At 46.0% G+C, this 367,087-nt stretch carries 373 protein-coding genes, 3 tRNA genes, 1 other RNA gene, 2 pseudogenes and 1 riboswitch; of the genes and pseudogenes, 212 read left to right on the top strand and 167 right to left on the bottom strand.

The window, feature by feature from the left end; translation table 11 throughout:
* Positions 1-113 (top strand): integrase core domain-containing protein (locus ICN44_RS04915; protein ID WP_216262962.1); only part of this gene is annotated, 113 nt, incomplete at its 5' end.
* A 51-nt stretch (positions 114-164) separates the two neighbouring features.
* Positions 165-734, top strand: coding sequence for a site-specific integrase (locus ICN44_RS04910; protein WP_216262942.1), 570 nt, complete (start codon positions 165-167; stop codon positions 732-734).
* On the opposite strand, the gene ICN44_RS04905 is transcribed toward ICN44_RS04910, so the two are convergent.
* Positions 727-1,428, bottom strand: a complete 702-nt coding sequence (locus tag ICN44_RS04905) for a hypothetical protein (RefSeq protein WP_215363857.1) — start codon at positions 1,426-1,428, stop codon at positions 727-729. The two genes, ICN44_RS04910 and ICN44_RS04905, sit on opposite strands and share 8 nt — an antisense overlap.
* Positions 1,429-1,666: 238 nt before the next feature.
* Between ICN44_RS04905 and ICN44_RS04900 the strand changes: the two genes are divergently transcribed.
* The 4 genes from ICN44_RS04900 (at position 1,667) to ICN44_RS04885 (ending at position 4,102) form a co-directional block, all read left to right on the top strand.
* The gene (locus ICN44_RS04900; RefSeq protein WP_215363848.1) at positions 1,667-2,488 is read left to right on the top strand and encodes a hypothetical protein; all 822 of its coding nucleotides are present in this window, start codon (positions 1,667-1,669) and stop codon (positions 2,486-2,488) included.
* Between the two features lie 59 nt (positions 2,489-2,547).
* On the top strand, positions 2,548-3,243 hold the full coding sequence (locus ICN44_RS04895; protein ID WP_215363845.1) for an AAA family ATPase: 696 nt from the start codon (positions 2,548-2,550) through the stop codon (positions 3,241-3,243).
* A gap of 12 nt (positions 3,244-3,255) precedes the next feature.
* Entirely contained in the window at positions 3,256-3,687 is a 432-nt protein-coding gene (locus tag ICN44_RS04890; RefSeq protein WP_215363824.1) for a hypothetical protein, read from the top strand.
* Between the two features lie 94 nt (positions 3,688-3,781).
* On the top strand, positions 3,782-4,102 hold the full coding sequence (locus ICN44_RS04885; protein ID WP_215363821.1) for a hypothetical protein: 321 nt from the start codon (positions 3,782-3,784) through the stop codon (positions 4,100-4,102).
* Between the two features lie 170 nt (positions 4,103-4,272).
* Here ICN44_RS04885 and xerC read toward each other — a convergent pair whose 3' ends face one another.
* On the bottom strand, positions 4,273-5,580 hold the full coding sequence (gene xerC, locus ICN44_RS04880) for a tyrosine recombinase XerC (protein WP_255537416.1): 1,308 nt from the start codon (positions 5,578-5,580) through the stop codon (positions 4,273-4,275).
* Between the two features lie 240 nt (positions 5,581-5,820).
* Here xerC and ICN44_RS04875 point away from each other — a divergent pair.
* Together ICN44_RS04875 and ICN44_RS04870 are read left to right on the top strand one after the other, a co-directional pair.
* Positions 5,821-5,896, top strand: a tRNA-Phe gene (locus ICN44_RS04875).
* 84 nt (positions 5,897-5,980) lie between these two features.
* On the top strand, positions 5,981-6,646 hold the full coding sequence (locus ICN44_RS04870) for a glycosyltransferase family 2 protein (RefSeq protein WP_216262941.1): 666 nt from the start codon (positions 5,981-5,983) through the stop codon (positions 6,644-6,646).
* 282 nt (positions 6,647-6,928) lie between these two features.
* On the opposite strand, the gene ICN44_RS04865 is transcribed toward ICN44_RS04870, so the two are convergent.
* Positions 6,929-7,501, bottom strand: coding sequence for a hypothetical protein (locus tag ICN44_RS04865; protein ID WP_255537415.1), 573 nt, complete (start codon positions 7,499-7,501; stop codon positions 6,929-6,931).
* A 69-nt stretch (positions 7,502-7,570) separates the two neighbouring features.
* On the opposite strand from ICN44_RS04865, the gene ICN44_RS04860 reads away from it, so the two are divergent.
* The 3 genes from ICN44_RS04860 (at position 7,571) to ICN44_RS04850 (ending at position 9,686) form a co-directional block, all read left to right on the top strand.
* The gene (locus tag ICN44_RS04860) at positions 7,571-7,924 is read left to right on the top strand and encodes a helix-turn-helix domain-containing protein (protein ID WP_215305576.1); all 354 of its coding nucleotides are present in this window, start codon (positions 7,571-7,573) and stop codon (positions 7,922-7,924) included.
* A 124-nt stretch (positions 7,925-8,048) separates the two neighbouring features.
* Positions 8,049-8,732 (top strand): glutathione S-transferase family protein, encoded by a 684-nt coding sequence (locus tag ICN44_RS04855; RefSeq protein WP_216262940.1) that lies wholly within the window; start codon positions 8,049-8,051, stop codon positions 8,730-8,732.
* A gap of 102 nt (positions 8,733-8,834) precedes the next feature.
* A complete protein-coding gene (locus tag ICN44_RS04850) occupies positions 8,835-9,686 on the top strand; it encodes a hypothetical protein (protein ID WP_255537414.1) in 852 nt (283 codons plus the stop codon).
* A gap of 171 nt (positions 9,687-9,857) precedes the next feature.
* On the opposite strand, the gene ICN44_RS04845 is transcribed toward ICN44_RS04850, so the two are convergent.
* The 4 genes from ICN44_RS04845 to ICN44_RS04830 form a co-directional block, all read right to left on the bottom strand.
* Positions 9,858-10,205 (bottom strand): DUF3024 domain-containing protein, encoded by a 348-nt coding sequence (locus ICN44_RS04845; protein ID WP_072582001.1) that lies wholly within the window; start codon positions 10,203-10,205, stop codon positions 9,858-9,860.
* A 103-nt stretch (positions 10,206-10,308) separates the two neighbouring features.
* The gene (locus ICN44_RS04840; RefSeq protein WP_370623372.1) at positions 10,309-10,620 is read right to left on the bottom strand and encodes a helix-turn-helix domain-containing protein; all 312 of its coding nucleotides are present in this window, start codon (positions 10,618-10,620) and stop codon (positions 10,309-10,311) included.
* Positions 10,617-10,940, bottom strand: coding sequence for a type II toxin-antitoxin system RelE/ParE family toxin (locus tag ICN44_RS04835; RefSeq protein ID WP_072582000.1), 324 nt, complete (start codon positions 10,938-10,940; stop codon positions 10,617-10,619). The genes ICN44_RS04840 and ICN44_RS04835 overlap by 4 nt, the downstream gene beginning before the upstream one ends.
* Before the next feature lie 243 nt (positions 10,941-11,183).
* Positions 11,184-11,324 carry a hypothetical protein gene (locus ICN44_RS04830; RefSeq protein WP_216262938.1) on the bottom strand — a complete coding sequence of 47 codons (141 nt, stop codon included), beginning with the start codon at positions 11,322-11,324 and terminating at the stop codon, positions 11,184-11,186.
* Between the two features lie 545 nt (positions 11,325-11,869).
* Between ICN44_RS04830 and ICN44_RS04825 the strand changes: the two genes are divergently transcribed.
* The 3 genes from ICN44_RS04825 to ICN44_RS04815 all read left to right on the top strand — a co-directional run bounded on the left by ICN44_RS04825 (position 11,870) and on the right by ICN44_RS04815 (position 12,971).
* Positions 11,870-12,343, top strand: coding sequence for a cupin domain-containing protein (locus tag ICN44_RS04825; protein WP_216262937.1), 474 nt, complete (start codon positions 11,870-11,872; stop codon positions 12,341-12,343).
* A 128-nt stretch (positions 12,344-12,471) separates the two neighbouring features.
* Complete coding sequence (locus ICN44_RS04820; RefSeq protein ID WP_068949842.1) at positions 12,472-12,750, top strand: BrnT family toxin; 279 nt, start codon at positions 12,472-12,474, stop codon at positions 12,748-12,750.
* Between the two features lie 5 nt (positions 12,751-12,755).
* A complete protein-coding gene (locus ICN44_RS04815; RefSeq protein WP_228385080.1) occupies positions 12,756-12,971 on the top strand; it encodes a BrnA antitoxin family protein in 216 nt (71 codons plus the stop codon).
* 164 nt (positions 12,972-13,135) lie between these two features.
* Here the strand turns inward: ICN44_RS04815 and ICN44_RS04810 are convergent, their stop codons facing one another.
* A complete protein-coding gene (locus ICN44_RS04810) occupies positions 13,136-13,525 on the bottom strand; it encodes a hypothetical protein (RefSeq protein WP_215321196.1) in 390 nt (129 codons plus the stop codon).
* A gap of 548 nt (positions 13,526-14,073) precedes the next feature.
* Here ICN44_RS04810 and ICN44_RS04805 point away from each other — a divergent pair.
* The 21 genes from ICN44_RS04805 (at position 14,074) to ICN44_RS04705 (ending at position 28,628) form a co-directional block, all read left to right on the top strand.
* Positions 14,074-15,294 (top strand): molybdopterin-dependent oxidoreductase, encoded by a 1,221-nt coding sequence (locus ICN44_RS04805; RefSeq protein WP_216262936.1) that lies wholly within the window; start codon positions 14,074-14,076, stop codon positions 15,292-15,294.
* Between the two features lie 10 nt (positions 15,295-15,304).
* Positions 15,305-15,616: a cytochrome c, class I gene (locus ICN44_RS04800; RefSeq protein WP_215290234.1), complete on the top strand. Its 312-nt coding sequence runs from the start codon at positions 15,305-15,307 to the stop codon at positions 15,614-15,616.
* A gap of 150 nt (positions 15,617-15,766) precedes the next feature.
* Positions 15,767-16,156 carry a tautomerase family protein gene (locus ICN44_RS04795; protein WP_216262935.1) on the top strand — a complete coding sequence of 130 codons (390 nt, stop codon included), beginning with the start codon at positions 15,767-15,769 and terminating at the stop codon, positions 16,154-16,156.
* A 105-nt stretch (positions 16,157-16,261) separates the two neighbouring features.
* Positions 16,262-16,687 carry a BLUF domain-containing protein gene (locus ICN44_RS04790; RefSeq protein ID WP_216262934.1) on the top strand — a complete coding sequence of 142 codons (426 nt, stop codon included), beginning with the start codon at positions 16,262-16,264 and terminating at the stop codon, positions 16,685-16,687.
* A gap of 75 nt (positions 16,688-16,762) precedes the next feature.
* Positions 16,763-17,116, top strand: coding sequence for a hypothetical protein (locus ICN44_RS04785; protein ID WP_216262933.1), 354 nt, complete (start codon positions 16,763-16,765; stop codon positions 17,114-17,116).
* An 84-nt stretch (positions 17,117-17,200) separates the two neighbouring features.
* Positions 17,201-17,692, top strand: a complete 492-nt coding sequence (pal, locus tag ICN44_RS04780; protein WP_216262932.1) for a peptidoglycan-associated lipoprotein Pal — start codon at positions 17,201-17,203, stop codon at positions 17,690-17,692.
* 15 nt (positions 17,693-17,707) lie between these two features.
* On the top strand, positions 17,708-18,229 hold the full coding sequence (locus ICN44_RS04775; RefSeq protein ID WP_216262931.1) for a hypothetical protein: 522 nt from the start codon (positions 17,708-17,710) through the stop codon (positions 18,227-18,229).
* A gap of 105 nt (positions 18,230-18,334) precedes the next feature.
* Positions 18,335-18,547 carry a hypothetical protein gene (locus tag ICN44_RS04770; RefSeq protein WP_216262930.1) on the top strand — a complete coding sequence of 71 codons (213 nt, stop codon included), beginning with the start codon at positions 18,335-18,337 and terminating at the stop codon, positions 18,545-18,547.
* 282 nt (positions 18,548-18,829) lie between these two features.
* Positions 18,830-20,137 (top strand): cytochrome ubiquinol oxidase subunit I, encoded by a 1,308-nt coding sequence (locus ICN44_RS04765; protein WP_370624862.1) that lies wholly within the window; start codon positions 18,830-18,832, stop codon positions 20,135-20,137.
* 2 nt (positions 20,138-20,139) lie between these two features.
* Positions 20,140-21,153 carry a cytochrome d ubiquinol oxidase subunit II gene (locus ICN44_RS04760; RefSeq protein WP_216262928.1) on the top strand — a complete coding sequence of 338 codons (1,014 nt, stop codon included), beginning with the start codon at positions 20,140-20,142 and terminating at the stop codon, positions 21,151-21,153.
* Positions 21,154-21,310: 157 nt separating this feature from the next.
* Positions 21,311-21,709, top strand: a complete 399-nt coding sequence (locus tag ICN44_RS04755; RefSeq protein WP_216262927.1) for a BLUF domain-containing protein — start codon at positions 21,311-21,313, stop codon at positions 21,707-21,709.
* A gap of 157 nt (positions 21,710-21,866) precedes the next feature.
* Positions 21,867-22,286 carry a CHRD domain-containing protein gene (locus ICN44_RS04750; RefSeq protein ID WP_216262926.1) on the top strand — a complete coding sequence of 140 codons (420 nt, stop codon included), beginning with the start codon at positions 21,867-21,869 and terminating at the stop codon, positions 22,284-22,286.
* A 312-nt stretch (positions 22,287-22,598) separates the two neighbouring features.
* Complete coding sequence (locus ICN44_RS04745; protein ID WP_216262925.1) at positions 22,599-23,165, top strand: SRPBCC family protein; 567 nt, start codon at positions 22,599-22,601, stop codon at positions 23,163-23,165.
* 227 nt (positions 23,166-23,392) lie between these two features.
* Positions 23,393-24,289 carry a cation diffusion facilitator family transporter gene (locus ICN44_RS04740; RefSeq protein WP_216262924.1) on the top strand — a complete coding sequence of 299 codons (897 nt, stop codon included), beginning with the start codon at positions 23,393-23,395 and terminating at the stop codon, positions 24,287-24,289.
* A 56-nt stretch (positions 24,290-24,345) separates the two neighbouring features.
* Positions 24,346-25,302, top strand: coding sequence for a sodium-dependent bicarbonate transport family permease (locus ICN44_RS04735; RefSeq protein ID WP_216262923.1), 957 nt, complete (start codon positions 24,346-24,348; stop codon positions 25,300-25,302).
* A gap of 65 nt (positions 25,303-25,367) precedes the next feature.
* Positions 25,368-25,799, top strand: a complete 432-nt coding sequence (locus ICN44_RS04730) for a DUF3106 domain-containing protein (RefSeq protein ID WP_216262922.1) — start codon at positions 25,368-25,370, stop codon at positions 25,797-25,799.
* A 25-nt stretch (positions 25,800-25,824) separates the two neighbouring features.
* Complete coding sequence (locus ICN44_RS04725; protein ID WP_216262921.1) at positions 25,825-26,508, top strand: DUF2461 domain-containing protein; 684 nt, start codon at positions 25,825-25,827, stop codon at positions 26,506-26,508.
* 36 nt (positions 26,509-26,544) lie between these two features.
* Positions 26,545-27,228, top strand: a complete 684-nt coding sequence (locus tag ICN44_RS04720) for a haloacid dehalogenase type II (protein WP_216262920.1) — start codon at positions 26,545-26,547, stop codon at positions 27,226-27,228.
* Positions 27,229-27,238: 10 nt separating this feature from the next.
* On the top strand, positions 27,239-27,562 hold the full coding sequence (locus ICN44_RS04715; protein ID WP_216262919.1) for an MAPEG family protein: 324 nt from the start codon (positions 27,239-27,241) through the stop codon (positions 27,560-27,562).
* 142 nt (positions 27,563-27,704) lie between these two features.
* Positions 27,705-27,860: a hypothetical protein gene (locus ICN44_RS04710; protein WP_216262918.1), complete on the top strand. Its 156-nt coding sequence runs from the start codon at positions 27,705-27,707 to the stop codon at positions 27,858-27,860.
* A gap of 33 nt (positions 27,861-27,893) precedes the next feature.
* Positions 27,894-28,628, top strand: coding sequence for a sulfite exporter TauE/SafE family protein (locus ICN44_RS04705; RefSeq protein WP_216262917.1), 735 nt, complete (start codon positions 27,894-27,896; stop codon positions 28,626-28,628).
* A gap of 33 nt (positions 28,629-28,661) precedes the next feature.
* On the opposite strand, the gene ICN44_RS04700 is transcribed toward ICN44_RS04705, so the two are convergent.
* The 4 genes from ICN44_RS04700 to ICN44_RS04685 are packed head-to-tail and all read right to left on the bottom strand — an operon-like array spanning position 28,662 to position 31,026.
* On the bottom strand, positions 28,662-29,432 hold the full coding sequence (locus ICN44_RS04700) for a MipA/OmpV family protein (RefSeq protein ID WP_216262916.1): 771 nt from the start codon (positions 29,430-29,432) through the stop codon (positions 28,662-28,664).
* A gap of 27 nt (positions 29,433-29,459) precedes the next feature.
* A complete protein-coding gene (locus ICN44_RS04695; RefSeq protein ID WP_216262915.1) occupies positions 29,460-30,104 on the bottom strand; it encodes a histidine phosphatase family protein in 645 nt (214 codons plus the stop codon).
* A gap of 21 nt (positions 30,105-30,125) precedes the next feature.
* The gene (locus tag ICN44_RS04690; RefSeq protein WP_216262914.1) at positions 30,126-30,521 is read right to left on the bottom strand and encodes a GNAT family N-acetyltransferase; all 396 of its coding nucleotides are present in this window, start codon (positions 30,519-30,521) and stop codon (positions 30,126-30,128) included.
* A 1-nt stretch (position 30,522) separates the two neighbouring features.
* Positions 30,523-31,026: an MOSC domain-containing protein gene (locus ICN44_RS04685; protein WP_255537413.1), complete on the bottom strand. Its 504-nt coding sequence runs from the start codon at positions 31,024-31,026 to the stop codon at positions 30,523-30,525.
* Positions 31,027-31,103: 77 nt separating this feature from the next.
* On the opposite strand from ICN44_RS04685, the gene ICN44_RS04680 reads away from it, so the two are divergent.
* Positions 31,104-31,976 carry a DMT family transporter gene (locus ICN44_RS04680; RefSeq protein ID WP_370624861.1) on the top strand — a complete coding sequence of 291 codons (873 nt, stop codon included), beginning with the start codon at positions 31,104-31,106 and terminating at the stop codon, positions 31,974-31,976.
* A gap of 52 nt (positions 31,977-32,028) precedes the next feature.
* Here the strand turns inward: ICN44_RS04680 and ICN44_RS04675 are convergent, their stop codons facing one another.
* Positions 32,029-32,211, bottom strand: a complete 183-nt coding sequence (locus ICN44_RS04675; RefSeq protein ID WP_072582586.1) for a hypothetical protein — start codon at positions 32,209-32,211, stop codon at positions 32,029-32,031.
* Positions 32,212-32,339: 128 nt separating this feature from the next.
* Between ICN44_RS04675 and ICN44_RS04670 the strand changes: the two genes are divergently transcribed.
* Complete coding sequence (locus ICN44_RS04670) at positions 32,340-32,576, top strand: DUF2798 domain-containing protein (RefSeq protein ID WP_216262913.1); 237 nt, start codon at positions 32,340-32,342, stop codon at positions 32,574-32,576.
* A gap of 22 nt (positions 32,577-32,598) precedes the next feature.
* Positions 32,599-32,844: a hypothetical protein gene (locus ICN44_RS04665; protein ID WP_216262912.1), complete on the top strand. Its 246-nt coding sequence runs from the start codon at positions 32,599-32,601 to the stop codon at positions 32,842-32,844.
* 22 nt (positions 32,845-32,866) lie between these two features.
* Here ICN44_RS04665 and ICN44_RS04660 read toward each other — a convergent pair whose 3' ends face one another.
* Positions 32,867-34,495 (bottom strand): peptide chain release factor 3, encoded by a 1,629-nt coding sequence (locus ICN44_RS04660; RefSeq protein ID WP_216262958.1) that lies wholly within the window; start codon positions 34,493-34,495, stop codon positions 32,867-32,869.
* Between the two features lie 58 nt (positions 34,496-34,553).
* Positions 34,554-35,291, bottom strand: a complete 738-nt coding sequence (locus ICN44_RS04655; RefSeq protein WP_216262911.1) for a pseudouridine synthase — start codon at positions 35,289-35,291, stop codon at positions 34,554-34,556.
* A gap of 99 nt (positions 35,292-35,390) precedes the next feature.
* Between ICN44_RS04655 and ICN44_RS04650 the strand changes: the two genes are divergently transcribed.
* Entirely contained in the window at positions 35,391-36,719 is a 1,329-nt protein-coding gene (locus tag ICN44_RS04650) for a dicarboxylate/amino acid:cation symporter (protein WP_216262910.1), read from the top strand.
* Between the two features lie 3 nt (positions 36,720-36,722).
* Here the strand turns inward: ICN44_RS04650 and ICN44_RS04645 are convergent, their stop codons facing one another.
* Genes ICN44_RS04645 through can form a run of 4 tightly spaced genes read right to left on the bottom strand, consistent with a single transcriptional unit; the run spans position 36,723 to position 40,495 of the window.
* Positions 36,723-38,141 carry a protein kinase gene (locus ICN44_RS04645; protein WP_216262909.1) on the bottom strand — a complete coding sequence of 473 codons (1,419 nt, stop codon included), beginning with the start codon at positions 38,139-38,141 and terminating at the stop codon, positions 36,723-36,725.
* Between the two features lie 3 nt (positions 38,142-38,144).
* Positions 38,145-38,897 (bottom strand): metallophosphoesterase, encoded by a 753-nt coding sequence (locus tag ICN44_RS04640; protein ID WP_216262908.1) that lies wholly within the window; start codon positions 38,895-38,897, stop codon positions 38,145-38,147.
* 25 nt (positions 38,898-38,922) lie between these two features.
* Positions 38,923-39,822, bottom strand: a complete 900-nt coding sequence (locus tag ICN44_RS04635; protein WP_216262907.1) for a lipid A biosynthesis acyltransferase — start codon at positions 39,820-39,822, stop codon at positions 38,923-38,925.
* Between the two features lie 7 nt (positions 39,823-39,829).
* Positions 39,830-40,495 (bottom strand): carbonate dehydratase, encoded by a 666-nt coding sequence (gene can / locus ICN44_RS04630; protein ID WP_216262906.1) that lies wholly within the window; start codon positions 40,493-40,495, stop codon positions 39,830-39,832.
* Between the two features lie 22 nt (positions 40,496-40,517).
* On the opposite strand from can, the gene ICN44_RS04625 reads away from it, so the two are divergent.
* On the top strand, positions 40,518-40,814 hold the full coding sequence (locus tag ICN44_RS04625) for a DUF167 domain-containing protein (RefSeq protein WP_215358763.1): 297 nt from the start codon (positions 40,518-40,520) through the stop codon (positions 40,812-40,814).
* 15 nt (positions 40,815-40,829) lie between these two features.
* Here the strand turns inward: ICN44_RS04625 and ICN44_RS04620 are convergent, their stop codons facing one another.
* Positions 40,830-41,732: an aspartyl/asparaginyl beta-hydroxylase domain-containing protein gene (locus ICN44_RS04620; RefSeq protein WP_216860454.1), complete on the bottom strand. Its 903-nt coding sequence runs from the start codon at positions 41,730-41,732 to the stop codon at positions 40,830-40,832.
* A 151-nt stretch (positions 41,733-41,883) separates the two neighbouring features.
* Between ICN44_RS04620 and ICN44_RS04615 the strand changes: the two genes are divergently transcribed.
* Positions 41,884-42,249, top strand: coding sequence for a hypothetical protein (locus tag ICN44_RS04615; protein ID WP_216262905.1), 366 nt, complete (start codon positions 41,884-41,886; stop codon positions 42,247-42,249).
* A 77-nt stretch (positions 42,250-42,326) separates the two neighbouring features.
* Positions 42,327-42,647, top strand: a complete 321-nt coding sequence (locus ICN44_RS04610) for an HU family DNA-binding protein (RefSeq protein WP_011903860.1) — start codon at positions 42,327-42,329, stop codon at positions 42,645-42,647.
* A gap of 89 nt (positions 42,648-42,736) precedes the next feature.
* Here ICN44_RS04610 and rodA read toward each other — a convergent pair whose 3' ends face one another.
* Genes rodA through ICN44_RS04585 form a run of 5 tightly spaced genes read right to left on the bottom strand, consistent with a single transcriptional unit; the run spans position 42,737 to position 48,310 of the window.
* Positions 42,737-43,888, bottom strand: a complete 1,152-nt coding sequence (gene rodA, locus ICN44_RS04605) for a rod shape-determining protein RodA (RefSeq protein ID WP_216262904.1) — start codon at positions 43,886-43,888, stop codon at positions 42,737-42,739.
* Positions 43,870-45,777 carry a penicillin-binding protein 2 gene (mrdA, locus tag ICN44_RS04600; protein ID WP_216262903.1) on the bottom strand — a complete coding sequence of 636 codons (1,908 nt, stop codon included), beginning with the start codon at positions 45,775-45,777 and terminating at the stop codon, positions 43,870-43,872. Before mrdA ends, rodA begins: the two co-directional genes overlap by 19 nt.
* Before the next feature lie 8 nt (positions 45,778-45,785).
* A complete protein-coding gene (gene mreD / locus ICN44_RS04595) occupies positions 45,786-46,310 on the bottom strand; it encodes a rod shape-determining protein MreD (RefSeq protein ID WP_216262902.1) in 525 nt (174 codons plus the stop codon).
* Positions 46,307-47,242 (bottom strand): rod shape-determining protein MreC, encoded by a 936-nt coding sequence (mreC, locus tag ICN44_RS04590; protein WP_216262901.1) that lies wholly within the window; start codon positions 47,240-47,242, stop codon positions 46,307-46,309. The genes mreD and mreC overlap by 4 nt, the downstream gene beginning before the upstream one ends.
* Positions 47,243-47,266: 24 nt before the next feature.
* A complete protein-coding gene (locus ICN44_RS04585) occupies positions 47,267-48,310 on the bottom strand; it encodes a rod shape-determining protein (protein WP_216262900.1) in 1,044 nt (347 codons plus the stop codon).
* Positions 48,311-48,373: 63 nt separating this feature from the next.
* Here ICN44_RS04585 and gatC point away from each other — a divergent pair, with 63 nt between their 5' ends.
* The 12 genes from gatC to ICN44_RS04525 all read left to right on the top strand — a co-directional run bounded on the left by gatC (position 48,374) and on the right by ICN44_RS04525 (position 59,701).
* Positions 48,374-48,667: an Asp-tRNA(Asn)/Glu-tRNA(Gln) amidotransferase subunit GatC gene (gene gatC, locus ICN44_RS04580; RefSeq protein ID WP_216262899.1), complete on the top strand. Its 294-nt coding sequence runs from the start codon at positions 48,374-48,376 to the stop codon at positions 48,665-48,667.
* Positions 48,664-50,181: an Asp-tRNA(Asn)/Glu-tRNA(Gln) amidotransferase subunit GatA gene (gene gatA / locus ICN44_RS04575; protein ID WP_216262898.1), complete on the top strand. Its 1,518-nt coding sequence runs from the start codon at positions 48,664-48,666 to the stop codon at positions 50,179-50,181. Before gatC ends, gatA begins: the two co-directional genes overlap by 4 nt.
* A complete protein-coding gene (gatB, locus tag ICN44_RS04570; RefSeq protein WP_216262956.1) occupies positions 50,181-51,650 on the top strand; it encodes an Asp-tRNA(Asn)/Glu-tRNA(Gln) amidotransferase subunit GatB in 1,470 nt (489 codons plus the stop codon). The genes gatA and gatB overlap by 1 nt, the downstream gene beginning before the upstream one ends.
* 27 nt (positions 51,651-51,677) lie before the next feature.
* Positions 51,678-52,352 (top strand): DUF484 family protein, encoded by a 675-nt coding sequence (locus ICN44_RS04565; RefSeq protein ID WP_216262897.1) that lies wholly within the window; start codon positions 51,678-51,680, stop codon positions 52,350-52,352.
* Positions 52,333-53,334: a tyrosine recombinase XerC gene (locus tag ICN44_RS04560; protein ID WP_216262896.1), complete on the top strand. Its 1,002-nt coding sequence runs from the start codon at positions 52,333-52,335 to the stop codon at positions 53,332-53,334. Before ICN44_RS04565 ends, ICN44_RS04560 begins: the two co-directional genes overlap by 20 nt.
* Positions 53,335-53,403: 69 nt before the next feature.
* Entirely contained in the window at positions 53,404-54,474 is a 1,071-nt protein-coding gene (locus tag ICN44_RS04555; RefSeq protein WP_216262895.1) for a GTP-binding protein, read from the top strand.
* A 222-nt stretch (positions 54,475-54,696) separates the two neighbouring features.
* Complete coding sequence (dksA, locus tag ICN44_RS04550; RefSeq protein ID WP_216262955.1) at positions 54,697-55,074, top strand: RNA polymerase-binding protein DksA; 378 nt, start codon at positions 54,697-54,699, stop codon at positions 55,072-55,074.
* Positions 55,075-55,087: 13 nt separating this feature from the next.
* Positions 55,088-55,990, top strand: a complete 903-nt coding sequence (argB, locus tag ICN44_RS04545; protein WP_216262894.1) for an acetylglutamate kinase — start codon at positions 55,088-55,090, stop codon at positions 55,988-55,990.
* Positions 55,991-56,000: 10 nt separating this feature from the next.
* On the top strand, positions 56,001-56,651 hold the full coding sequence (gene slmA, locus ICN44_RS04540) for a nucleoid occlusion factor SlmA (RefSeq protein ID WP_216262893.1): 651 nt from the start codon (positions 56,001-56,003) through the stop codon (positions 56,649-56,651).
* Positions 56,648-57,787 carry a homoserine O-acetyltransferase gene (locus tag ICN44_RS04535; RefSeq protein ID WP_216262892.1) on the top strand — a complete coding sequence of 380 codons (1,140 nt, stop codon included), beginning with the start codon at positions 56,648-56,650 and terminating at the stop codon, positions 57,785-57,787. Before slmA ends, ICN44_RS04535 begins: the two co-directional genes overlap by 4 nt.
* A complete protein-coding gene (metW, locus tag ICN44_RS04530; protein ID WP_216262891.1) occupies positions 57,784-58,377 on the top strand; it encodes a methionine biosynthesis protein MetW in 594 nt (197 codons plus the stop codon). The genes ICN44_RS04535 and metW overlap by 4 nt, the downstream gene beginning before the upstream one ends.
* The gene (locus ICN44_RS04525) at positions 58,370-59,701 is read left to right on the top strand and encodes an MFS transporter (RefSeq protein WP_216262890.1); all 1,332 of its coding nucleotides are present in this window, start codon (positions 58,370-58,372) and stop codon (positions 59,699-59,701) included. Before metW ends, ICN44_RS04525 begins: the two co-directional genes overlap by 8 nt.
* Positions 59,702-59,724: 23 nt before the next feature.
* On the opposite strand, the gene ICN44_RS04520 is transcribed toward ICN44_RS04525, so the two are convergent.
* Positions 59,725-60,507, bottom strand: a complete 783-nt coding sequence (locus ICN44_RS04520) for an exodeoxyribonuclease III (protein ID WP_216262889.1) — start codon at positions 60,505-60,507, stop codon at positions 59,725-59,727.
* A gap of 8 nt (positions 60,508-60,515) precedes the next feature.
* On the opposite strand from ICN44_RS04520, the gene pyrE reads away from it, so the two are divergent.
* Positions 60,516-61,184, top strand: coding sequence for an orotate phosphoribosyltransferase (gene pyrE, locus ICN44_RS04515; RefSeq protein ID WP_216226674.1), 669 nt, complete (start codon positions 60,516-60,518; stop codon positions 61,182-61,184).
* A gap of 12 nt (positions 61,185-61,196) precedes the next feature.
* Here pyrE and dapF read toward each other — a convergent pair whose 3' ends face one another.
* From dapF to ICN44_RS04500, 3 genes are read right to left on the bottom strand one after another with little or no spacing between them, the layout of a single operon-like run.
* Positions 61,197-62,093: a diaminopimelate epimerase gene (gene dapF / locus ICN44_RS04510; RefSeq protein ID WP_370624869.1), complete on the bottom strand. Its 897-nt coding sequence runs from the start codon at positions 62,091-62,093 to the stop codon at positions 61,197-61,199.
* A 17-nt stretch (positions 62,094-62,110) separates the two neighbouring features.
* Complete coding sequence (locus tag ICN44_RS04505) at positions 62,111-63,010, bottom strand: lipid A biosynthesis acyltransferase (RefSeq protein WP_216262888.1); 900 nt, start codon at positions 63,008-63,010, stop codon at positions 62,111-62,113.
* A gap of 23 nt (positions 63,011-63,033) precedes the next feature.
* Positions 63,034-63,894 carry a lysophospholipid acyltransferase family protein gene (locus ICN44_RS04500; RefSeq protein ID WP_370624860.1) on the bottom strand — a complete coding sequence of 287 codons (861 nt, stop codon included), beginning with the start codon at positions 63,892-63,894 and terminating at the stop codon, positions 63,034-63,036.
* A gap of 203 nt (positions 63,895-64,097) precedes the next feature.
* Between ICN44_RS04500 and metK the strand changes: the two genes are divergently transcribed.
* The 3 genes from metK (at position 64,098) to metF (ending at position 67,813) form a co-directional block, all read left to right on the top strand.
* The gene (gene metK, locus ICN44_RS04495) at positions 64,098-65,264 is read left to right on the top strand and encodes a methionine adenosyltransferase (protein ID WP_216262887.1); all 1,167 of its coding nucleotides are present in this window, start codon (positions 64,098-64,100) and stop codon (positions 65,262-65,264) included.
* Positions 65,265-65,331: 67 nt separating this feature from the next.
* Positions 65,332-65,444, top strand: a riboswitch (S-adenosyl-L-homocysteine riboswitch).
* A gap of 61 nt (positions 65,445-65,505) precedes the next feature.
* On the top strand, positions 65,506-66,951 hold the full coding sequence (gene ahcY / locus ICN44_RS04490) for an adenosylhomocysteinase (protein ID WP_216262953.1): 1,446 nt from the start codon (positions 65,506-65,508) through the stop codon (positions 66,949-66,951).
* 31 nt (positions 66,952-66,982) lie between these two features.
* Positions 66,983-67,813, top strand: coding sequence for a methylenetetrahydrofolate reductase [NAD(P)H] (metF, locus tag ICN44_RS04485; RefSeq protein ID WP_216262886.1), 831 nt, complete (start codon positions 66,983-66,985; stop codon positions 67,811-67,813).
* 1 nt (position 67,814) lies between these two features.
* Here metF and ICN44_RS04480 read toward each other — a convergent pair whose 3' ends face one another.
* Entirely contained in the window at positions 67,815-68,432 is a 618-nt protein-coding gene (locus tag ICN44_RS04480; RefSeq protein ID WP_255537410.1) for a 5-formyltetrahydrofolate cyclo-ligase, read from the bottom strand.
* A gap of 93 nt (positions 68,433-68,525) precedes the next feature.
* On the opposite strand from ICN44_RS04480, the gene ICN44_RS04475 reads away from it, so the two are divergent.
* The 3 genes from ICN44_RS04475 to ICN44_RS04465 are packed head-to-tail and all read left to right on the top strand — an operon-like array spanning position 68,526 to position 72,559.
* Complete coding sequence (locus ICN44_RS04475) at positions 68,526-70,484, top strand: lytic transglycosylase domain-containing protein (RefSeq protein ID WP_216262884.1); 1,959 nt, start codon at positions 68,526-68,528, stop codon at positions 70,482-70,484.
* A 36-nt stretch (positions 70,485-70,520) separates the two neighbouring features.
* Positions 70,521-71,429 (top strand): complex I NDUFA9 subunit family protein, encoded by a 909-nt coding sequence (locus tag ICN44_RS04470; protein ID WP_216262883.1) that lies wholly within the window; start codon positions 70,521-70,523, stop codon positions 71,427-71,429.
* The gene (locus tag ICN44_RS04465) at positions 71,429-72,559 is read left to right on the top strand and encodes a polynucleotide adenylyltransferase (RefSeq protein WP_216262882.1); all 1,131 of its coding nucleotides are present in this window, start codon (positions 71,429-71,431) and stop codon (positions 72,557-72,559) included. The genes ICN44_RS04470 and ICN44_RS04465 overlap by 1 nt, the downstream gene beginning before the upstream one ends.
* Before the next feature lie 9 nt (positions 72,560-72,568).
* Here the strand turns inward: ICN44_RS04465 and ICN44_RS04460 are convergent, their stop codons facing one another.
* Entirely contained in the window at positions 72,569-73,756 is a 1,188-nt protein-coding gene (locus tag ICN44_RS04460) for a class I SAM-dependent methyltransferase (RefSeq protein ID WP_216262881.1), read from the bottom strand.
* Positions 73,757-73,781: 25 nt separating this feature from the next.
* On the opposite strand from ICN44_RS04460, the gene ICN44_RS04455 reads away from it, so the two are divergent.
* From ICN44_RS04455 to ICN44_RS04420, 8 genes are all read left to right on the top strand, one after another.
* Positions 73,782-74,591, top strand: coding sequence for an SDR family oxidoreductase (locus ICN44_RS04455; protein ID WP_216262880.1), 810 nt, complete (start codon positions 73,782-73,784; stop codon positions 74,589-74,591).
* Positions 74,592-74,614: 23 nt separating this feature from the next.
* Positions 74,615-75,010 (top strand): dihydroneopterin aldolase, encoded by a 396-nt coding sequence (locus ICN44_RS04450; RefSeq protein WP_216262879.1) that lies wholly within the window; start codon positions 74,615-74,617, stop codon positions 75,008-75,010.
* Between the two features lie 23 nt (positions 75,011-75,033).
* Positions 75,034-75,942: a tRNA 2-thiocytidine(32) synthetase TtcA gene (ttcA, locus tag ICN44_RS04445; RefSeq protein WP_216262878.1), complete on the top strand. Its 909-nt coding sequence runs from the start codon at positions 75,034-75,036 to the stop codon at positions 75,940-75,942.
* Positions 75,939-77,462, top strand: coding sequence for a bifunctional UDP-N-acetylglucosamine diphosphorylase/glucosamine-1-phosphate N-acetyltransferase GlmU (glmU, locus tag ICN44_RS04440; protein ID WP_216262877.1), 1,524 nt, complete (start codon positions 75,939-75,941; stop codon positions 77,460-77,462). Before ttcA ends, glmU begins: the two co-directional genes overlap by 4 nt.
* Positions 77,462-79,294, top strand: coding sequence for a glutamine--fructose-6-phosphate transaminase (isomerizing) (glmS, locus tag ICN44_RS04435; RefSeq protein WP_216262876.1), 1,833 nt, complete (start codon positions 77,462-77,464; stop codon positions 79,292-79,294). Before glmU ends, glmS begins: the two co-directional genes overlap by 1 nt.
* Before the next feature lie 117 nt (positions 79,295-79,411).
* Positions 79,412-80,962: an efflux transporter outer membrane subunit gene (locus tag ICN44_RS04430; protein WP_255537408.1), complete on the top strand. Its 1,551-nt coding sequence runs from the start codon at positions 79,412-79,414 to the stop codon at positions 80,960-80,962.
* Between the two features lie 169 nt (positions 80,963-81,131).
* Entirely contained in the window at positions 81,132-82,271 is a 1,140-nt protein-coding gene (locus ICN44_RS04425) for an efflux RND transporter periplasmic adaptor subunit (protein WP_216262951.1), read from the top strand.
* 7 nt (positions 82,272-82,278) lie between these two features.
* The gene (locus ICN44_RS04420; protein ID WP_216262875.1) at positions 82,279-85,314 is read left to right on the top strand and encodes an efflux RND transporter permease subunit; all 3,036 of its coding nucleotides are present in this window, start codon (positions 82,279-82,281) and stop codon (positions 85,312-85,314) included.
* 18 nt (positions 85,315-85,332) lie between these two features.
* Here the strand turns inward: ICN44_RS04420 and ICN44_RS04415 are convergent, their stop codons facing one another.
* Genes ICN44_RS04415 through ICN44_RS04405 form a run of 3 tightly spaced genes read right to left on the bottom strand, consistent with a single transcriptional unit; the run spans position 85,333 to position 86,831 of the window.
* Entirely contained in the window at positions 85,333-85,995 is a 663-nt protein-coding gene (locus ICN44_RS04415) for a glutathione S-transferase family protein (protein ID WP_216262874.1), read from the bottom strand.
* Between the two features lie 28 nt (positions 85,996-86,023).
* A complete protein-coding gene (locus ICN44_RS04410; RefSeq protein WP_072582631.1) occupies positions 86,024-86,524 on the bottom strand; it encodes a flavin reductase family protein in 501 nt (166 codons plus the stop codon).
* A 10-nt stretch (positions 86,525-86,534) separates the two neighbouring features.
* Positions 86,535-86,831, bottom strand: coding sequence for a hypothetical protein (locus ICN44_RS04405; protein WP_215321134.1), 297 nt, complete (start codon positions 86,829-86,831; stop codon positions 86,535-86,537).
* A gap of 87 nt (positions 86,832-86,918) precedes the next feature.
* Between ICN44_RS04405 and ICN44_RS04400 the strand changes: the two genes are divergently transcribed.
* Positions 86,919-87,902, top strand: a complete 984-nt coding sequence (locus ICN44_RS04400; protein ID WP_216262873.1) for an MDR family oxidoreductase — start codon at positions 86,919-86,921, stop codon at positions 87,900-87,902.
* A 20-nt stretch (positions 87,903-87,922) separates the two neighbouring features.
* Here the strand turns inward: ICN44_RS04400 and ICN44_RS04395 are convergent, their stop codons facing one another.
* The gene (locus tag ICN44_RS04395) at positions 87,923-88,099 is read right to left on the bottom strand and encodes a DUF1289 domain-containing protein (protein ID WP_072582634.1); all 177 of its coding nucleotides are present in this window, start codon (positions 88,097-88,099) and stop codon (positions 87,923-87,925) included.
* 42 nt (positions 88,100-88,141) lie between these two features.
* On the opposite strand from ICN44_RS04395, the gene ICN44_RS04390 reads away from it, so the two are divergent.
* On the top strand, positions 88,142-89,227 hold the full coding sequence (locus ICN44_RS04390) for an MBL fold metallo-hydrolase (RefSeq protein WP_216262872.1): 1,086 nt from the start codon (positions 88,142-88,144) through the stop codon (positions 89,225-89,227).
* Here ICN44_RS04390 and ICN44_RS04385 read toward each other — a convergent pair.
* Positions 89,139-89,597 carry a PhaM family polyhydroxyalkanoate granule multifunctional regulatory protein gene (locus ICN44_RS04385; protein ID WP_216262871.1) on the bottom strand — a complete coding sequence of 153 codons (459 nt, stop codon included), beginning with the start codon at positions 89,595-89,597 and terminating at the stop codon, positions 89,139-89,141. The two genes, ICN44_RS04390 and ICN44_RS04385, sit on opposite strands and share 89 nt — an antisense overlap.
* 74 nt (positions 89,598-89,671) lie before the next feature.
* Here ICN44_RS04385 and ICN44_RS04380 point away from each other — a divergent pair, with 74 nt between their 5' ends.
* Together ICN44_RS04380 and metH are read left to right on the top strand one after the other, a co-directional pair.
* Positions 89,672-90,736 (top strand): homocysteine S-methyltransferase family protein, encoded by a 1,065-nt coding sequence (locus ICN44_RS04380; protein ID WP_216262870.1) that lies wholly within the window; start codon positions 89,672-89,674, stop codon positions 90,734-90,736.
* On the top strand, positions 90,733-93,483 hold the full coding sequence (metH, locus tag ICN44_RS04375; protein ID WP_216262869.1) for a methionine synthase: 2,751 nt from the start codon (positions 90,733-90,735) through the stop codon (positions 93,481-93,483). Before ICN44_RS04380 ends, metH begins: the two co-directional genes overlap by 4 nt.
* On the opposite strand, the gene ICN44_RS04370 is transcribed toward metH, so the two are convergent.
* Positions 93,480-93,797, bottom strand: coding sequence for a DUF1840 domain-containing protein (locus ICN44_RS04370; RefSeq protein ID WP_072582639.1), 318 nt, complete (start codon positions 93,795-93,797; stop codon positions 93,480-93,482). The two genes, metH and ICN44_RS04370, sit on opposite strands and share 4 nt — an antisense overlap.
* A 35-nt stretch (positions 93,798-93,832) precedes the next feature.
* Here ICN44_RS04370 and argS point away from each other — a divergent pair, with 35 nt between their 5' ends.
* Genes argS through ICN44_RS04355 form a run of 3 tightly spaced genes read left to right on the top strand, consistent with a single transcriptional unit; the run spans position 93,833 to position 96,827 of the window.
* Complete coding sequence (gene argS, locus ICN44_RS04365) at positions 93,833-95,560, top strand: arginine--tRNA ligase (RefSeq protein ID WP_216262868.1); 1,728 nt, start codon at positions 93,833-93,835, stop codon at positions 95,558-95,560.
* A gap of 35 nt (positions 95,561-95,595) precedes the next feature.
* The gene (locus tag ICN44_RS04360) at positions 95,596-96,183 is read left to right on the top strand and encodes an SPOR domain-containing protein (RefSeq protein WP_216262867.1); all 588 of its coding nucleotides are present in this window, start codon (positions 95,596-95,598) and stop codon (positions 96,181-96,183) included.
* A complete protein-coding gene (locus tag ICN44_RS04355; RefSeq protein WP_216262866.1) occupies positions 96,180-96,827 on the top strand; it encodes a thiol:disulfide interchange protein DsbA/DsbL in 648 nt (215 codons plus the stop codon). Before ICN44_RS04360 ends, ICN44_RS04355 begins: the two co-directional genes overlap by 4 nt.
* Before the next feature lie 37 nt (positions 96,828-96,864).
* Here the strand turns inward: ICN44_RS04355 and ICN44_RS04350 are convergent, their stop codons facing one another.
* The 5 genes from ICN44_RS04350 to ICN44_RS04330 are packed head-to-tail and all read right to left on the bottom strand — an operon-like array spanning position 96,865 to position 101,646.
* Complete coding sequence (locus tag ICN44_RS04350; protein WP_216262865.1) at positions 96,865-97,641, bottom strand: SDR family oxidoreductase; 777 nt, start codon at positions 97,639-97,641, stop codon at positions 96,865-96,867.
* Positions 97,638-98,933, bottom strand: a complete 1,296-nt coding sequence (locus ICN44_RS04345) for a cyclopropane-fatty-acyl-phospholipid synthase family protein (protein WP_216262864.1) — start codon at positions 98,931-98,933, stop codon at positions 97,638-97,640. The genes ICN44_RS04350 and ICN44_RS04345 overlap by 4 nt, the downstream gene beginning before the upstream one ends.
* Positions 98,930-99,715 (bottom strand): DUF1365 domain-containing protein, encoded by a 786-nt coding sequence (locus ICN44_RS04340; protein ID WP_216262863.1) that lies wholly within the window; start codon positions 99,713-99,715, stop codon positions 98,930-98,932. The genes ICN44_RS04345 and ICN44_RS04340 overlap by 4 nt, the downstream gene beginning before the upstream one ends.
* Positions 99,716-99,718: 3 nt before the next feature.
* The gene (locus ICN44_RS04335) at positions 99,719-101,095 is read right to left on the bottom strand and encodes an FAD-dependent oxidoreductase (RefSeq protein WP_216262862.1); all 1,377 of its coding nucleotides are present in this window, start codon (positions 101,093-101,095) and stop codon (positions 99,719-99,721) included.
* A complete protein-coding gene (locus tag ICN44_RS04330) occupies positions 101,092-101,646 on the bottom strand; it encodes a glutathione peroxidase (RefSeq protein WP_370624868.1) in 555 nt (184 codons plus the stop codon). The genes ICN44_RS04335 and ICN44_RS04330 overlap by 4 nt, the downstream gene beginning before the upstream one ends.
* A gap of 107 nt (positions 101,647-101,753) precedes the next feature.
* Here ICN44_RS04330 and rfaE2 point away from each other — a divergent pair, with 107 nt between their 5' ends.
* A complete protein-coding gene (rfaE2, locus tag ICN44_RS04325; RefSeq protein ID WP_216262860.1) occupies positions 101,754-102,242 on the top strand; it encodes a D-glycero-beta-D-manno-heptose 1-phosphate adenylyltransferase in 489 nt (162 codons plus the stop codon).
* Here rfaE2 and ICN44_RS04320 read toward each other — a convergent pair.
* Positions 102,239-103,048 (bottom strand): type III pantothenate kinase, encoded by an 810-nt coding sequence (locus tag ICN44_RS04320; RefSeq protein WP_216262859.1) that lies wholly within the window; start codon positions 103,046-103,048, stop codon positions 102,239-102,241. The two genes, rfaE2 and ICN44_RS04320, sit on opposite strands and share 4 nt — an antisense overlap.
* The gene (locus ICN44_RS04315) at positions 103,045-103,830 is read right to left on the bottom strand and encodes a biotin--[acetyl-CoA-carboxylase] ligase (protein ID WP_216262858.1); all 786 of its coding nucleotides are present in this window, start codon (positions 103,828-103,830) and stop codon (positions 103,045-103,047) included. The genes ICN44_RS04320 and ICN44_RS04315 overlap by 4 nt, the downstream gene beginning before the upstream one ends.
* A 37-nt stretch (positions 103,831-103,867) precedes the next feature.
* Here ICN44_RS04315 and ICN44_RS04310 point away from each other — a divergent pair, with 37 nt between their 5' ends.
* The 7 genes from ICN44_RS04310 (at position 103,868) to ICN44_RS04280 (ending at position 108,550) form a co-directional block, all read left to right on the top strand.
* Entirely contained in the window at positions 103,868-104,962 is a 1,095-nt protein-coding gene (locus tag ICN44_RS04310) for a VanZ family protein (RefSeq protein ID WP_216262857.1), read from the top strand.
* A 16-nt stretch (positions 104,963-104,978) separates the two neighbouring features.
* On the top strand, positions 104,979-105,287 hold the full coding sequence (locus tag ICN44_RS04305) for a ferredoxin (protein ID WP_216262856.1): 309 nt from the start codon (positions 104,979-104,981) through the stop codon (positions 105,285-105,287).
* Between the two features lie 26 nt (positions 105,288-105,313).
* Positions 105,314-106,027 (top strand): alpha/beta hydrolase, encoded by a 714-nt coding sequence (locus tag ICN44_RS04300; protein WP_216262855.1) that lies wholly within the window; start codon positions 105,314-105,316, stop codon positions 106,025-106,027.
* A gap of 19 nt (positions 106,028-106,046) precedes the next feature.
* On the top strand, positions 106,047-106,313 hold the full coding sequence (locus ICN44_RS04295) for a DUF493 family protein (RefSeq protein ID WP_215362317.1): 267 nt from the start codon (positions 106,047-106,049) through the stop codon (positions 106,311-106,313).
* An 8-nt stretch (positions 106,314-106,321) separates the two neighbouring features.
* Positions 106,322-106,966, top strand: coding sequence for a lipoyl(octanoyl) transferase LipB (gene lipB / locus ICN44_RS04290; protein ID WP_216262854.1), 645 nt, complete (start codon positions 106,322-106,324; stop codon positions 106,964-106,966).
* The gene (gene lipA / locus ICN44_RS04285) at positions 106,963-107,973 is read left to right on the top strand and encodes a lipoyl synthase (protein ID WP_216262853.1); all 1,011 of its coding nucleotides are present in this window, start codon (positions 106,963-106,965) and stop codon (positions 107,971-107,973) included. The genes lipB and lipA overlap by 4 nt, the downstream gene beginning before the upstream one ends.
* Positions 107,974-108,037: 64 nt before the next feature.
* Positions 108,038-108,550, top strand: a complete 513-nt coding sequence (locus tag ICN44_RS04280; RefSeq protein WP_255537402.1) for a hypothetical protein — start codon at positions 108,038-108,040, stop codon at positions 108,548-108,550.
* Between the two features lie 21 nt (positions 108,551-108,571).
* On the opposite strand, the gene ICN44_RS04275 is transcribed toward ICN44_RS04280, so the two are convergent.
* Positions 108,572-108,826, bottom strand: coding sequence for an accessory factor UbiK family protein (locus ICN44_RS04275; protein ID WP_072582658.1), 255 nt, complete (start codon positions 108,824-108,826; stop codon positions 108,572-108,574).
* Positions 108,827-109,090: 264 nt separating this feature from the next.
* Here ICN44_RS04275 and ICN44_RS04270 point away from each other — a divergent pair, with 264 nt between their 5' ends.
* The 8 genes from ICN44_RS04270 (at position 109,091) to ptsP (ending at position 116,714) form a co-directional block, all read left to right on the top strand.
* Complete coding sequence (locus ICN44_RS04270) at positions 109,091-110,011, top strand: TorF family putative porin (RefSeq protein ID WP_216262851.1); 921 nt, start codon at positions 109,091-109,093, stop codon at positions 110,009-110,011.
* A gap of 24 nt (positions 110,012-110,035) precedes the next feature.
* Complete coding sequence (locus tag ICN44_RS04265; RefSeq protein WP_011903792.1) at positions 110,036-110,374, top strand: P-II family nitrogen regulator; 339 nt, start codon at positions 110,036-110,038, stop codon at positions 110,372-110,374.
* Between the two features lie 13 nt (positions 110,375-110,387).
* Positions 110,388-111,872, top strand: a complete 1,485-nt coding sequence (locus tag ICN44_RS04260; protein WP_216262850.1) for an ammonium transporter — start codon at positions 110,388-110,390, stop codon at positions 111,870-111,872.
* 104 nt (positions 111,873-111,976) lie between these two features.
* Complete coding sequence (gene gshA, locus ICN44_RS04255; RefSeq protein ID WP_072582662.1) at positions 111,977-113,275, top strand: glutamate--cysteine ligase; 1,299 nt, start codon at positions 111,977-111,979, stop codon at positions 113,273-113,275.
* A gap of 28 nt (positions 113,276-113,303) precedes the next feature.
* Complete coding sequence (gshB, locus tag ICN44_RS04250; RefSeq protein ID WP_216262849.1) at positions 113,304-114,245, top strand: glutathione synthase; 942 nt, start codon at positions 113,304-113,306, stop codon at positions 114,243-114,245.
* A gap of 2 nt (positions 114,246-114,247) precedes the next feature.
* Positions 114,248-114,670: a PTS sugar transporter subunit IIA gene (locus ICN44_RS04245; RefSeq protein WP_216262848.1), complete on the top strand. Its 423-nt coding sequence runs from the start codon at positions 114,248-114,250 to the stop codon at positions 114,668-114,670.
* A gap of 17 nt (positions 114,671-114,687) precedes the next feature.
* The gene (locus ICN44_RS04240; RefSeq protein WP_072582664.1) at positions 114,688-114,957 is read left to right on the top strand and encodes an HPr family phosphocarrier protein; all 270 of its coding nucleotides are present in this window, start codon (positions 114,688-114,690) and stop codon (positions 114,955-114,957) included.
* A gap of 5 nt (positions 114,958-114,962) precedes the next feature.
* Entirely contained in the window at positions 114,963-116,714 is a 1,752-nt protein-coding gene (gene ptsP, locus ICN44_RS04235) for a phosphoenolpyruvate--protein phosphotransferase (protein ID WP_216262847.1), read from the top strand.
* Positions 116,715-116,730: 16 nt separating this feature from the next.
* Here the strand turns inward: ptsP and ICN44_RS04230 are convergent, their stop codons facing one another.
* Genes ICN44_RS04230 through gpmA form a run of 3 tightly spaced genes read right to left on the bottom strand, consistent with a single transcriptional unit; the run spans position 116,731 to position 119,643 of the window.
* Positions 116,731-117,483, bottom strand: coding sequence for a HesA/MoeB/ThiF family protein (locus ICN44_RS04230; RefSeq protein ID WP_216262846.1), 753 nt, complete (start codon positions 117,481-117,483; stop codon positions 116,731-116,733).
* Between the two features lie 24 nt (positions 117,484-117,507).
* Positions 117,508-118,941: a S41 family peptidase gene (locus ICN44_RS04225; protein ID WP_216262845.1), complete on the bottom strand. Its 1,434-nt coding sequence runs from the start codon at positions 118,939-118,941 to the stop codon at positions 117,508-117,510.
* Positions 118,942-118,953: 12 nt separating this feature from the next.
* Positions 118,954-119,643, bottom strand: a complete 690-nt coding sequence (gpmA, locus tag ICN44_RS04220) for a 2,3-diphosphoglycerate-dependent phosphoglycerate mutase (protein WP_216262844.1) — start codon at positions 119,641-119,643, stop codon at positions 118,954-118,956.
* A gap of 22 nt (positions 119,644-119,665) precedes the next feature.
* Between gpmA and ICN44_RS04215 the strand changes: the two genes are divergently transcribed.
* From ICN44_RS04215 to ICN44_RS04200, 4 genes are read left to right on the top strand one after another with little or no spacing between them, the layout of a single operon-like run.
* Positions 119,666-120,079, top strand: a complete 414-nt coding sequence (locus ICN44_RS04215; protein ID WP_216262843.1) for a rhodanese-like domain-containing protein — start codon at positions 119,666-119,668, stop codon at positions 120,077-120,079.
* Between the two features lie 10 nt (positions 120,080-120,089).
* Positions 120,090-120,344, top strand: coding sequence for a glutaredoxin 3 (grxC, locus tag ICN44_RS04210; protein ID WP_072582670.1), 255 nt, complete (start codon positions 120,090-120,092; stop codon positions 120,342-120,344).
* A gap of 28 nt (positions 120,345-120,372) precedes the next feature.
* Positions 120,373-120,885: a protein-export chaperone SecB gene (gene secB / locus ICN44_RS04205; RefSeq protein WP_216262842.1), complete on the top strand. Its 513-nt coding sequence runs from the start codon at positions 120,373-120,375 to the stop codon at positions 120,883-120,885.
* Positions 120,886-120,909: 24 nt separating this feature from the next.
* On the top strand, positions 120,910-121,932 hold the full coding sequence (locus ICN44_RS04200) for an NAD(P)H-dependent glycerol-3-phosphate dehydrogenase (RefSeq protein WP_216262841.1): 1,023 nt from the start codon (positions 120,910-120,912) through the stop codon (positions 121,930-121,932).
* Between the two features lie 22 nt (positions 121,933-121,954).
* Here ICN44_RS04200 and trmL read toward each other — a convergent pair whose 3' ends face one another.
* Positions 121,955-122,425 (bottom strand): tRNA (uridine(34)/cytosine(34)/5-carboxymethylaminomethyluridine(34)-2'-O)-methyltransferase TrmL, encoded by a 471-nt coding sequence (trmL, locus tag ICN44_RS04195; protein ID WP_216262840.1) that lies wholly within the window; start codon positions 122,423-122,425, stop codon positions 121,955-121,957.
* A 10-nt stretch (positions 122,426-122,435) separates the two neighbouring features.
* A complete protein-coding gene (locus tag ICN44_RS04190) occupies positions 122,436-123,203 on the bottom strand; it encodes a ComF family protein (protein ID WP_255537399.1) in 768 nt (255 codons plus the stop codon).
* On the opposite strand from ICN44_RS04190, the gene ICN44_RS04185 reads away from it, so the two are divergent.
* From ICN44_RS04185 to ICN44_RS04155, 7 genes are all read left to right on the top strand, one after another.
* Positions 123,203-124,000, top strand: coding sequence for a class I SAM-dependent methyltransferase (locus ICN44_RS04185; RefSeq protein ID WP_255537398.1), 798 nt, complete (start codon positions 123,203-123,205; stop codon positions 123,998-124,000). The two genes, ICN44_RS04190 and ICN44_RS04185, sit on opposite strands and share 1 nt — an antisense overlap.
* 263 nt (positions 124,001-124,263) lie before the next feature.
* Complete coding sequence (gene coxB, locus ICN44_RS04180) at positions 124,264-125,334, top strand: cytochrome c oxidase subunit II (RefSeq protein ID WP_370624867.1); 1,071 nt, start codon at positions 124,264-124,266, stop codon at positions 125,332-125,334.
* A gap of 42 nt (positions 125,335-125,376) precedes the next feature.
* A complete protein-coding gene (gene ctaD, locus ICN44_RS04175) occupies positions 125,377-126,996 on the top strand; it encodes a cytochrome c oxidase subunit I (RefSeq protein WP_216262836.1) in 1,620 nt (539 codons plus the stop codon).
* Positions 126,965-127,111, top strand: coding sequence for a cytochrome oxidase small assembly protein (locus ICN44_RS04170; protein WP_370624859.1), 147 nt, complete (start codon positions 126,965-126,967; stop codon positions 127,109-127,111). The genes ctaD and ICN44_RS04170 overlap by 32 nt, the downstream gene beginning before the upstream one ends.
* Positions 127,112-127,126: 15 nt before the next feature.
* The gene (locus ICN44_RS04165) at positions 127,127-127,711 is read left to right on the top strand and encodes a cytochrome c oxidase assembly protein (RefSeq protein WP_216262834.1); all 585 of its coding nucleotides are present in this window, start codon (positions 127,127-127,129) and stop codon (positions 127,709-127,711) included.
* Positions 127,712-127,728: 17 nt separating this feature from the next.
* The gene (locus tag ICN44_RS04160) at positions 127,729-127,902 is read left to right on the top strand and encodes a DUF2970 domain-containing protein (protein WP_083564235.1); all 174 of its coding nucleotides are present in this window, start codon (positions 127,729-127,731) and stop codon (positions 127,900-127,902) included.
* Between the two features lie 29 nt (positions 127,903-127,931).
* On the top strand, positions 127,932-128,786 hold the full coding sequence (locus ICN44_RS04155; protein ID WP_216262833.1) for a cytochrome c oxidase subunit 3: 855 nt from the start codon (positions 127,932-127,934) through the stop codon (positions 128,784-128,786).
* A gap of 66 nt (positions 128,787-128,852) precedes the next feature.
* Here the strand turns inward: ICN44_RS04155 and ICN44_RS04150 are convergent, their stop codons facing one another.
* Positions 128,853-129,065, bottom strand: coding sequence for a twin transmembrane helix small protein (locus ICN44_RS04150; RefSeq protein ID WP_072582679.1), 213 nt, complete (start codon positions 129,063-129,065; stop codon positions 128,853-128,855).
* 14 nt (positions 129,066-129,079) lie between these two features.
* On the opposite strand from ICN44_RS04150, the gene ICN44_RS04145 reads away from it, so the two are divergent.
* Genes ICN44_RS04145 through ICN44_RS04125 form a run of 5 tightly spaced genes read left to right on the top strand, consistent with a single transcriptional unit; the run spans position 129,080 to position 133,130 of the window.
* On the top strand, positions 129,080-129,868 hold the full coding sequence (locus tag ICN44_RS04145; RefSeq protein WP_255537396.1) for an SURF1 family protein: 789 nt from the start codon (positions 129,080-129,082) through the stop codon (positions 129,866-129,868).
* Positions 129,865-130,521 carry a hypothetical protein gene (locus ICN44_RS04140; protein ID WP_216262832.1) on the top strand — a complete coding sequence of 219 codons (657 nt, stop codon included), beginning with the start codon at positions 129,865-129,867 and terminating at the stop codon, positions 130,519-130,521. Before ICN44_RS04145 ends, ICN44_RS04140 begins: the two co-directional genes overlap by 4 nt.
* A complete protein-coding gene (locus tag ICN44_RS04135; protein WP_216262831.1) occupies positions 130,521-131,642 on the top strand; it encodes a heme A synthase in 1,122 nt (373 codons plus the stop codon). Before ICN44_RS04140 ends, ICN44_RS04135 begins: the two co-directional genes overlap by 1 nt.
* A gap of 2 nt (positions 131,643-131,644) precedes the next feature.
* A complete protein-coding gene (gene cyoE / locus ICN44_RS04130) occupies positions 131,645-132,538 on the top strand; it encodes a heme o synthase (RefSeq protein ID WP_216262830.1) in 894 nt (297 codons plus the stop codon).
* 7 nt (positions 132,539-132,545) lie between these two features.
* The gene (locus ICN44_RS04125) at positions 132,546-133,130 is read left to right on the top strand and encodes an SCO family protein (protein WP_216262829.1); all 585 of its coding nucleotides are present in this window, start codon (positions 132,546-132,548) and stop codon (positions 133,128-133,130) included.
* A gap of 21 nt (positions 133,131-133,151) precedes the next feature.
* Here ICN44_RS04125 and rpoH read toward each other — a convergent pair whose 3' ends face one another.
* Positions 133,152-134,075, bottom strand: coding sequence for an RNA polymerase sigma factor RpoH (gene rpoH / locus ICN44_RS04120; protein ID WP_216262828.1), 924 nt, complete (start codon positions 134,073-134,075; stop codon positions 133,152-133,154).
* Positions 134,076-134,165: 90 nt separating this feature from the next.
* Positions 134,166-135,056 (bottom strand): signal recognition particle-docking protein FtsY, encoded by an 891-nt coding sequence (gene ftsY, locus ICN44_RS04115; RefSeq protein ID WP_216262827.1) that lies wholly within the window; start codon positions 135,054-135,056, stop codon positions 134,166-134,168.
* A gap of 63 nt (positions 135,057-135,119) precedes the next feature.
* On the opposite strand from ftsY, the gene ICN44_RS04110 reads away from it, so the two are divergent.
* From ICN44_RS04110 to ICN44_RS04090, 5 genes are read left to right on the top strand one after another with little or no spacing between them, the layout of a single operon-like run.
* A complete protein-coding gene (locus ICN44_RS04110; protein ID WP_216262826.1) occupies positions 135,120-136,484 on the top strand; it encodes a pitrilysin family protein in 1,365 nt (454 codons plus the stop codon).
* The gene (locus tag ICN44_RS04105; RefSeq protein WP_216262825.1) at positions 136,484-137,821 is read left to right on the top strand and encodes a pitrilysin family protein; all 1,338 of its coding nucleotides are present in this window, start codon (positions 136,484-136,486) and stop codon (positions 137,819-137,821) included. Before ICN44_RS04110 ends, ICN44_RS04105 begins: the two co-directional genes overlap by 1 nt.
* Entirely contained in the window at positions 137,793-138,440 is a 648-nt protein-coding gene (gene rsmD, locus ICN44_RS04100) for a 16S rRNA (guanine(966)-N(2))-methyltransferase RsmD (RefSeq protein WP_255537393.1), read from the top strand. Before ICN44_RS04105 ends, rsmD begins: the two co-directional genes overlap by 29 nt.
* A gap of 36 nt (positions 138,441-138,476) precedes the next feature.
* Positions 138,477-138,974, top strand: coding sequence for a pantetheine-phosphate adenylyltransferase (gene coaD, locus ICN44_RS04095; RefSeq protein ID WP_216262824.1), 498 nt, complete (start codon positions 138,477-138,479; stop codon positions 138,972-138,974).
* A gap of 25 nt (positions 138,975-138,999) precedes the next feature.
* Positions 139,000-139,266 (top strand): YfhL family 4Fe-4S dicluster ferredoxin, encoded by a 267-nt coding sequence (locus ICN44_RS04090; RefSeq protein WP_215358681.1) that lies wholly within the window; start codon positions 139,000-139,002, stop codon positions 139,264-139,266.
* 5 nt (positions 139,267-139,271) lie between these two features.
* Here ICN44_RS04090 and pth read toward each other — a convergent pair whose 3' ends face one another.
* The 6 genes from pth to ICN44_RS04060 all read right to left on the bottom strand — a co-directional run bounded on the left by pth (position 139,272) and on the right by ICN44_RS04060 (position 144,234).
* On the bottom strand, positions 139,272-139,862 hold the full coding sequence (pth, locus tag ICN44_RS04085) for an aminoacyl-tRNA hydrolase (protein ID WP_216262823.1): 591 nt from the start codon (positions 139,860-139,862) through the stop codon (positions 139,272-139,274).
* Between the two features lie 111 nt (positions 139,863-139,973).
* Complete coding sequence (locus tag ICN44_RS04080; RefSeq protein WP_216262822.1) at positions 139,974-140,618, bottom strand: 50S ribosomal protein L25/general stress protein Ctc; 645 nt, start codon at positions 140,616-140,618, stop codon at positions 139,974-139,976.
* 136 nt (positions 140,619-140,754) lie between these two features.
* Positions 140,755-141,720, bottom strand: a complete 966-nt coding sequence (locus ICN44_RS04075; RefSeq protein ID WP_216262821.1) for a ribose-phosphate pyrophosphokinase — start codon at positions 141,718-141,720, stop codon at positions 140,755-140,757.
* A 54-nt stretch (positions 141,721-141,774) separates the two neighbouring features.
* A tRNA-Gln gene (locus tag ICN44_RS04070) sits at positions 141,775-141,851 on the bottom strand.
* 5 nt (positions 141,852-141,856) lie between these two features.
* On the bottom strand, positions 141,857-142,735 hold the full coding sequence (gene ispE / locus ICN44_RS04065) for a 4-(cytidine 5'-diphospho)-2-C-methyl-D-erythritol kinase (RefSeq protein WP_216262820.1): 879 nt from the start codon (positions 142,733-142,735) through the stop codon (positions 141,857-141,859).
* Between the two features lie 11 nt (positions 142,736-142,746).
* Positions 142,747-144,234 carry an outer membrane lipoprotein LolB gene (locus tag ICN44_RS04060; RefSeq protein ID WP_216262819.1) on the bottom strand — a complete coding sequence of 496 codons (1,488 nt, stop codon included), beginning with the start codon at positions 144,232-144,234 and terminating at the stop codon, positions 142,747-142,749.
* A gap of 35 nt (positions 144,235-144,269) precedes the next feature.
* Here ICN44_RS04060 and mutM point away from each other — a divergent pair, with 35 nt between their 5' ends.
* Both mutM and mutY read left to right on the top strand, forming a co-directional pair.
* A complete protein-coding gene (gene mutM, locus ICN44_RS04055; RefSeq protein WP_216262818.1) occupies positions 144,270-145,106 on the top strand; it encodes a bifunctional DNA-formamidopyrimidine glycosylase/DNA-(apurinic or apyrimidinic site) lyase in 837 nt (278 codons plus the stop codon).
* A complete protein-coding gene (gene mutY / locus ICN44_RS04050; protein WP_216262817.1) occupies positions 145,091-146,236 on the top strand; it encodes an A/G-specific adenine glycosylase in 1,146 nt (381 codons plus the stop codon). The genes mutM and mutY overlap by 16 nt, the downstream gene beginning before the upstream one ends.
* On the opposite strand, the gene rapZ is transcribed toward mutY, so the two are convergent.
* The 9 genes from rapZ to ICN44_RS04005 form a co-directional block, all read right to left on the bottom strand.
* Positions 146,181-147,071 carry an RNase adapter RapZ gene (rapZ, locus tag ICN44_RS04045; RefSeq protein ID WP_216262816.1) on the bottom strand — a complete coding sequence of 297 codons (891 nt, stop codon included), beginning with the start codon at positions 147,069-147,071 and terminating at the stop codon, positions 146,181-146,183. The two genes, mutY and rapZ, sit on opposite strands and share 56 nt — an antisense overlap.
* A gap of 3 nt (positions 147,072-147,074) precedes the next feature.
* Complete coding sequence (gene hprK, locus ICN44_RS04040) at positions 147,075-148,061, bottom strand: HPr(Ser) kinase/phosphatase (RefSeq protein WP_216262815.1); 987 nt, start codon at positions 148,059-148,061, stop codon at positions 147,075-147,077.
* Positions 148,058-148,519, bottom strand: a complete 462-nt coding sequence (locus ICN44_RS04035; protein ID WP_216262814.1) for a PTS sugar transporter subunit IIA — start codon at positions 148,517-148,519, stop codon at positions 148,058-148,060. Before ICN44_RS04035 ends, hprK begins: the two co-directional genes overlap by 4 nt.
* A gap of 33 nt (positions 148,520-148,552) precedes the next feature.
* Entirely contained in the window at positions 148,553-148,876 is a 324-nt protein-coding gene (gene hpf, locus ICN44_RS04030) for a ribosome hibernation-promoting factor, HPF/YfiA family (protein WP_012358449.1), read from the bottom strand.
* 184 nt (positions 148,877-149,060) lie between these two features.
* Positions 149,061-149,828, bottom strand: coding sequence for an LPS export ABC transporter ATP-binding protein (gene lptB / locus ICN44_RS04025; protein WP_216262813.1), 768 nt, complete (start codon positions 149,826-149,828; stop codon positions 149,061-149,063).
* Positions 149,825-150,379 carry a lipopolysaccharide transport periplasmic protein LptA gene (gene lptA / locus ICN44_RS04020; protein ID WP_370624858.1) on the bottom strand — a complete coding sequence of 185 codons (555 nt, stop codon included), beginning with the start codon at positions 150,377-150,379 and terminating at the stop codon, positions 149,825-149,827. The genes lptB and lptA overlap by 4 nt, the downstream gene beginning before the upstream one ends.
* Positions 150,380-150,389: 10 nt before the next feature.
* Complete coding sequence (lptC, locus tag ICN44_RS04015; protein WP_216262811.1) at positions 150,390-151,031, bottom strand: LPS export ABC transporter periplasmic protein LptC; 642 nt, start codon at positions 151,029-151,031, stop codon at positions 150,390-150,392.
* Between the two features lie 3 nt (positions 151,032-151,034).
* Positions 151,035-151,607, bottom strand: a complete 573-nt coding sequence (locus ICN44_RS04010) for an HAD family hydrolase (RefSeq protein WP_216262810.1) — start codon at positions 151,605-151,607, stop codon at positions 151,035-151,037.
* 27 nt (positions 151,608-151,634) lie between these two features.
* On the bottom strand, positions 151,635-152,627 hold the full coding sequence (locus ICN44_RS04005; RefSeq protein WP_216262809.1) for an SIS domain-containing protein: 993 nt from the start codon (positions 152,625-152,627) through the stop codon (positions 151,635-151,637).
* 11 nt (positions 152,628-152,638) lie between these two features.
* Here ICN44_RS04005 and ICN44_RS04000 point away from each other — a divergent pair, with 11 nt between their 5' ends.
* Positions 152,639-154,621 carry a monovalent cation:proton antiporter family protein gene (locus ICN44_RS04000; RefSeq protein ID WP_216262808.1) on the top strand — a complete coding sequence of 661 codons (1,983 nt, stop codon included), beginning with the start codon at positions 152,639-152,641 and terminating at the stop codon, positions 154,619-154,621.
* Positions 154,622-154,655: 34 nt separating this feature from the next.
* On the opposite strand, the gene uvrA is transcribed toward ICN44_RS04000, so the two are convergent.
* Entirely contained in the window at positions 154,656-157,556 is a 2,901-nt protein-coding gene (gene uvrA / locus ICN44_RS03995) for an excinuclease ABC subunit UvrA (RefSeq protein WP_216262807.1), read from the bottom strand.
* A gap of 37 nt (positions 157,557-157,593) precedes the next feature.
* Here uvrA and ICN44_RS03990 point away from each other — a divergent pair, with 37 nt between their 5' ends.
* Both ICN44_RS03990 and ssb read left to right on the top strand, forming a co-directional pair.
* Positions 157,594-158,778, top strand: a complete 1,185-nt coding sequence (locus ICN44_RS03990; protein ID WP_216262806.1) for an MFS transporter — start codon at positions 157,594-157,596, stop codon at positions 158,776-158,778.
* An 81-nt stretch (positions 158,779-158,859) separates the two neighbouring features.
* Positions 158,860-159,315, top strand: coding sequence for a single-stranded DNA-binding protein (gene ssb, locus ICN44_RS03985; protein WP_215321062.1), 456 nt, complete (start codon positions 158,860-158,862; stop codon positions 159,313-159,315).
* A 93-nt stretch (positions 159,316-159,408) separates the two neighbouring features.
* Here ssb and queF read toward each other — a convergent pair whose 3' ends face one another.
* The 3 genes from queF to ilvA are packed head-to-tail and all read right to left on the bottom strand — an operon-like array spanning position 159,409 to position 162,689.
* Positions 159,409-160,236 carry an NADPH-dependent 7-cyano-7-deazaguanine reductase QueF gene (gene queF, locus ICN44_RS03980; protein ID WP_216262805.1) on the bottom strand — a complete coding sequence of 276 codons (828 nt, stop codon included), beginning with the start codon at positions 160,234-160,236 and terminating at the stop codon, positions 159,409-159,411.
* A 13-nt stretch (positions 160,237-160,249) separates the two neighbouring features.
* Positions 160,250-161,158, bottom strand: a complete 909-nt coding sequence (locus tag ICN44_RS03975; RefSeq protein ID WP_215360353.1) for a 5'-nucleotidase — start codon at positions 161,156-161,158, stop codon at positions 160,250-160,252.
* Positions 161,159-161,168: 10 nt separating this feature from the next.
* The gene (gene ilvA, locus ICN44_RS03970; RefSeq protein ID WP_216262804.1) at positions 161,169-162,689 is read right to left on the bottom strand and encodes a threonine ammonia-lyase, biosynthetic; all 1,521 of its coding nucleotides are present in this window, start codon (positions 162,687-162,689) and stop codon (positions 161,169-161,171) included.
* 134 nt (positions 162,690-162,823) lie between these two features.
* Here ilvA and ICN44_RS03965 point away from each other — a divergent pair, with 134 nt between their 5' ends.
* From ICN44_RS03965 to rnpB, 13 genes are all read left to right on the top strand, one after another.
* Positions 162,824-166,663 (top strand): FAD/FMN-binding oxidoreductase, encoded by a 3,840-nt coding sequence (locus ICN44_RS03965; protein ID WP_216262803.1) that lies wholly within the window; start codon positions 162,824-162,826, stop codon positions 166,661-166,663.
* Entirely contained in the window at positions 166,663-167,061 is a 399-nt protein-coding gene (locus ICN44_RS03960; protein WP_215321057.1) for a gamma-butyrobetaine hydroxylase-like domain-containing protein, read from the top strand. The genes ICN44_RS03965 and ICN44_RS03960 overlap by 1 nt, the downstream gene beginning before the upstream one ends.
* Positions 167,061-167,804, top strand: a complete 744-nt coding sequence (gene ubiE / locus ICN44_RS03955; protein ID WP_216262802.1) for a bifunctional demethylmenaquinone methyltransferase/2-methoxy-6-polyprenyl-1,4-benzoquinol methylase UbiE — start codon at positions 167,061-167,063, stop codon at positions 167,802-167,804. Before ICN44_RS03960 ends, ubiE begins: the two co-directional genes overlap by 1 nt.
* Before the next feature lie 70 nt (positions 167,805-167,874).
* Complete coding sequence (locus ICN44_RS03950; RefSeq protein WP_216262801.1) at positions 167,875-168,783, top strand: Tim44 domain-containing protein; 909 nt, start codon at positions 167,875-167,877, stop codon at positions 168,781-168,783.
* 53 nt (positions 168,784-168,836) lie between these two features.
* Complete coding sequence (locus ICN44_RS03945; protein WP_216262800.1) at positions 168,837-169,457, top strand: SCP2 domain-containing protein; 621 nt, start codon at positions 168,837-168,839, stop codon at positions 169,455-169,457.
* Between the two features lie 3 nt (positions 169,458-169,460).
* Complete coding sequence (gene ubiB, locus ICN44_RS03940) at positions 169,461-171,047, top strand: ubiquinone biosynthesis regulatory protein kinase UbiB (protein WP_216262799.1); 1,587 nt, start codon at positions 169,461-169,463, stop codon at positions 171,045-171,047.
* A 52-nt stretch (positions 171,048-171,099) separates the two neighbouring features.
* Positions 171,100-171,753 (top strand): DUF502 domain-containing protein, encoded by a 654-nt coding sequence (locus tag ICN44_RS03935; protein WP_215358654.1) that lies wholly within the window; start codon positions 171,100-171,102, stop codon positions 171,751-171,753.
* 16 nt (positions 171,754-171,769) lie between these two features.
* On the top strand, positions 171,770-173,569 hold the full coding sequence (gene aspS / locus ICN44_RS03930) for an aspartate--tRNA ligase (protein ID WP_215358653.1): 1,800 nt from the start codon (positions 171,770-171,772) through the stop codon (positions 173,567-173,569).
* Positions 173,570-173,590: 21 nt separating this feature from the next.
* Positions 173,591-174,040, top strand: coding sequence for a dihydroneopterin triphosphate diphosphatase (gene nudB / locus ICN44_RS03925; RefSeq protein WP_216262798.1), 450 nt, complete (start codon positions 173,591-173,593; stop codon positions 174,038-174,040).
* Positions 174,041-174,049: 9 nt separating this feature from the next.
* The gene (locus ICN44_RS03920) at positions 174,050-175,873 is read left to right on the top strand and encodes an ABC transporter ATP-binding protein/permease (RefSeq protein ID WP_216262797.1); all 1,824 of its coding nucleotides are present in this window, start codon (positions 174,050-174,052) and stop codon (positions 175,871-175,873) included.
* A 9-nt stretch (positions 175,874-175,882) separates the two neighbouring features.
* Positions 175,883-177,235: a glycerate kinase gene (locus ICN44_RS03915; RefSeq protein ID WP_216262796.1), complete on the top strand. Its 1,353-nt coding sequence runs from the start codon at positions 175,883-175,885 to the stop codon at positions 177,233-177,235.
* Position 177,236: 1 nt separating this feature from the next.
* Entirely contained in the window at positions 177,237-178,295 is a 1,059-nt protein-coding gene (gene pyrC, locus ICN44_RS03910; protein WP_216262795.1) for a dihydroorotase, read from the top strand.
* Between the two features lie 59 nt (positions 178,296-178,354).
* Positions 178,355-178,661: RNase P RNA component class A (rnpB, locus tag ICN44_RS03905), an RNA gene on the top strand.
* On the opposite strand, the gene ICN44_RS03900 is transcribed toward rnpB, so the two are convergent.
* A complete protein-coding gene (locus ICN44_RS03900; protein WP_216262794.1) occupies positions 178,662-179,084 on the bottom strand; it encodes an OsmC family protein in 423 nt (140 codons plus the stop codon).
* 409 nt (positions 179,085-179,493) lie between these two features.
* Here ICN44_RS03900 and rplM point away from each other — a divergent pair, with 409 nt between their 5' ends.
* From rplM to erpA, 4 genes are all read left to right on the top strand, one after another.
* Positions 179,494-179,922: a 50S ribosomal protein L13 gene (gene rplM / locus ICN44_RS03895; protein WP_072582725.1), complete on the top strand. Its 429-nt coding sequence runs from the start codon at positions 179,494-179,496 to the stop codon at positions 179,920-179,922.
* 9 nt (positions 179,923-179,931) lie between these two features.
* Positions 179,932-180,333, top strand: a complete 402-nt coding sequence (gene rpsI, locus ICN44_RS03890; RefSeq protein WP_072582726.1) for a 30S ribosomal protein S9 — start codon at positions 179,932-179,934, stop codon at positions 180,331-180,333.
* A gap of 134 nt (positions 180,334-180,467) precedes the next feature.
* Positions 180,468-181,526: an N-acetyl-gamma-glutamyl-phosphate reductase gene (gene argC / locus ICN44_RS03885; protein WP_216262793.1), complete on the top strand. Its 1,059-nt coding sequence runs from the start codon at positions 180,468-180,470 to the stop codon at positions 181,524-181,526.
* A gap of 68 nt (positions 181,527-181,594) precedes the next feature.
* Positions 181,595-181,969, top strand: a complete 375-nt coding sequence (gene erpA / locus ICN44_RS03880; RefSeq protein ID WP_088526457.1) for an iron-sulfur cluster insertion protein ErpA — start codon at positions 181,595-181,597, stop codon at positions 181,967-181,969.
* A 40-nt stretch (positions 181,970-182,009) separates the two neighbouring features.
* On the opposite strand, the gene ICN44_RS03875 is transcribed toward erpA, so the two are convergent.
* Positions 182,010-183,137, bottom strand: a complete 1,128-nt coding sequence (locus tag ICN44_RS03875; RefSeq protein ID WP_216262792.1) for an anhydro-N-acetylmuramic acid kinase — start codon at positions 183,135-183,137, stop codon at positions 182,010-182,012.
* Positions 183,138-183,213: 76 nt separating this feature from the next.
* Between ICN44_RS03875 and tyrS the strand changes: the two genes are divergently transcribed.
* Positions 183,214-184,446, top strand: a complete 1,233-nt coding sequence (tyrS, locus tag ICN44_RS03870) for a tyrosine--tRNA ligase (RefSeq protein WP_072582896.1) — start codon at positions 183,214-183,216, stop codon at positions 184,444-184,446.
* Here tyrS and ruvB read toward each other — a convergent pair.
* The 10 genes from ruvB to ICN44_RS03820 all read right to left on the bottom strand — a co-directional run bounded on the left by ruvB (position 184,443) and on the right by ICN44_RS03820 (position 194,050).
* Positions 184,443-185,513 carry a Holliday junction branch migration DNA helicase RuvB gene (gene ruvB, locus ICN44_RS03865; RefSeq protein WP_216155445.1) on the bottom strand — a complete coding sequence of 357 codons (1,071 nt, stop codon included), beginning with the start codon at positions 185,511-185,513 and terminating at the stop codon, positions 184,443-184,445. The genes tyrS and ruvB overlap by 4 nt on opposite strands.
* Before the next feature lie 26 nt (positions 185,514-185,539).
* Positions 185,540-186,121: a Holliday junction branch migration protein RuvA gene (gene ruvA / locus ICN44_RS03860; protein ID WP_216262791.1), complete on the bottom strand. Its 582-nt coding sequence runs from the start codon at positions 186,119-186,121 to the stop codon at positions 185,540-185,542.
* Between the two features lie 29 nt (positions 186,122-186,150).
* Positions 186,151-186,678: a crossover junction endodeoxyribonuclease RuvC gene (ruvC, locus tag ICN44_RS03855; RefSeq protein ID WP_216262790.1), complete on the bottom strand. Its 528-nt coding sequence runs from the start codon at positions 186,676-186,678 to the stop codon at positions 186,151-186,153.
* 26 nt (positions 186,679-186,704) lie between these two features.
* Complete coding sequence (gene purH / locus ICN44_RS03850; protein ID WP_216262789.1) at positions 186,705-188,285, bottom strand: bifunctional phosphoribosylaminoimidazolecarboxamide formyltransferase/IMP cyclohydrolase; 1,581 nt, start codon at positions 188,283-188,285, stop codon at positions 186,705-186,707.
* A 50-nt stretch (positions 188,286-188,335) separates the two neighbouring features.
* Entirely contained in the window at positions 188,336-188,575 is a 240-nt protein-coding gene (locus ICN44_RS03845) for a helix-turn-helix domain-containing protein (RefSeq protein ID WP_072582732.1), read from the bottom strand.
* Between the two features lie 57 nt (positions 188,576-188,632).
* A complete protein-coding gene (gene dusB, locus ICN44_RS03840) occupies positions 188,633-189,649 on the bottom strand; it encodes a tRNA dihydrouridine synthase DusB (RefSeq protein ID WP_216262788.1) in 1,017 nt (338 codons plus the stop codon).
* Positions 189,650-189,787: 138 nt separating this feature from the next.
* On the bottom strand, positions 189,788-190,945 hold the full coding sequence (locus tag ICN44_RS03835) for an FAD-dependent monooxygenase (RefSeq protein WP_216262787.1): 1,158 nt from the start codon (positions 190,943-190,945) through the stop codon (positions 189,788-189,790).
* A 16-nt stretch (positions 190,946-190,961) separates the two neighbouring features.
* Complete coding sequence (gene pepP / locus ICN44_RS03830; protein WP_370624866.1) at positions 190,962-192,329, bottom strand: Xaa-Pro aminopeptidase; 1,368 nt, start codon at positions 192,327-192,329, stop codon at positions 190,962-190,964.
* Positions 192,322-193,038: an N-acetylmuramate alpha-1-phosphate uridylyltransferase MurU gene (murU, locus tag ICN44_RS03825; protein ID WP_216262785.1), complete on the bottom strand. Its 717-nt coding sequence runs from the start codon at positions 193,036-193,038 to the stop codon at positions 192,322-192,324. Before murU ends, pepP begins: the two co-directional genes overlap by 8 nt.
* A 10-nt stretch (positions 193,039-193,048) precedes the next feature.
* A complete protein-coding gene (locus ICN44_RS03820; RefSeq protein WP_216262784.1) occupies positions 193,049-194,050 on the bottom strand; it encodes an aminoglycoside phosphotransferase family protein in 1,002 nt (333 codons plus the stop codon).
* Positions 194,051-194,083: 33 nt separating this feature from the next.
* Here ICN44_RS03820 and ICN44_RS03815 point away from each other — a divergent pair, with 33 nt between their 5' ends.
* Genes ICN44_RS03815 through rsmA form a run of 4 tightly spaced genes read left to right on the top strand, consistent with a single transcriptional unit; the run spans position 194,084 to position 199,822 of the window.
* Positions 194,084-196,606, top strand: coding sequence for an LPS-assembly protein LptD (locus ICN44_RS03815; protein WP_216262783.1), 2,523 nt, complete (start codon positions 194,084-194,086; stop codon positions 196,604-196,606).
* A gap of 8 nt (positions 196,607-196,614) precedes the next feature.
* Positions 196,615-198,060 carry a peptidylprolyl isomerase gene (locus ICN44_RS03810; RefSeq protein WP_255537391.1) on the top strand — a complete coding sequence of 482 codons (1,446 nt, stop codon included), beginning with the start codon at positions 196,615-196,617 and terminating at the stop codon, positions 198,058-198,060.
* On the top strand, positions 198,035-199,042 hold the full coding sequence (gene pdxA, locus ICN44_RS03805) for a 4-hydroxythreonine-4-phosphate dehydrogenase PdxA (RefSeq protein WP_216262781.1): 1,008 nt from the start codon (positions 198,035-198,037) through the stop codon (positions 199,040-199,042). The genes ICN44_RS03810 and pdxA overlap by 26 nt, the downstream gene beginning before the upstream one ends.
* A gap of 3 nt (positions 199,043-199,045) precedes the next feature.
* A complete protein-coding gene (gene rsmA, locus ICN44_RS03800; protein WP_216262780.1) occupies positions 199,046-199,822 on the top strand; it encodes a 16S rRNA (adenine(1518)-N(6)/adenine(1519)-N(6))-dimethyltransferase RsmA in 777 nt (258 codons plus the stop codon).
* 48 nt (positions 199,823-199,870) lie between these two features.
* On the opposite strand, the gene ICN44_RS03795 is transcribed toward rsmA, so the two are convergent.
* From ICN44_RS03795 to ICN44_RS03755, 9 genes are all read right to left on the bottom strand, one after another.
* Positions 199,871-200,605: a 1-acyl-sn-glycerol-3-phosphate acyltransferase gene (locus ICN44_RS03795; protein ID WP_216262779.1), complete on the bottom strand. Its 735-nt coding sequence runs from the start codon at positions 200,603-200,605 to the stop codon at positions 199,871-199,873.
* Between the two features lie 7 nt (positions 200,606-200,612).
* A complete protein-coding gene (gene gmhB, locus ICN44_RS03790) occupies positions 200,613-201,185 on the bottom strand; it encodes a D-glycero-beta-D-manno-heptose 1,7-bisphosphate 7-phosphatase (RefSeq protein WP_216262778.1) in 573 nt (190 codons plus the stop codon).
* Positions 201,182-203,320 carry a glycine--tRNA ligase subunit beta gene (glyS, locus tag ICN44_RS03785; protein ID WP_216262777.1) on the bottom strand — a complete coding sequence of 713 codons (2,139 nt, stop codon included), beginning with the start codon at positions 203,318-203,320 and terminating at the stop codon, positions 201,182-201,184. The genes gmhB and glyS overlap by 4 nt, the downstream gene beginning before the upstream one ends.
* A gap of 27 nt (positions 203,321-203,347) precedes the next feature.
* Positions 203,348-204,238 carry a glycine--tRNA ligase subunit alpha gene (glyQ, locus tag ICN44_RS03780; RefSeq protein WP_216262776.1) on the bottom strand — a complete coding sequence of 297 codons (891 nt, stop codon included), beginning with the start codon at positions 204,236-204,238 and terminating at the stop codon, positions 203,348-203,350.
* Between the two features lie 59 nt (positions 204,239-204,297).
* On the bottom strand, positions 204,298-205,797 hold the full coding sequence (gene lnt / locus ICN44_RS03775; RefSeq protein WP_216262775.1) for an apolipoprotein N-acyltransferase: 1,500 nt from the start codon (positions 205,795-205,797) through the stop codon (positions 204,298-204,300).
* Between the two features lie 38 nt (positions 205,798-205,835).
* A complete protein-coding gene (locus ICN44_RS03770; protein WP_215321026.1) occupies positions 205,836-206,675 on the bottom strand; it encodes an HlyC/CorC family transporter in 840 nt (279 codons plus the stop codon).
* Positions 206,676-206,705: 30 nt separating this feature from the next.
* Complete coding sequence (ybeY, locus tag ICN44_RS03765; protein WP_216262774.1) at positions 206,706-207,179, bottom strand: rRNA maturation RNase YbeY; 474 nt, start codon at positions 207,177-207,179, stop codon at positions 206,706-206,708.
* Positions 207,166-208,515: a tRNA (N6-isopentenyl adenosine(37)-C2)-methylthiotransferase MiaB gene (gene miaB / locus ICN44_RS03760; protein WP_216262773.1), complete on the bottom strand. Its 1,350-nt coding sequence runs from the start codon at positions 208,513-208,515 to the stop codon at positions 207,166-207,168. Before miaB ends, ybeY begins: the two co-directional genes overlap by 14 nt.
* 66 nt (positions 208,516-208,581) lie before the next feature.
* Positions 208,582-209,844, bottom strand: coding sequence for a putative Na+/H+ antiporter (locus tag ICN44_RS03755; RefSeq protein WP_216262772.1), 1,263 nt, complete (start codon positions 209,842-209,844; stop codon positions 208,582-208,584).
* Positions 209,845-209,902: 58 nt separating this feature from the next.
* Between ICN44_RS03755 and ICN44_RS03750 the strand changes: the two genes are divergently transcribed.
* Together ICN44_RS03750 and ICN44_RS03745 are read left to right on the top strand one after the other, a co-directional pair.
* Entirely contained in the window at positions 209,903-210,313 is a 411-nt protein-coding gene (locus tag ICN44_RS03750; RefSeq protein WP_216262771.1) for a rhodanese-like domain-containing protein, read from the top strand.
* A 47-nt stretch (positions 210,314-210,360) separates the two neighbouring features.
* Positions 210,361-210,750 (top strand): OsmC family protein, encoded by a 390-nt coding sequence (locus ICN44_RS03745; RefSeq protein ID WP_216262770.1) that lies wholly within the window; start codon positions 210,361-210,363, stop codon positions 210,748-210,750.
* A gap of 68 nt (positions 210,751-210,818) precedes the next feature.
* Here ICN44_RS03745 and ICN44_RS03740 read toward each other — a convergent pair whose 3' ends face one another.
* Positions 210,819-211,106: a glycine zipper domain-containing protein gene (locus ICN44_RS03740; RefSeq protein WP_216262769.1), complete on the bottom strand. Its 288-nt coding sequence runs from the start codon at positions 211,104-211,106 to the stop codon at positions 210,819-210,821.
* 47 nt (positions 211,107-211,153) lie between these two features.
* The gene (locus tag ICN44_RS03735; protein WP_215358624.1) at positions 211,154-211,516 is read right to left on the bottom strand and encodes a Rap1a/Tai family immunity protein; all 363 of its coding nucleotides are present in this window, start codon (positions 211,514-211,516) and stop codon (positions 211,154-211,156) included.
* A gap of 136 nt (positions 211,517-211,652) precedes the next feature.
* Here ICN44_RS03735 and ICN44_RS03730 point away from each other — a divergent pair, with 136 nt between their 5' ends.
* Positions 211,653-212,177, top strand: coding sequence for a gamma carbonic anhydrase family protein (locus tag ICN44_RS03730; RefSeq protein ID WP_215362135.1), 525 nt, complete (start codon positions 211,653-211,655; stop codon positions 212,175-212,177).
* A 27-nt stretch (positions 212,178-212,204) separates the two neighbouring features.
* Positions 212,205-213,134, top strand: a complete 930-nt coding sequence (locus tag ICN44_RS03725) for an AEC family transporter (protein ID WP_216262768.1) — start codon at positions 212,205-212,207, stop codon at positions 213,132-213,134.
* On the opposite strand, the gene maiA is transcribed toward ICN44_RS03725, so the two are convergent.
* Positions 213,105-213,785 (bottom strand): maleylacetoacetate isomerase, encoded by a 681-nt coding sequence (gene maiA, locus ICN44_RS03720; protein WP_216262767.1) that lies wholly within the window; start codon positions 213,783-213,785, stop codon positions 213,105-213,107. The two genes, ICN44_RS03725 and maiA, sit on opposite strands and share 30 nt — an antisense overlap.
* A 90-nt stretch (positions 213,786-213,875) precedes the next feature.
* Here maiA and ICN44_RS03715 point away from each other — a divergent pair, with 90 nt between their 5' ends.
* Together ICN44_RS03715 and ICN44_RS03710 are read left to right on the top strand one after the other, a co-directional pair.
* Positions 213,876-214,505 (top strand): trimeric intracellular cation channel family protein, encoded by a 630-nt coding sequence (locus ICN44_RS03715; RefSeq protein WP_216262766.1) that lies wholly within the window; start codon positions 213,876-213,878, stop codon positions 214,503-214,505.
* A 176-nt stretch (positions 214,506-214,681) separates the two neighbouring features.
* Positions 214,682-216,352 carry an MFS transporter gene (locus ICN44_RS03710; protein ID WP_216262765.1) on the top strand — a complete coding sequence of 557 codons (1,671 nt, stop codon included), beginning with the start codon at positions 214,682-214,684 and terminating at the stop codon, positions 216,350-216,352.
* A 53-nt stretch (positions 216,353-216,405) separates the two neighbouring features.
* Here the strand turns inward: ICN44_RS03710 and ICN44_RS03705 are convergent, their stop codons facing one another.
* Both ICN44_RS03705 and ICN44_RS03700 read right to left on the bottom strand, forming a co-directional pair.
* Positions 216,406-217,017 (bottom strand): MOSC domain-containing protein, encoded by a 612-nt coding sequence (locus ICN44_RS03705; RefSeq protein WP_216262764.1) that lies wholly within the window; start codon positions 217,015-217,017, stop codon positions 216,406-216,408.
* 30 nt (positions 217,018-217,047) lie between these two features.
* Positions 217,048-217,371 carry a DUF6150 family protein gene (locus ICN44_RS03700; protein WP_216262763.1) on the bottom strand — a complete coding sequence of 108 codons (324 nt, stop codon included), beginning with the start codon at positions 217,369-217,371 and terminating at the stop codon, positions 217,048-217,050.
* A gap of 57 nt (positions 217,372-217,428) precedes the next feature.
* Between ICN44_RS03700 and ICN44_RS03695 the strand changes: the two genes are divergently transcribed.
* The 9 genes from ICN44_RS03695 (at position 217,429) to ICN44_RS03655 (ending at position 224,038) form a co-directional block, all read left to right on the top strand.
* Positions 217,429-217,860, top strand: a complete 432-nt coding sequence (locus ICN44_RS03695) for a hypothetical protein (protein WP_216262762.1) — start codon at positions 217,429-217,431, stop codon at positions 217,858-217,860.
* Positions 217,861-217,938: 78 nt separating this feature from the next.
* A tRNA-Met gene (locus tag ICN44_RS03690) sits at positions 217,939-218,015 on the top strand.
* 54 nt (positions 218,016-218,069) lie between these two features.
* Positions 218,070-218,612 (top strand): DUF2878 domain-containing protein, encoded by a 543-nt coding sequence (locus ICN44_RS03685; protein ID WP_216262761.1) that lies wholly within the window; start codon positions 218,070-218,072, stop codon positions 218,610-218,612.
* Between the two features lie 114 nt (positions 218,613-218,726).
* Positions 218,727-219,812 carry a recombinase RecA gene (gene recA, locus ICN44_RS03680; protein WP_370624865.1) on the top strand — a complete coding sequence of 362 codons (1,086 nt, stop codon included), beginning with the start codon at positions 218,727-218,729 and terminating at the stop codon, positions 219,810-219,812.
* A 4-nt stretch (positions 219,813-219,816) separates the two neighbouring features.
* Complete coding sequence (gene recX, locus ICN44_RS03675) at positions 219,817-220,338, top strand: recombination regulator RecX (RefSeq protein ID WP_072582758.1); 522 nt, start codon at positions 219,817-219,819, stop codon at positions 220,336-220,338.
* 188 nt (positions 220,339-220,526) lie between these two features.
* Positions 220,527-221,696, top strand: coding sequence for an ADP-forming succinate--CoA ligase subunit beta (gene sucC, locus ICN44_RS03670; protein ID WP_011903667.1), 1,170 nt, complete (start codon positions 220,527-220,529; stop codon positions 221,694-221,696).
* A gap of 15 nt (positions 221,697-221,711) precedes the next feature.
* A complete protein-coding gene (gene sucD, locus ICN44_RS03665) occupies positions 221,712-222,605 on the top strand; it encodes a succinate--CoA ligase subunit alpha (protein ID WP_216262760.1) in 894 nt (297 codons plus the stop codon).
* A 90-nt stretch (positions 222,606-222,695) separates the two neighbouring features.
* On the top strand, positions 222,696-223,397 hold the full coding sequence (locus tag ICN44_RS03660; RefSeq protein ID WP_216262759.1) for a TerC family protein: 702 nt from the start codon (positions 222,696-222,698) through the stop codon (positions 223,395-223,397).
* Positions 223,398-223,525: 128 nt separating this feature from the next.
* Entirely contained in the window at positions 223,526-224,038 is a 513-nt protein-coding gene (locus tag ICN44_RS03655; protein WP_216262758.1) for a pilin, read from the top strand.
* 63 nt (positions 224,039-224,101) lie between these two features.
* On the opposite strand, the gene moaC is transcribed toward ICN44_RS03655, so the two are convergent.
* Positions 224,102-224,578 (bottom strand): cyclic pyranopterin monophosphate synthase MoaC, encoded by a 477-nt coding sequence (gene moaC / locus ICN44_RS03650; protein WP_216262757.1) that lies wholly within the window; start codon positions 224,576-224,578, stop codon positions 224,102-224,104.
* 23 nt (positions 224,579-224,601) lie between these two features.
* On the opposite strand from moaC, the gene ICN44_RS03645 reads away from it, so the two are divergent.
* Positions 224,602-226,302, top strand: a complete 1,701-nt coding sequence (locus tag ICN44_RS03645; protein WP_216262756.1) for a M48 family metalloprotease — start codon at positions 224,602-224,604, stop codon at positions 226,300-226,302.
* Here the strand turns inward: ICN44_RS03645 and ICN44_RS03640 are convergent.
* Genes ICN44_RS03640 through ICN44_RS03620 form a run of 5 tightly spaced genes read right to left on the bottom strand, consistent with a single transcriptional unit; the run spans position 226,299 to position 229,599 of the window.
* Positions 226,299-226,919 carry a DUF2946 family protein gene (locus tag ICN44_RS03640; RefSeq protein ID WP_216262755.1) on the bottom strand — a complete coding sequence of 207 codons (621 nt, stop codon included), beginning with the start codon at positions 226,917-226,919 and terminating at the stop codon, positions 226,299-226,301. The two genes, ICN44_RS03645 and ICN44_RS03640, sit on opposite strands and share 4 nt — an antisense overlap.
* A gap of 5 nt (positions 226,920-226,924) precedes the next feature.
* On the bottom strand, positions 226,925-227,359 hold the full coding sequence (locus ICN44_RS03635) for a nuclear transport factor 2 family protein (protein WP_216262754.1): 435 nt from the start codon (positions 227,357-227,359) through the stop codon (positions 226,925-226,927).
* Between the two features lie 17 nt (positions 227,360-227,376).
* Positions 227,377-228,417 carry a lipopolysaccharide heptosyltransferase II gene (gene waaF / locus ICN44_RS03630; protein WP_216262753.1) on the bottom strand — a complete coding sequence of 347 codons (1,041 nt, stop codon included), beginning with the start codon at positions 228,415-228,417 and terminating at the stop codon, positions 227,377-227,379.
* A 46-nt stretch (positions 228,418-228,463) separates the two neighbouring features.
* Positions 228,464-228,652, bottom strand: coding sequence for a zinc-finger domain-containing protein (locus ICN44_RS03625; protein ID WP_072582777.1), 189 nt, complete (start codon positions 228,650-228,652; stop codon positions 228,464-228,466).
* Positions 228,653-228,675: 23 nt separating this feature from the next.
* Positions 228,676-229,599, bottom strand: a complete 924-nt coding sequence (locus ICN44_RS03620; RefSeq protein WP_216262752.1) for a branched-chain amino acid transaminase — start codon at positions 229,597-229,599, stop codon at positions 228,676-228,678.
* 210 nt (positions 229,600-229,809) lie between these two features.
* Between ICN44_RS03620 and ICN44_RS03615 the strand changes: the two genes are divergently transcribed.
* The 7 genes from ICN44_RS03615 to ICN44_RS03585 all read left to right on the top strand — a co-directional run bounded on the left by ICN44_RS03615 (position 229,810) and on the right by ICN44_RS03585 (position 237,340).
* Positions 229,810-231,021 (top strand): phosphoglycerate kinase, encoded by a 1,212-nt coding sequence (locus ICN44_RS03615; RefSeq protein WP_216262751.1) that lies wholly within the window; start codon positions 229,810-229,812, stop codon positions 231,019-231,021.
* A gap of 2 nt (positions 231,022-231,023) precedes the next feature.
* Positions 231,024-232,460 carry a pyruvate kinase gene (pyk, locus tag ICN44_RS03610; RefSeq protein WP_216262750.1) on the top strand — a complete coding sequence of 479 codons (1,437 nt, stop codon included), beginning with the start codon at positions 231,024-231,026 and terminating at the stop codon, positions 232,458-232,460.
* A 66-nt stretch (positions 232,461-232,526) separates the two neighbouring features.
* A complete protein-coding gene (gene fba, locus ICN44_RS03605; RefSeq protein WP_072582781.1) occupies positions 232,527-233,591 on the top strand; it encodes a class II fructose-bisphosphate aldolase in 1,065 nt (354 codons plus the stop codon).
* Between the two features lie 7 nt (positions 233,592-233,598).
* A complete protein-coding gene (locus ICN44_RS03600) occupies positions 233,599-234,498 on the top strand; it encodes a phosphoribosylaminoimidazolesuccinocarboxamide synthase (RefSeq protein ID WP_216262749.1) in 900 nt (299 codons plus the stop codon).
* A 49-nt stretch (positions 234,499-234,547) separates the two neighbouring features.
* Positions 234,548-235,042: a 5-(carboxyamino)imidazole ribonucleotide mutase gene (gene purE, locus ICN44_RS03595; protein ID WP_216262748.1), complete on the top strand. Its 495-nt coding sequence runs from the start codon at positions 234,548-234,550 to the stop codon at positions 235,040-235,042.
* A 4-nt stretch (positions 235,043-235,046) separates the two neighbouring features.
* Positions 235,047-236,231 (top strand): 5-(carboxyamino)imidazole ribonucleotide synthase, encoded by a 1,185-nt coding sequence (locus ICN44_RS03590; protein WP_216262747.1) that lies wholly within the window; start codon positions 235,047-235,049, stop codon positions 236,229-236,231.
* A gap of 2 nt (positions 236,232-236,233) precedes the next feature.
* Positions 236,234-237,340 carry an L-threonylcarbamoyladenylate synthase gene (locus ICN44_RS03585; protein WP_216262746.1) on the top strand — a complete coding sequence of 369 codons (1,107 nt, stop codon included), beginning with the start codon at positions 236,234-236,236 and terminating at the stop codon, positions 237,338-237,340.
* On the opposite strand, the gene dacB is transcribed toward ICN44_RS03585, so the two are convergent.
* Genes dacB through ICN44_RS03565 form a run of 4 tightly spaced genes read right to left on the bottom strand, consistent with a single transcriptional unit; the run spans position 237,286 to position 242,745 of the window.
* Positions 237,286-238,815, bottom strand: a complete 1,530-nt coding sequence (dacB, locus tag ICN44_RS03580) for a D-alanyl-D-alanine carboxypeptidase/D-alanyl-D-alanine-endopeptidase (RefSeq protein ID WP_216262745.1) — start codon at positions 238,813-238,815, stop codon at positions 237,286-237,288. The genes ICN44_RS03585 and dacB overlap by 55 nt on opposite strands.
* Before the next feature lie 31 nt (positions 238,816-238,846).
* Positions 238,847-241,273, bottom strand: a complete 2,427-nt coding sequence (locus ICN44_RS03575) for a response regulator (RefSeq protein ID WP_216262744.1) — start codon at positions 241,271-241,273, stop codon at positions 238,847-238,849.
* Positions 241,274-241,279: 6 nt separating this feature from the next.
* Positions 241,280-241,903 carry a response regulator transcription factor gene (locus ICN44_RS03570; protein WP_072582788.1) on the bottom strand — a complete coding sequence of 208 codons (624 nt, stop codon included), beginning with the start codon at positions 241,901-241,903 and terminating at the stop codon, positions 241,280-241,282.
* A complete protein-coding gene (locus ICN44_RS03565; protein ID WP_216262743.1) occupies positions 241,903-242,745 on the bottom strand; it encodes a diguanylate phosphodiesterase in 843 nt (280 codons plus the stop codon). Before ICN44_RS03565 ends, ICN44_RS03570 begins: the two co-directional genes overlap by 1 nt.
* A gap of 316 nt (positions 242,746-243,061) precedes the next feature.
* Here ICN44_RS03565 and ICN44_RS03560 point away from each other — a divergent pair, with 316 nt between their 5' ends.
* Both ICN44_RS03560 and groL read left to right on the top strand, forming a co-directional pair.
* Positions 243,062-243,352: a co-chaperone GroES gene (locus tag ICN44_RS03560; protein ID WP_216262742.1), complete on the top strand. Its 291-nt coding sequence runs from the start codon at positions 243,062-243,064 to the stop codon at positions 243,350-243,352.
* 28 nt (positions 243,353-243,380) lie between these two features.
* Positions 243,381-245,030, top strand: coding sequence for a chaperonin GroEL (groL, locus tag ICN44_RS03555; RefSeq protein WP_215320974.1), 1,650 nt, complete (start codon positions 243,381-243,383; stop codon positions 245,028-245,030).
* Between the two features lie 88 nt (positions 245,031-245,118).
* Here the strand turns inward: groL and ICN44_RS03550 are convergent, their stop codons facing one another.
* Positions 245,119-246,096, bottom strand: a complete 978-nt coding sequence (locus ICN44_RS03550; RefSeq protein WP_216262741.1) for a tripartite tricarboxylate transporter substrate binding protein — start codon at positions 246,094-246,096, stop codon at positions 245,119-245,121.
* A gap of 226 nt (positions 246,097-246,322) precedes the next feature.
* Here ICN44_RS03550 and ICN44_RS03545 point away from each other — a divergent pair, with 226 nt between their 5' ends.
* Positions 246,323-247,090: a hypothetical protein gene (locus ICN44_RS03545; RefSeq protein ID WP_216262740.1), complete on the top strand. Its 768-nt coding sequence runs from the start codon at positions 246,323-246,325 to the stop codon at positions 247,088-247,090.
* 10 nt (positions 247,091-247,100) lie between these two features.
* Here the strand turns inward: ICN44_RS03545 and ICN44_RS03540 are convergent, their stop codons facing one another.
* From ICN44_RS03540 to ICN44_RS03525, 4 genes are all read right to left on the bottom strand, one after another.
* Entirely contained in the window at positions 247,101-247,892 is a 792-nt protein-coding gene (locus ICN44_RS03540) for a hypothetical protein (RefSeq protein WP_216262739.1), read from the bottom strand.
* A gap of 102 nt (positions 247,893-247,994) precedes the next feature.
* Positions 247,995-249,362 (bottom strand): NAD(P)(+) transhydrogenase (Re/Si-specific) subunit beta, encoded by a 1,368-nt coding sequence (locus tag ICN44_RS03535; RefSeq protein WP_216262738.1) that lies wholly within the window; start codon positions 249,360-249,362, stop codon positions 247,995-247,997.
* Between the two features lie 33 nt (positions 249,363-249,395).
* The gene (locus ICN44_RS03530) at positions 249,396-249,734 is read right to left on the bottom strand and encodes a proton-translocating transhydrogenase family protein (protein ID WP_011903634.1); all 339 of its coding nucleotides are present in this window, start codon (positions 249,732-249,734) and stop codon (positions 249,396-249,398) included.
* A gap of 24 nt (positions 249,735-249,758) precedes the next feature.
* Complete coding sequence (locus tag ICN44_RS03525; protein WP_216262737.1) at positions 249,759-250,889, bottom strand: Re/Si-specific NAD(P)(+) transhydrogenase subunit alpha; 1,131 nt, start codon at positions 250,887-250,889, stop codon at positions 249,759-249,761.
* Positions 250,890-251,068: 179 nt separating this feature from the next.
* Between ICN44_RS03525 and mnmA the strand changes: the two genes are divergently transcribed.
* On the top strand, positions 251,069-252,181 hold the full coding sequence (mnmA, locus tag ICN44_RS03520) for a tRNA 2-thiouridine(34) synthase MnmA (RefSeq protein WP_216262736.1): 1,113 nt from the start codon (positions 251,069-251,071) through the stop codon (positions 252,179-252,181).
* Positions 252,182-252,255: 74 nt separating this feature from the next.
* Here the strand turns inward: mnmA and ICN44_RS03515 are convergent, their stop codons facing one another.
* On the bottom strand, positions 252,256-252,870 hold the full coding sequence (locus ICN44_RS03515) for a glutathione S-transferase (protein WP_216262735.1): 615 nt from the start codon (positions 252,868-252,870) through the stop codon (positions 252,256-252,258).
* A gap of 95 nt (positions 252,871-252,965) precedes the next feature.
* On the opposite strand from ICN44_RS03515, the gene purB reads away from it, so the two are divergent.
* From purB to ICN44_RS03505, 3 genes and pseudogenes are all read left to right on the top strand, one after another.
* Positions 252,966-254,345, top strand: a complete 1,380-nt coding sequence (gene purB / locus ICN44_RS03510) for an adenylosuccinate lyase (protein WP_216262734.1) — start codon at positions 252,966-252,968, stop codon at positions 254,343-254,345.
* Between the two features lie 108 nt (positions 254,346-254,453).
* Positions 254,454-254,528: pseudogene (locus ICN44_RS12405) on the top strand (hypothetical protein); the annotation flags it as partial.
* A pseudogene (locus ICN44_RS03505) lies at positions 254,495-255,691 on the top strand (3-deoxy-D-manno-octulosonic acid transferase); the annotation flags it as partial. The pseudogenes ICN44_RS12405 and ICN44_RS03505, both read left to right, overlap by 34 nt.
* A 20-nt stretch (positions 255,692-255,711) precedes the next feature.
* Here the strand turns inward: ICN44_RS03505 and secF are convergent.
* The 5 genes from secF to queA all read right to left on the bottom strand — a co-directional run bounded on the left by secF (position 255,712) and on the right by queA (position 261,249).
* Entirely contained in the window at positions 255,712-256,686 is a 975-nt protein-coding gene (gene secF, locus ICN44_RS03500; protein ID WP_216262732.1) for a protein translocase subunit SecF, read from the bottom strand.
* Positions 256,687-256,689: 3 nt separating this feature from the next.
* Positions 256,690-258,549 carry a protein translocase subunit SecD gene (gene secD / locus ICN44_RS03495; protein ID WP_216262731.1) on the bottom strand — a complete coding sequence of 620 codons (1,860 nt, stop codon included), beginning with the start codon at positions 258,547-258,549 and terminating at the stop codon, positions 256,690-256,692.
* Between the two features lie 38 nt (positions 258,550-258,587).
* Positions 258,588-258,914, bottom strand: a complete 327-nt coding sequence (yajC, locus tag ICN44_RS03490) for a preprotein translocase subunit YajC (RefSeq protein ID WP_215320955.1) — start codon at positions 258,912-258,914, stop codon at positions 258,588-258,590.
* A gap of 134 nt (positions 258,915-259,048) precedes the next feature.
* The gene (tgt, locus tag ICN44_RS03485; protein WP_216262730.1) at positions 259,049-260,206 is read right to left on the bottom strand and encodes a tRNA guanosine(34) transglycosylase Tgt; all 1,158 of its coding nucleotides are present in this window, start codon (positions 260,204-260,206) and stop codon (positions 259,049-259,051) included.
* The gene (gene queA, locus ICN44_RS03480; RefSeq protein ID WP_216262729.1) at positions 260,203-261,249 is read right to left on the bottom strand and encodes a tRNA preQ1(34) S-adenosylmethionine ribosyltransferase-isomerase QueA; all 1,047 of its coding nucleotides are present in this window, start codon (positions 261,247-261,249) and stop codon (positions 260,203-260,205) included. The genes tgt and queA overlap by 4 nt, the downstream gene beginning before the upstream one ends.
* 30 nt (positions 261,250-261,279) lie before the next feature.
* Here queA and recG point away from each other — a divergent pair, with 30 nt between their 5' ends.
* A complete protein-coding gene (gene recG, locus ICN44_RS03475; RefSeq protein ID WP_216262728.1) occupies positions 261,280-263,343 on the top strand; it encodes an ATP-dependent DNA helicase RecG in 2,064 nt (687 codons plus the stop codon).
* Positions 263,344-263,353: 10 nt separating this feature from the next.
* Positions 263,354-264,217 carry a 4-hydroxybenzoate octaprenyltransferase gene (ubiA, locus tag ICN44_RS03470; protein WP_216262727.1) on the top strand — a complete coding sequence of 288 codons (864 nt, stop codon included), beginning with the start codon at positions 263,354-263,356 and terminating at the stop codon, positions 264,215-264,217.
* On the opposite strand, the gene proC is transcribed toward ubiA, so the two are convergent.
* The 5 genes from proC to ICN44_RS03445 are packed head-to-tail and all read right to left on the bottom strand — an operon-like array spanning position 264,214 to position 269,723.
* Positions 264,214-265,083 carry a pyrroline-5-carboxylate reductase gene (proC, locus tag ICN44_RS03465; protein WP_216262726.1) on the bottom strand — a complete coding sequence of 290 codons (870 nt, stop codon included), beginning with the start codon at positions 265,081-265,083 and terminating at the stop codon, positions 264,214-264,216. The genes ubiA and proC overlap by 4 nt on opposite strands.
* A complete protein-coding gene (locus tag ICN44_RS03460; RefSeq protein ID WP_216262725.1) occupies positions 265,080-265,805 on the bottom strand; it encodes a YggS family pyridoxal phosphate-dependent enzyme in 726 nt (241 codons plus the stop codon). Before ICN44_RS03460 ends, proC begins: the two co-directional genes overlap by 4 nt.
* Positions 265,802-267,079 (bottom strand): glycolate oxidase subunit GlcF, encoded by a 1,278-nt coding sequence (gene glcF, locus ICN44_RS03455; RefSeq protein ID WP_216262724.1) that lies wholly within the window; start codon positions 267,077-267,079, stop codon positions 265,802-265,804. Before glcF ends, ICN44_RS03460 begins: the two co-directional genes overlap by 4 nt.
* An 8-nt stretch (positions 267,080-267,087) precedes the next feature.
* On the bottom strand, positions 267,088-268,233 hold the full coding sequence (gene glcE, locus ICN44_RS03450) for a glycolate oxidase subunit GlcE (protein ID WP_216262723.1): 1,146 nt from the start codon (positions 268,231-268,233) through the stop codon (positions 267,088-267,090).
* Positions 268,233-269,723, bottom strand: coding sequence for an FAD-linked oxidase C-terminal domain-containing protein (locus tag ICN44_RS03445; protein ID WP_216262948.1), 1,491 nt, complete (start codon positions 269,721-269,723; stop codon positions 268,233-268,235). The genes glcE and ICN44_RS03445 overlap by 1 nt, the downstream gene beginning before the upstream one ends.
* Before the next feature lie 42 nt (positions 269,724-269,765).
* Here ICN44_RS03445 and ICN44_RS03440 point away from each other — a divergent pair, with 42 nt between their 5' ends.
* Positions 269,766-270,335 carry a cob(I)yrinic acid a,c-diamide adenosyltransferase gene (locus tag ICN44_RS03440; protein ID WP_216262722.1) on the top strand — a complete coding sequence of 190 codons (570 nt, stop codon included), beginning with the start codon at positions 269,766-269,768 and terminating at the stop codon, positions 270,333-270,335.
* A gap of 42 nt (positions 270,336-270,377) precedes the next feature.
* Here ICN44_RS03440 and ICN44_RS03435 read toward each other — a convergent pair whose 3' ends face one another.
* Genes ICN44_RS03435 through ICN44_RS03420 form a run of 4 tightly spaced genes read right to left on the bottom strand, consistent with a single transcriptional unit; the run spans position 270,378 to position 278,044 of the window.
* Positions 270,378-271,502, bottom strand: a complete 1,125-nt coding sequence (locus ICN44_RS03435) for a 3-deoxy-7-phosphoheptulonate synthase (protein WP_216262721.1) — start codon at positions 271,500-271,502, stop codon at positions 270,378-270,380.
* A 30-nt stretch (positions 271,503-271,532) separates the two neighbouring features.
* Positions 271,533-273,023, bottom strand: coding sequence for a metalloprotease TldD (tldD, locus tag ICN44_RS03430; protein WP_255537372.1), 1,491 nt, complete (start codon positions 273,021-273,023; stop codon positions 271,533-271,535).
* A 20-nt stretch (positions 273,024-273,043) separates the two neighbouring features.
* Positions 273,044-273,877, bottom strand: a complete 834-nt coding sequence (locus ICN44_RS03425) for a carbon-nitrogen hydrolase family protein (RefSeq protein ID WP_216262720.1) — start codon at positions 273,875-273,877, stop codon at positions 273,044-273,046.
* 6 nt (positions 273,878-273,883) lie between these two features.
* Positions 273,884-278,044 carry a YhdP family protein gene (locus tag ICN44_RS03420; protein ID WP_255537371.1) on the bottom strand — a complete coding sequence of 1,387 codons (4,161 nt, stop codon included), beginning with the start codon at positions 278,042-278,044 and terminating at the stop codon, positions 273,884-273,886.
* Between the two features lie 68 nt (positions 278,045-278,112).
* Between ICN44_RS03420 and glnE the strand changes: the two genes are divergently transcribed.
* On the top strand, positions 278,113-280,926 hold the full coding sequence (glnE, locus tag ICN44_RS03415; RefSeq protein WP_216262719.1) for a bifunctional [glutamate--ammonia ligase]-adenylyl-L-tyrosine phosphorylase/[glutamate--ammonia-ligase] adenylyltransferase: 2,814 nt from the start codon (positions 278,113-278,115) through the stop codon (positions 280,924-280,926).
* Between the two features lie 13 nt (positions 280,927-280,939).
* Here glnE and recN read toward each other — a convergent pair whose 3' ends face one another.
* A complete protein-coding gene (gene recN / locus ICN44_RS03410; protein WP_216262718.1) occupies positions 280,940-282,610 on the bottom strand; it encodes a DNA repair protein RecN in 1,671 nt (556 codons plus the stop codon).
* Between the two features lie 26 nt (positions 282,611-282,636).
* Complete coding sequence (locus tag ICN44_RS03405; RefSeq protein ID WP_216262717.1) at positions 282,637-283,542, bottom strand: NAD kinase; 906 nt, start codon at positions 283,540-283,542, stop codon at positions 282,637-282,639.
* 37 nt (positions 283,543-283,579) lie between these two features.
* Here ICN44_RS03405 and hrcA point away from each other — a divergent pair, with 37 nt between their 5' ends.
* The 5 genes from hrcA (at position 283,580) to dnaJ (ending at position 289,691) form a co-directional block, all read left to right on the top strand.
* A complete protein-coding gene (hrcA, locus tag ICN44_RS03400) occupies positions 283,580-284,590 on the top strand; it encodes a heat-inducible transcriptional repressor HrcA (protein WP_216262716.1) in 1,011 nt (336 codons plus the stop codon).
* Between the two features lie 51 nt (positions 284,591-284,641).
* On the top strand, positions 284,642-285,736 hold the full coding sequence (gene hemH / locus ICN44_RS03395; protein ID WP_216262715.1) for a ferrochelatase: 1,095 nt from the start codon (positions 284,642-284,644) through the stop codon (positions 285,734-285,736).
* A gap of 66 nt (positions 285,737-285,802) precedes the next feature.
* Entirely contained in the window at positions 285,803-286,351 is a 549-nt protein-coding gene (grpE, locus tag ICN44_RS03390) for a nucleotide exchange factor GrpE (protein ID WP_216262714.1), read from the top strand.
* Positions 286,352-286,516: 165 nt separating this feature from the next.
* Complete coding sequence (dnaK, locus tag ICN44_RS03385; protein ID WP_216262713.1) at positions 286,517-288,454, top strand: molecular chaperone DnaK; 1,938 nt, start codon at positions 286,517-286,519, stop codon at positions 288,452-288,454.
* Between the two features lie 100 nt (positions 288,455-288,554).
* Positions 288,555-289,691, top strand: a complete 1,137-nt coding sequence (dnaJ, locus tag ICN44_RS03380; RefSeq protein ID WP_216262712.1) for a molecular chaperone DnaJ — start codon at positions 288,555-288,557, stop codon at positions 289,689-289,691.
* Between the two features lie 26 nt (positions 289,692-289,717).
* Here the strand turns inward: dnaJ and panB are convergent, their stop codons facing one another.
* The 6 genes from panB to ICN44_RS03350 are packed head-to-tail and all read right to left on the bottom strand — an operon-like array spanning position 289,718 to position 294,986.
* The gene (panB, locus tag ICN44_RS03375; protein WP_216262711.1) at positions 289,718-290,536 is read right to left on the bottom strand and encodes a 3-methyl-2-oxobutanoate hydroxymethyltransferase; all 819 of its coding nucleotides are present in this window, start codon (positions 290,534-290,536) and stop codon (positions 289,718-289,720) included.
* 17 nt (positions 290,537-290,553) lie between these two features.
* The gene (gene folK / locus ICN44_RS03370; RefSeq protein ID WP_216262710.1) at positions 290,554-291,081 is read right to left on the bottom strand and encodes a 2-amino-4-hydroxy-6-hydroxymethyldihydropteridine diphosphokinase; all 528 of its coding nucleotides are present in this window, start codon (positions 291,079-291,081) and stop codon (positions 290,554-290,556) included.
* Between the two features lie 52 nt (positions 291,082-291,133).
* Entirely contained in the window at positions 291,134-292,534 is a 1,401-nt protein-coding gene (gene pcnB, locus ICN44_RS03365; protein WP_216262709.1) for a polynucleotide adenylyltransferase PcnB, read from the bottom strand.
* Complete coding sequence (locus ICN44_RS03360; RefSeq protein ID WP_216262708.1) at positions 292,531-293,211, bottom strand: HAD-IB family hydrolase; 681 nt, start codon at positions 293,209-293,211, stop codon at positions 292,531-292,533. Before ICN44_RS03360 ends, pcnB begins: the two co-directional genes overlap by 4 nt.
* An 18-nt stretch (positions 293,212-293,229) precedes the next feature.
* Positions 293,230-293,985 (bottom strand): DnaA regulatory inactivator Hda, encoded by a 756-nt coding sequence (hda, locus tag ICN44_RS03355; RefSeq protein ID WP_216262707.1) that lies wholly within the window; start codon positions 293,983-293,985, stop codon positions 293,230-293,232.
* A gap of 11 nt (positions 293,986-293,996) precedes the next feature.
* Positions 293,997-294,986: an AI-2E family transporter gene (locus ICN44_RS03350; protein WP_216262706.1), complete on the bottom strand. Its 990-nt coding sequence runs from the start codon at positions 294,984-294,986 to the stop codon at positions 293,997-293,999.
* Between the two features lie 72 nt (positions 294,987-295,058).
* On the opposite strand from ICN44_RS03350, the gene purM reads away from it, so the two are divergent.
* Positions 295,059-296,111 carry a phosphoribosylformylglycinamidine cyclo-ligase gene (gene purM, locus ICN44_RS03345; RefSeq protein ID WP_216262705.1) on the top strand — a complete coding sequence of 351 codons (1,053 nt, stop codon included), beginning with the start codon at positions 295,059-295,061 and terminating at the stop codon, positions 296,109-296,111.
* A gap of 11 nt (positions 296,112-296,122) precedes the next feature.
* Here purM and miaA read toward each other — a convergent pair whose 3' ends face one another.
* Positions 296,123-297,112, bottom strand: a complete 990-nt coding sequence (gene miaA, locus ICN44_RS03340; RefSeq protein ID WP_370624864.1) for a tRNA (adenosine(37)-N6)-dimethylallyltransferase MiaA — start codon at positions 297,110-297,112, stop codon at positions 296,123-296,125.
* A 76-nt stretch (positions 297,113-297,188) separates the two neighbouring features.
* On the opposite strand from miaA, the gene ICN44_RS03335 reads away from it, so the two are divergent.
* Complete coding sequence (locus tag ICN44_RS03335) at positions 297,189-297,833, top strand: VTT domain-containing protein (protein WP_216262703.1); 645 nt, start codon at positions 297,189-297,191, stop codon at positions 297,831-297,833.
* Between the two features lie 46 nt (positions 297,834-297,879).
* Here the strand turns inward: ICN44_RS03335 and ICN44_RS03330 are convergent, their stop codons facing one another.
* Positions 297,880-298,722 carry a SirB1 family protein gene (locus ICN44_RS03330; protein ID WP_216262702.1) on the bottom strand — a complete coding sequence of 281 codons (843 nt, stop codon included), beginning with the start codon at positions 298,720-298,722 and terminating at the stop codon, positions 297,880-297,882.
* A gap of 5 nt (positions 298,723-298,727) precedes the next feature.
* On the bottom strand, positions 298,728-300,281 hold the full coding sequence (gene murJ, locus ICN44_RS03325) for a murein biosynthesis integral membrane protein MurJ (protein WP_216262701.1): 1,554 nt from the start codon (positions 300,279-300,281) through the stop codon (positions 298,728-298,730).
* 151 nt (positions 300,282-300,432) lie between these two features.
* On the opposite strand from murJ, the gene rpsT reads away from it, so the two are divergent.
* Entirely contained in the window at positions 300,433-300,699 is a 267-nt protein-coding gene (gene rpsT / locus ICN44_RS03320; RefSeq protein ID WP_011903592.1) for a 30S ribosomal protein S20, read from the top strand.
* A 73-nt stretch (positions 300,700-300,772) separates the two neighbouring features.
* Here the strand turns inward: rpsT and ICN44_RS03315 are convergent, their stop codons facing one another.
* A complete protein-coding gene (locus ICN44_RS03315; protein WP_216153261.1) occupies positions 300,773-301,087 on the bottom strand; it encodes a DUF3579 domain-containing protein in 315 nt (104 codons plus the stop codon).
* 152 nt (positions 301,088-301,239) lie between these two features.
* Here ICN44_RS03315 and argF point away from each other — a divergent pair, with 152 nt between their 5' ends.
* From argF to ICN44_RS03300, 3 genes are all read left to right on the top strand, one after another.
* Complete coding sequence (gene argF / locus ICN44_RS03310; protein WP_216262945.1) at positions 301,240-302,187, top strand: ornithine carbamoyltransferase; 948 nt, start codon at positions 301,240-301,242, stop codon at positions 302,185-302,187.
* A 78-nt stretch (positions 302,188-302,265) separates the two neighbouring features.
* Positions 302,266-303,498 carry an argininosuccinate synthase gene (locus ICN44_RS03305; protein ID WP_216262700.1) on the top strand — a complete coding sequence of 411 codons (1,233 nt, stop codon included), beginning with the start codon at positions 302,266-302,268 and terminating at the stop codon, positions 303,496-303,498.
* Positions 303,499-303,551: 53 nt separating this feature from the next.
* Entirely contained in the window at positions 303,552-303,857 is a 306-nt protein-coding gene (locus ICN44_RS03300) for a pyrimidine/purine nucleoside phosphorylase (protein WP_215358532.1), read from the top strand.
* An 83-nt stretch (positions 303,858-303,940) separates the two neighbouring features.
* Here the strand turns inward: ICN44_RS03300 and ICN44_RS03295 are convergent, their stop codons facing one another.
* On the bottom strand, positions 303,941-304,405 hold the full coding sequence (locus tag ICN44_RS03295) for a DUF192 domain-containing protein (protein ID WP_216262699.1): 465 nt from the start codon (positions 304,403-304,405) through the stop codon (positions 303,941-303,943).
* An 84-nt stretch (positions 304,406-304,489) separates the two neighbouring features.
* A complete protein-coding gene (locus ICN44_RS03290) occupies positions 304,490-304,693 on the bottom strand; it encodes a cold-shock protein (protein WP_011903586.1) in 204 nt (67 codons plus the stop codon).
* Between the two features lie 276 nt (positions 304,694-304,969).
* Between ICN44_RS03290 and clpS the strand changes: the two genes are divergently transcribed.
* Genes clpS through ICN44_RS03275 form a run of 3 tightly spaced genes read left to right on the top strand, consistent with a single transcriptional unit; the run spans position 304,970 to position 307,906 of the window.
* Positions 304,970-305,326, top strand: coding sequence for an ATP-dependent Clp protease adapter ClpS (gene clpS / locus ICN44_RS03285; protein ID WP_072582834.1), 357 nt, complete (start codon positions 304,970-304,972; stop codon positions 305,324-305,326).
* Entirely contained in the window at positions 305,323-307,629 is a 2,307-nt protein-coding gene (gene clpA, locus ICN44_RS03280; RefSeq protein ID WP_216262698.1) for an ATP-dependent Clp protease ATP-binding subunit ClpA, read from the top strand. The genes clpS and clpA overlap by 4 nt, the downstream gene beginning before the upstream one ends.
* Positions 307,630-307,672: 43 nt before the next feature.
* Positions 307,673-307,906: a hypothetical protein gene (locus tag ICN44_RS03275; RefSeq protein WP_216262697.1), complete on the top strand. Its 234-nt coding sequence runs from the start codon at positions 307,673-307,675 to the stop codon at positions 307,904-307,906.
* Between the two features lie 68 nt (positions 307,907-307,974).
* On the opposite strand, the gene dut is transcribed toward ICN44_RS03275, so the two are convergent.
* Genes dut through ICN44_RS03250 form a run of 5 tightly spaced genes read right to left on the bottom strand, consistent with a single transcriptional unit; the run spans position 307,975 to position 313,973 of the window.
* Positions 307,975-308,424 carry a dUTP diphosphatase gene (dut, locus tag ICN44_RS03270; protein WP_216262696.1) on the bottom strand — a complete coding sequence of 150 codons (450 nt, stop codon included), beginning with the start codon at positions 308,422-308,424 and terminating at the stop codon, positions 307,975-307,977.
* 20 nt (positions 308,425-308,444) lie between these two features.
* Positions 308,445-309,656 (bottom strand): bifunctional phosphopantothenoylcysteine decarboxylase/phosphopantothenate--cysteine ligase CoaBC, encoded by a 1,212-nt coding sequence (gene coaBC / locus ICN44_RS03265; RefSeq protein WP_216262695.1) that lies wholly within the window; start codon positions 309,654-309,656, stop codon positions 308,445-308,447.
* Between the two features lie 9 nt (positions 309,657-309,665).
* Entirely contained in the window at positions 309,666-310,157 is a 492-nt protein-coding gene (gene lspA, locus ICN44_RS03260; RefSeq protein ID WP_216262694.1) for a signal peptidase II, read from the bottom strand.
* Between the two features lie 11 nt (positions 310,158-310,168).
* Entirely contained in the window at positions 310,169-313,048 is a 2,880-nt protein-coding gene (gene ileS / locus ICN44_RS03255; RefSeq protein ID WP_370624863.1) for an isoleucine--tRNA ligase, read from the bottom strand.
* Positions 313,023-313,973, bottom strand: coding sequence for a bifunctional riboflavin kinase/FAD synthetase (locus ICN44_RS03250; RefSeq protein ID WP_216262692.1), 951 nt, complete (start codon positions 313,971-313,973; stop codon positions 313,023-313,025). Before ICN44_RS03250 ends, ileS begins: the two co-directional genes overlap by 26 nt.
* 39 nt (positions 313,974-314,012) lie before the next feature.
* Between ICN44_RS03250 and purN the strand changes: the two genes are divergently transcribed.
* The 3 genes from purN to ICN44_RS03235 are packed head-to-tail and all read left to right on the top strand — an operon-like array spanning position 314,013 to position 317,420.
* Positions 314,013-314,642: a phosphoribosylglycinamide formyltransferase gene (gene purN / locus ICN44_RS03245; RefSeq protein ID WP_072582842.1), complete on the top strand. Its 630-nt coding sequence runs from the start codon at positions 314,013-314,015 to the stop codon at positions 314,640-314,642.
* Positions 314,639-316,198, top strand: a complete 1,560-nt coding sequence (locus ICN44_RS03240) for an RsmB/NOP family class I SAM-dependent RNA methyltransferase (RefSeq protein WP_216262691.1) — start codon at positions 314,639-314,641, stop codon at positions 316,196-316,198. Before purN ends, ICN44_RS03240 begins: the two co-directional genes overlap by 4 nt.
* Before the next feature lie 28 nt (positions 316,199-316,226).
* Positions 316,227-317,420 carry a fatty acid desaturase gene (locus ICN44_RS03235; RefSeq protein WP_216262690.1) on the top strand — a complete coding sequence of 398 codons (1,194 nt, stop codon included), beginning with the start codon at positions 316,227-316,229 and terminating at the stop codon, positions 317,418-317,420.
* An 89-nt stretch (positions 317,421-317,509) separates the two neighbouring features.
* On the opposite strand, the gene rpmG is transcribed toward ICN44_RS03235, so the two are convergent.
* The 3 genes from rpmG to radC all read right to left on the bottom strand — a co-directional run bounded on the left by rpmG (position 317,510) and on the right by radC (position 318,789).
* Positions 317,510-317,677 (bottom strand): 50S ribosomal protein L33, encoded by a 168-nt coding sequence (gene rpmG / locus ICN44_RS03230; RefSeq protein ID WP_015421876.1) that lies wholly within the window; start codon positions 317,675-317,677, stop codon positions 317,510-317,512.
* Positions 317,678-317,688: 11 nt separating this feature from the next.
* Complete coding sequence (gene rpmB, locus ICN44_RS03225) at positions 317,689-317,922, bottom strand: 50S ribosomal protein L28 (RefSeq protein WP_011903570.1); 234 nt, start codon at positions 317,920-317,922, stop codon at positions 317,689-317,691.
* Between the two features lie 144 nt (positions 317,923-318,066).
* Positions 318,067-318,789: a DNA repair protein RadC gene (gene radC, locus ICN44_RS03220; RefSeq protein ID WP_216262689.1), complete on the bottom strand. Its 723-nt coding sequence runs from the start codon at positions 318,787-318,789 to the stop codon at positions 318,067-318,069.
* A gap of 3 nt (positions 318,790-318,792) precedes the next feature.
* On the opposite strand from radC, the gene ICN44_RS03215 reads away from it, so the two are divergent.
* Both ICN44_RS03215 and ispH read left to right on the top strand, forming a co-directional pair.
* Positions 318,793-319,239 (top strand): peptidylprolyl isomerase, encoded by a 447-nt coding sequence (locus ICN44_RS03215; protein ID WP_072582845.1) that lies wholly within the window; start codon positions 318,793-318,795, stop codon positions 319,237-319,239.
* 3 nt (positions 319,240-319,242) lie between these two features.
* On the top strand, positions 319,243-320,184 hold the full coding sequence (ispH, locus tag ICN44_RS03210) for a 4-hydroxy-3-methylbut-2-enyl diphosphate reductase (protein ID WP_216262688.1): 942 nt from the start codon (positions 319,243-319,245) through the stop codon (positions 320,182-320,184).
* A 2-nt stretch (positions 320,185-320,186) separates the two neighbouring features.
* Here ispH and ICN44_RS03205 read toward each other — a convergent pair whose 3' ends face one another.
* Both ICN44_RS03205 and ICN44_RS03200 read right to left on the bottom strand, forming a co-directional pair.
* A complete protein-coding gene (locus tag ICN44_RS03205; protein WP_216262687.1) occupies positions 320,187-321,380 on the bottom strand; it encodes an acetylornithine transaminase in 1,194 nt (397 codons plus the stop codon).
* Positions 321,381-321,461: 81 nt separating this feature from the next.
* Entirely contained in the window at positions 321,462-322,502 is a 1,041-nt protein-coding gene (locus ICN44_RS03200) for a 2Fe-2S iron-sulfur cluster-binding protein (protein WP_216262686.1), read from the bottom strand.
* 27 nt (positions 322,503-322,529) lie between these two features.
* Here ICN44_RS03200 and ICN44_RS03195 point away from each other — a divergent pair, with 27 nt between their 5' ends.
* Positions 322,530-323,426, top strand: a complete 897-nt coding sequence (locus ICN44_RS03195) for an SDR family oxidoreductase (RefSeq protein ID WP_255537370.1) — start codon at positions 322,530-322,532, stop codon at positions 323,424-323,426.
* Here ICN44_RS03195 and ICN44_RS03190 read toward each other — a convergent pair.
* The 3 genes from ICN44_RS03190 to ICN44_RS03180 all read right to left on the bottom strand — a co-directional run bounded on the left by ICN44_RS03190 (position 323,407) and on the right by ICN44_RS03180 (position 327,243).
* Positions 323,407-325,179 carry a glutamine--tRNA ligase/YqeY domain fusion protein gene (locus ICN44_RS03190; protein WP_216262685.1) on the bottom strand — a complete coding sequence of 591 codons (1,773 nt, stop codon included), beginning with the start codon at positions 325,177-325,179 and terminating at the stop codon, positions 323,407-323,409. The genes ICN44_RS03195 and ICN44_RS03190 overlap by 20 nt on opposite strands.
* Before the next feature lie 84 nt (positions 325,180-325,263).
* Entirely contained in the window at positions 325,264-326,766 is a 1,503-nt protein-coding gene (locus tag ICN44_RS03185; RefSeq protein WP_216262684.1) for a tripartite tricarboxylate transporter permease, read from the bottom strand.
* 18 nt (positions 326,767-326,784) lie between these two features.
* Complete coding sequence (locus ICN44_RS03180; RefSeq protein ID WP_216262683.1) at positions 326,785-327,243, bottom strand: tripartite tricarboxylate transporter TctB family protein; 459 nt, start codon at positions 327,241-327,243, stop codon at positions 326,785-326,787.
* A gap of 121 nt (positions 327,244-327,364) precedes the next feature.
* On the opposite strand from ICN44_RS03180, the gene alaS reads away from it, so the two are divergent.
* Both alaS and ICN44_RS03170 read left to right on the top strand, forming a co-directional pair.
* A complete protein-coding gene (gene alaS, locus ICN44_RS03175; RefSeq protein ID WP_216262682.1) occupies positions 327,365-329,989 on the top strand; it encodes an alanine--tRNA ligase in 2,625 nt (874 codons plus the stop codon).
* On the top strand, positions 329,986-330,231 hold the full coding sequence (locus ICN44_RS03170; protein ID WP_216860449.1) for a sulfurtransferase TusA family protein: 246 nt from the start codon (positions 329,986-329,988) through the stop codon (positions 330,229-330,231). Before alaS ends, ICN44_RS03170 begins: the two co-directional genes overlap by 4 nt.
* 89 nt (positions 330,232-330,320) lie before the next feature.
* On the opposite strand, the gene galU is transcribed toward ICN44_RS03170, so the two are convergent.
* Both galU and ICN44_RS03160 read right to left on the bottom strand, forming a co-directional pair.
* The gene (gene galU / locus ICN44_RS03165) at positions 330,321-331,211 is read right to left on the bottom strand and encodes a UTP--glucose-1-phosphate uridylyltransferase GalU (RefSeq protein ID WP_216262681.1); all 891 of its coding nucleotides are present in this window, start codon (positions 331,209-331,211) and stop codon (positions 330,321-330,323) included.
* Between the two features lie 22 nt (positions 331,212-331,233).
* Positions 331,234-334,125 carry a valine--tRNA ligase gene (locus ICN44_RS03160; protein ID WP_216262680.1) on the bottom strand — a complete coding sequence of 964 codons (2,892 nt, stop codon included), beginning with the start codon at positions 334,123-334,125 and terminating at the stop codon, positions 331,234-331,236.
* Between the two features lie 24 nt (positions 334,126-334,149).
* Between ICN44_RS03160 and ICN44_RS03155 the strand changes: the two genes are divergently transcribed.
* Positions 334,150-336,516, top strand: a complete 2,367-nt coding sequence (locus ICN44_RS03155; RefSeq protein ID WP_216262679.1) for a UvrD-helicase domain-containing protein — start codon at positions 334,150-334,152, stop codon at positions 336,514-336,516.
* Between the two features lie 8 nt (positions 336,517-336,524).
* Here the strand turns inward: ICN44_RS03155 and ICN44_RS03150 are convergent, their stop codons facing one another.
* From ICN44_RS03150 to ICN44_RS03140, 3 genes are read right to left on the bottom strand one after another with little or no spacing between them, the layout of a single operon-like run.
* Positions 336,525-337,304, bottom strand: a complete 780-nt coding sequence (locus ICN44_RS03150; protein WP_216262678.1) for a BPSS1780 family membrane protein — start codon at positions 337,302-337,304, stop codon at positions 336,525-336,527.
* Positions 337,301-338,275: a homoserine kinase gene (locus ICN44_RS03145; protein WP_216262677.1), complete on the bottom strand. Its 975-nt coding sequence runs from the start codon at positions 338,273-338,275 to the stop codon at positions 337,301-337,303. Before ICN44_RS03145 ends, ICN44_RS03150 begins: the two co-directional genes overlap by 4 nt.
* 22 nt (positions 338,276-338,297) lie before the next feature.
* A complete protein-coding gene (locus tag ICN44_RS03140) occupies positions 338,298-338,669 on the bottom strand; it encodes a hypothetical protein (protein ID WP_255537367.1) in 372 nt (123 codons plus the stop codon).
* Between the two features lie 116 nt (positions 338,670-338,785).
* Between ICN44_RS03140 and polA the strand changes: the two genes are divergently transcribed.
* From polA to ICN44_RS03125, 3 genes are read left to right on the top strand one after another with little or no spacing between them, the layout of a single operon-like run.
* The gene (gene polA / locus ICN44_RS03135) at positions 338,786-341,611 is read left to right on the top strand and encodes a DNA polymerase I (RefSeq protein WP_216262675.1); all 2,826 of its coding nucleotides are present in this window, start codon (positions 338,786-338,788) and stop codon (positions 341,609-341,611) included.
* Between the two features lie 36 nt (positions 341,612-341,647).
* Entirely contained in the window at positions 341,648-342,523 is an 876-nt protein-coding gene (locus tag ICN44_RS03130) for a dienelactone hydrolase family protein (protein ID WP_216262674.1), read from the top strand.
* Between the two features lie 5 nt (positions 342,524-342,528).
* Entirely contained in the window at positions 342,529-343,302 is a 774-nt protein-coding gene (locus ICN44_RS03125) for a ZIP family metal transporter (RefSeq protein WP_216262673.1), read from the top strand.
* A 6-nt stretch (positions 343,303-343,308) separates the two neighbouring features.
* Here the strand turns inward: ICN44_RS03125 and ICN44_RS03120 are convergent, their stop codons facing one another.
* A complete protein-coding gene (locus tag ICN44_RS03120; RefSeq protein ID WP_216262672.1) occupies positions 343,309-344,139 on the bottom strand; it encodes a sulfurtransferase in 831 nt (276 codons plus the stop codon).
* A gap of 70 nt (positions 344,140-344,209) precedes the next feature.
* Complete coding sequence (locus ICN44_RS03115) at positions 344,210-345,316, bottom strand: SRPBCC family protein (protein ID WP_216262671.1); 1,107 nt, start codon at positions 345,314-345,316, stop codon at positions 344,210-344,212.
* A gap of 161 nt (positions 345,317-345,477) precedes the next feature.
* Here ICN44_RS03115 and xseB point away from each other — a divergent pair, with 161 nt between their 5' ends.
* The 4 genes from xseB to folE2 are packed head-to-tail and all read left to right on the top strand — an operon-like array spanning position 345,478 to position 349,416.
* Positions 345,478-345,711: an exodeoxyribonuclease VII small subunit gene (xseB, locus tag ICN44_RS03110; protein ID WP_072582862.1), complete on the top strand. Its 234-nt coding sequence runs from the start codon at positions 345,478-345,480 to the stop codon at positions 345,709-345,711.
* Entirely contained in the window at positions 345,712-346,608 is an 897-nt protein-coding gene (locus ICN44_RS03105) for a polyprenyl synthetase family protein (protein ID WP_216262670.1), read from the top strand.
* A 53-nt stretch (positions 346,609-346,661) separates the two neighbouring features.
* On the top strand, positions 346,662-348,563 hold the full coding sequence (gene dxs / locus ICN44_RS03100) for a 1-deoxy-D-xylulose-5-phosphate synthase (RefSeq protein ID WP_216262669.1): 1,902 nt from the start codon (positions 346,662-346,664) through the stop codon (positions 348,561-348,563).
* 25 nt (positions 348,564-348,588) lie between these two features.
* On the top strand, positions 348,589-349,416 hold the full coding sequence (gene folE2, locus ICN44_RS03095; protein WP_216262668.1) for a GTP cyclohydrolase FolE2: 828 nt from the start codon (positions 348,589-348,591) through the stop codon (positions 349,414-349,416).
* A gap of 23 nt (positions 349,417-349,439) precedes the next feature.
* Here folE2 and tsaD read toward each other — a convergent pair whose 3' ends face one another.
* Positions 349,440-350,513, bottom strand: a complete 1,074-nt coding sequence (gene tsaD, locus ICN44_RS03090) for a tRNA (adenosine(37)-N6)-threonylcarbamoyltransferase complex transferase subunit TsaD (protein WP_216262667.1) — start codon at positions 350,511-350,513, stop codon at positions 349,440-349,442.
* Between the two features lie 77 nt (positions 350,514-350,590).
* Here tsaD and rpsU point away from each other — a divergent pair, with 77 nt between their 5' ends.
* The 4 genes from rpsU to rpoD all read left to right on the top strand — a co-directional run bounded on the left by rpsU (position 350,591) and on the right by rpoD (position 356,196).
* Positions 350,591-350,803, top strand: coding sequence for a 30S ribosomal protein S21 (gene rpsU / locus ICN44_RS03085; RefSeq protein WP_011903537.1), 213 nt, complete (start codon positions 350,591-350,593; stop codon positions 350,801-350,803).
* 136 nt (positions 350,804-350,939) lie between these two features.
* Positions 350,940-351,386 carry a GatB/YqeY domain-containing protein gene (locus ICN44_RS03080; RefSeq protein WP_216262666.1) on the top strand — a complete coding sequence of 149 codons (447 nt, stop codon included), beginning with the start codon at positions 350,940-350,942 and terminating at the stop codon, positions 351,384-351,386.
* A 49-nt stretch (positions 351,387-351,435) separates the two neighbouring features.
* Positions 351,436-353,403 (top strand): DNA primase, encoded by a 1,968-nt coding sequence (gene dnaG / locus ICN44_RS03075; RefSeq protein ID WP_216262665.1) that lies wholly within the window; start codon positions 351,436-351,438, stop codon positions 353,401-353,403.
* Positions 353,404-353,637: 234 nt separating this feature from the next.
* Positions 353,638-356,196, top strand: a complete 2,559-nt coding sequence (gene rpoD / locus ICN44_RS03070) for an RNA polymerase sigma factor RpoD (protein ID WP_216262664.1) — start codon at positions 353,638-353,640, stop codon at positions 356,194-356,196.
* Between the two features lie 29 nt (positions 356,197-356,225).
* On the opposite strand, the gene ICN44_RS03065 is transcribed toward rpoD, so the two are convergent.
* Both ICN44_RS03065 and ICN44_RS03060 read right to left on the bottom strand, forming a co-directional pair.
* The gene (locus ICN44_RS03065; protein WP_216262663.1) at positions 356,226-356,630 is read right to left on the bottom strand and encodes a PIN domain-containing protein; all 405 of its coding nucleotides are present in this window, start codon (positions 356,628-356,630) and stop codon (positions 356,226-356,228) included.
* On the bottom strand, positions 356,620-356,850 hold the full coding sequence (locus ICN44_RS03060; RefSeq protein WP_072582921.1) for an AbrB/MazE/SpoVT family DNA-binding domain-containing protein: 231 nt from the start codon (positions 356,848-356,850) through the stop codon (positions 356,620-356,622). The genes ICN44_RS03065 and ICN44_RS03060 overlap by 11 nt, the downstream gene beginning before the upstream one ends.
* A gap of 916 nt (positions 356,851-357,766) precedes the next feature.
* Here ICN44_RS03060 and ICN44_RS03055 point away from each other — a divergent pair.
* The 3 genes from ICN44_RS03055 (at position 357,767) to ICN44_RS03045 (ending at position 363,168) form a co-directional block, all read left to right on the top strand.
* Positions 357,767-359,440 carry a formate--tetrahydrofolate ligase gene (locus tag ICN44_RS03055; RefSeq protein ID WP_215325112.1) on the top strand — a complete coding sequence of 558 codons (1,674 nt, stop codon included), beginning with the start codon at positions 357,767-357,769 and terminating at the stop codon, positions 359,438-359,440.
* A 567-nt stretch (positions 359,441-360,007) separates the two neighbouring features.
* Positions 360,008-361,645: an OFA family MFS transporter gene (locus ICN44_RS03050; RefSeq protein ID WP_215325110.1), complete on the top strand. Its 1,638-nt coding sequence runs from the start codon at positions 360,008-360,010 to the stop codon at positions 361,643-361,645.
* Positions 361,646-362,026: 381 nt separating this feature from the next.
* A protein-coding gene (locus ICN44_RS03045) for an IS3 family transposase (RefSeq protein ID WP_215325107.1) occupies positions 362,027-363,168 on the top strand; the annotation gives its coding sequence in 2 pieces (ribosomal slippage) (positions 362,027-362,294 and positions 362,294-363,168; 1,143 coding nt in all).
* 579 nt (positions 363,169-363,747) lie between these two features.
* On the opposite strand, the gene ICN44_RS03040 is transcribed toward ICN44_RS03045, so the two are convergent.
* A complete protein-coding gene (locus tag ICN44_RS03040; protein ID WP_216262662.1) occupies positions 363,748-364,632 on the bottom strand; it encodes a class I SAM-dependent methyltransferase in 885 nt (294 codons plus the stop codon).
* Positions 364,633-364,913: 281 nt separating this feature from the next.
* Positions 364,914-366,242: a carbohydrate porin gene (locus ICN44_RS03035; RefSeq protein ID WP_216262661.1), complete on the bottom strand. Its 1,329-nt coding sequence runs from the start codon at positions 366,240-366,242 to the stop codon at positions 364,914-364,916.
* Positions 366,243-366,476: 234 nt separating this feature from the next.
* On the opposite strand from ICN44_RS03035, the gene ICN44_RS03030 reads away from it, so the two are divergent.
* Positions 366,477-366,908, top strand: a complete 432-nt coding sequence (locus ICN44_RS03030; RefSeq protein WP_216262660.1) for a DUF3106 domain-containing protein — start codon at positions 366,477-366,479, stop codon at positions 366,906-366,908.
* Positions 366,909-367,087 lie beyond the last annotated feature (179 nt).

The raw sequence follows: 367,087 nt of genomic DNA, 5'->3' as shown, positions 1-367,087 counted from the left end.
AAAACTGGATCACGATTTACAACGAAGAAAGACCGCACAGCTCTCTTGGCAGAATATCGCCTAGAGACTATCGAGCACAGGCAGAAAACAACACTTTAGGAATGTCGGATTGACGGGGGATACTACAACTGTAGCTCTGTATTTATTACTTTTAGGAGAGAGCTATGTCACAAGCAAGAGTTTTAAACCCAACTGAATTACGCCGCGTACTGGACTACGTTGCTACACGCAGGCACAGCGCACGTAACCGCGCCTCACTGCTTTTAACGCATTACGCTGGAATGAGAGTGGGCGAAGTCGCCGCATTACGTATTAACAATGTATTAAACAATGACGGCACTATTAAAGAAGAAATACGTTTAATGGCAAGCCAAACAAAAGGAAGCTATGCAAGGACTGTTTATTTAAATGAGAAAATGCAAAAAGAGCTGGCGCAGTATATAAAGTGCTTAAAAGTTAAAGACGTTACCAAGCCTTTATTTTATACACAGAAACGTGAAGGCTTTAGTGCCAACACTCTTACGCAACACTTTTTCTTTCTATACCGCAAGGTTGGTTTAGAAGGAGCAAGTAGTCATAGTGGAAGACGTAGCTTTTTGACAGGTTTGGCAAATAGAGGGACGGCAATTCATATTCTTAAGTCTCTCGCGGGACATAGAAATATTAGTACCACTGCCGCCTATCTGTACTCAAGCCCAACACAACTGAAGGCGGCTGTTGAATTGGTTAATTAGGAAACTTGCCAATAGCAACGTTGGCAATGGTTTTGTTTGCCATATCTAAATAACGCTTAATAGCACGTATAGCCTCTTTTTCCTCGCCACTGTAATTGACTTGTTTGCCAGTCAATGGGTTTGTAGTCATTCCATTAAGTAGGGTGGCTGGTATGCCCTCAACTTTTCTATTTGTCCTTCCATACTTCTCAGTGCGTGCCAAGTAGAAAAGCCTCACTTCTTTTAATAACTCTTTACCACTAGCCCCTTTATTGCCATTGGCTATTAGTTTTTGCCAAATATCATAGGTACGCAAATAAGCTCGGTAAGTAGAGACTTTCATTTCACTACCTTCAGCTAGCGCAAAACTTCTTTCAAGTTTTGGCGTGTACTGAATGTCTTCATAGTGCTGTATTAGTAGCTCCCTTAATTCATTTGCCGCCTGTGTAGGCGTTAATGACATTGGCACACTTACGGCAACATTGCTTTTGACACTTTGTTTACTTGCCAATTCAACATGTGGACTAGCTAATAGCTTGTCTCCCATTCTTTCCCAAAATATTCTGAAGTGTGTGTTTTCAACGTCGCCCCATTCTTTATAGAAAGCCTTATTAACTCTAACTTTCTTGTCAGCAAGCGCACGTTTTAAAAATTCATACCAAAGCCTATAAGCCTCTTTGCCGTCCGACTTTTTGTACTTTTTCTTTGTAGCCATAACTAGCAAAACTCCATTTTTACAGGCAGTGGAAACACTTGATAATCGACTTTTTTCCTTTGAAAACAAGGACTTATAGCGTATAATACATATATGGACTAGCGAAACAACGTTAATTCATTCTAAACAATTTGAGCATTACCCATAAACCGTTACGGACGGTATTTGCCGCATAAGTGCGACGTTTTTCACAAGCTGTTAGCTATTTCTCATTTAACTAACTTATTAGGAAAAACACATGCTAGACAACACAAAAGTAACTATTTCTGCAACAACTAAAGCAACAGAAGCTAAAGCAGTTGCGCCTTCAACTACGGCTGTTATTAAACGTGCCAACGAGCTAGTTAAGGCACGGGAAAAGTTTGAAACAGAAACTTTGGCGCGAAGCAATAAAGAGCTTTATGGCATTTTAAGTGAGGTATATGACTTGTTTACAAATGCTAGCAAAGACTTAGCCTGCTTGAAAGAGACAGTGAAAGAAATGAAGGCTGGACTTTCCAAGCGTAATGTAAGGGTACAAAGTAATTCGCCAGCACTAACTGTATTTGTCCGCTACGTATTTAATAGCGACAGAAAGCGTGCCTATAACTACACACGCACTTTAATGGCGGCAATTCAAGCCAATACTCCGCTTAATAAATTTTCTGAATTTATTGAAAGCAAGGGCGGCGTTGAGGAGTGTAAGAAAAACTTTGTCAAAAAAATAGAAACCGTACAAAAAGAGTTGGCAATTAAAGAGGCTACGGCTGAAATGACTGCCACTTTACAAACAATGGAAGCAGAGGAAGTAGTACATATGACTGACTCAAGCGTCTATTTCAGCGACGGTTGCGACTTTGTATATGTAATAGCTAGACAAACAGCTAAAGACAAGCTGGAGTTACTGCGAGTAATACCTAAAACAACGAAGGCATTAGAAAACTCGGCAATTAAAGAGTTGGCTAAAGACTTAATTGAAAAAAGGGCTACAGCAAAAGACGCTGGCAAAGCTAGTAAGAAGGACGTTGCTACAGCGAAGGCTGTCTCAAGCATGTCAGTTAAGCAAGTAGAAATGGCTTAACTATTTGAAAGGGGCTCGCCCCTTTCACTATCTATTACAAACTTAAACAAGGAAAGCATATGTTTATTAATAAATTTATTGACTCTGAAAGAAAGTATGCGCCGAAGCAAATTGGCGACATTATTTTCCCAAACACAAATGTTAAAAATGTTGTCACTGCCTATGCAAGTGGAGAAGTGACTCGTCCATTAATTCTTTGTGGCAGGAATGGTACTGGAAAGTCGCTAATTGCCAAACTAATTCCAAAAGCAATTGAGGGAATGGACAAGGTAGTTGCAACATATATTCAACCTTATGAATTGAATACAGACAGAGAGGTAGACAAGCTGTTTACAAGAAACAAGCAGTTTGACAACCTTTTTACAACTAATGGACAGCGGTATAGCTATTACGTCATTGAAGAAATGAATGCTTGTATTGGGGGAAGAAACTCATTCCGCACAGCTATAGATAACTACAAGGGCGTTGACTTAACAATTATTACCACTAATGAAGTAGCAAGAATTGACAAGGGTATACGTAGTCGCTGTGAGGAACTAGAAGTTCCAGCCTGTACTCCCGAAGTGTTTTTCCCATTTGCCAAAAACATTATGGAGAAAGAGGGGGTAGACATTAGTGACGCGGCGCTACTAGAAACATTAGAGGCTGTATATGACGAAAAACCCGACAACAGGCGCTACTACCAAGAAATTGACAGGTTGTTTAGAGAATGGCACTTGTCTAATGGCGGCACTCAATATGAAAAAGATGAATAGAAAGGAATTGATATGGGCTATAGAGAATATGTGGCTGACAGTTATAAAAATAGTATTCATAAAGCGGCTAGAAACGACATTAGCAACGAGTTTGCCAAAAAGCTAATTGTGGAAGCTAAAACATATGCAACTGAGTATGTCCACGCCTCATTAGAAAAAGACTTGTGCGTAACGACAGAAGAAAGCAATGAAGCAAGTAATTTTCTACTATTTGACGAGTTAGTTAACTACTTAAATGACAAAATTGAAATTGACGTAGAAAAATTAACTCGTATTCTAGAGTTGGACTATGAGCTTTATTGCTTTGGGCTTAGCTATGTTAATGGGCATAGTAGTTATAGGGACAGCATGCCTAGAATGGCTGGAGACAAATACAGGGCAATACTTTCAGTGCTTAGTAGTCTTTATATATGCCATAACTGTAAGGAGTTAAGCGAAAGCTAATACAAATTACTTAAATTAATTAGCCTACCCATTGCGGTAGGCTTTTTTTATGTAGTACCATTAATGAACCTTACAGAATTAATGGAGAACTTATATGGCTGTTAAGAAAAGTACACATTGGGAAGGGGCTCCCAATACAAATGCTAAAGCCGCGATAAATGAAATAAGAAAAGTTAAAGGTAAGTTAGCTATAGAGGTAACAAAGGCGCATATTAGAAAAGCAAAAGTTAGTGGCGTATTTGAAATTGCTGACACAGAAATGCCATTCCGCATTAAGAAGGGTGAATTAACTGTTGAGGTTATTTGTTTGTGGCATGGCAAAAAACCAAAGACTACATGGACACATTTAACGCTGGGGAAGCAATATGAATTAATTCCTAGCTACACTGGTGAGGTAGTAGCCAATATTAGCTAAGCTACCTGCTTAGAGTAAAGGTGGCGTTGAAAGTCTACGAATACTTTATTAATTTCGCCTACGTCTCCTAGCGCCTTCTCTGCCTCTGGTATTCCGCCGTACTTAGACTTTATAACTGTGCTTAGTTTTGAAGTGCCTAAAGCGTCAATTAAATGTACGCTTCGTTTAAATTAAGCTAGTTTTTCTGCCGCCATAGTTGCAGTTAATTTGCTGTAATGCCTTTCTATCATACCTACGCTAGTGCCCATTTGCTTTGCTAACGTATGAATATCAGTATGTCCGTCAGTCATAGCTAAGGTTGCATAAGTATGGCGCAAACTATATAAAGTACGATTTTGCCCAGTAGCCGTGTCAAGCAATAGTCCACTAGCTTTCATTAGCCATTTGAATGTAGTGTGAAAGCTCTTGGGCTGTGTGCCGTCGGGCAACTTAAAGACAGGAATGTCGTGCTTTTCCGACAATATCTCGTCTAATGACTTTCCTACAAACATAGGTTCTCTACTTACAAGTCTGTGTAATGCTTCCTCAGCTTTGTTTTTAGCTATTAAGTACCTTGCGCCAGTTTTGCCAGTAACCCATATACGCAAGTAACGCTTGCCAGTGTTTGCGTCAACGTACCACTCAATGTGCTTCCATTTAATTTTTTGGCTTTCTTTCCCACTACGCATACCAGTGCCTACAAGCAACTCTATATAGTCACGACTCAATAGGCGCATTTCTTTTGCTAGCTTGGAGTGTCCGCCTAGGCTGTAGTCCTCTAAATACTCAAACAAATATTCAATTTCTTGTCTACTAAACGCTGGGCGTGTCTTACCTTTTGCGCCACGGCGACTCATATGTGCAAGAGGAACTTGTGCGCTTATCCAGCCGCGCTGTATGGAAGTGCCAATAATTCTGTTGTAAGCACTAGAGTGAGTCGCTAAAGTACTGCCAAGCGGAACACGTTTCATTAAAGCATTCCGCCAAACTTCATATTCACGCATGTGCTCGGCACTAATATTCTCTAAATATCTTTTACCAAAAAACGGAATGAAGTATTTGTTAATGACACGTATGTAGTCACTGTTAGTCATTGGCTTAATGCCTGCAACAATTTCTGCTTCTAGCTCTTTAATCGTTGCTTGCGCTACTGACTCAAAACGTCGTCGCGTGTAACTAAGCCCAACTCGCTCTCTAAAACGTGCCTCGTCATATATTTCACATGCCGCACGACTTGCATACTGAAGGTTGTAATGCTTTGTAGAAACGCAATGCCAGCGTTTGTCGTACAGCTTAAAACGGGCTTGCCAAACGTCACTTCTTTCACGCTTATAAAGTACTACCTCACCGTCCCTTAAATAGACGGTTGCGGGTTGCCCAGTGCCATTCGTCACAAGGCTTAGCTGTTGTAAGTTGTTTTCAGCCAGTTGTATTATTTGCTTGGCTTTAGCAATTTCGTCTGGGCTAAACGTGTTTATGTTGCGTAGAGTTTTGGGCATTGCTTACGTAGAAAAACACTAGCGTAAATTCGTCCTGCGTACATGGGCAACCTGTTTTCGCAATTAATTTTCATGTCGGCGCGGTACAAACGAAAAGTTTCGGCAGAATTATTTGCCAGCTTAACGCACTGTAGAGCTAGCGTTTAAGCGGAAAGAAAGGCTGAGTTATACAAAATGAATAGCGTTTCTGTGTTTTTTTGCAACGTGCCAATACTTTTAGCTATAATTGACAGTCTAAATGGCCTGGTAGCTCAGTCGGTAGAGCAGAGGATTGAAAATCCTTGTGTCGGTGGTTCGATTCCGCCCCGGGCCACCAAGAATCTCAATAGCCCACTTGTTGGGCTATTTTCTTTTGTGCATGCTGAGTTTATGACTATCAATGTCATAGTTTCATGCTCTAATGCGACTCAATATGATCACTGTAGTTATTGCCTCCTATCGATACGGACACCTTGCCGCCCATTGCATCGAGTCCCTGCTTTCCCAAACCATATCGCCTACAAGAATTTTATTTGTTGATGATGGCGGTTTAGACTGCAACCATCTGCCAAGCTTATATCCTGATATCGAATATGTATTGAGAGAGGAGAATCTAGGGGTTGTAGATAACTTTCAAGACATTCTATCCAGAGTAGATACTGAATATGTTCTATTTATAGGGGCTGATAATTGGTTGCGTTCAGACGCGATTGAGTTGTTATCCAAGACCAGTGCCGATATTGTTACTTATGACGTTATTGTTACTGGTGAATTAAAGGAAGACATCCTCATGCGATTGCCTATTCAGGCATTTCCTCATCAGGGTGATTTGTATTGGAATCGTCAGGATCAGCATCATGGATCAATGATGTATCGCACAGCTCTTGGACAAAAAATTGGATACAAAAAGAGATATGAGCATGGAGTCCACCCCCAAGAAGATTGGAATCTTTGGGATAAGATGCTCCAACAGGGCGCTACAGTAGCCAGCCTCAAGGAGGGGCTTTTATTTTATAGGAGACATCGAGAAAATTTTTTGAAATATTCTCATGAAACCTCGCAATTAAAAGAGCTAGAGGTAAATTAACTTTTGAGGGCGAGCCAGAGTCAGGCATCCTGGGCCCTGGTCGATTCCGCCCCGGGCCACCAAGAATCTCAATAGCCCACTTGTTGGGCTATTTTTATTAGAAGTCCTCAATGGCGCTTAGACCTTGCGCCCAGCGTAGTCGGTCAAATCCCATAGATTTAATCCGTCAATTAGGATTCAGCCACTCTGGTTCTAGACTGGGGTATCGGGTTAATGAAATGTCCTTTTAAAAGACAAATCAATTATTCATCCCCGTGTCAGTCAATGTCGTTTTAAACGACATTACTCAATCAAGTTATTTCTGCCCAATCTTCCTTTAACCAAATCAATCCCATATTTGATGACTGCTACAAATAGGATTGATCCTGCTACATCCCCACAGAACATTGCTTTGAAATGATTCCAACTCCCAGAATCTAAGCCCCTACTTACAAACCAAATTTGATGTAGGCCTGAACTTAGCAATGAATAAGCAATGATGATCATTAATAGATGCTTCACTGAAATGTTGCTTAAGTCGGCCTGAACTTTTAAATTGTGAATTACAAAATGTCTGCCGAGCAGTGGGGCCACCCCACAGATGAGGGCTATTCCTAGTGTCGATATGAGATCTAGTTCATAAAACCCAATGTAGTTAATCAATAAAGAGGCAATGACTAAACCTACAGCCCCTGAGTAATCAAATATCAGCGTGAGAAAGATGCGAATTCCCGCAGGTAGAAAAATCCAATTAACCCCCTTAGCATCTTCCAGTGGCACGGTAATGAATTGATTCAAGTAAAAGAACCCCAGATACAGGGTGACACTAAGGGCTACTTCAAAGAAATATTGGCTAGAAGCCCTATAGCTAAGCATTTAACGATTATGAATTTTATTAATGCCTAGAATACTGGTGTTTACCCTGCGGGGGGTATTATGATAATTATGAAACTTATAAAATCTTCCAGTTACATTCGATTTTTACAGTTCTTAGATAGCCTAGATCGGATGAATCCAGGTAAGAAGCTAGATAGCACTGAAGAGCAGATTCTTAACTATGTCAGCCTTGGATATGCTCAAGGAGAGGAATTATTGGTGGGTGATTTAATTCATCTAGACCATCTTGGCTCTCAAGCTACATTACATGGACGCCTAAAGAATCTCGTTGCGATGGGCTATGTTCAGTTGATTGAAGATAAAAATGACGCTCGTAAGAAAGCGGTGATGCCAACTGTTAAGGCTAGAAAATACTACGATACGCTCTCTACTTGTTTAGAAAAAGCATTCAAGAATAGTTAGCCTGGATAGGCATCCTCTGCCCTGGTCGATCCCGCCCCGGGCCACCAAGAAACACCAAAACCACCTTCGGGTGGTTTTTTCATTTGTGGGTATGATTAAAAAGATCCATTTCTAGGAATAAAAAATGCTAAAGCTCTACTATCACCCCTCACCCAATCCAGCGAAAGTGGCTCTGTATTTAGAAGAGACTAATACCCCCTATGAAATTATTGTGACTGATACGCGCAAGGGTGATCAACACAAACCAGAATTTAGAGCAATTAATCCTAATGGAAAGACGCCCGCTTTAGTTGATGGTGACATTAAGGTGTTTGATAGCAATGCCATCATGCTTTACTTGGGTGAAAAGATTGGCAAATTCATGCCAGAAAATACTCCAAAGGCACATGCTGGGCTGTATTCATGGCTTATGTTTGTGGCTACAGGCATTGGCCCATATTGTGGACAGGCCGTTCACTTCAAACACTTTGCTCCAGAGCCAAAAGAATATGCCGTTAATCGTTATGACTTTGAAGCATGGCGTCACTGGTTGTTAATTGAAGAGCATCTATCCAAACAGCCTTATATGCTTAGTGAATACAGCATTGTTGATATGTCTGTATGGGGCTGGGCTAGAGTCATTCCTTTTGTACTTGGAGAAGGGGCATGGGAAAAGTTGCCTAGTGTTAAGCGTCTGTTAGATGAAATCAATGCCAAGCCAAGTGCTCAGGCTGTGGAGGCGATTAAGACTATACATACCTTTAAAACTGAGGTAGACGAAGATTCTCGAAAGAATCTATTTCCAAGTAACGAAAGACTCAAGCGCTAGGATCTAGCATCCTGGGCCCTGGTTCGATTCCGCCCCGGGCCACCAAGAAAGACCAAAACCACCTTCGGGTGGTTTTTTCATCAATAGCGTCTAGAATGGCCGATGTTGTATTTCATATTGCGGCTCTTTAGCTCACTTCCATTGGCAGCCATTCAAATCATTGGCGCTGGCACAGGTGTATTGGTTTACTTATTTTCTTCTAGGTACCGACGACGCTTATATAAAAATCATCTGAGCGCAGCCCATTATTCAGGATTCAAATCAACCCCGTGGAGGGTGGCCGCCGAATCTGGAATGATGTTTGCTGACACATTATGGATTTGGAGACATCCTAAATCTTCCATTACGAAAGTAAGCATAGAACATTTAGATCAAGTTATTGAGCTATCCAAGAATGGCAAAGGTTTAATTGTTCTTGCTTCACATTTAGGAGGCTTTGAAATAGTGCCTCGTATTTTTGCTGAACATACAAGAGCAACAGTAATGTATAGGCCAGCCCGAAAAAGATGGGTTAATGAGCTTATGCTTAAATCAAGAAAACATACCGAGATTGAATTTGTTGAAGCAAATCTTGGCGGGGTTCGTCAGATTAAACGAGCTTTAATAAAAGGTGAGGTAGTTGGCCTATTGGCAGATCAGGTGCCTAGCATTGGCGATGGAGTGTGGGCTAAATTTTTTAATCAGTATGCTTATACAACCTCATTTCCAATTAAATTAGCTCGCCAAGTAAATGTAGCAATCCTTTTTGTTGGAGCAGAAAGACTAGGATTAGGAAAGGGCTGGCTCATTAAGAGCCAATTGATGAACGAGGCATTTCCTGATTGTCTAGTCGATGCCTGTACAGAAATGAACCACTATTTTGAAGAGATGATACTTTCTAAGCCACATCAATATATGTGGTCTTACAACCGCTACAAAAGACCAGCTGGAGCAGAATTGGCTCCCACAGAGTAAGGCATCCTCGGCCCTGGTTCGATTCCGCCCCGGGCCACCAAGAATTCAAAAAGAGAGCTTCTAGCTCTCTTTTTTCATTTGAAAGTTAGCATCGACACTATAAATCTTGTTTTTTATTCTGGAGTAGCTAATAGTCAAGGCAATGCAACTAGGGTGACTAACCCAAGCTTGTTATCCAAAGAAACAGCCATATTGATCGGCATCAATAACTTGTAGTGCCTCATTGAGATCTTTTGAGATTGGATTTGGCTCATAGGCTTGCCATTTTCCGCTGGCTCGCATCCAATAAATATGCCACAGAGCCTCAGACTGTATATACCGAAATTTTACAAACGGTCGTCGAGTTAACTCTCCTGGTTTTCCACGCCACAAAGGGCGAACTTCAAAAACACTTACAGTCTGGCCATCGATTTCGTAATCGTAATCAAGATCTTTTTTGATTTCAAGTGGAGCTAGAAGCAGACACCACTGCCCGACCAAATAGTCAATATCCCCTAGCTGTTCAATGCTAAATGCCATATCTGATTAGTTGTCCCAGAAAGTAAAACTGATCAATCAATTTTATTTCAAACATAGCTATTATGAATTATGGGTGAAATGATTACAGTGGATATAGACGTCCTCAGACTAAATGAAGCTCAACTCTCTTGCCCAAGGCCGCCGCATACTTTCTTAGGGTAGTTAGGCTTGGGGAATGTTTGCCGGTAGCCAGAGAGCTTTCTAATCTAGCAATAGCTGGGGTTTGTGTTCCCATCTTTTTTGCCACTTGAGCTTGCGTTAATCCAGCCTCTTTCCTTGCCGTAAGAATCTCATCAAGAATAGCAAATTCAGTGCGATCAAGTTCTTTGACTGCGGCTTTTACAGCTGGCTTTTTAAGCATTTTGCTTATCATTTGTTTATGGGTAAGCATTTTTGTTTTCTTCTGTGTTGTCATTTTTTCCACTCCTTCATACGTGCTTTCGCAATCTTTAATTCTTTCTCAGGCGTCTTTTGAGTCTTCTTAATAAAGCTATGGAGCATCACTATTTCTTTCTCCACCATCGTACAAAAGAAAACCCGAGCGATACCTTCAGCCCCTTTAAGTCTTAATTCAAATAAGCCGCCGCCAAATGAATCCGTATGAGGCAAGCCTAAATTCGGCCCATGCTCAATCATTCGAGTGGTCAATCCAATATAGCGAGCTTGAAGCGTGTCGGGAAGATTCATAATGTCTTCTTGAACCTGCTCGCTGTAATAAAGGATGGAATAGCTCATCCGTGTATGTTAACAAATTTGTTAACATTGAGCAAGAGTAAATTGTCTTTTAAAGCAACAGTCTAGAGGCGGAATTAAACATCCTAGGTCCTGGTCTATTCCGCCCCGTACCACTAAGAAATACCAAAATCACCTTCAAGTGTTTTTTCATTGGTGCTGACGGATAAGGTTCCGTTGTAATAAGATCAAAAAAATGCCCGCATACTTCTGCGGGCAAAGATGGTTACTGCGAGAAAACTGTTCTTAATTTGAGCAAGCTTGATTTAGGTAGGTAATCACCCCATCTTTAGTAAAGCCAATTTTGCCCACCTCTAATGTTGATGCGCTTACGACACCTACAAACAATCCAATAACAAACCCGACAACTAAATGTTTTATCCCCATTTTCTTCTCTCACAATTATGTTGTTAGCAGTGAGTCAATACTCTGCTTGTGCCAATTAGAAAAACTTGTCCTAAGTCAATTTTCTTGCAAAGTGTGGGTAGTACTTTAGTTCTAATGATGATTTTTCGTACTAAAAAACGCTATGAGGATTTCTATTTTTGCGGCGCGATAAAGAATTTTTAATACCAACCAAAGATTAGATATCCTCAGGTCCTGGTCGATTCCGCCCCGGGCCACCAAGAATCCTAATAGCCCACTTGTTGGGCTATTCTCTTTTGCGGCTTGACCGCTATAAATTTCGGATATCCCCATCTAGAAATGCCCTTTAAAGGGACGAATCAATTACACGTCCCCGTGTCGGTCGATGTCGTTTAAAACGACAATTCTTATTATGCTCAAGGGTTAGTCCTAGCTATATTCCATCGCACTTGGCACTATCTTTAATGGTCGTATAAAAAGCCAATTCAAGATAGTTATCGGTTGGAGGGGACATTAACCACCTTTTGGGTGATTTTTTATTTAAGGTAAAAGATAGGGAGTTCGGTATGAAAGTATTGTTGGCCACGCTGTTTACATTTTTATTCTCCGCGACAGTTTATGCAGAGAATTTACCCGGCGGATTTATTACAGTTAAAGAAGATCAGATTGTTTGGAAGACCAATGAAAACGGCGTCAAGCAAACCACCCTATACGGAGACCCTAGCAAGCCAGGAATTTATGTGGTCCGCAATATTTTTCCTGCGGGGGTAATGAGTGCACCCCATTCTCACGATCAAGATCGATTTGTTACGGTAATCAGCGGGGTTTGGTATGCAGGCATGGGCCCTGAGTGGGATCCAAAAAAGAATATTCCAATGCCAGCAGGTAGTCTGATGTTTCATCCGGCTAACGGCGTACATTTTGATGGCGCCATGGCGGCTGATACCCAAGTGCAAATCATTGGTATGGGGCCAGTGAAGACGGACTGGATTTATCCTAAGGAAGACCGTTTTGGAAAACCGCATAAGTTAAGCCAGTAGGAAGAAATCCTCAGCCTTGGTTCGATTCCGCCCCGGGCCACCAAGAAACACCAAAACCACCTTCGGGTGGTTTTTTCATTTGGGCGGACGGACTTGCTTCTTCCATTTAATATATGTACAATGTACATATGACTTCATTGCGATTTGAATGGGAACCTAGAAAAGCTTCAGCCAATCTGAAGAAACACGGTATTTCATTTGAAGAGGCGAAATCTGTGTTTTATGATGAAAGTGCTAAGTTAATTTCCGACCCCGATCATTCGGAGGACGAAGACAGATTTATCTTGCTGGGAGTAAGCCATTCTCTTCGTGTGATTTTGGTTTGCCATTGTTATCGAAGCGAGGGTAATGTCGTTCGTATTATTTCGGCTCGTAAGGCAACCCCTAAAGAGTCAAAAGCTTATTAAAGGTGATGAAGATGCGTAAAGAGTATGATTTCTCAAAAGCTCGTAAAAATCCATATGCTTCTATGCTCAAGAAGCCCATTACGATTAGATTGGATGAGGATTCAGTGAGTTACTTCAAATCTGTATCAGAAGAAGTTGGAATTCCTTATCAAAGCCTCATTAATCTCTATTTGAGAGATTGTGCCGCTTCGCATAAGAAATTGAACCTTAGCTGGAAGTAGTCTAGGGGTAGGATGAGAATTTCCTGAGGCCCCGGTTCGATTCCACTCCGGGCCACCAAGAAACATCTTCGAGTGATTTTTTATTTGATCGGATTGGTTAGCCACTATTGGTCTCAGGCCCTCCAACATTCCTCTGGACTCGAGATATTGTTTAAAAAAATCGTTTAGTTTAGGAGTGGCTTTTGGCACCTACCAAGAAACTCTGTTCTGGCTATATTGCGTTCATTAGGATTTATCTTTTCACCAACAGCCCAAATAGCATCAATTTCTGCGAATGACTGCGTGCTTGTATCGTAAATAATGCGTTTACGCTGCCTGGTACCGCTTTCTTCTTTTATAAAGTTACAACTGATGATGTTGGCTTGTTGAGCACAATCATAATCATCAATCTTGTAATTTTGGAACTTATAAGTTCGTGTAACCTGAGGTGTAACTACCTCTTGTTTTGCTTCAGTCTTAATGGCTGCACCATAACAACTTAATGTTAAGTTGTTAGGATTTTGTGAGCAAGCAACCAGTAAGCTAAACAGCGTTAGTACAAGCAATTTCCTCATAGCACCCTTTATAGTTTTAAAAATTATAAGTGATTTTTCTCCCCTACAGTTATGTTGTTAGCGGCGCGTCAATACTCTGCTTGCGCCTATTAGAAAAACTTGTCCTAAGTCAACCTTCTTGCCAAGAGCGGGTAATACTTTAGCTCTAGTGATGATTTTTAGTACTAAAAAACGCTATAAGGATTTCTATTATTGCGGCGCGTTAAAGATTTTTAAATAGCCACCAAGGATTAGACATCCTCGGCCCCAGTCGATTCACCCCGGGCCACCAAGAATCTCAATAGCCCACTTGTTGGGCTATTTTCTTTTAAGGCTTGCCAAGGTTAGGTGCCATTGGTCACGGATATCGCATTCAAGAGCCGTCTTTTAAAAGAGCAAACTAATTTGACTGCCCTGCGTCGATTTAAGCATATAGCTTATTAATGGCGGTTGCTCGCAATATCATTTAAAACGACATTTTTAATGCTCGATGAGGGTAATCACCAACGCATGCCTCTTTAAAAGTAGCTATTCTTACCTGAACCAAAAATACTATGGAGGAGACATCCATGAATTCAGAGAACTTTACCAATAGACGGAAAGTCATTACAGCCGCATTGGCTGGTGGAGCCAGTTCATTATTGCCATCTTGGGCAATGGGCGCAGAGAAAACAAATTTACCTATGGCCTATGGTGAGCGCGAACTCATGGCGTTTCCTGAAAAGAAGCCCATGATTGTGCTGACCTCTAGGCCCCCACAATTAGAAACACCATTTCAGTATTACGACAATCATGTCATTACGCCAAATGATGAATTCTTTGTACGCTATCACATGGCCGGCATTCCAACATCCATTGACCCTAATACTTATCGACTAAAAGTTGGGGGCAATGTAGAAAAGCCTTTAGAGATTTCTCTAGAGTCGTTAAAGAAAAACTTTCCATCGCAACGCATTGTTGCTGTTAATCAATGCTCTGGTAATAGTCGCGGCTTATTTGAGCCTAGAGTGAATGGTGGGCAACTCGGTAATGGTGCGATGGGTAATGCCGCTTGGGTTGGCGTTGCCTTAAAAGATATTTTGAAGGCGGCCAAACCCGGCGGCGGAGCTAAGCAAGTAACCTTTAATGGCTTGGATCAGCCAATTCTTCCAAGCGATTCAGATTTTGTAAAAGGCCTAGATATTGATCACGCCATGGACGGCAATGTGATGGTTGCCTATCAAATGAATGGCACAGATATTCCTTTCTTAAACGGCTATCCAATCAAGTTAATTGTTCCCGGCTACTACGGAACATATTGGGTTAAGCACCTTAGTGAAATTAAAGTGGTTGATGATGTATACAACGGTTATTGGATGAATCCTGCTTATCGCATTCCTGATAATGACTGTAACTGTGTTGCGCCTGGAACCGCACCTTCAAAAACGATTCCTATTAATCAGTTTACGATTCGCTCATTCATTACGAACTTCACAGACAGTAGCGTTGTCGCTATTGGTAAGCCGGTTCAAGCCCGAGGCATTGCCTTTGATGCGGGCTATGGCATCAAAAAAGTTTTGTTCTCGCAGGACAATGGACAAAATTGGACAGAGGCGAGATTGGGTCAAGACCTTGGACGTTTCTCATTTAGAGAGTGGCGCATTGAATTTACGCCAAAACAAAAAGGGATATTGGACTTAAGGGTCAGAGCATTTAATCATGCTGGCCAAGTTCAGCCCATGACTGCAAGCTGGATGCCTGCAGGCTATATGCGAAATATTGTTGAGACTGTAAAAGTCACAGCGGTTTAAGGAGAAGAATATGAAAAAAACTATCCTCCTTCTATCTGCTCTTGCTTTGGCACAAATGGCACAAGCTAAAACGATTGAGTTACCAGCTGATACTGTTTTATGGCGACCATCAGATTTGCCTGGCTATCAGCTGACTTTACAGAAATGTTCTACCTGCCACTCTGCCCACTATGCAGAATATCAACCGCCCAATACGGGAGTTGGCTATTGGAATGCTCAAGTTTTAAGGATGAAAAATGTATTTAAGGCGCCCATTACTGATGAGGAGGTTCCAGTCATAGTCGACTACCTTAATAAAACTTATGGGGCAAACAGGAAATAGAATTAAACATCCTCGGCCCTGGTTGATTCCGTGCCGGTCCTCCAAGAAACACCAAAACCACCCGAGGGTGGTTTTTTATTTAGCAATCTCTCAAGCTTCTGCGCAATTAATTGCATCTGTTTAAGATAGATGAATCTAAGGAGAATAGTGATGCCATTAGTCAGAATTGATTTAAGTAAAAAACACCCTGAGAGTTTTGCTCAGCAAGTCGGGGACATTATCTATAACGTGATGCGCGAGCAAATCAACGTTCCTGAAGAAGATAAGTTTCAGGTTATTACTAGACACGATGCATCAGAATTAAATATCCCAAAAAGCTATTTAGGAATTGAATACTCAGAGGGCATCATTTTTATTCAAGCGACCATAAGTTTTGGTAGGTCCATAGAGGCAAAGAAGAAGCTATATAAAGCCATTTGTGAGGCCTTGGTGCAACAGCTTCAAGTCAGGCCTCAAGATATTTTTATTAACTTGCTTGAGGTAAGCAAAGAAAATTGGTCATTTGGCAATGGCGAAATGCAATATGCAGACAAGGATTAGGCATCCTGGCCCCAGTCGATAGGGTTATTGCCCATTTAAGCTTGATGACTAAAAGAACAAACTGGCTTTAGTTTTCATAGTTATTTTTAGAGGCCGGGAGAATAAGTGAGTGTTGACGATCCAAATCAATTGGTTGAGCTGAGCTATATCAGCAAAGCAACTCATGACATGGGCCTTTCAAGCTTAGTCCATCTATTTGATGTTGCCCGAAGGTGGAATTTAGACCATGAGCTTACCGGTGCTCTTTTCTACGAGAATGGCCATTTCGCCCAGATTCTTGAAGGTAAGCGAAAGGATGTTTTGTTCATTTGGGAAAAAATTCAAAAAGACTATCGCCATAAGGTTCTGCATCGAATTGAGCTCGATGAGATTGACCAAAGATTGTTTCCCAATTGGGCCTTAAGGTTTTATGGGGGCGATCAAATTGCTAAGGATGTTCCGCATCTAGTTGGCCTGCTTGATGGTCTTCCAAGCCATGATGTTGAATTGTTGAGAATCATGCGCTCAGTGGCTAAAGGTGATCAAAATTAGGGTTAAATATCCTTAGCCCAGTTTGTTGCCATTGTTAAAAACGACAAATTTGGTAATCAGGTATAGAATTTGCCTATGCTGCTTCGTAGTAAAACACTCGTTCTATTGATATGCCTCTTCTTGATTGCATTTAAGGCGGCAGCTGGAAGTATTTTTATCCAGTCTGCAATTGAGCGGGCAGAGCTTGCTGGTAGTTATAACAATGCCTCAGCTTCACAGCAAGCACATAACAGCTCTGATTCGGCCGATGACAAAGAGCAGGTTCATACGATGTATCTGATGAGCCATGTAACCGCAAACATTAGCGAGATTAGAATTGCTGTTTTTCTTCCATCAATGACCATGCATCAATTTGCCATGGCAAATGAAGTTTTGTTGACGCAAAACTTTCCCGACTCAGCGTTTAAACCACCCAAAGCTATAGCCTAATTTTCTTAGGTTGGGCATGCTTTAGCGGCGTGCCTCTTTGCTATTTGGCTACTAAGGTGTAGCCATGTTTGGGGAAACCTCATCATGTTTAAATTTGTAAAAATAGTGCCATTGGCATTATTGGTTTTATTTGTTTCCGCTTGCAGTAGCGTTAAGTTAGATGATGCCAATGGCGTCACCACTGTTAACGCTGGAGGTTCTTCTAGTTACGATCCAATTAGTGATCCGACGTCTAGTGTTTATGGCAAACGTTCAATCTATTTTGAGTTTGACAGCTATACCGTAGACCCAAAATATGCATCAACAATCTCCGCGCATGCTTCTTACTTAAAGGCATTTCAAAAGCAAAAAGCTTTTGTGATCATCCAGGGCAATACCGACGATCGTGGAACTACCGAGTACAACCTTGCCCTAGGTCAAAAACGATCAGAAGCCATTAAGAAGGCGTTACTTGCCCAGGGCGTCAGTGAATCTCAGTTAGAGGCGGTGAGCTTTGGAAAAGAAAAGCCAGCTAACCCAGCTCAGACAGAGGCGGCATTTAAAGAAAATCGCCGCGCTGATTTTGTCTATCAATAACTAATTGGCCACTCAATGAAAAACATATTTAAGTTAAGTTTGATAGGAGTTATTTTCCTGGGGGGATGTGCGACAAGCGTTATACCCAATAACCCAGTACAGGTTGCTAAGGCACAATCACCAATGATGGCTCCAGCACCAGATCACTCGGGGTCTGTAACTAAGCGACTGAATGATTGCATCATTCACAGCAATCAAAGTGCTGATGCGTTGTTAGCGGACAGTCAAATCATCGCTGTCACAAGAAGCAATCCTCACGCCAAAGCCCTCTTTAGTTCCGCAGATAAATTAACGGATCAGCAAACTGTGGCATTGACAAATTATTTGGCTGAAGCAAACTCCTGTCGACCCATTGCTTTGGAGGGCTTAAGCCCCGAAAAGAAAGCGGTTTACGAAGATTTTTTTAAAAAGATTGATGGTGTTTATGCAGATCTTATAGCCAGAAAGATCACTATTGGAGTGGCCAATCAAGAAAGGCAATTGCTAATTCAAGATGCCCGCATGAAGAAATTAGCGCTTCAATCTAAAAAGAATTAGCGAGATACATGTATGGCTAGATATAAATTTGTGTGCCGCTCTTGTAAGTTTGAATGCATTAGTAGCATAGGCAGAGAGGTTGGTCTTCACTCTTCTAGGGTGGCGATGGTTTGTAAATCTTGTTCAACGATTGATGCTTATACAGTGGCTCATCCAGGAAGTATTAATACTGAAATTAGTAGGGCACCGGTTTGTACTAGTTGCCACTCGAGTAATCATCTGTCTGAGTGGGATGGCCTTACCTGTCCGCATTGCAATACGAGCATGATGGCTTTAGGCGGTGATGTAGATGCTGAAAAGCCTTTTAAGTACTGGTAATCAAGGATATATGCCAATACAGGGGCCTGCTAGCAGATGTTGATTGAGGCCTTAAATTTTGTGCTGCGCTTGTTATAGGATGTAGGAGACACTAAAACCACCTTCGGGTGGTTTTTTCATATTAGGCAATATCGTTAAGGCGACATGCGATGCTGAGGTAAGTCCATTAAACCAGCATCAGCAAGTTAGAAAGGTAAAGAGCATAATAAAAGCACATTAAAAATAAGAGGTAACAAAATGGTAGATACGCTTATTTTGAGCAGAATTCAATTTGCTTCGAATATGACTTTTCACATTCTTTTCCCAACAATATCGATTGCATTGGGATGGGTGCTTTTTTATTTCAAAGTTAAATTTAATAAAACTGGCGACTCAGTATGGAGCCAAGCCTATCAATTCTGGGTCAAGATATTCGCTCTAACTTTTGCCCTGGGGGTTGTTAGTGGTATCACGATGAGTTTTCAGTTTGGAACCAACTGGCCTGGATATATGCAAACGGTTGGCAATATCGCAGGACCTTTGCTTGGCTACGAAGTTTTATCGGCATTCTTCCTCGAGGCAACTTTTTTAGGAATTATGTTGTTTGGCTCCAAAAGAGTCTCTCAAAGAGCTCACACTATCGCTACATTTTTAGTTGCCTTCGGTACATCACTATCGGCATTTTGGATCATTGCTTTAGATTCTTGGATGCAAACCCCGCAAGGGTTTGAGATGATTAATGGTCAAGCACATGCAGCTAATTGGATTGAGATTGTCTTTAATCCTTCCATGCCGTATCGCCTCTTGCATATGATGACAGCATCATTTTTGACGGTAACGTTTTTAATTGCAGGCATTTCTTCTTATCGATATTTAAAGGGCATTAATCTTTCTGGCAATCGAGCGCTGATTAAGTTGGCAATGTCCATGGCGGTAGTGTTAGCCCCGTTACAAATTGTGCTTGGCGACTCGCATGGCTTAAATACGTTAGAGTATCAACCCGCAAAGGTAGCGGCAATGGAGGGAATTTGGGAAACAACCAAAGGTGCCCCCGCCGTTTTGTTTGCAATACCCGATGAAACCACGAAAGCCAATAAATACGAAATAGCCATTCCAAAGCTTGCGTCTTTATATTTGACGCACTCATTTGCTGGCGAAGTGCAGGGCTTGGATGCCTTCCCTGGCGCAACCCCACCAGTCGCCCCCATCTTCTTTGCCTTTCGCATCATGGTCGGCATCGGCATGTTGATGCTCTTAACTGCATTCGTTGGGTTTTATCTCACAAGAAAAAATAAAGAACTACCAACCTGGCTTTTAAAAGGTCTCAGTGTGATGACATTTTCTGGTTGGGTCGGAGTAGTTGCCGGTTGGTATGTGACCGAGATAGGCAGACAACCTTACCTTGTTAGTGGGGTACTCAAGACTGCTGATGCGGTTACTAAAGTGCCTACCAATATGGTTTTGGGTACGCTTGTGATGTACCTTGCGCTGTATTTAGGGCTTATTGTTTCTTACATTTGGGTTGTTTTTTATTTGGCAAGGCAAGCTAATCCTGCACATATTATTGATGAGCAAAAATCAGGCCTCACAAACAACATTGCAGGAGCATAAGAATGATTCCTAATTTATACGAACCATCTGGTTGGTTGCCCCTGTTCTTTTTGGTTGCAATGGGCATTGCAATGGTTGCTTACGTTGTCTTAGATGGATATGACTTGGGTGTCGGTATCTTATTTAATCAGGCAAGCGAATCAGAAAAAGACATCATGATTTCATCCATTGGTCCTTTTTGGGATGCTAACGAAACTTGGTTAGTACTCGGAGTCGGAGTTCTCTTGATTGCCTTTCCAATGGCTCATGGAATTATTTTGACTGAGCTCTATTTGCCGGTAGGCATCATGTTGGCCGGTTTAATTTTACGAGGCGTATCTTTTGACTTTCGCGCAAAAGCGCATTTGAGTCAGAAGGCAGTGTGGAACTTCCTATTCTTTTTTGGTAGTTTCTTGGCGGCGGCATCCCAAGGAGTGATGGTTGGAAGAGAGGTGATTGGTTTTGACTCAGGATACTTGGGCTGGATATTTTCTTTTATCGTAGCGCTTTGCCTGCCGGCTGGGTATGCCCTATTAGGCGCTAGCTGGCTGATTATGAAGACATCTAGCGATCTACAGCTAAAGGCAGTTGGCTGGGCAAGAAAATGCCTCTTATTAACGGGGCTTGGTGTTGGGATCATTTCTGTAGCGACACCATTCTTTAGTGCAGAGATTGCGGCAAAGTGGTTTACCTTCCCAAATGTCTTTTTCTTATTGCCGTTTCCAGTTCTGACCTTGGCTTGTTTTATCTTTATCGATTTGAACTTGTTAAAAATGCAGAAGAATAAGCCTGCTCCTGTTTGGATTCCTTTTGCTCTAAGCGTAGCCATATTTGTCCTTGCATTCTTAGGAATTGCTTACAGCATGTTCCCTTACATCGTTGTAGACAAAATGACTATTTGGGAGGCGGCTTCAGCTACGGAGTCATTGTGGGTCATATTTTGGGGGGCTATAGTTGTACTGCCAACCATCATCGGGTACACCATTTATTCCTACAAAATCTTTTGGGGCAAAACCGAGCCGCTTAGTTATTACTAATTAGTTATTACTAATGCAACGGTATGAGCATCAATTAAAGTGATACTTATTGGGACATCCTTTTTACGGGCGCTTATAGGTGAAGGGATTTGCAATCTTTGTAACGCTGGGGTAAACGCCTAGAGTAATTGGTGCTGAGGCTCTCTAGTATTGGCGTATGTCTAAGCTAATCGAACTGACTTATGTAAGTGAACCAGCCCAAAATATGTCTTTTTTAGGATTGATGAGACTTTTATATCACTCATATGCTAATAACCAGGCCTTAGGCATTACCGGGGCGCTCATTTATGAAAATAACAAATTTGGTCAAGTTATTGAAGGCGCTGAAAAAGACATTGAGGCTTTGTGGCAAAAAATTCAAAAAGATAGTCGACATAAAAATGTTCGCCTAATAGAAGCCAAATCCATCAATGAGCGAAGCTTCAGTAAATGGACTATGGTTTTCCAAGGTAATGAAGAGATTGCTAAAACTTTGCCAGAAGTTAGCGCAGCTATTGAGGATGTCGAGTTTCCGGTAGGCCATCCATTGCTAATTGCTTTGAGAGACGGCAGTTAATACTTGTTTAGTAGAACTAAACTCTCGCTGGAAATGGTGTGCGCTCCCAATGTCGTTTGAAACGAAGTTTCATGAGTTGATCCCTCCTTTTTTCGACATACTTAATTAATCTAATTGTGATAGTCTGATTTCAGAATTAAACCGATAGGAGATATAAATGAAAATAAATCACGTTTTGACTAAAGTTGTTTTGGGAATATGTGTCGGCATTGCTTCATTAGCTGTTTCAGCACAGTCAATGAAGGTAAGCCTTAATGGAGCCCAAGAAGTTCCGCCGGTGACTACTTCAGCCTCTGGCGTAGGGTCAATCATGGTTGCTCCAGATGGATCAGTATCGGGAACGATTACTACCACTGGTGTTGAGGGAACTATGGCTCATATTCATGAGGCGCCAATGGGTCAAAATGGCCCTGTAATCGTGCCATTTACCAAGACGTCAGATAATGTTTGGTCAGCTCCTGCTGGTGCCAAATTAACAGATGCTCAACTCCAAAGCCTAAAGAGCGGAAATCTCTATCTCAATGTTCACAGCGCTACTAACAAGCCTGGCGAAATTAGGGCTCAGCTTAAACCTTAAGGACCTGTCATTATTGGGCTCTTGTCGAATGCCCCGGACCATCAAGAAACACTAAAACCACCTTCGGGTGGTTTTTATTTGAGCGTCCAATAAGAGCAAATACAAAACTATAGGAAATGGAGATTTGGCGATTGCTAGCAGCAAGTTGGAAAGCAGAAAAACTTCTTACTTATCGCATCCTCTGATGTCTGCTTGACCATCCCTTGGGTTACTTTATAGGCTTTACTACAAAAGAATTGTTCTACAGCACACATAGGTCTATCCGGAGTTTCTTTTAAAACGGCAAAATCCATAAGACCCTAAAATCTGTCAATGAAATGGTTTTTAACGCTTGCCTTAGCCTTCTTTATCTCTCAGAGTTTTGCCCAAGAGAATTCCAATCCCTTTGATGTTCGGGTGAATGTGACCCTGGTTGATGGTCGTTTTCATGCCCAAGCAAGCTATTCTGTGCCAATGAATATTTGTAATGCCTATGCATTCATTACAGACTATGAGGGCTCAAAAAATATCCCAGGAATAATCGAGGCAAGGGTTATTTCAAGGGCGGGCAATAGGGTTCGCGTATACAGAGTGATTGAAGAGCAAATTCTATTTTTCCCTATAGAGATGAAGTCAACGGTGGAATATACAGAGCTGCCAAATAGATCTCTAACATTTGAGCAGATCAGCGGCGACAACAGGTTATACAAGGGAACTTGGAAATTGCTGGAGGAAAAAGATAAAACAGTCTTTAAGTATGACGCTCAAATAGAGCCCAACTCAATTATTCCCTCAGCCATCATTGAATATTTTATAAAAAATAGTATGCGGGGACGATTTGAATCCATGGCACAAAGAGCCAGTCAATATAAATCTATTGAAGTAGTTGCCTGTAAATAGCCATCGCTCTTTCTGTGCGCATTGACTAAACCAGTAGCCCCACTTGAGGCGATAGTGATAGTTTTAGGGGCGGATTTGTCTCCTCGGACCCAGTTGACTCAACCATGGGCTACCGAGAGACATCAAACTCTCATTAGGGTGATTTTATTACCCAGATACTTGACCCATGCTATGCAAGGCGCTTAACACAAAGTCAAAACCCCACTCTTATTTGCTAGTATTAACTTATGGATAAAGTTGCCGAAGATCACGAATCACAAACACCTGCCAAGCAACAGGCCGCGAAGAAGAGCACATTGGTTAGTGTCGTGGTTAATATTGGCCTGACAGTTTCTCAAGTGTTTGCAGGAATTGTGTCTGGCTCTCAAGGCTTGATTGCAGATGGCATTCACTCTGCGACAGATTTAGTTGCAGACTTTGTAGTGCTCTTTGCCAATCACCATAGTGCCAAAGATGCAGATGAAGATCATCGTTATGGGCACCAACGATATGAAACTGCCGCCTCTCTATTTTTAGGAATCTCTTTATTGGCTGTTGGTGCTGGCATGCTTTTTAAAGCTGGGGAAAAGATTATCAATCCAGTGGCGGCTGGGCAGATTCAAATCCTAGCTTTATATGTTGCATTAGCTTCTTTGGTTGCAAAAGAATTGCTGTTTAGATACATGTTGATAGTAGCTCAGCGCGTGCGATCATCGATGTTGGTAGCTAATGCTTGGCATGCCAGATCTGACGCAGCTTCTTCATTAGTCGTTTCTATTGGTATTGTTGGCGCCCTATTTGGGCACCCAATCTTTGATGCTATTGGTGCTTTAGTGGTTGGCCTAATGGTGGCCAAAATGGGTTGGAAGTTTGGTTGGGATGCCCTGCATGACTTAATGGATAGGGCGGTATCAGAGGAAGAGCATCGTCAGATAGAGGACATTATCAAATCTACCGATGGCGTCAGAGGCTTTCATGATTTACGAACTCGCAAGATGGGCGACATGATTTTGGTAGACGTCCATATCGATGTGGATGCTAATGCCACTGTCAAAGTTGGGCACGACATTGCCTTAAACGCGGGCAATCAAATCAAGAAACAATTGCCGGTGCTCAATGTCATGACGCATATTGACCCTGTTTAGCCCTCAGGCACTGTGTGGCTAATACAAAAACTTCTAAAATTACCTAAGATGTTGGTATGAATAATTTCTTGGATCCAGCAATTCTCTTTTTTGTCTTTGGTGCATTTGCTGGTGCCGTTAAATCTAATCTAGAAATTCCTCAGCCCATTGCTCGGTTTTTATCGCTCTATCTATTGATGGCGTTGGGCTTAAAGGGTGGCTTTGCCCTTCATAAATCAGGATTTACTCTTGAGATTGGTTTGGCTCTTGGGCTCGCAGTATTTTTGGCAATTATCATTCCTCTCATGGGATATATGGTTTTAAGAACCAAGCTCAATAACTATGATGCAGCCGCCATTGCGGCCACTTATGGTTCGGTTAGCGCCGTTACGTTTATTACTGCAACGCAAGCATTAGATCAATATGGCATTGCATTTGGTGGACATATGGCGGCAGCAATGGCTTTGATGGAGTCCCCAGCAATCATTCTGGCAATCTTGTTAGCGAATAAAGCGAGGACATCCGCTACGAATTCAACGCAGTCGACAGGCATGTCAAAGATTCTTTATGAGTCATTTACTGATGGTGCGCAGCTACTCCTTTTGGGATCAATGATGGTTGGCTTAGTCAGTGGCGACAGTGGACAAAAAATAATGGCCCCATTTTCGATAGATTTGTTCAAGGGAATGCTTGCCTTCTTCTTGCTTGATATGGGTTTGATGGCTGCTAAGAACTTTGAGGGATTAAAGGGTAAGCCGCCCATAACTTTGCTTTATGCAATTGGTGCCCCTTTGGTTCATGCCTCAATCGCATTGGGGCTTTGCAAACTATTGGGCTTGCCATTGGGCGATACCGTCTTACTGATGGTGCTTGCCGCGAGCGCTTCTTATATTGCTGTGCCAGCCGTGTTAAGACACGCACTTCCAGAAGTAAACCCCGCTTTATATATGGGAATGTCCTTAGGAATTACCTTCCCCTTCAATATCATTTTGGGCATTCCGCTTTACGCTTATGTTGCGGGTCTAACATACTAGATAGAGCCAGTTGACTCTGCCTTGACCGGGATTAGAATGGTTCATAACCAGCGGGAGACGAAGCAATGATTTCTAAAAAATGGGTAGTTGGAGCGCTATTTAGTATTTTTGTGATTTCCTTAGCTGGAGCCGCTATCCCTGAGCCACCAAATCCTTTGACTAATATCAATCTCACCTTTGATCAGCGCTTGGAGCAGATCAAGCAAATAGATGCTGCATTGCTGAAAGCAACACCAGAAGAGCGCAAAGCATATTGGCATCAGACGCGCGATCAAATGAAGGCCTTAAGCCCCGAAGATCGCAAGCTAGTTCAGGAAAAAATGAAGGCACAATGGCAATCCATTACTCCTGAACAAAAAGAAAAAATGAAAGCCGAGAGAAAAGCTTTCTTTGATGGTTTAACACCAGAAGAGCAGGCAGAAATGAAGGCCCGAAGAGTCAAATGGGAAAATATGAGCCCTGAAGAAAAGCAGAAGTGGTTCAAGCAACCGGGCTAGGCTTGGTATTCTCGCCCCTACTTTAATGAGCGACTTTATTGGATTTAGTCCTAAGGCTTTCAAATTTCTTGAAGAGCTTACCGATAATCAAACTAGAGTTTGGTTTTCTGAGCATCGCTCGGAATATGAAGAGTTTGTGCGCGAACCGATGAAGCGCTTTACCGACGCCCTGTCTGAGAGTCTCGCAAATAAAGATATACCGCTGTGGGGCGATCCCAAAAAATCCCTCTTTAGAATTAATCGAGATGCTCGGTTTTCAAAAGCAAAGCATCCTTACAACATGCATGCCAGCGGGCTCTTTACGAGAACTGGAGACAAGCACTCCCCGGGTGTTCTGTATTTTCGTTTAGACCCCCTGGGCAGTAGATGTGCTGCAGGTTATTTACAGCCAGAAGCCCACAATCTAAAAAAGCTCAGACAGGGAATTTTAGATAACCCTAAGGCCTGGCTATCTCTTGAGAAGTCTCTAAAAAGAAAAGGCTATGAGCTGGATTATTCCAACACATTGGCACGAATTCCGAGAGGCTTTAATGATGTCCCGCCAGAGGTTGAGCGAGCAATCAAACTCAAGGGCTGGATTATTAGAAAGCAGTTGCCCAGATCAACGATTTGCTCGAAAGAGTTAATTAAAGAAGTCACTGGTTTTGCTAAAGATATGCTTCCCCTTCTCAGTTTTGGGTGGCATGCGTTGGCTAAATTTTCTGATTAAATGACAATAGAAATTCATACTAGAAAGTAAGCACGCATGTATAAGCTAATCGCTTTTGATGCCTATGGCACGTTATTTGATGTGTATTCCATGGGTCAGTTGGCAGAAGAATTATTTCCAGGGCATGGACAGGCTTTTGCTTTAATGTGGCGCGATCGCCAGATTGAATACACCCGCTTGGTAACGATGAGTGACCCCAATCCCAATGGGAGTAAGTACTATCTCCCGTTTTGGGAACTAACCATTCGCTCATTGCGGTATGTCTGTAAGCGCATGAACTTAAATCTCACCCCTGATTATGAGGGGCGGTTGATGGACCAGTATGCCAAGCTCACCGGCTTTGAAGATAGTCTCAATGTCCTCAAAACAATAAAACAGAAAGGGATCTCTACTGCAATTTTGTCTAATGGTAGTAGGGAGATGTTGGCAACCGTGGTCGAAAGTAATGGCCTGAAGTCTTACCTAGACAAAGTCGTCACTATTGAGGACGTGCGCTTATTTAAAACAGCCCCACAAGCTTATGAATTGTTATTAAAGGCATTTCCTTTTAAGAAAGAAGAAATTCTGTTTGTATCGAGTAATGCTTGGGATGCTCTAGCTGCAAAGTGGTATGGCTTTGATGTGTTCTGGGTCAATCGCTTGGGCCATCCCTTTGAAGAGATTGGCGAGAAGCCAAACTATGAAGGTAATTGCTTAAGCAAGGTATTAGAAGTTATATAAGGAGATATAAATGCTATTAGTCACTTCAATTATCGCCGCTACCTTAACCATTATTTTTATCAAACTCTCTTTTACTGTCATTGGCTTAAGAAGGAAAAATAAGGTTGGCCTAGGAAGTGGTGGCCACGAAGATCTCGAGAGGGCCATTCGTACCCAAGGAAACTTTGCCGAATACGTTCCCATTGGAATTATCTTAATTGCTTGTCTTGAATTAAATGGCGCCCCTTGGTGGTTGGTAGCTATTCCAGGCATCTCGCTCATTATTGGACGTTTGATTCATGCAAAGGGTATGAATACTCCCCCCCGGATTTCAGCAAGCGCGTGCTTGGAATGAAATTTACTTTTTTCACACTCATTGCATTGGTTGTTTTGAACTTGGGATGGTCTTTGCTCTATCTAGTTCATTAGGGCTGGAGATTCTGAGGTTTAAGAAAGCCTTTATTTATTAAATCGTCTTTTGATTGAGGTATTCAAATATGAATAAAATATCCTTAGCTTTGACTGTGACTTTATTTGCTCTGGTCTTGAGCGGTTGTCTTGCCAGCACCACCTCTCTAGACGGAGTGAATTGTGACTTTAGTCAAGGCAAGCCTATGTGGGAAATGCCTTTAGATTGTCAGGGCGGACGTTAACTCATTTTTCAAATTTAATCGAGATCAATAGCGTTGCCTGATTTAGTTCTTCAAGCCTTAGTGCTGGGCTCATTGGGGCTGGCTGCCGGGGTTTTAGGGGGTGTCATTGGTTTTGGTACCACCATCATATTGATGCCCGCTTTGGTCTATTTTTATGGGCCCATTCAGGCAATTCCAGTTATTGCTTTGGTTGCCACCGTAGCCAATCTCTCCCGCATTTTTTTGTGGTGGAGCGTGATTCAATGGCGCATTTGTTTTGTCTATAGCCTAGCTGCAATACCATTCACGATATTAGGGGTGAATACTCTTGTTCAGCTTAATGAGCGATTAATAGAAATTACTCTAGGAGTATTTTTAATCCTATTAATACCGATTCGTCGCTGGATGCGCAACCAAAATTTTTATCTAAAACTTTGGCAGATGGCCTTGGTTGGCGCTGCTATTGGCTATTTGACTGGGATTGTTGCGACTACTGGCGCTATCAACACCCCCTTCTTTTTAGCCTATGGACTCACCAAGGGTGCTTTCTTGGGAACAGAGGCGGCCAGCACCTTATCTATTCTGTTTACCAAGGGCATTACATTTCATCAGCTAGGCTTTCTCAATGTCACTGCAATCATTCAGGGGCTTCTTATTGGTAGTTGCGTTTTGGTCGGCTCTATTTTTTCTAAGAAGATTGTTTTGGCATTGCCAGAAAAGAAATTTTTATTGCTGATGGAGCTAGTGATGTTGATTTCAGGCTTATCGATCCTGGCCATGTCTTTCTAAAGCCACCCCTAGAGTTAGACAACCGCTATCTGCTTACTTAAAGCGATACGCAAGTGCCATAAAAATATTGTCTTGGAATGAGCGATTCATGACTGGGCTGTTATTAATTCCGCCACCCATCCATTTGCGTTTGCCATATACATTGATATACCAGTTATCCACCACCGGAATCTCCACCATGAGCCCTGCTAGGAGATTGCTTGTTGCGGGAGCGCTATAGGCCGCATAACCTGTAGCTGTAGACTCTCCAGAGCTGATGCCATAGTAGTAATTAGCGTATTGGCTTGACTGTCGTTCGACGCCAATTTGCGGATAGACAGTTACTTTTTTATAGGTTTCAATTTCGGCGAAGTATAAAAATTCATAAAGTGCACCTTTTGATTTACCGAAGTCATGATAGGCGTTAACAAAAAATCCCCCAATCGGCGTCTCTTGAAAAGTTCCCAAGCCAAGGGGTATTGGGTCGCTTCGGTTGATAGAGTTGCCATTGATTGACGACTTTACTTTGTAGGTATCTAAATTAATTTTTCCAATGACTTCAAAATAGCCGTAACCCATCTTGAAAGTCTTAATACCCACCTCATCAATACGAGCGAAAAAACGCTGATAGTCAAAAAAGGCATAGGGCAGAGCTAAGGATTGAGTTCCTTCGGTGCCAATATGTAAATTAGAGGTATAAACGGCTGCACCGATATCGCCAACGATGCGATCTGGAAGCGTATCCGGAATATCATCCATGGCATAGGCCGGAATGCAGATTGCAGCAGCAATTAAAAGAGCCGTTATGTGAAAAATCAATTTCATGTATGCATCATAAGCCCTTGTGGGGCACTAGAGGTCTAGATTATCCAGAGCCAAATCCTGAAGGTGGCTTGTATTCGCCCAGCTATTCACCTTCCAGGCAAGTCCATCATGACTGATCCAGTTGAGAGAGGCATTGGGTACGGTAACGGCTTTTTCTGCATCCAGGGCTTGATTGCTCGCAATTCTGTACATCATGTCCAATGTGCCTCCATGGCTTACCAATAAAATAGTCTTGCCTGAATATTGTTCGCAGATTTCCACAAGCGTAGTTTTAATGCGATCTGCAAATTGTCGAATGCTTTCGCCATCACGTAAGTTCTCCTCAATATTTCTGCTGAGATGAGATTCCCAAAGTTCCGGCTCACGTATCGGGGCTTCATCGGTAGTGAGACCCTGTAGAGCACCAAGATGACGCTCTCTTAGTCCAGCATTGGGTATCGCAGAGGTTTCAAATATCTCTTCAATCGCTTGTGCAGTCTTTGCTGCTCGCTGAAGATCACTCGTATATAGAACATCAAATTGAAGCTCCATGTTTTTGAGGGCGCGCGCCATTTGCCCTGCTTGAGCTAAGCCTCTAGCATTGAGGTCAATATCAGTGTGGCCTTGAAGGCGGCGTGCAGCATTCCAGTCAGTTTCACCGTGGCGAATTAAGCAAAATCGAGTAATAGTCATATGGTAATGATAAAGACTGAATTACTTTTTGAGGGTCCAGGCGCGCGGATTGTGTTCAAAGCCAATATGCTCGTAATATTCATTCGCCTTGGGCGCTGCTAAAAGTACGATCATGCACTCAGGACCAAGGCGCGCTTTAGTTTCCTCGATGAGTTGTTTGCCAATTCCAGAGCGTTGATATTTTTCATCAACGGCTAAATCCGCAAGGTAAGCCACATAAGAAAAGTCTGTTAGCGAACGCGAAATACCCACCAAAGCTTCGTCGTCCCATGCGGTAATAGTGAGGTTGGCATTCTTGAGCATGTCCTCAAAAGTTTGAACGTTGTGAATAGGGCGTCGCTCCCCAAGGGTGGAGCGCTTGTAAAGATCGATAGCTTGCTCTGCAGTAATCGTGATGTTGTCGCGATATTGAATCATGTCATTCCCCTTCCTCAATGAGGAGCTTATCACCCACAGCAAGAGCTCCAGAAGTTAAAACTTCGGCCCGAATGCCGCCACGCCCTTCGAATGCCTCCATGAAACTTGACCTACTCAGTAATTGCGCCGGTCTCTCACAGGGGGTGCATAGTTCTGTGCCGAGTAGTTGAATGCTGCCGATCTGAAATCGTTGGCCTACGAGCGCATTGAGTTCAGATGCCGTAATTCCTGCAAGTGCAATATTACGGCGTGTTTCAGAGCCATCAAAAGTGGGTTCATCCCCAGCTGTTAACCAATCATTTGCTGTATCGATAGCAGATAGGGCGATGATACTGACGTGACGCACTTTAGTTGGCTCGATGGCTGAATAGGCGCCTGTACCAAGTGCATAACGGTCGCCTTCTAGTCCAGATCCTGCGATAGCTTTGGCAGTGTTGACAGATAGCATCTGCGTGCCAGCAGATGCTGCTAGATAGATGGCTTGAATATAGGCATTGAATTTCATATGGGCTGCTTACATATTACAGCCCATGCTTTGACGTTTGTTAATACAATTAATACAACACAAGACAAAGGGTAACGGTGAATAAAGAAAGCAAGGGAATGCTGATTGGCTTTATCGGCATTCTAATTTTTAGCTTAACGCTACCAGTCAGTAAGATTGCCGTTTTAAGTTTTAACCCGTATTTCATTGCTTTTGGCAGAGCAACCTTAGCAGGGATGGTTGCTCTGGCCTACCTTGCTTACAAAAAAGAGCGCACACCCACTAAAGTGGATTTTGTGAAATTTGTTGTCATAGCTCTGGGAGTCGTGTTTGGTTTTCCCATATTCACTACTGTTGCTATGACTCAAGGCTCATCTTCACACGGGGCAGTGATTTTAGGGATGATGCCGCTTGCTACCACCGTTATTGGAGTACTGCGCTTTAAAGAGCGCCCATCCTTGGGATTCTGGCTGGTATCTTTATTGGGCGCTGGTTTAGTCATTCTGTACGCTCTATTGAAGAGCTCCGGCAGCTTTACGTATATTGATGGCCTTTTAGTGCTTGGCGGAATCAGCGCTTGCATTGGTTATGTAGAGGGTGGCGAGCTCTCCAGAAAAATGAATCCTCGCGCGGTCATTTCTTGGGCCTTGGTTATTTCATTGCCGTTGAATATTTTGATGACTTGGCTCACCTATAGCCCAGACTATATTCATGCGGGTGCCGTGGCATGGACTAGCTTTGTCTATCTGAGTTTATTCCCCATGTTTCTTGGCTTCTTCTTTTGGTATGAGGGGCTTGCGATTGGCGGTATTGCACGTGTTAGTCAAGTGCAATTGATTCAGCCATTTTGTACTCTGGTAGCAGCAAGTGTTTTGTTGGGCGATTCACTCACGGTGATGAATTTAATCTTCGCCGTACTCGTTGTATCTACCGTCATCCTTGGGAAAAGAATGCTGGTAAAAAGAGCGTAGTTTTATTTGTAAACATCAAATTAAAAAGCCCCGATTGAACGGGGCTTTTTAATTATGCGGCAACAACTTTATGTTTGCTGAGTGCACGCAAGATTTTGCTTTTCTCTTTGGGTTTGGTGCTCGATTCTAGTAACTTAGTAAGTTGAGCGGTATTCAGGGGACCTAAGCGCGCTTTTCCTGTTTTAGTGAGCATGGAGTCGTTTTTTCTGGTTCTTTGATTTTGGCCTACAGCCATGAAATTTTCCTAGAGTAATAGAATGATGAATCTCAAAGACTTTCTCAAGAGATTCCCCTGTCTAGGGCGCACAATAGTGATCACAGTCCAGAATAACAGTTAACAAGCCTAGAAGCTATTATGTAGCCATGATCAATCTACCCAACCTAGTTTTTGCCCTGGTTATGGGCCTCTTAATGTCTTTAAGCATTACGCTTGCTACTACATTTGTTCGTGTTGGTCTTGCAGAAAATTTCTTCTGGGTATGGCTTGAAGTTTGGTCAGTAGCCTACCCAGTTGCCATTGTTTGTATTCTGATTTACAGGCCATTTGCTAGCAAAATCACTGCAAAGGTTATGAATGTACTGGGCCTCAATAAGCCCTAAGTTATGGATGAGGAATGATTAAATGAATGCATTGATGAAGTCTTCTGTTTTGACTATATGTTGCGCATCTATTTTGAGCGCTTGTGCTGCGGTATATACCGATGCATCAGATTCTAATCACGTTACTTTTCTAAATAGTAGCGGCGAATCAATTGAGCAATTAACTCAAAAGGCAAGTGCCTATTGTGCGCAGTACGGCAAGATTGCCTCATTCAGAAGTAGTGATACGCAGTTGGTTGCTGTCTTTGATTGCAAAACAACACGCTAATGTAGTGCAACCGCTGGGCGAATTAGCCTGCCAAATCAGATTGATAAATTAAGCCAGCATGCTCTCTGAGGGCATGGAATTGAATGGACTCCCAGCGTTGTTGGGCAACATCCAGTTCTGATTTATGTGATGCCAAGAAAACAGATGCGCCCACTACATCTTCTGCCATGCGGTGGATATTTTCTTGAGTAAATTTCTTCAGCGCAACAGGATCGTCTGAGCTAACCCAACGAGCCAAGCTATATCGGGCCGGCAAAAGACGCACTTCTGCACCATATTCAGTTTGGAGGCGATGACTTACCACTTCAAATTGAAGTTGACCAAAGGCGCCAAGTAGCATGGTGCCCCCAGCCATTGGCCTAAAGACCTGAATAGCGCCCTCTTCACCCAATTGCATCAGTCCAGTGCGTAATTGCTTAGAGCGCAAAGGATCGGCAGATTCAACCATGCGGAAAATTTCTGGTGCAAAGAATGGGAGCCCCGTAAATTGCAATTGCTCACCTTCAGTTAAGGTGTCGCCCAAGCGCAGCAAGCCATGATTTGGCAAACCGATGATGTCGCCTGGAAAGGCCTCATCCAAAATATCCCGTCTTTGGGATAGGAAAGATAGTGCATTGTTGGTTCGCACTTCTTTGCCATTACGACAAATCTTGAGTTTCATGCCGCGCTGAAAATGGCCAGAACAGATGCGTAAAAAAGCTACACGGTCACGATGTGCTGGATCCATGTTGGCCTGAATCTTGAATACAACTGCTGAGAACTTGTTCTCGGCAGGACTGACCTCGCGTTGCAAGGCTTTGCGCGAGCCTGGCGACGGTGCGAGCTCTACTAATGTATTGAGAATCTCGCGTACACCAAAGTTATTGATGGCCGAGCCAAAAAAAACCGGTGACTGACGTCCAGCCAGAAAGGCTTCTAGATCAAAGGCTGGCATTGCTTCTTTGATCAGCGCCACTTCAGCTAGTGCATTTTCTAAGTCTGTGCCCAGACGCTCTTTAAGGGCTGGATCATTTATGGCAACTACCGCATGTGAGTCTTCTGTCACGCGATCTTCACCTGCTTTGAACATGCGCATACGAGCATTGGCGATATCAATCACCCCAGCAAAGGATTTACCCATGCCGACTGGCCAAGTGAAGGGCACTACTTCTATGCCAAGTGCGGTTTCAATCTCATCCATTAATTCCATTGGAGGCTTAACCTCACGGTCCATCTTATTAATGAATGTCACGATAGGCGTATTACGTGCACGGCAAACTTCAAGCAAGCGCAATGTTTGAGATTCAACACCATTAGCAGCATCAATCACCATGAGAGCGGAGTCAACCGCAGTCAACACACGATAGGTATCCTCTGAAAAGTCTTGGTGACCGGGTGTATCTAATAAGTTAATGATGCAATCGCGGTATTCCATTTGCATTACCGAGCTTGCTACAGAGATGCCGCGCTGCTTTTCAATTTCCATCCAGTCAGATGTTGCATGACGGCTGGCTTTGCGTGCCTTGACACTTCCTGCAATCTGAATAGCTCCCGCATACAGCAGTAACTTTTCTGTAAGCGTAGTTTTACCCGCATCTGGGTGAGAGATGATCGCAAAGCTGCGACGTCTAAGTACTTCTGCGCCTGGAGTGCTGGAGGTAAGAGTTTCGATGGTAATTCTGCGTTGAGTAATCTAGGTTCGGAGGCAATTATAAGCGTGCCAATGCACTTCAGAACTGCTCATGAGCCCCTACGTAGCGCCATTGCCCGGGAGGAAGCGGTCCCAATGAGATGCGACCCATTCTGACGCGTTTGAGGCCTATCACTTTGAGGCCCACCATCTCACACATCCGACGGATTTGGCGCTTACGCCCTTCGCGCAATACAAAGCGTAATTGATCTTCATTCTGCCAGCTAACCTGTGCAGGTTTGAGTTCTACTCCATCAAGAGAGAGACCATGTTTTAAGCGATCTAAATCTTCGAAAGAGAGAGCCCCCTCTACGCGTACTAAGTATTCTTTTTCAACGGGGCTATTTTCGCCAATCAATAATTTGGCAATGCGACCATCTTGAGTCAGCACTAGCATGCCTGTGGAGTCAATATCTAGCCTGCCTGCTGGCGCTAGCCCTTTGGTGTTAAAGCGAGGGCTTCTACCTTTATCAAGCGGACTAGCAAAGTAATTTTCAGGGGTAATCAAAGAGGCCGCTGGTTGATATTCTTGTTCGTCGTCATAGTGAGAAATATAGCCAACGGGTTTATTCAGAATAACGGTAATGCGAGAGGCTTGCTGTGCTTTGGCGCCAGATTGCAACTCAATTTTCTGATGACGGTAGGCGCGAACACCTAATTCATTTACCACTTCGCCATCTACTGTGACTAAACCTTGCTCAATATATGAATCAGCTTCACGACGGGAGCAAAGGCCAAGCTCAGAGAGTAATTTTGAGACGCGTACTTTTTCTTCCATGCTTGCATTATCCGATATTGGGGCTAAATATTGGCCTGGAGTTAATATGGGGGCAGACGAAATAAAAAGCCTGCGCATAATTTAATAAAGGATGACCAAATGACCGATACATTAAAAAAACCACCAATCTATAAAATCCTTTATTTTCAAGTACTTACAGCCGTTGTAATTGGTGTTTTACTGGGTCATTTTTACCCAAGCTTGGGTACAGAAATGAAGCCATTTGGGGATGCCTTCATTAAAGGCATCAAGATGTTAATTGCCCCTATTATTTTCTGTACAGTGGTTTTGGGTATTGCCGGCATGGAAGACATGAAGAAGGTGGGCAAAACTGGCGGACTAGCACTGTTGTACTTTGAGATTGTGAGCACCATTGCATTGATGGTCGGCTTGGTTGTGGTGAATGTGCTTCAGCCTGGCGCAGGCATGAATATCGATCCAGCAAGCTTAGACACCAAAGGAATTGCTGCGTATACCGGGCCCGGAAAAATGGGCACCACTACGGATTTCTTAATGAATATTATCCCGAGCAGTGCGGTTGATGCATTTGCTAAGGGTGAAATTTTGCAGGTCCTTTTCATTGCAATTTTGTTTGGATTTGCATTGCATAAGTTCGGTGGTCGCGGAACCATGGTGTTCGACTTAATTGAAAAAACATCCCATGTTCTCTTTGACATGATTGGTGTGATTATGAAGTTCGCGCCTATTGGCGCATTTGGCGCAATGTCATTCACTATTGGCAAATACGGCATTGGTTCTTTGTTCTCATTGGGCAAACTCATGGGCTCGTTTTATCTAACCTGCTTGCTCTTTGTGTTTATTGTCTTAGGGATTATTGCGCGAATTAATGGATTCAATATTTTTAAATTCGTGCGCTACATTAAAGAAGAGTTGTTAATTGTTTTGGGAACTTCATCATCCGAATCCGTCTTGCCACGTATGATGGAAAAAATGGAGCTGTTGGGCGCCAAGAAAACTTGTGTTGGTCTCGTTATTCCAACAGGTTATTCATTCAATTTAGATGGCACCTCTATTTATTTAACAATGGCCGCAGTATTTATCGCGCAAGCAACCAATACGCCGATGACACTGATGCAGGAGGTCACGCTGTTGCTAGTACTGTTGCTTACATCTAAGGGTGCGGCAGGCGTAACTGGAAGCGGTTTTATTGTTTTGGCAGCCACCCTTTCTGCTGTTGGAGATGTTCCGGTTGCTGGTTTGGCAATTATCTTGGGCATTGACCGCTTTATGTCTGAGGCGCGAGCACTTACAAATTTGGTAGGTAATGGTGTGGCTACGATTGTGGTTGCCAAGTGGACTGGCGAGCTTGATCAAAAGCAGTTAACTAGCGTGCTCAATCGCGACAATTGGATTGAGGCACAGGAGCCAGAATTGATCTTGGATCAAAAGCAAGACAAAATGCGCTGATATTTAAGTGCGCACAATATGAACGCTACAGGGAGCCTCTTCAACGATTTTGGTCATCGAGGTTCTCCAAGGTGTTACCTTATTAGGTAGCTTATGTGATGCTCCAATCAAAATGAGGGACGCATCATTATCTTTGGCAAATTCAACGATTCGAGAGGCGGGATCAAGCGCCTCAAGTACGTGATAAGAAATTCTTTCGGGCGGTAATTTGAGTGGTTTAGCCCACTCCATCAGTTGCACTAGGTGGCCGCGGACAATGCCGCTAGCAGTTTGGCTTTCGTGATTGCCTTCATAGGTTGGCGTACTGGCAATCGTGCTCAAGCAAATTAGGCGACTTTCAGGATAGGCCTGTAATAAATTTTTTGCTGTAATTTGCATGCGCTCACGCAGGGCTTCATCAGACTGACGAGTATCTATCGCGGCAATCATGAGGGGCGCGTCAAGGTTGCCCATACTGGGACGGGGGCTGGGAGAGGGCTCGTAACCAGCGGCTTTGAACATGCCTTTGAGGTTTTCCCAAAAGCTAGGGGGCTCAACACGTTCGGCACGCTCGGTCAGCGTAACGCCCTCGGGATCACGCAATACTTGACGTAAACGCGCAGCACCCTGATAGCGATCGGCGGCGCGTGGCTCCAGACATCTCAGAACTACTTCTTGTAACCAGCGAGGAATTTCTCTACGAATAGCACGTGGAGGAAAGGGTTCTGCCCACATTCGTTTTCTTAGTCCACTCATGGTTTGAGGGTTACCAAATGGCAGTTCGCCAGTCAGCAGCTCGTACATGATCACGCCAATAGAAAAAATATCACTGCGCGAATCAGAGCGAATGCCGGCTACTTGTTCAGGAGAAATATAAGGTGCAGAGCCGATACCTTTGCGCATCTCTTCTGCAAGCAAGTCCGGGTATCGAGCGTGGTGCGACAAACCAAAATCAATGAGTGTTAACTTCCCCCTCTCATCAATCAAAATATTTTCAGGCTTGACATCTAGGTGAATGGCATCTTGTGAGTGCAGTGATTGAACAGCTTGCGCTAAATCTGCCCCAATGCGAACTACCTCATCAATCGTAAATACTTTACCTTCCTTGATGTAATCCTCTAATGGCCGGCCCTCAACTCTTTCCATTGCAATATAAGGGCGCGTGGCCATATTGCCTGAACCTAAATATTGAGGAACGTAAGGACTTTTTAGGGAGCGCAAGATAGTGAGTTCGGTTTCAAAGCCGATCAAACTTTCAACCGGTTGATCTCTGCCAACACGCGGGATTTTCAGCAAGATAGGGACATCTATTCCCTCTTTAGTTGCTGAAAAAAGGCTAGCCATTCCGCCGCGATGAACTTCCTTGCCTAAAACAAATCCATCTACTACTTTGCCTTCTTGAAATATATCGTCTACTGCTTGAATGTCGGTGTTAATGGGCATTGTTTATTTGCCGGTGATGAGGCGGTTTGCCAGATCTTCTGGCAGGCCAGCGCGACGTACTTTCTCTGCGGCAGTGTAGTGATCGTAGGGCGTACGATGAAATGTCAGTGATTCTGAAGCGGGCTCAAAAACAGCAAAGCAGGCCTCTGGATTGCCATCTCTAGGTTGACCAAGAGAGCCAACAACACCTACCCATTGGCGATGAGGTAGTACCGGAATTTCATCACCAGGGTGTGGTGCAAATCGAATGAGTTTCCCAACGGCGCTTTGATAAAAAAGCGCTTGCTCATGTGCATGACCAACAAAAGTGTAATTTTTCCCAGAGCTTTGTACACAACGCCATGCACTCATGCTGTCAGTAATGTAATTCCACTCGGCTGGATTGTAAGCAGAGGCATGCACAAAACAAATCTGATCTTCTTGAACCATCAGGGGAAGATTTTTAAGGAAATCTATATGGTCATTATTGAGTTGAGATTTAGTCCACTCAATGGCGGCATTGGCGCTGGCGTTCATTTGATTGCGGCTATCCTTAAAAACAGCCTCATCATGGTTGCCAAGAACGGCAATCGCTTTTTTGTTTTCTACGAGCGTGGCAATGCGTTCAAGAAGCGCAACAGGATCAGCGTTATAGCCCACGAGGTCACCCAGAAACACCATGCGAGTAACGCCAAGTTCCTCGGCACGAGCCATGCAGGAATCAAAAGCTTCTAAATTGCTGTGGAGATCGGCAAATAGCCCAATACGTTCAGTCATCCCTTAATGATAGGACAAAAGGCCCCTAGATAGAAGGGTTATAGGGACTCGGATCATTATCTGGGCGATTTTTAAAACGCTTGTGAACCCAGTAGTATTCGGCCGGCCGAAGTCGAATTTCTTCCTCAAAGTATTGATTAAGCCGTGCGGTGTCAGACTTGGGGTCTGCCCCAGGAAAATTCTCTAAAGGCTTCCCAATTTCGCAAAGGTAACCTGACTCATCTACTTTTAATGTGGTGGTCATCAAGCATACGTCAGCGCCAGTAATTTTTGCTAAGCGAGAAATGGTGGTGATGGTATTTGTTTGAATTCCAAAAAATGGCACAAATTCAGAATCCTTAAGACCCAAATCAAGATCCGGTGCAATGATGATGAAATCTCCATTGCGAATTTCTCGGATGATCGCCTTTGCATTGCCTTGGCGATCAATTGAATTCCCGCCAAAACGGTTGCGCCATTCCACAATTCGTTTATTAAAGAATGGATTCTTCATTCTCTGAAAAAATCCTGAAGTGCGCGGCCAATGTTTTGTTTTAGAGAGCGCGCTCAAAATAATGCTGCCCTCAATTCCTGTGAAATGCATGTTTACTAAGATGCGCGGTTTTTTGCTTGAGAGGTCAACTGCTGATTTCACTTCAATCATATTGCTCAGTTGCTTAGAGCTGCCGCACCAGATAATGCTTTTCTCTACTAGGCTACGCCCAAGTAATCGCCAATGCTGTTTGGCAAGTCTATCGACTTCTACCGGACTTAATTTTGGAAAGCATAAGTGGAGATTTGTTTTTACTACTCGATTTCTATCGCTAGGAACGCGAGCCGCAATAAATCCAAGACCGTAGCCTAGCGCAACCAGAAGCCTATAGGGCAAGAGGGCAAGAAGCTTGAGTAGAACGACGACTACTTGATTGGAAAAAGACTTCAGCAAATTAGTTTTACTCTGATTCGTAACGCTTTACGGATTTGGCATAGCGCTCTGCCATCTCTTCAATGGAGCTACTCGACATTCCCAAATCATTTACTAGGCCAGTTTCAAGACGATAAGCCCAGCCATGAACAGTGAGATCTTGCCCACGTGCCCAAGCATCTTGCACGATGGTTGTTTCACATACGTTAACTACTTGCTCAATGACATTGAGTTCGCAAAGGCGATCTTGACGCTTAGGGGTTGGAATAGCATCGCCTAAATAACGCTCATGTTTTTGGTGCACATCCTTAACGTGACGCAACCAGTTGTCGGCTAAGCCAACTCGCCTATCGGCTAGCGCTGCATGAACACCAGAGCAACCGTAGTGGCCCACTACTAATATATGTTTTACCTTCAGTAAATCAATCGCAAACTGAATAACAGACAAGCAATTCAAATCAGTGTGAACAACTACGTTTGCAACATTTCGGTGAACGAATAACTCACCAGGCAGTAAGTTCACAATATCATTCGCCGGCACTCGACTATCAGAGCAGCCAATCCACAGATATTCAGGGGCTTGTTGAGAAACAAGGCGCTTAAAGAAATTGGCATCCTTTGCCACCATGCTTTCGGCCCAGGTGCGATTATTGGCAAATAGCTGCTCTAGCGCTAAAGAATTCTTCATCGTCATGCTTTCAGTTTAAAGTACTTTAATGACGCCCAATTGGTTAAAACAAACCCCCACCGGAATTACCTTAAATTTACATTGCCAGCCAGGAGCTAAGGTGACTAAGGTTGTTGGCCTGCATGATGGCTGTTTAAAAATTTCTCTACAGGCGCCTGCCCTTGAAAATAAAGCGAACGAGCTCTTATTGGCTTGGCTCTCTAAGCAATTAAGAGTGCCTCAAAAACAGATTCAATTCGTTTCTGGTCAAAATAGCCGCAAGAAACGAGTAGAAATTTGGGGGCCCATCAGTCCCGAGCAAATTGTGCAGTTGTTGAGCCCATAATTTAAAGGTCGGCGCTTACCAAAATATTGCCCACAAGATTCCCAAAATGAGCACCCATTTGCCCACGTAATAAACGGAGCGATGTTTTGCTTTGAGTTTTTTAGCTTGTGCACGGAGATGGTAGAAATAGGTGAACAAAATATTTACAAAACCTATTTTTTCACCTTCAACATTTTGGGATGATGCGGCGCTCATGACATAGCGTCCAAACCAGCGATTGAATAGAGCAACTACCTTTGTGTGAACTGGGCGTTCGACATCGCAAAATAAGATGATTCTTTGTTGATCTGTTTCATTGGCAGCGAAATGAATGTAAGTTTCATCGAATATGACCGCTTCGCCATCTTTCCAGAAATAACGCTCCCCATCTACATCAATAAAGCATTTGGGGTCGTTGGGAGTCGTTAGGCCAATGTGATAGCGCAAGGACCCTGCATAGGGGTCACGGTGGCGCACCAGCGTTGCTCCAGGCGGCAGGGATGCGAACATGGCAGCCTTGACTGAGGGGATCGATTTAATCAGTGCAACCGTTTTGGGGCAACCTGCTTGAGCCGAGGGTACCTCTTTTCCATACCAGCAGAGGTGAAAACGCTTCCAGCCAGTCCGAAAGAAGGAGTTAAAGCCGATATCGTTGTATCCGGTTGCGGCCGCAATGGAGCCGACTTCCTGCAGAGAAAGCGCCTCTTGCCGAATTATTTCCCAGTTATCTTGAATGGGCTGCATTTCAGGAAATTGGCTTACTGGAATAAAAGCGCCAGGCTTTACTTTTGAAAATAAATACAAAAGTGCATTTACGGGTGCTAGAAGCACTTGGTAGTCAGTAAGAGATCTAACAACCCCAAAACGAACCTTTCCTCTGAAATAGACATAAACAGCCGATGCTATAAAAATAAAAAAGATGATGTGGCGAATTTCCATGAGTTTTGTCTAAGTGAGGTAATTATTAATATTTTAATTTGTATATCAGATCTAAATTGACTATTTCTTATGCTCGGATGCTCATATACTCCAAGCAGAGGGCTTGAAAACCGGTTTAGGGTTTATGTGGAGTTTTGCTAAGGATGATCTTATGAATAGCTTTATAAAGTGGCTCTTAAGCCTTGTTTTAATTGGGTTAGTGGGTATTTCAGTCTATACGTGGGGAATGCTCACTTGGAGCTATGGCAGCGGTGAACGTGCAGGGTATGTCCAGAAATTCTCTCATCGCGGATACGTATGCAAAACCTGGGAAGGCGAATTAGCCATGGTTTCTATGCCAGGCACAATGTCAGAAAAATTCTTCTTTACGGTGCGTGAAGATGCTGTGGCGCAAAAAATCAATGCTAATTTGGGTAAAAAAGTGGCTCTAAAGTATGAGCAACACATTGGTTTGCCAACGACCTGTTTTGGCGATACCGAGTATTTTGTTTCTGATATCACCGTTTTGGATGAGTAATTTGTAGTCGTAGTAAAAAATTGCTGTAACGCAACTTTATTTTTGTAATTTTTTGTGGTTAAAATCATGTAAGCGTAATGTGCGCTGACATCAATATCTATAAGGAGCTTCACTTGAACAAAGCCGAACTAATCGCAGCGATTGCTGACGACGCGGAGATTTCTAAAGCCAAAGCTGAATTCGCATTGAATTCTGCAATCGACACAATTATCAAAGCTGTTACTAAAGGTGACTCAGTACAACTGATCGGCTTTGGTACTTTTGCTTCTGGCAAACGCGCTGCACGTATGGGTCGTAACCCAAAAACTGGCGAACCACTCAAAATTGCTGCTGCAAAAACTGTTAAGTTTTCTGCTGGTAAAGCATTTAAAGATTCAGTTAACAAGCGTAAGAAGTAATTCTTCCTTAGTTGATAAAAAAGCCCGGCATGCCGGGCTTTTTTATTCCTTCAAAAACCTCCATCAATCAAACACATTACTGCGCCGAGTTAGCTTTGCACTAAACGACGGTGACGATGGATACTCATTAATATTCCTGCGCCAAAGCCAAGTGTCACTAATGCAGTGCCACCATAGCTAATAAATGGAAGCGGTACACCAACCACTGGCAAGAGACCGCTCACCATACCAATGTTGACAAATGCATAGGTAAAGAAAATTAGTGTCACTGACGCGCCTAACAGACGCGTAAATAAGTTTGGCCCACTCGCCGAGATTGCTAAACCTCTTTTAATGAGTGCGAAGAACAAAGCAATCAATATCAGGTTGCCTAATAAACCAAACTCCTCAGAGAACACTGCAAAGACAAAGTCAGTATGTTTTTCTGGAATAAATTCTAGATGTGCTTGCGTGCCTTGGAACCAACCTTTACCAAAGAATCCGCCAGAGCCAATTGCAATCATGGATTGAATAGTGTGAAAGCCTTTACCAAGTGGGTCGCTAGTTGGATCTAGCAGAGTGCATATGCGATGCTTTTGATAGTCGTGCACAAATGGCCACACAACATCATGGGCACAAATAGTGCTGCCAAAAATAATAATTAACAAAATACCAATTACACCCAAGCCAACAAATGGCAGTACCCATTTCCACGGCAGGCCCGCCAAGATGATGACGTATAGCCCTGCTGCAAAAACGAGTAACGCCGTTCCCAAGTCTGGTTGGCGTGCAATTAAAAAAACCGGTATAGCTAAGATTACGGCAGCAACACCATAGTCCCAAGATTTTTGAATGCCTTCCCGCTTTTGAAAGTACCAAGCAAGCATGAGTGGCATTGCAATCTTCATGATCTCGGATGGCTGAATGACGACTCCAATATTGAGCCAGCGACGAGCACCTTTTTTAATAAGTCCGAATGCGGCTACTGCGATTAAGAGGGCAACACCAAATCCATAAATCCAAACTGCACCCATCTCTAACCACTTAGGTGGGATGCGTGAAACCATCCACATCACTAAAAACGAGAGTGCGAGGTTGCGCAATTCATCTGCAATTTGTACGGGAGTATTTTGACTTGCAGATAGAAAAGTAAAAAAGCCAACGGCTGCTAAGCCAAGCAAAATAAGGCCTAGCTGGCGGTCTAAACCAGCGAAGATGCTGGAGAAAAATCCTTTAACTTTGATTAAGGGGCTCTTTTCCATTCAGGAACCTCCTTGGGCCACTTGCCCTCAATGTAGTAGTCCAATGCTTGACGTGCAATCGGAGCGGCATACTGTGCGCCGAAGCCTGCGTTCTCTACAACCATCGCAATTACTATGGTTGGCTTATCCGCTGGAGCAAATGCTATATACAAGGCATGGTCGCGTAAAAATTCTGCTGTGGATCCATGTTTGTAATCTTTGGAGTTCAAACTAAATACCTGCGCAGTTCCGGTTTTTCCGCCCACTTGATATCCAGTGCCCTTAAATGCTGTGGCAGATGTGCCAGAGTTATTAACCTCGACCATGGCCTTCTTGATTACTTCAATATTCTCAGCATTGAGATCGATGCGATAACTTTCTTTTGGGGTTGTCAGCACTCTGTTGCGAGTAAATGGATCTTCAATAGCTTTGACTAAGTGAGGCTTCATCACAATACCGTTATTAGCTACGTTTGCCATGGCATGAGCTAATTGCAAAATTGTGAAAGCGTTGTAACCCTGTCCAATGCCCAAGGAAATAGTTTCACCCTCGTACCACTTTTGCTGCTCAGGTTTTTTGAAAGTATTTTTCTTCCATTCGGTAGATGGTAAAACGCCCTTTGCTTCACCTTGTAAATCAATGCCGGTAATTTGACCAAAACCAAGAGGCTTCATAAAGTCATGCATCATGTTTACGCCCATGTCTCGGGCAAGCATGTAGTAATACGTGTCACAAGATTCAACAATCGACTTTTGCATATCGACAATTCCGTGACCACCTTTTTTATCGTCGCGGAAGGTATGGTTACCAAAGTCAAAGTAACCAGGATCCGAAATTGTTTGTGATGGTGTGCGCTTTTTATTTTCCAACGCCGCCAATGCCATGAAAGGTTTGTAAGTAGATCCGGGTGGATAGATTCCTTTCAATGGGCGGTTATAAAGCGGCTTCTGGGGGGAGTCATTGAGCTCTTTCCAGGTAACTGAATCAATGCCCTCCACAAAATCATTCGGATTGAAGTTGGGCTTAGAAACAAAAGCCAATACGTCACCCGTCTTCGGTTCAATCGCCACAAATGCACCGCGGAAATTTCCATACAGTTGCTCAACTAAATATTGGAGCTTGATATCAACTGAGAGAACTACATTTTTACCGGGAACTGAAGGAGAACTAGAAAGTGTACGCACTGGTTTACCGCCCGCAGTGATTTCTACTTGATCGTAACCAGGCACACCGCGCAATACAGTTTCATAACTTTGCTCTAAACCAATCTTGCCTACGTACTGAATGCCGGGTAAAAAAGAAGCCTGCAAAGCATCTGGATCATCGGCCTTGGCGCCCTCAATTTCAGTCTGCATGCGCTCTTTGTCGCGTTGCGAAACGCGGCCAATATAGCCAATCAGGTGGGAGGCTAATTCGTTGTATGGATACTCCCGAAAGCTTCTAGCTCGGATTTCTACCCCAGGAAAGCGGTAACGATTGGCCATAAACCGGGCAGTTTCGGTCTCGTTGAGCATAGAGCGCAGCGGAAAAGTACCCATATTGCGAGAATCCTCAAGGGAGCGCTTGAAATTGCGACGATCCCGAGGCGAAATGGCAACGATTTCAGAAAGATCATTTATGAGCTGATCTACGTTCCCTTTGACTTCTTCAGCATTCACATCCAAGGTAAGGGCAGAATAATTTCGACCAATAACGATGCCATTGCGATCAATAATGAGCCCGCGATTTGCCGGCGCTGGAACCAAGGCAATGCGATTGCTTTCAGCCAGCAGAGCATATTTTCCGTGGCTTACTAGTTGTAGCCATACAAGACGGGTGATGAGTAGTAAAAAGCAAAACGTGACAAATAGAGTCGCAATATGAATGCGCTCTTGAAAAGAGTCGAGATCCGGTTTTTTAAAAGAAACCATGCCGCTTCTTAAAGGGGTCGATTGTGATCAACATCTATAGGGCGACGTTGAGGCGCAAGCAAGATGCGTGTAGCTAGCGGCCAAAGCATTGCTTCAATCAAAGCCTGAATCGCGCCTGTTAAAGCCCACCAATAGAGTTCACCGCTGAGCAGCCAGTGTGCCAGCACAGGAAATAGCGATACCAATAAGAAAATAGGAAGCAGGTGCAGCGCTTGCGAGAGAACGGTGAGTGCCACAATGCGCCTGTGCCATGAGATAGCAAGGTATGCGACTAGGGAATAACTAAAAGCGTGCAACCCTAGTAAATCAGAATTATGTACATCCATCATCAAGCCCAAAATGAAGGCGATGAAGACGCTGACATAACGATGCTGATGAATATTCCAAAACACAATACACAGGATTAACCAATCTGGCACCCAGCCGAAATTGCCAATGGGTAATAGGTTTAATAGCAGCGCACAAAATAGGCTGAAATAAATAAAGACCGGATTAACCGGGCGCAGAATATAGCCGCTCTGGAAATCGATCATTGCATGCCTCGCGCGCGAGTTTGGCGTCTGCCAGGCGTATTGCTGAGTGGCGCATCAGAAGTCGATTTGTTGTTCACAGTTGCCGCTTTAGCGTCAAACTGCGGGTCATACAAAAATGCAAGCGCTTGACGATAGCGATTTACTGCTGCAACAGGAACACAAAATACGTTTGAGGAGTTCTTATCAACATTGCGCTCAATCTTGCTAATCACTGCCACTGCGAATCCTGGGGGATAAACACCATCAATGCCTGAGGTTAGCAAAATATCGCCAACTTCCAAATCGCTGGCTACCGGTAAATAGCGAAGTTCCAGTGGGTTGCCGCGCCCTGCGCCAAATACGGCTGCGCGAAGGCCATTGCGGGCCACTTGGACTGGAACCGCAAAATCACGGTCCTCCAACAGGGAAACCTCGGCAGAGCGCTCATAGAGACGGACCACTTGGCCCAAAATCCCGGAATCATTGGCAATCGGGTTGCCAAGCTTTAGGCCGTCATTACTGCCGCGATTGATTACGATGCGTTGTGAAATTGGATTGGGTGGGTTAAACAGAATTTCTACCGGCAATGTTTTGAATGGAACCTGTTTTTGCAAGGTCATAAGCTCGCGCAGGTTTTGGTTTTCCACCATCAAAAATTCAGATTGATTTGCCAGCAAAGAAAGCTCTGCTTGACGCACTTTCATTACTTGGTTTTCTTGATCAAGAGTCGATCTGGTTGTGAAATACTCAGACGTTGCTTCAAAGGCATTGCGCGGCGCCATCATGACATATTCAAGTGGACGCAAAATCCAATTGACGTTGTTGCGAATGGGGTCGAGTGCTTTGAAACGAAAATCGATCAGCATCAGAGCGATGCTGATCGACAGACAGACAATCAGTTTAAGTAAGGCCGGAATGCCCTGTCTGAAAAGTGGTGGAGCGCTATGTTGCAATTCCCTGGCCAACGTGTATGTCGCTTACTCGTGCGAGAACACTCCGCCTAACTTATCCATGCGCTCTAGTGCGATACCGCAACCACGAGCCACGCAAGTTAATGGATCTTCAGCAACATGAATTGGCAAGCTAGTTTCTTCTATCAAGAGACGGTCGAGGTCGCGCAATAAGGCGCCACCGCCTGTAAGCATCATGCCGCGCTCGGCAATATCTGACGCCAACTCAGGTGGAATCTGCTCAAGGGCTGCTTTAACTGCGGTCACAATCTGATTCAACGGATCAGTTAAAGCCTCCAGAATTTCATTGCTAGTCACAGTGAAGCTACGTGGAATACCTTCTGAAAGATTACGACCTTTTACTTCCATTTCGCGTGCTTCAGTGCCAGGAAAAGCAGAGCCAATTGTTTTCTTGATTAATTCAGCAGTTTGTTCGCCAATCAAGATGCCATAGTTACGGCGAATGTAATTGGTAATGGCTTCATCAAACTTATCACCACCAACCCGAACAGAGCCTTTGTAAACCATGCCGCCCAATGACATCACGCCGACTTCAGTTGTGCCACCGCCGATATCAACCACCATCGAACCAGCAGCCTCTGAAACTGGCAGGCCAGAACCAATTGCAGCAGCCATTGGTTCTTCAATTAAAAATACTTGTGATGCGCCAGCACCCAATGCAGATTCGCGAATCGCACGACGTTCAACTTGAGTAGAGCCACAAGGAACACAAATGATGATGCGTGGGCTAGGCTTTAATAATTTGCTTTCGTGCACAAGCTTGATAAATTGCTTGAGCATTTGTTCTGTAATTGTGAAGTCGGCGATAACGCCGTCTTTCATTGGGCGAATAGCCTCAATATTTCCCGGAACGCGCCCTAACATCGCTTTTGCCTCTTTACCAACTGCCAAAATGGTTTTTTTACCGTTTGGGCCGCCTTCTTGGCGAATTGCTACTACAGAGGGCTCGTCGAGGACAATGCCCCGGTCACGCATATAAATTAAGGTGTTAGCGGTTCCCAGGTCGATGGCTAGGTCATTGGAAAAGTAGCTGCGGAAAAAACTAAACATGATGTGATGTAGTTGTAAATAGAAAGTGTTAGTAAAAATATATAAGAATGATACTCTTGTCCCATGAAACTTGATGATGTCCAGCGCATTGCGCACCTATCTAGGCTTGAGTTAAACCAGGCAGAAGCTGAGGCAGTTTTGCCTCAATTGCAGGCCATTTTTTCCTTGGTTGAGGAAATGCAGGCCGTTGATACAACTGGTCTTGAGCCATTGGCTCACCCGATCCTCTTTTTGCGTGATTTGGCTCAACCCATGCGTGTTGACCAGGTTACGGAATCAGACCATCGAGCCGAAAACATGCAATCGGCCCCTGCAAAGCATGACGGCTATTTCTTGGTGCCAAAGGTGATCGAATGAGTTGGCACAACACCCCTATCGCTTTGATGGCAAAAGCATTGGCTGCAAAAGAGGTCTCCAGCAAGGAGTTAACCCAGTATTTTTTGGATCGTATTGAGGCTGGAAAACAGTGGAATGCATACCTTGATGTGAATGCTCACTTAAGCTTAGAGGAATCAAATAAAGCAGATCAGCTTATTTCATCTGGAAAAGCTGGCAAGTTGACGGGCATTCCCGTTGCCCACAAAGATGTCTTTGTAACGCGTGGCTGGAAGTCCACTGCGGCATCCAAAATTTTGGCTGGATATCAAAGTCCTTTTGATGCCACGGTGGTTGCCAATCTGGGAATTCCTGATGAAAACAATCCTCATGGCGCTGGCATGGTTTGTTTGGGTAAAACCAATATGGACGAGTTCGCGATGGGCTCGTCTAATGAGAACTCTGCCTATGGCCCTGTTCTAAATCCATGGAATTCTGCCCACGTGGCTGGCGGTTCATCGGGCGGCTCGGCTGCAGCTGTAGCCGCTGGTTTGGCTCCGATTGCGACTGGCTCAGATACAGGCGGCTCAATCCGTCAGCCAGCCGCATTTTGTGGATTAACCGGCATTAAGCCGAGTTATGGGCGCGTATCTCGTTACGGCATGATTGCCTACGCCTCTTCGCTCGATCAAGCTGGCCCGATGGGCAAGACAGCGGAAGATTGCGCACTGTTGCTATCCGCAATGTCTTCGCACGATCCGCGCGACTCCACCTCTTTGGCTGATTCGGGAGAAGACTATGGTCGCTACCTTAATCAGAATTGGAAAGAGGGCAATTCTGATTCTGCGAAACCATTAGAAGGTTTGCGTGTTGGTTTGCCAAAAGAATTCTTTGCTGAAGGTTTGGCGAGTGATGTAGCGAAATCTGTTAATGAAGCAGCCAAGCTTTTAGAAAACTTAGGTGCATCGTTAGTTGAAGTGAGTTTGCCAAAAACTAAGTTATCCATACCGGTGTATTACGTTTTAGCGCCAGCAGAAGCATCGAGTAACTTGAGTCGCTTTGATGGTGTGCGTTATGGGTATCGTGCCAATGAGTATCGTGATCTCAATGATATGTATGCCAAGTCACGTACCGAAGGTTTTGGTGCCGAAGTTAAGCGCCGAATCATGATTGGAACGTATGTTCTTTGCCATGGTTACTATGATGCTTATTACCTGCAGGCACAAAAAATTCGTCGCATTATTGCGGCAGACTTTCAAGCTGCATTCAATCAGTGCGATGTCATCCTGGGGCCTGTAGCCCCTGATGTGGCTTGGCGCTTGGGCGAAAAATCAAAAGATCCTGTGCAAATGTATCTAGAAGATATTTATACGCTTTCTACAAACTTGGCAGGTTTACCAGCGATGAGTATCCCATGTGGATTTAATGGAAATAATTTACCTATTGGCATGCAACTCATTGGCAATTATTTTTCTGAAGCGCGCTTGTTGCAAGTGGCACATCAATATCAGCAAGCCAGCGATTGGCATTTGCGTCCAGCAAGCGAGGTGGCATGATGCAATGGGAAGTTGTCATTGGTCTAGAGACCCACGCTCAGCTACAAACTCAATCCAAGATTTTTAGTGGGGCAAGTACACGCTTTGGTGCAGCCCCAAACACGCAAGCATGCGCAGTGGATTTAGCGCTACCTGGTGTTTTGCCCGTGCTTAATCGTCAGGCTGTTGAGCATGCCATTCGTTTTGGTGTGGCAGTGAATGCGAAGATTTCGCCAGCAAGTATCTTTGCCCGCAAAAATTATTTTTATCCCGATCTACCTAAGGGCTATCAAATCAGCCAGATGGAGATCCCGGTGGTTGTTGGCGGTCATCTTGAGATCTTGGTCGGGGATGAAATAAAAGTAGTTGAATTGACTCGCGCCCACATGGAAGAGGATGCTGGTAAATCCGTCCATGAAGAGGGCTTTACAGGCCCTCATGGCGAACCTTCTAGTGGGATTGATCTGAACCGCGCAGGTACACCACTCCTCGAGATCGTGACAGAGCCAGTCATGCGCAGCGCTGCTGAGGCCGTTGCTTATGCTAAGGCTTTGCATGGATTGGTTGTGTGGCTTGGGGTTTGTGACGGCAATATGCAAGAAGGCTCTTTCCGTTGTGATGCGAACGTTTCAGTTCGTCCCAAAGGCCAGGCTGAATTTGGTACCCGCTGCGAAATCAAAAACTTGAACTCCTTCCGCTTTTTGGAAGAGGCCATTCAGTACGAAGTGCGTCGTCAAATCGAATTGATTGAGGATGGTGGTACCGTTGTTCAAGAAACCCGACTTTACGATCCCGATCGGCAAGAAACCCGCAGTATGCGTAGTAAAGAAGATGCTAACGACTATCGCTACTTCCCCGATCCTGACTTATTGCCCGTTGTGATTGATGATGCATGGATTGCAGATGTCCGTAGCAAAATGCCTGCGCTGCCAGCACAATTACGCGAGCAGTGGCAAACCGAGTTTGGTTTAAGTGCTTACGATGCGCAGTTGCTCACGCAAGATCGTGATACCGCAAAAGTATTTGAAGAGCTATTAATAATCGTAGGTAAGCCATTGGCAAAAGCCGCAGCCAATTTAATTGCCGGAGAATTTGCTTCCTCCTTAAATCGTGCAGGTATTGCTGCAGCTGACGCGCCGTTAAAAGCGGAGCATTTAGCGCCAATACTAACGCGTGTGGCAGATGGCACTATTTCTAACAAGATTGCTAAAGATATCTTTGCCATTCTTTGGGAGGAGGCGATTGCAGGTAAAGCTATCAGTACCGTTGATCAAGTCATTGACGCCAAAGGGCTGAAACAGATTAGTGATAGCGGTGCTATTGAGGCCATCATTGATCAGGTGTTGGCTGCTAACCAGAAATCGGTTGAAGAGTTCCGCTCGGGCAAAGAGAAGGCATTTAACGCTCTCGTTGGCCAGATCATGAAAGCCTCGCAAGGCAAAGCAAACCCTAGTCAGGTAAACGAACTCTTGCGTAAAAAGCTTAGTTAACTAAAAAACATATTTAGAAAGAAATACATGAGTGCAATCGATCCAAAGCAAGCCGAACAAGAAGAATTGGTTGCAGAGTGGTTACGTGTAACCCCAGGCTTCTTTGAGCGTTACGCTGATCTCTTTAATGAGATTCGGGTTAAGCATCCACATGAGGATCGTGCGATCTCTTTGCAAGAGCGTCAGATGACGGTATTGCGTACACAAAATCAAGAGCTCAATCGTCGCTTAAGTGAGATGTTGCACTTTGGAAGTCGTAATGACAAAACCCAACAAAGTTTGGTTGCTTGGTTATTGCGTTTGATGAAGGCCAACAATAAGTCAGACGTGGAGGCTGCGATAACTTCGGGCTTAGCCGAAGTCTTTGAGGTGGAGTCTGCGCAATTGCTGTCGCCAAATTCTGCTTTTGGTCCTTGGGTAGACACCCCGTTATGTGGCTCTGCTAAAGAGTTGGCAGCAGCTAGCGTAGATTTGTTAGCAAGCCAGACAAGCATTGATCCTGAATGGCAAAGCATGGTGGCCATTGGGTTGCCATTGGGCAAAAGTATTGGCGCCGCTCAATCGCCCGCAGTATTGCTGTTAGCCAGCAAGGATGAATCCCGCTTTACGGCGGATATGGGCGCTTTCTATTTGCGTCAAATTGCCGAATTAACTGCTGCAGCTTTGGATCGTATCCAGGCTTATGAAATTAAAGTCGACTGAACTACATCCTCTCATGCAAGAGTATTTGCATGAGTTACATGTATTGCGTCAACTTTCGCCGCATACGCTCAAAGCGTACAGTATGGATCTGAGCGACCTGCAAAACTTTGCTCTTGAAGACAATATTGAGTTGTTAAGAGTGAGTAACGGCCATGTACGTCGTTGGGCAGGCCGCTTACATTCCAAAGGTAAATCCTCAAGAAGTATTGCGAGAGCCCTTTCTGCATGGCGTGGCTGGTATGACTGGCTTACCGAGAAAGATGCGCGACGCGATGCCCGTGTCGGCAAGGTAGCAAGCAATTTAATTGCCAATCCGGTTGACGATGTCAAGGCACCCAAGCGTCTGAAGTCTTTACCCAAGGCCTTATCCGTCGAACAGGCACTTTCCTTGGTAAACCAAGCAGTCAAAGAGGCCGAAGAAAAAAAGGATCTAGAATCGATACGCGATGCAGCCATTATTGATTTGCTATATTCCTCTGGCTTGCGCCTTTCGGAGCTTTTGGGGATTGATGTAATGCAAAGCAAAGATCGCCAACAGGAATCTGCTGGTTGGCTAGACTGGGATGCCGCTGAAGTAACTGTTTTAGGTAAGGGCGGCAAACGACGTTCGGTGCCCGTTGGTGTGCCTGCGATGAAATCACTTGCTGCGTGGCGAGAGCTGCGCGATGCTGGAACTTATCCAGCAGAATCCATCGCCTTGTTTTTGTCAGCAACAGGTAAGCGCTTATCGCCTCGTACGGTGCAAGCGAGATTGCGTACTTTAGCCATGCGCGCTGGTTTACCCACTCATGTACACCCTCATATGATGCGCCATAGCTTTGCGAGCCATGTGCTGCAATCCTCACAAGATTTAAGAGCGGTGCAGGAGATGCTGGGGCACGCCAGCATTGCTAGTACCCAGATTTATACGTCTTTAGATTTTCAGCACCTAGCTCAGGCATACGATAAAGCGCATCCCCGCGCAAAGGCTGGCAAAGGCTGAGGAACTCGGTAAGATAGAAGGTTTCCCGCTTTGGGAATTGTTGGCTTTTAGATTTTGATTGGATCATCCATGGCATTAATTCCAGTAACGATTTTGACGGGCTTCTTGGGAAGCGGCAAAACTACTTTGCTTAAACACATCTTGACTGAAGAGCATGGCAAAAAAATTGCCGTCATTGAGAATGAATTCGGTGAAGAGAATATTGATAACGACATCTTGGTGCAAGACAACCAAGAGAACATTGTGCAAATGAGTAATGGCTGCATTTGCTGCACCATTCGTGGCGATCTCGTAGATGCTTTAAATGAGCTTTGGGAGCAACGCAAAGATAAGAAGATTAGCTTTGATCGCGTTGTCATTGAAACCACAGGTGTTGCCAATCCTGGCCCCGTTGCCCAGACATTCTTTATGGATGATGATGTGGCAGACCATTATGTTTTAGATGCTGTAGTGACCCTGGTGGATGCCAAGCACGGTCAACAACAACTCAATGAGCATGAAGAGGCTCAGCGCCAAGTTGGCTTTGCCGACCAAATCTTTATTACTAAGACCGATTTAGTGACGCCTGCTGAAGTAGGTGCTTTGCGTAATCGCTTGATGCATATGAATCCAAGAGCGCCTATTGCAGGCATTTCTAAGGGTGTGGTGCCCTTGAATGCTGTCTTAGATCTTAAGGGCTTCAATCTCAATGCCAAGTTGGATATTGACCCCCATTTTTTGGAGCAGGACGACCATGACCATGCGGATTGCGGTCATGACCATAGTCACGACCATGATCACAGTACCTGTGGCCATGATCATAGTCACGACCACCAGCACCAACACCATGACCATGCTGGCCATACTGATCGCATTCAATCCTTTGTTTTTCGTAGTGATAAACCCTTTAATCACAAAAAGTTAGAAGACTTCCTGGGGGGCATTTTGGAGGTCTTTGGAGAGAAGATGTTGCGCTATAAAGGCGTGCTCTACGTGAAGGGAAGTAGCCGAAAAGTAGTGTTCCAGGGCGTTCACCAGATGATGGGCAGTGATTTGGCTGGCCCATGGGGCACGGAACCCAAGCAAACCCGTATGGTCTTCATAGGCATCGATTTGCCCAAGGACACCCTATTGGCAGGGCTTGAGGGCTGTTTGGCCTAGCAAGATTCGGGTACAATCCGCCGCCACGGCCCATATTGATGAATATTAATAAAAGGGCCGTAAAAGTTTGGCAGAATGAGGCAATAATGCTTCAAACCAGGAAAGAATGAGATGACGGTAAAAACAGCAACAAAACCAGCAACCGCTGCAAAAGCTAGTAGCAAGGCTGCGAGCGCTAAGGTTGCAAAAGGCGCTCCATTAACTGAGACAGAGTTGCTCAAGATGTCCGACAAGGACTACATGAGTGCTGCGCAGTTAGATTTTTTCCGTCAAAAACTGCTCACTCTGAAAAACGACATTTTGAAGAATGCCTCCGAGACAACAGAGCATCTGCGTGAAAATATTTTGGTTCCTGATCCTGCCGATCGTGCAACGATCGAAGAGGAGCATGCATTGGAATTGCGCACGCGTGATCGAGAGCGCAAGCTGCTCAAAAAAGTAGAGCAAGCATTGGTGCGCATTGAGTCTGGTGACTATGGATGGTGCGAAGAAACTGGTGAGCCAATCGGCTTGAACCGTTTAATTGCAAGGCCTACAGCCAATCTCTCTCTTGAGGCTCAAGAGCGTCGTGAACTCCGTCAAAAATTATTTGGCGAATAAATTTTAAGTAGCGATGACTAAGCATTTACCAACTATTAGTGATATTTCTCCTTTATTAAAGGCGGAGATTCTTGCTGAGGCTTTGCCTTACATTCGTGCTTATCACGGCAAGACTATTGTGATTAAGTACGGCGGAAACGCGATGGTGGAAGAGCGCCTCAAAGAAAGTTTTGCCCGTGACGTTATCTTGTTAAAACTGGTCGGCATGAATCCAGTGGTGGTTCATGGCGGAGGCCCGCAAATTGATGAGGCCTTAAAGAAGATTGGTAAGACCGGTACTTTTATTCAAGGTATGCGCGTAACCGATGAAGAAACCATGGAAGTAGTGGAGTGGGTTCTAGGTGGCGAGGTGCAGCAGGATATTGTGATGTTGATCAACCACTTTGGTGGCCAGGCTGTTGGCTTGACAGGTAAAGACGGCGGCTTGATTCATGCTAAGAAAATGAATATTCCTAGCGATACAGAGCCAGGCAAAATGGTCGATATCGGTTTTGTTGGTGAGATCGAAGCAATTAATCCTGCGGTGGTTAAAGCTTTGCAGGATGATGCATTTATTCCGGTGATTTCTCCTATTGGCTTTAGTGCAGAAGGTCAGGCTTACAACATTAACGCTGACTTGGTGGCTGGCAAGATGGCTGAAATTCTTCATGCAGAGAAGTTGGTCATGATGACTAACATTCCGGGCGTGATGGATAAAGACGGTAAGTTACTGACAGATTTAACTGCGCGAGAAATTGATGCACTCTTTGCTGATGGCACTATTTCTGGCGGCATGTTGCCGAAGATTTCTTCTGCATTAGATGCCGCTAAGAGCGGCGTGAATTCAGTACACATCATTGATGGCCGTATTGAGCACTCTTTATTATTAGAAATTCTGACCGAGCAAGCGTTCGGTACGATGATCCGCTCTAGATAAGTAGACAACCATGCGCGAATCTTTAGAGCCAGCAAACATCAACGACAGCAACGCTGACGCTGGTTTAGCTCGTAAGCGCCCTCGCCCTGGTGAACGCCGCTTACAAATTCTGCAAGTGCTTGCAGAGATGTTGCAAAACCCAAAGGGTGAGCGCGTTACTACGGCGGCTTTAGCAGCCAAGATTGAGGTTTCAGAAGCAGCCCTATATCGTCACTTCGCCAGTAAGGCGCAGATGTTCGAGGGCCTGATTTCTTTTATCGAGCAAACCGTCTTTGGGTTGATTAATCAAATTAATCAAAAAGAAGAGTCTGGTCTTGCTCAGGCGCGCGGTATCTTGCAAATGCTTTTATTCTTTGCTGAAAAGAATCCTGGCATGACTCGTGTTTTATTGGGTGATGCTTTATTGCAAGAAGATGATCGTCTTCAAGAGCGCATTACTCAAGTGCTCGATCGTGTCGAGGCATCTCTTAAGCAAGCTCTGCGTATCGCCCAAACCCAAGGTGGTAATTGGGCGCAGTTGGGTCAGGAAGAAGTCAGTATCCGTGCTGCCATGCTGATGAGTTTTGTTTTGGGTCGTTGGCATCGCTTTGCCCGTAGCGGATTTAAGAAGCTGCCAACTGAAGCCTCCGATGTTAGTCTGCGCCTTCTTCTGTCAGAATGAGCGAGCTACACCTCTCTAGAAATACCATTCATTTTGCCGAGCCCCTGCCTTTGCAGAGTGGCGCCATCTTGTCTGGCTATGATTTAGTCATTGAAACTTATGGCAAGCTCAACGCCGATAAAAGTAATGCTATTCTTGTTTGTCATGCACTCAATGCATCTCACCACGTAGCGGGACCAAGTCCAGAAGATCCAGAAGATATTGGTTGGTGGGACAACATGATTGGCCCGGGCAAGCCAGTGGATACCAATCATTTTTTTGTCATAGGCGTTAATAATTTAGGCTCTTGTTTTGGTTCTACTGGGCCAATGAGCATCAATCCCGCTACCGGCAAGCCATATGGCGCTGATTTCCCTGTAGTCACGGTTGAGGATTGGGTGAACACTCAGGCCCGCCTGGCTGATAAATTGGGCATTCGGAAGTTTGCTGCGGTGATGGGCGGAAGCTTGGGCGGCATGCAGGCTATGGCTTGGGCCATTCAGTTTCCTAAGCGCATAGATCACTGCGTGGTGGTGGCATCTACCCCGAGGCTGAGTGCACAAAACATTGCTTTCAATGAAGTGGCGCGTAATGCCATTCTGTCAGACCCCGACTTTCATGGTGGCAACTACTACGAGCATGGCGTGGTACCAAAACGGGGCTTACGTTTGGCGCGCATGGTTGGTCACATCACCTATTTGTCTGATGATGACATGGCAGAAAAATTTGGACGAGAGTTGCAGCGCCCTAATGGTGAGTCAAATGACTACCGCTTCAGCTTTGATGTTGAGTTTGAGGTTGAGAGTTATTTGCGTCATCAAGGTGATAAGTTTTCAACCTACTTTGACGCCAATACTTATTTGTTGATTACGCGCGCACTAGATTATTTTGATCCTGCACGTCGTTACGATGGCAGTCTGAATCGCGCCCTAGCGGAAGTACAAGCCAAGTTTTTGGTTGTCAGCTTTTCAACCGACTGGCGCTTCCCGCCTGATCGCAGTCGCGAGATTGTGCAATCTTTGCTGAGCAATAAGAGTGAAGTGACCTATGCTGAGATCGATGCGCCACATGGACATGATGCTTTCCTGTTAGATGACGAGCGTTATCACAACCTGGTCCGCGCTTACTTTAAGCAAATGCGTGAGGTTCAAGCATGAGCAATTTTAATAAGCGTGCCGACTTTGCTTCCATAGCTAATTGGATTGCACCCAATACTCAAGTCTTGGATCTCGGTTGTGGCGACGGTAGTTTCTTGGAGTTTTTACAGAAACAAAAACCGGTTCACGCTTATGGCGTTGAGATTGATGATTCACGCGTACTCTCTTGTGTGCAAAAGGGTTTGAATGTCATTCAGCAAGATTTAGAGGGTGGCTTAGCACTCTTTGAAGACAGAAGTTTTGACACAGTTGTGCTGTCACAAACCCTGCAAACCATTCATCAAACTGAAAAGATTTTGCGTGAGGTGGTCCGGGTAGGTAAAGAGTCGGTGATCTCCTTTCCAAACTTCGGACATTGGTCTCATCGATTGGCTGTTGGTCTTGGTCGCATGCCAGTTTCTAAGAGCTTGCCTTATCAGTGGTACAACACGCCTAACGTACGCGTACTTACGGTTGCTGACTTTGAGAAGTTAGCCTCAAGCCTTGGCCTGAAGGTAATTGATCAATGCATCTTGCATGAGGGTCGCCAGGTGACTTTGATGCCAAATTTATTTGGTAGCCTCGCTTTATTCCGCATTCGTCGTGCCTAACAAGCAACTTCATGTAGTCAAGTCCTGGCTTCAAGACTTTCGGGTTTATCTCGAATGGCCTTGTTTGCGTATGTTGTTCTTGGGCTTCTCCGCAGGGCTTCCTCTATTACTTATTCTAGGGACGCTGAGCTTTTGGCTACGTGAAGCTGGCATTGATCGCAGCACCATTGGTTACTTAACTTGGGTGGGTTTGATCTATGCTTTTAAGTGGGTTTGGGCTCCGCTTGTGGATCGCCTACAAATCCCGCTCTTAACTCAATTGTTTGGTCGCCGCCGCAGCTGGCTACTCTTTGCCCAAGCGCTCATCATTTTGGGTCTGGTCGGTATGTCGACTTTAGATCCAAAGCTGGCACTCAATTCCATTGTTTGGTGTGCGCTATTGGTGGCTTTTGGATCTGCCACTCAAGATATCGCATTAGATGCTTTTCGTATCGAGTCAGCTAATAGTGATCATCAAGCAGCTCTGGCAGCCACTTATCAAACGGGATATCGATTGGCTTTGATATGGGCTGGTGCTGGAGTTCTCTGGCTTGCTGCTAGGGCAGAAACAGGCAGTGGCTATGACGCAAGTGCATGGCAATTTGCCTATCTCTGTATGGCAGCCTCTATTGGTGTGGGTGTCATTACCACTCTCTTGAGCAAGGAGCCAGCAAGATATGAATTAGCAAAAGTTCGCACTGCTAAAGCATGGCTTTACCAAACCCTAGTTGAGCCATTTGCTGAATTTATTACGCGCTATCGCTGGCACGCCGTATTGATTCTGTCTTTAATTGCCATCTACCGTATAAGCGATGTCGTGATGGGCATCATGGCTAACCCGTTTTATGTCGATATGGGTTACACCAAAGATGAAGTCGCAGCTGTAAGCAAAGTATTTGGTGTGGTGATGACTTTAGTGGGCGCCTTTGTAGGCGGTGTGCTCACACTGCGCTTTGGTGTTTTACGAATTCTATTTGTGGGCGCGGTTCTCTCAGCTGTTAGTAATGTATTGTTTGCATGGCTAGCAACCCAAGGCCATGATTTGCATGGTTTGATTTGGGTGATATCTGCAGATAACTTAAGCTCGGGTATTGCCAGTGCAGCCTTTATTGCTTTCTTATCTTCATTAACCAATATCCGCTACTCCGCAACTCAGTACGCCTTATTTAGCTCTATGATGCTCCTCTTGCCTAAATGGCTAGCGGGCTTTTCCGGAGTATTTGTAGATAACTTTGGATACCAAGCATTCTTCTATGGAACCGCCATCATTGGCGCGCCAGTCCTACTGCTTATTTGGGCGACAATTCATTTCAAGATCGTCCAGATCAAAAAAGAAGGGGAGTAATCCCCCCTTTTTTTGCGGTGCGCTTAAAGTTTCCAGTCGTAATCCACTGTGAGTGGCGCATGGTCTGAGAATTTCTCCTCTTTGTATACGGCGGTTTTCTTGGCGGTACCAGCAATGCCAGGCGTAGTGATGTGATAGTCAATGCGCCAGCCAACATTCTTTGCATACGCCTGGCCTCGATTACTCCACCAGGTGTAGCAAGTCTCAGTTGCTTCTGGTTCGAGCTGTCGATAGACGTCTACGTAACCCACTTTGCTAAAGAGATTAGTAAGCCATGCACGCTCTTCAGGTAAGAAGCCAGAATTTTTGAGATTGCCTTTCCAATTCTTCAGATCAATTTCCTGGTGAGCAATATTGACGTCACCACAAAGAACAATTTCACGACCAGACTTTTTTAAGGAAACGAGATGTGGCAGAAAACTATCGAGATAGCGGTATTTAGCCTCTTGACGCTCTGGTGAGCTTGAGCCCGAGGGCATATAGACAGAAATGACAGAAAGCCCTTTAAAGCGTGCCTCTACATAGCGCCCTTCTGCATCAAACTCTTCATTGCCATAGCCGTACAAGACCTGATCTGGCTTATGGGGCGTATAAATACCGCAACCGCTGTAACCCTTTTTTTCGGCATGATGGAAAAAGCCATGCATACCATCAGGATTGAGGATGGCATCCTCCAGATCATCGCGTTGAGCTTTGAGCTCTTGCATACAAATGAAGTCTGCTTTTTGCTTAACGGCCCATGGCAGAAAGCCCTTTTTGACTGCGGAACGGATACCGTTGAGGTTCGCGGAAATGATGCGTAACATATAGGCCTATGAGCTCAAATAATTCAAATCAAGATAACTTTATTCGTTTTGCCTTAGAGGCAAAGGTTTTGTCCTTCGGGGAGTTTAAAACCAAAGCAGGAAGACTCTCTCCTTATTTCTTTAATGCTGGCGAATTTAATGACGGCGCACGTTTGAGCGCATTAGGCCGTTACTATGCCAAAGCCTTGCAAGAGTCAGGTATTAATTTCGATATGCTTTATGGCCCAGCATACAAGGGCATTACATTGGCGGCTGCTACAGCTATCGCCTTGGCAGATAACGGTATCAATGTGCCTTATGCCTACAACCGAAAAGAAGCAAAAGACCATGGTGAAGGCGGCATGCTGGTTGGCGCACCCGTCAAAGGCCGAGTGGTCATCATTGATGATGTGATTTCAGCGGGTACTTCAGTAAGAGAATCAGTTGATCTGATTCGTGGTGCTGGCGCAGAGCCGGCAGCCGTCCTTATTGCTCTAGATCGTATGGAGCGCTCAGGTAATGCGATTGATATTGGAGATAAGTCTGCAGTGCAAGCTGTAGAGCAAGAGTTTGGTTTGCCAGTCATTGCGATTGCTAACTTAGCTGGTTTGATGTCATTTTTGATGGCGTCAAGCGATACCCAACTAACAAATTATTTACCCGCAGTGAAAGCCTATCGCGATACATACGGCATTTAAGAGCAACAGCTTTTAGATTGTTGTTTCGCCTTCGAAGACGGTAACTGCTGGGCCAGTCATGATGACGGGTTGAGCAATATCATTGATGAAGCCACCCCACGCAATCTGAAGGTCACCGCCTCGCGTATGTACTTTCACAGGGGAATCTAACAGACCTCTGCGTATGCCGGAAACAACTGCTGCACAAGCGCCAGTACCGCAGGCTAAGGTTTCCCCAGCACCGCGTTCGAAGACGCGTAACTTGATTTCATGGCGATTGATCGCTTGCAGGTAACCGACGTTTACTTTTTTAGGAAACGCTTCAAACTTTTCAATCTCAGGTCCTTCTTCTAGAACGGGCGCACTATCGACATCTCCAACCACCTGCACAGCGTGTGGATTGCCCATGGAAAGAACACCAACCAAACTGTCATGGGTTGCTGGGTAATTGAGGGGAAGTGCGTACAGCGTTTCTTGAAACTCTTGTACGCTTGCCAAGCCATTGGCATTAAATGGAATACGACTGTGTTCAAAAATTGGCGCGCCCATATCTACCTCTACCTGGCCATCCTCATGAGACTTGAGAGTGAGAACCGTGTGGGCAACTTCGACACGTAAAGGGTTCTTATTGGATAGCCCTTGATCCAATACAAAGCGCACAAAGCAGCGAGAACCATTGCCGCACTGCTCAACTTCACCGCCGTCAGCATTAAAGATGCGATATCTAAAGTCGGCATCGGGACGAGTAGCTTTTTCAACCAAAAGAATTTGATCTGCACCAATTCCAAATTGACGATGGGCTAATGCTTGCCATTGCTCGCGGGTAATGTTGCTGAGATCTTGGTCGATGCCATTGAGCACAATAAAATCATTACCAGCACCATGCATTTTGGTGAAGCGAATTTTGCGTACGGGATTGCTGGTATTGATGCTCAAAATGATTCCGTTTAATCGTAAAGACTAGGTTCGCCTTCGGGTCTATGTTTAAAGCGCTTATGAACCCAATAGTACTCCGCCGGTCTTTCGCGAACAAGCTCCTCAATGTATTGATTTAAGCGAGCGGTATCTTTTTCAACATCATCACTAGGAAAGTTCGGCAATGGCTCGCTGATATGGCAGGTATAGCCTTTACGATCTTTATTTAAGGTAGTTGTCATAAGGCACACCTCAGCCCCGCTCAGCCTTGCTAGGCGGGAGACGGAAGTGATGGTATTGGTCTGTATGCCAAAGAAAGGCACAAAGACGGAGTCACGAGGGCCCAAGTCAATGTCGGGGGCAATAAAAATAAAGTTACCCGTTTGAATTTCTCGGATGAGATCACGTAAGCGACTTTGTCTCTCGATCGATTTGCCGCCAAAGCGATTTCTCCACTCAATCATTTTTTGATTGAAGAAAGGATTCTTCATGTTTTGGTACAGCCCTGCGCCGCGTGGCCAGTCGTGTTGGTTAGCCAATACTGAAAGTGCCATAAAGCCGCCTTCAAGCCCAACGAAGTGTGGATTAATCAGTAGGCGTGGCTTGCGATCTCCCAAAGTAATCGCTGATTCAATGGTGACGATATCGGTAATTTGTTTGCCACTACCTAGCCAGATACGACTTCTCTCTAATACGCTGCGGCCAAATAATTTCCAATGCTCAATCGCCAGATCATCAAGTTCTTTTTCACTGAGATTGGGAAAACACAAACGTAAATTAGTCTTCACTACATAGGTACGGCTATTTGGAATATGGGCTGCAAGCCAGCCCAGGCCATAGCCCACATGGACGGTAATCGTATAAGGCAGGAAGGCAAAGAGACGCAAAAGACTGAGCGCCAAGAAATTGAAGAGGTTTTGTAACCAGGTCATTTCAAAAATGATAACGAATTTTTTTAATTGCTTGGGGGCAATTCTGCACCGGCGGGATGCTTATAGCGGTTGTATGACCAAATGAATTGTTCTGGCGCCACCAGAACTGCATTTTCAATTGCAACGTTGAGTTCTGCAGCGGCAAGATTGGCATCTTCAGATAGAGGTGCAAGACGAGTAGCCTGCATGAGCCATCCTTGGCCAATACCTTTACGCTTAGCGGTAAACATGACTACTGGCGTGTTATTCCGATTGGCTAGACGCGCTGGTAATGGCGTTGTGTATGCAGGACGTCCAAAGAATGGGACCCAAACACCTTCGCCGCCACTAGGCACTTGATCTGGAAGAATGCCAATTGCTTCTCCTCGGGTGAGCGCTCTAGTCATTTGGCGCACGCCATTGAGGTTGGTCGGCACGAAATGCATATTCGGATAGGCGCGACCTTCTTCTACTTCTTCATTGAGCCATTCTTGGCGTGAAGGTCGATAGAGAATCGTTGCTGGGAAATGCTGTGCGAGAACACGTGGAATGATCTCAAAGCCACCAAGGTGAGGGGTCAGCATCACTAAGCCGTGCCCTTCGCCGATCGCCGCCTCAACCATATCCCAGTTTTGCACTTCTACTAATGAAAGGGCTTTTTGTGGATTTCTCCAAATCCACAGGCTGTCTGAAAACAACATTCCAGAGGCTCTTACTGCATCCCAAAGCTTGAATGGCAGGCCCCGTGCATTCACTACCGCTTCGTATTGGGGTTTAAAGAGTGAGCGATATTGCTTGGAGCCAAGGTAAGCCAGCATGCCTAAAAAGGCCCCAATCACTTGCACAAGCGCAAGGGGAAGCGCGGCAATCGCATTAAGGCAGAGCTTGAGAAGGAGTTTTCGCACCCCCTTATGATATTCAATGCCGCTCTCAGTGTGTGGATTTCAGCATGCCTTGCTGAATTAGGCATTTTTCGGATAGAATCCACTCATCGCTGAGTTAAGGCAACTTGCAGGGCGATTCATAAATTCTGCTAAAGCGTCGCCGTTGTAGTTCCTGGCACGTCGAGTTGTCCCAATGATCGTGTTAATTATTAAAGGAATATGCAATGGCAAATGATTACTTCTTTACCTCAGAATCCGTTTCTGAAGGTCACCCCGATAAAGTAGCAGACCAAATCTCTGATTCTATTCTTGATGCCATCTTGGCTCAAGATCCTACTGCACGTGTTGCAGCTGAAACTTTGTGCAACACCGGCTTAGTCGTTTTAGCTGGTGAAATTACTACTAACGCCAACGTTGACTACATTCAAGTTGCTCGCAACACTTTGCGTGAAATTGGTTACGACAACACTGACTACGGTATCGACTACAAAGGTTGTGCCGTATTGGTTGCTTACGACAAGCAAAGTCCTGATATTGCTCAAGGTGTTGATAAAGCCCATGATGACGGCTTGGATCAAGGCGCTGGTGATCAAGGCCTCATGTTTGGTTACGCTTGTGATGAAACCGCAGAGCTCATGCCTTTGCCAATTCACTTGTCACACCGCTTGGTTGAGCGCCAATCACAATTGCGTCGCGATGGCCGATTGAACTGGTTGCGCCCGGATGCGAAGTCACAAGTGACCTTGCGCTATGTGGATGGCAAGCCTGATTCTATCGATACTGTGGTGTTGTCTACTCAACATGATGAAGAAATCTCTCTCGAAAAATTACGTGAAGCAGTCATCGAAGAAATCATCAAACCAGTACTGCCTAAGCATTTGATCAAAGGCGCTATTAATTTCTTGGTAAACCCAACTGGACGTTTTGTTATCGGTGGCCCACAGGGTGATTGTGGTTTAACTGGTCGCAAAATTATTGTGGATACCTACGGTGGTGCAGCCCCTCACGGCGGCGGCGCTTTCTCTGGTAAAGATCCATCTAAGGTTGATCGTTCTGCTGCATACGCTGGACGTTATGTTGCGAAGAACGTGGTTGCTGCTGGTTTGGCAAGCAAGTGCTTGATTCAGATCTCCTATGCGATTGGTGTTGCTAAACCAACCTCAGTCATGGTGAGCACTTTTGGTACGGGCAAGATTTCGGATGAGAAGATTGCTCAATTAGTTTCTGAGCACTTTGACTTGCGTCCAAAAGGTATTGTGAAGATGTTGAACCTCTTGCGCCCAATTTATAAAAAGACTGCTGCTTATGGTCACTTTGGCCGTGAAGAGCCAGAATTTACTTGGGAGCAAACAGACAAAGCAGCTGTATTACGTGCCGCAGCAGGTCTGTAAGTAGGAAATACCCAGTTTGTAGGTGTATTGAGGCGAAATATGCCGTAATTGTTTACAATTACGGCATACCTTTAAGGAGCGTTGCAAGGAATGCTGAGACCCAGCACTTCCCCAGGCTTGAAGGGAGTGGGCTCTAAGGTAATTCTCGGAGTTTGCTAATTGCAACCGCGCTCGCTAACCCATGATTCAATGGCTAGCGAGTTTCTACTCCAGCATTGGATCGTATTTAGCTGGAGCATTAATGAATACCGTTTCTGATTTAAATAACTTTGTAGCAACTCGTTGCGCAATCGCTGATATCTCTTTGGCTGACTTTGGTCGCAAAGAAATTGCCATTGCTGAAACTGAAATGCCTGGCCTGATCGCCATTCGTGATGAATTTGCTGCACAACAGCCATTGCGTGGCGCACGCATTACTGGTTCATTACACATGACCATTCAAACTGCAGTATTGATCGAGACGCTAGAGGCACTCGGTGCTGAAGTTCAATGGGCGTCTTGCAATATATTCTCTACGCAAGACCATGCTGCTGCTGCCATTGCTGCTAACGGCACGCCAGTATTTGCTATTAAAGGCGAGACCCTAGAGCAATATTGGGACTTTACGCATCGCATTTTTGAGTGGGCTGATGGCGGCTACACCAATATGATTTTGGATGATGGTGGCGATGCTACTTTGTTATTGCACCTTGGCGCACGTGCTGAAAAAGACCAAGCTTGCTTGAACAATCCAACGAGCGAAGAAGAAACTATTTTGTTTGCTGCCATTAAGAATAAATTGGCGCAAGATCCAACTTGGTATTCAACTCGTTTAGAAAAAGTTAAAGGTGTTACAGAAGAAACCACCACTGGGGTACATCGCCTGTATCAAATGTTTGCTAAGGGCGAGTTAAAGTTCCCAGCTATCAACGTCAATGACTCAGTTACTAAGAGTAAATTCGATAACCTTTATGGTTGCCGTGAATCTTTGGTAGATGCAATTAAGCGTGCTACGGACGTAATGGTAGCCGGTAAGGTTGCAGTAGTTTGTGGTTACGGCGATGTGGGTAAAGGCTCAGCTCAAGCATTGCGTGCCTTGTCAGCTCAAGTTTGGGTGACTGAAGTAGACCCAATCTGCGCATTGCAAGCTGCGATGGAAGGCTACCGTGTTGTGACGATGGATTACGCTGCTGATAAAGCGGACATCTTTGTTTCTGCAACAGGTAACTACCATGTGATTACACATGACCACATGGCTAAGATGAAGAATCAAGCCATCGTTTGTAATATCGGGCACTTTGATAATGAGATCGATGTTGCTGGAATTGAGAAATACAAGTGGGAAGAAATCAAACCACAAGTTGATCACGTGATTTTCCCGGCCGCCAATGGCAAGCCTGAAAAGCGCATCATTATTTTGGCTAAAGGTCGTTTGGTGAACCTGGGTTGCGGCACAGGGCATCCTTCGTATGTCATGAGCTCTTCATTTGCAAACCAGGTGATTGCACAAATTGAATTGTGGAATGCAGTAGGTACAGATAAATACCCAATCGGTGTTTATACATTGCCTAAGCATTTGGATGAGAAGGTTGCACGTCTACAGCTCAAGACTCTCAATGCCGAGTTAACTGTCCTGTCTGATCAGCAAGCTTCTTACATTGGCGTAACGAAGCAAGGTCCATACAAGGCTGACCACTACCGTTATTAATCCAGTCACATAGAAACCTAGGCCCAAAATCATGGAATTAAGCGTCGAATTCTTTCCTCCAAAAACACCTGAAGGTGAGAGTAAGTTGCATCTGGTGCGCGAGCGTTTCAGTGAAACACTCAAGCCAGCGTTTTATTCCGTGACCTTTGGTGCCGGTGGCTCTACTCAGTCCGGTACTTTAAAAGTGGTGAGCGACATTCATGCTGCCGGTGCAGTAGTTGCCCCTCACTTATCTTGTGTTGGTAGCTCACGTGAAAGCGTGCGCGAGATGCTCAAGCAATATCAAGCTTTAGGTGTGAAGCGCATTGTGGCTTTGCGCGGTGACTTGCCATCTGGCATGGGTCAGTATGGCGAGTTTCATCATGCTAATGAGTTGGTTGAATTTATTCGCTCAGAAACGGGCGATTGGTTTCATATCGATGTAGCCGCTTATCCAGAAACGCACCCACAAGCGAAGTCGCCTGCTAGTGATATCGATTTCTTTGTGCAAAAGATGAAGGCGGGTGCAAACTCTGCCGTCACGCAGTATTTTTACAACAGCGATGCATACTTCCGCTTCGTAGACGAGGCTTATGAATTGGGCGTTACGCAGCCAATCATTGCCGGCATTATGCCGATTACCAATAGCAGCCAATTATTGCGATTCTCTGATGCCTGTGGCGCAGAAATCCCACGCTGGATTCGTTTACGCCTTCAATCCTACGGTGATGATATTGCGTCTATTCGTGCATTTGGTGAAGAAGTGGTGACAGACTTGTGTGATCAGTTGTTAACTGCTGGCGCACCTGGCATTCATTTCTACTCGCTAAATCAGGCCGATGCGGTTTTAGCGATTGCAGACAATTTAGACTTAACGAAGTAAATCAACTCAGTAAGCCAGACTCCGTCAACAGCATATCCAAGGGCTCGTCATGTGTTTGAGCGGCCCATTGAGAATCCTCTAATTTTTGCCAATCAAATCCAATCCCCATGCAAATGAGACTTGGATTGTCTTTTCGTAGCTGCGCCAGAGTTCGATCAAAATACCCGCCGCCATAGCCTAGTCGCCAATAGTGTGCTTTGTCGCTCACAATAGAGCTAGACCAGCCAACGCAGGGAATTAGGATGCAGTCAGGAATGAGTTGTGGCCTTGCAGTATTTTCTGGGCTGGGCTCAGGAACGCCGTGCTCGCTTGGAATTAATGTATCCCCCTCTTGCCACTCGTAAAAATCAAGGTGTTTATCAGGGCGCGCATAGGGCAGCGCTAAGCGACGCTGAGAGGCATTCTTCATCCAGCTTAATAAAGTTGGGCGTAAATCAATTTCATCCTGAATGGGCCAATAAAGGGCGATTGAGCGAATAGATTTGCCTTCATTGACTAAAAAATGATTGAGGCCTGCTATTAGGCCTACTTTTGCAGAAGCGTAGCTATTCCCGGCAGTAAATTCTTTGCGTTGTTTTAATAAATCTTGGCGAAGAGTTTTTGGTGAATTACCGTGCATATCGAACATTATCAGGCGAAAATTAAAGGATATAGTAATCAAGTACTGCAAGGCCTCTAGCCTTGCAAATAGAGATAGGGTTGGATCGGAAGAATGAAGTTTGTAATAGTAAACAGCAAATACCTTCAATGGGCCAAAATTCTGGTTTTGGGCCTATTACTAGGTGCGTCCAATTCCTATGCAGAAAAGCTGAAGAAGCCAAGCCTGCCCAAGTCTTATGAAAGCAAGGCTGCTCCAGCTGAAATTACCGATACCGATCGGATGTTTATCGATTTGCGCGAAGCTGCAAAAAAGAATGATGTTTTTCGTACCCAGCAACTTTCATCCAATTTGGTTAATTACCCATTTGATGACTATGTAGCCTACTTCCGCATCAAGCCGCAATTATTTGATAGTGCTGGCGGCGCACGTAATGACTATGGCGCAGACGCTCAAGTAGTCGCATTCTTAAATCAATATCAAGGCACAGCATTGGCTGACCGTATGCGCAATGATTGGTTATTGGTTTTGGGTAAGCGTAGGGACTGGGCACGTTTTGATGTGGAGTACGCTAAGTTTGTTTTAGATGACGATACACAAGTGAAGTGCTATTCCTTGCTGTCTAAATTATCTCAAGGTGAGAACCCAACTAAATTAGCGATTGATTCTCGAGCGGTGTTACTTGATCCAAGTTATTTTGGACAAGCATGCCAAGAGTTGGTTCCATCATTGGTTGCTGCGGGCGGCATGGCTCCAAGTGAAGCCAAGGCTATTGGGCGTGCGGCCAGCGAAAAAGGCTACGACACCATGGCGCGACGTATTGGTGGTGAAGACCCAATTGCAGATATTGTTAAAGTAGCAAAGGCTGATCCAGCAAAGGCCTATCGTGACTTTTCTCAAAACGCTTCACGCTATAGCAAAGAAAACCAAGCGGTTGCTTGGGGCGTGATTGGACAATTTTTAGCCAAGAAATTAGACCCCAATGCGGACGATGCGTATCGCTTACAGCAAGAGCTGGGCTTTAACGAACTCCTTTCAGTCGAGTCACAAGAATGGAAAGTGCGCGCAGGCTTGCGTGCCAAAGATTGGGTCCTGGTTAAAAATGCAATTGATGGTATGAACCCGGCGGTTCGCTCTAAGGACCCCGCGTGGACCTATTGGTATGGCCGCGCATTGAAGGCCGAAGGCCAAGATGTAAAGGCCAAAGACAGTTTTGAAATGATTGCGGATCAATATAACTTCTACGGCCAGCTTGCACGTGAGGAGCTAGGTAAATCCAATAATGCGCCCGCTAAAACGAAAGTGACTGAGCAGGAGATTGATGCGATGGCGAGCCGCAAGGGCTTTATTCGTGGTGAGCGCTTATATGCCATGAATCTTCGCTTTGAAGGTAATCGCGAGTGGAACTGGGAATTGCGCAATATGACTGACAAGCAGTTGCTTGCAGCTGCGGAGTATGCAAAGCGAATCAATTTATATGACCGCGTCGTTAACACTGCCGATCGTACCAAGCAAGAGCACGACTTTAGTTTGCGCTACCCAACTCCGTACAAAGAAGAACTATCTCCAATTGCGCGTCAAATAGATCTCAATCTTGCTTGGGCTTATGGCTTGATTCGTCAAGAGTCACGCTTCATTATGAATGCCGCCTCTTCTGTGGGTGCTTCTGGATTAATGCAGGTGATGCCAAATACTGCAAAGTACGTGGCTAAGAAGATTGGGATGGCCAATTACACCAATGACAAATTAAGCGATACGAATACCAATTTAACTTTAGGAAGTAATTATCTAAATATGGTTTTGATCGATTTAGATGGATCTTGGGTTTTGGCTTCCGCGGCCTATAACGCAGGCCCTTCGCGCTCAAAGGCTTGGCGGGAAAAATTATCTGGCCCTACAGAGGGCGCTATTTTTGCTGAAACTATTCCGTTTACTGAGACACGTGTGTATGTGAAGAATGTGCTCTCTAATGCAAATTACTATTCATCGGTGATGAATGGTCAGCCACAATCTTTAAAACAGCGCCTAGGTGTCATTACACCGAAGGCTGCTACTCAATCTGAGCTTCCTTAAACAATCAATCACCGAGCTAAGCAAAGAAAGCTTCCTATGAAATATGACATTCTTCTAATCGGTGGCAATGGATTTGTGGGGCGAGTCATTGCTGCGCAACTTCAACTAGCAGGTTATTCCGTATTGGTTCCAACAGGCCATTTAGGCGCTGCACGTGAATTACGCATGTTGCCCAAGGTACATGTCGAAGAGGCTGATGTTCATGAGTTTGATGAGCTGCAGAGCCTTTGTGAGCGCATTAAGCAAAATGGTGCCGTGATCAATTTGGTCGGAGTGCTACACGATAAGCCGGCTAAGCCTTATGGAAAGGTATTTAAAGCTGCGCATGTGGAGCTGCCTAAAAACATTATTACGGCAATGCAGCTCCATGGCTTAAAGCGCTATTTACATATGAGCGCATTGGGTGCCGACTCTCATGGCCCATCAATGTATCAGCGCAGCAAAGGTGATGGCGAGGCTGCAGTCAAGGCCAGCAATTTAGATTGGACTATCTTTAGGCCTTCAGTCATTTTTGGTGCGCAGGATCAATTCATTAATTTGTTTTCTAAGTTGACTAAGTTGTTTCCTGCTATGCCTTTAGCAAATTCCCAGGCGCAATTTCAGCCGGTGAGCGTAGATGATGTTGCAGGAGCATTTGTTAAATCCTTATCGATGCCTCAAACGATTCATCAATCCTATGACTTGGTTGGCCCAACGGCTTACACCATGAAAGAGATTGTTGAGTTTGCTGCACGTAAGGCTAAAACCTCGTGCCTCATCATTCCTGTGCCAGCTTTTGTGGGCTATCTACAGGCATTGGCATTTGAATTCTTGCCCGGTCCTACATTGATGTCTCGTGACAATATTGCCTCTATGCAAGTACCCAATACTTTGCCAGTGAATAGTGTTGATGCCTTGCCGGAAGTATTCAAAATGAGTCGTCGCAGCCTAGAGGGTATGCAGTAATGAAAATCTACGCAGTAGGCGGAGCCATTAGGGACACCCTCATGGGTTTGCCTGTGCACGACATTGATTATGTTGTGGTGGGCTCCAGCGTAGAAGAGATGGTTGCTAAGGGCTTTCGTCCTGTCGGCAAAGATTTTCCAGTGTTTTTGCATCCAGAGACGCAGGCTGAATATGCACTGGCGCGCACTGAGCGCAAGACTGGTAAAGGCTACAAAGGCTTTAACTTCTATGCTGACCCTTCTGTCACTCTGGAGCAAGACTTAGGGCGTCGTGATTTAACAATCAATGCGATGGCGCAAGAAGTGGGCGTTGATGGAAAGCAATTTGGACCTATTATTGATCCTTATAACGGCCAAGAAGATTTGGCTGCCAAAGTATTTCGTCATGTGTCAGATGCATTTGCAGAAGATCCATTGCGCCTCTTGCGCATTGCTCGCTTTGCTGCGCGCTTTCCTGAATTTAGTGTTGCTCCTGAAACGCTCAGTGCTCTTAAAGCCATTACTCAATCAGGCGAGTTAAATGCTTTATCGGCAGAACGCATTTGGCAAGAATTAGCCAGGGGCTTAGTTGCTGCTAAGCCGATGCGCTTATTTCAAGTCTTATTGGATGCTGACGCAGCCAGAACGATATTGGCGCCTTCATTGACCACCCAACTGTCTGAAGAGTCGTTTCGTGAAGAGCTCATCGCGTATTTTTCCTTAGCTGGAAATAGTATTGAAGAGCGCTGCGCAATTACGCTAATGAATTTACCTGCAAATGAAATTCGTTCATGGGCTGAATGTGTACGCATGCCAATTGATGTACGAGATTTCAGTGAAATATTTAGTGATCTTAGGTTCTTAATAAACAAGTATCCCAATGCCTCTTATCAGGCGGTAGACGTTTTGAATTGGTTCAACCGTGCAGATGTTTGGCGTAAGCCAGATCGAGCACAAGCACTTTTGAATCTTGCGGATAAATTGGTAATGCCTGTTTCCCCTTTGATCAATGCAATGCGTACTACTCAAGCCATCAATACAGCCGAAATTATTGCTGGCGTAGCTGCAGAAGATCGATCCAACGGCGAGCGGATTGGCAGCGCATTTGAGTCTGCCAGGTTGTCTGCAATTACTATGGCTCTAGCTTCTTAAAACAAGCGTCTACAGCCTATTTCTGCCGCGTAGACCCGGCAGATCTTCGAGTACATATCCCGGCAGCAAACTTTCTAATTTCTTTGAAAATGCAAAAGCTTTAAAGAGCTCGCCCATCTCTGCTTCAGACAATAATTTTTGCAAAGAATTGGAGATCGGCAGGAAGGTTTCTGGATCACTTGGGTCGCCAATTTCTAAAGCAATATCACCAATGCCAGCATCTAATAGATATGCAGCCTGGTTGGTAAGGTATACATCATCCACATTTTCAGCCAACGCGCTACGAGCAATTTGGGACCATTCAACGTGCGTTGTTAAGTCGCAAAGACCGGGTAGATGAAATGGATCTTGAATCGCATGATGGCGATGGTGAGCCATTAAAGTGCCCCCAAGCCTTTGCGGGTGATAGTACTCGCTCTCAGGAAATCCATAGTCAAACGTGAGGAATAGGCCAGCATCTAAATGTTTTGCAATTTGTTGCATCCAGGCGTTTGCTGGCGTGTGTAGTTCAGTGACATAACCTTCTGAGAAGTTGCCGCTGAGAAGGCTTTCAGGAAGTAATTGTTGTTCGACTGGAGAGCCTACTTTCCAGATCAGTTTGTCATTCTCAAATGCAACACCGTACCAATACCAAAATCCATTTTGATAAATGATGGCATCACAAGGAATGGCATCAATCACTTCGTTGGCCAGAATGATGCCTTTGAAATTCTCAGGTAACCCCGTTAACCAATTGCATGGGGTCTTAAGATCGAGTTGTTCAACAGTATTTCTAATTCTTTCTTGTTGTCGCTGCGCTAAGTCTGGCGAAATTTCGATAATGTCGTAACGATCCAAATGAAAGCCAAGGTCATTCAGGCGGGTAAGTATTGAGGTAGCAAGCTTGCCTGTCCCAGCGCCAAACTCCAAGATTTGAGTGGGCAGACCTTTTTCCTTGAGCCCCTCAAGTACAGGTAGGAGAGTTGAGCAAATGGCTGCGCCAAAGAGAGGGCTTAATTCAGGGGCGGTAGTAAAGTCGCCACCAGCCCCGAGTTTGTGAGCGCCAGCGCTGTAATAGCCCATTCCTGGCTCATATAAAGCCATCTCCATATAGCGAGAGAATGGCAGCCAGCCGCCCTTTAAGGCGATTTGAGAGGCTATTTTGGCCTTTAGAAGGGCACTATGCTCCGTTTCAAGGCTGGTCAAGGTAATATCCATAGCTCGCTAGTCTAAGAGAATTTAATTGAACCCTAGTTCAACGCCCCCATCCCAGCAAGGAAAAGCAGTTTTAGTGACTGGCGCCGCCAAGCGCCTGGGCCGAGAAATTGCCTTGCAGTTTGCCCGTCAGGGCTGGGATGTTGCCGTTCATTATGGGCGATCCGAGCAAGAGGCCCAAGAAACCATCAGAGAAATCAAAATGATGGGTGTGAAAGCCCAAGCTTTCCAAGCAGACTTGGCTGATGAGGCTGCCACTAAAGATCTTTTCTTGGCTGTCAGCAAGGCATTCCCTAATTTGGCCTGCTTAGTTAATAGCGCGTCTATTTTTGAATATGACCGTGCGAATTCGAGTACCCCGTTAAGTGGAAAAAGTTTGCAAGACCATATGCAGGTCAATTTAACTGCGCCAATTTTGCTGTCTCAGCTGATGTTTGAGTTTCAAAAAAGTAAGCCAAATACACTCGGCGTCATTCCAGTAGTAATTCAACTGCTAGATCAAAAGTTGATTAACCCTAATCCAGATTATTTGTCTTACACATTGTCTAAGGCAGCGTTACTTTCTTCGGTTGAACTATTGGCAATGGATTTTGCGCCTCATCTGCGCGTAGTCGGATTAGCACCCGGAATCTCTTTGCCATCAGGCGATCAAACAATGGATGGTTTTTCCAAGGCCCATCAAATGACGCCGCTAGGTAGATCCTCATCGCCTGCAGATATTGCAAAGGCAGCCGTATTTTTGGCGGACTCTAGCGCCATCACCGGAACCACCTTATATGTGGACGGTGGGCAACATTTATTACCATCATCACGTGATGTGATGTTCAAAACCAATTAAGTATTTTTAAAAAGCAAATATACATGCACGCCATTCTTTCTCATCCCGCTCTTGTTGACTGTCGCCGTTTATTTCTCCGGGACTATGAGATTTATATCAACATCGGAGTTCATGACTTTGAGAAAAAAGCAGAGCAGCGCGTCATCCTCAATGTGGACTTATATATTCCCCTTGATATGAATACGCCAACTAACGATCAGTTGGATGAAGTAGTGGATTACGACTTCATGCGTGAAACCATTAAGGCTCGGGCCTCTCAGGGACATATTCATTTACAGGAAACCTTTTGCGATGACATCGTGACGGCAATGTTGTTGCACTCAAAGGTATTGGCTGCGCGTGTAAGCACGGCTAAGCCAGATGTCTATCCAGACTGTCATTCGGTGGGTGTTGAAGTATTCCGTATCAAGACTTCTTAAATAGAATTTAGAAAAGAACTCTTATGGGCGATATTCGTAAAGTTGTCTTTGAAGAAAACAAGCTAGAGAAGAAACTCTGCCGCTTGGTAGGTCAGGCCATTGGAGACTTTGGCATGATCGAAGAGAGCGATAAGGTCATGGTATGTGTTTCGGGTGGTAAAGATAGTTACGCCATGCTCGATATTCTGATGAAGCTGCGTGAGCGCGCGCCAATCAATTTTGAAATTGTTGCAGTGAACTTGGATCAGAAGCAGCCTAATTTCCCCGCCGAAATCTTGCCTAATTATTTGAAGAGTTTAGGTGTTCAGTATCACATTGAAGAGCAAGATACATATAGCATTGTGAAGCGTGTGATTCCTGAGGGTAAAACCACTTGTGGATTGTGCTCACGCTTGCGCCGAGGCATTTTGTATCGTGTTGCAGATGAGTTGGGCGCAACGAAGATTGCTTTAGGCCATCACCGTGATGACATTCTAGAAACCTTGATGCTCAATATGTTTTATGCGGGCAAGCTAAAAGGGATGCCGCCCAAGTTGCGCTCAGATGATGGCAAACATATCGTGATTCGCCCCTTGGCATATGTCCCTGAGAAGCTGCTTGAACGTTATGCGGCAGATATGAACTTCCCGATTATTCCTTGTGATTTATGTGGAAGTCAGCCCAATTTGCAGCGTCAGGTCATGAAAGAAATGTTGCGTGATTGGGAAAAGAAGCATCCAGGACGGGTAGAGAACTTATTTCGCTCGATGCATCACATCGTTCCATCTCATTTGATGGATGGCGAAGCCTTTGATTTCAAAAACTTGGAGATTTCCACCGAGTTGGCAGGGATTGCTGCTAGATCTTCTGGCGACAGGGCAATAGATGAGGCTGAATTGGATGAATTAGCCTGTGGAACCATGATTCAGGGGACTTATAATCCCCCTTTATGAATATCGTCATTTTGGCTGCTGGGCAAGGAAAGCGGATGAAATCCGCCCTCCCCAAGGTACTGCAAACTCTCGCAGGAAAACCCCTGCTCCAACACGTTCTCAATACCGCTCTTTCACTACAGGATAAGAAGGCTAAATCTGGCCCCGTAGTAGTGATTGGTCATGGCGCAGCAGATGTAAAAACATTCTTGCTAAATGCAAGCAAGGAAGATCCAAGCTTTGGCAAAGTAAGCACTGCGCTGCAAGCAGAACAAAAAGGAACGGGTCACGCGCTATTGCAAGCCCTGCCTAAATTAGATGTTCAAGAGCCAACTTTAGTTTTATATGGCGATGTTCCCCTTACTACAAAAAAGACGCTAGCCAAATTAGCAAAGTTAGCTGATGGTGTACGCGGTCAAGACAGTGCACTTGCGCTCCTCACGCAAAACCTTGTCAATCCAACTGGATACGGCCGGATTGTTCGTGATGCAGATGGTTCTGTGAAAGAGATCGTCGAAGAGAAGGATGCGACGCCAGCGCAAAAGTCGATTCAAGAAATTAATACCGGCATCATGGTATTGCCAACGAACTCATTGAAGAAATGGCTTAAGTCTTTACGTGCCAGCAATGCACAAGGCGAGTACTACTTGACTGATGTGATTGCCATGGCTGTTAAAGACGGCGTGCCGATTCGCACAACGCAAGCTGATGATGAGTTCGAGACGATTGGTGTCAATAGTCGTGATCAACTCGCTGCACTAGAGCGTGTGCACCAACTTAATATTGCCAATCAATTAATGGATGCAGGTGTATCCCTTGCTGATCCTGCGCGTATTGATGTACGTGGCACCTTAGAGTGCGGCACTGATGTGTCTATTGATGTGGGGTGCGTATTCGAAGGTTGTGTCACATTAGATGCGGGCACAAAGATTGGGCCATATTGCGTCATTCGCAATAGCGTGATTGGTAAAGGCGTTTCTATTCATGCATATAGCCATGTGGACGGCGCAAAAGTGGGTAATCAATCATTAATTGGCCCTTATGCTCGTTTGCGTCCTGGCGCAGATTTATCAAACGATGTGCATATTGGTAATTTCGTAGAAGTGAAGAACAGCAAAATTGCTGCTAATAGCAAAGCAAATCATTTGGCTTATGTTGGCGACTCTATTGTTGGCTCACGAGTCAATATTGGTGCCGGCACCATTACTTGCAACTTCGATGGCGTTAACAAACACCAGACCATTATTGAAGATGACGTTTTCATTGGTTCGGATACTCAATTGGTTGCACCAGTGCGCGTTGGTCGTGGTGCCACATTGGGGGCTGGTACAACTCTGACTAAAGATGCGCCTGCCAATCAGCTCACAGTATCCAGAGCGAAACAAATTTCCTTGCAGTGGCAGCGCCCTGTCAAGCAAGAAAAGAAACCAGTCAAAAAAGTTGCTGCCAAGAAAGCAAGCCCTAAAAAAGTAACCGTAAAGACAGCTGTGAAGAAGGCCGTCAAGAAGACGATTAAGAAAACTGCAAAGGGTAAAAAATAATGTGCGGTATTGTTGGCGCGGCCTCCCAAAAAAATATTGTTGATGTTTTGGTTGAGGGCTTGCGTCGCTTAGAGTATCGCGGCTATGACTCTTGTGGCTTTGCTCTGATTAATGGCGATGATGCTAAGCACCCAATCGAGCGTGCCCGCACCACTGCACGTGTTTCTGAGTTGGCCGAGCAAGGCAAAGATTTCTTTGGCACCTTGGGCATTGCGCATACACGTTGGGCTACTCACGGCAAGCCAGATACCCAAAATGCCCATCCTCATATTTCCAATGATTTGGTCGCTGTTGTTCATAACGGCATTATTGAGAATTATGAAGTTCTGCGTTCAGATTTAAAAGCCGCTGGATATGTATTTACTTCTGAAACAGATACTGAAGTTATCGCCCATTTAATTCACCAGCAATATGTGGCTAGTGGTCAAAAAGATATTGCGGCATCGGTAAGAGCGGCGCTTCCTAAATTACATGGCGCATACGCTATTGGCGTTATCTCTCAAGATAACCCGAGTACTTTAGTGGGCGCTCGTGTTGGTTCTCCTCTAGTGGTTGCCATTGGCGATCATGAGCACTTTTTGGCTTCTGATGCTTTGGCATTGGCAGGACGCGCTCATTCCATGATGTATTTGGAAGAGGGTGATGTTGCTGTTCTCAAGGCTGATTCCGTTGATATAGTTGATCAAGCTGGTAAGGTCGCTCAAAGAAATCTGAAGCCTATGCCAGCACAAGCTGACTCAGTTGATCTCGGCCCTTATCAGCATTACATGCAAAAAGAAATTTTTGAGCAGCCCAGGGCAATTGGCGACACGCTTGCTAATATCGCCGACTTTGGTCCTGAGCTATTTGAAGCAAAGCCAGAAGATTGGAAAGCTTTTGAGCAGATTTTAATATTGGCATGCGGCACAAGTTATTACTCCGCATGTGTTGCTAAATATTGGCTAGAAGATATTGCTGGTATTCCAACTCAAGTAGAAATTGCGAGTGAGTATCGCTACCGCACCACTGTACCCAATCCAAAAACACTCATTGTGGTGGTTTCACAATCTGGTGAGACGGCAGATACTTTGGCAGCATTACGTCATGCCAAGGGTTTAGGTCACCGGTTCACATTAGCAATTTGTAACGTAGCCAGTAGCGCAATGGTTCGTGAAACCGATTGGCATTTCTTGACCAAGGCTGGTGCTGAAATTGGAGTGGCTTCAACAAAGGCATTTACTACGCAGCTTTTAGCGCTCTATCTCTTAGCGGTTTCGATTGCTAAGCGCGATGGCAAAATTTCTCCTGAAAAAGAAAAAGAGTTACTTCGTGACTTACGTCACCTACCGAAAGCGCTTCATGCAGTACTAGCGCTTGAGCCACAAATCATTGCCTGGAGTGATGCTTTTTCTAAGTGTGAAAATGCCCTATTCCTTGGTCGTGGAATGCACTACCCAATTGCACTTGAAGGCGCATTAAAACTCAAAGAGATTTCTTATATTCATGCTGAAGCTTATCCAGCAGGTGAGTTAAAGCATGGTCCGCTTGCTCTAGTTACAGACAAGATGCCGGTTGTTACCGTTGCGCCAAATGACGTCTTATTGGAGAAGCTTAAATCCAATATGCAAGAAGTCAAAGCACGCGGTGGCAAGTTATATGTTTTTGCTGATCAAGATACCCATATCTCTAGCAGCGACGGCATCAATGTCATCAAGCTGCCTGAGCACTATGGCAACCTCTCACCTATCCTTCATGTAGTACCTCTTCAACTGTTGGCTTATCACACAGCCTGTGCGCGTGGTACAGACGTTGATAAGCCCAGAAATCTGGCAAAGAGCGTTACGGTCGAATAATTTTTCGCCTGTTTGACATTCATCTAAAGGTATGAAAAAAATTCAGCAGATAAATCAGGGCTTTACGAAGCCCTGATTGCATTTCTGTGTTCAAATAACTCTTGTAAAAGAGGATATTTGTTGCAACCCATGTTTCTATCGATGCCCCGTCTTTCAGGTTTGAAATTGCTTCCGCTAATTTGTGCGCTAGCTCTCTCTGCATGCGCAGTCGGCCCAGACTTCAAGCAACCTAAAGCACCTAAGACCTCTTCCTATACAGAAACCCCTGTCGCTAAGAAACTCACCACGGCACCTGGAGTGCCAGGTGGCACCGATCAAGAGTTTGTTGAGGGCGCAGATATAGAAGCGCAGTGGTGGGAACTTTATAAATCTCCTGAGCTTGATGCGCTGATTAAAAAAGCGCTTGAGCAAAATCCAAATTTAGGTGCAGCTGATGCAGCATTGCGTGCTGCCCAAGAAAATGCCAATGCACAGATTGGCGGCCAATATTTTCCAGCAATTGGTGTTGGTGCAAACGCCATAAGACAGAAGCAGCCATCTGCCGTCTACGGCATGAATTATGGGACTGATACCTATAACTTGTACAACGCTACAGTCAACGTAACATATAAGTTGGATGTTTTTGGTGGAGCTCGGAGAGCAGTTGAGGGTGCGCGCGCACAAGCAGAGGTTGCGCAGTTTCAATTAGAGGGTGCTTATCTTTCACTAACAGCTAATGTAGTGACGAGCGCTGTTAAAGAGGCCGCACTGCGAGCGCAGATGCAAGCTACAGAAGAAATCCTAAAAGCTCAAACGAATCTTGCCGAAGTAACTGAGAAGCAGTTAGTCATTGGTACAGTTTCTAAGGTAGACGTCACATCCCAGCGAACCTTGGTATCGAACTCTCAAGTGGATCTTTTTAATTACGAACGAAATCTGGCATTTGCGCGCAATCAATTAGCAGTGCTAGTAGGTGAGATTCCCAGCAATGCCAATATTGCCAAGTTTGATTTGGCCAATTTGCATTTGCCAGAGAAGCTACCTCTATCGGTACCTTCCAGCCTAGTACGGCAACGTCCTGATGTGCGGGCGGCTGAAGCCCAGTTAAAAGCTCAAAATGCTTTCGTAGGTGTAGCAACGGCGAACTTATTGCCGCAATTTAATATCACGGGATCTATTGGTGCTGCCGCACTGACATCCAATGGACTGTTTGGTCCGAACTCTGCGTTATGGACTTTGGGTGGAGGCATCTTGCAGCCATTGTTTCAGGGTGGTCAGCTTTTGGCACAGCGTCGTGGTGCGATTGCTAATTATGAGCAAGCTGCTTTTCAATACCAAGCAACTGTCTTAAATGCATTCCAAGAAGTAGCCAATGCATTGCGCGCATTAGAGACTGGTGCGCAAGCACTCAAGGCAGCATCGGACGCAGAGCGTTATGCCTACGAAACTCTGGATTTAGTGCAGCAACAGTACAAACTCGGTACAGCCAGTTATTTAGCAGTGCTCTATTACCAAAATCAGTATCAGCAAGCAAAAGTGAAATCAGTTGCAGCACAAGCAACCCGCTTCTCAGATACCGCAGCTTTATTTGCAGCATTAGGTGGTGGCTGGTGGAATCGTGAGGGCCCTGCTTTTAAACCAAAAGACATAGCGAACAAAGATCAAAATGAAACTTCTGGAACAAATTAAGAACAAGCTCATTGCTTTGGTTCTTGCCTTGTGGGCATGGATGCAACGTAAAGCAATTAAATGGAAATTGCGTGAGAGAGCAATTGCTCTTTGGGAAAAGACCAAAGCCTTTTGGGCGCGCATGGGTCAGAAATGGCGCGGTACCAAGGCCCATGAAAAGCTCATGGCAATGGAGCCCTTGCAGCGCCGTATGACCATCATGCTTTGCGGTGTATTTTTATTATTGGGATTGATCTTCGCTTTCAATCAGCTCAAGACTTTCATGATTAAGCATTTCATCGCGGGCATGGGATTGCCTCCTGCAACGGTATCCACCATGGTGATTGCAAATACAGAATGGCAGCCTAAGTTAACTAGCGTTGGTAATGTGCGTGCATTTAGGGGTGTTGAGCTCAGCACGGAGATTGGCGGTTTAGTACAGACTGTGCCTATTAAGTCAGGTCAAGACGTTAAAGAAGGCGAACTCCTCATTAAATTAAATGATGCATCTGATGTAGCCCAGTTGAACTCTTTAAAGGCAGTGGCCGATCTAGCTAAAGTCATTAATGAGCGTGATAGACAGCAGTTAGCAATTCAGGCAATTAGTAAGAATGTATTTGATACGAGCGCTGCTGATTCCAAATCAAAACAAGCGCAGGTTGAGCAGCAAACTGCTTTAGTGGCCAAGAAAAATCTCAAAGCGCCATTTAGTGGCCGGGTAGGTATTGTTTCTATCAATCCAGGACAGTATGTAAATCCTGGCGATAAGCTGCTAACGTTACAAACCTTAGATCCTATTTTTGTAGATTTCAACTTACCGCAAAACAATGCTGAACTCATTCAGGTTGGGCAGGAGGTTGTTGTGACCACAGATGCATTTAAGGATGCGAGTTTTACAGGCAAGATTACTGCTGTTAGTCCAAAGGTTGATACCAATACCCGCAATATTCAGGTTGAGGCGCAACTCGCTAATCCGGATAAGAAAATTCTGCCGGGCATGTTTGCTAATGTGAATATCAAGCTGGGTGATCAAGTGAAATACCTGACCCTACCTCAGACGGCAGTTACTTATAACCCGTATGGTTCGACCATCTTTATTGCTAAACCTACTGGCAAGAAAGATAAGCAAGGCAATCCAGCCCTTGAGGCACAACAGGTATTTGTAACGACTGGATTAACTCGTGGTGATCAAGTGGCCATTTTGAAGGGTGTTGATGAAGGCGCAACGGTGGTTACTAGCGGTCAGCTGAAGCTCAAGAATGGCACACCACTAATTATTAATAACAAGGTGCAGCCAGCTAACTCACCTGATCCAAAGCCGCAGGAATAAATAGCAGATGAATTGGACTGACATATTCATCCGCAGACCAGTGCTCTCCATGGTAGTGAGTGCTCTTGTATTGATTTTTGGTTTGAAGGCAATTGGTTCTTTGCCTGTAAATCAATATCCGCAAACGCAAAATGCGGTTGTGACCATCACTACGGCATACTATGGTGCTGATCCTGAAACGATTGCTGGGTTTATTACTCAGCCTCTTGAGGCATCTATAGCTCAGGCGCAAGGTATTGATTACTTATCTTCTGCCAGCGTGAGTGGAGTCTCCACTATTACTGCAACTTTGAAGTTGAACTATGACTCAAACGCGGCATTAACGCAGATACAGACTCAAATTAGTGCGGTAAAAAATCAGTTGCCACCGCAGGCACAGCAACCTATCTTGACAGTACAGGTTGGCCAATCTACTGCTGCGATGTATATGGGTTTCTATAGTGATGACATCCCCAACAATGCCATCACTGACTATTTATTGCGTGTTGTAAAGCCAAAGCTGGATTCTGTTGAAGGGGTTCAGAATGCAGAGATCACTGGTGGACGTAAATTCGCCTTACGTGCCTGGTTGGATCGAGAGAAGATGGCCGGTCTTGGTGTGGGCGCCGATGATGTTTATAGTGCCATGTCAGCCAACAACTACTTATCAGCAGTTGGAAGCACTAAAGGCGAAATGGTCTCGGTCGACTTGGTTGCCGGTACCGACTTACATACTCTGGATGAGTTTCGCAAATTAGTCATTAAAAAAGATGGCGTGAATATTGTGTACTTAGACCAAGTGGCCAATGTCACTATGGGTTCTGAGGACTACAACACGAACGTTGCCTTTAGCGGTAAGAAGTCGGTGTTTATTGCCATTAAGGTTGCTCCGCAGGCCAATCTATTAGATGTGGCGCAACGTGTTCGGGATGTGGTGCCAGATATTCAGAAGCAATTACCCATTGGCATGACGGGCAAGATTGTTTATGACTCTACTAAATTTATTACCAGCTCCATTGATGAAGTGGTAACTACTTTAATAGAGGCCTTGGTGATTGTGACTGTGGTGATCTACCTTTTCTTGGGTAGTGCTCGTGCGGTTGCTGTTCCAGTAATTGCAATGCCTTTATCGCTCATTGGCACTTTCTTCCTCATGCAAGTGCTGGGTTATTCAATTAATTTGCTTACACTTCTCGCTCTGGTCTTGGCAATTGGGTTGGTAGTGGACGACGCCATCATCGTGGTGGAAAACGTTGATCGTCACATGAAAGAAGGTAAGTCACCACTAGAGGCATCTTTAATTGCTGCTCGCGAATTAGGCGGTCCTATTTTGGCAATGACGGTAGTGCTGATTGCAGTGTATATCCCGATTGGCTTTCAGGGCGGTCTGACGGGCGCACTGTTTACTGAGTTTGCCTTTACTTTGGCTAGCGCTGTAGCTGTTTCAGGATTAATTGCCTTAACACTCTCGCCCATGATGTGTTCTCGTATCTTTACAGAAGAGCAAGAGGCGTCACCTTTTGTGCAGAAGATTGATCGCATATTTGAGAAGGTGCATCACAGCTATCAAACTACACTGCGTGACTTGCTAAGCACTTGGCAGGTCATCATCGTGATGGGAGTTATCTTGCTAGGTGGCGTAGCTTATTTATATTCAACTGCGCGTGCTGAATTGGCGCCAACCGAAGACCAAGGCATTGTTTTGATGCAAGCATCAGGACCTCCTAATAGTACGGTGACGCAAATGCAGACCTATGCAGATCAAATCTACGCAATTGCAGCTGCAGAACCAGAGTACGAACAGGCTTTCCAGATCACGAGCCCAACTTCGAGCTTTGGCGGTATCTTGCTGAAAGACTGGAGTGAGCGCAGTCGTAATGCAACCAAGTTCCAAGAAGATATGCAGCAAAAGTGGAACTCCATTGCTGGCGCACGCGTTGCCGCCTTCCAGTTTCCAGCCTTACCAGGAGCACAAGGCTTGCCTGTGCAGGTTGTTATTAATACAACAGAATCTTATGCAGCGTTAAATGAAGTCTCACAAGCAGTGCTTGATAAAGCGCGCCGCAGTGGCAATTTTTTCTTCGTGGATTCTGATCTTAAGATTGATAAGCCACAAGATGTTTTAGAGATTGATCGAGAAAAAGTTGCTGCCCTAGGTATGACTCAGCAACAAGTCGGTTCAGCCTTATCTGCTGCTTTAGGCGGTGGATATGTAAATTACTTCTCAGTAGCCGGACGCTCTTATCGTGTGATTCCACAAGTAAAGCAAGTGGATCGTCTCAATCCAGATCAAATATTGGATTACTACATTCGTACGCCAAGTGGCGCGATGGTTCAAGCGCGCACTATCGCAACGATTAAACAAAGAGTGGTGCCGCAGTCTATTAATCATTTCCAGCAATTAAATTCAGCAACCATCTCGGGTGTAAGCACACCATTTATTTCGCAAGCGGATTTATTGGAGTACATGCGTCAGACTCTGAAAGAGGTTGCGCCGAACGGTTACACCATGGACTACGCAGGCCCGTCACGCCAATTTATGGCTGAATCTGGTGGATTCTTGGTCACCATGTTCTTTGCGATTCTGATTGTGTTCTTGGTGCTTGCGGCACAGTTTGAAAGTTTCCGCGATCCGATTGTAATTTTGGTTTCTGTGCCGCTAGCCTTATTTGGCGCCTTGATATTTATTAATTTGGGATTCACGACCTTAAACGTCTACACCCAAGTTGGTCTAGTCACACTCATGGGCTTGATTAGTAAGCACGGTATTTTGATCGTGGAGTTTGCGAATGAACTTCAGGAAGCGGGGCGCAGTAAGCTCGATGCCATCGTTGAAGCAAGTAGCGTTCGTTTGCGCCCGATTTTGATGACAACTGCAGCAATGGTTTTAGGTGTATTACCTTTGGTGATTGCTTCTGGCGCGGGTGCCGCAGGACGCAAATCCATGGGCATTGTCATTTTCACTGGCCTATCAATTGGTACGCTGTTTACACTCTTTGTAGTGCCAGCAATGTACTTATTTATTGGTGCCGATCACCATGCCAAGAAATTTAAGCAGCAGTAAAAATGAAAGACAGAAAAACTATTTAACGATATTGAGTTCTTTTTCAACAATATCGTTAAAGCAAGTTTCATTTTCTAGGCGTTGCATCCAGGCATCGATATTCTTAAGGGGTGCACGCTCGCCAGTGTGCTTTGGGAAGGTCTGATTTAGAAGAATCCAACGGCTGACACACAGAGCTAGAACAATATCTCCAGTCTGAAATTGATTGCCTGCACAATAGCTTTGCTTGGACAATGTTTGATCTAGCAATCCAAGCAGCCGATTAGTTTCTTGGTATCCCTTGAGAATCGATTCGTATTGACGCTCTGCCTCTGGTGTTCTGGTGAGACCCAGAAATGCTATGCGCAGCGCTGGCCACATTGTGCCCAATTGCCAATCCATCCATTTCTCGGATTCGTACTGAGTCTTAATGTCTGCTGTAAAGCGCCCAGCCTGATCATGCTGACGGGCTAAGTAGCGCATGATGGTATTGGATTCCCAAAGTACCACTTCACCATCTTCCAGTGTAGGTACTAAGCCATTTGGGTTGAGATTTAAAAACTCTGGAGTGTTATTGATACCAAATTGTAGGCCAGCATCGATGCGCTCAAATTTTTTGCCTTCCTTTAATCCAAGCTCAGCAAGGCACCACAATACTTTTTGAACGTTAATAGAACTTTTACGACCCCATAAACGCATCATGGCATTTCCTTGCAAAGATGAGTTGGTATTAGCTAGCTTTAGTTTCTGTGAAATCGAGGCCAACAAATTGGCTGCGCGCAAAAATGAGGGGCTCTCGTTCAGGATGATTTTTTAAGTTAATCACTTTGGCAACAATGATGTTGTGATCACCGCCAATATGAACACAAACAGTTTCACATTCGTAATAAGCTACACAATGATCAATCTGCGTAAGTCCGCTAGCAGCTAGCTTGTGATCAATTCCCTTGAATTGATCGGTCTTCACATTAGCGAAATGCATTGCCAAATTCTCTTGCGAGCGCTCTAGTACATGAATCAAATGTTTCTTGCCAAGCTCAACCCAAGGCATCAGACGTGAATGCTTCTTGAGGCTCCAAAGAATAAGTGGCGGCTCGAGTGAGACGGTGTTGAAGGAGCTGATCGTAATGCCATGAGAATTATTTTCCTCATCTAGGCAAGTGATAACAGTGACCCCAGTTGCAAATGATGCGAAACCTTTACGTAACTCTTGTGAAGTAAATGGGGTCATTAGTCTTTGCTTATTTAGCTTCAGCTTTTGCTGTAGCGGTCAGTGTTGTGCCGGGAATGGGATTTAAAACCTCATTCTCTTCAGCTTTTACGCACTTGAAGCGATATTCTTTGCCTGCCTTGGATAGAAAGCTGGCGCCTTCATAGAAATCATCTTTACAGGTCTTAGTAGCAAAGTCCATGACATCCTGTGGTGCAGCGCTAGAGGTGATCAGGCGCATATTACCCATGGACATATTAATTTGGGTGGAATAGCAGCCAGATAGCGCCAAGCCAGAAATCGTAGTTAATAGTAGAATTTTTTTCATGGAAACCTCCATAATCAGCAATGCTCGTTAGGATAAACCTATTAAGCAATTGCTGCGGGGAAATACCTCGTTCTAAAAGGAAGAGACATGTTTAAAGCAATATTGGTAAATAAGGATGATCAAGGGTATCGCGCAGAATTAGCCCAAGTCGATGAGGCCAAGCTCCCAGAAGGCGATGTTCGCGTAAAGGTCCTTTATTCCACCCTCAATTACAAGGATGGCCTGGCTATCACCGGCAAAGGCCCGGTGGTTCGCAGCTTCCCAATGGTGCCTGGCATCGATTTTGCTGGTGAAGTAATGGAGAGCACCAGTTCCGACTTCAAGACTGGCGATATGGTGCTTCTCAACGGCTGGGGAGTTGGGGAAGGGCATTGGGGTGGCTTAGGCCAGCAGGCCCGTGTGAAGGCCGATTGGTTGATTCCGCTGCCCAAGGGGTTTACTGCTAAACAAGCATTAGCCATTGGCACCGCAGGTTATACCGCCATGCTCTGCGTCATGGCGCTACAAAAGCATGGGCTTAAGCCAAGTGATGGTGAGGTTTTGGTCACCGGTGCTGCAGGCGGGGTTGGCAGCTTTGCCATCACCCTTCTCAGCAAGCTAGGGTTTACTGTTGTCGCGAGTACTGGCCGTATGGCTGAAGCGGATTACCTAAAGAAATTGGGTGCAACTGAAGTAATTGATCGCGCTACCTTATCTGCTCCTGGCAAGCCATTGGCAAAAGAGCGTTGGGCTGCAGTAGTTGATAGCGTAGGTAGCCATACTTTGGCTAATGCTTGTGCACAGACCAAGAGCGATGGTGCAGTTGCTGCTTGTGGACTGGCTCAAGGCATGGATTTTCCTTCAAGTGTTGCACCATTTATTTTGCGCGGAGTGACTTTGTACGGCATTAATAGTGTGACTGTGCCACGTGCAAAACGCATTGCTGCCTATGAGCAATTGAGTCAGTTAGTAGATCTGAAAACCTTAGATGAAATCTCTCATGAGATCACGCTTGAGGAGTCGATCAAATACGCGCAAGAATTAATGGCAGGTAATGTACGTGGACGGTTGATTGTCGACGTCAATAAATGAAAAAGAAATAAAGATTGGTATTACTGCGGTGCTTGGGGTTTGCGACTTGGAAGTTGCGTCCAAACCTCAAGCTTCTCAGGATTCGTAAGATCTGACCAATCAGCAATTTCAGTCAAGGTACGATAGCAGCCACGACAGTAGCCATTTTCAGGATTAATGTCACACCAATTAATGCAAGGCGATGGAACTGTTGTCAAAGCAAACCTAGAAGTAAAAAAATCAATCAATAACACTAAGCCATGAATACTCAAAACAAAGCAAGCGCTGAAGCTGCAATTCATTATCCCTTAGGAGACGCTCTTCCGGAAGTGGGTAGCAGCATAGAGGTTGCGCCGGGTGTTCGCTGGATCAGAATGCGCCTGCCCTTTGCTTTAGATCACATCAATCTTTGGCTGCTGCGTGATGAAATTGATCATGTTGCGGGTTGGACGATTGTGGACTGCGGTATTGCTAATGATGAGACAAGAGCCTCATGGGAGCAGGTGTTTGCTACTCAGCTTGACGGCTTACCAGTCTTGCGCGTGATAGTGACGCATATGCATCCTGACCATGTGGGTCTTTCGCAATGGCTCTGTGAAAAATGGCATGTCCCTATGTGGATTTCCATGACAGATTATTTAACTGCCCAATGGTTAAGTTGCAAAGAGGGTGGTGCTGCGGTTGGTTCACGTGCTGGTAGTGGTGGTTCTGCAGATCACTTTCAAAGACATGGTTTAACGGGCTCAGAAGATTTAGAAAAAATTCGCGGGCGCTCCAATTACTACAGCAATATGGTTCCTGGAGTGACTCGTCAATATCGCCGCATTATTGATGGTGAATTAATTGCAATAGGTGGTCGTACGTGGCAAGTCATTATGGGTTATGGGCATGCGCCTGAGCATGCTTCGCTGTTTTGTAAAGATCTTGGGGTGTTGATTTCTGGGGATATGTTGTTGCCCCGCATTTCTACTAACGTGAGTGTTTATGATGCTGACCCAGATGCAGATCCGCTAGGCTTATATCTTGAATCTATTGAAAAATATTTAGCGTTGCCTGAGGATGCATTGGTGCTTCCTTCACACGGCAAACCATTTACTGGAATTAGGCCGCGTGTTGCGCAACTCAAAGCGCATCATGATGATCGCTTGGCGGATACTTTGGCCGCATGTAAAAAACCGGCACATGCTAGAGAGATTGTGCCGGTCTTGTTTAAACGTGAATTAGATATTCATCAACTCACATTTGCAATGGGTGAGGCTATTGCTCATCTGAATTACCTACTTCGTCGAGGAAAGTTGCGTCGCCAGCTTTGCGAGGACGGCGTGTTGCGGTTTTCCGTGGTTTAGCACTAGTCGTTTTGGTCTTAGATTCTTCTTTGGGGGCGCTTGTTGAGCTGGCCGCAGAGCCGGCTGCTGAGACAGCATCACCAAAGGATTTGAGCGCCATCATGGTGGCATGTTGAACTTCAAGACCCTGAATAGTCGATTTGAGGATGTTGAGGTTCAAATTGAGCCAGTTTTCAACGCTTTTAAGGTCTTTAATGCGCTTTTCTAGCTCATCTACATCCAAGCCAGGAAAAGCTGAAGCAAAGCCACCAGCAGCCTTAGAGGCGTCTGCCGTAAAGGGGAACTGCCCAGCCTGACCTGCGGCACCTTGCCCCCACATGGTTTTAAACATATCTAGGCTTTGATTGAATTCTGGAATGGTTCCAAACATAGGGGCTCCGGGGTAAATGAAAAGTGGCTTTTCCAATAGAATAAGGGATTCTAGAGATTATCCCCGGTTTAACAATGCAATCTAATGGTTTGTCCCAGCCCTATACCCGCGGTCAAAAGCTTCCCGAGCTATTAAAGCAGCGCATCCTGATTTTGGATGGCGCCATGGGCACCATGATTCAGCAATACAAGTTAACCGAGGCTGACTATCGCGGTTTGCCGGAAAATACCCGATTTGCCGATCATCCCGGCGACATCAAAGGCAACAACGAGCTGCTAGTTCTGACGCAACCACAAATTATTAGCAAGATCCATGAGCAGTATTTGGATGCTGGCGCAGACATTATTGAAACTAATACTTTCGGTGCCACCTCAGTCGCTCAAGAAGATTACAAAATGGCCGGCTTGGCACACGAGATGAATGAAGTCTCCGCCAGATTAGCGCGCGCAGCTTGTGAAAAATACAGCACCCCAGAAAGACCGCGTTTTGCTGCGGGTGCGATTGGGCCTACACCAAAGACGGCAAGTATTTCACCAGATGTTAATGATCCAGGTGCGCGCAATGTAACCTTTGATGCATTGCGTGCTTCGTATCGTGAGCAGATTGAAGGATTGTTTGCGGGTGGCGTCGACTTATTTTTAGTTGAAACCATTTTCGATACGCTCAATGCCAAAGCGGCATTGTTTGCGCTCGATGAATTTTTTGAAGAGACCGGTGAGCGTTTGCCGGTAATGATTTCTGGAACAGTGACCGATGCATCTGGCCGTATTTTGTCTGGTCAAACAGTTGAGGCCTTCTGGAATAGTTTGCGTCACATCAAGCCACTCACCTTTGGTTTGAACTGCGCATTAGGTGCTGCTTTAATGCGCCCTTATATTGCAGAGCTAGCAAGAATTTGCGATGCGGCAGTGTCTTGTTACCCGAATGCGGGCTTGCCTAATCCGATGAGTGATACGGGCTTTGATGAGACCCCAGAAATCACTTCTAGCCTAGTAGATGGTTTTGCTAAAGATGGCTTGGTTAATTTAGTAGGTGGCTGCTGCGGCACGACACCTGATCACATTCGCGCAATTGCTAATGCGGTTGCCAAACGGAAGCCACGCGCTTTCTATCGTGAGAATGCGGAGGTATCAGCATGAGCACGATAGAGAAAAAAGCGATGCCAGCAATGAAGCTTTCTGGTCTTGAGCCATTTAACGTTACTGCTGATGTTGGCTTCGTCAATATTGGGGAGCGCACTAATGTCACTGGCTCCAAAGCATTTTCTAGAATGATTTTGAATAATCAATTTGATGAAGCGCTAGTTGTAGCGCGTCAGCAGGTTGAGAATGGCGCACAAGTCATCGACATCAATATGGATGAAGCGATGTTGGATTCTGAAGCGGCGATGACACGCTTCCTCAATTTGATCGCCTCTGAGCCTGATATTGCACGCGTTCCCATCATGATCGACTCCTCCAAGTGGAGTGTGATTGAAGCGGGTCTGAAGTGTATTCAAGGTAAGCCAATTGTTAACTCGATCTCCTTAAAAGAGGGTGAAGAGTCTTTTAGAAAACAAGCACGTCTAATTCGTCGTTATGGTGCTGCTTCTGTAGTGATGGCTTTTGATGAGGTAGGGCAAGCCGATACCTTTAAGCGTAAGACGGAGATCTGTCAGCGCTGCTATGAGATCTTGGTAAACGAGATTGGCTTCCCAGCAGAAGACATTATTTTTGATCCGAATATTTTTGCAATTGCTACCGGCATTGAAGAGCACGACAACTATGCGGTCGACTTTATTAATGCCACCCGCTGGATTAAAGAAAACCTACCGGGTGCTAAGGTTAGCGGCGGCGTTTCCAACGTGAGCTTCTCGTTCCGCGGTAATGACCGTGTGCGCGAAGCGATTCATACGGTGTTCTTGTATCACGCCATTCAGGCTGGCATGGACATGGGTATTGTGAACGCTGGTCAGTTGGGTGTTTACGCTGATTTGGATCCTGAGTTGCGTGAGCGTGTTGAGGATGTTGTCCTCAATCGCTTTAAAGAAAAGGATGGCAAAACACCTACCGAGCGATTGCTCGATATTGCTGACCAATTTAAGGGTGGTGGCGCTAAGCAGGTCGAGAACCTAGTGTGGCGTGAAGCCCCTGTACGTGAGCGTCTAACGCATGCCCTAGTGCATGGCATCACTACCTTTATTGAAGAAGACACCGAAGAGTTGCGCGCAGAAATTATGGGCGCTGGCGGCAGGCCGATTGAGGTCATTGAAGGCCCGCTGATGGATGGTATGAATGTCGTGGGCGACTTGTTTGGTGCGGGCAAGATGTTCTTACCTCAAGTGGTTAAGAGTGCGCGTGTGATGAAGCAAGCAGTTGCCATCTTGATTCCGTATATCGAAGAAGAAAAGCGCCAACATATTGCAGCAGGCGGTGAAGCCAAAGCTAAGGGCAAGATTGTCATGGCAACCGTGAAGGGCGACGTACACGATATCGGTAAAAATATTGTGACTGTTGTTCTGCAATGTAATAACTTTGAAGTAGCCAATATGGGTGTGATGGTTCCTTGTGCAGAGATTCTCAAGCGTGCCAAAGAAGAGAATGCAGATATTGTTGGTTTATCTGGATTGATTACACCTTCGCTAGAAGAGATGACTTATGTTGCGCAAGAGATGCAACGCGATGATTGGTTCCGCGAACGCCAAATTCCGCTGATGATTGGTGGCGCAACGACTTCGCGCGTTCATACAGCGGTAAAGATTGCCCCACACTACGATGGCCCTGTGGTGTATGTGCCTGACGCATCTCGTTCAGTTTCAGTGGCTTCTAGCTTGCTGTCTGATGAAAGTGCCAAGAAATTTATTCAAGATTTGCGCGATGACTATGTACGTATTCGTGAACAGCATGCCAATAAGAAGGCGGCGCCAACGATTTCTTTAGAAGCGGCGCGCAAGAATCGCGAGATGATCGACTGGGCTGCTTATGTTCCAGAGAAGCCGAAGTTCATTGGCCGTCGTGTATTTAAAAACTTTGCACTGAGCGATATTGCTAAATATATTGACTGGACACCATTCTTTCAGACTTGGGACCTTGCAGGTAAATTCCCAGCAATTCTGGATGATGAAGTTGTTGGCATAGAGGCTCGTAAGGTATTTGCAGATGCTCAAGCATTACTCGATAAGTTGATTAAAGGCCAATGGCTACAAGCCGATGCAGTAGTGGCTTTCTATCCTGCTAATACCGTTGGCGACGATATCGTTTTATATAGCGATGAAGCACGCGAGCACCCTTTGTTTGTTTGGCATAACTTGCGTCAACAATCCGAGCGTCCAGTTGTAGAGGGTGTGCGCAGACCTAATCGTTGTCTGGCTGATTACGTTGCGCCAAAAGATTCTGGCGTTGCTGATTACCTGGGTTGTTTTGCAGTGACCACCGGTCATGGTGTTGAAAAGAAAGTGGCTGAGTTTCAGGCAAAGCACGATGACTACAGCGCCATTATGTTGAAGGCCTTGGCTGACCGCTTGGCTGAAGCGTTTGCTGAGCTGATGCACCATCGGGTGCGTACAGACTTATGGGGCTATGCAACAGATGAGATTTTGACAAATGATCAAATGATCAATGAAGAGTACCGCGGTATTCGTCCGGCACCTGGTTATCCAGCCTGCCCTGCACATGAAGTTAAAGAGGATTTATTACGAGTCATTGGCTCTGAAGATATTGGCATGACTCTGACCGAGTCAATGGCCATGAATCCAGCTTCAAGCGTGAGTGGTTTCTATCTGGCCCATCCGGATGCGCGCTACTTTAATGTAGGCAAGCTATCCGATGATCAGGTTGAAGACTTAGCCAAACGCCGCGGTCAAAGTATTGAAGATACCCGTCGCCAGCTAGCGAGCTTGATAGATTAAACGCCCCACATAACGGGTTCGTCCTTGGCTTTGGACTGCTTCATCAGCTCCAGGAATGGGTAGGCTCTCTGTCCAAGGCGATCGGCCAGCTTAGGCTTCTCAGCGCCCTTCTCGGACTCGTCATTTGCTTTAGCCCGCTCCTCAAGATCTTTGAGGATGGCAGTTTCCAGAGCAGTGATGAGGTCTGGCAGTTGCTCAACGGTCAAAATTCCGCGGGGCTCCAGGGGGCGCCCCAAAATATCAAAAATTCGTTTAGTCAGATCCGCCAGCATGATGACATCTGGACCGGCCTTTGAGCGAAATTGATAGATCATTTCGATAGCTTACCACCTGATAAACTCACTTATCTATGTTGTTAACCAATAAAAATCGTTTAATTGAAATGCTAAGTGCTGCACTTGCAGGCTTGGCTAAAGAACGCGACCTAGGGGAGGCTCCTGCCCCCCGTTTGGAGCGTCCTAAGGCTGTTGATCATGGGGATGTCGCTTGTAATATCGCCCTTCAGCTAGCAAAGGCTTGGAAGCTGAACCCGCGCGAGCTGGCACAGGCTTTGGTGGAGCGCTTGCAGCAGCAAGCAGGCTTTAATGAGCTGATTACATCCTGTGACATCGCTGGCCCTGGCTTTATTAATTTCTGCCTTAGCAATACTGCTAAGACTGCTGTAGTTCAGGAGATCCTTTCTGCAGGAACTCATTTTGGTGAGTCTGTGCAGGACGGTCTGTCTGCGCCAAGCGCCATGATTGAGTTTGTCTCTGCCAATCCAACTGGCCCATTGCATGTTGGCCACGGTAGACAAGCAGCGCTGGGTGATGCCTTAGCTAATCTACTGGCTACCCAGGGAATCAAAGTTCATCGTGAGTTTTATTACAACGATGCCGGTGTACAAATTGCGAATTTAGCCTTATCTGTTCAAGCTCGCTTACAGGGATTAAAGCCTGGTGATGCCAAGTGGCCTGAACAGGCATATAACGGTGAATATATTGCGGAGATTGCTAGCGCATTTAAAGTCTCTCCAGAATTTAAAGATGATCTTGAAGCCATTCGCCAATTCGCGGTTGCTTATTTGCGCAACGAACAGGACATTGATTTAAAAACTTTTGGTGTGAAATTTGATTGCTATTACTTAGAGTCTTCTTTATATACCGACGGTAGCGTTGCACAAATCGTTGGCGACTTACAAAGCATTGGCAAGACCTATGAATCCGAAGGTGCGCTCTGGTTGAAGAGTACGGATGATGGTGACGATAAAGATCGTGTGATGCGTAAGTCAGATGGTAGCTTTACCTACTTTGTGCCTGATGTGGCGTATCACACCAGCAAGTGGAATCGCGGCTTTCAGAAAGTGATTAATGTACAGGGCAGCGATCACCACGGCACTATTGCCCGTGTCCGCTCAGGCCTGCAAGGCGTAGCGCAGAAGCGCGGCTGGGATATTCCTAAAACGTATCCAGAGTATGTGCTGCATAAGATGGTTACTGTTATGCGCCATGGCGAAGAAGTCAAAATTTCTAAGCGTGCCGGCTCATATGTCACTGTGCGTGATTTAGTGGAATGGTCTGGTGGCGTTACTCCAGAGATGACTTCTGAAGAGCGGGAATTAGCTTTGCAGCGTGGTCGCGATGCAGTGCGCTTTTTCTTGATCTCACGTAAAGCAGATACCGAGTTTGTTTTTGATATTGATTTAGCATTACAGCAAAACGATGAGAACCCGGTGTTCTACGTTCAGTATGCGCATGCACGGATTAATTCAATCTTGCAACAGTGGGGTGGGCAAATATCCGATTTGGCTACGGCCGATTTATCGCTCTTACAAAGCAAGGCATCGGATCATTTGTTGCGTCGTTTGGCAGAATACCCAGAAGTTCTGACCGCTGCTGCCGAAGAATTAGCACCGCATGCTTTGGCTTTTTACCTGCGTGACTTAGCGGGTGATTTCCATACTTTCTATAACGCGGATCGCGTCTTGGTTGACGACCAAAACTTAAAGCAAGCGCGTCTTGCATTGCTACTGGCAACCCGCCAGGTTCTGCAAAATGGCCTAAAAGTACTCGGGGTATCAGCGCCAATAAAGATGTAATGGCGAGGTATGAAGTGAAGATGTAAGATGAGGAAATGATGAAAACACCGAATCAACAAAACTCCCAATACGGCGGTACTATTCTCGGCTTTATTTTGGGTTTGGGCGTCGGTCTTGGAATCGCCTTTGTCATTGCCTTTTACCTTTCTAAAAATACCCCTCAAGAAAGACCGGGGATGCGTGCCCCAAGTCTGCCTTTGATCATTAAACCTTCTACAGCACCTGCTGAAGGTGAAGCAGGTGCTCCTGCTGAGCCAATTGATTTAAATAAGCCCCTCCAGGGTAAATCACCAGCCCCTGCATCAACCGATCCGATTGGAGATTTGGTAAACGGCAAGAAAACTGCTGATAAGCCAGTGGATGCAGCTCCTGGAAGCAAATCAGACGCTATTTATTTCTTGCAAGTGGGTGCGTTTACAAAGCGTGCTGATGCAGATGCGCAAAAAGCGAATTTAGCAATCCAGGGAATTCAGGCTCAGCTTAGCGAAGTAACAAGTGACGGCAATACTCTCTGGCGCGTGCGTATAGGTCCCTACAACAGTGTTGATGAGAGCAACTCAGTACGAGATAAATTGAGTGGCATAGGACTTAAACCAACTTTAATTAAATCTAGCAAATCATGATTTCATACAGCAAAAGATTCATTACTTTATTAGCACTGCTTTTCTTAAGTGGCTTTGCTAGTGCACAAGCTCAAAAAATCGAAGAAGGCTTTGATTACCGCATACTGCCTGTTGCACAGCCGGTCGAAACCAAAGGAAAAGTAGAGGTTATTGAATTCTTTTGGTACGGATGCCCCCATTGCTATGACTTTGAGCCAGAGCTCAGTAGCTGGGTAAAGCGCCAACCTAAGGATGTTGTCTTCAAAAGAGTCCCCGTAGCTTTCCGTGATGACTTCTTGCCCCATAGCCAAATGTATTACGCGCTCGAATCGATGGGCAAAGCTGATGCTTTAAATGAAAAAGTAATGTATGCAATGCATAAGGAAAATAAGCGCCTCTTAACGGAGACGGAGATTGCAGATTGGGTTGCGTCTCAAGGCATTGATCGTAATACCTTCTTGGCAACCTATCGCTCTTTTGCAGTGGTGTCTAAAGCGCGTGCCGCTAAGCAATTAACCGAAGCCTATCGTATTGATGGCGTGCCGACGATTGTGATGCAAGGCAAGTATGTGACATCACCATCTATTGCTGGGTCTAAAGCTAAAGCAATTGCAGTAATGGATTATTTAGAAGAGAAAATTCGTAAAGACAAATACAAGCAGTAACCTCAAAATAGGTTGCTGCGTAATGCTTTAGCGCAGCTTAAATTTTGACGAAGCGGCGCACAATCCAAAAGTAGATTGGGTAAGGCAAGATTCTCAGAAACTTTAAGAATCTTGTGAATCGTTTGGGGAAGTGAATATCGAATTCCCCCTTCTGAATACCGGTCAATATTTCGTTGGCTGCTTCCTCGGCACTAATTAAGGCTGGCATCTCAAAGTCATTTTTTGCAGTAGCCTCAGTAGCCACAAATCCTGGCGAGATCATGTGCACGCTGACTCCTGTCGGCAGCAAGTCGTAATATAAATTCTCGCAAAAGTTAATGATGGCAGCCTTACTTGGGCCATATGCCAAAGCTTTTGGCAGGCCGCTATACCCTGCAACGCTACCCACGATAGCAATATGTCCCGAGTGAGCCTTGAGCATCTCTGGCATCACTAATGCAACTGCTCTCATAGGCCCCAGAAGATTTGCATCGATTGTTTTTTCAGCAATCTTGAAATCAAAATAAGCTGCTCGCAATGGGGTGTATACGCCCGATACAAAGAGCAGGAGATCAATTCCGCCCCAAGCGTTCAAAATCGTTTTATAGCCATCCTGGAGTTGCGCATCATCGGTAACGTCGATAGGAATGACTAGGCTTTGATCAATCGTTCCAGTGAGGGCAATTTCATTTAATCGTTCGGCTCTTCGGCTGGAAAGCGCTACTTTAGCGCCCTTGAGAAGAAGGGCTTGCGCACAAGCTTCGCCAATGCCGCTGGATGCGCCTATGACCCAGACTCTTTTGCCTGAGAAGTGATCTATTCCGCTTTGTTTCATACGCCTAGCGCATCAGAAGATGCTGGTGATGGTTGATGACTCAGAGTGAATTGCACTACGTCGATATTACGCTCTGTAAAGCCGGCGGCGCAATACATGAGGTAGAAGTTCCAAAGACGTATGAATGCTTCATCAAAGCCAAGTTGACGTATTTCTTGCAGTTTTTGATTAAAGCTATCGCGCCATAAGCAAAGAGTTCTTGCGTAATCTACGCCAAAGGCGAATTCATCATCTATTTGTAATCCAGCCTTAGCAGCGCTTGCTTTAAAGCTTGCTCTAGAGGGCAGCATGCCTCCAGGAAATACATACTGCTGAATAAAGTCAGTGTTGCGTCTGTAGCGATCAAAAAGATCCTCGGCAATTACAATCGTCTGGATGCAAGCTTTGCCGCCTGCCTTGAGGCAATGGGCAATTGTTTCAAAATATTCTGGCCAATGTTTCTCACCAACTGCTTCAAACATTTCGACGGAAGCAATGCCATCAAATTTATCTTGGCAATCACGATAGTCCTGAAGGCGTACTTCAAATCCAGGAGGGTTAGCAATTTGACCTTGTACTGCTAATAAACGTTTCTCTGCAAATACTTTTTGCTCTGTAGATAGAGTTAGCCCAGTAATGGCTCTCTTGTTACGAAGAGACTCCTCCATAACGCCACCCCAGCCACAACCAATTTCAAGTATGTGCTCTCCTGGCGCAGTCTTTAAGGAGTCCAGAATGCGCCCAATTTTTGCGCGCTGTGCTCCAGCTAAGACTTGCTGATCACCTTCAGAAAACCAGGCGCTCGAGTAGCTCATCGTGGGATCAAGCCACAGCGTATAAAAAGCATTGCCTAGGTCATAGTGCGCATGAATATTCTTGCGGCTTCCCGCTTTGCTGTTATCTCGCAACCAGTGTTTTAGACGGTAAAAAATCGACCCATACCAATTACCGTAAATGGCTTTTTCTAAGATAGTTCGGTTGCGTATGGCTAACTCAAGCAGTGCTTTGAGGTCTGGAGTATTCCATTTACCTTGAATATAGCTCTCGGCAAAACCAATATCACCATGGGACATGATCTCTTTAAATACAGACCATTCCAAGATATGAATTTCAGCATGTAATTGATCACTTTGTATGCCGAACTCGCGCTTCTCGCCATTGGGAAGGGTAAGTTTTAAATGGCCACTGCTTAGCTTTGTCAGTAGAGTTAGGAGTGCCTTAGCCTTAATTTGTTGTTGTGGCGAAGCGCTATCCCGCCCTTGCGGACGAGAAAAATTGAGTCTAGAGAGAAGGGATTGTCCTGGGCGATTCATCTGCTAACTTCAAGTTCTGGTGGTTTAGGCTTTGAGTGAAAGGGTACACCTTTTACCCATAATTTTATTGCTTGCCAATGTATACGGAAAATGACACCCAAGCTCATTAATGGGTAGCGTAGTAGTGCCAGCATGATATTGGCGCGACTGAGTGGGCGGCTGGTGCCGCTAATGCTGGTGTTAATAAGGGGTTGGCCGTCCTCATGAAGCTCAATGCGACAGACATTATTCTTGCCGCTACTACTATCTTGCGAAAATAAGAAGCGGAAATGGTAATCACCACGTACCGCACAAAATGGTGAAACGTGAAATACCTTTTTACTACTAAGTGTTTCGCCCGAGTGCAACGCTTCACCCGAATCTTTGTGCAGTAAATAGCAATGACGCTCACCAAAGGTATTGTTAACCTCAGCCAGTACCGCTTGTACTTTGCCATCAGCGCGTGTGCAGATCCAAAAGCTCACGGGATTAAAGACATAACCCAATACCCTTGGAAAAGTCTGAAGCCAAATTTCTCCATCGACAAGTTGCACATGATTGTCTGCAAGAATCTTTTCGATCCAAGCAAGGCTATTCGATTCCCCTTGGCCATGGTCCTTATCAAAAAATGCACAGAGGCCCCAACGGTTATCGCTTAAGCCGTTCTGATCCAGTAAATTCGGGTTGACACTGCGAGCGCGCATAGGAATGGAGATGGTAAACACTCCATAACCAAAGGCATTCTTAGCGGGCCTTAAGCGCTGGTGTTTTACTACTCCAAAGTTAATCTTAGCGCCTGACATCAACTACACATCTTGTTTGGTTTTAATCGGTTGTCGAATGCTTTCAATTAAGGCTTCTGCCACTAATTCGCCGGAGCGCAAACCATCTTCATGAAACCCAAATCCTGTCCAGGCGCCGCAATACCAAATGGAGGATGTGCCTTGGATTAATGGAAGTTCCTTCTGGGCTTGAATCGCACTCATATCAAAGACGGGGTGTGAATAGTGAATCTCTTGATGCACAAGTTTTGGATCTGGCTCTTCCGAGGGATTTAAGCTCACAATAATTTGGGTGTCTTGAAGTTGAGCTGGTAGAGGTTGCAGACGATTAATTAAGTAGTTAACGCTGACGTGTTGTTTTGTATTGGGTTTAGCATCGGATTGAGCGGTGTAATTCCACGCAGCCCAACAACGTTTTGCATCTGGCAAGAAACGAATATCGGTATGCAATATTGCTCGATTCTTTTGGTATGGAACTGATGCCAGGATATTTCTTGATTGCTGGTCAATGCCATGAACTAAATCTAATGTTTGGTCACTATGACAAGCCATGATGACTTCATCGAAATGGGCCGAGCCAGCCTGACTAATAACCTCAACTGGTCCACCATCATGACCTGTATTCACTCTCAGGACGCACTCCCTTTTAATGGCCACTCCATATTTTTCTAGCGCTGTCACAAGGCGTTTTACATATTCTCGTGAGCCACCCTTGATGGTCAACCATTGCGGGCGATTTTGGATTTGCAAAAGGCCGTGGTTATGGCAGAAGCGCACCATGGTTTGAATAGGGAACTCGAGCATTTGTTCGACTGAACAAGACCAGATGGCGCCGATCATAGGTAGAAAGTAATTCTCTTTAAAGCTTTGGCTAAAGCGGTGACGTTTTAAAAAATCGGCAATTTTTTCATCAGGCTCTTTGTATTGATGCCCAGCTTCAATTTGGTCATGCGCTAACTGAGTGGCCAAACGATTAAAACGCATGATGTCATAGGCCATTCTCCAAAATGATGGAGACAGGAGATTAGATCTTTGTCCAAAAAAAGAATTGATGTCGTTACCAGCCCATTCAATCTTTTTCCCCGCCCCAGATTTGCTAGCGGTATCAATCGATACCGAAAACGACATTTCTGAGGGGGCTACTGGTGCTTGAATTTCTTCGAATAAACGAACGAGACGTGGATAAGTCTTACGGTTAAATACGAGAAACCCAGTGTCTACACCGTGTGTGATTTCATTTCCACCGATATTACAAGTGATGTCAACAGTATTGCTGTGGCCACCAATGTGATCGCCAGCTTCATATAAGGTAATTTCAAATTCAGGATGTTGTCTTAAGGCGTAGGCACAGCCTAATCCAGAGATGCCTGCGCCAATAATGGCAATTCTTTTTTTACTCACTGAGCTTTTTCTCCTAAAAGCTTTTCAATTTCATTTGTAATGCTGCTACTGGTGGGTTTGGTAACGCTTCCAAACGAATCCACTACATTACCATTTCGATCGATTAAGTACTTATAAAAATTCCACTTTGGAGTTGTGCCAGTCTTGGCAATCAACATCTTAAATAGGGGGTTTGGGTTGCTACCAGAAACCATGCTCTTAGCAAACATTGGAAATTTTACGTCATAGGTGTTCTTGCAGAAATCGGCAATCTCTTTATTGCTACCAGGTTCCTGTTGTCCAAAGTCATTCGAGGGAAAGCCCAGAATGACAAAGCCTTGATCTTTGTATTTGGCGTAAATCTTCTCAAGACCTTCATATTGGCTTGTAAAGCCGCAAAAGCTGGCTGTATTTACTGCCAATATGACTTTCCCTTGATATTGGCAAAGGTTTTGCGGCGCTTCATCCTGTAAGCGAGGAAAAGTATGGGAGAGCAGAGGGCTACAAGTGGGCGCAGCATTGGCTAGCTGAAATCCAGACAAGAATGCAAATAGCCCAAATAGGCAGTTCATTACAAAACGGGGCATATTGCACCTTTTTTATTCACGAGTGAGAAGCCAAGTCTAAGACATTCTGGCTAATATCGCTGGCCTCGCAAGAATGCCATTAATATTGGGTTATGAGTCATTTGCCACCCCCCGCTTTTGAAGCAAAAGTCTGCTCACCAGAACAGCTTGCTACTCGCCTGGAAAATCTTCCTAGACCATTGGTATTTACTAATGGGGTCTTCGATATCCTGCACCGTGGCCATGCCAGTTATTTGGCCCAAGCCCGTGCTCTGGGGGCTAGCTTGGTGGTGGGTGTGAATTCTGATGCCTCAGTGAAGATGTTGGGTAAAGGCGATGACAGACCCATTAATTCAGAGGCTGATCGCCAGGCTTTATTGGCTGCATTGGAAAGTGTGGATATGACTGTGTTGTTTACCGAACAAACGCCAGTCAATTTGATTGAAAAAATTCGTCCTGATATTTACGTCAAGGGCGGTGATTACGATATTGACACTTTGGCAGAAACCCACCTGGTTAAAAGTTGGGGTGGTAAAGCAGTTGCGATACCTTTCCTATATGAGCGCTCAACTACAAGCCTGTTGGGTAAGATCCGCTCTTAAAGGTTTTGCAGTAACCACGCCCAGGTACCGCGTAGTACTAATCCTTCGCTTACTTCCACGGCTTGCTTGATTGGTAAATTAGTTTTTGTAATTTCTTGCGCTAGGACTTTGGCATTTCCGCCATCAAGCCAAATTTTTTCGATGGGAAGATTTAATTCTTTTGCATGCTGTACGCCATACAGAATTGCGCCAACTTGCGCTGCATCACAACCTCCAATGATTGCGTCATTAGTGGAGGATCCAAACCCATGATGTTCTGCGCGTGTAGCCAAGCCTAGCTGCGCAGTATTGTTTGCTAGACTTTCTTGCATTAATCCAAGACCAGGCAAAATCCATCCGCCGTAATGTACGCCGTTAGAACCCAGTAAATCAATGGTAGTGGCAGTACCGGCATTCACAAGCAAAGTATTTTTATTCGATAAGACGCGCGCCCCAATCAGTGCCGCCCAGCGATCTGCGCCGAGCTTGCTAGGATCTTGATACAGGCTACGCATCCCTACATAAGCACTATCCCCTTTGAGTTGCTTCCAGTCTAAATCACTCCATTGTGGAAATAGTGATTTGAGGTTAGTCATTGCCTCTTGGCCAGCAACGCAGGCAAAGCCAATAGCTGCAGGCTTCGGTAAGGTTTTAGCAATATAGTCAGCCAACTCAGCTCGATGTTCTGCTGATTGCAAAGACTTACTGCTAATAGATCCTGAGTATGCCCACAACTTTTTTTGTTGAGCGCTAGGATTTTGTGTTGACTCCACAGCTGCCCACTTCAGGCGCGTATTACCAACATCAAAAAATAAATAAAGGCTCATGATTGAATCCGCAATGAAACATCACCCGCATGAATGGCGATGATTTTGTTTTCTTGTTGCAATAGTAATGCCCCTACCTCATCCACACCTTTTGCAATGCCATGAATAGGATCCTGACCAGCGCCCGAAATACACACCGCTTGATCTCGATACGCATCCCAGTCCATCCAACGTTCTTTACAAACCTTAAATCCATGCAGGTCAAATTCGGCAAGACTCTGTTCTAGTGAGGCGATCAGTTTAAGCCAGAGATATTCGGTATCAGGAAGTGATTGCGTCAGTTGAGCAAGTGAGCCCACTTTCTGGCCAGTATCTAGATTTGCTTCAATTGCTTCTGGATTGCGCAAGTTAATGCCAACCCCAATAATCATCCAAGTAGGATCACCTGCTTTTGCTTGGCCGCCTTCAATGAGGATGCCGCCGAGTTTGTGCTTGTTCAGCAATAAGTCATTGGGCCATTTCAGTTGCAGGCCGGCCTCTTGAAGCTCTTTCTCACTCAGATTGCAAGCTTGTGAAATACCTTCTATGACTGCAAGACCAACTAATAAGCTGAGTCCGCTGAGTCCGGTTGGAGTTCTTTTAAGTGGAAATGCGAGAGAGAAGCAAAGTGAGTCCTCAGGGTTGGCTAGCCATGCTCGGCCTGCCCTGCCTTTGCCCGCAGTTTGCTTGTGGGCAGTCCGAGCCACTGGATCAATGAGTTCCCCTGCACGCCAGCGACTCATCAGATCGTCATTGGTGGATCTAGTCTCAGTAACGCGCTCAAGTATGCAATTTGCAGTCATTCCGCCATTGTAGAAAGGTCTGACCTAGAATTGTGGGATGGATCAAAAAGATCAACGACCTCGGAAGCTGGTATGGCCACTACAGGCTATGCCCTTAGCGAGGGCTATGAGCTTAAGCTACGCGCTTTTGATCATCTATGTCAGCCTGAACCCCTTTGACTTTGATTTTCAGAATGGGATCTCTGCTTGGGCGTGGTTGGATGCTCCACTACCTCGCTTTATGACCCTATTTGATGTGTCGGTCAATATCTTGGCTTACATTCCATTTGGATTTTTGGTGATGTTTGCTGCCTATCCCCGTTGGCGTAACTACGTAGCTCTTGGAATTGCCCTTAGCTTGAGTGCGGCCCTGGCGCTAGGTGTAGAAACATTGCAGTCTTGGCTGCCTACTCGCATCCCGAGTCAGATGGACTGGTGGGCCAATATATTAGGAGGATTGCTAGGGGGCTTATTAGCCATTCCCCTAGGACCACAATGGCTTTCTGGAAGCGCAATTCGTCGGCGCTTTGATCAATGGTTTGGCCTTAATTGGGCAGCGTGTGCTCTATTTTTATTGTTTCCCTGGTCACAAATTTATCCACAAAGCTCTTGGCTTGGGACGGGCGTATGGGGGCATGCCATATTTGGCTCAATTGATTGGGGTACTGTGGTGATCAATCAGGTCATTCAAGAGGCGGTAATCACCTCGCTATGCTGGCTTGGGGTGGCCTTGTTGCTCTCTCTGGGGTTGCGCACTAAAGCCCCCCAGTGGCGCATTCTCAATGGACTGCTTGGGCTAACTGTGATGGTGAAGACTCTATTTACCGCCCTTCAATTTGGCGCTGAGTTTAGTTTGATCTGGCTTACGGCTGGAGCTCTATGGGGAATGGTACTGGGCAGCATCTTATTAAGATGGACGTTAAGGCTCAATCAAATGACTAAGTTTTGGTTAGCTTTGATTTGCTTACTGGGAACCACAATAGCGGTCAATGTTTTGCCAGACAATCCATATTTCATTCTGACGCTCAGACACTGGTATCAAGGGCGCCTATTGCACTTTAATGAGTTGATGCAATGGGTTTCCGTAGTATGGTTACCTCTGGCACTGACTTGGATGGTTCGCAGTGCTGTTGAATTTAAACCAAAACATTGATGAATATATTTTTTCTATGAGTTTTTCACATCACCTATTTTTTTGCCTCAATCAGCGTGCCAATGGTGAAGATTGTTGCGATCAGCACAATGCTTTTGCCTTGTTTGACTATGCTAAGAAGAGAGTAAAAGAGCTTGGCCTTGCGGGTCCAGGAAAAATTCGGGTGAATAAGGCGGGATGCTTGGATCGCTGTGCTGACGGTCCTGTGATGGTTGTCTACCCAGAGGGTGTTTGGTACACCATGGTTGATGTAGATGATGTTGAAGAAATTATTCAGTCTCATTTGATCGAAGGGCGTCCAGTAGAACGCTTGCAATTAGCTTAGCCATTACAGAGAGTTGAAAGTTTTTTATGAATAGCCGTACAAAAGTAATACAGATTGAAGGCATTGTTGGATCAATGGAAATGTCTATTGATCTGCCAGATGAATTAAAAAATGATCCTGCATTTGCTGTGCGTGGCTTGGCCCTCGTGGCACATCCCCATCCTTTGATGGGCGGCACGATGGATAACAAGGTGGCCCAAACCATGGCACGTGCTTTTAACCAGTTGGGTTACGTCAGCGTGCGCCCAAACTTTCGCGGTGTAGGTGGAACTGAGGGTATTCATGATGATGGTGTTGGGGAGTTAGAGGACTTGCTTCATGTAACTGATTGGATGCGTACACCATCAAGTTGGAGTCAATTTGAAGCAACTGCGAATCAATCCTGGGTAGGAGATGCCAATACCCTGCCGCTAGTAGTTTCAGGTTTTTCTTTTGGAAGTTTTGTTGGTAGTCACTTAGTGCAGAGACTTTCAGACTTGGGTCGTCCAGCTGAGCGACTGGTGATGGTGGGTAGCGCCGCAGGCAAATGGACTCTGGCTCCAGTCCCCGCGGATACGATTTTGATTCATGGGGAACTGGATGAAACCATTCCCTTGATTGACGTTTTAGATTGGGCGCGTCCGCAAGAGTTGACTGTGCAAGTAGTGCCTGGCGCAGATCACTTTTTCCATCGCCGCTTGCATTGCATTCGCAACATCATTACTGGCGCATGGTTGGGCATGCCAGACCATCGTAAGTAATTAGAAATAGAAAGACTATATGGCCGAAGAAAAATCATTAATCGAGTACCCATCATTATTTCCTATCAAGGTCATGGGTAAAGCAAACCCAGAGTATCTTCCAGCGATAGTGCATATTGCCAAACAATTTGATCCTACGTTTGACGAGAGCAAAGTGGAGCAACGTCCTTCTAAGGATGGAAATTACCTCGGCATTACTTTACCAATTACTGCGACTAGCCGTGAACAGTTAGATGAGTTGTATAGAACCTTGTCCACTCATCCATTGGTTAGTATTGTTCTGTAATTGAATTCATGTCGGTTTTAGTAAAACAATTGGGTTTAGCAGATTACGCCTCTACGTATGAGGCGATGAAACTCTTTACTAAAGAGCGTAACAGTGAAACGCCCGATGAAATTTGGGTCTTAGAACATCCCCCTGTTTTCACTTTAGGTTTGGCAGGCGATGTGGGTAACTTGCATTCACCCAGCAATCAAATTCCACTCGTGCAAGTGGATCGGGGTGGAGAGATTACCTATCACGGGCCAGGCCAAATCGTGGTTTACCTTTTGCTAGATTTAAAGCGTCTAGGGATCTTTGTAAAAGAATTGGTCTCTCGTATAGAGCAAGCGCTGATAGATACTCTGGCCGATTTTGGGATTAAGGCTGAAAGGCATCCGGGGGCTCCGGGAATTTACGTCTCTCAGCAGTCAGGAGTGCCATCAGAATGGATTGGTGCTAAGGTGGCGGCCTTGGGCCTTAAAGTCTCCAAAAGCTGCTCCTATCATGGTCTAGCCCTGAATGTCGCTACCGATTTAGAGGCCTTTCAGCGTATCCACCCCTGTGGGTATGAGGGTTTAAAGACAGTCGACATGCAAACCCTTGGGATCAAGGACAATATAGACACTATTAGCCAAAGGCTTTTGCAGCATTTACAAAAGCAACTGATGCCATCATGACCACAAATAAGCCTGACACTAAGACACCTATCGAGGCGCGCCAAGACCTCAATTACGACGCATCACGTAAACAAAAATCGAGCGAGAAGACTGCGCGCATTCCGATCAAAATCATTCCTTTAACAGAGGTATTGAAAAAGCCTGACTGGATTCGGGTGAAGGCGGCCTCTAATAATTCTCGCTTTTCTGAAATCAAAAAGATTTTGCGCGAGAACGAGTTAGTGACTGTTTGTGAAGAAGCCAGCTGCCCCAATATAGGTGAATGCTTTGGTAAAGGGACTGCCACTTTCATGATCATGGGTGACAAGTGCACTCGTCGTTGCCCATTTTGTGATGTAGGTCACGGTAGACCAGATCCTCTTGATGCAAAAGAGCCTGCTAATTTAGCGCGCACTATTGCTGCGCTTAAATTGAACTATGTCGTTATCACTAGCGTGGATCGTGATGATCTGCGTGATGGCGGTGCAATGCACTATGTCGATTGCATTTCTCAATCACGCGGACTCTCCCCGAATACCCGTATTGAAGTGTTAGTGCCAGATTTCCGTGGTCGTCTAGATAAAGCCTTAGATATTTTTGCTGAGCATGCGCCTAGTGGTTTGCCTGATGTGATGAATCACAACCTCGAAACAGTGCCACGTTTATACAAACAGGCTAGACCAGGTGCAGATTATTTGCATTCCTTAAAGCTCTTGAAAGATTTTAAAGAGCGCTTTCCTCATGTCCCTACTAAAAGCGGCTTAATGGTAGGTCTGGGTGAAACGGATGAAGAGATTTTGGAAGTCATGCGAGATATGCGTGAGCACAATATCGACATGCTCACTATTGGTCAGTATCTCGCCCCGTCAGGACATCATTTACCCGTTACGCGTTATGTTCATCCCGACGTCTTTAAGATGTTTGAGGAAAAGGCGTATGAAATGGGCTTCTCTCATGCGGCAGTAGGTGCCATGGTGCGCTCAAGCTATCACGCAGATCAACAGGCACTCGGAGCTGGGGTTGTTTAGAGGGGCTTCTAAAGTCGCTACTTTGCTAGCGGCTTTAGCCCTTCTTATTGCATGTAGCCCTAGGTTGGATTGGCGTACAGTTCAATCCCCGCAAGAAAGATATACCGCTTTATTTCCTGGTAAACCAGACAAATTAGAGCGCCGCATTCCTTATCTTGATCAAGAACTTTTACAGACGCTTGAAGCGGTAAAAATTGATGATGATATTTACTCGGTCAGCACCATCCGGTTGCCGGCCAATCAAAGTACCTCACTAAGTAAGTTACTTTCGCAATTACAGGCTAATTTAATTGATAGGACAAAAGCATCTGGTGGTGATGTCACTGTTGAGGACGCTTTTTATAGAACAGCAGATCGACAGCGCTTGCCGACTAAAGATTATTTTTTAGATTTGAAGGTAAATGGAAAGTCGCAGCAATTGATGCGCGTTCGTTGGATTAATCGAGTAGGCCCAACTGGCGATACTTGGATTTATCAGATTTCTGTCCTGCATACCAATGCAGGTAATGAGAATGCGAAAACTTTTTTATCTGCAGAAGAGTACGAAAACTTCTTTAGTGATTTCTCTCCAGAGTAGCCTGAAGAGAAGATCATTTAATTATTGTTTTTCTAGTGCGGCAACTTTAGCCTCAAGCGCCTCTAACTTTTCACGTGTCTTAGCAAGTACTTTGCTTTGAAGATCAAACTCTTCGCGCGTTACTAAATCCATTTTCTGAAATCCTTGATTCATCATGGCGCGCACATTCTTTTCAATTTCTTGAGCTGGCGAATTGCGGATCGCATCACCAACTTTGTTTTGCATATCGTTAGCGATACGTTGGATTTGTTCGAGGATTTCGCCTGGTTTTTGCATGATGAGGGTTCGCAGTTCTATTGAGAGTTGCAGAAAAGATACACATTCGTATTTTAAGTTGTATGCGTAAAACTGCCCAAAAAGGGGTTAAAACCCGAAAAATGCCCTATATTCACTCATTCGGTGCAATATTTAGCACCAAAAATGGGCATTTGCCTTATTTGGGGGATTTGTGACAAAGCCATGAGCCCCTGGGGATTCAATATCACCCCATGCATTAAGCATTCAACCCATTTTTTTATTACAACCAGTAAGGAGTAGTTCATGAAAACTTTGCAAAAGACAGCAATCTCTGCAGCAGCAGTAGCTTTGTTGGCAGGCCTTTCAACTGTAGCATTCGCGGCTGATGAGCCAGCAGCGGCTGAAGTTAGCCCAATCACTGCTAACGTAACTGTTGCAAGCAACTATATCTATCGTGGTTTGACACAAACCAATAACAAGCCAGCAATTCAAGGCGGCTTTGATTACGCACATGAGAGCGGTTTCTATGTAGGTAACTGGAACTCAAACATTAGCTGGATCAGCGACAGCTACGGTGGTAATGGCGGTAGCGGTACAGGTGCTGTTACTGCGCCAATCGAAATGGACTTCTATGCTGGTTTCAAGAAGGACTTGATCGCTGAAGGTTTTGCTAGCGACTTTGGTGTATTACAGTACTACTACCCAGTTTCTGGAATGATGCCAAATGCTCCAACTGGCTCACAGTTACAAAAATACCCAACTGCCCGTCAGTCTTCTGGTGCTGCACCTAGCACTACAGAGATTTATGCAGCCCAAAACTTTACTGCTGGCCCTGTAACTGGTTTCTTAAAAGTATCTTATGCATTAAGCAACCTCTTCGGCATCTACAACTCTAAGGGTTCTTTCTACCCAGACTTAACTGCTAACTACGACACTGGTTTCTATGGGGTCGGATTGGTTGGCCACGTTGGTTATCAGTATGTTCCTAACAACATTGTTACTACTTCAGCTTTAGCTGGTACTAACATGGGCGGCACATATAACTTAAGCTACGCTGACTGGAAGTTTGGCTTCACCAAGGACTTTGGTGGTGGCTTGTCAGGTACTGCTTACTACACTGGTACAACAGTACAAAAAGTTGGCTCTAACTACATGTATACAACACCTAACGGCGGCAACCAAGGTCGTGCTAACGCAGTTGTAGCGTTGACAAAAACTTTCTAATTTCCACTCTGAACGGAGAAACACATGAAATTAATTACCGCAATCATCAAGCCCTTCAAGCTTGACGAAGTGCGCGAAGCTCTCTCAGAAGTGGGAGTTTCGGGCATTACCGTCACTGAAGTTAAAGGCTTTGGTCGTCAAAAAGGTCACACCGAGTTGTATCGTGGTGCTGAGTATGTTGTCGACTTTTTACCTAAAGTAAAAATTGAAGCTGCTGTTGAAGATGGCATCTTGGAGCGTGCGATTGAAGCAATTGAAAAATCAGCACGTACTGGCAAGATTGGCGATGGCAAGATTTTTGTCTCTCCAGTTGAGCACGTCATTCGTATTCGTACCGGTGAAACCGGCGCGTCAGCACTTTAAAGAGAGGTTCAAAATGTTAACTTGGATGAAACGACTCGTTGCTGGTGGTGCTATGGCTTTGGCCATTGGTGCTACTGGTGTAATGGTTACTTCGCCAGCGCATGCTGATGAAGTTAAAAAACCAGCTGTAACAGCTCCAGCTGCTACTCCTGCAGCTGCAGAACCTGCTCCTGTTCTTTGCTCTGAAAAGTGCAATAAAGGTGACACTGCTTGGATGATGGTCTGTACAGCATTAGTGCTGTTGATGACTCTGCCTGGCTTGGCGTTGTTCTACGGCGGTTTGACGCGTAGCAAGAACATCTTGTCTATCTGTATGCAATGTTTCATGGTCTTCTCTTTGATTTCAGTGCTATGGGCGATTTATGGCTATAGCTTTGCATTCACGGAAGGCGGAGCATTCATCGGTGGATTAGATCGTCTCTTCTTGGGCGGCATGAATCCAGACTCAGTAGCAGCAACCTTTAGTAAGGGTGTTGTGATTCCTGAGTATGTATTTATGGCTTTCCAAGCAGTGTTCGCAACGATCACTTGCTGCTTGATCATTGGCTCTTTTGCTGAGCGCGCTAAGTTCTCTGCAATCCTGGTATTCATGGTGATTTGGTTCACTTTGAGCTACCTGCCAATCGCTCACATGGTCTGGTTCTGGCCTGGTCCAGATGACATCAAAGATGCTGCATCACTCGAAGCAATTACTGCTCGTGCTGGTTGGTTGTGGCAAAAAGGTGTTCTCGACTTTGCTGGTGGTACCGTTGTGCATATCAATGCTGCGATCGCTGGTTTAGTGGGTTCCTTTGTAATCGGCAAGCGCATTGGTTACGGCAAAGAAGCAATGAAGCCACATAACTTAGTTTATGTAATGACTGGTGCTGCTTTATTGTGGTTCGGCTGGTTTGGTTTCAATGCTGGTTCAGCTCTTGAAGCAAACGGTAGCGCTGCCTTGGCATTCGTGAATACTTATTTAGCTACTGCTGCTGCTGTATTGGGTTGGTCAGTTGCTGAGTGGGTTCTCAAAGGCAAGCCATCAATGTTGGGCGCTGCATCTGGTTGCGTAGCTGGTTTGGTTGCAATTACTCCTGCTGCTGGTTTCGTTGGCCCAATGGGCGCAATCGTAATCGGTGTCATCGCTGGCGTAATCTGCCTCTGGGGTGTTACTGGTCTCAAGAAGATTTTGGGTTCAGACGACAGCTTGGACGTGTTTGGTGTTCACGGCGTAGGTGGTATTACTGGTGCATTGTTGACTGGTGTATTCGCTGACCCAGCTTTGGGTGGAACAGGTATCTGGGATTATGTAGCTAATGCAGTTGCTCCTGATTACTCTGTTGCTAGCCAATTGTGGATCCAAGCTCAAGGCGTAATTACCACTGTAATTTGGTCTGGCGTAGTTTCTTTCGTAGCCTTCAAATTGATCGATATCGTGATTGGTTTGCGCGTTAAGGAAGAAGAAGAGCGCGAAGGCTTGGATATCAGCTCACACGGCGAGACCGCTTACGAGTCTTAATCGGTAGATTTACCCCTCACTGGGCGGCCCTGGTTGGTTGCCTAGTTTTAAGCGCGGGATCCTCGGATCCCGCGTCTTTCTTTTAATAATCTTACAATGGTGGAATGGTTCCACATCTCATTACTGCACTCACCGGCCCTTTGCTCGAATTAGAGTCAAAGGTTCTAGAAGCGACCCCAACCATTGAGCGTTGGTTCAGGCTAGAGTGGCAAGAACATACTCCGCCTTTCTACTGTTCAGTCGATTTACGCAATTCTGGCTTTAAGTTAGCCCCAGTTGATACCAATCTTTTTCCTGGAGGGTTTAATAACCTTTCACCGCAGATGTTGCCGCTTGCCGTTCAAGCTGCCATGGCTGCCATTGAAAAGATTTGCCCTGAGGCTAAAAACTTATTACTGATCCCAGAGCGTCATACACGCAATACTTTCTATTTGCAGAACATTGCGCGCTTGTCTTCGATTTTGCGTCAAGCCGGCTTGAATGTTCGGCTGGGTACTTTCTCCGAAGAAATTAAGAAGCCAACCTGGATTGATTTGCCTGATGGCAATCGCTTATTGATGGAGCCGCTTTCTCGATTGGGTCTCAAGAAGCAACGCTTAGGTCTAAAAGATTTTGATCCTTGCTCGATTCTATTAAATAACGACTTATCCGCAGGCATCCCTCCGATTCTGGAGAATATTTATGAGCAGTACTTACTGCCAGGCTTGCACGCTGGCTGGCATGTGCGTCGTAAATCAAATCACTTTGCCGCATATGAAGAAGTGGCGAAGAAATTTGCCAAAGTAGTTGATATCGATCCATGGATGATCAACCCTTACTTTACTAGTTGCTCTAATATTAATTTCCATGAGCGCAAGGGCGAAGACGAACTTCAAACTGCTGTAGAGCAAGTCTTAAAAAAGACTGCCAAGAAGTACCGTGAATACGGTATTAAAGAGAAGCCTTATGTCGTAGTAAAAGCTGATGCCGGCACTTATGGCATGGGCGTGATGGTAGTCAATGATCCCGCGCAGCTAAAGGGCTTGAATCGTAAAGACCGCAACAAGATGAGTGTAGTTAAGGAAGGCCTTGAGGTCAGCGATGTATTGATTCAGGAGGGTGTGTATACCTTCGAGAAGGTCAATGAAGCGGTTGCTGAGCCCGTGGTTTACATGATTGATCGTTACGTCATTGGCGGCTTCTATCGCGTTCATACTGACCGCGGTCCGGATGAGAATCTCAATGCTCCTGGCATGCACTTTGTGCCTCTAGCCTTTGAGCAAAACTCGATGCCCGATCTAGGGGCTAAGCCAGGTAGCGCCGCTCCAAATCGCTTCTATCTGTATGGTGTAGTTGCTCGCTTAGCGCTGCTTGCTGCATCATTGGAGCTAGAGCGAACCGATCCCAATGCTGAAGCCGCATAAATAAATCACCAATCTCTCAATAGAAATAATGAACCTTCTTTTTATTGCAGACCCCCTTGAATCTTTTAAGATTCAAAAAGATTCCACACTCGCAATGATGCGAGCAGCGCAAGAGGCGGGACACCACTTGTGGTTTTGTCAAAGTCGCAATGTGTTGTGGAGAGATAATTTTGTGGTGGCTGATTGCCAGTCTTTGGTCATTAAGCCCAGCTCCACGAACTGGTTTGAGTTGGGTGAGATTGAGTCTCGAACACTCAAGTCTTTTTCTGCTGTGCTTATGCGCACAGACCCTCCTTTTGATATTGAATACCTTAATACCACTTGGTTGTTATCTGCTGCAGTACGTCAGGGCGCGAAAGTATTTAACGAGCCGAGTGCTGTTCGAGATCATTCAGAAAAACTGTCTATTACAGAGTTTCCAGAACTGATTCCGCCTACCTTGGTCACGCGTGAATTAGCTGCGGTAGAGCTTTTTCATCAGGAACATCGCGATATCGTGATTAAGCCTTTAGATGGCATGGGCGGAATGGGTGTATTTAGGGTTGGGGCTGATGGCTTAAATCTTGCTAGCATCGTAGAAACGCTTGGTGAGAATGGCGCAAGAACCCTGATGGTTCAACGCTTTCTGCCAGAAATTGCCCAGGGCGACAAACGGGTGCTTTTAATTGGCGGAGAGGTAGTGCCATTTGCTCTAGCTCGCATTCCGCAGGGTAGCGAAATTCGGGGTAATTTAGCTGCGGGTGGCAAAGGCGTAGCGATGCCTTTAACTGAGACCGAAAAAAGGATTGCTGAAAAATTAGCCCCTGTTTTAAATCAGCGTGGATTATTCTTAGTTGGGTTGGATTTAATCGGCGGTTATCTTACTGAAATTAATGTGACGAGCCCTACTTGTTTTGTAGAAATTACTGACCAAAGCAACTTTAATGTTGCGCAATTTTGGTTGGCAGCTTTAGAGAAAGCATTGGCATAAATATGACTGGAATTGTCATCGTTGCTCACACACCGGTTGCCAGCGCAATGCTGGGGTTTGCTGAGCATACTTTTGGTGTATTGCCTGAGCGTGTTCGAGCAGTGGATATTCCTCCTCATGAAGATACCAAGGCAAGCTTTGATCGCGTGATGAAGGCTGCTTATGGTGTGAATACAGGCAACGGCGTTTTAATCCTGACAGATGTGATGGGCGCAACCCCTGCTAATGTGGCTTGCAAGCTAGAGGCCTTGGGCCCTTTATCGGGATTGAATGCGCCTGTCATTGTGCTGGCTGGATTAAACCTACCTATGCTGATGCGTTGCATTTCTCATCGTGGAGAAAATCTGGAAGAGTTGGCGCAAAAAGCGCTTGCTGGTGGACAGAATGGCATCTTGCGCTTAGGTGCAAAAGTAAATCAAGAATAGATAAGGGCCAGCACACTATGCCTTCGGTAGAAATCGAAATCATCAATAAATTAGGCTTGCATGCGCGCGCCTCTGCCAAGCTATCTCAATTAGCTGCTCAGTTTCCTTGTGAAATATTTTTGTCACGTAATGGGCGTCAAATTAATGCGAAAAGCATTATGGGTGTGATGATGTTAGCGGCCGGTATCGGAAGCACTGTGACTCTCGAGACTGTTGGAGAAAAAGCAGATGAAGCTATGCAGGCACTCACCGCCTTAATTAATGACCGATTTGGCGAGGGCGAGTAAATAGTATGACTTTTGCATTGCACGGCATTCCAGTATCGAAAGGCATTGCCATTGGCAAGGCGGTACTGATTTCTCGTGCGGCATTAGAAGTCAGTCATCACTTGATTGAAGCTGGCAAAGAAGAGGCTGAAGCACAAAAGCTATTAGATGCATTTGATCAGGTTCGCCTAGAGCTTGAGCAATTGCGTCAAGGATTGCCAAAAGATGCGCCGCAAGAGATGGCGGCATTCTTAGATGTGCACGGCATGATATTGGCGGACCCAGCATTAGCTGAGAAGCCCATTAAACTCATTCGCACGCAACGCTTAAATGCGGCATGGGCTTTAACCACTGAGCTCAATGATCTTCTGGAGCAGTTTGCAGATATTGAGGATGCGTATTTAAAAGAGCGCGCCAATGATATTCGGCAAGTTGCTGAACGCGTGATTAAGGCTTTAAATGCACAGAAAAAAGATCCATTAAACGATGCCAATTTTTTGCCAACCAGCGATATTGGTGTTGAGTCAATTATTGTTGCTCACGATATTGCACCACACGACATGCTGCGTTTTAAAGAGCATGCTTTTACTGGATTCGTAACGGATCTGGGGGGCAAGACCTCTCATACGGCTATCGTGGCGCGCAGCATGGAAATACCTGCGGTAGTTGGTGTGCGCCATGCCAGCGAAATGATTCGTCATGGCGATTGGTTGGTGCTAGATGGCGATCGAGGAGTTGTAGTAGTTGCCCCAGATGAGCAGCTGCTAGCCGAATATCGCAAACTACAAACTCAGGTGCTTAAAGAAGCCCGTAAGCTCCAACAGTTGAAGCATGCAAAAACAGAAACAGCCGACCGTGTTGAGATTGAGTTGTTTGCCAATATTGAATTGCCAGAAGATGCTATTCAGGCGGTGAAGTTGGGTGCTGTAGGGGTTGGTTTATTCCGTTCTGAATTTTTATTCATGGACCGTAAGCAGGCTTTGCCAGATGAAGAACAGCAATATCAAGAATATCGTCGCGTAGTCGATTTAATGCATGGCTTACCTGTCAACATCAGAACGATTGACGTTGGTGCAGATAAGGCATTGGGCGGCGGTGGCGATATTTCTCAAACAGGCACATCACCACTGGGCTTGCGGGCGATCCGCTGGTCTTTAACAGAGCCTGAAATATTTTTAACGCAGCTCAGAGCAATCTTGCGTGCATCAGCCCATGGTCAAGCGCGCATCATGATTCCCATGTTGGCGCATGCTAAAGAGATCGATGAAACATTTAGACTGATTGAAAAAGCCAAACAACAATTGCATCAGCGTGGCAAAGCATTTAATCCGAATATTCAAGTTGGCGCAATGATTGAGATTCCGGCCGCTGCTTTAGTCTTGCCTTTGTTTATTAATCGATTCGATTTTCTTTCTATTGGAACGAATGATTTAATTCAGTACACGCTGGCGATTGATCGCGCAGATCATGCAGTTGCCCATTTATATGACCCATTGCATCCAGCGATATTGAATTTATTGGCCAATATCATTGAGCAAGCTAAACGTGCCAATGTACCTGTGGCTGTTTGTGGCGAGATGGCTGGTGATCCTGCATTAACCAGGCTATTGCTTGCCTTGGGCTTAACGGATTTCTCAATGCACTTCAGCCAGTTATTGCTGGTCAAGCGGGAAATTCTTCAGGCCAATGTCGGCTTGTTAAAAGCCCGCGTTGCTAGGGTCTTGAAAGCATACGAGCCAGAAGAGCAGGCAAAGGCTCTAGAGCGACTGCTGTCTTAATTATTTAGTGCGTTGCCTAGTGGGCTGAGCCGCATACCGAGCACTCGGAATTACGGCTAATACGGATTTCATCGATTTGGGTCGTGCGCCCATTCCAGAGCAACATGCGGCCCACCAAGGACTCTCCAAAACCAATTAATACCTGCAGCGCTTGAGCGGCTTGCATGGCTCCAATGATCCCTACTAGAGGCGAGAAGATGCCCATGCTGGAGCAACTGACTTCTTCAAATACTTCATCTGGAGAAAAGATGCAGGCATAGCATGGTGAGCTTGGATTTCGCAGATCAAAGACGCTCACTTGACCATCAAACTTGAGAGCAGAGCCTGAAACCAATGGAATTTGATGTTTAACGCAGGCAGCATTAATCAGGTGTCTGGTTGAAAAGTTATCTGTGCAATCGAGAACAACATCAACGCTTGGCAGTAGTTCAGCTAATAACGAAGCTGTGGCTTTAGCCTGAATAGTTTCAATCTGAATACTGGAGTTAAGACCTTGTAAAAATTCTTTTCCTGACGCCACTTTGCTTTTCCCAATACTACTTTCGGTGTGCATGATTTGGCGCTGCAAATTGGTGAGTTCTACCTCATCGTGATCCATCAGGGTAATGTGGCCTACTCCTGCTGACGCTAAATAGGGTGCTGCAGCGCTGCCTAAGCCGCCGCCGCCGATGACTAATGCATGTGATTGGAGAAGCTTCTCTTGGCCAGCAACATCAATCTCGTCAAGCAGCAAGTGCCTTGAGTATCGAAGTAACTGCTCGTCATTCATGTGCCAGCCGCAGAGATTAAAAGATTATTCGAGCTTGGATGAAGAGCGCTTCACAGGCTGGCCATTAATAAAGGCTACTGCCTGAGAAAGCATGAAGTCATCTGCACTACCTAGTTCAGGCGGTTTCTTATTTTTATCCTTCTCTTTTTCTTCAGGAGTCTTCTTGGCATTTTTCTCTTCAATGCGCTGCAACTCTTCGAGGCGACGTTGTTCACGATCTTTAATCAACTTATCTTCAGCAGATTGCTTATTGCGTAAGTGTTTCTCGCTATCGATCTCGCGAGTGATTAAGACATCATCTGGATCGCCATCTTTATTTTGATCAACTGGAATATCTGGTTTCACACCAAAAGCCTGAATCGACTTGCCACTTGGGGTGTAGTAATAAGCGGTAGTAATCTTCAGTGCTGAATCATTGGTCAAAGGACGAACGGTTTGGACAGAGCCCTTACCAAAGGTCGTTTTTCCAATAATGGTTGCGCGTTTATAGTCCTGGAGTGCGCCAGCCACAATCTCAGAGGCTGATGCGGAATAAGCGTTAACCAAGACCACCATAGGCAATTTCTTAAACATCGCCGGAACACCCGCCAAAGGATCGCCAGACTCATTTAGACGGTACATCGCTGGGTTTGCATTAAATACCTGTTTTGAATCTGGGGACTGGCCTTTAGTAGAGACAATGACTGCATCAGCAGGCAAGAATGCTGCAGCTACACCCACAGCTCCTTGTAATAGACCGCCGCCATTGTTGCGCAGGTCAAGAATGATGCCTTTGAGCTTTGGATCTTGATTGGCGATATCAGTCAATTTTTTAGCAAGATCAGGAACGGTGCGCTCTTGAAAGCTAGTGATGCGTACCCAAGCAATATCGTTATCCAGAATTTTTGTTTTGACGGATTGAACTTTAATTTCTGCACGCGTGATCGTTACTGGAAAGCTACGCTCTTCACTCTTACGAAATACTGTCAACGTAATTTTGGTTCCAGGAGTGCCGCGCATAGTGCGCACAGCTTTGTCTAGAGACATGCCGCGTACTGGTTTGTCATCAAGGCGTGTGATGAGATCTCCAGCTTGAAGGCCTGCGCGAGCAGCAGGACTATCTTCAATTGGATTGAGTACTTTAACTACACCATCTTCAGAAGTGATTTCAATGCCAAGTCCAGCAAACTTTCCAGAAGTCATCTCTTGCATCTCTGCAAAATCTTTTTTATCTAAGAAAGTGGAATGTGGATCAAGACTGCTCACCATTCCTTTAACAGCATCTGTTAGTAGTTGCTTATCTTCTATGGGCTCAACATATTCACGCTTAATTTGGGCAAAGACATTGGAGAGCGTACGCAGCTCATCCAGTGGGAGCTGGGCGCCTTGCTGGGCAGTCGCGGAGAGCTGGATCGTGGCTGCTACGCCGGCAATAAGGCCAACGGTTATTAGGGCGAAATTCTTTAGAAATTGGCGCATATCTCTTTTGCTTTAATCCAAATAAAAGTGTTGAATAGGTTTGAGGTTGTCATCTAACTCATAAACAAGTGGCACACCATTAGGTACGTTCACTTCCATGATGTCTTCGTCAGACATTTGATCTAAATACTTCATGAGTGAACGAATACTGTTGCCGTGTGCTACTAGTAAAACGCGTTTGCCAGCCTTGAGCGCGGGTGCAATAGATTCATTCCACAAGGGTAATACTCGCTCAACGTTATCTTTTAAGCATTCACCCAAAGGAATGTCGGAAGGATTGAGCTTTGAATAACGGAGATCATTTTTAGGATGACGTTCATCATCATGCTCAAGTAGCGGTGGACGCACGTTATAGGAGCGACGCCAAATATGAACTTGTTCATCGCCATATTTAGTTGCTGTTTCAGCTTTATTCAATCCAGTGAGCGCGCCATAGTGACGTTCATTTAAACGCCAACTATGAACAACAGGAAGCCACATCAAATCCATGGCATCTTGAACGTGCCAAAGAGTGCGAATTGCACGCCTTAAAACGGAGGTATAGGCGATATCAAATTCATAACCTGCTTTTTTGAGGTTTGCGCCTGCTGCAATGGCCTGTTCTGCGCCTTTAGGGGTTAAGTCGACGTCCGCCCAGCCAGTGAAGCGGTTTTCAAGGTTCCAGGCAGATTCGCCATGACGAATAAGGACAAGTTGTTTCATAGAGCCATTCTATAATCCGGTGATGAACTTTCTCACGCAAATTGATAATTTAGCGCTTATTGCCCTGTTGTTGGTTTCAGGCATAGCGCTTTTCCTACCCTCATTATCTACGCTTATTGGCGGAAAAGGCTTATCGCCTACCGAAGCGACGATTTGGATTAATCGTCGCAAAGCCTATGTTTTGGACCTGCGCTCGGAGGAGGCCTTCAAAGTTGGTCATCTGCCTGGTGCCAAATTGGCCAATGCCGCTGGTTTGACCGCGGCTATTGAAAAGCTCAAGCTCGATCGCAAGCACCCAGTGGTCTTGGTTTGTGAAACTGGCACCCAGTCACGCAAACTCGTGGCCGAAGCTCAAAAGCTGGGCTTTGCCGAAGTAGGCGCCTTAGATGGCGGTGTCCAGGCTTGGAAAGCAGCAGCGCTGCCTTTAGTGAAATAAGGAAAAATCGATGCCTCCAGTAACAATGTATAGCACCCAAGTTTGCCCTTACTGCGTCATGGCGGAAAAGTTGCTGACTAAAAAAGGCGTTGCTAATCTCGAAAAGATTTTGATTGATCGTGATCCGGCCCAGCGCGAAATAATGATGACACGCACTGGCCGCCGCACTGTTCCACAAATCTATATAGGTGACACGCATGTTGGTGGTTATGACGACTTAGTGGCATTAGATCGTGCTGGAAAGCTTGATCCCTTATTAGCTTAATAGATTAAACATACAAAGAAAGTTAGCAATGACTGAAAAATCCCCAGCACATCAGGCAAGTGCCGAGCAAGCTAAAGAACCTGGATTTCGTATTCAGCGAATTTACTTAAAAGATGTATCTCTTGAGCAACCAAATGCTCCGCAGATTTTGTTGGTTGCGTCTGAGCCACAAGTGCAGGTTGAGATTGATATCTCCGTTGCACCCTTAAGTGAAGGTATCTTTGAGGTGGCCCTTAGTTCCACTGTGACTGCGAAAGTCGACACCAAAGTACTGTTCTTGGTAGAAGCAAAACAAGCCGGCATCTTTGAATTTAGCAATATTCCGGTGGAGCAAATTGACCCCATGCTTGGTATTGCTTGCCCAACGATTCTGTATCCGTATTTGCGTTCAAATATTGCCGACATTATTAGTCGCGCAGGCTTCCAGCCAATTCATTTGAATGAGATTAATTTCCACGCCATGTACGAACATCGTTTGATGCAAGCTCAACAAGAAGCTGCCGCTAAGGATAGCGCTGCCGCTGAGAGCAAGCCTCACTAAGCTCAACGAGCGAGCCCACAGATCATGAAAGTGACACTGCTTGGTGCTGGCGCCTGGGGAACGGCGATGGCTGCACAAGCAGCTCGCTTTCTCCAAGAAGGTGATGTTGTTTTATGGTCTCGTAGTAAACAACAGTTAAAAGAAATCGAAGAGAGCGCTGAAAATCGCGCTTATCTTTCAGGGATTCAGTTGCCTGCAAACCTCAAGTTTGAAAGCGACTTCTCTACTGCTATCAAAAGACTTTCTAGCGATGATTTATTAGTCATTGCTACACCAATGTCAGGGCTTTCAGAAACAATCGACCAAGCTTTAAAGATTGCTGAGCACCCACTCAATATTATTTGGCTTTGCAAAGGGCTTGAGCCGAATACCGCCTTATTGCCCCATCAGGTAGTAGAGCGTGAGAGCAAGATGCATTCTCATGGAATAACGCATTCATATGGCGCCTTATCTGGCCCAAGCTTTGCGCGTGAGGTTGGTGAAGGTATGCCTTGCGCTTTAACCGTTGCTAGCAAATCTCCCAAGTTATGTGAAGCAGTGCAGACCGCTTTCCATCACGGCAATATGCGCGTGTATTCAAGCGATGATTTAATTGGTGTGGAATTGGGTGGGGCAATTAAGAATGTCTTGGCGATTGCTGCAGGTATTGGTGATGGCTTAGATTTAGGTCTGAACGCACGCGCTGCTGTTCTCACACGCGGTTTAGCAGAGATGATGCGCATTGTGAAAGCCGCAGGCGGTAAATCCGAAACTTGTATGGGTCTAACTGGGGTTGGGGACTTGATCTTGACTGCCACTGGAGATCTATCGCGTAATCGGCGCGTTGGCCTTGAGCTTGCTGCTGGTAAGTCGCTGCCTGAGGTTCTTGCCAGTCTTGGTCATGTTGCTGAGGGTGTACTTTGTGCAGAGGCGGTTGGCGACTTAGCAAAACGCCTAGGAGTTGACATGCCGATTACTGCGATGATGGGTGAAGTGCTCTCTGGAAAATTGAACCCGCATGATGCTGTTAAAAAACTCATGGGGCGCGATCCTAAAATCGAATCGTAATTACAGCATCTGGGTCAATTTGTTATTGACCACCAGCAAGGCCATTCTGCCGCCATGCTTCATACACAACGATTGCTACAGTATTTGATAAGTTAAGACTGCGACTGCTATCTTGCATCGCTAGGCGCATACGATTCTCATTCGGAATGGAGTCTCTGACTTCATCCGTAATGCCTTTAGTTTCAGAACCAAATACGAAGTAATCATCGGGCGCGTATTTGCCTTCATGAAACTTTCCTGAGCCCTTGGTGGTCAATGCAAAGAGATGTTGAGGATCGGGTTGCTCATCCTTTAAAAACTCTTCCCAATTTTTATGGACTTTGACTCGTGCAAACTCGTGATAGTCCAAGCCCGCTCTACGCAACTTGGCATCTTCCATTGGAAATCCAAGCGGCTCAATTAAATGTAGCCTTGCTCCGGTATTGGCGCACAAACGAATAATGTTGCCTGTGTTGGGCGGGATTTCTGGTTCGAATAAAACGATATTAAACATGTAGCATTCTTTAGATTGGTCGCGCAGCTCTGAGTAGGACCCAGTTTATTACGCGAGATACACCATTGTCCTTCAGAACGCGCGCAATTTCATTAAGAGTTGCGCCGCTTGTCATTACATCATCAAACACAATCACAGTCTTGTTAGCGAGCTGCTGAATATAACGATCTTCAACGTAAAACATTCCCTGAATGGCTAGCTGGCGATTACTCAAGGTGCTTCCGGCTTGGTGCTTTGCATAATGATGACGCTGCAGCATATAAGGTGATTTTTGAATATGCCCTCCACACCGAATCTGTTTAGCTATTTCCCAACTTTGATTGAAACCACGCTGTGCTAACTTCTCAATACTGAGCGGCACTGGCAGTAAATAATCAGCAGAGATATCTTCAAGCTCCTTACTAAGAAGTAAGTTCCATGTTCTGCCAAGGGCATTAGCAAATGCAATGCGTTTTTGATACTTCAATTCATGTAGTGGAGTTTGTAGCAATCCATCGTAGCGATCTAAGCAATAAGTTTCATCAAAGTAGGGCCTCAAGGTTTGGCATTGCATGCAGCGTTGCTGTGCAATTTCTGAAGCCTGAAGTGTTATGCCGCATTGGTAGCAGCATTGATAGTTCAATAAACCTTCATCTCGTAATTGATTGAGACAACGATCGCATAGGGATGATTGCTGGAACCCCTGACAAGCAATACATGCTGTGGGCAAAAGTTGTTCACAAATGGCTTGAAAAATGGTCTCAGGAAATCCCATGGGGCGCTGAGTATACTGAGCCAATGACCCAGCCCCTTAGATGGTTACAAGACGAAATTGCAGATCGCATGCTGCAGAAATTAGACATCGTTAAGCTTGATGTAAAAGATATCTTAGTGGTGCCCGATTTTGCTGGTAAGCATTTGGATACGCTCGCTCAGCGCTATCCAAAGGCGCGCATTTTTAGCATCACCGAAAAAGGTGTCTCAGGATTTCAAATGTGGCGTACTAAGGCGATGAGCAATTGGCGATCTGCATTTTCTAGTAATGCTAGCCCCTTGGCCAGTTACACCTCATCTGGAAGATTCGATATTCCTGACAATTCTGTTGATTTAGTGTTTAGCGATCTTTTGTTGCAGGATTTGCCTGATCCTAAGCATTTCTTGCAGGAGTGTTGGCGCGTCCTGCGTGAGGGCGGTTTAATCACATTTAGCTATTTGGGCCCCGATACCGGAAAAGAGTTGCGCGCCTTAGAGCTTCCGGACGTAAAGCTGAAGAATTTATTAAGCCCTTGGGATATGCACGATATGGGAGATGCTTTGCTTGGGGGGCGGTTTTCTGATCCTGTAATGGACATGGAGTACCTCACTTTGGATTACGAGAAGCCTGCTTTATTGCTGGCTGATATGAGTGCGCTGAAATTGATACATTCCATCCCTCCCAGAGCGATTGAAAAAGAGGTTTTGTCCCAAAAAATCACCTTAGAGATAGTTTATGGACATGCCTGGGCCCTTGGAAAGCACCTTGCAAAGGCAAAGGACAACATAGCCTATTTTGATGCAAATCAAATTGTGCGCAAGACTAGGTCAGATTCTGCCTAAGTGTAAGTGCTTACTATCATTTAAACCTCGACCAAGATTGGTTCAAGCTGAGTTATCCCTGTTTGTTCTTGTGCCTAATTAACCCTATAATCACGGCTGGATGTATTGGCTTGAGACCGTTTTTTGGGCATTTTGTGGCATTTTTGCTGCTTTGCTCACGACAATAAACAGAGAATAAGATGAATTTATTTGGAAAAGTCACTAGGGCTTCGCTCTATTTCGTAGTTGCTTTTGGCACTGCTTTTGCTCATGCAGCAGAGAATATGCCTGGTGGCCCAGCTGTTAATCAGCTAAATTTCGCGCCTCCTGCTACTAAAATCATGCAAGAGATCCATTGGTTGCATTGGATGATGTTGGTCATTTGCGCAGTGATTTTTATTGGCGTTTTTGGGGTGATGTTTTATTCCATCTTGAAGCACCGTAAATCGTTAGGTCACAAATCAGCCTCTTTTCACGAGAGCACTACTGTTGAAATTATTTGGACAGTTATTCCATTGTTGATTGTTATCGGCATGGCATTGCCAGCAACAAAAACTGTTGTGGCGATGAAAGACACTACCAACTCTGACATCACTATTAAGACCACCGGCTATCAGTGGAAGTGGGGTTACGACTACATCAAGGGTGAGGGTGAAGGCATCAATTTTATTTCTACTTTGGCTACATCCCGAGAGGCAATCAATAACTTAGCACCTAAGTCAGATACTTATCTGATGGAAGTAGATAACGAAATGGTTGTGCCAGTTGGCAAAAAAATTCGTTTGATCACTACTGCTAACGACGTTATTCATGCTTGGACTATCCCAGCGTTTGGCGTAAAGCAAGATGCGATACCAGGCTTTGTTCGTGACACCTGGTTTAGAGCCGACAAGATTGGTACTTTTCGCGGTCAGTGTTCTGAGCTTTGCGGTGCAGAGCATGCCTTCATGCCTATCGTTGTGAGAGTAGTTTCACAAGAGGATTACACCGCTTGGGTTGCTGAGAAGAAAAAAGCAATGGGTACAGGTGGTGATGATCCGTCTAAGGTTTACACCCTGGAAGAGCAAAAAGAGCGTGGCGCAAAAGTATATGCAGCTAATTGCGCAGCTTGTCACCAGCCGAATGGTAAAGGTGCTGGGGCATTCCCTGCATTGGATGGCAGCAAAGTGGTTAATGGACCTAAAGCAGGCCAATTTAATATTTTGCTGAACGGTAAAAATGCAATGCCGAAGTGGGCAGGCGTACTTTCCGACGGAGATATCGCAGCCGTAATTACTTATACCCGCAATTCGTGGGGTAATAAAACCGGCGAAGTGATTCAGACCCAAGAAATTATTACCGCACGCGGCCAGTAAATCAGATTAACTAATACAGATAAAACGAAACCGGAGTAATCCATGAGCACAGTCTCTACTACCCACGACCACGCACACGACCACGCGCATGATGATCACACGCCACACGGATGGCGTCGTTGGTTATTTGCAACCAACCACAAAGACATCGGTACGATGTATTTGATCTTCTCGTTTATTAGCCTGTTAGCCGGCGGCACGATGGCCTTAGGAATTCGTCTGGAATTATTCCAGCCTGGTTTGCAATTCTTCCGCCCTGAGTTCTTTAATCAGCTAACCACTATGCATGGTTTGGTAATGGTGTTCGGCGCGATCATGCCGGCATTCGTTGGCTTCGCAAACTGGATGGTGCCTTTGCAAATTGGCGCATCTGATATGGCGTTTGCTCGTATGAATAACTTTAGCTTCTGGATTCTTCCAGTGGCTGCAACATTGCTTTTAAGTTCATTCTTAGTTCCTGGCGGCGCGCCTGCTGGCGGTTGGACAATCTACGCTCCATTGACCTCGCAAATGGGCCCTGGTATGGACATGGCTATTTTTGCCCTCCATTTATTAGGTGCGTCTTCCATCATGGGTTCGATCAACATCATCGTGACCATTTTGAATATGCGCGCTCCTGGTATGACTTTGATGAAGATGCCAATGTTCTGCTGGACTTGGTTGATCACTGCTTACTTATTGATTGCGGTAATGCCTGTATTGGCTGGCGCAATTACGATGGTTTTAACTGACCGTCACTTTGGTACTTCATTCTTCTCTGCAGTTGGCGGCGGTGATCCGGTTATGTTCCAGCATATTTTCTGGTTCTTTGGGCACCCAGAGGTTTACATCATGATTCTTCCAGCATTTGGAATCGTGAGTGAAATCGTTCCTGCTTTCTCCAGAAAAACATTGTTTGGTTACAGCTCAATGGTTTACGCAACATCGTCTATTGCGATCTTGTCATTCATTGTTTGGGCTCACCATATGTTTGCAACTGGTATGCCGGTAACTGGCCAGTTGTTCTTCATGTACGCAACGATGTTGATCGCTGTACCAACTGGTGTAAAGATTTTTAACTGGGTTGCAACCATGTGGAAAGGTTCAATGACCTTTGAAACTCCAATGTTGTGGGCTATTGGCTTCATCTTCGTATTTACGATGGGTGGCTTTACTGGCTTGATCCTGGCATTGGCGCCAATCGATATTGGTTTGCAAGATACCTACTATGTTGTAGCGCACTTCCACTATGTGTTGGTAGCGGGTTCATTGTTTGCTATGTTCGCCGGCTTCTACTACTGGTGTCCTAAGTGGACCGGTCGCATGGCTAATGAAACTCGCGGCAAGATCCACTTTTGGACTTCCATGATTTTCTTTAACATCACATTCTTCCCAATGCACTTCTTGGGCTTAGCAGGCATGCCACGTCGTTATGCCGACTACCCTACTCAGTTTGCTGATTTCAATTTAATTGCTTCAATCGGCGCTCTAGGCTTTGGATTATCGCAAGTGTACTTCTTGTTCTGTGTAGCATTACCTGCTTACCGTGGTCATGGTGAGAAGGCTCCAGCCAAGCCTTGGGACGGTGCTAAGGGTTTAGAGTGGACTGTGCCTTCACCAGCTCCACACCACACCTTTGAAACTCCTCCAAGTGCTGAGCAGTTACGTGAAGCAGGAATTTAATACGTCCCCTAAACAAGCCCTAGCTGCGAATAATCGTCGCTTAGGGCTGATTCTTTTGAGCGTTGCCGTAGTCTTTTTTATTGGCATTGTGATGAAGTGGAGCGTTTTGGGTTAATCCCACTTTGCCTATATGACCGTGACTTATTCTGCAAATCGCCAAATCTTATTGAAGCTACTTATTGCTTCAGTCATGATGTTTGGCTTTGGTTATGCCTTGGTCCCTATGTATAAAGCCTTGTGTGAGGTTACTGGGATTAACGTAGTAACAAGTAAGAATGATTATGGCGTTAGAGCTTTTAGTCCTAACAAAGTTGGTAACACTCAAATTAACTATGCCCGTACGGTGACGATTGAGTTTGACTCCAATAGTCGTGGCCCGTTTACTTTCAAACCAGTAAAGAATTTTTTAGAAGTGCATCCTGGTGAAATGACTGAGATTGTTTATGAGGTTACCAACAATCAGAATCGCCCAGTGCGAGCACAGGCAATACCAAGTTATGCGCCTAAAAGTGCTACAGAGTTTTTTACAAAGTTAGAGTGTTTTTGTTTTCAAGAGCAAACCCTAGCGGCAAATGAAACAAAGAAGATGCCGGTAGTTTTTGTGATCGATGCGGGTTTACCAGATGATGTGAAAACCATTACTTTGTCGTATACCTTCTTTGAGCTGGGCATGGGTGGTACACCACCTGCACCAAAGTCAAAGGTGGTGTCGTGAAGAAAAAAAGTAGTTTTATGCAGTCTATGAAAGCCGTGATGTGGGGCTTTTTGGGCGTGCGTAAACAATCAGGTTTGCAGGAAGATGTAGCTTCACTCAGTTTTGTTCACATTATCATTGCAGGTGTTGTTGGCGCCTTGATTTTTATGGGTGTTCTCCTGTTGATAGTGAAAGCAGTTGTGTCCCATTGATTATTTTTTGATTGAATAGAGAGAATAAGATGTCATCCAATTCAACCCCATACTATTTCGTCCCTGGACTATCTAGGCATCCTGCCATGGCCGCCGTCGGCTTAATTGCATTTGGCGCTGGTATGTCTGGCTGGGTAAATCACACTTCTTGGGGCGGCGCCCTGAGCTTGGTTGGTGTGGCATGGATTTTATTTGTGCTCTATCACTGGTTCGGCGATACGATTGCTGAATCCAATGCTGGTAAAAATGGTGTCAACGTTGATATTTCTTATCGCTGGTCAATGGCTTGGTTCATCTTCTCAGAAATCATGTTCTTTGGCGCATTCTTTGCGGCTCTCTTTTACGCACGCAATATTGCAATGCCTTGGATGGGTGACGTTACGAGCAAATTACTTTGGCCTAATTTCCAGGCTGTCTGGCCAAATGATGGTCCTGCTGGATTGGTTGAGAAATTCACAACCATGGGCCCTTGGCCGGTTCCAACCATCAACACATTGTTGTTGCTAAGCTCTGGTGTGACTATTACTATTGCTCACCATGCATTGGTAGAGAACCACATGAAGAAAGCCATTATTGGCTTGGCTGCAACTGTTGGCCTGGGCTTTATCTTCTTGTGTTTCCAAGGCTACGAGTACTACCATGCCTACCATGAGCTTAATTTGAAGCTCACATCAGGTATCTACGGCTCTACATTCTTTATGTTGACTGGCTTCCATGGTTTCCACGTATTCCTTGGTGGCACTATGCTGGCGATCGTATTGCGCCGTATGATTCGTGGCGACTTTACTGCTAAACACCACTTTGCTTTTGAAGGCGCTGCTTGGTACTGGCACTTCGTTGACGTAGTCTGGCTTGGTTTGTACATCGCTGTTTACTGGATGTAAGTTGAATAAAAATCGGGGCTTTAAAGCCCCGATTTGTTTTAGCACTCTTGTTGTGTGCGGTAACGGTTAGTTTGTTCCCACCCTGATGCCAGTAGCCTCAATGAGGCCAAAGTAGTGGGCTAGCAGAATTCCTAAAAATAGCGCGACGGATAACCCAATGCGTAGCATCAGTGAATGAACCATGCGGGAACTATTTCCCCTATCTTTCATCATGTAATACAGAGCCGATCCTAAGCTAAAAACAATCATTAGTAGGACAATAGGAATAATCCACTTCATCTCAAATCCCTCAATTGAATAAGCTGTTTTTTGCCCTCGTTGCCAAGCGCATAGTTGCTACTTTATCAGCCTTGCTGGTGATTGCGATCGGCTATGGCGCTGGGGTCTGGCAACTGAGCAGGGCTAACACCAAAATTGCCTTAGCAGCAAATTTACAGGCCCGCCAACAAATGCCCATCTTAAGTGCCAATGCAACACCATGGACTTTGGAAGAGGCTAGTGAACGTCGTATGATTGCTCGTGGGCGATATGTTCCCGAGGCAGCAGTTTGGCTGGATAACAGGCCAAGACCTATTCCTCCTGTTGGTAGCGCCACTGCACAGTCCGGCTTTTACTTGATGATGCCTTTGAGGCTGGAGGGGAAGGATGAGGTTCTTTGGGTGAATCGGGGTTGGGCGCCGCGTAACAATGAAAATCGCGAAACCCTCCCACCCGTGCAAACTCCAAACAAGGTAGTCAATATTGAAGGCGTTGTATTTGCTCATCCCGGGAAAGTCTATGAGCTTGGGAGTAGCAAGATTTCTGCCGATGTAAACAAACCAAGAATTGAACAAAATTTTGATTTAACAGCTGAAGGCAAGTTACATGGTTGGAGTCAAGCGCCCTTTATCTTGCGTGAGATTGAGGTTGGCATAGAGGATGGCTTAATCCGTGATTGGGCGCCTCTGACAACTGGGGTCGATCGCCATTATGCTTATGCATTCCAGTGGTTTGCTTTGGCTCTTGCTGGGTTTTTATTTTGGTTGCTAAGTGGCCTGCGGCAATATAAACGTCAGGGATTGGTGAATGGGGATCAAGAGTGAGTGATAAAGAGTTATTAATTCCAGCTTCACAGGTGGATGCATCTGCGATTAATGCGCGTACGCGTCGCGGCCGCATTCAGATGCTGCTGTTATTGCTTGCCTGTGCCTCACCAGTTCTCGCTTCTTACTTTGCTTATTACGTGATTAAACCTGAGGGCGGAAAAACCAATTTCGGAACACTCGTATATCCAGCGCAAGAGTTCAATGCGGCGTGGCTTGATGCCCCACTTCAGGGTAAATGGACTCTCTTGGTAGCTCGTCCAGCTGGCGAATGTCACATCAAAGATGAGAAATGTATTGAAGCTTTATTTCTGATGCGCCAAACCAAAGTTGCTATGGGTAGAGAAAGTGGACGCTTGCAGTTGATCTGGGTGAATACCGATGGCAAGCCTGTTGACCCTGAAGTCCTAAAGATTTATGACGAAAAGACGGCGGGGCTTAAGGTGCTTACATTGCCTTCCGACCCAAAGCAAAGGACTGAATTTGAGGCTTGGTTAAATAAAGAGGGTGTAGGACAGGAAATTCAGTTGATTGACCCAAGTCCTGCCAAGATGATGTATTTCCCAGTGACAAATTCTCCTAAAGAATTTTCTAGTATGAAGAAAGACTTGGAAAAGCTTCTGAAGTTAAATCACAAGGGCGAAAGTTTGTAATGCCCAGTCTGATTTTATTTCTGGAGCTGGCGGCCATCGCTATTGTTTTTGCTGGCCTACCGCTCTTCTTCATTTGGAAAAAGCCTGGCTATAGCTTGTTGCAAAAACTTAATTGGGTTTTGGTCTTTATGACCTTTGACCTAATTGTATTTGGTGCATTTACACGTCTCACTGACTCTGGGCTGGGCTGCCCTGATTGGCCTGGATGCTACGGTACTTCGAATCCTTTTCATGCACTTGGCGACATTCAGCAAGCTGAGAGCGCCTTGCCGACTGGGCCTGTAACGGTCATTAAGGCTTGGATCGAAATGATTCATCGCTACTTAGCTATGACAGTAGGTACATTGATTTTAGTGCAAGTGGCTATTGCATTTTCTGAACTGAAGTCCTTAGGAAAAAAGCCTTTGTTCGGTAGCTTGGGATTGCTCTTATTAGTTTGTGTTCAAGGCGCCTTTGGTGCTTGGACTGTCACCCTGAAGTTGCAGCCAATCATCGTTTCGATTCATTTGATGTTGGCCTTAGTGTTATTGGCCTGCTTAACAGCGTATGCGCAGCAGTCATGGGAGACCAAGTCCTCTGCTATTCGCACCATTCGGGTACGACCGCTTTCTGCGCAACTCCTCACCCTTTCTTTTATAGTTTTATTCATCCAGGTTTTCCTAGGCGCATGGGTGAGTACCAATTACGCAGTACTAGCCTGTCCTGATTTCCCAACCTGTTTGGGAAGTGCTTGGCCTGAGACTAATTGGAGTGAGGGCTTTACTCTCTGGCGTCAATTGGGGCTCAATGCTCAGGGAGAATTTATCTCCCCTGCGGCCCTGCAAACAATCCACTGGGCACATCGCCTCTTTGCCATGCTGGTATTGCTTGTACTTGGGACCCTGGGCTGGAGAGCGCTTGCGCTGGCAACCCCAGTTCTAGCAGGCCTTAGTCAAGTGGCTAAGCTATTGCTCGGAGTGCTTTTATTGCAAGTCATCACTGGTATTTCTAATGTGGTGTTTCAGTGGCCGTTATTGGCGGCTTTATTGCACACTGCTGGCTCTGCGGCTTTGGTATTCTGTTTGGTCAGAATGAGCTATTGGGCATCTTGGAAGCCTTTCATTCAAAAGAAGATGGCGTAAATATGAGCGACTCTAAAACAAACCCATCAGTGGCTATGCCACGTTGGCGTCAATATTGGGTTTTAACTAAACCCAGAGTGACTCAGCTCGCCGTTTTTTGTGCAGTGATTGGTATGTTCTTGGCGACGCCTGGCATGGTTCCGTATCCAGTGCTATTTGGTGGCATTGTAGGTATCTGGCTTTTAGCTAGCGCTGCATTTGCAGTGAACTGTTTGATTGAGCAAGCCGTTGATGCCAAGATGAAGCGCACTGCTTGGCGTCCATCAGCCACCGGCGAAGTCACACCTTTTCACATCATTATTTTCTCAATTGTTCTGGGTTCACTTGGAATGGTTATTTTGTGGAATTTCTGTAACCCATTAACAATGTGGCTAACGCTTGCTACCTTTGTTGGTTATGCAGTCATCTATACCTGGTTACTAAAGCCTGCCACGCCGCAGAATATTGTGATTGGCGGTTTATCCGGTGCGATGCCACCAGCCTTGGGTTGGGCTGCAGTGACTAATACGCTTTCTGCAGAAGCCTGGCTTTTGGTTCTGATTATTTTTGTGTGGACTCCTCCACATTTCTGGGCACTGGCTTTGTATCGTCGCGATGACTATGTTCAATCGGGCTTACCAATGTTGCCAGTGACTCATGGAGAGCGTTTTACACTTCTGAATATCGTTCTCTATACCCTCATATTGATTGCAGCTACGATGCTGCCTTATATCTATGGCATGAGCGGTATGGTGTATTTAGTTTCGGCAATCATCCTGGGCTTAATGTTCCTGGCCTATGTCATTGCTTTGTTTATTTCCTATAGCGATGCTTTAGCCAAAAAGACCTTCCGCTTTTCTATTACCTATCTTTCGCTTCTGTTTGCAGCGCTTTTGATAGACCATTATTTCCTCTGAGAGTCATATGAATTTTTTGCGCATTTGCTTTTTAGCAATTCTTTGTTTTGTATTGACTGCTTGCAGCCCAAAGCCAGAGTTTAAAAATATTGATATCACTGGCAGCACTGCTTTTGGCAAAGACTTTAGTTTGGTGGACCCTGATGGCAAGGTCAGGACCTTGGCAGACTTTAAGGGCAAAGTAGTAGTGATGTTTTTTGGTTATACCCAGTGCCCTGATATTTGCCCCACCACCTTAACTGAAATGCAGCAAGTCATGACGCTCTTGGGGCCTCAGTCCGATAAGGTGCAGGTGCTTTTTGTCACCGTAGATCCTGAGCGCGATACCGCAGAGATTCTCAAGCAGTACGTCCCTGCATTTGATCCTCGTTTCTTGGGTTTGCGTCCCGCAGATGAGGCAGCTTTGGAGAAGGTGGCTAAAGACTTCAAGATTTATTACAAGAAAGTTCCAGGATCTAAGCCAGGCTCTTACACCATGGATCACACCGCGGGTAGCTATGCATTTGATCCTGAGAGTCATCTACGTTTATATATCAAGCACTCTCAAGGTCCAGAGACCTTGGCGCATGATTTGAAAGAACTGCTGAAGTAAAAAGTTTGCAGCTTAAGCTAATTAAGCTGCTTGCAACAGGCCGCGCATCTTTTTGAGAGCAGCCGTTTCAATTTGGCGAACACGTTCTGCTGAGATGCCATATTCATCGGCTAGGTCATGCAGTGTTTTAGTGCCATTGCCTTCGGCATCCATAGCTAGCCAACGAGATTGCACAATATTGCGACTACGCTCATCTAAAGCCATCAGTGCTTGGTCTAGTTTGGGACCTTGCAAGGCATCTGCTTCGGCGCTGGCAATGCGAGCAGTAGGCTCTTGTGAGTTATCCGCCAACCATTGAATAGGGGCGTAAGCAGATTCATCATCGCTGTCATCACCTTCTAAAGCGACATCACCACCAGCAAGGCGCATTTCCATTTCTTTAACATCAGAACCTTTGACATCCAGTGCTTTAGCCAAGGCTTCAACTTCACTAGGTGTAAGTGCACTTAATGTAGGTTTATTGCTACGTAAGTTAAAGAATAATTTGCGTTGTGCTTTAGTAGTTGCGGTTTTTACTAAGCGCCAATTCTTGAGAATGTACTCGTGAATCTCTGCTTTGATCCAGTGGATTGCATACGACACTAAACGTGCACCATTATTTGGGTCATAGCGTTTAACGGCTTTCATCAAGCCAATATTGCCTTCTTGAATTAAGTCAGCATGCGGGATTCCATAGCCAAGATATTGGCGAGCAACAGAAACTACTAAGCGTAAATGAGAGAGCACTAAGGTTTTAGCGGCATCGACATTTTCAGTACGACGAAATTCCTGCGCAAGATGTAACTCTTCTGCAGCACTAAGCATTGGCACGCGATTAACGTACGAAATGTATGAATCGAGAGTGCCAACCCCAAGTGTTGGCAACATCGGAAATGCAGACGCCGACGCAGTCTGCGCGACTGGCAGCGTTTGCAAATTCGGATTGTCGGATTTCTTTTGAACCATTTTTTGTATAAATTAGGTGTTAATAGAGATCCATTTTAGCACTCTTGTCAAGAGAGTGCTAATGGTTTTAATGACCTGTAAGCTATTGATTTAATTGAACAATTCAGATGAATATTGCCCTGCTGTGAAGGGGGCTAAATCTTCAATCCCTTCGCCCTTACCTAGGGCTAGGACAGCGGGTTTTGGGTCATCTTGTAGGGTGTGGGCTAGAGCGCAGATCACGCCCCCCTTGGCGGTGCCATCAAGCTTGGTAACGATGATTCCAGTGAGGCCAAGAGCGGCATGGAAGGCCTTTACCTGGCTTAAGCCGTTCTGCCCGGTATTACCATCCAAAACAAGCAGAGTGTGGTGAGGCGCCCCAGGAAGCGCTTTACCAATGACACGTTTTACTTTCTTGAGCTCTTCCATGAGGTTGTCCTGGGTAGCAAGACGCCCTGCAGTGTCAATGATGAGAATATCGTTCTTGCGGGAAATGGCAGCATGAATGGCATCGTGAGCAACAGCGGCTGCATCACCACCTTCTTGAGTAATAACGTCAACCTGATTGCGTCCACCCCACTCCTGAAGCTGGTTACGTGCCGCAGCTCTGAAGGTATCACCGGCAGCTAAAAGAACTGACTTACCTTGAGACTGAAAGAGTCGGCAGAGCTTGCCAATGGTCGTAGTCTTGCCGGCTCCATTTACTCCTACAACTAACCACACCTCTGGGGTGTTAGGCTTATCACTTGTAAACAGTGGGTTTGGTGAAGGTTCAATAGCAGTTAATAGGGCGCTGACTTCTTGAATGAGCAGAGCTTGTAACTCCTCTGGACTAGAAGCCTTTTCGGATTTTGCTGCTTTACGTAGTTTGGTGATGAGTTGTTCAGTCGTAGGTAGACCCACATCACTTTGAATAAGTGATTCTTCTAAAGTTTCAAACCATGATTCATCAATCTTGCTTGATTTGAAAAGAGATCCGAGGGTTTTACGTAAGCTGAACATAATCGATACAATTTAAAACTTGCATCTTATCAATTTAATTATAGGGATATGGTGATTTAGCAGATGCTTTCCAATTTACTCCGAATTTCCTTTTTATTCTTCGTATTTAGCCAACTTACTTGGGCTGCTGTTCCTGATTCAGGGGATACGCATGAGTATCAGTTGAGCAACGGCCTCAAATTGATTGTCAGGGAAGACCATCGTGCGCCAACGGTAGCTCATATGGCTTGGTATCGTGCTGGATCCATGGATGAGGTCAATGGCAAGACTGGAGTAGCTCATGTGCTTGAGCACATGATGTTTAAAGGCACTGACAAAGTAAAGGCAGGCGAATTTTCTCGCTTGGTAGCTGCGGTCGGTGGGCGCGAGAATGCATTTACCTCGCGGGGTTACACGGCTTACTTTCAGCAAATTGAAAAATCAAAATTAGAAGACGTGATCAAGCTTGAAGCCGATCGCATGTCTAACCTCAATTTTGACGATGCAGAATTCTTAAAAGAAATTCAGGTCATCATGGAAGAGCGCCGCTTACGAACAGAAGACAATCCTAGTAGTTTGCTCAACGAATCATTAATGGCAACCGCTTATATGAGTTCACCATATCGCCACCCCGTTATTGGTTGGATGAATGACTTAGAGAATATGAAAGCATCCGATGCGCGAGATTGGTATCGCAGTTGGTATAAACCAAACAATGCAACCGTAGTCATCAGCGGTGATGTGGATGCTAAAAAAGTGTTGAATATGGCGGAGAAGTATTACGGCGCTGCCTCTGCTCATGAGTTGCCAGTGCGTAAGCCACAAATTGAGCCGCCTCAAAAAGGGATAAAGCAGGTTCAGGTAAAGGCGCCAGCTGATAGCGCTCAATTAGCCATGGCTTGGAAGGTGCCCCGCCTTGAGCCTGGCAAGCTAGATGACCCCGAGCCATATGCTTTAGAGCTCCTCACAGCAGTGCTGGATGGCTATGACAATGCCCGCTTAAATCGCACTCTCGTTAAGCAGGAAAAAGTAGTAAATGATGTGGGTGTGGGCTACGACATGATTTCTCGTGGACCAGAGCTATTTTTAATTAGCGCCACGATGGCTAAAGGAAAAACAGTCGATCAGGCTCAGGCAAGCATCCGCAAGGCGCTTGACGAATTAAAGCAAAAAGGGATTCTGGAGTCTGAGCTCAAGAGAATCAAGGTGCGCATTCTGTCTGAGCAAATCTATAAGCGCGACTCTATCTTTGGTCAAGCAATGGAAATTGGCAGCACAGAGATGGCAGGATTTTCTTGGAAGGACATCGATTACATGTTAGAAAAAATGCAATCCATTACCCCCGCACAAGTTCAAGCTGTTGCTAAGAAGTATCTAGTTGATGAAGGTCTCACGATTGCGGTATTAGATCCTCAGGTGCGTCAAGCTGCTGGTAAGGAGGGCAAGTGATGAATTTCTTCGTTAAGAGTATTTCAGTTTGCCTCTTTACTATTGGCTTGCTTAGTAATGCCAACGCTATCTTGCCTATCGAGAAGTTAGATTCTTATAAGGGCGCCAAGGCATATTTAGTGCAAACCAAAGCGCTGCCGATGGTAGACATTGAAGTGAGCATTGATGCAGGCGATCGCTATGACCCTGCCGGCAAAAGCGGCCTAGCTGATATGGTTGCAGGCCTGATGAATTATGGGGTGAAGGGCGAAAAAGGGGTTCTCACTGAAGCTCAAATAGCTGATGAAATTGCTGATCTTGGAGCTAATATTGGCTTATCTGTGAGCGGTGAGCGAGCAATCTTGCGCATTCGCAGTTTGAGCCGAAAAGACTTGCGCGATAGAGCAGTACAACTAGCCGCTGCTATGTTGAGCGCGCCGACTTACGATTCAAAAATTGTTGAGCGTGAGAAACAAAGAACGATAACGAGTTTGCTTGAGGCGGAAACTAAACCCGAGTTTGTTCTCGAACGTCGTTTTAAAAAATCAGTGTATGGAAACTATCCCCTAGCTGATTCACCAACAGTGAAATCAGTTGCTGCTGTAAGCGTGAATGACTTAGTGCAATTTCATAAGCAGTTTTATCGCGGTGATCGCATGATTGTGAGTATTGTTGGCGATGTTGACCGTGCTCAAGCAGAAGAAATCATCAAAGCTTTGTTAAAGCAGATTCCTGCTTCAGGACAGCCCATCGCAAAGTTGCCTGAACTCCAGCGCTCTCCTGTGGAGCCTCTGGCGCAAAGAGAAATTCAAATTCCTTTTGACTCTCAGCAGGCCCACATTGCTATGGGGATGACGGCGGTTGCTCGCAACAACCCTGATTACTTCCCCTTGCTAGTTGGTAACTATGTTTTGGGCGGCGGCGGTTTCGTCTCTCGCTTGATGGCTGAGGTGCGCGAGAAGCGCGGTCTGGCATACAGCGTGTTTAGTTACTTTATTCCTGGAAAAGAGAATGGCATTTTTCAAGCGGGCCTACAAACCAAGAGTGATCAGGCTGCGCTGGCTTTAGAGGTGATGAGTTCTACCACTGCTCAATTTATTGCTGATGGACCCACTCCATCTGAGCTTGTGGCTGCTAAAGCAAACTTAGTGAATGGTTACCCATTGCGGATTGATAACAATCGCAAGTTGTTGGACAACGTGTCTTCAATTGCATGGAATGACCTGCCGCTCGATACGATGGATCTATGGACTAAGCAAGTTGAGGCGGTAACTTTAGAGCAGGTAAATGCTGCATTCAAAAAATATCTTGCAATGGATCGTATGAAGATTGTTGTATTGGGAGCAAAAAATAAATAAGCTCAATAAAGCAAACAAGCCTCTAAAGACTGAGCCGCCGAAGAAGGTGCGGATTATTGGCGGCAATTGGAGAAGTCGTTTGCTAACGGTTTTGGACCTTCCTGGATTGCGTCCTACAACTGATCGTATTCGGGAAACCCTATTTAATTGGTTAGGACAAGATTTAACCGGTTTGCGTTGCCTGGATCTATTTGCGGGTACCGGCGCTTTGGGTTTTGAAGCCGCATCAAGGGGTGCTACCTTGGTAGTGTTGCTGGAGAAAGAAAAAAGGGCTTGCGCAAATTTAACGGCCAATTTTGCTTTATTGCAGTCTTCGCCAGCCACTGGCCTGGTAGAAATTTTGCAACGAGATAGTCTTGAGTTTCTGAAGCAGCAGGCAGATCGTTCCAGCAACTTAATTTTTATTGATCCACCATTCAAAGATTCGAGTCTATTGGAACGCGCGGTTATTGAGGCTGGTAGAGTATGTGATGACTCTGCGGGTGGTGGTATTTATGTGGAATTTCCCTCTAGCCGCCCACGCGAGGAGGTAGAAGCCCTGTTACCAGGCTGGCATTGTGGAAAATACTTAGAGGCTGGACAGGTAAAAGCTTGTCTATTTCGGAGTGGAAGGGACTAAACTCTTGCCTGTAGCCGATAAAGCCTTAGGAACGTTATGACAGTTGCCGTATACCCTGGAACATTTGATCCATTTACTCGTGGTCACGAGGACTTGGTACGCCGTGCATCGAGTATTTTTACAGAGTTGATTGTTGGCGTTGCGGACAGCCGTAGCAAGCGCCCCTTCTTTACATTGCAAGAGCGTATTGATATTGCCAAGGAAGTTCTTGGCCACTACCCGAATGTAAAAGTCGTTGGCTTCACTGGTTTATTAAAAGATTTTGCACGCGAGCATCAAGCGCGCGTGATTGTGCGCGGTTTACGTGCGGTATCTGATTTTGAGTATGAGTTCCAAATGGCAGGCATGAATCGTTATCTGCTTCCTGATGTCGAAACGCTGTTCTTAACCCCATCCGATCAGTATCAATTTATCTCGGGCACTTTTGTACGTGAGATTGCTTCAATGGGTGGTGATGTGAGTAAATTTGTTTTTCCTTCAGTGGAAAAATGGCTCGTCAAAAAAATTGCATCAGGCACTCAGAATAGAGAGTGACCAAATGAAATTTGGCGAGTAAATCATGGCATTAATGATTACGGACGAATGCATCAACTGTGATGTCTGCGAGCCAGAATGTCCGAATGATGCCATTTACATGGGTCTGGAGATTTATGAAATCAATCCTGATAAATGCACTGAATGCGTAGGTCACTATGATGCCCCCCAATGTCGCCAGGTCTGTCCAGTCGACTGCATTCCATTTAATCCTGAGCACACCGAAACCCAAGATCAATTAATGGTGAAGTTCACGCTCTTAACTGCTGCTAAAAAAGTCAATACAGCTTAAGTAGCCTAGCCCTTGGAGTGCAACTCCAGCATGGCGGTTTGAGTGTCGCCTTTTAAAAAGAGCGGCAAAATTTGTAGACCATTTTCAATGCTGGCATCAATGAGTTTTTGCTCAGCCAATTGAGGTCTACGTAATACATAATCTGCCACATCCATAGGACGTCCATCACCAGCCACATCTCTGGGGTGGCCAATGCCCAGGCGTAAGCGCCAATAATCCGGGGTACTTAAATGCGCTTGGATATCTTTCAAGCCATTGTGACCACCAGTGCCTCCACCTAGCTTTAAGCGTGCAGTACCAGGCCTTAAATCAAGCTCATCCTGCACCACCAATATATCTGCAGGAGTTATTTTGTGAAAGCGGCACAGCGCGCCTACAGATTGACCGCTGAGATTCATATAAGTGCTGGGCTTTAGCAAGTAAAGATCTTCACCTTCCCATTTAGCTTTAGCCACTTTGCCATGAAAGCGTTTTTCGGATTCAAAGCGAGTGCTTAGTTGTTTTGCCAGGGCGTCAACAAACCAGAAGCCAGCATTGTGCCGATCTTCTACGTGCTCATCTCCAGGATTGCCTAGGCCAACAATTAATTTAGTCATGCTGAGAGTTTAAAGATATAAAAGCATTTCGCCAAAAAAGAATGCAAACTTGGGGCAATAAAAAAGGCCCGCTTGCGCAGGCCTTCTTGTACAAGCGATTGAGCTAAATAATTAAGCTTTATCCTTTGGTGCTTCAGCTGCAGGAGCTGCCGCTGCTGGTGCAGCAGGCGCATCAGTAGGCTCAGCAGATTTAGCTGCAGGGATACGTGCGTTTGCAAGTACTGGGTTTTCTTGCTCAACATGCAATACCAAAGTAACGCCTTTTGGTAATGCGAGGTCTTTAGCGTGAATACCGTGACCAACTTCAATCTTCGCCAAGTCCACTTCGATGAACTCTGGCAAGTCTGCTGGTAAGCAAGAAACTTCGAGTTCAGTCATGATGTGGCTAACTACTGCGCCTTGCAATTTCACAGCAGCTGAAGTGTCAGCATTAGTGAAGTGCAATGGAACGCGCATATGAACTTTCTCAGTCGCAGATACGCGCTGGAAGTCAATGTGCAATACCAATGGCTTGAATGGATGCATTTGGTAATCGCGCAACAACACTTTTTGTGTCTTGCCGCTAATTTCCAAATCCAAAATGGATGAGTGGAATGCTTCCTTGCGGAGAGCATGGAACAACGCGTTGTGGTCTAACTCGATGACTAAGGCTGGATCTTTACTACCGTAAACGATTCCCGGAGTTTTTCCGGAATTGCGCAGACGGCGGCTCGCACCCGTTCCCTGTACGCTTCTTTCAAAGGCAACTACTTTCATGATGAATTTCCTAGTTAAGGTTAATTTCCGTTCGCGACCAAACAGAAAAGCCTTCGATTATATCGTGGGAAAGGATATTTTTGCCTACAAAAGGCTTAAAACTGCCAAAAACCGGGGTAAAGACGTGATTTTTGGCTTATTCAGCAAACATCGACATTACTGAATCACCTTTACTAATGCGGGAAAGGGTTTCAGCTAGTAGCGGGGCTACGGTCAATTGGCGAATTTTGGATACTTTCATTGCCTCTGCGGTTAGGGGGATGGTATCGGTGACAACGAGCTCATCCAATTCAGAGGCAGCAATACGGGCTACAGCACCGCCTGAGAGCACGGCATGAGTACAGTAGGCGGTAACACCCTTAGCGCCACGCTCTTTAAGCGCTTCAGCGGCTTTACAGAGGGTTCCACCGGTATCAATGATGTCATCCATGATGACGCAATGGCGGCCTTCTACTTCGCCAATGAGGTGCATTACTTCGGATACATTTGCCTTAGGGCGGCGTTTATCGATAATCGCCAAATCAGTGCCTAGTTGCTTAGCCATTGCACGGGCACGAACTACGCCGCCAATGTCTGGAGACACAATGATCAGGTCTTTTTTGGTTTTTTGCGCTTCCAGGTCAGCTAAAAGAACAGGGGAGGCATAGATGTTATCTACCGGGATATCAAAGAAACCCTGAATTTGGTCGGCATGCAGATCCATAGTCAAAACACGCTCAATGCCAGCTACTGACTGAAGCATGTTGGCCACAATGCGAGCGGAAATAGCTACGCGAGCAGAACGAGGGCGGCGGTCTTGACGGGCATAACCAAAGTAAGGAATCACTGCGGTTATGCGGCTTGCAGATGCTCGTTTCAGAGCATCAATCATGATCATGAGCTCCATCAAGCTGTCATTTGTAGGTGCGCAGGTTGATTGGATCACCACGACATTTTTGCCGCGGACGTTCTCTTGAATTTCTACTTGAATCTCGCCATCAGAGAATCGGCCAACAAAGGCTTTTCCCATTGGGAGGTTGAGTTCTTTGGCTACAGCCTCAGCCAAAACGGGATTTGCGTTGCCTGTGAAAAGAGTCAATAAATCTGCGTTTGTGGAGGACATAGTCTTATGGGTTTTGTCGGGTCAAAAGGTTATCTTTATCGTTTCTACAGCACTTGGCAGGGGAAGAAGGATTCGAACCTTCGCATGCTGGAATCAAAATCCAGTGCCTTAACCAGCTTGGCGATTCCCCTACAGGTCAATCTGAAGAAATCAAATTGTAAGCGGGATTTTTATTTAGCCCCCGAACAACCCGACCTACCCACCCTTCAGGAAGATTTTGTAGAAGATTTTCTAGTTTTGCGTTATCAGTCTTAGGGTCTAAGGCTGCGAAAACGCTACTACCAGAACCAGACATTCGGGGCTGTGAGCCCGGTACTGCCTGGGTAATCCAATCCAAAGCTTGCTTCACTTCTGGGCAAATCCGCATCGCTACGGCCTGACAATCATTCGATTGATATAACAATGGCGATGCAAGAAAGCCATCAATTGTAATCTGAGCATGATCTCGGGTCAATTCCGGGTCTTGAAAAATGCTTGCTGTTGAGATGCCTTGATTGGGAAATATCACCAAAAAATCAGGGGTTTGGAGGGAAATTGCTTGAATTTTCTCCCCAATGCCTTCAACAAATGCATTTTGACCAAAAATGAAGAAGGGGACATCGGCACCGAGCTGAAGCCCTAGGGTGCAAAGCGTTTCTTTGGAGAGATTGAGATTCCAAAGGACGTTCAGACCAATCAATGTAGTTGCGGCATCAGAGGATCCGCCCCCCATGCCTGCACCCATCGGGATTTCTTTGTGAAGATTAATTTCAACACCAACCTCAATCTTGCAAAAATCTTTTAGTAGATTAGCTGCGCGAACTACCAAATCTTGTTCGGGCAGCACTCCTGGAATGGGATTAATGCGGCGCACTTCATTTTCAGAAATGCGTTTTAAGTGGATGGTGTCACACCAGTCAATCAGTTGAAAGACGGATTGGAGCAGGTGATAACCGTCTGCTCTTCGTCCGACGATGTGTAAAAAAAGATTGAGCTTAGCCGGCGAACGAAGAGATAAAAAATCGTGTTTCGCCATTGTTCTTTTACTTAGTCATTCGGGCGGTCAAACACGAGGCGTATATCAATCGATCCGATATTCGAGCTGCGGGTCATTGTGAGCTTTTCGAGACGATTGGTATTGCTCCAGGTGTAAACCAAGTCCCAACCATCCTGACTAATTTTGCTTACTTGACCATTAGCATTTCTATCAACACTTGCCTCGCTTCCAGGACGCACTTCGCCTCTTAACCAGTTTGATAATCCGCGCGCTGGTAGTGGTAGGCCTAATGTGTTTTGCAATAAGGTATCTGCATCAACTGCAGTAACTACTTTGCCATCACTTTCGAGGGTGGCTTCACCCGGCGTAATAGTAATTTTGGCAATCGAGCCACCCATGGGATTGCGTATTTCTAAAACATCCTTTAATGCTTCTTGGGTCAAGGTAAAGCCACCAGAGCCACCTTGGTTTTGTGACTCAGTTAAGCCAATGACTTTGACGGCAAAGCGCCCATCCCATGATCCCTTAGATGCTTGGTCATCTCTTGCCCAGTCTGGCTTTAGACGTTGTAAGGTTTCTTTCAGGGTTGGATTATTGGCGTCTATTTTTTGTCCCTGGCGCCACATCTCTTCTGCTTCCGCACGGCGATTCATAGCCCACAACACTTCACCGGTATGAGCCGCAATATCCGCTTCTGGTTTCATAGCAAATGCTTGTTGTAATTGCTCTAATGCAAGGGCGTTTTTACCGAGACGAAAATTGACCCAGCCCAAGCTGTCCAAAATAAAACTATCTTTTGGAGATAGTTGATGCGCTTTACTGATGAGCGCATATGCCTCAGGTAACTTCATATTGCGGTCGGCTAAAGAATAGCCAAGAGCATTAAGAGAATTTACATCGTTTGGGTTCTTGCGCAAAATATCACGCAAGGTTTTTTCCATCACATCCATGCGACCTACTTTTTCAGCAGACATGGCATAGGTATAAAGTAGGCCGGGATCTTTGGGTGGAATCTTGACAGTAGATGCGATTTCATAAAAAGCACGCAAAGCATCTGACTCATCTTTCGCTTTAGCAAGCAATGCTTGCAATTGCAAAAGAGTGTTTTCTTGTTGGGCAGGAGTTTGTTGGCGCAATATGGTAATTGCTGGCTTGACGGCATCAGACCAACGATTGCTTAAGATCAACAGTGTTACCAGGACTTCTTTAGGTTTGGTATCTGAGACTGGAGAGAGTTCATCCCAAGTTTTGGCAGCTTGCATGGCTAAATCTGGGGAGCCGCCTGCAATTGCAATTTCCATCGCTCTTTGGGCAAGCCTGGGGTCCTGGTATTGGCGCGCCATCTCCAGATAGGTGTTGTAAGCCAAGCCAGCCTCACCCCGCTGAAGGGCGATTTCGGAGGCGAGCACCTCAAAGACCGCTTCGCCAGATTGCAATCCATTTGCCTGGGTTTGGGCATGGGCTGATGAAATGACTCCACCAGTGAGGGCCGCCAGGAATAAACCCTTTAAAAGGGGTTTCAGTGTGAATTTACTCATAAGCACATTCTAATATGCGAATCTACAATCCATTTATGCCAGAACTTCCAGAAGTAGAAGTCACCCGATTAGGAATCGCCCCCCATCTTGAGGGGCGCAAGGTCAGCGCCGTCAAGATTATTGATGGACGCTTGCGTTGGCCAGTGCCCGCCAACCTCTCTAAAAGCTTGCCTGGGCAAACAGTGCATGCCATTGAGAGGCGTGGGAAGTATCTTCTATTACAAATGGATACGGGCTATTTGCTGATTCATTTGGGGATGACGGGAACTTTGCGCGTGCTCCCAAGCTCGGACCCCCTCAAGATTCATGATCGCGTGACGCTAGAGTTCGGTAAGTTCAGTTTGCGTTTACATGATCCACGAAAATTCGGCGCAGTCTTATGGCATCCCAAATCAAAAGGCCCCATTGAAACATTTGCGCTTTTGCAAAAGTTAGGAGTTGAGCCATTTTCTCCAGAGTTTGCCGGTGAGCTGGGTGCGGATATTTTGTATCAAAAATCCCGCAAACGCAGTGTTGCTGTGAAGCAGTTTCTTTTGGCAGGACAAGCGGTTGTCGGTGTCGGCAATATTTATTGTTCTGAAAGTTTATTTGAGGCGGGTATTCATCCAGCTAAAGCTGCAGGAAAACTCACACGTCCGCAATGCTCTCGTTTGGCTGAAGCGGTGAGATTGATTTTGAAAAAGGCTATTGCAGCTGGCGGCAGTAGTTTGAAAGATTTTGTAAATAGCGATGGTGATCCGGGGCACTTTATGGTCCAAACCAAAGTCTATGACCGCAAAGGCTTGCCGTGTAAGGTGTGTAAGTCGCCTATTAGTCAGATAGTGCAGGGCCAACGCTCCACTTATTTTTGTACTCAATGTCAAAAACGCTGATTAACACATTTGCATCAAAGCTTGTTGCTTGGCATGTGATCAGTGGGCGCTCAGGCTTGCCTTGGCAAGGTAATCGAGATCCTTATGCAGTGTGGGTTTCAGAAATCATGTTGCAACAAACTCAAGTAGCCACTGTACTTGAGCGCTACCCACGTTTTATGAAACGCTTTCCAACAGTTAAAAAATTAGCCGCTGCTGATATCGACGAGGTATTGGCCGAGTGGGCGGGATTAGGATATTACTCGCGCGCTAGAAATCTACACGCGTGTGCAAAGCAAGTCATGACAGAGTTCGGCGGTAAGTTTCCAAGTGACCCCATTTTGCTTGAGCAATTAAAAGGGATTGGGCGATCTACAGCTGGCGCAATCGCTGCATTTGCTTTTCATGAGCGAGCACCTATTTTGGATGCAAATGTGAAACGCATTCTGGCACGTTTATTTGCGATTGAAGGTGCGATACAAGATAAGAAGATCAACGATCGACTATGGGATTTAGCAATAGATTTACTACCAACTAAACCTGCAGATATGCCGGTCTATACCCAGGCGCTGATGGACTTTGGCGCTACTTGGTGTACGTCACGCAAACCAGTATGTTTAGCATCTGAAAAAAAATGCCCATTCGCAAAAGACTGCCAAGCCAATTTAAGCGATCAAGTTCTTTTGCTTCCACAAAAAACCAAGAAGACCAAATCCCCAGAATTTGATTGCAATATGTTGTTGATGCGTTCGGGTAACTCTATCCTCTTGCAAAAGCGCCCAAGTAAAGCTATCTGGGGCGGTCTGTGGTCTTTGCCTGAGGGGCCGTGGACTCCTAGGGTAGCTCGAACAAAAGTTATTGAGATAAGCCCACAGGAATTATTTACAGCTACATTGCCTGAAGAAAAATTGGCGGCCCTTACAAAAGCTTGTAAAGCCATAAAGCAGACCGAAGAAATTAAGCATGTCTTTACGCACAGACGCTTGTGGATGCAGATATGGCAGGTAAGCGCTCCAAAAGAGTTGGCCTTCTTAAATCCAGATCTGAAGTGGGTGCCGTTGGCTCAGCTAGGGCGCCATGGTCTGCCGCAGCCGATTAAGCTTTTGCTGCAGGAATTGAATCTAGTTCGCGGTGACGATCTAAAAAATTAAGCTGCAAGTCAATGAGGTCCTTTTGGGCGCGGAAGTGTTCGCTCAAGCGGCCTACGAGATAGACGGACCGATGTTGGCCACCAGTACAACCAATGGCAACCGTTAAATAACTGCGACCATCAGCAATGTAATGGGGCAGCCACTTGTTAATGAATTGGGTGATGTCGGATTCCATGCTCATGACTTCTGGAATTTTTCCCAGAAATTCCTTAACGGGCTTGTCATTGCCGGTCAGTGGTCTGAGCGCTTTGTCATAGTGTGGGTTTGGTAGACAACGCACATCAAAAACTAAGTCCGCTTCGCTGGGCACACCCTTTTTAAAGCCAAATGATTCAAAAACTACTGTGAGACTTACCGGTTTATCTTTGAGGAGATCTTGAATCCAGGAACGCAGTGCATGAGCAGGTAGGTTGCTAGTATCGATGCTGTGCGCTTGTGCGCGTAAGGGCTCGAGCAAATTACGCTCTTTATAAATTGCTTCAATCAGAGTTGCCGATTGAGATTGTTTGCCATTAGTAGATAAGGGATGGCGACGACGGGTTTCTGAGAAGCGTTGCACCAAAGTATTGGTATCGGCATTCAGGAATACCACTCTGACCTGATGATTTTTTCGTAGGTTCTCGAGAATGGACGGCAAGTTTGCAATAGATTGTCCGCGACGAGCATCTATAGCGACTGCAACTTGCTCACACTTTTCATTTTCAAGAGTGGAGATGAGGCTTTCGAGAAGCGAGACAGGAAGGTTATCTACGCAGTCATAGCCAGCATCTTCAAAAGCCCTCAGGGCTACTGATTTACCTGAGCCTGAGATTCCGGTAATCAGATTGATCTGCATAGCTTAGAGTAGGCGTCCTTGGGACTTTGAGGATTCTGACTCGGCATTCATCTGAATACGTTGACGCTCGATAAATTCTTTTAAGGTATCGATACCGCGCAATTGCAAAATGGTATTGCGTACAGCAGCTTCAACTAGTACTGCTAAATTTCGCCCTGCAGCCACCTGAATTTTGACCGTACGAATAGGAACCCCTAATACATCAATGTGTTGTGCTTCAAGGGGTAGGCGCTCAAATTCGCCATCAGTTCTGCGAACAAGCTGAACAATGAGTCGTAGTTTTAATTTACGACGCACTGCGGTTTCACCAAAGATCGTCCGAATGTCGAGCAATCCTAATCCACGTACCTCAAGTAGGTTACGCAAGATGACAGGGCAGCGTCCCTCAATGTAATCAGGCCCAAGTCGCGCAAAGTCAACCGCATCATCGGCTACCAATCCATGCCCGCGAGAAATGAGTTCGAGACCTAATTCACTTTTACCTAGGCCGGATTCGCCAGTAAGAAGCACACCCAAGCCCAGAATGTCCATGAAGACACCATGCATTGTGATTTGAGGGGCACCAATTTTGGTTAAGTAAGTGCGTAAATGATCAATCACTTCCGCAGCAGAAATAGTGGTGGTGAATAGTGGCGTTGAGGAGCGCTGGCAGAATAGTTGCAGATCTGGATCTGCACTCTTACCATCAGCCACAATGACACAAGGAGGCATCTTGGAGATCAAACTGGCAATTTGCTCTTGCCTTTGTTTTGGCTCTAGAGCTGCGTGATATTCAACCTCTTGCTCGCCGAAGATTTGAATACGACTCGGGTGAATAAGGTTTAAGTGACCTACTAAGTCGGAGCTGGCTGCAGCTATTTTTACAGCTTCTGGCGGGAAGGTGCGGTCGGCACCTTCAAGACCGCCAATCCAAGACAGCTTTAATTCTGAAACATTGTCATCAAAAATCTGCTGAGCAGTTACTCCCTCTAGGAGTAATGGCTGAGTCATTTTGCTGTACCCCAGTGTTGTAAGAGTTCGCAAACCTTTAAGGGGTCTGCAGTAGACGATAAGTACTCGCGAGCGTCGGCATCCGATAGCAGCTGAGCAATCGAAGACAAAATTTCTAAATGTTGTTGGGTTGCTTTTTCTGGCACCAGCAAGAAAATTAAGATGGAAACCGCTTCACCATCCGGAGCTGCAAACTCAATGGGGTTTTGCAGTCTCATAAAAGCGGCGCTTGGCTGCTTTAAGCCTTTCACACGTCCGTGAGGGATGGCTACACCAGCGCCGAGGGCGGTAGAACCTAAATCTTCACGAGCATTGAGAAACTCAACAACGGAGTTTGCTGTTATTCCTGTTTGTTTAGAAAACAGTTCTCCAGCGGCTGCAAATGCATCAGCCCTGCTTGTGGCGGGGATATCTAATGCAATGCAGTCGGGAGTAAAAAGATTGGTCAGGGCATTCATGTGAATTGATTATAGGTGTCCTGACGTACTAGATCACTCAAAATGCTTTTCGTGGTGATGATCTTGAATCTTTTCTTTGTGTTTAACAACTTGACGCTCTAACTTATCAACCACTGCATCCATGGCGTGATAGAGGTCGGCATTGTGTGCTTCAGCGAACAGATCTTTCCCCTTAAGGTGAATGGTGATCTCGGCGCTTTGACGTAGATCCTTCTCTTTGGCTTTATCTACTACCAGGAAGGCAGACGCATCAATGACGTGATCGAAGTGCTTACGAATTTTGGCTAGACCCGCCTCAAGATGAGAGCGCATGGCAGGGGTAACTTCCACGTGACGGCTATTAATTTTCAAATTCATTAGCGACTCCTTTTATAGATGCGTGCGCATAGTCATGCCCGGGGTGCGCAGCAAGCCCCTGAAATTTTTTGTGCTGTTTTTTTTGGAAAATAAACCATGAGCCTCCAGCGTATCAGCGAATTTGCCGAAAACCAAGAGGGAAGTGCAATTTTTATTACTTTAAAAGTAGGAGGCCTTGTCTGGCTTACATCCGGAAGTTTTCGCCCAGATAGACTCTGCGGACAGCATCATTCTGAATAATCTGATCAGGCTTACCTTCGGCCAATACGCTACCTTCGCTGATGATGTAAGCGTGGTCACAGATACCCAGGGTTTCGCGGACGTTGTGGTCGGTAATGAGCACCCCAATTTGGCGGTCCCGCAGGAAGCGCACAATGCGCTGGATTTCCCCAACAGCAATAGGGTCAACACCGGCAAAGGGCTCATCTAGCAAGATGAATTTTGGCTGGGAAGCAAGCGCTCTCGCAATTTCTACCCGTCTACGTTCACCACCCGATAGGGAAAGGGCTGGATTATTGCGCAGATGACTGATTTGGAGTTCGCCTAAGAGCTCATCAAGGCGGTTGGCAATTTCGGCCTTAGTTAGGGGTTTGCCGCCTTGAGCTTGAAGCTCTAAGACTGCCTGAATATTTTCAGCTACATTGAGCTTTCTAAATACAGAGGCTTCTTGTGGCAAATAGGAGAGACCCATTCGTGCGCGTTCATGAATCGGTAAATGCGTAATATCCGCGCCATCTAAAACGATATTTCCACCATCGAGTGGGACTAGTCCAACAATCATGTAGAACGAAGTTGTTTTGCCTGCTCCATTTGGGCCGAGTAGTCCTACCACTTCACCGCATCTAACTTGTACGGATACATCACGAACCACGGTTCTTGAGCCATACCGTTTTTTTAGGTTATGGGCGCTTAGTGTGGGAGCATTATCGATGTGGGCTAAATCCGCTGTCATTTCTCTAGGGTTGCTTTTCGTCTTGGTGAAAGGATAGCTCTTGCTAAGGGCAGATCATCTGGTTTTGCATCTTTAGGAGGCGTGACATGATAGTACTGCTTTACGTCATCGTACTCAATTTTCCAGCCCTTTAATTGATCAAGCATTTGCATATTGAGCAAGCGCTTCAAGCTGGCATCGCCTGTCAACGTTAGAAACTCAGTCTTAGCGTCATAGGTAACCTGGGCACCACGGCCTTGCATGAATTCATCTGCAAGGCCTTCGCGACGTTGTCTAAAGCTCGCAACTGCTTCTGGAGTGCCCACGACATCGACAAACTCATAACCCTGAGGATCCACTTCAATGTGGCCATCCTCACCAGTAACAATAATGCTGCCTTTGATCAGCAGTACCTGACCATTGAGGTCATAGATTTGCTTAACGTCGTTTACAGAAACTTTTTCCGCTTCCAGAATGACGGGTTTGTCTTGGTCTGCTTTTTCTGCGAACGACAAAGATGCGTGGGAGAGCCCAAAGCTCAGGAGCGCAAGGCGAACAAATAAAATTTTCACTGATACCATTTTATTGGTGGCTCCGTGGGGCGCGCTCGATACGTCCTTTAACTTGACCGCTGAGCACCATACTTTGTTCGACGTTGTTAAACACGCCACCTTCAGTGGAGTTCATGATCGACATGCCCTGCTCAAGGGTAATTGGTCGATCGGTTTCAATAATGTCATCGTTAATGAGCACTTTGAAATAGCTTGAGCTGGCCAACATTCTTAAAGTCGCTGGCTGTGATGCAGTCGCTTCTTGAGCTGGGCGATAGATACTGGCGTTATCGTATAAATCGAGGATGGTGAGATCACCATCGATATGCCCCGTATCTGACTTCACAGTTACAGGTGCTTTCTCAGCTTGGAACAGGCGCATGCGCGGTGTCAGGATGTCGATAGAGGCATCGTCATCATAATGAGTGACTTTCACGCCCAGCACTCGGTATTTGGTATTGCCTAATTCATTTAAGGCTGACAGTGCGCCATCTTTGATGGTGTAGTCAGGCTCATGCAGGCGCACGCGTTCTAAAGGAGATTTTTCTGGTGGAGTGTTTTTTTGGACCAACCAAAAAGTTGCTAGTGTGAGCGCCCCCATCAAAATCAAGGGCAGCAGGCGCAATAGACCACGCCCGATGCCGACCTTAATTTGCTGAGGCTTTAACTGCATTGCTTAGCTACGAGCCTTAAGAAGTAATTCTTCGTAGCGATTCTGTGCTTTGAGAATCAGGTCACATACTTCACGTACCGCACTATTACCGCCATTGCGTGTTGTCACCAAGTGGGAAAATTCTTGGACAGCTTCGTGACCTTGTGCCGGGCAAATTCGAAAGCCTGCATTTTTCATCATTTGCATATCTGGCCAATCATCACCCATAACGGCGCAGTCGGCCGCAGTCAGCCCCAGAGATTGAAGAACTTCTTTCAGGGCAACAGCTTTGTTTTCAACACCCATGTGAACATGTTTAATACCAAGCTCTTCGCAGCGCGCCAAAACCATTTTGGAATTTCTGCCGGTAATGATGGCAGTCGGAATGCCGCATTGCTCTAATAATTTGATGCCTAAACCATCTTGAATATCAAAAGCTTTTAACGATTCTTTTCCATCGACGCCAATCCAAACTTGTCCATTTGTTAATACGCCATCAACATCCAATACCAAAAGCTTCACTTTGCCTGCACGCTCCCAGGCCTGTGGATATTGAGCTAATGGGTTGGTGTTATGGGTATTGAAGGCGCTAGGCATAAAAAAGGGCTCGATTACTAATGGAGATTAAATAACTTTGGCTGCAAATAAATCATGCAGATTTAATGCGCCTAATAAATGGCCTTGGTTATCTGTCACTACTAAATGATTGATACGATGTTTCTCCATCATCTCGATCGCTTCTTCAGCAAGTAACTCTGCTGGAATGGTACGAGGATCGGCAGTGGTTGCACTCTTCAGTTTGATGCCGCCAAGGTCGGTAGTTTTTTCCAGAAGGCGACGCAAGTCACCGTCAGTCAATATGCCAAATACTTTTTTGTAGGCATCTAGGATCACGACCATACCCATGCGTTTTGAGGTCATCTCTAACAGGGCATCTTGTAGGGATGCATCAATGGAGATCTTTGGCGTGTCTGCAAGGCTACGCATTACTTCGCTGACATGCATTAATTGCTTGCGACCCAGTCTGCCACCAGGATGAGAGCGAATGAAGTCTTCAGCTTCAAAGCCGCGTGCATCTAGTAAGGCAACGGCTAGAGCATCACCCATGGCTAGTGCAGCAGTAGTGCTGGTTGTAGGCGCTAGATTCAATGGGCACGCCTCTTTTTCAACACTAGTATCTAAATGCGCGTCTGCCAATTTGGCAAGAGAAGAATTTGGAGCGCCAGTGAGAGCAATGAGTTTTGCACCAGTGCGTTTCACGATTGGCACGATAGTCAAAAGCTCATCGGTCTCGCCGGAATTGGAAAGTGCAACAAAAACATCATCTCTAGTAACCATGCCTAAGTCACCGTGGCTGGCTTCAGCGGGATGAACAAAAAATGCAGGGGAACCTGTGGAAGCAAAAGTAGCGGCAATTTTGCGAGCAATATGACCCGATTTGCCGATTCCAGAAACGACGATTCTGCCTTTGCAGCCATGTAAAAGCTCAACCGCCAGGACGAGAGCATCAGCATTTGCGCCCTCAAGGCGATCACGCATGGTTTGCAGTGCAGCAGCCTCTATAGTGAGGGTGTCGCGCGCAAGCTTTAGGGTACGTTCACGAGTCTTAGCTATCATCAAGTAAGTATATGCCGTCAGTCCTTCAATTAACCCTCATTCTCCTGGCCTCGGGTGTGGCCGGAGTGGTTATTTTCCGCTATTTTGGCTTACCCCCTATTTTGGGCTATTTGGCCATTGGCGTCCTCATTGGGCCTAACGCCTTGGGCTTGGCAAATGACTCGGCCACAGTGAAGTATTTGGCTGAATTTGGCGTAGTTTTCTTGATGTTCTCGATTGGCTTGGAATTTAACCTGCATAAATTAAGGGCAATGCGATCGATCGTATTTGGCCTTGGTGGCAGCCAAGTCATCCTGACAATGCTTTTAGCAATCCCCGCCAGTTTGCTAATGAATTGGATTTATCCCATCTCTTGGCATGCTGCGATCGCTTTAGGTGGTGCGCTGGCAATGTCATCAACCGCAATTGTGACCAAATTGATTTCTGATCGCGCTGAATTAGAGACCGAGCATGGTCGCAATGTCGTGGGTATTTTGTTGTTCCAGGATTTAGCAGTGGTCTTTCTGTTGATTTTATTGCCGTCCCTTGGGAAAAATCCTTCCGACTTGTTCGTTGCGTTAACTGCAGCGTCCATCAAAATCACCGTTGCCTTGGTATTGATTTTCTTCATTGGCCAAAGCTTGATGAGTCATTGGTTTAAGTTGGTTGCTAAATTGCGTTCACAAGAGTTATTCATGCTCAATCTGTTGTTGATTGTTTTGGGTATGGCAGCGCTTACCGAGCACTTTGGTTTGTCGCTAGCGCTTGGTGCGTTCTTAGCTGGCATGTTGATTTCTGAAACGCCTTATCGCCATCAAGTGGAAGAGGATATCAAGCCGTTTCGCGATGTTTTGCTCGGCCTCTTCTTTGTGACGATTGGCATGTTGCTGGATTTCAACGTCATTCGTGAGCAGTGGTTATTGGTTTTGGTTTTGCTGGTTGGCCCACTCATCTTTAAGTTTGCCCTTATGGCTTTGCTATCACGGGTCTTTGGCTCTAGTCCTGGCATCTCCATTAGAACGGGCTTGTGCTTAGCTCAAGCGGGTGAATTCGGCTTTGTGTTACTCAATCAAATTGATGGCCTAGATTTAATTGACCCCACCTTGAGTCAAGCAGTATTGGCAGCGATGTTGATCTCCATGTTCTGCGCGCCATTCCTCATTGAATATAGCGATCGCATTGCAATGCGTTTCTCTAGCAATGAATGGCTGCTGCAATCGCTTGCATTAACTCGTGTTGCTGCCAAGAGTGTTCGTAATGAAAACCATGTGGTCATTTGTGGCTTCGGTCGTTCAGGTCAAAGTTTGGCCCGCATGCTTGATCAAGAAAAAATTCCATACATTGCCTTGGATTTAGATCCTGATCGCGTTAAAGAGGCTGCGGCTGCTGGAGATAATGTGGTTTATGGCGACGCTAGTCGTGAAAACTATTTAGTAGCTGCTGGCCTTTCAAGGGCAAAGGCAGTCGTGATTACGTATGCCGACACCGCAGCAAGTATGCGAGTGTTGCGTCAGGTAGAGCGCTTACGTCCTGGTATGACGGTATTAGTGCGTACTAGAGATGATGCAGATATAGCCAAGTTGCAAGCAGCTGGAGCTACTGAGGTCGTGCCCGAACTCATTGAAGGCAGCTTGATGATTGCTTCCCATGTTCTGCTAATCATGGGTGTGCCAATGCGTAAGGTAGTACGACGCATCACAACAGCAAGGGAGGAGCGTTATAGCTTGCTGAGGGGCTACTTCCGCGGATCTGCAGACGATGATTTTGGTTCCAATGAGTCTTGGCGTTTACATGCCATTACGCTGCTACCTAATTCAAAAGCGATTGGTAAAACCCTTGGTGAGCTTGATCTAGAAAAAGAAGGCGTCAATGTTCAGGCAGTACGTCGCAAAGGTCGAAACGCAGATTATGTAAAGTTGGACCCCATTCCGGATCTCAAGCTTGAGGCCAACGACATTTTAGTGATCTCAGGCAATTCAGAGGCAACCGATTTGGCTGAAGCCAAATTACTCTGAGATCAATCTAATAGCGCTGCGCGCTTTTATTGCTTTACTTACTTTTCTTTTTACCGGCTAAAGGAGTAGGCGCTTTGCGAGTTAGTAATGGCGCTAAGTAGTGACCTGTAAAACTCAACTCATTTTTCGCTACATCTTCTGGTGTGCCAGTAGCAATGATTTGCCCACCACCGGCGCCGCCCTTAGGCCCTAAGTCAATAATCCAATCCGCAGTCTTAATCACATCAAGGTTGTGCTCAATGATGACAATCGTATTTCCTTGTTTCTTGAGCGTCTGAATCACAGTTAGCAACAACTGAATATCGTGGAAATGCAAGCCAGTAGTAGGTTCATCCAGGATATATAAGGTTCTGCCGGTGTCGCGCTTAGAAAGCTCAAGAGAGAGTTTCACGCGTTGCGCTTCTCCACCAGAAAGCGTTGTCGCGCTTTGTCCAAGCTTTACATAACCTAGACCAACATCAAGCAGTGTTTTTAGTTTGCGTTTTACAACGGGCACCGCTTCAAAGAACTCATGGGCTTGTTCGATTGTCATCGAGAGTACTTCATGAATATTCTTGCCCTTGTAGCGAATATCTAAAGTTTCACGGTTGTAACGCTTTCCATGACAAACATCGCAAGGTACATAAACATCAGGCAAGAAGTGCATCTCTACTTTGAGAACGCCATCGCCTTCGCAAGAGTCACAGCGACCGCCCTTAACGTTAAAGGAGAAGCGACCGGCTTCATAGCCACGCTCGCGTGAGGCAGGAACACCGGCAAAGAGTTCTCTAATCGGGGTAAATAGTCCCGTGTAGGTAGCTGGGTTAGAGCGCGGTGTTCTACCAATAGGAGATTGGTCAACGCTAATGACTTTATCGAAATGCTCTAAACCCTTCATTGCATCGTGCGCTGCAGGCTCTGCATTGGAGCCATAGAGGTGCTGAGCAACTGCATGATGCAGGGTGTCGTTAATTAAGGTGGATTTACCGGAGCCTGATACACCAGTAACGCAAGTTAACAAACCAACGGGGATTTTTGCATGAACAGATTGCAAGTTATTGCCGCGCGCACCAATGATTTCTAAAAAGCGATCATTTACAGGAATACGTTTTTCTGGAACCGCAATTGCTTCACGGCCTGCAAGGTAAGCACCTGTTAAGGAATTTGGGTTTGCCTCAACTTCAGCAGGCGTACCTTGGGCAACTACTTCGCCACCATGAACACCAGCACCAGGACCGATATCAATCACCCAGTCAGAGGCGCGAATCATATCTTCATCATGCTCAACAACTAAAACACTATTACCTAAATCACGCAGGTGCTTCAGGGTGCCAATCAGGCGATCGTTATCGCGTTGATGCAGGCCAATAGAGGGTTCATCCAATACATACATCACTCCCGTTAAGCCAGAGCCAATCTGACTTGCCAGGCGAATACGTTGGGCTTCTCCACCAGAAAGAGTGTCGGCACTACGCTCGAGTGAAAGATAGTCTAGGCCTACGTCATTTAAGAAGCGTAAACGTGCGCCAATCTCTTTGACGATCTTGTCAGCGATTTCTCGTTTGGCGCCTTTGAGTTCCAGTGTTTCAAAATATTCTTTGGCTTCTTTGAGTGGTAAGGCGCTAATTTCATAGATGGCACGCGATTGTTTCTTCTCACCCACTTTGACAAAGCGAGCTTCTTTTCGTAAACGGCTGCCATTACATTCGGGGCAGGTTTGAACATTTTGATAGCGCGATAGTTCTTCACGAACTGTCATGGAGTCAGTTTCGCGATAGCGTCTTTCAAAGTTGGCAACAATGCCTTCGAAAGCATGTTCGCGAATGCTGTTCTTGCCACGCTCATTGATGTACTCGAAAGGAATAGTGACATCGCCAGAGCCCAAGAGAATCAGATCTTGTTGTTTCTTGTTGAGGGTCTCAAATGGCTTCTCCACATCAAATCCGCCATGTTTGGCAAGGGTCTGAAGGAGTTTGAAGTAGAACTGATTGCGGCGATCCCAGCCTTTAATAGCGCCTGAAGCGAGTGATAAATCAGGATGGGCGACAATACGTTTTGGATCAAAGAAGGATTGATGGCCAAGACCGTCACAGGATGGGCACGCACCCATCGGGTTATTAAAGGAGAAGAGGCGTGGCTCTAATTCTTGTAATGAGTATGAGCAAACTGGGCAAGCAAACTTACTAGAGAAAATCATCTCTTTGCCAGTATCCATATCGACGATCATGGCTTTGCCATCCGCCAAACGTAAGGCTGTCTCAAAAGATTCTGCCAAACGTTGCTGAATATCAGGGCGCACTTTAATGCGATCCACTACTACTTCAATAGAGTGCTTATCATTCTTTTTGAGAGTTGGTAATTGATCCACTTCAAAAATCTCGGCTTTTGCTGCGTTTGCTGTGCCGCCACCAGAGCGAACGCGAAATCGCACAAACCCTTGTGCCTGCAGGTCTTGAAAGAGATCAACGAATTCACCTTTGCGCTCGCTCACGACTGGAGCCAAAATCATCAACTTCGTATCTTCAGGCATCGACAACACGGTATCGACCATCTGAGAGACACTTTGCGCCTCTAAAGGCAGATCATGGTCTGGGCAATGCGGCGTGCCTGCGCGTGCAAATAACAAACGCAAGTAATCATGAATTTCTGTAACGGTACCTACCGTAGAGCGTGGGTTATGGCTCGTTGCTTTTTGCTCAATCGAGATTGCAGGTGATAAACCTTCAATCGTATCGACATCTGGCTTTTCCATGAGTTGCAAAAATTGACGGGCATAAGCTGAGAGAGATTCTACGTAGCGGCGTTGGCCTTCTGCATACAGCGTGTCAAAAGCCAATGAGCTTTTGCCTGAGCCAGATAAGCCAGTCAGGACGACGAGTTTCTCTCTAGGGATGTCTAGATTGATGTTTTTGAGGTTGTGGGTGCGGGCACCGCGGATCTTGATTTCGTTATTCATGATTTTTTAGCGTAACTTGTTAATATAGCTCTTTCCCATGAATCCTTCTGAACTTCGCTCCACTCTGGCCTTGGCAGGCATATTTGGCCTCCGTATGCTGGGTCTGTTCTTGCTATTGCCCATATTTAGTATTCACGCGCGTGGTTTGCCTGGTGGTGAACAGGCCTTTTTGGTGGGTTTGACCCTCGGAATCTTCAATATTGTTCAGGCCTGTTTTCACATCCCTTTGGGGCGTTTATCCGATCGAATTGGCCGTAAACCAGTGGTTTTATGGGGTCTTTCATTGTTTATTGCTGGTGCTTTGATCTCTGCCACTAAGGATGATTTATTGTGGATTGCTATTGGGCGAGGTGTTATGGGTGCAGGAGCGATATCTGCCGCTGTTTCTGCATGGGTTGCCGATCTCACGCGTGAACAAGTACGAACCCGTGCCATGGCTATAGTGGGGGGAAGTATTGCACTGTCATTCGCCCTATCTTTAGTGATTGCCGCACCCATTTACCGAGTGATTAGCTTAAGTGGAATGTTTGTAGTGTTGGCGATTCTTGGGGCGATAGCAATGTTGGTGACGTATTACGTTTTGCCGAGCACTCATCCTGAAGTCGAAGTTCAACAAGCTTCCTTGAAGGAGGTATTCTTTCGTCCGGAGTTGATGCGTTTAAATGTTGGTGTATTTGTATTAAATGCAACCCAGGTGGCAATGTTCTTAGTGGTGCCGCGATTGCTGGTCGATGCAGGTTTGCCACTTTCCTCCCATTGGGAAATTTATCTTCCTATAGTGCTGTTGTCATTTGTTTTGATGGCCCCTGCAATTATTTATGGTGAGAAGAAGCAAAAGTTAAGAACAGTGTTGTTGGCGGCAATAGTTTTACTCTTGATAGCAGAGTGGATTTTTACTCAAGCAAATTCAGTAATGACTATTGCTACTGCATTATTAGTTTATTTTGTTGGCTTTAATTTACTTGAAGCTTTGCAACCCTCTTTGGTGTCGCGTTTTGCTAAAGAATCTAAAGGCACCGCATTGGGCATTTACAACACTACACAATCCATTGGCTTGTTCTCAGGGGCAGTTATTGGGGGTTATTTAATGGATAGCCATGGTGATTTATCGGTCTTTGTGGTGGGTGCTGCACTCCTAGTTTGCTGGCTTATAATTGCTTGGTCGATGGGTGAAATGCCAACGAGAGCAACAGATTCCAAGGGTGTAAGCACAACGACATAAGCGCAGCTTCATTGATTAAATTAAAGCGAGCAATTTATTTTTTAGCAGTAATAACAGTAGTATTTTTCTTCGGGAGACAACATGGCTTCGGTAAATAAGGTCATCATCGTAGGTAACGTAGGGCGTGATCCAGAGACGCGTTATATGCCAAGTGGCGACGCAGTGACAAATATCTCAGTAGCAACATCTGACCGCTATAAAGATAAACAAACCAACGAAATGAAAGAAACCACAGAATGGCACCGTGTTGCATTCTTTGGCAAGCTTGCAGAAATCGCTGGTCAGTACCTCAAAAAAGGTTCACAAGTTTATGTTGAAGGTCGTTTGCGTACACGCAAATGGACTGACGCTAGTGGCCAAGAAAAGTATTCCACAGAGATCGTTGCAGAAACTATGCAAATGCTTGGTGGTAAGCCAGTAGGCGGAAGCGGTGATGGCGGTGAAAGCTATAGTCGCTCAAAGCCGGCTGAGCAGTCTGCTCCAGCAGCATCAAACGCTGCATCATTAGGTGCAATGGACGACGATATTCCGTTTTAAGTAATTGCAACTAGTGCGGTAATTACCGTAATAGCAAAAACCCCTTCTAGGATTTCCTACAAGGGGTTTTTATTTGCCTACATGTCAATAAAGCTACTGTCTTGCGTGCCGAATATTATCTGGCCAGGGTGAATTGTGATCGGTGCGGAAAGGATTAATGTCTAGGCCACCGCGCCGTGTATAGCGCGCATATACAGATAGCTTCTCCGGTTTGCACTGACGCTTGATATCGGTGAAGATGGTTTCCACGCAATGCTCGTGGAACTCGCCTAACTGCCTAAAGCCAATGAGGTAGCGTAATAAACCCTCTTCAAGAATCGGTCTGCCTTGGTAACGAATTTGCACGCTCGCCCAGTCTGGTTGACCGGTAACTGGGCAATTGGACTTAAGAAGATGTGAGACAAGACACTGCTCTATTGGGCCAAAGGATTCATTGACTCCGAGTAGGCCTGGGTCTGCGGGTAGGTTTGGATCTACTTCAATGTCTAATCTGTCCATCAAAATGCCACCCATTTCTTGCATCCCTTTTTTAGAGACTGCCTCTGTTGGGTTAATGCGGGTGGCGATCTTGCTGCCAGCAACTGCAGATAAATCAGTAATGAGTCGCTCCTTAACTTCATTCTCATCCTCAAAGCGTGCGCTGTTAAGGCTGTTGAGATAAAGCTTGAATGACTTGGACTCAATCATGTTCGGTGAGTCTGCAGGAATCTGAAACTCTGCCAAAGCAATTTGTGGTTTACCCTTTTGATTGAGCCAGCCCAGTTCAAAGGCGTTCCAAATATCAACACCAACAAAAGGTAGGGCTTGACCTTCTTTAAGGCCTAACTTCTTTCTGTTCTCAGTTCTGGGGATGGGAAACAGCAAACTCGGATCATATTGATCTGGATATTGCGTTGATTGTCCGAGGGTTAAGGTTGCCATTACAGTATTTCGCTTACTTCTTAGGATTATTTGATACGCCAGATACCACATGGCCTGTTGGTGCAACAGAGGCTGCTGATTGGCAATGACCGGTTTGATCATCAAAGAAAAAGTCGGGTTCGAATTCTCGTAAGAACTCGCTCTTCGAGAGGCCGCCTAAAAACATTGCTTCATCTACATCAATACCCCATGCCATCAGCGTGCGAATGGCTCGTTCATGGGCGGGTGCAGAGCGTGCTGTCACTAAGGCTGTGCGAATGCGCATACCGTTTTCACTAGTGGAGCGTTGCAGTCTGTGTAGGGCTTCTAGCAATGGTTTGAATGGGCCGGGAGGCAAGGGAATATCGACCTTCTTGCTTTCGTGATCCACAAAAGCTTCAAGACCTTTTTTCTGAAAGACTTGTTCGGCTTCATCAGAGAAAAGGACAGCGTCTCCGTCAAATGCAATACGGATTTCATTAGGATGAGACTCCGCGGTTTTGCTGGACTCTGGATACACACGAGCCGCAGGAAAGCCTGCATCAATCGTTGCTCGTACGTCATCTTCATTTGCAGATAAGAAGAGGTTGGCATGTAGAGAGCGCAGATAGTGATACGGAGGTCTGCCCCTGGTAAATACGCCACGCTCTAAATGTAAGCCATGATGCTCGGCGGAGCGGAATACACGCAGGCCACTTACTGGATCATTGCGAGAAAGAATCACTACTTCAACACGTTGCTCACCCTCATCATTAAAAGCGAGGAGTTTCTTTACCAAAGGGAATGCCACCCCTTTTTGAGCAGCCTCACTCAAGCGCTCTAACTGCAACTTCATATAAGCGCTGTCATCAGTTGATTCGAAGATGCGATTTTCTTCCTCGAAATCAAACAGGGCACGCGAAGAGATCGCGACGACGAGTTTTCCGGTGAGTGTGTATGACATTAAATTGGACTTATTTTAGGAACAAGCGATACGCAGGGTTATTGGTTTCATCCCAGTGTGGGTAACCCAAGGTTGCCAAGAAGGTTTGGAATTTCTTCTGCTCATTTTTCGGTACTTGAATACCAATCAGAATGCGGCCATAGTCAGCACCATGATTGCGGTAATGAAATAGGCTGATATTCCAGTTAGGAGCCATACTGGTTAAGAACTTCATCAAAGCACCTGGGCGCTCTGGGAACTCAAAGCGATAGAGCAATTCATCTTTAGCCAGTGCAGAATGCCCGCCAACCATATGACGTAAATGCGATTTTGCTAGCTCGTCATGCGTGAGATCAATCGTTGCAAACTTGGCTTTGCGGAAATGCTTTGCAATCGCTTCGCTATCACCCGATTTTTGTGTGCTGATGCCAACAAAAATATGCGCTTCACTTTGATCACCGATACGATAGTTAAATTCAGTAACGTTACGTTTGCCGAGTAATTCGCAGAAGCGTTTGAAAGAGCCGCGTTCTTCAGGAATGGTGACTGCAAACACCGCCTCACGGAACTCACCAACGTCTGCTCGTTCAGCTACAAAGCGGAGGCGGCTAAAGTTCATGTTTGCCCCGCAAGCCACAGCCACTAGGGTTTTCTTCTTGATACGTTTTTTCTCGACATACTTCTTCATGCCTGCTATTGCGAGTGCGCCAGCGGGCTCAAGAATGCTGCGGGTGTCGGTAAACACATCATTAATAGCTGCACAGATTTCATCTGTGTCAACGGTGACAATTTCGTCTACTACTTTCTTGCAAATACGAAATGTTTCTTTGCCAACGAATTTCACAGCAGTGCCATCTGAGAACAAACCCACGTCTTTCATCTCAATACGTTTATTCGCTTTGAGCGATTGATTCATGGCATCGGAGTCAGAGGCTTGAACGCCAATCACTTTTGTTTTAGGGCTAACAGCTTTGATGTATTCGCCAATGCCGGAAATCAAACCACCACCACCAATAGCTACAAATACTGCATCGATGGGTTTTTCGTATTGAGTAAAAATTTCGTGGGCAATCGTTCCTTGACCTGCGATGACATCAGGATCATCAAAGGGGTGAACGAAAGTTAAGCCCCGTTTTTTGCCGAGAATCTCAGAATGTTTAAAGGCGTCACTATAGGATTCACCATGAAGAATGATCTCCACCCAGGATCCGCCCCTTGCCTTGACTGCGTCAATTTTGACGCTAGGGGTCGTGACCGGCATCACGATGACGGCTTTGCACTTCATTTTGGCTGCCGATAGGGCTACGCCCTGAGCATGATTGCCTGCGGAAGCTGTAATAACCCCGCGTTTTAAGGATTCCGGGGGTAAATGGGCCATTTTGTTATAGGCGCCACGGAGTTTGAAGGAGAAAACCGGCTGGTTATCTTCTCTTTTGAGTAAGACCTGGTTGCCCAAACGCTTAGTCAGTTCTGGGGCGAGCTGAAGTTCGGTTTCTCTGGCTACGTCATAGACGCGAGCCGATAAAATTTTCTTTAAATAGTTCGTTGCCATCCGATGAGCGTACCACGGATGGCTCCTAAGCCCTTAGATTTGCAAGGGTTTATCCCTTTGAGGAGCAACTTTCTCGGAATCCTGCCACTATCAGGTTCACTCAATTAAAATGCTTATTTATCAAATATGTCGCTATGAACGCACCATTAGCTTTGAACCAGTTGTTGGATGCTGAGGCGGGCTCCCCCCGTCTTCGCGAAATTCCCTACAACTACACCTCCTTTTCCGATCGAGAGATTGTGATTCGCCTATTGGGCGAGGAATCATGGCGTGTTCTCAATAACTTGCGTGGCGTTCGCCGTACAGGCCGTTCCGCTCGCATGTTATTTGAAATTCTGGGTGATATCTGGGTGGTGCAGCGCAATCCTTTTTTGCAAGATGATTTGCTGGACAGTCCCGACCGCCGCAAACAATTAATCGATGCTCTTTGGCATCGCTTGGGTGAAGTCAAGAAGCGTAATAGTGGCGATTCTGCTGACCAAGTAGAAATTCTATTAAGTGCCGCTTATCGCGCAATCGAAAATTTCGAAAACGGATTTAAAGAAGTTGAAGTGATTCGTAAGCGTGCCCGTAAGGAGTTAGGCCGCCACACTGCTGCAGACAATATTTGTTTTGATGGTGTGTCTCGTGCAGCTCACGTTACTGATGCAACAGACTGGCGTGTTGAGTTTCCACTCGTTGTTCTAAAGCCGGATTACGAATCTGAAATTCCCGGTTTGGTGAAAGCTTGTATTGAGTTAGGTCTGACCATCATTCCTCGTGGAGGTGGTACTGGTTATACCGGTGGTGCTATTCCGCTGTATGCAATGTCTGCAGTGATTAACACTGAAAAGTTGCAAGATATCGGCGGCGTAAAAGCTAAAAAACTACCAGGCTTAAATCGCGAAGTATCTACCATCTTTACTGGCGCAGGCGTTGTGACCCGTCGCGTATCTGATGCTGCAGAGCATGCTGGTCTTGTGTTTGCGGTTGATCCTACTTCTGCCGATGCAAGCTGCATTGGCGGCAATATTGCCATGAATGCGGGTGGTAAGAAAGCGGTTCTTTGGGGAACGGCTTTAGATAATCTTGCTAGCTGGCGCATGGTAGATCCGCAAGGCAATTGGTTGGACATCGAGCGTCTTGAACACAATATTGGCAAGATCCATGATGTGGCAACTGTCCGTTTTCAGCTCACTTGGTCTGATGGCAATAGCGAGCCTGGTCAACGCATTCTAAAAACAGAATTATTAGAAGTTGAAGGCAGACGTTTCCGCAAAGAAGGTTTAGGTAAAGACGTTACTGATAAATTTTTATCGGGCTTACCAGGTGTGCAAAAAGAAGGTTGCGATGGTTTGATTACTAGCGCAACTTGGGTATTGCATCGCATGCCGAAATTCATGCGCACGGTTTGCTTGGAGTTTTTTGGTCAAGCACGTGAAGCTATTCCAAGCATTGTCGAGATTAAAGCTTACTTAGATGGTTTAAGCAAGCAAGGTGGCCCAATCTTGGCCGGCCTCGAGCACTTGGATGATCGCTATTTAAGAGCAGTGGGTTACTCCACCAAATCAAAGCGCAATAGCCTGCCGAAGATGGTGTTGATTGGCGACATTGCTGGCGATGATGAAGAAGCTGTTGCTGCAGCTTCGAGTGAAGTAGTACGGATGGCGAACTTACGAGTTGGCGAAGGCTTTGTTGCAGTCAGCGCTGAAGCTCGTAAGAAATTCTGGCTTGATCGTGCCCGCACTGCTGCGATTGCCCGTCATACAAATGCTTTTAAGATTAATGAAGACGTCGTGATTCCTTTGCCACGTATGGGCGAGTACACCGACGGTATCGATCGCATCAATATTGAGCTCTCTCTTAAAAACAAGTTGCAAGTACTTGATGGTCTTGAGACTTTCTTGAAAAAGAGCGCATTACCGCTAGGTAAGAGTGATGCTGAGTATGAGATTCCTACAGCAGAAATCTTGGGAGATCGTGTTCAGCAAGCCTTAGAACTCATCGCCAAGGTACGCGGACGTTGGGCTGAGTGGCTCATTGAGATGGACTCTTATTTCCCGCGTCTGCAGGATTACAGTCTGCGCGCTTCCTGGAAAGAGGAAGTGCGTTCAGAGTTGCGCATCATCTTTGGTGGTCTGGCGTTTGAGCCGATTCTGGCCGAGTTAGAAGCAATTCACAAAAACATTTTGCGTAAGCGTGTATTCGTGGCCTTGCACATGCATGCTGGCGACGGAAACGTGCACACCAATATTCCGGTGAACTCAGATGACTACGAGATGTTGCAGGATGCGCATCGCGCCGTAGATCGGATCATGAAATTAGCCCGCTCACTAGATGGTGTGATTTCTGGTGAGCATGGTATTGGTATTACTAAATTAGAGTATTTAACAGAAGCTGAACTCAAAGATTTCCGCAGCTATAAGAATCGCGTTGATCCAGAAGGTCGCTTTAATAAAGGCAAGTTGATGCCACATGCTGACCTGAGCATGGCCTACACGCCTAGCTTTGGTTTGATGGGCCATGAGTCGATCATCATGCAGCAAAGCGATATTGGTGCGATTGCCGATAGCGTAAAAGATTGTTTACGTTGCGGTAAATGTAAACCTGTTTGCTCAACCCATGTACCACGCGCAAACTTGCTCTACAGCCCACGCGACAAAATCCTGGCAACATCACTGTTGATTGAAGCCTTCCTATATGAAGAGCAAACTCGACGTGGTGTTTCGATTCGCCATTGGGAAATGTTTGATGATGTCGCAGCGCATTGCACGGTTTGCCACAAGTGCTTAACACCATGCCCGGTCAATATCGACTTTGGTGATGTGACCATGAACATGCGTAATCTCTTGCGCAAGATGGGGCAGCAGCGCTTTAACCCTGGCACAGCAGCATCCATGTTCTTCTTGAATGCCACCAGCCCAGAATCCATTAATCTCGCTCGCAAGACCATGATTGGTTGGGGTTATAAGTTGCAACGCCTGGGTAATGATGTCTTACGGAAGTTTGCGAAACAACAAACTGCCCATCCGCCTGCAACAGTAGGAAAGCCGAGCGTTAAAGAGCAGGTGATCTTCTTTGTAAATAAGAAGATGCCTGGCAATCTACCCAAGAAAACAGCGCGTGCTTTGTTGGATATTGAGGATGCGAACTACGTACCAATTATTCGTGATCCTAAGACAACTTCTGCGGATACTGAGGCAGTGTTTTACTTCCCGGGTTGTGGATCTGAGCGTTTGTTCTCTCAAGTTGGCCTAGCTACTCAAGCGATGTTGTGGAATGTTGGCGTTCAAACTGTTCTGCCACCAGGCTATCTCTGTTGCGGCTACCCACAGCGTGGTAATGGCGACTTTGATAAAGCAGAGAAGATGATCACAGATAACCGTGTGTTATTCCATCGTGTTGCCAATACCCTCAATTACTTAGATATCAAGACCGTGGTTGTTTCTTGTGGCACTTGCTATGACCAGTTAGCAGGCTACCAGTTCGAGCAGATTTTCCCTGGCTGCCGCATTATTGATATTCATGAGTTCTTGGCAGAGAAGGGCGTGAAGCTCTCTGGCGTAACGGGCGTGAAGTATATGTATCACGATCCTTGTCACTCCCCGATGAAGCTGCAAGATCCGTTGAAGACAGTGAATGAGTTAATTCAGCTCGAAGATGGCAAAGCAATAGCAAAGAATGATCGTTGCTGCGGTGAATCTGGCACGTTGGCCGTCACACGTCCTGATATTTCTACTCAAGTGCGTTTCCGTAAGCAGATTGAGATGGAAAAAGCGGCGACTGAATTGCGCAAAGATGATTTCACTGGCGAAGTCAAAGTATTAACCAGCTGCCCATCATGCTTACAAGGCCTGACACGTTTTGATGCAGATAGCGACACTACAGCCGATTACATCGTTGTTGAAATGGCTCAGAAGCTACTTGGTAAAGACTGGATGCAGGACTATGTAGCCAAGGCTAACCAAGGTGGCATTGAGAGGGTCCTCGTTTAATGATTCCAAGCAATATTGTTGTGCATCAGCAATCCAAGGTCCTGGAGCTCTCATATGAGAATAACAATACCTATCGTTTGCCTTTTGAGTTGTTAAGGGTTTTATCTCCTTCTGCTGAAGTTCAGGGCCATGGGCCAGGGCAGGAAACATTGCAGACTGGTAAGCGCGATGTTTTGATTGCCAACATTGAACCTGTTGGGCACTATGCACTCAAGCCTAGCTTTTCTGATGGGCATGATTCGGGCCTGTTTACGTGGGACTACCTATTGTTTCTGTGTGAGAACCAGGAGCAGTTATGGAAAGAGCATTTGGATAAATTGGCTGCTGCCGGTTTAGATCGCGATACACCGATGAATCAGCCAGGCGGTGCATCAGGCCATTCTTGTGGAAGTCACTAATGAGTAAAACGCACTTCGGGTATCAAAGTGTTGATGAAGCTGAAAAAGCCGGCAAGGTTGCTGAAGTATTTCATTCGGTAGCTAGCAAGTACGACGTCATGAATGACCTGATGTCATTCGGGCTACATCGTGTTTGGAAAAAAGTGACGATTGCTCGTGCAAATGTTCGTCCTGGTCAAAAGATCTTGGATATTGCTGGTGGCACTGGTGATCTAGCCGCGGCTTTTGCAAAAGCTGCCGATTGGGGGCGCAACCCAGATGCTCAAGTTTGGTTAAGTGATATCAACGCTTCTATGTTGGGTGTTGGGTGTGACCGTCTATTGGATCGCGGTATGGCTTTGCCCTGCGTACAGTTTGATGCTGAAAAAATACCTTTTCCGAATAATCATTTTGACGTGGTGACCGTTGCTTTTGGTTTACGTAACATGACGCATAAAGAGATTGCTTTAGGTGAAATGTGCCGTGTGATCAAACCAGGTGGCCGCGTTTTGGTGCTGGAGTTTTCCAAGCCTGATGCCTTTTTGCAACCCGTATATGACACTTATTCATTTAAGGTTTTGCCATGGCTGGGCGAGAAGATTGCGCAAGATTCAGAAAGTTATCGCTATTTAGCGGAATCTATCCGCATGCATCCCGATGCGGAAACCCTTAAAGAAATGATGTTGGGGGTTGGTTTTGATGAAGTGGAAACCCACAGGATGACTGGGGGTATCGTTGCCTTACATATTGGTATTAAATACTGATGGTTGTATAGTTTTTAAGCTCTTAAAAACTAAAGAAGTTCAGTAGTTAAAAGAAGGGGTAAATATAAAAATGAATAAACATTTTTTTAAAGCAGTTCTCTTGAGTTTTACTTTGATTATTGCAATGGTTGGTCAGGTTGATGCTGCTCGCTTAGGCGGTGGAAGAAGTTTTGGACGCGCGCCAAGTGCACCAATGCAACGTCAGGCTACTCCTATGCAAAAGCCAGTTCAGCAAGCACAACCGACTGCTCCCGCCCCAGCTCCTCAAGCACCTGCGCCTAGTCGTTTTGGTGGCATGGGTGGTATTTTGGGTGGCTTAGCTGCGGGTCTGGGAATTGGTTACCTCTTATCGCATTTTGGTTTAGGTGAAGCAGCTTCTTCATTGATTACTGGTTTGCTGATCGCAATGTTGGCTGGCTTTGTCATTATGTTTGTGATTCGTAGATTATTGCCAGCGATGTCTGGTGCTGGTCAAAACTCAAATGCGCCATCTCAAGGCATGCAGCGCAATAGCGTTGAGATGCCAAGACAAGAACCTGCCTTCACTCCTGCTGCAAATGCATTCGGTGGGGTGAGTGCAGAGCCTGAGGTATTTCAGTCAACCTTGCCCCCTGGTTTCGATCAGCAAACATTTTTGGAAAATGCAAAACAATATTTTGTAACTTTGCAAAAAGCTTGGGACCAAGGTGATCTTTCATCCTTGCGTGAATTTACAACTCCCGATATGTTTGCCACGATTCAGCAAGATTTAGCTGGTAGAACTGATGGCAGTAATCAAACAGATGTCGTGACCATTAATGCTCAGCTCTTAGGGGTTGAGACGGCAGATGCCCATTATTTCTGTAGCGTTCAGTTCAGCGGCATGATTCGTGAGCAACAAGGCGCTCCAGCGAGCGACTTCTCCGAAATCTGGAATTTAAGCAAGCCTGTGGATGGTCCTGGCGGCTGGGTACTGGCGGGTATTTCCCAGTTGGTTTAAGCTTTAGGTACTTTCCGTCGGAAAACCCGCACTAGTGCGGGTTTTTTACACTCATGAACAGACATTTTTCGACTACCCATACGATTGCTTCTGGCGCAGCCTGCCGGGGGATTAATCACGTGTTGGGTAGCGAGCCTTGGGCGTCTGCTGAATTGGCTCGCCATGCCAACAAAACAATATTGTTACAACTTCCGCTAGGTAATCTGTGTTTTGAGATCAAGCCAGATGGTTTATTGGCTAGCTTAAAAGAGATTGAGGCGCCATCGCTCACTTTGGAGGTTTCTGCCAAGGCATTGAGCGACTTGGTAGGTAGTACAGGTTCTTTGCGAGAGCAGGCTTTTAAAGCGGTCAAAATTACTGGTGATGCAGACTTAGCCCAATTATTGGGTCGTCTTGCTGGGCAGCTGCGCTGGGAATACGAGGAAGATTTAGCTCGCCTAGTGGGAGATGCACCTGCAAACTTTGCTGTACGACAGGGTAAAAAGTTTGTCTCTGCCACTCGGTCTGCCGCATCCGATTTGCTGGACAATGTAGTGGAGTATGTCAGTGAAGAAAAGAAAGTGCTTTTAAATAAACGAGACTTTATGGTTCGTAAATCCGAATTAAGCGAATTGCGCGAGTCATTAGACCGTATGGAAAAGCGCATTCAACTTCTAGAGCAAAAGGCTAAATAAATCGTGCGTCGAATTGCTCGTCTCTTTTTCATTTTCTTTACCGCATGGCGTTATGGTTTATTGCCACTTCTGCGTGATCTTCTAAAGCCGGGCATTCGTCGCGGATTCTTAACCATGCTTTGCTGGATGTCTCCAGGTAGTCATCTGCCTAGAGGTGAGCGTATTCGATTAACGCTCGAGGCACTAGGTCCTATTTTTGTGAAGTTTGGTCAGGTGCTGTCTACGCGCCGCGATTTATTGCCAGAGGATATTGCGAATGAGTTAGCTAAATTACAAGATCAGGTACCACCATTCTCAAACGAAGAATCTCGTCGTTTGATTGAAGCCGATCTAGGTCAGCCAATTGAGGAAGTGTTTATTAGTTTTGATGCAACACCTGTTGCTAGCGCTTCAGTGGCGCAGGTGCACTTCGGAGTCTTGCGTGGCACAGATAAACACCCTGAATGGGAAGGTTGTTCAGTAGCGATTAAGGTCTTGCGCCCCGGTATTCTGCCGGTGATTGAGGGTGACCTGGCCTTGATGTACGACCTAGCTAAGGTGATTGAAAAAAGTTCAGAAGATGGCCGTCGTTTAAAGCCGCGTGAGAATGTTTCGGAGTTTGATACCTATTTGCATGATGAGCTTGATCTTATGCGCGAAGCCGCTAATGCGAGTCAGCTACGTAGGCAGTTTGCGGATTCGAGTAAGTTAATGATTCCGGAGATGTACTGGGATTTATGTCACACCAATGTGATTGTCATGGAGAGGATGTATGGCATCTCGATTGGTAAGACGGCGGCACTCAGAGAGGCAGGAGTTGACTTTAAGAAGTTGGCTTCAGATGGCGTAGAAATATTCTTTACTCAAGTATTTGAGTATGGCTTCTTCCATGCGGATATGCATCCCGGTAACATCATGATTAGCTTAGAGCCAGAAACATTTGGTCGTTTCATTTCTCTAGATTTTGGAATCGTTGGCGCGTTAAGCGAATCTGATAAAAATTATTTAGCCTTGAATTTCTTGGCATTCTTTAATCGCGATTACCGTCGCGTTGCTGAGTTACACATCGAGTCAGGTTGGGTTCCAGCGAATACCCGCGTTGAAGAATTAGAGGGTGCGGTGCGTTCAGTTTGTGAACCGTATTTCGATCGTCCTCTGAAAGAAATTTCCTTGGGCATTGTGCTGATGCGTTTGTTCCAGACCTCCCGTCGTTTTAAGGTGGAAATCCAGCCGCAGCTCACTTTGCTACAAAAAACCCTCTTGAATGTTGAAGGCCTGGCTCGTCAACTGGATCCTGATCTAGACCTTTGGAAAACAGCTAAGCCGATTCTGGAGAAATGGGTAAGCAAGCAGTTGGGGTGGCGTGGTCTCATTGATGGCATCAAGGAAGAGGCGCCTACTTGGGCCAAAATTCTGCCAACATTGCCCCGTTTGATTGCAGATAGCTTGGCACAGGCCCGCACCCCCATAAAAGACCAAAATGGGGAATTAGAGGTCTTAAAGGCCCTTTTATTGCAAGAAAGACGTACACACCGCCTGTTGGCGGGTGCTTTACTCTTTGCCGGCGGGTTTTTGGCTGGAATTTTGATCATCAGCCTAGGTATTTATTAGTCTCTCGCTGATTGGCTGCTAACCCGCTAAAATAGCGGGTTAGGCAGAACACATGAAAAAATACTTTATCGCTGGCATCCTCGTTTGGGCACCATTGTCGATCACCATTTGGGTGATTGCTTGGGGCTTGGGTCTGCTCGACGGTGTTTTTGGTTCTGTAATGCACGCCATTATTGTGGTTCTCCCTGAAGATGCTGCGAGAGATCTACAGCATTTCCGCGATCTCCCAGGCGTTGGAATATTGATTGTGATTGTGGTCATCCTGCTCACCGGATTGACTGCGATTAATTTTGCAGGACAGTGGTGGTTAAAGGTCTGGGATAAATTTGTTAATCGCATACCGATTGTTCGTTCCATTTATTCCAGCGTTCAGCAAGTCTCATCGACTTTATTTTCTGGAAGTGGACAGGCTTTTAGCAAAGCCTTGCTGATTCGCTATCCCCATGCTGATTCTTGGGTAATTGCTTTTCAAACTGGTATTCCAGCTAAAGAAGTAACTGCCAAATTAGGTGAAGATTACGTCAACGTATTTCTGCCTACAACCCCAAATCCAACCTCTGGTTTTTTCATGATCGTGCCACGTGCACAAACGATTGAATTAGAGATGAGTGTAGAAGAGGCTCTGAAACACATTGTTTCAATGGGCTCTGTTCCCCCCAATAGTTCTAGTGGTTTAACTGCATCCCAGTTGCCACGCCATTTTTGATTTATAGGAAATTGTTATGTCAATGCGAAGCCATACCTGCGGCCAGGTAACCGATTCACTGATTGGTCAAGAAGTCACTCTTGCTGGATGGGTTAATCGCCGTCGTGACCACGGAGGCGTGATTTTTATTGACTTGCGTGACCGCGAAGGTTTTGTACAGGTTGTTTGCGATCCTGATCGCCCAGAAATGTTTGCTCTTGCTGAGCAAGTTCGTAGCGAGTTCTGTATTCAGATTAAAGGCCTTGTCCGTGCACGTCCTGCCGGCACTGAGAACACCGATTTAGTTAGTGGAAAAGTAGAGATCCTCTGCCATAGCTTGGTGATTCTGAATGCATCTGTAACTCCGCCATTCCAGATTGATGATGAGAATTTGTCCGAAACCACTCGATTGACTCATCGTGTCTTGGATTTGCGTCGCCCACAAATGCAGAAGAATTTACGTTTGCGTTACAACGTGGCGATGGAGTGTCGTCGTTATTTAGATGATGCTGGCTTTATCGATATCGAAACACCGATGTTGACTAAGAGCACCCCAGAAGGCGCACGCGATTATTTAGTACCATCCCGTGTGCATGACGGTCAGTTCTTTGCATTGCCACAGTCTCCACAGTTATTCAAGCAGTTGTTAATGGTCGCTGGCTTTGATCGCTACTATCAAATTACCAAGTGTTTCCGTGACGAAGATTTGCGCGCAGATCGTCAACCTGAATTTACTCAGATCGACTGTGAAACTGCCTTCTTAAGTGAATTAGAAATTCGTGATTTGTTTGAAAACATGATTCGTCATATTTTCAAGAAGACCATGAATGTTGAGTTGCCTAATCCATTCCCGACCATGCCTTACTCAGAGGGTATGGCGCGTTTTGGCTCCGATAAGCCAGATTTGCGCGTGAACTTTGAATTCACCGAATTGACCGATTTAATGAAAGACGTTGATTTCAAGGTGTTCTCAGGAGCCGCTAACCAAGTTGGTGGACGAGTAGTGGGCTTGTGCGTACCTGGTGGCGCTGAAATTAGCCGTAGCGAAATCGATGACTACACTCAGTTCGTCAGTATTTATGGCGCCAAAGGCTTGGCTTGGATCAAAGTCAACTCTGTTGCTGAAGGCCGCAATGGCTTGCAGTCACCAATCGTGAAGAATTTGCATGATGCAGCGATCGAAGGCATCTTGAAGCGTACTGGTGCAAAAGATGGCGACATCATTTTCTTTGGCGCTGATAAAGAAAAAGTAGTAAACGATGCGATTGGTAATTTACGTTTACGTATTGGTCAGTCTGCTTGGGGCAAAGCGCATGGTCTCTTTACCGAAGGTTGGAAGCCGTTGTGGGTAGTGGATTTCCCAATGTTTGACTACGATGAAGGCGAGGCCCGTTGGGTTGCCTGCCATCATCCGTTTACCAGTCCTAAAGATGAGCACATGAAGTATCTGGAGTCTGATCCAGGTAAGTGCTTAGCTAAAGCGTATGACATGGTGTTGAACGGTAGTGAAATTGGTGGCGGCTCAGTCCGTATTCACCAAGAGGCTGTTCAAAGCCAGGTATTCCGTGCATTGAAAATTGATGCAGAAGAAGCGCAAGCGAAGTTTGGCTTTTTGTTAGATGCACTTCAGTATGGCGCGCCTCCTCACGGCGGTATTGCGTTCGGCCTGGATCGCATTGTAACGATGATGACTGGTGCAGAATCCATTCGCGATGTGATTGCTTTCCCTAAAACACAACGTGCGCAGTGCTTGTTAACTCAGGCTCCAAGCCCAGTAGATGAGCGTCAGCTGCGTGAACTGCATATCCGTTTGCGTCAAGCTACTCCTGCCGCATAAAGCAACTTCAGTAATACCATCTTGAAAATCCCTATTTCGGTTTTAGTCGTCATCTACAAATTGAATAGGGATGTTTTATTGATAGAGCGTGCTGACCGCTCGGGTTTTTGGCAATCCGTCACCGGTAGTCTCGATGCTCTCGATGAGAATCTAGCCTTTGCAGCTACCCGAGAAGTGTTTGAAGAGACGGGCATTGCAGTGGATCACCTACCAAAAGATGCATTGCAAAACATGCATCATCAAATCGAGTATGAAATCTATCCTGAATGGCGCTTTCGCTATGCTCCGGGGGTTACTAGTAATATCGAACATTGGTTTGCACTGCAAGTGCCTGATGACACACAAGTTAAGCTGTCACCAAGAGAGCACGTAGCTTACGAGTGGTTACCGTTTGTAGAGGCCGCTAAAAAATGTTTCTCCCCTAGCAATGGAGAGGCTATTCTCAAAGTATTCTCAGAGAAGAAGGAATAAGATAGAGCGATGAGACATTCATCGGGACATCATCACGGTAGCGCAGATTCCAAGCCTTCACAGGGAAGCGATTGGAAGGTCATTCGCGATTTAATTCCCTACCTACTGGAATACAAATTTAGAGTTGCGATTGCTCTAGCTTGCTTGGTTGCTGCTAAGGTTACCAATCTAGGCATCCCTATTTTGCTGAAGCGTTTAATTGATGATTTAGACATCAAGCCAGACTCCCCACAAGTTTTGCTTGTAGTTCCAGTAGCGCTCATTGTGGCGTATGGGCTTCTTCGAATGGCTGCTTCCTTGTTTGCTGAATTACGCGAGTTTCTCTTTGCTAGAGTGACCCAAAATGCTGTTCGTAAAGTGGCTCTTCAAGTCTTCGAACATTTACATGCCTTAGCACTGAGCTTTCATCTAGCTCGTCAAACCGGAGGTGTTAGTCGGGACATTGAGCGTGGCACTCGTGGCATTCAATCACTGATTGCTTATTCGCTATATAGCATCCTACCAACGCTTGTTGAGTTCATTTTGGTATTGGGCTATTTAGCTTACTCATATGATATTTGGTTTGCAGCAATTACCTTATGCGCCTTAGTTTTCTATATTGTATTTACTGTGGTGGTAACAGAGTGGCGCACCCATTTTCGCAAGACTATGAATGAAATGGATTCAAGGGCGAATCAGAAAGCAATTGATTCTTTATTAAATTTTGAGACTGTAAAGTATTTTGGTAATGAGGCCTTTGAAGCTAGTCGTTACGATAAAAACTTAGTACGCTATCAGGCCGCTGCCATTAAGTCGCAAAAATCTTTAGCTGTTCTTAATTTTGGACAGCAAACCATCATCGCTATTGGCCTAGTCTTAATTTTATGGCGCGCTACGCTTGGTGTAGTGGATGGCACCATGACTCTTGGCGACCTTGTGCTAGTTAATACTTTAATGATCCAGTTGTATATTCCACTCAATTTTTTGGGTGTGATTTATCGCGAGATCAAGCAGTCTCTAACAGATATGGAGCGCATGTTCTCTTTACTGAATACCGATAAAGAAATTGCAGACTCACCAAATGCTAAGCTACTACATATTGAAAACTATGGCCATGGTCCTGATGTTCGTTTTGAGCATGTATCGTTTCACTATGAAGCTAAGCGTGAAATTCTTCATGATGTGAGTTTTGCTATTCCAGCAGGAACAATCACTGCAGTGGTTGGGCAAAGTGGAGCGGGTAAGAGCACTTTGGCAAGATTATTATTTCGTTTTTACGATGTTCAATCAGGCAAGATTCTGATTGATGGACAAAATATTCAAGATGTTACGCAGGCCAGTTTACGCAAGGCAATTGGGATCGTGCCGCAAGATACAGTGCTATTTAATGACACGATTGGCTATAACATTGCCTATGGAGATCCCTCTGCGAGCATTGAGGGTGTACATGAGGCTGCTAGGGCGGCACAGATCGACAGCTTTATTAAACGTTTGCCAGATGGTTATGACACCCAAGTCGGCGAGAGGGGTTTAAAGCTATCTGGTGGAGAGAAACAACGGGTAGCTATAGCTAGAACCCTTCTCAAGAGGCCTGCTATGCTCATCTTTGATGAGGCTACTTCAGCCTTAGACTCTAAAACCGAGCGCGCTTTCCAGGAGGAGCTGCTGACTTTGGCTAAGAACCGTACAACACTTATCATTGCCCATCGTCTTTCAACCATCGTTCATGCTGATCAGATCTTAGTAATGGATCATGGGCAAATTGTGGAGCGTGGAACCCATGAGGAGCTACTTTCAGTTAAAGGTAAATATACAGAAATGTGGCAAATGCAAGAACGTGCTGCTCTTGATTAGAATAGCTGGATGATCCAAAATATTTCCTCAACTTCTATGGCGGCAAACAAAGACGCGATCCTTAAAAATGCTTTTGCAACTGCTGTCGCTGTTGCTGATCCGCAGGTGATTGTTCCACAATATTTAGCTAAGATATTTCCAGCTGGACAAGGGCCACGGGGAAGATGTCTAGTGGTCGGCGCTGGGAAAGCTAGTGCTTCGATGGCGAGTGCTTTAGAAGCTTATGCAAAAGTGCATTGGCCAGAAGTGACATTAGAAGGTGTAGTGCTGACACGTTATGGTCATAACTCACCAACGTCCCAAATCAAAATTATTGAAGCTGGACATCCGGTGCCTGATCAAGCTGGTATGGACGGAGCAAAAGAGATTTTTGCGCTCACGAATCAACTTTCGCAAGGTGATGTATTGATCGCCTTAGTGTCTGGGGGTGGCTCAAGCCTGCTCACTCTACCGCAAGCAGGTATCTCGATTGAGGATATGCGCAAGACCACAGAAGCGTTGCTACGTAGTGGTGCCCCTATTGAGGAGATGAATGTGGTACGTAAGCATTTGTCTGCAATCTTAGGTGGTAACTTAGCTAGGGCAGCCATTTCGCGTGGTGCACGAGTAGAGGCCTTATTAATTTCTGATGTCACAGGCGATTCACCAGCAGATATTGCTAGTGGCCCATGTGCTGCTGACTACTCCACGTATTTAGATGCACTCAATATTTTGCAAAAATATGACTTAGATGCATCTTCCATTCCTGCATCAGTATTAAATCATCTCAAGCAAGGCCTAGTTGGAGAAAAGCCAGAGACTTTGAAAGATTCTGATTTAATCTCCGCTCAAGTGGCCAACCATGTGATTGCAACTGCCTATAAAAGTTTAGAGGCTGCCGCTGACTATGTTCGTACACAAGGCTATGAGCCAATCGTTTTGGGTGACACGATTACTGGTGAAGCCCAAGAGGTTGGAATTGAGCAGGCTGTTTTAGTTCGTGATCATGTGTCAAGGGGATTTGATAAACCGCTTGCTCTGATTTCTGGTGGCGAGTGTACAGTGACTATTCCAGCCGGTGTTAAGGGTCGTGGTGGTCGCTGTAGCGAATATCTGCTCTCTCTTTTTGCTGCCTCTAAAGACCTCCCTCAATTAGCTGCATTGGCAGCGGATACCGATGGCATTGATGGCAGCGAAAAGAATGCTGGAGCCTGGTTTGATGGCGCCGTTCGCCAAGCTAGCCAGACTGCAGGTCTGCTTCCAGAGAAATTCTTATCAACACATGATTGTTATGGCTTCTTTGCAGAATTAGGCGCTTTAGTGGAAACTGGACCTACACTTACCAATGTGAATGATTTCCGCATCATCTTGCTCGATAAATAATATGTCTAATAGTCCTACACAAATTCAACTGATTCAGCCGGACGATTGGCACTTGCATATTCGTGATGGCGAAGTGATGAAAGATGTGTTGGCAGACACTGCGCGTCAATTTGCTCGCGCGATCATCATGCCCAATCTCAAGCCACCAGTAACTACTGTGGATTTGGCTAAAGCCTATCAATCTCGCATTGAATCGAATTTAAAGTCTTTGGGTGTCAGTGACTTTACGCCTTTAATGACCTTATATCTCACTGACAATACTTCTGCAGATGAAGTTCGTAAGGCTAAGACTGCAGGCATCGCCGCATTTAAGCTATACCCCGCAGGTGCAACGACGAATAGTGATGCTGGTGTCAGTGATCTTAAACATTGCCATGCGGCATTAGAAGCGATGCAAGCTGTTGGTATGCCGCTCTTAGTGCATGGTGAAGTAACCAGATCTGAAATCGATATCTTTGATCGTGAGGCGGTCTTTATTGATACGGTGTTGGAGCCTCTACGTCAACAGTTTCCTGAGCTCAAAATCGTCTTTGAACATATCACTACCAAGCAGGCTGCTCACTACGTGCGTGATGCGGCGACGGGTGGAAAGAATACGATTGCAGCTACGATTACTCCGCAGCATCTGCTCATGAATCGCAATGCTATTTTTGCTGGTGGCATTCGTCCACACAATTATTGTTTGCCAGTTTTAAAGCGTGAAGAACATCGCATTGCTTTATTGGAAGCGGCAACTAGTGGAAATGCTCGTTTCTTCTTGGGCACTGACAGTGCGCCTCATGCTAAGGGTGCCAAAGAGGCAGCTTGTGGCTGTGCGGGTTGCTATAGTGCCTTTAATGCTTTAGGTTTATATGCCGAAGCATTTGAGAGTGTTGGCAAACTGGATAAGTTAGAAGGCTTTGCTAGTTTCTTTGGTCCTGATTTTTATTCTCTGCCACGGAATAGCAAAAAAATTACTCTTATAAAGCAGGCGCAAAGTATCCCTACTGAATTGCCATTGGGTGATGCCACTATCGTTCCGCTGCGTGCTGGTGAAACCATCGCCTGGTCACTCGTTTAAAAAATACAAATCATTACTTTCTTAGCCAAATTGGCCTGACTGCGTTAGACTGCAGGCGCAGAGTCAATTGGGCAATCGCCGCCTCTTTATTGAGGGGGAGGAAAGTCCGGACTCCATAGGGAAGGGTGATGGCTAACGGCCATCCACGGCGACGTGAGGAATAGGGCCACAGAGACGAGCGTATTTAGTTACGGTGAAACGCGGTAACCTCCACCTGGAGCAATCCCAAGTAAGCAGGCGATGAGGCGTCCCGCTGAGTCTGCGGGTAGGGAGCTTGAGCCGTCAGGTAACTGCCGGCCTAGAGGAATGATTGCCCCTAGATGCAAATCTAGGCGACAGAATCCGGCTTATCGATTGACTCTGCACTTATTCCGCAATGATTTTTACGCTGTAGGTCAGCTCTGCAGTTTTAGCTAACATGGTCGTAGCTGAGCAATATTTTTCATGTGAGAGCTTTACGGCGCGATCCACCTTTGCCTGATCTAAGTCTTTCCCTTTGACCGTAAAGTGCAAATTGATCTTTGTGAAGACTTTAGGGTCTTCTGTTGCTCGCTCAGCCTGGAGGGCTACTTCACAGCCGCTTATGGCCTGACGGGCCTTTTGTAGGATTAAAACCACATCAAATGCAGAGCAGCCGCCGGCACCGGCCAAAAGCAGCTCCATTGGCCTTGGGGCTAAGTTTTTACCGCCAGCTTCAGGGGCGCCATCCATGTTGACGAGGTGGCCGCTGCCAGTTTCTGCAGAAAAAGCCATGCCGCCATTACCCAACCAACTTACTCGACATTCCATTATTAGTGACCCCTAACTTACTAAATTAATCAATATTATCAATAGTTTACCTATTTTATGGGAAATCAAGTTGCTGCACAGCAACATAAAAAAATTGATTTTGGTCAATTTTCTTGCATCGCACCATACATATGGATACAATAACCATATTGGTAGTCAGTCTTGTATAAGACTGCGACTTACCTCCCAGTGTCTCCTCCACCCAAACATAGGTGGATTCCAACCCAGGACTCGTTCCTGGGTTTTTTTTAGGTTACAATTCAAGGCTTTACTGAATTACCGAGCCGGTCAGCGGTAATTTGTTATACCAGTTGAATTGCAGAATCTGCGAGCTTGCAAACATAAGCAGGGCCAAGGTGGACGTAATTTGGTTGGAGTAATTTTTTTGACCATAACAATTTGAGAAATCATGAAAACTTTTTCTGCAAAATCCCATGAGGTAGTGCATGAATGGTTCGTGATTGACGCTACGGACAAAGTCCTCGGTCGTGTCGCCAGTGAAGTGGCACTCCGTCTACGCGGCAAGCACAAGCCTGAATACACCCCACACGTTGATACTGGCGACTTTATCGTTGTCATCAATTCATCTAAGCTCCGTGTCACAGGCACAAAAGGCTTGAACAAAATTTATTACCGTCACAGCGGATACCCAGGTGGTATTAGCTCGACCAACTTCGACAAGATGCAAGACCGTTTCCCAGGTCGCGCTTTGGAGAAGGCTGTGAAGGGTATGTTGCCAAAAGGCCCACTAGGCTATGCCATGATCAAGAAATTGAAAGTTTATGGCGACGCTAATCATCCGCACACGGCTCAACAGCCTAAAGCGTTAGAGATTTAAGGAACCCAAATGGCTATTAATTACGGAAATTGGAATTACGGTACTGGTCGTCGCAAGAGTTCTGTGGCGCGTGTATTCATTAAATCTGGCAAAGGCGAAATCATTGTTAATGGTAAGCCTATCGATGCCTATTTTGCTCGTGAAACATCACGCATGATCGCTCGTCAGCCTTTGGCTCTCACAGCCCACTTAACGACCTTTGATATCAAAGTAAACGTTTCTGGTGGCGGTGAAACTGGCCAAGCTGGTGCAGTTCGTCACGGTGTTACTCGTGCATTGATCGACTACGACAACGCCTTGAAGCCAGCCCTGTCTAAAGCAGGTTTGGTAACTCGCGATGCTCGTGAAGTTGAGCGTAAAAAAGTTGGTCTGCACGGCGCGCGTCGTCGTAAGCAGTTCAGCAAGCGCTAATTCTTTCAGTCGCTTAAGTTTTATCGAAAGGGTCGCGCAAGCGGCCCTTTTTGTTTCTACAATTAAGACAATCGTAAGAATCAAGTAGTAAGCTCTATACGATAATTTCGATATAGCGCATTTTGGAGAGTGACATGATTAAAGTTGGTATCGTAGGCGGCACTGGATATACCGGAGTGGAGTTGTTGCGTTTATTGGCGCAGCATCCCGAGGTAGAGCTCACTGCAATTACTTCTCGCACAGAAGCTGGCATGCCAGTGGCTGAGATGTTTCCATCTTTGCGTGGCCGTGTTGCTCTCAAATTTACAACGCCTGATGAAGCCAAACTGAATGAATGTGATGTGGTGTTCTTCGCAACTCCACATGGTGTTGCAATGGCACAAGCAAAAGAATTGCTCGCTAACAATGTGAAGATTTTGGATCTTGCCGCAGACTTTCGTTTGAAGGATGTCAAAGAATTTGCCAAGTGGTATGGCATGGAGCACACCTGCCCAGAAATTTTGGCTGAGGCTGTTTATGGTTTAGCAGAGATTAATCGTGAGGCCATTAAGAAAGCGCGCGTAGTTGGTTTGGCGGGTTGCTACCCAACGTCTGTACAGCTAGGTCTAGCACCTTTACTGTCACCTAAGTCGACTGGCGGCAAACACCTTATCGATGGCACCCATATTATTTCTGACTCAAAGTCAGGCACTTCTGGTGCTGGCCGTAAAGCAGAGATCGGCACACTATTGTCTGAATCAAGCGATAACTTCAAGGCTTACAGCGTGAAGGGACACCGTCATTTACCGGAAATTGAGCAGGGCTTAAAGGCAATTGCTGGCCATGATCAGATCGGTTTGACCTTCGTACCGCATTTAACGCCCATGATTAGAGGTATCCATTCGACTTTGTATGTCCGTTTGACTGAGGCTGGTAAAGATGTGGATTACCAAAAGCTTTATGAGAATTTCTATCAGGATGAGCCGTTTGTTGATGTTATGCCAGCGGGCAGTCATCCGGAGACGCGTTCTGTGCGGGGTAGCAATGGCATTCGGATTGCGATCCATCGTCCAGGCGGTGGTGACACTTTAGTTATTTTGGTAGTTGAGGACAATTTGGTGAAAGGTGCTTCAGGGCAGGGCGTGCAGTGTATGAACTTGATGTTTGGGTTGCCAGAGACCATGGGTCTTACCCAGATCGCCGTTTCCCCATAATGACCCTTCAGCAAACTGGGCATTAAAAGCCTAAAATAAGACATTGCCTTTTGAATTGGGAGTAAATCATGACCGAATTAGCTACACAAACTGCACAAGATTTAGCCGAGCCGCCAACCCCATTGGTGTTCACGGATAGTGCTGCTGCGAAAGTGGCGGACTTGATTGCTGAAGAAGGTAATCCAGAGTTGAAATTGCGCGTATTCGTACAAGGTGGCGGTTGCTCAGGATTTCAGTATGGCTTCACATTTGATGATGCTGTAAATGAAGATGACACACTCTTTGAAAAGAATGGCGTTACTTTGTTGGTGGACTCAATGAGTTTCCAATATTTAGTTGGCGCTGAGATTGATTACAAAGAAGACATCAACGGCTCACAGTTTGTGATTAAGAACCCAAATGCCCAAACTACTTGTGGCTGCGGATCTTCTTTCTCCGCTTAAATAAAAACGAGCTTAATTAATATTTAATTAAGCAGCGAAGTTAAGCTGGGTAACAAGCCCCTAGAATTCTAGGACCCTTCGCTCCCGTAACGGCTGGCAAATTTGCTGGCCGTTTTTCTTTATGGGCCCACGCAAGCCATGCAAAAGCAAGGCCTTCCACAAGCTGCGGATCAATTCCTGCCGACTCACTTGTAGTAATTTCTAATTGCTTTTTGAAGAATTGCTGCGACTTCACTTTGAATAAATTCATCAAGGCACTGTTTCTGGCGCCACCTCCACAGATAATCAGCTTCTGGGTTTGCGGGGCATGACGTGCTAAAGCTTCGAGGGCTGAGTGTGCTGTGAGATGCAATAAAGTAGCCTGTACATCTTCACAAAGATGATTTTCACCATTTAATTTTTCTTGTAACCAAGCAAGATGAAAGTCGTCTCTACCAGTACTCTTGGGCGGAGCTTTTGCAAAGAAAGAATCAGACAACATTTTTGTAAGTAGTGCTTCATTAACTTTTCCTTGTAACGCCCAGTTGCCATTCTCATCAAATGCGTTTCCTTGATGCTCTTGAATCCAGACATCCATCAACATATTTCCTGGCCCGCAATCAAAGCCGGTAACTTCACCATTCTTTGGAAGCAGTGTGAGATTAGCAATGCCACCAATATTGAGAATGGCTAAATGTTTATCTTCTACAAATTGCTGCGCATGAAATGCAGGAACTAAAGGCGCACCATGCCCACCCGCAGCTAAATCCCGACTTCTAAAATCGGCAATGACATCAATGCCCGTTTTTTCTGCCAAGAGAGCTGGATTGAGCGTTTGATGTGTATAAGCCATGTCCCCAAGATGCGGTTGGTGGCGAATCGTTTGTCCATGTGCGCCTATGGCGGTGATTTCAGAGGGCTGTAGATTTGCCTTTTTGAGTAGCCGGCTAACGGCTTCTGCGTAGGCCAAGGCCAGGGCATTGCCTGCCTGTTTTTCCCGGTGGAGCTCATTTGGGCCAGGGCTTTGGAGCTCAGATAGGGCGTTACGGAGCTCCGCTGAGAAAGGGGTGCCAATGGCCTCTAGTGCACTAGCTTCCCCATTAGGCCCTATCTTGGCTAGAACAGCATCTATCCCATCTAGGCTGGTGCCAGACATCAGGCCGATATAGAGGGAATGGGGTTTGTTCATGGGGCTCTCAGGAATGCGACAATAATGCTTTAGCAATTTAACTACTAATTTAACTGAATCAGCAATCCGAATCAGCATGACGGCTAAACCAGAACAAAAATATCCTTTGACCCCCGAAGTCTTTGCAGCGCTCGAAGTCACCAAACGTGGCTGCGATGAGCTATTAGTTGAAGCGGACTGGGTTCAGAAACTGGCTCGTAGCCAAGCTACTAAGACGCCACTCAGGATTAAATTAGGTTTAGATCCTACGGCTCCTGATATTCATTTGGGGCATACCGTTGTTCTGAATAAGTTGCGCCAGTTACAGGATTTAGGTCATACCGTTATTTTCTTGATTGGTGACTTTACGAGCATGATTGGTGATCCATCGGGTCGTAATGCAACTCGCCCTCCATTGACCGCAGAAGAAATCGCCGTCAATGCAGAGACTTACTATCGTCAAGCGAGTATGGTGCTCGATCCCTCTAAGACTGAAGTGCGTTACAACAGCGAGTGGTGCGATCCATTAGGTGCGCGCGGCATGATTCAGTTGGCTGCTAAACATACTGTTGCCCGTATGTTGGAACGTGATGACTTTACTAAGCGCTATCGTAATGGTGTACCCATTTCGATTCATGAGTTTTTATATCCACTTATGCAAGGCTATGACTCTGTTGCACTGAAGAGTGATTTAGAGTTGGGTGGCACAGATCAGAAGTTTAATCTTCTAGTTGGTCGTGAACTCCAACGTGAATATGGCCAAGAGCCTCAATGTATTTTGACGATGCCACTCCTTGTTGGTCTTGATGGCGTTGAGAAGATGAGTAAGTCCAAAGGCAATTACATTGGCATCAGCGAGCCTGCTGGCGATATGTTTGGCAAGCTTCTCAGCATTTCGGATGATTTGATGTGGGACTACTTCACATTGCTCTCATTCCGTCCAATGGCTGAGATTGATTTGATGAAGCAAGAAGTTGCTGCAGGGCGTAATCCAAAGGATTGCAAAGTACTGCTCGCTCAAGAAATCGTGGCACGCTTCCACTCGCAAGCTGCAGCAGAAAAAGCCTTAGAGGACTTTAATCACCGTGCTAAAGGTGGCGTACCTGACGACATTCCAGAAGTTAATCTCTCTGGTGCGCCTATGGCAATCGCCAATCTTTTGAAGGCCGCAGGCCTTGCCCCATCAACATCTGAAGCGATGCGCAATATCGAACAAAACGGCGTAAAGATTGATGGTGTAACCGTTGCTGATAAGCAATTAAAGGTTGAAGCTGGAACTTACGTAGTGCAGGTTGGTAAGCGTAAGTTTGCGAAAGTCACGCTAGCTTAAATATCTAAGCTAGCACTTCCGCTAGGCGGGGTTAATCCAAAGTGCTCATAGGCTTGACGGGTTGCCACTCTCCCTCTTGAGGTTCTTTGTAAGTAGCCCTGTTGAATCAAATAGGGTTCAAGAACATCTTCAATGGTGTCGCGCTCTTCACCAATCGCTGCTGCCAAGTTATCGATACCTACTGGGCCACCATCAAACTTGTGCAAGATGGCTTCTAATAACTTTCTGTCCATCACATCAAAGCCACTTGGATCTACATCCAGCATCTTCAATGCTGCATCCGCCATAGCCTTAGTAATGGTGCCGGTGCCTTTAACTTCTGCATAGTCGCGCACTCTTCGTAGTAAGCGGTTAGCGATACGTGGCGTGCCGCGAGCCCGCTTTGCAATTTCTACGGAGCCTTCTGGATCGATATCAGCCTTAAGCAAGCTAGCTGAGCGATTAATGATTTTGGTGAGCTCTTCAGTCGTGTAGAACTCGAGTCTGGCCACAATACCAAAGCGATCGCGCAATGGGTTTGTGAGCATTCCGGCACGAGTAGTTGCGCCGATCAGGGTAAATGGTTTGAGATCAATCTTCACGCTGCGCGCTGCAGGGCCTTCGCCAATCATGATGTCTAGGCTGTAGTCTTCAAGTGCGGGGTAAAGAATCTCTTCCACAACTGGAGATAAGCGATGAATCTCATCAATGAAGAGAACATCGTTTTCTTCTAAATTGGTAAGCAAGGCAGCAAGATCGCCTGGCCTATCCAGAACAGGGCCGCTAGTCTGACGTAAGTTCACACCAAGCTCTCTGGCAATGATGTGGGCTAAGGTGGTTTTACCAAGTCCAGGAGGCCCAAACAACAGAACGTGATCTAAAGCTTCTTGGCGTGCTCTCGTAGCGCTGATAAAAATCTCTAATTGAGCACGAGCTTTGGTTTGGCCAACATACTCATCGAGTTGTTTAGGGCGAAGGGCTCTTTCAAAGACGGCTTCAGTATTGCCTGCTGCACCACTTACAATGCGGGCATTACCTTCCGGTAAATCTTCAGGAATAGAGCTGAGGTCGTCTGTATGTATTGCCATGCTGAGAGTTTAGTGCTCTTTGGCTATTAGGCTTTAGATAGATACTTCAAGCCCATTCGAATGCCATCAGAAACACTGGTATCGGGTGGAATTTGCTTGAGTGCCAAAAGCGCTTCTTTTTCTGAATAGCCCAGGGCAAGGAGGGCTTGCAACACTTCGCTGCTTGCTTCAATCGCTTGAGGCTTACCTCCTGTGATGCCAAGATCTGGAGCTAGCTTGCCTTTGAGCTCTAGGCAGAGACGCTCAGCAGTTTTCTTGCCAATGCCAGGTACCTGAGTGAGGCGCCCGGCTTCTTGAAGTGCAATGGCTTGGGCTAGTTCATTAACACTCATGCCCGAGAGGACAGCTAATGCTGTGCGCGAACCGACGCCACTAATTTTGATGAGCTGCCTAAATGCTTCACGCTCAGTTTCTGTGGCAAATCCGAAGAGCTGTTGTGCATCTTCACGAACCTGGAAATGTGTCAATAGGGTAATTTTTTGACCAGCCTGAGGTAGCTGATACAAAGTGCTCATAGGTACATCAACCTCATAACCAATGCCTTGGCAATCGACCAAAAGGCGAGGAGGGTGAACGGAAACGAGAGTACCTTGAATGCGACCAATCATGTAGAGATCTTAACCTGTGATGTGTATTTTTACTTGTTGCGTTTCTTGGGAGCTAAGGCAGCAGTGGCTGCAGTTATAGCTTTTGGTATTTGTGCATGGTGGGCGGCGCAGATGGCAACGCCTAGTGCATCAGAGGCATCAGTCCCTGGGGCGCGGCTCAGTCTGAGAAGACGCTTAACCATCTCCTGTACCTGTGGCTTGGCTGCACGACCTGTGCCAACAATGGACTGCTTGACTCTTAAGGCGCTGTACTCAGCTACCGGAAGTTTTTCTGAAACGAGAGCGGCAATAACAGCACCCCGTGCCTGACCCAACATGAGTGTGGAACGAGGATTGACGTTTAAGAAGACTTCTTCGATCGCAGCAGACTCTGGTCGATAGGTCTCCAGAACTTCCTTAACACCGGCATAGAGGGTACCCAAGCGTTCAGGTAGGCCTTTAGCTGGATCACCACTTTCAATCGTCCCCGAGGCTACGTAGGTCAGTTTTTGGCCATCGACATCGATGACTCCAAAACCGGTAGTCCGTAAACCTGGGTCGATTCCAATCCAGCGCATGAGTTTGTTTATAGCTTCTTGTTTTCTTAGTGACGGAAGTGACGTGTGCCAGTAAAGATCATGGCAATACCATGCTCATTTGCTGCCGCAATGATTTCATCATCACGCATACTGCCACCGGGCTGAATTGCGCAGCTAGCACCACCATTCACAACGACATCTAAGCCATCACGGAACGGGAAGAAGGCATCACTTGCTACTGCAGAGCCTTTGAGGCTTAAGCCAGCATTCTCAGCCTTGATGCTAGCCATGCGCGCAGAGTCTACGCGGCTCATTTGACCGGCACCGATACCAAGAGTCATCCCATTGGCGCAATATACGATGGCATTAGATTTCACAAACTTCGCAACTCGCCATGCAAACATCATGTCGTGCATTTCGCTTGGAGTTGGCAGGCGCTTGCTGACAACGCGCATTTCACTTTCAAGAACATTCTTGGCATCAGGAGACTGCACAAGCAAACCACCACCAACGCGTTTGAAATCAAAGGTATTAAATGCAGTCCCTAATGGGATTTCCAACAGGCGTACGTTTTGTTTTGCAGCAAAGATCGCTTTGGCTTCGTCACTAAAGCTCGGGGCAATCAATACTTCTACAAATTGCTTAGAGATGGCTTCAGCTGCAGCACCATCGCATGGCACGTTGAAGGCAATGATGCCGCCAAAGGCGGAGCTCGGATCAGTCTTGAAGGCTTTTTGATAGGCCTCAAGCGCAGTAGCACCAACAGCTACGCCGCACGGGTTAGCGTGTTTGATGATGACACAAGCTGCTGCACCTCCGGCATTGCCAGTAAAGCTCTTGACGCATTCCCAGGCAGAATCTGCATCGGCAATATTGTTATAAGAAAGCTCTTTCCCTTGCAACTGCTTGTAATTGGCTAGCGCACCATCGACAGGGTAAATATCTTTATAGAACGCTGCAGATTGGTGTGGATTCTCGCCGTAACGCATCTCTTGGACTTTTTCAAAGGCAAGGTGTAAAGTCTCTGGATAAGAAGAACGTGCTTTGTGATCAAGATCATCACCTAATGCTGAGAGATAGTTAGCAATCGCGCCATCGTATTGCGCAGTATGGGCAAATACTTTTTTAGCTAAATCCAAATTGGTTTTGTAAGAAACAACATTCTTGTTGGCCTTCATTTCGGCTAAGACAGGAGCGTAATCTTCTGGTGAGATCAGCACAGTGACATCTTGGTGATTTTTAGCTGCTGCACGAAGCATTGCTGGGCCGCCGATATCAATGTTTTCAACGGCATCTTCGAATGAGCAGCTTTCCTTAGCAACAGTCTCATTAAAGGGGTAAAGATTGATTACCAGCATATCAATCGTGTCGATACCATGCTCTTTCAAAGCCGCCATATGCTCTGGAAAATCTCTACGAGCTAATAAGCCGCCATGCACCATCGGGTGGAGGGTCTTGACACGGCCATCGAGCATCTCCGGAAATTTCGTTAAAGAAGAAACTTCCACAACAGGCAAATTATTTTCAGCTAAGAGTTTTGCAGTGCCGCCCGTGGAAATGAGCTTAATACCCTGTTCGTGGAGGGCTTTAGCAAAAGGCACGATGCCATTTTTATCGGAGACGGAGAGTAGGGCTGTACGGATCATGGTTTTCAGAGCTTAATTTAATAATAGCTTTGTTATTGGTAAGGTTTGCGTTACTTCAGAAGTTGATGTTCAACCAACTTCTTGTGCAGGGTGTTGCGATTAATGCCCAGATACTGCGCTGCCAGTGATTGATTTTGCTTGGCATGCTGCATCACTAATTCCAGCATCGGTTTTTCAACAACAGCCAATACCATGTCATAGATATCAGTTGGCGCAGTTCCTTTGAGGTCATTTAGGTAACCCTGCAATTGGGTTTCAATACATTCGGTAATCGGGTGCTTATTGGTCATAACAATCTATCAATGCAAAAACAAAAAAATAAATAAAGAAACTAAATTAAGCTAGAACTATGCCGCTTCCAAAAATAACAAGCGGTCAGAATGGAATTTCATCTCGTCAAAATAATCATTGACCATTTGCAGTTGGGTTTTGCAATCGTCTGCAGTATTCATACGCTGACGGAAGGCATGGGAGTCACGCAGCCCTTTACAGTACCAGCCAATATGCTTACGAGCAGTGCGCAGGCCAATATGCTCACCATAAAACTCGTAGTGGTCTAAGAGGTGTGCATTCATAATGCCCTGAATCTCATTGATCTCCGGGGTTGGTAGCTTGCCACCAGTTTCAAGATAATGGTTGATTTCACGAAAGATCCAAGGGCGACCTTGAGCGGCTCGTCCAATCATGATGGCATCAGCACCAGTGAGCTTTAAAACTTGCTCTGCCTTTTCTGGGCTGGTGATATCTCCATTAGCCACTACTGGAATGCCCACACTATTTTTGACTGCAGTAATCGTTTCGTACTCTGCTTCACCGTGATAGAGATCTGCTCTCGTGCGACCATGAACGGTGAGCATGGAGATGCCGGATGTTTCTGCAAGACGTGCAATCTCAATGGCATTCTTGTGCTCGCGATCCCAGCCTGTCCGAATCTTTAAAGTCACCGGCACTGCATCAGGTCCAATTCCAACCGCATTTACAACTGCTTCTAGAATTTGCTGCACTAAGGGCTCATCGCGCAATAGTGCGGAGCCAGCCGCCACATTGCAAACTTTCTTAGCAGGGCATCCCATATTGATATCAATAATTTGGGCGCCATGATCTACGTTGATTTTTGCCGCTGCCGCCATCATCGCTGGATCAGCCCCTGCAATTTGGACTGCAATGGGCTTAAATTCACCAACATGGTTGGCACGACGCTGCGTTTTTTCGCTTTTCCAAAGCAGTGCATTTGAGGCCACCATTTCAGAAACCGCATACCCGGCACCCAATTTCTTACAAAGCTGTCTAAATGGGCGGTCCGTTACCCCAGCCATAGGGGCTACAAATAATTTATTTGCGAGGAGGTGAGGACCAATGTTCATCTGAAAGGGCTTGGGCGGAGAGCATGACACTTTAGCACATTCAGACCCTTATATGCCTATTTTTTAGGCAGAATAATTAGTAAATGTGTGTTTCAGATCAAACGGGGAATGCTTATATTTTGGGGCAATTTAAGCCCTTTAGCGCCTACCAAACATCATCTGGCGAGCTAAGGCTGTCTTGAATGGCGGAAGCCACTGCAGGGCACTTAAAGCCAATCCACGGGCTACAACCACTGGGGCTAAATTAGATGTAAATACTCTGGCCATAAAGTCTGTCAGTCCGATGGTTGTCGTTCTATCGGCTTTGCGGCTTTGAGCATAGCCCTGGAGTGCATTTTGGATTTCTGCTGGAGATTGTTTCTCTGCGGACCCAGAAAATACTTCAACTAACTTCTCTGACAGCAAGAAAGCATCTCGCAATCCTAAGTTCAAACCTTGGCCCGCTACTGGGTGCAAAGTTTGAGCAGCATTGCCAATCCAAACCTCCTTGTCGTGAATAATCTCTTTGCGATAGTTCAAGCCAAGTTCATATAAACGACGATCTTGAATTTTCAGAAAGCGGCCAATCCGTGAACCAAATTCTTTTTGTAGTTCGATTAAGAAGTCTGCATCACTCAGTTGTAAACGATGCTGCGAGGATTCTGGTGAGCCACACCAAACCAGATTCAAAATATTATGTCCGTAGTGACTTGGCAAAACGGCTAACGGTCCTTCAGCAGTAAAACGTTCCCAAGCTTGATGGGGCTCTGCATTTTCAACTTCAACTAAGCCTACTAAGGCTGACTGCCCATAGTCGCGACCAGATTCAACCCAGTCTTGCGTCTTAAATAAACCACCTTCAGCATGTACAACGCATTTGGCGTGGATGCTATTTTCCTCAGCATCTTTATTGATATGCTCCCAAACAAAGTTAGGGCTTTTTGCTTGAATGGCCCGCAAGGCGTGACGCAGAGCCATATGAATGTCGCGATAACGAATGATGTGCCCTAGCGCATCTTGCTTAAGTTCTTCACGCGTCATCAGTGCGCGGCCAAAGCGGCCCGCTTGTGAAACATGCACTCGATGAATTTCTGCGAACTCCTTTGGCCAAGCATTAATCGTATTGAGTAAGAGTTTGCTACCGTGTGAGAGGGCAATGCCTCGGCTGTCGGCACTTGCAAGATCGTCGTCGTTTACGGGGTTGCGATCAAGCAAGATCATTTTTGCTTCGGGGAATTTCTGCAAGGTCCATGCAGCGCAAGCGAGCCCAACAGGGCCACCACCCTGAATCAAGATATCGCAACGAGATGAATTCATTGTTAGCGGGGTAGCCTTAAGTGTTCTTCATGAGCGCTTCAATCTCATCAGCCTTGACAGGCACACCACGAGAAATCAACTCACACCCAGAATCATTGATGACAGCGTCATCTTCAATGCGAATACCAATATTCCAAAATGCCTCGTCTATATCAGCAGCAGGTCTGACATAGAGGCCTGGTTCCACCGTAATCACCATACCGTTTTTGAGGATGCGCCAAGGCTTTTCTTCACTTGATGAATTTTGGCTAGCTTCACGGTAGGAGCCCACATCGTGGACATCCATGCCCAGCCAGTGGGACGTGCGATGCATATAGAAACGACGATAGGCGCCAGTCTCAATAGCATTTTCTAAAGAGCCTAACTCCGCAAGTTTAAGAAGCTTTTCATCCAGCAGACCTTGGGTAAGCACCTTAAGTGCCGCCTCATGTGGCTGCATAAATGTATTGCCAGGCTTGGTCATCGCAATCGCAGCCTCTTGTGCGGCTAATGTGATGTCATACAAGGCTCGTTGCGGTCCCGTAAATTTCCCATTAACTGGAAAGGTGCGTGTAATGTCTGATGCATAACCATCGAGTTCACAACCCGCATCAATTAGGCAAAGCTCGCCACTACGTAATTCAGTTGAGCCAGCGCGATAGTGAAGAATGCAAGAATTTGCGCCGCCAGCAACAATGCTGTTGTATGCAACACTTTGTGCGCCACTATTGCGGAACTCATGCAGTATTTCAGCTTCTAGTTGGTATTCACGCATGCCAGGCTTGCAGATTTGCATGGCGCGGATATGTGCACGAGCAGAGATCGCTGCAGCACGACGCATGATGTCAATTTCATGTGCATCTTTAAACAAACGCATTTCATGAATCAGTGTTTCAACATCATGAAATTCTGATGGTGGATTTACGCCAGAACGTGCTTGTCCACGCACCTGTTTCATCCAGTGACGTAGGCGTCTATCGGCTTCAGCGCTCTCAGCAAGGCGAATGTATACCGCATCTTGATCAGCCAATAAGTCACTCAGTTTTTGGTCTAACTCTTGATTGCTGTGTGCATAGTCAATACCTAAAGCGTCTGGTGCTGCGTCAGGTCCAAGGCGAATGCCATCCCAGATTTCTCGTTCAGAATCTTTAGGTCTACAAAATAAGTGGGATTGCAGTTGGAAGTTTTTTCCATTGCTGCCAACCTTCATTACCAGCGTTGCGCCCGGCTCTTCGAAACCCGTCAAGTAATAAAAGTCGCTGTCGTGACGATAAGGAAATTCACTGTCACGGTTACGAGCAAGTTCAGGGGCAGTTGAGATGACGGCAATGCCTCCGCCAGTCTTGGCAAAGATTTGTTCTGCTAATTGGTTTCTACGAAGCCGATAAATATTCGTTTTATTCATATGCTGCATTAAGCTCTTGTAAGCGTTGTGGTGTGCCTACATCGTGCCATGGACCGAGATATTTTTCACCAGACACTTTATTTTGCTCCATTGCAGTCCTCAATAGAGGTGCGAGCTTGGCTGGAGCTCCGAATTCCAGGTCTTTAAAGAGGTCTTTGTGATAAATCCCAATTCCAGAGAAAGTGAGCTTTTCTGCTCCAGGTGATTGGGTGTTTCCAACCACTGAATCTTGGAGGTAAAAATCTCCCTCAGGATGCTGGACCGGGTTAGGGACCATTAATAGATGGGCCAAAGGCTTGCTGGCGTCCATGCGCATTTTGGAGGCTGTTTCCAAAAGCTGGGTAATCGGTAGGTTGGGGCTAAATACGTCCCCATTGATGACTAAGAAGTAGTCTTCGGGCGCAATGATGGGGAGCGCCTTGCAAATGCCCCCAGCAGTTTCTAGGGCATTGCCCTCTGGGGAGTATTGAATATGAAGACCAAATTGCGATCCATTACCCAAAGCCCCCTCAATTTTTTCACCCAACCAAGCATGGTTAATAACGACATCCTGAATCTTTGCCCTTGCCAGTACTTCCAAATGCCACTCCAGCAAAGATTTGTTCTGAATGCTGAGTAAAGGCTTCGGTAAATCATCCGTCAGGGGGCGCATGCGCTCGCCGCGTCCAGCCGCTAGTAAGAAACAAGGTATGGGTTTAAGCTGACTCATGGCTGATGAATTACGCTTGATTGACGCGAGTAGATTCCAGAATCCGTGCCAATGGTTTGAGTTCAATATAACGGTTCGCTGTCACAATCGCGTATTCCAGCACGAGTGGAATATCTTTAATGTAGCCATCCTTGCCGTCACGATGAAAGAGTCTTGCAAAAATGCCCAAGATTTTAAGGTGCCGTTGTAAACCCATCCATTCAAAATCACGATAGAACTGCCCAAAATCATTTGGCATTGGTAGCCCTGCCTTACGGCCATCTTCCCAAAATTTAATAACCCAATCAATCACACATTCTTCAGGCCACGCAATATAAGCATCACGCCATAGTGAAGAAGCATCATAGGTAATGGGTCCGTAAACCGCATCCTGAAAGTCAATCACTCCTGGGTTATTTCTTTCAGTCACCATCAGGTTACGAGAATGGTAATCACGATGCACATACACCTTAGCTTGCGCTAAATTATTTTCGATAATGAGCTCAAAAGCTTTTTTGAGTTGCTCTGTTTGTTGTTCACTCAGATTGATATTGAGATGCTTCCTTAAATACCACTCTGGAAATAAATCTAATTCTCGTTGTAATAGCGCTTCATCATAATTTGGTAAAACCCCTGGTTTGCTTGCTAGTTGCATGAGAACTAGGGCATGAGTTGCATCTTTGTAGAGATGGTCAGCTGTTTCAGTATTCAGTTCCGCAAGGTAGTTTTTTGTGCCTAAATCATTTAATAGCAAGAAGCCTTCAGCAAGATTTTGCTCTAGGATTTTTGGCACATTTAAACCAGCCTCTGTGAGTAATAAATCGACCTTTATGAAGGCGTCCAAAGGCTCATGTTGGGGCGGGGCATCCATCACGATCAAAGTCCCAAATTTGGGGTTTTTGGACTCAATTCGGAAATAGCGTCGAAAGCTGGCATCAGCCGAGGCCGGTACCAAAGAGTCGAGATCTAATTGCCAGCTAGCTTCTAGGGCTTTTAGCCAGTTACGGAGGGTGTTTAAGCGTGAGTCAGTCATGGTCGATTCGTATAATAAGGCGGGTCTGGATCTATGAGTCATTATCGCCGTCGCGCCGGCCTTTGCGCCCCTCTTTTTTTGCATGTAACCCTGCGCGTTTTGATGGGGGTGGCATTGCTTCAATTTGCCCTCTGTGCACGCGCTCAAGCACCTGCTCCATTAACCCCAAATGCACAAGCGAATGCTAATACGGTTTTGTTGCCAGATCGTGGCAACGTCACCGTTTTAAAGTTGGATGATCAGCTGCGAGTTGGACTTCCCCTTGATGATAGTAAGGCACTTACTTTTACTTCAAGTGATTCTATTGATGGCGTCGTTGACCGTAAAATGAAGTTGAAAGGCCGCGCACAAATGCGACGCAATGGCGGGGTCATTAAAGCGGATGAAATTATTTATGACCCTGATACTGACATTGCTGATCTCGTAGGTAACGCTGAGTTGACTAAAGGTAATACTACTTTTAAGGGACCAACTGCCAAATTTAAAGTAGATGCGCGTGAAGGCGAAATGGAAACACCTTCATACGAACTGCGAGATACGCGCGGAAATGGTACGGCTAAAAAACTCACTATTGAAAATTCAGATATTTTTGTTTTTGATAAAGCAACCTACACAACATGTACGCCGCAGAATATGGACTGGTATTTTTCAGCCAGTACTTTAGAGATTGATAACGAGCAAAAAGAAATGGTTGGAACGCATGGCGTGATGCGCTTCTTTGATGTGCCTATTGCATATGTTCCTTACTTCACTGCCCCAACCTCTAATCAGCGGCGTTCGGGTATCTTGGCGCCAGTTGCTGGGTACAACTCCAATAATGGCTTTGACATTACTCAGCCTTATTACGTCAACATAGCCCCCAATAGGGACTTATTAATTCTTCCGCGTTACATGAGCGAGCGCGGCCTGCAGGTTGGCGCAAACTACCGCTTTCTGGAAAGTAAGTACAGCGGTACTTTAGGCGGTGATTACCTTGCCCATGACAATAAAACGGGAACCGATCGCTGGCGCTATGACTGGCAGCAGCGACAAGTATTTAGTGGTGGCGTCGCTCCAGGTGGAATACCGCTCCCAGGCTCTTGGACTGGTTACGCCAATATGTCGCGAGTTTCAGATAATTTATACCCCACTGACTTCTCACAGAGTATTGCTGGAGCAGTTACTAGTCAGTTTCGTCAAGAGGTTGGTACTACGAAAGGCTTGACGGGAAGTTTAAGTAACTGGGTAGTGTCAGCTAGAGCGTTAACGTTTCAAACTCTGCAGCCGGACCCAACCGCTTTAGTTCAAGCCCCTTACAACGTGTTACCAAACATTACCGCTGCGTATAACAACCGCCTGACTCCTGCAGTAGCTGATACCAGTGGTAAGTACGTTACTTTGCCTACTGGACCAGCAACTACGTTCTCTACAGATTACACAAGATTCTCATACAACATTGGTGGCAACTTAGCCGCTACTGCGCCGGGTGTTTACAGTCAGGCCGATCGAACGGTCGTTAAGGGTGCGCTGGCTTTGCCTCAGGTAACACCCGGCTATTACATCACCCCAAAGATGAGCTTTCAGTCGAACACGTATAACGCCACTCCTTTTGCAACTGGTGGCGCGCCTGTTGCACAAGGCTTCACCATCCCTACATTCAGTTTGGATTCTGGATTGGCATTTGAAAGAGATGCCGCTGAATTGAAGGGTTTTTACGGCCGCGATATGTTGTTAACTATGGAGCCCCGTGCTTTTTATGTTTACACGCCTTATCAAAATCAATCGCAAACACCTTTGTTTGATACTGCGGATGCGGGCTTTGGTGTTTCGCAGATCTTTAGTGAAAATACTTTTATTGGTAATGACCGTGTGGCAGATAACAATGCGGCCACACTTGGCCTAACCAGTCGCATGATTGAAGCTAGTACTGGTGCAGAGCGTGCCACTGTGACTCTTGCGCAGAAGCAACAGTTCACTGGTCAGCGGGTTGGCTTGAATGGCACGATTGCGAACCCAACTACTTACTCAGATACCCTGGGTTCTGGGTCGGTGCGCTTACTTGGTAATTTCAGTGCAGATGTATTCGGTCAATACAACACTCAGCTCAATCGTTTAGTTCAAACTACCGTGGGTGGTAGTTGGCGCCCGACTCCGGGCAGAAGTTTGAATTTTGGATACCGTAATGTATGGTCGCCACCGGTACAAGCATCAGTCCAAAACAATCAGCCTTTTGTGCCCGCTACCACCACGACCGATCAATACAATATTTCTGGGCAGTGGCCAATTACTCGAGAAATTTCCGTTCTGGGTCGCTGGGGATACGATGCCTTGACTACCAAGACTTTGAACACCTTGGTGGCTTTGGAGTGGAGCAGGGATTGCTGGACTTTCCGTGGCGCGTACTCTCAAGTCTTGAATACTTCTCAAATAACCACCACTCAGGTGCTCTTTCAGGTCGAATTTAGGGGCTTTGGTAGCGCTGGAAGCAATCCAGTTGATATCATGAAGCTAAATGTTCCTGGATATATGCCTACCTCTAAGCCTATACCACCTTCAACATACGAGAACTATCAATAATGCTTTGTATGAAACGTTTTAAACAAATGAGTGTTCATGCCATTTTCATTGGCATTGGATTATTCGCGAATGTTGCATTTGCTCAGGATTCAGCAAAAGCGAATGCTATTGCAGAAAGCAAAATTCGTAATATCGATGGTGTAGCTGCAGTCGTTAACACGGGTTACGTAACACGCAAAGAAATTGATGACCGAATTGCCGCACTTAAAAAACAAGGCGTGAAATTGCCGGAAGATGGTACGGTTCGTAAAACTATTCTTGACAGACTCATTCTTGAAAAAATTCAACTGCAAAATGCCGAGCAAGAAGGTGTTGTCGTAAGTAATAAAGAATTAGATAAGATCATTGGCGATATTGCAGCAAAAAATAAGCTATCAGTTGCTGAGTTCAAGGCAAAAGTAACTGCCTCCGGAACCACCTTTGAGCGCTATAAGCAGTTATTGCGAGATGACGTCATGATCACCCGCTATCGCGAAAGGGAAGTAGAAGCTAAGCTTAAAATTTCAGATGCTGAAATTGATAACTTTATTGCTGAACGTACGCGGGCAATTTCTGGCGCTGGAACTCCGAGATCGGCACCCGCTGCCAAAGGCGAACCCGAAGAAATCAACCTGGCTCAAATTTTTATTCCTGTTGATGCTGGTGCTGGCGCTGGAGCTCAGGCTGAAGCAAAAAAGAAGGCGGACGCTCTATTAAAGGATGCTCGTGGAGATGTTGATTTTATGCAGCTGGGCGCAATGGCTGCAAAAGATAATCCAAAGATTAAGTTTCAAGAATTAGGCTATCGCACCCCTGATCGTTTGCCGCAATTATTTTATGAAGCAGTTCGCAATACTGGTGGTGGACAGGTTGCTAATACGGTTGTGAAAAGTCCTGCTGGATACCATGTACTTAAAGTTTTGGATCGCCGTGCTACTGGCGCTAGCGCTCCTCCACAGCAGGCTTCTACACCTGATGCTGGTTCACCTGCCCCGCAAAATATCCCGATTACACAAACCCTCTCTCGTCATATTTTATTGCGTAGTCGTGCTGGCTTAAGCGATCAAGATGCAGAGAGACGTTTGCAGGGCTACCGCGATCAGGTGCGAGTAAAGACTGCTGACTTTGCAGAGCTGGCAAAAAAGTATTCAGAAGATGGATCCGCGCCAAATGGCGGTGAGCTAGGTTGGATGAGTCCTGGAGATTTGGTTCCTGAATTTGAGCAAGCTATGAATCGATTGCAAATTGGTGAGATTAGTAACCCTGTTAAAACTGAATTTGGCTGGCACTTAATTCAGGTATTAGAGCGTCGCGAAGGTCAACTCACTGTTGAGAAGCAGCGTCAATTTGCGCGAGCAGCAATTCGTGAAAGAAAGTTTGACCAAGCTTATCAAGAGTGGATGCGTGAGCTGCGCGATAACGCAACTGTAAAAATTCTGAACGTGGAAGATGAAGCAAGCAGCGCACCTCGTTAATCTCGTTGTTACTACCGGTGAACCAGCCGGTGTTGGGCCAGAAGTTTCTTTAGCTGCCTCGCTTGAGTTTCTACGTTCACATGCAGATACTCACATCACTTTATTAGGTAACGATAAGTTATTGACAATACCTAAGGGCCTTAGCTCAGATCTATCTAGTCGATTACAAATCCAATCTATTCCCCTGGTGGCTCCTGTTGTTTTGGGGAGTTTGAATTCTCAAAACGCCCAATATGTAGTAAATCTTTTAGATCAGGCGATTGATGGTTGTCAGGAAGGGCGCTTTGATGCCATGGTGACCGCACCCCTTCAAAAAAGTATTATTAATGAGGCTGGTACGCCATTTACAGGGCATACGGAATACTTAGCACAGCGCTGCAAGGTCTCTCATGTGGTGATGATGTTATGTGCGCCCTTACCCATCGGTTTTTTGGGGCTCAAGGCACCCAGAGATTTACGTGTTGCCCTAGTCACAACCCATCTTCCCTTAAAGAATGTGCCGCAAGCACTGAGTTATGACTTGATATTGGAAACGATTCAAATCGTCAATCAAGATTTGCAGCAGCAATTCGGAATCGCTAAGCCCATCATTCGGATGGCGGGTTTAAATCCACATGCAGGAGAGTCTGGTTATTTGGGCCGAGAAGAAATTGAAATCATCTCTCCGGCAATTGAAGCAGCCAAGAAGATGGGAATCCATGTTTCTGGTCCTTATCCTGGCGACACCATGTTTGAACCAGAATCTGTTGCGCAAGTAGATGCTTTCATTGCGATGTATCACGATCAAGGACTCGCGCCGTTTAAATTCGTTACTTTTGGTAATGGGGTCAATGTCACTTTAGGATTACCCATTATTCGAACTTCAGTAGATCACGGAACCGCTTTAGATATTGCTGGTAAAAGTGTGGCGGACTCTGGGAGCATGCTTGAGGCTTTGCGTTTGGCTTATGAGTTAGCGCTGAACCAACGAAAGCAAGGCTAAAACATGCACCGCGCTCGCAAACGATTTGGCCAAAACTTTTTGCAGGACAACGGAATTATTTATTCCATTGTTGCGCTTATCAATCCTAGTGCGGATATGCATGTCATTGAGATTGGTCCTGGCCTAGGTGCGTTAACACTCCCTTTGTTGAGTAATCTTGATCACCTAGACCTTTTGGAGATTGACCGTGATTTGGTAGCTTTTTGGAATGAGAAAAATCTCAAAGGTCTCACAGTGATTGAGGGCGATGCGCTCAAGTTTGACTTTTTGACATGGGCTCAGAATAGATCGACCAAGCAAGGCTTATGTAAAGTGGTTGGCAATCTGCCATACAACATTTCATCACCCCTGCTATTTCATTTGGTTTCTGCGGCAGCCTCAATTGATGAGCAGGTATTTATGTTGCAAGCAGAAGTAGTAGAAAGAATGGTTGCGAAGGCCGGAAGCTCTGATTTCAGTCGTCTGTCGGTCATGCTGCAAGCTCGTTACGATATGGAGTTGGTATTAGAGGTTCCCCCGGAAGCTTTTGACCCTCAGCCTAAGGTGAACTCGGCTGTAGTTCGAATGATCCCCAGAAGGGATTTCACGTTGACTGATGCTCAATGGAATTCATTGGAAAAAGTAGTTGCCGCCGCTTTCTCTCAAAGAAGAAAAATGTTGCGGACTAACTTGAGTGCTTTTTCAGACAGATTAAGTCTCACGGAGATAGAGCTTAAGGCGAGAGCCCAGGACATTTCTGTTGACCGCTACATTGAGTGGTCTAAAGTTCTAGCCTCATAAATCAATATTCAGTCCTGACTCAGCACTGAATTGCTACTTTCTAGTGAATTATTGATAAGCGCTGGGGTCAATCACACGCATTTCAGCTTCAATCCAGCCTTCTACTTCGCGCTGGAGCTCTTCTGCTGATTTGTTTGTTGAGCTAATCGCGGGACCAATTGAAAAGATGACTGTGCCTGGTTCCTTGATAAAGCTATTTTTCGGCCAGCAACGACCAGCGTTGTGCGCAATCGGAATTACTAGTGCATCTGTAGCACTCGCAAGACGTGCTCCACCTTTGCGATAAGGCTTAGTTGATCCAATAGGAGTTCTAGTGCCTTCCGGAAAGAGCATGATCCATTTGCCTTCACTTAAGCGTTTACGGCCTTGAGTCGCTACAGAGTGGGCTGCTGTCTGCTTATTGGAACGATTAATGTGGATCATCTTCAGAAGCGCTAGGGCCCAACCAAAGAAAGGAATCCAGAGAAGTTCACGCTTAAAGACAAAGCAAAGTTGTTTTGGTAGCAGTGCTATATACGCAATAGTTTCGTAAGCGGACTGATGCTTACTTAAGATGATGACGCGCTCATTGAGTACTGCCCGCATGTTTTCCATGCCGCGGATTTCATAATGAATGCCGCACAATGGCTTTAATAAGGCGATAACGATTTTGTTCCAGAGTCCAATAAAGGTATAGCGGTTTTCAGGACTCAGAAATAGAAAGGCTAGCATGCATAGCACTGACCAAATGGGTGTGAAGATCACTAAAAATATGGCAAAGAGGGTGGAGCGAATCAATTTCACGATGGGTCTAAGCCTTATTTTCTAAAAGTGCATTTGCAAAAGCCAGTAGATCAGCATGAATTTGCGTGCCTTCAGGTAGGTCACCTTTTGTAAGCGTCTTTTCACCCTTGCCGGTGAGCACTAGGTGAGGTGAAGCTCCTAAGGCTACTCCAGCTTGAAGATCTCGTAAAGAATCCCCTACTATAGGAACGCCTGTCAGTGGTTTGGTGCTATCTGTCCTCTTATAGCGCAATGCAATTTCTTTCATCATGCCTGGTGCGGGTTTACGGCAATCACATTGATGTGAATCTTGATGAGGGCAAAAGAAGATGCTGTCGATATGACCGCCTAATGGCTTTAATAAAGTTTCCATTTTGCTATGCATAGCATGTAAATCATTAATTGTGAAGTAGCCTCTGGAGAGGCCTGATTGATTGGTTGCCAAAGCAATTTGATAGCCTGCTTGATTGAGTAAGGCTATCGCTTCTAAGCTTCCTGGAATGGGAATCCATTCATCTACTGACTTCACATAGTCATCGCGATCTTCATTGATCACGCCATCGCGATCAAGAATGACTAATTTAGTAGAGCTGGTGCTCATGCTAATTTGCCGAGATCGGCAACGAGATTCATTTTCTGGTGAAGTTGTTGCAGGAGAGCGAGGCGATTATCACGTAGCTCAGGATTGGGATCCATGACCATCACATCCGCAAAGAACTGATCAATTGGTCCGCTCAAAGCGACCAGCGCTCTTAAGAATTCAACAAATTGACGCTTCTCATAAGCAGCATTGAGGGCAGGGGTCACCGCTTCCAATGCATTGTGTAACGCTGCCTCTGCTGGAATTTGCAGTAATTTGACTGAACACGTTGTAGGAATAGCGGTAGTGGTTTTCTTCAGAATATTGCTGATGCGCTTATTGGCGGCAGCTAATTGAGCCGCTTCTGCTAGAGCATTAAATTCGCGCAGGGCAGTTAATCGCTCGATCAAGTCATTAATTTGTGCTGGGTCTTGGCTCAGGACAGCGTCAATCTCCGCACTAGTAAACGCTTTACCAGCAACTGATTGATCGCGCAAATAGGCGCGTAAGCGATCAATAATGAAGGCATAGATATCAGCAGCTTTTGCTTTTTCTTGCACATCAGCCTGGGGAAACTGCGCACGGGCTAATTCGATTAATTCAGGCAAATTCAGCGAAAGATTTTTTTCTAAGAGCAAGCGGCAAATACCTAGGGCATGACGACGTAGGGCATACGGGTCTTTATCGCCAGTAGGGGCAAGCCCAACACCCCAAATGCCAACTAAGGTTTCTAGTTTGTCGGCAATGGCTAAGATCGTGCCAGTTTGGGTTTGCGGCAATGCGTCACCTGCAAAGCGCGGCATATAGTGTTCGCTGCAAGCACTAGCAACATCAGCATTCTCGCCATCATGCGTGGCGTAATAACGCCCCATGATGCCTTGTAACTCCGGGAACTCGCCAACCATATCAGTTAGTAAGTCTGTCTTAGCAATTTCTGCAGCGCGTGAAGCTAGCTTTTCATCGGCACCCAGTTTCTTGGCGATACCTACAGCTAACCCTTGAACGCGCTTAGTTCGATCTAGCTGATTGCCTAGTTGATTGTGATAAACGACCTTGCCAAGATCTGCCACTCGAGAAGCCAAAGGGCGCTTTTGATCTTGCTGGAAGAAGAAGCGGGCATCAGATAAGCGGGGACGTACAACACGCTCATTGCCTGAAATAATGGCATCGGGCTTACTTGTTTCAATGTTAGAAGCAATCAAGAAGCGATTACGTAATTTGCCTTGCTTGTCTGTCAATGCAAAATACTTTTGATTGGTTTGCATGGTCAAAATCAAGCATTCTTGAGGTACCTCTAAGAACTCTTGATCAAAATGGCATTCATAGATGGCCGGCCACTCAACAAGGGCTGTTACTTCATCTAGAAGGCTATCTGGCATCAATACCAAATCATCGCCAGCCGCTTTTAATAGGGCAGCTTCAATTTGCGCCCGCCGCTGATTAAAGCTAGCAATAATCTTTGCTTTGGACTGGAGCTCGGTCTCGTATTGGTCTGCATTCGTAATGGTAATGAGGCCAGGAGCTAAAAAACGATGGCCTTCAGTTTGATTGGCTGCATCAATACCTAAAGCACTGATGTTTAAAGTAGTAGCACTATGTAGTGCGATGATGCGGTGGGCAGGACGAGCAAATTGCACGTCAGCCAATCGACCATCCTTTTGTAACACTTGGTAGTGCATCATTTTTGCAATGGGCAGCTTGCTCAATGTTTGCTCAAGCGCAGCCTGCGCTGTTTGCTCAAGAGATGCACCTTTAGCAATGACATTAAGGTACAGGGCTTCATTCTTACCCTCACCCGCTTTTTCTAAAGTCGCAAGATCAATATCTCCATACCCTAGAGCACCCAATTTTTTGAGTAGTGGTGGGGTTGCTTTACCTTCAGCGTCAAATGCAATGCTAGTAGGTAATAATTTTTCCCGCACAGGGTAGTTCGGCGCTTGATTAAGAACGTTAGTGACTTGTACGGCTAAACGACGCGGGGTTGCAAAGCCGGTCATTTTGGATGATTCGGATGCAAGGCCGGCTGTTTTGAGTGCTGCAAAGATGCCTTCGCTAAATGCATCGCCCAAGCGACGCAGAGTCTTAGGTGGCAGTTCTTCGGTAAATACCTCGATCAATAAAGTCGCTGATTGAGGATTTGAATTAGATTTGCTCATAAGTGGAATGCAGAAATCTCGATGCGCTTAAGCCTGAGCTTTAGCTTGACGTTGACACATGGGGAAGTCCAGTTTTTCTCTAGACTCAAAGTAGGCCTGAGCCACTGCGCGAGAAAGATTGCGAATGCGGCCTATATAGGCTGCGCGCTCAGTAACCGAGATAGCGCCACGCGCATCCAGCAAATTAAATGTGTGCGCCGCTTTAAGAACCATCTCGTAAGCAGGTAGTGCTAGTGGAACTTCCATCAAACGCTTTGCTTCACTTTCATAGTTTGTGAAGTTGGCAAAGAGTAAATCAGTATTGGAGTGTTCAAAGTTGTAGCAAGATTGCTCCACTTCATTCTGGTGATATACATCACCATAAGAGATGCCGTCGGCCCATACTAAGTCGTAGACGTTAGAGCAGTTTTGGATATACATTGCCAAACGTTCAATGCCGTAGGTAATCTCACCAAGAACAGGCTTGCAATCTAAGCCACCTACTTGTTGGAAGTAAGTGAACTGGGTCACTTCCATGCCGTTGAGCCAAACTTCCCAACCAAGGCCCCATGCACCTAATGTTGGGTTTTCCCAATCGTCCTCTACAAAACGAACGTCATTCTCTTTAAGGTCTAAGCCCAAAGCGGCAAGAGATCCCAAGTAAAGATCAAGAATGTTTTCAGGCGCTGGTTTGAGAACTACTTGATATTGATAGTAGTGTTGTAAGCGATTTGGATTTTCACCATAGCGACCATCTTTAGGTCGGCGGGATGGCTGAACATAAGCTGCTTTCCAAGGCTCAGGTCCAATGGCGCGTAAGAAGGTTGCGGTATGGGATGTACCGGCACCAACCTCGAGGTCGATAGGTTGCAATAGGGCGCAACCTTGTTGGTCCCAATAATCTTGAAGTTTGAGAATGATTTGCTGAAAAGTAAGCATGATTAACCTGGCTAAGCCTTTGATTTTACATGGCTAGAGCGCTCGGGAGTTAAAAAAGCTTAAAAACGCCCGTGACGAATCAGACCCCAAAGCAAGAGCAGGCAAGAAATACCCAAAATCGGTAAATTGCCCCAAATGACATAAGGTGTTTTTCCAGAATAAGCCTGGACTTGGGTGCTGAGGGTTGTTTGGGTAAATTCTGGGAGCACTTTAATTACTTTGCCATCAGGACCAAGAACTGCAGTAATTCCTGTATTGGTGGCACGCAAGGCAGGAAGCCCAGTTTCCAGGGAGCGCAATTGTGAAAGCCTGAGTTGTTGAGTGGATGCTTGAGAATCCCCAAACCAGGCTAGATTGGTCATATTGATGAGTAGGTTGACTGGCTGATCGCTGTGTTGAATGCGAGAGGCAAGTTCACCACCAAAGACGTCTTCATAGCAAATCGTAATTGCCGCATGAAGATCATCTTGATCCTTGCGCACAATCGCAAAAGGGGGTTGATCTAGCTTTCCTCTTGCAAAGTCGCTCATGGGTACATGAAAGGCTTTGACGAACCACTGAAAACCTAGAGGAATAAATTCTCCAAAGGGAACGAGATGGGCTTTATCGTATTGATAGGGCAATGCATTGGGCGAAAGTCCAGTAGCGCGATTCGAATACTGCATACCACCTTCTCCAGGCACTTCGCCGATCAAGCCAAGCAGAATGTTGCTACTGCTCTTATTAGAAAAGTTTTGCAAGTAATCCAATAGGCCAATGGGTAAATTAGGAAGTGGCCATGGAAACGCAGTCTCAGGAATGATGATGAGGTTAGCTGCCTCTTTGGTAATTTCTCCGGCATAGAAATCAATTTGCCTACCAATAGCTTGAGGATTGAATTTCAGACTTTGTTCAAAGTTGCCTTGAATTAAGCGAACGCTAATTAGCTCTCCAACTGGCTTGGTAAAGGTAATCAATCCAGCACTTTGAGAGATGCCAACAGCAATCAAGATGAGTAGCGCGCTAGAAATGACATGCTTACGGGCTTGGTAAATTTCCCAGGAGGCCCACACCGCCAAAAAGGTGCATGCTAGCCCACCAAAGAAGGGGGCGACGGGCGCAAATGGGCCGTTGAACTGGGTTTCCGCAAAACCCATCCAAGGAAATCCAGTGAAGATGTAGCCCCGTAGAAATTCCGCAAGAACCCAACTCGCTGCCAGCAGCATGCCAAATAAGCGATTCTGTTTAAACAGTGGAATAGCAAGTGTTGCCAATGAGAAATAGAGAGCCACATAAGCAGAGAGTAGAAATACACCCATACAAGCGAGTGGCGCACTCATGCCACCAACATCATGCAGACTGATGTAAAGCCACCATAGACCAACAACAAAATACGCAATGCCGAATGAGAGGCCTAAGAAAAATTGTTTTTTTAAGGATATGGACTTTTGATCAAGACGCCACCAGAGAAGGCTGAGAACGGGGATCTGAATCCAGCCACCATAAGGTAACTCAGCAACGGCAGCAAGGGCAGCTCCTAATACAAGCAGAATGCATACCGAAAAGATTTTGATGCTCATACCCGAATGATTGGAGTGCTGATCAAGCAATGTAAATCTCAGTCTGATTTTTTATTGGATTGTCGTGCAAGCAGAATATGAATTTGTCTTGGGTCGGCGCGCTGCACTTCAAATTCAATGCCGCCTATTTCAATGAGCTCACCCATTTTAGGGACGCGGCCTAAATGCTGGATCACCAAGCCCGCCACAGTCTCAATATCTTCCACTTCAAAATGAGTGCCAAGCCTTTCATTAAATTGCTCAAGCTCGGTAATACCTTTAACGCGGATATCGCCATTATCTAAAGCGATGAGGTTGTCTGCTTCTTCATCGACATCATGCTCATCCTCAATATCGCCAACGATCTGCTCGAGCACATCTTCAATGGTAATGATGCCGGCAACGCCGCTATATTCGTCAACTACGATAGCTAAATGGTTACGGTTATCTTTAAAGTCTCGCAATAAGACGCTAAGACGTTTAGATTCTGGAATGAATACTGCAGGTCGCAACCAGTCGCGCACCTGAAAATCTTTTTCAGTAGCGTGACGTAATAAATCTTTTGCCAACAAAATGCCAATGACGTTATCTCGACTGCCTTCGAATACGGGAAAGCGTGAGTGAGCTGCTTCAATAACGCTCTTAATGATTTCAGAGAGAGGCTGGCCGATATCGATCCAATCAATTTGGGCGCGAGGCACAAGGATGTCGCGAGCGCATAACTGCCCTACTTGAAAAACACCCTCAATCATGGAGAGAGCATCCGCATCAATTAATCCCTCAGCCTGAGCTTCCCGAAGGGTATCAATCAGTTCTTGACGGCGCTCACTGGGTTCAGTTGGCTGCGGAGTTAAAAAATCAGCCAAGCGGTCTAAAAGGGATTTATTGGGGTCAGGCATATAGCAAGAATAGCGTAGAAATATGGCAAATCAAGAATAGGGGTTAGCAAAGCCCAATTTTTGGAGAATTTGGATTTCCAGGGCCTCCATTTTTTTAGCATCCCGGCCCACCTCGTGATCATGACCTTGAGCATGAAGGCAGCCGTGCACAATTAAATGGGCCAAATGGGCTTTTAGTAATTTACTTTGCTCTTTGGCTTCTTTTTGCAGAACCGGTAGGCAAAAAATAATATCTGCTACTACAGCTTCTTTTGAAAGCTCGTAAGGAAAAGTTAAAACATTGGTGGCGTAATCTTTTTGACGAAAAGCAAAATTTAGCTTTTTACCTTCCGCAGCATTCACAAAGCGAAGGGTAATTAAGCCACCAAGTGTCGTGGAACTCTTGACCCATTTTTTAATTAGGGTTGAGGAAGCTGCTTTATTGACGGCAGCCTCAATCGCCGGACTGGCGTATTGCAGCTCAATCGTTAGCTTGGGAGAGAAACTTTTTTTATTGGCTGACATGGGCTTCTACCAACTCGCCTCTGAGGGTGTAGTTCAGAACTTCCGTAATGCGAATGTCTACGAATTGACCAATAAGACTCTCAATATCTTGATCGGGTGCTGTGAAGTGAATGACACGATTATTTTCAGCACGACCCTGTAAGTTGACGCCATCCTTTGCAAGACCCTCAATTAATACTCTTTCAGTATTACCCAGCATTTTTTGGCTAATTTGGTTTGCCTGTCCCTCAACCAATGCCAATAAAGTTTGGAGGCGCTTGAGTTTTACCTCGTAAGGTGTGTCATCGTGAAGGTTTGCCGCAGGAGTTCCTGGGCGTGGACTAAAGATAAAACAAAAGCTGTTATCAAAGTTCAGATCCTGAACCATTTTGAGTAGCTTCTCAAAGTCAGCCTCAGTTTCACCTGGAAAGCCTACGATGAAATCACTCGACAGTGTCAGGTCGGGACGAACAGAGCGCATCTTACGAATAATGCTCTTGAACTCTAGGGCTGTATAGCCGCGCTTCATCGCTGAGAGCATAGAATCCGAGCCATGTTGTACTGGCAAATGTAGGTGACTTACAAGCTTAGGCACTTTAGCGTAGACGTCGATGAGGCGTTGTGTAAATTCTTTAGGGTGGCTGGTAGTAAAGCGGATCCGCTCAACCCCAGGAATGTCAGCGATGTATTCAATCAATAGAGCAAAGTCAGCGATTTCTTCGGTATCACCCATCTTGCCAAGATAAGCATTCACATTTTGACCAAGCAGAACAATTTCTTTGACGCCTTTACTTGCTAGACCAGCAACTTCAGTGAGGACATCATCAAATGGCCTAGAGACTTCTTCGCCACGCGTATAGGGCACAACACAGTAGCTGCAATACTTGGAGCAACCTTCCATGATGGAGACATATGCCGAGCCACGAGTTTGGCGAGATGCAGGAAGATGATCAAACTTTTCTATTTCGGGGAAAGAGATATCTACTTGAGAGACTCCAGTTTTGCGACGCTGTGCAATGAGGTGGGATAAGCGATGGAGTGTTTGAGGTCCAAACACCACATCAACGTAAGGAGCGCGACTAACAATTTGTTGGCCTTCTTGACTGGCAACGCAGCCGCCAACACCAATTAGTAAGTCAGGCTTCGTTTTTTTGAGTTCACGTAGCCGTCCCAAATCTGAAAAGACTTTGTCTTCTGCTTTCTCGCGGATAGAACAAGTATTCAGAAGAACCACGTCTGCATCTTCCGGTCGATCTGTCATGACCATGCCTTCATCGGCATGCAGGAGGTCTGCCATTTTTCCCGAGTCGTACTCGTTCATTTGACAGCCAAAGGTTTTGATATAGAGCTTTTTCATATGCCGTTCTCAGGTTTATAGCTGGGGGCGAAGCTCAGATTTTACTGCCTAAGACCAAAGTTGTTCTTATATGAGCCTGTAAGCCAGAATTGCCACGATAGTGGGCGGAATAGCTGCCGTCAGTAAATATAGTGCTGAAACCGTATGTCCAGGAAAGTGGCCACGCAAGATCGCAATACCGGCTGGGTTGGGAGCATTAGCAATAACGGTGAGGCCACCACCAGCAACCGCTCCACCCACTAATGCCAGTTTGAACTCCGGTGAGGTGCCGGTTACCAATGATCCTAAATAGGTGAGTGCCGCATTGTCAGTGAAAGCAGTCAAAACAAGACTGCCATAAAAGACTGCGGTAGGGCTCATCATTTCAAGAATAGGTTGCAGCCACCATCCTTGTAATGCACCCAATACTACTAAGCCACCCAGGAAGAAGCCGACTAAAAGTGCCTCTTTCAGAATGAGAGGACTTTGATGTTTTGGATATGCTGTGGTGTAACCAATAAAGAAAAGCAGAATCCACGTGAAAATAATCGGATCATGCGCAAAGTAAACCACTCCAAATAAAAAAAGCAGATGCGTCAAAATGACTGCTAAAGGAATTTTTACATCCCTTTTATCGGTATTAGGTTCAATCAATTGGCGATGAAATAAAAGAGTTGCTGCCAGAGCATTGATGAAGATTGCAATGCAAGACTCTAGACCAAAGTTGCTAAACATAAATGCTGAACTCCATCCCCAGGTAGAGGCCACCATGAGAACAGGCGGAGCAGCAAAGTTGGTAAGTGTGCCTCCAATGGAGATGTTCACAAAGAGCACCCCAAGAGTGCCAAACAGAAGCGCTTTAGAGCATTGGTGACGATAGACAAGATCGCGCAATAAAAAAGCAGCCAGAGTCATCGCTGCGGGCTCAGTAATCAGGGAGCCAAGGAGTGGTGTGGCCCCTAGGGTTAAAAAATATAAGGCAGGGGCACTTCTGATGCGAAATAGATATTGCAGGCCATTGGCCAGCACATGCAAGATTTGAGTAGAAACATACAGAATAGGTTTTGTGCCAGCCACAATCATGATGGCAAAGACAAAGAGTGGTTCTGTGAAATTGCGTTTATTGAGAAAGCTCTTGGCAGTCCCTAAGTCGTCATAGAAGGAAATGAAAATAACCAATATGGCAGCCCAAAAACCAAAAACAATTTCTACTTCGCCAAGCAGATGCCAAAGACCGGCATGCCGAGGCGATTTTTTAGCAATTGTTTCAAAATAGCCCGTGCAAAAGGTATGCAAAACAGCAATTGCAAAAATAATGCTTGCGCCAAGTTCTGTAGGGGTAAAGTTCATAGCAGAATGGTAGCAGGTGCTTGGTGACACTAAGGCATTGTTAATTTAGGAGATTTTGGTGAAATTAAAGATTGGGTATCAAGCGCTGATTCAGGAGGCAATCGCTGAAATTGAGACGCTTTCCGTGGAAAAGGCGTCAGATTTACTGGCGGATCCAAATGTGGTGTTTGTGGATATAAGGGATGTTCGTGAGTTAGAGCGAGAGGGCATGATTCCGAATGCGCTGCATGCGCCCAGGGGGATGTTGGAGTTTTGGGTTGACCCAGATAGCCCTTATTACAAGCCAATCTTTGGCGAAGGCAAGAGGCTGGTGTTGTATTGCGCCTCGGCTTGGCGTTCGGCCTTAGCAACGCAAACTCTCCAGAAAATGGGCGTACCCAACATTTGTCACTTAGAAGGTGGCTTTAGCGCTTGGAAGAAGGCGCAATTACCCGTTGCAGAAAAAGTAAGTAAATCCCTTTCGGGTTAAATTCAGTCTTGATCATTTCTTCGGGTTAATAATTTTTTAGGATTTTTATGAGAAAAGTAGTTTCACAGTTTGGCCAAGGCCCTCTTCAGCAGAAATTAACTGCTGGTGATTTACATTTTTTGTCTGATGCTGAAGTGTCTAAAGGCGGCTCTGGTACTGGCCCAAGTCCTCACGAGTATCTTGGTGCTGCTTTGGCAGCCTGTACTTCAATGACCCTAAAGATGTACGCTGGGCGCAAAGAAATGAAATTAGACAATGCGATTGTGACTGTGGATATTGAGCGGCATGATGATGTTGAAACATTCTCCCGTGACATTCAGTTACAAGGCAATTTGAGCGCTGAAGAAAAAGAGCGCTTACTTGAGATTGCACACAAATGCCCTATCCACAAAGCATTGGCAGGCCAAATCCAAATAAAAACCCAGCTGGTAAATTAATACGAGCTGGGTTGGTATTGCTGAACTCGGGCCTCAATAGGCCTGGGTATTCTGCTTAGTTAGGCTTATTAATTAGGTGCCTGAGCTGGCTGATTATTTTTACCAGCGTTATAGCCAGAGTTGTAATTAGCAGCTTCATTTTTCTTGTAAGCATCATAGACATAGCCAGATGCTGCACCCACTGCTGCACCACCAACTGCGCCCCAGATAGGATTGCCGTGGAAGATTGCGGTACCAACAGCACCAGCTGCTGCGCCAATGCCTGCGCCTGAAAGTGTGCGTTGCTCTGTATTGCTCATGTTTGAGCAACCAGCGATTGCTAATATTGCTGCGGTAATTGCGATAATTTTTTTCATCTCAACTGATCCTTTAAATGGGTATTAGTTTGTCTAAGTTGCTTTAATTATTTTCTGGCGCAAGGGAAGCGTGAAGCTAAGAAGCCCAAGAAAACGCCTGCTGCTGGTTTGTCTGCAACTTGTGGGGTGCTATTGGCAAACTTCACAAAATCACCAATGACTTCATCACGTGCTGGAGCAGGTTGCTTAACGCAAATAAATGGCTTCGCACGTTGTGGGTGACGAGTTGCTAAATAAGTTTCATAAACAGAAGTAGTAAAACCAATACAGAAGCTACGGGATTCTGGGCTTGCAGGAAGTTTGCAAACATTCGCGAGCTCTTGCGTGCTTAATACCTTGATGGTTTCTTGTGCTTGAGCAAGACCGGAAAATGCGGCTAAAGCGGCCAATGCGATGAGGATTTTTTTCATGGGTTCTCCCTTAGGTGTATGTAAAAACGATGATAAACCAAAAAAATTCTTATACAACAGGGCGCCAACTAAACTAGTAATACTGCTTTATCGCTACAACGTTTATCCATGCCCTGAATGATACCTATAATAAGTAATGGCTATATTTGAACTAGACGGAAATGCCCCTCATCTAGCTGAGGGTGCTTGGGTTGCCGACAGCGCAGAAGTGATCGGCAAGGTTGAACTTCATCAAGATGCGAGTATCTGGCCCAAAGTTGTTATCCGCGGCGATAACGACCTCATTCAAATCGGCGCAGGCAGCAATGTGCAAGATGCTTCTGTTTTGCACACCGATCCAGGCTATCCACTCATCATTGGTAAGCAGGTCACTGTTGGTCATCAAGTGATGCTGCATGGTTGTCACATTGGAGATGGTAGTTTGATTGGCATTGGCGCAGTCATTTTGAATGGCGCGAAGATTGGAAAAAACTGTCTCGTTGGTGCGGGCGCACTTGTTACCGAAGGAAAAGAATTTCCGGATGGATCCATGATTTTGGGAACTCCCGCTAAGGCGGTAAAAGAGTTGACCCCGGAGCAGATCGCTGGCATCCACGATATCGCTGGTCGCTATGTCAAAAATGCGCAGCGTTATGTCAAGACCCTGAAGAAAATTTCCTAATCTCTTAAATATCACCCGTTAAATATTTTGCTCTACGTATTTAATGTAGTTCTCCCAGTATTTCTACTCATCTTGATTGGGTATGTTGGTGGGCGTGCTGGTAAGTTAGGCATTAACGCTTCAGTTGAGCTCAATCGTTTTGTGGTTTGGTTGGCATTACCTGCGCAACTCTTTAACTTTGCTGCGAATAGTGGCTGGCAAACACTATGGCAACCCGGTTTCATCACTGCATTTTTTCTAAGTTGTTTAATTGTTTTTATCCTGGTGCTCTTGGTGAGTTGGGTGCGTCATCGAGATTTGGCAGCCGCTAGCTTTGATGGCCTAAGTGCCTCTTATTCAAATACGGGATATATGGGCATTCCTTTATGTGCACTTGCCCTTGGTCAAGATGGTTTGGCACCTGCGATCATTTCTACCTTCATTGTGTTTGTCATGTTTGCTTTAGCCACAGTCTTGATTGAGATTGGCATCTTGTCGCATAAGAAGCCGCACGAGATTGGGTTGAGCGTCATTCAATCGCTTTGTACCAACCCCTTATTAGTAGCTCCAGTTGCGGGTCTGTTGTGGGCCTCGAGCGATTTAACTTTATACGACCCCATTGCACAAGTGATTGCATTCTTAGCAGCCGCATCGACACCTTGTGCTCTCGTTTCCATCGGTTTATTTCTGATGCAAAAAAGTACTGCGGCTCCTGCTCAGGCTTGGGGTATCAGTTTGGCAAAGCTGATTCTGCAACCCTTGATTGCTTGGGTCATTGCGGACCCCATCTTGGAACTACCGGCATTATGGGTGAGTGCCATTGTCATACTCAGCGCGCTCCCAACTGGTACGGGCCCCTTTATGTTGGCGCAGTACTACAAAGCTGACGGTAGCGTGATTTCTAGAGTGGTATTAATTACTACCGTGAGTTCTTTGCTGACGCTCTCTTTATTTCTGTGGTGGAACAACGGGATTTAATCCTTCGGCATCCATTTGTTTTTCCCAAGAGGCATCAATAAAAGCGGGTAATGTCATGCACTCATGAAAGATTCGCATGAGAGTGGGGTAGGGCTTCACATCCACTTTTGCGCTTAGTGCATTAAATAGCTGAGGTACTAAGCAGACATCAATCAAGCCTGGTTGATCGCCATAGGAAAATCTCCCAACCCGTGGATCCAGACTTAATTGCATCTCTACACTCTCGAGTCCAACCTTGATCCAGTGCCCATACCATTCATCCTTCGCCTCACTGCTGATACCGAGTTTTTTGATCAGGTAACGCAATACCCGCAAATTATTCATTGGGTGAATATCGCTCGTAATATCCATTGCAATAGCACGTACCCATGCGCGATCAATCGCTATTGTTGGTAGGAGTGGTGGCTCAGATTGAATATCTTCGAGGTACTCAATAATGGCTAAGGATTGATGAATACTTTTTTCACCATCTTCCAGAAGAGGTACTAAGCGATTGGGATTTTTCTTGCCATATTCCTCGCCCAATTGATCTCCGCCATTTTTACCGAGATGAACGGGGATGATTTCGTAATCCATGGCCTTAAGATTGAGGGCAATGCGAACCCGAAAAGCAGCAGAGCTACGCCAAAAGCTATACAGCTTGGAGGTCATATCAACACCTTATTTGCACTCATAGCTAACAGTATATTGAGGATGGTCATTCCAGTCTGCGCTCAGACAAAGTGCATTAGACTCATTCTTATGGAAGACATTAATTTCTGGATTGGCATCATTGCAACCATGGCCTTTGCGGTAACGGGTGTCTTAGCTATTGCAGATCGTGGCGTAGACCTCTTTGGCGTCTTGGTGCTGGGTTTAATTACCGCCATTGGCGGCGGTACCATTCGTGACATTATTTTAGAAGCACCCATTTTCTGGTCTGAGAACCAAATGTATGTGTGGCTTGCGCTCGGCGCTAGCATCCTCACCTTCTTTGCAGAATCTTTCTTTACCCAGCCGCAAATTTATCGGTGGATGCTGTATATCGACGGATTTGGTGCCGCACTCTTTGCTATTCAGGGGGCTGATAAGGCGTGGAGCATGGGTTATGGTCTACCTGTGGCGCCAGTCATCTTAGGTGTTATTACTGCCATTGGCGGTGGTTTATTGCGCGATGTTTTGGCTGGCAGAAAAACGCTCATCATGTCGCATGAGCTTTATGCCATTCCAGTGACGTTGGGTTGCTGTGCATATGTCCTGGTGCTGAACTTCTTTCCTCAGTATGTAGTCGAGGGCTCTGTGATTTGCATGCTTGGAATTTTTGGACTGCGCGCAGCTGCTATTTACTGGGATCTGCACGTACCCAAAATGTTTATTACTAAAACACGCTAATTGCATCAACGCTGGGCTCATAGGTGTTGCGTAGCTACCCCTAATTCCCAAATATCTCGGGAAAACCCCGATCCTATTTGATGGGGAATTACCCTAACTAGTGGATTTCTTTGAATTTTTTCAAAGCATAATCGATCCGTTGTTATTTATTTAATAAAAATAGTTAGGAGCTACTGATGTCAACATCAACTAAAGCAGCCCCAATGACCGCTGAAGAACGCAAAGTTATCTTTGCATCATCTTTAGGTACGGTTTTTGAGTGGTACGACTTTTATCTTTACGGTTCACTTGCGGCAATTATTGCTAAGCAATTCTTCTCTGGCCTAGATGCTGGCTCTGCCTTCATTTTCGCTTTGTTAGCGTTTGCTGCTGGTTTCATCGTGCGTCCATTTGGCGCGTTGGTGTTTGGTCGTCTAGGCGATTTGATTGGTCGTAAATACACCTTCTTGGTAACCATCCTATTGATGGGCGGCGCAACTTTCATCGTGGGTATTCTGCCTAACTATGCAACTATCGGTGTTGCTGCTCCAGTGATCTTGATCGCATTGCGTATGCTTCAAGGTTTGGCTTTGGGCGGTGAGTACGGTGGTGCTGCTACTTACGTTGCAGAACACGCTCCTCATGGTCGTCGTGGTGCATACACAGCTTGGATTCAGACAACAGCTACCTTAGGCTTGTTCCTCTCCTTGCTCGTGATTTTGTTCACACGTGAATTCACTGGTCCAGACTTTGACGTTTGGGGCTGGCGCATTCCTTTCATCGTTTCTATTGGATTGTTGGCAGTTTCTGTATGGATTCGTTTGTCCATGAATGAATCTCCAGCTTTCAAGAAGATGAAAGAAGAAGGCAAATTGTCTAAAGCGCCTTTGACAGAGTCATTCGGTCAATGGAAGAACTTGAAGATTGTGATCTTGGCATTGTTTGGTCTGGTTGCAGGTCAAGCGGTGGTTTGGTACACAGGTCAGTTTTACGCTTTGTTCTACCTCACACAAGTGTTGAAAGTGGATGCTAAGACAGCGAACTTGTTGATTGCTGGTTCATTAGTAATCGGCACACCATTTTTTGTGGTCTTTGGTAGCTTGTCTGACAAGATCGGTCGTAAAGTGATCATCATGGGCGGTTTGTTATTGGCTGTAATTACTTACATCCCTAACACCCCTGTTTCCGTGTTTAATGCTTTGACACACTTTGCTAACCCAGCGTTGGAAAAGGCAATGGCAACAGCGCCAGCAACTATTACTGCTGACCCAGCTGAATGTACATTCCAGTTCAACCCAACTGGTACAGCGAAGTTCACAAGCTCTTGCGATATTGCAAAACAAGTGATGGCTTCGAACTCTGCTAGCTATACAACTGTTACGGCTCCAGCTGGTGCCACCGCTGTTGTGAAAATTGGCGATATCGAAATCCCTGGATATACATCTAAGGGCATTGATCCTGCTGAAGCAAAAGCGAAAGATGCTGAGTTTAAGAAGGCAATTCGTGAGGCTTTGAACAAGGAAGGCTATCCTGTTAAGGCTGATCCAGCACAGATTAACTACGTTGCTGTGTTGTGCTTATTGGTGTACTTAGTGCTCTTGGTAACCATGGTTTATGGCCCAATCGCTGCGATGTTAGTTGAGATGTTCCCAACTCGTATTCGTTATACCTCTATGTCCTTGCCATACCACATTGGTAACGGTTGGTTCGGTGGCTTGTTGCCAACGATCTCCTTCGCCTTAGTAGCGCAAAACGGTAACATTTACTACGGTCTCTGGTACCCAATCATCATCGCTGCGATGACATTGGTAATCGGTACACTGTTTGTACGTGAAACTAAAGACGTAGATATCTACGCACGTGACTAAGCAGTTTTAGTCTGCATCAAATAAGAAACCCGATCAGAAATGGTCGGGTTTTTTTATTCCCACAAATCTTTTTGATTGCGACCATTTAAGAGCTTTTGATTTTGCTGGTCAATAGAGATTTCTCTTGGACCTGGAATCAACGTAATTTCAGTTCCAGCAGTGAGAGCTCCAGTTTTGAGTACCCGCAAATACCAACCACTAAAGCTAGATTGCAGCATTGCTTTGCTTGCACCCTTATAACCAAGAGCAGCGTTGAACTTAAAACAAGGTTCACGAAGTTTGACAACGGAGAATTCCAGCCCTCCTATTTGCAGGCGATCCCCAACAAACACTTCTGTTTCTAGCAGGCCTTCGACTGTGAAGTTCTCGCCGATAGCACCATGCCGTAGGTCAACTGGCTGCTTAGTTTCTCTAGCGAGCAGTTCATTCCAGAATGTGTAGTGCTCTGCTGGATAAACGTAGATTGCTTTTTCAATTCCGCCGTGTACCGATAGGTCAGCTTGCTCATCGCCTTTAACACCAAGCGGGGTAATTTCAACTGGGGCAGGATTGCCTATATTGCTCACCACCTGCTTGCGAATGGCTGAAGCAACTGATTTGTAATTGGGGTGGTGATTGCCAAACAAAGGAGCTGCCTTCCCGGCAGAAATAGAAAGAAGTTTCATGAAGTAAAGAGGGTGATTAAAAGATGTTTATTAGTAGCGGCAGCGCGCATCACTCTTGTATTTGGTGAAGTACACAATGAGGTCTGCCTCGGATTTATATTGGGTGTAGTAAATCACGGCACGCGCATCACTTTTATATTTTGTATAGAACCAGACGCCAGGCTCGTTATCACTCGAGTATTGAGTGTCATACACAAGGCAGTTTGCTTCTGACGGATATTTGGTGACAAAAACTTTTGCATTTGCTTCTGATGGGTAATTGGTGATGAAGATTTGAGCTGCGGATGCAGTCGTGGGGATGCAACTACTCAAGAGCAAAAAGCTAAGAACGCGCACCAGAAATGAATTCATCATTTGGGAATATTACGCCTTCTACTTTTTAGGTGCTCATCTGGCTGATATGATCACAGGATGAATGCCTCTCAAAAAAAATCTGTTTTTGTATTGAGCCAACTGGCCTTGGTATTTCTTTGTGCTGTAGCGAGTTCAAGTATTTACGCTAAGTGGGATGAAGAGCGTGACATGACTACCAACGGCAAAGAGGAGTTGGTCTACTACTTCAAAAATAATGAGCAGGGTCAAAAGCTCGTCTTAGATAAATATGTAAAGCGCCTAATTTTTATACGTCCCGATAAGCTCTATAAGCGCTCAATCAAGCAAATCAAGATTGATGGGGTGGTGGTAGATGTCAATAGCGACCCTTTTTCACATTACCCCGAGCAAACCGCAATTGTCTTTGAGAATAAGGATGAAGTGCTTAAAAAACTCTTTTTAGCCAAGAAAATCGAATTTAATGTCCTTTATGGCCGGGATGAGGCTGTCAGTACCTTTCAGATCAAATAAGTACCTAGACACCCCTAATGGCGAGAAGGCTCGATTCGTTTAGACAGATGCATTCCGATCATTTACAATAGTGAGTTCGGCGAATTAGCTCAGCTGGTTAGAGCGACGGAATCATAATCCGCAGGTCCGGGGTTCAAATCCCTGATTCGCCACCAAATCTAAAGGCCATTGCCCCTCGGCAGTGGCCTTTTTCTTAGGTTGCTAGGTATATGGCTAAATTTTGGAATTTTGTTATTTTCCAGCTTGGTTGGTTTGCCTGTGTTCTCGGCGCAGCCAATAAAGATGTGCTTTGGGCGGTGGTTGCTACCCTAGCCTATATTGCTTTCCACGCTTGGCGTTCACCTTCTCCCAAAACAGAAATCAGCCTTTTATTGAAAGCCTTTGTCTTTGGTTTGATGGCCGACACTCTCATCATGCATATGGGCTACTTGGATTTTCGGGATGATTGGCCGTCACCGTATTTGTCGCCTCTCTGGATGTGGGTCTTGTGGGTTTTGGTGGCAACCACCATTAATGGTTCCTTGACTTGGTTGCGCGGCAGGCCTGTTTTGGGGGCTGTTTTGGGCGGCATTGCTGGCCCGATGTCCTATGAGGCTGGTATTCGGATGGGGGCTGGATCTTGGGTCCCCGGTAGTGAAATCACTGGATTTATCCTGGTAGGAGTGGTCTGGGCGGTCGCTATACCCCTCTTTTTCTATTGGGACCGAGTCAATCAAGTACAACCTAGTCAAAAATCCGTAAATTCAGCTTAAAAGACGCTTGCAAAGACTACTGTTTTTATATACAGTAACTCCTAAGTTGTTACACAGTAGATAAAACTTCGGGAAAAAGCCCAGTACATAGCGAAAAGGGAATAAAAAATGGCCTTGGATAACAAAAAGCAATCAGCCTCTTCAGAATTTGAAGGAATGAGCGGAGACAAGCAAAAAGCATTAACTGCAGCACTGGCGCAAATTGAGAAACAGTTTGGCAAAGGTTCAATCATGAGATTGGGTGATGCTGAAATTAGCCAAGACATTCAGGTGGTGTCTAGTGGTTCACTCGGATTAGATATCGCTCTTGGAGTTGGTGGTCTTGCGCGTGGGCGCGTGATTGAAATCTACGGCCCAGAATCTTCTGGCAAAACTACTTTGACATTGCATGCGATTGCAGAAATGCAAAAGCTAGGCGGCACTTGCGCATTTATTGACGCAGAGCACGCTTTAGATGTGCAGTACGCATCACGTCTCGGCGTGGATGTAAATAATCTGTTGATCTCCCAACCGGATACTGGTGAACAAGCATTAGAAATTGCAGATGCATTAGTTCGCTCAGGTTCTATTGATTTAATCGTCATCGACTCTGTTGCTGCTTTGGTTCCAAGAGCTGAGATCGAAGGCGATATGGGTGACTCCTTACCAGGCTTGCAAGCGCGTTTGATGAGTCAAGCTTTGCGTAAGTTGACTGGCGCCATTAAGCGTACCAACACGACTGTGATCTTCATTAACCAGATTCGTATGAAGATTGGTGTGATGTTTGGTTCTCCAGAAACCACTACTGGCGGTAATGCGCTGAAGTTCTACGCCTCTATGCGTTTAGACATCCGTCGTATTGGCAGCATCAAAAAAGGCGATGAGGTTGTTGGTAATGAAACCCGCGTGAAAGTTGTGAAGAACAAGGTTTCTCCTCCATTCCGCGAAGCAATTTTTGACATTATGTACGGTGCTGGTATTTCTAGAGAAGGCGAAATTATTGATATGGGTGTCGAAGCTGACCTCGTTGAAAAGTCAGGCTCTTGGTATAGCTATAACGGCGATCGCATTGGTCAAGGCAAAGACAATGTGCGCGAGTTCTTGAAAGAGAACCCAGCCATTGCTAAAGATATCGAAGCAAAGATCCGTGAAAAATTAGGCGTTAAATCTGGTTCAGCAGTAGTAACAGATGTGCTGAGCGAGGAAGAGGAAGTCGAATAATTCGATGCAAGAGTTAAGTAGTAATCAGAAGGTCAAACAAAGCCCGAGTCTCAAAGCTCGGGCTTTGCGCCTTTTGTCGCAGCGAGAATACAGTCGCAAAGGATTAGCCGCAAAGTTGGCAGAATCAGAAGCAAGATGGGGCAAGTTAGGCGGCGAGCAGGCTGAGCAAACGCCTGAATCCAGAGATTCTCAGATTGAAGCCGTTTTAGATGACTTTGAGGCAAGAGGTTGGTTGTCTGATGAGCGTTTTGCCGAAGCCCTAGTCCGCCGCCGCAGTGAGCGCTACGGGATGAGAAAGATTGCTGATGAGCTCGATAGGGCTGGAGTGGACGCCAAAAAGTCCGCGGCACTCCTTGGAGTCTTAAAAGAGACTGAGTTTCAGCGCGCCTTTGATCTCTGGACCAGGAAATACGGTGTACGCGCTCAGGACCAAAAGGAGCGAGCTAGGCAGTATCGCTTCTTGGCATCGAAGGGTTTTGGCTCAGAAGTGGTGGCAAAAGTGATTGGCGGTCAAAGTCCAGATTAGGGCAATTACGGATCCGCAGAGGCTATTTGCGGCATTGCAGCATGCTAGACTAATGGAGTCGGTCAAGCCGTTCGCATTTATTCAAATTTGGCTAATTTAGCTATTTCTAGAGTAAGTATGAGATCAAGGCAACATCGGTTTAACTAATCCTCATCGCTTGCTAAAAAAGATACCGTTTCGGAGTAATTATGAAAATTCACGAGTACCAAGGCAAAGAACTTCTTCGCCAATTTAATGTGCCAGTTCCTAACGGCATTCCTGCATTCAGTGTTGATGAGGCAGTAAAAGCTGCTGAAAAACTGGGTGGCCCAGTATGGGTTGTGAAGGCTCAGATTCATGCTGGTGGTCGCGGTAAAGGCGGCGGCGTGAAATTGGCAAGAAGCATGGATGAAGTGAAAAAATATGCTTCTGAAATTTTGGGCATGCAGCTCAAGACACATCAAACTGGACCAGAAGGTCAAAAAGTAAATCGCCTTCTCATTGAAGACGGCGCTGACATTAAAAAAGAGTACTACTTCAGCATCGTTACAGACCGCGGAACACAAAAGAATGTGATCATGGCTTCTAGCGAAGGTGGTATGGATATTGAGGAAGTTGCTGAATCTCATCCAGAAAAAATTATCAAAGTATTTGTTGATCCAATGGTTGGCTTGACAGATGCTGATTGCGATATCGTTGCTAAAGGCATTGGTGTTCCCGAAGCGTCTATCCCAATGGCTCGAGATGTATTTAAGAACTTGTACAAGACTTACTGGGATACCGATGCTTCATTGGTTGAAATCAACCCATTGATTCTTGAAGGTAACGGCAAGATCAAGGCTTTGGACGCGAAGTTCAACTTTGATCCAAACGCGTTGTTCCGTCATCCAGAAATCGTGGCTTACCGCGATATCGATGAAGAAGATGCTGCTGAAATCGAAGCCTCTAAATTTGACTTGGCTTACATCTCATTGGACGGCAATATTGGTTGTTTGGTGAACGGTGCGGGCTTGGCGATGGCTACTATGGACACTATTAAGTTGTTCGGTGGCGAGCCAGCAAACTTCTTGGACGTTGGTGGTGGTGCGACAGCAGAAAAAGTAACTGAAGCATTCAAGATCATGTTGAAGAACAAGAGCGTTGAAGCAATTTTGGTAAACATCTTCGGCGGCATTATGCGTTGCGACGTGATTGCTGATGGTGTTGTTACTGCATGTAAGGCAGTCAACCTGACAGTACCTTTGGTTGTGCGCATGAAGGGTACAAACGAAGAGCTAGGCAAGAAGATTCTTGCAGACTCTGGTTTGCCAATTATTAGCGCCGATTCAATGGCTGAAGCTGCTACTAAGGTAGTTGCTGCTGTTGCCAAAAACAAATAATCCAGGAATTTCAATATGTCTATTTTGATCAATAAAAACACCAAAGTCATTACACAAGGTATTACTGGTAAGACCGGTCAGTTCCATACTGAAAAATGTCAGGAATACGCAAACGGTAAAAGCTGTTTTGTTGCTGGCGTGAATCCTAAAAAAGCGGGCGAGTCTATTTTTAATATTCCTATTTATGGGACTGTGAAAGAGGCTGCTCAGCAAACTGGTGCAACAACTTCCGTTATCTATGTTCCGCCTCCTGGTGCTGCTGCTGCGATTTGGGAAGCTGTTGAAGCTGACCTCGACTTTGTGATCTGTATTACCGAAGGCATTCCAGTGCGCGACATGCTTGAAGTGCGTAACAAAATGCATGCTAAAGAAGCTGCTGGCGGTAAGAAGACTTTATTGCTGGGCCCTAACTGCCCAGGCATCATTACTCCAGACGAACTCAAGATCGGCATCATGCCTGGCCATATTCATAAGAAAGGCCGCATTGGCGTTGTTAGCCGTTCCGGTACCTTGACTTATGAGGCGGTTGGTCAGTTGACAGCTATTGGCTTAGGTCAGTCCACAGCGGTTGGTATTGGTGGCGACCCAATCAATGGTCTGAAGCACATCGACATCATGAGAATGTTCAATGAAGATCCAGAAACTGATGCTGTGATCATGATTGGTGAAATCGGCGGTCCAGACGAAGCTGAGGCTGCTCGCTGGTGCAAAGACAATATGAAGAAGCCAGTAGTTGGCTTTATTGCCGGCGTAACAGCGCCTCCAGGCAAGCGTATGGGTCACGCAGGTGCCTTGATTTCTGGTGGTGCCGATACTGCAGATGCCAAGCTTGCTGTAATGGAAGAGTGTGGCTTCAAAGTAACGAAGAACCCTTCAGAAATGGCTGCTTTACTAAAGGCAATGTTGTAATTAGCAATAAGGAAAAGGGTGCTGATAAAACAGCATCCTTTTTTGTAGGATCAGTAGTTAAAACATAAAAATAACGTAGGGAGACGACTCATGGATTTTTCAGTATTTTCAGGTCCGGCATTTTGGGCTGCACTTTTATCAATCATTGTTGCCAACATCTTGTTATCTGGTGATAACGCAGTAGTGATTGCATTAGCATCACGCAATCTGCCAGCAAATCAACAAAAGAAAGCAATCTTTTGGGGTAGTGCAGCAGCCATTATTTTGCGCGTTATTTTGACAATCACTGCAGTACAACTCCTCAGCCTTCCTTATCTCAAAATCGTTGGCGCTATTTTGCTGGTCTACATTGGCGTGCAATTATTGACCGATAGTGATGATGAAGCTGAGATGGATGGCCACTCCAATATTTGGGGCGCGATACGCACAATCTTGGTAGCGGACTTGGTGATGAGTTTGGACAACGTTATTGCCGTAGCTGCTGCTGCTCAAAAGGGCCCCGAAGAAACTCGTTTAGCCCTTTTAATCATTGGTCTTGGCCTGTCAATTCCGTTGATCATCTTCGGTAGCACCATGCTTTTAAAGGTAATGGATCGCTTCCCAGTCATTATTACTTTGGGCGCGGGATTATTAGGTCTATTAGCTGGCGGTATGTTGGTGGAAGATCCGGCAATCAAGGATTCTATTCAAGGCGCGATGGAAGATGCTCATATGATTTTTGAGGGTATTGGAGTTGCCATTGTGATCTTGCTGGGTACCTATTTGAAGAAAAAGAACCGCGCAAAAGCATAAGCTTCTTGAGCCTTCTTCTGAATCAGAAAAGCCAGCGATAAAAGCTGGCTTTTTTTTACGACTGAGTTTCTTGAGGATTAAAGGTTTAGACTGGATGATGGGGCATTTGACCCCGGGAGCTAGAAAATATGCAGATTCAAGATATTCAAAAACTAGAAAACAAGGAAGAAGTTGGATTTACCTTGATTGAGGTGATGGTGGTTGTGGCCATCATTGGCATTTTGGTTGCGGTAGCCGTTCCTCAGTATCAAGACTACATTGCTCGAAGCAGGGTTGTAGAAGGTATGAATTTATCCTCAAGCGCTAAGCTCGCGGTGACAGAGGCTTTTGCAAGTCGCGGCACTGTTCGCATGGATGAAGCAACGAATGGAGCTTTTACTTTTACACCAACACGCAGCGTTAAGTTAATTGAGATCACACCCTCGGGTGCGATTGCGATTGACTATCAAGTCAGTGTTGCGCCTGAAGGTAAAAATACACTTCATTTAGTGCCAACTAACGAGCCTGATGCAAATTCGCCTAAGCCTATTGATTTGTCTAAGCCAGAGGGCGCAACTTGGGCGGGTGGTTGGTCATGTAGGTCTACTGAAACGAACTTAATTTCTCAGTTACTGCCTTCTGAGTGCAGAATAGGTAAATAATGACCTAATTAAAAAGCCGCTTCATGAGCGGCTTTTTATTGGATTGAACATTCTTAGAAATTTTTAGGGTGACTTCCACTTCCCACTCTTGCCACCACTCTTCTCGAGTAGCTTGACATCGCCCATCACCATGCCTCGGTCTACGGCTTTGCACATGTCATAAATTGTGAGTAGGGCAACTTGGACTGCAGTGAGCGCTTCCATCTCTACACCGGTTGGTCCTGTTGTTTCTGCTTTGACTTGGCAGGTAATGCTATTTTCACTTGGATTGGTTTGAAACTCTAGACTTACATGGGTCAGTGCCAGCGGATGGCACAAAGGAATGAGGTCTGATGTTCTCTTGGATGCCTGAATACCTGCAATTCTGGCGATTCCTAAAACATCCCCCTTTTTATGGGTGCCAGCCTCTACCATTTTGAAGGTTTCAGGAAGCATGGTGATCTTGCCGGTAGCAATGGCTATACGATGGGTATTGGGTTTATCGCCAACGTTTACCATGTGGGCTTGCCCGCTGGCATCAAAATGAGTTAGTTTGTTCATGGGATAAGTTTTACCATATAGAGATGCAATACATAAAGTCAGTTCCAAAAACCTCTTTTTTGTACCGTGCTTTGGCTGTTCAGCTGATGTTGGGGATGGCTTGCTCTGGGCTTCCTGCATATGCAGCTACCCCTGCTGGTGATGTATCAGTAGAAGGTAACTCAGCCGCTATTCAGAATATTGGTAGGGCAATGCAGTCACCCGATGCGCGTCCTGCTAATGCGCCTACACGCAGCTCCATGCAGAGTCAGCCCACTATTGTTTTGCCGGATATGGGTGATCCAGGTGGCGATGCCTTAAGTCGAGTGGACGAGCGTAGGTATGGCGAAATGATCATGCGCCAGATTCGTCCGGATCCTGACTATTCAAATGACTTGCCGCTCTACGATTTTTTAAATCAGATGGAACGCCGCTTATTACAAGCTGCCAGAAAACTACAACTCGGCGGTGCTAATGAGCAGGGCAGTGGCGCTTATAACTTTGAAGTATTTGCTGTTAAAGACAGCAGTATTAATGCGTTTGCATTGCCTGGTGGATTTATTGGCTTTCATACGGGTTTGATTGTGAGTGCTGAATCAGATTCTGAAGTCGCTTCCGTTATGGGTCATGAAACAGGTCACGTATTACAGCGCCATTTAGCGCGTCAGATGGACAAGCAAACAACCAATACCATGATTGCCATTGCTGGTATGGTGCTCGGTGCATTAGCGATGTCTCGCAACCCGCAGGCCGGAGCTGGTTTGATGCAAGGCGGGCAAGCAGTGGCGGTGAATAATCAACTTTCGTATTCAAGAGACGCCGAGCGCGAGGCTGATCGGGTTGGCTTTCAGATATTGGACGCCAGTGGATACGACGTCAATGGTGCGCCAGGATTTTTCCAGCGCTTGCAAAAAGCCACCGGCATTATGGATAAAGGGGTGCCTGCTTACGTGCGTACCCATCCTTTAACAACCGACCGTATTGCAGATATGCAAGATAGGGCGCGCACTGTTGCATCGCGTAATGTGCCTACCTCAGTTGAGTTCTATTTCATTAAGGCTCGTGCGCGCATGGAGCAGGCTGGAACATCCAGTGGAATGTATGACTTAAAAAATACCTTTGAGAGTTTGAGTAAACAGCAGCCGATTGGTAAACAGTTAGAAGGTTTTTATGGACTAGCCTTGATAGCACAGCGCCAAGGAAAAATAGACCAAGCAGAGGCTGATTTGCAGCAAGCCCGCAATCTAGCGCAGAAGGCAAGTGCGCCAGGGTCGCCTATTCAAAGACAGAGCCTATCGCTGGACATCACCGCCTCTGAACTTGCTCTAGCAAAAGGCAAGGGGGAGGAGGCTTTGCAAATCGCCCAGGCTACTTTGCGTGCTTACCCCCAGTCATACGCTGCTGGTGCTGCCATGATTAACGCGGACTTGAAACTGGGCCGCACCAACGATGCAATTACTTGGTTAAAAGCGCGTACAAGAGCACAGCCTAACGAAGTGGTGTGGTGGAACCTATTATCTAAATCTTATGATCAAGCCGGCAATATCCCTATGCGCCATTATGCGCTAGGGGAAAAATATGCCCTAGAGGGCGCTTGGCCTTCGGCAATTGAACAACTCCGTATTGCTAGATCAGCAGGTGGCGCCGATTTTTATCAAGGCTCGAGCATTGATGCCCGCTTACGAGAAATGCAGCGTCAATACCAAGATGAGCTCAAGGAGCAGGGTAAGCAGATGCCTGGCTAAGGCTGTGGCTGCGCTATATAGTTAAAGCGAGATGCTAGCTCTTCAGAGTGAATGGGATCTAGAAGTAGATGTTTGCCTTGCCAATTCCAGGAGCCGCCAAAGCTACAAGCTTCTTCACGCAACTTGGCTAGCTCAGAAAAATGATCAAGATCGTGATCGTGTAACAGGGCAACTGTTTGGCCATCTTTTTTAACAAATTGATTGCTGTCGTTTTTATTGCCGCCATAAATCGTTTGATTTACTATGCCAACAATATAAATATTGCCTTTCTCGTCGCTTAGAGCGGCAGTGGGCTCCATGATTTGATGGCATTGATTAGTTAGATGCGTTCCGGCGTCACCTGGAATAATTCGTACTATCCAAGGGGTCGCATCTAAGGTAATAAAAACGCGTTGCGGGCCATTCTGGAAAAAGTATCTACCGCTCTCATCGCAAGCATAGTTACGTTCAATGAAATCATTCAGGGCAGCATGTTGAATCACTTGGCCTGGGAGATTATTTTGTTGTGTGAACTCGTCACGCATACGCCATTGGCCGCGGCGATCTAAAGCAAGCCAGCCATAGCAATCAGGTACATTGGGCCACTTCATGAGTGACCGAAGCACTTGATCATCCATGATGTTTAGTGCAAGCCGTGCGGTGTAGAGGGCGCGTCGAAGGTTTCTTCGGTAGAGTGACTGGCATGCAAATGGGCAATCCGCCAGCCCTGACTATCCTGTAAAAGTACGAGTGTGATATTCAGAAAAAATTCTGCTTTAACTTGATCGGCTCTCAGATGAACTGCTTCAGTAGTGTCGTATACCGCAGCACCTAAAACGGAATGGCTAATACAGGCAATGGGCTCTAGGAATAAAGGTTGCTTGGCGAGCAGTCTCTCTAGGCCCTCACGAATTTCTGCATGACCTGTTAGGCGATGACCTTCTGGCAGAACGCAGGTAATGGAGTCATCATCTAACCAAATATCCAGAGCACCTTGAATATCACGATGACGTAAGGCATCTCGCCATGCTTCGACAACATCGTCCGCACTGTGAAAGAGTCTGGCAAGTTTGGTCATGGCTTACTATTCCTGAGTTATGGCTGCAAGGTATTCAGTGTAGCGAATACTTGTTCCGGCAAGATGTCGTTTAAGCACTTTAAGTGACCCAGTGGACATTCTCTTTTATGGCATGGACTGCAAGGCAGGTTGAGCCAAATTACCTTAGCTTTATCTGATAAAGGTGGGGTATGGGCTGGGTCGCTTGATCCAAAAATGGCAACTTGAGGGGTTCTGAGGGCTGCCGCAATGTGCATTAATCCAGAGTCATTGCTGATAACCGCTTTGCCCATGCCAATCAAGGCAATCGCTTCATCTAGCGAAGTATCTCCACACCAGTTATGAATATGATTATCTTGCTTTGCTTGTGATTGAATTTCTTGGGCAAGTGCGTGGTCGCCTTTGCTACCCAAAAGAATGATCTGACTATGCGGATTGCTGGCAATGAGTTTTTGCGCCAATTGTGCAAAGTGACTTGTGGGCCAACGTTTGGTTGGGCCGTACTCGGCGCCAGGGCACATCACGTAGATGTTGGCTGGATCAACTTTGGCATTGAGTAATTTGGTCTGTACCGATTGATTAGCGGTGGCGGATACATTTAACTTGGGTACGAGATTGCTTGCTGTTGATGCAGATTGCTCTTCATTAAGAAGTTGGCTTAATGCAAGATAGTGCTCCACCATGGGCGGGCGATTCACCTTGCTAGGGTTATCTAGTGATAAGTTGATTAAGCCAAAGCGTAATTCACCGCGATAGCCAACCCGAAAAGGAATATTGGCGAGCCAGGGAATGAGTGCTGACTTCAGGCTGTTAGGTAAAACAAAACAGGCTTGATATTTTTTTGTCGCCAGCTCTTTTGCTAGTTGTTTGCGTAAGCCCCACTGCAATTGTTTGTGTTCAAACTTAGCTTCGATGACTTCATGTACTTCAGAGCAAGCGCGATAAATTGGAGCAACCCAAGTGCTGGCGAGTACGTCAATGTTTGCTTCTGGATATTGCTCTTTGAGGGATGCCAATAATGGCTGAGTCATCACAGCATCCCCAATCCAGTTTGGGGCAATGATCAGAATACCGTGCATTTGATGTATCCCGACTCAGCACCTCAAGAAGAGGTGCTGATAAGGCTTAGTGACCGTGCGGCTCAGTGCCGGGAATGAGTTTGTACTCTGTGCCACAGTATGGACACTTGGCTTCACCGGTCTCAGTGATGTCTAGAAAAACGCGTGGATGTGAGTTCCATGCTGGAGTTTTATTGGTGGGGCAATGTAAAGGTAAATCTTTGCCATCCACCATAACCACTTGAGCTTGAGTCATGTGCTGTTTCCTAATTGCTGAAATTATTTAACGTAAGTGAGCCAAGATTTGTATTTAGGATCTCTGCCGTAGACAGCATCGAAATACGTCTTCTGAATTTTCTCAGTGATAGGGCCGCGCTTGCCATCGCCAATTGTGCGGTCATCTAATTCGCGAATAGGAGTTACTTCAGCAGCAGTGCCGGTGAAGAAGGCTTCGTCAGCAGAGTAAATCTCATCGCGAGTGATGCGCTTCTCACGCAGCTCAAGACCTAGGTCCTTCACAATTTCGATAATGGAGTCACGGGTGATGCCGTCTAAGCAAGAAGCAAGGTCAGGCGTGTAGACAATGCCATCGCTAACCATAAAGACGTTTTCACCAGAGCCTTCAGAAACATAACCTTCGGTATCCAACAACAGAGCTTCGTCATATCCATTGGCAGTCACTTCTTGGTTAGCCAAAATGGAGTTGATGTAGTAGCCCGATGCCTTGGCACGAACGAGTGAAGAATTGACGAAATGACGTGTAAATGAGGAGGTTTTAACCCGAATACCCTTATTTAGGCCATCTTCACCCAAATAAGCACCCCATTCCCAGGCGGCGATCGAGGTGTGGATGCTGTTGCCTTTGGGAGAGATTCCCAGTTTTTGGGAGCCGATAAAGATAATTGGGCGGATATAGCAGGCTTCGAGCTTATTGCTGTTAACCACATCAATAATGCCCTCAGTGATCTCTTCTGAGCTGTAAGGCATGTTCATTTGGAAGATCTTAGTGCCGTTAAAAAGGCGTTTTACGTGCTCTGGAAGGCGGAAAATCGCGGTTCCCTGGGGGGTTTTATAGGCTCGGATGCCTTCAAATACGCCCATTCCGTAGTGCAGGCTATGGGTTAGTACGTGAATATTGGCCTCGCGCCAAGGAATTAGCTTCCCATCAGTCCAAATAAAGCCATCGCGGTCGGACATCGACATTTTCTTTACCTTTTGTGTCTATTAAGTATCTGTAAAAGCGGTTTAAGCAGAGCACTAGGCTGGCAGTTTTTGCTCTTCCGGCCCAGAATGCATTTAAGTCCTTATTGTAGAGCAGGCAGGGCAGTCTGTCGGCTCCGATCCTCGGGGGTGGATGGGCCAAGAGCCTTTAGAATGGAACATTCCCCATAAACCACTTATTTACCAAAACTCATGCCGGAATCCTTATTTAAAGTTAAGCGTTTAAGTGAATTAGCCCAGTCAGGTCAATTAAAGGGTAAGCGGGTATTTATCCGTGCTGATTTGAATGTCCCTCAAGACGAGGTAGGCAACATAACGGAAGACACTCGTATTCGGGCATCGATGCCTGCTATACAGATGTGTTTGGATGCTGGGGCAGCAGTGATGGTGACTTCGCATTTAGGCCGCCCAACCGAAGGGGAATTTAAATCCGAAGATAGTTTGGCGCCTGTAGCCGATCGCATTGCTACTTTGCTGAATCGCAAAGTTCCATTAATTAGTGATTGGGTAAATGGCGGCTTTGAAGTCAATCCAGGCGAGGTAGTCCTACTGGAAAATTGTCGTCTCAATGTGGGTGAGAAAAAGAATAGCGAGGAGCTGGCTAAAAAAATTGCTACGTTGTGTGATGTGTATGTCAACGATGCATTTGGAACTGCACATCGCGCTGAAGCCACTACCTATGGTGTAGCGAAGTTCGCACCAGTAGCGTGTGCCGGTCCTTTGATGGCTGCTGAATTAGACGCGCTGAGTCGCGCACTAGCCAGTCCAAAACGTCCTTTGGTCGCCATTGTTGCTGGATCTAAAGTTTCATCCAAGCTTACTATTTTGAAGGCCTTGTCTGAGAAGGTGGATGAGCTCATCGTAGGTGGCGGCATTGCAAACACCTTCATGCTGGCCAAAGGTTTGCCTATTGGTAAATCTCTTGCTGAGCCTGATTTGGTTGATGAAGCTAGAGAGATCATGGAGATCATGGAAAAGCGTGGCGCTCATGTGCCGATTCCTGAAGACGTAGTGGTTGCCAATGAGTTGTCTCCATTAGCCCGCGCAAACCGCGTACCTGCGGATCAAGTTGCAGAAGACGACATGATTTTGGATATTGGTCCAAAGACTGCTGCACGTTTATCCATCATGCTCGCTCACGCTGGCACGATTGTTTGGAACGGTCCATTGGGCGTATTTGAAATTGATCAATTTGGTGGCGGCACCAAGATGTTGGCCGCAGCCATTGCGCACTCACCCGCATTCTCGATTGCTGGTGGCGGTGATACTTTGGCGGCTATTGCAAAGTACGGTATCGAGAATCAAGTGGATTACATCTCTACTGGCGGTGGCGCCTTCTTAGAATTCTTAGAAGGCAAAACTTTGCCAGCCTTTGCGGTACTTGCTGAAAGAGCGAAAGACTAAATATGTTAAGAGCAACCAAGATCATTGCAACTTTAGGACCTGCTTCTGAAAAGCCCGAAGTGTTACGTGACATGATTCGAGCCGGTGTAGATGTAGTGCGTATGAACTTCTCTCACGGTACCATTGCCGACCATAAGGCGCGCCATGATTTGGTGCGAACCATCTCCGCTGAGGTAGGCAAAGAGGTTGGCATCATGGCCGACTTACAAGGCCCTAAAATTCGTGTGGGTAAATTTACAGATAGCAAAATCCTTCTGAAAGAAGGCGACAAATTTACCTTGGATGTAGCCTGTGAGCTCGGTGACCAAACTAAAGTAGGCCTTGATTACAAAGAGTTGCCAGGTGATGTAAAGCCAGGCGACCGTCTTTTATTAAATGATGGTTTAGTGGTTCTGACAGTTGATAGTGTTAGGGGCGGAGAGATATTTACGATTGTTGAGCAAGGCGGACCACTCTCCAATAACAAAGGCATTAATCGTGCTGGCGGTGGCTTAACTGCTCCTGCGCTGACTGAAAAAGATATTGCTGACTTAGATGCCGCAATCTCAATGGGCGTGGATTTCTTGGCGATCAGCTTTCCTAAAGATGGTGCTGATATGGCCTATGCCCGTCAGTTGGCTGATGCCGCTAGTGCCAAGTATGGTGTTGGCAAGGTCAGAACCATTGCAAAGGTAGAGCGCGCAGAAGCGATTGAGCCTGAAGCCCTCAAAAGCATTATTGCTGAGAGTGACGGCATCATGGTTGCTCGCGGTGATCTCGCCATTGAGGTGGGTAATGCAGCAGTGCCTGCATTACAAAAGCGCATGATTGCGTGGGCGCGTGAAGCAGATAAATTTACGATTACTGCTACACAAATGATGGAGTCGATGATTAATGCTCCAGTGCCAACACGTGCTGAGGTCAGCGACGTTGCTAATGCAGTATTGGATGGTACTGATGCAGTGATGTTATCTGCTGAGTCTGCTGCAGGCATGTATCCAGTACAAACTATTAAAGCGATGGCAGAGATCTGCGTTGAAGCAGAAAAGTCAGATCGCGTGAAACTCGACACCGACTTCTTAGATCAAACTTTTACTCGCATCGATCAAACGATTGCCCTGGGAGCCTTGTTTACTGCCCATCATTTAAATGCCGATGCTATCGCAGCTTTAACGGACTCTGGCTCAACAGCCATTTGGATGAGTCGTCATAATATTCACGTCCCGATTTTTGCATTGACCTCCAAGATCGCTACGCAGCGGGCATTAAGCACCTATCGTAATGTCACCCCAATCGGCTTGGACTATACAAAAGATCGTGATACGGCACTGCAAGAGGTTGAGGCATGCTTGAAAAAAGTAGGCGCTGTCAAAACAGGCAATACCGTTGTACTTACCTCTGGCGAACCGATGGGTGAGCCCGGTGGCACCAATACGCTCAAAATTATTCATGTGAAGTAGTTCACATTGAAAAAGATTCAAAACAGATTTATTTTTAACCTCCTTACTATTTATTAAGAGAACACCATGGCTTTAGTATCTTTAAGACAACTCTTGGATCATGCTGCTGAAAACGGTTACGGCCTGCCAGCATTTAACGTGAACAACTTAGAGCAAGTAACGGCGATTATGGAAGCGGCAAATGAGGCTGATTCCCCAGTCATCATGCAAGCTTCAGCGGGCGCACGTAAATATGCTGGTGAAGCATTCTTGCGCCATCTGATTTCTGCGGCGGTTGAGGCTTATCCACATATTCCGGTAGTGATGCACCAAGACCACGGTCAAAGCCCAGCAGTGTGTATGGCTGCAATTAAGAGTGGCTTTACCAGTGTGATGATGGATGGCTCCTTAGAGGCCGATGGCAAAAGTGTTGCTAGCTACGAGTACAACGTAGACGTATCCAAAGAAGTGGTGAAGTTCTCTCACTCTATTGGGGTTACGGTTGAGGCTGAATTAGGTGTATTGGGCTCACTAGAGACCATGCAAGGTGATAAAGAAGATGGTCATGGTGCTGATGGCAAAATGACTCGTGAGCAATTGTTGACTGACGTTGAGCAGGCTGCTGATTTTGTAAAGGCTACTCAGTGCGATGCCTTAGCAATTGCGATCGGTACTAGCCATGGTGCATACAAGTTCACCAAAAAGCCAACGGGCGATATTTTGGCAATCGATCGCATTAAAGAAATTCATGCGCGCATACCTAATACGCATTTGGTAATGCATGGTTCTTCTAGTGTTCCACAAGAGTTGCTTGCTGAGATCCGTGAATTTGGCGGTGATATGAAAGAGACGTACGGTGTTCCGGTTGAAGAGATTCAAGAAGGCATTAAGAATGGCGTTCGTAAGATCAATATCGATACGGATATCCGCTTGGCAATGACTGGTGCAATTCGTCGTTACTTTATTGAAAATCCAAGCAAGTTTGACCCGCGTGATTATTTGAAGCCAGCCCGTGAAGCCGCTAAGAAGGTCTGTATTGCGCGCTTCCAGGCTTTTGGTTCTGCTGGTCAAGCCTCCAAAATTAAACCGATTTCTTTAGAGAAGATGGCTGAGCTATATAAGAGCGGCAAATTAACTCAAATTGTGAAGTGATTTAAATATGCCCGCTTTATACGCTACCTCTATTAAGTCATTGCCTTTGTTGTCCAAGGGTAAAGTGCGCGATGTTTATGCATTGGATGACGACAAGTTGCTGATGATTACTACGGACCGTCTTTCTGCGTTTGATGTGGTGATGGGTGAGCCTATTCCTGAGAAGGGTGTAGTTCTCAATCAAATGGCCAATTTTTGGTTCGATAAATTGGCTGCAGTGATTCCTAATCATTTGACTGGCATTGATCCAGCTACTGTAGTGGCAGCGGATGAGATTAGCCAAGTCAAAGGTCGTGCGGTAGTTGCTAAACGCTTAAAGCCCATTTTGGTTGAAGCGGTAGTTCGTGGATATTTAGCTGGCAGCGGTTGGAAGGACTACAAAGAAACTGGCAAGGTTTGCGGTATTGCTTTGCCGGAAGGTTTGGAGAATGCCCAGAAATTACCTGAACCTATTTTTACTCCTGCTGCTAAAGCAGAATTTGGTCAGCATGATGAAAACATCTCATTTGAAAAAGTCATTGAACTCATTGGTGAAAAGTTAGCCAATCAAATCCGTGAAGTGAGTATTCGTTTATACAAAGAGGCTTCTGAATACGCAGCTACTCGCGGAATCATCATTGCTGATACCAAGTTTGAGTTTGGCTTAGATGCCAATGACCAACTGGTGTTGATGGATGAGATCCTGACAGCCGACTCTTCTCGTTTTTGGCCTGCAGAGACCTACTATGTAGGCTCTAACCCACCTTCTTATGACAAACAGTTTGTGCGTGATTGGCTTGAAACCGCTATGGTGGATGGTAAGTTATGGCCTAAAACAGCCCCTGCACCGCAATTGCCAGCAGATGTGATTGAAAAGACTGCCCAAAAGTATCGTGAAGCGCTTACCCGCCTTACTGAGACTTCTTGAGTCAGGGATAATAGAGCCCTTAATGGTTATAAGGCATTTGGAGAGGTAAATGAGCAAGAAGCCAATCGTCGGAATAGTGATGGGATCCAATTCAGATTGGGACACCATGCAGCACGCCGCTCAAATGCTTGAGCAATTCGGTATTGCTCATGAGGCAAAAGTACTCTCCGCACACCGCATGCCAGACGATATGTTTCAGTATGCAGAAAAAGCTCAAGCCAATGGCTTGCAGGCGATCATTGCTGGAGCGGGTGGTGCAGCTCATTTGCCAGGCATGCTCGCATCAAAAACGATTGTTCCTGTTTATGGAGTGCCTGTTGCTAGTAAATATTTGCGCGGTGAAGATTCTCTCTTCTCTATTGTGCAGATGCCTAAAGGCATTCCGGTTGCTACCTTTGCGATTGGTGAAGCCGGTGCAGCGAATGCTGCCTTGCATGTGATTGCAGGTTTGGCTTTGCATGATGCTGAATTAGCTAAGCGCTTAGAAGATTTCCGTGCCAAGCAGTCTGATACCGCACGTTCAATGAATTTGCCGGGATATTAATTACATGGCAGATCGTATGGAACCCATCTTGCCGGGTTCGTATTTAGGAATTTTGGGTGGCGGTCAATTAGGGCGGATGTTTACTCAGGCCGCTCAAGCAATGGGCTACAAGGTTTGCGTACTCGACCCTGGCTCAGATAGCCCTGCAGGCTCCATTGCCGAAAAATTTATTCAAGCGCAATACACTGACAGCGCTGCTTTAAAAGAGATGGCTGCATTGTGTTCATCAGTGAGTACTGAATTTGAAAATGTTCCCGCTCAAGCTTTAGATGAGTTGGAGTCTTTAGGTGTGTTTGTGGCGCCGCGCAGTAGCTGCGTTTCTATTGCCCAAAATCGTATTGCTGAGAAAAATTTCTTAGCCACCTGGAAGTCAGAAACCAATATTGGCCCGGCTCCTAACTTTGTGATTGAGCATGAGGGTAATATTGCCCATACTCCAAAGAAACTTTTCCCTGGAATCTTAAAAACGGCACGCATGGGCTATGACGGTAAAGGTCAGGCGACTGTTAATAGCTTAGAAGAATTGACTATTGCATGGAATGAGTTCGGGCGCGTACCTTGCGTTTTAGAAAAGCGCATGGAATTAGATTTTGAAGTATCGGCTTTGGTAGTGCGTGGTTATGACGATGCTGTAGTGGCTTATCCAGTAGCCCAAAACATCCATCGCGATGGTATTTTGCATACCTCGACTGTGCCAGCGCCCTCATTGAAGCGTGCCCAAGAAAAGAAAATTATTGATGCAGCAAAAGCGCTTATTCGGAAGATCGATTACGTTGGTGTTCTTTGTGTGGAGTTTTTTGTGCTGAAGAACGGCGACATCGTTGCCAATGAAATCGCACCACGCCCACATAACTCAGGCCACTACACTATGGATGCTTGTGTGAGCAGCCAGTTTGAGCAGCAGGTGAGAGCCATGGCTAGACTGCCGTTGGGTGATACCCGTCAGTTAGCGCCAGTATCCATGCTGAATTTATTGGGCGATCTTTGGTTTGAGGGTAGTGAAGACCAACCAAAAGAGCCTGCTTGGAATAAAGTGCTCGCTCACCCCGATGCAAAGTTGCATCTATATGGCAAGTCTGCGCCACGCATTGGTAGAAAAATGGGCCACATTAACTGCTTAGGTGAAGCCCTCAATGAGGCACGCCAAAATTGCGCAGCTGTAGCCAATGAATTAGGGATCGAGCCCTAGAAATGTCCGCAGACAGTACCCACTTGCAATTTTCTGCAGTGATTAATGAGGCAGTACAAAGCTTGCGTGACGGTGGATTGGTTGCCTTTCCTACTGAGACTGTTTATGGCTTGGGCGCAGATGCCAAGAATCCCGAGGCGATTAAGAAAATCTTTACCGCTAAGGGTCGCCCATCAAATCACCCTTTAATTGTTCACTTAGCTGCGCCAGATAAGTTCGATCAAACTCAAATCGATTGGGTTGCACTATTAGCACCATGGGTAAGAGATTTATCCGAGGAAGCTTTAAAGCTCATCAACGCCTTTTGGCCAGGGCCATTAACTTTAGTCTTCAAGAAAGATAAAAGTGTTTTAAATGAACTGACTGGCGGCCAAGATACGGTAGCGATTCGGGCTCCTTTTCATCCTGTTGCACAGGAGTTATTACGTAAATTTAAGGGCGGAGTTGTAGCGCCATCAGCCAATCGCTTTGGTAAGGTATCGCCGACGAGTGCTGCAGATGTCCGTAATGAATTCGAAGGCATGCTGGATTTGATGGTCTTGGATGGTGGCGATTGCGAAGTCGGTATTGAGTCAACCATCATTGATTTGTCATCTGGCGATAAGGCTGTACTGCTCAGACCTGGTGCAATCACTCCAAGTGAAATCTTTGCTAAGACAGGAGTGAAGGTTTATCAGCCTGGAGAAGTCAAAAGCACTGAGGCAGGTAATGAAGCAGTGGCAGATCTACCAAGGGTATCTGGAAGTCTTAAAGCCCATTACGCACCAACTACGCCTTTGCGCCTATATGCCGCCGGTCGTGTCTTGGATGCCTTGACTGAATATCCAGATATTAAATCGCGCGTTGCTGTAGCGGTGTGGGATTCAGACTCCTCCTTAAGCGAAGATGGGCATCCTTCGGCCCACTTTGAAGAGGTTGAAGTACCAAGTGATAGCGGTGCTTTTGCGAGTCGGCTATATCGCTCCTTACGTGATTTAGATCAGCAAGGCTGGGATTTGATTTTGTTTCCTGAGCCGCCAGCAGGCGAGGAGTGGGATGGCGTTAGAGACCGTCTTCAGCGTGCGTGCTTTGGTTCTGGCCCATCTTCAAGCAGCCACGATAGCAACTGATCGTGCGCTTCTAGGCCTTTCCAAGCATTGGGATGGTTGATGAATGAAGTCACTGCATACATCTTTCCGGATTTACTCATTACATAGCCTGAGATCGCTCGCACATCGGCAAGAGAACCAGTTTTAATTCTGGCTTCGGGTTTTTTCTTCAAATGTAAAAACTTGCGCAGTTGAACCATCAGGCGATTGCGCATCGTGCCATCTGTGCCAGCAATTGGTAGGCTGTTATAAAAAATATCACCCACCGGTAAATTGCGAGCAGTGAGCAAGAGCTGATTCATTTGACTGGCAGAGATTGCTTCGTTGCGAGATAGCCCGGAGCCATTCTCAATCACCAGCCCCTGAAAATCTAGACCATTTTGTTTGAGCCAGCTCTGAATGACTAACACACCATTGGCAGTTGTTGCTGGCTTACCCATTTTATCTAGAGCCATAGTCAAAAGAACTTGGCGAGCCATGACGTTATTGGAGTATTTGTTGATATCTACAACATCATCGGCAAGTTTGCTGCCTTCAAATTGCAATAGGAGTCGAGCGGCTAAAGGAACTGAGCCATCTTTGCCGATGGGAGCTTGTGCCCAGCTACCACCAGCTAATTCCCATGCAGCAGCAAATCCTTGCGTTAGAAAGGTATTGGCATCAAGTGCAACGACATTAAAGTTCACCCCCTTGCAGGAGCTTGGGAATGCGCCAGAGAACTGGGCAGTCAAAGGCTGATCGGTATTAGTGATACCTTCGGGATCTAAATTAAAGCGGATATTGCTTTTCCAGTTATCGCATGAGCGATCGACCAACTGCATTTGGTTAGATACCTTTAGCTGGGAGAGGGGAGGGGTGTAACTAATGTCAATAAAGTCTGCGGTGCGTGACTTGCCTAATTGAAACGACAAAGTTCTAAATGCATAGAGCAAAGGATCTGGCGGAACGTTGTATGCGCGTAGAGCTTCACCATCAATGGTGTTGTGCTCCATGACACTAGCTGCATAAGCACTGCGATCAAAGAATAGATTGCCATCAATCTTCTGGATACCCAAACCTTGAAGGTCTTTCATCATTTTCGCAAGCTCTTCAGGAACAAGCTTGGGATCACCAGTTCCCTGCAAATATAAATTACCCTTCAGAACTCCCTGACGAATCACTCCATCTGTATAGACATTAGTGCGCCAACGATACTGTGGACCCAAAATATCTAAACCAGAAAGTGTTGTTAGCAACTTCATCGTTGAGGCGGGGTTCATTGGATCGCCACCACGCCAATCTAAAACTTTCTTGGCTACATTCTTTCCAGGGCGACCAGGTTCGATCTCTACAACTGAAATACTTACCGTATCAAGAGGAATTTGATTGCGTTCGAGGCTACTCGCTACGGGTGGAGGAATTGCTGGGGATGTACTTTCGCCGGCAAAGGCCAAAGAGCTGGCCGTCCAAAGGAGGATTGCAATAAAAGCGGATAGGCGAAGAGGAGAAAAACGCATCTCCCATAGGATAAACCCACCGCATCAAAGATTAAAGCTTTGCATATTGAGATTGATACCTACTAATCATTTGATTTTGCTCTTCAAGTAACTGGATAAAGGCTTGAATTTGAAGATCTAGAGACTCTGCTTGCTCTAAAGCTTCGCAAGCCTTAATAAACTTTGCGGCACTCAGAAGCTGCGCCCCTCCTTTGACTTTATGAACCATGCTTCTAAAGGCGTCTTCATCTATGGCTTCATTTCTTAGGGTGAGTAGGGTCTCATCATGCACCTTTTTAATTTCTTCCAAGATCACCAGAATGAACTCTGGGCTGTTTCTGAGGAGATTTCCGAAGGCGTCAAATGAATATTCCTCCTGATAGTTTGATTGTGTCGTTGTTTTTGTGGAGTCTTCAACTTGGAAATAGCGAGAAAGCTCATTCTCTAAAGTCATGAGACTTAAAGGTTTGATCAGGACACCATTCATACCAGCCTCCAAGAATTGATGGCGTGAATCTAGTGCATAGATATCTGCAGTAATGCCGATGATGATGAGGTCTTGATTGCCTGTATTACGTATATGCTTAGCAAGCTCTGAACCCTGCATGCCTGGAATGGATTGATCGGTTAGCAGAAGATCAAAATGCCGTTGACTGATGAGATCCAGGGCTGTGGTTGCGTTATCACACACTGATACTTCAATGCCTAGTGCCTGAAGTTGAAGCGAGATAATTTGGCGACTTGCAGCATGATCTTCAACAACTAACGCTTGTAATGGGCACTCATTATTTTGAGCATGCTTGGAGACTAGCTTTCTGGATATATTGCTATGTTCAGGTCTTGAGGCTCTAGTTGCAGCAATGCTGGTACGTGGGAATGCAACGCAAAAATGAATATTGCTACCAAAGCCAGGTGCGCTCTCAAAGTAAAGTTGGCTGTTCATGGAGGTAATTAAGTGGTTGGTAATGGTAAGGCCAAGACCAGTGCCATTCGCCTGTTCGGTATTGCCTGGTATTTGCTCAAAGGCTTGGAGCGCTATGGCAATCTCTTCTGTACCCATGCCAACACCGGTATCAATGACTCTGAATTCAATCAGTTGTCCCGCATGATCATCTGCCAGCACACTAATAGAGAAATAGATTTCACCATGATCAGTGAACTTAATGGCATTACTAATCAGATTCTGCAGTATTTGGCGTAGACGCAATGAATCCAACAACAAGACTTCTGCAATGCGTGGATCTTTGGAGGTATGTAGCTTGAGACTCTGCCTATGGGCAACGGTCGAGAATGCCGAATCGATGTCATCAATCAAAGCATTGAGATTACAAGGCTCAATATTGAGTGTGAGCTTACCTGCCTCTATCTTTGAAAGATCCAAAACCTGGTTTAGGATTCCTAGAAGAGATTCTGCTGATGAGTGTGCGCTCTTGAGTAAAGTTTTTTCATTTGCAGGTAAGGGGCTGCTGAGTAATAACTCCTGCACTCCTAAAATCGCATTCATTGGCGTGCGGATCTCATGACTCATGGTGGCTAGGAAGGCAGACTTTGCAGCGTTTGCATTTTCTGCCTGCTCCTTCGATGAAATAAGATGTTTTTCTGCCTGTTTTTGAAGTGTTTGCCTCTGATGCATACGCCAAAGCAAGGTAGAGCCTATTAGCAGGATTGCTAAAGTGGAAAGCCAAGGCAAATGGTTGGGCGGGGATGAGCGCTCTCTTTCAAAAGTAGATACGTTGAGATTGAAAAGATCTCGTGATGCGATTGGATCTAGATTATTAAGAAACTGTTCAAGTACTCCATGCAAAGCTTCATCTTGATTCGAGATAAGCCAGCGATATTCAAAAGGCTCTCTGCTGTAAAGTCCGTCAACTTGTAGCTTATCTGCGTTAAATTTCTGAATGAGTTGTTGCGCAAGGCGAAGCGGTAAGACAAGTGCCTCAATATCGTTTTTGAGAAGGTCGAATAATAATTTTTCCGCATGGCCGGATACGCTGGCTTGGGGATGATTGGGTATTGGCGGGTTTTCAAAGCCACGGTCGAAGTAGGCGATATTAATTGGCTCAATCGGTGCATCGTTTTTTGATCGTTTAGTCAGAATAGCGTCATGCCCCCAAAAGATTGCTTCTGATAAAGAACCAAATTTCAGATACTCGTCATCCAGGGTGGGCGGATCAATGATGAAATCTACCTCTCCATTGGCTAGTTGCTCAAGTCCTTCCCGATCATTCTTTCGCCACTTCGGTAAAAACTCTTGTTGGGTAAATTCGCTGAGCTTTTTTAGAAAGCTATGAAAAACTCCAGGCTCACCCTTTTCATTCACGTCTAAGTAAGGTGCGTATTTTTCATGAATACTAAAACGTACTACGGGATGGGCATCGATCCATCGTTGCTCTGATGAATTCAGTAAGTTCGCATAGGTATTGCTTAATATCCCATTTAATAGGATAAAAAGGGCAATACGGGTGATGGACCGACGCATGCTGAATTAGCTTTCGATAATATTGTTCATACGACAGAACAAAATCAAGTCTGCAATATTGTTAATGCCCAGCTTGTCAAAGACTCTGGTCTTATAAGTGGCTACTGTCTTATTGCTGATATGTAGCATTTCGGAGATTTGCTGATTGGAGTTACCTTTGCCCAGATATTTCATAACCTGTAACTCACGATCAGAAATTAGCGCAAGCTTATCGTTGTCACTTAATGAGCTATTGCCATTTTTGCCATGAGTGAAAAAGTTATAGCCTTGGGATATGGCAACGCAGGCGGCTAGGATGACATCTGCACCTGCAGTTTTGTTTACAAAACCATGTCCACCTAATGAGCGCACTCTCCCGCCATAAACAGCCTCGTCCATACTAGAAAGAACCAGCATTCGAACCTCGGGATACATTAATCCGATACGGCGTATGACATCAAAGCCATCCGTCTTGGGCATATCGAGATCCAAGATCACCATATTGGGGTTCACCTCTTTCATGGACCTAAGGCACTCCTCTCCATTCTGAGCTTGCCCTGCGATCTCAAATAGCAACTGGTCCTGCAACATACTTTTAAGAGCCATCAGCATTGCCGGATGGTCATCTACCAACATCACGCGTTTTCTCATTACTTGTCTCCGTTTTGGTTTGGGTGTTGATGAGGGTGCAGCGAAAAAATGGCTTTAGCGATACGGCTATCGTTAATCTGCAGCATTTGATGGCGACTTACAGGCGACATCATGAGACCACCATAGGAATGGTCGGCAAACAAAGTGGAGGCATTTTCTAAATCTTTTACCAATCCAATATTGCTGGCATAAATTTGTGTAGGTGAGTAGGGTGATTGCCTGAGTTGAGAAAGGGCGTCGCTTGCCATCTCGCGCTCACGTAATTGACTCATATCAATATGAACACCTTCCAATTGCATCTCAGTGATCCACTGCAACTCTTCAACGCTTCCGGTGAATGTGAGGAAATGTAGTAATACACCAAGCCGTCGTAAACGCAGTAACCCTTCTTTACAAGCATCGGCGATGTCAGGCTCAGGAATTGTTTGAATGCCAATACTTACCAAGCCCACTGGTAGGCGTGAGTTCAGAATCAGTTCACTCATGGCATCCACGTAGCCGCTTGAGGCTATGGCATGTGTTGGTATTGGCAAAACTCCAGGAATAAAGCGACCACTGCGATACCAATAGGCAATCGTGTCTAGGCCCTCCATAAAAAGGCGTAGCAATTGCATATCAGAGGCAGTCAGTAATGGTCTAAATAAAGATCCTGTCAGTTTGGTTCCCTTACAGTTAAAAATGGGTTCATGACTAATCGCTTGTCGTTTGGACCAGGATTGGTGTTCTTCAAGGACTTGGCTACTCAGGCCAAGCCAGGGGTCGCCACAGGCGTCTCGTACTTCTTGGAAGGGTTTGTTCTTCCATGCCTTTACAAGCGTGTACAGCCGGGATTTCGGGCTCATCAGCATTCTCCAATCGGTGACTATCCAGTCTAGGCAGGACGGATTGGAGCGGTAAGGGCTTTAGGCTGATTTATCTGTAGGAATTGACCTACCAGCCTGTCCCTATTATAAAAATAGGCTAAATCCTTAAAGAATTTATGGTGATCCGCCCTTGAAATCCAGGGAATCAGACCTATATAATCAGCACTCCCTACATGCGAGTGCTAAAGAGGCGATTTATATCTAAATAACCCTTGGCTTCCGTGTGAAGAGATTATAAAGCATTGATTTATATAGTTTATTTAAATAGTTAACACTTACTAACATAGGAGAAGAGATGAATTTGCGTCCCTTACATGATCGCGTAATCATCAAGCGTTTAGATCAAGAATCAAAAACTGCTTCCGGAATCATCATTCCTGACGCTGCTGCAGAAAAACCTGATCAAGGTGAAATATTAGCGGTAGGCCCAGGCAAACGTGATGACAGCGGCAAATTAAACGCACCTGACGTCAAAGTAGGCGATCGCGTGTTGTTTGGTAAATATGCAGGTCAAACAGTAAAAGTTGACAGCGAAGAACTCATCGTGATGCGTGAAGACGACATCATGGCTGTTGTACAGAAGTAATTTCGGTATTTAAGAGAGGAATTTAATCATGGCAGCAAAAGACGTTGTATTTGGAGATAACGCCCGAACCAAGATGGTCGAAGGTGTCAATATTCTTGCTAATGCAGTGAAAACAACTTTGGGACCAAAAGGTCGCAACGTGGTGATTGAGCGTTCATTCGGTGGACCAACAATTACTAAAGACGGTGTGTCCGTAGCAAAAGAAATCGAACTCAAAGACAAGCTCCAGAACATGGGTGCGCAGATGGTTAAGGAAGTTGCTTCCAAAACTGCTGACATCGCTGGTGACGGTACAACTACCGCTACTGTATTGGCTCAGTCTATCGTTCGCGAAGGTATGAAGTATGTTGTTTCAGGCCATAACCCAATGGACTTGAAGCGTGGTATTGATAAGGCTGTTGCAGCCGCTATCCAAGAGCTCGCAAAAATCAGCAAGCCTTGTACTACTACTAAAGAAATCGCTCAAGTAGGCTCTATCTCTGCAAACAGCGACCACAGCATTGGTCAGCGCATTGCAGAAGCAATGGAAAAAGTAGGCAAAGAAGGCGTTATCACTGTTGAAGATGGCAAGTCATTAGAAGACGAGCTTGAAGTAGTTGAAGGTATGCAGTTTGACCGCGGTTACCTCTCTCCATACTTCATCAATCAACCAGAAAAACAAGTTGCCGTATTGGAAAGCCCATACGTTCTCTTGTTTGACAAGAAGATTGCCAACATACGTGATTTGCTCCCAGTACTTGAGCAAGTAGCGAAGTCTGGTCGTCCATTGTTGATCATTGCAGAAGATGTTGAAGGCGAAGCCTTGGCAACTTTAGTTGTGAACAACATCCGCGGCATCATCAAGACTTGTGCTGTTAAAGCCCCTGGTTTCGGTGACCGTCGTAAAGCTATGTTGGAAGACATCGCGATTTTGACTGGCGGCACAGTAATTGCTGAAGAAATCGGCCTCACACTCGAGAAAACAACTCTTGAGCACTTAGGTCAAGCAAAGCGTATCGAAGTAGGCAAAGAGAACACCATCATCATCGATGGCGCTGGCGATGCTAAAGCGATTGAAGCTCGTGTGAAGAATATTCGTGTTCAGATCGAAGAAGCAACTAGCGACTACGACAAAGAGAAATTGCAAGAGCGCGTAGCCAAATTGGCTGGCGGTGTTGCGGTGATTCGTGTTGGTGCTGCTACTGAAGTCGAAATGAAAGAGAAGAAGGCTCGTGTTGACGACGCATTGCACGCAACCCGTGCAGCTGTTGAAGAGGGCATTGTTCCTGGTGGTGGCGTAGCATTGATTCGTGCAATGCAAGGTATCAAGGGATTGAAGGGCGATAACGCCGATCAAGACGCTGGTATCAGCATCGTATTGCGAGCTATGCAAGAGCCATTGCGTACGATCGTTAGTAACGCTGGTGAAGATGCTGGTGTGGTTGTTAATGCAGTACAAGCAAGTACTGGCAATAACGGCTACAACGCAGCTACTGGTGAATACGGCGACCTCGTTGCACAAGGTGTTATCGACCCAACTAAGGTGACAAAGACTGCATTAGTAAATGCCGCTTCTGTTGCTGGCTTGTTATTGACAACCGATTGCGCAATCTCCGAAGCACCAAAAGATGAATCTGCTGGTGGTATGCCTGATATGGGCGGTATGGGTGGTATGGGTGGAATGGGCGGCATGATGTAATAGCCTCACCTCTCCAGCTAGTTTGCTGTAGAAACAAAAACGCCTGGTTCAAAAGACCAGGCGTTTTTTATTGGACTCTCTTCTCGAATTAATCGGGCTGTATACCGCCATCCTTAATTACTTTTTTCATCTTTACCAATCCCTGTGCAATCATTTCTTTTAAATGGTCTGGGCCAAGAGGGACAAATTCAAAGCCTTGCTGAATCAGTTGTTCACGCAGTTTTGGATCTCTTAGCGCAGTTGCTAAAGACTCATTTAGTTTTTCAATAATTGCTGGTGAAGTGCCTTTAGGTGCTAGTAGAGCGCCCCAGGTTGAGAACTCATAACCTTTCACACTCTCACTAATTGTTGGAGTATTGGGTAGCAACGGAGATCGTGTTTTGCTCGCCACCCCCAATGCCTTAAGCTTCCCAGCGCGAATATGGGGCAGTACAACTGATAAAGCGCTGATCATCACTGGCACTTGGCCAGCCATGACATCAGTGACTGCAGCAGCAGCTCCACGATAAGGAATATGAACAATTGGGGCACCGGTGTATTGGCGGAAGATTTCCATGCCAATATGCTGTGGCGAACCATTGCCCCCAGATGCGTAGTCAATCTTACCAGGCCTTTCTTTAGCAATGCGCACTAGGTCCGCTGCGGTATTCCCGGGAAATGATGGGTTAGCAACCAGCACAAAAGTAATCGCAGCTACTTCAGATATTGGAGAAAAACTTTGAATAGGATCGTAATCAATCTTTTTATATAGATTGGGTACCATCGTTAGGATGCTGTCATTAAATGCACCTAAGACATATCCATCAGCAGGACTTTGTGCAACCTTAGCTGCGCCAATTAATCCCGCGCCCCCGGGAATATTTTCTATTGTGATTGCTTGACCCAGGCTTTCACCCATTTTTTGCGCAACTGGGCGCATCAAGATGTCAACGCCACTTCCTGCTTGAAGCGGCATGATGGTTTGAATAGTTCGGTTGGGATAGTTGCTTTGTGAACTGGCTGATCCTACCCAAAAAATTGGGCAGATTGAAATGAGAAAAGCAACAAAAGCTGGTTTGAATTGCATATTGTCTCGACTTATTAAGTGATGAAGCATTCTATCGATGCCTCTATGTCGTATCTTAGCGAAAAAACTACCCGAAGGTACTTTTCTAAAGTAGCTAGCTCTTAAGTCTTACTTAACAACCCTCTTGGTATAACTGAAGGACTAAGGATTAATCTGCTACTGGTGGCTGTAGAAATAAGAGCACCTGTTTCAAAAGACCAGGCGTTATGCATTTAAAGAGTAAGCTATGTCCAATATTACCTTTGGAACGGGTGTCAAAATGATTAGTCGCAATCAAGCAACCCACTTCATTTCTATGGGCTTGCTGTTTCTGAGCTCAACCTTATTTTGCGGGTCTTCAATCGCTCAATCTACTGACTTTCAGCCAGTCTTTCAGAAAAGCGTCTCAAATCTGCGTAATCAGCGTTATTGCGAAGTTCTGGTAGGCAAGCGAGCTTGGCTCAATTTGGAAGTAAAGGTATTTAATACACAAGGACTTAATCTTTGCCCTGAAGCCCAGTGGAAAGAATTAACTAAAGACTCTATTTCTAAAAAATTTGATGCGTCCTTTGTCCTGTTAAATGGCCCTCGTTATTGGACGATGGATGAAATACAGGCAGCAGGAAGTACTGTCAATGACGTCAAAGAATCCTTTGGCGGTATGGAGATGAATTTACGGGCAACTATCCAGTTGAGCTTGCTCAAGCAATTGATGGGTAGCAACCAATACACTCCCAATGAAATTTCTCGTACTACCAATTTCATTTATAGAGTTGGTAGCGCCGTATATGAACTCACCTCCCCTGGAGGTGACGTGTACGTGATGCAATCTTATTCACAAATAGTTAATCCCGCCCTCAATATGAAAGATCTCCCGGTATTGGGTGAGCAGTTGAAATTACCTGCTGGCTGGACTTACCGCAGCCGGGTACTCGATCAAGAGCTTTCTTTGGTAGCCAATGGCATTGCCTATGTACTGCAGGACAATTTATCCAATAGCTACCAGAGAAGGTAGTGTTGTGATGTTACTGCCAAGCCTTTTGAAGTCTCAAAAAGTCGGCATTAATGTATTCCGAGCTCTGTAGTTGATGTGGAAATTCCAAAGAAAAAATCACGTACAGTGCGAATCCCATCAAACCTAAGTACAGGGCCGTCAGGAACCAATCTTCTTCCTTCTTAACTGCCATCGAGTAGCCGCTTAGCAAGGCCCCTATTGAGAGTAGAGCAAATAAAAAACGTTCAATAATTGCAGGAGGATGATGTTTTGCGTTGAGTATCCCCTCCAGGTAAATATCTAAAAGGTGGGTGAGTTGAGGTCTTAAAACGGTATTGGCTAAATCCTTGGTACTAGCCGGTGCTCGAGGTATTGCCTCATTAATTTCTTCATTTAACTTATTTAATAATTTGCCCATGGCATCGAGTTTGCCATCGAGATCATCAAATGTTTTGATGTCTTCGTATACAGAAACTCTCAAGGCAATCATTTGCTGTAATGTATTTTTAACAATAGCCTGATCTTTCGAGTTTAGGTAACTGCTAGATTGATAGACTTGCTTCACACTATTTGCCTGATCACGTATGACGCGCATTCGAGTATCAAAGTGTTCGGCGGCATTGGAGAAAGTAAAGCCAAGCACTAGCGCCGAAAGCCCAAAAATTGCTGTTGCCAATGAATCTCTAACGACAACGTGTTCGGTGGTGCGAGTCCGATGTCTGCCATAGAGCCAGCCTATCAATAAGAACGTCAGGATGGACGCAAAAAATATGAGGGGCGCATATTTAACGATACCGAGGTGATTCCCAAGAAAATAATTCATACCAAGCTCTCGTAAGGTGGTGTGGCTATATTGATAAGTTTGTTTAGTGTAATAAAAAACCGCCCGAAGGCGGTTAATTATTTGATGACCTGAAGGGTTGACTTACTCAACAGCCTTAACCATCTCTTCAACCACCTTCTTCGCATCTCCAAAGACCATCATGGTTTTATCCATGTAGAAGAGCTCGTTATCTAAGCCGGCATAACCGGCCGCCATCGAACGCTTATTGACAATGATAGTTTTGGCTTTAAATGCTTCCAAGATTGGCATACCAAAAATTGGGCTGCCTGGAGTACGAGCTGCTGGGTTTACCACGTCATTTGCACCAAGCACCAGAACTACGTCAGCCTGACCAAAGTCGCTGTTGATGTCTTCCATCTCAAATACTTGGTCGTATGGAACTTCAGCTTCGGCCAAGAGTACATTCATATGACCAGGCATACGACCTGCTACTGGGTGAATCGCATACTTCACCGTCACGCCATGATGAGTCAACTTTTCAGTCAATTCTTTCAATGCATGTTGAGCGCGAGCCACTGCCAAGCCATAACCTGGAACAATGATCACAGTGTCAGCATTTTCCATGAGGAAAGCCGCATCTTCAGGCGATCCTGTTTTGTAGTTCTTAGGGCCGCCATCATCGCCACCGCCTGCAGCAGCTTCAGCACCAAAGCCGCCAAGCAATACAGCCAGAATGGAGCGGTTCATCGCCTTACACATGATGTAAGACAGAATCGCACCAGATGAGCCTACGCAAGCACCCGCAATAATCAATACTGGGTTGTTTAAGGTGAAGCCAATACCGGCCGCTGCCCAACCTGAATAGCTGTTCAGCATGGATACAACCACCGGCATATCAGCGCCACCGATAGGGATGATCAAGGTCACGCCCAATACCAAAGCAACGGCACACATTGCCAAGAAAGCTGCGTGGCTATCACCCATGTAATAAGCAATACCAGCGCCAACCATTGAGACAGCCAAAATCAAATTCAGCAAATGTTGACCAGCGAAAGTAACTGGCTTACCACTGACTTTGCCGGATAACTTACCAAATGCAATGACAGATGCGGTAAAGGTAATGGCACCAATAAACGCGCCAATGAAAAGCTCAATCTTCTGTGCACCAGTATGGTCATGCGCTGGATTAAATACAGCAGCGATCGCAATTAACACAGCTGACAAACCTACGAAGGAGTGCATCAAAGCAACTAACTCAGGCATCTTGGTCATTTGCACGCGTTTAGCGGCAAGCGTTCCAATGATTGCGCCACCCACAATTGCAACACCAATCAATGAGATGACAGGTTTGAAATCAGGAATGAAGAAAGTAGTAAAAACGGCTAACAACATACCAATCATGCCAAAGGTATTGCCTTGACGTGAAGTGGTTGGTGAAGACAAGCCACGCAAAGCGAGGATGAACAACACCGATGAAATGAGATAAGAAATGGCGGTTATGTTTGACATAGTTTTGGTCTCTATATAGGTCTTGTTCTAGGTTTATTTGGTTCCAGCCGCATCAGCTTTGGGAGCTTTTTTCTTGAACATTTCAAGCATGCGACGGGTGACCATAAAGCCACCAAAAATATTGATAGACGCGAGGAATACCGCTACTGCACCGATGATGCTGGTGAGGGTGATTTCATCGCCACCGATAACTTCAGTTTGGAGCAATGCGCCAACGATGATGATGCCGGAGATGGCATTAGTAACCGCCATTAAAGGCGTATGCAATGCTGGCGTTACGTTCCAAACTACGTGATAGCCAACAAAGATGGCTAATACAAACACGGTAATGTTTTGAACGGTGAGGATGCTTTGAAAGGCAGCGAGATCCATATTGTTTCCTTAGTATTTTTACTATTAGTTTTTGCGGATGGCTTGGCCATCACGACACATTAAGCAAGCAGTAACGATGTCATCATCACTTGGGATAACTAAATTGGCTTCTTTATCCACAATGAGTTTCATGAAGTCGAGCAAGTTGCGTGAGTAGAGTGCAGAAGCATCTGCTGCAACCATGCTAGCTAAGTTGGTGTAGCCAACAATTTTCACGCCATTTACATCAATTACTTTGTCTGCTTGCGTTAATGGGCAGTTACCTGAGCCGTTATCACCTTTGCCAGCAGCCAAGTCGATCACGATCGATCCTGGCTTCATATTGGCAACAGTATCGCTATGCAAAAGCACAGGCGGCTTTCGTCCTGGAATCAATGCAGTAGTGATTACGATGTCAGCTTGTTGTGCGCGCTCTGCAACCAAAGCCGCTTGACGCTTCATCCAGGCTTCAGGCATCGGGCGGGCATAGCCACCAACGCCTTGAGCAATCTCACGCTCTTCATCGGTTTCATAAGGAACGTCAACAAACTTCGCACCTAAAGATTCTATTTGTTCTTTAGCGGCAGGACGCACATCAGATGCTTCAATCACAGCGCCAAGACGTTTTGCTGTGGCAATTGCTTGCAAGCCTGCAACACCAGCACCCAAGATCAATATGCGAGCAGCTTTCACGGTTCCTGCAGCAGTCATCAACATTGGCATGAAGCGTTGATATTCGTTAGCCGCAACCAATACTGCTTTGTAACCAGCAATATTTGCCTGTGAAGATAAAACGTCCATGCTTTGTGCGCGGGTTGTGCGTGGTGCGGCCTCTAAAGAGAATGCAGTAACACCTTGCGCAGCCATCGCTGTAATCATGTCGTTATCAAACGGATCGAGCATGCCCAAAAGCACAGCACCGGATTTGATTTGTTTGAGTTCGGCCGCTTCAGGCGCGCGTACTTTGAGAACAATCTCTGCCCCGAATGCATCTGCAGCGCTTCCAATACTTGCACCGACAGCTTCGTATGCAGAGTCAGGTTGACTGGCTTTTACACCGGCATCTTTTTGAATAACGACGGTATGACCTTGACCAATTAATTTTTTAACGGTTTCTGGTGTGGCGGCTACTCGAGTTTCCCCAGGCCTTGTTTCCAGTGGCACTCCTATGCGCATGGCATGTCTCCAAAAGCAAAATTTATAAAAAGTCTATTTTATAGATAAATAGGGTAGGTTTTACCTACTTATTGGGCCCCCAGGTATACCGGTTATGGTTTTGCCTAAAATCATGCGAAGCCTGGTTGAGGCTTCTACAATGGGGTTTATCTGTCTACAAGTATTTTCGCATTTTTTTGATGATCCAGCCTAATTCTTCCTCAATCCCATCTTCCAGGCCCAAAAAGGTCGTTATTGGCATGTCTGGAGGGGTAGATTCGTCAGTTGCTGCCTGGATGCTCAAGGAACAGGGCTTCGAAGTTATTGGCCTTTTTATGAAAAATTGGGAAGATGACGATAACGACGAGTACTGTTCTGCTCGTCAAGACTGGCTCGATGTGGTTTCGGTCGCCGATATGATCGGAATAGACGTTGAAGCAGTCAATTTTGCTGCCGAATATCGTGAGCGCGTATTTGCTGATTTCTTACGCGAGTACGCTGCAGGGCGAACACCCAATCCTGATGTTTTATGTAACGCCGAAATTAAGTTCAAAGCTTTCTTAGATCACGCCATGAGTTTGGGCGCCGATGCTATTGCAACAGGTCACTATGCGCGTGTACGTCACGATGGCGGCAGAGTGCAGTTGTTGAAAGCTGTCGATGCCAGTAAGGACCAAAGTTATTTCTTGCATCGCTTAACGCAGCAACAATTGGCAAACGTGATGTTCCCGCTTGGAGAAATTCCAAAAACGGAAGTCAGAAAAATTGCAGAGCAAATTGGTTTGCACAATGCTAAAAAGAAAGACTCCACCGGTATTTGCTTTATTGGTGAACGTCCTTTTAGAGAATTCTTAAATCGCTATTTACCGCGCGTACCTGGCCCGATAAAAACCCCAGAAGGTAAAACAGTTGGCGAGCATATGGGCTTAGCTTTCTTTACCTTGGGTCAACGCAAGGGTATTGGTTTGGGTGGTAGTCAAGATGGCAATGGTGACGCTTGGTATGTAGCGCGCAAGGATGTTCCTAATAACACCTTGTATGTAGCGCAAGGCCACGAACACCCGTGGCTATTGGCTAATCAGCTTGCTGCGATGGATGCCAGTTGGGTTTCTGGTGCGGCACCAACACCCGGAAATTATTCTGCTAAGACCCGTTATCGACAAGCAGACTCTGCTTGCACTTTGAGTGCTGGTGCTGAAGCACTAAGCTTCGACTTAAGTTTTCCAGAAGCGCAGTGGGCTGTTACTCCAGGGCAATCTGCTGTCTTGTATGACGGAGATATTTGTTTGGGTGGTGGAATTATTTCTGCATAATTTTGATCAGCAAGTAGTAGATACAAAAATGCCAATCAAAACTGATTGGCATTTTTTCTTCAGCGACAAGTTAATTAAGCGGCCGGTGGCTCGGTTTCAATAAAAGAAGGTCGCTGTAATAATTTTTGATACAGACGATCTAAATTTGGATATTGTGTTTGCCATTTCACTTCTGGAAAGCGAAATAATAAATATCCGATTGCGCAACCTACGGCGATATCTGCCAAGGTGATTTGATTGCCGTGACACCAAGCATTTCCACCCAGTTGTTCAGACATTTGACGTAAGGCATCATTGATCTTACCCATCTGGCGGTCATACCAAGTTTGGCTTTGTTGTTCTGCTGGGCGCAAGGTGCGCTCTAAACGGGCCAAAATGCCAGCATCCATCACTCCGTCTGCTAGCGCTTCCCAAGTTTTCACGGCGGCACGTTCACGATTATCTGCTGGAATGAGCTTGCTGACTGGGCTTAGGCCATCAGCGTATTCAGCGATGACGCGGGAGTCATAAATAGCCTCGCCATCGTCAGCCATGAGGCAAGGAACCTTGCCAAGGGGGTTGTTTAGGGCTATTTTGGTGTCTGCAGCCCAGACATTCTCTAATTCAAGGTCAACATCAACCTTTTTCTCGTTAAAAACAATGCGTACTTTGCGTACATAGGGGCTGGTGAGGGATCCGATAAGTTTCATGGGCTCAAGTATAGCGATCCTATTTGGGGTTTGCTGTATGCCAGAACGCATTAAAATCAGCTTTTATTGACATATTCAATGCAAAGGCAATATTCGTGAGTCAGCCGCTTTCAACCCTCAATGCCCTTTCACCCCTAGATGGCCGTTATGCCGGAAAACTGGATGCCTTGCGTCCATGGCTTTCTGAAGCCGCTTTTATGCGCCAACGTGTTTTTGTAGAGATTCATTGGCTCTTGGCGTTGGCTTCTGCCGGCTTGCCTGATGTCCCAAAAATTAATGCTGCTGACGAAGCTTTTTTACTTTCACTTCCAGAAAACTTTTCTGATGCGGATGCCCAGCGTATTAAAGATATCGAAGCGGTAACTAACCATGATGTAAAAGCAGTGGAGTACTTCTTAAAAGAAAAAGTTGCTGGACGACCAGATTTATTAAAAGCAAGTGAGTTCATTCACTTTGCTTGTACCTCAGAAGACATTAACAATACTTCTCATGGTTTAATGTTGCGCGGTGCCCGCGATGAGGTGCTCTTGCCGCAACTCAGAAAAGTACTTTCAGTATTGACTGATCTCGCGATTGAGAACGCTAAAGTTCCTTTGCTCTCTCGCACTCATGGCCAGCCAGCCTCACCAAGCACCTTGGGTAAAGAGATCGCCAATATTGCCAAGCGTTTAGAGCATGCGATCGAGTCTATCGCTGCTGCCCCTTTACTTGGCAAGATGAATGGCGCAGTAGGTAACTACAACGCTCACATATCAGCCTATCCTGATTTTGATTGGGAAAATTTTTCCAAGAGTGTGGTTGAAAAACGTCTAGGACTAACATTTAATCCCTATACCATTCAAATTGAGCCGCACGATGGAATGGCTCAGCTCTTTGATGCGATCGCTCGTGCCAATACGATTCTTTTGGATATGGACCGTGACTTCTGGGCTTATATCTCTGTTGGTTACTTTAAGCAGCGCACTAAAGCAGGTGAGATCGGTTCATCAACTATGCCCCATAAAGTGAACCCGATTGATTTTGAAAACTCTGAAGGTAACTTGGGTGTTGCCAATGCATTGCTGCGTCATCTTGCAGAAAAATTACCAATCTCTCGTTGGCAACGTGACTTGACTGACTCTACAGTATTGCGCAATCTAGGCCCTGCATTTGGTCATAGCGTATTGGCTTATGACAGCGCCTTGCGCGGCCTTGGTAAGTTAGAGGTAAATCATGCTGCAATCGCTGCTGATTTAGACGCATGTTGGGAAGTATTGGCTGAGCCGGTACAAACTGTGATGCGCCGTTACGGCATCGAGAATCCCTATGAGCAGTTAAAAGAATTGACTCGTGGCAAAGGGATTAATCAAGCAGACCTGCAAACCTTTATTCGTGGTTTGAAAATTCCTGAGGATGCAAAAGCCCGTTTGTTGGAGATGACACCATCTTCTTACCTAGGTAAGGCGGTCGAATTGACCGAACGTCTCAAAAAGTGAGTTTGACTACCAATTCAGAATACGGGGCGCGTCCCAGGGTCTGGTTTGCTGCTTATCAATTGCTATGGCATCTCTTATTGCCATTAGCATTTATACGTTTAGCTTGGCGTGCACGTCACGCCTTCTCCTATCTTCATCACATTCCTGAGCGATTGGGCTTTGGCTACAGCAAGCCTATTACTCGGGGCTCTATTTGGATTCACGCGGTTTCGGTAGGTGAGACGCGCGCTGCTCAACCATTGATTGAAGCCTATCTTGCCAAGGGCGAATCTATTTTGCTCACCCACATGACTTTGAACGGACGTCGCACTGGCAAGCAGTTATTTGCTAAAGAGATTGCTGCTGGGCAAATTCGTCAAGTCTATTTGCCCTACGATCTGTGCTGGACTGTAGAGCATTTTTTGAAGACATTTAAACCTAAGTTTGGCCTCTTCATGGAAACTGAGGCATGGCCGACTGTGGTCTTTCGTTGTAAAGAAATTGGTTTACCTTTATTTCTAGTTAATGCCCGTCTCTCCGAGAGAAGCGCTAGACGCGTTAATCGATTTGGTAAAGCGGGGCGCGCATTATTCCAGGCCTTTACGGGAATCCTGGCGCAGACTGCGTTTGATGCTGAGCGTTACCGTAGCCTAGGCGTTAAAAATGTGGTTATTACCGGCAATCTGAAATTTGATGTTCCACTCGATCCAAAATTGCTTGCTGAGGGTAAAGAATGGCAAAGGGAGCTACATGCAGGAAATCGCTTGCTGGTATGTGCAGCGAGCACGCGCGATGGAGAGGAGGCCATCATTCTGAAGGCTTGGAAAGATTTACTCTTAAGTAATGCATTTGCAACTCCTCCATTACTTTGTCTGGTTCCGCGCCATCCCGAGCGCTTCGCAGATGTAGCAGATCAAATTAGCAATGCTAGTTTCAAGTTTCGCCGTCGTAGCGAGTGGTCTGGCATTCCGAGTGAGTGTGCTGGATTGGATATTGTTTTGGGCGACTCCATGGGTGAGATGCCGATGTATTACAGCGCTTCTGACTTAGTGCTTATGGGTGGAAGCTTGCTGCCCTTTGGAGGTCAAAACTTGATTGAGGCTTGTGCAGCTGGCTGTCCTGTTCTTTTGGGTGAGCACACCTATAACTTTCAACAGGCTGCCTTAGATGCGATTGATAGTGGCGCAGCTAAACGCATTCATGGCGAATTGCTTTTAACGGAGCCAATAGCTTTAATGGAGGCTTTGAAAGAATTACTTCTGAATACTGCTGAGCTGGCGAAGATGGGTGCCGCTGCTCAGGCTTATTCAACTGAACACCAAGGTGCAACTAACAGAATCCTAGCGGCCCTTGATCAACAATACTGACGTGAACTAAGAAGGCTTAGTTAGACCCGCGCTCCGTAGTTGGGATCATCTTTGCGGGCATCATCATCTGGCTTTTTATCACCCTTCACTAAATCTTCGCGTGTCACACCAAGCCACATAGCCAATGCCGCAGCAACGAAGACAGAAGAGTAGATACCAAACAAAATACCAATGGTCAGCGCTAATGCAAAGTAGAAGAGTGTTGGACCTCCAAAGACCAGCATTGCCAGGACCATCATCTCAGTACTGCCGTGAGTGATTACGGTACGGCTGATAGTGCTTGTAATTGCGTTATCAATGATTTCGCGGGTATTCATCTTGCGATATTTGCGGAAGTTCTCACGAATACGGTCAAAGATCACCACAGATTCGTTTACTGAATAGCCCAGAACCGCAAGAACAGCCGCCAACACTGAGAGGGAGAACTCCCACTGGAAGAAGGCAAAGAAGCCTAAGATAATGACAACGTCATGTAAGTTCGCAATGATGCCGGCAAGCGCAAACTTCCACTCAAAACGGAAGGATAGGTACACCACGATGCCAATGATCACAAAGATGAGTGCTTTTAAGCCATCAATAGCCAGCTCTTGACCAACTTGTGGGCCAACAAACTCAACGCGTTGCAATTTCACACCAGTAGCGGCTGGTTCAAGCGCTTGCATTACTGCCGTGCTCTGATCGGCAGAAGAAATCAACTTGCCCTCAGTATCTTTTTGCAGTGGCAGGCGAATCATGACATCGCGTGAGCTACCAAAGTTCTGAATCTGAGTATCGGCATAGCCGAGCTTCTCAACCTTGGCGCGAATAGAGTCCAAAGGCGCAGTTTGTGGATAGCTGACTTCCATCACCGTACCACCAGTAAATTCGATGGAGAGATGCAGGCCGTTATGCCAGAGGAAAAAGACTGCAGCTAAAAAAGTGACTAAAGAAATCGCATTGAGCACCAACGCATGGCGCATAAAGGGAATATCTTTTTTAATCCGGAAAAATTCCATGTCTTATTTCTCCTGTGGGCGCCAAACTTGGCCAATAGCGAGTTTTTGAATCTTCTTATGTCTGCCGTACCAGAGGTTAACAAGGCCACGCGAGAAGAAGACAGCCGAGAACATTGAAGTCAGAATACCTAGGCAATGAACCACTGCGAAGCCTTTGATAGGACCTGATCCAAATGCCAATAAGGCTAGACCGGCAATCAAAGTCGTTACGTTAGAGTCCAGAATCGTTGCCCAGGCTTTATCGAAACCAACGGCAATTGCAGTTTGCGGTGCGGCCCCATTGCGTAACTCTTCACGAATACGCTCGTTAATCAACACGTTGGAGTCAATCGCCATACCGAGAGCCAAGGCCATCGCGGCGATGCCAGGCAAGGTCAGAGTTGCTTGCAACATTGACAACACCGAGATGAGCAAGAGCAAGTTCACGGCCAAAGCAACAACAGAGAAAGTGCCAAATAGTAAGTAGTAGGCCATCATGAAAATCGCGATAGCTGTAAAACCGATTAAGAGCGACTTAAAGCCCTTCTCAATATTTTCTGCGCCAAGACTTGGTCCAATAGTGCGTTCTTCAATGATTTCCATTGGTGCTGCTAATGACCCGGCGCGCAAGAGTAGAGCTAAGTCATTCGCGCTCTCGGTAGTTGGCTGACCAGTGATCTGGAACTTAGAGCCAAACTCACTTTGAATGGTGGCGATGGTGAGCACTTCGCCTTTACCCTTTTCAAACAAGATCATGCCCATCGGCTTGCCGATATTTTCGCGAGTCACTTCTTGCATAACGCGACCACCAGCAGCATCTAGGGAGATGTTGACTGCAGGGCGTTGGTTTTGGTCAAAGCCAGCGCTAGCATCCGTAATACGGTCGCCACTGAAGATGACTGATTTTTTAAATACGCCCAAACGGTTTTCACCAAAGCGGAAAGTATCCATGCCTGGAGGAGGAGTTTCGCCTAAGGCGATGGTAGACACCAAGGGGTCAGCCAAGCGAGACTCTAGAGTTGCTGTGCGACCAATGATGTCTTTGGCACGAGCAGTATCTTGTACACCAGGTAACTGCACAACAATACGCTCAGCGCCTTGTTGTTGAATCACTGGCTCCTTAACAGCTAACTCGTTCACACGCTTATTCAGGGTGATGATGTTTTGCTTAACGGCGTTATCTTGAATGGCTTTAAGGGCGGATGGTTTAAATTCACCTACCAACTTAGGTAGCGAGCCATTTGATTTAATGAGCCAAATTAGTTCAGGTTGTGTCGTTGTTAGCAATGAGCGTGCTTGTTCAGCATCTTCGACATTGGCGAAATTAATTGAGATGAAATCAGCGCCACGCTCAATACCTTGATGGCGAATGCTCTTGTCACGTAATTGACTGCGAATATCGCCCGCCAAGGAAGTTACTTTTTTCTGGACTGCGCCCTTCATATCCACTTGCAAGAGGAAATAGACGCCGCCACGCAAATCAAGACCTAGTGGCATTGGTAATGCGTTGATTGCACTTAACCAGCCCGGAGTATTAGACAGTAGGTTTAAGGCAACGGTGAAGTTGGGATCATTTTGATCTACATTTAATTTTTGCTGCAAGAGATCGCGTGCGCGTAACTGAATATCAGTGTTATTAAAGCGAACTTTAATGGAGCCTACATTGCCAGCGACTTCGAAGAAGAGGCCGGTGTTATTAATGTTGGCTTCTGCAAGAATCTTTTCGACACGAGCCTGCGTTGCCAAATCAACCTTGATGGTTGGCTTGGCAGACGAGACTTGAACTGCTGGAGCCTCTCCATAGAAATTGGGTAGTGAATATAGTCCGCCGATTAGCAATGCAACGGCAATGACTAGATATTTCCAGAGAGGATAGCGATTCATATTGAGATACTTTTAATCAAACAAATTATGCGGATGCATTAAGCAGACTTCAGTGTGCCTTTTGGCAATACTGTGGTGATGGCACCTTTTTGCATGTGCACTTCAGTGCCAGCAGAAATTTCAACGGTAACCACTTGGTCTTTCAATGCCGTTACTTTGCCCATGATGCCGCCAACAGTAACAACCTCATCACCAACGCCTAATGACTCGAGCATTGCCTTAGTTTCTTTTTGACGCTTCATTTGTGGGCGAATCATGATGAAGTACAAAACTGCAAACATCAAAATTAAAGGGAGAAAGCTCATCAAGCCACTGGAATCTGCGCCCGCTGCAGGAGCTTGGGCAAAAGCGTTACTAATCCACATACAAAACCTCCGTTAATTACCAATTAAAAACTGCGATATTTTTCGACCTTTAAACCGATGGCCGTAACCCGCAATTCTAAACTGTGTGGGGCTTTGGAGGTGATTTACAGGGGGTTTTGCCCCCTGTAGGGCTATTAGTCCTGTCCAGGCTCAACACCACGCTGGCGATTGCTATGAAATTCCTCACGATAGGCGCTAAAGCGGTCTTTACTCAGAGCCTCGCGGACTTCAGTCATCAGCTGGAGGTAGTAGGACAGGTTATGGATGGTGTTTAGCTGAGACCCTAGGATCTCATTCGCCTTTTGGAGGTGATTTAAGTAGGATCTGGTGAAGTTTTGGCAGGTATAGCAGGCACAGGTAGGGTCTACCGGTCGATCATCGTCCTTGTACCCAGAATTACGGAGCTTGAGGTCGCCAAAGCGGGTAAAAAGCCAGCCATTGCGGGCGTTACGGGTTGGCATCACGCAATCGAACATATCAATACCTAGGCTAACGCCCAATATCAGATCTTCTGGAGTGCCAACACCCATTAAATAATGAGGCATATGTTCTGGCAATTTGGGCGCAGTGAAATTCAGAATCCGCTCAAACTCGGGTTTGGGCTCTCCAACTGATAAGCCGCCAATAGCAATCCCATCAAAACCTTGCTGGCTTACGGCATCTAAAGAAAATTCACGAAGATTCTCGAACATGCCACCTTGGACAATGCCAAAGAGTCCGTTGCCAGTGTGGAGCTCGCGGAAGCGCTTAAGGGAGCGATCACCCCATCGCAAAGACATTTCTAGTGATGCACGAGCTGTTTTTTCAGAGGTGGGTTGACCTTTGATTTCATAAGGAGTGCATTCATCAAACTGCATCGCGATATCGCTATTGAGCACCGCCTGAATTTCCATCGACACTTCTGGAGACATAAATAATTTGTCGCCATTAATTGGAGATGCAAAAGTAACACCCTCTTCAGAGATCTTGCGCAGCGCACCCAAACTAAATACCTGAAAGCCACCAGAGTCAGTGAGGATCGGTTTGTCCCAACCCATAAAACGATGCAAGCCACCATGTTTTTTAATCACATCTAATCCTGGTCTTAACCAGAGATGAAAGGTGTTGCCCAAAATAATTTGTGCCTTGGCTTCATTCAAATCACGCGGCGTCATTGCCTTGACGGTGCCATAGGTTCCTACGGGCATAAAGATTGGCGTTTGCACGCTGCCATGTGGAAGGTCAAGCTGACCAAGGCGGGCTGGGCTTTGCGAGTCGCGCGCCAGGATATTGAAGTGAACAGGTTTGGTCATAACTTTGGATTCTCGAGTCGACAAAGAAACATCGCATCTCCATAGCTGAAGAAGCGATACTTCTGATGAATGGCATGTTGATAAGCAGCACGGATGTTATCCATTCCTGCAAAAGCGCTAACCAACATTAATAAGGTAGATTTTGGCAGATGAAAGTTGGTTAACAAACAATCTACCGTTTTAAATTGGTAGCCGGGGGTAATAAAGAGATTAGTCTCACCGCTACTTTTCCCGCTAGCAGCCTGGCTCTCTAGGGCGCGCAGACTAGTAGTGCCTACCGCAACAACTCTGCCACCATTTTTCTTGGTGACCTTAATTGCTTCTAATGTCTCATTGGGAATGGAGAACCATTCGTAGTGCATCTTATGTTTTGAAAGATCTTCTTCGCGTACAGGGGTAAATGTTCCTGCACCGACATGAAGTGTGACGGTTGCGTGATTTATGCCAGCATCCTTTAGCTTTTGCAAAATTGCTTCATCAAAATGTAAGCCTGCTGTTGGGGCAGCTACCGCCCCTGGATTTTTGGCAACTACCGTTTGATAACGCTGCGCATCTTCACCGTCCGGTTGATGCTCAATATAGGGGGGCAATGGGAGCTCACCAAAACGCTCAAGCAAAGAAAACACATTCTCCGGAAAGCGAACCTCATAAAAACGTCCGTCGTACCCAATCATCTCTACAGGAAAGGTTTCGCCAGCCTGATTGTGAATATGAACAGTGATTCCAGTCTTAGGCACCTTAGAGGCTCTAATTTGTACCCAAGCCTGCTTTTCACCGCTAATGCGTTCAATGAGCAGTTCCACGTTCCCGCCAGTCTCCTTTTTGCCGTGTAAGCGCGCAGGAATAACCTTGGTGTCATTAAAGACTAATAAGTCCCCGGGCTGAACAATGCGCAGAATGTCCTTAAACTGTCGATCTACCAATTGGACGTGATTTGGCCCATCAGCCTTGACCTCTAAGAGGCGGCTATCGGTTCTATTCGCCAAGGGATGTTGGGCGATTAGTTCGGGTGGGAGTTCGTAATTAAAGTCGGAGAGTTGCATAGCATTACCATCAGGTATTAGATTTTAACGATGACTACTAAACAAGCGCCAAGCACACTCCAAAAGATGGGTTTAGACAGCCCTATGGCCCTTGCTTTGCACTTGCCATCCCGTTATGAGGATGAGACCGAGCTACTCACGATCGAGGAGGCCATACATCAGGGTCGATTTAACTCAGCCCAGACCCAGGGTGTAGTTATTCGCAATCAGGTCTTATTTAGGCCCAGAAGGCAGATGGTGGTGACCATCGAGGACGAAACTGAAACCTTAAATCTGCGCTTCCTAAACTTCTACCCTAGCCAGCAAAAACAAATGGCTGTCGGGGTCAATATTCGAGTCCGCGGAGAAGTGCGTGAAGGTTTTCAGGGTCCAGAGATGGTGCACCCTACGGTGAGAGCTGTCGCTCCAGATACACCTTTGCCTGCTAGTTTGACTCCAGTTTATCCAGCAAGTGTTGGAGTCTCGCAAACCATTATTCGTAAAGCAGTGTCACAAGCCTTACGTGACCCAAGCCTGCAAGATAGTCTGGCTGAGTTCTTACCCAAAGATCTAATGGCAGAGTTACTGCCTAGTCATGATTGGCCAAACTTGCAAGCGGCGATTACCTATTTGCACCAACCGCCTGCTGATGCAAATACCCAGGCATTACTAGAGCGCACTCATCCTGCTTGGCGTCGAGTGCAGTTTGAGGAACTCCTTGCTCAGCAAATTTCGTTAAAGCGTGCCCATGCGATTCGTCGGGAGCGACATGCACCCAGCTTTCCAAGGGCAAAGAAACAAAGCTTTGAAGAGGGTTTGTTAAAGGTATTACCTTTTAAATTAACTAATTCTCAAGATCGTGTTTGGTCTGAAATTAGTAATGACCTTTCTCAATCATTTCCGATGAATCGCCTTTTGCAGGGGGATGTGGGTAGCGGCAAGACCGTAGTGGCTGCCTTAGCTGCGGCGCGGGCCATGGATCATGGATATCAAGCCGCCATCATGGCGCCTACGGAGATTTTGGCTGAGCAGCACTACCTCAAAATGAAAGAATGGTTTGAACCTTTGGGGGTAAAAATCGCTTGGCTGTCAGGGAGTCTGAAAGCCAAAGAAAAACGATTGGCGCAAGAAGTGATCGAGAATGGGCAAGCCCAACTTATTATTGGTACGCATGCTCTTATTCAAGAAAATGTGAGCTTTGCCAAACTTGGCCTCGCAGTGATTGATGAGCAACATCGCTTTGGAGTGAGGCAGCGTTTAGAGATTCAGCAACGGGTTGGCTCAGAATTGTTTTACTGCCATCAGTTGATGATGTCAGCGACACCAATACCACGCACTTTAGCGATGACCTACTATGCAGACTTAGATGTCTCTGTCATTGATGAATTGCCTCCTGGCCGAAAGCCGATTGCTACCAAGGTAGTTAAAGCCAGCCGTCGTGATGAGGTGATCGGTGGTTTGCAAAGTTGGTTATCCAAGGGGTTGCAAGCGTACTGGGTTTGCCCTCTCATTGAAGAGTCTGAAGTGCTGCAATTGCAAACTGCAGTTGAGAGCTTTGAGCAACTGACACAGGCTTTACCTGACTTTAAGGTTGGCTTGGTGCATGGCAGATTAAAAGCAGAAGAAAAAGCGGCAGTCATGGCTGCCTTCAAGGCAAATGAGATTCAGCTTTTAGTGGCTACTACGGTAATTGAGGTTGGGGTAGACGTACCCAATGCGGCGTTAATGGTGATTGAGCATGCTGAGCGTTTTGGTTATGCTCAGATTCATCAATTACGCGGGCGCGTGGGTAGGGGGTCTGCGGATTCGGTTTGTATTTTGATGTATGCCGAACCACTTTCAATGGCGGCCAAAGAGCGCCTACAAACTTTACGTGAGACCTCGGATGGTTTTGTGATTGCCGAGCGAGATTTATCTCTGCGTGGTCCGGGTGAATTATTGGGTGCAAAGCAATCAGGGGATGCGATGTTGCGCTTTGTTGATTTGCAACGCGACGCCTGGTTAATTGAGTTGGCTCAACAGGCGGCTGAGCGCTTACTCGCTGAGCATGCAGATCTGGTAGAGCGTCATTTAGAGCGCTGGCTCGGATCTCGAGCAGAATTTCTGAAGGCTTGATAATTACTTTATGAATTTAAAAGATCGTTTTATTTCTTACGGGTACCTAATCAGGCTAGATAAGCCGATTGGTACGCTATTACTATTGTGGCCTACGCTCTGGGCTCTTTGGTTGGCAAGCAGTGGCGTGCCTGATTTATCTATTTTGCTGATCTTTATTGTTGGCACATTTTTGATGCGTAGTGCGGGCTGCGCAATCAACGACTATGCTGATCGTGATTTTGATCGTCATGTTAACCGTACCCAAGATCGCCCAGTCACAAGTGGAAAAATCTCGGGCAAAGAGGCCATAGCTGTGGCTGGAGTATTGGCCTTGATTGCGTTTTTATTCATTCAGCCCCTGAATGTATTTACAAAACAACTATCCGTGCTTGCTTTGCTAGTAGCCTTCCTCTATCCCTTTACCAAACGCTTTTTTGCCATGCCCCAAGCTGTCTTAGGCATTGCCTTTGGCTTTGGTATTCCGATGGCGTATGCGGCTATTTTGGATTTCATTCCCCTAGAGGCTTGGTGCTTATTTATTGGGAACATCTTTTGGGCAATTGCTTATGACACCGCTTATGCCATGGTTGATCGCGACGATGATCTGCGCCTAGGGTTGAGAACATCGGCCATTACTTTTGGTCAGTATGATGTCGTCGCTATAGCAATAAGCTACGGGATGCTTTTTCTGAGTCAGTTATGGGTGGCGCAATTGGCTAACTTAAGCAATTATTTTTTAGTGGGTTGGTTCGCAGCATTGGCTTGCGCGATCTATCACTTGAAGTTAGTTTCAACTCGCAATAGAGACAATTGCTTTAAAGCATTCCGCCATAACAACTGGTTAGGCGGATTTTTATTTCTGGGAATTGTGCTGGGTCTAGGTATTAACTAACTCTGGCCGAGTTCATCGCCCATTGTTTTACCGCGCTGACTGGCTGCATCAATCGCTTTTTCTAAAATTTCATGCCAACCTTGTTGTTTCATCACATCTAGAGCGGCAGCAGTAGTTCCACCTTTGGAAGTAACTCTTTCGCGGAGAACACCAGCGTGCTCATCAGAGTTATGGGCGAGCTGTGTAGCACCTTCAAGAGTGGCATAAGCCAGCTTGCGCGCTGTCTCTGAATCAAGACCAAGCTTCTCCCCAGCAGATTGCATTGCCTCTAAAAATGCAAAGACATAGGCTGGGCCACTACCAGAAACAGCAGTTACTGCATCCATCAATTTTTCTTCTTTTACCCAAACGGTTTGGCCTACCGCATTACAAATAGTTTCAGCTAAGGCGCGATCAGACTGATCTACAGCGGCATCTGCAAAAAGCCCGGTAATCCCTTTACCAATTAAGGCTGGAGTATTGGGCATAGCGCGCACACAGCGTGTGTGATCAAGCCAGCGACTCATATCTTTTAGGCGAATACCGGCAGCGATGCTCAGAATGAGTGGGCCGGGAGCGCTAGCATGCTTAAGTTTAGTTGCCAAACCTTTGGCAACGACATTGAAGTCTTGGGGTTTGATCGCCATGACAAGCACATTATTTTTAGAGAAGTCAAAAGCGATATGTTCTAAGGCACTAATGCCTTGAACGCCAAAATCTTCGTGCAGCTTGAGGGCGGTTGCAGCATTTGCTTCTACAACAGAGATTTGATTGGATTCGAATCCACTAGCAAGAAGGCCGCTAATGAGGGCGCGCCCCATATTGCCGCCACCAATAAAGGTAATGTGCGCATTGCTATTGTTTTGTGCGATTTTATTTTTGCTCATTTGCTAATCTTATCGCGCTTCCCGAAAATGGCTGTACCAACACGAACTACGGTGCTACCTTCAGCGATGGCGGCCTCTAAATCATCGGACATACCCATCGAAAGGGTGTCAAAGAACTGATAACCAAGTTCAGTGAAATGGCTGGCCTGTATGCGCTTGAAACAATCTTGTACGGCTGCAAAAGCCTGGCGTTGCAAGACGGGGTCTGGATTAGGTGCTGGAATAGCCATCAAGCCCCGCAGAACTAAGTTTGGCAAAGAGGTAATAGCGTTACAGAGTTCTTCAACTTCAACCAGAGAAATGCCGCTTTTGCTCTCTTCCTCGCTAACATTGATTTGTACGCAAACCATCAATGGTGGTAAATCTGGAAACTCGCCACGTTGGGCGGATAGGCGTTCTGCAATTTTGAGGCGGTCCACACTATGAACCCAATCGAAGTGTTGGGCTACTTCTCTGGTTTTATTGCTCTGCAAAGGTCCAATGAAATGCCAGTTCAACCAAGGGCGTAATTTGGCTAGCTTCTCAATTTTTTCAATGGCCTCTTGCACATAGTTTTCACCAAAGACTGATTGACCAGCATGCATAGCTTCCTCAACTGCTGAAGCTGGAAAGGTTTTGCTAACGGCTAAAAGTTCAATCTCTTCCGGCTCACGCTTTGCTGCTAGGGCAGCAAGTTCAATCCTTGCTCTGACTTGCATCAGATTGACGACAATGGAATTCATGAGGCCTTAGAAGATTTGCTAAGTAATTGATCTACGATTTCAATCCAATGCACTACTGGGGTATCTTCTTGCTGTAGATGGGTGATGCAGCCAATGTTTCCAGAAACAATGACCGCTGCACCAGATTCCTCGCAGGCAGCGTTTAAGTGAGTTAACTTGTTTTTACGAAGTTGCTCAGAAAGTTCTGGTTGAGTAACGGAGTAAGTGCCTGCAGAGCCGCAGCAAAGATGGCTGTCCGCACATAAACGCACACCAATACCGATACTAGAAAGTAATCCCTCAACCTTACCGCGAATTTGTTGGCCGTGTTGCAAGGTGCAAGGTGGGTGATAAACGACACCTGGTTTTGGATCTGTGCCTACTAGCTGCACCAGCTCATTTTGCAAGGAAGGCAGTATTTCAGAAATATCCTTGGTCAGATCTGAAATCTTTTTCGCTTTGGCTGCATAGATAGGATCATTTGCAAATAGATGTCCATAGTCCTTCACCATCACACCACAACCAGATGCAGTCATGACAATGGCTTCTATACCACTTTCAACCAAAGGCCACCACGCATCAATATTTTGCTTGGCATTATCTAAACCGCCAGCTTGATCATTAAGGTGATAGCGTAGTGCTCCACAGCAAGTGGCATTGGGCGCGCTAATCATTTGAATCTTTAACGCGTTAAGCACACGCGCTGTTGCTGAATTGATATTCGGGAGCATGCCAGGCTGAACACAACCCTCTAGCAAAACCATTTTGCGCTGATGAGCTGCAGTGGGTCTTGCATAAGCATCGGTGGAATTAGCCAATGCTTTATTTACAGTCAGTGGGATCTTGCGTTTGATACCGCTTGGCATCAATGGGCGTACTAAACGACCTAGAGTCATTGCTGTATTAAATAAAGCGGGCTTAGTTAAACCTTCTTTTAGGGCCCAACGGGTCAAGCGTTGGCCGATTGGGCGCTCAGGCGTATTGTCTTCTGCCCACTTGCGACCTATGTCTATTAAGTTGCCGTATTGAACACCGCTCGGGCAAGTACTCTCGCAATTGCGACATGTTAAACAGCGATCTAAATGCAAGCGAGTCTTTTCAGTGGGTGCCTGCCCTTCGGCGATCTGCTTAATTAGATAGATGCGTCCGCGAGGCCCATCTAACTCATCGCCTAGTATTTGATAGGTAGGGCAGGTGGCCGTACAAAAACCACAGTGAACACATTTGCCCAGAATGCGGGCTGCCTCGATACCTTCCGGCGTGTTGGCAAATTGAGAAGCGAGTTGAGTTTGCATAGAAATACTTATGGAAGACGTTTAGTAGCGAATACACCTGCAGGATCAAAAGCTGATCTTAGGCGCTCTTGCACTGCCTCAAGGGCAAAGGAGTGAGTCTGCTCTGATAACAAAGTAAAGCGCTGATTGCTAGGGTCTACATTGGCGCCCTGTCTAAAGCGAGTTGCATGTCCGCCATGGGAATTAGCAATGGCCTTGATAGCTTTAAAGGTAGCCTCATTACCAGGCGCTGTAATCCAACGTTGTTGACCGTGCCACTCCAGAACAATTTCATCTGAGGCGCCAGTGATAGTAAGTGGCCCACAGGCTGCAGGTAGCGCTAAACGATAAAGTGTTTGATCAGCACCTAGATTAGCAAATGCAGAAAGATATTGCTCACGTAAATCATTCCAGAAATGTTCTGCAGTTTCAGGATTAACCTCAGTGGCCATAACCAAAGAGCTCATGAGAGGAATTGCAGCCTTTACAGCCGCTGCCGCACCAGCGAGACGGAAAGTTAGCTCTCCATCACCACCCGTAGTGGAACCAATCCAGCAGCTTGCAGATAAAGGTAGTGGCTGTCCAGCCCATTCATTCAATATTTTGAGCGCTTTCTCTTGGGAGATTTGGCAACGTAAGGTTGCGGTCGCCGCAGGTTTAGGTAAGACCTTGACTGAGGCTTCTAACAAAAGAGCAAGCGTTCCTAAAGAGCCAGGCAGCAAACGAGAGACGTCATATCCCGCTACGTTCTTCATTACCTTCCCGCCAAAGGAAAGATCTTGGCCTTTGCCATCGATAATGCGAGCGCCTAATACAAAGTCACGAAAGTTACCAACGGTAATACGTCCTGGACCAGCAAGCCCAGCAGCAATGGCGCCGCCAAAGGTTGCCTTCTCACCAAAGTGCGGTGGTTCAAAAGCAAGCACCTGATTCTTTTCTTTGAGAGCCGCTTCAATTTCTTTTAGCGGAGTGCCTGCACAAGCGGTAATGACTAATTCTTCTGGCTGGTACTCCAAAATACCGGAGTAAGTACGTGTATCTAGTTTGGTATGGCTATTCGGGTTGCCGTACCAAGATTTAGTACCTCCGCCTTTAATAGAGAGCAGGGTTTTATTCTTTGCTGCATTAAGAATTTGCTCTTGGAATGCATTAATTTGTGGATGGGAGTGACTCATCAAAAGCGCTCCAACTCTGGGTGAGGCAATTGGCCGCCGCTAATACGCATACGACCATATTCTGCGCAGCGACTTAAAGTTGGGATAGCTTTATCTGGGTTGAGCAATTTTTCTGGATCAAAGGCACTCTTCACACCCCAGAAAGATTCACGTTCACCTTCACCAAACTGCACACACATTGAATTAATTTTTTCAATACCAACACCATGCTCACCAGTGATCGTGCCACCGAGTTCTACACAGGCTTCTAATATTTCAGTGCCGAATTCTTCTGCACGATGCCATTCTTCTTGGTCAGCACCATTAAATAAAATCAGGGGATGCATATTGCCGTCACCCGCATGGAATACGTTTAAACATCCAAGGCCGTACTTTTCTTCCATCCCCTGAATGCGCTTGAGGAGCGTAGCAATATGACGGCGAGGGATAGTGCCATCCATGCAATAGTAGTCTGGGGCCAAGCGACCCGCGGCTGGGAAAGCGTTCTTACGACCACTCCAAAACTTTAAGCGTTCACCTTCATCTTTAGAAATCTGAATACCGCTTGCACCAGCTTCTTCAAGCACTTTGGTCATGCGCTCAATTTCTTCGGCTACTTCTTCTGGAGTGCCATCGGATTCGCAGAGCAAAATAGCTGCAGCGTCTAAGTCGTAACCTGCATGCACAAATTCTTCTACGGCGCGAGTGGTAGCTTTGTCCATCATCTCCAAGCCAGCAGGAATAATGCCAGCAGCAATAATGGCAGCAACTGCGTTACCACCTTTTTCGATGTCATCAAAACTCGCCATGATGACGCGAGCCAATTTTGGTTTCGCTACCAGCTTGACTGTAACTTCAGTGACCACTGCGAGCATGCCCTCGCTGCCCATCATGATGGCGAGTAGATCGAGTCCAGGGGCATCTGGTGCTAAGCCCCCAAATTCAACAATCTCACCGTTCATGAGTATTCCGCGCACACGCAGAACGTTATGCAGAGTGAGGCCGTATTTAAGACAGTGCACGCCACCCGAGTTTTCATTGACGTTGCCACCAATCGAACAAGCAATCTGAGAGGAGGGGTCCGGAGCGTAGTACAAGCCAAGATGGGCAACTGCTTCAGAAATAGCAAGATTACGCACGCCAGGCTGAACGACTGCAGTACGGGTAAATGGATCAATGCTGATAATTTTCTTGAGTTTGGCTAATGACAGTACCAATCCCTGAGAAAGAGGCATTGCGCCACCCGAGAGACCGGTTCCTGATCCGCGAGGCACTACGGGGATTTGCATTGAATAGCAAATCTTCAAAATTTGGGCGACCTGCTCTTCGGTTTCTGGCAGAGCTACTGCCAAAGGCATCCGACGGTAGGCGGCTAGACCATCACATTCATAGGGAATGGTGTCTTCTGGCTCCCATAGAAGGGCATGTTCCGGCAGGATTGGGCGCAAGGCCGCAACCAATTTGGACTGAAGGGCGCTAATAGCGGCTAATTCGGGGGGTGGGGTCACCATATTCATAGGAATCATTTTAGCCATTTACCTATAATTAAGCTTATGGGAAATCGACTATCAAAAATCGCCACTAGAACCGGTGATGCAGGGATGACGGGCTTGGGCGACGGAAGTCGTGTAGAGAAGGATCACCTACGGATCTGCGCTATGGGTGATGTCGATGAGCTTAACTCCGAAATCGGGGTTTTGATGACCGAAGACATTCCCGCAACTATTGCCCCTGAACTGCATGAGCTTTTTCTACAGGTCCAGCATGATTTATTCGATTTAGGGGGCGAACTTTGTATCCCTAATTACAAGCTGCTTAAGCCTGAGCATGTAGCACAGCTAGATGTATGGCTCGAAAAATACAACAAACATTTACCCCCGTTGACTGAATTCATTTTGCCGGGCGGTACTCGTGCTGCTGCACAAGCCCATGTTTGCCGCACCGTATGTCGCAGGGCCGAACGTTCGATTGTTCGCTTGGGTTGGGAAGAGCCTTTATATGATTCCCCTCGTCAATATGTCAACCGCCTATCTGATTTACTCTTTGTGCTTGCGCGTATTTTGAATCGTGCGGCTGGTGGGGCAGATGTATTGTGGAAGCACGAAAAAAAAGAGACTAAATAAATTAGTCTCTTTTATCAGTAGAGCTTAAAAAAAACTGCAGTATTACTTTTTCTTGCTTCTACGTTTCTTAACGGCTGTAGCTAAACGCTCTAGCACCTTCACGGAGTCATCCCAGTTGATGCAGGCATCAGTAATACTCTTGCCATATTCCAATTTGTTTGGATCATCTTTTCCTGGCGTAAATTTCTGGGCGCCATCATTTAAATGACTCTCAACCATCACGCCAAAAATCTGGTGTGAGCCAGATTCAATTTGCTGTGCCACATCGTCAGCAACCACAATCTGACGCTCATGCTTCTTGCTTGAATTGGCATGGGATAAATCAACCATCAAACTGGCTGGAAGCTTGGCTGCTTCAAGCTCAGAGCAGGCCGCTTGCACAAACTGAGCCTCGTAGTTTGGCTCTTTACCACCACGCAAAATCACGTGGCAATCCTTATTGCCTTTAGTTTGCACAACGGATACTTGACCATTTTTATGAACGGATAAGAAATGATGTGGACGGCCTGCAGCTTGTATCGCATCGGTAGCAATTTTGATGTTGCCATCAGTGCCGTTCTTAAATCCGATAGGAGCAGACAAGCCAGACGCAAGTTCGCGGTGAACTTGGCTCTCAGTAGTACGCGCACCAATAGCACCCCATGAAATCAGGTCGGCAATATATTGCGGAGAAATCACATCCAAGAATTCGCTACCAGCAGGCATGCCAAGGCGATTAATTTCCATGAGCACTTGGCGCGCAAGGCGCAGACCTTCTTCGATGCGATAGCTTTCATCCAGATACGGGTCGTTAATCAAACCCTTCCAGCCAACTGTAGTGCGTGGCTTTTCAAAATACACGCGCATCACAATTTCTAATTCACCAGCAAAACGCTCACGCTCAGCTAAGAGGCGTTGGCAATATTCCAGCGCTGCTTTTGGATCGTGAATGGAGCATGGTCCGATGATCACGAGTAAGCGATCATCCTTGCCATGAATAATGTCGCGGATCTTTTTGCGAGTTTTGCTAATCAACGCTTCAGTAGGCGTTCCAGAAATTGGAAAGAAGCGAATTAAATGCTCTGGCGGAGGCAGAACAGAAATGTTGTCAATGCGTTGATCGTCAGTATCTGAAGTCTTGTCGACGGCAGAGTACCAATTAGCGGGATTCGTATTTTGTTGGCTCATTTGGCTATTTTAAGCCGTAATTAGCCAATATTAGGCAGTCCCACCCACAGTCAGGCTATCAATCCTCAGGGTAGGCTGCCCAACCCCGACCGGAACACTTTGCCCTTCCTTGCCACAAACCCCGACCCCACCGTCTAATTTCAGGTCATTTCCGATCATAGAAACCTGTTTTAGGGATTCTGGCCCGCTACCAATAATGGTCGCGCCTTTGACGGGATATTGAATTTTGCCGTTCTCAACCCAGTAGGCCTCTGAAGCAGAAAACACAAATTTGCCACTAGTGATATCTACCTGACCACCACCAAAGTTCACTGCGTATAAACCGCGCTTGATGCTGGCAACAATTTCTTGAGGATCATCTTTGCCGGCCAACATATAGGTATTGGTCATCCGCGGCATTGGTAGCGAAGCAAAACTTTCACGCCGACCATTGCCAGTGAGGGGCATATTCATGAGTCGCGCATTCAGACTATCTTGAATGTAGCCCTTCAAAATGCCGTCTTCAATTAAGGTGGTGCATTGAGTGGGAGTACCTTCGTCATCGATATTCAGAGAGCCTCTGCGTCCAGATAAAGTTCCATCATCCACAACGGTGACACCTTTAGCTGCAACACGTTGTCCAATGCGACCAGCAAAAGCAGAAGAACCTTTGCGATTAAAGTCGCCTTCGAGACCATGACCTACTGCTTCATGCAATAGAACGCCAGGCCAGCCTGGGCCCATGACTACTGTCATTGGACCAGCGGGAGCTGGGCGCGATTCCAGATTGACTAGGGCGCTGTCAACAGCTTCATCAACATAGCGATTAATCAAATCAGTATTGAAGTAGAGGTAGTCATGACGTGCGCCACCGCCAGAAGAGCCTGATTCACGTCGACCATTCTGTTCTGCGATGACATGTACAGAAACGCGTACTAGTGGGCGTACATCTGCCGCTAACAAGCCGTCTGCACGCACAACCAATACAACATCAAATTCTCCGGCTAGACTGGCCATAACCTGGATGATCCGTGGGTCACGTGCTTTAGCGCGACGTTCTATGCTTTCCAGGAGTGCGATTTTTTCTTTGGGCTGAAGAGAATCTAAAGGATTGACATCAGAGTAGAGCTTATTGGATATGGGATTAAATAGTTTGCTTGCAACCGCTTGCTTGCCACCTTCGGGCCCAATTACTCGAGTAGCTTTGGCTGCTTTATTTAGTGCTTCTAAATTAATCTCATCTGAATAAGCGAAAGCCGTCTTATCGCCATAGATAGCGCGCACACCAACGCCTTGATCAATATTAAAGCTACCGGATTTAACGATGCCTTCTTCAAGACTCCAGCTTTCACTCCGAGTATGTTGGAAGTAGAGATCTGCATCATCAAGACGATGTGAAAATAGGCTGCCAAAGGTACTGTGTAAGTCTTGCTCGGATAAGCCGGTTGGTTCGAGCAAAATAGATTTGGCTAGTTTGATGAGGTCTGCTTGCTTTTTGGCTTTAGTCCAATTGGCGGGGAATAGTGCTTCTGGTGCATTCATGTGATTCAGCAAATCTTTCTTTAAAGCTTGCGATGCGCAAGTGCGGGTAACTTAGAGCGTACCTCGTTTAATTTATCTTTGCACAAAACCCCAGAAATAAAGCCTTCTCCCTCAGGGAGGTTAGCCAAGATGCTGCCCCAAGGGTCAATCAACATAGTGTTACCCCAAGTGCGACGTTGATTTTGATGAATACCGCCTTGGGCGGATGCTAATACGTAACATTGGTTTTCGATAGCGCGAGCACGTAAGAGGATTTCCCAATGGTCCTTGCCAGTTGTATAGGTAAAAGCGGCTGGGATGATATGGCAATCTACCTGTCCAAGAGCGCGATAGAGCTCTGGGAAGCGTAGGTCATAGCAAATACTTAAACCAAAGGTCCAATTATTTCCGCCAATTGAAATTTTTAAGAGGCCCGGCGCATTGCCAGCCTCAATCGTTTCCGATTCTTGATAACGCTCAGTTGCTGTTTGAAAACCAAATAAATGAATTTTGTCGTAACGAGAAATTTGCTCGCCGGCAGGATTAAAGACAAGGGTTGTATTAAGTACTTTATTGGAGTCTTTTGCTTCCAGTGGAATAGTGCCTGCCACCAGGAAAATATTATTTTGTTGTGCAATATCCGAAAGTTGCTCTTGGATGGGGCCGCTTCCAAGGCTTTCGCGGGCGCGTACTTTATCGGTGTCCTTGAGACCCATTAAGCAAAAATACTCTGGCAAGACAGCTAGCTGTGCTCCAACTGTTGCTGCGGCGCTGATGAGCCTACTCGCAGTGGATAAGTTCTCCTGCAAATCAGGTGTAGAGACCATCTGAATGGAGGCAATCTTGAGATCTTTGCTATTTGCTGATGGGCTCATGATGATTTAGTTAGCAATTTTATTGGAGTTGCCTGAATTACTTGGGTTACTTTGTGGCCCAGAGTTACTGCTGTTTGGTTTGCTTTGCTCTTTTAACAAGTCTTTACTACGAATAGTATCTAAAGTTTTCGAGTCAATTGGCTGACCCTTTTGATCAAGGGGAATCACTTCTGGATTATCCCAGGAGCCCTGGACCAGATAGTCCGATTGGAGATTACGGTTAATTTGACTCGTAATTAAGTACTGCCCAACCAATGCGCCCAGACCTACGATGGGATTAATGGCAAAGGCGGCCAATGAGCCTGCTGTTGCATCAATTGTTGGGAATATGGTGACACGTAAATCTTGTGTTTGTTTGGGGATATTGATTTGTCCATTCATGGCAACCCGTGCTTGGTCTAAACCCATTGTGAATTGTTTGGTCTGGGCAATCCCAGAACTAATATCAAAAGAAGCATCAATAGAATTAAATGGCGTTCCCTTGGTTACTATGTTGCCCAAGCTTCCCTTGAGATCTAGAGTAGCAAATCTAAATAAACTTTGTAGACTGAGAACATCTAGTAGCTTGGCACCGCTGGTATTTACCTCTAACAAGCGACCTTTTTCAAGATTCAAAGTTACCTTGCCGGCTAGAGTTTCATATTGAGGTGTGAAAGGAGTGCCATCCCACTCCAGATTACTGGTCAATTTGCCCTGGCCACCTTCTACTGATTTTTGGCTGGTCCAATGTTCAATAATTTGGCCGGCATCCTTAATATCTAAATCGACGTTTACTGTTGTGCGTTCAGATTGATTCTGAGTGGCGCCTACCCAGCGACCAGTCAAAACAGAATTTCCTTGAGGATTGTTAATTTGGATGGAATCTATATTAAGGACATTGTTATTTGTCCTAGTTTTAATTTTCACCTGACCAAGTTGAGCCTTACCCCAGTTGAAATCATCAATAGCTAAGTCAATACTGGGAATGGAGTCAGGATTAATTGCAGTTTTGACAGGAAGATTTTTTGAGGCTGGCTTTTTGACCTCAATTGGAGCGCTGATTTTATCGGGAAACTTGAGTCGCGCTAAACGCCCACTAATCAAACCACTTGGCTGTGACTTATTGGGTTCTGTATATTGCAATTGACCAGCGATAGATAGTGAGGTAATACGCATTTGCCAAGCAGCATTTTTATTGCTTGCTGAAAAATTGAGATCCTGCCAATTACGTTCAAACAAAATTACTTTTTTTACTTGGGCAGCAATTTGAATATTGCTTGGATTGTTTTCTTCTGCTTTAGAGGAGACTTTTTTCTTTTGGCTTTCTAAAAAATCTTGCCATGTATCGATGTTGAGCTCTGCACTTGCAAGATTAAGTTGAAATCCTTGGCTAGGGGGCACTGCGCCAGTACCGATTCCTACTGCATGACGAAGAGTGTCATCACTGCCAAGCTCACCTTGAATAAAGTAGGTATTACCAATTTTTCCATCCCACGTAAATCGACTAGAGGCAGAGGGTGATTTCGCAAAGGATTTCAGGGTTAATTGGCCTGACATGGGTGTCCCCATCTGCTTTTTCGCGGGGGCTGGTGCTGAACTAGCCCAATCACGCATATCAATCTTGAGATTGGTTTCGCTATTACCTTTATTGAAGTGAATGGCACCCTCATATCTTGCTACGCCGTTCATTGCTTGCAAAATCGGCGCCACCTGTATCGATGCATCTTTTGCGAAGTAGTCTTTAATAAAGTTAGCGCTAATATCACCCGAGATGTTGTAGCTCTGACTACCTTGATTTGGCGTTGCACTTGAAATCTTAATAGCGCCACCAAGGAAATTAGCGGTGATATCCTCGAATTCAGGGTTGATCTCGGTTATACGAATCTTTCCTTTGAGGTTATCTAGGGGCGGTAAGTTGTCCCACTGGATCCTGTTGCCAGGAAAACTTAATTGAATGTCAGTTTTAGTGTCTCCGTTACCAGATAAGGGAATGCTAAGGGCCATATTGAGGTTCGTGGGACCTGTAATCTTTAGATTCCGCTCAAGCGCAATCTGCTTTTTACCAACAGGTGAGGCAAATAGATATTCAAGTAGTTGTGGGGCGTCACCTTGAGCTTCACCACTCACCGTAAGAAGTAATTGCTTTGCGCTAACACTGGGAATTTCTGCATGAAATTTGCTTAGTGCAACTTGTTTGTAGTTTGCTTGATCGATATCTACCGTAAAGTTAGCATTCTGCATATTGATCATGCCGTTTACTTTATTGAATGCGGGCCAAATACCTTGCGCGGAAGATGAGCTTGGTACTGGGCTGAAAGTGGCGTCAATCACTGGAAGTTCGAGGCTAAATTCAACGGCACTCGATTTGGGAAAGGGCACTTCATTGGGATCACCTTTAATATGCAAGCTACCATTTTTGATGATGCCTGCATCAAAGGCTTTACTTAAATAGGATTTGGCATCGCTACCCATGCCAACGGGCAAATAACGATAGGCGGTTTTGAGATCAGCCTGAGCAAAATTCATGTCCAGGTTCATGAAGTCAGGATTTTTGCCTTCACCAATGATGTAATTGAGATTGAGTGTGGTTGAAATCTCCGAATTACTAAGTGCTAACTGCTTTGCATTAACGACCCAATTCCCTTTTTGTTTTGCCCAAGAAATTTGACCATTAGCTTGATCAAGCTTGATTTTCGGATCAACCAATAGATCGTTAACTTCGAGCTCTAGATCGCTTGATTTAATCGATAAGCTGCCCTTGTTTTGGTCGGCAGAAAGGAAGCCAGATAGTTTGGATACTGAAGGCATAGCTTTATTGATGCCAACAAAGCTGAGGTCGATGAGTTTTCCGCTCACAGTAAAGTCTACTTTGTTCGACTTGAACCATCCGCCGGGAATATTGAGGGCAGATAAGGGTGATTTACTTTCAGACCAATTGATATCGAGATCTTGTAACTCACCATCAGCTTGTGAGGCTTTAATCCACTGATGAACTTTTTTAGATAGTGGTAGGTTAAGGGCAAATAAGGCAACATCCTCAACCGAAATCTTTGGCGATGAAAAACCAAACTCTTTAATTTCCCCGTCTCCTGCTGGCGGTCTCCAGCGGAAAGTCATTGGACTTAAATTCTCGAGGGGGGTAGATGCTGGACTCTCAGTATCACGCCAGGCAAATGTCTTAGTAGTGACCGCTATCAGTCCATTATCAGTTTCTTGAACCAGGTTAGTTTCTAACCTTCCAAGAGCAATGGCATCTTCACCTTTAGATAGTTGGATAGTTAAACGATCGGCAGCAAGATAAATTTCTCCACCATCAGGTTTGCCGTTGTCAATTTTTAATTTTCCATTGGAGTTCACCACTCCCTCAAGCGTATTGAGCGAGAGAGCAAATTCATTTGCTATTTGAGTGAGCTGGAGTTCATTTACATTCCAGGAGACGGTCCCAATCCAATCGCGCCAATTACCTGCTTGACCGCCGATATGGTGCACAAGATCAATATCAAGCGAGACTGGCCCTTTAGTCCAGGGCGTAATAACACTCAGCGAGCCTTGATGACTACGAATGCCATTGCTAAGAGAAAGGTTTTGAATATCTATTGAAGTAATAGCTTTCTTTTTGAGTTGATCATCCCAAAATAATTTGACATTGCTGACACGAATCTCATTTTGAGCAAAGAGCCAATTCTCAGTAGAGTAGTCATTAGATTTTCCATCGATGGGGATGCCGGCAACACTAATGACGCCTTTGCCATTACGTTGCCCATAAATTTCAGCGCCCTCGATATTGAGCTCATGAAAGAATGGGGCTAGATGATAAAAAGTTGCCCAGCTGAGTTGCCCATTAATTTTCTGAATGAGTAAGAGCGGTTTTGCTTTATCAGGTGCGTTGAAGCGCAAACCTTCAATTTCAAAATTAGGTCTAATACCCGTCCATGAAACTTGTAGAGAGTTCATAGATACATCGGCACCAATGCGAGCACTAATGAGTCTTTCAACCGAGGCTTTAGATTTCTCAATTTGCGGCCAAAGAACAAACCGCACGCCCACATGCACCAGCACACAAAGAGCCAAAACAATGCCTGTCAAGATGAGGGCACGCTTACGCCAAGCCCCGTTCGAACCTTGAGGACGTTTAGCAAGCACGCTCTTGAGGCGAGGCGGGATGATGTTTTGCAGCATGTCTTCCATTATCCTTCAGCCCTAGCCTGATCGACAAGCTTCTGGCTTGGGTCTTGGGGTCGGATTAAGATGGGGGAATGGATGATTTTTCCCGGCAAATCGATTTTTTAGAGCAACACTCGACTTATGCGCGACGTTGGCTAACTGCTCACTCTGGGTGGCTTGAGTGGCTCCGTATTCAAGGGCAGAAACAAGTCGATATACAGGGCATCAAAGCTTTGCTAAAAGACTGTGGTGTCGATGAACGGGCTGATGCGCAAGACGAGGCCCTCTGGATGGCCAATTTGCGCTTGGCAAGACAGCGTTTGATGCTCTGGGTTGGATTCCGAGATTTAAATGGCATGGCCGCCTTGCAAGAGGTGACTGAGGCGCTGAGCCATTTTGCTGAATTAGCAGTTTCCGCATCCATTGCCTTTATTCGGGAAGACCTCAAAACCCGTTTCGGCTTGCCTTGGAGTAACGCAACGCAATCAGAGATGCCGCTCATGGTTGTCGGCATGGGTAAATTGGGCGGCCTTGAACTCAATCTGTCATCAGATATCGATTTGATTTTTCTCTATGAGCATGAGGGTGAAACTACGGGTGGGCCTAAGAGTTTATCCAACCAGGAATGGTTCACGAGAATGGGCAAACGCTTAATCAAGCTGCTTGCTGAGCACGACGCCAATGGGTTTGTTTTTAGGGTGGATATGCGCCTTCGTCCCAATGGAGATTCAGGACCCCTGGTATGTAGTTTGGATATGCTGGAAGAATATCTATTGGTTCAGGGGCGAGAGTGGGAGCGCTATGCCTGGATTAAAGGCAGATTAATCGCGCCTCTACCGGGAGCCCCTGATTTTTCTCGCTGCCAAAGAGAGCTTGACCAACTAATTCGGCCCTTTGTTTATCGTCGACATTTAGATTACGGTGTGATTGCCTCTATTCGGGATTTGCATGCACAAATTCAGGCAGAAGCAGAAAAACGTTCTTCGGGTCATCAAGGGCGTTCACGCGATATTAAGTTGGGGCGTGGCGGTATTCGAGAGATAGAGTTTTTAGCGCAAATGTTTCAACTCATGCGGGGCGGTACAGATCCTCGCTTTAGAGTCCGCCCAAGCTTGGAGGTCTTAGATCTCATTAAACAATGTGGCATCTTGCCCGCCGTTGAAGTAGATGCTTTACAGGAGGCCTATGTTTTCTTGAGACGCTTAGAGCACCGTATTCAGGTATGGGATGACCAGCAAACCCACTACCTGCCTGATGATGCTGAGGTACGGTCACGTTTGGCGATTTCTATGCAAGGTCAAGAAGCACAAGTAAATACTTTTATGACCGAACTAGAGCGGCATCAAAATCAGGTTGCCCAGCTTTTTGAAAAAGCATTTTTACTGGATGATGGCTCTCGTCTTGAGATTGCACCCTTAGCTCAGGACTGGGCGCCTGATCCAATATTTTTCCCTGATTCTTATATTCGTTGGCAGTCGTGGATTGATAGCCCAAAACAAAAATTATTGCCGAGAAAAAGTCGTTTAATTTTCGATAACTTGATGTGCAAAGCGGCAGAGAGTTTGCAGATTGAAGCTGCCACCTCGGCACATGCTGACCAAACACTGTTGCGTTTGTTTGATTTGCTTGAGGCAATTGCAAGGCGTAGTGCCTATCTTTCTATTTTGGCCGAGTATCCGAGGGCATTATCTAATGTGCTTGACTTACTCAAGGCATCACAATGGGGTGCGCAATATCTAACGCGTCATCCCCATTTACTGGATCACTTATTGAACTCTCAAACCGAGAGGGCTTTAATCGAGGAACCAGAAAGATATTGGACCGAGGTGCGAGCCAATCTCAATATGCGGCTCGATGATGTTATGGCCGATGGCGATGGCTCTGAGCAGGCGATGGATATCCTACGGGTCACCCACCATAACGAAACCTTCATCACGCTATTGACTGATCTGGGTATTGGCTTCCAACAAGCTCTGCCGGTGGAGCGGGTTAGTGACCACCTATCTGCTTTAGCGGATTTAATTTTGCAGACGACATTTGAGCGGGTTTGGCCTAGTGTTGCTCAAAAGTTTGATTTACCTCTTGAGGCTAGCCCTCCATTTGCAATTATTTCTTATGGCAAATTGGGGGGCAAAGAATTGGGCTACGCCTCTGATTTAGACATTATTTTTTTGTATCAAGCGGAGGACTCAGACTATGCCGCTCAAGAAGTTTATTCCTTGCTAGCAAAGCGCATGATTAATTGGTTAACTGCATTTACCTCTACTGGTAGCTTATTTGAAATCGATACGCGTCTTCGTCCTAATGGCTCTGCTGGATTCTTAGTAACGAATGCGGATGCCTTTAAAAAATACCAACTTCGAGAAGGTGATAATGCGGCTTGGGTCTGGGAGCATCAGGCCCTTACGCGAGCTCGTTGCTCGGCCGGTAATCCGGGCGTGGGCAAATTTTTTGACTCAGTTCGTTCCGAGGTATTAAGTCAGAAAAGAAATATTGACCAGCTCAGGACAGAAATTTTAGAAATGCGCCGCAAGGTGCATGCAGGTCATCCCAATACCAAGGCCGATTTTGACTTAAAGCATGATCCTGGCGGCATGGTCGATATTGAATTTATTGTGCAGTTCCTGGTCTTGGCTTATGCCCATCAGCATAAGCAACTCATTGGTAATCTAGGCAATATTGCTTTGTTGCGAATTGCTGGTGATGTGGGCTTAATTACCCAAGAGGCTGCACTCACTGTTGGCAATGCGTATCGATTGCTGAGGGCCCGTCAACATCATTTGCGTTTGGATGGGGCCGAAAAGACCCAGATCAATCTAGAAAATGAGCTTGAGCTCATTGCGGCAAGAGATGCAGTTCAAGCGCTTTGGCTGGAGATTTTTAAAGCACCCTCAAGCATTGGCTAGAAGTAATGCAGCTTTAATTTTGCTCTAGCAGCTCACGGGCATGACGACGAGTGGTGTCGGTAATGGTGGCGCCACCAAGCATGCGGGCTACTTCTTCCACCCGTTCAGCCCTACCCAAAATCTGTACTTGCGATACCGTCTTTTCACCGTTTTGAGATTTGCTCACTTTGAGGTGATGATTGCCTTGAGCTGCTACCTGTGGCAAATGGGTTACACATAAGATCTGATGAGATTGACCCAATTGGTGCAATAGCTTGCCTACTGTTTCAGCAACAGCGCCACCAATACCTGCATCTACTTCATCAAATATGAGTGTAGGGGTGAATGAGGCTTTACTTGTAATAACGCTGATTGCTAGGCTAATGCGGGCCAGCTCTCCACCTGAGGCTACCTTAGCAAGTGAGCGAGGAGTGCTACCAGCATGACCGGCTACTAAAAATTCAATTTGCTCAAGACCTTGGGATCCGCCCTCGCTAAGGGGTGCCAAAGCAATCTCTAGGCGCCCACCTGCCATTGATAAATCTTGCATGGCATTGGTCACTAAATCGCCTAACTCTTTGGCGGCCTTGCTGCGTTTTTGTGAAAGCTGTTTTGCCAGCTTTAGGTAAACAGCTTCTTCTTGTTTGACTTGATCTCGGAGTGCTTCAATATTTTGGGATGCGGTTAAAGCATACAGGCGCTCTGATGTCTCCAGAAGAAGTTTTGGTAGTTCGTCAACCTCTGCGCGGTATTTGCGAGCCGTACTATGCAATGCTTGCATCCGCTCTTCAACTTCAGAAAGTCGAGCGGGATCTAAGTCAATCTTTTGCAGGTAACGATTGAGACCATGAATGGCTTCATCTAACTGAATGCTGGCTGACTCTAGTGCTTGATTGATCTCCCCTAAGGCTGGGTCATGCTCCGCGAGGGTGCCTACACTGGTGCATACTTTCGACAAAGTAGATTCCAGGGAGTTATCGGCATCGCTCAACACTTCAATTGCTTCTTGGCAACCACCAATTAACTTTGCACCATTTGCTAAGCGGGCGTGCTCACTTTGAATATTGGCCCATTCACCTTCTTGCGGGGAGAGCTCGGTGAGTTCTTCCAGTTGCCACTCAAGGCGCTCACGCTCGCGTTCAACGTCTTGACCTGCATTTTCTGCTTGCTCAAGACGGCGACGAAAATTGGCCAGTGTTTTAAAGGTTTGGGCTACCTCTGCAGAGAGTGGCAGCAAGCCAGCGTGGCGATCGAGAAGTTCGCGTTGAGCACCACCCCTTAATAAGAGTTGGTGGGCATGTTGCCCGTGAATATCCACTAGCTGATCACCGGCTTCACGCAATTGCGCTAGCGTCGCAACGCTGCCATTAATAAAGGCACGACTGCGTCCATTACTTTCTACGGTTCTTTTGAGTAATAAGCTTTGGCCTTCATCCTCAATGGGGAATCCTTGCTCATCAAGCCACTGACTAAACGATTGCACTAACTCTGGCTCAATCCGAAAGAGTGATGAGATTTCTGCGCGGTTACTGCCTTCACGAATTTGGCTACTATCAGCACGCTCACCCAGCACTAAGCCAAGGGCGTCTAGCAGAATTGATTTACCTGCACCGGTCTCGCCGGTGAGCACAGTAAACCCGCTTGAGAAATCTAGCTCTAGCTGATCAACAATGACAAAGTCACGGAGTGAGATGGTTTGAAGCATGTATTAGCGTAGCAAAAAACTCGACATCAGAAAGTCGATGGGTATTCATTCCAGTGCAATTTCTCACGCAAAGTTTTGTAGTCGCTGTGATTGCTGGGGTGTAATAGATCAATAGTTTTATCGGATTGACGCACTTCAACCTTGTCACCGCTTTGTAGATTGGTTTGTGATTGCATGTCGAAATTGACGATGACTTCAAGTCCATTTACTACCTCAATCACAGTAACGCTATCTTGCGGCAAAACAATAGGTCGATTGGAGAGAGAGTGTGGCGCAATTGGGGCAAGTAATATCCCTGCCACATGCGGATGCAAAATAGGCCCGCCAGCTGAGAGTGCATAAGCGGTGGAGCCAGTAGGCGTTGATACGATCAGACCATCGGAGCGTTGGTTGTACATAAAGGAGCCATTGACATGCACTGCCAACTCCACCATTCCTGAAATTCCAGAGCGGTTCACAACAACATCATTGAGCGCTAACGCGCGATTAATTTCTTTGCCATCACGAAGAACTACGGCATCGAGCAATGTGCGCGTATCGGCTTCGTATTCCCCGGAAATAATTTTGGGTAGCGTGGTCTGAACTGACTGAATTGGAATATCAGTCATATAACCAAGACGACCCATATTGATTCCAACGAGCGGAACATTGCTACCTGCTAATTGACGTGCAATGCCTAGCATGGTGCCATCGCCTCCCAAAACGACAACAAGGTCAATTGCTCCAGCAAAGTCTTTCGCAGTTTTTGTGGGGTAGGTGTTCAAACCAAGGTGAGTGGCTGTCTCAGACTCAATAAAGACCTCACAACCCAATCCTGAGACCACTTTGGCTAGGTCTTTTAGGTGCTCCTCAATGCCATCAGCATGAAATTTACCGACAAGCGCAACCCGGCTAAATGCCTTTTTGCTGGAATTTGGGGATGGGCTTAACATATAACGATTAAACCATAGGCATAAAATCCCTTCCACCATGGATGAACGTTCCCGCGCCTTACTAAAAACTCTCATCGAGCGCTATATCGAGGAGGGTCAGCCTATTGGCTCGCGCACACTATCTAGATTCTCGGGTTTGGACCTCTCCGCAGCCACTATTCGTAACGTGATGGCGGATTTGGAGGATATGGGGCTTGTCACTAGCCCCCACACTTCAGCTGGCCGTATTCCAACCCCCCAGGGCTACCGCCTCTTTGTAGACACTATGGTCACCGTTCGCCCCCTAGAGGCGATGGCTGCTCGAGAGGTTGAAAAAGGCCTTTTGCCGGATTCTCCACAAAGGGTCCTGAACTCAGCAGCGCAGATTTTGTCCAACTTGACCCATTTTGCTGGTGTTGTCATGACACCCAAACGAGCCCAGGTTTTTAAACATATTGAGTTCTTGCGCTTGGGTGAAGGCAAGATTTTGCTCATCATGGTTACGCCAGAGGGTGATGTACAAAATCGTATATTGCCAACCACTCAGGATTACACGCCTAGCCAACTTATTGAAGCTGGTAACTTTATCAACACCCAGTTTGCTGGAAAAAGTTTTGATCAAGTGCGCATGCATCTGAAATCGGACCTAGATAATTTACGTACAGATATTGCTGGATTAATGGCTTTGGCCTTGCAAACCGGCGTTGCTGATTACGACATGGGGCGAGGCGACATGGTTTTGTCTGGTGAGCGCCGCCTACTAAATGTTGGGGATTTAAGTTCCAACCTCGATAAATTACGCAAGATGTTTGACATGTTGGAGCAAAAATCGGTACTCATGCAATTGCTCGACGTATCAAGTCATGCGGATGGTATTCAAATATTTATTGGCGGTGAAAGTGATTTATTACCTTATGAGGACCTCGCTGTGATCAGCGCCCCATATAGCGTAGACGGTCAAATAGTGGGAACGCTTGGGGTGATTGGGCCAACGCGGATGGCGTATGACCGAGTGATTCCGATTGTGGATATCACCTCAAAATTACTATCGGGCGCCTTAAGCTCCTGAGTGCAAGTCTAACTTTTTATATTTAAAACTCATTACCAGAGACAGAACATTTTGAATCCGAATCCGCATTTACGTGCTTCCAAAACCGCAGTGTTGCTTTTGAACTTGGGGACACCATCTGCCCCGACATCTAAAGCGGTGAGCGCCTATTTAAAAGAATTTCTTTCGGATCCACGTGTAGTAGAAATTCCGCGCATTATTTGGTGGTGCATTTTGAATGGCATTATTTTGCCAATTCGTAGTAGTGCTTCTGCGAAAAAATACGCCTCTATTTGGCTGCCAAAGTTAGGCTCTCCTTTAATGCACTACTCACGCTTGCAGGCGAAAGAATTGGGAGAAAAATTTGCTGATGAGGGCCATACAGTTTTAGTGGATTTAGCAATGCGCTATGGCCAGCCTTCGACGCAGGCGACCCTTGAAAGCCTTAAGGCGCAAGGTATGGAGCGCTTATTGCTATTGCCTTTGTATCCCCAATACTCCGCCACAACCACGGCGTCCAGCTTTGATGAAGCTTTTCGCGTTCTCAGCACTTGGCGCGACCAACCTGAACTGCGTTTGGTCAAGCACTATCACGACAACCCCGCTTACATTTCCGCATTGCGTGATCAGGTGCTATCGAGCTGGGATAAAGATGGGCGCCCTGATTTTGCAAGAGGCGATCGCTTAGTAATGTCTTTTCATGGTTTGCCAAAGCGTAATTTAATGAAGGGTGATCCCTATCATTGCGAGTGTCTCAAAACAGGTCGCTTACTGGGCGAATCTCTGGGTTTAGAGCCTGGACAATATATTGTGACCTTCCAGTCCCGCTTTGGTAAGGCGGAATGGTTAAAGCCCTATACAGCTCCAACAATTGAAAAGTTGGCCAAAGAAGGTTGCCAACGCATCGATATTTTTTGCCCTGGATTTCCGGCGGATTGCCTAGAAACACTAGAAGAGATCGCCATGGAAGCCCGCGAAATCTTCCTAGAGCATGGCGGTAAAGACTATCGCTATATTCCCTGCCTGAACAGCAGCCCCAAGTGGATAGAGGCTCTGAGCGATATTGCCCATCATCATCTCCAAGGCTGGTCTTTAGGCGTGGAGTCTGATGCTGAATTAGCGAAGCGCAATGAAAGGGCCGAGCTGGCTGAAAGAATGAAGTCTTGAAATTGCAACAATCAGCCCCATATTGCAAAGTAATAGCCATCTTTATAGAAAAGTAAAATAGCGTCCATGACACAAGAAAACCAAAACCCATCCCCAGAGCAAGAGAATCCTTCTGCAGAGCCAGTCAATGAAGCTGCAGCAGAAACTCCAGCTGTAAAAACGCCTGAACAGGAAATTGCTGAACTTAATCAAAAGGTTGGTGAGCTGCAAGATAACTTCTTGCGCGCTAAGGCGGAAGGGGAAAATATTCGTCGCCGTGCTGTGGAAGATATTGCGAAGGCGCATAAATTTGCGATTGAAAGTTTTGCAGAGCATTTGGTGCCCGTGACGGACAGTCTTTATGCTGCATTAAGTACCGATGCTGGTGATGCCAAAGCCTTCAAAGAAGGTCTGGAAATTACCCTTAAGCAGCTACTGTCTGCCTTTGAAAAAGGTCGCATGACAGAAATTAACCCTGCGGTTGGGGATAAGTTTGACCCACATCACCACCAGGCCATCGCTTCAGTACCTTCTGAGCAAGAGCCCAATACCGTGGTTTCTGTATTGCAGCGGGGCTACACCGTAGCCGATAGGGTTCTCAGGCCTGCTTTGGTGACGGTCAGCGCCCCAAAATAAGTGAAATTAGGGCTAAAACCCCCAAAAAAAGGCATGAAAAGGTAGAAAAGGGCAGATTTCTGCCTTTTTGCTCTTTGCCCCCTTGAAATCACCTTTTTAGACCCCATTTACTGGGTATCGAAATATTTATCAGTACAACAAACAATTTAATTTTTTGGAGCAATTATGGGAAAGATTATCGGAATCGACTTAGGAACCACGAATTCATGCGTTTCAGTCGTTGAAAACAATGCACCTAAAGTTGTCGAGAACGCTGAAGGCGGTCGCACAACTCCATCCATCATCGCTTACGTTGAAGATGGCGAAGTATTGGTTGGTGCGCCTGCAAAGCGTCAGTCAGTAACCAATCCTAAAAATACTATCTACGCAGTGAAGCGTTTGATGGGTCGTAAATTTACTGATCCTGAAGTGCAAAAAGACATCAGTTTGATGCCTTATTCAATTATTGCTGCTGATAATGGCGATGCTTGGGTATCAGCACGCGACAAGAAAATGGCGCCACAGCAAGTGTCTGCTGAAATCTTGCGCAAGATGAAGAAAACTGCCGAAGATTATCTCGGTGAAGAAGTGACAGAAGCCGTGATTACTGTTCCCGCTTACTTCAATGACAGTCAACGTCAAGCAACTAAAGATGCTGGTCGTATCGCTGGTTTGGACGTGAAGCGCATCATCAACGAGCCAACTGCTGCTGCATTAGCGTTTGGCTTGGACAAGCAAGACAAAGTGGATCGCAAGATCGCTGTTTATGACTTGGGCGGCGGTACATTCGACGTATCCATTATTGAGATTGCTAACGTTGACGGTGAGAAGCAGTTTGAAGTGCTTTCTACCAACGGCGACACCTTCTTAGGCGGTGAAGACTTTGACCAACGCATCATTGATTGGATCATTGCTGAGTTCAAGAAAGAACAGGGTGTTGATTTGAGCAAAGACGTATTGGCGTTGCAGCGTTTGAAAGACGCTGCTGAGAAAGCCAAGATCGAATTGTCATCTGCGCAGCAAACTGAAATTAATTTGCCATATGTAACAGCTGACGCTAGCGGTCCTAAGCATTTGAACTTGAAGTTGACCCGCGCCAAATTAGAGTCTTTGGTTGAAGAGTTAATCAGCCGTACCGCTGGCCCTTGCTTAACTGCCATTAAAGACGCTGGTGTAAACGTAGCAGATATCGACGATGTGATTTTGGTTGGCGGTCAAACCCGTATGCCTGCGGTTCAAGACAAAGTAAAAGAAATCTTTGGTAAAGAGCCACGCAAAGACGTTAACCCAGATGAAGCTGTTGCTGTTGGCGCTGCAATTCAGGGTTCTGTATTGTCTGGCGATCGCAAGGACGTATTGCTCTTGGACGTTACCCCATTGTCATTGGGTATCGAAACTCTTGGTGGCGTCATGACCAAGATGATTCCTAAGAACACCACGATCCCTACCAAGCATTCACAGGTTTACTCCACTGCGGAAGATAACCAGCCTGCTGTAACTATTAAGTGCTTCCAAGGTGAGCGCGAGATGGCTGCTGCAAACAAGTTACTAGGTGAATTTAACCTCGAAGGTATTGCTCCTGCGCAACGCGGTATGCCACAAATTGAAGTGACTTTTGACATTGACGCCAACGGTATTTTGCATGTAACAGCAAAAGACAAGACCACTGGTAAAGAGAACAAGATCACCATCAAGGCAAACTCTGGTTTGACTGAAGAAGAAATTCAACGCATGGTCAAGGATGCTGAAGCCAATGCTGCTGAAGATAAGAAAGCGCTGGAGTTGGTCACTGCTCGCAATACTGCAGATGCCTTGGCTCACTCAACCAAGAAGGCTTTGGAAGAGCATGGTGCTAGCTTAGAGGCTTCCGAAAAAGAAGCGATTGAAGCGGCCTTGAAAGACTTGGACGAAGCTATTAAAGGTAGCGACAAAGAAGCCATTGAAGCTAAAACAGAAGCTTTGGGTAAAGCAAGTCAGAAGCTGGGCGAAAAAGTCATGGCAGCTGAACAAGCTAAAGCTGGCGGTGCCGCACCTGGTGCAGCTCCTGGTGGTGCAGCCCCTGGTGCCGCCCCTGATGCGGATGTTGTTGACGCTGACTTTAAAGAGGTTGATGACAAGAAGTAACTCTGCAATTAGTCATTCATTAACGTAGTTTTGATGTACTTAAATAACAAGTCGGCCTCGTGCCGACTTGTGTCATTCAGGTTGTTGAGAGGAATAGGCCGTGCCTAAAAGTAAACGCGATTTTTATGAAGTGCTTGGTGTAGCAAAAGGTGCCAGTGACGATGAGCTAAAAAAGGCTTATCGCAAGATGGCGATGAAACATCACCCTGATCGCAATCCCGATAGCAAAACGGCTGAAGCCCAATTTAAAGAAGTTAAAGAAGCTTACGAAACCTTAACCGATCCCAATAAACGTGCCGCCTATGATCAATATGGTCATGCTGGCGTGGACCCATCGATGGGTGGCGGATTTGGCGGCGGCGGTTTCGGTGGCGGTGGATTTTCTGATGCGTTTGGGGATATCTTTGGGGATATCTTCGGTCAAGGCGGCGGCCGTCATTCTGGCCCTCAAGTCTATAAAGGCGCAGATTTGCGCTACAACATGGACATTACGCTTGAGCAAGCTGCTGAAGGTTATACAACCCAAATTCGTGTACCTAGCTGGAGTAATTGCAAGCCTTGTCATGGTACTGGCGCAGAGCCAGGATCTAAGGCTGAGACATGCACAACCTGTAACGGTCATGGTCAAGTGCGTGTGCAACAAGGCTTCTTCTCCATGCAGCAAACTTGCCCTAAGTGCCGCGGCACTGGCGAGTACATTCCTAAGCCATGTAAAACTTGCCACGGCAGCGGAAAGCATAAAGAACAAAAAACACTTGAGATCAAAATACCGGCAGGCATTGATGATGGAATGCGTGTCCGCTCAGTGGGTAACGGTGAACCAGGTATCAATGGTGGACCATCCGGCGATCTTTATGTAGAGGTGCGTGTTAAGCCTCACAAAGTCTTTGAGCGTGATGGTAGTGATTTGCATGTACAAATGCCAATCTCTTTTGCGATAGCTACCATCGGTGGCGAAATCGAAGTGCCAACACTCTCTGGTCGCGTGGAGTTTCCAATTCCTGAGGGAACTCAGACGGGTAAGACTTTCCGCTTGCGTAACAAGGGTATTAAGGGTCTGCGATCTACCTTGGTGGGCGATCTCTTTGTCCACGTTCTGGTAGAAACTCCGATTAAGCTTACAGAAGAGCAAAAGAAATTATTGCAGCAGTTTGACGATAGTCTGAAATCTGCTGGCGACAAACACAGCCCCCAACAAAAAGGTTGGTTTGATGGTGTAAAGAGTTTCTTTAGCTAGTAACTAGTGGGCAGGCTGGCTGGCAATTAGCCGGCAAAGCCATGCTCGGGCCCGGGGAATTTCCCGGACTTCACTTCGCGTACATAAGCCTTGATGGCGGCTTCAACGGAGTGATGACCATCCATAAAGTTTTTGACAAACTTCGGTGGCTTACCAGGGCTGATGCCCAACATATCCTGTAGTACCAATACTTGACCAGAGCAATCTGGACCAGCACCAATTCCGATAGTGGGAATGTGAAGCTCGGCAGTAATCTTTTCACCCAATGAAGAGGGGATTGCTTCCAACACCACCATTTGGGCTCCAGCCCCTTGGCAGGCAAGCGCTTGCTCAAGCATAACGATTGCAGCATCTTTGGATTTGCCCTGCACTTTGTAGCCGCCCAATACATGAACTGATTGAGGTAGCAATCCTAAGTGAGCGCAAACAGGAACACTACGCTCCACTAAATGACTAATGACATCAATCTGCCAGTCGCCACCCCCTTCAAGCTTGACCATGTCTGCACCAGCACGCATCAATTGAGCAGAGGACTCTAAGGCCTGCACTGGATCTCCGTAGCTTGCAAATGGGAGGTCAGCGATGAGAAATGCATGGGTATTAGCACGGGCTACACATTCGGTGTGATACGCCATTTGTTCAATGGTCACTGGCGTAGTGCTGGAGTGTCCTTGAATCACGTTCCCAAGAGAGTCGCCAATCAGGATCGTTTCAACAGCGCAGCGATTGAGAAGAGCTGACATAGTTGAATCGTATGCCGTGAGCATGGCAATTTTTTCACCCTCAGCATGCATTGCGAGGAGCTTAGTAATTGTGATTGGCTTGTCGCCTTGTAAGTAACCCATGGCGAGAGTTTAATGAATTAATGCGCCGTTTGGCTATAAACGTCTTTTTCCCCGCAATTACAGTTCCTGCAGGGGAGTTTTTCAATTCTTTGGTGTGCCACATTAGGTAAGTAGGCCTTGAGTTCACCCCAGTTAGGTAAAAAGATATCGGGAGCGATTTCCAGCAGGGGTAGGAGCACAAATGAGCGCTCGATAATTCTAGGATGCGGCAGTATCAATTCTGTTTCGCTTTGAGTAACCCCTTCAAAAGAAAGGATGTCTAGGTCAAGAGTCCGAGGAGCATTTGCATATGGGCGCTCACGACCAAACTCTTGTTCAATGGTTTGGCAAACATGTAATAGGCCGTAGGGGCTTAACTCGGTTTCGACTTCAATGACGGCATTAATGTAGTCACCGCCTGTAGCCTCAACAGGCGCGCTTTGATAAAAGCAGCTTTTTGCCAAGATTTGCAGTTCGGAGCGCAATGCCAAGCAAACAATGGCATCAGTAATAAGCTGACGCGTGTCGCCGATGTTGCCGCCAAATCCGATATATGCCCGTGCCATAGGTTTCCAAACTAGAGATGAAACTACTTTACTGAAATTTCTCTAAGTCTGCTTAGCTTGCTGCACTCTCTGGGGGCACTGCCGCTTTCGGCTTTCTACGACGCCGTCTTTTGGCAGGACTTGGACTGTTACCAGATTCATTTTTGACGCTAGCCATCAGCTCATCTTGCCCTGTGACGTCGGTTGCAATGAAGTCTGTCCACCATTGCCCGATTGCTGGGCTTAATTCCCCGGTGGCGCAACGAAGCAACATAAAGTCATAGCCCGCTCTAAAACGTGGGGATTCGATGAGGCGATAGGGGTAGCGCCCCACGCGTCTCTCAAAGCGAGGCTGCATAGACCAAATTTCGCGCATATCGCTTTCGAAGCGTCGTTGAATCGTCATGCCGCTACTTTGAGTGGCAATCGTGTCGTCCATCGCATCATGCAAGGCGGGAATATTAGCCATTCCTTTAGCAGAATTGGCTTTCCAATTCTTTAGTAGATCAGGCCAGAGCAGGGTGGCAAATAAAAATCCAGCAGAAACACTTTTACCGGATTGAATGCGTTCGTCAGTATTGGCCAAAGCAAGCTTTACAAAATCATTGGCACCCTTGGAGTCTGCGCCCGTATCCAGAATGTGGTCTAGGAGCGGGAGTAGGCCATGATGCAATCCCGCATCTTTTAGGCCTTGGATTGCTGCCCAGGAGTAGCCAGACATCAAGAGCTTCAAAATTTCATCAAAAAGTCTCGCAGAGGGGACGTCGTTTAATAATTTGCCTAGCTTTGCTATGGGCGCGCGTGTAGCACCATCTAATTCAAAACCAGTCTTAGCTGCGAAGCGAACTGCGCGGAGCATGCGTACTGGATCTTCGCGATAGCGCTTTGCGGGATCGCCAATCATGCGCAAAGTTTTCTTTTGCATATCCGCCATGCCGCCGTGATAGTCCAAAACAGTTTCAGACGAAGGATCGTAGTACATTGCATTAATTGTGAAATCGCGTCTTGCAGCATCCTCACCTTGTGAACCCCAGACGTTATCGCGCAGGATCCGGCCGCTCTCAGCCACGTGATCTCCAGCGTTATCTAATAGTGCTCGGAAGGTTGATACCTCGATGATTTCAGGATGGCCTTTACCAAAAAAAGTTACGTGCACTATTTGAAAGCGGCGACCAATTAGACGCGCTTTGCGAAAGAGTCTTTGCACTTGATCCGGTGTTGCATTGGTTGCCACGTCAAAATCTTTTGGACTGATACCAAGAGCAAGATCTCTGACAGCGCCGCCGACAATAAATGCCTCATAGCCTGCTTGTTGTAATGTGTGCGTTACCTTAACTGCGTTCTTAGAAAGCAAATGCGGATCAATTCGATGTGCTTTTTTAGGGATGCGCTTTGGGGCGCCGGTATTGTTGGCCTGCGTATGCTTGACCATCGGGTCACGCCGCAAAATACGTTTAATAAATTTAGTGATCATGCAAACAATTCAAGAATGGGCCAGTTTCGCTGCTTAGCTTCGTTGCGAAGACGATCATCTGGATTGGTGGCAACAGGATGACTTACTTTTTCGAGTAAAGGAAGATCGTTCATCGAGTCAGAATAAAAATAACTATAAGGCAAAGCATCTAGAGACAGTTTTTGCGATGCTAACCAGTCGTGTAGATTTTGAATCTTACCTTCGCGGAAATTGGGAATGCCTTTGACTTCACCAGTGTAGTTGCCTAATGGGAGGTTGTCTGCAGTGGCGGGCTCTGTAGCAATCAGATGCTCGATGCCAAAGCTTTCGACGATAGGGCGTGTCACAAAGCTGTTGGTGGCAGTAATCACGCAGCAAAGATCGCCAGCATCCTGATGACGCTTTACTAGATCGATTGCTTGTTGTCGGAGTTGGCCGTTAATGACTTCTTTCATAAAGGCGTCATGCCACTCTTTGAGTTGCACGCGAGAATGTTCTGAGAGTGGCTTAAGGGCAAAACGCAGAAACTCATGAATATCCAGCTTACCTTCTTTGTAGTCTTGATAAAAGCGCTCGTTTTGTCGTTCATAGTATTCGCTGTCTACAACACCAATGCGAGCCAAAAATTGACCCCATTCGTAATCGCTATCGCAGGGCAAAAGGGTGTGGTCTAAATCGAAAAGGGCTAGCTGGGTCACGAATTGATATTTAATAAATTATTTGGGCTGCAAGAGCTCGCGAACAAGGGGTAAGGTTACAGCACGTTTTGTTTCAAGGGAGTAAGCGTCTAAAGCATCCATCAATGCCATCAGGCTGGGCATATCGCGATAAAAGCGACTTAACAGCCAAGGCAACACATCGGGGGATAAAACAAGCCCTCGCTCTTTGGCTGCTTCCTCTAGTGCTTGTATTTTCTCATCATCATCCAAAAGCTGCGTTTGAAAGATCAAACCCCAGCCCAGACGGGTTCGCAGGTCTTCTCGAAGCTTGAGATTGGCTGGTGCAGCGTTTCCGGCCATAAAAATATGAATCGCTTTGCTTGCTTGAACGCCATTCAGGATCCGAAATAGGGAGCCAACAAGACGATCATCTAGCTGGTCAACATCATCAACAGTAATGACTGAGGGCGCATCACTTTCAGTCATTGCATTCATCTTTTCTTCTAGGCGAACCCAAGCAGTAGGCTCGAGGGGGGAGAGGGCAATGTGTAACAAGCCAGCATGCTCGGCTGCATTTTCAATGGCATTGAGTAGATGAGTACGACCCGAACCCTCTGGCCCCCACCAATAAATCCAGCGCTGATTGAGCGGGTTATCAGAGTTTTGGGCGCTGACCTTGCCCCAAGATTTTTCAAGATTTTGCAGAGCAGAAATTAAGGCAAGATCTTTCCCGGGAAGATAGTTTTCTAAACTAGCTATGGGTGAGTGACTGATGTCTAGCGCAAATTGTTTTGGAAGCGAGGGTGTATTCATTACTACCAAACTTATTTTTGATACCAAGAGCTTTGTGTATAGACAGACCAAAAATACTGAACTAATACCAAACTCACTGCACTAATTGGTAGCGCAAGTAGCACTCCAAAAAAACCAAATAGGTTGCCAAAAAGTAGCAAGGCAAACAGAACGGCAACAGGGTGCAAGCCAATGCGTTCGCCTACTAGGCGCGGCGTTAAGAAAAAGCCCTCTAGGAGTTGGCCGATGCCAAATACGATGAGCACCCCTACAAGCTCAGGTCCAACACCAAATTGCAAGATTGCAGAGACGATTGCAAGGCTAAAGCCGAGGGCAATCCCAATATAGGGAATGACAATCATCAGAGCAGTAAATACACCTAAAGCAACCGCCCCTTTGATTCCAATCACACTTAAGGAAATACTATAAAAAACAGACATGATAGAAATCACGATGATCATGCCCCGCAAATATTGCGAGAGCAAACCATCGGTATGCATTGCTAAGTGAGTAATCGTATCTTGAGCCCGTAATGGCACCAGTGTTTTGACAAGGCCGAAGAAGTGAGTCCAATCAATGAGAAGATAGAACATCACAAAAATAATAAGCACTGAATTTACAAACCCAGTAATTACTGAGCTGCCTGACATGAGTACCGTATTGAAGGTCGTTGTCATTAAAGAATCTGCATTGTCACTAATATGCTCTGATATTTTTTGTGAGGCTGCAGTTTTTAAAGTCCCCCAGTCAACATTGATATGAAACTCAGCCAACTTTGGTCCGAGCCATGCCTGGGTATTTGCTATCCAATCTGGCAACTGGGCTTTAATCAATGGAATCTCGGTTTTAAGAAGGCCAATAAATAGGCTCACAATGGCAATTACGACTGCCAGACCCAGAACAACGGAGAGTGCTGCAGCCACGGCGGCGGGCGCCCGCCTTCCTTCCATCCATAGAAAAGCAGGCCTCAGGATGTAGGCAAGGATGAATGCAGCCAGAAAAGGGGTAAAAATCTCAGCCATGACGAGTAATCCTCTAGAATTCAATGATTCTACTGATCTAGTAGCATTTTTTACTAATATTCCAGCGCTGACATGACCTCATCTACTAATTCTTCCTCAAAAGGCCTTTCCTACCGTGATGCTGGTGTCGATATTGATGCTGGGGATGCCCTGGTTGACCGCATTAAGCCGTTGGCCAAGAAAACCATGCGCGAGGGTGTTTTGGCTGGAATTGGCGGCTTTGGGGCCCTTTTTGAGGTGCCAAAGCGCTATAAAGAGCCAGTACTAGTATCCGGTACGGATGGTGTTGGTACCAAGCTAAGACTAGCTTTTGAGTGGAATCGTCATGAAACCATTGGTCAAGACTTGGTAGCCATGAGCGTGAATGACATCCTGGTTCAGGGTGCTGAGCCCCTTTTCTTCTTGGATTACTTTGCATGCGGCAAGTTGACTGTGGATACGGCGGCAACGGTTGTTGGTGGCATTGCCAAGGGTTGTGAATTATCTGGTTGCGCATTAATCGGTGGTGAGACCGCAGAAATGCCGGGCATGTACCCACCAGGCGAATATGACTTAGCGGGATTTGCCGTAGGCGCAGTTGAAAAATCCAAAATCATTACTGGCGCAACGATTGTTCCGGGTGATGCGGTATTAGCAATTGGCTCTAGTGGTGCGCATTCAAATGGCTACTCATTGGTCCGTAAGATTATTGAGCGTGCTGGTGCAAAGCCTACTGATGATTTGGGTGGTCGTCCATTGGGTGATGTTGTGATGGCGCCAACAGAAATTTATGTGAAGCCGCTTCTCAAATTGATTTCTGAAATCAATGTAAAAGGTATGGCGCATATCACGGGTGGTGGTTTGGTTGATAACGTACCCCGCGTACTCCCTGAAAATACTCAAGCTGTTTTGCATCGCGATAGCTGGCAGATGCCAGACCTCTTCCGCTGGTTGCAAATGAAGGGTGGCGTTGCTGATGCAGAAATGGTGCGCGTATTTAACTGCGGCATCGGTATGGTTGTGATTGTTGCGCCTGATCAAGTAGATGCAGCAATCAAATCCTTAACTGCGCAAGGTCTTAAAGCTTGGACAGTCGGCGAAGTAGTTGAACGTCCAAAAGATGCGCCACAAACCATCGTTATCTAAACGATCTACCTTTATTTTTTGATTAGATTGCTTTTGCAGTAATCTAATGCCGCCTTCAGTTCTTCCGGATTGAAGGGATCAAATGTATTTCTCCCATCTATTGCACGCAACCATGTCAGTTGACGCTTGCCAAGCTGGCGCGTGGCTGCCAAGGCTTTGTAGCGCATTTGTTCAGCATCAATTTCACCATTGAGATACTCCCAAGCTTGGCGATAACCAACTGAACGTATCGCTGGAAGATCTGTATGTAATCCAGCGTTGGTACGCAGAGTTTTGACTTCATCCATAAATCCAGCAGCAAGCATTTCATCAAAACGCTTTTCTAAGTTCAGATGCAATCGCTTACGATCACTTGGTTCAAGCGAAACTAACTTAATCCATGGTGGAATCGCTGAACCTTCTCTGCCATCCTCACTAGGTGAGTCGGCCAGTGATATAGACATAGGTTTACCGGTAATTTCATAAACCTCTAGAGCACGCTGCACTCGTTGGGAATCGTTTGGCTTTAAGCGCGCCGCAGTTTCGGGATCAATCGTGGCAAGCTTGTCGTGCATTGCCGGCCAGCCAATGGCTTTACCCTCTTCATCCAAACGAGCACGAATTTCTGGATTTGCTGGAGGCAGTGAGGAAAGGCCATGCGCCCACGCGCGCCAATACAACATCGTTCCGCCTACCACCACTGGAATATTTCCTCGCGCACGAATTTCGGTGCAAAGACGTTTTGCATCATTTGCAAAACGTGCCGCTGAATACACTTCAGTCGGATCAATGATGTCAATCAGATGATGAATAACCGCTTCTTGTTCTGACTGAGTTGGTTTGGCGCTGCCAATATCTAAACCCCGATATACCAAAGCAGAATCCATGCTGATGAGCTCAATTGTCAGACCAATAGATTTTGCATACTCAGCCAAAGACATGGCGAGATGGGTTTTGCCTGCACCAGTGGGCCCAACAATACAAAGCGTTGAGACTTCATCTGGAGCATGCATAGGCTGAATGTAGGGTTCAGTTGGCATACCTAATTATAAGAGCCTGTTAATATCCGCAACAACCCATAAGTTAGAGAGCGAGTCGATGGATACCCTTTTGCAAATCAGTGATTTATTGCTGCATATTGATAAACATTTAGATGTGGTGATTCAGCAATACGGTCCTTGGGCCTATGGCCTCTTATTTGCTATTGTTTTTGCAGAAACAGGCTTAGTGGTTGCCCCTTTCCTGCCTGGGGACTCACTCTTATTTATTGCAGGCGCCTATTGCGCTACTGAGCATTTCAATATTTGGACCTTGTGCATTGGTTTATTAATTGCTGCAGTCGCAGGTAACACCGTGAACTACTTCATTGGCCGGTGGATTGGTAAGCGAGTATTCAGCAGTCAATCGCGCTGGATTGATCAAGGCGCTTTATTAAAAACCCACGCTTTTTATGAAAAGCATGGTGGGAAAACGATCATTCTTGCCCGCTTCTTGCCAATTATTCGTACCTTTGCACCTTTTATTGCGGGTGTGTCTGAGATGAACTTTGCACGCTTTCAGTTATTTAACATCACTGGTGCAGCGCTGTGGGTCTTTGGTTTGGTCATAGCAGGATATTTCTTTGGCAATATCCCTGTCATTCGCCAGAATCTCAATGTGATCGTCCTGGTAGGCGTGGGGGCGGCTGCGGTACCAGTTTTATTGGCAGCTATCTACAAAATTTTTCAGCACAAGAAAAACTAACAGGAGTTTAAAAAACCAAAGTGCTTACACTAACGCCCACTCAGCTTTAGTGAAGCTTGGTTTGACTTTCAAGGGTGGCAATGTGCTCGCGGATATCGCCAGCATCCTCAGCTTCTGGAACTTCGCTGAGATAGCGATGCATATCCGCCAATGCGGGCCGCAAATACTCTAGTTGCGCAAAGATCAAACCTCTGTCCCGAATCTCTTCAATAGAGTCCGGCAGTAGGATCACTAGGCGCTCTTGAATACCTAGTAAACGCTCCCAGCGCTCATGTTCTGAGTAAATCATTTTGAGGTTTCTCAGAAAGCGCGACAGAATCTCTCTCGAGCTAGAAGCACGTAGGAAGATATTGAGCGGCAGACTCAACTCACCTCGATAACCTTTGGCGTCCAGGTAAGGATCAAGCATTTCTTGTAACTGAGTCTTTGATAACGATTCACCGGTCAAGGGATCCATGATGACTTCACCCTGTTGCAAAGAGATGCGCATCATGAAGTGATTCGGAAATGAAACCCCCCGAATTTTCAAACCAATTTGATTGCCTAATTCCATCATCAAAATAGCTAATGAGATGGGGATTCCTCTGCGATTCTCGAGTATGTAATGCAAGTACGAATTTTCTGGAGCATAGAAATCATTTGGGTTCGGGCCAAAACCCAGATCGGTATAAAAGAAATGCTTCAAAATTTGTAAGCGCTGAACAGGTGAGGTATCCGGCGTGATGCGAGTTTTGAGTTTGTTACCCATCTCATCAATTTGATCGAGAACCCCCTGAACATCTAAATCAGGATAAGCATGCTGTGCGACAGCAATTGTCGCCTCCGTTAAAGGAAGATGTTCGTCTTCAGCAACTAGTGAGGTGAAATAGTCGAGTTGTTGTGTTGGCATATTGGCTATTTTGCATGACGCAAGAATTTTTGCCAGCGAATTCCTACCAAACCCAGGGATGCGAAGTAAGCAATGGCAGCAAGACCTAGCCATGCTCCCACCAAGCCAATACGTAGCCACGGCTCAGCTTGGAGGGCAATCCAATTGTGTGTGCCAGCAGCATAAAAAAGGACTGCTGCGAAGGGGATGAGCGCTAGAAATAGCTGACCAAGGTACTTGATCCAGCCTGAATTAGGCAAGGCTCCGCGTCGATGCAGGCCAACCCATAGCAGGGCGGCGTTTAGACAGGCGCCAGTACCTACAGAAAGGGCAAGGCCAGCATGCCCAAGCCAAGGTACAAATACTAGATTGGCTAACTGGGTGGCTACTAAAACGAGTAATCCAATCTTGACGGGGGTGCGGATGTCTTGACGTGAATAAAATCCGGGCGCCAAAATTTTTACCAGAATTAAACCAATGAGGCCAACACCATAAGCCGCTAATGCACGTTGCGTCATCACGACATCAAGCGCACTGAATTTACCGTAGTGATACAAGACTGCTGCTAAAGGCTCGCCAAAAATAAAGAGTGCAATTGCGCAGGGAGCAGCCAGTAAGAATGTGAGTTGTAATCCCCAGATGAGTAATTCGCCGGCATGTACTAAATCGTTTTTGGCATTGGCCTTACTGAGGCTTGGCAAAAGAACGGTTCCCAAGGCAACACCCAGTAGTGCAGTTGGAAATTCCATCAAGCGATCTGCGTAGGATAGCCATGACACACTTCCCGTCTGCAGACGTGAAGCAATGTTGGTATTAATGATGAGGGAGATTTGTGCAACAGAAACTGCAAATACTGCTGGCCCCATTAATTTCATGACGCGTCTAGCTTCCGGATTGGTGACGGCTGATTTGATGGCGCCAGGCAATAAACCAATACGAGGTAATAGGCCGAGGCGAGCAAGCGTTGGAACTTGAAGGGCAAGTTGCAGTATTCCACCAAGTAAAACACCAATACTTAAGGCATAAATCGGCTGCTCTAAGTGGGGCGCCAAAAAGATGGCGCTACCAATTAAGGCGAGGTTGAGCAAGACGGGCGTAAATGCCGGGATTGCAAAGCGGTGATAGGTGTTTAAGATCCCCGCTGAGAGTGAGACCATAGAAATTAGCCCGATATAGGGGAACATGATTTGGGTCATAACAACGCTGGCGTCATAGGCTGGACCACCTTTAAACCCTGTGGCAATGACCAGAATGAGTACTGGGGCGCCAATGACTCCCAGTAGTACCGTAAGCAGCAAAGCCCAAAATAAGAGCGTGGCGACTGCATTAATGAGGATTTTGGCCTTAGTTTGGTCTTCGTTTGTGGCAATTTCGCCCAAAATCGGCACAAAAGCTTGAGAAAAGGCCCCTTCGGCAAATAGCCGACGTAGTAAATTGGGTAGCCTAAAAGCCACATTAAAGGCATCTGTCCACTCGGAAGCCCCGAAACTACGGGCAATGAGGGTCTCCCGGAGCAGTCCCGTAATTCGGGACAGCATGGTTAGGGAGCTGACCTTGGCAGCGGCAGAAAGCAGATTCATGAGGCGATTTTCACCTATTTATCGGTCGGCTGGGCTTTTTTGCCCCTTTAAGGTAAAATCTTGGGTTTTGGCGAGCTTGCTTATGAATCTGGCAAGTCCGCAAGATTTTTAACTAATCGCATTTTGCAATTTATAGAGGCAAGGTTTAAAGATGGCCAATACAGCACAAGCGCGCAAGCGTGCACGCCAAGCAGTAAAACAAAACGAACACAATTCCAGTTTGCGTTCAAAGCTCCGCACTTCCATTAAGGCAGTTCGCAAAGCAATTGAAACTGGCGACAAAGCTGCTGCTGCAAAAGTATTTGCAGCAACCCAAGCAACAATCGACAAGATTGCTGACAAAAAGATCGCTCACAAAAATACTGCATCACGTCAGAAGTCACGTTTGTCTGCAGCTATTAAGGCGATGGCAGCGTAATACAGTTTTAGTTTTAGGCTGGTCGAAGTAGTTTCGACCTAAGCCCGCTCCTCAACAGAGCGGGTTTTTGTTTTTAAGGCTGGGCTGAGGCTGTTGGGTTGAACTCACATGCCTCTTCGATCGGTAGGTCATTGTCCTTGGCAAAGTTCATGACAAAGTCTAACGCTCGAGGATCTAGGTCTCTCAGTCTGGTATCTATAACAACGCATTTCACTTTTGCAATAAGCACTGGTCTGACATAGGGCGAATAAGTAAAGCGAGGGTCCCCGGAATCACCGGGAGGGCGAAAAGTTGCCATCACCCCGCACAGACGCTCCGCCCAATCGCTGGGCCGAAATGGTTTGCCAGAAGTGGTAATGCCTTGAATGAAAAGCTTTTTGTGGTTCAAGTTCGCGTAATGATGGTTGTAAGAAATAGTATTACTAAGCCCTCTAGCTTAACAGCCCAAGTTGGCCGTAAGATGACTTTAGGATCTATTTTCGTGCAGCTGAATGTTTGAAGAAAAAAATGCAAGCCAAAACTTTAGTAGAAAGCTCAACTATGACATCGCTGGCAAAGCCTCAAGTGCCCGGTAAGGTAAAGCACTATCTGCAGTTTTCTGACCTGACTCGTGAAGAGTACGACTATTTGCTCAAGCGTTCGGCGTGGCTTAAGGCCAAATTCAAGAGCTATGAAACTTGGCATCCACTGCACGATCGCACTTTGGCCATGATTTTTGAGAAGCACTCCACTCGTACTCGCCTGTCCTTCGAGGCAGGCATCCATCAGCTTGGCGGTCATGCGGTATACCTAAACACCCGAGATACACAGTTGGGCCGTGGCGAGCCTGTAGAGGATGCTGCTCAGGTGATTTCAAGGATGACGGACATCATCATGATTCGCACCTTTGGCCAAGACATTATTGAGCGTTTTGCATCGAATTCACGGGTGCCCGTAATCAATGGTCTGACAAATGAATTTCACCCTTGCCAAGTATTGGCTGATATTTTTACGTTTGTTGAGGCCCGTGGTCCGATTCAAGGAAAAACGGTAGCTTGGGTAGGTGATGCCAACAATATGGCCTACACCTGGCTACAGGCTGCTGAATGCCTTGATTTTCAGTTGCGCTTCTCTGCGCCAGAGGGTTATCAGTTAGATGCAACGCGTTTGTCACCAAAATCCGCCAAGCATTTAACCATTTGCGCCGATCCTAAAGAAGCCTGCAAAGGTGCCGACCTAGTGAGTACCGACGTCTGGACCAGCATGGGTTATGAAGACGAAAATACTTTACGCATGAATGCTTTTCAAGATTGGATGGTGGATGAAGAGTTAATGGCGTTGGCTAAGCCTAATGCGCTGTTTATGCACTGCTTGCCAGCGCACCGTGGTGAAGAGGTTTCAGCAGAAGTGATTGACGGGCCACAAAGTATTGTTTGGGAAGAGGCAGAAAATCGTTTGCATGTCCAAAAGGCTCTGATGGAGTATTTGCTCTGTGGTCGTTTGGATTAAGTAATAAAACTTCAGCAATAAAATAATCAGTAAGTAACAAGTAATTCGTTTTCATTAATTTTGATTGAATAAAAAAACATGTCCGATATTAAAAAAGCAGTCTTAGCGTATTCCGGCGGTCTAGATACCAGCGTGATCTTGAAGTGGCTTCAAGATACATATGGCTGCGAGATCGTGACTTTTACCGCTGACTTAGGTCAGGGCGAAGAGTTGGAACCAGCACGCGCTAAGGCTTTGCAATTTGGCATCAAGCCTGAAAACATTTTTATTGATGACTTGCGCGAAGAGTTTGTTCGTGACTTTGTGTTCCCGATGTTCCGTGCGAATACGATTTACGAGGGTGAATATTTGTTGGGCACCTCTATTGCGCGCCCATTAATCGCTAAACGTCAAATTGAAATTGCTCGCTTGACTGGTGCTGACTCTGTATCGCACGGCGCGACCGGCAAAGGAAATGACCAGGTTCGCTTTGAATTAGGTTACTACGCCCTTGAACCAGGCATCAAGGTGATCGCTCCTTGGCGTGAATGGGACCTTCTCTCACGTGAGAAGTTAATGGCTTACGCAGAAAAGCATGGCATTCCGGTTGAGATGAAGCATAAGCAAGGTGGTTCACCGTACTCAATGGATGCGAACCTCTTGCACATTAGCTATGAAGGTCGTCACCTCGAGAATCCAAACGCAGAGGCAGAAGAGTCTATGTGGCGTTGGACCGTTTCTCCTGAAAAGGCTCCAGATGCCCCAGAAATTATCGAAATCGAATTCAAGGCTGGCGACCCAGTAGCAATTGATGGAAAAGCCTATAAGCCACACGAGTTATTGGCTGAATTAAATCGTCTTGGCGGCAAACATGGCATTGGCCGTCTCGACTTAGTGGAAAACCGCTTTGTTGGCATGAAGAGCCGTGGCTGTTATGAAACGCCTGGCGGCACCATTCTTCTAAAGGCTCATCGTGGTATCGAAAGTATCACCTTGGACCGTGAAGTAGCCCACTTAAAGGATGATTTGATGCCTCGTTATGCCAGCTTGATCTACAACGGTTTGTGGTGGGCGCCAGAGCGTCTCGCACTCCAAACCTTGATTGACCATACGCAGCAGGCTGTTAACGGCGTTGTTCGCCTCAAGCTCTACAAAGGTTCCGTCTCTGTGATTTCACGTGACTCTGCCAATACTTTGTTTGATCAAAATATTGCAACCTTTGATGATGATGGTGGTGCATACAACCAAGCGGATGCTGGCGGCTTCATTAAGCTCAATGCATTACGTATGCGTATTGCCGAAACAGCTAGACGTAAGCGCGCCAAGAAATAAAAAACAATAAAACAAGCAAACTATTAGAACCTAACAGAATAGAAAGAATCAGCATGCAATTTGATCAAGTTTCCGTAGGCAAGAAGGCCAATGTATTTTTTGATGGCAAGTGTGTTTCTCATACTGTGACCTTGCCTAATGGCGTGCGTAAGTCAGTCGGTGTGGTGCTGCCAAGCACCTTGCGTTTTGACTTAAGCACTAGCGAGATTATGGAAGTGGTTGATGGCAATGCTTTCGTCAGCATCAATGGTGCCCCTGAGCAAGAGTTCAAGGCCGGTCAAAGCTGGGAAGTGGAAAAGGGTGGTTACTTCATTATTCGTGCTGAGCAACCAGTGCACTACGTTTGCCATTTTGAATAAATCAAAGGTGCCCACAAGCAAAACGCAGACCTCGGTCTGCGTTTTTTATTGGCCCAACATCAATGGATTTGAGTGTTGTTGAATTAATTTCTCGGCAAACCCGTAACAACTGTCCCTGGGACGATCACACGCTCAGAGAACCACTGCTTATTCATCTCCAACGCATAACGCACGGCTGCTTTAGGGCAGTGGTTATTGGTGGTTTCAGCCTGCATCTCTTCAATGTTCACAATCTTGCCATCATCCGCAATGAACGCAATCGAGAGTGGAATCTTAGTGTTATTCATCCAAAAGCAGTGACCAGCTTTTTGTTCGAATATAAATAACATTCCAGAATTGCTTGGCATGCTGGTGCGGTTCATGAGACCAATCTCTCTAGCCTTCGGTGTATCGGCAAGCTCAGCCTGAATACGGTAGATGCCCGTCTTTAATTCAATGGTGGGTAGACCGACGTTAACCTGGGCGAGCGTTAGGGTGGAGTAAAGAAAGAGCGCAGTAGAAAATACTTGGCGCAATGATTGTGAGGTACTGGAGATTGATATAGACATGCTTTGTATTTTAAGTGAGACAAATTGCAAGCGAAAAAAAACCCAGGAACGAATCCTGGGTTTTTAATAATGATCTAAGGACTATTAAGCCGCTTGGATATTGGTAGCTTGCTTGCCTTTAGGGCCTTGGGTAATGTCAAACGTTACCTTTTGGTTTTCCTTGAGGGTTTTGAACCCAGGCATAGTAATTGCGCTGAAATGCGCGAACAACTCTTCTTCACCATCATCAGGTTTGATAAAGCCAAAACCTTTTGCATCATTGAACCACTTAACAATTCCGGTCGCCATGCGAACTCCATTACATAAACTTAAAACAACCGTGATGAGGGTAAATACTTTTTAATCAGTCTCAATCCACAACACGCCTAAATAGAACCTCTCTTGAAGCCTACCCCCCGATTGTTTGCCCTTTTTGGAGGGGTGTCAAGGAGTTATATGCCCCTACCCCCTAGTAATTACCCCTTTTTTTATCGAAAAATGCCCCAATATGGGTTTAAGAGAGGTTTTTGCGTGTTTTTCGCAACATAAGCCTTGTAAATGAAAGTTTGGATATCTGTGTTTAGAATGTTTCTCATGAGTCGCGCTCCCAAAAATCCCACCACTGGCAACCCCAGCAATCCGTATGTTGAAGATACCCTTCTGCTCGAAAAGCAAATCGAGCAAGTTAAGGCGCCTTCGATGTATAAAGTTTTATTAATGAATGACGATTACACGCCGATGGAATTTGTGGTGATGGTGATTCAGGAGTATTTTAATAAGGATCATGAAACAGCTACACGTATCATGTTGCAAGTACATTTAGTTGGCAAAGGCGTTTGCGGAGTATTTACTCGTGACGTCGCTGCTACGAAAGTGCATCAAGTTATCGAACTCTCCCGTGAAGCGGGTCACCCACTACAGTGCACTATGGAGGAAGCATGATTGCCCAAGAATTAGAAGTAAGTTTGCACATGGCGTTTGTTGACGCAAGGGCATCGCGACATGAGTTCATCACAGTCGAGCATCTGCTCGCAGCCTTACTGGATAACGCTACTGCGGTTGAGGTCTTAAAGGCTTGCGCAGTCAATATCGCAGAACTGCGTGCGCAACTTAAAAACTTTATTAACGACAACACACCTGTGGTGCCGGGTAATGATGAGGTTGACACGCAACCAACGTTAGGATTTCAGCGTGTGATTCAACGCGCCATCATGCACGTGCAGTCAACTTCAAATGGTAAGAAAGAAGTGACCGGTGCAAATGTGTTGGTTGCCATCTTCGGTGAAAAGGATTCGCATGCAGTTTATTTCTTGCAACAGCAGGGCGTTACCCGCTTGGATGTTGTGAACTTCATCAGCCACGGCGTACGCAAAGATCAGTCAGAGCATGTAAAGCCCGTTGAGCCTACTCAGGAGACCGAAGAATCTGCCTCATCTGGCAAAGAAAGCCCTCTTGAGCAGTACACCCAAAACCTCAATGTTATGGCTCGTCAGGGCAAGATTGATCCCTTGATTGGGCGCGAGAGCGAAGTAGAGCGCGTGATTCAAGTGCTCTGCCGTCGTCGCAAAAATAATCCGTTATTGGTGGGCGAGGCTGGCGTAGGTAAGACAGCAATTGCTGAGGGTTTGGCCTGGAGAATTGTGAAAGGCGATGTTCCTGATATTTTGGCCAATGCTACTGTTTACTCTTTAGATATGGGCGCTCTTTTAGCGGGGACTAAATATCGTGGTGATTTTGAGCAGCGCTTGAAGAGTGTTCTCAAATCACTTAAAGATCATACTCATGGCGTTTTGTTTATTGATGAGATTCATACGCTGATTGGAGCGGGCGCAGCTTCTGGTGGCACATTGGATGCAAGCAATCTATTGAAGCCTGCTTTGTCTAATGGCCAGCTGAAATGTATTGGCGCAACCACCTTTACGGAATACCGTGGCATCTTTGAAAAGGATGCAGCTTTATCACGTCGTTTCCAGAAGGTGGATGTTGTGGAGCCAACCGTTGATCAAACAGTGCAAATCTTACGCGGCTTAAAGTCTCGTTTTGAAGAGCATCACAGTGTGAAGTACGCAGCTGGCGCTTTAGTTGCTGCCGCAGAACTTTCTGCTCGCTATATCAATGACCGTCATTTGCCGGATAAGGCGATTGATGTCATCGATGAAGCCGGTGCCGCTCAACGTATTTTGCCGAAGTCTAAGCAGAAGAAAACTATTGGTCGCCCAGAGATTGAGGAAATTGTGGCAAAGATTGCGCGCATACCGCCACAATCGGTCACAGTCGATGACCGTAGTAAGTTGCAAACACTGGATCGCGACATTAAGAGTGTGGTCTTTGGTCAAGATCCTGCGATCGAGGCCTTGGCTAGTGCTATCAAGATGACTCGTGCTGGTCTCGGCAAGATCGATCGTCCAATCGGTTCATTCTTGTTCTCCGGACCAACTGGTGTTGGTAAGACTGAAGTTGCTAAACAGCTCGCCTATATTTTGGGTATTGAGTTGCTCCGTTTTGATATGTCCGAGTATATGGAGCGTCATGCAGTGAGTCGCTTGATTGGTGCGCCTCCAGGTTATGTAGGATTTGATCAGGGCGGTTTACTCACTGAGGCCGTAAATAAGAAACCGCATTGCGTGCTCTTGCTTGATGAAATTGAAAAAGCCCACCCGGATATTTTCAATATTCTCTTGCAGGTGATGGATCATGGCACTTTGACGGATAACAATGGCCGTAAGACTGATTTCCGTAACGTGATCATCATCATGACTACTAATGCCGGTGCTGAGGCAATGCAGAAATCTACCATTGGCTTTACCAATGCTCGTGAGTCTGGTGATGAGATGGCTGATATCAAGAAGTTCTTTACGCCAGAGTTCCGCAATCGCTTGGATGCCATTGTTTCCTTCAAAGCTCTTGATGAGTCGATCATCATGCGCGTGGTTGATAAGTTCTTGATGCAGTTAGAGGAGCAACTCCATGAGAAGAAAGTGGATGCAACCTTTAGTCCTGCTTTGCGAGCCCATTTGGCCAAGCATGGCTTCGATCCTTTAATGGGCGCTCGCCCGATGCAACGCATCATTCAAGATACTGTGCGTAAGGCACTTGCTGATGAGCTACTGTTTGGTAAGTTAGCTCAAGGCGGTCATGTGGACGTTGATATTGATGCTGATGGCAAAGTCCTATTGAACTTTGAAGCTCCTGTATTGCCAGGTAAGCGTGCTAAAGCTGATGTGGCGCCTGCTGAAGAAATTTAATTAACAAACATTTTTAAATAAAAACAACCCAAAAAAGGAAGATATGTCTCATCACGATAAATTACTAGAAGCTTTTGAAAATTACAAAGCTGAGAATGAAAAGTTTCAAGGCAAAGGTATTAAAGCTTCTGCAGCACGCGCTCGTAAAGCTTTGCAGGAGATTGCTGGTTCTTGCAAAGAGCGCCGTAAAGAAATTACTGCTGAAAAAGAATCTCGTGAAGGCTCTGGTGCAGGTATGTCACAAGATGCGGCTCGCAAAGCGCATATCCGCAAGTAAGGCATTTGTAATAAAAAGAAAAGCCACCTGCGGGTGGCTTTTTCTACGGCTGAATATTTCTAATGCCGCTAGGCCCTGCCAGTACTTCCAAAACCGCCTGCCCCACGACTACTTTCAGTGAACTCTTCCACGACCTTAAGTTCTACTTGTTGTACCGGCATGACAACCAACTGAGCTAAACGCTCCATCGGCTCGAGCTTGAATGTAGTAGATCCGCGATTCCAAGTGCTCACCATCAGCTGACCTTGATAGTCAGAGTCAATTAAACCCACTAAGTTACCGAGCACGATACCGTGCTTATGGCCCAAGCCAGAGCGCGGCAGAATAAAGGCCGCATAGCGCGGGTCCTCAACATAAATAGCCAAACCAGTGGGCACGAGCACCGTTTGACCAGGGGCAATCTCTATCACTTCATCAATGCATGCGCGCAGATCTAATCCAGCGCTGCCAGGGGTGCCATAGGTTGGCAACTGGTCGCGCATACGTTCATCGAGAATTTTTACTTGGAGAGATTGCATGATGTTCCTAAAGCGGAGAATTAAATTTTCTTGGCAACTAGCGCAATGAGTTGACGTGCAAGCTGAAGCTTTTCTGCTTTAGCAATTTTTTTGCTACCGCTGGCATCGATCACCAGTAATTGATTCAGGTCGCTGCCGAATGTATCGGGGCCAATGTTGCCAACAATCATTGGAATACCTTTGCGCTGACGCTTCTCATCAGTATGTTTTTCTAAATCAGTTGACTCAGCTGCAAAGCCTACGCAATAAGGATATGGCTTGCCACCTTTAGTTTTCACTATCTTGGCAACGTCGAGCAGAATATCTGGATTGGCTGAAAACTCTAGATGAGGCGCTTGGTTACCTTGGCGCTTCATCTTTTCTTTGGCGGGCTTAGCAATGCCCCAGTCAGCAACGGCGGCAACTGCGAAGAAAATATCGCAGTCAGTTGCGTTCAGAGTGGCCGCATGCATTTCTTTGGCGCTTACTACGTTAGTACGGGTAATTTTTCCGGTAGCTTCAAGTGGGGTATCAAGATCACATGGCCCAGAAATTAAATAGACTTGAGCGCCAGCCTCAACCGCAGCCCTTGCAATTGCAAAACCCATCTTGCCTGAGCTGTGATTGGTGATGCCGCGCACTGGATCAATTGCTTCAAATGTGGGGCCTGCAGTAATTAATACTTTTTTACCAGCCAATAATTTTTTCTGAAAGAAGGAAACCACTTGTTCGGTAATTTCAGCAGGCTCTAGCATTCGGCCCATACCCACTTCACCGCAGGCTTGGAAACCACTGGCCGGGCCAAGAAGGGTAACGCCATCATCAGCAAGTCGTTTGACGCTTCTTTGGGTAGCCGCATGTTCCCACATCAGCTTGTTCATCGCCGGAGTCAGCAAGAGAGGGCAATCTCTTGCGAGGCAAAGTGTAGTCAATAGGTCATCAGCTAGGCCCAGAGAAAGCTTGGCCATCAGATCGGCGCTTGCAGGAGCAATCAGAATGGCATCTGCAGAACGTGATAACTCAATGTGTGCCATATTATTTGGAATGGTGCTATCCCATTGACTTAAGTAAACCGGATTGCCAGTTAGGGCTTGCATTGTTACCGGAGTTACAAATTGCTGCGCAGCCTCAGTCATCACCACTTGTACAGATGCGCCTTCTTGCATGAGTTGACGTGCAAGCTCAGGAGCTTTGTAGGCTGCTATACCGCCAGAGATTCCGAGAACGATCTTCTTATTAATCAGTGATTGCATGGCGCCAGCTTAATGGGGTTGGGCGGATTTGCCAAATGACTTGCGTAATTCACCCCAAATAATAAGGGCGGCACCAATGCAGATGGCGCTATCAGCCACATTAAAGGCAGGCCAATGCCAAAGACCGTAATGTAAGTCAACGAAGTCAACTACAGCGCCATACATCACGCGATCCAAGACGTTGCCCAGTGCGCCGCCTAGAATGAGGCTCAAGGCTGTGCAGAGTAGCTTATCGCTTTGGTTTTTATATAGCATCCAAATAATGTAAACGGATGCTGCTAGCCCAAGAATGGTGAAGAACCAACGCTGCCAACCAGAGCCTTGCGCCAGAAATGAAAATGCTGCACCTGGATTAAAGAGAAGCAACCAGTTCAAAAAAGGCAGGACTGGCTCAGGCACGCCCATTTGCAAATTACTGAGCGCCGACCACTTGCTAAGTTGATCGAGCAATAGCACAACGACAGCAATTGCTAGATAACGAGGGAGAGCAAGACTTTTCATATGGTTGTTACTTAAGCGAAGAGGCGGTGATCACCATCACCAAACAAGTTGTTAATACAGCGACCACATAATTCTGGATGGTCGGCATTGCTTCCTACATCTTTGGTGTGATGCCAGCAGCGACCACATTTTTTATATTGGCTACTGCGCACCAAAACTTCTAACCCCTCATTACTGAGTTCAATATTGGCGCTAGAGGTGATGGTTACAAAGCGTAAATCATCTTCTAATGAGTGGAGGATGGCGAAATCAACATCACCGACTTTGATCGTAAGTTCAGCTTGCAGCGATGAGCCTACATTGCCTGCTTCGCGCTCAATCTCAATTGCTTTAGTCACTTCAGAACGAATTTCACGAATACGATTCCATTTAGCCAGCAATTCCTCAGCATGAGCAATCTCAGGGAACTTGCCAAACTCTTCCATAAAGATCGATTCTGCAGGCTTGCTGCCTGAGCCATGGGGGAAGTCTTTCCAGGCTTCCTCTGCGGTGAAGGAGAGGAATGGTGATAGCCACTTTAAGAGGTTTTGGGTGATATGGAATAGGGCGTTCTGAGCAGCACGGCGGTCAGGAGAGTCTGGTGAGCTCGTGTAAAGACGATCCTTCAGAATATCCAAATAGAAACCACCCAAGTCCTCAGAGCAGAAAGACAGCATGCGAGCTACTGCTGGTTGGAATTCATATGCCTTGTAATGCGCCTCAGTATCACTCTGCAATTGATTAGCAAGAGCAACTGCGTAGCGATCAATCTCAAGCCACTGCTCAGCAGGCATCGTGTGCTTGCTAGGATCAAAATCTGATAGGTTGGCTAGCAAGAAGCGCAAAGTATTACGAATACGACGATAGCTCTCGGTAACGCGTTTGAGAATCTCGTCTGAGATCGTCATTTCACCTGAGTAGTCGGTAGAGGCAACCCAGAGGCGAATGATCTCAGCACCGAGTTTGTCGGCAACTTGTTGGGGCGCAATCACATTGCCTACGGATTTACTCATCTTGCGGCCTTGACCATCGACCGTAAAGCCGTGCGTAAGGAGTGCCTTGTATGGTGGCTTGCCATCAAGCATGGCACCAGTTAGCAATGAGGAGTGGAACCAACCACGGTGCTGGTCTGATCCCTCAAGATATAAATCGGCCAAGCGACCGTTTGGTGTTTCTGCGTCAGCAGTTAATAACTCATCACGATGCGATCCGCGAATGACATGCCAATGGGTTGTGCCAGAGTCAAACCAAACATCTAAGGTGTCACGGTTCTTTTCATACTGTGCTGCTTCTTCGCCCAGTAGCTCGGCAACTTCTAATTTTTGCCAGGCCTCAATACCTTCTTTTTCTACGCGCTTAGCGATTTCTTCGAGTAGTTCAACGGTGCGTGGATGTGGCTCACCACTTTCCTTGTGTACAAAGAACGCCATTGGAACGCCCCATTGGCGCTGACGTGACAAAGTCCAGTCAGGACGATTGGCAATCATGCTGTTAAGACGTTGTTTGCCCCATGCCGGAAAAAACTCGGTACTATCAATTCCTGCTAATGCAGTCTCGCGTAAGCTTGCTTTGCCGTCAGATGGCTTCTTATCCATGCTAGCAAACCATTGCGAGGTAGCGCGGTAAATAATGGGCGACTTATGACGCCAGCAATGCATATAGGAGTGGGTATAGGTTTTGTCACGCAGTAAGCTGCCAGCTTCTCGTATGGCTTCCACAATCTTTGGATTTGCTTTCCAAATATATTCATTCGCGAAGAGCGGTAACCATGATGCATAAACACCATTGCCCATTACTGGATTGAGAATATCTTTATCAGCAAGCTTATTGGCCTTGCAAGACTTAAAGTCCTCCTCACCATAAGCAGGGGCCGAGTGAACGATACCTGTGCCGGTATCTAGCGTGACGTATTCAGCCGGATAGATTGGCGAGAGGCGTTTGTAACCCTCATGCAATGTCGCTAGGGGGTGCCAGAAAGAGATGTTTGCTAACTGAGCACCTTGGCAAGTGGCAATTACTTTGCCTTCCAAGCCATAGTCCTGTAAGCAGGTTTCAACGCGGTCCTTAGCGAGGATTAATAACTGATTGCCAACATCTACCAGTGCATAAGTGAGTTCCGGATGGACATTCATTGCCTGGTTTGCAGGAATAGTCCAAGGGGTAGTTGTCCAGATAACAATCTGACCTGGTTTATTCGGTAATTCAGAAAGCCCAAATACTTTGGCTAACTGTGGGCGCTGCGCATCATCGAATGCAAAACCCACATCAACTGTTGGATCGGTTTTATCTTGGTATTCCACTTCAGCTTCAGCAAGTGCGGAGCCACAATCAAAACACCAGTTCACTGGTTTTAATCCACGGAAGACATATCCTTTTTCCCAGATTTTCCCAAGGGCGCGAATTTCATCAGCCTCATTGCGAAAGCTCATAGTGAGGTAGGGGTTATTCCAATCACCTAATACACCTAAGCGTTCGAAATCTTTCTTCTGTTTTTCCACTTGAACATGCGCATAGGCACGCGCTTTAGCTTGCACTTCAGCGGTTGGTAAGTTCTTGCCAAATTCTTTTTCAATCTGAATTTCAATCGGCATGCCATGACAATCCCAGCCGGGTACATAAACAGAGTCAAAGCCCATGAGCCAGCGTGATTTGACGATCATGTCTTTCAAAATCTTGTTTACTGCGTGTCCGATATGAATATCGCCATTTGCATAAGGAGGGCCATCATGCAGAATGAATTTTGGTTGATTGGCATGGGCCGCACGAATCTTTTCGTAGAGCTTGTTTTTTTGCCAGCCAGCCACCCATTGTGATTCGCGCTTAGCTAGATCTCCTCGCATTGGGAAAGAAGTGTCTAGTAGATTGACGGGATAAGAGTTTTCTTTTTCAGACATAAGCTTTTTTCTGGAAATAATTTCTGGCATGCGTTGCATCTGCTGCAATCGCTTTTGTAAGGGTTTCGAGGTCTGGGTACTTCGCCTCATCGCGGATTTTTTCTAATAGCTCTACGGTAATAATTTTTCCGTAAACATCTGCGTTGTAATCAAAGATGTGGGTTTCTAGCAATACTCTGCCTTCATCTTCCACTGTTGGTCTGACACCCAAGCTCGCCACAGCAGGCAGTGGCTTACCACTTAAGCCTAAAACTTGTGCAGTGAAGATTCCGGTCGTTGCCGGTTTGCGATGGTGGAGATGATTGGCAACTGCTAAATTCAAAGTGGGGAACCCAAGTTGACGTCCTAGCTTCTGACCATGAAGTACGTGCCCAGATATTCCGTAAGGACGTCCTAATAATTTTTCAGCTAACTGCATGTCACCAGAAGCTAGCGCAGTACGAAGTGCAGAACTAGAAATACGCTCACCATTTTCTTGAATGGTTTGGATGCTAGAGACTTTAAAGCCATATTCTTCACCAGCAGCTTTCAGACTGGCAAAGTTCCCTGCACGTTTTGCGCCATAACAAAAATCATCACCAATCAAAATCCATTTAGCGTTCAATCGTTTGACAATAATTTCTGAAACAAATTCTTCGGGCGACAGTTTGGCAAAAGCAGAGTTGAAATGCTCCACAACAATGCGATCAATTCCGAGTTCAGCAAGCGCTGCTAATTTATCGCGCAAATTGAAAATGCGGGGAGGAGCTTGTTCGGTTGAAAAGAATTCTTTTGGATGTGGCTCAAAGGTCATTACACAACTAACCAGACCTTGATCCTTGGAGTCATCAACCAACTCCTTGAGCAGGGCGCGATGACCCCTGTGCACGCCATCGAAATTACCGATGGTTAGGGCACAAGCAGGTCCTGCAGAAAACTGGGTGGGGCCACGGAATACGTTCACAAAATCGCTTTCAGGGTAGCCATCAATTATATTGTGGGCATGCCTTCTATCGTCACCTTAATCTCCGGCCGCGGATCTAATTTCGAGGCTATCGTCAAAATGGCTCAAAAAGAGCAATGGCCAGTCACTTTTGCTGGGGTTATAGCGAATCACTCGGCGGCTAAGGGCCTTGATTTTGCTCGCTCGCAGGGCATTCCGGCCTTTACCATTGAACATAAAGAGCATGCAACCCGAGAATCCTTTGATGCCGCCTTAATTGCGCAGATTGATGCCTTAGGGGCTGATTTGGTGGTTCTTGCAGGCTTTATGAGAATTTTGACTCCAGGTTTTATTCGCCATTTTGAGGGTCGCTTGATCAATATCCATCCAGCCTTGTTGCCCGCCTTCCCCGGTTTACATACCCACGAGCGGGCTCTGGAGGCTGGTGTGAAGGAGCATGGTGCCACCGTGCACTTTGTGAATGAGGGTGTGGATGAGGGTCCGATTATTTGTCAGGCCTCAGTTCCAGTGCTGGAAAGTGATGATGCTGACACCTTAGCTGCCCGTGTTTTGGCTGCTGAGCATCAAATTTACCCACGAGCCGTAAAATGGTTCCTTGATGGACGATTGCGAATAGAAGGTAATCAAGTGAAGTTACAACCCCCGGAGTCGCAATTTTTTAAATTATGAGTGCAGAACGTCCACCCCGCAGATCTAGCAGCAGACTAGCCCCACACAAAAGTTACGCGACTAAATCGAAAGATCCGCTGCGTCGTCCTGAGCGTCGCAATGCTAGCGGTAATTTAATTGCGCCAGAAGGTCAAAAGAATTTTTCCAATGCGAAAGCATTGCCGCAGCATGCAATTCATCTTGAGCGTTTACTTCCCGAATTGCTTAGTTTTGAACAGCCGGCTGACCGAGTAGTCAGTCGTTATTTCAGAGAAGAAAAACAACTCGGAAATCGCGATCGTGCTTTGATTGCTGAGAGTGCGTTCGCCATTTTGCGCCGTAAAAATGAGTTCTCTCAATTTGCTTCGAGCGGCGAAGGCTCTCAGCCTAGACGCTTAGCCCTATTGGGTTTGCTGTCCGCTTTATCAGAAGGCGGATTGGGCTCTGCTAATCGTGCAGAGAGCGCTATTGCTGACTTGGCGCACGTTCTTAAGCCCGGTGAATATGAGTGGCTGCAACGTTTTGCAACGGTTGATCCTGCGGCATTAAATCCTCTCGTGCGCAACAATTTGCCAGAGTGGTTGTGGGATGCATTTGGAAAATATCCTGGTGAAGAAGCTCGAGAAGATTTAGCTAGGTCATTAATGCATCCAGCACTGTTAGATTTACGTGCGAACACCATGAAAACCAATCGCGAAGAACTGCTTGTGCAGATGAATGCATTGGGTGGTCGCTATCAAGCAATTCCAACTCCTTATGCGCCTGATGGCGTGCGCATTATGGGCAAACCTGCTCTGCAAAATACTGCTGGTTTTAAAGCGGGTATGTTTGAAGTTCAAGATGAAGGTAGTCAGCTTTTGGCTTACTTGCTCGCACCTAAACGTGGTGAGATGGTTGTCGACTTTTGCGCTGGAGCTGGCGGCAAGACTTTGGCCATCGGAGCGATCATGCGCTCTACAGGGCGTTTGTATGCTTTGGATACATCAGAGCGTCGTTTAGCGAATTTGAAGCCAAGGCAGGCGCGTAGTGGCCTTTCTAATGTGCATCCAGTGTGGATTGATAGTGAGAATGACGCCAAGATCAAACGCTTGGCCGGCAAGATTGATCGTGTCCTAGTGGATGCCCCTTGTAGTGGCATGGGTACCTTACGACGCAATCCCGACCTGAAATGGCGCCAGACCCCTACTGGAGTCTTGGAGCTCAATCAGAAGCAGATGAATATCTTGGCCTCAGCTGCACGCTTGTTAAAACCAGGCGGACGCTTGGTTTATGCCACCTGCAGCCTGTTACCCCAGGAGAATCAAGCCATTGCAGAAGATTTTCTGGCAAAACATCCTCAATTTGAGGCTGTTCCCGCAGCTGAAGTTCTTAAGCCATTGTTTCCTAAGGATAAATTACCGGTAGGTTGTAGTTCGGACAATCCTTGGTGGCAGTTATGGCCCCATATTCATGGAACGGATGGTTTCTTTGGCGCTGTATTCCAAAAGAAAGCTACTGCCCCAGTTACCAAGCTTGAAAAAGACGATGAAAAAGAGATCAAGGTCAAAAACAAGAAGACGCCTAAAGAACTAAAATAGAGTTTTAGACCTCTTTAGGGATTCCCTTTTGAATACAGCTTCAGTTTTTGATTTGCTCCTCCATTGGTTGGCTAATGGATATTTAGATTGGTCATGGTGGAAGATAGTTGTTTTCACTTTGGTAGTGACTCACATCACAATTGCTGCGGTAACCATTTTCTTGCATCGCTGCCAGGCTCACCGAGCTTTGGATCTGCATCCCATTGTTTCTCACTTCTTCCGTTTTTGGCTTTGGCTAACAACCGGTATGGTTACCAAAGAGTGGGCGGCGATTCATCGCAAGCATCACGCTAAATGTGAAACTGTTGATGATCCTCATAGCCCACAGGTTTTGGGTATTAATACAGTGCTCTCTCGTGGCGCAGAACTCTATAAACAAGAAGCAGCCAATCAAGAGACCTTGGATAAGTTTGGTCACGGCACTCCAGATGATTGGATCGAGCACAACATCTACTCCAAGTTTTCTTGGCAGGGCGTTGCCATCATGCTCATCATTGATGTGTTTTTATTTGGCGCGATTGGCCTAACAGTTTGGGCAGTGCAAATGCTTTGGATTCCGATTACTGCGGCCGGCATTATTAACGGTATCGGTCACTATTGGGGCTATCGTAATTTTGATTACGAAGATGCTTCCCGAAATATTGTGCCTTGGGGTATCTTGATTGGTGGCGAAGAGCTACACAATAATCATCACACCTTTGCAACGAGCGCAAAGCTGTCAAACAAATGGTATGAGTTTGATATTGGTTGGATGTATATCCAGATCATGAGTGCAGTTGGCTTGGCTACTGTGAAGAAGACCCCACCTAAGCCGGTACTGAGTGATTTACGTCCTGCCGATCAAAACACTTTAGAGGCCATCATTGCAAACCGCTATGAAATCATGGCGCGTTATAGCAAAACGCTGCGCAACTTCTTTAGTAATGAAGTGCAGCACATGCAGGTCTTGGCATCCCATTTAGGTGATGCTCGCACCTGGTTGGCTAAAGATGAGTCCCGCTTGACCGAGGAAGAGAAAGCAAAGCTTGAGGAGCTCATGGCGAGCAATGCTCAGCTACGCAAGATGATTGAGATGCGCCGCGATCTTCAAGCTATCTGGGGTCGCTCTAATGCCACCAAAGAGCAATTACTTTCTCAGTTGCACGCTTGGTGTCAGCGTGCCGAAGACAGCGGCTTAACAAGTCTGCGTGAGTTCTCTTTGAGATTACGTCGTTACGCCTAAGGGTAAATTGCAAACCAAGCGCTTGGAAGAATTTCTAGGCAATAAAAAACCCGCTACTTCAGCGGGTTTTTTATTGCCTGAAGTAGAAATTACTTCAGCTTTGTTTCTTTGTAAGCAACGTGCTTGCGAATGGTTGGATCGAATTTCATAATCTCCATTTTCTCAGGCTTTGTACGCTTGTTTTTTGAAGTTGTATAGAAGTGACCAGTACCTGCTGATGACTCTAACTTGATTTTTTCTCTGCCGCCTTTAGCCATTTGTGCGCTCCTTAAATTTCGCCACGTGCACGAAGATCAGACAACACAGCATCGATGCCGTTCTTGTCGATAACGCGCAAACCAGCATTGGTTAAGCGCAAGCTAATCCAACGGTTTTCAGATTCAACCCAGAAACGACGATTTTGCAAATTCGGCAAAAAGCGACGCTTCGTTTTATTGTTTGCATGGGATACATTGTTGCCAACCATCGGCTTCTTCCCAGTGACTTGGCAAACTTTTGCCATGACATAACTCCATTAATTGCGAAAAAAGAAGATTGTATCAGTCTCAGCCTATTTTCGGCTAGCCCTAAATGGCTTTGTTTGGGGGGAATTGAGCATAAAGGAGGTATCTAGGTAGAAAATTGCCTATCAAGTTAGCATTTACTATCATTTAAGTCCAATATCCATAAGCCCAGAATCAGAAAAAGAGAAAAAACCGCCGCCACTCACAATACAGTGATCCAGGAGCTGAATATCTACCAGTTGCAAGGCATTTGCTAGTACTTTGGTGAGTTTTTGATCTGCTTCGCTCGGTAATGGATTGCCGCTGGGGTGGTTATGGGCCACGATTAGGGCGCTAGCATTTTTAGCAAGGGCCTCTTTTAGGATTTCACGGGGGTAGATGGCTGTTTGGGCAATAGACCCCCTAAAAAGCTCATCACACTCAATCAAGTGAAGCCGGGAGTCTAAGTAGAGGCACAGAAAGACCTCATGGGGGAGGCGGCCAATTTTGGCCTGTAAAAACTCTCTGACGTGGTTGGGTGATGAAAAGATAGGGTCATGGGTCAAGCCATCCTCTAGACTTCTCTTAACCAGCTCATATGCCGCCTGAATTTGAGACCATTTAGAAAGACCCATGCCATGGAGGCATGTGAATTCTTCGGGAGTGCTGGCTAATAGTCGGGGGAGACTCCCAAAGTGATGCAGTAGATCCTTGGCAAGGGCAACAGCACTTTTGCCCTTAACCCCAACCCGCAAAAAGATGGCAAGTAGTTCTGCATCAGAAAGTGACGCTGCGCCATTTAAGCGCAGTTTTTCTCGAGGCTGCTCATTTTTTGGCCAGCCTGTAATGGGGGAATGCACAGCCAGCGCAGGCCTAGATACAATCACCTTATGACTAAGCTTACTGTTTTGCCTAATTCCTATCTGACCCTCAACTATCGGCTCACTTTGCCCAGTGGGGAGGATTACATCAACACTTTTGTCGATCGTCCTGCGACGGTTTTGATGGGGTCTGGACAATTTGCTCCTTGCTTTGAGAATGTACTGCTAGGTTTAGGTGTTGGTGAGAAAAAAAGTGCACTGCTTGCGCCAGAAGAAAGTTTTGGTGAGCGCAAAGAAGATTTAGTGCAATGGGTATCTTTGAAAGCGCTTAAAGAAGGTCGCGATGACGATGTGGAATTTAATCCTGGGGATGTGATTGAGTTCAATGCACCAGGCGGCGCTCAATACGCAGGTGTACTGCAATCGATTAATGAAGAGGGAGCCTGGTTTGACTTTAATCATCCTTTGGCAGGCAGACCGGTGACTTTTGAAGCAGAGATTGTGGCAATTTTGTAAACCATGAGCGACTTTAATAACCCAGAAATTTTGATGGCTCAGCCGCGGGGTTTTTGCGCGGGTGTAGATCGCGCAATTAATATCGTCAATGAGGCACTCATTCGTTTTGGCGCGCCAATATATGTGCGCCATGAAATTGTGCACAACGCTTATGTAGTCAATGAGTTGCGCGATAAGGGCGCGGTATTTGTAGATGAATTGCATGAGGTTCCCAAAGGCGGCATTGTTGTATTTAGTGCTCATGGCGTTTCTCAGGAAGTGCGCAAGGATGCTGAAGCGCGGGGTTTGCAGGTATATGACGCTACATGCCCCTTGGTTACCAAGGTTCACCTTGAGGTTGTCAAGATGTGTCAAGATGGCTTCACGGTATTGATGATCGGTCACGCTGGACATCCTGAAGTTGAAGGAACGATGGGGCAGGTGAAAGAAGGTGTTTTCTTGATCGAGAAAGTTGGCGATGTGGGTTCTTTGCCTTTCCCGCCCGATGAAAAGATTGCATTTGTTACCCAGACAACACTCTCAGTAGATGAGACAAAAGAAATTGTCGATGCGCTAACGATGAAGTTTCCCAATATTGTTCAGCCCCGTAAGCAAGATATTTGTTATGCCACTCAGAATCGTCAAGATGCTGTGAAATTCATGGCGCCTCAGGTTGAGGTCGTTATTGTCGTGGGAAGTGCGACAAGTTCGAACTCCAATCGCTTGCGTGAGCTTTCTGAAAAGCTCGGTGTTCCGTCTTACATGGTGGATTCACCAGATCAGTTGAAGTCAGAATGGTTCGCTGGAAAAAAACGCGTTGGCTTAACTGCAGGCGCATCGGCTCCAGAGAGCCTTGCGCAATCGATTGTTAGCCGGATTCAGGAATTTGGCCCAAGACACGTTCGGGCACTTGATGGGGTAGTAGAAGAAGTCACTTTTTCTCTACCCAAAAACCTAATTGGGTAGTGTTAGTCGACTTGCTTTAGCAGCTCACGCAGCATATTGCACATCTGACGAATTTCATCATCCGATACATTTAAAGCAGGCATAAAGCGTAACAAGTTCGGTCTTGGTGAATTAATCAGCAGTCCCTCAGGACTACGATCTCTGGCAAGATCAACTAGTTTTGGGCCAATATCTTTTCCAAGCATCAATGCGCGCAGCAATCCTTCGCCACGCTCACCTTCAAGATTAAATTCTGCACAAAGCTTGAGTAATTCAGACTTGAGCAATTCACCTTTAGATTTGACGCTATCTAAAAATCCTGGGGCTAACAGTTGCTCAATGACGCTAATACCAACAGCTGTCATGAGTGGGTTGCCGTTATAGGTCCCACCTTGATCGCCAGGCACAAAGCAAGCTACCGCATCTGTTGCCAATAGGGCTGCTAGAGGAACGCCTCCACCAATACCTTTGCCCAAAGTCATGATGTCTGGCTCTATGCCGTAGTTTTGGTAAGCAAAGAGCGCGCCGGTACGGCCGCAACCAGCCTGTACTTCATCAGCAATTAATAGAATATTATTTTCTTTAGTGAACTTACGTAGTTCACGCATAAATTCTTGAGTAGTTGGAATCACGCCGCCTTCGCCTTGAACAGGTTCAAGCATGACTGCAACGGTTTTGTCGGTCACAAGTTTCTTAACTGACTCTAAATCATTTAAATCCGCTTTAGGAAAGCCCGCTACTTGCGGAGCAAACATCGTGTCCCAGTTTGGCTTTCCAGAAGCGCTCATTGTGGCTAATGTGCGGCCATGAAAGCTGTGATCAAACGTGATGATCTCAAATGCACCAGATTTATTGAGTTGACCCCATTTGCGCGCTAACTTGATCGCACCTTCATTGGCTTCAGCCCCGCTATTGGCAAAGAAGACTTTGTCAAAGCAGCTGTTCTGAGTCAGTAGATTCGATAAGCCAATCATCGGCTCGTTAAAGAATGCCGGACTAGGGTTAATGAGTGTCTTCGCTTGCTTATTGAGCGCTTCAATCATTCCTGGGTTGCAGTGACCTAAGCAGTTAACGGCCCAGCCTTGCAAGAAATCCAAATAGCGTTTCCCATTGTTATCCGTTAGCCATGAACCATTGCCCTCCATCATCACCACCTCTGGGCGCGGTGTAATAAACATGACTGAGTGGGTGTCAATAGTCTGAGTTGGCTTATTCATGCTGATCTGCTTGGCTTAAAAATGAAAAGTAAGGGTTCTAAAGTAATAACTCTATTATCTAACTGAATGGGTTTGCAGGCTCTAGGCTATTGCTAAATCAGCAGCGCTAGTAAATGAGTCGGCAAAGAATTCTTCCTCAGGCAGATGACATTTGGATGAAAAGTCATTTCTGGCGGCATTGACCATCACTGGGGCACCACAAGCATAGACCTGAAAACCCTTCATATCAAGATGGTCAGCCATCACAGCTTGATGGACAAAGCCAGTGCGACCTTGCCAGCCATCCTCCGCAAAGGCGTCTGAAATCACTGGGATGTATTTAAAGTCGGTAATTTCTTTTTCCCAGGTTTTGCACAAATCATCTAAATACAAATCACTAGGGCGACGTCCACCCCAGTACAAATGAATGGGTCGATGAATCTTTTTCACCCGCATTTGTTCGATGATTGATTTGATTGGGGCAAAGCCCGTGCCAGCCGCAACAAAAATAATTGGTTTCTTAGAATCTTCTCTTAAGAAAAAGCTCCCCAAGGGACCCTCAAAACGAAGAATGTCTTTTTCTTTTAATGCGGGCGTGACGGCACCAAACACAAAGTCAGTAAATAGGCCGCCTGGCAAATGACGAATATGCAACTCCAGTGGACCTTCTTGCTCAGGCGCATTGGCGATGGAGTAAGCACGTCGTTGGCCATCCTTAAGGAGAAACTCCAAATACTGCCCAGCCAGGAATTGAAAGCGTTCTGCAGCGGGTAGTTGAAGCTTGAGAATGGCGACATCATCACTGGGTTTGGTAATCGCGTTGACTCGGCAAGGCACCTTGCGAATCGCAATATCGCCCGCTCCTTGGACTTCACGAGCTTCAATCAGCAGGTCTGATTGGGGATGGGAGCAACAAAACAGAATGCCACCCGCAGTCTCATCGGCCTTGCTCAGGGCGCTTTCACTATGCTGACCATGGATCACTTGACCTTCTAAAACTTTACCTTTGCAAGAGCCACAAGCACCATTTTTGCAGCCATACGGTAGATTGATGCCTTGGCGAAGAGCGGCATCCAGAAGATTTTCATCTGGATTGACGGTAAATTGTTTGCCGCTCGTTTTGAGCGTGACCTGATGAGACACTCTCATTCCTTTCAATAAATCGTTACGATGTTACTTATGCAATCTTTTGGTAAGCCTTCAATCCTGATTATTGGCTGCGGAGACATCGGTCTTCGGGTAGCTAAACAACTTTCGCGAAGCCACCGTGTCTTTGCGCTTACCTCTCAACAAAATCGCTTTCAGGAGCTGAGGGCGGTTGGCGCGATTCCTATTTTGGGTAATCTGGATCATCCAGAGTCTTTATGGCGCCTCAGTGGTTTAGCTCAAACCGTCATTCATCTAGCGCCACCGCAAAATGGGGGAAATCGTGATTGCCGAACCCGCAACCTTCTCCGAATTTTAGCCCAAGGCTCCAATGCCGTCAGGCGCCTGATTTATATCAGCACCACCGGTGTTTACGGTGATCACGGGGGTGGAAAGGTGAGTGAGGCTACCCCAGTAAACCCCCAAAGTGAGCGTGCGCAAAGAAGGGTGGATGCTGAAAGGATTCTCCGTTTATGGGCACCCGCCCATGGAGTGGCTTTGACGATTCTGCGCGTTCCTGGCATTTATGCGGCTGACCGCTTGCCGATTGAGCGACTTCAGGCGAAAACGCCTGCATTACTGCCAGAAGAGGATGCTTATTCGAATCACATTCATAGCGATGATTTAGCGAGGCTAGTCTGCGCAGCGGTCTACCATGGCAAGCCTCAGCGCATCATTAATGCCTGTGATGGCGGCGAGACCAAAATGGGTGATTACTTTGATGAAGTGGCGGATGCATTTGGCTTGGAAAGACCAGTTAGATTGCCTGGCAGCGAGTTGCAGAAAATTGTTAGCCCGATGCTTTGGTCCTTTATGCGCGAGTCACGCAGGGTTACCAATCAGCGCCTACCGGAATTAAAAACACCACTACGCTATCCCAGCGTAGGACATTTTCTGAAAACTATTTCCAAGAATCCTTGAGGCTAACCGTACGGTTGAATACTGGCTTGCCAGATTTGGAGTCATTTTTGTCGGCGACAAAGTAGCCGTGACGCTCAAACTGGAATTGATCTTCTGCTTTGGCATCTTTTATGCAGGGTTCTAAGTAAGCAGCAATTGTTTGCTTTGAATTTGGATTGATCGATTCTAAGAAATTCTTGTCACCACTATCTGGGTGGGGGTCGCTAAACAGATGATCGTATAGACGCACTTCTGCAGGAATCGCTTCAGCCGCGCTGATCCAGTGAATATTGCCCTTGACCTTGTAGTTATTGGAGCCAGCAGTGCCACTCTTGCTATCGGGAAAGTGTGTCACGTTGACTTGGGTGACATTCCCTTGTGCATCGGTTTCAAAACCAGTGCATTCCACTACAAAGCCATGGCGTAAGCGAACGCGGCTACCAGGCTGGTCTCCAATTGGTGGATAAAGTCTGAAGAATCCCTTGATAGGCTCTTTCATAAAGTCATCCGCCTCAATCCACAGTTCGCGTGTGAAATGAAATTCACGATTGCCCCACTCTGGATGATTAGGATGGCGCGGTGCAGAGCAAGCTTCTTTTGCTGAGGCATCAAAGTTTTCAACGACGAGCTTGAGTGGCTTGAGCACTGCAGTAGCACGTGGAGCTCTGACTTCTAGATCATCACGTAATGCTTGATCAAGGGTGCTCATATCAATCCAGCTATCAGCTTTAGAGACGCCAATGCGCTCGCAGAACAAACGAATACTTTCAGGGGTGTAGCCACGACGACGGATGCCTACGATGGTTGGCATCCGCGGGTCATCCCAACCCTCAACATGCTTTTCTTCTACAAGCTGCAGTAACTTACGTTTACTGGTGATGGTGTAGGTCAGGTTGAGGCGTGCGAACTCATATTGATGTGGTACCGGGTCTTTAAAGACACCCAATTCTTTTAATGAATTCACAATCCAATCGTACAAGGGACGATTGTTCTCGAACTCTAGCGTGCAGATGGAGTGAGAGACATTCTCTAATGCGTCAGAGATGCAATGTGTGAAGTCATATAAAGGGTAAATGCACCATTTGCTGCCCGTGCGGTGGTGATCGGTATGGCGGATACGGTAAACCACGGGATCACGCATCACAATGTTGGGATGCGCCATGTCAATTTTCAGGCGCAGTACATGCTCGCCATCTTTGAACTTCCCATCACGCATTTCGCGGAATAAGGAGAGATTTTCTTCTGGGCTACGATCGCGGTAAGGGCTATTTTTTCCAGCTTGGCTAAAGTTACCTCGATTGGTATGAATGTCATCAGGACTTTGGCTATCGACATATGCTTTGCCATTCTGAATCAAGATTTCAGCAAACTCATAGAGTTTGTCAAAGTAGTCGCTTGCGTGATAAAGATGGGTTCCCCAATCAAAACCTAGCCACTTCACTGCATCCAAAATGCTGTCGGCGTATTCCACATCCTCTTTAACTGGGTTGGTGTCATCTAGACGCATATTGCAGCGCGCACCCCCAGCTTGATTGTTGTAATCAGCAGCTAATCCAAAGTTCAGGCAAATGCTTTTAGCGTGACCAATATGTAAGTAGCCATTAGGCTCTGGTGGAAAGCGGGTGATGATCGATGGGATAGGCTCCCCAGCTAAATTGGTGCGCTGTGCAAAAGCCCCACTTGCCAAATCATGATCGATGATCTGGCGCAAGAAATTAGACGGTTCGGCTATAGCGCCGGTATTTGCTTTGGAAGGTTTGCTATCTTGGGACATAGCCACATTGTAGAGAAAACCCCCAGCCCATAAAGAAAAAGCCCGCAAACAGCTGCGGGCTCGTTTCTGTGAGGCGTAAAACTATCAGTCTTCGACGAATGCCTCTTCGCGAGTCTTCTTAACCGCAGGCAGGGCCACGATCACCACCAAGAGGGCTGCTGCAATGAGCAATCCCAAGGAGAGTGGGCGAGTCAAGAAGGTAGTGAAATCACCACGGGAAAGTAATAACGCGCGGCGGAAGTTCTCTTCCATCATTGGTCCAAGTACGAAGCCCAAAAGCAATGGAGGCGGTTCGCAACCCAGTTTGAAGAAGAGGTAACCAATGATGCCGAAGGCAGCGGTCACATATACGTCAAATACAGTGTTGTTTACGGTATAGACACCGATACAGCAGAAAACCAGAATGGCTGGGTACATGAAGCGATAAGGAATCTTTAGTAACTTTACCCAGATACCAATCAGGGGCAAGTTCAAGAGAATCAACATGACGTTTCCAATCCACATGGAAGCGATCAGACCCCAGAACAAGGCTGGGTTACTGGTCATTACTTGAGGACCTGGTTGAATGTTGTGAATAGTCATTGCGCCAACCATCAATGCCATCACTGCGTTTGGTGGGATACCCAAAGTCAACAATGGAATGAATGAGGTTTGAGCGGCAGCATTGTTAGCTGATTCAGGACCAGCAACACCTTCAATGGCGCCTTTACCGAACTCATGGCTGTACTTAGATGATTTTTTCTCAACAGAGTAAGCGCCAAAAGCAGCAAGTGCTGCGCCACCGCCCGGTAGGATACCTAGAATCGAACCAATCGTTGTGCCGCGCAAGATGGAGGGAATCATGCGCTTGACATCTTCCTTTGTAGGAATCATCGTGGTCATTTTGTTAAGGAAGCCTTCGTCCTCATCGGTTTTCTCAAGGTTACCCATGATCTCTGCGAAACCAAAGACACCCATCGCAACTGCAACGAAGCCAATACCATCGCTCAACTCAGGAATATCAAACGCATAACGCGAAACACCAGAGTTAACGTCAGTGCCGATCAAGCCCATTAGAAGGCCCAAGACGATCATGCCAATCGCTTTGATCAAAGAGCCGGATGCCAACACAACTGCGCCGATCAAACCGAGAACCATGAGGGAGAAGTATTCTGCTGGACCAAACTTAAATGCCAGCTGTGAGAGTGGTGCAGCAAAAGCGGCCAACACTAAAGTTGCCACGCAACCCGCAAAGAATGAACCCATGCCGGCAGTGAACAATGCAACACCAGCTCGACCATTTCTGGCCATTTGGTAGCCATCGATCGCCGTCACCACCGAGGACGTCTCTCCTGGGATGTTCAACAGAATTGCTGTTGTAGAGCCGCCGTACTGTGAGCCGTAGTAAATACCAGCCAACATAATCAATGCTGCGATTGGAGGCAAGGCATAAGTAGCTGGCAACAGCATTGCAATCGTGGCGATTGGACCTAAGCCTGGCAGTACACCAATCAGGGTTCCCAATACGCAGCCGATCAGGCAGTAAAGAAGATTTTGTAATGTAAACGCGGTATCGAAACCGAGAGCTAAATTAGCAAATAAGTCCATTTTCAGTATCCCGGTACGTTATTGAAGAAAGAAAGGCAGTAATGGGAACTGTAATTTCAGACCCAAAACGAATACCGAATAAGTGAAAACAATTAGAAATGTGGCATTGATTAAAGTGCCTTTCCAATGAAATTCATGACTTGCGCTGGCTGACATAAACACCAAAACGAACACGGCTACGATAAAACCCATCGTTGGCAAAAGGACGCCGTATGCAATGACAGATCCTGTAATGAGGCCAATGACCTTCCAATTGAAAGGAGGGATTTTTTCAATCGCTGCTTTAGCGCTGAGTGACTTCACTAGGATGAGTAAACCCAAGGCTGTCATGACTATGCCGAGCCAGAAGGGAAAGTATCCAGGACCCATTTTGGCCGCAGTTCCCATTGGATACTGGGTAGCCATGAAGGTGAAAAAGAGACCAATGACCATATACATTAGGCCAGCCCCAAAATCTTTTTGATTGCGGATTTCCAAGTTGCGCTCCTTAATTACCGACTTATTTGTCGATTTATTGATGTTGAGCGATTGTAAGGCAGGATATGGGGATCTTGTCTAGGGTTTGCCCTAGAGAGGTGCCAATGCGATAATTATTGCCATGAAAGTCTCCCAAATTCGCCAGGCCTATCTGGACTTCTTTGCCCAAAAAGGTCACCAAATCGTCCCTTCCAGCCCAGTAGTGCCGGGGGATGACCCAACCCTGCTATTTACTAATGCAGGCATGAATCAATTTAAAGATGTGTTTTTGGGCTTCGATAAGCGCCCATATAACCGCGCGACGACTGCCCAGAAGTGCATCCGGGCCGGTGGAAAGCACAACGATTTGGATAACGTTGGATACACCGCGCGTCACCATACCTTTTTTGAAATGCTGGGAAATTTCTCTTTTGGAGATTATTTCAAGAAGGACGCTATTCAATTTGCCTGGGATTTATTGACCCAAGTTTTCAAGTTGCCAAAAGAAAAGCTCCTAGTCACTGTCTATGCTGAAGATGACGAAGCTTATGAGATTTGGAATAAACAAATCGGGGTTCCTGCCGATCGCATTATTCGCATTGGAGACAACAAAGGCGCGCGTTACGCATCAGATAATTTTTGGATGATGGGTGACACAGGCCCTTGTGGACCTTGTACTGAAATTTTCTACGATCACGGTGAACATATTCCTGGTGGCCCTCCTGGAAGTCCTGATGAAGATGGTGATCGCTTCATCGAAATTTGGAATAACGTCTTCATGCAGTACAACCGCGACGAGGCCGGTGTAATGCATCCGCTACCTAAACCTAGCGTTGATACAGGCATGGGTCTTGAGCGCATTGCAGCAGTCTTGCAGCATGTTCACTCCAATTATGAGATCGACCTCTTCGTCAATCTCCTTAAGGCTTCTAAGGACGCGGTGGATGCGGCGGGTGGTGAAAACTGTGATGCACAAAGTCCTTCATTAAAGGTCATTGCTGACCACATCCGCGCATGTAGTTTCATTGTGGTCGATGGCGTCATTCCAGGTAACGCTGGTCGTGGTTATGTATTACGCCGCATTGCACGTCGCGCGATTCGTCACGGTTATAAGCTGGGTGCACGTAAACCATTCTTCTATCAGTTGGTTCCTGCGCTCGTTAAAGAGATGGGCGAAGCCTATCCGGAGTTGCGCGCCGCACAAGATAAAGTCAGCGAAGTTATTAAGCAAGAAGAAGAGCGCTTCTTCCAAACGATTGCCAATGGCATGGAAATTTTGGATGGTGCTTTAGCTGGCGGCGCAAAAGTAGTCGACGGAGAAACTGCTTTCCGCTTGCATGACACTTTTGGTTTCCCATTAGATCTAACGGCTGACGTTTGTCGTGAACGTGACGTTACTGTTGATGCCGAAGGTTTTGAAGTAGCGATGCAGAAGCAACGTGATCAAGCAAGAGCTGCAGGCAAATTCAAGGTAGCTCAGGGCCTGGATTACAAAGGCAAGCCTACGCAATTTCATGGTTATGACACCTTAAAGCATGAGGGTGCCAAAGTAACTGCGCTCTATGTGGATGGTTCATCAGTTCAGTCCGTTAAGGCGGGTGATGCTGCCGTGATTGTTTTGGATAACACCCCTTTCTATGCTGAATCTGGTGGCCAAGTAGGTGACAAGGGCGAGCTGCGCAACGACAGTATTCGTTTTGCCGTAGAGGATACTTTCAAGATTCAGGCCGATGTATTTGGTCATCAGGGAGAAGTGCTTGAGGGCGAGCTCAAAGTAGGCGATGCAATCAATGCATTGGTAGACGCCCAGCAAAGAAACGATACGATGCGTAACCACAGCGCTACTCATATTTTGCATAAAGCCTTACGTGAAGTATTAGGTGATCATGTCCAACAAAAGGGTTCATTGGTGGATGCCACTAAGACCCGTTTTGACTTTACGCACAATGCGCCTATTACGGCCGAGCAAATTCGTCTCATTGAAGATATCGTAAATCAAGAGATTCTGGAAAATACCGCAACCTCAGGCAAAGTCATGTCTTTGGATGATGCGCAAAAGACTGGCGCCATGATGTTGTTTGGTGAGAAGTACGGCGATGAAGTGCGTGTGCTGGAGATCGGCTCTTCTAAAGAGCTCTGTGGTGGCACTCACGTAGGTCGCACCGGCGATATCGGTAGCTTGAAGATTGTTTCTGAAAGTGGTGTTGCCGCTGGTATCCGCCGCGTTGAGGCTGTGACCGGCAATAACGCGCTGCATTTCTTGCAAGGTTTAGAAGACAAGATCAATGAAGCTGCGGCGATTCTCAAAACCCATCCTGGTGATTTGGTTAATCGCGTTGCGCAACTTCAAGAAAGCCTGCGTCAAGCTGAACGCGAATTAGAAAAAGTGAACTCTAAGTTGGCGGCAAGTCAAGGTGATGAGTTAGCTGGCCAGGCTATTGATGTGAATGGCATCAAAGTCCTTGCTGCTCGACTTGATGGTGCTGATGCTGGCGTGCTTCGTGAGACGATGGATGCTCTCAAGGCAAAGTTGAAAACCGCTGCCATTGTATTGGCCTCAGTGCAGGGCGATAAGGTGAGTTTAATTGCGGGCGTTACTGCTGATTCGATTGGCAAAGTTAAGGCAGGGGATCTCGTGAACTTTGTTGCTCAACAAGTAGGCGGTAAAGGTGGCGGTAAACCAGAAATGGCGATGGCCGGCGGAACTGATCCTAGTAAGCTGGGTGCGGCCTTGGACGGTGTTAAAGACTGGGTAGCAAGCAAATGAGTGAACCAGTGAATATTGCTTTTAATGCAGAGGTAGACGCGATTGGGATGAACTGCCCATTGCCTATCTTGCGTACTAAAAAAGCATTGGCAACGATGCAGTCAGGTGAGGTCTTAAAGATTAAGGCAACCGATGCGGGCGCCGCTCATGACTTCCCTGCATTTGCCAAGCAAACTGGCAATGAGTTGCTTGCAAGCACTACAGAGGGTGATGTACTGGTTTTCTTTATGAGGCGCAGATAAGAAAAATTCTGACGCTCATACCTCTTGGTAAGGGATCAAACAAAAAGGCAGAGATTAATCTCTGCCTTTTTTATTGCATTGAGAGATAGTTACTTTAAAGACCAGCTTTTTAAGTACTCAGCGAACTCTTCGCCAACCTCTTTGTGCCGTAGAGCAAAATCTACAGAGGCTTTGAGGTAGCCCAACTTGCTACCGCAGTCATAACGAACGCCATCATATTTGTAAGCAAATACGGGATCTTCTTTTAGTAATGCGGCAATGGCATCGGTGAGTTGAATTTCTCCGCCGGCACCAGGTTTTACATTACGAATGTGATCAAAAATCTTTGCTGAGAGCACATAACGTCCAACTACCGCAAGGTCAGAAGGCGCATCTACTGGCTTTGGTTTCTCAACGATGCCATTGAGGCGATAAATGCCTTTGCTGACCTCATCCCCTGAGACTATTCCGTATGAGCTGCTTTTGGCAGGATCGATTTTTTCCACTGCCAAAACAGATCCCTCTTGCTCTTCATACACTTTGAGCATTTGAGAGAGAACTGGCGGTTGCCCATCCAAAAGGTCGTCGGCCAAAATAACTGCAAATGGTTCATCACCAACTACTCTGGCAGCACATAAAACCGCATGTCCCAAGCCCAATGGTTCAGCTTGTCTAATGTAGATGCAGTCCACATTATCAGGTTTAACGCTGCGAACAAGCTGGAGAAGGTCCTGTTTGTTCTTTGCTTCTAGGGCTGCCTCTAACTCGTAGGCTTTATCAAAGTGATCTTCAATGGCGCGCTTGCTGCGACCCGTAACAAAAATGAGCTCAGTAATTCCAGCTGCAACAGCTTCATCAACAGCGTATTGAATCAGCGGCTTATCCACAACATTGAGCATTTCTTTTGGACTGGCTTTGGTTGCAGGCAAAAAGCGTGTGCCAAATCCCGCAACGGGAAATACAGCCTTAGTTACTTTTTTGGAGCCGAAATGGATTGACATGGATGGTCCGTTCTAATCGTTTTTATTTGAGACGCTCTAATTGTGCAACAAGCTTCTCATGATTTTGCTCAAACCCTGCAAGACGCTGCTTTTCTTGGGCAACAACCTCAGCTGGCGCACGTGCCACAAAGCTTTCGTTGGTCAATTTACCCTTGGCTTTATTGATTTCATTAGCTAGACGCTCAATTTCTTTGCCAAGACGAATACGTTCAGCGGCAACATCTACTTCAATCTTGAGTAGCAGTTTGATATCGCCCACCAAAGCAATTGGGGCGCCCGGGGCATCTTTCTCTAAAGCAGATTCATCGCTGTAGATTTTGACCTCAGTTAATTTAGCAAGCGCCATGAGATAGGGGGTCGCTTTTTCCAGAAATTCTTTTGGACCACAAATCCAGAGGGGTACTTTTTGACCGGGAGGCACCTGCATCTCGCCACGAAGATTTCTGCAGGCATCCACAATTGCTTTGATCTGCGTAACCCAGGCTTCACTCTGCTCATCAATCTTTTCAGGCTGAGCAACAGGATAAGGTTGGAGCGCAATGGTTTGTTTTTCTTGCTGGGCTAAAACTTTTCCAGATTTAGGGCCAACAGTCTGCCAAAGCGTTTCGGTAATAAATGGAATTAAAGGATGCGCCATGCGCAAAATAGTTTCCAAAACGCGCAAGAGGGTGCGGCGGGTTGCACGTTGTTGTGCTGGTGTACCAGTCTGCAATTGCACTTTAGCAAGCTCTAGATACCAATCGCAATACTCATCCCAAACAAATTGGTAAATGCTGCTGGCAATATTGTCAAAGCGATAAGCCTCAAAGCCTTTAGCTACCTCGGCTTCAGTCCTTTGTAGTTGAGAAACGATCCAACGATCGGCTGGTGAAAAATCCAAATAGCCATCAGGACCGCATTGGTTGTCACAAGGCGCAAAGCCATTGTCTTCATCGTCACCAGGGCAATTCATGAGCACAAAGCGAGTGGCATTCCAGAGCTTGTTGCAGAAATTACGGTAGCCTTCGCAACGCTTTTGATCAAAGTTAATATTGCGACCAAGCGAAGCTAAAGAGGCAAAAGTAAAGCGTAGGGCATCAGTTCCAAACGCAGGAATACCATCCGGAAACTCTTTCTTTGTTTTCTTGCTAATACTCTCAGCCTGTTTTGGATTCATGAGGCCGGTAGTTCTTTTGCCTACCAACTCCTCAATCTTGATGCCGTCAATCAAATCGATTGGGTCCAAGGTGTTGCCTTTGGACTTGCTCATCTTCTGACCTTCCGCATCGCGCACTAGTCCATGCACATAGACAGTGTGGAATGGTACTTTTCCAGTGAAGTGGCAGGTCATCATCACCATGCGTGCTACCCAGAAGAAGATGATGTCAAACCCAGTCACCAAAACAGATGAAGGCAAGAAGTGATTTAAGGCAGGCGTTTCTTCTGGCCAACCTAAAGAGCTAAATGGCACTAAGGCAGAGCTGAACCAAGTATCTAGAACGTCAGGGTCACGGTCGAGTTTGCCGGTGTAACCAGCTGCAACAGCTTTCGCTTTAGCCTCTTCCTCAGAGCGCCCTACAAAAATTTGCCCATCATCGCCATACCAAGCGGGGATTTGATGGCCCCACCAGAGCTGACGGGAGATACACCAGTCTTGAATGTTCTCCAGCCACTGCGTATAGGTATTGATCCAGTTTTCTGGAACCAGCTTGATATCACCTTTGGTTACCGCATCCAAGGCAGCACCAGCAATCGAGGAGCCTGGTTGATACTTATTATCGGGACTAGGTTTAGACATCGCCACAAACCATTGGTCGGTGAGCATGGGTTCAATGATGGTTTGGGTGCGATCACCGCGTGGCACCATTAATTTATGTGGCTGAACTTTATCCAATAAACCAGCAGCCTCTAAATCAGAAACGACTTTTTTGCGTGCAGCGAATCTTTCCATGCCTTGATAGGTGGCCGGAGCATTCTCATTAATTTTGGCATCCAAAGTGAGGATGTTGATCATGGGTAGTTGATGACGTTGACCTACTGCATAGTCATTAAAGTCATGTGCGGGAGTTACCTTCACAACTCCAGTGCCAAAGTTCAAGTCAACATAGTCATCAGCAATGATGGGAATCTGACGATCACACAAAGGTAAGTTTACTGACTTGCCGATAAGATGCTTGTAGCGCTCATCTTCTGGGTTCACCATGACAGCAACGTCGCCTAATAAGGTTTCTGGGCGGGTAGTGGCAACAGTGAGGTGGCCAGAGCCATCGGTCAATGGATAGCGGATGTGCCACATTGATCCATCTTCTTCTTCGCTCACTACTTCTAAATCAGAAACTGCCGTACCCAAAACAGGGTCCCAGTTCACTAAGCGTTTACCGCGATAAATCAAGCCTTGTTCATGGAGGCGGACAAAGACTTCGACTACTGCTTTGGACATCTTGCTGTCCATCGTGAAATATTCTTTGCCCCAATCGATCGAAGCACCTAAGCGACGAATTTGGCGGGTAATTGTGTTGCCGGAAGTTTCTTTCCACTCCCAGACTTTTTCTAAAAACTTGTCACGACCCAAATCGTGGCGAGACACTTTTTGCGCATCGAGTTGACGCTCCACAACAATTTGAGTCGCAATACCGGCATGATCGGTGCCCGGTACCCATAAAGTATTTTTGCCTGACATGCGAGCATGACGAACCAAGCCATCCATGATGGTTTGGTTAAAGGCATGGCCCATGTGCAGGGTGCCAGTCACATTTGGAGGCGGCAACTGAATAGAAAAGTCCCCCTTGCCCTCATCCATGGTGGAGTCGGCGATACCTCGGCGTTCCCACTCTGGACCCCAGTAGGCCTCTATCGGGGCGGGTTCGTAGGATTTGGCGAGCTCATCCGCTGAGCTGGCCGCTGGTGAATTAGGGGTATTTGAGGCATTTGGCATAAGAGGCAAATTATAATTGGGCTGATGTACTCAGACTTGCTCGCGAACCTCAATCCAGAACAGCGCGAGGCAGTGACCCTCCCGCCCGTCTACGAAAATGGCCAAGCCCAATCAGCCTTGATTTTGGCTGGGGCAGGGAGCGGCAAGACCCGCGTCCTTACCACCCGTATAGCCTGGTTGATTCAGACCGGTCAGGTATCCCCTATTGGCGTCCTAGCGGTGACCTTCACCAATAAGGCTGCCAAGGAGATGATGCTCCGCCTGAGTGCCATGCTGCCAATCAATACGCGGGGGATGTGGATTGGTACCTTTCATGGTCTTTGTAATCGTTTATTGCGCGCTCATCACAAGGAAGCGGGTTTACCGTCGACTTTCCAAATCTTAGATACCCAAGATCAACTATCGGCAATTAAACGCCTGTTGAAGGGTTTAAAAGTCGATGATGAAAAATATCCTGCAAAGCAGTTGCAATACTTTATTGCCCACGCCAAGGAGCGCGGTCAACGCGCAAAAGATTTAGCGCTTGGTGATGATTTCCAAGCCAAGATGGCGCAACTGTATGCGGCTTACGATGAGCAATGCCAACGCGAAGGTGTGGTGGATTTTGCTGAACTCTTATTGCGCAGTTATGAATTACTTAAACATAGTGAAGCGATTCGGACTCACTATCAGGAACGCTTCCGTCATATTTTAATTGACGAGTTTCAAGATACCAATGCTTTGCAATATGCTTGGCTCAAATTGTTATCGGGTCATGACGCAAGTCGTATTAATGTCAGCGGCATGGGTAGCAGTTCCGTGTTTGCGGTGGGCGATGATGATCAAAGTATTTATGCATTCCGTGGCGCCGACGTTGAAAACATGCGTCTCTATGAAAAGCAATACCACCCATTGATGGTGAAGTTAGAGCAGAACTATCGCTCACACGGCCATATTCTAGATACGGCAAATCACCTGATTGCGAATAACTCTGAGCGCCTTGGTAAAAACCTGCGAACCGATGCTGGTCATGGCGAGCCAGTCCGTATTTATGAGGCGCCTAGCGATCATGCTGAGGCAGCTTGGTTAGTGGATGAGATTAAGGCTTTAGTCAATAGCGGAATCAAGCGCACTGAAGTAGCTTTGCTCTATCGCAGCAACGCACAGTCACGCATTATTGAGCACGCATTATTTTCTGCGGGTATTCCGTATCGTGTGTATGGCGGTTTGCGTTTCTTCGAGCGCGCTGAAATTAAACATGCACTCGCTTATTTACGCCTGCTCGAAAATCCGAATGACGACACTTCATTCTCTCGGGTCGTGAATTTTCCAACCCGTGGAATTGGAGCAAGATCAATTGAGGCCTTGCAAGATGCCGCCAGAGCGCAACAATGTTCTTTATATTTAGCTGCCTCTACTTTAGAAGGCAAAGCCGGCGCCGCACTTAGTGGATTTGTGCGTTTAGTAGATCACATGCGTGAAGCTACGCGTCACAACACTTTGCCAGAAACAGTCGAATTTGTAATTCAGAATAGTGGCTTGATTCAGCACTACCTCTCTGAGCGTGAAGGACAGGATCGCGTCGAGAACTTACAAGAATTGATTAATGCTGCCACTGCTTTTATTGCTGAAGAGGGTTATGGCCAAGATGCGGCCGCCGCTATGTTGCCGGGTGAGAATGCTCCAGGCGTTGTAGAGGTTTCACCTTTAGCGGCCTTCTTATCCCATGCTTCATTAGAGGCTGGTGACAATCAAGCTCAAGCAGGGCAAGATGCCGTCCAATTGATGACAGTGCACTCAGCCAAGGGCTTAGAGTTCACCTCGGTATTTATTACCGGCCTTGAGGAGGGTTTATTTCCTCATGAGAACAGTGTGAATGAGCAGAATGGCTTGGAAGAAGAGCGTCGCTTAATGTATGTGGCGATTACACGTGCCAAGGAACGTCTATATCTCTCACATACCCAATCCCGCATGTTGCATGGCCAAGTACGCTACAACATGCCTTCCCGCTTCCTAGAAGAGCTCCCATCCGATTCATTGAAATGGCTTACCCCTAAAGCAAGAGATGCTCGTTGGGGCGGCGGAAACTCAAGATCAGGATCTACTTGGCAAGATGGCTATACCCGTCAACGCGAGTATGAGTCGAATGACTTTTTTGATTCAGGCTCTGAACGTCAAAGACCAGCGAAGCGAGTTGGTTCAGCTTCGATGGAAGTGAAAAGGCTTGCCTCCCCACCTCGCGGAAATTACCCATTCATCATTGGGCAGAATGTCTTTCATACTAAGTTCGGTGAAGGACGCGTGACTGGTTTAGAGGGTGTGGATGCTGATGCAAGGGCGCAGGTTAATTTCAAGCGTCACGGTATCAAGTGGCTACAGCTGAGTATTGCGAAGCTTGCTGCGATTGACTGATAAATTAATTAAACAGGCAACACCACTTCATCTTCTGTGAAGCAAGCTTTCCAAGTAGCATAAAAAGAGCAGTGCATTATCGTCAAACCCGCCATGGAAATAGGGGCGATGATGAACGAGGCTGCCTGCCCCAGATCAAGCGCATCAAAAATCATTCCCACTGTTAGCGGAATGGCAATCAGAATGGCGCTCCAAATAGACAGATATAAAAAGAATGCTGCTTTATTGGCCCAGCATGCTAAAGCGCTAGAGAAGAGTGCTTGTGGCACAGACATATCGGCCCATGCAACTAAGACTGGTGAAAACCACATCAACATCGCTACTGGTATGTACAGTATCGCGCCAAAGAAAAGCACCAAGTAAACCTGACGCAAAGCCTCGGGCGTGATGGGCTTATCACTAGTCATCAGTGGAAGCAGTAATTCAAAGTCAACTAAGAGACTCAAGATAAAGCTGAGAAACAAAATCATGCCGGCATACACCAGACCTAATTGTAGAATTCTTTTTCGCACGATAGGACTAGACCGCAGGGCTATCAAATAGACCATCGGCCTAATGCGCTCCTTTTGAATGCCTTGGCGGCAAGCGGTCATGAATCCAACCGAAAGAGTTGGCGTGAGCAGAAGCACTGCAAAGACGCCAATCACTGGAATGACGACTGCTAGCTGCGCTGCAAAGACGTACATAAAGACCAGCATTAAAAAGCCCAAGGGATTTTGTTTAAAGAGCCAAATGCCTTGTCTAATCCAGGTGTAGCCTTCTTTGGGTGCTACGGAATTCAGTTTCATAGTGAGCGGCGACTTAAAAGAATACGTTCAAAGTGCATAGGGTCATGTGGGGTAAGCATCTGCGCATCGCGCGGCAAATAGAAGTCCCAGAGTCTTGAAACCCAGAAGCGTAAAGCGGCTGCACGCAACATGAGTGGCCAGCTAGCTTGCTCTTCTTTGGTGACAGGGCGAACCGACTGATAGGCTTTCATGAAGGTGTCTAAGCGAACAGGATCTAAATCTTGCTTGTTATCAGCAAGACACCAATCATTGGCAGTGACGGCGATATCAAATAGCCATTTATCAGTGCCAGCAAAGTAAAAATCAAAGAAGCCTCCCAAATGATCTTGAGAGAAATCAGATCCTTTGGGATCAAATAAAACATTGTCGCGGAAGAGATCACAATGACTCGCCCCTTGCGGCAATCCATCATAGGTGCCTGAGGCAAAAAATTCCTCTTGAGTTTTTAACTCATGAGTAATGAGTTCTTTCTGGGGCGTGCTTAAGTGTGGCAATACCGAAGGTATTGTTTTCTGCCACCAAGCAAGGCTACGAAGATTCTCTTGGGATTTTGGAAAATCTTTTCCAGCCAAATGCATCTTCGCCAGCATCTCGCCAACGAGCGCGCAATGATTGGCTTCCGGTTGGAGCCTGGAAAGGCCTGGTAGCTTGGTAACAATGGCTGCCGGCTTGCCTTTGAGGGTAAAGAGAATATTGCCCTGCTTGTTTTCAAGCGGTTTGGGTACAGGCACACCTTTGTTTGCTAGGTGGCGCATTAACTCTAAATAGAAAGGAAGTTGTTGCGCAGACAATCTTTCAAAGATTGTTAAAACATATTCCTGCTTCTTGCCATCCTTGGTGGTATCTAAGAAAAAATTAGAGTTTTCAATACCACCATGAATGCCACGAATTTCAGTGGCTTGGCCGATATCAAAATCTTGAGAAATCCATTGAGAAATATCTTCAAGCTCGATCGGGGTAAATACAGCCATAAATCAGTAAATGCTTTTTAAATTAAAAGGGAATGCTGACGCTTGGAACGCTAATCAGATCTGTTTCTTTTGGAGGCCCTGGCATCACGGAGGTGGGTGGCGCCATTTCATAACTGGTATACGGCGTTTTTACATCTACCTGTGTTGGAGAATTGGCATCTTTATATTCAGTAACGGTAGTGCCATTTTTGTCTTTGTACTGATAGTTTGGTTTACGTTGCTCCGGGGCATTCATCGCACCACTTGCACTCACTGCAGGTGCGAGTGGCTGGTTATTGATACGGTTTAATTCCGATGGGCTCAGTGCCTGGCTGTTATTCTGAGCTTGGGCTGAAGTGGTACCAAAAAGTCCAAAAACCACCAAAAAACTCATTAGGGTTAGGCTTTGACTCATTGAGTGGCTAATTAAGTTCGTTAAATAATGCATTTTTTCACCTTTTCAAGCCTACTCTCGGGCGGTTCCTTAACCAGACCTGTAGGCAATTCACAACTAGATTGTACGATTGCGGTATGACTAAACATAGACTCTTGTTGGTAGACGGTTCTAGCTACCTCTATCGCGCCTTCCACGCTATGCCAGACCTCAGAAATGGGGCTGGAGAGCCCACTGGGGCTATTTATGGCATGGTGAATATGATGCGCCGGGCCAGATCTGAGCTCAAGGCCGACCATATTGCCTGTGTTTTTGATGCTAAAGGGAAGACCTTTCGCGACGAAATGTACTCAGAATACAAGGCGCATCGCTCCCCCATGCCTGAGGATTTGGTTAAACAGATTGAGCCAATTCATGCCATGGTGAAGGCTTTAGGTTGGCCCGTATTGATGGTCTCCGGTGTTGAGGCGGACGATGTGATTGGAACTTTGGCTTGCCAAGCTACGCAAGCGGGTTGGGAAACTATCATCTCCACGGGCGATAAAGATTTGGCGCAATTGGTAAATCCTTCAGTCACCCTCATCAATACGATGACAAATGAAAAGCTCGATATTGAAGGTGTCAAAGAAAAGTTTGGCGTACCACCAGAATTGATTGTGGATTATTTATCCATCATCGGCGATACCGTTGATAACGTGCCAGGTGTTCCGAAGGCGGGACCAAAGACAGCCAATAAATGGCTGGCGGAATTTGGTAATCTCGATAACTTGATGGCAAATGCCGATCAAGTTAAAGGCGTAGTTGGTGAAAACTTGCGTGCTACGCTTTCCTGGTTGCCGCAAGCTCGTCAACTCATTACGGTAAAAACCGACTGTGATTTATCGCCTCATTTACCAGGTTTAGACGACTTGCATGCCAAGTCTGAAGATGCTCCTTTATTGCGTGAATTATTTGAGCGCTATGCATTTAAGACTTGGTTGCGTGATGTAGAAAAGCAGCTCACAAGCCCGGATAGTATGGCTGAGCCAGCAAGCTTTGATTTGGCAGGTAGCCCAATTTCTTCTTCTGAGGGCGGAGCAGATAAAGAAAAAAAGACGCGCGTGATTGCTAGCTCGCCGACTAAAGATTTGTCACAAGAAACTCGAGACTCACAAGATGCGGTCGAGCGTCACTACGAATGCGTAGTGGACGAGGTAAGTTTAGAGAAGTGGCTAAAGAAGATTGAGGCATCTGAATTAACGGCAGTTGATACGGAAACTACTAGTCTTGATGCGCTTGCGGCAGAACTGGTTGGGATTTCTTTATCAGTAAAGCCGGGCGAAGCTTGTTACATTCCAGTTGCTCACCGCAACGGTGAGGTGCAGCTTGATCGTGCCCTAGTACTCGCGCGCATGAAGCCTTGGTTAGAGAGCGCAACGCATTTAAAGGTGGGTCAAAACTTAAAGTACGACGCCCATATTTTTGCAAACTATGGCATTACCTTAAAGGGCGTGGCATTTGACACCTTGCTGGAGTCTTATGTGCTTGAGTCACACATGCCCCACAATATGGATAGCTTGGCTGAACGTCATCTGGGCATGAAAACCATTCGCTATGAAGAGGTGTGCGGCAAAGGTGTCCACCAGATTGGTTTTGATCAAGTCGATCTCCAAATTGCAACAGACTATGCGGCAGAAGATGCCGACATTACTTTGCGTCTGCATTTGGAGTTGTGGCCACAGATTCAGGAAAACTCAGGCCTGCTCTATATCTATGAAAAGGTAGAGATGCCCGCTATGCGTGTGCTCGGCATCATGGAGCGTAACGGCATTCGGATTGATTCAGCATTGTTGTCCAAACAAGGCCAGCAGGTGGGTAAACGTTTGCTTGAGTTAGAAGGCGAAATTCACAAGCTAGCAGGACAGCCCTTTAATATTCAGTCACCTAAGCAGATCGCAGAAATTTTATTTGGACAACTTGAGCTTCCGGTAATTAAAAAGACGCCTTCAGGTGCACCCTCTACCGATGAGGAAGTGTTGCAGAAGCTAGCGGAAGACTATCCCTTGCCCGCGCGTATTTTGGATTACCGCAGTTTGGCAAAGCTAATGTCCACCTATATTGAGAAGCTTCCTCGCATGGCCGATCCCAAGACGGGTCGCGTTCATACGAACTTTTCTCAAGCTACTGCAGTCACAGGTCGCCTGGCATCAAGCGATCCAAACTTGCAAAATATTCCAGTGCGCACAGAAGAGGGTCGTCGTATTCGTGAGGCCTTTATTCCAGCAGACGGATGTAAATTATTGTCGGCGGACTACTCGCAAATTGAGTTGCGCATCATGGCGCATATTGCCGAAGATGAAAATCTCTTAACGTCATTTAAAGAGGGTAAAGACGTCCATCAGGCAACTGCAGCAGAGATTTTTGGTATCCCATTGGATGATGTTAATTCTGAGCAACGTCGTTACGCCAAAGTCATTAACTTTGGCCTGATTTACGGTATGAGCGCTTTTGGATTGGCTGGCAACTTGGGCATTGAGCGCTCTGCTGCGCAAAACTATATTGCTAAATACTTCGATCGTTATCCTGGGGTGGCTCAATATATGGAGCGCACCCGTCTCGAAGCAAGAGAGAATGGTTATGTAGAGACGGTCTTTGGGCGACGTCTTTGGTTGCCAGAGATCAAGGGCTCTAATGGTCCGCGACGCCAAGGTGCTGAGCGGGCAGCAATTAATGCTCCAATGCAAGGTACCGCAGCTGACTTAATCAAATTGGCCATGATCGCAGTTGAGGATTGGCTTGAAAAAGAGCAGCTCAAGACTAAGCTTCTACTACAGGTGCATGATGAGTTGGTTCTAGATGTGCCTTTTGATGAGCTTGAACTAGTGCAAGCTAAATTACCTGGTTTGATGTGCAATGTCGCCCAGTTAAAGGTGCCTTTGGTGGTTAGTATTGGGATTGGCGATAATTGGGAAGAGGCGCACTAAGTATTTAATGAGAAATGCAAGCCAGGAGACAAGGTAATGAGTAAAGACATTCAAAATAGTCGACGCAATTTTATAAAAACATCTGCAATTGGTGCGACTGCTATTGGGGTTGGATTTGTGGGAGCCTCTGAGCCTGTGATGGCTGCGGCTATTGAAACCGATTTCAAAGGCATCAAAGCTGGCGAGCAGATGATTCCCGTAGGCAGCTTTCAGTTGCCCGCATATGTCTCACGACCTGAAAAAGCTAAAGGCTCTTTGCCCATCATTATTGTGGCGAGCGAGATTTTTGGTGTACACGAATATATTGCGGACGTCACAAGGCGTTTTGCGAAGTTGGGATATCTTGTGATTGCCCCAGAATTCTTTACTCGTGCAGGCGACCCCAATACTTACGGCACTATTGCCGAAATTCAATCCAATATTGTGGCTAAGACTCCGGATGCTCAAGTCTTAAACGATCTGCAAGCTGCTTTAGTATGGGCTGGCAAAAATGGCGGGGACTTAAAACGCGTCGGTGTTACTGGCTTCTGTTGGGGTGGTCGCATTACTTGGTTGTCCGCAACCTTGCCGCAGGTGCGTGCCGGTGTAGCTTGGTACGGTCGTCTCATCGGCGAGAAGACTGAGGGTAGCCCCAAACACCCTGTAGATATTGCTGCTGATTTAAAAGCGCCGGTGCTCGGCTTGTATGGCGCTGCTGATACCGGAATTTCTTTGGAGAGTATTGATCAAATGCGCGCCGCTTTGGCGCAGGCTGCTCCCAAGAATCCTGTTGCCAAGGCTTGTGAATTTGTGGTTTATCCAGATACCCCCCATGCATTCCATGCTGATTACCGTGCTAGCTATCGTGAAGGCCCTGCGAAAGATGGTTGGGAAAAATGTATTGCCTGGTTTAAGAAAAACGGAGTGGTGTAAGCGCGATGACTGTTTTACAAAGCATCCTCCTAGTGACTGCGTTAGCGGGAACTGCTAGCGTCTTGGTGGCTGCAAGCTGTTCTTTGGCCATGCTCTCCAAGATGGTCAACAATATGGTGAGCCTATCGGTCGGCATTTTGCTAGCAACCGCTTTGCTCCACTCCTTGCCTGAGGCATTTAGCATGGAAGGTGCAAAACCTCAGTTCTTATTTGCTACTTTGCTTGCTGGGTTATTGGGTTTCTTCTTGCTTGAGAAGATCGCATTATTGCGACACGACCACCATCACGAAGGTGATGGTCACCACCACCACCATGGGCATGATGCAGAAAATGCTGGGCGTAGTGGCTGGATGATCTTGGTTGGGGATGGCATTCATAACTTCGTAGATGGCATCTTGATTGCTGCAGCCTTTATGGCCGACTATCAAGTGGGTATCTTTACCGCCATCGCCATCATTGCCCATGAAATCCCGCAAGAGATCGGCGATTTCATTGTCTTGTTAAATGCTGGCTTTTCTCGCACACGAGCCTTGTTGTACAACTTTATCTGCGGTTTATCAGCAGTAGTGGGTGGCGTATTGGCTTATTTCTTCTTGGAAAAAGCACACGCAGCGATGCCATATTTATTGGTGGTCGCTTCTAGTAGTTTTATTTATATTGCGGTGAGTGATCTCATCCCGCAAATGCACCGTCGCCCACACTGGGTCGAGTCTTTACGTCAGATGGTCTTGATTGCTTGTGGCGTAGGGTTTGTAATCCTGCTGTCTCTATTGCACTAACAAGCTTTAAAGTTCAACAGGCCTTTTGGGGTCTGCGCACCATTCGCTCCAGCTACCTGCATACAGGCGTGAGCCTTTAAAGCCAGCCAGCTCCATCGCTAGAAGATTGTGGCAAGCGGTGACGCCAGATCCGCACTGATGAATCACTTCAGAGGCCTTAGTGGTCCCGAGGAATTCTGAAAATTCTTTGAATAACTGCTCAGGAGTTTTGAATGCAGTCGCATTGAGATTATTTTTAAAGAAGCGATTCATCGCCCCCGGAATATGCCCGCCAACTGGATCCAGCGTTTCATTTTGACCATGAAAGCGATCTTCAGTACGTGCATCGATAATTTTGTTTTTCTTTGTCTCTAGATTAGCCACCACTTCATCAACTAGAACCAGCCCCGCATAAGGCATCACTCCAATGGCTTCGGCGCAAGGGGTAGGCGCTCTTGGAATAGAACCCATAGGACCATTCCAAGAATCTAAGCCGCCATCTAGTACCCGAACATTTGCGTGCCCTGTTGCCTTGAGCATCCACCACAAACGACTGGCATACACAGAGCCTTGTTTGTCATAGGCAACTACTAAGGTATTGGGGTTGATGCCCAAGCGCGTTTTAGTTTGAGCCCAGCCTTCTGGACTGGGCAAGGGATGTCTGCCGTTCGTGCCAGTCTTGCTTCCTGAAAGATCTTGATCGAGGTCTACATAAATGGCACCAGGAATATGACTTTCTTCGTAGGATTTTTTGCCGATCAGTGGATCGACTAAATCAAAGCGGCAATCACAGAGCAATACATTTTCACCACTATTAATGATTTCTTCTAACTGGTTAGCTGTGATTAGAGGAGTCATGAAGCTTCCTATTTTTAGTGATGAGGGTTATTAATAAAGGTTATTAATAAAACCGTAAAGTCCGTTTTGATTATGCGCCTTCGAAGTTCATGACGCGGCGATACCACTCATGAAAATGTTGCATGCCATCTTCCATTGGGCTTTGATAGGGGCCGACCTCATTAATGCCGCGAGCTAGTAGTGCTGCACGCCCTTGATCCATGCGCTCAGCAATTTCATCATCTTCGATGCAAGTTTCCATATAGGCAGCACGCTCTGCTTCCACGAATTCACGCTCAAACAAAGCGATTTCTTCTGGATAGTAAAACTCAACAATATTGCGCGTTTTACCGGGACCCATTGGGTGCAGTGTTGATACGCACAGAACGCCTGGGTACCACTCCACCATGACATTGGGGTAGTAGGTAAGCCAGATGGCACCATGGCGCGGGGCTTTGCCGTCAAATTGGCGAAGTACAGCCTCATGCCAGTTGCGATAGGTTGGTGAGCCTGGAATTTGTAAATCTTTGTGAATGCCTACGGTTTGAACGCTATGCCAATCACCAAACTCCCAGTGCAGATCTTCGCAAGAAACAAACTTTCCAAGACCTGGATGAAATGGCACGACGTGATAGTCCTCGAGATAAACCTCGATGAATGTTTTCCAGTTGTAGTTGCATTCATGCACTTCAACATGGTCAAGAATGTAACCTTCAAACTTGAGATCATCTGCAACGCCTAGTTTGGCGAGGTCAGTGCGTACGTCGCGTGGACCTTCAAATAACAAGCCTTGCCAATTTTGTAGCGGGGACTTACCAAGATTTAAACAAGGCTTATCTTCAAAGTGAGGGGCGCCTAATAAATTGCCGCCTAAGTCATAAGTCCAGCGATGAAGTGGGCAAACAATATTGTCGGCTTTACCGCGACCATTGAGCATCAATGCTTGACGATGGCGACAAACATTGGAAAGAAGTTCTACGCCAGACTCATTGCGAACAAGGATGCGGCCTTCGTTTTCTGCGCTTAAGGTTTGATAGGAGCCGATTTCGGACACCATTAGTTCGTGACCAACATAGCCAGGACCCTGCTTAAAAAGCAGTTCAATTTCTCGCTGATACAGGTCAGCGTCAAAATAGGCCGAAACCGGCAATTGCAAATTGGACGGCGCAAGCTTCTGCGCGGTAGCCAGATTAGTCATTCTCCCCACCCCCGAAAACGTCAGCCGAAGCTAAGCGGAATAACCAATCCAACCATCGACGGATCGATATTGGAAAGGAAGGGGTCGATTATACCCATCCAAACGGCTTCTCGCTTTAATATATAGGGCTATCCGTGTGGGAAATTAGAGGGAAATAGCTTATGCCAGCCAAGAAGTCAGAAAGTCAAAAACCTGGTCTCGAGGTCCAAATTGACCCCGATTTGCGCTATGAGCAAGCCGTTAAAGAGCTTGAAAAGCTCATTTCGGATATGGAATCTGGCAAATTTTCCTTAGAAGAAACCTTGTTAGCCTATCAACGTGGCGCAGCCTTGCTTAAACATTGTCAGGGAATGTTGGCCCAGGTTGAGCAACAAGTTCGAGTGTTCGAGGCTTAATTGGGCGCTGCTTTTCAATTTCAGGAGTGGATTGCTTCTCATTCCGAGCGAACTGAGTTGGCGTTAGATCGCTTGCTCGATTCCGCGCAAACTACGCCGCATCGTTTACATGAGGCTATGCGTTACGCAGCGCAAGGTGGCGGCAAGCGTATTCGTCCCTTATTGGTTTATGCCGCAGGCCAACTTGGCAATAATGCCGAAAGTAGCGAATCATTGGATGCTGCGGCTGTAGCAATTGAATGTATTCATGCTTATTCATTGGTACACGATGATTTGCCATGCATGGATGATGATGACTTGCGTCGCGGTCGTCCGACAGTGCACAAAGCTTTTGATGAGGCAACAGCATTACTCGTTGGTGACGCACTGCAAACCCGCGCCTTTGAAATTTTGGCCAATGCAAATGGTGATACGCAAGTTCACCTCAACATGATTTCTGCATTAGCGGCTGCCTCTGGCTCACGCGGCATGGCGGGTGGTCAGGCAATTGATTTAGAAAGTGTTGGCAAGAAATTAGACCTGGATGGTCTAAAGCAAATGCATGCTATGAAAACAGGAGCTTTGTTGTCATGCGCTGTGGAATTAGGCGGTATTGCTGCCTACCTAAATCTAACGCAAATGGCGCATTTGAAAAGTTATTCAAAGTCCCTGGGATTGGCCTTTCAGATTGTGGATGATGTGCTGGACGCCACTGCGGATAGTCAAACCTTGGGTAAGACAGCTGGCAAGGATGCTGCTGCCAATAAGCCGACCTATGTGACCTTGATGGGTTTAGACTATGCACAGAAGCAGGCTAAAGAGTTGCAAGAAACAGCAATCGCAAGCTTAGATAGTTTTGGTGCATCTGCACAAGCATTAAAAGATTTAGCTCTCTTGGTTGTCAATCGCGGCAAGTAAGAGATCAATAAGAGCAATAAGAGAAATTCATCAGTACAGATTATTTAGGTTCAATGACTTTATATTCCATTAACTCCCCCGACGATCTTAAAAAGCTCTCCCGCGAAGAGCTACCAGCTTTAGCTGATGAGTTGCGCGAGTTTGTCTTGGATTCTGTATCCAAGACGGGTGGACATCTGTCGTCCAACTTGGGAACGGTGGAGCTCTCTATTGCTTTGCACTACGTATTTGATACCCCGCACGATCGCATTGTTTGGGATGTTGGACATCAAAGTTACCCACATAAGATTCTGACTGGTCGTCGTGAGCGTATGGGTAGCTTGCGTCAGCACAAGGGCCTATCAGGCTTTCCACATCGCTCTGAAAGTGAGTTTGATGCTTTTGGTACCGGTCATTCATCTACAAGTATTTCTGCAGCAATGGGTATGGCGCGTGCGTTTCAAACCAAAGGCGAGCGCCATGTCGCTGTAGCAGTCATTGGCGATAGCGCGATGACCGGCGGTATGGCTTTTGAGGCCATGAATAATGCTGGTGTGTATGACGACTTGCCGCTGGTAGTGATTTTGAACGACAACGACATGTCGATCTCGCCTGCCGTGGGTGCCCTCAATCGCCATCTGGCTAGATTACTTAGTGGCAATATTTATTCGGCGACAAAAAAAGGCATTGATAGCGTTTTATCAATTGCGCCCCCTTTGCGTGAATTTGCTAAACGCCTTGAAGATCACGCCAAAGGAATGGTTTCTCCATCGACAATCTTCCAAGAGTTTGGCTTTAATTATTTTGGCCCGATTGATGGTCATGATTTAGATGCTTTGATTCCGATGCTGCAGAACGTGCGTCGCTTGGCTTTAGAAGGTCGCGGGCCCCAGTTCTTGCACGTGGTTACTAAAAAGGGTCAAGGCTATGAATTAGCTGAGGCTGATCCTGTGCTCTATCACGGCCCTAGTAAATTTAATCCTGAAGAGGGCGTCAAAAAATCAGCCGCCAGCAAAAAAACGTTTACTCAAGTATTTGGAGAGTGGTTATGCGACATGGCTCATGCAGATCCTTTATTGGTTGGCATTACTCCAGCCATGCGAGAGGGCTCCGGCTTAGTTGAATTTGAGAAGAGTTTCCCTAAGCGTTACTACGACGTCGGTATCGCTGAACAGCACGCGGTCACTTTTGCAGCCGGTATGGCATGTGAAGGCATGAAACCAGTAGTGGCTATTTACTCCACTTTCTTGCAGCGCGCGTATGACCAACTTATTCATGATGTAGCGATACAGGATTTACCGGTGTTGTTTGCATTAGATCGCGCTGGTCTCGTTGGTGCTGATGGCGCTACCCATGCCGGCGCTTATGACATTCCATTTTTGCGTTGTATTCCGAATATGCTGGTCATGACGCCGGCAGATGAATCGGAATGCCGCGATTTGTTAACGACTGCCTTTCATCAGCCACATCCAAGCGCAGTGCGCTATCCGCGTGGTGCAGGCGTTGGCACTATCCCATCTAAAGAATTACGCACTCTACCGTTTGGTAAGGGCGAGATCCGTCGTAAATCCACTGCGCCTGCTGGTCAGCGTGTGGCGATATTGGCGTTTGGCACTTTGTTCTACCCGGCACTCGAAGTGGCTGAAGGGATTAATGCAACGGTGGCCAATATGCGCTTTGTGAAGCCGCTCGATGTAGATCTCATCCAATCGTTAGCAGCTGATCATGATTATTTTGTGACGATTGAGGATGGGGCTATTGCCGGTGGTGCGGGTAGCGCTTGTTTAGAGGCGCTCTCGAATCTTGGTATTCAGAAACCCCTCTTGCAATTAGGTCTTCCTGATCAATTCATCGAGCATGGTGACTACAGCCTGCTGATGACTAAGTGTGGCTTGGATGTTGAGGGTATTGCCAACTCCATCAAACAACGTTTTCCAGCAATATTGACCGTAAATTCTGCGCTGGTAGGCAAATAAGCCCGTTTTGCCTGAAAATAGAGCTATGAATGACTTGAATCCCGCCTTTCTGAAAGCCAGCGCAATGCCTGACGTGCAATCCACTTTGGATGAGCGCGCACTGCCTATTGAGCAAGTTGGTATTCGTGGCGTACGTCATCCTCTGACCATTCGCAGCAAGACGGGTAACTTTCCATCGGTTGGAACTTTTGAGATGGATGTGGCATTGCCTGCGCATGTAAAGGGTACACACATGTCTCGATTCATGGCGCTTCTCCAAAAACAAGATGCAGCCGTGGATAGCACCACCATTGTTGCCTTAGTGCGCGATATGTTGCCTTTGCTTGATGCTAAAGAAGGCCACGTGCAATTTACTTACACGCACTTCGTTAAAAAAGCAGCACCGGTTTCTGGTGTGGAAAGTTTGATGGATTATGAAGTGACCTGGATGGCAACAGCCAAGCAAAATACAACAGGTAGCGCTGATATTGAATTGGGTTTGCGTGCACAAGTTCCAGTAATGAGTTTGTGCCCTTGCTCAAAAGAGATTTCTGAGTTCGGCGCTCATAATCAACGTTCACATGTCACTATGACTGTGGCATTAGATTCCAAAACGCAGATGACAGTGGAAGATTTAGTTGCTGCTGCTGAGAGTGAGGCATCTAGCGAATTGTGGGGATTGCTGAAACGTCCTGATGAGAAATGGGTTACTGAGCATTCTTATAGCAACCCGAAGTTCGTAGAAGACTTAGTGCGTGACGTGGCCGGCAATCTCAAGGCAGATCAGCGTATTCGCTCTTTTGTGGTGGAGGCTGAAAACTTTGAATCTATTCACAACCACAGCGCATTCGCCAGAATTAGTCATCAGAAATAGGCAAATTCAGATAGGCAATAAATTTATTTTAGATTATTGCTTTGCAAATCCCAGCGGGGTTTGATGTCAAAGGCTCCAGAAGTTGTGGAGCCATTATTTTTTTCAATCATGCGTAATGCTCCAGCAAAAGCAATCATCACGCCGTTATCGGTGCAGAGTTCAAGCGGTGGGTAATGTACCTCAAAACCATTGCGTTTTGCTTTGTCATTGAGCGCGGCACGTAGTTGTAAATTGGCACCAACGCCACCTGCGAGCACTAAATGTTTGCAAGCAGTTTGTTTGAGAGCTTTCTCGGACTTGCTGACAAGAACTGCCACGATAGAGTCAACAAAACTTCTAGCAAGATCCGCATGAAATTGTGCAATCTCTGAAGGATTCGTAATATTTTTTTCTGCAAACTTTTTCACTTGATTGAGGACGGCCGTCTTTAATCCCGAGAAAGAAAAATCTAAATCACCAGAGTGCAGCATGGGTTTAGGTAAATCAAAAATACCTGGGCGACCTAGTTCTGCCAACTTAGAAATAGCTGCACCACCCGGGTAATCCAAGCCTAGTAATTTAGCCGTCTTATCAAAGGCCTCTCCCGCCGCGTCATCCAAGGTTTCGCCAAGCAGCTCATATTGACCAATTCCTGAGACCTTCATGAGTTGCGTATGGCCACCAGATACCAGCAGGGCGATAAAGGGGAATTGAGGGGCGGTTTGCCCTAAAAGTGGGGAAAGTAGGTGTCCTTCGAGGTGATGTACCCCTATAGACGGTAAATTAAGACCTTGCGCTAGGGATTTAGCAAAAGCGCTTCCTACCAGGAGGGCGCCAGCTAATCCGGGGCCCTGAGTGAATGCCACTGCATCAATATCAGCCAATTTGAGGCCAGATTGGGTTAAGGATTGGTCTAAGAGGGGTAAAACACGACGAATATGGTCGCGGGAGGCTAATTCGGGGACAACGCCCCCATAGTCCCGATGCATGGCGATTTGAGAGTGCAGACCCTGGCCCAATATGCCCTGGAAGGCCGGTTTACCCTCTTCCCAAGGCGTGGTGTTGTATAAAGCCACCCCGGTCTCGTCACAAGAAGTTTCTATTCCTAAAACAATCATTTTTTTACTTAGCCGTGCTAGAATCGCAATTCAGTTAATTTTTCGATATCTATCGAGCATATACGAGTTAAATAAGTATGACTACAGTCCGCCTCCGCGAAAACGAACCATTTGAAGTGGCATTGCGCCGTTTCAAGCGCACCATTGAAAAGAATGGCCTTTTGACAGACTTGCGTGCACGCGAGTTCTACGAGAAGCCAACGGCTGAACGTAAGCGCAAAAAGGCTGCAGCTGCTAAACGCCATTACAAGCGTATTCGCAGCCAAATGTTGCCTAAGAAGCTTTACTAATAGAATTAAAAGCTCTCCTCACCGAGAGGCTTTGAAACCCGCTGACGGTGAAACGCAGCGGGTTTTTGCTTTTTGAATTGCCAAATACAACTAGATAGCTATACAGCTAGATATATTCAACATTAGGAATCAAGCCATGACTTTAAAAGATCAAATTACCGAAGATATGAAAAACGCTATGCGCGCCAAAGAAGTTGAGCGCCTTGGAACGATTCGTCTTTTGTTGGCAGCGATTAAGCAACGCGAAGTCGATGAGCGCATTGTGGTCGACGATGCTGGCGTGATTGCGACTGTTGAAAAAATGATTAAGCAACGTAAAGATTCGATCTCTCAGTTTGAAAAAGCCAATCGCGATGATTTAGTTGCGATTGAAGCTGCCGAGATGGTAATTTTGCAAACCTACTTGCCTGCGCAGTTATCCGATGCTGAAGTAGAGGCTGCAGTAGCTGCTGCCGTTGCTTCGACTGGCGCTGCAGGCCCACAGGATATGGGTAAGGTCATTGGCGTACTGAAAGGACAGCTGGCTGGCAAAGCAGATATGGGTAAAGTATCTGGCTTGGTAAAAGCCGCATTGGCGAAGTAAGTAAACACAGTAGCTAGTCAAGAAAGCAAAATCCTTTCATACTGGCTACATGGCGCTCATTCCACAATCCTTCATTGCCGATCTTTTAAATCGGGTTGATATCGTTGATGTGGTTGGGCAGCACGTTAAGCTAAAAAAAGCGGGCGCGAACTTTCAGGGTTTGTGCCCCTTTCATTCAGAGAAGTCTCCCTCATTTTCAGTATCACCCACTAAACAGTTTTATCACTGCTTTGGTTGTGGCGCTCATGGCTCTGCCATTAGCTTCTTAATGGAGTATTCCGGGCTTGGATATGTAGATGCCATTGAAGATCTTGCGCGTTCTGCAGGATTGGATGTGCCTCGTGAAGAGCGCACTGCAAATGATGTGGCAAGACAGCAGCAAGCAATGGCATTAAGTGAGGTGATGAGCGCAGCTGCGGATTGGTATCGCCAACAACTGAAGGGCAATACTAGGGCGGTTGAGTATTTAAAAGGTCGTGGACTTACTGGTGAGATTGCTAAGCGTTATGCCTTGGGTTATGCGCCTGACGGTTGGCAGGGTCTTGAAGCGGTATTTGGCACCTACTCTAATGATGAGGTTGCCAAGACTTTGCTAGAGGGTGGCTTGCTTATCCAGAGTGAGCAGTCCGAAGGTGCAAATGTAAAGCGCTACGATCGTTTCCGTGACCGCATTATGTTTCCTATTCGTAATCCCAAAGGTCAAACCATTGGTTTTGGTGGACGGATTTTGGATCAAGGTGAACCAAAGTATTTAAATTCTCCTGAGACGCCATTGTTCTCAAAAGGTAATACGCTCTATGGCTTGTTTGAGGCCAGACAAGCGATTCGTGCCCAGGAATATGTTTTGGTGTGCGAAGGTTATATGGATGTTGTTGCGCTTGCGCAATTGGGATTCCCTAATGCGGTTGCAACACTGGGTACAGCTTGTACAGCAAACCATGTACGCATGTTACTCAGACAAACTGATAAAGTAGTTTTCTCATTTGATGGTGACTCCGCTGGTCAACGTGCGGCACAGCGCGCACTTGAAGCATGTTTGCCGCTCATGTCTGACGATAAAGAAATTCGCTTCTTATTTTTACCGACAGAGCATGACCCTGATAGCTATGTTCGTGCTTATGGTGCACCTGCTTTTGAGAAGGTCATTAAAGAAGCGATGTCTATCTCTAGCTTCTTCTTCAAGGTTGTTAGTGAGGGTCACGAGCAAACTACCCCAGAGGGTCGAGCCCATACCCATCATGCCGCTAAGCCGCTTTTACTCTCGATGCCTCCCATTGCTTTGCGTACGCAAATTCTGCGCGAGCTCGCGATTCGTACCAATACCACCCCTGCAGAACTAGAAGCATTTTGTGGTTTAACAGTAGCGCCTGCACCTGTTCGACAAACTACTTATCAGCCAGCACAGGCGCGCTATCAAGGTGGCCAAGGCAGCTCAAATAGCCAAAATAATTTTTCTAATAATGGCAATCGTCAAGGCGCGCCTTGGCAAGCATCCAAAGGTTCTGCAAAAAGAGTTGCCACTCAAAATATTGAGCCACCCAAAGCACCAACGGATTTAGCCGAGCAAATGCTGCGAGTGATTATCCAGTTTCCGCATTTAGGAAAAGCTTTAGATCCTAACAAGCGCGAACTAGCATTGAAGGCGGCAGAGCAGAGATCTGAAAAAGCCCACGCTTTAATGAAGGACCTTTTGTCACAGTGTGACTTGGTTGAGTTGATTCCAGGCGAGGGCAATAAACCAGCGATCGCAGGTGCCGGTGCATTTGCCATGTTCCAAGATCAACTCTCTCGTAGTGAGTTGGCTCCTCTGTATGAGGTCCTGAGAAATCGGGTAATGGGCTCTGATTTAGAGTTAGAGGGTGCAGCTGCTGATCTTGAGGGGGCATTCAAAAAGCTGGAATTAACCCATCTCAAGCAGGAAATGACCGAAATCGCCCAAAAGATCTCTGGAAGTTCCGCTTCCGAGCAAGACAAAGCCCGTTATCGGGAATTGGGCGAAAAGCTGAAATTCTCCTAAGAATTTACTGAAACACCCCTAGAAATTCCCCAAAATTACCCCATATTTTTATGTGATGCAGGGGTAAAAAAGTCGCAATCGACTATAATCCTCTGTTCCCAAGAAAAAACCGATTTAATTCAGCCACTTGCGCTTTATTTTGATGAAATTTGGGGTAAGTGGGTAAGTGAGTTACTACGGGGCTGTGTTTCATCAGTCGATATCAACAACAGTAATGTGAGTAAGTGCTAATAAATGCCGAATACCAAGACCAAAAAACCAGCTCCAAAAGCGAAAGCTCCAGCTAAACCAGTAAAAGCCGCTGCAAAACCAGCGGTCAAAGCAAAAATCCCAGCTAAGTCAGTAAAGGCTGCCGCGAAACCAGTTTCTAAAGTAAAGGCACCAGCTAAGGCGGCCCCAAAAGCGAAAGCTCCTGCTAAGCCAGTAAAAGTTGCTGCTAAACCAGCACCGAAAGCGAAGGCCGTAGCAAAGCCAGCTCCAAAAGCTAAAGCACCAGTTAAACCGGTGAAGGCTGTCGCAAAGCCAGCCCCTAAGGTTGCAGCTAAAGCGCCAGCAAAACCAACAAAAGCAGTTGCAAAGCCAACGGCAAAAGTGCCGGCAAAGCCAGTTGCTAAAGCCCCTGTGAAAACAGCAAAAGCAGAAGTCAAAGTTGAGCCAGTAAAAAAAGGTAAAGCTGCACCTGCACCTAAGGCTGAACCAATTAAAGATGCAAAAGAAGTTAAAGAAACCAAGGGTAAAAAAGCCAAGGTTGCTGAAGTTGAAGTTCCAGCAGTTGAGAATGAGAAAAAGCGCGGCCGTAAAGCCAAGGCGGATGCTCCTGCAGACAATGCAGAGCCAGTATTAACGGATCGTCAAAAAGCACGTGAGCGTAAGGCTAAAGAGAAGGCACTCTTAAAAGAATTCGCAGCACAGCAGTTGGGTACAGAAGAGCAGCAAGAGTTACGTCGTGCTCGTTTGAAGACTTTGATCAAGATGGGCATGTCCAAGGGCTATTTAACCCATGGCGAGATGAATGACGTGATGTCTGACGAGTTGTCTGATGCGGATGCATTAGAGACTTTGATCAGCTTGCTCAATGACATCGGTATTACTGTTTACGAACAAGCGCCCGATGCTGAAACCTTAATCCTGTCTGACAACACAGAAGCTGCAGCTTCCGAAGAAGAGGCTGAAGAAAAGGCTGAAGCTGCTTTATCTACAGTTGATTCAGAATTCGGACGCACTACCGATCCAGTACGTATGTATATGCGTGAGATGGGTACAGTTGATTTGCTGACTCGCGAAGGCGAGATCGTTATCGCGAAGAAGATTGAAGCCGGCCTCAAAGATATGGTGATGGCTTTGGCTGCTTGCCCTGTAACGATTGCGGAGATTCTGAGCAACGTTGACAAGATTACTAGTGGCGAGATGGAGATTGATCAGTTTGTTGATGGTTTGGTTGATCCTAACGCAGAAGATATTAAGCTTGGACCTGAAGAGCCAGAAATTGATCCGGATGCCGAAGAGGGCGATGAAGAGGGCGGCGAAGACGAAGGTGGCGGTGGTAGCGGTGCTGCAACAGCGAATGCTAAGCAATTAGAAGAGTTAAAGCAGATTTCTTTAGAGAAGTTTGCAATCGTTCGTACACAGGCTGACAAGATGCGCCGTGCGTTTGATAAGGATGGTTATAACTGTCCTGCGTATCTGAAGGCACAAGAAGCAATTCGCGCTGAGTTGCTTGGTTTCCGTTTGACAGCGAAGAGTGTTGAGAAGTTATGTGACACCATGCGCTCACAAGTGGACCAGGTATGGAAACTTGAGCGTGGCATCGTGAGCTTGTTGGTAGACAAAGTTGGCGTTAATCGTAGTGAAGTATTAAAAGACTTCCCTAAGATGTCCATGAATTTGACTTGGACTGAGAAGTTGCTCAAAGAGAACAAGCCTTACAGCGCACTCTTGCAACGTAACGTCCCTGCAATTCAAGAACTTCAACAGAAGTTGATTGATATTCAGAAGAATGTTGTTATTCCACTTCCAGAATTAAAAGAAGTAAACAAGCAGATGATCGCTGGCGAGAAGCGTGCCCGTGAAGCGAAACGTGAGATGACAGTAGCCAACTTACGTTTGGTAATCTCCATTGCCAAGAAATACACCAACCGTGGCTTGCAGTTCTTGGACTTAATTCAAGAAGGCAATATCGGCCTGATGAAAGCAGTAGATAAGTTTGAATACCGTCGTGGCTATAAGTTCTCTACCTACGCAACATGGTGGATTCGTCAGGCAATTACCCGTTCGATTGCTGACCAGGCCCGTACGATCCGTATCCCTGTTCACATGATTGAGACGATCAACAAGATGAACCGTATCAGCCGTCAGATCTTGCAAGAAACTGGCCATGAGCCAGATGCTGCAACTTTGGCGTTGAAGATGGAGATTCCGGAAGATAAGATTCGCAAGATCATGAAGATTGCTAAAGAGCCTATCTCCATGGAGACGCCAATTGGTGACGATGAAGATTCTCATTTGGGCGATTTTATTGAAGACGGCAATACATTGGCTCCAGCTGAAGCAGCATTGCATGACTCTATGCGCGATGTGGTGAAAGACGTTCTTGATTCATTAACACCACGTGAAGCAAAAGTATTGCGTATGCGCTTTGGTGTTGAGATGAGCACTGATCACACCCTCGAAGAAGTCGGCAAACAGTTTGACGTTACACGTGAGCGTATTCGTCAGATCGAAGCGAAGGCTCTGCGCAAGATGCGTCATCCAAGCCGTAGCGACAAACTCAAGACCTTCCTCGAGGAAGATTGATTGTCTAGCACTTCGATATCGTGAGTCCTTTATAAAAAAGGATTCACGATCTGCAGTCTCTTATCAATTACTTGCCGGTGCTGCATATCTTCTGAGTACAGTTTTTCGCATCCTGCTTGCAAAGCCGCAGCAATAATCATTGAATCATAGTGATGGTATCCATATCGCCTGGACACCATCAATCCAGTTTCAAAAGTATCTATATCAAGCGATCTTACGTTGAATATAGACGTAAATAAATCTAAGAATTCATCCAGCTCACCATTAGATATTTTTATTTTTCTAATGCTAGCAGAAGTAAATTCATTAAGCACTTGAACGCTTATTACGTTCGATTGCTGTAAATTTTTAGTAACCCAGTCTGCTTTTTTGGTATCTGATGATAGTAAATAAAGTAGGGTATTGGTATCAAAAAATATCTTCTTAGCGTTCATTCAATTCAGATCTATCAAAGTGAAAATCAGCGGGCATGCGACCACGAAATTTTCTCAAACTTTGAAGCCTATCCTGCAAGGAAGGTTTCTTCTTAACTTGGAAATGCTTTTTATCGGCAACATGGACCTCAATGTCGTCCCCTTCTTTTAGCTCTAAAAATTCGACCACTTGAGCTGGTAGACGAATGGCAAGGCTGTTCCCCCATTTTGATACGACCATGATTGTCATCTCCTTTAGATATACATATAATAATGTATATCTAAATAAAAACCAACATTTCAGCAAGTGCATACCAATCAATCATTTGAAGAGCCCCTTCAATTACAATGAGTGGTTAGGGCCCATAGCTCAGTTGGTTAGAGCAGAGGACTCATAAGAAAGAAGCCCTGGGGGTCTTGTAACAAAGACCTCAATAGATTCAAGAGGTTAGTGGTGAATTAGGCGGTATAAATTCACTACACACCGCTTACACACCAGGGCATTTTTCATGGTGTGTAGTAAATGCGGTTTTTGTGTGGTTTTGAAGCGGTAAACACCCCTCAAAAGGTGTGTAGTAAAAACAGTTTTAGGGCCCATAGCTCAGTTGGTTAGAGCAGAGGACTCATAGCGAAAGTTGTGCCTTATGCGTGGAAACTGCATAAGGGATGGTGTCAAATTCGGAGAAAGCTAAATGCAGCCAAAAGCTGCACAAGCTAACGCCGAGCGAAGCTTAGTAGAAATACTTTGAACGTGTAGAGACTAGACGGCACCCATCTAAGTCGAGCAATCGATATGATGAAGGCATAGTCCAGGGAGTTGTGAAAGCAACACAAACCGGAATCCTTTGGTCCCAGGTTCAAGTCCTGGTGGGCCCACCAGAAAAGCAAACCCTCATCAGTAATGGTGGGGGTTTTGTCTTTTTGAGCGAGGGAAAACGCTTTTTCCTACATTTCAAATAGGGGAAAAGGTCATCTATCTCTTTTAATAACTTTGCCTATATAAATCTATTAAACTTTTCCAATGGCTTACGTAATATTGGATATTGAGGTAGGTTTGCAATCCTTTGTCTCAAATTGGCCTATTTTTTGAAATACCAAGCGGATATATCTTTAGATTTTTATTTTCTTAATAGATTGATTAAATTGGAGCTCGACTGATGTTAAGTGATATTGAAATAGCTCAGCAGGTAAAAATGTTAAAAATATCTGAGCTTGCTCAGAATTTCTTAGGGATTCCTGAGGATGAGCTTGAGCCTTTTGGTCATTACAAAGCAAAAGTTTCACTTTCTTATTTAAAAACTCTAAATAATAAAAAAAATGGCAAACTAATTTTAGTTACAGCAATTAGTCCAACTCCTGCGGGAGAAGGAAAAACAACGACGACTGTTGGCCTAGGCGATGGCTTAAATCATATTGGCAAAAAAGCCATGATCTGCCTTAGGGAGCCATCATTAGGACCTGTCTTTGGAGTCAAGGGTGGGGCTGCAGGAGGTGGTTTAGCGCAGATTGTTCCTATGGAAGATATCAATTTGCACTTTACTGGTGACTTTTCGGCAATAGCCTTAGCCAATAATCTATTGGCCGCAATGCTAGATAACCATATTCATCACGGCAACTCATTGGGTATCGATGTTCGTAGAATTCAGTGGAAGCGTGTGGTTGATATGAATGATCGTGCCCTGCGATCCTTGACTGTAGGTTTAGGTGGAACTCCCAATGGATTTCCTCGTCAGGACGGGTTTGATATTGTGGTTGCATCTGAAGTCATGGCTATTTTCTGCTTGGCTACTTCAGTTGAGGATTTGAAAAAGAGGCTAGGAGAAATCGTTGTTGCTTATACGTATGATCAAAAACCAGTATTAGCTAAAGATCTTAAAGCTCATGGAGCAATGACAGTACTGCTAAAGGATGCATTAGCTCCTAATCTGGTTCAAACTTTAGAAAAGACTCCAGCATTTGTTCATGGTGGTCCATTTGCCAATATTGCCCATGGATGTAATTCAGTCATTGCTACGCAAGCTGCACTAAAGCTGGCTGATTATGTAGTTACTGAGGCGGGCTTTGGCGCCGATTTGGGAGCAGAAAAATTTGTTGATATTAAATGTCGTAAATCTGGACTGAGGCCATCTGCAGTAGTCATTGTTGTTACGGTAAGGGCGATGAAATACCACGGAGGTGCAGAGTTAGCCAATTTAACAGTAGAAGACATTCCTGCCCTTGATAAAGGTTTGGTCAATTTAGAGCGCCATGTTGAAAATATTACTCAGGTTTACAACCTACCTTGCGTAGTGTCGATTAATAAATTTACGTCTGATACCTCTGCCGAAATTGAATTAATTAAAAAAAGAATGAAAACGCTAGGCGTCGAAGTTGTTTTAGCATCTCATTGGGGCGAAGGCGGCAAAGGTGCAGCTGAGCTGGCAAAAGTAGTCGTTGATATGTGTGAATCTGATACTAAGCAGATGACATACGTATACGATGATCAAGATTCTTTATGGGAAAAAGTGAATAAGATCGCAAAGAAAGTCTATCGTGCGAGTGAGGTAAATGCTGATGCAAAAGTCAGGGCGCAGATTGAGAGTTTGCAGCAGCAGGGCTATGGTCATTATCCCGTATGTGTTGCCAAGACCCAGAGCTCATTCTCAACTGATCCTAAGTTACGTGGCGCGCCAGATAATCATGTGATCACTATTCGTGAGGTACGCTTGGCTGCTGGTGCAGAATTTATCGTCATGGTATGCGGAGACATTATGACGATGCCTGGTTTACCCAAAGCGCCATCAGCAGAAAAAATTGATTATGTTGATGGTAAGGTTATTGGCTTATTTTGAATTAGAAGCTATAACCCGTTGTTCCTCTAACTAGGTATTAAGTCTTCACGTAGGCAATCAATCTTAGTCGTGCTGAATGATGTGATTGATTTAAAGCTTTCTTTTGTCTCGCTTTTTCCTAAGATCACGTATTTGCCACCATGCAAATAGCAAAACACCCCAAAGAGAATCACTAATTTAATCAAAATAATAGGGCCAAATTTTTCCATTGATCTCACTTTTTAGCCCTACTTACTATGAATTTTTTTAAGGATATATAAAGTATTTACCCTAAGCGTTTTTTCGTGATGGTGGTGGCGATATTGTCAAAACCTAATTTCTGGCTCCCATATGGGTGAAAACGTCAGTCCTATAACCACAATTAAAGTAGGTTTATAGATCAACCCTCAGACATAAAACGCCCAAAACTTCTAAATTCGTAATACGAATATACGATGCAATTTATCTAGAGGTCTCATAAGGACTTCATTACAGAAAGATGCGTTCGTAGCTCATTTCTGTAACAAAAAATATATAGTGCTTCGTTGCACCAAAAATATTAAAGAAGCAAAACAATTAGGAGAGATCATGTTTCATATACTGGATAAAGAAAGAACAATTGCAGGCCCTGGCTTTAATCGATGGTTGGTGCCACCTGCGGCATTGGCAATTCATTTATGTATTGGTATGGCTTATGGCTTTTCAGTATTCTGGTTGCCATTATCAAAAGCCCTGGGTGTTTCGCAGGGTGGTACTGAGGCGATTAAATGTGCTGCTGACGTTGGTTTCTTTGCACAATTCTTCACAACATCTTGTGATTGGCAAATATCGACACTCGGATGGATGTACACATTATTTTTTGTGTTCCTAGGAGGCGCTGCTGCGATTTGGGGTGGTTGGTTAGAGCGTGCTGGTCCTCGTAAGGCTGGTGTAGTTGCCGCATTATGTTGGTGCGGTGGTATGTTGCTCTCTGCCTTAGGTGTTTATCTTCATCAATTTTGGATGATGATTCTAGGATCAGGAGTGATCGGTGGTATCGGCTTGGGTCTAGGCTATATTTCTCCAGTCTCTACATTGATTAAATGGTTCCCAGACCGTCGTGGTATGGCAACCGGAATGGCAATTATGGGCTTTGGCGGCGGCGCTATGATCGGCTCACCATTAGCCGCAATGCTCATGAAATATTTTTCTACTCCTACGAGTGTTGGCGTTGCACAAACTTTCGTTGTAATGGCATTGGGTTACTTTGTTTATATGATGGCCGGTGCGTTTGGCTATCGGATTCCTGCGAGTGATTGGAAACCCGCTGGTTGGACACCACCTGTTACTCAAACTAACAACGCCATGATTACTAAGCGCAGCGTAAATGTAAAAAAAGTTTGGGGTATCCCACAGTTTTGGTTGGTTTGGATGGTCTTGACGATGAACGTTTCTGCTGGCATTGGTGTGATTGGTATGGCATCGCCCATGTTGCAAGAAGTCTTTGCTGGCAGCCTAATTGGAGTCCAACAAACATTTACTGAATTAGATAAGGCGCAACTCACTGCAATTGCTGGTGTGGCAGCAGGCTTTACTGCGCTCTTAAGCCTCTTTAATATCGTCGGTCGTTTCTTCTGGGCTAGTTTGTCCGACAAATTAGGACGTAAGGTGACTTACTCGGTGTTCTTTATTCTTGGCGCTGCAATGTATTACAGTGTGCCAAGTAGCGCACAGGCAGGCAGTCTTGCTTTATTCGTGGGCGCCTTCTGCATCATCTTAAGTATGTATGGTGGTGGTTTTGCTACTGTTCCAGCGTATCTTGCGGATTTGTTTGGTACGCAGATGGTCGGCGCCATTCACGGCCGACTTTTAACAGCTTGGGCTACTGCAGGTATTTTGGGACCAGTCGTGGTGAACTACATGCGTGACTATCAGTTGGGCTTAGGTTTGCCTCGTGCACAGGTTTATAACCAGACTATGTATATCTTGACTGGAATGTTAGTCATTGGTTTGATTTGTAATCTCATGATTCGTCCTGTGGCTGATAAATGGTTTATGACCGATGCAGAGCTGGCTGAAGAGAAGAAACTGGCGCATGAAAAGTCACTGGATTCAGTAGTGAAAGGTGAGGCGGGTCATGAGCATACGTCGGGTGCCACAGTGATGTTGGCCTGGGCAGCTGTTGGAATTCCCTTAGGATGGGGTGTATATAAAACACTTCTCAGTGCTTTGAAATTATTTTCATAAGTTAACTGAGATTTTGACTTTGAAGAATTTGTCATATGGAAACCATATTTCTTTGTTAAAAAGCAATATGGTTTTTGATAATCTTGGTGAGGCATGCCTTGAAGAGCTAAGAGATCTTTATAGGGTTAATGAATATAAAAAAAATGAGATTATTGAATCTGTTCACTCCACACCAAAAGATGTGCACTTTATTATTTCTGGAGGCATTAAAAGGGTCTTAAAAAAATCTAAGACGAGAGAACATATTTTCGACATTTCATATCCTGATAGTCTAGATTGTTTCTATATAGAATGGCTATCTAATGTTGAACTGACCTGATTTTTAGTACCGCTCCATAAGAGAGGATTTTTGATAATCTCTCACTTAAAGGAGTGCTAAATATGGCAAAAGGCCAACGTCTCAAACCGGAGCAAATCGTCACCTTATTGCGTCAAATCGATGTTTTAACCACCAATGGCAAAACCCTAGCCCAAGCTTGCAAAGAAGTGGGAACGGTAGAGCAAAGCTACTATCGTTGGCGCAAGATTTATGGCGGCATGAAGGTCGATCAAGCTCGTAAGTACAAAGATCTAGAACTGGAAAATACCCGACTCAAGAAGCTCGTAGCGGACTTATCGCTACGAGAAGTTATGCTCAAGGAAGTTATTAAGGGAAACTTCTAAGCCCTGCTAAACGCAAAACAGCTGCTCAGGTGTTGCTGCAGAAATACTCAACATCAGAGCGCTTAGCTTGTGAATTAGTGGGGCTATCTAGAGCAGCTTATCGCTATATGCCACTGCCTAAAGATGACGAAGAGCCCCTTAGAGCTGAAGTCATCCGGATGGCGAGCACCTATGGCAGATATGGCTATCGCTTTATTGCCAGTATGATGCGTAATGTTGGTTGGGGACAAGCGACTACTGCAAGGGTTGCTCGCATTTGGCGGCAAGAAGGCTTAAAGATCCCACAAAGGCAGCCTCCTAGAGGTAGACTCTGGCTCTCCGATGGCAGTTGTATAAGGCTGCGAGCTACTGCCCCCAATCATGTTTGGAGTTATGATTTTGTCTTTATTAGAGATGCTTATGGGGGCAAGATCCGGATGCTCACCATGATTGATGAGTTCACCAGGAAATGCTTAACGATCCACTGCGCTAGACGAATTGGCTCAATCCAAGTGATTGAACAACTGGCCAACGCCATGATTACTCACGGCATCCCCGAGCACATCCGAAGTGATAATGGCCCAGAATTTATTGCCAAAGAGCTACGCAGTTGGTTATCTGGCATTGGTGTCAAAACCGCCTACATTGAACCAGGGAGCCCTTGGGAAAATGGCTTTTGTGAAAGCTTTAACGGCACCTTCAGAGATAACCTTTTGGATGGGGAGATCTTTTATAGCCTAAAAGAAGCCCAGATCATCGTTGGGGAGTGGGTCAAGCACTACAACCAAGTCAGGCCGCATAGCGCTTTAGGTTACAGACCACCAGCACCCCAAACCCAAGTACCCAAACTATTGCAGAATCAACCCATGTTGCTGCAATGATTTACTATAGAAAAACTCTCTTTGGTAGTGGACCTAAATTGACAGCAGTTCACAAGCAAGGCATCTGAAGGCGTCAAAGCCTTTATTGTTAGTGGGCTAGGTGGAGGGCTATGTGGCCTAATGCTAAGTATTCCTGTTTGGGTTATCTCCCATTTCTTTTTTGGGGCTGATTGGACTCTTGTTGGCATCATTGAGACCTGTGCCGTCAGCTTCGCAGTCATAGGACTGCTCATTGCCTTAATTAGCTAACTTCTTCAAGCGTTACTTAAAGTAACGCCTACTAATTTATAAAAAACAGTTTGGAGCAACGAGGTGTTAGATGGTTGTTCCAAAAATCCTTTGGTTTTGAAAACCAAAGACTGAGAGATCACTTCTTTTAAACCCCTGAATTTGCTTACACATTTGCTTACACACCGACACTGACCACCCGCAGAGCCCCTGTTTATATGGCTCTATCATGGGTGTCTGCTCTCATAACCAGAGAACCTAAACAGGACCTAAACATCACAAAAAGCCAGCTTTTGAGACTAAAGGTTAGGTTCGGTCTTTTGAGCGTTACTTTAAGTAACGCTGGAGGTGCTAGAAAGTGTGTAGGCGATTACTACACATTTTCTGGCTAATAGCGATATAAATAAGTCGGCCATCCTCAGCCCTGGTCGATTCCGCCCCGGGCCACCAAGAATTTGAATAGCCCACTTGTTGGGCTATTTTCTTTAATGGCTTGGTTGCGGATATTCCAAAAGGACCAAAACTTCCAAAAGATACCGCCTTTAAGAAAGCCTCTCGAATAGGGTTTCTATGAAGCGTGATGTTAATTAGCCCAAACTCCTTGAAGAGCACCACATACTCAGTTTGATTGACGATATCAGAGACTAAAATCATTCCGCCGGGTTTTAATGTACGAACAATTTCTCGGATAACCTCTTTGCGATCCTCGAGCTTTTCAAGATTGTGAATTACCCAACCAGAGGTAATGACATCAAAGTGATTATTGGTAAAGGGAAGATTTCTCATATCCGCTGTTTGAACTTCACACTTGGCAGTCACTTTAGCTAAAGCTAAGTTATCAAGGGTTTGGGCTTGTGAGTTATCTGACTGGTCAGTGGCAGACCAAATATCAATTCCTATGGCTTTGCCAGTGGAAAGTCTTTGTGCCGCATTGATCAAGAACAAACCTCTGCCACAGCCAATATCAAGCACTTGCTCGTTACCAGTCCAATTTCTGACACCCAATAACCTTTGAGCATCTATGAGTTTGACGAATTTGCTATAGCAATACATTAGGCATCCCATAAAGCCTAAATAAAGAGCCATAACAGCCAAAGGAATATCGACAATAGATGTAATGAGGTTGGGCTCAAATAGGGCTCGACTCATAACCAGCAAGCTAAAGCTAATCAGCGAGCCAGTGATAAAGCCCCTAAATAGATTGGGAGCATCAATACCGTAGTCAATTCGTTTCATAGCTTGATATTAGCAAAGCATTGCTAAGGGCGGAGAAGGAATCCTTCGCCCCGGGCCACCAAGAATCTCAATAGCCCACTTGTTGGGCTATTTTTATTAGAAGTCCTCAATGGCGCTTAGACCTTGCGCCCAGCGTAGTCGGTCAAATCCCATAGATTTAATCCGTCAATTAGGATTCAGCCACTCTGGTTCTAGACTGGGGTATCGGGTTAATGAAATGTCCTTTTAAAAGACAAATCAATTATTCATCCCTGTGTCAGTCAATGTCGTTTTAAACGACATTACATTTCTATATGTGCTCTTAAGCCAAAGAAATTAACTGGACCACGAGCTGAGTTGTAGGCGGGATTAGCAATGCGTTGATAGTCGGCAGATATGAACAGCTCCTTGTAAACTTTTGCGCTATAAAAAGTTTCCAATATTTGTTCTTTCTTATAGCTAAGTGCGCCATCACCAATAAATGCCGCCATACCGCCTTGTTGAAGGTAGGCAATCTGCGATGAAGAGATTCCATTCAGAGCGTAACCTATGCCTACAATATCTTTAGGACGTGACCAGCTGGAACCTTTAATGCTCAAACCGCCTGATAGTGATCTACTGATGTCTACGGTCTGCGCTTCGGTTGTACCTGGATTCCAGCTCCAGCGACCAAAGATACCAACATCATCATTGATGGCCTGCTCAATATTGAAACCATAACCCCATGAACTCTGTGCCGCTTTGCGCACACCAGTTATCTCAGGAGTGCTACCAGTCTGCTGAGCCTGGTTAATCGCATTTTGGTAGTTTCCCATATAGGCATGTTGTTGGTAATACAGGGCCCTTACTGCGCCAGGCTTACCCCATAGCTCATGCTCATGAGTTAACTCAATTTGATTGCCATAGTCTTGGCTCATGCTGTAGTCAAGCTGAGCGGTATTCGGAATAGTTGGCATCGCTAATCTTGCCGCTTTCAAAATCCAGTCGTCTTGATACCACTCTGCCACAACACCATAGGTATAGCCTTTGCTATCAGCCGCATATCCATAGGCGCCCATAGAGAAAAGAGCAAAGTTCTGAAACTGTGTACGAGGATCGTGACTATAACTATTTTGATCAAAGAAATCTAATGTGGCGAACTTACCGTAGGTCACCACGATTCTATTTTTATCGAGATTGCCCGCAAGCTGATTAGGCCCACCTTCAATATGTTCTTTGCCGCCGCCTAGGCCAAAGGTCTGTCGAATAAACGCGCGAGCCGTGTAGTAAATAGGCGGAGCATATGCGCCCTTTTGTAATTCACCATTCTGAAATCCACCTAGACCAAGAAGCTGTCCATTAAAAGGTGTTCCCTCGAACATCTCTGGGTTCCAATAAACTTCAGCGCCTTCCCAAAGTCTTGCTCCTAAAAAAGCAGTGGCACTTAAGGTATAACTTTTCCCGCCGCTACCTTCGGATTTATTAAGAAGACTGTTCTGTCCATAGTAAGGCGAATTGAAGTTATTTTTTTGTTGAACAATATAAGTTGATTGCCCATGAATACTCCATTGTTCAGTTTCGCCCTCTACAGAAACTGAGCTATCAACCTTAGGTGAGTCACTTACGGGCGATTCAGCCAAAACAGTGGGCATGTCACTAACTGGCGCCTCTGCTCTTACAGTACAAGATAGAGCCCCCAAATAAAGGGCACTAATTAGGCCTATAAAGGCTGTGCGGTTTGTATTAAATGAGAAAAACATCCTAAATGCCAAATATGCTTAATGAGAATTATTCTCATCTTAGCATATAATTGAGAATGACTCTCAATTGTTAATAGTCACTAAACGAGGGATTAGAATGAACCATAACCAACAAGAGGAGGCGTTATGAGTTCTAAGAAATTTGTACTGGGACTGCTATTTGGCATATCTATATTTTCCTTGGCTGGTGCGGCGATACCTGAACCACCAAATCCGTTGGCAAACATCAACCTGACATTTGATCAGCGCCTTGAACAAATGAAACAAACTGATGCCGCATTGCTGAAGGCAACCCCAGAAGAGCGTAAAGAATACTGGCATAAGATGCGCGATCAAATGAAGGCCTTAAGCCCTGAAGATCGCAAGTTGGTTCACGAGAAAATGAAGGCTCAATGGCAATCAATTACTCCTGAGCAAAAAGAAAGAATGAAAGCCGAGAGAAAGGCTTTCTTTGATGGATTAACGCCTGAAGAGCAGGCTGAGATGAAAGCCCGTAAAGCCAAATGGGAAAATATGAGTCCCGAGGAAAAGCAGAAATGGCATAAACAATCCAGCTAGGATCAGACATCCTCGGCCCTGGTCGATTCCGCCCCGGGCCACCAAGAATTCTCGGTACGTACCGGACACATGCTTTACGTCCGGTACCGACCACATGGTTTACACCTTTACCAATCACATCCCCAATACTTTGGGACCAAATGGGTTTTCTAAGGCTTGTACCCGAGAAGACTCCATAT

Origin of the sequence: Polynucleobacter sp. JS-Fieb-80-E5 (assembly GCF_018882015.1) — a bacterium.
In the GTDB taxonomy this organism is placed as follows: domain Bacteria; phylum Pseudomonadota; class Gammaproteobacteria; order Burkholderiales; family Burkholderiaceae; genus Polynucleobacter.
Note: the sequence above shows the minus strand (reverse complement) of the source record. Positions and strands in the feature narration are given on the sequence as shown.

Coding starts and splice junctions, on each gene's coding strand:
- ICN44_RS04910 (WP_216262942.1), top strand. CDS start 165: ATGTCACAAGCAAGAGTTTTAAACCCAACTGAATTACGCCGCGTACTG.
- ICN44_RS04905 (WP_215363857.1), bottom strand. CDS start 1,428: ATGGCTACAAAGAAAAAGTACAAAAAGTCGGACGGCAAAGAGGCTTAT.
- ICN44_RS04900 (WP_215363848.1), top strand. CDS start 1,667: ATGCTAGACAACACAAAAGTAACTATTTCTGCAACAACTAAAGCAACA.
- ICN44_RS04895 (WP_215363845.1), top strand. CDS start 2,548: ATGTTTATTAATAAATTTATTGACTCTGAAAGAAAGTATGCGCCGAAG.
- ICN44_RS04890 (WP_215363824.1), top strand. CDS start 3,256: ATGGGCTATAGAGAATATGTGGCTGACAGTTATAAAAATAGTATTCAT.
- ICN44_RS04885 (WP_215363821.1), top strand. CDS start 3,782: ATGGCTGTTAAGAAAAGTACACATTGGGAAGGGGCTCCCAATACAAAT.
- xerC (WP_255537416.1), bottom strand. CDS start 5,580: ATGCCCAAAACTCTACGCAACATAAACACGTTTAGCCCAGACGAAATT.
- ICN44_RS04870 (WP_216262941.1), top strand. CDS start 5,981: ATGCGACTCAATATGATCACTGTAGTTATTGCCTCCTATCGATACGGA.
- ICN44_RS04865 (WP_255537415.1), bottom strand. CDS start 7,501: ATGCTTAGCTATAGGGCTTCTAGCCAATATTTCTTTGAAGTAGCCCTT.
- ICN44_RS04860 (WP_215305576.1), top strand. CDS start 7,571: ATGAAACTTATAAAATCTTCCAGTTACATTCGATTTTTACAGTTCTTA.
- ICN44_RS04855 (WP_216262940.1), top strand. CDS start 8,049: ATGCTAAAGCTCTACTATCACCCCTCACCCAATCCAGCGAAAGTGGCT.
- ICN44_RS04850 (WP_255537414.1), top strand. CDS start 8,835: ATGTTGTATTTCATATTGCGGCTCTTTAGCTCACTTCCATTGGCAGCC.
- ICN44_RS04845 (WP_072582001.1), bottom strand. CDS start 10,205: ATGGCATTTAGCATTGAACAGCTAGGGGATATTGACTATTTGGTCGGG.
- ICN44_RS04840 (WP_370623372.1), bottom strand. CDS start 10,620: ATGACAACACAGAAGAAAACAAAAATGCTTACCCATAAACAAATGATA.
- ICN44_RS04835 (WP_072582000.1), bottom strand. CDS start 10,940: ATGAGCTATTCCATCCTTTATTACAGCGAGCAGGTTCAAGAAGACATT.
- ICN44_RS04830 (WP_216262938.1), bottom strand. CDS start 11,324: ATGGGGATAAAACATTTAGTTGTCGGGTTTGTTATTGGATTGTTTGTA.
- ICN44_RS04825 (WP_216262937.1), top strand. CDS start 11,870: ATGAAAGTATTGTTGGCCACGCTGTTTACATTTTTATTCTCCGCGACA.
- ICN44_RS04820 (WP_068949842.1), top strand. CDS start 12,472: ATGACTTCATTGCGATTTGAATGGGAACCTAGAAAAGCTTCAGCCAAT.
- ICN44_RS04815 (WP_228385080.1), top strand. CDS start 12,756: ATGAAGATGCGTAAAGAGTATGATTTCTCAAAAGCTCGTAAAAATCCA.
- ICN44_RS04810 (WP_215321196.1), bottom strand. CDS start 13,525: ATGAGGAAATTGCTTGTACTAACGCTGTTTAGCTTACTGGTTGCTTGC.
- ICN44_RS04805 (WP_216262936.1), top strand. CDS start 14,074: ATGAATTCAGAGAACTTTACCAATAGACGGAAAGTCATTACAGCCGCA.
- ICN44_RS04800 (WP_215290234.1), top strand. CDS start 15,305: ATGAAAAAAACTATCCTCCTTCTATCTGCTCTTGCTTTGGCACAAATG.
- ICN44_RS04795 (WP_216262935.1), top strand. CDS start 15,767: ATGCCATTAGTCAGAATTGATTTAAGTAAAAAACACCCTGAGAGTTTT.
- ICN44_RS04785 (WP_216262933.1), top strand. CDS start 16,763: ATGCTGCTTCGTAGTAAAACACTCGTTCTATTGATATGCCTCTTCTTG.
- pal (WP_216262932.1), top strand. CDS start 17,201: ATGTTTAAATTTGTAAAAATAGTGCCATTGGCATTATTGGTTTTATTT.
- ICN44_RS04775 (WP_216262931.1), top strand. CDS start 17,708: ATGAAAAACATATTTAAGTTAAGTTTGATAGGAGTTATTTTCCTGGGG.
- ICN44_RS04770 (WP_216262930.1), top strand. CDS start 18,335: ATGGTTTGTAAATCTTGTTCAACGATTGATGCTTATACAGTGGCTCAT.
- ICN44_RS04765 (WP_370624862.1), top strand. CDS start 18,830: ATGACTTTTCACATTCTTTTCCCAACAATATCGATTGCATTGGGATGG.
- ICN44_RS04760 (WP_216262928.1), top strand. CDS start 20,140: ATGATTCCTAATTTATACGAACCATCTGGTTGGTTGCCCCTGTTCTTT.
- ICN44_RS04755 (WP_216262927.1), top strand. CDS start 21,311: ATGTCTAAGCTAATCGAACTGACTTATGTAAGTGAACCAGCCCAAAAT.
- ICN44_RS04750 (WP_216262926.1), top strand. CDS start 21,867: ATGAAAATAAATCACGTTTTGACTAAAGTTGTTTTGGGAATATGTGTC.
- ICN44_RS04745 (WP_216262925.1), top strand. CDS start 22,599: ATGAAATGGTTTTTAACGCTTGCCTTAGCCTTCTTTATCTCTCAGAGT.
- ICN44_RS04740 (WP_216262924.1), top strand. CDS start 23,393: ATGGATAAAGTTGCCGAAGATCACGAATCACAAACACCTGCCAAGCAA.
- ICN44_RS04735 (WP_216262923.1), top strand. CDS start 24,346: ATGAATAATTTCTTGGATCCAGCAATTCTCTTTTTTGTCTTTGGTGCA.
- ICN44_RS04730 (WP_216262922.1), top strand. CDS start 25,368: ATGATTTCTAAAAAATGGGTAGTTGGAGCGCTATTTAGTATTTTTGTG.
- ICN44_RS04725 (WP_216262921.1), top strand. CDS start 25,825: ATGAGCGACTTTATTGGATTTAGTCCTAAGGCTTTCAAATTTCTTGAA.
- ICN44_RS04720 (WP_216262920.1), top strand. CDS start 26,545: ATGTATAAGCTAATCGCTTTTGATGCCTATGGCACGTTATTTGATGTG.
- ICN44_RS04715 (WP_216262919.1), top strand. CDS start 27,239: ATGCTATTAGTCACTTCAATTATCGCCGCTACCTTAACCATTATTTTT.
- ICN44_RS04710 (WP_216262918.1), top strand. CDS start 27,705: ATGAATAAAATATCCTTAGCTTTGACTGTGACTTTATTTGCTCTGGTC.
- ICN44_RS04700 (WP_216262916.1), bottom strand. CDS start 29,432: ATGAAATTGATTTTTCACATAACGGCTCTTTTAATTGCTGCTGCAATC.
- ICN44_RS04695 (WP_216262915.1), bottom strand. CDS start 30,104: ATGACTATTACTCGATTTTGCTTAATTCGCCACGGTGAAACTGACTGG.
- ICN44_RS04690 (WP_216262914.1), bottom strand. CDS start 30,521: ATGATTCAATATCGCGACAACATCACGATTACTGCAGAGCAAGCTATC.
- ICN44_RS04685 (WP_255537413.1), bottom strand. CDS start 31,026: ATGAAATTCAATGCCTATATTCAAGCCATCTATCTAGCAGCATCTGCT.
- ICN44_RS04675 (WP_072582586.1), bottom strand. CDS start 32,211: ATGGCTGTAGGCCAAAATCAAAGAACCAGAAAAAACGACTCCATGCTC.
- ICN44_RS04670 (WP_216262913.1), top strand. CDS start 32,340: ATGATCAATCTACCCAACCTAGTTTTTGCCCTGGTTATGGGCCTCTTA.
- ICN44_RS04665 (WP_216262912.1), top strand. CDS start 32,599: ATGAATGCATTGATGAAGTCTTCTGTTTTGACTATATGTTGCGCATCT.
- ICN44_RS04655 (WP_216262911.1), bottom strand. CDS start 35,291: ATGGAAGAAAAAGTACGCGTCTCAAAATTACTCTCTGAGCTTGGCCTT.
- ICN44_RS04650 (WP_216262910.1), top strand. CDS start 35,391: ATGACCGATACATTAAAAAAACCACCAATCTATAAAATCCTTTATTTT.
- ICN44_RS04645 (WP_216262909.1), bottom strand. CDS start 38,141: ATGCCCATTAACACCGACATTCAAGCAGTAGACGATATATTTCAAGAA.
- ICN44_RS04640 (WP_216262908.1), bottom strand. CDS start 38,897: ATGACTGAACGTATTGGGCTATTTGCCGATCTCCACAGCAATTTAGAA.
- can (WP_216262906.1), bottom strand. CDS start 40,495: ATGACGATGAAGAATTCTTTAGCGCTAGAGCAGCTATTTGCCAATAAT.
- ICN44_RS04625 (WP_215358763.1), top strand. CDS start 40,518: ATGACGCCCAATTGGTTAAAACAAACCCCCACCGGAATTACCTTAAAT.
- ICN44_RS04620 (WP_216860454.1), bottom strand. CDS start 41,732: ATGGAAATTCGCCACATCATCTTTTTTATTTTTATAGCATCGGCTGTT.
- ICN44_RS04615 (WP_216262905.1), top strand. CDS start 41,884: ATGAATAGCTTTATAAAGTGGCTCTTAAGCCTTGTTTTAATTGGGTTA.
- ICN44_RS04610 (WP_011903860.1), top strand. CDS start 42,327: ATGTGCGCTGACATCAATATCTATAAGGAGCTTCACTTGAACAAAGCC.
- rodA (WP_216262904.1), bottom strand. CDS start 43,888: ATGGAAAAGAGCCCCTTAATCAAAGTTAAAGGATTTTTCTCCAGCATC.
- mrdA (WP_216262903.1), bottom strand. CDS start 45,777: ATGGTTTCTTTTAAAAAACCGGATCTCGACTCTTTTCAAGAGCGCATT.
- mreD (WP_216262902.1), bottom strand. CDS start 46,310: ATGATCGATTTCCAGAGCGGCTATATTCTGCGCCCGGTTAATCCGGTC.
- ICN44_RS04585 (WP_216262900.1), bottom strand. CDS start 48,310: ATGTTTAGTTTTTTCCGCAGCTACTTTTCCAATGACCTAGCCATCGAC.
- gatC (WP_216262899.1), top strand. CDS start 48,374: ATGAAACTTGATGATGTCCAGCGCATTGCGCACCTATCTAGGCTTGAG.
- gatA (WP_216262898.1), top strand. CDS start 48,664: ATGAGTTGGCACAACACCCCTATCGCTTTGATGGCAAAAGCATTGGCT.
- gatB (WP_216262956.1), top strand. CDS start 50,181: ATGCAATGGGAAGTTGTCATTGGTCTAGAGACCCACGCTCAGCTACAA.
- ICN44_RS04565 (WP_216262897.1), top strand. CDS start 51,678: ATGAGTGCAATCGATCCAAAGCAAGCCGAACAAGAAGAATTGGTTGCA.
- ICN44_RS04560 (WP_216262896.1), top strand. CDS start 52,333: ATGAAATTAAAGTCGACTGAACTACATCCTCTCATGCAAGAGTATTTG.
- ICN44_RS04555 (WP_216262895.1), top strand. CDS start 53,404: ATGGCATTAATTCCAGTAACGATTTTGACGGGCTTCTTGGGAAGCGGC.
- dksA (WP_216262955.1), top strand. CDS start 54,697: ATGTCCGACAAGGACTACATGAGTGCTGCGCAGTTAGATTTTTTCCGT.
- argB (WP_216262894.1), top strand. CDS start 55,088: ATGACTAAGCATTTACCAACTATTAGTGATATTTCTCCTTTATTAAAG.
- slmA (WP_216262893.1), top strand. CDS start 56,001: ATGCGCGAATCTTTAGAGCCAGCAAACATCAACGACAGCAACGCTGAC.
- ICN44_RS04535 (WP_216262892.1), top strand. CDS start 56,648: ATGAGCGAGCTACACCTCTCTAGAAATACCATTCATTTTGCCGAGCCC.
- metW (WP_216262891.1), top strand. CDS start 57,784: ATGAGCAATTTTAATAAGCGTGCCGACTTTGCTTCCATAGCTAATTGG.
- ICN44_RS04520 (WP_216262889.1), bottom strand. CDS start 60,507: ATGTTACGCATCATTTCCGCGAACCTCAACGGTATCCGTTCCGCAGTC.
- pyrE (WP_216226674.1), top strand. CDS start 60,516: ATGAGCTCAAATAATTCAAATCAAGATAACTTTATTCGTTTTGCCTTA.
- ICN44_RS04505 (WP_216262888.1), bottom strand. CDS start 63,010: ATGACCTGGTTACAAAACCTCTTCAATTTCTTGGCGCTCAGTCTTTTG.
- metK (WP_216262887.1), top strand. CDS start 64,098: ATGGCAAATGATTACTTCTTTACCTCAGAATCCGTTTCTGAAGGTCAC.
- ahcY (WP_216262953.1), top strand. CDS start 65,506: ATGAATACCGTTTCTGATTTAAATAACTTTGTAGCAACTCGTTGCGCA.
- metF (WP_216262886.1), top strand. CDS start 66,983: ATGGAATTAAGCGTCGAATTCTTTCCTCCAAAAACACCTGAAGGTGAG.
- ICN44_RS04480 (WP_255537410.1), bottom strand. CDS start 68,432: ATGCACGGTAATTCACCAAAAACTCTTCGCCAAGATTTATTAAAACAA.
- ICN44_RS04475 (WP_216262884.1), top strand. CDS start 68,526: ATGAAGTTTGTAATAGTAAACAGCAAATACCTTCAATGGGCCAAAATT.
- ICN44_RS04470 (WP_216262883.1), top strand. CDS start 70,521: ATGAAATATGACATTCTTCTAATCGGTGGCAATGGATTTGTGGGGCGA.
- ICN44_RS04465 (WP_216262882.1), top strand. CDS start 71,429: ATGAAAATCTACGCAGTAGGCGGAGCCATTAGGGACACCCTCATGGGT.
- ICN44_RS04460 (WP_216262881.1), bottom strand. CDS start 73,756: ATGGATATTACCTTGACCAGCCTTGAAACGGAGCATAGTGCCCTTCTA.
- ICN44_RS04450 (WP_216262879.1), top strand. CDS start 74,615: ATGCACGCCATTCTTTCTCATCCCGCTCTTGTTGACTGTCGCCGTTTA.
- ttcA (WP_216262878.1), top strand. CDS start 75,034: ATGGGCGATATTCGTAAAGTTGTCTTTGAAGAAAACAAGCTAGAGAAG.
- glmU (WP_216262877.1), top strand. CDS start 75,939: ATGAATATCGTCATTTTGGCTGCTGGGCAAGGAAAGCGGATGAAATCC.
- glmS (WP_216262876.1), top strand. CDS start 77,462: ATGTGCGGTATTGTTGGCGCGGCCTCCCAAAAAAATATTGTTGATGTT.
- ICN44_RS04425 (WP_216262951.1), top strand. CDS start 81,132: ATGGAGCCCTTGCAGCGCCGTATGACCATCATGCTTTGCGGTGTATTT.
- ICN44_RS04420 (WP_216262875.1), top strand. CDS start 82,279: ATGAATTGGACTGACATATTCATCCGCAGACCAGTGCTCTCCATGGTA.
- ICN44_RS04415 (WP_216262874.1), bottom strand. CDS start 85,995: ATGATGCGTTTATGGGGTCGTAAAAGTTCTATTAACGTTCAAAAAGTA.
- ICN44_RS04410 (WP_072582631.1), bottom strand. CDS start 86,524: ATGACCCCATTTACTTCACAAGAGTTACGTAAAGGTTTCGCATCATTT.
- ICN44_RS04405 (WP_215321134.1), bottom strand. CDS start 86,831: ATGAAAAAAATTCTACTATTAACTACGATTTCTGGCTTGGCGCTATCT.
- ICN44_RS04400 (WP_216262873.1), top strand. CDS start 86,919: ATGTTTAAAGCAATATTGGTAAATAAGGATGATCAAGGGTATCGCGCA.
- ICN44_RS04390 (WP_216262872.1), top strand. CDS start 88,142: ATGAATACTCAAAACAAAGCAAGCGCTGAAGCTGCAATTCATTATCCC.
- ICN44_RS04385 (WP_216262871.1), bottom strand. CDS start 89,597: ATGTTTGGAACCATTCCAGAATTCAATCAAAGCCTAGATATGTTTAAA.
- ICN44_RS04380 (WP_216262870.1), top strand. CDS start 89,672: ATGCAATCTAATGGTTTGTCCCAGCCCTATACCCGCGGTCAAAAGCTT.
- metH (WP_216262869.1), top strand. CDS start 90,733: ATGAGCACGATAGAGAAAAAAGCGATGCCAGCAATGAAGCTTTCTGGT.
- ICN44_RS04370 (WP_072582639.1), bottom strand. CDS start 93,797: ATGATCTATCAATTTCGCTCAAAGGCCGGTCCAGATGTCATCATGCTG.
- argS (WP_216262868.1), top strand. CDS start 93,833: ATGTTGTTAACCAATAAAAATCGTTTAATTGAAATGCTAAGTGCTGCA.
- ICN44_RS04360 (WP_216262867.1), top strand. CDS start 95,596: ATGATGAAAACACCGAATCAACAAAACTCCCAATACGGCGGTACTATT.
- ICN44_RS04355 (WP_216262866.1), top strand. CDS start 96,180: ATGATTTCATACAGCAAAAGATTCATTACTTTATTAGCACTGCTTTTC.
- ICN44_RS04350 (WP_216262865.1), bottom strand. CDS start 97,641: ATGAAACAAAGCGGAATAGATCACTTCTCAGGCAAAAGAGTCTGGGTC.
- ICN44_RS04345 (WP_216262864.1), bottom strand. CDS start 98,933: ATGAATCGCCCAGGACAATCCCTTCTCTCTAGACTCAATTTTTCTCGT.
- ICN44_RS04340 (WP_216262863.1), bottom strand. CDS start 99,715: ATGTCAGGCGCTAAGATTAACTTTGGAGTAGTAAAACACCAGCGCTTA.
- ICN44_RS04330 (WP_370624868.1), bottom strand. CDS start 101,646: ATGAACTGCCTATTTGGGCTATTTGCATTCTTGTCTGGATTTCAGCTA.
- rfaE2 (WP_216262860.1), top strand. CDS start 101,754: ATGAGTCATTTGCCACCCCCCGCTTTTGAAGCAAAAGTCTGCTCACCA.
- ICN44_RS04320 (WP_216262859.1), bottom strand. CDS start 103,048: ATGAGCCTTTATTTATTTTTTGATGTTGGTAATACGCGCCTGAAGTGG.
- ICN44_RS04315 (WP_216262858.1), bottom strand. CDS start 103,830: ATGACTGCAAATTGCATACTTGAGCGCGTTACTGAGACTAGATCCACC.
- ICN44_RS04310 (WP_216262857.1), top strand. CDS start 103,868: ATGGATCAAAAAGATCAACGACCTCGGAAGCTGGTATGGCCACTACAG.
- ICN44_RS04305 (WP_216262856.1), top strand. CDS start 104,979: ATGAGTTTTTCACATCACCTATTTTTTTGCCTCAATCAGCGTGCCAAT.
- ICN44_RS04300 (WP_216262855.1), top strand. CDS start 105,314: ATGAATAGCCGTACAAAAGTAATACAGATTGAAGGCATTGTTGGATCA.
- ICN44_RS04295 (WP_215362317.1), top strand. CDS start 106,047: ATGGCCGAAGAAAAATCATTAATCGAGTACCCATCATTATTTCCTATC.
- lipB (WP_216262854.1), top strand. CDS start 106,322: ATGTCGGTTTTAGTAAAACAATTGGGTTTAGCAGATTACGCCTCTACG.
- lipA (WP_216262853.1), top strand. CDS start 106,963: ATGACCACAAATAAGCCTGACACTAAGACACCTATCGAGGCGCGCCAA.
- ICN44_RS04275 (WP_072582658.1), bottom strand. CDS start 108,826: ATGCAAAAACCAGGCGAAATCCTCGAACAAATCCAACGTATCGCTAAC.
- ICN44_RS04270 (WP_216262851.1), top strand. CDS start 109,091: ATGAAAACTTTGCAAAAGACAGCAATCTCTGCAGCAGCAGTAGCTTTG.
- ICN44_RS04265 (WP_011903792.1), top strand. CDS start 110,036: ATGAAATTAATTACCGCAATCATCAAGCCCTTCAAGCTTGACGAAGTG.
- ICN44_RS04260 (WP_216262850.1), top strand. CDS start 110,388: ATGTTAACTTGGATGAAACGACTCGTTGCTGGTGGTGCTATGGCTTTG.
- gshA (WP_072582662.1), top strand. CDS start 111,977: ATGGTTCCACATCTCATTACTGCACTCACCGGCCCTTTGCTCGAATTA.
- gshB (WP_216262849.1), top strand. CDS start 113,304: ATGAACCTTCTTTTTATTGCAGACCCCCTTGAATCTTTTAAGATTCAA.
- ICN44_RS04245 (WP_216262848.1), top strand. CDS start 114,248: ATGACTGGAATTGTCATCGTTGCTCACACACCGGTTGCCAGCGCAATG.
- ICN44_RS04240 (WP_072582664.1), top strand. CDS start 114,688: ATGCCTTCGGTAGAAATCGAAATCATCAATAAATTAGGCTTGCATGCG.
- ptsP (WP_216262847.1), top strand. CDS start 114,963: ATGACTTTTGCATTGCACGGCATTCCAGTATCGAAAGGCATTGCCATT.
- ICN44_RS04230 (WP_216262846.1), bottom strand. CDS start 117,483: ATGAATGACGAGCAGTTACTTCGATACTCAAGGCACTTGCTGCTTGAC.
- ICN44_RS04225 (WP_216262845.1), bottom strand. CDS start 118,941: ATGCGCCAATTTCTAAAGAATTTCGCCCTAATAACCGTTGGCCTTATT.
- gpmA (WP_216262844.1), bottom strand. CDS start 119,643: ATGAAACAACTTGTCCTTATTCGTCATGGCGAATCTGCCTGGAACCTT.
- ICN44_RS04215 (WP_216262843.1), top strand. CDS start 119,666: ATGAACTTTCTCACGCAAATTGATAATTTAGCGCTTATTGCCCTGTTG.
- grxC (WP_072582670.1), top strand. CDS start 120,090: ATGCCTCCAGTAACAATGTATAGCACCCAAGTTTGCCCTTACTGCGTC.
- secB (WP_216262842.1), top strand. CDS start 120,373: ATGACTGAAAAATCCCCAGCACATCAGGCAAGTGCCGAGCAAGCTAAA.
- ICN44_RS04200 (WP_216262841.1), top strand. CDS start 120,910: ATGAAAGTGACACTGCTTGGTGCTGGCGCCTGGGGAACGGCGATGGCT.
- trmL (WP_216262840.1), bottom strand. CDS start 122,425: ATGTTTAATATCGTTTTATTCGAACCAGAAATCCCGCCCAACACAGGC.
- ICN44_RS04185 (WP_255537398.1), top strand. CDS start 123,203: ATGACCCAGCCCCTTAGATGGTTACAAGACGAAATTGCAGATCGCATG.
- coxB (WP_370624867.1), top strand. CDS start 124,264: ATGCCTGGTGGCCCAGCTGTTAATCAGCTAAATTTCGCGCCTCCTGCT.
- ctaD (WP_216262836.1), top strand. CDS start 125,377: ATGAGCACAGTCTCTACTACCCACGACCACGCACACGACCACGCGCAT.
- ICN44_RS04165 (WP_216262834.1), top strand. CDS start 127,127: ATGACCGTGACTTATTCTGCAAATCGCCAAATCTTATTGAAGCTACTT.
- ICN44_RS04160 (WP_083564235.1), top strand. CDS start 127,729: ATGCAGTCTATGAAAGCCGTGATGTGGGGCTTTTTGGGCGTGCGTAAA.
- ICN44_RS04155 (WP_216262833.1), top strand. CDS start 127,932: ATGTCATCCAATTCAACCCCATACTATTTCGTCCCTGGACTATCTAGG.
- ICN44_RS04150 (WP_072582679.1), bottom strand. CDS start 129,065: ATGAAGTGGATTATTCCTATTGTCCTACTAATGATTGTTTTTAGCTTA.
- ICN44_RS04135 (WP_216262831.1), top strand. CDS start 130,521: ATGCCCAGTCTGATTTTATTTCTGGAGCTGGCGGCCATCGCTATTGTT.
- cyoE (WP_216262830.1), top strand. CDS start 131,645: ATGAGCGACTCTAAAACAAACCCATCAGTGGCTATGCCACGTTGGCGT.
- ICN44_RS04125 (WP_216262829.1), top strand. CDS start 132,546: ATGAATTTTTTGCGCATTTGCTTTTTAGCAATTCTTTGTTTTGTATTG.
- rpoH (WP_216262828.1), bottom strand. CDS start 134,075: ATGGTTCAAAAGAAATCCGACAATCCGAATTTGCAAACGCTGCCAGTC.
- ftsY (WP_216262827.1), bottom strand. CDS start 135,056: ATGTTCAGCTTACGTAAAACCCTCGGATCTCTTTTCAAATCAAGCAAG.
- ICN44_RS04110 (WP_216262826.1), top strand. CDS start 135,120: ATGCTTTCCAATTTACTCCGAATTTCCTTTTTATTCTTCGTATTTAGC.
- ICN44_RS04105 (WP_216262825.1), top strand. CDS start 136,484: ATGAATTTCTTCGTTAAGAGTATTTCAGTTTGCCTCTTTACTATTGGC.
- coaD (WP_216262824.1), top strand. CDS start 138,477: ATGACAGTTGCCGTATACCCTGGAACATTTGATCCATTTACTCGTGGT.
- ICN44_RS04090 (WP_215358681.1), top strand. CDS start 139,000: ATGGCATTAATGATTACGGACGAATGCATCAACTGTGATGTCTGCGAG.
- pth (WP_216262823.1), bottom strand. CDS start 139,862: ATGACTAAATTAATTGTTGGCCTAGGCAATCCTGGAGATGAGCACGTA.
- ICN44_RS04080 (WP_216262822.1), bottom strand. CDS start 140,618: ATGAAAGTAGTTGCCTTTGAAAGAAGCGTACAGGGAACGGGTGCGAGC.
- ICN44_RS04075 (WP_216262821.1), bottom strand. CDS start 141,720: ATGTCCTCCACAAACGCAGATTTATTGACTCTTTTCACAGGCAACGCA.
- ispE (WP_216262820.1), bottom strand. CDS start 142,735: ATGGCGAAACACGATTTTTTATCTCTTCGTTCGCCGGCTAAGCTCAAT.
- ICN44_RS04060 (WP_216262819.1), bottom strand. CDS start 144,234: ATGAGTAAATTCACACTGAAACCCCTTTTAAAGGGTTTATTCCTGGCG.
- mutM (WP_216262818.1), top strand. CDS start 144,270: ATGCCAGAACTTCCAGAAGTAGAAGTCACCCGATTAGGAATCGCCCCC.
- mutY (WP_216262817.1), top strand. CDS start 145,091: ATGTCAAAAACGCTGATTAACACATTTGCATCAAAGCTTGTTGCTTGG.
- rapZ (WP_216262816.1), bottom strand. CDS start 147,071: ATGCAGATCAATCTGATTACCGGAATCTCAGGCTCAGGTAAATCAGTA.
- hprK (WP_216262815.1), bottom strand. CDS start 148,061: ATGACTCAGCCATTACTCCTAGAGGGAGTAACTGCTCAGCAGATTTTT.
- ICN44_RS04035 (WP_216262814.1), bottom strand. CDS start 148,519: ATGAATGCCCTGACCAATCTTTTTACTCCCGACTGCATTGCATTAGAT.
- hpf (WP_012358449.1), bottom strand. CDS start 148,876: ATGAATTTGAAAATTAATAGCCGTCACGTGGAAGTTACCCCTGCCATG.
- lptB (WP_216262813.1), bottom strand. CDS start 149,828: ATGACAGCGGATTTAGCCCACATCGATAATGCTCCCACACTAAGCGCC.
- lptC (WP_216262811.1), bottom strand. CDS start 151,031: ATGCAGTTAAAGCCTCAGCAAATTAAGGTCGGCATCGGGCGTGGTCTA.
- ICN44_RS04010 (WP_216262810.1), bottom strand. CDS start 151,607: ATGCCTAGCGCCTTCAATACCCATAACACCAACCCATTAGCTCAATAT.
- ICN44_RS04005 (WP_216262809.1), bottom strand. CDS start 152,627: ATGATAGCTAAGACTCGTGAACGTACCCTAAAGCTTGCGCGCGACACC.
- ICN44_RS04000 (WP_216262808.1), top strand. CDS start 152,639: ATGCCGTCAGTCCTTCAATTAACCCTCATTCTCCTGGCCTCGGGTGTG.
- uvrA (WP_216262807.1), bottom strand. CDS start 157,556: ATGAATAACGAAATCAAGATCCGCGGTGCCCGCACCCACAACCTCAAA.
- ICN44_RS03990 (WP_216262806.1), top strand. CDS start 157,594: ATGAATCCTTCTGAACTTCGCTCCACTCTGGCCTTGGCAGGCATATTT.
- ssb (WP_215321062.1), top strand. CDS start 158,860: ATGGCTTCGGTAAATAAGGTCATCATCGTAGGTAACGTAGGGCGTGAT.
- queF (WP_216262805.1), bottom strand. CDS start 160,236: ATGGCAACCTTAACCCTCGGACAATCAACGCAATATCCAGATCAATAT.
- ICN44_RS03975 (WP_215360353.1), bottom strand. CDS start 161,158: ATGTCATACACACTCACCGGAAAACTCGTCGTCGCGATCTCTTCGCGT.
- ilvA (WP_216262804.1), bottom strand. CDS start 162,689: ATGGCAACGAACTATTTAAAGAAAATTTTATCGGCTCGCGTCTATGAC.
- ICN44_RS03965 (WP_216262803.1), top strand. CDS start 162,824: ATGAACGCACCATTAGCTTTGAACCAGTTGTTGGATGCTGAGGCGGGC.
- ICN44_RS03960 (WP_215321057.1), top strand. CDS start 166,663: ATGATTCCAAGCAATATTGTTGTGCATCAGCAATCCAAGGTCCTGGAG.
- ubiE (WP_216262802.1), top strand. CDS start 167,061: ATGAGTAAAACGCACTTCGGGTATCAAAGTGTTGATGAAGCTGAAAAA.
- ICN44_RS03950 (WP_216262801.1), top strand. CDS start 167,875: ATGAATAAACATTTTTTTAAAGCAGTTCTCTTGAGTTTTACTTTGATT.
- ICN44_RS03945 (WP_216262800.1), top strand. CDS start 168,837: ATGAACAGACATTTTTCGACTACCCATACGATTGCTTCTGGCGCAGCC.
- ICN44_RS03935 (WP_215358654.1), top strand. CDS start 171,100: ATGAAAAAATACTTTATCGCTGGCATCCTCGTTTGGGCACCATTGTCG.
- aspS (WP_215358653.1), top strand. CDS start 171,770: ATGTCAATGCGAAGCCATACCTGCGGCCAGGTAACCGATTCACTGATT.
- ICN44_RS03920 (WP_216262797.1), top strand. CDS start 174,050: ATGAGACATTCATCGGGACATCATCACGGTAGCGCAGATTCCAAGCCT.
- ICN44_RS03915 (WP_216262796.1), top strand. CDS start 175,883: ATGATCCAAAATATTTCCTCAACTTCTATGGCGGCAAACAAAGACGCG.
- pyrC (WP_216262795.1), top strand. CDS start 177,237: ATGTCTAATAGTCCTACACAAATTCAACTGATTCAGCCGGACGATTGG.
- ICN44_RS03900 (WP_216262794.1), bottom strand. CDS start 179,084: ATGGAATGTCGAGTAAGTTGGTTGGGTAATGGCGGCATGGCTTTTTCT.
- rplM (WP_072582725.1), top strand. CDS start 179,494: ATGAAAACTTTTTCTGCAAAATCCCATGAGGTAGTGCATGAATGGTTC.
- rpsI (WP_072582726.1), top strand. CDS start 179,932: ATGGCTATTAATTACGGAAATTGGAATTACGGTACTGGTCGTCGCAAG.
- argC (WP_216262793.1), top strand. CDS start 180,468: ATGATTAAAGTTGGTATCGTAGGCGGCACTGGATATACCGGAGTGGAG.
- erpA (WP_088526457.1), top strand. CDS start 181,595: ATGACCGAATTAGCTACACAAACTGCACAAGATTTAGCCGAGCCGCCA.
- ICN44_RS03875 (WP_216262792.1), bottom strand. CDS start 183,137: ATGAACAAACCCCATTCCCTCTATATCGGCCTGATGTCTGGCACCAGC.
- tyrS (WP_072582896.1), top strand. CDS start 183,214: ATGACGGCTAAACCAGAACAAAAATATCCTTTGACCCCCGAAGTCTTT.
- ruvB (WP_216155445.1), bottom strand. CDS start 185,513: ATGGCAATACATACAGACGACCTCAGCTCTATTCCTGAAGATTTACCG.
- ruvA (WP_216262791.1), bottom strand. CDS start 186,121: ATGATTGGTCGCATTCAAGGTACTCTCGTTTCCGTTCACCCTCCTCGC.
- ruvC (WP_216262790.1), bottom strand. CDS start 186,678: ATGCGCTGGATTGGAATCGACCCAGGTTTACGGACTACCGGTTTTGGA.
- purH (WP_216262789.1), bottom strand. CDS start 188,285: ATGATCCGTACAGCCCTACTCTCCGTCTCCGATAAAAATGGCATCGTG.
- ICN44_RS03845 (WP_072582732.1), bottom strand. CDS start 188,575: ATGACCAATAAGCACCCGATTACCGAATGTATTGAAACCCAATTGCAG.
- dusB (WP_216262788.1), bottom strand. CDS start 189,649: ATGAACATTGGTCCTCACCTCCTCGCAAATAAATTATTTGTAGCCCCT.
- ICN44_RS03835 (WP_216262787.1), bottom strand. CDS start 190,945: ATGAATTCATCTCGTTGCGATATCTTGATTCAGGGTGGTGGCCCTGTT.
- pepP (WP_370624866.1), bottom strand. CDS start 192,329: ATGAATAAAACGAATATTTATCGGCTTCGTAGAAACCAATTAGCAGAA.
- murU (WP_216262785.1), bottom strand. CDS start 193,038: ATGAGTCAGCTTAAACCCATACCTTGTTTCTTACTAGCGGCTGGACGC.
- ICN44_RS03820 (WP_216262784.1), bottom strand. CDS start 194,050: ATGACTGACTCACGCTTAAACACCCTCCGTAACTGGCTAAAAGCCCTA.
- ICN44_RS03815 (WP_216262783.1), top strand. CDS start 194,084: ATGAGTCATTATCGCCGTCGCGCCGGCCTTTGCGCCCCTCTTTTTTTG.
- ICN44_RS03810 (WP_255537391.1), top strand. CDS start 196,615: ATGAAACGTTTTAAACAAATGAGTGTTCATGCCATTTTCATTGGCATT.
- pdxA (WP_216262781.1), top strand. CDS start 198,035: ATGAAGCAAGCAGCGCACCTCGTTAATCTCGTTGTTACTACCGGTGAA.
- rsmA (WP_216262780.1), top strand. CDS start 199,046: ATGCACCGCGCTCGCAAACGATTTGGCCAAAACTTTTTGCAGGACAAC.
- gmhB (WP_216262778.1), bottom strand. CDS start 201,185: ATGAGCACCAGCTCTACTAAATTAGTCATTCTTGATCGCGATGGCGTG.
- glyS (WP_216262777.1), bottom strand. CDS start 203,320: ATGAGCAAATCTAATTCAAATCCTCAATCAGCGACTTTATTGATCGAG.
- glyQ (WP_216262776.1), bottom strand. CDS start 204,238: ATGCTTACTTTTCAGCAAATCATTCTCAAACTTCAAGATTATTGGGAC.
- lnt (WP_216262775.1), bottom strand. CDS start 205,797: ATGAGCATCAAAATCTTTTCGGTATGCATTCTGCTTGTATTAGGAGCT.
- ICN44_RS03770 (WP_215321026.1), bottom strand. CDS start 206,675: ATGCCTGACCCCAATAAATCCCTTTTAGACCGCTTGGCTGATTTTTTA.
- ybeY (WP_216262774.1), bottom strand. CDS start 207,179: ATGTCAGCCAATAAAAAAAGTTTCTCTCCCAAGCTAACGATTGAGCTG.
- miaB (WP_216262773.1), bottom strand. CDS start 208,515: ATGAAAAAGCTCTATATCAAAACCTTTGGCTGTCAAATGAACGAGTAC.
- ICN44_RS03755 (WP_216262772.1), bottom strand. CDS start 209,844: ATGAACTTTACCCCTACAGAACTTGGCGCAAGCATTATTTTTGCAATT.
- ICN44_RS03745 (WP_216262770.1), top strand. CDS start 210,361: ATGAGAAAAGTAGTTTCACAGTTTGGCCAAGGCCCTCTTCAGCAGAAA.
- ICN44_RS03740 (WP_216262769.1), bottom strand. CDS start 211,106: ATGAAAAAAATTATCGCAATTACCGCAGCAATATTAGCAATCGCTGGT.
- ICN44_RS03735 (WP_215358624.1), bottom strand. CDS start 211,516: ATGAAAAAAATCCTCATCGCATTGGCCGCTTTAGCCGCATTTTCCGGT.
- ICN44_RS03730 (WP_215362135.1), top strand. CDS start 211,653: ATGGCTATATTTGAACTAGACGGAAATGCCCCTCATCTAGCTGAGGGT.
- maiA (WP_216262767.1), bottom strand. CDS start 213,785: ATGACCTCCAAGCTGTATAGCTTTTGGCGTAGCTCTGCTGCTTTTCGG.
- ICN44_RS03715 (WP_216262766.1), top strand. CDS start 213,876: ATGGAAGACATTAATTTCTGGATTGGCATCATTGCAACCATGGCCTTT.
- ICN44_RS03710 (WP_216262765.1), top strand. CDS start 214,682: ATGTCAACATCAACTAAAGCAGCCCCAATGACCGCTGAAGAACGCAAA.
- ICN44_RS03705 (WP_216262764.1), bottom strand. CDS start 217,017: ATGAAACTTCTTTCTATTTCTGCCGGGAAGGCAGCTCCTTTGTTTGGC.
- ICN44_RS03700 (WP_216262763.1), bottom strand. CDS start 217,371: ATGATGAATTCATTTCTGGTGCGCGTTCTTAGCTTTTTGCTCTTGAGT.
- ICN44_RS03695 (WP_216262762.1), top strand. CDS start 217,429: ATGAATGCCTCTCAAAAAAAATCTGTTTTTGTATTGAGCCAACTGGCC.
- ICN44_RS03685 (WP_216262761.1), top strand. CDS start 218,070: ATGGCTAAATTTTGGAATTTTGTTATTTTCCAGCTTGGTTGGTTTGCC.
- recX (WP_072582758.1), top strand. CDS start 219,817: ATGCAAGAGTTAAGTAGTAATCAGAAGGTCAAACAAAGCCCGAGTCTC.
- sucC (WP_011903667.1), top strand. CDS start 220,527: ATGAAAATTCACGAGTACCAAGGCAAAGAACTTCTTCGCCAATTTAAT.
- sucD (WP_216262760.1), top strand. CDS start 221,712: ATGTCTATTTTGATCAATAAAAACACCAAAGTCATTACACAAGGTATT.
- ICN44_RS03660 (WP_216262759.1), top strand. CDS start 222,696: ATGGATTTTTCAGTATTTTCAGGTCCGGCATTTTGGGCTGCACTTTTA.
- ICN44_RS03655 (WP_216262758.1), top strand. CDS start 223,526: ATGCAGATTCAAGATATTCAAAAACTAGAAAACAAGGAAGAAGTTGGA.
- moaC (WP_216262757.1), bottom strand. CDS start 224,578: ATGAACAAACTAACTCATTTTGATGCCAGCGGGCAAGCCCACATGGTA.
- ICN44_RS03645 (WP_216262756.1), top strand. CDS start 224,602: ATGCAATACATAAAGTCAGTTCCAAAAACCTCTTTTTTGTACCGTGCT.
- ICN44_RS03640 (WP_216262755.1), bottom strand. CDS start 226,919: ATGGATGATCAAGTGCTTCGGTCACTCATGAAGTGGCCCAATGTACCT.
- ICN44_RS03635 (WP_216262754.1), bottom strand. CDS start 227,359: ATGACCAAACTTGCCAGACTCTTTCACAGTGCGGACGATGTTGTCGAA.
- waaF (WP_216262753.1), bottom strand. CDS start 228,417: ATGCACGGTATTCTGATCATTGCCCCAAACTGGATTGGGGATGCTGTG.
- ICN44_RS03625 (WP_072582777.1), bottom strand. CDS start 228,652: ATGACTCAAGCTCAAGTGGTTATGGTGGATGGCAAAGATTTACCTTTA.
- ICN44_RS03620 (WP_216262752.1), bottom strand. CDS start 229,599: ATGTCGATGTCCGACCGCGATGGCTTTATTTGGACTGATGGGAAGCTA.
- ICN44_RS03615 (WP_216262751.1), top strand. CDS start 229,810: ATGCCGGAATCCTTATTTAAAGTTAAGCGTTTAAGTGAATTAGCCCAG.
- pyk (WP_216262750.1), top strand. CDS start 231,024: ATGTTAAGAGCAACCAAGATCATTGCAACTTTAGGACCTGCTTCTGAA.
- fba (WP_072582781.1), top strand. CDS start 232,527: ATGGCTTTAGTATCTTTAAGACAACTCTTGGATCATGCTGCTGAAAAC.
- ICN44_RS03600 (WP_216262749.1), top strand. CDS start 233,599: ATGCCCGCTTTATACGCTACCTCTATTAAGTCATTGCCTTTGTTGTCC.
- purE (WP_216262748.1), top strand. CDS start 234,548: ATGAGCAAGAAGCCAATCGTCGGAATAGTGATGGGATCCAATTCAGAT.
- ICN44_RS03590 (WP_216262747.1), top strand. CDS start 235,047: ATGGCAGATCGTATGGAACCCATCTTGCCGGGTTCGTATTTAGGAATT.
- ICN44_RS03585 (WP_216262746.1), top strand. CDS start 236,234: ATGTCCGCAGACAGTACCCACTTGCAATTTTCTGCAGTGATTAATGAG.
- dacB (WP_216262745.1), bottom strand. CDS start 238,815: ATGCGTTTTTCTCCTCTTCGCCTATCCGCTTTTATTGCAATCCTCCTT.
- ICN44_RS03575 (WP_216262744.1), bottom strand. CDS start 241,273: ATGCGTCGGTCCATCACCCGTATTGCCCTTTTTATCCTATTAAATGGG.
- ICN44_RS03570 (WP_072582788.1), bottom strand. CDS start 241,903: ATGAGAAAACGCGTGATGTTGGTAGATGACCATCCGGCAATGCTGATG.
- ICN44_RS03565 (WP_216262743.1), bottom strand. CDS start 242,745: ATGAGCCCGAAATCCCGGCTGTACACGCTTGTAAAGGCATGGAAGAAC.
- ICN44_RS03560 (WP_216262742.1), top strand. CDS start 243,062: ATGAATTTGCGTCCCTTACATGATCGCGTAATCATCAAGCGTTTAGAT.
- groL (WP_215320974.1), top strand. CDS start 243,381: ATGGCAGCAAAAGACGTTGTATTTGGAGATAACGCCCGAACCAAGATG.
- ICN44_RS03550 (WP_216262741.1), bottom strand. CDS start 246,096: ATGCAATTCAAACCAGCTTTTGTTGCTTTTCTCATTTCAATCTGCCCA.
- ICN44_RS03545 (WP_216262740.1), top strand. CDS start 246,323: ATGTCCAATATTACCTTTGGAACGGGTGTCAAAATGATTAGTCGCAAT.
- ICN44_RS03540 (WP_216262739.1), bottom strand. CDS start 247,892: ATGAATTATTTTCTTGGGAATCACCTCGGTATCGTTAAATATGCGCCC.
- ICN44_RS03535 (WP_216262738.1), bottom strand. CDS start 249,362: ATGTCAAACATAACCGCCATTTCTTATCTCATTTCATCGGTGTTGTTC.
- ICN44_RS03530 (WP_011903634.1), bottom strand. CDS start 249,734: ATGGATCTCGCTGCCTTTCAAAGCATCCTCACCGTTCAAAACATTACC.
- ICN44_RS03525 (WP_216262737.1), bottom strand. CDS start 250,889: ATGCGCATAGGAGTGCCACTGGAAACAAGGCCTGGGGAAACTCGAGTA.
- mnmA (WP_216262736.1), top strand. CDS start 251,069: ATGATCCAGCCTAATTCTTCCTCAATCCCATCTTCCAGGCCCAAAAAG.
- ICN44_RS03515 (WP_216262735.1), bottom strand. CDS start 252,870: ATGAAACTTATCGGATCCCTCACCAGCCCCTATGTACGCAAAGTACGC.
- secF (WP_216262732.1), bottom strand. CDS start 256,686: ATGGAATTTTTCCGGATTAAAAAAGATATTCCCTTTATGCGCCATGCG.
- secD (WP_216262731.1), bottom strand. CDS start 258,549: ATGAATCGCTATCCTCTCTGGAAATATCTAGTCATTGCCGTTGCATTG.
- yajC (WP_215320955.1), bottom strand. CDS start 258,914: ATGTGGATTAGTAACGCTTTTGCCCAAGCTCCTGCAGCGGGCGCAGAT.
- tgt (WP_216262730.1), bottom strand. CDS start 260,206: ATGACCAAACCTGTTCACTTCAATATCCTGGCGCGCGACTCGCAAAGC.
- queA (WP_216262729.1), bottom strand. CDS start 261,249: ATGCAACTCTCCGACTTTAATTACGAACTCCCACCCGAACTAATCGCC.
- recG (WP_216262728.1), top strand. CDS start 261,280: ATGACTACTAAACAAGCGCCAAGCACACTCCAAAAGATGGGTTTAGAC.
- ubiA (WP_216262727.1), top strand. CDS start 263,354: ATGAATTTAAAAGATCGTTTTATTTCTTACGGGTACCTAATCAGGCTA.
- proC (WP_216262726.1), bottom strand. CDS start 265,083: ATGAGCAAAAATAAAATCGCACAAAACAATAGCAATGCGCACATTACC.
- ICN44_RS03460 (WP_216262725.1), bottom strand. CDS start 265,805: ATGAATTCCATTGTCGTCAATCTGATGCAAGTCAGAGCAAGGATTGAA.
- glcF (WP_216262724.1), bottom strand. CDS start 267,079: ATGCAAACTCAACTCGCTTCTCAATTTGCCAACACGCCGGAAGGTATC.
- glcE (WP_216262723.1), bottom strand. CDS start 268,233: ATGAGTCACTCCCATCCACAAATTAATGCATTCCAAGAGCAAATTCTT.
- ICN44_RS03445 (WP_216262948.1), bottom strand. CDS start 269,723: ATGGTGACCCCACCCCCCGAATTAGCCGCTATTAGCGCCCTTCAGTCC.
- ICN44_RS03440 (WP_216262722.1), top strand. CDS start 269,766: ATGGGAAATCGACTATCAAAAATCGCCACTAGAACCGGTGATGCAGGG.
- ICN44_RS03435 (WP_216262721.1), bottom strand. CDS start 271,502: ATGAGCCAACAAAATACGAATCCCGCTAATTGGTACTCTGCCGTCGAC.
- tldD (WP_255537372.1), bottom strand. CDS start 273,023: ATGAATGCACCAGAAGCACTATTCCCCGCCAATTGGACTAAAGCCAAA.
- ICN44_RS03425 (WP_216262720.1), bottom strand. CDS start 273,877: ATGAGCCCATCAGCAAATAGCAAAGATCTCAAGATTGCCTCCATTCAG.
- ICN44_RS03420 (WP_255537371.1), bottom strand. CDS start 278,044: ATGGAAGACATGCTGCAAAACATCATCCCGCCTCGCCTCAAGAGCGTG.
- glnE (WP_216262719.1), top strand. CDS start 278,113: ATGGATGATTTTTCCCGGCAAATCGATTTTTTAGAGCAACACTCGACT.
- recN (WP_216262718.1), bottom strand. CDS start 282,610: ATGCTTCAAACCATCTCACTCCGTGACTTTGTCATTGTTGATCAGCTA.
- ICN44_RS03405 (WP_216262717.1), bottom strand. CDS start 283,542: ATGTTAAGCCCATCCCCAAATTCCAGCAAAAAGGCATTTAGCCGGGTT.
- hrcA (WP_216262716.1), top strand. CDS start 283,580: ATGGATGAACGTTCCCGCGCCTTACTAAAAACTCTCATCGAGCGCTAT.
- grpE (WP_216262714.1), top strand. CDS start 285,803: ATGACACAAGAAAACCAAAACCCATCCCCAGAGCAAGAGAATCCTTCT.
- dnaK (WP_216262713.1), top strand. CDS start 286,517: ATGGGAAAGATTATCGGAATCGACTTAGGAACCACGAATTCATGCGTT.
- panB (WP_216262711.1), bottom strand. CDS start 290,536: ATGGGTTACTTACAAGGCGACAAGCCAATCACAATTACTAAGCTCCTC.
- folK (WP_216262710.1), bottom strand. CDS start 291,081: ATGGCACGGGCATATATCGGATTTGGCGGCAACATCGGCGACACGCGT.
- pcnB (WP_216262709.1), bottom strand. CDS start 292,534: ATGATCACTAAATTTATTAAACGTATTTTGCGGCGTGACCCGATGGTC.
- hda (WP_216262707.1), bottom strand. CDS start 293,985: ATGAATACACCCTCGCTTCCAAAACAATTTGCGCTAGACATCAGTCAC.
- ICN44_RS03350 (WP_216262706.1), bottom strand. CDS start 294,986: ATGGCTGAGATTTTTACCCCTTTTCTGGCTGCATTCATCCTTGCCTAC.
- purM (WP_216262705.1), top strand. CDS start 295,059: ATGACCTCATCTACTAATTCTTCCTCAAAAGGCCTTTCCTACCGTGAT.
- ICN44_RS03335 (WP_216262703.1), top strand. CDS start 297,189: ATGGATACCCTTTTGCAAATCAGTGATTTATTGCTGCATATTGATAAA.
- ICN44_RS03330 (WP_216262702.1), bottom strand. CDS start 298,722: ATGCCAACACAACAACTCGACTATTTCACCTCACTAGTTGCTGAAGAC.
- murJ (WP_216262701.1), bottom strand. CDS start 300,281: ATGAATCTGCTTTCTGCCGCTGCCAAGGTCAGCTCCCTAACCATGCTG.
- rpsT (WP_011903592.1), top strand. CDS start 300,433: ATGGCCAATACAGCACAAGCGCGCAAGCGTGCACGCCAAGCAGTAAAA.
- argF (WP_216262945.1), top strand. CDS start 301,240: ATGACATCGCTGGCAAAGCCTCAAGTGCCCGGTAAGGTAAAGCACTAT.
- ICN44_RS03305 (WP_216262700.1), top strand. CDS start 302,266: ATGTCCGATATTAAAAAAGCAGTCTTAGCGTATTCCGGCGGTCTAGAT.
- ICN44_RS03300 (WP_215358532.1), top strand. CDS start 303,552: ATGCAATTTGATCAAGTTTCCGTAGGCAAGAAGGCCAATGTATTTTTT.
- ICN44_RS03295 (WP_216262699.1), bottom strand. CDS start 304,405: ATGTCTATATCAATCTCCAGTACCTCACAATCATTGCGCCAAGTATTT.
- ICN44_RS03290 (WP_011903586.1), bottom strand. CDS start 304,693: ATGGCGACCGGAATTGTTAAGTGGTTCAATGATGCAAAAGGTTTTGGC.
- clpS (WP_072582834.1), top strand. CDS start 304,970: ATGTTTCTCATGAGTCGCGCTCCCAAAAATCCCACCACTGGCAACCCC.
- clpA (WP_216262698.1), top strand. CDS start 305,323: ATGATTGCCCAAGAATTAGAAGTAAGTTTGCACATGGCGTTTGTTGAC.
- ICN44_RS03275 (WP_216262697.1), top strand. CDS start 307,673: ATGTCTCATCACGATAAATTACTAGAAGCTTTTGAAAATTACAAAGCT.
- dut (WP_216262696.1), bottom strand. CDS start 308,424: ATGCAATCTCTCCAAGTAAAAATTCTCGATGAACGTATGCGCGACCAG.
- coaBC (WP_216262695.1), bottom strand. CDS start 309,656: ATGCAATCACTGATTAATAAGAAGATCGTTCTCGGAATCTCTGGCGGT.
- lspA (WP_216262694.1), bottom strand. CDS start 310,157: ATGAAAAGTCTTGCTCTCCCTCGTTATCTAGCAATTGCTGTCGTTGTG.
- purN (WP_072582842.1), top strand. CDS start 314,013: ATGCCTTCTATCGTCACCTTAATCTCCGGCCGCGGATCTAATTTCGAG.
- ICN44_RS03240 (WP_216262691.1), top strand. CDS start 314,639: ATGAGTGCAGAACGTCCACCCCGCAGATCTAGCAGCAGACTAGCCCCA.
- rpmG (WP_015421876.1), bottom strand. CDS start 317,677: ATGGCTAAAGGCGGCAGAGAAAAAATCAAGTTAGAGTCATCAGCAGGT.
- rpmB (WP_011903570.1), bottom strand. CDS start 317,922: ATGGCAAAAGTTTGCCAAGTCACTGGGAAGAAGCCGATGGTTGGCAAC.
- ICN44_RS03215 (WP_072582845.1), top strand. CDS start 318,793: ATGACTAAGCTTACTGTTTTGCCTAATTCCTATCTGACCCTCAACTAT.
- ispH (WP_216262688.1), top strand. CDS start 319,243: ATGAGCGACTTTAATAACCCAGAAATTTTGATGGCTCAGCCGCGGGGT.
- ICN44_RS03205 (WP_216262687.1), bottom strand. CDS start 321,380: ATGAATAAGCCAACTCAGACTATTGACACCCACTCAGTCATGTTTATT.
- ICN44_RS03195 (WP_255537370.1), top strand. CDS start 322,530: ATGTTACTTATGCAATCTTTTGGTAAGCCTTCAATCCTGATTATTGGC.
- ICN44_RS03190 (WP_216262685.1), bottom strand. CDS start 325,179: ATGTCCCAAGATAGCAAACCTTCCAAAGCAAATACCGGCGCTATAGCC.
- ICN44_RS03185 (WP_216262684.1), bottom strand. CDS start 326,766: ATGGACTTATTTGCTAATTTAGCTCTCGGTTTCGATACCGCGTTTACA.
- alaS (WP_216262682.1), top strand. CDS start 327,365: ATGAAAGTCTCCCAAATTCGCCAGGCCTATCTGGACTTCTTTGCCCAA.
- ICN44_RS03170 (WP_216860449.1), top strand. CDS start 329,986: ATGAGTGAACCAGTGAATATTGCTTTTAATGCAGAGGTAGACGCGATT.
- galU (WP_216262681.1), bottom strand. CDS start 331,211: ATGTCAATCCATTTCGGCTCCAAAAAAGTAACTAAGGCTGTATTTCCC.
- ICN44_RS03160 (WP_216262680.1), bottom strand. CDS start 334,125: ATGCCAAATGCCTCAAATACCCCTAATTCACCAGCGGCCAGCTCAGCG.
- ICN44_RS03155 (WP_216262679.1), top strand. CDS start 334,150: ATGTACTCAGACTTGCTCGCGAACCTCAATCCAGAACAGCGCGAGGCA.
- ICN44_RS03150 (WP_216262678.1), bottom strand. CDS start 337,304: ATGAAACTGAATTCCGTAGCACCCAAAGAAGGCTACACCTGGATTAGA.
- ICN44_RS03145 (WP_216262677.1), bottom strand. CDS start 338,275: ATGGCTGTATTTACCCCGATCGAGCTTGAAGATATTTCTCAATGGATT.
- ICN44_RS03140 (WP_255537367.1), bottom strand. CDS start 338,669: ATGAGTCAAAGCCTAACCCTAATGAGTTTTTTGGTGGTTTTTGGACTT.
- polA (WP_216262675.1), top strand. CDS start 338,786: ATGACTAAACATAGACTCTTGTTGGTAGACGGTTCTAGCTACCTCTAT.
- ICN44_RS03130 (WP_216262674.1), top strand. CDS start 341,648: ATGAGTAAAGACATTCAAAATAGTCGACGCAATTTTATAAAAACATCT.
- ICN44_RS03125 (WP_216262673.1), top strand. CDS start 342,529: ATGACTGTTTTACAAAGCATCCTCCTAGTGACTGCGTTAGCGGGAACT.
- ICN44_RS03120 (WP_216262672.1), bottom strand. CDS start 344,139: ATGACTCCTCTAATCACAGCTAACCAGTTAGAAGAAATCATTAATAGT.
- ICN44_RS03115 (WP_216262671.1), bottom strand. CDS start 345,316: ATGACTAATCTGGCTACCGCGCAGAAGCTTGCGCCGTCCAATTTGCAA.
- xseB (WP_072582862.1), top strand. CDS start 345,478: ATGCCAGCCAAGAAGTCAGAAAGTCAAAAACCTGGTCTCGAGGTCCAA.
- dxs (WP_216262669.1), top strand. CDS start 346,662: ATGACTTTATATTCCATTAACTCCCCCGACGATCTTAAAAAGCTCTCC.
- folE2 (WP_216262668.1), top strand. CDS start 348,589: ATGAATGACTTGAATCCCGCCTTTCTGAAAGCCAGCGCAATGCCTGAC.
- tsaD (WP_216262667.1), bottom strand. CDS start 350,513: ATGATTGTTTTAGGAATAGAAACTTCTTGTGACGAGACCGGGGTGGCT.
- rpsU (WP_011903537.1), top strand. CDS start 350,591: ATGACTACAGTCCGCCTCCGCGAAAACGAACCATTTGAAGTGGCATTG.
- ICN44_RS03080 (WP_216262666.1), top strand. CDS start 350,940: ATGACTTTAAAAGATCAAATTACCGAAGATATGAAAAACGCTATGCGC.
- dnaG (WP_216262665.1), top strand. CDS start 351,436: ATGGCGCTCATTCCACAATCCTTCATTGCCGATCTTTTAAATCGGGTT.
- rpoD (WP_216262664.1), top strand. CDS start 353,638: ATGCCGAATACCAAGACCAAAAAACCAGCTCCAAAAGCGAAAGCTCCA.
- ICN44_RS03065 (WP_216262663.1), bottom strand. CDS start 356,630: ATGAACGCTAAGAAGATATTTTTTGATACCAATACCCTACTTTATTTA.
- ICN44_RS03060 (WP_072582921.1), bottom strand. CDS start 356,850: ATGGTCGTATCAAAATGGGGGAACAGCCTTGCCATTCGTCTACCAGCT.
- ICN44_RS03055 (WP_215325112.1), top strand. CDS start 357,767: ATGTTAAGTGATATTGAAATAGCTCAGCAGGTAAAAATGTTAAAAATA.
- ICN44_RS03050 (WP_215325110.1), top strand. CDS start 360,008: ATGTTTCATATACTGGATAAAGAAAGAACAATTGCAGGCCCTGGCTTT.
- ICN44_RS03040 (WP_216262662.1), bottom strand. CDS start 364,632: ATGAAACGAATTGACTACGGTATTGATGCTCCCAATCTATTTAGGGGC.
- ICN44_RS03035 (WP_216262661.1), bottom strand. CDS start 366,242: ATGCCCACTGTTTTGGCTGAATCGCCCGTAAGTGACTCACCTAAGGTT.
- ICN44_RS03030 (WP_216262660.1), top strand. CDS start 366,477: ATGAGTTCTAAGAAATTTGTACTGGGACTGCTATTTGGCATATCTATA.